Annotated in this window: 437 protein-coding genes, 3 tRNA genes, 1 other RNA gene, 5 pseudogenes and 2 riboswitches (2 of these 448 running past the window's edge); of the genes and pseudogenes, 271 read left to right on the top strand and 175 right to left on the bottom strand. The window is 67.1% G+C overall.

The genetic code is table 11. From position 1 onward, the window contains the following. The 20 genes from G3W89_RS19195 to G3W89_RS19100 form a co-directional block, all read left to right on the top strand. Positions 1-923 carry the 3' portion of a pseudouridine synthase gene (locus G3W89_RS19195; RefSeq protein ID WP_162575673.1) on the top strand. It extends 814 nt beyond the left edge of the window, so 923 of the gene's 1,737 nt are visible here — the last part of the coding sequence; its start codon lies beyond the left edge, outside the window; it ends in the stop codon at positions 921-923. A 150-nt stretch (positions 924-1,073) separates the two neighbouring features. Continuing rightward, complete coding sequence (gene ndk, locus G3W89_RS19190; protein WP_162575672.1) at positions 1,074-1,493, top strand: nucleoside-diphosphate kinase; 420 nt, start codon at positions 1,074-1,076, stop codon at positions 1,491-1,493. A 21-nt stretch (positions 1,494-1,514) separates the two neighbouring features. After that, positions 1,515-2,645 (top strand): 23S rRNA (adenine(2503)-C(2))-methyltransferase RlmN, encoded by a 1,131-nt coding sequence (gene rlmN / locus G3W89_RS19185; protein WP_162575671.1) that lies wholly within the window; start codon positions 1,515-1,517, stop codon positions 2,643-2,645. A 34-nt stretch (positions 2,646-2,679) separates the two neighbouring features. After that, positions 2,680-3,510 carry a type IV pilus biogenesis/stability protein PilW gene (pilW, locus tag G3W89_RS19180; protein ID WP_162575670.1) on the top strand — a complete coding sequence of 277 codons (831 nt, stop codon included), beginning with the start codon at positions 2,680-2,682 and terminating at the stop codon, positions 3,508-3,510. Beyond that, the gene (locus G3W89_RS19175; RefSeq protein WP_162575669.1) at positions 3,503-4,426 is read left to right on the top strand and encodes a helix-turn-helix domain-containing protein; all 924 of its coding nucleotides are present in this window, start codon (positions 3,503-3,505) and stop codon (positions 4,424-4,426) included. Before pilW ends, G3W89_RS19175 begins: the two co-directional genes overlap by 8 nt. After that, complete coding sequence (gene ispG, locus G3W89_RS19170) at positions 4,426-5,721, top strand: flavodoxin-dependent (E)-4-hydroxy-3-methylbut-2-enyl-diphosphate synthase (RefSeq protein ID WP_162577551.1); 1,296 nt, start codon at positions 4,426-4,428, stop codon at positions 5,719-5,721. The genes G3W89_RS19175 and ispG overlap by 1 nt, the downstream gene beginning before the upstream one ends. A 12-nt stretch (positions 5,722-5,733) precedes the next feature. Beyond that, positions 5,734-7,044: a histidine--tRNA ligase gene (gene hisS, locus G3W89_RS19165; RefSeq protein ID WP_162575668.1), complete on the top strand. Its 1,311-nt coding sequence runs from the start codon at positions 5,734-5,736 to the stop codon at positions 7,042-7,044. A gap of 6 nt (positions 7,045-7,050) precedes the next feature. Next, the gene (locus G3W89_RS19160; protein ID WP_162575667.1) at positions 7,051-7,740 is read left to right on the top strand and encodes a YfgM family protein; all 690 of its coding nucleotides are present in this window, start codon (positions 7,051-7,053) and stop codon (positions 7,738-7,740) included. Continuing rightward, the gene (gene bamB, locus G3W89_RS19155; protein WP_162575666.1) at positions 7,737-8,882 is read left to right on the top strand and encodes an outer membrane protein assembly factor BamB; all 1,146 of its coding nucleotides are present in this window, start codon (positions 7,737-7,739) and stop codon (positions 8,880-8,882) included. The genes G3W89_RS19160 and bamB overlap by 4 nt, the downstream gene beginning before the upstream one ends. A 25-nt stretch (positions 8,883-8,907) precedes the next feature. Then, complete coding sequence (der, locus tag G3W89_RS19150) at positions 8,908-10,251, top strand: ribosome biogenesis GTPase Der (RefSeq protein ID WP_162575665.1); 1,344 nt, start codon at positions 8,908-8,910, stop codon at positions 10,249-10,251. A gap of 192 nt (positions 10,252-10,443) precedes the next feature. After that, complete coding sequence (hfq, locus tag G3W89_RS19145; RefSeq protein ID WP_162575664.1) at positions 10,444-10,689, top strand: RNA chaperone Hfq; 246 nt, start codon at positions 10,444-10,446, stop codon at positions 10,687-10,689. Positions 10,690-10,741: 52 nt separating this feature from the next. Then, entirely contained in the window at positions 10,742-11,932 is a 1,191-nt protein-coding gene (hflX, locus tag G3W89_RS19140) for a GTPase HflX (protein ID WP_162575663.1), read from the top strand. A 52-nt stretch (positions 11,933-11,984) separates the two neighbouring features. Next, on the top strand, positions 11,985-13,316 hold the full coding sequence (gene hflK / locus G3W89_RS19135) for an FtsH protease activity modulator HflK (RefSeq protein WP_162575662.1): 1,332 nt from the start codon (positions 11,985-11,987) through the stop codon (positions 13,314-13,316). A gap of 13 nt (positions 13,317-13,329) precedes the next feature. Continuing rightward, positions 13,330-14,232, top strand: a complete 903-nt coding sequence (hflC, locus tag G3W89_RS19130) for a protease modulator HflC (protein ID WP_162575661.1) — start codon at positions 13,330-13,332, stop codon at positions 14,230-14,232. A gap of 15 nt (positions 14,233-14,247) precedes the next feature. After that, positions 14,248-14,436 carry a DUF2065 domain-containing protein gene (locus G3W89_RS19125; protein ID WP_068685938.1) on the top strand — a complete coding sequence of 63 codons (189 nt, stop codon included), beginning with the start codon at positions 14,248-14,250 and terminating at the stop codon, positions 14,434-14,436. A gap of 74 nt (positions 14,437-14,510) precedes the next feature. Next, positions 14,511-15,662, top strand: a complete 1,152-nt coding sequence (locus G3W89_RS19120) for an ATP phosphoribosyltransferase regulatory subunit (RefSeq protein WP_162575660.1) — start codon at positions 14,511-14,513, stop codon at positions 15,660-15,662. 19 nt (positions 15,663-15,681) lie between these two features. After that, a complete protein-coding gene (locus tag G3W89_RS19115; RefSeq protein WP_162575659.1) occupies positions 15,682-17,013 on the top strand; it encodes an adenylosuccinate synthase in 1,332 nt (443 codons plus the stop codon). 35 nt (positions 17,014-17,048) lie between these two features. Then, the gene (locus G3W89_RS19110) at positions 17,049-17,573 is read left to right on the top strand and encodes a phosphoribosyltransferase (RefSeq protein WP_162575658.1); all 525 of its coding nucleotides are present in this window, start codon (positions 17,049-17,051) and stop codon (positions 17,571-17,573) included. Positions 17,574-17,641: 68 nt separating this feature from the next. Beyond that, on the top strand, positions 17,642-18,835 hold the full coding sequence (locus tag G3W89_RS19105; RefSeq protein WP_162575657.1) for a cystathionine beta-lyase: 1,194 nt from the start codon (positions 17,642-17,644) through the stop codon (positions 18,833-18,835). 69 nt (positions 18,836-18,904) lie between these two features. Next, a complete protein-coding gene (locus G3W89_RS19100) occupies positions 18,905-19,108 on the top strand; it encodes a hypothetical protein (RefSeq protein WP_162575656.1) in 204 nt (67 codons plus the stop codon). Positions 19,109-19,201: 93 nt separating this feature from the next. Here the strand turns inward: G3W89_RS19100 and G3W89_RS19095 are convergent, their stop codons facing one another. Beyond that, on the bottom strand, positions 19,202-19,822 hold the full coding sequence (locus G3W89_RS19095) for an arylesterase (protein ID WP_162575655.1): 621 nt from the start codon (positions 19,820-19,822) through the stop codon (positions 19,202-19,204). Positions 19,823-19,874: 52 nt separating this feature from the next. Between G3W89_RS19095 and G3W89_RS19090 the strand changes: the two genes are divergently transcribed. Together G3W89_RS19090 and rlmB are read left to right on the top strand one after the other, a co-directional pair. Continuing rightward, positions 19,875-20,573: an ABC transporter ATP-binding protein gene (locus tag G3W89_RS19090; protein ID WP_162575654.1), complete on the top strand. Its 699-nt coding sequence runs from the start codon at positions 19,875-19,877 to the stop codon at positions 20,571-20,573. 34 nt (positions 20,574-20,607) lie between these two features. Then, positions 20,608-21,357 (top strand): 23S rRNA (guanosine(2251)-2'-O)-methyltransferase RlmB, encoded by a 750-nt coding sequence (gene rlmB / locus G3W89_RS19085; RefSeq protein WP_162575653.1) that lies wholly within the window; start codon positions 20,608-20,610, stop codon positions 21,355-21,357. On the opposite strand, the gene G3W89_RS19080 is transcribed toward rlmB, so the two are convergent. The 7 genes from G3W89_RS19080 to G3W89_RS19050 form a co-directional block, all read right to left on the bottom strand. Beyond that, entirely contained in the window at positions 21,358-21,621 is a 264-nt protein-coding gene (locus G3W89_RS19080) for a hypothetical protein (protein WP_162575652.1), read from the bottom strand. A 112-nt stretch (positions 21,622-21,733) separates the two neighbouring features. Next, positions 21,734-22,138: an Hsp20/alpha crystallin family protein gene (locus G3W89_RS19075; protein WP_162575651.1), complete on the bottom strand. Its 405-nt coding sequence runs from the start codon at positions 22,136-22,138 to the stop codon at positions 21,734-21,736. Positions 22,139-22,151: 13 nt separating this feature from the next. Continuing rightward, complete coding sequence (locus G3W89_RS19070; RefSeq protein ID WP_162577550.1) at positions 22,152-22,592, bottom strand: Hsp20/alpha crystallin family protein; 441 nt, start codon at positions 22,590-22,592, stop codon at positions 22,152-22,154. 234 nt (positions 22,593-22,826) lie between these two features. Then, the gene (locus G3W89_RS19065; RefSeq protein WP_162575650.1) at positions 22,827-22,997 is read right to left on the bottom strand and encodes a SoxR reducing system RseC family protein; all 171 of its coding nucleotides are present in this window, start codon (positions 22,995-22,997) and stop codon (positions 22,827-22,829) included. 93 nt (positions 22,998-23,090) lie between these two features. Continuing rightward, the gene (locus tag G3W89_RS19060) at positions 23,091-24,059 is read right to left on the bottom strand and encodes an aldo/keto reductase (RefSeq protein WP_162575649.1); all 969 of its coding nucleotides are present in this window, start codon (positions 24,057-24,059) and stop codon (positions 23,091-23,093) included. Positions 24,060-24,078: 19 nt separating this feature from the next. Next, positions 24,079-24,678 carry a chromate transporter gene (locus G3W89_RS19055; protein ID WP_162575648.1) on the bottom strand — a complete coding sequence of 200 codons (600 nt, stop codon included), beginning with the start codon at positions 24,676-24,678 and terminating at the stop codon, positions 24,079-24,081. 22 nt (positions 24,679-24,700) lie between these two features. Further along, the gene (locus G3W89_RS19050; RefSeq protein ID WP_162575647.1) at positions 24,701-25,288 is read right to left on the bottom strand and encodes a chromate transporter; all 588 of its coding nucleotides are present in this window, start codon (positions 25,286-25,288) and stop codon (positions 24,701-24,703) included. 89 nt (positions 25,289-25,377) lie between these two features. On the opposite strand from G3W89_RS19050, the gene G3W89_RS19045 reads away from it, so the two are divergent. Further along, complete coding sequence (locus tag G3W89_RS19045; RefSeq protein WP_162577549.1) at positions 25,378-26,289, top strand: YihY/virulence factor BrkB family protein; 912 nt, start codon at positions 25,378-25,380, stop codon at positions 26,287-26,289. Here G3W89_RS19045 and G3W89_RS19040 read toward each other — a convergent pair. Then, entirely contained in the window at positions 26,286-26,837 is a 552-nt protein-coding gene (locus tag G3W89_RS19040) for a DUF924 family protein (protein ID WP_162575646.1), read from the bottom strand. The genes G3W89_RS19045 and G3W89_RS19040 overlap by 4 nt on opposite strands. Positions 26,838-26,944: 107 nt before the next feature. Between G3W89_RS19040 and G3W89_RS19035 the strand changes: the two genes are divergently transcribed. The 3 genes from G3W89_RS19035 (at position 26,945) to G3W89_RS19025 (ending at position 29,559) form a co-directional block, all read left to right on the top strand. Beyond that, a complete protein-coding gene (locus G3W89_RS19035) occupies positions 26,945-27,394 on the top strand; it encodes a CHRD domain-containing protein (protein ID WP_162575645.1) in 450 nt (149 codons plus the stop codon). Between the two features lie 28 nt (positions 27,395-27,422). Then, on the top strand, positions 27,423-28,661 hold the full coding sequence (locus G3W89_RS19030; RefSeq protein WP_232076629.1) for a patatin-like phospholipase family protein: 1,239 nt from the start codon (positions 27,423-27,425) through the stop codon (positions 28,659-28,661). Between the two features lie 115 nt (positions 28,662-28,776). Continuing rightward, positions 28,777-29,559: a 3-hydroxybutyrate dehydrogenase gene (locus tag G3W89_RS19025; RefSeq protein WP_162575644.1), complete on the top strand. Its 783-nt coding sequence runs from the start codon at positions 28,777-28,779 to the stop codon at positions 29,557-29,559. On the opposite strand, the gene G3W89_RS19020 is transcribed toward G3W89_RS19025, so the two are convergent. Further along, positions 29,549-30,523, bottom strand: a complete 975-nt coding sequence (locus G3W89_RS19020; protein WP_443083179.1) for a bifunctional helix-turn-helix transcriptional regulator/GNAT family N-acetyltransferase — start codon at positions 30,521-30,523, stop codon at positions 29,549-29,551. The two genes, G3W89_RS19025 and G3W89_RS19020, sit on opposite strands and share 11 nt — an antisense overlap. 148 nt (positions 30,524-30,671) lie before the next feature. On the opposite strand from G3W89_RS19020, the gene G3W89_RS19015 reads away from it, so the two are divergent. Then, positions 30,672-33,080, top strand: a complete 2,409-nt coding sequence (locus G3W89_RS19015; RefSeq protein WP_162575642.1) for a YgiQ family radical SAM protein — start codon at positions 30,672-30,674, stop codon at positions 33,078-33,080. A 57-nt stretch (positions 33,081-33,137) separates the two neighbouring features. Next, positions 33,138-34,049, top strand: coding sequence for a hypothetical protein (locus G3W89_RS19010; protein WP_232076627.1), 912 nt, complete (start codon positions 33,138-33,140; stop codon positions 34,047-34,049). Positions 34,050-34,068: 19 nt separating this feature from the next. Here the strand turns inward: G3W89_RS19010 and G3W89_RS19005 are convergent, their stop codons facing one another. Further along, entirely contained in the window at positions 34,069-34,515 is a 447-nt protein-coding gene (locus tag G3W89_RS19005; RefSeq protein WP_162575640.1) for a universal stress protein, read from the bottom strand. Positions 34,516-34,816: 301 nt separating this feature from the next. On the opposite strand from G3W89_RS19005, the gene G3W89_RS19000 reads away from it, so the two are divergent. Beyond that, on the top strand, positions 34,817-35,530 hold the full coding sequence (locus G3W89_RS19000; RefSeq protein WP_162575639.1) for a hemerythrin domain-containing protein: 714 nt from the start codon (positions 34,817-34,819) through the stop codon (positions 35,528-35,530). Here the strand turns inward: G3W89_RS19000 and G3W89_RS18995 are convergent. Both G3W89_RS18995 and G3W89_RS18990 read right to left on the bottom strand, forming a co-directional pair. After that, positions 35,527-36,873: a GAF domain-containing protein gene (locus G3W89_RS18995; RefSeq protein ID WP_162575638.1), complete on the bottom strand. Its 1,347-nt coding sequence runs from the start codon at positions 36,871-36,873 to the stop codon at positions 35,527-35,529. The genes G3W89_RS19000 and G3W89_RS18995 overlap by 4 nt on opposite strands. Beyond that, positions 36,870-37,355 carry a hypothetical protein gene (locus G3W89_RS18990; RefSeq protein ID WP_232076626.1) on the bottom strand — a complete coding sequence of 162 codons (486 nt, stop codon included), beginning with the start codon at positions 37,353-37,355 and terminating at the stop codon, positions 36,870-36,872. The genes G3W89_RS18995 and G3W89_RS18990 overlap by 4 nt, the downstream gene beginning before the upstream one ends. A gap of 180 nt (positions 37,356-37,535) precedes the next feature. Between G3W89_RS18990 and G3W89_RS18985 the strand changes: the two genes are divergently transcribed. Next, entirely contained in the window at positions 37,536-38,438 is a 903-nt protein-coding gene (locus G3W89_RS18985) for an SDR family oxidoreductase (protein WP_162575637.1), read from the top strand. Positions 38,439-38,463: 25 nt separating this feature from the next. Here the strand turns inward: G3W89_RS18985 and G3W89_RS18980 are convergent, their stop codons facing one another. Beyond that, positions 38,464-38,853: a DUF488 domain-containing protein gene (locus G3W89_RS18980; RefSeq protein ID WP_162575636.1), complete on the bottom strand. Its 390-nt coding sequence runs from the start codon at positions 38,851-38,853 to the stop codon at positions 38,464-38,466. Between the two features lie 101 nt (positions 38,854-38,954). Between G3W89_RS18980 and G3W89_RS18975 the strand changes: the two genes are divergently transcribed. Beyond that, complete coding sequence (locus tag G3W89_RS18975) at positions 38,955-39,779, top strand: crotonase/enoyl-CoA hydratase family protein (protein ID WP_162575635.1); 825 nt, start codon at positions 38,955-38,957, stop codon at positions 39,777-39,779. A 111-nt stretch (positions 39,780-39,890) separates the two neighbouring features. After that, positions 39,891-40,169, top strand: coding sequence for a hypothetical protein (locus G3W89_RS18970; protein ID WP_162575634.1), 279 nt, complete (start codon positions 39,891-39,893; stop codon positions 40,167-40,169). Between the two features lie 25 nt (positions 40,170-40,194). On the opposite strand, the gene glgX is transcribed toward G3W89_RS18970, so the two are convergent. Next, complete coding sequence (gene glgX / locus G3W89_RS18965; RefSeq protein ID WP_162575633.1) at positions 40,195-42,363, bottom strand: glycogen debranching protein GlgX; 2,169 nt, start codon at positions 42,361-42,363, stop codon at positions 40,195-40,197. A gap of 218 nt (positions 42,364-42,581) precedes the next feature. On the opposite strand from glgX, the gene G3W89_RS18960 reads away from it, so the two are divergent. Genes G3W89_RS18960 through G3W89_RS18950 form a run of 3 tightly spaced genes read left to right on the top strand, consistent with a single transcriptional unit; the run spans position 42,582 to position 45,259 of the window. After that, on the top strand, positions 42,582-42,977 hold the full coding sequence (locus G3W89_RS18960) for a cupin domain-containing protein (protein WP_162575632.1): 396 nt from the start codon (positions 42,582-42,584) through the stop codon (positions 42,975-42,977). Next, complete coding sequence (locus tag G3W89_RS18955) at positions 42,974-43,177, top strand: hypothetical protein (RefSeq protein ID WP_162575631.1); 204 nt, start codon at positions 42,974-42,976, stop codon at positions 43,175-43,177. The genes G3W89_RS18960 and G3W89_RS18955 overlap by 4 nt, the downstream gene beginning before the upstream one ends. A 45-nt stretch (positions 43,178-43,222) precedes the next feature. Further along, positions 43,223-45,259, top strand: a complete 2,037-nt coding sequence (locus G3W89_RS18950; RefSeq protein WP_162575630.1) for an AsmA family protein — start codon at positions 43,223-43,225, stop codon at positions 45,257-45,259. A gap of 114 nt (positions 45,260-45,373) precedes the next feature. Here G3W89_RS18950 and G3W89_RS18945 read toward each other — a convergent pair whose 3' ends face one another. Continuing rightward, the gene (locus G3W89_RS18945) at positions 45,374-46,192 is read right to left on the bottom strand and encodes an IclR family transcriptional regulator (protein ID WP_162575629.1); all 819 of its coding nucleotides are present in this window, start codon (positions 46,190-46,192) and stop codon (positions 45,374-45,376) included. 135 nt (positions 46,193-46,327) lie between these two features. Here G3W89_RS18945 and G3W89_RS18940 point away from each other — a divergent pair, with 135 nt between their 5' ends. From G3W89_RS18940 to dctA, 19 genes are all read left to right on the top strand, one after another. Beyond that, positions 46,328-48,085, top strand: a complete 1,758-nt coding sequence (locus tag G3W89_RS18940; RefSeq protein ID WP_162575628.1) for an FAD-dependent oxidoreductase — start codon at positions 46,328-46,330, stop codon at positions 48,083-48,085. A gap of 29 nt (positions 48,086-48,114) precedes the next feature. Further along, positions 48,115-48,891, top strand: coding sequence for an SDR family NAD(P)-dependent oxidoreductase (locus G3W89_RS18935; protein ID WP_232076625.1), 777 nt, complete (start codon positions 48,115-48,117; stop codon positions 48,889-48,891). Between the two features lie 74 nt (positions 48,892-48,965). Further along, a complete protein-coding gene (locus G3W89_RS18930) occupies positions 48,966-50,162 on the top strand; it encodes an ABC transporter substrate-binding protein (protein WP_162575627.1) in 1,197 nt (398 codons plus the stop codon). A gap of 63 nt (positions 50,163-50,225) precedes the next feature. Beyond that, positions 50,226-51,149: a branched-chain amino acid ABC transporter permease gene (locus tag G3W89_RS18925; protein ID WP_162575626.1), complete on the top strand. Its 924-nt coding sequence runs from the start codon at positions 50,226-50,228 to the stop codon at positions 51,147-51,149. After that, a complete protein-coding gene (locus G3W89_RS18920; protein ID WP_162575625.1) occupies positions 51,146-52,921 on the top strand; it encodes a branched-chain amino acid ABC transporter ATP-binding protein/permease in 1,776 nt (591 codons plus the stop codon). Before G3W89_RS18925 ends, G3W89_RS18920 begins: the two co-directional genes overlap by 4 nt. Positions 52,922-52,935: 14 nt before the next feature. After that, positions 52,936-53,646 (top strand): ABC transporter ATP-binding protein, encoded by a 711-nt coding sequence (locus G3W89_RS18915; protein WP_162575624.1) that lies wholly within the window; start codon positions 52,936-52,938, stop codon positions 53,644-53,646. A 31-nt stretch (positions 53,647-53,677) separates the two neighbouring features. Next, on the top strand, positions 53,678-54,637 hold the full coding sequence (locus G3W89_RS18910; protein WP_162575623.1) for an MBL fold metallo-hydrolase: 960 nt from the start codon (positions 53,678-53,680) through the stop codon (positions 54,635-54,637). A 134-nt stretch (positions 54,638-54,771) separates the two neighbouring features. Then, complete coding sequence (locus G3W89_RS18905; RefSeq protein WP_162577545.1) at positions 54,772-55,956, top strand: MFS transporter; 1,185 nt, start codon at positions 54,772-54,774, stop codon at positions 55,954-55,956. Next, the gene (locus G3W89_RS18900) at positions 55,956-56,876 is read left to right on the top strand and encodes a DMT family transporter (protein WP_162575622.1); all 921 of its coding nucleotides are present in this window, start codon (positions 55,956-55,958) and stop codon (positions 56,874-56,876) included. Before G3W89_RS18905 ends, G3W89_RS18900 begins: the two co-directional genes overlap by 1 nt. A gap of 13 nt (positions 56,877-56,889) precedes the next feature. After that, the gene (locus G3W89_RS18895; RefSeq protein ID WP_162575621.1) at positions 56,890-58,068 is read left to right on the top strand and encodes an NADH:flavin oxidoreductase/NADH oxidase; all 1,179 of its coding nucleotides are present in this window, start codon (positions 56,890-56,892) and stop codon (positions 58,066-58,068) included. A 17-nt stretch (positions 58,069-58,085) separates the two neighbouring features. Next, a complete protein-coding gene (locus G3W89_RS18890) occupies positions 58,086-58,781 on the top strand; it encodes an EthD domain-containing protein (RefSeq protein WP_162575620.1) in 696 nt (231 codons plus the stop codon). Between the two features lie 29 nt (positions 58,782-58,810). Beyond that, on the top strand, positions 58,811-59,443 hold the full coding sequence (locus tag G3W89_RS18885; RefSeq protein WP_162575619.1) for an EthD domain-containing protein: 633 nt from the start codon (positions 58,811-58,813) through the stop codon (positions 59,441-59,443). Positions 59,444-59,624: 181 nt separating this feature from the next. After that, positions 59,625-60,791, top strand: a complete 1,167-nt coding sequence (locus G3W89_RS18880; protein ID WP_162575618.1) for an MFS transporter — start codon at positions 59,625-59,627, stop codon at positions 60,789-60,791. After that, the gene (gene xth / locus G3W89_RS18875; RefSeq protein ID WP_162575617.1) at positions 60,788-61,558 is read left to right on the top strand and encodes an exodeoxyribonuclease III; all 771 of its coding nucleotides are present in this window, start codon (positions 60,788-60,790) and stop codon (positions 61,556-61,558) included. The genes G3W89_RS18880 and xth overlap by 4 nt, the downstream gene beginning before the upstream one ends. Positions 61,559-61,718: 160 nt before the next feature. Beyond that, positions 61,719-62,579 carry an FAS1-like dehydratase domain-containing protein gene (locus tag G3W89_RS18870; RefSeq protein WP_174258270.1) on the top strand — a complete coding sequence of 287 codons (861 nt, stop codon included), beginning with the start codon at positions 61,719-61,721 and terminating at the stop codon, positions 62,577-62,579. Positions 62,580-62,611: 32 nt separating this feature from the next. Continuing rightward, positions 62,612-63,802 (top strand): CaiB/BaiF CoA transferase family protein, encoded by a 1,191-nt coding sequence (locus G3W89_RS18865; RefSeq protein ID WP_162575616.1) that lies wholly within the window; start codon positions 62,612-62,614, stop codon positions 63,800-63,802. A 10-nt stretch (positions 63,803-63,812) separates the two neighbouring features. Beyond that, positions 63,813-64,643, top strand: a complete 831-nt coding sequence (locus G3W89_RS18860) for an HpcH/HpaI aldolase/citrate lyase family protein (protein ID WP_162575615.1) — start codon at positions 63,813-63,815, stop codon at positions 64,641-64,643. Between the two features lie 39 nt (positions 64,644-64,682). Next, positions 64,683-66,029: a class-II fumarase/aspartase family protein gene (locus G3W89_RS18855; RefSeq protein ID WP_162575614.1), complete on the top strand. Its 1,347-nt coding sequence runs from the start codon at positions 64,683-64,685 to the stop codon at positions 66,027-66,029. Positions 66,030-66,109: 80 nt separating this feature from the next. Beyond that, on the top strand, positions 66,110-67,444 hold the full coding sequence (gene dctA, locus G3W89_RS18850) for a C4-dicarboxylate transporter DctA (RefSeq protein WP_162575613.1): 1,335 nt from the start codon (positions 66,110-66,112) through the stop codon (positions 67,442-67,444). A 99-nt stretch (positions 67,445-67,543) separates the two neighbouring features. On the opposite strand, the gene G3W89_RS18845 is transcribed toward dctA, so the two are convergent. Beyond that, on the bottom strand, positions 67,544-68,473 hold the full coding sequence (locus tag G3W89_RS18845) for a LysR family transcriptional regulator (RefSeq protein ID WP_162577543.1): 930 nt from the start codon (positions 68,471-68,473) through the stop codon (positions 67,544-67,546). A 148-nt stretch (positions 68,474-68,621) separates the two neighbouring features. Between G3W89_RS18845 and G3W89_RS18840 the strand changes: the two genes are divergently transcribed. Both G3W89_RS18840 and G3W89_RS18835 read left to right on the top strand, forming a co-directional pair. Then, positions 68,622-69,593, top strand: coding sequence for a tripartite tricarboxylate transporter substrate binding protein (locus G3W89_RS18840; protein ID WP_162575612.1), 972 nt, complete (start codon positions 68,622-68,624; stop codon positions 69,591-69,593). 1 nt (position 69,594) lies between these two features. Beyond that, a complete protein-coding gene (locus tag G3W89_RS18835) occupies positions 69,595-71,619 on the top strand; it encodes a 4-oxalomesaconate tautomerase (protein WP_162575611.1) in 2,025 nt (674 codons plus the stop codon). An 85-nt stretch (positions 71,620-71,704) separates the two neighbouring features. Here G3W89_RS18835 and G3W89_RS18830 read toward each other — a convergent pair whose 3' ends face one another. The 3 genes and pseudogenes from G3W89_RS18830 to G3W89_RS18820 all read right to left on the bottom strand — a co-directional run bounded on the left by G3W89_RS18830 (position 71,705) and on the right by G3W89_RS18820 (position 72,613). Beyond that, a complete protein-coding gene (locus G3W89_RS18830; RefSeq protein WP_162575610.1) occupies positions 71,705-72,157 on the bottom strand; it encodes a DUF305 domain-containing protein in 453 nt (150 codons plus the stop codon). Between the two features lie 58 nt (positions 72,158-72,215). Then, positions 72,216-72,329, bottom strand: a pseudogene (locus G3W89_RS18825) (transposase domain-containing protein); the annotation flags it as partial. Positions 72,330-72,433: 104 nt separating this feature from the next. Further along, the gene (locus G3W89_RS18820) at positions 72,434-72,613 is read right to left on the bottom strand and encodes a DUF3606 domain-containing protein (RefSeq protein WP_162575609.1); all 180 of its coding nucleotides are present in this window, start codon (positions 72,611-72,613) and stop codon (positions 72,434-72,436) included. Positions 72,614-73,008: 395 nt separating this feature from the next. Here G3W89_RS18820 and G3W89_RS18815 point away from each other — a divergent pair, with 395 nt between their 5' ends. Together G3W89_RS18815 and G3W89_RS18810 are read left to right on the top strand one after the other, a co-directional pair. Then, positions 73,009-73,560: an ABC transporter substrate-binding protein gene (locus tag G3W89_RS18815; protein ID WP_162575608.1), complete on the top strand. Its 552-nt coding sequence runs from the start codon at positions 73,009-73,011 to the stop codon at positions 73,558-73,560. Positions 73,561-73,615: 55 nt separating this feature from the next. Further along, positions 73,616-74,581, top strand: coding sequence for a Bug family tripartite tricarboxylate transporter substrate binding protein (locus tag G3W89_RS18810; RefSeq protein ID WP_162575607.1), 966 nt, complete (start codon positions 73,616-73,618; stop codon positions 74,579-74,581). Positions 74,582-74,614: 33 nt separating this feature from the next. Here the strand turns inward: G3W89_RS18810 and G3W89_RS18805 are convergent, their stop codons facing one another. The 4 genes from G3W89_RS18805 to G3W89_RS18790 all read right to left on the bottom strand — a co-directional run bounded on the left by G3W89_RS18805 (position 74,615) and on the right by G3W89_RS18790 (position 78,760). Beyond that, positions 74,615-75,610 carry a Bug family tripartite tricarboxylate transporter substrate binding protein gene (locus G3W89_RS18805; RefSeq protein ID WP_162575606.1) on the bottom strand — a complete coding sequence of 332 codons (996 nt, stop codon included), beginning with the start codon at positions 75,608-75,610 and terminating at the stop codon, positions 74,615-74,617. Positions 75,611-75,726: 116 nt separating this feature from the next. Next, positions 75,727-76,467 carry a FadR/GntR family transcriptional regulator gene (locus G3W89_RS33505; RefSeq protein ID WP_162575605.1) on the bottom strand — a complete coding sequence of 247 codons (741 nt, stop codon included), beginning with the start codon at positions 76,465-76,467 and terminating at the stop codon, positions 75,727-75,729. Between the two features lie 15 nt (positions 76,468-76,482). Further along, positions 76,483-77,439: a PDR/VanB family oxidoreductase gene (locus G3W89_RS18795; protein WP_162575604.1), complete on the bottom strand. Its 957-nt coding sequence runs from the start codon at positions 77,437-77,439 to the stop codon at positions 76,483-76,485. 1 nt (position 77,440) lies between these two features. Continuing rightward, complete coding sequence (locus G3W89_RS18790; RefSeq protein WP_162575603.1) at positions 77,441-78,760, bottom strand: Rieske 2Fe-2S domain-containing protein; 1,320 nt, start codon at positions 78,758-78,760, stop codon at positions 77,441-77,443. Between the two features lie 122 nt (positions 78,761-78,882). Here G3W89_RS18790 and G3W89_RS18785 point away from each other — a divergent pair, with 122 nt between their 5' ends. The 3 genes from G3W89_RS18785 to G3W89_RS18775 are packed head-to-tail and all read left to right on the top strand — an operon-like array spanning position 78,883 to position 81,568. Continuing rightward, complete coding sequence (locus tag G3W89_RS18785; RefSeq protein WP_162575602.1) at positions 78,883-79,941, top strand: SDR family oxidoreductase; 1,059 nt, start codon at positions 78,883-78,885, stop codon at positions 79,939-79,941. Further along, a complete protein-coding gene (locus G3W89_RS18780) occupies positions 79,938-80,789 on the top strand; it encodes a sugar phosphate isomerase/epimerase family protein (RefSeq protein ID WP_162575601.1) in 852 nt (283 codons plus the stop codon). The genes G3W89_RS18785 and G3W89_RS18780 overlap by 4 nt, the downstream gene beginning before the upstream one ends. Next, positions 80,786-81,568 (top strand): SDR family NAD(P)-dependent oxidoreductase, encoded by a 783-nt coding sequence (locus G3W89_RS18775; protein WP_162575600.1) that lies wholly within the window; start codon positions 80,786-80,788, stop codon positions 81,566-81,568. The genes G3W89_RS18780 and G3W89_RS18775 overlap by 4 nt, the downstream gene beginning before the upstream one ends. A gap of 19 nt (positions 81,569-81,587) precedes the next feature. On the opposite strand, the gene G3W89_RS18770 is transcribed toward G3W89_RS18775, so the two are convergent. The 4 genes from G3W89_RS18770 to G3W89_RS18755 all read right to left on the bottom strand — a co-directional run bounded on the left by G3W89_RS18770 (position 81,588) and on the right by G3W89_RS18755 (position 87,208). Then, positions 81,588-83,327: an N-acyl-D-amino-acid deacylase family protein gene (locus G3W89_RS18770; protein ID WP_232076624.1), complete on the bottom strand. Its 1,740-nt coding sequence runs from the start codon at positions 83,325-83,327 to the stop codon at positions 81,588-81,590. Positions 83,328-83,341: 14 nt separating this feature from the next. Next, positions 83,342-84,325: a Bug family tripartite tricarboxylate transporter substrate binding protein gene (locus G3W89_RS18765; protein WP_162575598.1), complete on the bottom strand. Its 984-nt coding sequence runs from the start codon at positions 84,323-84,325 to the stop codon at positions 83,342-83,344. 34 nt (positions 84,326-84,359) lie between these two features. Continuing rightward, complete coding sequence (locus tag G3W89_RS18760) at positions 84,360-86,081, bottom strand: N-acyl-D-amino-acid deacylase family protein (RefSeq protein ID WP_162575597.1); 1,722 nt, start codon at positions 86,079-86,081, stop codon at positions 84,360-84,362. Between the two features lie 143 nt (positions 86,082-86,224). Then, positions 86,225-87,208, bottom strand: coding sequence for an NADPH:quinone oxidoreductase family protein (locus tag G3W89_RS18755; protein ID WP_162575596.1), 984 nt, complete (start codon positions 87,206-87,208; stop codon positions 86,225-86,227). 66 nt (positions 87,209-87,274) lie between these two features. On the opposite strand from G3W89_RS18755, the gene G3W89_RS18750 reads away from it, so the two are divergent. The 4 genes from G3W89_RS18750 to G3W89_RS18735 all read left to right on the top strand — a co-directional run bounded on the left by G3W89_RS18750 (position 87,275) and on the right by G3W89_RS18735 (position 91,171). Next, positions 87,275-87,982, top strand: coding sequence for an EthD domain-containing protein (locus G3W89_RS18750; RefSeq protein ID WP_162575595.1), 708 nt, complete (start codon positions 87,275-87,277; stop codon positions 87,980-87,982). Continuing rightward, positions 87,979-88,887 carry an NAD(P)-dependent oxidoreductase gene (locus G3W89_RS18745; protein WP_162575594.1) on the top strand — a complete coding sequence of 303 codons (909 nt, stop codon included), beginning with the start codon at positions 87,979-87,981 and terminating at the stop codon, positions 88,885-88,887. The genes G3W89_RS18750 and G3W89_RS18745 overlap by 4 nt, the downstream gene beginning before the upstream one ends. Then, positions 88,884-90,644 (top strand): FAD-dependent oxidoreductase, encoded by a 1,761-nt coding sequence (locus G3W89_RS18740; RefSeq protein ID WP_162575593.1) that lies wholly within the window; start codon positions 88,884-88,886, stop codon positions 90,642-90,644. The genes G3W89_RS18745 and G3W89_RS18740 overlap by 4 nt, the downstream gene beginning before the upstream one ends. 104 nt (positions 90,645-90,748) lie before the next feature. Further along, a complete protein-coding gene (locus G3W89_RS18735; protein ID WP_162575592.1) occupies positions 90,749-91,171 on the top strand; it encodes an FHA domain-containing protein in 423 nt (140 codons plus the stop codon). Here the strand turns inward: G3W89_RS18735 and G3W89_RS18730 are convergent. Continuing rightward, positions 91,158-92,123 (bottom strand): Bug family tripartite tricarboxylate transporter substrate binding protein, encoded by a 966-nt coding sequence (locus tag G3W89_RS18730; protein WP_162575591.1) that lies wholly within the window; start codon positions 92,121-92,123, stop codon positions 91,158-91,160. The two genes, G3W89_RS18735 and G3W89_RS18730, sit on opposite strands and share 14 nt — an antisense overlap. Before the next feature lie 83 nt (positions 92,124-92,206). On the opposite strand from G3W89_RS18730, the gene G3W89_RS18725 reads away from it, so the two are divergent. Continuing rightward, positions 92,207-92,437, top strand: a complete 231-nt coding sequence (locus tag G3W89_RS18725; protein WP_162575590.1) for a hypothetical protein — start codon at positions 92,207-92,209, stop codon at positions 92,435-92,437. Positions 92,438-92,441: 4 nt separating this feature from the next. Then, entirely contained in the window at positions 92,442-93,587 is a 1,146-nt protein-coding gene (locus tag G3W89_RS18720; RefSeq protein WP_162575589.1) for a CaiB/BaiF CoA transferase family protein, read from the top strand. Between the two features lie 28 nt (positions 93,588-93,615). Here G3W89_RS18720 and G3W89_RS18715 read toward each other — a convergent pair whose 3' ends face one another. After that, positions 93,616-94,587, bottom strand: a complete 972-nt coding sequence (locus G3W89_RS18715; RefSeq protein ID WP_162575588.1) for a Bug family tripartite tricarboxylate transporter substrate binding protein — start codon at positions 94,585-94,587, stop codon at positions 93,616-93,618. A 59-nt stretch (positions 94,588-94,646) separates the two neighbouring features. Next, positions 94,647-95,189 carry a nuclear transport factor 2 family protein gene (locus G3W89_RS18710; protein WP_162575587.1) on the bottom strand — a complete coding sequence of 181 codons (543 nt, stop codon included), beginning with the start codon at positions 95,187-95,189 and terminating at the stop codon, positions 94,647-94,649. Between the two features lie 72 nt (positions 95,190-95,261). Here G3W89_RS18710 and G3W89_RS18705 point away from each other — a divergent pair, with 72 nt between their 5' ends. Together G3W89_RS18705 and G3W89_RS18700 are read left to right on the top strand one after the other, a co-directional pair. Continuing rightward, positions 95,262-96,578, top strand: a complete 1,317-nt coding sequence (locus tag G3W89_RS18705; RefSeq protein WP_162575586.1) for a CaiB/BaiF CoA transferase family protein — start codon at positions 95,262-95,264, stop codon at positions 96,576-96,578. Continuing rightward, on the top strand, positions 96,575-97,144 hold the full coding sequence (locus tag G3W89_RS18700; RefSeq protein ID WP_162575585.1) for a DUF2889 domain-containing protein: 570 nt from the start codon (positions 96,575-96,577) through the stop codon (positions 97,142-97,144). Before G3W89_RS18705 ends, G3W89_RS18700 begins: the two co-directional genes overlap by 4 nt. 8 nt (positions 97,145-97,152) lie before the next feature. Here the strand turns inward: G3W89_RS18700 and G3W89_RS18695 are convergent, their stop codons facing one another. Together G3W89_RS18695 and G3W89_RS18690 are read right to left on the bottom strand one after the other, a co-directional pair. After that, positions 97,153-98,145 carry a Bug family tripartite tricarboxylate transporter substrate binding protein gene (locus G3W89_RS18695; protein WP_162575584.1) on the bottom strand — a complete coding sequence of 331 codons (993 nt, stop codon included), beginning with the start codon at positions 98,143-98,145 and terminating at the stop codon, positions 97,153-97,155. Between the two features lie 38 nt (positions 98,146-98,183). Beyond that, the gene (locus G3W89_RS18690; protein ID WP_162575583.1) at positions 98,184-98,501 is read right to left on the bottom strand and encodes an NIPSNAP family protein; all 318 of its coding nucleotides are present in this window, start codon (positions 98,499-98,501) and stop codon (positions 98,184-98,186) included. Positions 98,502-98,613: 112 nt separating this feature from the next. Here G3W89_RS18690 and G3W89_RS18685 point away from each other — a divergent pair, with 112 nt between their 5' ends. The 5 genes from G3W89_RS18685 to G3W89_RS18665 are packed head-to-tail and all read left to right on the top strand — an operon-like array spanning position 98,614 to position 102,426. Further along, on the top strand, positions 98,614-99,294 hold the full coding sequence (locus tag G3W89_RS18685; protein WP_162575582.1) for a nitroreductase: 681 nt from the start codon (positions 98,614-98,616) through the stop codon (positions 99,292-99,294). Beyond that, entirely contained in the window at positions 99,294-100,478 is a 1,185-nt protein-coding gene (locus tag G3W89_RS18680; RefSeq protein WP_162575581.1) for a thiolase family protein, read from the top strand. The genes G3W89_RS18685 and G3W89_RS18680 overlap by 1 nt, the downstream gene beginning before the upstream one ends. Next, the gene (locus tag G3W89_RS18675; RefSeq protein ID WP_162575580.1) at positions 100,475-100,864 is read left to right on the top strand and encodes a Zn-ribbon domain-containing OB-fold protein; all 390 of its coding nucleotides are present in this window, start codon (positions 100,475-100,477) and stop codon (positions 100,862-100,864) included. Before G3W89_RS18680 ends, G3W89_RS18675 begins: the two co-directional genes overlap by 4 nt. Positions 100,865-100,880: 16 nt before the next feature. Beyond that, entirely contained in the window at positions 100,881-101,849 is a 969-nt protein-coding gene (locus G3W89_RS18670; RefSeq protein WP_162575579.1) for a Bug family tripartite tricarboxylate transporter substrate binding protein, read from the top strand. Between the two features lie 10 nt (positions 101,850-101,859). Beyond that, positions 101,860-102,426: a nuclear transport factor 2 family protein gene (locus tag G3W89_RS18665; RefSeq protein WP_162575578.1), complete on the top strand. Its 567-nt coding sequence runs from the start codon at positions 101,860-101,862 to the stop codon at positions 102,424-102,426. A gap of 7 nt (positions 102,427-102,433) precedes the next feature. Here the strand turns inward: G3W89_RS18665 and G3W89_RS18660 are convergent, their stop codons facing one another. Next, complete coding sequence (locus G3W89_RS18660; RefSeq protein WP_162575577.1) at positions 102,434-105,037, bottom strand: CaiB/BaiF CoA transferase family protein; 2,604 nt, start codon at positions 105,035-105,037, stop codon at positions 102,434-102,436. Positions 105,038-105,107: 70 nt separating this feature from the next. Here G3W89_RS18660 and G3W89_RS18655 point away from each other — a divergent pair, with 70 nt between their 5' ends. Both G3W89_RS18655 and G3W89_RS18650 read left to right on the top strand, forming a co-directional pair. Beyond that, the gene (locus tag G3W89_RS18655) at positions 105,108-106,109 is read left to right on the top strand and encodes a Bug family tripartite tricarboxylate transporter substrate binding protein (protein WP_162575576.1); all 1,002 of its coding nucleotides are present in this window, start codon (positions 105,108-105,110) and stop codon (positions 106,107-106,109) included. Between the two features lie 8 nt (positions 106,110-106,117). After that, positions 106,118-107,770, top strand: coding sequence for an AMP-binding protein (locus G3W89_RS18650; RefSeq protein WP_162575575.1), 1,653 nt, complete (start codon positions 106,118-106,120; stop codon positions 107,768-107,770). On the opposite strand, the gene G3W89_RS18645 is transcribed toward G3W89_RS18650, so the two are convergent. After that, positions 107,691-108,542, bottom strand: a complete 852-nt coding sequence (locus G3W89_RS18645; protein WP_162575574.1) for a FadR/GntR family transcriptional regulator — start codon at positions 108,540-108,542, stop codon at positions 107,691-107,693. The genes G3W89_RS18650 and G3W89_RS18645 overlap by 80 nt on opposite strands. Positions 108,543-108,626: 84 nt before the next feature. Between G3W89_RS18645 and G3W89_RS18640 the strand changes: the two genes are divergently transcribed. From G3W89_RS18640 to G3W89_RS18620, 5 genes are read left to right on the top strand one after another with little or no spacing between them, the layout of a single operon-like run. Beyond that, the gene (locus tag G3W89_RS18640) at positions 108,627-109,493 is read left to right on the top strand and encodes a branched-chain amino acid ABC transporter permease (protein WP_162575573.1); all 867 of its coding nucleotides are present in this window, start codon (positions 108,627-108,629) and stop codon (positions 109,491-109,493) included. Further along, positions 109,493-112,048, top strand: coding sequence for a branched-chain amino acid ABC transporter ATP-binding protein/permease (locus G3W89_RS18635; protein ID WP_162575572.1), 2,556 nt, complete (start codon positions 109,493-109,495; stop codon positions 112,046-112,048). The genes G3W89_RS18640 and G3W89_RS18635 overlap by 1 nt, the downstream gene beginning before the upstream one ends. A 26-nt stretch (positions 112,049-112,074) precedes the next feature. After that, positions 112,075-113,301, top strand: a complete 1,227-nt coding sequence (locus tag G3W89_RS18630) for an ABC transporter substrate-binding protein (protein ID WP_162575571.1) — start codon at positions 112,075-112,077, stop codon at positions 113,299-113,301. Positions 113,302-113,304: 3 nt separating this feature from the next. Continuing rightward, positions 113,305-114,111, top strand: a complete 807-nt coding sequence (locus G3W89_RS18625; protein ID WP_162575570.1) for an SDR family NAD(P)-dependent oxidoreductase — start codon at positions 113,305-113,307, stop codon at positions 114,109-114,111. A gap of 14 nt (positions 114,112-114,125) precedes the next feature. Then, entirely contained in the window at positions 114,126-115,361 is a 1,236-nt protein-coding gene (locus G3W89_RS18620) for a CaiB/BaiF CoA transferase family protein (protein WP_232076623.1), read from the top strand. A gap of 53 nt (positions 115,362-115,414) precedes the next feature. Here the strand turns inward: G3W89_RS18620 and G3W89_RS18615 are convergent, their stop codons facing one another. From G3W89_RS18615 to G3W89_RS18600, 4 genes are read right to left on the bottom strand one after another with little or no spacing between them, the layout of a single operon-like run. Continuing rightward, on the bottom strand, positions 115,415-116,164 hold the full coding sequence (locus tag G3W89_RS18615; RefSeq protein WP_162575568.1) for an SDR family oxidoreductase: 750 nt from the start codon (positions 116,162-116,164) through the stop codon (positions 115,415-115,417). After that, the gene (locus G3W89_RS18610; protein ID WP_162575567.1) at positions 116,161-117,231 is read right to left on the bottom strand and encodes an amidohydrolase family protein; all 1,071 of its coding nucleotides are present in this window, start codon (positions 117,229-117,231) and stop codon (positions 116,161-116,163) included. The genes G3W89_RS18615 and G3W89_RS18610 overlap by 4 nt, the downstream gene beginning before the upstream one ends. A 22-nt stretch (positions 117,232-117,253) precedes the next feature. Continuing rightward, entirely contained in the window at positions 117,254-118,015 is a 762-nt protein-coding gene (locus G3W89_RS18605) for an SDR family oxidoreductase (RefSeq protein WP_162575566.1), read from the bottom strand. 19 nt (positions 118,016-118,034) lie between these two features. After that, positions 118,035-119,054: a cyclase family protein gene (locus G3W89_RS18600; protein WP_162575565.1), complete on the bottom strand. Its 1,020-nt coding sequence runs from the start codon at positions 119,052-119,054 to the stop codon at positions 118,035-118,037. A 106-nt stretch (positions 119,055-119,160) separates the two neighbouring features. On the opposite strand from G3W89_RS18600, the gene G3W89_RS18595 reads away from it, so the two are divergent. From G3W89_RS18595 to G3W89_RS18585, 3 genes are read left to right on the top strand one after another with little or no spacing between them, the layout of a single operon-like run. Further along, on the top strand, positions 119,161-120,342 hold the full coding sequence (locus tag G3W89_RS18595; RefSeq protein WP_162575564.1) for a thiolase C-terminal domain-containing protein: 1,182 nt from the start codon (positions 119,161-119,163) through the stop codon (positions 120,340-120,342). Further along, entirely contained in the window at positions 120,339-120,797 is a 459-nt protein-coding gene (locus G3W89_RS18590) for a Zn-ribbon domain-containing OB-fold protein (protein WP_162575563.1), read from the top strand. The genes G3W89_RS18595 and G3W89_RS18590 overlap by 4 nt, the downstream gene beginning before the upstream one ends. Continuing rightward, complete coding sequence (locus G3W89_RS18585; RefSeq protein WP_162575562.1) at positions 120,779-121,924, top strand: MFS transporter; 1,146 nt, start codon at positions 120,779-120,781, stop codon at positions 121,922-121,924. Before G3W89_RS18590 ends, G3W89_RS18585 begins: the two co-directional genes overlap by 19 nt. Before the next feature lie 26 nt (positions 121,925-121,950). Here the strand turns inward: G3W89_RS18585 and G3W89_RS18580 are convergent, their stop codons facing one another. Both G3W89_RS18580 and G3W89_RS18575 read right to left on the bottom strand, forming a co-directional pair. Beyond that, positions 121,951-123,342 (bottom strand): hypothetical protein, encoded by a 1,392-nt coding sequence (locus G3W89_RS18580; protein WP_162575561.1) that lies wholly within the window; start codon positions 123,340-123,342, stop codon positions 121,951-121,953. 7 nt (positions 123,343-123,349) lie between these two features. Further along, positions 123,350-124,195, bottom strand: coding sequence for a hypothetical protein (locus G3W89_RS18575; RefSeq protein WP_162575560.1), 846 nt, complete (start codon positions 124,193-124,195; stop codon positions 123,350-123,352). A 187-nt stretch (positions 124,196-124,382) separates the two neighbouring features. Here G3W89_RS18575 and G3W89_RS18570 point away from each other — a divergent pair, with 187 nt between their 5' ends. The 8 genes from G3W89_RS18570 to G3W89_RS18535 all read left to right on the top strand — a co-directional run bounded on the left by G3W89_RS18570 (position 124,383) and on the right by G3W89_RS18535 (position 134,105). Next, positions 124,383-125,615 carry an amidohydrolase family protein gene (locus G3W89_RS18570; protein ID WP_162575559.1) on the top strand — a complete coding sequence of 411 codons (1,233 nt, stop codon included), beginning with the start codon at positions 124,383-124,385 and terminating at the stop codon, positions 125,613-125,615. Positions 125,616-125,633: 18 nt separating this feature from the next. Continuing rightward, a complete protein-coding gene (locus G3W89_RS18565; protein ID WP_162575558.1) occupies positions 125,634-126,035 on the top strand; it encodes a cupin domain-containing protein in 402 nt (133 codons plus the stop codon). After that, the gene (locus tag G3W89_RS18560) at positions 126,036-126,716 is read left to right on the top strand and encodes an EthD family reductase (protein WP_162575557.1); all 681 of its coding nucleotides are present in this window, start codon (positions 126,036-126,038) and stop codon (positions 126,714-126,716) included. A gap of 70 nt (positions 126,717-126,786) precedes the next feature. After that, positions 126,787-127,758: a Bug family tripartite tricarboxylate transporter substrate binding protein gene (locus G3W89_RS18555; protein ID WP_162575556.1), complete on the top strand. Its 972-nt coding sequence runs from the start codon at positions 126,787-126,789 to the stop codon at positions 127,756-127,758. Next, positions 127,755-129,302: an FAD-dependent oxidoreductase gene (locus G3W89_RS18550; RefSeq protein WP_162575555.1), complete on the top strand. Its 1,548-nt coding sequence runs from the start codon at positions 127,755-127,757 to the stop codon at positions 129,300-129,302. Before G3W89_RS18555 ends, G3W89_RS18550 begins: the two co-directional genes overlap by 4 nt. A gap of 206 nt (positions 129,303-129,508) precedes the next feature. After that, positions 129,509-130,510, top strand: a complete 1,002-nt coding sequence (locus G3W89_RS18545; RefSeq protein WP_162575554.1) for a flavin reductase — start codon at positions 129,509-129,511, stop codon at positions 130,508-130,510. Next, positions 130,507-132,279 (top strand): FAD-dependent oxidoreductase, encoded by a 1,773-nt coding sequence (locus G3W89_RS18540; RefSeq protein WP_162575553.1) that lies wholly within the window; start codon positions 130,507-130,509, stop codon positions 132,277-132,279. The genes G3W89_RS18545 and G3W89_RS18540 overlap by 4 nt, the downstream gene beginning before the upstream one ends. A gap of 206 nt (positions 132,280-132,485) precedes the next feature. Then, on the top strand, positions 132,486-134,105 hold the full coding sequence (locus tag G3W89_RS18535) for a flavin-containing monooxygenase (protein ID WP_162575552.1): 1,620 nt from the start codon (positions 132,486-132,488) through the stop codon (positions 134,103-134,105). A 12-nt stretch (positions 134,106-134,117) separates the two neighbouring features. Here G3W89_RS18535 and G3W89_RS18530 read toward each other — a convergent pair whose 3' ends face one another. From G3W89_RS18530 to G3W89_RS18520, 3 genes are read right to left on the bottom strand one after another with little or no spacing between them, the layout of a single operon-like run. After that, positions 134,118-134,921, bottom strand: a complete 804-nt coding sequence (locus G3W89_RS18530; protein WP_162575551.1) for a sugar phosphate isomerase/epimerase family protein — start codon at positions 134,919-134,921, stop codon at positions 134,118-134,120. Continuing rightward, positions 134,918-135,754: an IclR family transcriptional regulator gene (locus G3W89_RS18525; protein WP_162575550.1), complete on the bottom strand. Its 837-nt coding sequence runs from the start codon at positions 135,752-135,754 to the stop codon at positions 134,918-134,920. Before G3W89_RS18525 ends, G3W89_RS18530 begins: the two co-directional genes overlap by 4 nt. A 31-nt stretch (positions 135,755-135,785) precedes the next feature. Continuing rightward, positions 135,786-136,829, bottom strand: coding sequence for a Gfo/Idh/MocA family protein (locus tag G3W89_RS18520; protein WP_162575549.1), 1,044 nt, complete (start codon positions 136,827-136,829; stop codon positions 135,786-135,788). A gap of 75 nt (positions 136,830-136,904) precedes the next feature. Here G3W89_RS18520 and G3W89_RS18515 point away from each other — a divergent pair, with 75 nt between their 5' ends. From G3W89_RS18515 to G3W89_RS18505, 3 genes are read left to right on the top strand one after another with little or no spacing between them, the layout of a single operon-like run. Then, positions 136,905-137,702: a shikimate dehydrogenase family protein gene (locus G3W89_RS18515; RefSeq protein WP_162575548.1), complete on the top strand. Its 798-nt coding sequence runs from the start codon at positions 136,905-136,907 to the stop codon at positions 137,700-137,702. Next, positions 137,699-138,859, top strand: a complete 1,161-nt coding sequence (locus G3W89_RS18510) for an acyl-CoA dehydrogenase family protein (protein ID WP_162575547.1) — start codon at positions 137,699-137,701, stop codon at positions 138,857-138,859. The genes G3W89_RS18515 and G3W89_RS18510 overlap by 4 nt, the downstream gene beginning before the upstream one ends. 2 nt (positions 138,860-138,861) lie before the next feature. Then, positions 138,862-140,472, top strand: a complete 1,611-nt coding sequence (locus G3W89_RS18505) for an acyl CoA:acetate/3-ketoacid CoA transferase (protein ID WP_162575546.1) — start codon at positions 138,862-138,864, stop codon at positions 140,470-140,472. On the opposite strand, the gene G3W89_RS18500 is transcribed toward G3W89_RS18505, so the two are convergent. After that, positions 140,441-140,914 carry a MarR family winged helix-turn-helix transcriptional regulator gene (locus G3W89_RS18500; RefSeq protein WP_162575545.1) on the bottom strand — a complete coding sequence of 158 codons (474 nt, stop codon included), beginning with the start codon at positions 140,912-140,914 and terminating at the stop codon, positions 140,441-140,443. The two genes, G3W89_RS18505 and G3W89_RS18500, sit on opposite strands and share 32 nt — an antisense overlap. Before the next feature lie 125 nt (positions 140,915-141,039). Here G3W89_RS18500 and G3W89_RS18495 point away from each other — a divergent pair, with 125 nt between their 5' ends. The 7 genes from G3W89_RS18495 to G3W89_RS18465 all read left to right on the top strand — a co-directional run bounded on the left by G3W89_RS18495 (position 141,040) and on the right by G3W89_RS18465 (position 149,234). Further along, positions 141,040-142,764 carry an FAD-dependent oxidoreductase gene (locus G3W89_RS18495; protein WP_162575544.1) on the top strand — a complete coding sequence of 575 codons (1,725 nt, stop codon included), beginning with the start codon at positions 141,040-141,042 and terminating at the stop codon, positions 142,762-142,764. An 83-nt stretch (positions 142,765-142,847) separates the two neighbouring features. Next, a complete protein-coding gene (locus G3W89_RS18490; RefSeq protein ID WP_162575543.1) occupies positions 142,848-143,984 on the top strand; it encodes a nitronate monooxygenase in 1,137 nt (378 codons plus the stop codon). A gap of 3 nt (positions 143,985-143,987) precedes the next feature. Continuing rightward, positions 143,988-144,782: an enoyl-CoA hydratase-related protein gene (locus tag G3W89_RS18485; RefSeq protein WP_162575542.1), complete on the top strand. Its 795-nt coding sequence runs from the start codon at positions 143,988-143,990 to the stop codon at positions 144,780-144,782. Further along, on the top strand, positions 144,779-146,332 hold the full coding sequence (locus tag G3W89_RS18480) for an acetyl-CoA acetyltransferase (protein ID WP_232076622.1): 1,554 nt from the start codon (positions 144,779-144,781) through the stop codon (positions 146,330-146,332). Before G3W89_RS18485 ends, G3W89_RS18480 begins: the two co-directional genes overlap by 4 nt. Positions 146,333-146,438: 106 nt before the next feature. After that, complete coding sequence (locus G3W89_RS18475; protein ID WP_232076620.1) at positions 146,439-147,248, top strand: SDR family NAD(P)-dependent oxidoreductase; 810 nt, start codon at positions 146,439-146,441, stop codon at positions 147,246-147,248. 23 nt (positions 147,249-147,271) lie between these two features. After that, complete coding sequence (locus tag G3W89_RS18470; protein ID WP_162575540.1) at positions 147,272-148,504, top strand: ABC transporter substrate-binding protein; 1,233 nt, start codon at positions 147,272-147,274, stop codon at positions 148,502-148,504. Positions 148,505-148,511: 7 nt separating this feature from the next. Next, entirely contained in the window at positions 148,512-149,234 is a 723-nt protein-coding gene (locus tag G3W89_RS18465) for an SDR family NAD(P)-dependent oxidoreductase (protein WP_162575539.1), read from the top strand. Positions 149,235-149,248: 14 nt separating this feature from the next. Here G3W89_RS18465 and G3W89_RS18460 read toward each other — a convergent pair whose 3' ends face one another. Both G3W89_RS18460 and G3W89_RS18455 read right to left on the bottom strand, forming a co-directional pair. Beyond that, the gene (locus G3W89_RS18460; protein ID WP_162575538.1) at positions 149,249-149,701 is read right to left on the bottom strand and encodes a MarR family winged helix-turn-helix transcriptional regulator; all 453 of its coding nucleotides are present in this window, start codon (positions 149,699-149,701) and stop codon (positions 149,249-149,251) included. A gap of 19 nt (positions 149,702-149,720) precedes the next feature. Continuing rightward, positions 149,721-151,334: a flavin-containing monooxygenase gene (locus G3W89_RS18455; protein WP_162575537.1), complete on the bottom strand. Its 1,614-nt coding sequence runs from the start codon at positions 151,332-151,334 to the stop codon at positions 149,721-149,723. 198 nt (positions 151,335-151,532) lie between these two features. Between G3W89_RS18455 and G3W89_RS18450 the strand changes: the two genes are divergently transcribed. From G3W89_RS18450 to G3W89_RS18425, 6 genes are read left to right on the top strand one after another with little or no spacing between them, the layout of a single operon-like run. Then, positions 151,533-152,465, top strand: coding sequence for an alpha/beta hydrolase (locus G3W89_RS18450; RefSeq protein WP_162575536.1), 933 nt, complete (start codon positions 151,533-151,535; stop codon positions 152,463-152,465). After that, entirely contained in the window at positions 152,462-154,570 is a 2,109-nt protein-coding gene (locus G3W89_RS18445) for an acetate--CoA ligase family protein (protein WP_162575535.1), read from the top strand. Before G3W89_RS18450 ends, G3W89_RS18445 begins: the two co-directional genes overlap by 4 nt. Then, entirely contained in the window at positions 154,567-156,813 is a 2,247-nt protein-coding gene (locus G3W89_RS18440; RefSeq protein ID WP_162575534.1) for an acyl-CoA dehydrogenase, read from the top strand. Before G3W89_RS18445 ends, G3W89_RS18440 begins: the two co-directional genes overlap by 4 nt. A gap of 35 nt (positions 156,814-156,848) precedes the next feature. Continuing rightward, positions 156,849-157,814: a Bug family tripartite tricarboxylate transporter substrate binding protein gene (locus tag G3W89_RS18435; RefSeq protein WP_162575533.1), complete on the top strand. Its 966-nt coding sequence runs from the start codon at positions 156,849-156,851 to the stop codon at positions 157,812-157,814. A 2-nt stretch (positions 157,815-157,816) separates the two neighbouring features. Continuing rightward, on the top strand, positions 157,817-158,797 hold the full coding sequence (locus G3W89_RS18430; protein ID WP_162577541.1) for an aldo/keto reductase: 981 nt from the start codon (positions 157,817-157,819) through the stop codon (positions 158,795-158,797). Positions 158,798-158,805: 8 nt separating this feature from the next. Then, entirely contained in the window at positions 158,806-159,660 is an 855-nt protein-coding gene (locus G3W89_RS18425; protein WP_162575532.1) for an alpha/beta hydrolase, read from the top strand. A gap of 39 nt (positions 159,661-159,699) precedes the next feature. Here G3W89_RS18425 and G3W89_RS18420 read toward each other — a convergent pair whose 3' ends face one another. Continuing rightward, positions 159,700-160,497, bottom strand: coding sequence for a FadR/GntR family transcriptional regulator (locus G3W89_RS18420; RefSeq protein WP_232076618.1), 798 nt, complete (start codon positions 160,495-160,497; stop codon positions 159,700-159,702). Positions 160,498-160,604: 107 nt separating this feature from the next. Between G3W89_RS18420 and G3W89_RS18415 the strand changes: the two genes are divergently transcribed. After that, on the top strand, positions 160,605-161,507 hold the full coding sequence (locus G3W89_RS18415) for an enoyl-CoA hydratase-related protein (protein ID WP_162575530.1): 903 nt from the start codon (positions 160,605-160,607) through the stop codon (positions 161,505-161,507). After that, complete coding sequence (locus tag G3W89_RS18410; RefSeq protein WP_162575529.1) at positions 161,504-162,262, top strand: FadR/GntR family transcriptional regulator; 759 nt, start codon at positions 161,504-161,506, stop codon at positions 162,260-162,262. Before G3W89_RS18415 ends, G3W89_RS18410 begins: the two co-directional genes overlap by 4 nt. Here G3W89_RS18410 and G3W89_RS18405 read toward each other — a convergent pair. After that, complete coding sequence (locus tag G3W89_RS18405; protein ID WP_162575528.1) at positions 162,259-162,657, bottom strand: Zn-ribbon domain-containing OB-fold protein; 399 nt, start codon at positions 162,655-162,657, stop codon at positions 162,259-162,261. The two genes, G3W89_RS18410 and G3W89_RS18405, sit on opposite strands and share 4 nt — an antisense overlap. Positions 162,658-162,661: 4 nt before the next feature. Continuing rightward, on the bottom strand, positions 162,662-163,831 hold the full coding sequence (locus tag G3W89_RS18400) for a thiolase domain-containing protein (RefSeq protein WP_162575527.1): 1,170 nt from the start codon (positions 163,829-163,831) through the stop codon (positions 162,662-162,664). Positions 163,832-163,947: 116 nt separating this feature from the next. Between G3W89_RS18400 and G3W89_RS18395 the strand changes: the two genes are divergently transcribed. From G3W89_RS18395 to G3W89_RS18355, 9 genes are read left to right on the top strand one after another with little or no spacing between them, the layout of a single operon-like run. Then, complete coding sequence (locus G3W89_RS18395) at positions 163,948-164,721, top strand: SDR family NAD(P)-dependent oxidoreductase (protein ID WP_162575526.1); 774 nt, start codon at positions 163,948-163,950, stop codon at positions 164,719-164,721. 53 nt (positions 164,722-164,774) lie between these two features. Further along, positions 164,775-165,770, top strand: a complete 996-nt coding sequence (locus tag G3W89_RS18390; RefSeq protein WP_162575525.1) for a Bug family tripartite tricarboxylate transporter substrate binding protein — start codon at positions 164,775-164,777, stop codon at positions 165,768-165,770. A gap of 11 nt (positions 165,771-165,781) precedes the next feature. Then, positions 165,782-166,954 carry an acyl-CoA dehydrogenase family protein gene (locus G3W89_RS18385; protein WP_162575524.1) on the top strand — a complete coding sequence of 391 codons (1,173 nt, stop codon included), beginning with the start codon at positions 165,782-165,784 and terminating at the stop codon, positions 166,952-166,954. A 7-nt stretch (positions 166,955-166,961) separates the two neighbouring features. Next, positions 166,962-168,104 (top strand): acyl-CoA dehydrogenase family protein, encoded by a 1,143-nt coding sequence (locus G3W89_RS18380; protein ID WP_162575523.1) that lies wholly within the window; start codon positions 166,962-166,964, stop codon positions 168,102-168,104. Next, complete coding sequence (locus G3W89_RS18375; RefSeq protein WP_162575522.1) at positions 168,097-168,927, top strand: enoyl-CoA hydratase/isomerase family protein; 831 nt, start codon at positions 168,097-168,099, stop codon at positions 168,925-168,927. Before G3W89_RS18380 ends, G3W89_RS18375 begins: the two co-directional genes overlap by 8 nt. Beyond that, the gene (locus G3W89_RS18370) at positions 168,920-169,798 is read left to right on the top strand and encodes a MaoC/PaaZ C-terminal domain-containing protein (RefSeq protein WP_162575521.1); all 879 of its coding nucleotides are present in this window, start codon (positions 168,920-168,922) and stop codon (positions 169,796-169,798) included. The genes G3W89_RS18375 and G3W89_RS18370 overlap by 8 nt, the downstream gene beginning before the upstream one ends. Positions 169,799-169,807: 9 nt before the next feature. Next, positions 169,808-171,967 (top strand): acetate--CoA ligase family protein, encoded by a 2,160-nt coding sequence (locus tag G3W89_RS18365; protein WP_162575520.1) that lies wholly within the window; start codon positions 169,808-169,810, stop codon positions 171,965-171,967. Further along, positions 171,964-172,953, top strand: a complete 990-nt coding sequence (locus tag G3W89_RS18360; RefSeq protein ID WP_162575519.1) for a Bug family tripartite tricarboxylate transporter substrate binding protein — start codon at positions 171,964-171,966, stop codon at positions 172,951-172,953. Before G3W89_RS18365 ends, G3W89_RS18360 begins: the two co-directional genes overlap by 4 nt. 24 nt (positions 172,954-172,977) lie before the next feature. Further along, on the top strand, positions 172,978-173,955 hold the full coding sequence (locus G3W89_RS18355) for an NAD(P)H-dependent flavin oxidoreductase (protein WP_162575518.1): 978 nt from the start codon (positions 172,978-172,980) through the stop codon (positions 173,953-173,955). A 66-nt stretch (positions 173,956-174,021) separates the two neighbouring features. On the opposite strand, the gene G3W89_RS18350 is transcribed toward G3W89_RS18355, so the two are convergent. Further along, positions 174,022-174,098 (bottom strand) — tRNA-Arg (locus G3W89_RS18350). Between the two features lie 128 nt (positions 174,099-174,226). On the opposite strand from G3W89_RS18350, the gene G3W89_RS18345 reads away from it, so the two are divergent. The 6 genes from G3W89_RS18345 to G3W89_RS18320 all read left to right on the top strand — a co-directional run bounded on the left by G3W89_RS18345 (position 174,227) and on the right by G3W89_RS18320 (position 176,514). Continuing rightward, complete coding sequence (locus G3W89_RS18345; protein ID WP_162575517.1) at positions 174,227-174,424, top strand: hypothetical protein; 198 nt, start codon at positions 174,227-174,229, stop codon at positions 174,422-174,424. A gap of 55 nt (positions 174,425-174,479) precedes the next feature. Then, positions 174,480-174,677: a hypothetical protein gene (locus tag G3W89_RS18340; protein ID WP_162575516.1), complete on the top strand. Its 198-nt coding sequence runs from the start codon at positions 174,480-174,482 to the stop codon at positions 174,675-174,677. A gap of 202 nt (positions 174,678-174,879) precedes the next feature. Beyond that, positions 174,880-175,140: a holin gene (locus tag G3W89_RS18335; RefSeq protein ID WP_162575515.1), complete on the top strand. Its 261-nt coding sequence runs from the start codon at positions 174,880-174,882 to the stop codon at positions 175,138-175,140. A 30-nt stretch (positions 175,141-175,170) separates the two neighbouring features. Beyond that, complete coding sequence (locus tag G3W89_RS18330) at positions 175,171-175,539, top strand: hypothetical protein (RefSeq protein WP_162575514.1); 369 nt, start codon at positions 175,171-175,173, stop codon at positions 175,537-175,539. 124 nt (positions 175,540-175,663) lie between these two features. After that, a complete protein-coding gene (locus G3W89_RS18325; protein WP_162575513.1) occupies positions 175,664-176,188 on the top strand; it encodes a hypothetical protein in 525 nt (174 codons plus the stop codon). Next, complete coding sequence (locus G3W89_RS18320) at positions 176,185-176,514, top strand: hypothetical protein (protein WP_162575512.1); 330 nt, start codon at positions 176,185-176,187, stop codon at positions 176,512-176,514. Before G3W89_RS18325 ends, G3W89_RS18320 begins: the two co-directional genes overlap by 4 nt. A gap of 189 nt (positions 176,515-176,703) precedes the next feature. On the opposite strand, the gene G3W89_RS18315 is transcribed toward G3W89_RS18320, so the two are convergent. From G3W89_RS18315 to G3W89_RS18305, 3 genes are all read right to left on the bottom strand, one after another. Further along, a tRNA-Pro gene (locus G3W89_RS18315) sits at positions 176,704-176,780 on the bottom strand. A 42-nt stretch (positions 176,781-176,822) separates the two neighbouring features. Next, positions 176,823-177,527: a glutathione binding-like protein gene (locus G3W89_RS18310; RefSeq protein ID WP_162575511.1), complete on the bottom strand. Its 705-nt coding sequence runs from the start codon at positions 177,525-177,527 to the stop codon at positions 176,823-176,825. 99 nt (positions 177,528-177,626) lie between these two features. Continuing rightward, positions 177,627-179,312 (bottom strand): FAD-dependent oxidoreductase, encoded by a 1,686-nt coding sequence (locus tag G3W89_RS18305; protein WP_162575510.1) that lies wholly within the window; start codon positions 179,310-179,312, stop codon positions 177,627-177,629. 139 nt (positions 179,313-179,451) lie between these two features. Between G3W89_RS18305 and G3W89_RS18300 the strand changes: the two genes are divergently transcribed. From G3W89_RS18300 to G3W89_RS18290, 3 genes are all read left to right on the top strand, one after another. Next, entirely contained in the window at positions 179,452-180,321 is an 870-nt protein-coding gene (locus G3W89_RS18300; protein ID WP_162575509.1) for a GNAT family N-acetyltransferase, read from the top strand. 61 nt (positions 180,322-180,382) lie between these two features. Then, positions 180,383-182,572, top strand: a complete 2,190-nt coding sequence (ppk1, locus tag G3W89_RS18295; protein WP_162575508.1) for a polyphosphate kinase 1 — start codon at positions 180,383-180,385, stop codon at positions 182,570-182,572. A gap of 7 nt (positions 182,573-182,579) precedes the next feature. Next, positions 182,580-183,041 carry a SixA phosphatase family protein gene (locus G3W89_RS18290; RefSeq protein WP_162575507.1) on the top strand — a complete coding sequence of 154 codons (462 nt, stop codon included), beginning with the start codon at positions 182,580-182,582 and terminating at the stop codon, positions 183,039-183,041. Positions 183,042-183,073: 32 nt separating this feature from the next. Here the strand turns inward: G3W89_RS18290 and G3W89_RS18285 are convergent, their stop codons facing one another. Then, complete coding sequence (locus G3W89_RS18285) at positions 183,074-184,591, bottom strand: Ppx/GppA phosphatase family protein (protein ID WP_162575506.1); 1,518 nt, start codon at positions 184,589-184,591, stop codon at positions 183,074-183,076. Positions 184,592-184,842: 251 nt separating this feature from the next. Here G3W89_RS18285 and pstS point away from each other — a divergent pair, with 251 nt between their 5' ends. From pstS to phoR, 7 genes are all read left to right on the top strand, one after another. Further along, positions 184,843-185,886, top strand: coding sequence for a phosphate ABC transporter substrate-binding protein PstS (pstS, locus tag G3W89_RS18280; RefSeq protein ID WP_162575505.1), 1,044 nt, complete (start codon positions 184,843-184,845; stop codon positions 185,884-185,886). 16 nt (positions 185,887-185,902) lie between these two features. After that, the gene (pstC, locus tag G3W89_RS18275) at positions 185,903-186,973 is read left to right on the top strand and encodes a phosphate ABC transporter permease subunit PstC (protein ID WP_162575504.1); all 1,071 of its coding nucleotides are present in this window, start codon (positions 185,903-185,905) and stop codon (positions 186,971-186,973) included. Positions 186,974-187,087: 114 nt separating this feature from the next. Beyond that, positions 187,088-187,972 carry a phosphate ABC transporter permease PstA gene (pstA, locus tag G3W89_RS18270; RefSeq protein WP_162575503.1) on the top strand — a complete coding sequence of 295 codons (885 nt, stop codon included), beginning with the start codon at positions 187,088-187,090 and terminating at the stop codon, positions 187,970-187,972. A gap of 5 nt (positions 187,973-187,977) precedes the next feature. Further along, complete coding sequence (pstB, locus tag G3W89_RS18265; protein WP_162575502.1) at positions 187,978-188,760, top strand: phosphate ABC transporter ATP-binding protein PstB; 783 nt, start codon at positions 187,978-187,980, stop codon at positions 188,758-188,760. 10 nt (positions 188,761-188,770) lie between these two features. Beyond that, positions 188,771-189,472: a phosphate signaling complex protein PhoU gene (gene phoU, locus G3W89_RS18260; protein ID WP_162575501.1), complete on the top strand. Its 702-nt coding sequence runs from the start codon at positions 188,771-188,773 to the stop codon at positions 189,470-189,472. 25 nt (positions 189,473-189,497) lie between these two features. Then, on the top strand, positions 189,498-190,190 hold the full coding sequence (gene phoB, locus G3W89_RS18255; protein WP_162575500.1) for a phosphate regulon transcriptional regulator PhoB: 693 nt from the start codon (positions 189,498-189,500) through the stop codon (positions 190,188-190,190). A 40-nt stretch (positions 190,191-190,230) separates the two neighbouring features. Next, positions 190,231-191,571, top strand: a complete 1,341-nt coding sequence (phoR, locus tag G3W89_RS18250; RefSeq protein WP_162575499.1) for a phosphate regulon sensor histidine kinase PhoR — start codon at positions 190,231-190,233, stop codon at positions 191,569-191,571. Here the strand turns inward: phoR and G3W89_RS18245 are convergent. The 3 genes from G3W89_RS18245 to G3W89_RS18235 all read right to left on the bottom strand — a co-directional run bounded on the left by G3W89_RS18245 (position 191,555) and on the right by G3W89_RS18235 (position 194,978). Further along, complete coding sequence (locus G3W89_RS18245) at positions 191,555-192,895, bottom strand: MATE family efflux transporter (protein WP_232076616.1); 1,341 nt, start codon at positions 192,893-192,895, stop codon at positions 191,555-191,557. The genes phoR and G3W89_RS18245 overlap by 17 nt on opposite strands. Further along, positions 192,892-194,622, bottom strand: coding sequence for a hypothetical protein (locus G3W89_RS18240; protein WP_162575498.1), 1,731 nt, complete (start codon positions 194,620-194,622; stop codon positions 192,892-192,894). The genes G3W89_RS18245 and G3W89_RS18240 overlap by 4 nt, the downstream gene beginning before the upstream one ends. Positions 194,623-194,708: 86 nt before the next feature. Further along, positions 194,709-194,978 (bottom strand): type B 50S ribosomal protein L31, encoded by a 270-nt coding sequence (locus tag G3W89_RS18235; protein WP_162575497.1) that lies wholly within the window; start codon positions 194,976-194,978, stop codon positions 194,709-194,711. A gap of 170 nt (positions 194,979-195,148) precedes the next feature. Here G3W89_RS18235 and G3W89_RS18230 point away from each other — a divergent pair, with 170 nt between their 5' ends. Continuing rightward, positions 195,149-196,210 (top strand): oxidoreductase, encoded by a 1,062-nt coding sequence (locus G3W89_RS18230; protein WP_162575496.1) that lies wholly within the window; start codon positions 195,149-195,151, stop codon positions 196,208-196,210. A gap of 14 nt (positions 196,211-196,224) precedes the next feature. On the opposite strand, the gene rho is transcribed toward G3W89_RS18230, so the two are convergent. Together rho and trxA are read right to left on the bottom strand one after the other, a co-directional pair. After that, entirely contained in the window at positions 196,225-197,490 is a 1,266-nt protein-coding gene (gene rho / locus G3W89_RS18225; protein WP_162575495.1) for a transcription termination factor Rho, read from the bottom strand. Between the two features lie 190 nt (positions 197,491-197,680). Further along, complete coding sequence (trxA, locus tag G3W89_RS18220; protein ID WP_068686060.1) at positions 197,681-198,013, bottom strand: thioredoxin TrxA; 333 nt, start codon at positions 198,011-198,013, stop codon at positions 197,681-197,683. A gap of 91 nt (positions 198,014-198,104) precedes the next feature. Here trxA and G3W89_RS33580 point away from each other — a divergent pair. The 8 genes and pseudogenes from G3W89_RS33580 to G3W89_RS18180 form a co-directional block, all read left to right on the top strand. Then, positions 198,105-200,648: pseudogene (locus G3W89_RS33580) on the top strand (PD-(D/E)XK nuclease family protein); the annotation flags it as partial. A gap of 117 nt (positions 200,649-200,765) precedes the next feature. After that, positions 200,766-204,032: a UvrD-helicase domain-containing protein gene (locus G3W89_RS18210; RefSeq protein WP_162577539.1), complete on the top strand. Its 3,267-nt coding sequence runs from the start codon at positions 200,766-200,768 to the stop codon at positions 204,030-204,032. Next, the gene (locus tag G3W89_RS18205) at positions 204,029-205,288 is read left to right on the top strand and encodes a TIGR03862 family flavoprotein (RefSeq protein WP_162575494.1); all 1,260 of its coding nucleotides are present in this window, start codon (positions 204,029-204,031) and stop codon (positions 205,286-205,288) included. Before G3W89_RS18210 ends, G3W89_RS18205 begins: the two co-directional genes overlap by 4 nt. 82 nt (positions 205,289-205,370) lie before the next feature. Beyond that, complete coding sequence (locus G3W89_RS18200; RefSeq protein ID WP_162575493.1) at positions 205,371-205,652, top strand: hypothetical protein; 282 nt, start codon at positions 205,371-205,373, stop codon at positions 205,650-205,652. 237 nt (positions 205,653-205,889) lie between these two features. Beyond that, positions 205,890-206,375 carry a DUF2892 domain-containing protein gene (locus G3W89_RS18195; RefSeq protein ID WP_162575492.1) on the top strand — a complete coding sequence of 162 codons (486 nt, stop codon included), beginning with the start codon at positions 205,890-205,892 and terminating at the stop codon, positions 206,373-206,375. A gap of 9 nt (positions 206,376-206,384) precedes the next feature. Continuing rightward, on the top strand, positions 206,385-206,864 hold the full coding sequence (locus G3W89_RS18190) for a hypothetical protein (protein WP_162575491.1): 480 nt from the start codon (positions 206,385-206,387) through the stop codon (positions 206,862-206,864). 42 nt (positions 206,865-206,906) lie between these two features. Further along, complete coding sequence (locus G3W89_RS18185) at positions 206,907-207,539, top strand: DUF1264 domain-containing protein (protein ID WP_232076614.1); 633 nt, start codon at positions 206,907-206,909, stop codon at positions 207,537-207,539. Between the two features lie 15 nt (positions 207,540-207,554). After that, positions 207,555-208,952 carry an MBL fold metallo-hydrolase gene (locus tag G3W89_RS18180; protein WP_162575490.1) on the top strand — a complete coding sequence of 466 codons (1,398 nt, stop codon included), beginning with the start codon at positions 207,555-207,557 and terminating at the stop codon, positions 208,950-208,952. Here G3W89_RS18180 and G3W89_RS18175 read toward each other — a convergent pair whose 3' ends face one another. The 6 genes from G3W89_RS18175 to G3W89_RS18150 form a co-directional block, all read right to left on the bottom strand. Continuing rightward, positions 208,953-209,345, bottom strand: coding sequence for a DUF302 domain-containing protein (locus tag G3W89_RS18175; protein ID WP_162575489.1), 393 nt, complete (start codon positions 209,343-209,345; stop codon positions 208,953-208,955). It lies immediately after the preceding gene. Between the two features lie 54 nt (positions 209,346-209,399). Then, positions 209,400-209,711, bottom strand: coding sequence for a DsrE family protein (locus G3W89_RS18170; protein WP_162575488.1), 312 nt, complete (start codon positions 209,709-209,711; stop codon positions 209,400-209,402). Positions 209,712-209,922: 211 nt separating this feature from the next. Further along, positions 209,923-210,564, bottom strand: coding sequence for a DUF599 domain-containing protein (locus G3W89_RS18165; protein WP_232076612.1), 642 nt, complete (start codon positions 210,562-210,564; stop codon positions 209,923-209,925). Positions 210,565-210,582: 18 nt separating this feature from the next. After that, positions 210,583-211,020: a YeeE/YedE family protein gene (locus G3W89_RS18160; RefSeq protein ID WP_162575486.1), complete on the bottom strand. Its 438-nt coding sequence runs from the start codon at positions 211,018-211,020 to the stop codon at positions 210,583-210,585. Between the two features lie 10 nt (positions 211,021-211,030). Then, positions 211,031-211,465 carry a YeeE/YedE family protein gene (locus G3W89_RS18155; RefSeq protein ID WP_162577538.1) on the bottom strand — a complete coding sequence of 145 codons (435 nt, stop codon included), beginning with the start codon at positions 211,463-211,465 and terminating at the stop codon, positions 211,031-211,033. After that, on the bottom strand, positions 211,465-211,788 hold the full coding sequence (locus tag G3W89_RS18150) for an ArsR/SmtB family transcription factor (RefSeq protein WP_162575485.1): 324 nt from the start codon (positions 211,786-211,788) through the stop codon (positions 211,465-211,467). The genes G3W89_RS18155 and G3W89_RS18150 overlap by 1 nt, the downstream gene beginning before the upstream one ends. 95 nt (positions 211,789-211,883) lie before the next feature. On the opposite strand from G3W89_RS18150, the gene G3W89_RS18145 reads away from it, so the two are divergent. Then, entirely contained in the window at positions 211,884-212,786 is a 903-nt protein-coding gene (locus tag G3W89_RS18145) for an MBL fold metallo-hydrolase (protein ID WP_162575484.1), read from the top strand. Between the two features lie 97 nt (positions 212,787-212,883). On the opposite strand, the gene arsA is transcribed toward G3W89_RS18145, so the two are convergent. Then, on the bottom strand, positions 212,884-214,668 hold the full coding sequence (gene arsA, locus G3W89_RS18140; RefSeq protein ID WP_162575483.1) for an arsenical pump-driving ATPase: 1,785 nt from the start codon (positions 214,666-214,668) through the stop codon (positions 212,884-212,886). A gap of 93 nt (positions 214,669-214,761) precedes the next feature. On the opposite strand from arsA, the gene G3W89_RS18135 reads away from it, so the two are divergent. The 3 genes from G3W89_RS18135 (at position 214,762) to arsH (ending at position 217,121) form a co-directional block, all read left to right on the top strand. Continuing rightward, positions 214,762-215,085, top strand: a complete 324-nt coding sequence (locus G3W89_RS18135; RefSeq protein WP_162575482.1) for an ArsR/SmtB family transcription factor — start codon at positions 214,762-214,764, stop codon at positions 215,083-215,085. A gap of 210 nt (positions 215,086-215,295) precedes the next feature. Further along, a complete protein-coding gene (gene arsB / locus G3W89_RS18130) occupies positions 215,296-216,372 on the top strand; it encodes an ACR3 family arsenite efflux transporter (protein ID WP_162575481.1) in 1,077 nt (358 codons plus the stop codon). A gap of 11 nt (positions 216,373-216,383) precedes the next feature. After that, positions 216,384-217,121, top strand: a complete 738-nt coding sequence (gene arsH / locus G3W89_RS18125; protein WP_162575480.1) for an arsenical resistance protein ArsH — start codon at positions 216,384-216,386, stop codon at positions 217,119-217,121. 111 nt (positions 217,122-217,232) lie between these two features. On the opposite strand, the gene G3W89_RS18120 is transcribed toward arsH, so the two are convergent. From G3W89_RS18120 to G3W89_RS18105, 4 genes are all read right to left on the bottom strand, one after another. Beyond that, on the bottom strand, positions 217,233-217,568 hold the full coding sequence (locus tag G3W89_RS18120) for a restriction endonuclease PLD domain-containing protein (protein ID WP_162575479.1): 336 nt from the start codon (positions 217,566-217,568) through the stop codon (positions 217,233-217,235). A gap of 152 nt (positions 217,569-217,720) precedes the next feature. Next, positions 217,721-218,008: a DUF6538 domain-containing protein gene (locus G3W89_RS18115; RefSeq protein WP_162575478.1), complete on the bottom strand. Its 288-nt coding sequence runs from the start codon at positions 218,006-218,008 to the stop codon at positions 217,721-217,723. Positions 218,009-218,144: 136 nt separating this feature from the next. Continuing rightward, positions 218,145-218,241, bottom strand: an RNA gene (gene ffs / locus G3W89_RS18110) — signal recognition particle sRNA small type. 37 nt (positions 218,242-218,278) lie between these two features. Continuing rightward, the gene (locus G3W89_RS18105; protein WP_162575477.1) at positions 218,279-219,397 is read right to left on the bottom strand and encodes a M12 family metallopeptidase; all 1,119 of its coding nucleotides are present in this window, start codon (positions 219,395-219,397) and stop codon (positions 218,279-218,281) included. A gap of 123 nt (positions 219,398-219,520) precedes the next feature. On the opposite strand from G3W89_RS18105, the gene dnaX reads away from it, so the two are divergent. From dnaX to G3W89_RS18070, 7 genes are all read left to right on the top strand, one after another. Continuing rightward, positions 219,521-221,368 carry a DNA polymerase III subunit gamma/tau gene (gene dnaX, locus G3W89_RS18100; RefSeq protein ID WP_162575476.1) on the top strand — a complete coding sequence of 616 codons (1,848 nt, stop codon included), beginning with the start codon at positions 219,521-219,523 and terminating at the stop codon, positions 221,366-221,368. 38 nt (positions 221,369-221,406) lie between these two features. After that, positions 221,407-221,739 (top strand): YbaB/EbfC family nucleoid-associated protein, encoded by a 333-nt coding sequence (locus tag G3W89_RS18095; RefSeq protein WP_012747441.1) that lies wholly within the window; start codon positions 221,407-221,409, stop codon positions 221,737-221,739. Positions 221,740-221,747: 8 nt separating this feature from the next. Continuing rightward, on the top strand, positions 221,748-222,338 hold the full coding sequence (gene recR, locus G3W89_RS18090) for a recombination mediator RecR (RefSeq protein ID WP_162575475.1): 591 nt from the start codon (positions 221,748-221,750) through the stop codon (positions 222,336-222,338). 2 nt (positions 222,339-222,340) lie between these two features. Then, complete coding sequence (locus tag G3W89_RS18085; RefSeq protein ID WP_162575474.1) at positions 222,341-222,736, top strand: MAPEG family protein; 396 nt, start codon at positions 222,341-222,343, stop codon at positions 222,734-222,736. A 196-nt stretch (positions 222,737-222,932) separates the two neighbouring features. Beyond that, positions 222,933-223,970, top strand: coding sequence for an ABC transporter substrate-binding protein (locus G3W89_RS18080; protein WP_162575473.1), 1,038 nt, complete (start codon positions 222,933-222,935; stop codon positions 223,968-223,970). Positions 223,971-224,017: 47 nt separating this feature from the next. After that, on the top strand, positions 224,018-224,923 hold the full coding sequence (locus G3W89_RS18075; protein WP_162575472.1) for an ABC transporter ATP-binding protein: 906 nt from the start codon (positions 224,018-224,020) through the stop codon (positions 224,921-224,923). Further along, the gene (locus tag G3W89_RS18070; RefSeq protein WP_162575471.1) at positions 224,923-225,756 is read left to right on the top strand and encodes an ABC transporter permease; all 834 of its coding nucleotides are present in this window, start codon (positions 224,923-224,925) and stop codon (positions 225,754-225,756) included. The genes G3W89_RS18075 and G3W89_RS18070 overlap by 1 nt, the downstream gene beginning before the upstream one ends. 42 nt (positions 225,757-225,798) lie before the next feature. Here the strand turns inward: G3W89_RS18070 and G3W89_RS18065 are convergent, their stop codons facing one another. Both G3W89_RS18065 and gloB read right to left on the bottom strand, forming a co-directional pair. After that, complete coding sequence (locus G3W89_RS18065; RefSeq protein WP_162575470.1) at positions 225,799-227,403, bottom strand: transglycosylase SLT domain-containing protein; 1,605 nt, start codon at positions 227,401-227,403, stop codon at positions 225,799-225,801. Further along, positions 227,400-228,197, bottom strand: a complete 798-nt coding sequence (gloB, locus tag G3W89_RS18060) for a hydroxyacylglutathione hydrolase (protein WP_162575469.1) — start codon at positions 228,195-228,197, stop codon at positions 227,400-227,402. The genes G3W89_RS18065 and gloB overlap by 4 nt, the downstream gene beginning before the upstream one ends. 19 nt (positions 228,198-228,216) lie before the next feature. Here gloB and G3W89_RS18055 point away from each other — a divergent pair, with 19 nt between their 5' ends. Together G3W89_RS18055 and rnhA are read left to right on the top strand one after the other, a co-directional pair. Continuing rightward, positions 228,217-229,002, top strand: a complete 786-nt coding sequence (locus G3W89_RS18055; protein ID WP_162577537.1) for a class I SAM-dependent methyltransferase — start codon at positions 228,217-228,219, stop codon at positions 229,000-229,002. Then, positions 228,999-229,448 (top strand): ribonuclease HI, encoded by a 450-nt coding sequence (gene rnhA, locus G3W89_RS18050; RefSeq protein WP_162575468.1) that lies wholly within the window; start codon positions 228,999-229,001, stop codon positions 229,446-229,448. The genes G3W89_RS18055 and rnhA overlap by 4 nt, the downstream gene beginning before the upstream one ends. Here the strand turns inward: rnhA and G3W89_RS18045 are convergent. The 5 genes from G3W89_RS18045 to G3W89_RS18025 form a co-directional block, all read right to left on the bottom strand. Next, positions 229,445-229,948, bottom strand: coding sequence for a Crp/Fnr family transcriptional regulator (locus G3W89_RS18045; protein ID WP_162575467.1), 504 nt, complete (start codon positions 229,946-229,948; stop codon positions 229,445-229,447). The two genes, rnhA and G3W89_RS18045, sit on opposite strands and share 4 nt — an antisense overlap. 31 nt (positions 229,949-229,979) lie before the next feature. Beyond that, the gene (gene moeA / locus G3W89_RS18040) at positions 229,980-231,293 is read right to left on the bottom strand and encodes a molybdopterin molybdotransferase MoeA (protein ID WP_162575466.1); all 1,314 of its coding nucleotides are present in this window, start codon (positions 231,291-231,293) and stop codon (positions 229,980-229,982) included. Positions 231,294-231,306: 13 nt separating this feature from the next. Further along, positions 231,307-231,957: a molybdenum cofactor guanylyltransferase MobA gene (gene mobA, locus G3W89_RS18035; RefSeq protein WP_162575465.1), complete on the bottom strand. Its 651-nt coding sequence runs from the start codon at positions 231,955-231,957 to the stop codon at positions 231,307-231,309. Further along, the gene (gene moaA / locus G3W89_RS18030) at positions 231,954-233,078 is read right to left on the bottom strand and encodes a GTP 3',8-cyclase MoaA (RefSeq protein WP_162575464.1); all 1,125 of its coding nucleotides are present in this window, start codon (positions 233,076-233,078) and stop codon (positions 231,954-231,956) included. The genes mobA and moaA overlap by 4 nt, the downstream gene beginning before the upstream one ends. Positions 233,079-233,199: 121 nt before the next feature. Further along, positions 233,200-233,961: an SDR family oxidoreductase gene (locus tag G3W89_RS18025; RefSeq protein ID WP_162575463.1), complete on the bottom strand. Its 762-nt coding sequence runs from the start codon at positions 233,959-233,961 to the stop codon at positions 233,200-233,202. Positions 233,962-234,179: 218 nt separating this feature from the next. Between G3W89_RS18025 and G3W89_RS18020 the strand changes: the two genes are divergently transcribed. The 7 genes from G3W89_RS18020 to fae all read left to right on the top strand — a co-directional run bounded on the left by G3W89_RS18020 (position 234,180) and on the right by fae (position 240,876). Continuing rightward, a complete protein-coding gene (locus G3W89_RS18020) occupies positions 234,180-235,238 on the top strand; it encodes a beta-ribofuranosylaminobenzene 5'-phosphate synthase family protein (RefSeq protein WP_162575462.1) in 1,059 nt (352 codons plus the stop codon). 55 nt (positions 235,239-235,293) lie between these two features. After that, positions 235,294-236,208, top strand: a complete 915-nt coding sequence (locus tag G3W89_RS18015; RefSeq protein ID WP_162575461.1) for an NAD(P)-dependent methylenetetrahydromethanopterin dehydrogenase — start codon at positions 235,294-235,296, stop codon at positions 236,206-236,208. After that, positions 236,208-237,359, top strand: coding sequence for an ATP-grasp domain-containing protein (locus G3W89_RS18010; protein WP_162575460.1), 1,152 nt, complete (start codon positions 236,208-236,210; stop codon positions 237,357-237,359). The genes G3W89_RS18015 and G3W89_RS18010 overlap by 1 nt, the downstream gene beginning before the upstream one ends. Continuing rightward, positions 237,356-238,366 carry a methenyltetrahydromethanopterin cyclohydrolase gene (mch, locus tag G3W89_RS18005; RefSeq protein ID WP_162575459.1) on the top strand — a complete coding sequence of 337 codons (1,011 nt, stop codon included), beginning with the start codon at positions 237,356-237,358 and terminating at the stop codon, positions 238,364-238,366. The genes G3W89_RS18010 and mch overlap by 4 nt, the downstream gene beginning before the upstream one ends. A 30-nt stretch (positions 238,367-238,396) precedes the next feature. Beyond that, complete coding sequence (locus G3W89_RS18000) at positions 238,397-239,353, top strand: ATP-grasp domain-containing protein (RefSeq protein ID WP_162575458.1); 957 nt, start codon at positions 238,397-238,399, stop codon at positions 239,351-239,353. After that, positions 239,353-240,291, top strand: a complete 939-nt coding sequence (locus G3W89_RS17995) for a triphosphoribosyl-dephospho-CoA synthase (RefSeq protein WP_162575457.1) — start codon at positions 239,353-239,355, stop codon at positions 240,289-240,291. Before G3W89_RS18000 ends, G3W89_RS17995 begins: the two co-directional genes overlap by 1 nt. A 72-nt stretch (positions 240,292-240,363) precedes the next feature. Continuing rightward, positions 240,364-240,876, top strand: a complete 513-nt coding sequence (gene fae, locus G3W89_RS17990; protein ID WP_162575456.1) for a formaldehyde-activating enzyme — start codon at positions 240,364-240,366, stop codon at positions 240,874-240,876. 80 nt (positions 240,877-240,956) lie between these two features. Here the strand turns inward: fae and G3W89_RS17985 are convergent, their stop codons facing one another. Beyond that, the gene (locus G3W89_RS17985) at positions 240,957-241,469 is read right to left on the bottom strand and encodes a dihydroneopterin aldolase (RefSeq protein ID WP_162575455.1); all 513 of its coding nucleotides are present in this window, start codon (positions 241,467-241,469) and stop codon (positions 240,957-240,959) included. A gap of 208 nt (positions 241,470-241,677) precedes the next feature. On the opposite strand from G3W89_RS17985, the gene G3W89_RS17980 reads away from it, so the two are divergent. The 5 genes from G3W89_RS17980 to G3W89_RS17960 are packed head-to-tail and all read left to right on the top strand — an operon-like array spanning position 241,678 to position 247,123. Further along, entirely contained in the window at positions 241,678-243,726 is a 2,049-nt protein-coding gene (locus G3W89_RS17980; RefSeq protein ID WP_162575454.1) for a sigma-54-dependent Fis family transcriptional regulator, read from the top strand. Further along, entirely contained in the window at positions 243,659-244,399 is a 741-nt protein-coding gene (locus G3W89_RS17975; RefSeq protein ID WP_162575453.1) for a flavoprotein, read from the top strand. The genes G3W89_RS17980 and G3W89_RS17975 overlap by 68 nt, the downstream gene beginning before the upstream one ends. After that, positions 244,378-245,817, top strand: a complete 1,440-nt coding sequence (locus G3W89_RS17970; protein WP_162575452.1) for a DUF6513 domain-containing protein — start codon at positions 244,378-244,380, stop codon at positions 245,815-245,817. The genes G3W89_RS17975 and G3W89_RS17970 overlap by 22 nt, the downstream gene beginning before the upstream one ends. A gap of 8 nt (positions 245,818-245,825) precedes the next feature. Next, positions 245,826-246,404 (top strand): DUF447 domain-containing protein, encoded by a 579-nt coding sequence (locus G3W89_RS17965; RefSeq protein ID WP_162575451.1) that lies wholly within the window; start codon positions 245,826-245,828, stop codon positions 246,402-246,404. Next, positions 246,401-247,123, top strand: a complete 723-nt coding sequence (locus G3W89_RS17960) for a (5-formylfuran-3-yl)methyl phosphate synthase (RefSeq protein WP_232076609.1) — start codon at positions 246,401-246,403, stop codon at positions 247,121-247,123. Before G3W89_RS17965 ends, G3W89_RS17960 begins: the two co-directional genes overlap by 4 nt. Before the next feature lie 16 nt (positions 247,124-247,139). Here the strand turns inward: G3W89_RS17960 and G3W89_RS17955 are convergent, their stop codons facing one another. The 3 genes from G3W89_RS17955 to G3W89_RS17945 are packed head-to-tail and all read right to left on the bottom strand — an operon-like array spanning position 247,140 to position 249,797. Next, positions 247,140-247,739: an amino acid kinase family protein gene (locus G3W89_RS17955; protein WP_162575450.1), complete on the bottom strand. Its 600-nt coding sequence runs from the start codon at positions 247,737-247,739 to the stop codon at positions 247,140-247,142. Beyond that, positions 247,739-248,824 carry a hydantoinase/oxoprolinase family protein gene (locus tag G3W89_RS17950; protein ID WP_232076607.1) on the bottom strand — a complete coding sequence of 362 codons (1,086 nt, stop codon included), beginning with the start codon at positions 248,822-248,824 and terminating at the stop codon, positions 247,739-247,741. The genes G3W89_RS17955 and G3W89_RS17950 overlap by 1 nt, the downstream gene beginning before the upstream one ends. After that, complete coding sequence (locus G3W89_RS17945) at positions 248,811-249,797, bottom strand: ATP-grasp domain-containing protein (protein ID WP_162575448.1); 987 nt, start codon at positions 249,795-249,797, stop codon at positions 248,811-248,813. The genes G3W89_RS17950 and G3W89_RS17945 overlap by 14 nt, the downstream gene beginning before the upstream one ends. Before the next feature lie 27 nt (positions 249,798-249,824). Between G3W89_RS17945 and G3W89_RS17940 the strand changes: the two genes are divergently transcribed. From G3W89_RS17940 to G3W89_RS17900, 9 genes are all read left to right on the top strand, one after another. Beyond that, positions 249,825-250,547 carry a HisA/HisF-related TIM barrel protein gene (locus G3W89_RS17940; RefSeq protein WP_162575447.1) on the top strand — a complete coding sequence of 241 codons (723 nt, stop codon included), beginning with the start codon at positions 249,825-249,827 and terminating at the stop codon, positions 250,545-250,547. Positions 250,548-250,778: 231 nt separating this feature from the next. After that, positions 250,779-252,023: a formylmethanofuran dehydrogenase gene (locus G3W89_RS17935; protein WP_162575446.1), complete on the top strand. Its 1,245-nt coding sequence runs from the start codon at positions 250,779-250,781 to the stop codon at positions 252,021-252,023. Then, a complete protein-coding gene (locus G3W89_RS17930) occupies positions 252,020-253,699 on the top strand; it encodes a formylmethanofuran dehydrogenase subunit A (protein ID WP_162575445.1) in 1,680 nt (559 codons plus the stop codon). The genes G3W89_RS17935 and G3W89_RS17930 overlap by 4 nt, the downstream gene beginning before the upstream one ends. Then, positions 253,696-254,655, top strand: a complete 960-nt coding sequence (gene fhcD, locus G3W89_RS17925) for a formylmethanofuran--tetrahydromethanopterin N-formyltransferase (RefSeq protein WP_269474977.1) — start codon at positions 253,696-253,698, stop codon at positions 254,653-254,655. The genes G3W89_RS17930 and fhcD overlap by 4 nt, the downstream gene beginning before the upstream one ends. Positions 254,656-254,827: 172 nt before the next feature. Next, positions 254,828-255,658, top strand: coding sequence for a formylmethanofuran dehydrogenase subunit C (locus G3W89_RS17920; RefSeq protein WP_162575444.1), 831 nt, complete (start codon positions 254,828-254,830; stop codon positions 255,656-255,658). 126 nt (positions 255,659-255,784) lie between these two features. After that, positions 255,785-257,665: an aminodeoxychorismate synthase component I gene (pabB, locus tag G3W89_RS17915; protein ID WP_162575443.1), complete on the top strand. Its 1,881-nt coding sequence runs from the start codon at positions 255,785-255,787 to the stop codon at positions 257,663-257,665. 29 nt (positions 257,666-257,694) lie between these two features. After that, entirely contained in the window at positions 257,695-258,387 is a 693-nt protein-coding gene (locus G3W89_RS17910; protein WP_162575442.1) for an HAD family hydrolase, read from the top strand. A 138-nt stretch (positions 258,388-258,525) separates the two neighbouring features. Then, positions 258,526-260,157: a transglutaminase domain-containing protein gene (locus G3W89_RS17905; RefSeq protein ID WP_232076606.1), complete on the top strand. Its 1,632-nt coding sequence runs from the start codon at positions 258,526-258,528 to the stop codon at positions 260,155-260,157. A gap of 165 nt (positions 260,158-260,322) precedes the next feature. After that, positions 260,323-260,697: a hypothetical protein gene (locus tag G3W89_RS17900; protein WP_162575441.1), complete on the top strand. Its 375-nt coding sequence runs from the start codon at positions 260,323-260,325 to the stop codon at positions 260,695-260,697. Between the two features lie 549 nt (positions 260,698-261,246). On the opposite strand, the gene G3W89_RS17895 is transcribed toward G3W89_RS17900, so the two are convergent. The 3 genes from G3W89_RS17895 to G3W89_RS17885 are packed head-to-tail and all read right to left on the bottom strand — an operon-like array spanning position 261,247 to position 264,274. Further along, positions 261,247-261,903 carry a response regulator gene (locus G3W89_RS17895; RefSeq protein WP_162575440.1) on the bottom strand — a complete coding sequence of 219 codons (657 nt, stop codon included), beginning with the start codon at positions 261,901-261,903 and terminating at the stop codon, positions 261,247-261,249. Beyond that, complete coding sequence (locus tag G3W89_RS17890; RefSeq protein ID WP_162575439.1) at positions 261,900-263,276, bottom strand: ATP-binding protein; 1,377 nt, start codon at positions 263,274-263,276, stop codon at positions 261,900-261,902. Before G3W89_RS17890 ends, G3W89_RS17895 begins: the two co-directional genes overlap by 4 nt. Next, positions 263,273-264,274: an alpha/beta fold hydrolase gene (locus tag G3W89_RS17885; RefSeq protein WP_232076604.1), complete on the bottom strand. Its 1,002-nt coding sequence runs from the start codon at positions 264,272-264,274 to the stop codon at positions 263,273-263,275. The genes G3W89_RS17890 and G3W89_RS17885 overlap by 4 nt, the downstream gene beginning before the upstream one ends. A 164-nt stretch (positions 264,275-264,438) precedes the next feature. Here G3W89_RS17885 and pqqA point away from each other — a divergent pair, with 164 nt between their 5' ends. The 5 genes from pqqA to pqqE all read left to right on the top strand — a co-directional run bounded on the left by pqqA (position 264,439) and on the right by pqqE (position 267,729). Further along, positions 264,439-264,513, top strand: coding sequence for a pyrroloquinoline quinone precursor peptide PqqA (pqqA, locus tag G3W89_RS17880; RefSeq protein WP_010100094.1), 75 nt, complete (start codon positions 264,439-264,441; stop codon positions 264,511-264,513). 78 nt (positions 264,514-264,591) lie between these two features. Next, a complete protein-coding gene (gene pqqB / locus G3W89_RS17875; RefSeq protein ID WP_162575438.1) occupies positions 264,592-265,512 on the top strand; it encodes a pyrroloquinoline quinone biosynthesis protein PqqB in 921 nt (306 codons plus the stop codon). Between the two features lie 15 nt (positions 265,513-265,527). Next, the gene (gene pqqC / locus G3W89_RS17870) at positions 265,528-266,292 is read left to right on the top strand and encodes a pyrroloquinoline-quinone synthase PqqC (RefSeq protein WP_162575437.1); all 765 of its coding nucleotides are present in this window, start codon (positions 265,528-265,530) and stop codon (positions 266,290-266,292) included. Further along, positions 266,289-266,579 (top strand): pyrroloquinoline quinone biosynthesis peptide chaperone PqqD, encoded by a 291-nt coding sequence (gene pqqD, locus G3W89_RS17865; protein WP_162575436.1) that lies wholly within the window; start codon positions 266,289-266,291, stop codon positions 266,577-266,579. The genes pqqC and pqqD overlap by 4 nt, the downstream gene beginning before the upstream one ends. A gap of 4 nt (positions 266,580-266,583) precedes the next feature. Beyond that, positions 266,584-267,729 carry a pyrroloquinoline quinone biosynthesis protein PqqE gene (pqqE, locus tag G3W89_RS17860; RefSeq protein WP_162575435.1) on the top strand — a complete coding sequence of 382 codons (1,146 nt, stop codon included), beginning with the start codon at positions 266,584-266,586 and terminating at the stop codon, positions 267,727-267,729. On the opposite strand, the gene G3W89_RS17855 is transcribed toward pqqE, so the two are convergent. From G3W89_RS17855 to G3W89_RS17805, 11 genes are all read right to left on the bottom strand, one after another. Beyond that, entirely contained in the window at positions 267,713-268,657 is a 945-nt protein-coding gene (locus G3W89_RS17855) for an MxaL protein (RefSeq protein WP_162575434.1), read from the bottom strand. The two genes, pqqE and G3W89_RS17855, sit on opposite strands and share 17 nt — an antisense overlap. Positions 268,658-269,583: 926 nt before the next feature. Further along, positions 269,584-270,135, bottom strand: coding sequence for an MxaK protein (locus tag G3W89_RS17850; RefSeq protein ID WP_162575433.1), 552 nt, complete (start codon positions 270,133-270,135; stop codon positions 269,584-269,586). Then, a complete protein-coding gene (locus tag G3W89_RS17845) occupies positions 270,132-271,130 on the bottom strand; it encodes a vWA domain-containing protein (RefSeq protein ID WP_162575432.1) in 999 nt (332 codons plus the stop codon). Before G3W89_RS17845 ends, G3W89_RS17850 begins: the two co-directional genes overlap by 4 nt. 7 nt (positions 271,131-271,137) lie before the next feature. Continuing rightward, the gene (locus G3W89_RS17840) at positions 271,138-272,055 is read right to left on the bottom strand and encodes a calcium incorporation protein MxaA (RefSeq protein ID WP_162575431.1); all 918 of its coding nucleotides are present in this window, start codon (positions 272,053-272,055) and stop codon (positions 271,138-271,140) included. Further along, positions 272,052-272,924, bottom strand: a complete 873-nt coding sequence (locus tag G3W89_RS17835) for a DUF58 domain-containing protein (protein WP_162575430.1) — start codon at positions 272,922-272,924, stop codon at positions 272,052-272,054. Before G3W89_RS17835 ends, G3W89_RS17840 begins: the two co-directional genes overlap by 4 nt. Before the next feature lie 16 nt (positions 272,925-272,940). Next, positions 272,941-273,960 (bottom strand): AAA family ATPase, encoded by a 1,020-nt coding sequence (locus G3W89_RS17830; protein WP_162575429.1) that lies wholly within the window; start codon positions 273,958-273,960, stop codon positions 272,941-272,943. A 53-nt stretch (positions 273,961-274,013) separates the two neighbouring features. Then, entirely contained in the window at positions 274,014-274,373 is a 360-nt protein-coding gene (locus tag G3W89_RS17825; protein WP_232076602.1) for a hypothetical protein, read from the bottom strand. Between the two features lie 40 nt (positions 274,374-274,413). Next, positions 274,414-275,097: a hypothetical protein gene (locus G3W89_RS17820; protein ID WP_162575428.1), complete on the bottom strand. Its 684-nt coding sequence runs from the start codon at positions 275,095-275,097 to the stop codon at positions 274,414-274,416. 11 nt (positions 275,098-275,108) lie between these two features. Continuing rightward, positions 275,109-276,008 carry a substrate-binding domain-containing protein gene (locus G3W89_RS17815; RefSeq protein ID WP_162575427.1) on the bottom strand — a complete coding sequence of 300 codons (900 nt, stop codon included), beginning with the start codon at positions 276,006-276,008 and terminating at the stop codon, positions 275,109-275,111. Continuing rightward, positions 276,005-276,409 (bottom strand): c-type cytochrome, encoded by a 405-nt coding sequence (locus tag G3W89_RS17810; protein ID WP_162575426.1) that lies wholly within the window; start codon positions 276,407-276,409, stop codon positions 276,005-276,007. The genes G3W89_RS17815 and G3W89_RS17810 overlap by 4 nt, the downstream gene beginning before the upstream one ends. 93 nt (positions 276,410-276,502) lie before the next feature. Continuing rightward, the gene (locus G3W89_RS17805) at positions 276,503-278,296 is read right to left on the bottom strand and encodes a methanol/ethanol family PQQ-dependent dehydrogenase (RefSeq protein ID WP_443083211.1); all 1,794 of its coding nucleotides are present in this window, start codon (positions 278,294-278,296) and stop codon (positions 276,503-276,505) included. A gap of 521 nt (positions 278,297-278,817) precedes the next feature. On the opposite strand from G3W89_RS17805, the gene G3W89_RS17800 reads away from it, so the two are divergent. The 6 genes from G3W89_RS17800 (at position 278,818) to G3W89_RS17775 (ending at position 286,040) form a co-directional block, all read left to right on the top strand. Continuing rightward, a complete protein-coding gene (locus G3W89_RS17800) occupies positions 278,818-279,531 on the top strand; it encodes an ABC transporter ATP-binding protein (protein WP_162575424.1) in 714 nt (237 codons plus the stop codon). 51 nt (positions 279,532-279,582) lie between these two features. Continuing rightward, positions 279,583-280,578: a PQQ-dependent catabolism-associated beta-propeller protein gene (locus G3W89_RS17795; RefSeq protein WP_162575423.1), complete on the top strand. Its 996-nt coding sequence runs from the start codon at positions 279,583-279,585 to the stop codon at positions 280,576-280,578. After that, a complete protein-coding gene (locus G3W89_RS17790) occupies positions 280,575-281,753 on the top strand; it encodes a branched-chain amino acid ABC transporter substrate-binding protein (protein WP_162575422.1) in 1,179 nt (392 codons plus the stop codon). The genes G3W89_RS17795 and G3W89_RS17790 overlap by 4 nt, the downstream gene beginning before the upstream one ends. Beyond that, positions 281,735-282,616, top strand: coding sequence for an ABC transporter permease (locus G3W89_RS17785; RefSeq protein ID WP_162575421.1), 882 nt, complete (start codon positions 281,735-281,737; stop codon positions 282,614-282,616). The genes G3W89_RS17790 and G3W89_RS17785 overlap by 19 nt, the downstream gene beginning before the upstream one ends. A 100-nt stretch (positions 282,617-282,716) precedes the next feature. Further along, entirely contained in the window at positions 282,717-283,712 is a 996-nt protein-coding gene (locus tag G3W89_RS17780) for a Bug family tripartite tricarboxylate transporter substrate binding protein (protein WP_162575420.1), read from the top strand. A 15-nt stretch (positions 283,713-283,727) separates the two neighbouring features. Beyond that, positions 283,728-286,040: a TonB-dependent receptor gene (locus G3W89_RS17775; RefSeq protein ID WP_162575419.1), complete on the top strand. Its 2,313-nt coding sequence runs from the start codon at positions 283,728-283,730 to the stop codon at positions 286,038-286,040. A gap of 22 nt (positions 286,041-286,062) precedes the next feature. Here G3W89_RS17775 and G3W89_RS17770 read toward each other — a convergent pair whose 3' ends face one another. Next, complete coding sequence (locus tag G3W89_RS17770; protein ID WP_162575418.1) at positions 286,063-287,049, bottom strand: LysR family transcriptional regulator; 987 nt, start codon at positions 287,047-287,049, stop codon at positions 286,063-286,065. A 120-nt stretch (positions 287,050-287,169) separates the two neighbouring features. Here G3W89_RS17770 and G3W89_RS17765 point away from each other — a divergent pair, with 120 nt between their 5' ends. From G3W89_RS17765 to tkt, 9 genes are read left to right on the top strand one after another with little or no spacing between them, the layout of a single operon-like run. Continuing rightward, on the top strand, positions 287,170-288,636 hold the full coding sequence (locus G3W89_RS17765) for a form I ribulose bisphosphate carboxylase large subunit (protein WP_162575417.1): 1,467 nt from the start codon (positions 287,170-287,172) through the stop codon (positions 288,634-288,636). Positions 288,637-288,660: 24 nt separating this feature from the next. Continuing rightward, positions 288,661-289,080, top strand: a complete 420-nt coding sequence (locus tag G3W89_RS17760) for a ribulose bisphosphate carboxylase small subunit (RefSeq protein WP_162575416.1) — start codon at positions 288,661-288,663, stop codon at positions 289,078-289,080. A 27-nt stretch (positions 289,081-289,107) separates the two neighbouring features. After that, the gene (gene cbbX, locus G3W89_RS17755; protein WP_162575415.1) at positions 289,108-290,031 is read left to right on the top strand and encodes a CbbX protein; all 924 of its coding nucleotides are present in this window, start codon (positions 289,108-289,110) and stop codon (positions 290,029-290,031) included. Then, positions 290,028-290,828, top strand: coding sequence for an HAD-IA family hydrolase (locus G3W89_RS17750; protein ID WP_162575414.1), 801 nt, complete (start codon positions 290,028-290,030; stop codon positions 290,826-290,828). The genes cbbX and G3W89_RS17750 overlap by 4 nt, the downstream gene beginning before the upstream one ends. Position 290,829: 1 nt before the next feature. Beyond that, a complete protein-coding gene (gene rpe / locus G3W89_RS17745; protein ID WP_162575413.1) occupies positions 290,830-291,510 on the top strand; it encodes a ribulose-phosphate 3-epimerase in 681 nt (226 codons plus the stop codon). Next, entirely contained in the window at positions 291,507-292,223 is a 717-nt protein-coding gene (locus G3W89_RS17740; RefSeq protein ID WP_162575412.1) for an HAD family hydrolase, read from the top strand. The genes rpe and G3W89_RS17740 overlap by 4 nt, the downstream gene beginning before the upstream one ends. Before the next feature lie 15 nt (positions 292,224-292,238). Continuing rightward, on the top strand, positions 292,239-293,312 hold the full coding sequence (locus G3W89_RS17735) for a class 1 fructose-bisphosphatase (RefSeq protein WP_162575411.1): 1,074 nt from the start codon (positions 292,239-292,241) through the stop codon (positions 293,310-293,312). Between the two features lie 45 nt (positions 293,313-293,357). Further along, positions 293,358-294,236, top strand: coding sequence for a phosphoribulokinase (locus G3W89_RS17730; RefSeq protein ID WP_162575410.1), 879 nt, complete (start codon positions 293,358-293,360; stop codon positions 294,234-294,236). A 30-nt stretch (positions 294,237-294,266) separates the two neighbouring features. Then, the gene (tkt, locus tag G3W89_RS17725; protein ID WP_162575409.1) at positions 294,267-296,309 is read left to right on the top strand and encodes a transketolase; all 2,043 of its coding nucleotides are present in this window, start codon (positions 294,267-294,269) and stop codon (positions 296,307-296,309) included. Between the two features lie 16 nt (positions 296,310-296,325). Here the strand turns inward: tkt and G3W89_RS17720 are convergent, their stop codons facing one another. After that, positions 296,326-296,925 carry an NADPH-dependent FMN reductase gene (locus G3W89_RS17720; protein ID WP_162575408.1) on the bottom strand — a complete coding sequence of 200 codons (600 nt, stop codon included), beginning with the start codon at positions 296,923-296,925 and terminating at the stop codon, positions 296,326-296,328. A 31-nt stretch (positions 296,926-296,956) separates the two neighbouring features. Between G3W89_RS17720 and G3W89_RS17715 the strand changes: the two genes are divergently transcribed. From G3W89_RS17715 to G3W89_RS17685, 7 genes are all read left to right on the top strand, one after another. Then, complete coding sequence (locus tag G3W89_RS17715) at positions 296,957-297,667, top strand: GntR family transcriptional regulator (RefSeq protein WP_162577531.1); 711 nt, start codon at positions 296,957-296,959, stop codon at positions 297,665-297,667. Between the two features lie 9 nt (positions 297,668-297,676). Next, complete coding sequence (locus tag G3W89_RS17710) at positions 297,677-298,240, top strand: VOC family protein (RefSeq protein WP_162575407.1); 564 nt, start codon at positions 297,677-297,679, stop codon at positions 298,238-298,240. Between the two features lie 46 nt (positions 298,241-298,286). After that, complete coding sequence (locus tag G3W89_RS17705) at positions 298,287-299,150, top strand: fumarylacetoacetate hydrolase family protein (RefSeq protein ID WP_162575406.1); 864 nt, start codon at positions 298,287-298,289, stop codon at positions 299,148-299,150. Positions 299,151-299,222: 72 nt separating this feature from the next. Next, positions 299,223-300,191: a Bug family tripartite tricarboxylate transporter substrate binding protein gene (locus G3W89_RS17700; RefSeq protein ID WP_162575405.1), complete on the top strand. Its 969-nt coding sequence runs from the start codon at positions 299,223-299,225 to the stop codon at positions 300,189-300,191. 7 nt (positions 300,192-300,198) lie between these two features. After that, complete coding sequence (locus G3W89_RS17695) at positions 300,199-300,777, top strand: amino acid synthesis family protein (protein WP_162575404.1); 579 nt, start codon at positions 300,199-300,201, stop codon at positions 300,775-300,777. 24 nt (positions 300,778-300,801) lie between these two features. Then, a complete protein-coding gene (locus G3W89_RS17690) occupies positions 300,802-301,791 on the top strand; it encodes a zinc-dependent alcohol dehydrogenase family protein (RefSeq protein WP_162575403.1) in 990 nt (329 codons plus the stop codon). Positions 301,792-301,903: 112 nt separating this feature from the next. Next, positions 301,904-302,530 carry a DUF6544 family protein gene (locus tag G3W89_RS17685; RefSeq protein ID WP_162575402.1) on the top strand — a complete coding sequence of 209 codons (627 nt, stop codon included), beginning with the start codon at positions 301,904-301,906 and terminating at the stop codon, positions 302,528-302,530. 71 nt (positions 302,531-302,601) lie between these two features. On the opposite strand, the gene G3W89_RS17680 is transcribed toward G3W89_RS17685, so the two are convergent. The 4 genes from G3W89_RS17680 to G3W89_RS17665 all read right to left on the bottom strand — a co-directional run bounded on the left by G3W89_RS17680 (position 302,602) and on the right by G3W89_RS17665 (position 306,396). Continuing rightward, entirely contained in the window at positions 302,602-304,038 is a 1,437-nt protein-coding gene (locus G3W89_RS17680) for a trypsin-like peptidase domain-containing protein (RefSeq protein ID WP_232076600.1), read from the bottom strand. Positions 304,039-304,051: 13 nt separating this feature from the next. Next, a complete protein-coding gene (locus G3W89_RS17675; protein WP_162575400.1) occupies positions 304,052-304,507 on the bottom strand; it encodes a universal stress protein in 456 nt (151 codons plus the stop codon). A gap of 103 nt (positions 304,508-304,610) precedes the next feature. Beyond that, positions 304,611-306,053 (bottom strand): phenylacetate--CoA ligase family protein, encoded by a 1,443-nt coding sequence (locus tag G3W89_RS17670; RefSeq protein WP_197893567.1) that lies wholly within the window; start codon positions 306,051-306,053, stop codon positions 304,611-304,613. Between the two features lie 79 nt (positions 306,054-306,132). Beyond that, entirely contained in the window at positions 306,133-306,396 is a 264-nt protein-coding gene (locus tag G3W89_RS17665; protein WP_162575399.1) for a DUF883 family protein, read from the bottom strand. 225 nt (positions 306,397-306,621) lie between these two features. On the opposite strand from G3W89_RS17665, the gene G3W89_RS17660 reads away from it, so the two are divergent. Continuing rightward, positions 306,622-309,210: a cation-translocating P-type ATPase gene (locus G3W89_RS17660; RefSeq protein ID WP_162575398.1), complete on the top strand. Its 2,589-nt coding sequence runs from the start codon at positions 306,622-306,624 to the stop codon at positions 309,208-309,210. 414 nt (positions 309,211-309,624) lie between these two features. Here G3W89_RS17660 and G3W89_RS17655 read toward each other — a convergent pair whose 3' ends face one another. Then, entirely contained in the window at positions 309,625-310,278 is a 654-nt protein-coding gene (locus G3W89_RS17655) for a BON domain-containing protein (RefSeq protein WP_162575397.1), read from the bottom strand. Positions 310,279-310,468: 190 nt separating this feature from the next. Between G3W89_RS17655 and G3W89_RS17650 the strand changes: the two genes are divergently transcribed. Then, a complete protein-coding gene (locus G3W89_RS17650) occupies positions 310,469-311,308 on the top strand; it encodes a L,D-transpeptidase (RefSeq protein WP_232076598.1) in 840 nt (279 codons plus the stop codon). A gap of 63 nt (positions 311,309-311,371) precedes the next feature. On the opposite strand, the gene G3W89_RS17645 is transcribed toward G3W89_RS17650, so the two are convergent. From G3W89_RS17645 to G3W89_RS17635, 3 genes are all read right to left on the bottom strand, one after another. Then, on the bottom strand, positions 311,372-311,812 hold the full coding sequence (locus G3W89_RS17645; protein ID WP_162575395.1) for a hypothetical protein: 441 nt from the start codon (positions 311,810-311,812) through the stop codon (positions 311,372-311,374). Positions 311,813-311,860: 48 nt separating this feature from the next. Further along, positions 311,861-312,289: an Hsp20/alpha crystallin family protein gene (locus G3W89_RS17640; RefSeq protein ID WP_162575394.1), complete on the bottom strand. Its 429-nt coding sequence runs from the start codon at positions 312,287-312,289 to the stop codon at positions 311,861-311,863. 321 nt (positions 312,290-312,610) lie between these two features. After that, positions 312,611-313,117: a universal stress protein gene (locus G3W89_RS17635; protein WP_162575393.1), complete on the bottom strand. Its 507-nt coding sequence runs from the start codon at positions 313,115-313,117 to the stop codon at positions 312,611-312,613. 173 nt (positions 313,118-313,290) lie between these two features. On the opposite strand from G3W89_RS17635, the gene G3W89_RS17630 reads away from it, so the two are divergent. Beyond that, entirely contained in the window at positions 313,291-313,950 is a 660-nt protein-coding gene (locus tag G3W89_RS17630) for a DUF6064 family protein (RefSeq protein WP_162575392.1), read from the top strand. Positions 313,951-314,023: 73 nt separating this feature from the next. Further along, positions 314,024-314,845 (top strand): universal stress protein, encoded by an 822-nt coding sequence (locus G3W89_RS17625; RefSeq protein ID WP_162575391.1) that lies wholly within the window; start codon positions 314,024-314,026, stop codon positions 314,843-314,845. Positions 314,846-314,916: 71 nt separating this feature from the next. On the opposite strand, the gene mgtA is transcribed toward G3W89_RS17625, so the two are convergent. The 3 genes from mgtA to G3W89_RS17610 all read right to left on the bottom strand — a co-directional run bounded on the left by mgtA (position 314,917) and on the right by G3W89_RS17610 (position 319,333). Beyond that, positions 314,917-317,400: a magnesium-translocating P-type ATPase gene (mgtA, locus tag G3W89_RS17620; RefSeq protein WP_162575390.1), complete on the bottom strand. Its 2,484-nt coding sequence runs from the start codon at positions 317,398-317,400 to the stop codon at positions 314,917-314,919. Positions 317,401-317,664: 264 nt separating this feature from the next. After that, complete coding sequence (locus G3W89_RS17615; RefSeq protein WP_232076596.1) at positions 317,665-318,300, bottom strand: hypothetical protein; 636 nt, start codon at positions 318,298-318,300, stop codon at positions 317,665-317,667. 121 nt (positions 318,301-318,421) lie between these two features. After that, complete coding sequence (locus G3W89_RS17610; RefSeq protein WP_232076594.1) at positions 318,422-319,333, bottom strand: universal stress protein; 912 nt, start codon at positions 319,331-319,333, stop codon at positions 318,422-318,424. A gap of 84 nt (positions 319,334-319,417) precedes the next feature. On the opposite strand from G3W89_RS17610, the gene G3W89_RS17605 reads away from it, so the two are divergent. After that, on the top strand, positions 319,418-320,770 hold the full coding sequence (locus tag G3W89_RS17605; protein WP_162575389.1) for an MBL fold metallo-hydrolase RNA specificity domain-containing protein: 1,353 nt from the start codon (positions 319,418-319,420) through the stop codon (positions 320,768-320,770). 14 nt (positions 320,771-320,784) lie between these two features. Further along, entirely contained in the window at positions 320,785-322,290 is a 1,506-nt protein-coding gene (locus G3W89_RS17600) for a thymidine phosphorylase family protein (RefSeq protein ID WP_162575388.1), read from the top strand. Positions 322,291-322,339: 49 nt separating this feature from the next. Here the strand turns inward: G3W89_RS17600 and G3W89_RS17595 are convergent, their stop codons facing one another. Continuing rightward, on the bottom strand, positions 322,340-322,867 hold the full coding sequence (locus G3W89_RS17595) for a flavodoxin family protein (RefSeq protein WP_162575387.1): 528 nt from the start codon (positions 322,865-322,867) through the stop codon (positions 322,340-322,342). 159 nt (positions 322,868-323,026) lie between these two features. Further along, complete coding sequence (locus G3W89_RS33575; protein WP_332107446.1) at positions 323,027-323,377, bottom strand: YgaP family membrane protein; 351 nt, start codon at positions 323,375-323,377, stop codon at positions 323,027-323,029. A gap of 26 nt (positions 323,378-323,403) precedes the next feature. On the opposite strand from G3W89_RS33575, the gene G3W89_RS17585 reads away from it, so the two are divergent. After that, a complete protein-coding gene (locus G3W89_RS17585) occupies positions 323,404-323,808 on the top strand; it encodes a hypothetical protein (protein ID WP_162575386.1) in 405 nt (134 codons plus the stop codon). A 116-nt stretch (positions 323,809-323,924) separates the two neighbouring features. Beyond that, the gene (gene clpB / locus G3W89_RS17580; RefSeq protein WP_162575385.1) at positions 323,925-326,558 is read left to right on the top strand and encodes an ATP-dependent chaperone ClpB; all 2,634 of its coding nucleotides are present in this window, start codon (positions 323,925-323,927) and stop codon (positions 326,556-326,558) included. 217 nt (positions 326,559-326,775) lie between these two features. Here clpB and G3W89_RS17575 read toward each other — a convergent pair whose 3' ends face one another. Next, complete coding sequence (locus G3W89_RS17575) at positions 326,776-327,429, bottom strand: BON domain-containing protein (protein ID WP_162575384.1); 654 nt, start codon at positions 327,427-327,429, stop codon at positions 326,776-326,778. A 256-nt stretch (positions 327,430-327,685) separates the two neighbouring features. Between G3W89_RS17575 and G3W89_RS17570 the strand changes: the two genes are divergently transcribed. Next, positions 327,686-328,516 carry a universal stress protein gene (locus tag G3W89_RS17570; RefSeq protein WP_162575383.1) on the top strand — a complete coding sequence of 277 codons (831 nt, stop codon included), beginning with the start codon at positions 327,686-327,688 and terminating at the stop codon, positions 328,514-328,516. A gap of 52 nt (positions 328,517-328,568) precedes the next feature. Here the strand turns inward: G3W89_RS17570 and G3W89_RS17565 are convergent, their stop codons facing one another. The 5 genes from G3W89_RS17565 to G3W89_RS17545 all read right to left on the bottom strand — a co-directional run bounded on the left by G3W89_RS17565 (position 328,569) and on the right by G3W89_RS17545 (position 330,977). Next, positions 328,569-328,841: a hypothetical protein gene (locus G3W89_RS17565; RefSeq protein WP_197893566.1), complete on the bottom strand. Its 273-nt coding sequence runs from the start codon at positions 328,839-328,841 to the stop codon at positions 328,569-328,571. Between the two features lie 170 nt (positions 328,842-329,011). Continuing rightward, the gene (locus G3W89_RS17560; RefSeq protein WP_162575381.1) at positions 329,012-329,161 is read right to left on the bottom strand and encodes a hypothetical protein; all 150 of its coding nucleotides are present in this window, start codon (positions 329,159-329,161) and stop codon (positions 329,012-329,014) included. After that, a complete protein-coding gene (locus tag G3W89_RS17555) occupies positions 329,158-329,976 on the bottom strand; it encodes a hypothetical protein (RefSeq protein ID WP_162575380.1) in 819 nt (272 codons plus the stop codon). Before G3W89_RS17555 ends, G3W89_RS17560 begins: the two co-directional genes overlap by 4 nt. A 294-nt stretch (positions 329,977-330,270) precedes the next feature. Next, entirely contained in the window at positions 330,271-330,672 is a 402-nt protein-coding gene (locus G3W89_RS17550; RefSeq protein WP_162575379.1) for a VOC family protein, read from the bottom strand. Between the two features lie 11 nt (positions 330,673-330,683). Beyond that, a complete protein-coding gene (locus G3W89_RS17545; RefSeq protein WP_162575378.1) occupies positions 330,684-330,977 on the bottom strand; it encodes an SDR family NAD(P)-dependent oxidoreductase in 294 nt (97 codons plus the stop codon). Between the two features lie 135 nt (positions 330,978-331,112). Between G3W89_RS17545 and G3W89_RS17540 the strand changes: the two genes are divergently transcribed. After that, positions 331,113-331,994, top strand: coding sequence for an AraC family transcriptional regulator (locus tag G3W89_RS17540; protein WP_162575377.1), 882 nt, complete (start codon positions 331,113-331,115; stop codon positions 331,992-331,994). Positions 331,995-332,172: 178 nt separating this feature from the next. Here the strand turns inward: G3W89_RS17540 and G3W89_RS17535 are convergent, their stop codons facing one another. The 7 genes from G3W89_RS17535 to G3W89_RS17505 form a co-directional block, all read right to left on the bottom strand. Next, positions 332,173-332,385 carry a hypothetical protein gene (locus tag G3W89_RS17535; RefSeq protein WP_162575376.1) on the bottom strand — a complete coding sequence of 71 codons (213 nt, stop codon included), beginning with the start codon at positions 332,383-332,385 and terminating at the stop codon, positions 332,173-332,175. A gap of 135 nt (positions 332,386-332,520) precedes the next feature. Continuing rightward, positions 332,521-333,258 (bottom strand): winged helix-turn-helix domain-containing protein, encoded by a 738-nt coding sequence (locus tag G3W89_RS17530; protein WP_162575375.1) that lies wholly within the window; start codon positions 333,256-333,258, stop codon positions 332,521-332,523. 149 nt (positions 333,259-333,407) lie between these two features. Further along, on the bottom strand, positions 333,408-333,782 hold the full coding sequence (locus G3W89_RS17525) for a TraR/DksA C4-type zinc finger protein (protein ID WP_162575374.1): 375 nt from the start codon (positions 333,780-333,782) through the stop codon (positions 333,408-333,410). A 26-nt stretch (positions 333,783-333,808) separates the two neighbouring features. Next, entirely contained in the window at positions 333,809-334,831 is a 1,023-nt protein-coding gene (adhP, locus tag G3W89_RS17520; RefSeq protein WP_162575373.1) for an alcohol dehydrogenase AdhP, read from the bottom strand. 56 nt (positions 334,832-334,887) lie between these two features. After that, positions 334,888-335,607, bottom strand: a complete 720-nt coding sequence (phbB, locus tag G3W89_RS17515; protein ID WP_162575372.1) for an acetoacetyl-CoA reductase — start codon at positions 335,605-335,607, stop codon at positions 334,888-334,890. A 363-nt stretch (positions 335,608-335,970) separates the two neighbouring features. Further along, positions 335,971-336,723 (bottom strand): hypothetical protein, encoded by a 753-nt coding sequence (locus tag G3W89_RS17510; RefSeq protein ID WP_162575371.1) that lies wholly within the window; start codon positions 336,721-336,723, stop codon positions 335,971-335,973. A gap of 56 nt (positions 336,724-336,779) precedes the next feature. Beyond that, complete coding sequence (locus tag G3W89_RS17505; protein WP_162575370.1) at positions 336,780-338,504, bottom strand: PHA/PHB synthase family protein; 1,725 nt, start codon at positions 338,502-338,504, stop codon at positions 336,780-336,782. Positions 338,505-338,718: 214 nt separating this feature from the next. Here G3W89_RS17505 and G3W89_RS17500 point away from each other — a divergent pair, with 214 nt between their 5' ends. The 4 genes and pseudogenes from G3W89_RS17500 to G3W89_RS17490 all read left to right on the top strand — a co-directional run. Then, positions 338,719-339,219 (top strand): universal stress protein, encoded by a 501-nt coding sequence (locus G3W89_RS17500; protein ID WP_162575369.1) that lies wholly within the window; start codon positions 338,719-338,721, stop codon positions 339,217-339,219. After that, a pseudogene (locus tag G3W89_RS33325) lies at positions 339,216-340,529 on the top strand (cation-translocating P-type ATPase); the annotation flags it as partial. The gene G3W89_RS17500 and the pseudogene G3W89_RS33325, both read left to right, overlap by 4 nt. Then, on the top strand, positions 340,522-341,898 hold the full coding sequence (locus tag G3W89_RS33320; protein ID WP_232076593.1) for a cation-translocating P-type ATPase: 1,377 nt from the start codon (positions 340,522-340,524) through the stop codon (positions 341,896-341,898). The pseudogene G3W89_RS33325 and the gene G3W89_RS33320, both read left to right, overlap by 8 nt. 68 nt (positions 341,899-341,966) lie before the next feature. After that, a pseudogene (locus G3W89_RS17490) lies at positions 341,967-342,106 on the top strand (ZIP family metal transporter); the annotation flags it as partial. A 6-nt stretch (positions 342,107-342,112) separates the two neighbouring features. On the opposite strand, the gene G3W89_RS17485 reads toward G3W89_RS17490, so the two are convergent. Further along, the gene (locus tag G3W89_RS17485) at positions 342,113-343,546 is read right to left on the bottom strand and encodes an aldehyde dehydrogenase family protein (RefSeq protein WP_162575368.1); all 1,434 of its coding nucleotides are present in this window, start codon (positions 343,544-343,546) and stop codon (positions 342,113-342,115) included. 48 nt (positions 343,547-343,594) lie between these two features. Beyond that, positions 343,595-344,149 carry a peroxiredoxin gene (locus G3W89_RS17480; RefSeq protein ID WP_162575367.1) on the bottom strand — a complete coding sequence of 185 codons (555 nt, stop codon included), beginning with the start codon at positions 344,147-344,149 and terminating at the stop codon, positions 343,595-343,597. Between the two features lie 118 nt (positions 344,150-344,267). Between G3W89_RS17480 and G3W89_RS17475 the strand changes: the two genes are divergently transcribed. The 4 genes from G3W89_RS17475 (at position 344,268) to G3W89_RS17460 (ending at position 347,363) form a co-directional block, all read left to right on the top strand. Next, entirely contained in the window at positions 344,268-345,842 is a 1,575-nt protein-coding gene (locus G3W89_RS17475) for a phospholipase D family protein (RefSeq protein WP_162575366.1), read from the top strand. A 106-nt stretch (positions 345,843-345,948) separates the two neighbouring features. Further along, the gene (locus G3W89_RS17470; protein ID WP_174258269.1) at positions 345,949-346,302 is read left to right on the top strand and encodes a hypothetical protein; all 354 of its coding nucleotides are present in this window, start codon (positions 345,949-345,951) and stop codon (positions 346,300-346,302) included. Continuing rightward, on the top strand, positions 346,289-346,528 hold the full coding sequence (locus G3W89_RS17465; protein WP_162575364.1) for a hypothetical protein: 240 nt from the start codon (positions 346,289-346,291) through the stop codon (positions 346,526-346,528). The genes G3W89_RS17470 and G3W89_RS17465 overlap by 14 nt, the downstream gene beginning before the upstream one ends. A gap of 271 nt (positions 346,529-346,799) precedes the next feature. After that, entirely contained in the window at positions 346,800-347,363 is a 564-nt protein-coding gene (locus G3W89_RS17460) for a hypothetical protein (protein ID WP_162575363.1), read from the top strand. Between the two features lie 57 nt (positions 347,364-347,420). Here G3W89_RS17460 and G3W89_RS17455 read toward each other — a convergent pair whose 3' ends face one another. After that, a complete protein-coding gene (locus tag G3W89_RS17455; protein ID WP_162575362.1) occupies positions 347,421-349,583 on the bottom strand; it encodes a sodium-translocating pyrophosphatase in 2,163 nt (720 codons plus the stop codon). Positions 349,584-349,836: 253 nt separating this feature from the next. Here G3W89_RS17455 and ppa point away from each other — a divergent pair, with 253 nt between their 5' ends. Continuing rightward, on the top strand, positions 349,837-350,367 hold the full coding sequence (gene ppa / locus G3W89_RS17450; RefSeq protein WP_162575361.1) for an inorganic diphosphatase: 531 nt from the start codon (positions 349,837-349,839) through the stop codon (positions 350,365-350,367). A 143-nt stretch (positions 350,368-350,510) separates the two neighbouring features. Here ppa and G3W89_RS17445 read toward each other — a convergent pair. Both G3W89_RS17445 and G3W89_RS17440 read right to left on the bottom strand, forming a co-directional pair. Then, positions 350,511-351,822, bottom strand: a pseudogene (locus tag G3W89_RS17445) (GNAT family N-acetyltransferase). 10 nt (positions 351,823-351,832) lie between these two features. Further along, entirely contained in the window at positions 351,833-352,771 is a 939-nt protein-coding gene (locus G3W89_RS17440) for a DMT family transporter (RefSeq protein ID WP_162575360.1), read from the bottom strand. A 230-nt stretch (positions 352,772-353,001) separates the two neighbouring features. Here G3W89_RS17440 and G3W89_RS17435 point away from each other — a divergent pair, with 230 nt between their 5' ends. Next, complete coding sequence (locus tag G3W89_RS17435; protein WP_162575359.1) at positions 353,002-353,340, top strand: P-II family nitrogen regulator; 339 nt, start codon at positions 353,002-353,004, stop codon at positions 353,338-353,340. A 4-nt stretch (positions 353,341-353,344) separates the two neighbouring features. Here G3W89_RS17435 and G3W89_RS17430 read toward each other — a convergent pair whose 3' ends face one another. Genes G3W89_RS17430 through G3W89_RS17405 form a run of 6 tightly spaced genes read right to left on the bottom strand, consistent with a single transcriptional unit; the run spans position 353,345 to position 356,796 of the window. Continuing rightward, complete coding sequence (locus G3W89_RS17430) at positions 353,345-353,935, bottom strand: TIGR00730 family Rossman fold protein (RefSeq protein WP_162575358.1); 591 nt, start codon at positions 353,933-353,935, stop codon at positions 353,345-353,347. Positions 353,936-353,989: 54 nt separating this feature from the next. Then, positions 353,990-354,385, bottom strand: a complete 396-nt coding sequence (locus tag G3W89_RS17425; protein ID WP_162575357.1) for a diacylglycerol kinase — start codon at positions 354,383-354,385, stop codon at positions 353,990-353,992. Further along, entirely contained in the window at positions 354,382-354,951 is a 570-nt protein-coding gene (locus G3W89_RS17420; RefSeq protein WP_162575356.1) for an RDD family protein, read from the bottom strand. Before G3W89_RS17420 ends, G3W89_RS17425 begins: the two co-directional genes overlap by 4 nt. A 12-nt stretch (positions 354,952-354,963) precedes the next feature. Beyond that, on the bottom strand, positions 354,964-355,791 hold the full coding sequence (locus G3W89_RS17415) for a DUF3106 domain-containing protein (protein WP_162575355.1): 828 nt from the start codon (positions 355,789-355,791) through the stop codon (positions 354,964-354,966). A gap of 16 nt (positions 355,792-355,807) precedes the next feature. Continuing rightward, positions 355,808-356,233, bottom strand: a complete 426-nt coding sequence (locus G3W89_RS17410) for a DUF3619 family protein (protein WP_162575354.1) — start codon at positions 356,231-356,233, stop codon at positions 355,808-355,810. Beyond that, positions 356,230-356,796 carry an RNA polymerase sigma factor gene (locus G3W89_RS17405; RefSeq protein WP_162575353.1) on the bottom strand — a complete coding sequence of 189 codons (567 nt, stop codon included), beginning with the start codon at positions 356,794-356,796 and terminating at the stop codon, positions 356,230-356,232. The genes G3W89_RS17410 and G3W89_RS17405 overlap by 4 nt, the downstream gene beginning before the upstream one ends. A 281-nt stretch (positions 356,797-357,077) precedes the next feature. Between G3W89_RS17405 and G3W89_RS17400 the strand changes: the two genes are divergently transcribed. From G3W89_RS17400 to G3W89_RS17370, 7 genes are all read left to right on the top strand, one after another. Next, on the top strand, positions 357,078-358,853 hold the full coding sequence (locus G3W89_RS17400) for an acetolactate synthase 3 catalytic subunit (RefSeq protein ID WP_162575352.1): 1,776 nt from the start codon (positions 357,078-357,080) through the stop codon (positions 358,851-358,853). 134 nt (positions 358,854-358,987) lie between these two features. Continuing rightward, positions 358,988-359,479 carry an acetolactate synthase small subunit gene (gene ilvN, locus G3W89_RS17395; protein WP_068683703.1) on the top strand — a complete coding sequence of 164 codons (492 nt, stop codon included), beginning with the start codon at positions 358,988-358,990 and terminating at the stop codon, positions 359,477-359,479. Between the two features lie 46 nt (positions 359,480-359,525). Next, complete coding sequence (ilvC, locus tag G3W89_RS17390; RefSeq protein WP_162575351.1) at positions 359,526-360,542, top strand: ketol-acid reductoisomerase; 1,017 nt, start codon at positions 359,526-359,528, stop codon at positions 360,540-360,542. A gap of 88 nt (positions 360,543-360,630) precedes the next feature. Then, complete coding sequence (gene pssA, locus G3W89_RS17385) at positions 360,631-361,455, top strand: CDP-diacylglycerol--serine O-phosphatidyltransferase (protein ID WP_162575350.1); 825 nt, start codon at positions 360,631-360,633, stop codon at positions 361,453-361,455. Positions 361,456-361,637: 182 nt separating this feature from the next. Continuing rightward, a complete protein-coding gene (leuA, locus tag G3W89_RS17380; protein WP_162575349.1) occupies positions 361,638-363,341 on the top strand; it encodes a 2-isopropylmalate synthase in 1,704 nt (567 codons plus the stop codon). Positions 363,342-363,359: 18 nt separating this feature from the next. Next, complete coding sequence (locus tag G3W89_RS17375; protein ID WP_162575348.1) at positions 363,360-364,898, top strand: 2-isopropylmalate synthase; 1,539 nt, start codon at positions 363,360-363,362, stop codon at positions 364,896-364,898. Between the two features lie 115 nt (positions 364,899-365,013). Then, positions 365,014-366,204, top strand: coding sequence for a serine hydrolase (locus G3W89_RS17370; protein WP_162575347.1), 1,191 nt, complete (start codon positions 365,014-365,016; stop codon positions 366,202-366,204). A 45-nt stretch (positions 366,205-366,249) separates the two neighbouring features. Here the strand turns inward: G3W89_RS17370 and G3W89_RS17365 are convergent, their stop codons facing one another. Genes G3W89_RS17365 through aat form a run of 3 tightly spaced genes read right to left on the bottom strand, consistent with a single transcriptional unit; the run spans position 366,250 to position 368,576 of the window. Continuing rightward, positions 366,250-367,044, bottom strand: coding sequence for an IclR family transcriptional regulator (locus tag G3W89_RS17365; protein ID WP_162575346.1), 795 nt, complete (start codon positions 367,042-367,044; stop codon positions 366,250-366,252). 33 nt (positions 367,045-367,077) lie between these two features. Continuing rightward, positions 367,078-367,827, bottom strand: a complete 750-nt coding sequence (locus G3W89_RS17360) for an arginyltransferase (RefSeq protein WP_162575345.1) — start codon at positions 367,825-367,827, stop codon at positions 367,078-367,080. Beyond that, positions 367,824-368,576 carry a leucyl/phenylalanyl-tRNA--protein transferase gene (aat, locus tag G3W89_RS17355; protein ID WP_162575344.1) on the bottom strand — a complete coding sequence of 251 codons (753 nt, stop codon included), beginning with the start codon at positions 368,574-368,576 and terminating at the stop codon, positions 367,824-367,826. The genes G3W89_RS17360 and aat overlap by 4 nt, the downstream gene beginning before the upstream one ends. A gap of 117 nt (positions 368,577-368,693) precedes the next feature. On the opposite strand from aat, the gene G3W89_RS17350 reads away from it, so the two are divergent. Continuing rightward, positions 368,694-371,024 (top strand): xanthine dehydrogenase family protein molybdopterin-binding subunit, encoded by a 2,331-nt coding sequence (locus G3W89_RS17350; RefSeq protein WP_162575343.1) that lies wholly within the window; start codon positions 368,694-368,696, stop codon positions 371,022-371,024. A gap of 3 nt (positions 371,025-371,027) precedes the next feature. Here the strand turns inward: G3W89_RS17350 and pobA are convergent, their stop codons facing one another. Next, complete coding sequence (pobA, locus tag G3W89_RS17345) at positions 371,028-372,209, bottom strand: 4-hydroxybenzoate 3-monooxygenase (protein WP_162575342.1); 1,182 nt, start codon at positions 372,207-372,209, stop codon at positions 371,028-371,030. Between the two features lie 133 nt (positions 372,210-372,342). Here pobA and G3W89_RS17340 point away from each other — a divergent pair, with 133 nt between their 5' ends. The 5 genes from G3W89_RS17340 (at position 372,343) to G3W89_RS17320 (ending at position 377,147) form a co-directional block, all read left to right on the top strand. Beyond that, positions 372,343-373,113 (top strand): IclR family transcriptional regulator domain-containing protein, encoded by a 771-nt coding sequence (locus tag G3W89_RS17340; RefSeq protein ID WP_162575341.1) that lies wholly within the window; start codon positions 372,343-372,345, stop codon positions 373,111-373,113. A 49-nt stretch (positions 373,114-373,162) separates the two neighbouring features. Next, positions 373,163-373,822 (top strand): response regulator, encoded by a 660-nt coding sequence (locus tag G3W89_RS17335; protein ID WP_162575340.1) that lies wholly within the window; start codon positions 373,163-373,165, stop codon positions 373,820-373,822. Beyond that, entirely contained in the window at positions 373,819-375,132 is a 1,314-nt protein-coding gene (locus G3W89_RS17330; protein ID WP_162575339.1) for an ATP-binding protein, read from the top strand. Before G3W89_RS17335 ends, G3W89_RS17330 begins: the two co-directional genes overlap by 4 nt. Before the next feature lie 70 nt (positions 375,133-375,202). Next, on the top strand, positions 375,203-376,660 hold the full coding sequence (locus tag G3W89_RS17325) for a DegQ family serine endoprotease (protein ID WP_162575338.1): 1,458 nt from the start codon (positions 375,203-375,205) through the stop codon (positions 376,658-376,660). Between the two features lie 139 nt (positions 376,661-376,799). Further along, a complete protein-coding gene (locus tag G3W89_RS17320; RefSeq protein ID WP_162575337.1) occupies positions 376,800-377,147 on the top strand; it encodes a hypothetical protein in 348 nt (115 codons plus the stop codon). A gap of 28 nt (positions 377,148-377,175) precedes the next feature. Here G3W89_RS17320 and G3W89_RS17315 read toward each other — a convergent pair whose 3' ends face one another. The 12 genes from G3W89_RS17315 to G3W89_RS17260 all read right to left on the bottom strand — a co-directional run bounded on the left by G3W89_RS17315 (position 377,176) and on the right by G3W89_RS17260 (position 387,932). Next, positions 377,176-378,117, bottom strand: a complete 942-nt coding sequence (locus tag G3W89_RS17315) for a carbohydrate kinase family protein (protein ID WP_332107445.1) — start codon at positions 378,115-378,117, stop codon at positions 377,176-377,178. Beyond that, the gene (xylB, locus tag G3W89_RS17310) at positions 378,110-379,576 is read right to left on the bottom strand and encodes a xylulokinase (RefSeq protein ID WP_162575336.1); all 1,467 of its coding nucleotides are present in this window, start codon (positions 379,574-379,576) and stop codon (positions 378,110-378,112) included. Before xylB ends, G3W89_RS17315 begins: the two co-directional genes overlap by 8 nt. 13 nt (positions 379,577-379,589) lie before the next feature. Beyond that, a complete protein-coding gene (locus G3W89_RS17305; protein WP_162575335.1) occupies positions 379,590-380,525 on the bottom strand; it encodes an AraC family transcriptional regulator in 936 nt (311 codons plus the stop codon). A 33-nt stretch (positions 380,526-380,558) separates the two neighbouring features. Continuing rightward, positions 380,559-381,347, bottom strand: a complete 789-nt coding sequence (locus tag G3W89_RS17300; protein WP_162575334.1) for an L-iditol 2-dehydrogenase — start codon at positions 381,345-381,347, stop codon at positions 380,559-380,561. Then, a complete protein-coding gene (gene dalD / locus G3W89_RS17295; RefSeq protein WP_174258268.1) occupies positions 381,344-382,765 on the bottom strand; it encodes a D-arabinitol 4-dehydrogenase in 1,422 nt (473 codons plus the stop codon). The genes G3W89_RS17300 and dalD overlap by 4 nt, the downstream gene beginning before the upstream one ends. Positions 382,766-382,780: 15 nt before the next feature. Next, positions 382,781-383,812 (bottom strand): ABC transporter ATP-binding protein, encoded by a 1,032-nt coding sequence (locus G3W89_RS17290; RefSeq protein WP_162575333.1) that lies wholly within the window; start codon positions 383,810-383,812, stop codon positions 382,781-382,783. 11 nt (positions 383,813-383,823) lie between these two features. After that, complete coding sequence (locus G3W89_RS17285) at positions 383,824-384,648, bottom strand: carbohydrate ABC transporter permease (protein WP_162575332.1); 825 nt, start codon at positions 384,646-384,648, stop codon at positions 383,824-383,826. A gap of 12 nt (positions 384,649-384,660) precedes the next feature. Next, the gene (locus G3W89_RS17280; RefSeq protein ID WP_162577525.1) at positions 384,661-385,491 is read right to left on the bottom strand and encodes a carbohydrate ABC transporter permease; all 831 of its coding nucleotides are present in this window, start codon (positions 385,489-385,491) and stop codon (positions 384,661-384,663) included. 155 nt (positions 385,492-385,646) lie between these two features. Continuing rightward, positions 385,647-386,957: an ABC transporter substrate-binding protein gene (locus tag G3W89_RS17275; protein ID WP_162575331.1), complete on the bottom strand. Its 1,311-nt coding sequence runs from the start codon at positions 386,955-386,957 to the stop codon at positions 385,647-385,649. 167 nt (positions 386,958-387,124) lie between these two features. Next, positions 387,125-387,364, bottom strand: a complete 240-nt coding sequence (locus G3W89_RS17270; RefSeq protein WP_162575330.1) for a hypothetical protein — start codon at positions 387,362-387,364, stop codon at positions 387,125-387,127. A 126-nt stretch (positions 387,365-387,490) separates the two neighbouring features. Beyond that, entirely contained in the window at positions 387,491-387,727 is a 237-nt protein-coding gene (locus G3W89_RS17265; RefSeq protein ID WP_162575329.1) for a hypothetical protein, read from the bottom strand. 28 nt (positions 387,728-387,755) lie between these two features. Continuing rightward, positions 387,756-387,932 (bottom strand): DUF3606 domain-containing protein, encoded by a 177-nt coding sequence (locus tag G3W89_RS17260; RefSeq protein ID WP_106554007.1) that lies wholly within the window; start codon positions 387,930-387,932, stop codon positions 387,756-387,758. Positions 387,933-388,190: 258 nt separating this feature from the next. On the opposite strand from G3W89_RS17260, the gene G3W89_RS17255 reads away from it, so the two are divergent. From G3W89_RS17255 to G3W89_RS17240, 4 genes are all read left to right on the top strand, one after another. Further along, the gene (locus G3W89_RS17255) at positions 388,191-388,391 is read left to right on the top strand and encodes a hypothetical protein (RefSeq protein ID WP_162575328.1); all 201 of its coding nucleotides are present in this window, start codon (positions 388,191-388,193) and stop codon (positions 388,389-388,391) included. A 16-nt stretch (positions 388,392-388,407) separates the two neighbouring features. Beyond that, positions 388,408-388,605 carry an aminoglycoside phosphotransferase gene (locus G3W89_RS17250; protein ID WP_162575327.1) on the top strand — a complete coding sequence of 66 codons (198 nt, stop codon included), beginning with the start codon at positions 388,408-388,410 and terminating at the stop codon, positions 388,603-388,605. A 29-nt stretch (positions 388,606-388,634) separates the two neighbouring features. After that, positions 388,635-389,303, top strand: a complete 669-nt coding sequence (locus tag G3W89_RS17245) for an ATP-dependent DNA ligase (RefSeq protein ID WP_162575326.1) — start codon at positions 388,635-388,637, stop codon at positions 389,301-389,303. Between the two features lie 67 nt (positions 389,304-389,370). Continuing rightward, positions 389,371-391,356: a hypothetical protein gene (locus G3W89_RS17240; RefSeq protein WP_162575325.1), complete on the top strand. Its 1,986-nt coding sequence runs from the start codon at positions 389,371-389,373 to the stop codon at positions 391,354-391,356. A gap of 1,147 nt (positions 391,357-392,503) precedes the next feature. Here G3W89_RS17240 and G3W89_RS17235 read toward each other — a convergent pair. Then, a complete protein-coding gene (locus G3W89_RS17235; protein ID WP_162575324.1) occupies positions 392,504-393,778 on the bottom strand; it encodes a J domain-containing protein in 1,275 nt (424 codons plus the stop codon). Positions 393,779-393,963: 185 nt separating this feature from the next. On the opposite strand from G3W89_RS17235, the gene G3W89_RS17230 reads away from it, so the two are divergent. Beyond that, entirely contained in the window at positions 393,964-394,368 is a 405-nt protein-coding gene (locus G3W89_RS17230) for a hypothetical protein (RefSeq protein ID WP_162575323.1), read from the top strand. A gap of 374 nt (positions 394,369-394,742) precedes the next feature. Here G3W89_RS17230 and G3W89_RS17225 read toward each other — a convergent pair whose 3' ends face one another. From G3W89_RS17225 to G3W89_RS17190, 8 genes are all read right to left on the bottom strand, one after another. Further along, entirely contained in the window at positions 394,743-395,204 is a 462-nt protein-coding gene (locus G3W89_RS17225; RefSeq protein WP_162575322.1) for a hypothetical protein, read from the bottom strand. A 36-nt stretch (positions 395,205-395,240) separates the two neighbouring features. Further along, entirely contained in the window at positions 395,241-395,873 is a 633-nt protein-coding gene (locus tag G3W89_RS33570) for an addiction module antidote protein (protein ID WP_197893565.1), read from the bottom strand. A gap of 1 nt (position 395,874) precedes the next feature. Further along, a complete protein-coding gene (locus G3W89_RS17215; protein WP_162575321.1) occupies positions 395,875-396,171 on the bottom strand; it encodes a type II toxin-antitoxin system RelE/ParE family toxin in 297 nt (98 codons plus the stop codon). 798 nt (positions 396,172-396,969) lie between these two features. After that, positions 396,970-397,045 (bottom strand) — tRNA-Asn (locus G3W89_RS17210). A gap of 78 nt (positions 397,046-397,123) precedes the next feature. Then, on the bottom strand, positions 397,124-398,041 hold the full coding sequence (locus G3W89_RS17205; RefSeq protein ID WP_162575320.1) for a thiamine phosphate synthase: 918 nt from the start codon (positions 398,039-398,041) through the stop codon (positions 397,124-397,126). Between the two features lie 14 nt (positions 398,042-398,055). Next, the gene (locus G3W89_RS17200; protein WP_443083178.1) at positions 398,056-398,871 is read right to left on the bottom strand and encodes a thiazole synthase; all 816 of its coding nucleotides are present in this window, start codon (positions 398,869-398,871) and stop codon (positions 398,056-398,058) included. 18 nt (positions 398,872-398,889) lie between these two features. Continuing rightward, entirely contained in the window at positions 398,890-399,087 is a 198-nt protein-coding gene (gene thiS / locus G3W89_RS17195) for a sulfur carrier protein ThiS (RefSeq protein ID WP_162575319.1), read from the bottom strand. Further along, the gene (locus G3W89_RS17190) at positions 399,084-400,190 is read right to left on the bottom strand and encodes an FAD-dependent oxidoreductase (RefSeq protein ID WP_162575318.1); all 1,107 of its coding nucleotides are present in this window, start codon (positions 400,188-400,190) and stop codon (positions 399,084-399,086) included. The genes thiS and G3W89_RS17190 overlap by 4 nt, the downstream gene beginning before the upstream one ends. Before the next feature lie 26 nt (positions 400,191-400,216). Between G3W89_RS17190 and thiD the strand changes: the two genes are divergently transcribed. Beyond that, a complete protein-coding gene (gene thiD / locus G3W89_RS17185; RefSeq protein ID WP_443083177.1) occupies positions 400,217-401,086 on the top strand; it encodes a bifunctional hydroxymethylpyrimidine kinase/phosphomethylpyrimidine kinase in 870 nt (289 codons plus the stop codon). Here thiD and G3W89_RS17180 read toward each other — a convergent pair. Both G3W89_RS17180 and ilvD read right to left on the bottom strand, forming a co-directional pair. Next, on the bottom strand, positions 401,031-402,350 hold the full coding sequence (locus G3W89_RS17180; RefSeq protein ID WP_162575316.1) for a purine-cytosine permease family protein: 1,320 nt from the start codon (positions 402,348-402,350) through the stop codon (positions 401,031-401,033). The genes thiD and G3W89_RS17180 overlap by 56 nt on opposite strands. A gap of 83 nt (positions 402,351-402,433) precedes the next feature. Then, a riboswitch (TPP riboswitch) is annotated at positions 402,434-402,545 on the bottom strand. Positions 402,546-402,598: 53 nt separating this feature from the next. Then, the gene (gene ilvD / locus G3W89_RS17175) at positions 402,599-404,293 is read right to left on the bottom strand and encodes a dihydroxy-acid dehydratase (RefSeq protein WP_162575315.1); all 1,695 of its coding nucleotides are present in this window, start codon (positions 404,291-404,293) and stop codon (positions 402,599-402,601) included. A gap of 100 nt (positions 404,294-404,393) precedes the next feature. Between ilvD and G3W89_RS17170 the strand changes: the two genes are divergently transcribed. The 7 genes from G3W89_RS17170 (at position 404,394) to G3W89_RS17140 (ending at position 411,800) form a co-directional block, all read left to right on the top strand. Further along, on the top strand, positions 404,394-405,329 hold the full coding sequence (locus tag G3W89_RS17170; protein ID WP_162575314.1) for a LysR family transcriptional regulator: 936 nt from the start codon (positions 404,394-404,396) through the stop codon (positions 405,327-405,329). Positions 405,330-405,395: 66 nt separating this feature from the next. Further along, positions 405,396-406,229 (top strand): prolipoprotein diacylglyceryl transferase, encoded by an 834-nt coding sequence (lgt, locus tag G3W89_RS17165; protein WP_162575313.1) that lies wholly within the window; start codon positions 405,396-405,398, stop codon positions 406,227-406,229. A 56-nt stretch (positions 406,230-406,285) separates the two neighbouring features. Next, complete coding sequence (locus G3W89_RS17160; RefSeq protein ID WP_162575312.1) at positions 406,286-406,954, top strand: GntR family transcriptional regulator; 669 nt, start codon at positions 406,286-406,288, stop codon at positions 406,952-406,954. Continuing rightward, a complete protein-coding gene (locus tag G3W89_RS17155; protein WP_162575311.1) occupies positions 406,951-408,423 on the top strand; it encodes a malonyl-CoA decarboxylase in 1,473 nt (490 codons plus the stop codon). Before G3W89_RS17160 ends, G3W89_RS17155 begins: the two co-directional genes overlap by 4 nt. Before the next feature lie 72 nt (positions 408,424-408,495). Then, a complete protein-coding gene (locus G3W89_RS17150) occupies positions 408,496-409,485 on the top strand; it encodes a Bug family tripartite tricarboxylate transporter substrate binding protein (RefSeq protein WP_162575310.1) in 990 nt (329 codons plus the stop codon). Further along, positions 409,482-410,243: an enoyl-CoA hydratase/isomerase family protein gene (locus tag G3W89_RS17145; RefSeq protein WP_162575309.1), complete on the top strand. Its 762-nt coding sequence runs from the start codon at positions 409,482-409,484 to the stop codon at positions 410,241-410,243. Before G3W89_RS17150 ends, G3W89_RS17145 begins: the two co-directional genes overlap by 4 nt. A gap of 12 nt (positions 410,244-410,255) precedes the next feature. Next, positions 410,256-411,800, top strand: a complete 1,545-nt coding sequence (locus tag G3W89_RS17140; RefSeq protein WP_162575308.1) for a malonate--CoA ligase — start codon at positions 410,256-410,258, stop codon at positions 411,798-411,800. Positions 411,801-411,802: 2 nt separating this feature from the next. Here the strand turns inward: G3W89_RS17140 and G3W89_RS17135 are convergent, their stop codons facing one another. After that, entirely contained in the window at positions 411,803-412,852 is a 1,050-nt protein-coding gene (locus tag G3W89_RS17135) for a carbon-nitrogen hydrolase family protein (protein ID WP_162575307.1), read from the bottom strand. A 167-nt stretch (positions 412,853-413,019) separates the two neighbouring features. Between G3W89_RS17135 and G3W89_RS17130 the strand changes: the two genes are divergently transcribed. Continuing rightward, complete coding sequence (locus G3W89_RS17130) at positions 413,020-413,976, top strand: helix-turn-helix domain-containing protein (RefSeq protein WP_162575306.1); 957 nt, start codon at positions 413,020-413,022, stop codon at positions 413,974-413,976. Between the two features lie 52 nt (positions 413,977-414,028). Here G3W89_RS17130 and G3W89_RS17125 read toward each other — a convergent pair whose 3' ends face one another. From G3W89_RS17125 to G3W89_RS17110, 4 genes are all read right to left on the bottom strand, one after another. After that, positions 414,029-414,454, bottom strand: coding sequence for a universal stress protein (locus G3W89_RS17125; RefSeq protein WP_162575305.1), 426 nt, complete (start codon positions 414,452-414,454; stop codon positions 414,029-414,031). Positions 414,455-414,559: 105 nt separating this feature from the next. Next, the gene (locus G3W89_RS17120; RefSeq protein WP_162575304.1) at positions 414,560-415,375 is read right to left on the bottom strand and encodes a sulfite exporter TauE/SafE family protein; all 816 of its coding nucleotides are present in this window, start codon (positions 415,373-415,375) and stop codon (positions 414,560-414,562) included. A 287-nt stretch (positions 415,376-415,662) separates the two neighbouring features. Next, positions 415,663-416,013: a cell division protein ZapA gene (locus tag G3W89_RS17115; RefSeq protein WP_162575303.1), complete on the bottom strand. Its 351-nt coding sequence runs from the start codon at positions 416,011-416,013 to the stop codon at positions 415,663-415,665. After that, on the bottom strand, positions 416,013-416,240 hold the full coding sequence (locus tag G3W89_RS17110) for a cell division protein ZapB (RefSeq protein WP_162575302.1): 228 nt from the start codon (positions 416,238-416,240) through the stop codon (positions 416,013-416,015). Before G3W89_RS17110 ends, G3W89_RS17115 begins: the two co-directional genes overlap by 1 nt. Positions 416,241-416,279: 39 nt before the next feature. Beyond that, positions 416,280-416,517, top strand: a riboswitch (cobalamin riboswitch). A 78-nt stretch (positions 416,518-416,595) separates the two neighbouring features. Between G3W89_RS17110 and G3W89_RS17105 the strand changes: the two genes are divergently transcribed. The 8 genes from G3W89_RS17105 to G3W89_RS17070 are packed head-to-tail and all read left to right on the top strand — an operon-like array spanning position 416,596 to position 424,313. Next, complete coding sequence (locus tag G3W89_RS17105; RefSeq protein ID WP_232076592.1) at positions 416,596-418,485, top strand: TonB-dependent receptor domain-containing protein; 1,890 nt, start codon at positions 416,596-416,598, stop codon at positions 418,483-418,485. Next, the gene (locus tag G3W89_RS17100) at positions 418,467-419,048 is read left to right on the top strand and encodes a bifunctional adenosylcobinamide kinase/adenosylcobinamide-phosphate guanylyltransferase (RefSeq protein WP_232076591.1); all 582 of its coding nucleotides are present in this window, start codon (positions 418,467-418,469) and stop codon (positions 419,046-419,048) included. The genes G3W89_RS17105 and G3W89_RS17100 overlap by 19 nt, the downstream gene beginning before the upstream one ends. Further along, positions 419,045-419,920, top strand: a complete 876-nt coding sequence (locus G3W89_RS17095) for an ABC transporter substrate-binding protein (RefSeq protein ID WP_162575301.1) — start codon at positions 419,045-419,047, stop codon at positions 419,918-419,920. Before G3W89_RS17100 ends, G3W89_RS17095 begins: the two co-directional genes overlap by 4 nt. Positions 419,921-419,952: 32 nt before the next feature. Beyond that, the gene (locus G3W89_RS17090; protein ID WP_162577520.1) at positions 419,953-420,924 is read left to right on the top strand and encodes a FecCD family ABC transporter permease; all 972 of its coding nucleotides are present in this window, start codon (positions 419,953-419,955) and stop codon (positions 420,922-420,924) included. Next, entirely contained in the window at positions 420,921-421,691 is a 771-nt protein-coding gene (locus G3W89_RS17085) for an ABC transporter ATP-binding protein (RefSeq protein WP_162575300.1), read from the top strand. The genes G3W89_RS17090 and G3W89_RS17085 overlap by 4 nt, the downstream gene beginning before the upstream one ends. Positions 421,692-421,709: 18 nt before the next feature. Next, positions 421,710-422,279 (top strand): cob(I)yrinic acid a,c-diamide adenosyltransferase, encoded by a 570-nt coding sequence (cobO, locus tag G3W89_RS17080; RefSeq protein WP_162575299.1) that lies wholly within the window; start codon positions 421,710-421,712, stop codon positions 422,277-422,279. 43 nt (positions 422,280-422,322) lie between these two features. Further along, a complete protein-coding gene (gene cbiB, locus G3W89_RS17075) occupies positions 422,323-423,312 on the top strand; it encodes an adenosylcobinamide-phosphate synthase CbiB (RefSeq protein ID WP_174258267.1) in 990 nt (329 codons plus the stop codon). Beyond that, on the top strand, positions 423,309-424,313 hold the full coding sequence (locus G3W89_RS17070; protein WP_162575297.1) for an aminotransferase class I/II-fold pyridoxal phosphate-dependent enzyme: 1,005 nt from the start codon (positions 423,309-423,311) through the stop codon (positions 424,311-424,313). Before cbiB ends, G3W89_RS17070 begins: the two co-directional genes overlap by 4 nt. A gap of 25 nt (positions 424,314-424,338) precedes the next feature. Here G3W89_RS17070 and G3W89_RS17065 read toward each other — a convergent pair whose 3' ends face one another. Next, a complete protein-coding gene (locus G3W89_RS17065) occupies positions 424,339-425,253 on the bottom strand; it encodes a LysR family transcriptional regulator (RefSeq protein WP_162575296.1) in 915 nt (304 codons plus the stop codon). Between the two features lie 168 nt (positions 425,254-425,421). Between G3W89_RS17065 and G3W89_RS17060 the strand changes: the two genes are divergently transcribed. The 9 genes from G3W89_RS17060 (at position 425,422) to G3W89_RS17020 (ending at position 437,307) form a co-directional block, all read left to right on the top strand. Continuing rightward, on the top strand, positions 425,422-426,294 hold the full coding sequence (locus tag G3W89_RS17060; RefSeq protein ID WP_162575295.1) for an alpha/beta hydrolase: 873 nt from the start codon (positions 425,422-425,424) through the stop codon (positions 426,292-426,294). A 150-nt stretch (positions 426,295-426,444) separates the two neighbouring features. Further along, entirely contained in the window at positions 426,445-427,686 is a 1,242-nt protein-coding gene (locus G3W89_RS17055) for an efflux RND transporter periplasmic adaptor subunit (RefSeq protein WP_162575294.1), read from the top strand. Between the two features lie 39 nt (positions 427,687-427,725). Beyond that, on the top strand, positions 427,726-431,022 hold the full coding sequence (locus G3W89_RS17050) for an efflux RND transporter permease subunit (RefSeq protein WP_162575293.1): 3,297 nt from the start codon (positions 427,726-427,728) through the stop codon (positions 431,020-431,022). 31 nt (positions 431,023-431,053) lie between these two features. After that, positions 431,054-432,544 carry an efflux transporter outer membrane subunit gene (locus tag G3W89_RS17045; RefSeq protein ID WP_162575292.1) on the top strand — a complete coding sequence of 497 codons (1,491 nt, stop codon included), beginning with the start codon at positions 431,054-431,056 and terminating at the stop codon, positions 432,542-432,544. A gap of 48 nt (positions 432,545-432,592) precedes the next feature. Next, positions 432,593-434,062, top strand: coding sequence for a cobyric acid synthase (locus tag G3W89_RS17040; protein WP_232076590.1), 1,470 nt, complete (start codon positions 432,593-432,595; stop codon positions 434,060-434,062). After that, the gene (gene cobT / locus G3W89_RS17035) at positions 434,059-435,108 is read left to right on the top strand and encodes a nicotinate-nucleotide--dimethylbenzimidazole phosphoribosyltransferase (RefSeq protein ID WP_162575291.1); all 1,050 of its coding nucleotides are present in this window, start codon (positions 434,059-434,061) and stop codon (positions 435,106-435,108) included. The genes G3W89_RS17040 and cobT overlap by 4 nt, the downstream gene beginning before the upstream one ends. Positions 435,109-435,217: 109 nt before the next feature. Continuing rightward, positions 435,218-436,015 carry an adenosylcobinamide-GDP ribazoletransferase gene (locus G3W89_RS17030; RefSeq protein ID WP_162577518.1) on the top strand — a complete coding sequence of 266 codons (798 nt, stop codon included), beginning with the start codon at positions 435,218-435,220 and terminating at the stop codon, positions 436,013-436,015. Beyond that, positions 436,012-436,560 carry a histidine phosphatase family protein gene (locus G3W89_RS17025; RefSeq protein ID WP_162575290.1) on the top strand — a complete coding sequence of 183 codons (549 nt, stop codon included), beginning with the start codon at positions 436,012-436,014 and terminating at the stop codon, positions 436,558-436,560. The genes G3W89_RS17030 and G3W89_RS17025 overlap by 4 nt, the downstream gene beginning before the upstream one ends. 156 nt (positions 436,561-436,716) lie before the next feature. Beyond that, positions 436,717-437,307, top strand: a complete 591-nt coding sequence (locus G3W89_RS17020) for a cytochrome b (RefSeq protein WP_232076588.1) — start codon at positions 436,717-436,719, stop codon at positions 437,305-437,307. Positions 437,308-437,350: 43 nt separating this feature from the next. Here the strand turns inward: G3W89_RS17020 and nth are convergent, their stop codons facing one another. Further along, positions 437,351-437,989 carry an endonuclease III gene (nth, locus tag G3W89_RS17015; protein ID WP_162575289.1) on the bottom strand — a complete coding sequence of 213 codons (639 nt, stop codon included), beginning with the start codon at positions 437,987-437,989 and terminating at the stop codon, positions 437,351-437,353. Positions 437,990-438,074: 85 nt separating this feature from the next. Between nth and G3W89_RS17010 the strand changes: the two genes are divergently transcribed. Continuing rightward, positions 438,075-439,262, top strand: coding sequence for an aminotransferase-like domain-containing protein (locus tag G3W89_RS17010; protein WP_162575288.1), 1,188 nt, complete (start codon positions 438,075-438,077; stop codon positions 439,260-439,262). A gap of 10 nt (positions 439,263-439,272) precedes the next feature. On the opposite strand, the gene G3W89_RS17005 is transcribed toward G3W89_RS17010, so the two are convergent. From G3W89_RS17005 to mfd, 6 genes are all read right to left on the bottom strand, one after another. Beyond that, positions 439,273-440,337 carry an Ldh family oxidoreductase gene (locus tag G3W89_RS17005; RefSeq protein ID WP_162575287.1) on the bottom strand — a complete coding sequence of 355 codons (1,065 nt, stop codon included), beginning with the start codon at positions 440,335-440,337 and terminating at the stop codon, positions 439,273-439,275. A gap of 5 nt (positions 440,338-440,342) precedes the next feature. Next, a complete protein-coding gene (locus tag G3W89_RS17000) occupies positions 440,343-441,845 on the bottom strand; it encodes a tripartite tricarboxylate transporter permease (protein WP_162575286.1) in 1,503 nt (500 codons plus the stop codon). A 10-nt stretch (positions 441,846-441,855) separates the two neighbouring features. After that, a complete protein-coding gene (locus tag G3W89_RS16995) occupies positions 441,856-442,323 on the bottom strand; it encodes a tripartite tricarboxylate transporter TctB family protein (protein ID WP_162575285.1) in 468 nt (155 codons plus the stop codon). A gap of 3 nt (positions 442,324-442,326) precedes the next feature. After that, a complete protein-coding gene (locus G3W89_RS16990) occupies positions 442,327-443,298 on the bottom strand; it encodes a tripartite tricarboxylate transporter substrate binding protein (protein WP_162575284.1) in 972 nt (323 codons plus the stop codon). 123 nt (positions 443,299-443,421) lie between these two features. Beyond that, positions 443,422-444,138, bottom strand: coding sequence for a phosphoserine phosphatase SerB (gene serB / locus G3W89_RS16985; RefSeq protein ID WP_162575283.1), 717 nt, complete (start codon positions 444,136-444,138; stop codon positions 443,422-443,424). Next, the gene (gene mfd, locus G3W89_RS16980; protein WP_162575282.1) at positions 444,135-447,614 is read right to left on the bottom strand and encodes a transcription-repair coupling factor; all 3,480 of its coding nucleotides are present in this window, start codon (positions 447,612-447,614) and stop codon (positions 444,135-444,137) included. The genes serB and mfd overlap by 4 nt, the downstream gene beginning before the upstream one ends. A 101-nt stretch (positions 447,615-447,715) precedes the next feature. On the opposite strand from mfd, the gene ispD reads away from it, so the two are divergent. Further along, positions 447,716-448,335 carry the 5' portion of a 2-C-methyl-D-erythritol 4-phosphate cytidylyltransferase gene (gene ispD, locus G3W89_RS16975; protein WP_162575281.1) on the top strand. 85 nt of this gene lie beyond the right edge of the window, so the window shows 620 of its 705 coding nt (coding positions 1-620); it begins with the start codon at positions 447,716-447,718; its stop codon lies off the right edge, out of view.

Here is a 448,335-nt window from a genome sequence, read left to right as displayed (position 1 = left end):
ATCCGCAAAACCGCCCCACCGTCTTCCGAAAGTTGCCGCGCCTGCAGCAAGGCAAGTGGCAGTCGGTCGGGCGCCTCGACCTCAACACCGAGGGCTTGCTGCTCTTCACCAGCTCCGGCGAACTGGCCAATCAGTTGATGCATCCGCGCTTCGGCCTGGAGCGCGAGTACGCGGTCCGGGTGCTGGGCGCGCTGAGCAACGACGAAAAGCAGCGCCTGCTGGACGGCGTGCGCCTCGACGACGGCATGGCGCATTTCGGCACGATCGAGGACGGCGGTGGCGAAGGCTCGAACTGCTGGTACCGCGTCACCATCTCCGAGGGCCGCAACCGCGAGGTGCGCCGTCTCTTCGAATCGGTGGGCCACGCGGTCAGCCGCCTGATCCGCATCCGCTACGGCGCCATGGTGCTGCCGCGTGGGCTGAAGCGCGGCGCCTGGATGGAGCTGGACGAGCGAGACATCCGCGCACTGTTCCAGGCAGCAGGAGCGGAGCGCCCCGCACGAGGCGCCCCCGGCCCGAAGGGCAGCGGCCAGGACGGCGGTGGCCGCAACAACCGCAATCGCAAGCGCCGCGGTAACCGCAATGGCGGTGGTGCGCAGGCCGAGGGCCGCGAGCCGCCGATCCCGAATCCGCTGACCAGCGGGCCCAACGCCCGCGGCCGCGGCGGCAATGGCGGCGCGCCGCAGGGGCAGGGACAGGCAAGCCGCAACCGCCAGGGCGGCAAGCGTGACGACCGCGCCCCGGGTGGTGGTGGCGGCAACAGTCAGCCGGATCCGATGAAGACCTCGCTTGGCTACATCGGCGCCGACAGCTTCTCGCGTCAACGCAAGGAGCAGCGCGCGGGGCCCCGCCGCAGCGGCGGAGGAGGGCCTTCGGGCGGCAACTTCGGCGGGCAGGGCGGCGGGCGTCGCCGCGGCCGCTGAATCGCGCAATCAGCAGGGGTTCATTCACGCGCCCGTCACGGGCGGTGATGGCCGCGCCGGTTAAAATCGGAGGCTTTGTCAAGGGAGCGCAGCCTGTCGCTGCGGCTTGACGGAACTCATCGAAATCCAAGCACTCAAGAAAGCACTTCAATGGCCATCGAACGCACCCTCTCCATCATCAAGCCCGACGCCGTGGCGAAGAACGTCATCGGCAAGATCGTCTCCCGCTTCGAGGCCGCCGGCCTCAAGATCGTGGCCGCCAAGTTCGTGCAGCTCTCGCAGGCGGACGCCGAGCAGTTCTACGCCGTGCACAAGGAGCGCCCCTTCTTCAAGGATCTGGTCAGCTTCATGATCTCCGGTCCCGTGTTCGTGCAGGCCCTCGAGGGGGAGGACGCCATCAGCAAGAACCGTGACCTGATGGGCGCCACCGATCCCAAGAAGGCAGCCCCCGGCACCATCCGCGCCGACTTTGCGGACAGCATCGATGCCAACGCCGTCCATGGCTCGGACGCCGCCGAAACCGCGAAGGTCGAGATCGCCTTCTTCTTCCCCGAGCTCAAGGCCCGCTGACGCGGAGCCTCCTTCCGCACAATGACCACAGCCAACCTGCTCGACTTCGATCTCGACGGGCTGGCCGCGTTTTGCGAAAGGCTCGGCGAGAAGCGTTTCCGCGCCACTCAGCTGTTCCGCTGGATCCACCAGCGCGGCGCGAGCGACTTCGCGCAGATGACCGATCTCGCCAAGTCCCTGCGCGAGAAGCTCGCGGGCAGTGCGCACATCGAGGCGCTGCCTGTCATCACCCAGCAGGAATCGGCCGACGGCACCATCAAGTGGCTGTTCGATGTCGGCGATGGCAACGCGGTCGAGGCAGTGTTCATCCCCGAAGACGATCGCGGCACGCTGTGCGTGTCGTCCCAGGCCGGTTGCGCGGTGGGCTGCCGCTTCTGCTCCACCGGCCACCAGGGCTTCAGCCGCAACCTGAGTACCGGCGAGATCGTGGCCCAGCTGTGGTTTGCCGAGCATTTCCTGCGCAAGCATCTCAAACGCAGCCGCGACCAGGATGGGCGCGTCATCTCCAACGTCGTGATGATGGGCATGGGCGAGCCACTGCAGAACTACGCGGCCCTGGTGCCGGCCTTGCGCACCATGCTCGACGACAACGCCTACGGGCTGTCGCGCCGCCGGGTCACGGTGTCGACCTCCGGCGTGGTGCCCATGATCGACCGGCTGGGGACCGATTGCCCCGTGGCACTGGCGGTGTCGCTGCATGCGCCCAACGATGCGCTGCGGGACGACCTGGTGCCCCTCAACCGCAAATACCCGTTGGTCGAACTGCTGGAGGCGTGCCAGCGCTACCTGGCGCATGCGCCGCGCGACTTCATCACCTTCGAGTACTGCATGCTCGACGGTGTGAACGACCAGCCCGAGCATGCACGGCAACTGGTCGAGCTGGTGCGCTCGCAGGGCATCTCCTGCAAGTTCAACCTGATCCCTTTCAACCCCTTCCCGGCCTCCGGCCTGCTGCGCTCGCCGCAGCCGCGCGTGCTCGCCTTCGCCCGGCTCCTGAGCGAAGCCGGCATCGTGACCACGGTGCGCAAGACCCGCGGCGACGACATCGATGCGGCCTGCGGTCAACTGGCCGGCGACGTGAAGGACCGGACCAACGCAGCCGAGCGAATGGCGCAGCGGCGCACCGTGGTGTTGCACCCGGCGCGGGGGTGATTCATATGCCAACAATCCTCGGAGCGATGAAGCAATGATCAAGGCCCCTTCCACCGCGCGGCAGCGGATGATGCGAGCACTCATCGGCCTCGTGGCGGCGTTCCTGTTTGTCGGCTGCGCGACCAAGGATGTCAGCGTGCCGAGTACGGCGGGCAACGCGGGCGGCATCATGACCGACTCGGACGAAGGCAATGCCCGCAAGCGCGCCCGGCTGCGCCTCGAACTGGCCATCGGCTACTTCGAGCAGGGGCAGCCGACGGTGGCGCTGGACGAGATCAAGCAGGCGCTGGCCGCCGATCCCAACTTTCCCGACGCCTACAACCTCCGCGGCCTGATCTACATGCGCCTGGACGATGCAGGCCTGGCCGAGGACAGCTTTCGCCGTGCGATCGCGCTCAACCCGCGCGAGCCCAACACGCTGCACAACTACGGCTGGCTCCTGTGCCAGCAGAACCGCTTTGCCGATGCACAACAGCAGTTCGCGTCGGCCTTGGCCATCTCCACCTACGGCGACCGCGCCAAGACGCTCATGACGCAGGGCGTGTGCCAGCTGCGCGCGGGCCAGCGCCCGGAGGCCGAGCGCAGCCTGATGCAGGCCTACGAGCTCGATGCAGGTAACCCGGTGATCGGCTACAACCTCGCTTCGCTGCTGGCGCAGCGCGAAGACTGGTCGCGCGCGCAGTTCTACATACGCCGCATCAACAACGGCCCCGCCGCCAGCGCCGAGACGCTGTGGCTGGGCATCAAGATCGAGCGCCGTCTTAACAACCGCGACGCGGCCACCCAGCTTGCCGCTCAGCTGCAGCGGCGCTTTCCCCAATCGCGCGAGGCCGTGGCCTATGAGCGCGGAAATTTCAATGATTGAGAAGGCGAGCGAATTCGGGGCCTCGGCTGCAGTACCCCTGGTGACCGGCGACAGCACGCACATGTCGGCAGGCGACATGCTGCGCCAGGCGCGCGAGGCGCACGGCCTGCATCTCGACATGGTGGCCGCTGCGCTCAAGGTGACGCCGCAGAAGCTGGCCGCGCTGGAGTCGGACGATATCGAGGCCTTGCCCGATCCCGTGTTCGCCCGTGCGCTCGCCGCCAGCGTCTGCCGCGCCTTGCGCATCGACCCCGGGCCGGTACTGGCGAAGCTGCCCGGCGCGCAGCCCGCGGGTCTGGCGCATGCCGATCGCACCATGAGCAAGGCCCTGCCGTCCCAAGTGCGCGCCAGCAGGAGCTCGAACGGCCTGCCGTCGCGCCCGCTGCTGATGGCGGTCGGGCTGCTGCTGGTCGGCGCGGGGGTGCTGTTCTGGCTGCCGCAATCGATTTTCGACCGCATCGGCGAGGCGATCTCGCAGTTCAGTGGCCGGGCGAGCAGCAGCAGCGAGACATCGGCGTCTTCGGCACAAGCGCCTGCAGGGCCGCAGGCGGAGGGCACTGTTGCCGAGTCGGTCCAGTCCGCGACTCCGGCTGCTGCAATGGGTCCCGGCGGGGCGCCGGCCACTGTGGCCGTCCCGGCGGTCCAGACCCCGGCGCCTTCTTCTGCCATTGCAACGGATCTGATCGTCTTCGTCGCTCGCGAGGACTCGTGGGTCACGGTGAACGACGGCGGCGGCAAGTCCCTGCTGCGCCGCACGGTGCAGGCCGGCGAAACCGTCGGCCTGAACGGCACCTTGCCCCTTTCGGTGGTCGTTGGCCGTGCTGCTGTCGTGGACGTGCAGGTGCGGGGCAAGGCCGTCGACCTGAAGCCGCTGACGCGCGGCGGCGGGGTGGCGCGTTTCGAGGTGAAGCCATGATGAACGATGACACGGTGACTCCCCAAGACTGCCTGCCCATCGAGTCGGCCGCGCCGCGCCCGCGCCGCTCGCGCCAGGCCAAGGTGGTCTGGGGCCCCCGCACGGTCACGGTGGGCGGCGATGCGCCCGTGAGGGTGCAGTCGATGACCAACACCGACACGGTGGACGCGATCGGCACGGCGATTCAGGTCAAGGATCTGGCGCAGGCCGGCTCGGAGATGGTGCGCATCACGGTCAACACGCCCGAGGCCGCGGCGCAGGTGCCCTACATCCGCGATCAACTCGATCGCATGGGTGTCGACGTGCCGTTGATCGGCGACTTCCACTACAACGGCCACCGCCTGCTGACCGACTTCCCGGCGTGTGCGGAGGCACTCAGCAAGTACCGCATCAATCCCGGCAACGTGGGCAAGGGCGACAAGCGAGACCGCCAGTTCGGCCAGATGATCGATGCCGCCATGCGCTGGAACAAGCCGGTGCGCATCGGCGTCAATTGGGGCAGCCTCGACCAGGAGCTCCTGGCCAGCCTGATGGACGTCAACAGCCGCCGCGCCGAACCCTGGGACGCCAAGCAGGTGATGTACGAGGCGCTGGTGAGCTCGGCCATCGGTTCGGCGCAGCTTGCCGAATCGATGGGCATGGACGGGCGCCAGATCATCCTCAGCTGCAAGGTAAGCGGCGTGCAGGACCTGATCTCGGTCTATCGGGAGCTCGCCAAACGCTGCGACTACGCGCTGCACCTGGGCCTGACCGAGGCGGGCATGGGCACCAAGGGCACGGTGGCCTCGGCAACCGCCCTGTCGATCCTGCTGCAGGAAGGCATCGGCGACACGATTCGCGTGTCGCTGACGCCCCAGCCCGGCGAATCGCGCACACAGGAGGTGGTGATCGCCAACGAGATCCTGCAGGCCTTGGGCCTGCGCGTGTTCGTGCCGAGTGTCACCGCTTGCCCCGGCTGCGGGCGGACCACCAGCACTACCTTCCAGGTGCTGGCCAAGGAGATCGACGATTACCTGCGCATGCAGATGCCGGTCTGGCGCACCAAGTATCCGGGCGTCGAGACGATGAAGGTGGCCGTGATGGGCTGCATCGTCAACGGCCCCGGCGAGAGCAAGCATGCCGACATCGGCATCAGCCTTCCCGGCACCGGCGAGGCGCCGGCCGCGCCGGTCTTCATCGATGGCGAGAAGGCGCTCACGCTGCGCGGCGAGAACATCGCCGCCGAGTTCCATCAACTGGTCGAAAACTACGTCGAGAAACGCTTCGGCGGCGCGCCTGCCGCGCAACCCGCCTGAGCGTCCAAACCCATGGCTGACAAATTGAATGCCGTCAAAGGCATGAACGACACCTTGCCGCCGGAATCGGCGCGCTGGGAATGGCTCGAGGGCGTCGTGCGCGAGCTGATGTCGCGCTTCGCCTACCGGAACATCCGCACGCCAGTTTTGGAGCACACGGCGCTGTTCGTGCGCGGAATCGGCGAGGTGACGGATATCGTCGAGAAGGAGATGTATTCCTTCCACGACCGCTCGGACAAGTATGGCGACAACGACCACCTGACCCTGCGTCCGGAGAACACCGCCGGCATCGTGCGCGCCGCGATCGAGCACAACATGCTCTACGACGGCGGCAAGCGCCTGTGGGCCATCGGCCCGATGTTCCGGCGCGAGAAGCCACAGCGCGGGCGCTTCCGCCAGTTTCACCAGATCGATGTCGAGGCGCTGGGCTTCGCCGGGCCCGATGTCGATGCCGAGCTGGTCCTGCTGGCCAACGCACTGTGGAAGGCCCTCGGGCTGACCGACGTACGGCTGGAGATCAACAGCCTCGGTCAGCCGGCCGAGCGCGCGCTGCACCGCGCACAACTGGTCGCGCACTTCGAGGCGCATGCCGATCAGCTCGACGAAGACGGCAGGCGCCGCCTGCACAGCAATCCGCTGCGCATCCTCGACACGAAGAATCCGGCGATGAAGGCGCTGGTGGAAGCTGCGCCGAAGCTGATCGACTTCCTGGGAGCCGAGTCGCTGGCGCACTTCGACGGCCTGAAGGCCATCCTCGACGCCAACGGCATCGCCTATACGGTCAACCCGCGCCTGGTGCGCGGCCTCGACTACTACAACCTGAGCGTCTTCGAGTTCGTGACCGACCGCCTCGGCTCGCAGGGCACGGTATGCGCCGGCGGGCGCTACGACGGTCTGTTCGAGCAGCTCGGCGGCAAGCCCGCGCCCGCGGTCGGCTGGGCCATCGGCGTGGAGCGCGTGCTCGAGCTGCTGAAGGAGCAGGGCACTGTCGTCCCCACCCCTGCGCCGGACGCCTACGCCGTGGTGCCGGACAGGGCCGCAATGCCGATTGCGCTGCGCACGCTGCAGCAGCTGCGCGAATCCGGCGTGCGGGTGCAGATGCACGCAGCCACCGCGGACGGTCTGGGTAGCTTCAAGTCTCAGTTCAAGAAGGCCGACAGCAGCGGTGCGGCCTACGCACTGGTCTTCGGCGCCGACGAACTGGCGCGCGGCGAGCTCACGGTGAAGGCGTTGCGCGACGGCACGGGAGCCCAGACGGCGCGTCCGCTGGCCGATCCGGCTGGTTGGGCCGCCACCCTACAATCGCCGGCTTCCAAGAACTGACAGCACATGGCCACCCATCTCGACCTCGAAGAACAGGAACAGCTCGATCAGCTCAAGCATTTCTGGAACACCTACGGCACGCTGATCACCTGGGTCGTTGTGCTGGCGGCCGGCGCCTTTCTGGCCTGGACCGGCTGGCAGTACTGGCAGCGTGAACAGGCGGCGCGCGCGTCGGCGCTCTACGACGAGCTCGAGCGCGGCGCACAGGCCGGCGATACGGCCCGCGTCGAGCGCGCGCTCGCCGACATGAAGAGCAAGTTTGCAGGCACGGCCTATGCCCAGCAGGGCGGCCTGCTGGCCGCTCGCGTGTTGTACGAGAAGGGCAACGCCGAGGCCTCGCGCACTGCGCTGGCCTGGGTGGCAGAGCATGGCACCGACGCCGGCTACCAGGCGGTGGCCAGGCTGCGCCTGGCGGGCGAGCTGCTCGAGACCAAATCCTACGACGAGGCGCTCAAGCAGCTCTCGGCCGGCATGCCCAAGGAATTCGAGGCCCTCGCGGCCGACCGCAGGGGCGACATCTACATGCGCCAGGGCAAGCGCGAGGAGGCCAAGGCGGAATACCGCAAGGCCTGGGCCGCCTTCGACCCGGGTAACGAGTACCGCCGACTGGTCGAGATCAAGCTCAACGCGGTCGGTGTCGACCCCAAGAGCCTGGCTTCGGCCGGCACCGCATCTTCCGCCAAGAACACACCATGAATTTCAGCCAGCGTTCGATGCTTCCCGCCTCCTTCCTGCGCGCCACGGCCGCTGCGCTCGTCGTCGCCACGCTCGCGGCCTGCTCGGGCACCGCCAAGCCCAAGCCGGCCGAACTGCCGCCCAACCCGGCGGTGCTCGGAGTGCGGCAGGCCTGGAGCATCCGCATCCCGAAGGTGGCGTTCCCGCTCACGACGGACGTGAGCGGCGACAGGGTGACGGTGGCTTCGAGCGACGGCACGGTGACCATGATCGATGCCCGCTCGGGCCAGGAGTCCTGGCGTGCCAGCGTGGGCGTTCCGCTGTCTGCCGGCGTGGGGAGCGACGGTTCGCTGGTGGCGGTGATCACCACCGACAACGAACTCGTCGCCCTTCAGGGCGGCAAGGTGCTGTGGCGGCAGCGGCTTCCGGCCCAGTCGTACACGGCGCCGCTGGTGGCCGGCCGCCGCGTCTTTGTGCAGAGCGCGGACCGCACGACTACCGCGTGGGATGGCCAGAGCGGGCGCCGCCTGTGGTCGCAGCAGCGCACCGCCGAGAACCTCGTGCTGAAGCGGCCCGGCGTGCTGATCGCCGTCGGCGACACGCTGGTGACCGGTGTCGGCGGCCGACTGGTCGGCATCAACCCGTCCAACGGCACCTCGCGCTGGGAAGCGCCGATTGCCGCACCGCGCGGCACCAACGACGTCGAGCGCCTGGTTGACCTGACCGGAAGCGTGAGCCGCGTCGGCGACTCGGTCTGCGCGCGCGCCTACTACGCCAGCGTCGGCTGCGTCGACACCTCGCGCGGCACCTTGCTGTGGAGCAAGCCGGCCAGTGGGGCCGACGGTATTTCCGGCGACGACCGCTTCATCTACGGCACCGAAGACAACGGCAACGTGGTGGCCTGGCGCCGTGATAACGGCGAGCGCGCCTGGCAGATCGAGCGTTTCAAGTACCGCACGCTGACCGCGCCGCTCGCGGTGGGGCGCTCGCTGATCATCGGCGACGCCGCAGGCCTCGTGCATGTGGTCTCGCGAGAGGACGGCGCGCTGCTCAATCGGCTCACGCCCGACGGCTCCCCGATCGCAGCGGCACCTGTGCTCTCGGGCAATACGGTCGTGGTCGTGACCCGCAACGGCGGCGTCTTCGGCTACCGGCCTGAGTAGAACGTAGAACGGCAGGCGCTCGACCATGAAACCCGTCATTGCATTGGTCGGGCGCCCCAACGTCGGCAAATCGACGCTGTTCAATCGCCTGACCCAGACGCGCGACGCCATCGTTGCCGACTTTGCCGGCCTCACGCGAGACCGCCACTACGGCAACGGCCGCCAGGGCAGGTACGAGTTCATCGTCATCGACACGGGCGGCTTCGAGCCCGACGCGGGCAGCGGCATCTACAAGGAAATGGCCAAGCAGACGCGACAGGCGGTGGCCGAGGCCGACGTGGTGATTTTCGTGGTCGATGCGCGCGAGGGGGTGTCGGCGCAGGACCACGACATCGCCAACGAGCTGCGCCGCCTCGGCAAGCCTTGCGTGCTGGCGGCCAACAAGGCCGAAGGCATGAAGGACAATGCGCGCCTCGCCGAGTTCTACGAACTGGGCTTCGGCGAGGTGCATGGCGTCTCGGCCGCGCATGGTCAGGGCATCCGCGGGCTGGTCGAGCTCGCGCTCGACCCGTTGGCGCTGCCCGAGGCGGACGACGAGGACGAGGAAGAAGACGTCAACAAGCCGATCAAGCTGGCCGTCGCGGGCCGGCCCAACGCTGGCAAGTCCACCCTGATCAACACCTGGCTCGGCGAGGAGCGGCTGGTCGCCTTCGATCTGCCCGGCACCACGCGCGACGCGATCTCCGTGCCGTTCGAGCGCAACGGACAGCGCTTCGAACTCATCGACACCGCAGGCCTCAGGCGAAAGGGCAGAGTGTTCGAGGCGATCGAGAAGTTCTCGGTGGTCAAGACCCTGCAGGCCATCGAGTCCGCCAATGTCGTGCTGCTCCTGATCGACGCCACCGAGGGCGTTACCGACCAGGACGCCCACATCGCCGGCTATATCCTGGAGAGCGGCCGCGCGGTGGTGATCGCGATCAACAAGTGGGATGCGGTCGACAGCTACCAGCGCGAGCAGATCCAGCGCCAGATCGAAACCCGGCTGGCCTTCCTGAAGTTCGCCTCCCTGCACTTCATCTCGGCCACCCGGCGCCAGGGGCTGGGCCCGCTGTGGCAGGCCATCGCACAGGCGCACAAGTCGGCCACTCGCAAGATGTCGACGCCGGTGCTCACGCGGTTGCTGCTCGAGGCCGTGCAGTTCCAGACACCGAAGAAGGCCGGCATGTTCCGGCCCAAGCTGCGCTATGCCCACCAGGGGGGCATGAATCCGCCGGTGATCGTCATTCATGGCAACTCGCTGGAGCATGTCACCGAGGCCTACCGGCGCTTTCTCGAGGGACGCTTCCGCAAGGAGTTCGATCTGGTCGGCACGCCGTTGCGCATCGAGTTCAAGACCTCCCACAATCCGTATGCCGACAAGGAAGGCTGAGTGCCCGCGGGTGGCGTCGCGCGTGCTGCATTTCGGGGCGTGCCGGGCGGCACGAGCCGTGCGGCCGGCCGAAGTTCCGTCTTTCCTCCAGTGCCGTTATTTTTCGCGGGCCATTCAGGTTTCGTGCTGCAGTGCGGAAGTGCTGTGTTAAGGTGACCGCTCCAACAACTACTCTTGAACACGGAGAATATCGTGAGCAATAAAGGGCAACTTCTACAAGACCCCTTTCTGAATACCTTGCGTCGAGAGCACGTGCCGGTTTCCATCTATTTGGTCAACGGCATCAAGCTGCAAGGGCAGATCGAGTCTTTCGATCAATACGTCGTGTTGCTTCGCAATACGGTGACCCAGATGGTCTACAAGCATGCCATCTCTACCATCGTGCCAGGTCGGGCAGTCAACTTCTCGGCGACCGAGAACGACGAAGCTGCTGCCTGAGTGCACGGAGCGCGGCGGCTCGCCCGCCGCGCTTTTTCCCAGTTGATTCCGCTTGTCTGAACTGAATTCCCGGAAAGACGGCGCCGTCATCCTCGTCGGCGTCGATTTCGGGTTGCCCCATTTCGACGGTGAACTCGAGGAACTCGGACTGCTCGCGCAAACAGCGGGCCTTGCGCCGGTCGCGCGCCTGGTCGCCAAGCGCCGGGCCCCCGATGCGGCCCTGTTCGTCGGCAGCGGCAAGGCCACCGAGATCCGCGAGTTGGCCGAACTGCACGGCGCCAGCGAGGTGATCTTCGATCAGGCACTGAGCCCGGCGCAGCAACGCAACCTCGAGCGTCAGCTCGGCGTGGCGGTGTACGACCGCACCTTCCTGATTCTCGAGATCTTCGCCCAGCGCGCGCGCTCCCACGAGGGCAAGCTGCAGGTCGAGCTGGCGCGGTTGCAATACCTCAGCACGCACCTGGTGCGCCGCTGGTCTCACCTGGAGCGCCAGCGTGGCGGCATCGGTGCGCGCGGTGGTCCGGGCGAGACCCAGATCGAGCTCGACCGCCGCATGATCGGCGATGCCATCCGGCGCACCCGCGAACGGCTCGCCAAAGTGCAGCGCCAGCGCGGCACCCAGCGCCGCCAGCGTGAGCGGCGCGACACCTTCAACATCTCGCTGGTCGGCTACACCAACGCCGGCAAGTCCTCGCTGTTCAATGCGTTGGTGAAGGCGCGCGCCTATGCAGCCGACCAGCTGTTCGCCACGCTCGACACCACGACACGGCACCTGTATCTCGGCGATGCACGGCGAAAGGTGTCGATCTCCGACACGGTGGGCTTCATCCGCGAGCTGCCGCACGGGCTGATCGACGCCTTCAAGGCCACCTTGCAGGAAGCCGTCGATGCCGATCTGCTGCTGCACGTGGTGGATGCTTCCAACCCGCACCATCCGGAGCAGATGGGCGAGGTGCAGTCGGTGCTGCGGGAGATCGGCGCCGACACGGTGCCGCAGCTCCTGGTCTTCAACAAGCTCGATGCCCTCGACGACACGCAACGGCCCCTGTCGCTCGTTGACGAGATCGAAGTCGATGGCGTGCAGGTGCCGCGCATGTTCCTGAGCGCCCACACGGGCGAGGGCGTGGCAGCGCTGCGGGCCGAGCTCGGGCGGCGCGCGCCTTCGGTGAGCGGGGCCATGACCCCAGAGTCGGACGCCGAATTGCACGGTCCTCCCGACGGCTTGGCACAATCGCCTCACTGACCAGAGAAGAGACCGAATGAATGCAAAGCCAGTGTGGAGACGATTTCAGGACATGTTCAACCTGAATGATGGACGTTGGGGCCGCGGCGACGAGCCGTCCTCGAACGGGGATCGTCCCAATGCCAATCGTCCCGACGACGACTCCGGATCTTCCGGCAATAGCAACCGACCGCGCGGCCAGGGGCCCAATCAGGGCCCGCCTGACCTCGACGAGCTCTGGCGCGACTTCAACCGCAAGCTCGGTGGCCTGTTCGGCGGCGGGCGCGGCGGCAACGGCGGCCGTCCGAACGGGGGCAATGGCGGCAACGGCCTCAAGCCCGACATGAAGAATGCCGGGGTCGGCCTGGGCCTGGTAGCGGCGGTCGCCGTGCTGATCTGGCTGGGCACCGGCTTCTTCATCGTCAATGAAGGCCAGCAGGCCGTGATCACGCAGTTCGGCCGCTACAAGACCACCGTGGGCGCGGGCTTCAACTGGCGGCTGCCATACCCGATCCAGCGCCACGAGATCGTGGTCGTGACGCAAATCCGCTCGATCGACGTCGGCCGTGACTCGATCGTGCGCTCGACCGGTCTGCGCGAGTCGGCCATGCTGACCGAAGACGAGAACATCGTCGAGATCAAGTTCGCCGTGCAGTACCGCCTGAGCGACGCCCGTGCATACCTTTACGAGAGCAAGACGCCGACCGACACCGTGGTGCAGGTGGCCGAGACCGCGGTTCGCGAGGTGGTCGGCAAGATGAAGATGGATGCGGCGCTCGCCGAGGAACGCGACCAGATCGCCCCACGCGTGCGCACACTGATGCAGACCATCCTGGACCGCTACAAGGTGGGCATCGAGGTGGTGGGCATCAACCTGCAGCAGGGCGGGCTGCGTCCACCGGAACAGGTGCAAGCCGCCTTCGACGACGTGCTCAAGGCTGGCCAGGAACGCGAGCGCGCCAAGAACGAGGCGCAGGCCTATGCCAACGATGTGGTGCCGCGCGCCACCGGTACCGCCTCGCGGCTGAAGGAGGAGTCGGAAGCGTACAAGGCGCGGATCATCGCGCAGGCGCAGGGCGACGCGCAGCGCTTCAGCTCGGTGCTCGCCGAGTACCAGCGGGCGCCCCAGGTCACGCGCGACCGCATGTACACCGATGCCATGCAGCAGATCTACAGCAATACGACCAAGGTGCTGGTCGATTCCAAGCAGGGATCGAACCTCCTCTACCTGCCGATCGACAAGCTGATGCAGATGTCCGGCCAGAGCGGGGCCGGCGCGCCCGCCGATGGCGCCAACCCGAACGTGGCCGGCACGGCGCCGCCCCAGTCCTCGGTGATCCCCGTCGTCCCCCCGGGCGATGCGCGTGCACGCGATGGCCGCTCGCGCGACCGCGACGTGCGCTGAGGAGCAACACAGCATGAACAGACTAGGCTTCATCGTATCGTCGATCCTTGTGGCGCTGGCGCTCCTGAGCTCCACGCTCTTCGTGGTCGACCAACGCCAGTTCGGCGTCGTCTATGCCCTCGGCCAGATCAAGGAAGTGATCACCGAGCCCGGCTTGAATTTCAAGCTGCCGCCGCCTTTCCAGAACGTGTCGTACATCGACAAGCGCCTGCTCACCCTGTCCAGCCTCGATCCCGAGCCCATGCTCACGCTCGAGAAGCAGCGCGTGGTGGTCGACTGGTACGTGCGCTGGCGCATCACCAACCCTTCGGAATACATCCGCAACGTCGGCCTCGACGAGAACGCGGGCGCCGTGCAACTCAACCGCGTGGTGCGCAACGCCTTCCAGGAGAACGTCAACAAGCGCACGGTGCGCGACCTGATCTCCACCCGGCGTGAGGCCCTCATGAACGACGTGCAGCGCGAGATGCTCGCGGTGGTGAAGGGCGCGAAGCCCTGGGGCATCGACATCATCGATGTGCGCGTCACGCGTGTCGACTATGTCGAGGCGATCACCGAATCGGTCTACCGCCGCATGGAGGCCGAGCGCAAGCGCGTGGCGAACGAACTGCGCTCGACCGGCTTCGCCGAAGGCGAGAAGATCCGCGCTGACGCCGACCGGCAGCGCGAGGTGATCGTTGCCAATGCCTACCGCGACGCCCAGAAGATCAAGGGCGAGGGCGATGCCCGCGCCGCGTCGGCCTATGCCGAGGCCTTCGGCCGCGACCCGCAGTTCGCGCAGTTCTACCGCAGCCTCGATGCCTACAAGCAGAGCTTCAACAAGAAGAGCGACGTGATGGTCCTGGACCCCTCGTCGGACTTCTTCCGGGCGATGCAGAGCTCGGGTGGCACAGCAGCGGCGGCGGGGCGGCGCTAGGCGCAGCGTTCGGGCGTGAGCGCAGAGACGTTCTGGAGCGCACTGGCACTCGTGCTGGTGATCGAGGGGCTCCTGCCCTTCGTGTCGCCCGGCGGCTGGCGGCGCGGCTTTGGCCAGCTCATGCAGCTGCGGGACGGGCAGCTGCGCTTCTTCGGCTTGTGCAGCATCTTGCTGGGGCTCTTCCTGCTCTGGGTCCTGGCCTGAGTCCCCGGTCCTCCGCGGGCGAACGGGCTCCGGTGGCCCGGTAGAATCCGGTTTTAACCACGCCCCCGCTCCCCATGTCCGCCTGGGTCCTCCCGGATCACATTGCCGATGTGCTGCCCTCCGAGGCGCGTCACATCGAAGAACTTCGACGCCAGTTGCTCGACACGGCCCGTGGCTACGGCTACGAACTCGTGATGCCGCCGCTCCTCGAGCACCTGGAATCCCTGCTGTCCGGCACCGGAGAGGCGCTGGACCTGCAGACCTTCAAGCTGGTCGATCAGCTCTCCGGGCGCAGCATGGGTCTGCGTGCCGACACAACGCCGCAGGTCGCGCGTATCGACGCCCACCTGCTCAATCGCCACGGCGTGGCCCGCCTCTGCTATTGCGGGCCGGTGGTGCACACCCGGCCCGACCGTCCGCACGCGACCCGCGAGCCGCTCCAGTTCGGCGCTGAGATCTACGGCCATGGCGGGCTCGAAGCCGACACCGAGGTGCTGCGCCTCGCGCTCGACTGCCTTCGTGCGGCCGACGTCAGGAATTCCGTCATCGTCGACCTGGCCGATGCGCGCATCGTGCGTGCGCTGCTCGCCGGCGTGCCGGTCGACTCGGACGCCATTGCGCGCGTCCATGCCGCCCTGGCCGCCAAGGACGCGAGCAGCCTGCGCGAGCTCACCGCGGGCTTTCCTGCCGTCTCGCGGGAGGGCCTGCTCGCGCTGGTGCATCTTTATGGCGATGCCGCGGTGCTCGACGAAGCGGCCAAGACCCTGCCCGACACGGCCGGCATGCGCCAGGCACTCGCCGACCTCAAGCAACTGGCACGGCGGCTGGATGGCGCCCGCGTGAGCTTCGACCTGGCCGACCTGCGCGGTTATGCCTACTACAGCGGCATGCGTTTCGGCATTTACACCGAGGGCGCGAGCGACGCGCTGGTACGTGGCGGGCGCTACGACGAGGTGGGCGCGGTGTTCGGGCGCAATCGCCCGGCCGTCGGCTTCAGCCTCGACGTGCGTGGGCTGGTGGGCGTGCTGCCCGTCCGGCCCCTTCGCGCCGCGATCCGCGCGCCATGGAGCGACGCCCCGGGCCTCGGCGAGACCATCGCGGCCCTGCGCAGCCGGGGCGAGACCGTGGTCTGCGTTCTGCCCGGTCACGAGAGCGAGATCGACGAATTCCACTGCGACCGCGAGCTGATCGAGCGCGCCGGGCAGTGGAAAGTCCAAGCCATCTGAATCTGAAAAGCGAAGCATCATGAGCGTTACCACCGGACGAAACGTCGTCGTCGTCGGCACCCAATGGGGCGATGAAGGCAAGGGCAAACTGGTCGACTGGCTGACCGAGAGCGCGCAGGGGGTCGTGCGTTTCCAGGGCGGTCACAACGCGGGCCACACGCTGGTCATCAACGGCGTGAAGACGGCGCTGCACCTGATCCCCAGCGGCATCATGAGGCCCGGTGTCAAGTGCTACATCGGCAATGGCGTGGTGCTGTCGCCGGCCAAGCTCTTCGAGGAGATCGCGGGGCTGGAGAAAGCGGGTGTCGAGGTCCGTTCGCGCCTGCGCATCAGCGAGGCCTGCCCGCTGATCCTGCCCGTGCATGCGGCGCTGGACATTGCGCGCGAAGCCTACCGCGAGAAGGGCGGCATCGAGAAGATCGGCACCACCGGCCGCGGCATCGGCCCGGCGTACGAGGACAAGATCGCTCGGCGTGCCCTGCGCGTGCAGGACCTCAAGCACCCGGAGCGCTTCGCTGCCAAGCTGCGCGTGCTGCTCGAGCTGCACAACCACGTACTCACCCAGGTGCTGGGTGCGCCCGCGATCGAGTTCGATCCCGTCTATGACGAGGCGATGCGCCACGCAGAGCTGCTCAAACCCATGATGGCCGACGTCTCGCGCGAGCTCAACGACGCTCATCGCGCGGGCGCCAACCTTCTGTTCGAAGGCGCGCAGGGCACATTGCTGGATGTGGACCATGGCACCTACCCCTACGTGACCTCCAGCAATTGCGTTGCCGGCAACGCAGCGGCCGGCGCGGGTGTCGGTCCCGGCATGCTGCACTACATCCTCGGCATCACCAAGGCGTACTGCACGCGCGTCGGCGGCGGGCCCTTCCCGACCGAGCTCGAATGGGACAAGCCCGGCACCGTCGGCTACCACCTGAGCACCGTCGGCGCCGAGAAGGGCGTGACCACCGGCCGCAGCCGCCGCTGCGGCTGGTTCGACGCCGCGCTGCTCAAGCGCTCAGCGCAGGTCAACGGGCTCTCCGGCCTGTGCATCACCAAGCTGGACGTGCTGGACGGCCTGAAGGAGCTGCAGCTGTGCACCGGCTACGAGCTGGACGGCGAGTACACCGACATCCTGCCGCTGGGCGCCGACGAGATCGAGCGCTGCACCCCCATCTACGAAAAGCTCGAAGGCTGGACCGAGAGCACCGTCGGCGTCACGCAGTACGACAAGCTGCCGGTCAACGCCCGGCTCTACCTGCAGCGCATCGAGCAGGTCACCGGCGTGCCGATCCACATGGTGTCGACGAGCCCGGACCGCGATCACACGATCATGATGCGGCACCCGTACCTTGCAGATTGAACAACGAACGACCGACCCAGAGGAGATCGCTTCCCATGCTGACTGAAGACGGCAAACACCTTTACGTGAGCTATGACGAGTACCACAACCTGATCGAAAAGCTCGCGATCAAGGTGCACCAGTCGGGCTGGCAGTTCGATACCATCCTGTGCCTGGCGCGCGGCGGCATGCGGCCTGGCGACGTGCTGTCGCGCATCTTCGACAAGCCGCTGGCCATCATGTCGACCAGTTCCTACCGGGCGGATGCCGGCACGATCCAGGGCCACCTCGACATCGCGCGCTACATCACGACGCCCAAGGGCGAGATCGCCGGCCGCGTACTGCTGGTGGACGACCTGGCGGACTCCGGCCATACGCTGCACGCGGTGGTGGAGATGCTCAAGAGCAACTACTCGCCGATCACCGAGCTGCGCAGCGCCGTCATCTGGACCAAGGCGCTGTCGACCTTCACGCCCGACTACTCGGTCGAGTACCTGCCCACCAATCCCTGGATCCACCAGCCCTTCGAGGGCTATGACTCGCTCGGTGCAGAGAAGCTGATCGAGAAGTGGTCGGTCTGAAGACGCCAAGGTCTCGCCGCTTGATCGTGGGGCGCGTGCGGCGGGCAGGCGTCGACTAGCATGGCGGCATGCCCAAGTCCATCACCGACCTGATCCACCACCCCTACAAGCCCCCTGCGAATTTCGCCGCGCCGCAGCCAGGCGTCTACAAGGCGTCGACTGTGTTCTTCGCCGATGTCGCGGCCATGCGCGCCCGCGACTGGAAGACCAAGGCCGGCTACACCTACGGCCTGCACGGCACGCCGACCACCTTCACGCTCGAGGAGCGGCTGGCCACGCTGGAAGGCGGCACCGAATGCCTGTTGGCACCCAGCGGCCTGGCGGCGATTGCGCTCGTGGCATTCGCCTTCCTGAAGACCGGCGACGAGGTGCTCCTGCCCGACAACGCCTATGGCCCGAGCAAGGCGCTATGCACCGGCGAGCTCGCCAACTTCGGCATCACGCACCGACTCTACGACCCGATGAATCCGGGCGATCTCGCGGCCAAGCTTTCCGAGCGAACCCGGCTCGTGTGGTTGGAGGCGGCAGGCTCGGTCACGATGGAGTTCCCGGACCTTCCGGCGCTGGTGGCGGCCTGCCGCGCCCGCGGCGTGCTCACGGCCCTGGACAACACCTGGGGCGCGGGCCTTGCCTTCGCCCCTTTCGACTTCCACGGCAGCGGGCAGGGCGTCGATATCTCGATCCAGGCGCTCACCAAGTATCCGAGCGGCGGCGGCGACCTGCTGATGGGCAGTGTCGTCACCCGCGACGATCGGCTGCACCGCGCCCTCAAGCTCAGCCACATGCGCATGGGCTTCGGCGTCGGTGTCGGCGACGTGGAGACGCTGCTTCGCTCGCTGCCCACCATCGCGCTGCGGTACGAGGCGCACGACCGCAGTGCACGCGAGCTGGCCCGCTGGCTCGCTGACCGCGCCGAGATCGCGCAGGTGCTGCATCCCGCGCTCGAAAGCTCGCCGGGCCATGCGCACTGGCTGCGGCTGTGCGGCGCCACCGACCTGGCGGCCGGCCTGTTCTCGGTGGTGTTCGACGATCGCTACAGCGCAGCGCAGGTCGACCGTTTCTGCGACAGCCTGAAGCTCTTTCGCCTCGGCTATTCCTGGGGCGGACCGATCAGCCTGGTCGTGCCCTACGACATCGGCCTGATGCGCGACTCCGGCGTCTCGCACTGGCCGCACAAGGGCACGCTGGTGCGCTGCTCGGTCGGACTCGAGGAGGCCGAGGACCTGCGCGCCGACCTGGAGCAGGCACTCGCGGCGCTCTGAAACCGCCCGGTTATCGCGTACAGTGGGGAACGCGCAGTCACCGGGACTGCCTTTCAGGAAGGAGTAAACGTGGCAACACCGAACTACGGCTACGAGAAGCGTCAGAAGGAGTTGGCCAAGAGGAAGAAGAAAGAAGAAAAGGCGCGCGAAAAGGCAGCTCGCAAGCTGAACCCCAGCAGCGAAGGCCTCGCGCCGGGCGACCCCGAGACCGATGTCGCCTCGCTGGAACGCGATCCGCCTACCGTGCCGGATCTGCCAACCAAGGACGGCTGAGCCGCTCCGACACCGCTCGGCACCCCGATCAGTGGAAAAAAGCCGCCGCAAGCGATGCCTGCAGCGGCTTTTTTCATGGCCGTCGCTTGACTCTCACTTCAGCGAAAGCAGCTTGCGCAGCGCCGGCCACACGTTGTCCAGCATGCGTGGCTGAGCAGCGGCGGTGGGATGGATGCGATCGGGCTGGAACAGCGTCGCCGCATCGGCACCATCGGCCACGCCTTTCAGCAGAAAGGGTGCCAACGCCGCCTTGGTGTTGCTGGCCACCTTGGCGAAGATGGCTTCGAAGCGCCGCGTGTAGTCGCTGCCATAGTTCGGAGGCACCTGGATGCCGACGATCAGCACCTGGGCACCGGCGGCGTGTGCCGCCTTGGTCATCTGGGTGAGGTTGTCCTCGGTACCCGCGAGCGGCAGCCCGCGCAGAGCATCGTTGCCACCCAGCTCGAGCACCACGTGGGTCGGCTTGTGCTGCGACAGCAGCCCCGCCAATCGCGCCCGGCCGCCGGCCGTGGTGTCGCCGCTGATGCTGGCATTGACGACCGTGGCGTCGATCTTCTGTTCGGCCAGCCGCTTCTCGAGCAAGGGGACCCAGCCCTCGCCGCGCTTGAGGCCGTACTCGGCGGAAAGCGAGTCCCCGACGACCAGGATCACCGCCTTGCGGCCGGCATGGGACTGGGCCTGGGCGATCGGCCAATGCCCCGCGAAACCGGCCATGGTGCCGGTCAAGATAAAGTGACGTCGATTCACCACGCGCAAACCCTTTTCAATGTCCTCGATCCCACCCGCAGCCATTGTCGCCGTCGAACATGTTTTCAAGTCGGTCACCGACTCCGCCGGCACGCTGGATATTCTGCAGGACATCGACTTCACATTGGGCGAGCGCGAGACCGCGGCCATCGTCGGCGCCTCCGGCTCGGGCAAGAGCACGCTGCTGTCGATCGTCGCCGGACTGGACACGCCGACGCGAGGCACCGTCAAGCTGGCCGGCGAGGACCTGTTCGCCATCGACGAAGACGAGCGTGCCGCACTCAGGGCCCGCAAGGTCGGCTTCGTGTTCCAGAGCTTCCAGCTGCTGGGCAATCTCAGCGCCCTCGAGAACGTGATGCTGCCGCTCGAGCTGGCCGACCGTCGCGACGCGCGCAAGGCCGCGACCGAAATGCTGGGGCGCGTCGGCCTCGCCCAGCGCCTCAACCACTACCCCAAGGTCCTGTCCGGCGGCGAGCAACAGCGCGTTGCGCTGGCCCGCGCCTTCGTGGTCCAGCCAGCGCTGCTGCTGGCGGACGAGCCCACCGGAAGCCTGGACTTTGCCACCGGCGAGCAGGTGATGCGCTTGATGTTCGACCTCAACCGCGAACTCGGCACCACGCTCGTGCTGGTCACGCACGACCGCGGGATCGCCGACCGGTGCGAGCGGCGCATCACCATCGAGGCAGGGCGCGTGGGCTTCGACGACCAGGGCGTCTAGGACCGCCCGCGGGGCGGGCTCGATAATCCCCGCCATGTCTTCTCCCAAAGTGATCTTCGGCTTCCACGCCGTGGGCGTGCGCATCAAGACCGCGCCGCAATCGGTGATCGAAGTGTTGTTCGACGCCAGCCGGCGCGATGCGCGCATGCGCCAGTTCGTCACTCGCGCGCAGGAGGCCGGCGTGCGCCTGATCGAGGCCGACGGCTTGCGCCTCGCCAAGCTCAGCGGCAGCCATGGCCACCAGGGCGTCGCGGCGCGGGTACAGCCGATCGCCCAGACGCGTTCTCTCGATGAACTGCTCGAAGACCTAGAGGCTGGCGGCACGATGCCGCTGCTGCTGGTGCTCGACGGCGTCACCGATCCGCACAACCTCGGTGCCTGCCTGCGCGTCGCCGACGGCGCCGGCGTGCATGCGGTGGTCGCCCCCAAGGACCATGCCGCGGGCATCAACGCCACCGTGGCCAAGGTTGCGAGCGGCGCCGCCGAGACCGTGCCCTACTTCATGGTGACCAACCTGGCGCGCACACTGAACGAGCTGAAGGAGCGCAACATCTGGTGCGTGGGCACCAGCGACGATGCGCCCAGGACGCTCTACCAGAGCGATTTCCGGCGGCCCCTGGCGCTGGTGCTGGGCGCCGAGGGCGAGGGCATGCGCCAGCTCACCCGCAAGACCTGCGATGAACTGGTGCGCATCCCGATGGCGGGGGCAGTCGAAAGCCTCAACGTCTCGGTGGCGAGCGGTGTGTGCCTCTACGAGGCAATGCGGCAGCGCAGCGCGGGCTGATCACAGGCTGGCGAAGCCGGTCTCGCCCGAGTGATCGCGTGCCTTCCAGTCGTCGACCCAGGCCTTCGCCTTGCGCTCCAGCGCGTCGGAGGCACTCGCGGCGTCGTCAAAGCGGCCGGTCAAGGCAACGCGGCACTTGTGCTCTCCATCGCGCCACAGATCCGCGTGGCCGGAGGACTGCCCTTCGACTTTTACTTCGTTCAGCCACACGCGGACCTCCCACGCCTCGTAAACGAAGCGCTTGACCTCGCCGTCATCGTTCATTGCCTGCATTCCTCGCTCCGCTTTTTTCTGACCACGGATCCGGACGACAGCTTAACCCTCGGGGGCTCCCTCCGGGTGGTCCTTGCGCCCGGAGGGAGCGAAGCCCCGCCCGTCAGTTCACTTCGACCTCGATGCGCCTCGGCTGTGCCTGGGCCACCTTGGGGATGCGCAGGCTCAGCACACCGCGTGCCAGCTCGGCCGAAACCTTCCCGGTGTCGAGCTCCTTGCTCAAGGTGAAGACTCGGTGAAAGCGCGCGAGGCCGACCTCCGTGTGGCTCGACTGCAGCTTCTCCGGCACGCTCAGATTCGATTCTGCATCGATGGTGAGCGTGTCGGACTCCACCTGCAGATGGAGCTTCTCCTTCGAAACGCCGGGAAGGTCTGCATACAGCGTGATGCCGGTGGCGTCCTCCACCACGTCGACGGGCGGCGTCAGCGCCGCTTGGCCGTAGCCCGGCCTGTCTTTCCGGGCGTCGGTGGAGGGGGTGTTCGAGCGAACAGTGTCAACGTCGTTCATGTCGCTGCTCCTTTCATTGGATCGTGATGCGGCGCGGCTGCGCGGACGCACGCCGCTGGACGGTGACGTGCAGGACGCCATCGCGATAGTCGGCCTTGATCGCCTCCGGGTCGGCATCGTCCGGCAGGGTCAGCATGCGCCGGAAACTGCCTGCGAAGCGCTCGTTGATGTGCACGGTGGACTTCGAGTCCTCCGACGACGGCAGGGTGGACGGGCGCTCGCCGGACACCGTCAAGAGACCGCGGTCGAGCTGGATGTCGATCTTGGCCGGATCGAGGCCAGGGGCGAAGGCGTAGATCTCGATCGTCTGCGGCGTGCCGCCGACATTCAGTGCGGGGAACCCGCCGCGTCCCAGACCCCGGATGCTGGGTGACAGATCGAAGGCCTGCTGCATTTCGCGTTGCAGGCGATCCATCTCGGCGAACAGGTCGCGTGGAAACAAGGATCGATACATGGCGAAAACCTCCATTCGGTTGAACCAGATGGAGCGCCGGAGACGCTTCCGGCGCTTCCGGGGGAGGAATTAGGAGCGCCTGCGAGGGATTTCAAGGGGCCGCGTCCGCGTTCGTGGTGCGGAAGGCGAGGGGCCAAGGCGATGGGGGTGGGCGATGGACGATGGGGCAGGGCACGGCGAGCCATGAGCCAGGCCCGTGGCGTTCTCTCTCGCCGCGCCGGCGATGCGAGGAGGCTAGGAAGGATCCTTGCTGCGCGTGCGCCCGACCGCGCTGAAGATGCCGATGCCCAGCAGGATCAGGGCGCCGATTCCGATATAGAGCGTCGGGACGCCGGCGACCGAAGCGCCCCATGCCACGCCAGCCAGGAAGAGTAGAAAACCGATCATGTAGAGCGCGAAGGACATGTTTTGTTTCTCCGTGTTGAAGATCGAAACAGTCTCCGCATCCGTCGGCAGGCAATGCAGGGGGCGGCGTCGCCAACGCGTGTCGGCGCGCGCCTACCCGTGCCGTGCGGTTTCGGCGCTCGCTTCTCCGAGCAACGCGATCGCCTCGGGGTCGAGCGTCAACTGCGCCGCGCCGACCAGTTCTTCGAGCTGCTGCAACGACGTGGCGCTCGCGATCGGTGCCGTGATGGACGGCCGGGCGATCTGCCACGCGAGCGCCACCTGGCCCGGCGTCGCGCGGTGCATCGCGGCCACCTCGTCGAGCGCGGCCAGGATGCGCAGCCCGCGCGGGTTCAGGTACTTCTTCGTCGTGCTGGCGCCGCGCGCGCTCTTGGCGGCATCGGCCTCGCTGCGGTACTTGCCGGTGAGGAAACCGGCCGCGAGCGCGTAGAAGTTGATCACGCCGACGCCGCGCTCGAGGCACAACGGCTCCAGCGCCTCCTCGAAGACCGCGCGGTCGTACAGGTTGTAGAGCGGCTGCAGGCTTTCGTAGCGCGGCAGGCCCTCGCGCTCGGCCACGTCCAATGCCTCGGCCAGCCGCGGCGCGCTGTAGTTCGAGGCGCCAATGGCGCGCACCTTGCCGGCCTTGATCAGCTCGGCGAAGGCACCCAGTGTGTCGGCCAGCGGCGTGTCGGCGTCGTCCTCGTGCGACTGGTAGAGGTCGATGTGGTCGGTCTGCAGGCGCTTGAGCGAGGCGTCCACGGCCTGGCGGATGTAGGCGGGCGACAGACCTTTTCTGCCCTCGCCCATGCGCATGCCGACCTTGGTCGCCAGCACCACCCGGTTGCGCTTGCCGCCCTGGCGGAGCCACTTGCCGATGATCGTTTCCGACTCGCCACCGCTGTGGCCCGGCACCCAGTGCGAGTAGACGTCGGCGGTGTCGACGAAGTTGAATCCGGCATCGAGCCAGGCATCGAGCAGGCGGAACGAGACCTTCTCGTCCGCCGTCCAGCCGAAGACATTGCCGCCGAAAGCCAGGGGCGAGACATCGAGGCCGGAGCGGCCGAGTGGGCGAAGTTGCATGGGAGTTCTTCCAGGGAAATCAGACGATGCCAAAGGCGCCGAGCAGGGCCCCGGCCGCCAGCAGCCACAGCAGGTGGATGCGGGTGCGCCAAACGATAAACGCCACCGCGCCGCTCAGCAGCCAGAGGTGCCACGCGGGCGCGTTGCCGCCATGGTTACCTGCCGCCAGCACCCAGCCGGTGGCGACCAGCAGGCCGACGACCACCGGTGCCATGCCCTGCTTGAAGGCACGGACCCCGCGCCGCTCGCGGTTGCGGTGGCCCCAGCGGGTTGCGACATAGGTCAGGGTGGTGCTCGGCACCATGATGCCGAGCATGGTGATGGCGAGGCCGAGCAGGCCCAGCGCCCAGGCCCGAGGGCCGGCGCCGATGCCGCCGCCGGCGTTGATGCCGACGTTCCATCCCATCAGCGCGACGAAGAGCACGTTGGGGCCCGGTGCCGCCTGGGCGATCGCGACCGAGGAGCTGAACTGCGCGTCCGTCAGCCAGCCGTGCCGGTCGACGAGGTAGCGGTGCATGTCGGGCACGGTCGTGATGGCGCCGCTGATCGACATCATCGACAGCATCAGGTACTGCCCGAACAAGCCTAGCCAGTCGTGCCAGTGCATCACGATGGTCATGAGGGTCCCGGCCCGGCGATGCTCATGGTGCAATCCTCTTCCAGGTCCAGACGCACGCGGCGCCGCCGACCACCAGCAGCACCCAGCCCAGGGGGATGCGCATGAGCGCGATTGCGCCGAAGACCAGCGCCACGATGCCGAGGCACACGCCGATGCCCAGCGGATGCCGCTTCAGCGCCGGCATGAGCTTGATGCCGGTGGCCGCGATCAGCCCCCCCGCCACCGCCCCCATGCCGCGCAGTGCCCCGGCAACCTGCGGGTTCCCGGCATAGTTCGCGTAGAGCAGCGCCAGCATCAGGATGACGCCGAGCGGCACGGCCAGCATGCCGGCGACGGCGGCAATCGCGCCGCGCAGTCCGAAATGCCGGTCACCGATCATCAGGGCAAGGTTGATCACGTTCGGCCCAGGCAGCACCTGGGCCACGGCCCAGTCCTCGAGGAACTCGTCAGGCGTGAGCCAGCGCTTCTTCTCGACCATCTCGCGCTGCACGACGGCAAGCACGCCGCCGAAGCCCTGCAGCGCCAGCCAGGTGAAGGAAAAGAACAAGTCGCCAACGGAACGGGGCTGCGGTCGATCAAATTGCGCCGCGAGAGGAGGAGCCGGATGCATCGCGCCCGATTATGGTCGCAGCCCGGTCCGGCGGAAGCGCTGGAACGGCGCTGACGCGCTCGCGCGCGCATGCTGCGACACTGGCGGGCATGCAGGTGCGCGCACTCCTCGATCTCTTCAAGCAGGCGGTTCTTTCATGGAAGGCCGACTACGCCCCGAGCATGGGCGCAGCGCTCGCCTACTACACGGTGTTCTCGGTGGCACCCCTCCTGCTGATCGTGATCTCCGTCGCGGGCCTGGTGTTCGGCCAGGAGGCCGCCCGCGGCGAGATCATGAACCAGCTGTCGGGCCTCATGGGCGAGCAGGGCGCGCGGGCGGTGCAAGGCATGCTGGAGGCCGTCAACAAGCCGAAGGAAGGCATCTTCGCGACGGTCGTCGGCCTCGCGCTGCTGCTGCTCGGCGCGAGCACCGTGTTCGGCGAACTGCAGGATGCGCTCGACCGCATCTGGCGCGCGCCGGCGCACGACACCGGCAAGGGCTTGTTCAATCTGCTGCGCGTGCGGCTCCTGTCCTTCAGCATGATCATGGGCATCGGCTTCCTGCTGATGGTCTCGCTGGTGGCGAGCGCGGCACTGGCGGCGCTGGGCAAGTGGTGGGCGCCGGTCTTCGGCGGCTGGGCCGCCCTGGCGCAGGCGGTCAACTTCCTCTTCAGCTTCGTCATGGTGACGGTGGCCTTCGCGCTGATCTACAAGATCATGCCGCGCGTGCGGGTGCAATGGCGCGACGTGTGGGTGGGCGCTGCAGTGACGGCGCTTCTCTTCACGGTCGGCAAGCATCTCATCGGCTTGTACATCGGCAAGACGGGCGTGGCCTCGGGCTATGGCGCCGCGGGCTCGCTGGTGGTGGTGCTGGTGTGGGTCTACTACTCTGCGCAGATCTTCCTGCTGGGGGCGGAGTTCACCTGGGTGTATGCGCACAAGTACGGGTCGCTGCGCCACGTGCAGCGGCCAGGCGCCCCGCCTTCGCCCACGCGCGAGCCGGCTGTGCGCAATGGCCGCTAGCCGGCGAAGCCGCCCTGGTCCAGGAAGGCCTGCTCCTGCGGCGTGGTCTCGCGCCCGAGCATCGGATTGCGATGCGGAAAGCGCCCGAAGCGCGCGATGATGTCGCGATGCAGCAGCGCAAAGCGTTGCGTGTTGGCGTCGAGCGCGGCGTTCAGCGCGACCGAGCGCTCCTGGTCTTCAATGGACTCGGAATGCATGAACGGCAGGTAGAAGAAGGGCCGCAGCACATCGTCGACCTGCCGGTCGTGCCCGGCTTCGATGGCTGCGCGCGCAATCGCGCGGGCCTTGCCGTCGGTAGCGAACATGTGGGCGCTGCCGCGCCAGGCGTTGCGCGGGAACTGGTCCAGCAACACCAGCAGCGCCAGTGCGCCTTCGGGCTCTCGGGCCCAGGCGTCGAGGGCACCGGCGCCGGCGGCGTGGTGCGCTGCTTCGAAGCGCGCCTTGAACTCGGCATCGAAGGACTCGTCCTTCGTGAACCAGCGGGAGGGGCCGGCCTCGCGCCAAAAAGCGGCGACCTCCTGCGGGGAGGGGAGGGGAGCAGTCGTCATGCGCCGGATGATGCCATCGCCGGCCCACCAAAACGCGCTCGTGGCCGACACGTGCGGCAGCCTGCGTTGCCTATGCTGTCCGCTCCTACAACTATGGAGATCCGCTCATGAACCGAACTGCCACCCTCTTGCGCGCCGCCCTCGTGACCGGCGTGGCCACTGCCGCTCTCGCGGGCTGCGGCATGATGTCGAGGTCCGACACGGCGAGCTTCAGCGGCACCATGAACGCGGCCAGCGAGGTGCCTCCCAACATGACGCGCGGCAGCGGCCTGGCCGAAGCGTGGCTCAACAAGGACACCAATGTCCTCAAGTACAAGATCAGCTACACCGGACTGAGCGGCCCGGCCACGGCGGCGCATTTCCATGGTCCCGCCTCTGCCGGCGCGAACGCGGGCGTGGTGCTTCCCTTCGCGAATCCTGCAAGCCCGATCGAAGGCCAGGCCACCCTGACTCCGGCCCAGGCCGCCGACCTGATGGCCGGCCGGTGGTACGCCAACATCCATACCGCCGCCAATCCGAATGGCGAGATCCGGGGACAACTGCTGCCCAAGATGTAAAGGCGCCGCGGTTCGGGAGGGGCGGTGCATGGTGTCCAATCGGCCCATGCGCACCATCACGCCCAGCAAGAAGACCAACGGTTCCCCCTCGCATCGTTCCATTCCCCGCGTCGACATCACCGCGGCCAGGAAGGCGCTGGTGCTGCAGGGCGGAGGCGCGCTCGGTGCCTACCAGGCCGGCGTCTATGCGGGGCTGTGCGAGAAGCACAAGGCATTGGACTGGGTCGCCGGCGTCTCCATCGGCGCGATCAATGCCGCCCTGATCGCCGGCAATCCGCCAGAGCTGCGCGTGGCGCGCCTGCGCGAGTTCTGGGACCTCTTGTCCTCGGGTCCTGCGCAACGGCTACCTCCGGGCTGGGGCGACCGCGCGCTCTTCAACCAGTGGAGCGCCAACTCGACGGCGATGTTCGGGGTACCGGGCTTCTTCAAGCCGCGGAACAACCCCGTGCTGCTGCTCGGCGGCGCGGCGCCGGTGCTGAGCTACTACGACACCTCGCCGCTGAAGTCCACGCTCGAACGGCTGGTGGACTTCGATCGCATCAACGATTGCGACATCCGCTTGAGCGTCGGCGCGGTCAACGTGCGCAGCGGCAACTCGGTCTATTTCGACAACACCCGGCAGCGCATCGGCCCCGAGCACATCATGGCCAGCGGCGCGCTGCCGCCCGGCTTCGCACCCGTGCACATCGACGGCGAGGACTACTGGGATGGCGGCATCGTTTCCAACACGCCGCTGCAGTACGTGCTCGACACCCATCCGCGCACCGAGCCGCTGCTGGTGCTGCAGGTGGATCTCTTCAGTGCTCGCGGCATCATGCCTCGCACCTTGGCCGAGACCCTGGAACGGCAGAAGGACATCACCTATTCCAGCCGCACCCGCATGAACACCGACGCGCTGGCCTCGAACATGAACCTGCAGCAGGCCGTTGCCGACCTGATCGCCAAGCTGCCGGCTTCCCTGCGCAAAGACGCCAGCGTGGCTGCGGTGTGCGCGCAACTGACGCACCAGCCGATCGAGATCGTGCACCTGATCTATCGCGACAAGCCCTACGAGCTCGACTCCAAGGACTACGAGTTCTCCCGCGTCTCGGTCGACGAGCATTGGGAGGCCGGCCTGCGCGACATCCGCAACACGCTGGAGCACCCCGAACTGCTGCGCGCCGCGGCGCACGTCAATGGCGTCACCACCTTCGACCTCACCGAGGCCGACAAGCCGCGCGTGCGGCACCCGATGCGAGTGCCCGCGCTCCAGTCGGCGCCACAGTGAGTGGCCTGCGAGACCGGCGTGGTCAGCCTGGCCCAAGTTTCGTGAGCCACGCTCCGTCACCGGCAGGCCGCTTGCGCGTGCCATCCACCCCTACCCATCATCCAAAGGACATCCCATGCAACTCAAGGACAAGGTCGCCTTCATCACCGGTTCGGCCAGCGGCATCGGCAAGGAGATCGCTCTCGTGTTCGCGCAGGAAGGCGCCAAGGTCGTGATCGCCGATCTCAACAAGCAGGCGGCCGACGCGACCGCTGCCGAGCTCAACGAGCGCGGCGCGCAGGCCATCGGCGTCGGCGTCGACGTCACGAGCGAAGAGCAGGTCGATGCGGCTGTCGAGGAGGCAGCCCGAGCCTTCGGCGGCATCGACATCCTGATCAGCAATGCAGGCATCCAGATCGTGCACCCGGTGGAAGAGTTCAGCTTCGCCGACTGGAAAAAGATGCTCGCCATCCATCTCGATGGCGCCTTCCTCACCACCAAGGCGTGCCTCAAGCACATGTACGCGCAGGGCCGCGGCGGCAGCGTGATCTACATGGGCTCGGTGCACTCCAAGGAGGCCTCGCTGTTGAAGGCGCCCTATGTCACGGCCAAGCACGGCCTGATCGGGCTGGCCAAGACGGTGGCGAAGGAGGGCGCCAGGCACGGCGTGCGCGCCAACGTGATCTGCCCTGGCTTCGTGCGTACGCCACTGGTCGAGAAGCAGATCCCGGAGCAGGCCAAGACCCTGGGCATCACCGAGGAGCAGGTGATCAAGAACGTGATGCTCAAGGAGACGGTGGACGGCGAGTTCACCACCACCGAGGACGTGGCGCGCGTCGCGCTGCTGTTTGCCGCCTTCCCGACCAATGCGCTCACCGGACAGTCCCTGGTGGTGAGCCACGGTTGGTTCATGCAATAGGCCTTGGCTGGAGCTTAAGCTCCCAGGTCTCGCCCACCAACTGCTGGCCGAAGCCCTCGTAGGGTTCGGATTTCACCAGCTCGAAGCCACGCGTCGCGTAGATGTGACGTGCGGCCAGCAGGCAGCTGTTGGTCCACAGCACCATCTTCCTGTAGCCCTTGCGGCGCGCGAACCCAATGCATTCATCGGTCAGCCGCGCGCCCAGGCCGAGGCCGCGCGCCCGCGGCGCCAGGAGCAGGAGGCGCAGCTGTGCCACCGTCGCCGACTTGCGCACCAGGAACACGGCGCCCACGCGCTCGCCGTCGAGCTCGGCGATCCAGCAATGCTCCCATTCGGGCTCGAACTTGCGCAGGAACTCGCCCGCGATCTCGGCCACGAGCGCCTCGAACTCGCTGTTCCAGCCGTACTCGCGCGCATAGAGCTCGCCGTGCTGCTGCACCACCCAGCCGATATCGCCTGGACGCGGCTCGCGCAGCACCGCGGTGCGCGGCTTGGCCGGCGGATGGGCTTCGGGCTCGATCAGCGCCTGCACCGTGTGCATCGCATCGATCAACTGGCGCTTCTGAGGTGCCGTGAGCGAAGCGACCAGGGCATGGGCCTCATCGCGCGACTTCTGCTGCAGCGGGGCGAAAACGACGTGGCCCGCCTCGGTCAGGCGCAGCAGGCTCTGGCGCGCATCGCGTGGGTGCGTCTCGCGCGCGAGCCAGCCGGCGCTTTCGAAGCGCCGCAGGATCCGGCTGAGATAGCCGCCGTCCAGGCCCAGGTCTTTCGCGATCTCGCTGGCGACGGCGTGCTCGCGGTGCGCCAGCTCGTACAGCACCCGCACGTCGGTAAGGGACATGTCGCTGCCCAGGTAGGGGTCGAGCGCCCCGATGCGGCGGGTGTAGAAGCGGTTGAACTGGCGCACGGCCTTGACGGCGGCGACGTCTGGCGAGGCAGGGGAATCGACAGGCATAGGTGCCATTGTCAATCGATTGGTTGACTGAAGCAAGTAACCGCGTCCGCCTTTTGCTACGCAACATGGCCTCTTGTCGGGCATGGTGAGCCTCGAGCCCGTAAAATCGCCGGTTGCCCGACACCGGGCCACCGCGGCCTGCCGCCGCTCCTCCCACATGAATGCCCCCGTCGACGTCTCCTTCTTCGCGCGCGCCGCCAAGCCGCTGACCAGCTACCGCAAGTACTGGGCAGCCCGCTTCGGTACGGCCAGGTTCCTGCCCACTTCGCGCGCCGAGATGGAGGCGCTGGGCTGGGACAGCTGCGACATCGTGATCGTCACCGGCGACGCCTACGTCGACCACCCCAGCTTCGGCATGGCGGTTATCGGCCGCATGCTGGAGGCGCAGGGCTTTCGCGTGGGCATCATCGCGCAGCCCGAGTGGCACAGCGCCGATCCTTTCAAGGCCCTGGGCAAGCCGAACCTGTTCTTCGGCGTGACGGCCGGCAACATGGATTCGATGATCAACCGCTACACGGCAGACCGGAAGATCCGCAGTGACGACGCCTACACGCCCGGCGATGTCGGTGGCCAGCGGCCCGACCGGGCGGCCATCGTGTATTCGCAGCGCTGCAAGGAAGCGTGGAGCGACGTGCCGATCGTGCTCGGCGGGATCGAAGGCTCCCTGCGCCGCATCGCCCATTACGACTACTGGCAGGACAAGGTGCGCCGCTCGATCGTGGTGGACGCCAAGTGCGACCTGCTGCTGTATGGCAATGCCGAGCGCGCCATCGTCGAGATCGCGCACCGGCTGGCGGCGCGCGAGCCGGTGCAGCAGATCACCGACGTGCGCGGCACGGCCTTCGTGCGGCGAGAGACGCCCGAAGGCTGGTTCGAAATCGACTCGACCCGGGTGGACCTGCCGGGGCGGGTCGAGGCGCATGTGAACCCGTACCTGATGGTGTCGGATCAGGCGAAGGCGAACGGAACGACTTGCGCGAAGGAAGAAGAAGCGCAAGCCGTCGCTGCCGCCGCCGAGACTCTGTCTTCGCTCCCTCTCCCTGCGGGAGAGGGCAGGGGTGAGGGCGCGGCGAAGCCGCTCCACTTCATCCCCAACCCGAGCCTCAGGAAAGTGGCGGACCCTCGCCCCAGCCCTCTCCCGCAAGCCGGAGAGGGAGCAAGTCCCCGTGTGAAGCCGCCGCCGCGCGACCGCTCCGTGATCCGCCTGCCTTCCTTCGAGCAGGTGCGCGCCGATCCCGTGCTCTATGCCCACGCCAACCGCGTGCTTCACCTGGAGACCAACCCTGGCAATGCCCGCGCCCTGGTGCAAGCGCATGGCGAGGGCGCAACCGCCCGCGACGTCTGGATCAACCCGCCCCCGATCCCGCTCACAACGGCGGAGATGGACCACGTGTTCGACCTGCCCTACGCGCGCAGCCCGCATCCGCGCTACGCCGACGAGCACGGCAGCCACGATGGCTCGACGAAGATCCCGGCCTGGGAGATGATTCGCTTCAGCGTGAACATCATGCGAGGCTGCTTCGGCGGCTGCACCTTCTGTTCGATCACCGAGCACGAGGGCCGCATCATCCAGAGCCGCTCGGAGGATTCGATCATCAAGGAGGTCGAGGCCATCCGCGACGGCGTCAAGGGCTTCACCGGCACCATTTCCGACCTGGGCGGTCCCACCGCCAACATGTACCGCATCGGCTGCAAGAGCCCGGAGATCGAGGCCGCATGCCGCAAGCCCAGCTGTGTGTACCCCGGCATCTGCCCGAACCTCAACACCAGCCACGATCCGCTGATCAAGATCTACCGGCGCGCGCGTGCGCTCAAGGGCATCAAGAAGATCCTGATCGGCTCCGGCCTGCGCTACGACCTGGCGGTGCAGTCGCCCGAGTACGTCAAGGAACTGGTGCAGCACCATGTCGGCGGCTATCTCAAGATCGCGCCCGAGCACACCGAGCAGGGTCCGCTCACCAGGATGATGAAGCCCGGCATCGGCAGCTACGACCGCTTCAAGCAGATGTTCGAGAAGTTCAGCGCGGAAGCGGGCAAGAAGCAGTACCTGATCCCGTACTTCATCGCCGCGCATCCGGGCACCAGCGACGAGGACATGATGAACCTCGCGCTCTGGCTCAAGCGCAACGGCTTCCGCGCCGACCAGGTCCAGACCTTCTACCCTTCGCCCATGGCCACCGCCACGGCGATGTACCACACCAGCAAGAACCCGCTGCGCAAGATCACACGCGAGAGCGAGACGGTCGACATCGTGCGCGGCGACAAGCGCCGCCGCCTGCACAAGGCCTTCCTGCGCTACCACGACGCCAACAACTGGCCGCTGCTGCGCGAGGCCCTGAAGAAGATGGGCCGCGCCGACCTGATCGGCAACGGCAAGCACCACCTGATCCCGACCTACCAGCCGCTGACCGACGGCAGCTACCAGAGCGCGCGGCGCAAGAACTCCACGCCGCAGGCCTCGCAGCCGGTGCAGCCTGCCAAGGGCCGCATCCTCACGCAGCACACCGGCTTGCCCCCGCGCGGGACCGGTGCCGGCCGGGCCAGGCCGGCGCGCAAGAGCCGCTGAGCACAGTCCGCGGGATCGTTCAGGTGGCGGTCGGGCACTGCCTGTATGGTGTGGTGCATGAACTGGCACCCAGCCTACGTCCTGCGCCTCGCGTCTCGCATGGGGCTGGTCTTGTTGGTTGCGGGCTGCGCGCTCGGGGCCGAGGCGGCCCCGCCGGACGGCGGCTCGGCCGCTGCCCTGCGCGAGCAGTACCACAAGCTGGCAGGCCAGCTCGCCACGAGTCCGCTGCGCCGGCCGGTTCACCTGGAATCGGCCGAGACCGATGACGGCCTCCAGGGCGATGTCTATGCGGTGGTCGACCACCCGCTGGAACAGGTGCGCGCCGCGCTGGGCGATGGCGCGCAGTGGTGCGAGATGCTGCTGCTGCACATCAACAACCGCCGCTGCCGCGTGAGCCGGCAGCCGGGGGGCGAGACCCTCACGCTCAGCGTGGTGCCCCGCTACGACAAGCCGGTGGAGGACGCTTTCGAGCTGACCTTCGTGCATCGCGTAGCCAGCACCTCGCGCGACTACCTGGAGGTCAGGCTGTCGGCCGAGAGCGGTCCGCTGGGCACCAGCAACTACCGTGTGACGCTCGAGGCCGTGCCGCTCGGCGAGCGCCAGACCTTCCTGCATTTCGGCTACGCCTACGACCACAACATGGTTGCGCGGCTGGCCACCATGGCCTACCTCGCGACCTTCGGCAGCCACAAGATGGGCTTCACCGTGATCGGCAAGGCGCCGAACGGCGACCCCGACTACATCCGCGGCCTGCGGGGACTGATGGAGCGCAACGCGATGCGCTACTTCCTCACGCTGGATGCCTACCTGGCCGGCCTCGGCACGCCGTCGTCGGAGCGCAGCGAGAAGCGGCTGCATCGCTGGTTCGAACAGATCGAGCAATACCCCGCGCAGCTGCACGAGGTCGATCTCGCGACCTACCTCGAGCTCAAGCGCAGCGACCGGCGGCGCGACGCCGTCAGGCCCTAGCGCTTTCGAGCGTGCGCGCTTAGCGCAGCACCAGCACCGGCGTGTGCGAATGCGTCAGCACGTGCAGTGTCTCGCTGCCCATCAAGAGGCGCCGGATGCCGCGGCGTCCATGCGAGGCCATGACGATCAGATCGCTCTTGTGAACGCGGGCGGCTTCGATGATGGCCTCGGAGATCAGCTCCGATTTCATGATCACGGCGCGTGTGCTCTTGACGCCCCGGGCGTCGGCCTTGGCCTTGACCGCATCCACGACGCGCTGGGCCTCGGCATCCGCCTGCTGCTGCATGCGCTGCACCTCCATCTGGCTCAGTAGCAGCGAGCCTTCGAAGTAGCCGGCGGGGTAGTGGTGGACCACCTTGACCGCGACCAGCTCCGCGCTCATCAGCAAGGCGAGGTCGATCGAGGCGGTCACGGCAAGTTCCGAGAGCTCGGAACCGTCGGTGGCGACGAGTATGCGTTCATACATGGCGCTCTCCCGGGCGGGAGCATCCCGCCCCCGGGCTCCAGGGTAGCGAGCCCGGAGACGCCGGACAAGATGCTCGCGGCTCTTCTAGGCAGGCTTGCCTAACGGTTCGGCACACCCGTGAGCCGACCGTTGCGTCCTGCCAGCGCCCGACCGGCAAAGTTTCCCAATGTCAAATTTAAGGTTCGGTGAGGGATTGCGTAAGCAATTCTTAGCGGCGCGACGGGGCCGAGATTCCTAGACTTTCTCTCCAGGAGGCCGGCGCGCGGTGCGCCGGCCGTTTCACTCGAACAGAAGGTCCTCCATGAACATCGATTCACATGAACTCCGCCAGGTCGCGCAAGCAGCCGCCCCTCGCGTCGATCTCTATGCCGGCATCCACAAGGCGTTGCGCGCGCTGATGGCCGACACCCTGCTCGCCCTCGGCCGCGCCGATGACGAGGACACGCTCGAGCTGGCGCAGGCCACGCAGCGCGTGCTCCAGCTGCTGGATTTCTGCCGCTCGCACCTGCGGCACGAGAACGAGTTCGTGCATCGGGCGATGGAAGCGCGTGCCCCCGGCTCCAGCAGCCAGATCGCGCATGAGCATGCGGAGCACGAGCAGGAGATCGCCGCGCTCGCCGAGCATGCCACTGCGCTGCTGAACTGCGATGCGACGGCGCGTGCGGCCGGCACGCTGGCGCTCTACCGTGCACTGGCGCTCTTCATCGCGCACAACTTCGAGCACATGCACGTGGAGGAAACCGCGCACAACGCGGTGCTGTGGGCGCGCTACACCGACGCCGAGCTGGTCGAGATCCACAACGCCCTCGTCGCATCGATCCCGCCCGAGGAAATGATGTTCACGCTGCGGTGGCTGGTGCCGTACATGAACCCGGCCGAGCGTGCCGCCATGATGGCCGACATGCGCGCACATGCACCTGCGCCGGCCTTCGCAGCCGCAATCGACGTCGTGCGTCCGCACCTCGGCGAGCGCGAATGGACCCGGCTCGCGGCGAGCCTGGGCCTGGACGCCTAGCCCGGGATTTCCTCGAGTGCGACCGGCCGTTCCAGGCACAGCCGGAAGCGCCCGCGCCCCGTTTTCTCGATCCGAATGTGGGCGCAGTTCTCCGCCAGCCGGCGCTGAAGCAGCACCAGGCGGGCCTCCAGGTTGTCCGAGAGGTCGGGCAGCCGCAGCGCCGGGTCCAGCCGCAGCTCGCGGTTGGTGAATTCGCTTCGGGCTTGCTGCGCGTGCTCGCGCAGCAACTTGCCGAGGATGGCGCCTGCCACGCCCTTGATCAGGTAGCGCTCCCCGACGAAGACGCTGTTGTTGGCCAGGTAGTGGCGCACCGCCAGCGGCGTGCCGCTCGCCGACGGGGCGCTTGCTTCTGCCGGCTCTTCCGGCAGCGCCGGCTCGGCCGCCATATGCAGCAGGTCGAGCGCCGCGCCCATGTGGCCGGCGATGGCTACCAGCGCATCCTCGTCCTCGAAGCCGAAGCGCATGTCGTGCGGGCTCTCGACGAACAGCGCGCCCAGGAGGCGGCCTGTGGACACGATGGGGACCGCGAGCTGACTGTGCGGCTCGGCCAGTCCGGGAAAGGGGATTTCGGTGTCCAGCGCGAGCCCGGGCAGGCTCTCGCGCAGGCTGCTGCGCACTGCATGGCTGTAGGCAGCTGCGCTCGTCATGTGGCTGATGCGCACCGGCGTGCGCTCGCGGGCGGCCATGCCGATGACGCCATGGCCCATCTCGATCTCCGAGCCGACGCCGGAGGTCGCGTAGCCGCAACTCGCCACGGTGTAGAGCCGCTGCGCGGCCGCATCGAGCATCAGCACCATCGCATGCCGGACGTCAAGGTGGTCGTTGAGCGCGGCAAGCGCGGTCTGGAGCAGCTCGCCAGTCGCGCTGCAGGCGGCCAGGCGCTCGGCGGCACGACGCACGCCCGCCAGCAGGCTCGGCTTCGACGGGGCCGGCAGGCAATCGCCCTCCAGGTGCTCGATGGCCTCGACCTCGTAGACATCCGAGCCGATCAGCCGGAACACGCCAGCCATGCCGGAATAGGAGGCGATGCCCGCCAGCTGCGCCTTCATCCCCTCGAACAGCGGGCCCTCGGTCTCGGTGCGCAGATAGCGCATCTGCAGCCGGTAGAAGGCAGCGGTAACCGGGTCCATCACCAGCACGGTGCCATACGGATTGGCCAGAATGTTCTGGCGCGTCTTGTTGAAGAACTGGAAGGACAGTGCAACATGGCGCTCGTCCACGTAGTAGACCTGCGAGATGTACGCCACGTTGGGCGTGCCGTCGGCGGCGCAGGTCGCCATCATGCCGGGGATGGCGCCCTCGAAGCAGGCCCGGATCGCCGACAGCGAAACGCCCTCGTTCATGGCGCGTGCAGGGGGCTGCCGGCGCGCGGACCGGGTGTCTGGTCGAAGCCCTGGGCGGGACGGAAATGGATTGCCACCATGTCCTCGAGCGGGCAGGCGAGCATGGCGCGCACGAAGCGCGCATCGAAGCCGACACAGCGCACCTCGTATTCCATCGAGGCCAGGTAGCGGCGCAGGAGCGGCAGGTCGCTCTCGTCCGCCGCGCGCATCCGCGCCGCCCGGGCCTTGACCTGCACGGTACGGTGGCTCAGCGGTTCACTGAACACCACTGCGATCTGCCCGGTCGCTGCAACGTCCTGCAAGAGCTGGCGCGACTGGCTGCGCGACAGGTAGACGGTGACCTCGGCGCCGTCGGCCGAGATGCCGGCGCCCACGGCACGCATCAGGCTGGGGCGGTTGGCCGCATTGCGCGAAGCGACGATGGCCGAAACGCCCTTGTCGATCATCGCGATGTGCTCGGAGCTGAAGAGTGGGGTTTGCACGGCAGTGGCCTCGGATGAAAAAGGCGCGTCGGGAAGACGCAATTCTGATTCAAAGTCGGCCCTGCGGCAGCTCCTGCCGGATCCGCCGGTCCTGGGCGCTGCTGTCACCTTCGGAGCTTACCGGCTCGCCCGACTCGCTCTACGATGTGCCTGCACAGCTCTTTCAACGAGGAGACCCACATGTACCAAAGCGATCTCATGGCCGGCCGCCGGATTCTCGTGACCGGTGGCGGCACCGGGCTCGGCAAAGCGATGGCCGAGCGATTCCTGGCGCTGGGCGCCGATGTCGCGATCTGCGGCCGGCGCCAGTCGGTGGTCGAGGAGACCGCGGCGCAATGGCGCACGCAGTTTCCTGGTCGCAGGGTCGACGCCTTCGGGGTCGACATCCGCAACGCGCAGAACGTGGAGGACATGGTCGAGGCCCTCTGGCAGAGCGGCGGGTTGACCGGGCTGGTCAACAATGCGGCGGGCAACTTCGTCGCGCCGACCGAAAGCCTGTCTTCGCGCGCCTTCGATGCCGTCGCCAACATCGTCTTCCACGGGAGCTTCTACGTCACCCAGGCCGTGGGCAAGCGCTGGATCGCCGAGGCCAAGGGCGGGCAATGGCAGCCGAGCGACCCGTACCGCAGCGTCATGAGCATCATCGTGACCTGGGTCGACAACGGCGGCCCCTACGTCGTTCCCTCTGCCATGAGCAAGGCCGGCGTCGAGGTGATGACCAAGTCGCTGGCCACCGAATGGGCACGCTACGGCATCCGGCTCAATGCGGTCGGGCCGGGCGAGATCCCGACCGAGGGCATGAGCAAGCGCCTCAATCCCGGCGAGGAGCCCGGGGCGCGCAGCAAGCTGCGCAACCCCATGGCGCGTACCGGCCGGATGAGCGAGCTGCAGAACCTGGCCGCCTTCCTGATGGCGCCCGGCCAGTGCGACTGGCTCACCGGCCAGAGCATCATGATGGACGGCGGCCACGCCCTGGCCACCGGCGGCAACTTCTACGAGCTGCGCGAGTGGAGCGACGCCCAGTGGCAGGAAGCGCGCGAGCGCATCGAGGCCCAGAACCAGAAGGACAAGGCGCAGAGATAGGGAATTCGGGTTGCCGGTCCCACGGCTAGCCCGCGATCTCCGCCCCGCGCGCCTTCAGCAGTTCGCGCAGGAAGGAGCGGTGGCAATGCGATTCGTCCTCGCAATAGCAGCCGATCGAAAAATCGCTCTGGTGCGAGAGCGCTGCCAGCAGGTCGAGGCTGCGGCTGGCGTCGGGCTCGGCCATCTCGGCCTTGAACTTGCGCCCGAAGGCAGTCCACTGTGCCGGGCTTTGGGCGGCCTGGGCCGCCTTCATGGTCTCGACCGAGGGCGCGAGGTTGGGGTACCAGACGTCGTACCAGTTCTGCGAGGCGAATTCGGTCTTCGGCACGCCACGCGGCGGGCGGCGCACGGTGCCGATGCGCAAGCCTTCGCCGGGCACGCGCGCACTGCCGAGACGAACGATTCGGATGGCCATGGCTGTCTTCTCCTGAAGCTGCTGTGGTGCTGGCTGGGCGACACGCGCGATCATCGCCGAGCATCGATACTTGCATCGCAAAAAATACCTGGAGACATGGCATGAACGAACGCATCGAGACGATCCGCCACCCCGACGGCGTGGTCGAGCTGCAGCTGGCGCGCGCCGACAAGATGAACGCGCTGGACCCGTCGATGTTCGACGCGCTGATCGACGCCGGCGAGCAACTGCGCCAGGACGCGCGCGTGCGCGCCGTGGTGCTTGCCGGCCGCGGCAAGGCCTTTTGCGCGGGGCTGGACATGCAGTCCTTCGAGCGCATGGAGCAAGGCGCCGGCAGCGGCGTCATCGGCCGGCATGCCGTGCCCGACCTGCTGGTGCGCACCCACGGCATCGCCAACGCGGCGCAGCAGGTCGCCATGGTCTGGCGCGAGGTGCCGGTGCCGGTGATCGCCGCCGTGCACGGCGTGGCCTTCGGCGGCGGGCTGCAGGTGGCGCTGGGCGCCGACATCCGGCTGGTCGCGCCGGACACCCGGCTGTCGGTGATGGAGATCAAGTGGGGCCTGGTGCCCGACATGGGCGGCATGGTGCTGATGCGCGAGCTGGCGCGGACCGACGTGGTGCGCGAGCTCACCTTCACCGGCCGCGTCTTCACCGGCGAGGAGGCGGTGGCGCTGGGTTTCGCGACGCGCGTGTCGAACGAGCCGCTGGCCGATGCCCTGCGGATGGCGCACGAGATAGCGCAGAAGAGCCCCGACGCCATCCGCGCCGCCAAGCGGCTGCTGAATGCAGCGACGGCGCACAGCGCGGCCGACCTGCTGCTGGCCGAGTCCGTCGAGCAGAAGGCGCTGATCGGAAGTGCCAACCAGGCCGAGGCCGTGCGTGCCAACCTCGAGCGGCGTGCGCCGCACTTCACGCCGCAGCCCTAGTGGGATTCGTGCGCGAAGGAGGCGAAGGTTGCGCAAGAGCGCCAGAGAAGAGCAGACGTGCCTTGTTTTTTTCGTGCGGTTCGTGTCATCTTTGCATCTTGCCGCGGTTGCATGCGCGGCGTCGCAATGGCGAGCCGGCATACTCGCGTGGTGCCCATCTCCTTGCTCCATCGTTTGGCAGAACACGATCTGCCCATCGCCGTCAACAACGGTGCCGACGTCGACGCCTTGCGCGTACTGAGCCTGGCCGGCCACGTCAGAGCGACGATTCCCCGACCTGTGCGGACCATGGACGGCTATGAACAGCCGCCGGCCACCGTCATCGCCATCACCCCGCTGGGGCGCAGCATGATGAAACGCTTTCCGAGGGCTTCAGGACTCATGGCCTGAGAGAAGCGGCTAGCGAACCGGTTCGTCAAGTGGTGCCGCAAGCGGCAAACAAGACAACCGAGCGACCGGTCACGACGTAGCGGTCGATCACACCCTTGCTGTCGCCGTCACCGCTGTTGCCGAGTGCCGGGTCCGTCGTGTCGATCCTGAGCTGCCAGTTTCCCCCGCCTGGGGCAGGCGGAAGCACGAAGGGAACCGGCTCCTGCCATCCGTTCAGCAGGACCAGCACGCTGACGTCGTGCGCGGCGACCGGCAGGGCCGACACCGGTGCGCGGCCGTCCAGCAACAGCGCAAACGAGCGGGTGTGGCTGTCCTCCCAGTGCGCGGGCTGCATTTCGTCGCCCGCGGGTGTGAGCCACGTCGAATCCTTCGCCGCGAGTTCCTCGAAAAAGTGGCCCGTCAGGAAGCGGTTGCGCCGCAGCACGGGCAGTTCTCGACGTAGCGCGAGAAGGCGTGCGGTAAAAGCTCGCAGAGAGCGGCCGGCCGGAGTCTCGGCCGCCTGCCAGTCCAACCAGGAGATCTCGTTGTCCTGGCAGTAGGCGTTGTTGTTGCCTTTCTGCGTGCGGCCGAACTCGTCGCCTGCCAGCAGCATGGGGGTGCCTTGCGAGAGCAGCAGCGTGGCGAGCATGTTGCGCTGCTGGCGGGCCCGCAGCTCCAGCACGGCGGGGTCGTCGGTCGGTCCCTCGACACCGCAGTTCCACGACTTGTTGTCCGAATGGCCGTCGCGGTTGTCCTCGCCGTTCGCCTCGTTGTGCTTGTCGTTGTAGCTCGTGGTGTCGGCGAGCGTGAAGCCATCATGGGCACTGATGAAGTTGACGCTCGCCCAGGGGCGGCGCCCGCGCTTGTTGAATCGGTCCGCGCTTCCGGTCAGCCGCTGGGCCAACTGGGCGGCAGTACCTTCGTCGCCCTTCCAGTACGCGCGAACGGTGTCGCGAAACTGGTCGTTCCACTCGGCCCACCCGGGCGGGAAGCCGCCGACCTGATAGCCGCCAGGGCCGATGTCCCAGGGCTCGGCGACGAGTTTGACGCTGGAGAGCACCGGATCCTGGCGGCAGCTCTTGAGAAAGCCGCCGCCTTCGTCGAAGCCATCGGGCTCGCGTGCAAGGATGGTCGCGAGGTCGAAGCGGAAACCATCGACCTTCATCTCCGTGACCCAGTAGCGCAGGCTGTCCATGACCATTTGAAGCACGCGCGGATGGCTCAGGTTCACCGTGTTGCCGGTGCCGGTGTCGTTCACGTAGTAGCGCGGGCCCGGGCCGTCGCCAGCGGGCATGAGCCGGTAGTAGCTCCTGTTGTCGATGCCCTTGAAGGACAGCGTCGGCCCCAGCTCGTTGCCCTCCGGCGTATGGTTGTAGACGACGTCGAGGATCACTTCCAGGCCATGTGCATGGAAGCGGTCGACCATGTGCTTGAACTCGTCGATATGGGGGCCATCCATATAGCGCTGTTCCAAGGCGAAGAAGCCGAGCGTGTCGTAGCCCCAGTAGTTGCCGAGGCCCTTTTCCTCCAGGTAGGACTGGGTCACGAACATCTGCACCGGCAGCAGCTCGACACTGGTGATCCCCAGTTCGCGGATCGGGCGCAGGACCTCGTCGCATGCCATGCCCGCGAACGTTCCGCGGAAATGCTCGGGAATGCCCGGATGCTTGATGGTGAATCCGCGCAGATGGGTTTCGTAGAAGACCGTCTCCTGCCAAGGCACCCGCAGGCGATCCGTTTGCGTCCACTCGAAGCGCGAGTCGACCACCACGCACTTGGGCACGAACGGCGCGCTGTCGCGTTCGTCGAAGCTGAGGTCGCCGTCCGGATGACCCACCGTGTAGCCGAACACTTCGGGTGCCCACTTGAGCACCCCCATGTGCGCCTTGGCGTAGGGGTCGAGAAGCAGTTTGTGGTGATTGAAGCGATGCCCGTTCCCGGGCTCGTAGGGCCCGTGGACGCGCAGGCCGTAGCGGGTGCCGGGCAGCAGGCCCGGCACGAAGCCGTGCCAGATCTCGTCGGTGTACTCGGGCAGGGTGACGCATCCGGTCTCGGTCGACCCGGCCTCGTCGAAGATGCAGACGTCCACGCGCGTGGCGTGCGCGGAAAAGACGGCGAAGTTGACCCCATCTCCGGTGAAAGTGGACCCCAGCGGATGAGGCGAACCTTCCTGAACGGACAGGGTTTGCGAGGCTTGCGAGGCTTGCGAGGACATGGTGGAGTCAAGGAAATGAGCAAAATACCGAGCGTCGCTTCCTCGGGCCTGTTTCGACGGCAGCAGGACGGCCGCCGTCGCGTAGGTTGGAATCGCAACTGCCGGCTGCCTTGTCGGACCCGCCTTCCAGAAGCTTCCGCCATTTGCCGTCGAACCCGTCTCGGCGGCCCGGCCAGATTGCAGTGATTGTCCCGCCGTCCGCGTATTCGAGGAACACCATGGCCCTCCCTCATGCTCAAGCCCTCGATGTCATCGGCATCGGCCCGCTCGGAGCGGACGTGCACGACGCGGTCAGCACCAGCCTGCTGAAGACAGAGCGCCTGCAATTGCTGCACCTCGTCCTGCCAGCGCGCCGAGACCAGCCAGAGCATCACGTCGACGACGAGTGCACGATCCAGTGCCTCGAAGGCGATGTGGAGGTGAGGATGCCTGGGGGTGTCCGCCGGCTCGGGCCTGGACAAATGGTCGTCCTCCCGGCGCGGCAGCGCCATTCCCTCAGCGCTCGAGTCGACTCCGCCGTCTTGGTGACGCTGCTGCTGCACAAGGGCGACGCAGGGGATGGCGGCGGCGCCGGCAACCGGATGTCCCCCACTTCACGAGCAGGAGAAACATGATGCCCACACCAGACAAGTTCCGCGAGTGCTACGACGCCTGGAAGCGGGCTTCCGACCAACACCGGGACATGATGGACGCCGTCATGGCGGGCGCGCCGCTGAATGTCGAGGCGATGGAGCGGAAGCTCGGCGAAATCGATGTCCTCCACAAGGAGTGGATGGAACAGGCGGCCCGTTTCGGAAAGAGCGCGACGGGATAGCCGAACCCAGCCCGGCGCGGCACGACCGGCGCAAGGGAAGGCACCATGACAACGACGTCAGGTCTGCAGGGGTTCCCGCGCAGACATCCAGTCTGGATGGTGACCGTGCTCGCGCTGCTCGCCTTGGCCGTACTGTTCGTGCTGTTCGACTGGAACTGGTTGCGCGCGCCGCTCGAGCGCTACATCTCCGCCAGAACGGAGCGCGTCTTTCGCATCTCCGACCTGGACGTCTCGCCGGGCCTCACGCCCACCATTCGCATGCGCGATGTCTTCTTCGGCAATCCCGGCTGGTCCGATGAGGAAGCCATGGCCCGCATCGAGAAGCTGGAGTTCTCCGTCTCGCTGCGCGACCTGCCGGACAAGATCCTGGTGCCGCGTGTCGCGCTCACTCGCCCGGACCTGGTCTTCGAGCGCCTGAAGGACGATCGCAAGAACTGGAAGCTCGGCGACCCGACGGACACCTCGCCGAGCAAGCTGCGAATCAGCACGCTGTCGGTCGACCGGGGGCGCCTGCGCTACATCGACCACGGCGAGCCCTTCCAGATCGAGATCCAGGGCAGCACGTTCGACCCGGCGAGCCAGCCCAAGGTCAAGGATGCCGACGCGCCGCCGAGCAACTCCCGCTACAGCACGGAGTACGCATTCAAGGGCAACTACCACGGCGCGGCCTTTTCCGGAACCGCGCTGACCGGCGAGGTGCTGAGCTTCCAGGAGTCCGGCGTTCCGTTCCCGGTCAAGGGCACGCTCGTTGCGGGAACGACCAGACTCGAGGTGGAAGGCACGGTTGCCGACGCGGCCGACATCTCTGCGATCGACACCCGGCTTCGCATCGAAGGGCAGACGCTCGCCAACCTGTACCCCTTCCTGTTGCTGCCGCTGCCGGCCTCACCGCCGTACCAGTTGCAAGGCCACCTGATCCTCAAGGGCAACCGCTACACCATGGACGACCTCCGCGGAAAGATCGGCTCGACCGACGTCACGGGCGAGGGCGCCTACGTCGAGAAGGAGCCGCGCCCGCTGCTGACGGCCAGGCTGCACAGCAAGCTGCTGAACATGGCGGACCTCGGGCCGTTGATCGGCATCCAGACCCAGGCCTCGGGCGGCAAGCCGCGGCTGTCGCAGTCCGAGACCAGCTCGCGTCCGGCGGCCGCGGCCAAGGACCGGGCGGTCGATCCGAACCATATTCTTCCGGCGGGCTCCTTCGACGGAAGCCGGTTGCAGAAGATCGATGCCGAAGTGACGCTGGACGCGACCAAGCTCATCGTTCCCGAGGCCTTGCCGCTGGAGAGCCTGCGGGCCTCGCTGCGCCTGTACGACGCGATCCTCGAGCTCAAGCCCGTGGAGTTCGGCTTTGCCGGCGGCGCGATCGTCTCGCAGGTCCGGCTCGACGCAAGGGAGCCCACGATCCGGTCCGACGTGCACGTCAACCTGCAGAGGGTGCGCCTGGACGAACTGATGCCGAAGCAGAAGCGCATTGCGCAGGCGGCTGGCTTCCTGGGGGGGACCCTGCAGCTCAAGGGCACCGGCAACTCCATCGCGGACGCGGCGGCCAAGGCCGACGGCCGCATCGTGTTCACCATCGCCAACGGCCGCGTCTCCAATCTGATCGATGCGGCCAGCAGCCTGCAAGGCGGCAAGGTGCTTCGGCTGCTGGTCGGCGGCGACCGCGAGATCGACGTGAATTGCGGCGGGGTGGTCTTCGATGTGAAGCAGGGCCGCGGTGCCTCCAGCTTGCTGGTCGTCGACACCGAGCAGACCCAGATCCTGGGCGGTGGCGGCTTCGACCTGGCGCGAGAGACCTTCGACATCACCGTGGCCCCCAAGCCCAAACAACCCGGCATCCTGTCGCTGCGCACGCCCGTGCGTGTCTTTGGGACTTTCAAGCAGCCGGACTTCGCGCTCGAGAAGGGCCCGCTCGTTGCACGCGCGGGCGGCGCCATCGCGCTTGCCGCCGCGGCGCCGCTCGCCGCGCTGGTGCCGCTGCTGGAAACCGGGCCGGGACTGCAGACGAATTGCGCCTCGGTGCAGCGGCAGGTGGCGCCTGCCGCCAGGCAGGCGAAGACGCCGCGCAAGCGTAGGTAGCGCCCGTCTGTCCTGGAGCCAGGGCGCCACTTTGCGGCAGGCCGCGCAGCCGCCTTGGCGCGTGAGCATCGGTTCCAGGAAGCGATGCCCTCGCAGGAGGACGTGTCGGAGGTGTTAGCTGAGGCGCACGGTTTGGCCGAGACGCCTGGAGATCTCAACGCCACATGCCTTCACCGCCTTGGCTTGCGGACCCGCCCAGTCCGTGTCAAACGATCGAGAGCGACCCATGAGCGTCACACCGAGCACGATGTTTCCGGAATAGTCGAAGACGGGTGCGGCGAACGAACAGACGCCGGGCGTCGGGTTGTTCACCGTGCGAGACAGGCCATGTTTGCGGACTTCGTTCACCATGCCTTGCAGTTCGTCCTGGTCGATAGGCTTGGCGATGTCCGGACCCAGCCGCCGTTCATCCTCGAGCAGCGATTCCTCGATCAGCTTGGCGGGAAGATACGCCGCGAACAAGCGGCCCGTGGCGGTGCCGGCCAGCGACATGACCGTCCCCGTCCTGATGTTGGTGTGAAGCGGATAGATCGCATCGAAAAGGAACACGATCGTTGGTCCGTGATTGCCCCAGACCGAAAGGGCCACGCTATGTCCGGTCTCCCTGGCCAGGGCTTCCGCGAAAGGCGTGGCTTCCCGAACTGGATTGAGCATCCTGAGGGTCACCAAACCAAGCTGCATGGCCGTCGGACCGAGCCAGTAGTGCCCGGTCGAAGCCTCCTGCGTGACAAGGCCCAGCTTGGCGAAGCTCACCAGGTAAGGGTGTGCCTTCCCGGGTGCCATGTCAGCGGCCTTGGCGAGTTCCCGCAGAGGCATGGGACGTCCCTGAGCGCCAAGCGCGAGCAGCAGCTGGCCACCCGCCTCGATGGACTGGATGCCCCGACGCTCCTTCTCAGAGTTCGAATCGCTACTTCCATTGCTGGCCTCTGCCATGGGATTCTCCTAAGAATTTGATTTTAACAATGTCATTCACGAGGGGTAAACCATTAGTCTTGAAAATATGCGTTAGCCTTACACTAACGATATCAGGTCGCCACGAGCGGCCCCTACTTCAAGGAGTGATGGTCAATGAGCAAGCACGAAGCGGAGTACGACGTCTTGGTAGTCGGCACCGGCGCGTCTGGCATGTCGGCGGCAGTGACTGCGGCCTACCAGGGTCTCGAGGTTCTGGTCGTGGACAAGGCGCCGGTCTACGGCGGCACGACGGCCAGGTCGGGCGGATGGCTGTGGATTCCGGGCACCAAGCTCGCCAAGGAGCAGGGCCTCGACGAACCGCCAGGTGCCGCTCGGGCGTACCTCCAGCACGAGGCCACCACGCATTTCGATGCCGCACGGGTGGACGCCTTCATCGAGAATGGCCCGAAAGCCATTGATTTCTTCACCGAGAACACCTGCGTGCAGTTCGACATGCCGCCGGTGTTCCCCGACTATCACGCCGAAGCGCCTGGGGGTCAGCCTGGCGGCCGCTCCATGGTCACCCGTCCGTTCGACGCTCGAGAACTCGGCAAGCGCATCGCCCAATTGGCGCCGCCCGTTCCCGAGCTGACCGTCTTCGGGATGATGCTCGGTTCCGGCAAGGAACTGTGGCATTTCCTGCGTGCCTTCAAGTCGCTCGAATCCTTCTGGTACGTCGCGAAGCGGTTCGGCGGACATCTTCTGGATGTCGTGAAGCACGGCCGGGGCATGACGCTGACCAATGGCAACGCGCTGGCCGGTCGGCTCGCCAAGGCTGCAATGGACCTGAACGTCCCCGTCTGGCTGAACTCGCCAGTCAAGCAACTCGTCGTCGAAGGCGATGCGGTGGTCGGAGCGACGGTCGTGCGTGATGGCGCGCCGGTCGAGATCCGCGTGCGACGCGGCGTGGTGCTGGCCTGCGGGGGATTTCCCTACGACATCGAGCGTCGCAAGCAGTTGTTCCCTCATGCGCCGACCGGCCGTGAACACTTCACGCCTTCACCTGCGCTCAATACCGGCGATGGGCTGCGCCTGGGTGAATCCGTCGGAGGATGGGTCGATCCGACGATTCCGAACGCCGCCGCCTGGTGCCCGACATCGGTGACCAAGCGCAAGGATGGCTCCGAGGGCGTCATGCCTCATTTCATCGACCGTGCCAAACCGGGCGTGATCGCGGTCACTCCCAAGGGGCGCCGCTTCACGAACGAGGCAATGTCCTATCACGATTTCATTCAAGAACTGGTCGAGGCTTGCAAGGGCTCGCCTGAAGTCACTTGCTGGCTGATTTGCGATCACAAGCACCTGCGTGAATATGGGTTGGGCGCCGTCGCTCCTTTCCCTTTGCCCATCGGCAAGCATCTGAAGAACGGCTACCTCAAGAAGGGCAAGAGCCTTCAGGAACTGGCCCAGGTCATCGGCGTTCCTTACGCCAGTCTTCAAGAAGAAGTGCAAACCTTCAATCGCGATTGCTCATCCGGCGTCGACACCAGGTTCGCCAAGGGCAGCACCGCCTACAACCGCTTCCAGGGCGACTCCCTGGTCCAGCCCAACCCGTGCATGGCGCCCATTCGTCAGGGCCCCTTCTATGCGATCAGGATCGTCGTCGGAGAGATCGGCACGTTCGCCGGCCTCGCAACCGATGAGTCGTGCCAGGTCCTGACCAAAGACCGTCGTCCGATTCCCGGCCTGTTTGCCATCGGCAACGACGCCGCCAGCATCATGGGTGGGAACTACCCTGGTGCGGGCATTACTCTGGGCCCGGCACTGACCTTCGGCTACGTCGTGGGTCAGGCGCTTGCGCAGCAGGGGAATCGACCCGACGCAGAGGTCGTTCAGTTCGCCAGTCCGCGCCAGCGCGCGCACGCGGCCTGATCTGCAGACCCACAACGCAGGACAGACACATGGAAATCTCTCAACTCATGGCGCCCAAGGTGCTCGGCGGTCGAATCGCACTCGTGACCGGAGCGGGGCAGGGCAACGGCAAGGCCATCGCCAGGGGCCTTGCAAAGGCGGGAGCCGTCGTAGTCGTCACGGACTTGATCCATGAAAACGCGAAGGCAGTTGCAGCCGAAATCAACGCTGACGGCGGAAAGGCTGCTGCGTACAAGCTGGACGTGACCTCACGGGATGCTTGCCAGGCACTGGCGCTCACTGTTGCAAGCGAAGTCGGAAACATCGACATCCTGGTGAACAACGCCGGCATCATCATCCGCGAAGGCCTGGACAGCCCGGAGGCCGCCTCGAACCTCGAGCGCACCCTGAACGTGAACGTGATGGGCACCTTCCTTCCAACTCATGCGTGGTTGGGCGCGCTCAAAGAGACCAGGGGCGTGATCATCAACGTGGGGTCGATCGCCTCGAGTACGGGCATTCCCAACGTCGTGGGCTACTCTCCCTCCAAGGGCGCGGTCAAGCTGATGACGCAAGCGTTGGCAGTCGAGTTGGCGAAAGACGGCGTCCGCGTGAACGCGATTGCACCCGGGGTCATCGATACGCCCATGACTTCCTACACGCGCGAAGCGCCGGAGCGTCTCGACAAATTCATGTTGCGCACGCCGATGGGTCGCGTCGGACAACCTGAGGAGTTGGTGGGCCCGGTGGTCTTTCTTGCATCGAGCATGGCCACCTATGTGACGGGCGTGACGCTCCCCATCGACGGAGGCTTCCTTGCCTCCTGATTTCCAACGATCGTTTCTTTCCTAGTTTGCAACCCCAGAACTCGCAGAGTTCAAAAACCAAAGAGGAGACAGCCATGAGCATCCCAACGTTCTTCAAGCGGGCCGTTCTGACCGCCAGCCTTGTTGCGGCAACTGCTGCAAGTGCCCAGGACATCAAGCTGGGCTACAACGGCGATCTGTCCGCGTCGCCTTCCGCGCAGAGCGGCCAAGCCGCCGTGCTGGGCATGGAAGCCGCGATCGCGGACATCAACGCTGCCGGCGGCGTGCTCGGCAAGAAGCTTTCGCTCGTGACCCGGGACGACACGTCAGCGCCCCCGAAGTCGATTCAGAACATGAGCGAGTTGGTCGACAGCGAAAAGGTCTCGGCGGTGTTCGGCCCGACGAATTCAGGCAACGCCATGGCGTGGAAGCACATTGCGAACCAGAAGAAGATTCCCGTCATCGGCAATGTGGGCTCGGGCACTGACATCACCAAGCCCATGAGCCCCGGCGCCGACAACTACATGTTCCGGGTGTCAATGGTCGACCGCGAACAGGTGGCAGCTCTGATGGCCTACGTGAAGAAGAACACCGCCCAGTCGAAGGTGGTCGGCCTGATGGCGGAAACCACGGGCTATGGCCAGGGTGGCCTGAAGGACATGGAAGAGCTCGCCAAGGTGCAGGACATCAAGATCGCCGCGACCGAACGCTTCGGCGTCGGCGACACCGACATGACCTCCCAGCTCAGCAAGATGAAGTCTGCCGGCGTCGACACCGTGGTTGTGTGGGCACAAGGCACGCCGATCGCGCAGCTGGTGCGCAGCATGGAGAAGATCAACTACTTCCCGCTGGTGCTGACCTCCTGGGCCGCCGACAACATCACTTTCTACGACGCAGCGGGCAAGACGCTGGCCGAGAAGCCGATCTTCATGCGCACCGTCGGCGAGACGCGCACCCCTGCACAGCAAAAGCTGTTTGACCGCGTGGGTCCCAAGCTCAAGGCACCGGGCTCGTTCTCGTTCGCGCTCCATGGCTATGACTCGGTGCTGCTCTACGCTGCCGCGGTCAAGCAGGCCAACAGTATTGACGGCTCGGCCGTTCGCGTTGCCCTGGAAGACCTGAAGACCCCTGTCCAGGGTGTGCTCAAGACCTACGACAAGCCGTTCAGCAAGACCAATCACGAAGCCCTGACGGCCAAGGATCTTGTGTGGATTCGCTGGAAGGATGGCAAGCTGATGCCGTACACGGACCCGATCATCGGCTCACTGAAGGGCGCGGACTTCAAGCAATAACAAGAACGGATCTCGCATATCCGGGCCGCATCCTGCGGCCCGCCAGTCATCTCGGAGGCAACTATGACAGAGGCGCTCTTGCAGGCGATTCTCAGTGGCTTGGCCGTGGGCGGCGCCTACGCGCTGGTCGCTCTGGGTTTCAGCATCACGTTCACCACCACCAAGACCCTGAACTTCTCGCACGGCGAGTTCGTGTCTGCGGGTGCATTCATCGGCATGAGCGCGCTCTTTCTGGTTCTGGGCCTTCCCGTGACCTCGACCACCTTCGGTCAGGCACTCCCCGGCGCCGGCGCCCAGTTGCTTGCACTTCTGGCGGCACTCGGCGTGATGGGACTGCTTGGCTGGCTGCTCTATGCGGTTGGCGTAAGGCCATTCGCCGGACGGCCGGGCATGGCATGGGTCATGAGCACGCTCGGTTTCGGGGTCATCCTGCAAAGCATCGGATTGGCCATCTGGGGACCCAAGCCGGTGGTCGTGCCCGGACCGCTCGGTGATTCGGTGATCCGGCTGATGGGCGTGGGCGTTCGTCCCCAGGAACTCCTGACGCTGGTTGTTGCGGTGGTCATCATGATCGGGTTCGACTTCGTGATGAACAAGACAATGGTGGGCAAGGCCATGCGCGCCGTCGCGGCCAACGGCAACGTCGCGAGCCTCATGGGCATCAACACCAACGCCGTGATGATCGGCGCCTTCGTCATCAGCTCGGCGCTTGCAGGCCTCTCAGGCTTCCTTCTCGCGCCGATTGCGCAGGCCTCCCTCTTCATGGGCCTGACCGTGGGCCTGAAGGGCTTCTCGGGCGCCATGATCGGCGGCCTGAGCAACCCACGGGGCTGCGTGATCGGCGGCTTTGTTCTGGGCGTCCTCGAGTCGCTCGTGAACCTGTGGCAGGCACAGTGGCGCGAGGTTGCCGTCTTCGCGCTTGTGATCCTGGTACTCGCCTTCCGTCCGACCGGACTGTTCGGCAAGAAGCTGGTGGAGAAGGTATGAAGCGCGGTCAACATCTCCTGGGCGTCGTCCTGGTCGCCGCCGCACTGGTCGGCATCACCTCTCTCTTCGGGAACGACTACTACCTGCGCATCGTCTTCATGATGTGCGTCTACTACCTCTGTGCGGCCGGCATGAATGTGCTGGTGGGCTATGCCGGACAGAAGTCTCTTGGCCAGGCAGGTCTTTTCGCAGCCGGTGCCTATGCGGTCGCACTGCTGACGACGCGCACCGAAATGAACCCGTGGCTCGCGCTCGTGATGGCCGCCGCAATCTCCGCCGTCTGCGGGGTGCTGATCGCCTTGCCGTCGCTGCGAGTCAAGGGACCGTACCTTGCCATGGTGACGCTGGCCTTCGGCATCGTCGTGGAAAAGCTCGTGGGCGAATGGACCGATGTTTTCGGTGGTGCCCAAGGGATCTACGGCATCAAGGCCTTGACGTGGAAGGGGCAGCCGCTGACGTCTGAACAATGGGTCTGGCTGGGGATCGTCCTCTGCGCCTTGACGCACCTGCTGCTGCGCAACCTGCTGAATGGGCGCTTCGGTCGAGCGCTCCTTTCGCTGCAGGCTGACGAGATCGCGTCGTCCTCGGTCGGTGTCCGCGTCTATCGCGCCAAGGTCATCGCGTTCGTCGTCGCGGCTGTCACCTGTGGCATTGCCGGTGCATTGGTGGCGCAGCAGAACCAGTACATCAACTCCGACTTCATCACCTTCCACCTGTCGATTTTCATCCTGCTGCTGGTGCTGTTTGGTGGCGCCGGATCGCAGTACGGGCCGTTGGTCGGCACCGTCGTTCTCACGGTGATCGACGCGGCCCTGGCTCGGTGGCCTTCAGCGCAGCACTTCCTCTATGGCTTCCTCCTGCTCTTCGCGCTCTATGTCATGCCGGGCGGTGTGACCGGTCTGCTTTCGAAGTGGTTCCGCCGATCGGCCGAAGCACCCGAGAAGCCGGATGCGGCAGCGGCGCCCACCCGCATCGGTCCCGAGGGCACGGGCGAGCTGCTGGTCGTGAAGGGCGTTACCAAGAACTTCGGTGGCGTGAAGCCGGCCCAGGACGTCTCGTTCCGGCTGCAGCGCGGGCACATTCATGCGCTGATCGGGCCGAACGGCGCCGGCAAGAGCACGATGATCAACATGCTGACCGGCCTGATCGATCCGACCGAAGGTTCGATCCAGTTTCTCGGCCAGGAAGTCTCCGGACGGCCGGTGCACTCGATCTGCTGCATGGGGATGGGGCGGACTTTCCAGAACCTGCGACTGTTTGCCGACCTTTCAGTGCTCGACAACGTCATGCTGGGTCGCCATAGCCGCATGACGAACGGCTTCTTCGCATCGTTGCTCGCGCTACCCGGCGCGAGGAAGCAGGAGGCCGCAACGCGGGCCCGCGCGCTGCAGCTGCTGGACCTGGTGGGCCTGCTGCACCTTGCCCATCACGCGGCAGGAAGCCTGCCCTACGGCCTGCAGAGGCGTGTCGAGCTTGCACGCGCACTGGCGACCGAGCCGCAACTCCTGCTGCTGGATGAACCTGCCGCTGGTCTGAATCCGCAGGAGACGGCCGAGCTGGGCCAGCTGTTGGTTCGGATAGGCAAATGCGGGGTGAGCATCCTGATGGTCGAGCACCACATGGACCTCGTGATGTCCATCTCGGATCACGTCATCGTGTTGGACTACGGCATCAAGATCGCGGAAGGGAAGCCCGCCGACGTGCAGGCGAATCCCCGGGTCGTCGAGGCCTATCTTGGCGTCGACGAGCCCGAAGAAGCGCTCGCAGCCTGAACCGGAGCACTCGCATGTTGAAACTCGAATCAGTCAAGGTTGCCTACGGTGCCATCCAGGCCGTCAAGGGCGTGAGCCTGGAAGTCCGCAAGGGCGAGGTGGTCACGATCATCGGCGCCAATGGCGCAGGCAAGAGCACCTTGCTCAAGAGCATTTGCGGGCTGGAGCCGGTGGCCGAAGGCAGCATCCAGCTCGACGGCAAGGACATCACGAACGTCAAGGCGCATGAGCGGGTTGGACTTGGCGTGGCCATGTCCCCGGAAGGGCGGGGTGTCTTTGCGGACCAGACCGTTCGCGAGAACCTGATGCTCGGCGCGTACTCGCGCAGGAAGGACGTCGCTGCGACGGCGGCGGCAGTCGAGCGCGAGTTCAAGCGTTTCCCGCGCCTGCGCGAGCGGCAGGACCAGTCGTCTGGAACCCTGTCGGGCGGCGAACAGCAGATGCTCGCGATCTCGCGCGCCTTGATGAGCGAACCCCGCTTGCTGCTGCTCGACGAGCCGTCGCTCGGATTGGCGCCCTTGATCATCAAGGACATCTTCAATGCGATTCGGCAGTTGCGCGAGGCCGGCCTGACGATCTTGCTCGTCGAGCAGATGGCCAAACAGGCACTGGGCGTGGCGGATCGAGCCTACGTGCTGGAAACAGGCCACATCACCGCGGAGGGCACAGGCCGTGCGCTCCTGAACGATCCCAAGGTCAAGGCGGCCTACCTCGGCACGCATTGACACTTCCAACCGACCCTACCAGGAGTACCCCATGACCCAAACCAAGAAGTTCGCGAGCCAGGCCGACCTCGAAGAAAAGAAGATCACCTTCAGCCAGATCTCCGAACACGCCTGGGCCTACACCGCCGAGGGCGACCCCAACACCGGCATCATCATTGGCGACGACGCCGTGCTCGTGGCCGACACCCAGGCCACGCCCGCGATGGCGGCCGACGTGATCCGTCGCATCCGCGAGGTGACCGACAAGCCGATCAAGTATGTCGTGCTGACGCACTACCACGCGGTGCGTGTGCTCGGTGCCAGCGCATACGGGGCACAACACATCCTCGCGAGCCAGGACACGTACGACCTCATCGTCGAGCGTGGCGAGCAGGACAAGGCCAGCGAGATCGGCCGCTTCCCGCGCCTGTTTGCGGGCGTCGAGACGGTACCTCCTGGCATGACGTGGCCGACGATGACCTTCACCGGCAAGATGACCCTTTGGCTCGGCAAGCTCGAGGTGCAATTGCTGCAGCTCGGCCGCGGCCACACCAAGGGCGACACCGTGGTCTGGCTGCCCGGGGAAAAGGCACTTCTGTCCGGCGACCTCGTGGAATTCGGTGCAACGCCCTATGCCGGCGACGCCTACTTCAAGGATTGGCCCCAGACGCTGAACAACCTCGCCGCGCTCAAGCCCAAGGCCCTGGTGCCGGGCCGCGGCGCCGCTCTGACCACGCCCGAGGATGTGGCCAAGGGCCTGGCGGAGACGCGCGACTTCATCTCCGACGTGTATGCCAACGTCGAGAAGGGCGTCTCGACGGGCAAAGACCTCAACGCGATCTACAAGGACACCTTTGCCGCGCTCAAGCCAAAGTACGGCCACTGGGTGATCTTCGACCACTGCATGCCCTTCGACGTTACGCGCTGCTACGACGAGGCAACCAAGTACGCCGATCCGCGGATCTGGACGGCCGAGCGTGACATCGAGATGTGGAAGACGCTCGAAGGCTGACAGCCGTTGCGTGCCGGAGCTGACCGACGGCAGCCTCGTCACAGCGGCGGAATGAGCGTCGACTCAGGAATTGCGAGCCCCTCTTGACTGCCTTGAACGACATCCGCGACTCGGCAATCGAGGCTGATGTCGCCATGACCCATCCTCCCATTGACTCGAGGACGCTTGCGCTGCTGAGCCTCTGCGCATTCGCGAGCATGACCTCCCTGCGCGTATGCGATGCCATGCTTCCTTCGCTGGCGGAGGCGTTCTCGACGACGACGGGGCAGGCTGCTCGGACCATCTCGGGTTTTGCGTTTGCCTACGGTGCGCTTCAGCTTTTCTACGGTCCCTTGGGAGACCGTCATGGAAAGGCTCGCGTGGCTGGCTTTGCGACCTTGGCCTGCATGGTTGGATGCGTAGCGGCGGCGTTGTCGCCGAGCCTGGGTTGGTTGATTGGTGGCCGGGTCCTGACGGGCATGGCGGCGGCCGGGATCATTCCGTTGACCATGGCGTGGATCGGTGACAGCGTTGCCTACGAGGCTCGCCAGGAAGTGCTGGCCAAGTTCCTGGGCGCAACAGTGCTTGGAATGATCTGCGGTCAGTGGTTTGGCGGACTCCTCTGCGAACTGTTCGGCTGGCGATCGGCGTTCGCCGTCCTCGCACTGTTGTTCCTGGTTGGCGGAACCATGCTGACGAGAAGGGCCGGGGCGCTTTCGCACTTCAGGACTGCAGATGCCGGGAGCACCGGGCGCCGTGTGCTCGATGTCCTTTCCAGACCGTGGGCAAGGGTCGTGTTGGTCATCACCTGCATCGAGGGAGCGTTGGCGCTCAGCGCACTAGCCTTCATCCCTTCCCATCTGCAGGCGACCTTCCATTTGACGACGCCTGCGACTGGCGCCATCGTCGCGCTCTATGGCGTAGGCGGTCTGCTGTATAGCCGTTGCGCCCGCCTATTGTTGCGTCGCTTCGGGGAAGCAGGACTTGCGACCCTCGGAGGAACGTGTATGGGCATCGCGTTCGCAACGGTCGCGTTTGCACCCGCTTGGCTCTGGGCACTGCCGGCTTGCCTCATGGCCGGATTCGGCTTCTATGCGCTGCACAACACGCTGCAAACCAACGCAACCCAGATGGCACCTGCTGCGCGCGGCACCGCAGTTTCGCTGTTCGCATGCATCCTGTTCCTGGGTCAGTCGCTTGGCATCCTGCTCGCCGCGTGGTTGGTCGACAGGTTCTCCTCATCGATGGCTTTCGCGGCTCCTGCCTTGGGACTTCTCCTGCTTGGAGGCGGATTCGCGTTTCTGCTCGGACAGCGCCACAGGTCTGGGAAGGAGGCCTGATGTCCAACGCTGAAAAGAGTCCGACGGCCGTCCAGTCGACGTTGATAGCCGCAATGGCGATCTGGGGATTGAATGTGCCAGTGGTCAAGGTGCTGACAGGTGTCTTCGAGCCAACCATGCTGGCCGCACTGCGGATGCTGGTGGCGTGTGCCGCGTTGTCCGCGATCGTGCTGTGGAAGCGTTGCGGCCTGCCGTTGCTAACGCTGCGCCAGGGCGCGGCCATCGTCGTCTGCGCGGTGCTGATGGTGTACCTCAACCAGATCTTGTTCGCCGAGGGCTTGCTCCGGTCAACAGCCACCAACGGCGCGCTCATCATGGCATTGAGTCCGCTGGTGTCCGCCCTGTTGGCCGCCGTGGTCTTTGGTGAACGGCTGACGCTGTCGCGCTTCGTCGGGGTCGTCCTTGGCTTCGCAGGTGTTGCAGCGGTCGTTCTTAGCCACCCAGGTGCCGGTCTCTCGGCCGCGGGCACCGGGGATCTGATGCTGGTCGCCGCTGTGGTGAGTTTTGCTGCGGGCGGCGCCATCATCCAGCGTCTGGCCCGCCGGATGCATGCATTGACCATCAGCTGGGCGATTTATCTGGTCGGATCGCTGCTGCTGGCCCTGCACGCAGCGGTCGAGGCGCCAGCACTCGACGCGAATGCCCTGTTTCCCGGCTGGCGTCCTTGGGCGTTCATCTTGTTCTCCGGGGTCCTCGCCACGGCGGTCTCGAACCTCGTCTGGAATCGTGCGATCGCACGCATCGGCGTGGCGCGGACGGCCGTTTTTCTCTACTGGGTTCCCGTGTTCGGCGTTGCGTTCGCGGCCATGCTTCTCGGCGAGCCCTTGACCTTCTGGCACCTCTTCGGATTCCTCGCAGTCATGGGCGGCACCTATGTGGGTACGCGCAAATCGTCGACTGCGGCAACCCTCTCTCCTTGATTGGAATGCCTTCATGAAGTCTCATGAATCTCCCCTGCTTTTTCAACCGATCCAGCTTCGGGAGCTCGAGTTGAGGAACCGGGTCGTGATCTCGCCCATGTGCCAGCACGCGGCCGAGGCAGGCCATGCGACTCCATGGCATCTGGTGCACCTCGGGAAGTTCGCGCTGGGTGGCGCGGGCCTGATCCTGACCGAGAGCACGGCCGTCGATCCCCGGGGGCGCATCGGAACCGCCGACCTGGGCCTTTGGAAGGACAGCCACATCAAGCCGCTGAAGGATGTAGTCGATTTCGTGCATGCCAACGGCACAGCCATCGGCGTGCAACTGGCCCATGCAGGCCGCAAGTCTGGCAGCCAGCCCTTGTGGGAGGGCGGCGCAGCACTGTCCGAATCGCGTCTCGCGGCCGACGCAGAGCCCTGGGCGCGACTCGGGCCCAGCGCCCTGGCGGCAGGTCCGGGGTGGTCCGCGCCACTCGCCCTTGACGCGCATGGGATCGCCGAAGTCGTGCAAAGCTTCGTCGATGCAACCGTACGTGCCGACAAGGCCGGTTTCGACGTGGTTGAACTGCATTTCGGCCACGGCTACCTGGTCGCGAGTTTTCTGTCTCCCAATTCAAACCATCGACTGGACGAGTGGGGTGGTGACCTGGCAGGACGCATGCGGTTGGCGCTCGAGATCGCGCGCAAGGTGCGTGCGGCATGGCCGGAAGGCAAGCCGCTCTTTTGTCGCCTTTCGGCGGTCGACGGCACCGTGGACGGCTGGAGTCTCGAGGATTCGATCGAGCTTTCGCGCGAGCTTGCAAGGTGCGGCGTCGACGTCATCGACTGCTCCTCCGGCGGCTTGACCGAAGAGACTCGTGCATTGCCGGTACCGCGCGGCCTGGGATTCCAGGTTCCCTTCTCGGAAAGAATCCGCAATGAAGCCAAAGTCAGGACTCAAGCGGTGGGAATGATCGTCGATGCAAGCCAGGCGGAAGCAGTGCTTGCCGAAGGAAAGGCCGACCTGATCGCGCTGGGCCGCGAGGCCTTGTTTGACCCCTATTGGGCCCATCACGCGGCGCTGGCCTTGGGCGTGGACCCAGGCTATCAGCACTGGCCCGTCCGGCATGGCGTCTGGCTCGCGAAGCGTGCGCCTGGCTTGGCACGCGCACGTGCGCAGGCGGCGGACGCTCTCATCTCAAGTCTCAAATAGGTACCAAGGAGCTGTTCATGAATGTACGAATGGGCCTGATTCGCAAGAAAGCGGATTGGACGTTTGAGGATTTCAATGCTTACTGGAAAGGCAAGCATGGTGCCTTGGCCGCGCACGCGCCCCATCTTCGCGAGTATTGGCAGAACCTGGTGGTCGATCGCGTGCAACGAGGGATCGATTTTGCCCGGGGTCCCTGGGACTTCGATGGCTTCTCTCAACTGTGGTTCGACGACCTGGGCCGATCCAAAAGTGCTTTCAGCAACGGCGATCTGGCCACCGCGCTGGTCGAGGACGAAAACCACTTCCTTGGCGGCCTTCACATTGTCACTGCAGAGCAGTCGGTCGTGATTCCCCTTCCTGACGAGAACGAACGTGCCCGGCTGCTGAAACGCATGTCCATCATCAAACGGCAGCCGACATTGAGCGAGGAAGACTTTCGCCGCGAATGGCGTGTGCACGGCGATCTGGTGCGAAAGATGCCGGGCGTCAGTGCCTACCGGCAGAACGTGGTGGTGGCGCGGGAACGGGAAAAGGGAAGGGCATGCGACTACGACAGCTTGCCCATCGATGGCATTGTCGAACTGTGGTTCAGGGATGCGCAGACTCTGCAGGATGCATTCGCCTCTTCGGCCGGGCAGACCACGATGGCACATGCCAAGACCTTCCTGGGCGATATCACTGCCTTTCTCGTGGCCGAACGCCGGATCGTCTGACGCGCAACAAGGCAACAATGAAGAAACGCATGACGCTGCTGGCGAAGAAGGACGGCCTGTCGACAGCCGACTTCAGGAGCTACTGGGCGGGGCCGCACGCGGCTTTGGCATTGGGCATGGGCGGCATTTCGAAGTACAGCCAGAACCGGGTGGAAAAGGTCCTGTGGACCACCGGCGATGCACCGCGCTTCAATGTTGACGGCATCGTTGAACTTTACTTCAAGGACGACGAAGCGATGCGCGTCGCGCAGGCTTCGAGCATCGGCCAGCGCCACATCCCCGCGGACGAACCAGAATTCCTCAGGGGATGGACGCTCTGCATTGTCGACACCGAAGGCGAGGAGGGCACTTCGGTCGCTGCGCCCGTGAAGGTGATCGTGCCATTCCTGCTGGGGTCCTGTTCGAAGGACATGGTGGCCACTGCCATCCAGCGATATGCCAGTGAGACAGGTTCGAAGTTCGCGCTGAACTGGACCGCATCCACCGCGCGCCGAGAACGGCTGTGGACCGAGCCTTCCCCGCCAGACGGCTTTCTCGTGCTGTGGTTCGCCTGCGTGGCTTCGGCGCATGGCGCGTTCGACCAGGGAGTGCTCTGCTCCACCTTGTCGGCACAGTTCAGGCACGCCACCGCCTATCTGATAGACGAACTGGCGATTCGCTGAGCCTCGGTTCGGTGCTGGGTCCAACCTGCGCAAGACTCGTCGTCGCATTGCTGCAGTGCCTCGGGTATGGTTGCGGTGTCCATCGGCCGACCGCGTGGGTCCAGTTCCCTCCGTCCACATCGACTCCCCTGCGATCTGCGCGCTCTATGACGATCCGCACCTGAGGCGTATACATGCGACCATGCGAATGCCTCAGCCAGACGCGTTGCGATCTTTCATCCTTCTCTATGTGTTGCTGTACGCGTCATTCGGCGTGGCGTCTCCCTTCTGGCCTCGGTTTTTCGAGACGCGGGGGATGTCACCCGAGCAGATCGGGCTTCTGCTGGGACTGGGGACGGTCGTACGGCTGATCGCCGGACCCGTTGCAGCACGCCTCGCAGATCGTTTGCAGCGATTGCGTCATGTACTGGCCGCCGCTGCCGCCCTTGCTGCCTGCCTTGCATTTGGCCTTCCCTGGATCGGCGGGTTCTGGATCTTCCTGATCGTCCGCCTGTGCCAGGAGGCCGCCCTTACACCGACCACGTCGCTTGCCGACGCCTTGGCGCTGGATGCTTCCAGGTCGGCCCCCTCGTCTGGAATGAGCTTCGAATATGGCTGGGTACGAGGTTCGGCATCGGCTGCCTTCGTGATTGGAACGCTGGCCGCTGGCCAAGTGATCGGCTGGACGGCGCTCACATCGATCGCGTGGATGCATGGCGCCCTGCTTCTGGCCGCAGCAGCAAGCACCATGCTGCTGCCTGCGGCGGGTGCCAGGACCTGCGCCGCCCCCGAACGATCATCCGTCAGGGCCATCGGGGAACTCATGCAGCTTGTCGTCTTCCGGCGCATGCTCCTCGTCGCGGCCCTGGTTTACGGCAGCCATGCGATGCATGACGCATTCGCAGTCATCCGATGGAACGCGGCCGGCGTGAGCCAGACCACGATCAGCATCTTGTGGTCGGAGGCCGTTGTTGCGGAGGTGTTGGTGTTCGTCCTTGTCGGACCTCGATGGGTCGATTCACTCGGCCCGGCCGGTGCAGCCGCGATGGCATCCCTGGCGGCTGTCGTGCGATGGCTCGTGGTGGCGTGCTCGAGCGATCCCGTAGCGCTCGCACTCGTACAGCCCCTGCATGGACTGACATTCGCGCTTCTGCATCTCGCCTGTATGCGCCTCATGGGCGCCACCGTGCCTCGGCACCTTGCCGCTACCGGCCAAGCCCTCTATGCACTCGGACCAGGACTGGTGACAGCGCTTCTGACACTGTCATCCGGAATGCTGTACGCACGCCTCGGAGCCAGCGGCTTCCTGCTGATGGCGCTGTTGTCCGGCTTCGCTTTGCCGCTGTGCCTGGGGCTGAAACAGCCATGAAGGTCGCGACATTCAACGTCAACGGCATCAAGGGGCGGATGCCACGTCTTCTCGAGTGGCTCCACGAAGCCGAGCCGGACATCGCCTGTCTGCAGGAGATCAAGACGGGCGACGTGACCTTTCCGCACGAATCACTGGTGGCAGCGGGCTACCACGTCATCTGGCACGGCCAGCCGCGGCACCACGGCGTGGCCATCCTGTCTCGCACCGTCGAGCCGGCAGAAGTTCGACGGGGGCTTCCCGACGATGACGCGGATGGCCAGGCGAGATATCTCGAGGCCGATGTCGGCCCTGTGCGAGTGGCGTCCGTCTATTTGCCAAACGGGAATCCGGTTCCGAGCAACAACTTCGACTACAAGCTGAGGTGGTTCGAACGCTTCAACGCGCACGCGAACACGCTGGTGGGAAGCGACGTCGTCCTGTGCGGAGACTTCAATGTGGTTCCTGCCAACGAGGACATCTACAACGCTGGATCCTGGCGGTTCGACGCCGTGCTGCAGCCCCAGACGAGAGACGCGTACCAGCGGCTGCTCGCCCAAGGCTGGATCGACAGTGCGCGCTTCCTGAACCCGAAGGGGCGTGGAGAGTTGTACACGTTCTGGGTCAACGACCACGCATTCCGCCGGAACGCCGGATTCCGGATGGACTTCCTTCTGCTCAGCCCCAGTCTCGGCCGCCGTCTTCAAGCGTCGGGCGTCGATGGGGAACAGCGCGGCCGCGAGAAGCCGAGCGACCACGCTCCGGTCTGGGTGGAGCTCCGCGACTAGGAAGCGCAAGGCGAACCCAGGGTTCCAATCGGGAACACGCCCGTTATTGCTCTGCGTGCATCAATAGGACCAAACGTTGCAATTCTCCTAACGAAGCCGGCGTTGCACACTTGCTCCCCAGAACTGCTTCCGCGTGGTGCAGTCAGCAAAGGAGACGACATTGGACGCACAGCAAGATCAGCTGCAATCGTGGATCGGACGCAGCGAGAGAATCGACGACGTCATCAACCCCACCCCCGTGGTCGCCCTGACGGCGACTCTGGACCATCCGGCGACGCCGGTGGTTGCGGGCACCACGCTTCCCCCGCTCTGGCATTGGCTCTACTTCCTGCCGATGCACCGGCAGAGCGAAATCGGCGCGGACGGCCATGCCAAGCGCGGCGGCTTCCTTCCGCCTGTCCCGCTACCTCGGCGCATGTGGGCCGGCAGCCAGTTCGAGTTCCGCACCCCGATCCGCGTAGGTGACCGCGTCGCGCGAACGTCGACCATCGATGAGGTCACCACCAAGGAAGGCCGCACCGGCAAGCTCGTGTTCGTGAAGGTGCGCCACGAGGTGCGATGCAACGAGGCCACCGAGCCGGCCCTGGTCGAGTTCCACGACATCGTGTATCGCGAAGCCCAGGGACCGAACGATGTCGTGCCGCCGCCCCAGGCCGCACCCGGCGAGGCCGCCTGGCACCGCCGGATCCTGCCTGACGACGTGCTGCTGTTCCGTTACTCGGCGCTGACCTTCAATGGCCACCGCATCCACTACGACCGACGGTATGTGACGCAGGTCGAAGGGTATCCAGGCCTGATCGTGCACGGTCCGCTGATCGCGACGTTGCTGATGGACCTCCTGCGCCGCCAGTTGCCCGAAGCCGACGTGGCGAGCTTTCGCTTCAAGGCGGTCCGTCCGACTTTCGACCTGAACGCTTTCCATGTCAGCGGCCAGCCGCAGGCCGACGGCAAGACGATCCGCCTCTGGGCTTCGGACCACGAGGGCTGGCTGACGATGGACGCCATCGCAGTGCTGCGCTGACCCCCCAAACACGACATCAAGAGAGACAGACCATGCAGCCACTCAAGGGCATCACCGTCGTCACGCTGGAGCACGCCATTGCCGCGCCTTTCGCCACTCGCCAACTGGCGGACCTCGGCGCCCGCGTCATCAAGATCGAGCGTCCCGGTTCGGGCGACTTCGCCCGCGGCTACGACGAACGCGTACGCGGCCTTGCATCGCACTTCGTCTGGACCAACCGCTCCAAGGAAAGCCTCACGCTCGATGTGAAGCACCCGGAGGCAGCGCGGGTGCTCGAGCGGCTGGTCTTGGAAAAGGCCGACGTCGTCGTGCAGAACCTGGCACCGGGCGCTGCAACGCGCCTCGGCCTGGGCTACGACAAGCTCTCCGGCGCCAAGCCGGGCTTGATCGTCTGCGACATCTCGGGCTACGGCGACGACCCGCACCATCCCGGCCCGTACCGCGACAAGAAGGCCTACGACCTGTTGATCCAGAGCGAGGCCGGCTTCGTCTCCGTCACGGGCACGCCCGAAGAGCCCTGCAAGGCCGGCCCCTCGATCGCGGACATCGCCGCCGGCATGTACGCCTACAGCAGCATCCTCGCGGCGCTGCTGCAGCGCGGCCAGACCGGCAAGGGCCAACGCATCGACATCTCGATGCTCGAATCGCTGGCCGAGTGGACCAGCTACCCCCTTTACTACGCCTTCGAAGGTGCCGCGCCGCCCCCGCGCACCGGCGCCAGCCACGCGACGATCTATCCGTACGGCCCGTTCCCGGCCGGTGACGGGGCCACCGTGATGCTGGGCCTGCAGAACGAGCGCGAATGGCTCAGCTTCTGCGACAAGGTGCTGGAGCAACCCGATCTCGCGAAGGATCCGCGGTTCACCGCCAACTTCAAGCGCGTGGCGGAAAGGGCTGCATTGCGCCAGATCATCGTGGACGCCTTCGAGCCGTTGACCGGCAGGCAGGTGGTCGAGCGCCTCGAGCTGGCACAGATCGCCAATGCCCAGGTCAACACCATGAAGGAAGTCTGGGCCCATCCGCAGCTCGAAGCACGCGGGCGCTGGACCGAGGTGGGGACGGCCGTGGGACCGGTGCCCGCCATGCTGCCGCCCGGCACCTGGGATACCGGCCCCCGCATGGACCCGGTGCCCGCGCTCGGCGAGCACACGGACGCCATCCTGGCCGAGCTCGGCTACAGCGCGGCCGAGATCGCCGGGCTGCACACATCCAGAGCCGTCTGAGGTCGCCGTCATGCCCACCGAACCGCTGCTTCCTGCGCGCACCTACCTCTTCGTGCCCGGCACGCGACCGGAACGTTTCGAGAAGGCACTGGCCAGCGGCGCCGACAAGGTCGTGCTCGACCTCGAGGACGCCGTCGCCCCCAGCGACAAGGCCGATGCACGCAGCGCTGTCGCGACCTGGCTGGCGGGCGCAACGCCCGAGGACCGGTCGCGCATCGTGGTGCGCATCAACGATGCCAATTCGTCCTGGTTTGCCGCCGACCTTGCGGCCTTCGGCGACGCGCACGGGATCAGCGTGCTCTTGCCCAAGGCCGAGTGGGCCGCGCAGATCGCCGACGTCCGGGCGGCATTGCCCGATGCGGGCATCCTCGCGCTCATCGAAAGTGCACGCGGTGTGTCGGAAGCGAACCGCATCGCGGCCGCCGGCGCGCAGCGGCTGGTGTTCGGCACGCTCGATTTCGCACTCGACCTGGACATCGACATCTCGACGGACGCCTCCGGCCTCTCCTATGCAGCCAGCCGCATCGCGATCGCCTCGCGCCTGGCGAGCCTGCCGGCACCGGTCGCAGGCGTCACACCGCAACTCGACGACGAGGCACGTTTGCTGTCCGATCTTGCCGATGCGCTCAGGCTGGGCTTCGGTGCCAAGCTGTGCATCCACCCACGCCAGGTGCAGCCGATCCACGCGGCGCTGCGTCCAAGCGCGCAGGCGCTGGATTGGGCCCGGCGCGTCCTGATTGCCGATGCCGCATCACCCGGCGCCGCCCGGCTCGACGGACGCATGGTCGACCGGCCCGTGGTCCTGCAGGCGCAACGCACGCTGGCCCTGGCCCGCGATTGAACCTAACCACTTCTTCCATCGCAGAAAGAGACAAGCAACATGGCCTCTACCATCATCGACTCGCGCGTCTTCGGCGACATGTTCAGCGACGCGCGCATGCGCGACGTCTGGTCCGACGAGAACCGCACCGCCAAATACCTGGACATCGAGCGCGCCCTCGCGAAGGTGCAGGGTGAACTCGGCATCATCCCGAAGGAAGCGGCGGATGAGATCGTCCGCAACTGCAACCTGTCGCAGATCGACTGGGCCAAGCTGAAGGCCAAGACCGAGCAGATCGGATATCCGATCATCGCCGTGGTCAACCAGATCAATGCGAATTGCCGAGACAAGCTCGGCGAGTATTGCCACTGGGGCGCGACCACGCAGGACATCACCGACACGGCCGCCGTTCTGCAGATGCGCGAAGGCCTCGCGCTGGTCGAGCAGGATCTCGACGAGATCGGGGATGCGTTGGCCGCCCTCGCGAAGAAGTACCGCGACACGCCCGTCATCGGCCGCTCCAATCTCCAGCAAGCCACGCCGATCACCTTCGGCTACAAGATGGCGAGCATCCTGGCCGGCATCGATCGACACCGCGAGCGCCTGCAACAGCTCAAGCCGCGCGTCCTGATGGGCGAATTCGGCGGTGCGTCGGGCACCTTGTCCTCGCTGGAGAAGGGCGCCATGGAAACCCAGGCCGGACTGATGAAGGAACTGGGATTGGCCCAGCCGCTGATCTCGTGGCACACGGTGCGCGACACCATCGCGGAGGTCGGAGCCTTCCTCGGACTCGTCGGAGGCTCGCTCGGCAAAATCGCGATGGACGTCAAGCTGATGATGCAGACCGAAGTGGCGGAGGTCTTCGAGCCCTTCACGCCGGGCCGCGGCTCGTCGTCGACCATGCCGCAAAAGCGCAACCCGATCTCCTGCCTGTACATCCACGCCAACATCTCGGTGGCGCGCCAGCATGCGGCTGCGTTGATGGATGCGATGGTGGCGGACCACGAGCGCTCGACCGGGCCGTGGGAGATCGAGTGGGTGTCCCTCCCCGAGATCTTCTGTCTCATGTCCGGCGCGTTGAAGCAGACCAAGTTCATCCTCAAGGGGCTGGAAGTGGACGCCAGCCGCATGCGCGCCAACATCGACATCACCCATGGACTCGTGATGTCCGAGGCCGTGATGATGGGATTGGGCCCTTGCATCGGCCGCGAATACGCCCACGACCTGGTCTACGACCTGTGCCGCCAGGCAATCGCCGACAACCGGCCCTTGATCGAGATCCTGGCCGCCCACCCCGAGATCAGCAAGCACGTCTCGCGAGCCCAGCTCGATGCGATGTGTGACCCCGCCAACAACCTTGGCCAGGCCGGCGTGATGGTCGATCGCGTACTCGAAGCGCGACGCTAGTCCGAGCCCGGCCGTTCACCATCGACTCAACCGGCGAAGACCGGTTCGCATCTGTGCGCCCTCAATCTGGAGACAACGTCATGAACATCCGTAAACTTCTGAAGCTGCTCTATGTGCAGGTCCTGATAGGCCTCGTCCTGGGCATCACCGTGGGCCACTACTGGCCCGAATTCGGCGCCGCCCTCAAGCCGCTCGGCGACGGCTTCGTCAAGCTCGTCAAGATGATGATCGCGCCGGTGGTGTTCTGCACCATTGTGAGCGGCATCACATCGCTCGGCGATTCGAAGGAGATCGGCAAGACCCTGCTCAAGGCGATGGGGCTCTTCTACGCGCTGACGATTCTGGCGCTCATCACGGGCCTGGTCACCGTCTTGGTGATCCAGCCGGGCGCCGGCATGCACATCGATCCGAAGAACCTCGACGCCTCCGTGGCGACGCGCTTCGCGAACCAGGTGCACATTCATGGCTTCACCGACTTCGTCATGCACATCATCCCGAACGCGTTCGTCGGCGCCTTTGCCGATGGCGAGGTGTTGCCGGTGCTGCTGCTTGCGGTCCTTTGCGGATTCGGCCTGACGAAGATCGGGACGGCCGCCAAGCCGGTGCTCGAGGGCATCGAAGGCTTCTCGCACATGCTCTTCGCGGCCTTCGGCATCATCATGCGACTGGCGCCGATCGGCGCCTTCGGGGCGATGGCGTTCACCGTCGGGCGCTACGGCATCAAGTCGATCGGATCACTCGGGCTGCTGATCGGGACCTTCTATGTGGCCTGCATCTTCTTTGTCGTGGTGGTGCTGGGCGTGCTGTCGCGCCTGCACGGGTTCAAGCTGTGGCAGCTGATGCGCTACATCAAGGAAGAACTGCTCGTGGTGCTCGGTACGTCGTCCAGCGAACCGGTGCTCCCCCGTCTGCTGCTCAAGCTCGAAAGGCTCGGTTGCAAGAAGGGCGTCGTCGGGCTGGTGCTTCCGACCGGCTATTCATTCAATCTCGACGGGACGGCCATCTACCTGACGCTGGCGTCGATGTTCATCGCCCAGGCCTGCGACATCCATCTGTCGTGGGTACAGATCGGCTCGATGCTGGGCATCATGCTGCTGACCTCGAAGGGCGCGGCTGGGGTGACGGGCAGTGGCTTCGTCGCATTGGTGGCCACGCTCACGGTCATGCCTGATCTGCCGGTGGCCGGCGTTGCACTGATCGTCGGGATCGATCGCTTCATGTCCGAAGCACGGGCGCTCACCAGCACCATCAGCAACGCAGTGGCCTGCATCGTGGTCTCGATCTGGGAAAACGCTTGCGACCGAGACGTGCTGCGGCGCGAACTGGTGGCGAACTACGCCAGCACCGAGCACGAACTCGAAGGGCCGACGGGTGACTTGGCGTTGCCGCTCGGCCACCCCGGCACGGCACACTGAAGATTGGGCGGCTTGACAGGGCTGTACAACCCTGCCCAGGACCGACCCGGAATGGCAGGCGCGATGTCGAGCGGCTGCCGGCAGCGGGTTGCCGACTCTTCACGCCGAGCTGCGTTTTTTGCCGGCCTGGCCGCGGCGGCCCTTCATCTCGGAAAAGAACTCGAAGAACTGCAGCGCCGCCGGTGAGAGGGTGCGGCCCTTGCGCCGGATCAGGCCCACCTTGCGACTGACGATCGGTTCGACCAGCGGCACGCTGACCAATAGCGGGTGGTCGGCCCCCGGCATCGCGATCGACGGAACCGCCGCGACGCCGAGCCCGGCTTCGACCAACCCCAGCATCGTCGTGACGTGCTGCGCCTCGTAGATCGCCTGCGGGCGCCCTGGCAAACCTGAAAGCGCCTGGTCCAGCAGCAGGCGATTCCCGGAGGCCTTGCTCACCGAGATGTAGTCGTACTGCGCCAGTTCCGCCCATCTCACCTTCCGTTTGCCTGCGAGAGCATGGTCGCGGCGGCAGGCGGCGACGAAGCGCTCTTCCATGAGCGGCTGGAACTCGATGTCGGGCTCCTGGCCTCCGATGAAGTTCAGTCCGAAATCCGCTTCTCCGCGCGAGACCGCGGCCAGCACCTCGTTCGCACTCGCATCGAACACCTTGACCCGAACCTTCGGGTAGCGCTCGTGGTAGCGCGAGATCACCTGCGAGACGAAATAGTAGACCGTCGACGGCACACAGGCGATGGTGACCTCGCCCATGCGCGTCGCCGCCACGCCGCGGATGCCCAGCAGCGTGAGGTCCAGATCGTCGAGCAACTGCTGCACCTTCCGGTCGAAATCGCGCCCGACCGCCGTCAGGCTCACCCGCCGCGTGGTCCGCTCCAGCAGCCGTACTCCGAGCGCTTCTTCCAGCTTCTCGATGCGCCTGCTGAAAGCCGGCTGCGAGACGTGCAGCGCATCGGCTGCCTTGCGGAAACTGCTCAGCTCCGCGACGGCGCGGAACGCCTGCAGGTCGTTGAGGTTGAAGTTGATCGCCATCGTGCCGTCCTGCAGTTCGGTTGACTGATCGACAGTGTGCATCAATCGATCCTAAACATGCAATTCACAGCAATCGTCGAAGGGAGGACCATGCGTCCAGGGCCAAGGAAGCGACCTTGAACCAATCCTTCAACAAATCGGAGACATCATGGAATTTCGCAACGCACCCTTCCTGTGTGGCGTGGCCTTGGCCGCCGCGCTCGCCTGCAGCAGCGCCTTCGCCGCCTATCCCGAGAAGCCGATCACCATCGTCGTCCCGACTGCCGCCGGAGGCGCCAACGACGCGATGGCGCGCGTCATCGGCCAGGCGATGTCGGCTGCGCTCAAGCAACCGGTGATCATCGACAACAAGGCCGGCGCCAATGGAGCGATTGCCAGCGAGTTCGTGATGCGCGCGGCGCCGGACGGCTACACGCTGATGCTGGGCTACGTCGCCACGCATGCGATGAATCCCGCGCTGCAGAAGTTGCGCTACGACCCGGTGAAGGATTTCGAGCCCGTGGCCATGGTCGGCACGTCCGCGACGCTGATGGTCGCGACTCCTTCCGTCCGGGCGACCAACGCGAAGGAACTCGTCGCCGCGCTCAAGGCCGCACCCGACAAGACGAGCTATGCATCCGCCGGCAACGGCACCGCACCGCACTTCGCCGCCGAGATGTTCAAGCTCTCGACCGGCACCAGCATGCTTCATGTGCCCTACAAGGGATCGGCCCCTGCGATCACCGACACCATCGGTGGCCAGACACAGATCATGTTCCCGAGTCTCTTCACTGCCATGCCGTATGTGAAGGCCGGCAAGCTGAAGGCGATCGGCGTGGCCGGCGCCAAGCGTTCGCCGCAGATGCCGGACGTGCCGACGCTCAGGGAGCAGGGCATCGACAACGTGGATGTCTCGCAGTGGTACGGCATCTTCGCGCCGGCCAAGACCCCGAAGCCCGTGATCGAGCAACTCAACAAGGTGCTCAATGCGGCTCTGGCTGACAAGGGCGTCATCAAGAAACTGGAGGACCACGGCGCCGAGGTGGAAATCATGACCACCGAGCAAATGCGCACCTATGTGCAGCAGGAGCAGGTCAAGTGGAAGAAGGTGGTCCAGGCTGCAAAGCTTTCGGCCGACTGAGATGAGCAGGACCATTCCCTGCGTGCTGATGCGTGCGGGTACTTCGCGCGGCCCCTTCTTCCTGCGGGAGTGGCTGCCTGAAAGCGACGAGGAGCGCGACCAGGCGCTGATCGGCGCCATCGGGGCCTCCGATCCGCTGCAGCTCGACGGCGTCGGCGGCGGCAGCAGCCTCAACAGCAAGGTCGCCATCGTTTCCAGGTCAAGGGAACCGGGCTGCGATCTGGACTACCTGTTCGCGCAGGTGGGGGTCGGACACCGTTCGGTCGACACCCGGCCGAACTGCGGCAACATGCTGTCGGGCGTCGCGCCCTTCGCGATCGAGCAGGGGCTGGTCGAGGTGCAGGACGGCGTCACGCGGGTACGCATCTTCAACGTCAACACGCGATCGCGCATCGATGTCACCGTCAGGACGCCCGGCAGGCGCGTCACGTACGAGGGAGACGCACGCATCGATGGCGTGGCCGGCACGGCAGCACCGATCCTCCTGAACTTCCTGGATGCCTGGGGCGCGGTGACAGGCAAGGTCTTTCCGACCGGCCGGCGCATCGACACGATCGACGGCGTCGAGGTGACGTGCATCGATGCAGCGATGCCGCTCATGATCGTGCGCGCGCATGACCTCGGCGTCAGCGGCGGCGAAAAGCCGGCAGCCCTTGATTCGAATGCGGGATTGCTGGAGCGGCTTGAAAACCTGCGCCTGCAGGCTGGCCACTTGATGGGACTCGGGGATGTATCAGGTAGCGTCATTCCCAAGCCGGTGCTGGTCAGTGCGGGAGACTCGCCGGACAGCATTACCTCGCGCTACTTCACTCCGCTGCGCTGCCATGCTTCGCATGCGGTCACGGGTGCCATCGGTGTTCTCAGCGCCTTTGCGCTTCCGGGCACCGTCGCAAGCGCAGCTGCTCGCGAGCCAGGTCGTCACAACCTGGTTCTTCTGCACCCCGCAGGGCAGATCGACGTGGAGGTCGAGCTTGAAGGCCGAGCGGACAAAGCAACGGTGAAATCGGCGGCGCTGGTGCGTACCGCCAGAAAGATCATGCAGGGCGAGATGCAGTTGCCCGACTATGTCTTCACGCGGCCTGAACCCGTTGCACGTCGATCGGCCACGTTCCCGTGCAAACCCGTCACGATCATCGTGCCGACGCGTGCCGGCGGCGGCAACGACGCGATGGCCAGGATCATCGCGGCCGAACTGAAGCCCCTGCTCGGCCAGGAAGTTCTCGTGGACAACCGGGCCGGCGCAAATGGTGCCATCGCGAGCGAGTTTGTGGCTGGGGCGGAACCGGACGGCCACACCCTCATGTTCGGCTACGTGGGCACCCACGCCATGAACCCCGCACTCCAGAAGCTGGGCTATCACCCTGTCAAGGACTTCGAACCGGTCGGCTTGATCGGCTCGTCTCCGACCTTGATGGTGGCCAACCGGCACGCCGGCTTCGACGACGTGCGCAGCCTTCTGCAGCGCCTGCGCAGCGAGCCGGGCACGATCACCTATGCGTCGGCCGGTGACGGTACGCCGCCACACTTCGCGGCGGAGTTGTTCCAGCTCAACACGGGCACGAAGATGGAAGGCAGAAGCTACGAGGGTGCAGCGCCTGCCATCGTGGACACGCTGCACGGTCGCGCGCAGGTCATGTTCCCGAGCCTGTTCACGGCCCATCCCTTCATCCTCGACGGCCGGCTGCGCGCCCTTGCCGTCGCAGCCCCGGCGCGTCTCCAAGCACTGCCTTCCGTGCCAACGCTCTCGGAAGCAGGCATCGAAGGGGTCGATGTCTCGCAGTGGTACGGCCTGTTTGCCCCGGCACGCACCTCGCCCGCAGTCATCGCACAGATCAACCGGGCCCTGAACGAGGTTCTTGCCAATCCGCAAGTCGTCGCTCGATTCGAACGCCAAGGCGCGAGCGTCGAGGCCGGTCCTCCCTCTGCGCTGCAAGAACGCGTTCGGCGCGAGTTCGATCGTTGGCAGGACGTGGTGGCCGAGGGCGGCCTGGCGCCGCGAGACATCCGCCTGCTTGCGGCGGATTGACCCGCCGAATCATCGAGACCGGCGCTCGTTGCCGAATCCTCTTGCGCAAGTTGCCGCATTCACCGCCGGCTTCGCGAGGCGCCGGTCAGCGCCGATCCTTGATGTCCTTGATGAGCTGCTTCATTTCCGCGATCTCACGCACTTGCGCGTCGATGATTCCGTCTGCGAGCTTGCGCACACGCGGATCCGTGATGTGTGCCCGCCTGCTAGTCATGATGGCTATCGAATGGTGTGGAATCATCGCCTTCATATAGGAAACCTCGTCCACCGTTGCTTGGCTCCGAACCAACCACAACGATGCGACAAAGACCACCACGCCACCGACAGCGATGAGCAAATTGGCGGTGCGGTTCTGAAGCATGTGCGTCATGAACGCCAACATGATGATGGCCATGACGGCGCCCATCAACAGCGCCATGTAAGCACGCGTCTCGCTGAAGAACACGTGATCCAATTCATAGGTATTCAAGTACATCAAGCCGAACATGACCACTGTCGACACAGCGACCATCGCAGCAAAACGTCGATAAGCATTCATCTTGCTCCCCATGAGTGGCGAAGCGAATCCTCTTGGCATCCGTCGGCTGCCGATGTGGCTAAACGGAGCATTGAGCTGTAGGCAGCCAGCGATGAGGTAGCAGCTTCTCGATCCGGCGGTTTGCTTGCATCGGAAGCCGGGTGAGGACGTCGTTGAGGTAGGCCCAAGGATCGTGCCCGCCCGAGCGGCGCCAGTGGTCGGGCCGCGTCTTCCTCGAACCGCTTCTGCCGGTCGGCAGACACTCCCAGCCCAACTTTCCCGGCAGGCATGCTGTCCTCACTTCGCCTTCAGATACTCGCGCACCTTGTCCGCCTGGTTGCTCACCGCGGCGACTGCCTTGCGCAGCTCTTCCTCCGTGACACCGAGCGACCTGGTCCAGTCCCTGACCTCGTAGTCTTCATTGACGTTGATGCGGGTGCGGTCCTGGCCGCCCACCTTGGTCTTGTCGTCTGCCATGTTGTCTTGCTCCTTCAGCCAGTCGACTGGGTCGGGTTGCCAGCGCCGCTCGAGCGCCGACAAATCCTGAATGACTCTGACCCTGTCGTCTCGGCTCTTCATGCAGGTAATTGGCGCATTTGCCTGACAGGGGCTTTGTAGGAAGACGCCAGGCCTGGATGCCCATGATCCAACTACGAGGGCTTTCCCAATGCTCCTGGACGAGCGACCTGGAGGAGCGGGGTTGGATCTATGAGCTCAAGTCGCTTATAATGGTCGAACCATTTAAATAGAAATTCCAGTGCCGCGAGACCACTGTGCTCGACTCAAAGCACGGCACATGAGTTTTCTCGTGACCCGTTCCGACCGCCCACCGACCTTGCGGGGCCGCCACGTCCATGCCCTCTGGAGCCGCCATGCTGATCCATCTCTTCAATGGCGTCGTCTACGGCGCGCTGCTGATCATCATGTGCTCGGGCCTGGCACTCATTTACGGCCTGCGCCGCGTGATCAACTTCGCGCATTGCGCATCGTTACGCCGCGTTCCGCTGGGAGCGCCTCTGCCTTGCCGCGTGCTGCAGATGCCTGTTCGCAAGGAGGTCGAACTGGCTTCGCACAAGATGGGCGTCGACGTGCCGCTGAACAAGACCTTTGCGACCGCATGGAAGGCGAAGTTCAACCGCCTGCCCACGGACAACGAAGGGCAGTCGTATAACGCGATGCTGGTCATGTTCGAGTGCGTGAAGAAGTCCGGCAGCGTGAAGCCCGCGGACGTCGCGAAGGCCGTGCGCGGCATGACGCTCGAGACGCTCTATGGCCCGGCCACCAAGCGCGCCCAGGACAACCAGCTTGTGCTGCCGACCTATTCGGCGCGTGCCAAGGTCGCGGACGGCGTGCTGCGGCCGGAGATCGAGCAGCGCTTCGACCCTTCGCTTACGCCTGCACCGTCGCCGCTGTGCAAGCTGTGACATCGTGCCCGCTTCGACCGTCCGGACACGACCATCTGCATCAGGAGACACGCTCATGCTGAACCGTCGACACCTTCTTTCGCTCGGCGCGTCCGCGGCGCTTCCGCTGCGGGCCTTCGCACAGGACCCGTGGCCGGCGAGGTCGATCCGCGCCGTCAACCCCGGCGCCGCGGGAGGAACCAATGACGTCCTGACGCGGCACCTCCTGGAGCCGCTTGGCAAGCTGCTCGGCCAACCGGTCATCCTCGAATCCAAGGCTGGCGCGGGTGGGGTGATCGGCACGCAGTTCGTCGCCCAGCAACCTGCAGACGGCTACACGATCCTGACGCACCACAACGGTTTCATCACGGCGCCGCTGGTCAGTGCCAATGCCAATTACGACGCACTCAAGGACTTCGTGCCGCTTTCCCTGCAAGGCACCAGCCCGCTGATCCTGATCGCGCATCCCTCCATGCCGCCTACATTGGCAGAGTTCGTCGCGCATGCGCGCGCGAATCCCGGCAAGCTCGAGTGGGGAACGGCTGCGCTGGGCGGCGTGGGTCATCTGGCAACGGAGGTTTTCCACGACGCAACGGGCATCAAGGGGATGGTCAAGGTGGCCTTCTCGGGCTCGGCCCCTGCAACCCAGGCCCTGGTTGCAGGGCAGATCAAGTACCTGTTGTCCACGCCGACGGCCGCCACGGCCGGCCTGGTGCAGGAGGGGCGCCTGCGCTTCCTGGGCGTATCGTCTGCGGCGCGCAGTCCGCTGCTTCCGAACCTTCCAAGCATCTCGGAAGTGGCCCCGGGCTTCGCAGTCGAGGTCTGGTTCGGCCTCCTCGCACGGGCGGGCACGCCTCCCGCCGTCGTTGCCAGGCTGGCCGATGCAATCGCCAGCGTGATCTCGCAACCCGACATCATCGACAAGTACCGGGCCGTCAACGTCGTGGCCAGACCCGGTAGAAACGAGCTCGCCGAGCTGCTTCGCGGTGATCACCAGCTGTGGTCGAAGGTCGTTCGAGAGAAGAACATCCGGCTCGACTGATGCTGCAGCCTCGCCCGAACGTGACGCAGTGCCTCAGCTCGGCGTGATGCCCAGCCGCTTGATCAGGTCCCCCCAGCGCCTGCTGTCCGCCAGCACCAGCTTGCGGAAGTCGTCGCCATAGATTTGCGATGGGATCCCGCCGCCCTTGCGCACGGCATCCTGAAACGCGGAATCCGCCTGCATGTCCTGAATCGCCTTGCCGAGCTTGGCCAAAACGGCGGGCGACATGTTGGCCGGGCCGACCATGCCAAAGAGCTGATCCGGTAGCGCTGCAGGAGATCCGGCCTCCTTGAGCGAAGGGACGGTGGGCAGCGACGGGTCTCGGCTGTCGCCGGTCACGACCAGCGGTCTGAGCTTTCCGCCGTTGATCAGCCCCAGCGACGTGGGTACGGATGCGAAGGTGTATTGCACTTCACCGCCCATGATCGCCGCGTCGGTCTCGGGACCGGTCTTGAACGGAATGTGAACTGCTTTGATGCCCACCGCCGAATTGAATTCCTCGGCCGCCAGGTGAATGCTGTTGCCGATGCCCGAGGAACCGAAGTTGAGCGCACCGGGCCTGGACTTCGCAAGGGCGACGAACTCGGCCAGCGTGCTGACTCCGAGCTGCGGCGAGACCACGAGGACCTGACGCGAAGTCTGGATCAGGCCCAGGTAGGTGAACGAACGCTCGACCTCGTAGCCGGGGCTCTTGATCAGGTGCGGCGCCGAGGTCAGCGCCGTGCTCGTGCCCATGCCGATGGTGTAGCCGTCCGGCGCAGCCCTGGCGACGTGAGCCAAGCCGATGGTGCCCGAACCGCCGAGCTTCAGATCCACGATGACGTTGCCGTTCAGCCGGTTGTTGAGTTGCACGACGATAAGACGCGCCAGGAAGTCGACTGCACCACCGAAAGGCGAGACGAGGGTGATCGGCTTCTCCGGATAGCTTCCCTGCGCCAGGCCGGTCAGCGGCATGGCTGCAAGCGAGGCGGCGGCCAGGCCGCCCGAGATGATGGCGGTTCTGCGGCTGACGAATAGGCGGTCGGTCATGGCTTTCCTTCTGCAGGGCGGTTTGACCGAATTAGTTTAATGGGTGGACCAATCAATAGTTGTTATTACTTACCCGAACGACGGGGCCGCGACTGCCGACAGAAGCGCGAAGATCGTCACGAGGATGACCCAGTACGGCCAAGCACCGTCGACCAGTAGCTGCGCGCGCGGTCCATGTGGCGCAGGATCAGCAGCTGCCCTTTGGCGGAATCTCGCGCCGCAACGTGTTCCAACAGGCGGCGGTGTTCGCTCAGCGAAGCCTCTGCCTGGAAAAGATCCTCGAACATGAGTTCCCTGCGCTGCCCGGTGAAGCGGTAGAACGCATTGAGAACGCGCACCAGTACCGAGTTGTGGGTCGCACCGACCAGTGCGACATGGAAATCGGTGTCGTCCGAAGCCATATTGCCGCCATGCGCGAGCACCTCCTGTGTACGGCTCAGCACGTCGGCCATTCGCTCGAGGTCTTCATCGGTGCGCCGCTTGCAGGCCAGGCCGACCGCCAGCGTCTCGAGATGCGCCCGGACTTCCATCGTCTCGGCAACCTCGGTCGCTGTCGGCGAGCCGCCGAGTTCGGTCAGCAGGATCAGGGCCTCGAAGCTGCCTTCGCGCGCCACATGACGCAGGTAGATGCCCGAGTTCGGACGCGATTCGACGATGCGCAGCGCCGCCAGCGTCGCCAGCGCCTCGCGCACCGCGTTGCGGCCGACACCGAGCCGGTCGGCCAGATCCCGCTCCGAGGGCAGGCGGTCGCCTGGCTGCAACCGCCGATCCTGCAGGTACGAGAGGATGCCGGCGATCACGGTGCTGCCGCTGTTCTCGCGCGATTCGCCGGCGGGTGGTTCGATCCGGTTGGCCATCGCGCCTGTTCCTCGTCAGAGATCGAGCACCAGCGTCTTCGAACGCGCGCCGGAGCAGCAGATCATCATCGACTGGTTGGAACGCCTTTCCTCGTCGCTGAGGAAGTCGTCGCGGTGATCGGGTTCGCCCTCCAGTACCGCCGTGCGGCACGTCCCGCAGACGCCTGCGGTGCACGCATAGGGTACGTCGATCGAATGGTCGAGCAGGGTGTCGAGAATCGTTTTGCCCGGCGCCACCGTGAGGCGCTCGCCGCTGCGCTTCAGGATCACGTCGTAGCCGCCCTCGGTCGCGGCTTCGCTGCTGGCGGCGAAGCGCTCGAAATGCACGGTGTGCGCGGGCCGGCATGCACAGGCGTCGAGGAAGGCGTCGATCATGCGGGCCGGGCCGCAGCAGTACAGGTGACAGTCGGAAGGTGCATCCCGGACGATTGCCGCGATGTCGACGCGGTCGATGCGCGAGGAACCGAAGCAGAAGTCGACTTCGCCGGTACCGCTGCCCATCACCCTGAGTTCATCGACGAAAGCGGTTTCGGCCGGCGATCGGCTCGCATAGTGAAGGCGCCAGCGGCGGCCGAGCGCATCGAGCCGGCGCAGCATCGACATCACCGGCGTGATGCCGATGCCGCCGGCGATGAAGATGGATTGCGGCGCATCCTCCGCCAGGGGAAAGTCGTTTCCGGGCGGGCTGGTGCGCAACACGTCACCCACCCGCGGCGTCGAATGCATCCAGGTCGAGCCGCCGCGGCTTTCGGCTTCGCGCTGCACTGCGATCAGGTAGCGATCCGTGTCCGATGGGGCATTGGCGAGGGAGTAGCTGCGCACCATGTCGTGCGCGAGATGCAGGTCGATGTGCGAACCGGCGGTGAACTGCGGCAGGGGCGCATCCGTGGCGGACACCAACTCGTAGGACGCGATGCCCTGCGCTTCCAGCCGTATCTGCCGCAGGCGGACGTCGATCAGGGGCGCGTTCATGTCAGGGGGTGTAGCCGAAGTCGGCGCCCAGCTTCGCGACCATCAGTTCGCGTCCGGACTCGCTCCACGACTCGCCTGCCGGCACCGTCAGCGATACGGCGCGCACCATCGCAAGGGCGGGGTCGTCGATGCGCGGCGGGCGCTGCTGGCGCGCCGTGAGGTTGCGCGCCGTCTCCAGCAGCAGGCGGCGCGTCATCGCGATGCCGGTATCGCTCATGCCGAGGTGCTCTTTGGAGCGGTCGTAGATCGGTGCAACGCCCGACTGGCAGGCGGCATCCTGCACCCACAGTCCCGGCAGGCCCGAAAACCAGGTCTTGATCTGCGCGTCGTAGTCGAACAGGAAAGCGCTCTGCAGGTTGAACCGGGTCCAGTACTTCGCGTAGGGCTCGGTGGCGGGGCGCGGCGCATAGGCGTTGGCGCTCGGATGCCCGGTCTCCCGGCCCGCGTGCCCGCTGTCAAACAGCTTGCGGGTCTTCTCGTAGAACTTCTGCGTCGGATGGTAGGAGAACATGATGCACAGCGTGTGGTGGTCGTCGATGGGGACCCACGCGTGGCCGCTCAGTTCCGGGTACTGCGATTGCGGGGGCACCAGCGTATAGAAGGGCAGCAGGAACTGGTTGACCCGCCAGTAATGCGTATTCACGTCGAGCACGCGGCGGGAGGCGATGCTCATGCCGAAATCCTGGCGCTTGCATTCGAAGGTGGGACGCAGGTCCTTCTTCGCCACCCAATCGCTGATGGCGCCCTGCGAGTCGATGCGGCCGTGCAGGATGGCTGCGTGCGCCGAATCGATCTCGCCTTCGACCGCCTGCAGCCAGTTGCACTCCTGGACGCGAAAGCTCACATAGACGTTTTCCTCCGGAACGAGGTTCCATTCCATGTCGGGCAGAGGCGGCAGATGGTCGCGGTCCGGACCCATGTAGGTCCAGACGATGCCGTTGCGCTCGCGGCAGGGGTAGTTCTTGATGCGCACCGTCTCCTTCAGCCGACTCTGCGGCGGTTCGGCAGGCGTGTCGACGACGTGGCCCTCGACGTCGAACTTCCAACCGTGATAGATGCAGCGCACGCCGCAATCCTCGTTGCGGCCGAACACCAGGGGGGCACCGCGGTGCGGGCAGGCGTGATCGATCAGCCCGACCCTGTTCTCGCTGTCGCGAAAGGCGAGCAGTTCCTCGCCGAGCAGGCGCACGCGCTGCGGCTGCCCGTTGGGCGAAAGGTCCTTCGAGGGCAGGAACGGAATCCAGTAGAGGCGCATCAACTGCCCCATCGCGGTGCCTGCCGAGACGCGCACCAGTGTTTCGTTGTCTTCGTGAGTGAGCATGGTTCTCTTGCGTTCTGGTTGACCGGTTTGGTCCTACCAATTGTCCACGGCTGAAGTCCTGTCGTCAATTGATTTTAGAAATGGTATAACCATTCATATTTGCTGTCCGATCGGAGATCTTCTTGCAATCCAAACAACCCGTCGCGCTGGTCGCAGGTGCCAGCGGGATCGTGGGGACGGGCATCGCGCAGCGGCTCGTAGCCGACGGCTGGCGCGTTCTCTGCGCCTCACGCTCGGGAGGCGGCGACATACCCGGGACCGAGGGCATCGCGGTCGACCTGATGGATCCACAGGCCTGCCGGAAGGCGCTTTCGCCGCACGCGGCCATCAGTCATGTCTTCTACGCCGCCTACCAGCAGGCAGAGAGCCGGTCGGCCGAAGTCGCACCCAATCTCGGCATGCTTCGCAACCTTGTCGAGGCCGCGAGCGCCGCGGCATCGGACCTGCAAAAGGTGGTGCTCGTCACCGGCGCCAAGTTCTACGGCATCCAGTGGGGCGCTGTGCAAACGCCGTGCCGCGAGACGGATGCGCGGCAACTGCCGCCCAATTTCTACTACGACCAGGAGGACTTCCTGCGCCAGGCGCAGCGTGGGCAGGAATGGTCCTGGGTCAATCTGATACCTCCGTTCGTCTCCGGCTTCGCGGTCGGCAATCCGATGAATCTGGTGCTGGGCGTCGGCATCTACGCTGCCGTCTGCAAGGAGCTGGCGCTGCCGTTGCGATTTCCCGGCAGCGCAGGTGCCTACGATGCCTTGCACCAGATCGCCGATGCCCACCAGATCGGCGCGGCCGCAAGCTGGGCCGCGAAGGCCGACGCGGCGGCCAACCAGGCCTACAACGTCGCGAACGGCGATGCCGCGCGCTGGCGCAATACCTGGCCGGTGATCGCTGCGGGTCTGGGCATGGAAGCGGCCGAGCCCAAGACCATGCCCCTGGCGGACGTCATGCCCGACCAGCAGGCCGTGTGGGATCGCATTGCGCAACGGCACGGCCTGCGCAGCATCGACATCGCGAAGATCGTCAATTGGGCATGGGTGGACTACATGCTGCGGATGTCGCACGACGTGCTGCTCGAAACCGGCAAGATCCGGCGCGCCGGGTTCCATGAATGCCTCGAGACCGATCGCGTCTTTGTGCAACGTCTGCGCGAGTTGCAGGAACACAAGGTGATTCCGCGATGAACGCGCGACACCGCAAGACCGCGAACCTGACGCTGGGCTTCCTGACCCTGGGCGCGCAGGCCGCGCCGCTGGACATCATCGACGCCGCCGCGCAGGCCGGCTACGGCGCCGCGGGACCGCGCGTCAGCGGGCGCTATCCGGGCGATGCCTGGCCGTCGGTCGATGCCGATCCTTCGGCATTCGCGAAGATCCGCGAGGCCGCTGCCGAAAAATCCATTCGCGTCTCGAGCATCAGCGGCTACTACCTCTCGCCGCAGGTGCGGCCCTCGCACCTGAGGGCGAATGTCGAGGCGGCCAGAGCAGTGGGCGCGCCGATGATCCTGCAGGGCTGCTTCGAGGCGGATCATGCCCGCGTCGCCGAGTTGCTGCGCGACTATGCAGCCGCCGCTGCCGATGCGGGCATCCGGATCGCGCTCGAGTTCATGCCGATGAGCGGGCTGAAGACCATCGAGCAGACGCGCACGGTCATCGCGGCCAGCGGCGCGGCCAACGTCGGCATCCTGGTCGATACGTTGCACCTCGCGCGCTCCGGGGCCACGGCCGCCGATATCGCCGCGCTGGACCCCGCCAGCATCTACCTGACGCAGCTCAGCGATGCGCCCGCACAGCTGGACGCCGGCAGCACGCTGTTCGACGAGGCGATGTCGGGGCGGCTGTATCTCGGCGACGGCGGGCTCGACCTCGCGGCCGTGGTGAATGCGCTCCCGGCCGATGCAGAGCTCGAACTGGAGACGCCGGTCGTCGCGCACGAGAGACTGCCGCCAGCGCAGCGGGCGCGGCACGCCGCGGAAGCGGCGCAACGCTTTTTCGACCGCCACTTTCCGACCTTCATGGAGAACGAACGATGAGCCAGCAGCAGACTACTTTCGGTGTCGACGCCCTGAAGGAGCGCGTCGCGGTGATCACGGGCGCGAGCGGCGGATTGGGCGGCGCGATGGTTGCGCGGCTCGCGGCGATGGGTGCCCGCGTGGTCGCCGTCGATCTGCAGGCTCCGGAGAACCCACTGGCCGCGCTCTCGCTCGCCTGCGACATCACAGACGAAGCGGCGATCGAAGCCATGGCCGACGCAGTCAAGACCAGGTTCGGCCGTTGCGACATCCTGGTGAACAACGCCGGCATCATGGCGCCCGTCATCCCGCTCGAAGAACTGCCGGCCGAGGTGTGGGACCGGGTCATGAACGTGAACCTGCGGGGCTCCTTCCTGTGCGGCAAGCATCTCGCGCGCATGATGCTCGCGCAAGGCGCGGGTGCCATCGTCAATCTCGCGTCCATCGGGGCGCGCGTTCCGAACGACATCGGCCCCTACGGCCCTAGCAAGGCCGGCGTGCTTGGCCTCACTCACCAGATGGCGGTGGAATGGGGCTCGCGCGGCATCCGCGCCAACTCGGTCAGTCCGGGCATGATCCGCACGCCGATGTCCGAGCATTTCTATCAGAACGAGAAGCTGCACCAGGGCCGCATCAAGGCGGTACCTACGGGCCGCATCGGGCGGGCCGACGACATTGCGGACGCGGTCGCGTTTCTCGTGAGCGACGCGGCCTCTTACATGAACGGCCAGGACATCATCGTCGACGGCGGCTTCATGCGCACCGCGCTGATGAACGTGCAGCCGGCGGTATTTGCCTGAGCCGCCGGCCGACTTGCTTTCAGGCTGCTTTCTGCGGCCCGCGCACCAGGCGGCCCGGCGAGGCGCCGGTCGACTCGCCATCGACATAGGTGAGCACGCCCGACAGGATGGTCGCGCTATAGCCGCTGGCCTTCTGCAGCAACCGCTTGCCGCCGGCAGGCAGGTCGTCCACCACGTAGGGCTTGCCGAGCGCGAGCCGATCGAAGTCGATCACGTTCAGATCGGCCTTCATGCCGGCGCGCACCAGGCCGCGGTCGTTCAATCCGACGGTGCCGGCCGGGTCGCTGGTATAGCGGCGCACGAGCTCCTCGACCGCCTGGCGTCCGCTCGCACGGTCGCGTCCCCAGTGAGTGAGCAGGTAGGTGGGAAAGCAGGCGTCGGTGATGAAGCCGACGTGCGCGCCGCCATCGCCGAGGCCGATCATGGCGTTGGGGTGGTTGAGCATCTCACGAGTGGGTTCGCAGACGAACTCGTTGAAGCCGGTGAAAGTCGCGTAGAGGAAACCGCTGCCTTCATCGTCGAGCAGCATGTCGTACGCCACCTCAGCGCCGTTGCGGCCTTCGCGCCTGGCGATGGAGGCAATCGACGATTCCCTCGGCGGCTCGTAGCTGGGAGGGTCGCCCAGCAGGAACATGTGCTCGTACATCTCCTCGAAGCCCATGCGCTCGAATAGGGGGAAGGTGCTTTCCTTGTACGGGTCTTCGCTCAGGATGCGGCGTCGCACCTCGGGGTCGCGCATCCGTGCCACGCGCTCGGCCAACGGCAGGTGCGCGATGGCGCGGTAGCTCGGCGTGCCGGCGAAGGGATTCTGCGTGCCGGTGAGGCCGAACAGCGAGCCGATCGGACGCGGCGCGGTGACCGGTCGCATGCGCAGGCCTTCGGCGGCCGCCTGATCCGACAGGTCGAGCAGCTCGCGCCACACTTCGTTGCGTTCGCCGTGGCGCTGGTTGAGCGAGAACACGCAACTGCGGCCGGAGCGTTCGACCAGCCGGCGCAGCATGCCGAACTCGGCGGCGGGTGTCGGTTGATCCCAGTCCGAGACGAACTCGATCTGCCCGTGGCCCGCGTCGGCGAGCCCCATCGCGATGCCGGTGAGCTCCTCTTCCTGCGCGCGGAGCATCGGCGTCGGGTCGCCATTCACCGTCTTGTGGCTCACGGTGCGCGAGGTGGTGAAGCCGAAGGCACCGGCTCGCATCGCGTCGGCGGTGAGCTCGCGCATCTGTGCGATGTCGGCTTCGGTCGCGTCCTCCAGGCGCAGGGCGCGCTCGCCCATCACATACACGCGCAACGGTCCGTGCGGCAGCTGCGCGCAGACGTCGATGTCGCGCGGCTGCGCCTCCAGTGCATCCAGGTAGTCGGAAAAGCTCTCCCAGTTCCAGCGCAGTCCTTCGGACAGGCAAGGGCCGGGAATGTCCTCGACGCCTTCCATGAGCTCGATCAGCGCATCGCGGTCGGCCGGACGCACGGGCGCGAAGCCGACGCCGCAGTTGCCCATCACCACCGTGGTCACGCCATGCCACGAGCTGGGTGCGAGCTGGGTGTCCCAGATGGCCTGGCCGTCGTAGTGGGTGTGGATGTCGATGAAGCCGGGCGTTACCAGCTTGCCGCGCGCATCGATCTCCTGCGAACCGCAACCTTCGACCTTGCCGACGACCGCGATCCTCCCGTCCTTCACCGCGACGTCGGCGCCGAATGCGGGCGCGCCGCTGCCGTCGACCACCTGGCCGTTGCGGATCACCAGGTCGAACTCGGATCTCATGCCCTTGTGCTCCTTCATTCCGCGACGATTCCGCCGGCTTCGATGACAGGGCGCCAGCGCGCCGTCTCCTTCGTGATCTGGTCGACGAAGTACTTCGAACTCGTGTCCGGCGCCGCCTGGGTGGACAGCGTCTTCAACTGCGCCTGAACGATCGGTTCGGCCAGAGTCGCGGCGGTTTCCTTGTTCAGCCTGGCCAGGATCTCCCGTGGCGTGCCCTTCGGAGCGAACAGTCCATAGAACGATTCCATGACGAGGTCGGGCATGCCGAGTTCGGCCGTGGTGGGGATGTCCGGCGCGGCCGCCACGCGCTTTCTGCTCAGCACGCCGAGCGCGCGCATCTTGCCGGCCTGCACGTGTGGCAAGGCGGACAGGTCGCCGAACACCACCGAGGTCTCGCCGCCCAGCAGGCCCATGTAGGCAGGGCTGCCCCCCTTGTAGGGCACATGGACCATCTTCGAGCCGTTGAGCTGGTCGAACAGCGCCGGCATGAGGTGATACGTCGAGCCGTTGCCCGCCGAGCCGTAGGTCAGCTTGCCCGGGTTCGCCCTGGCCTGTGCACGCAAGTCGGCGAAGTCCTTGATCGGGCTGTCGGCCTTGACCACGATGACGTTGCCGCTGGTGTAGACCATGGCCACGTGTTCGAAGTCCTTGATGGGATCGAAGGGCAGTCCCTTCATCATCGATGGCAGCAGCGTCGACGTGCTGTTGGTGCCGAGCATGATGGTGTAGCCGTCCGGCACCGCGGCTTTCAGCGCCTGGAAGCCGACGACCCCGCCGCCGCCCGGCCTGGCGTCAACGTAGACCGTCTGCCCCAGCCGCTGCGAAAGGCCCTCGGCCAGCACGCGCGCGAGGTTGGCCCCCAGCCCGCCGGTGGCGAAGGGCCACAGCATGCGGATCTGCTTGTCGGGGTAGTCGGCCGCGAAGGCGGGCGCCTGCGCCGCCACGGCCGCGGCTGCGAGGGTCTTGAGAGCCGTACGTCGCTGCATTCCGAAACTCATGTGTGTCTCCTTCGATCTGTGCAAGGCCCGGCGTTCAGCCGGGTGCGCGCTGCGGTCCGCGCACCAGCCGGCCGGGCAGGGCGCCGCTGGGTTCGCCGGCCCGATAGATCGGCGTGCCCGAGACCACGGTCGCCACGTAGCCGTTGGCGCGCTGCAGCAGGCGCCGACCGCCGGCAGGCAGGTCGAACTGCATGTGCGGCGCAGCCATGCCCAGTGCGTCGGGATCGATCACGTTGATGTCGGCCTTCATGCCCGGCGCGATCACGCCGCGGTCGTACAGGCCCACGGCGCGGGCGGTGTCCGAGGTCTGGCGCTTGATCAGCCATGACAGGTCGAAGCGTCCGGTCGCGTTGCCCCAGTGGCTCAGCATGAAGGTCTGAAAGCTCGAATCGCTGATCAGGCCGACGTGCGCGCCGCCGTCGCCGAGGCCGATCACGGTGTTCGGGTCGGCGATCATGTCCCCGCAGGCTTCGAGGCTGCGATCGGCATAATTGGCGAAGGGCGAGTACAGCATTCCATGGCCGCCGTCGGCCATCATCAGCTCGTAGGCGACCTCGCCCGGCGCACGACCTTCGCGCGCAGCGATCGCGGCGACCGACGACTCCGGGCCCGGGTCGTAGTTCGGCGGATTGCCGAACGCGAAGATGTTCTCGAACTCGACCAGCCGCTCCCCGAGCGGCGTGGTGGCGTTGTCCTGGATCTCGCGCAGCAGCGCTGCACGCCGGCCGGGCTCGCGCATCAGCGCGACGCGCCGCTCGAGCGGCAGCTCGGCGAGCACCTGGTAGCTCGGGCATTCGGAGAACACGTTGCGGCTGCCTTGCAGTCCCAGCAGCACGCCGACGCCGCGCGGCGCCACCTGCGCCACCATCCGCAGACCCTCGCTGTTGGCCTGCTGCGTGAGCTCGAGGATGCGCGTCCAGCCGCGCGGATTCTTGTGCTTCTGCATCAGCGAGAAGGACAGCGGCCGTCCCGAGGCTTCCACCAGTCGCCGCATCAGCTGGAATTCGCCGTCCACGTCCTCCCCGTCGAAGTCGGTGATCATCTGCAGCACGCCGCTGCCGGCGTCCTTCACGCCCATGGCGATGGCCATCAGCTCTTCTTCGGCCGCCTTCAGAGTAGGCGTAGGCGTGCCCTTCACCGACTTGTGGTTGATCGAGCGCGAAGTAGAGAAACCGATCGCCCCCGCGCGCATCGCATCGGCCGCGAGTCTGCGCATCTCGGCGCGGTCGGCGGCGGTGGCCATCTCCAGCCGCGAGGCGCGCTCGCCCATCACGTAGACGCGCAGCGCGGCATGCGGCAGCTGGGCACCGTAGTCGATGTCGTGCGGCTTGCGCTCCAGCGCATCGAGGTAGTCCGCGAAGCTTTCCCAGGCCCAGTCGAGTCCTTCATGCAGTGCCACGCCCGGAATGTCCTCGACGCCTTCCATCAGCTCGATCAGCCGCTCGCGGTCCTGCGGGCGCACGGGCGCGAAGCCGACGCCGCAGTTGCCCATCACCGCCGTGGTCACGCCGTGCCAGCTCGACGGCGCGAAGCACTGGTCCCAGACTGCCTGGCCGTCGTAGTGGGTGTGGATGTCGACGAAGCCGGGCGCGACGATGCAATCGCGCGCATCGATCTCCTCGCGGCCGGTCCCTTCGACCTTGCCGATCTGAACGATGCGGCCGTCCGTGATCGCCACGTCGGCCTCGACGAGGGCGGCGCCCAAGCCATCAGCGATGGCACCGCCGCGAATCACCAAGTCCAGAGATTTCGTCATGGCTGTCTTCCCGTCCGAGTTCGGTCGCTGCGCGGGCCGACGCGCAGCGTGGCGTCAATCGACCCGGTCTATGAATGGTAGGACCATAGTTTAGTTGATAACACAACTCATGGCAATCCGTGGCGAGAGCAGCCGGATGCGGATCAGGCCATCTCCAGGACCACCTTGCCGGTGACCTGCCGACTGGTGATGCTGCGCATGGCCTGTACCGCGCTGGCGAGCGGGTAGCTCGCGGAAACGAGCGGCCTGACGCGGCCTTCGTCGCACCAGGCGAGCACCTGTTCGAGGTTGGCGCGCGCTTCGCTCCACCAGCCGTCGCGCCATACGTCGTAGCGCACACCGATCACGTCGTAGCCCTTCACCAGCGGCATGTTGACCTTGAGCGTCGGGATACGGCCGGCGGTAAAGCCGATGACGAGGTAGCGGCCCATCCAGCCGATGGCGCGCACGGCCTCGTCGAACGCATCGCCGCCCACCGGGTCGTAGACCACGTCCACGCCCTTGCCCCCGGTCAGTGCCTTGACCTCTTCGCGCCAGTCCGGCTGCGTGTAGTCGATGGCGTGTTCCGCGCCGTGCCGAAGCGTGAGTTCACGCTTGGCGGGCGTGCTCGCCGCCGCGATCACGCGCGCGCCCATCGCCTTGCCCAGTTGCACGGTCGCGAGGCCGACGCCGCCGGCCGCGCCCAGCACCAGCAGTGTCTCGCCGGCCTGCATCCTGGCGCGCTGCCTGAGTGCGTAGAGCGAGGTACCGTAGACCACCGGAATGGCGGCCGCTTCCTGGAAGCTGACGGATGCGGGAAGGGCAAAGATGCGTTCTTCCGGCAGCACGATCTCCTCTGCGAATCCTCCGCCGTCCGCGCGCGAGACACCCATCACCCGGTCGCCGATCCGGAAGCGTGCGGCGCCCGGCGCAGTCTCCGTCACCACGCCCGCGGTCTCGCTGCCGGGAACCCAGGGCAGCGGCGGCTTGATCTGGTGCTGTCCTTCGGCCTTCAACGAATCGGGAAAGTTCACGCCCGCCGCCCGGATTGCCACGCGCACCTCGCCAGCGGCCAGCGGCCTCGAGGGCAGGTCTTCGTGGCGCAACTGATCGACCGGCGCGAATGCCCGGCAGACGATGGCTTTCATGTTTGCTCCTTATTGACTCAATGGTAAGACCATATAATATAGTCAATCCAGGACCGAGGGACCTCCATGCTCATCAAGACGCTATGCCTGGCTGCCTCGCAGCCGACTTCCGCCGCCGCCGACGCACTCGAGCGGCTGGCCGCACAAGCCCTGCGCGAGATGCCGGGCCTGCAGCAGGTGCAGGTGAACCGCGTCGTGCGCCATGTGCCCACGGACTACATCGAGAACGACAGGCCCTTTGGCGGCGTGGTGGCCGAGGCAGACGCCATCGGCGCGTCGATGGACCTGCATTTCGGCGGCCCCGCGGTTGCGCAGCAGGCGACGTCGTCCCCGGCGGGGGCGGCGCTGACCGAAGGCATTCAGGGTGTCGGCCGGCTGCTCTTCGTCCTGGACAGCGAGCCCAACGTGCCGGTTGCGTTGCGCAGCGGCGCCGTCGACGGCGGGTTCCGACGCTGGCTGCTGCTGACGCGCAAGGCCACGACCCGGGAGGCCTTCCGCGATGCCTGGTTCGGCCGCCACGCCAGCCTGGTGAGGCATCTGCCGCTGCTCGACGGCTATGTGCAGAACCTCGTGTCGGCACGCTACGACGCGAGCGGCCGGCCACTCGGCTACGAAGAGCTGCCGATCGACGGCATCGCCGAGGTGTGCTTTGCCGACGAGGAGGCCATGAACACGAGCTATGGTTCCGAGGCCCGATTGCCGCTCAGGGACGACGGGCGCGAGCTCAATGAGCGGGTGAGCACGATCCTGGTCCAGGGCAAGGTGATCAGGTGAGCACACAGCGGATCGGCTTCGTGGGCCTGGGCGACATCGGTGCGCCGATGGCAATGCGCATCCTCGATGCGGGCCATGCGCTCGCGGTCTACAACCGAACCGCATCCAAGGCACAGCCCTTCCGCGCGCGCGGCGCATCGGTCGCCGGCACTGCCGCCGAGCTGGCGAGCGATTGCGACATCGTCTTCCTCTGCGTCAGCGATACGGGGGCGGTTGAGCGGGTGGTCTTCGGCGAGGAGGGCATCGCACAGGGCGGGCGCGCGGGCCAACTGATCGTGGACCTGTCGACCATCCATCCGGTGAGGACGCAGGAGATGGCGCAGCGGCTCGCGGCCGAGAAAGCGATGGGCTGGGTCGACGCGCCGGTGTCGGGTGGTTCCGTCGGCGCGCGCGCCGGCACGCTGGCCGTGATGGCGGGCGGCAGCGCCGAGGATGTGGAGCGCGTGCGTCCGATACTCATGAGCTTCGCCGGCCGCGTCACGCACATGGGCCCGGTCGGATGCGGCATGGCGACCAAGGCGTGCAACCAGATGCTGAACTATGGCACCGGTGCGGTGGTCGCCGAGACGCTGAACTTCGCAGCCCGCTTCGGCATCGATCCGCTACTGATCCCGGAGGCGGTGGCCGGCGGATTTGCCGACTCCAACGTGCTGCGCCACTACGGCAGGTTGATGGCGGAAGGCAGCTACAAGGGCAACACGCTGACAGCGATGAAGGACATCGACATCATCCTGGACATGAGCCGCCTCACCGGAAGCGCCATGCCGGTGACGGGACTGGTCGCATCGTTCTTCCGCATGCAGATCGCTCAGGGCTACACGCTGGGTGGGCTGGCAACCCCGATGCGCATGTACGCGCAGGGGCCGCTGGTGCCGCAAGGTCTGCAACCGAAGGACGCGAGATGAGCACGAGGAACGAGGCTTTCGATCAGATGGTCGACGTGGTGGTGGTTGGCACGGGTGCCGGCGGGATGGCGGCTGCGGTGGCCGCACGCAAGAAGGGCCTGGAGGTGCTGCTGCTCGAGAAAGAGCCGCTGTACGGCGGCACGACCGCGCGCTCCGGCGGCGTGCTGTGGATTCCGAACAATCCGATCTCCACCTTCAAGCCCGAGCCCGATTCGATGGACGACGCGCGAAGCTACCTGAAGTACGAGTGCGGCGATTTCTACGACAGCGAGCGCGTCGAGGCCTTCCTCGCCAACGGCCCGCGCATGGTCGATTTCTTCGTGCGCCAGACGGCGGTGAAGCTGATCGCGCTGCCCGAATACCCGGACTACCACGCCGAGAGTCCGGGCGGCCGGATGGCGGGACGTTCGATCATGGCCGCTCCGCTCGACGGCCGCGAGCTCGGCGAGCACATCCGCTCGCTGCGGCCTCCGCTCAAGGAGATCACCTTTGTCGGCATGATGTTCAATTCGAGCGCGGAGGTCGGACACTTCTTCAACGTCACGCGTTCGTTCAAGTCGGCGGCGTATGTCGCGAAGCGCCTCGCGACGCATGCGATCGAGATGATGTTCCACGGCCGCGCGATGCGGCTGACCAACGGCAACGCGCTCGCGGCGCGGCTGGCGAAGTCGGCCTTCGATCTCGGCATCCCGATGTGGCTCGAATCGCCCGCTACGTCGCTCGTGCGTGACGGCGACCGGGTCAGCGGCGTCGTCGTCGGCAGGGGCGACGGCAGCAGCGTGCGCGTGGGCGCTCGGCGCGGGGTGGTGCTGGCGGCGGGCGGGTTCCCGCAGGACGTCGAGCGCAGGAAGAGGCTTTTTCCGCATGCACCCACTGGCCGCGAACACCTTTCGCCCGCGCCGCCCGGGAATACCGGCGACGGCCTGCGCCTGGCCGAGTCGGTCGGCGGCCGGGTCAGCGCCAACCTGCCGAACGCGGCGGCGTGGATTCCGGTGTCGAAGGTGCAGCGCGCCAATGGCGAGACGGGCGTCTTCCCGCACCTGATCGACCGCTACAAGCCCGGCATCATCGCCGTCAACCGCGCGGGCAGGCGCTTCACCAACGAATCCGACTCGTACCACGACATGGGCATGGCGATGCAGAAGCACTGCGCCGACGGGCCCGAAGTCGCCGCCTGGCTGATCGCGGACCATCGCACCATCCGCCGCTATGGGCTCGGCTTTGCCAAGCCGTTTCCGCTGCCGCTGGGGGGCCACCTTCGATCAGGCTATCTGCTGCGCGGGAAGACGCTGGCCGAGCTCGCCGCCAGGGCCGGCATCGATGGCGCGGCGCTGCAGCAGACGGTGGACGACTACAACCTCGGCGCGGAAGAAGGCAAGGACCTCCAGTTCCGCCGCGGCTGGCGCGTCTACAACCGCTTTCTCGGCGACAAGACCCATCAGCCCAATCCCTGCGTTGCGCCGGTGAAGGAGGGGCCGTTCTACGCGGTGAAGATCATCATGGGCGACCTGGGCACCTTCGCCGGCATCCAGACCGACCGATTCGCCCGTGTGCTCGACGGCGAGGGCCGCGCGGTGCCCGGCCTGTTCGCGGCCGGCAACGACGGCGCCAGCGTCATGGGTGGCGGCTACCCCGGGGGCGGCATCACGCTCGGTCCGGCGATGACCTTCGGCTTCGTGGCGGCCGAGTTCATGGCGGAGCACGGCGCGCCGGAACTTTCCGCCGCTCGGTCGCAGCCATCGATGACCATGGCCTGATGCTCCTGCATCGGTGCTTGCACGCGCGTCTCATTCCTACACGGCCGGATCTGCCGGGAGGGTAGTCTGACCTCGCTGCCTGCCGCTCAGCAGGAAGGCCAACCATGCCGACTCTGATCCTGACCATGCTGGAAGGGCGGACCCAAAGCGTTGCATTCACGCTCAAGCCGGGAAGGAACACGCTCGGCCGCAGCGGCCGCAACGATGTCGTCCTCGACTCGCTCTTCACCAGCCGCGAGCACGCGGCGATCGTCGTCGAGGCAGCCTTCACGACACTCTCCGATCTCGGCAGCCAGAACGGCAGCTTCGTCAACGGCGAGCGCGTCGAGACGCAGGTGCTTGTGGAAGGCGATGTCATCCGCCTAGGCGGCTGCGAACTGCGCTTCGTCTCGGACAACCAGCAGTTCAGCGAAGTCGAGGCGCGCGGCCCGTCGTCGGTGCCCAACTGGCTGTCCGATGAAGGCAGGGAGCATGCGCCGACGGCGCCGGATGTGCCGGCCGGCCCGCGGAAAGTCAGTCCATCGTGATGTTGTTGGCCTTGACCACCTTGCCCCATAGCGCGTGGTCCTTGCGGATGATGTCGGCCAGCGCCTGGGTGCCCGTCGTCGGCACCACGTTGACGCCGCGGATCTTCTCCTGGATCTCGGGCATGGCGACGACCTGCGCGATGGCCTCGCTCAGCCTGGCGATCACCTGCAGCGGCGTGCCGGTGCGCGCGACCAGGCCGAACCAGGTTTCGGTGTCGTAGCCGGGAACGACCTCGCTGATGCTCGGCACGTCCGGCAAGAGCGGGCTGCGCTTCGCCGTCGATACGCCCAGCACGCGCATCTTTCCTTCCTTGACGAAGCCGCTGGTCACGGAGGATGGCGTCGACAGCATGTACTTCGTCTGGCCCGACAACAGCGCCTGCGCCGCCGGGCCGGCGCCGGGGTAGGGGACCATGACCATGTCCTTGATGCCGGCCGCATCGTGGAAGGCAACCATGGCCAGCTGCCCGACGCCTCCGAGTGCCGATGCACCCCATTCCAGCTTGCCCGGGTTCGCGCGCGCGTACTGCACGAAGTCCTTCAGCGTGTCCGGCGTCGATGGATTCGTCATCAGCACCATGGGCGAGGTGCCGATCAGGCTCACCGGCACGAAGTCCTTCAGCGCATCGTAGGCCGGCTTGCGCTGGACCAGCGGCACCGTCACCAGGCCGCTGCCGTGCAGCAGGAAGGTATAGCCGTCCGCCGGTTGGCTGGCGACGTACTGCGAGGCGATGGCACCGCCGGCGCCGGCCTTGTACTCGATGACGATGGGCTGGCCCAGCAGTCTGGCCAGCGGCTCCTGCAGATGGCGGCCCAGCACGTCGTTGGTACCGCCTGCCGCAGCGGGCACGATGAAGCGCACCGGCCGGTCGGGCCAGCTTCCCTGCGCATGGATCGAGGCGGCGAAGAATGCGAGGGCCGTGAATGCGAGCAGGTTGCGGCGGTGCAGCATGGAATGTCTCCGGTTTTGGTTCCAATAGAGTATAATGGTAATACCATTTATGTTGAAGGCGGAAAGCATTCAAGGAAACCCGTATGACCAAGACCATTCCTGAACGCGTCTTCCAGGTGAAGGACGCTGGCGGCCGCGCTTACCGTGTCACCCGCTATGCCTGGCTCGACAACGTCGCTGCAGAAGGCCGGCCTGAAGAATGGAAGGAGACCTGGCATCTGCTGATGACCGAGAACGGAGGCTTCCTGGACCCGGTGGGTGAAGGGCGCTACGTGGTCGACGGCACCGGCACTGTCGTCGAGTCGGTGGACTAGCGTGATGACTCGCGCAGGCGGACCGCTGAGCGGCCTCAGGGTGGTGGAGATGGCCGGCCTCGCGCCGGGTCCCTTCGCTGCCATGATGCTCGCCGACATGGGCGCGCAGGTGCTTCGCATCGACCGACCCGATCCGGCGCCGCGCGCGATGCCGCAGCGCTTCTATTTCACAGACCGCAACCGCCGCTCGATCGCGGTCGACCTCAAGTCGCCGGATGGCGTTGCGTTGGTCAGGCGGCTCGTGGCCGGGGCGGATGCGCTCATCGAAGGCTTTCGGCCCGGCGTGATGGAGCGGTTGGGACTGGGGCCGGAAGCTTGCCTCGCGATCAATCCGAAGCTGGTCTACGGCCGCATGACGGGGTGGGGCCAGGAGGGTCCGATGGCCATGGCGCCGGGGCACGACATCAACTACATCGCGCTCGCCGGCGCACTGGAGGCGATCGGCGAGGCGGATGGCCCGCCGGTCGTGCCGCTCAACCTGGTCGGCGACTTCGGCGGCGGCGGCATGTACCTCGCCTTCGGCATCGCGTGCGCGCTGATCGAAGTCGGGCGCTCCGGCAAGGGCCAGGTCGTCGACGCGGCGATGGTCGACGGCGCGGCCTCGCTCATGACCTATTTCTTCGGCCATCGCGCGGGCGGTGCCTGGCCGGGGAGGGGACGCAGCGTGACCGGCGGCGGCTCGCCCTTCTACGCGGTGTATGAGACGCGAGACGGCAAGTACGTCAGCATCGGCTCGGCCGAGCCGAAGTTCTACGCCGAGCTGCTGCGCCAGACCGGGCTCGATAACGCAGGCCTGCCCGATCGGAGCGACCGCGCCAACTGGCCCGTCATCCGCGCACAGTTGGCCGAGGTGTTCCGCGCCCATACGCGTGACGAGTGGTGCGCACGGCTCGAGGCGAGCGAAACCTGCTTCGCGCCCGTCCTCAGCATGGAAGAAGCCGCCGCCCACCCGCACAACCGCGCGCGTGGCACCTTCGTCGAGGTCGACGGCATGGTGCAGCCGGCGCCGGCGCCGCGCTTCTCCCGGACTCCGGCTGCCGAGCCGGTCCCGGGCGTCGAACCCGGCGTCGACCTGCAGGCGGCGCTGGCGGGATGGGGCCTGGAGCCCGAAGAGATCGACAGGCTCGCCGCGGCCAGCGTCGTGAGTTGAATGCGATCCTTCAGACGACCGGCAGCCCTCAGTCCAGCTTGATGCGGGTGCCCGCAATGAACTTCTTCCAGCGCGCGGTGTCGCTCACCACGATCCGGTTCATGTACTTCGAACTGGTGTCCTCCGGCGGATCGACGCCGATGTCCTTCATCCGTGCACGGATCGAAGGCGTTTTGACCATCGCGTCCACAGCTGCGTTCAGCCGCTCGATGGCTTCGGGCGCCGTGCCGGCAGGTGCGGCCAGGCTGTACCAGGTGTCCACGAAGAAGCCCTTGACGCCTTCCTCCTCCATGGTCGGGATGTCCGGTGCCGCGCCCAGGCGCACCTTGCCGGTGACGGCGAGGGCGCGCAGGCGCCCGGCGCGCACCTGCGGCAGGACGGCCGTGTCGACGAACATGAAATCGAGCTGCCCGCCGAGGAGGTCGACGACGGCCGGGCCGCTGCCACGATAGGGCACATGCACCACGGGCACGCCCGTCAGCTGCCTGAACATCTCGCCCGAAAGATGGGGCGTGGAACCGTTGCCGGCCGAGCCGTAGAACACCTTGCCCGGCTTGGACTTCGCCAACTCGATCAGGTCCTTGACCGACTTCACCGGGCTGTTGGCGTTGACCACCAGCACGTTGGAGGAGGTGAACACCATCGACACCGGCGAGAAGTCCTTCAGCGGATCGAAGGGCAACTTGTCGTACAGGCTGGGGTTGATGGTCATGGTGCTGTTCACCGCCATCAGCAACGTGTAGCCGTCGGGAGCCGCCTTCGCAACCACGCCCGCGCCCAGCGCACCGTTGGCGCCGGGCCTGAAGTCCACGACGATGCGCTGGCCGAGTGCCGGACCCAGCGCGTCGCTCACCATGTTGCCGAAGGTCGAGCCCATGCCGCCGGGCGGATACGGCACCACCAGGGTAATGGGCTTTTCGGGATAGGCGGCCCATGCGGGGGCGGCGAGCACGAGGCAGGCAATGGAAGCTTGAATGAAAGTCCGAACGAAAAGGCGCATGCGGTTGTCTCCGGCTGGAAGTTCTTTGGTTATCGGAAGTCGGTATCAGATGGGAGGTGTCAGTTCGTGCTCCAGTTCAGGTATTCGGTGTCCGGGTGGTCCAACCAGTCGGGCGTGGCTTGCAGCCGACCCATCAGTGCGCGAGGACTTTCATTCGGCACGGCATCGATGCGAAGTCGCGTCAGGCGCAGGAAGCTGATCTTCCATTCGCCATCCTCGCCGCGGTACTCTTCCTCGTAGTGGCCGTAGCCGCGAAAGCCGCGATGACCGGGCGTCTCCTTGGCAAGGCTTCCGTCCTGCCACTCCACGTAATCCTCCATGGCCCATACGCCGCGCGCCGAGGCGGGGCCGGTCAGCACGATCTCCGGCATGTGGCAGTGGTGCACGGAGATCGTGTTCTGCAGGCGCGCGGACACGCCGCTCACGAAAGTCGCGACGTCCGCGCCCGCGGGGGCGGAACCCAGGCCCTCGAAGCGGCAGTCCTCGGTGAAGAGGGAGGGCAGCCGCGTCCATTGCTTGGTGTCGATGTAGCGGCAGTAGCGCGCCTTGACGCTCCGGATCCGCTCCATGCTCAACAGGTAGTAGTGGTCGTCGATGATCATGGGGAACCTTTGCGTTGACGAGGGAGTGGATTTCAGTATAATGGTCTTACCAATGAATGACAAGGCCAGGCAATGACCACTCTTCAGTTCGACCGTTTCGAAGCCGAGCTTCCTCCGCATGTGCCGCGACCCGCCGGTGCGCCCACCGCGCTCGAGGGCATTCGCGTGGTGGACTTCACTCATTTCATTGCGGGGCCGTTCGCCACGACCATCATGGCGGAGATGGGGGCCGACGTGATCAAGGTCGAGACGCCCGGGCGCGGAGACGAGTTCCGTCATTACCCGCCGGTGCATCCCGAGATGCCCGCCCAGGGCGCGCCGCACATGTGGACCAACCGGAACAAGCGCAGCGTCGCACTGAACCTGAAAACGCCGGAAGGACTGGCAGTCGTGCGCGAGCTGATCGCCGGGGCCGACGTGGTGGTGGAGAACTTCTCGACCGGCGTGATGGCCCGCTTTGGCCTGGACTATGAAAGCTGCCGCAAGATCAATCCGAAGCTCGTCTACTGCTCGGTATCCGCCTACGGCCGAGAGGGCGAGTTCGCGGACCGCCTCGGCTTCGATCCGATCGCCCAGGCCGAGAGCGGCTTCATCTCCATGAACGGCTACGGCGACCGCCAGGGCGTGCGCACGCTCTCGCCGGTGGTCGACATCAGCACCGCGATGATGGCGTGCAATGCGATCCTCGGCGCGCTCATCGCGCGCGGCCGCACCGGCGAAGGACAAGCCATCGAGGTCGCGCTGTTCGACAACGCCGTGCTGATGACCGGCTACGCCTCGATGCAACACCTGTTCTCGGGCGTCGACCCGCAGCGGCATGGCAACACGAGTCCCGACACCTGTCCGTCCGGCGTGTTCCAGTCCAAGGACAAGCCCTTCTATATCAACTGCGGCAACGACAAGATCTTCCATCGGCTCGTCGAACAGGTGCTGGAGCGTCCCGACCTGGCCGACGATCCGGTGCTGTCGGACCGCAATGGCCGCATCTCCCGCCGCGACGAGCTGTTCAAGCTGTTGGAGGAGGCTTTCGCCCAGCAGCCCTGGTCGCATTGGCAGCCGCGCATGCGCGCGGCCTCCATTCCCTGCGGCGAGGTGCGCACCGTGGGCGAAGCACTGCGTTCGAAGGAGGCCAGGGCACGCGGCCTGCTCACGCGCATTCCCCATCCGGTGGTGGGCTGGATGCCCAACATTGCGATGCCGTTCCGTTTCTCGGGCACGCCGGTCGTTGATCCGGTCGCAGCCCCGTCCGTGGGCCAGCATACGGACGAGGTGCTGGGGGAGGTGCTCGGCTATGACGCGACCCGCCTGGCAGCGTTGCGCGCCACCGGCGCCTTGAGTGCGACGCCGCCGCGCAAGGCCCACATGCCGGCGGAGCCAGCCGCTGCATGAAACGCCTCAGTGCTCCGGCCCCGCGCGCGCTGCTGCACACGCGCGAGGTCCAGTGCCTGGGCTACGAGCGCGACGACGGCTTCTGGGAGATCGAAGGCCGCCTGTCCGACGTGCGCACGCACGACCTGGACGACTCGCGCGGCAACGCGGCGCGCAATGCGGGCGAGCCGATTCACCTGATGTCCCTGCGCATCACGCTCGACGACAGCTTCACCATCCTTGGCGCCGAGGCCGTTTCGCACCAGACGCCGTATGAGGATTGCGTGCAGATCAATGCTGCCTACAAGCAGCTCGTGGGACTGCGCATCGAGGCCGGTTTCACTCAGGCGGTGAAGGCGCGTTTTCGGGGCACCAACGGGTGCACCCACCTGACCGAACTGCTTGGCCCGATGGCCACGACTGCGTTCCAGGCGATCCGGCCCGCTCTGGAGCGGCGCCGGCTCGCCCATGGCCTGCAGGCCCTCGACGACGGGCCGCGGCCGGCTCTGCTCGACAGCTGCCACGCTCTACGGCGCGGCGGACATGCTGCCCTGGTGCGCTGGGGCAGCGTAGGGCAGAAGGACTGAGTCGCGGCTCACTCCGGCTGGATGCCCTTGGCCTTGATGAGGGCCTGGAAGCGTGCGCCTTCCTTGTCCACCAGCGCCCTGAACTCGGCAGGCGTGGTGCTCCTCGGCTCGTTGCCGGACTTGGAAAGGCTCTCGCGCAGCGCTGGATCTGTGAGTGCCACCTTCATGCCCTCGGCCAGCCTGGTCACCACCGCGTCGGGAGTGGCCGGCGGCGCGACCAGGCCGAAGAAGATCTCGGTGGTCATCGACGGCAGGCCCATCTCGGCCATCGTCGGCACGTTGGGCAAGGCCTTCTCGCGACGCGGGCCGGTGACCGCCAGCGCCTTCAGTTTGCCCGAGCTGATGAGCGCCAGGTTTGAGGACAGGGCATCGAACAGGAACTGGACGTTGCCTCCCATGATCGCGTTGGCCGATTCGGCGCCGCCCTTGAAGGGCACGTGCAGGGCGTCGAATCCGGCCTCGGTCTTCAACAGTTCGGCCAGCAGGTGAAGGCTGCCGTTCACGCCGTTGGAGCCGAAGCTCAGCTTGCCGGGGTTGGCCTTGGCGTACGCGATCATGCCCTTGAGGTCGCTGAAGCCCAGGTCCGGCGCCGCCACCAGCACGAAGGACGAAGTGGTCCCGAGGCTTACCGGGATCATCGTCTGCACGTCGTAGCCGGGGTTCTTGTAGAGGTAGGGCGCGATGGCCATCACGCTGTTGCCGACCCACACCAGCGTGTAGCCGTCCGCGGGCGCCCGCGCGGTCTGCTGCATCGACAACGTGCCGGCAGCGCCCGCACGGTTCTCGATGACGACCGGCTGCCCCAGCACCTTGCCGAGCTGTGCGCCGATGAGGCGTGCGGTGAGGTCGGTCGTGCCGCCCGCGCCGGCGCCCACGAGGATCTTGATCGGCTTGCTCGGATAGGCATCCTGCGCGCGCAGCGGGAGCGCAAGGCCCAGCGCCGCGGCGCCGAGGCCGGCGGCCAGGAGGTGGCGGCGATGGAAATCGATGGAAAGGGGCATGGAATGTCTCGTGGCGTGGTTGTGAAAAAGGGTGTGCCTCAGCGGATCGGCGAGAACGAGGCCGGTATCAGCAGGCGGTTCGACATCGACTCGATCAACGGCCGGATCCGGGCGAGGTAGCGCTGCCAGGCCGGGTCGGCACCGAGCGCGGCACGGCGCGTCATGCGGTCCTCGAAGCTGTCGTAGCCCCAGAGATGCACCATGGTGTTGAGCGGACCGACTTCGGTATGGAAATAGCCCAGCATGCGCCCGAGGATCGCGCGCTGCACCTCGAGGCCCTCGGCTTCGTAGAGCGCCAGGTAGTCCTGCGGTCCATAGGGCATGCGCAGCGTGTAGCTGCGTTCCTCGACGATCATCTTTGGTGGTCTCCGCCGGGTAGGCTCGGTTGACAGTTTTTGGACCAGTTATTATATTGGTCAAACCATTAAGCATCAACGACATCGTGCCACGGCGCGAGACAGGAGCGCCATGAAAGAGCCCGCGGGCGAAGTGCTGGACCAACTGCTTCGGGAGCGGCACAGCTGCCGCGCCTTCCTTCCGAAGCCGGTACCGCGCGAGATCCAGGAGACCATCCTTGCCACTGCGCAGCGCAGCGCCTCGTGGTGCAATTCGCAGGCTTGGCAGGTCGTTGTCGCCTCGGGCGCTGCGGTCGAGCGCTTTCGCGCCGCGATGGTGGAGGCCGCGAGCTCCGGGCGAAGAGACAGCGACTTTCCCTTTCCTGCCGAATACACCGGCCGCTACCTGGAGCGCCGCCGCGAATGCGGCTTCCAGCTTTACAACGCCGTGGGCGTCGAGCGTGGCGACAAGGCTGGCTACGAGCAGCAGACGCTCGAGAACTTTCGCCTCTTCGGCGCGCCGCATGTCGCCGTCCTCAGCAGCGACCCGGGCCTGGGCGTCTATGGCGCGGTCGACGTGGGGGCCTACGTGCAGGCAGTGTTGCTGGCCATGCAGGCCCACGGCATCGCCGCCATTCCGCAGGCCGCGCTGGCGAGCCAGAGCACGCTGGCAAAGTCGCTGCTCGGCATCGCGCCTGAACGCCTGATGGTCTGCGGCATCTCCTTCGGCTACGAGGACACGGCGCATCCGGCCAACAGCTACCGCACGCGCCGCGCGAAGCTGGCGGATGCCGTTTCCTGGGTGGACCACTGATGAAGCTGCTCGACAGCCGCGGCCTTGCCATCGTCGGCTACGCCGAAACCAAGCTCGTGCGTCGCAGCGGCCGCAGCGCCTTGTCGCTGGCCGGCGAAGCGGTGAACCACTTGCTCGCCCGCACCGGCGTCGAGCGCAGGCGCATCGACGGCTTCGCCACGACCCTGGCCATGTCGGAGGGCGGCAATCCCTTCTACAGCAACCTGATGGCGGAGGGCCTGGGCCTGTCGGTGTCGTGGTGCCAGGCGACCGACATCGGCGGTGCTTCGTCCGGAGCCAACATCATCCGCGCGGGCATGGCGATCGAGGCGGGCATGTGCGAGATCGCTCTGTGCGTGGCCGCCGACGCGGTGACCACGCAGGACCGCTCGGTGCAATCCGGCCATCGCACCGAGTACTGCGACCCGGCCGGCTACGCGGGACCGCTGAGCGCCTTCGCGCTGCTCAGCTCCGTCTACGATCACCGCTACGGCCTGCCGCACGATGCGCTGGCGAAACTGGCGGTGACGCAGCGCAATGGCGCGCTTCTGAACGACAACGCCTGCGATGTGCTGCGCAAGCCGCTGACCGAACAGGACTACCTGGATTCGCGCATCGTGTCGGACCCGTTGCGCATCCTCGACTGCGTCATGCGTTGCGACGGGGCGAGCGCGGTCCTCGTCATGTCGACGCGCCTCGCCAAGGAAATGGGCTTCGAGACGATGGTGCATCCGGTGTCGTACGCCGAGCGCATCAACTTCGACCCGCGCGAGGAGCAGGGCGGCGACATCCTGCAGAGCGGCTTCACGGACGTCGGTCCCCGTGCTTTCAAGGCCGCGGGCATGAAGCCGGCAGACGTGCAGATGCTGCACTGGTACGACGATTTCCTGATTGCCTTGATCCTGCAGCTCGAGCAGACCGGCTTTTGCGGCCCCGGCGAGGGAGGCGCCTTCGTGAAGGCGCATGACATGGGCTTTGCAGGCGAGCTGCCGCTCAACACCGGTGGGGGCCAGATCTCGGCCGGCCAGCCGGGCCTTGCAGGCGGCGGCGTGAACCTGATCGAGTGCCTCCGCCAGATGTTCGGCGAGGCCGGAGCGCGCCAGGTTCGGCGGCATGCCAATGCGATGCTCACCGGCATCGGCGTTCTATCTTATGCGCGCAACTGGGGAACGAGCAGCGTCATGCTGCTGGAGCGCGGCCGATGAAACAGACACCTTCCCACCACAGCGACCTGGGCGCCCCTTTCTGGCAGGGCCTGAGGGAACGCAAGCTGATGCTGCAGTTCGACGCGGTCAGCAGTCGGGCGCAGTTCTATCCGCGGCCGCAAAGCCTCTACAGCGAAGCCGGCGTGGAATGGCGCGAAGCCAGCGGACGCGGAACCATCCTGGCCCTGACCTTGAGCCGCGTGTCGCCACCGCATCTCGCGGGCGAAGTGCCCTATCCGCTCGCGCTGGTCGCGCTCGAAGAGGGACCGCGCATGTTGGCGCGCATCGTCGCGCCCTACGAGAACCTGGCCATCGGCCGGGCCGTCGAAATTGCCTGGGACGCCGGCGGCAGCGAACCGTCATTCCCTGTCTTCAGGCCTTCTTGAACTCCAGGAGACAACCATGATTTCACGCCGCCAGCTCATGGGCGCCGCAGCCCTGGCGAGCCTGCCGTACGGCATGGCCCGCGCGCAGGGCTTCCCCAGCAAGCCGATCCGCATCGTCGTGCCCTTTGCAGCAGGCGGCACGGGCGACGTGCTGTGCCGCAACCTCCAGGAGCCGCTGCAGCGCCTGCTCGGCCAGCCGATCGTTATCGACAACCGCCTGGGGGCCAGCGGAACGATGGGCACGCAGTACGTCAAGAACGCGGCGCCCGATGGCTACACCCTGCTGCAGGCGGGCAACAGCACCATCACCACCTCCCTGATGCAGAAGACGGCCGGCTACGACGCCATCAAGGACCTCGCGCCGGTGGCCAATGTCGCCACGACGCCGATGGTGTTCCTGCTCAATCCGGTGATTCCGGCCAACAGCATCGCCGAGCTGATCGCGTATGCGAAGGCACGCCCTGGCGAGCTCGAGTACGCCTCCGCCGGTCGCGGCTCGCTGGGCCACCTGACGAACGAGCTCTTCAACCAGATGGCCGGCCTGAAGATGGTCTACGTGCCCTACCAGGGTTCGTCGCAGGCCACGAACGCGGTGCTCGCGGGCGACGTCAAGGTCGTGATCACCACGCCGTCCGACGCGATCAATGCCTTCGTCAGCACCGGCAGGCTGCGCATGCTCGGCGTGTCCTCGCCCCAGCGCAGCCCGCTGCTGCCGAATGTGCCCGCCATTGCCGAGTCGCTGCCCGGGTTCAGCGTGCTCGCGTGGTTCGGCCTGGCCGCACCGGCGGGCACGCCGCCGGATGTGATCGCTCGGCTCAACGATGCGGTGAACAAGGCAGTGGCCGAGACCGCCATGCAGGAAAAGCTCAGGGGCCTGGGCATGACACCGAAGCCTGGCAATGCGGCCGCGTTCGGCGAGCTGATCCGCAACGACCAGCAGATCTGGATGCGCGTGATGCAGCAGGCCAATCTTTCGCCCGAATGAGGAGACGACGATGAACGACTACAGCCCGGAGCGCATCGCTGACCGCATGGCGATCCAGGACACCATGTACCGCTGGTGCCGCTCGGTGGACCGGCTCGACTTCGACGCGATGCGCACCGTGTTCCATCCCGATGCGGTCGACCACCACGGCGCGTTCGACGGCGGCGTGGACGGCCTCATCGACTGGATCCGCAACCGCCATCGAGACATTCCCTTCTCGATGCATGCGGTGAGCAACATGCTGATCGAGTTCGCCGGCCTCGATCTCGCGCTGGTCGAGACCTACGTGCGCACCACCCAGCGCTATCCGGCCGAAGCCGCGCAGGCGCTCGCGCAGCTCGCCGGCGGCAAGGCGCCGGAAGGTGCCATGGACCTCATGACCTGCTCGCGCTATGTCGATCGCTTCGAGCGCCGCAACGGGGAGTGGAAGATCCTCGAGCGCACGCTGGTCGCGGATTGGAAGCAGGTGGCGCCCGTAGCGCCCGACGCGCCCAGGCCCGTGCCCGGATGGGCCTCCGGCCGCCGGGATCAGGAGGATTTCGTGTTCAAGGAGCGCCGCGCGCTGGGCCTCGGCTGATCCTCGATCAGATCACGTCGTCCTCGGCGAACGAGCGGATCGCTGCCGTCGAATAGCCGAGCAGTTCGCCCAGGATGTATTCGTTGTCCTCGCCGTAGAGCGGCGCGCCGCGCACCGGCAGGCCGCCCATGTGCGAGGGCGTATGCGACAGCTTGAACGGCATTTCCGTGACCGGCCAGGTGCCGATGCGCGGCGCCGTGACCTCCGTCATCCATTGCTCGTGCGCGAGCTGCGGGTCCCGGTCGCATCGGTCTTCGGCGGTCTGGCACACGCCCGCTGCAACGCCGGCAGCCTGCAGCCTGGCCATGCAGTCATAGGCCTCCTGCGTCGCGGTCCATTGTTCGACCAGGGCATCGAGTGCATCCTGGTGCGCCAGGCGCGACGCGAGCGACGCGAAGCGCGGATCGAGCGCGAACTCCGGCAGCCCGCTGGCGCGCACGAAGGCGTCCCAATCGTCCTGCGTGAAGCACGCGATCGCGATCCATCGGTCCTCGCCCCGGCAGCGGTAGGCGCCGTGCGGTGCCGCCGGCACATAGGGCGAGCGGTTGCCGGTGCGCTTCCATTCGCGGCGCTTCAACACCCATTCGAGCACGTTGACGCCGCAGACCATGAGGCCGCTCTCGCACTGCGAGGCGTCGATCCACTGGCCTTCGCCGGTGCGGTTGCGATGCAGCAACCCGGCGAGGATGGCCTGTGCGAAGGAGTAGGCGCCGATCCAGTCGAGGTACGAATAGCCCCAGCCCGCAGGCGGCGCGGGCTCGGGCAGGCCCGACATCTCCGAGAGGCCGGTGAAGGCGGCAGCGATCGGGCCTACGGTACGCATGCGCCCATAGCTGCCGTTCGCGCCCATCCCCGACTGCTGCACGTAGATGATGTCGGGCCTGATCGATTTCATCGCCTCGTAGCCGAGGCCCCAGCGCTCCATCACGCCAGGCGAGAAGCCCTCCGCGACCACGTCGCTGATCGCGACGAGCCTGCGTGCGATGTCGAGCCCGCGCGGATCGCGGATGTTCAGAGAGAGGCCGCGCTTGCCCGCGTTCTTGTGGTTGAAATGGCCGCCCATCTCGGGCATGTTCACGCCAGGCAGCACACCGGTCGCGGCGCGCCGGGCCTCGCGTCCGCCCACGGGCGCGTTCGCGCCCATCCGGGCGTCGGCATTGGCCTTCCACTCGACCTTCAGGCATTCGGCGCCGAGCGCGGTGACCATCCGCGTGCCGCCCGCCGAGGCGAGGAACCACGAGAAGTCGAGGATGCGTATGCCCTGCAACGCAAAGGGCTTGCCGCGCGCAGACAGCCCTGGCTTGCCCGGAATCGGACGGCGTGGCTGCGCCACGACCCGCGGGCGTGCTTCGCTCAACACCTGTTCGCTGTGTTCGCCCAGAAAGGGCGCGCGCCGCCGCGCCTGCCATCGCGTGGCAGTGCTCATCCACTTGCCGCCGGGGTAGGGCAGGGAGCGCCCGAGCTCCGGGTGCTCGATGAAGGCGTAGCTCCGGCGCGCCTGCCAGTGCGGGTCGTCGAGGTTCTCGTGCGGCTTGCGCAGCGGCGCCCACATGAGGCCATGTTCCTGCGCCGCATGCCAGGGCAGATCGCGATGGAGAAAGCAGCGCACGAATCGCTGCACCACCTCGAAGACATGCGCCCTGTGCTCGTCGAAGGGAGTTGCGCCAGGCACGTCGCGCGCCTTCGGATCGCGCCGGCCGTCAGGCGGTTGGAGGTCGTACGCCATGCCGTATTCATCGAGAAAACGAACGAGATTGCCTTCGTCGCCTGCCGTCACCATCCAGCCCAGGTTCCAGCGCCCGTCCTTCGTCTGGGCGAGCGGGCTCGCGCGGTTGGGCAGCTCCGCCGAATGCCGGCAGGTCTGGCGGTGCTGTGCGGCGGCGCGCATCACCCAGTTCATCAGGTCCATCTCGGTCGATGTCGCGACGGCCGTGTGCACCGCGCAGGACACATCCTGCCCGCGTCCGGTCGCATCGCGCGAAACCAGTGCCGCCAGGATGCCGACCAGCGCCTGTTCGCAGGCGATGTGGCTGGCGTGAAAGGCCTGGGGTGCGATCGGCGGAAGGTCGTAGCGGCCCGCGGGATCGGGGTCATAGCCGCAGTTCATCATCACGCCGCCGAGTGCCAGGTGCACGATGTCGCCGGCCTTGAAATCCTTCCATGGCCCGTTGTCGCCGAAAGGGGTGATGCGCGCGGTGATCAATGAAGGAAATCGCTCGCCGAGCGCCGCGATGTCCATGCCGGTGAGACGGGCGAGCTCGTCGAGACGGCCGCAAAGAAGCACGTCGGTGCCTTCGAGCAGGCGCATCAGCGCGGCCTGGCCGTCCGTGCGCTCGAGATCGAGCACCACGGAGCGCTTGTCGCGGTTGTAGTTCCAGAAGAAGAGCGATCGCTCGGGATCGGCTGCATCGTCCGCGAACGGACCGATGCGCCGGGACGGGCTGCCCTCCGGCGGCTCGATCTTCACCACGTCCGCACCGAGGCCTGCCAGCAGAAGCCCGCAATAGTCGCCGACCTCGCCAGAGATCTCCAGCACCTTCAATCCCTGCAACGCGCCGGGTGCATCGGCAGGTTGGAACCGGTGCGCCGCGCTCTCGTCCTTCTGGCTCATGGCAAATGCTAAATGATTGAATGGATGGACCAATTAGCGTAACATGCCTGCGAGCTCCATGGAGACATGCATGACCTTCCGCTTCGATCGCACCCGCCGTCTCATCGCCGCCGTCCTCGCCACGGAGGCGCTCGTGTTCCTCGGCGCCGGCCAGGCCCTCGCGCAGGATGCCGAATACCCCCGCAAGCCCGTCACGATCGTTGTTCCGTTCACCGCCGGCGGCGCCACCGACCTGTCGGCTCGCCTGGTCGCGCAACTCCTCTCGGCGCAGCTGGGCCAGCCGTTCGTGGTGGAGAACCGGGCCGGCGCGAGCGGCATGATCGGCATGGGCGCGGTCGCGCGCGCTGCGCCCGACGGCTACACGCTTGGATGGGGCGGCAACAGCCCGATGTCGGTGTCGCCGCACCTCAGCAGGAATCCGCCCTACGACCCGGGCAAGGCCTTCGCGCCGATCAGCCTGGCGGCGATCTCGTCCTGGATCATGGTCACCCGGCCGGAGCTGCCGGTCACGAGCGTCGCCGAGTTGGTCGGCCTGGCGAAGAAGGAGCCGGGCAAGCTCAGCTTCGCGTCCTCGGGCAACGGCAGTGCACCGCACCTGCTGGGAGAACTGTTCAAGACCTCGGCCGGCATCGACATGCTGCACGTGCCTTTCAAGGGCGAGATCGACGGCTTCAACGCCATGATGGCGGGGCAGGTCGACATGATGCTGGGCTCGACTTCCTCGGCCTCCGCCCTCGTCAAGTCGGGCCGACTGAAGGGCCTGGCAGTGACCACGCCGAAGCGCGATGCTGCGGTGCCCAACCTGCCGACCGTTGCCGAGGCCGGTGCGCCCGAGCTGACATTCGAGATCTTCTTCGGCCTCGTCGGGCCGGCCGGGCTGCCGCCGCCCATCGTGGCGAAGCTGGCCGCCGCGATGAAACAAGCCGTGGCCGACCCGAACTACCGCCAGACGATGGAGAAGGCCGGCATCCACGCCACCAGCAGCACGCCGGCGGACTTTCAGGCGCTGCTTGCACAGCACAACCAGCGCTGGCTCGCGATCATCAAGCGCAACAACATCACCTCCGACTAAGGACTCTCGTGACTTCCAATCTCGCTGCGGTGGGCGCGGACACTTACGCGCTGCGCGACCTCACCTTCCCCAAGGTCCTTCAGCGACAGGCGAACGATTCGCCCGACAAGGTCTTCCTCACCGAAACGGCCACCGGCCGGCGCTTCAGCTTTCGTGAGATGGACCTCTGGTCCAACCGCGTGGCCAATGCGCTGGCCGACCTGGGCGTGGCCAGGGGCCGCCACACCGGCGTGCTGATGGGCAACTCGGCCGAGCACCTGGCGATCTTCTTCGGCATCGGCAAGCTGGGCGCTGTCTCGGTGCCGGTGAACACGGCTGCGCGAGGCGAGCTGCTGCGCTACTACCTGACCCAGTCGGATTGCGATTCGGTGGTGGTCGATGACGCGCTGGTGGATCGCCTGGCCGAGGTGCTGCCGCAACTGCCGCTGGTCAGGCGGGTGCTGGTGGTGCGCACCGCCGAGGCCGCTGCGCATGCACTGGCTGCGTCGCCGGCGTGCGAGGTGGCCGACTTCGAGACCTGCATCGCGTCGGCCGGCGATGCGCCTCGGGGAGCGGAGGTGAAGTGCTCCGACCTGCTGATGCTGGCCTACACCTCCGGGACCACCGGGCCGTCGAAGGGCAGCATGCTCTCGCACGCTGCCGCGCTGACCTACGGGACCAGCGCCGCTGAAGCCCAGGGCTACCGGACGTCGGATGTGTTCTACGTTTGCCTGCCTCTGTTCCACAACAACGCGCTGCTCGCGGCCACGGCGGCGGCGCTGGTTTGCGGAGCGTCGGTGGTGCTGTCGCGGCGCTTCTCGGTGTCGAAGTTCTGGGGCGAGATCCGCGAGTCGCACGCCACCATCACCAACTTCCTCGGTGCAATGTCCAGCTTCCTGTGGAGCAGTCCGCCCTCGCCGGACGACGCGGACAACGACCTGCGCCTCGTGAGCATGGCGCCCACCCCGAAGTACGCGGCCGAGTTCGAGAAGCGTTTCGGGCTCAAGGCCATGAACAACTATGGCCTGTCCGATTTCGGGATGGTGACCTCGTTCACCGCGAACGAGCCGCGCGAGAAGCTCGGCTCTATCGGGAAGCCGCGCCGCGGATTTCGGGTGAAGATCGTCGACGAAGACGACTTCGAGCTGCCGGCCGGTGAGGTCGGCGAGATGGTGCTGCAAAGCGACGACCCATGGCGCGCGACCAACGGCTACTACAAGATGCCGGAGGCGACGCTGGCTGCCAACCGGAACCAGTGGTTCCACACCGGTGATCGCGGCATGATCGATGCCGACGGCTACTTCTGGTTCGTCGACCGCAAGAAGGACTGCATCCGCCGCCGCGGCGAGAACATCTCAGCCTTCGAGGTCGAGCAGATCATCGCCACCCATCCCGAGGTCGCCAATGCCGCGGTGTTTCCGGTGGCCACGCAGACCAACGACGAGGAGGTCGGCGCGGTCGTCGTCCTCAAGTCTGGCGCTGCCGTGAGCGAGAAGGAACTGGTGGAGCACTGCCAGCGCAACATGGCCTACTTCATGGTGCCGCGCTATATCCAGTTTCGCGACCAGCTGCCGACGACCGTGAACCAGAAGGTCGAGAAGTTCAGGCTCCGGAGCGAACTCGAGCGCGACCTTTCGAAGGCTTGGGACCGCGAGGCGGCCGGGTTGGTGCTGGCGCGCTAGCCGTCACCGGCGCCGTTGCCGGAACGCCGGGCGGCAATCCGCGCGCCTTGACCATGTAGCCCTGATGCAGCTTGGTGAGCGCCGACGTCATCTCCTTGACCGCCTTTTCCGCATCGCGCTTGCGCAAGTGCGCGAGCAGGCGCCTGCGCGAGGGCAAGGTGTAGGTCTGGTCCTCGGTGGGACCGATCGCCTTCACGAACTGGCGCGTGATCTCCATGATGCCCTCGGTCGTGGCCAGCAGGATGGGATTGTGGGTCGCCTTCGCCAGCAGGACATGGAAAGCCTGGTGGTGCCTGGTCCGTTCCTCGAAGTTGCCGGCCTTGTCCATCTCTGCCGCGAGCGCGACGGTCTTCTCGAGCGCCTGCAGGTCTTCCTCGGTCATGCGCTCGCAGGCCATGCGAATCACCGCTGAGCTGACCGAGATGCGCGCCTCGGTCAGGTGCTCCGGCGTGATGGCGCCGAGGAAGTAGAGATCGCGCATGCCGTTGACCACGGCGTTCGAACTGCCGGGCAGCACGAAGGCGCCGCCGGCCGAGCCAAGCTTGAGCTCGAGCAGCCCGCTCAGCTCCAGCGCGCGCAGCGCCTCGCGCATGGTGTTGCGGCTGACGCCGAACATCTGCGCCAGGTTGCGTTCGGGCGGCAGCTTGTCGCCCGGTTTGAGCTTGCCCTCCGAGATGCTGCGCCGGAGCTGGCTCGCAACCTCCTGGTAGATGCGCTGGGGACTGATGGGCTCGATGCCGAAACTGGAAGGGGTCTTGCCGAATGAGTTCATGGCGCGATGGTAGTGAGGGTTCATCCGCATGCTTGGGAGTACCCAGGCGTTGAACAATGGTTGGGCCAATGATAGATTAGGACAATGCTCGACGCCATTCTTTCCCAGACCGTGAACGGCCTCGTGCTGGGCTTCCTCTTCGTCCTGATCTCAATCGGCCTGTCGATCGTGTTCGGCCTGCTGGGAATCGTGAACATTGCCCACGGCGCGTTCTTCGCGCTCGGTGCCTATTTCGCCCTGACACTGCAGCAGCGCTTCGGCTGGCCGGCCGTGGTGTTCGCGCCCATCGGCGTCGGCATCGTCGGCATCGTGGTCGAGCGCGTGCTGGTGCGAAGGCTCTATGGCAAGGATCCGCTGATGACGCTGGTGCTGACCTTCGCGTTGTCGCTGTTCATCGAGGCGCTCATCCGCACGATCTGGGGTTCGAGCGCCCAGCCGCTCACGCCGCCGGCGGTGTTGTCGGGCTTCATCGAATACGGGCCGGTGCTCACCACGACCTATCGGGTGGCCGTGCTCGGCATCACCGTGGCGATCCTGGTCGCGCTCTGGGCCTTTCTCTCGTTCACTCCCTACGGCCGCATCCTGCGCGCCGGAAGCCGTGATCCGCAGATGGTGGGCATGCTGGGCATCAACCTGCCGCTGGTGCTCACCGGCGCCTTCGGCGTCGGCTGCATGCTGGCAGGCGCAGGCGGCGTTCTGGCCGCGCCGCTGTGGTCGGTCACGCCAGGCATGTCGGCTCAGGCCATCATGCCGGCCTTCGTGATCGTCACCATCGGCGGGCTCGGCTCCTATGGCGGCGCCGTGGTCGCCGGCTTGCTGGTGGGGCTGGTGACGGCCATGACCACGCAGTTCTATCCGCAGGCCGCCGGCGTGGCGATGTACCTGCTCATGGCTGCCATTCTGCTGGTGCGCCCGCGCGGCCTCTTCGGCGAACACTGGGAACACTTCTGATGAAAGCCTTGTGGAAGCATCCGGTCGCGCAGGTCGCGGCCGTGCTGGTCCTGATGAGTCTTCTGACGCTCGTCACGCATCTGCCGCTGGGGCGGGTGACCCAGATCGCGATCTACGTGCTCTATGCCGCGGGCATCGGCCTGCTCGTGGGCTACCTGGGCCTGGTTCCCTTCGGCGGCTCGGTGTTCTTCGGCCTCGCGAGCTACGCGGCGGCGCTTTCGCTGCTGCACTGGTTCGGCAACGTCAACGAGTTCGCGGGGCTCGCATTCTCGGTGCTCTTCACCGTGCTGGTGGCGCTGCCGGTCGGGGCGCTCATTCTTCGGCGCAAGGGCCTGTACTTCTCGCTGCTGAGCCTCGCCTGCACGCAGATCTGCTTCGAGATCGCCTACAAGTGGACCGACCTGACCGGCGGGGAGAACGGCCTGCAGCGCGTACCGCGTCCGGTGCTCGATTCGGCCTTCGGCTTCCATGTGTTCGTGGTCCTGGTGGTGCTGGCTTCGCTGTGGCTCATGTGGCGGCTCGTGCATTCGCCGCTGGGACGCCTGTTCCAGGCGATCCGCGACAACGAGCAGCGTGCCGCCAGCCTGGGCTACGACGTCTATCGGGTGAAGCTGGTGGGCTTCACCGTATCGGCCGCGATCACCGGCCTCGCCGGCGGGATGCTCGCGCTATTCATGCGCGGCGTCTATGCCAATCCGCTGAGTTGGGAGCACGCCGCTGATGCGCTCCTCATGACCGTGCTGGGCGGCATGCACCACTTCATCGGCGCGCTGTGGGGCGCGATCCTCTTCATCGTGCTCGAAGACCAACTCGGTGCGCTGCTGAACAACTGGTGGCTGGTGTTCGCGCCCATCCTCATCCTGGTGACGCTGGCCGCGCCGGAGGGCATCCACGGCCTGATACGCCGCATCTGGGGTGGCAAGGGCTGGACACTGGTGCGCAACGGCATCCCGCCGCGGCCGCAGCGGATCGCGCCCTATGCGCCCGAAGCCGTCCGAGAGGCTGGAGGGAGTGACGCGCGGGCGCTGTTGACGGTACGCGGGCTCAGCAAGAAGTTCGGTTCGCTCACGGTGGCTTCGGGCTACGACTTTGACGTCCACGCAGGCACGCTGCACAGCTTCATCGGGCCGAACGGCGCCGGCAAGACCACCTTCTTCAACATGCTGAGCGGCGTGATCGCGCCGGATTCCGGCGAGGTGCGTTTCCTCGAGCAAGACATTACCCGACTGCCGATGCACAAGCGCATCCGCCTGGGCCTGGCGCGGTCGTTCCAGATCGTGAGCGTGTTCACCAACTTGACGGCCTTCGAAAACGTCCGCATCGCGGTGCAGGCGACGCGCCCCGACCGCCATGCGTTCTGGCGCGACGCGCATGGATCGGCGGCAACCAACGGCCGCACCTGGTCGATCCTTGCCGCGGTCGGGCTGGTGGACAAGGCCGGCGAGCTGTGCACCGACCTGTCGCACGGCGAGCGCCGGCTGCTCGAGATCGGCATCACGCTGGCGACGCAGGCGCGCCTGTTGCTGCTCGACGAACCGCTGGCGGGCCTGGGGGAGGCCGACCGCGTCCGCGTCGCGGCACTGATCCAGGCGCTCGCGCGCTCCCACGCGGTGGTGCTGATCGAACACGACATCGACCGCGTGCTGGCCCTGTCCGACCGCATCACGGTGCTCCACCAGGGCCGCCTGATCGCCGACGGCAAGCCGGCCGAAGTGGCGGCCAATCCGGAAGTCGTCCGCGCCTACCTCGGCGCAGCGCCGGCTAGCGTGCATGCAGGCGTCGCGACCCGGAGCGACGCGCGCGCCCCGGCACGTACGCTGCTCGATGCCCGCGGCCTCGCAGCCGGCTATGGCGGCGGGCGCATCCTCGACGGGGTCGACCTGCGTGTCGGCGAGGGCGAGGCGGTCGCGCTGCTCGGCCGCAATGGCGTGGGCAAGACCACGCTGCTGCGCGCGCTCTACGGCATGATGCCGGTGAACGAGGGCAGCATCGAGTGGGACGGCAAGTCCATCGAGCGCCTGCGGCCCTTCGAGATCAACCGCCTCGGCATCTCGATGGTGCCCGAAGGCCGGCGGCTCTTTCCCAATCTCACGGTGCAGGACAACCTGCTGATCGCAGTGCGCAAGGGCGGCATGCCGCTGGAAGAAATCTTCGAGCTGTTCCCGCGGCTCGCGACGATCCGGAAGTCGCGCGCCGAAAGCATCTCCGGCGGCGAGCGTCAGATGGTGGCGATCGCGCGCGCACTGGTCGCACCCAGCCGCCTCATCCTGCTCGACGAGCCGTTCGAGGGACTGGCACCGGCCGTCGTCAACGAGGTGATGGCCGCCATCCTCAAGTTGCGCGGGCGGGTCGCGATGGTGCTCGTGGAGCACCACGCCGAACAGGTGCTCGCCATCGTCGATCGCGCAGTCGTGCTGGTCAACGGCCGTGTGGCCTACGAGGGGAGCGCGGCCGAACTTGCGGCCGACGCGCCCCTGCAGGCGCGTCTGCTCGGGCTGGTCGATCCCAAGCGCGAAGAAGAGGAAGCGGCGGAGGTCGCTTCGTGCCTTTCTTGAATCCACAACCCATCCAGGAGACTCCAATGGCCAGCCAGCAATTCCCTTCCCTCGATCGACGCCGGGTCCTGCGCACCGTCGGCGCCGGCGTCGTCGCGCTCGGCACGCCGGGCCTGGTGTTCTCGCAGCAGGGGACGCCGGTGAAGATCGGCAGCCTCCTGCCCCGCCAGGGCCCTTTCGCGCTGCAGGGCGAAGCCACCTCCCTCGGCATCAAGGTCGCGCTGGAGCAGGCCGGCAACAAGGTGATGGGGCGTCCGATCCAGCTGGTTGCCTACGACGAGCCGAACCCGCTCGGCGCGCAGCAGAACATGCAGAAGTTGATTCAGGAGGACAAGGTCGCGGCGGTGATCGGCGGCAGCAACAGCGCGGCCGGCCTGGCGATCGCTTCGGTCGCCGCGCAGGCGAAGACGCCGACCATCATCAGCGCGGCGCTGGCCCGCGAGATCACCGGCAAGAACTGCAACCGCTACGTGTTCCGCAACAACGCGCCGCCGCCCGTCTATGCGAAGCTGCTCGCCAAGCAGATGCTGCCGGTGGGAAAGAAGTGGTACTTCCTCGTGGGCGCCTACGCCTACGGCCAGGAGGCCTACCAGATGCTGAAGGCTGAACTCGTCGCCGCCGGCGGGCAGGACCTCGGAATGGACGCCGCCGCGGTCGGGACCACCGACTTCAGCTCCATCATCCTCAAGATCCGCCAGGCCAGACCCGACCTGGTGATGCTCGGCATCTCGGGCACCGACCTCGCGGCCTTCCTGAAGCAATACAACGAGTTCGGCCTGCGCGGCAAGATCCCGCTCGGGAGCCTCACCGTGGCCGACGAGGAGCTCTGGTCGCAGACCGGCATCTCGGGGGTCATGGGCAAGTACTGGCACTTCAACAATCCGGCGAACGGCCCGGCAGAGAAGATGTTCAACGATGCAGTGATGAAGGAAACCGGCCATCCCGCGTCGGCGAGCTGCGCGCAGGGCTGGGTCTGCACGCGCATGCTGCTGGCCGCCATCGAGAAGGAGAAATCGACCGAGCCGGCCGCCATCGTGCGCGGCCTGGAGACCGTCCGCCCCGAGGGAGTGCCGGGCTACTACCGCGAGTGGGACCACCAGTTCATCACGCGCCTGGTCATGGCGCAGGTACGCGACACCATCAGCGACAAGTACGACCCGGTGCAGGTGCTGAATGCATCGATGCGGATGGCGGATTTCGAGGCGCTGTACGGCACGCGCGAAGAAATCGGCTGCGCAATGGGAGCGGCCTGAAGCATGAAACTGCATGGACAGGTCGCGATCGTCACCGGCGCGGCGCGCGGATTGGGGCGTGCCTACGCGCTGCGTCTCGCGTCGCTGGGCGCCGACGTGGTGATCGGCGACATCGACCTCGACTCCGCGCGCGAGTTCGATGAAGGACTTTCGGCGGCCACGGTGCCCGATGAGATCCGGGCGCTCGGCCGCCGCAGCCTCGGCATTCAAGGCGACCTGACGCAGCGCGCCGCCGCGCGCGAGCTGGCCGCGCGCACGCTGGCCGAGTTCGGACGCATCGACATCCTGGTCAACAACGCGGGTGGCGCCTTCACGCCGGTGGAGCGCAGCACCGCCTCGCAGGTGCCCGACGAAGACACCGCGTTGATGTTTGGCGTGAACTACATGTCGGCGCTCCACTGCTGCCAGGAAGTCGTGCCCGCCATGCGCGAACGCGGCGCGGGCGTGATCGTCAACATCGCGACCATGGCCGCGCTCGATGCGTCGAAGAGTGCGACGCGGCTGGTGCCTTACTCGGTCGCCAAGGCCGCGGTGCTGCAGTACACGCGCTACCTCGCGGCCGAGCTCGGCCCGGATGGCATCCGCGTCAACTGCCTGTCGCCGGGGGGCATGCTCACGGCCCGCATCCGCAAGCAGGCGGAAGGGCGCGGCATGCACACCGAGAAGGAGATGCGGCGCATTCCGCTGCGCCGCTTCGGCGTGGAGGAGGACTGCGCCAACGTGCTGGAATTCCTGGTTACGCCCTTGTCGGGCTATGTGACCGGTCAGTGCATCTCGGTCTGCGGCGGCGCGGTGCTGACGCCCTCCTGATGAAAAAGACGCCCATGACCTCCACTCATCCGTCGATCGGTCCGCTGGCCGGCCTGCGAGTCATCGACTTCACTCATTTCCTCGCCGGGCCGGTCGCCTCGATGATTCTTGCCGACGGCGGTGCCGAGGTCGTCAAGATCGAGGACGCCGTGCGCGGCGACGCGTTCCGCCATTTTCTTCCTCCGGACGAACGGCTCGGCGGCGAGGGCGTCCCTTTCCTCTGGTGCAACCGCAACAAGAAGAGCGTGGCGATCGATCTGAAAAGCGATTCCGGCCGCGACATCGCGCTGCGCCTTGCCGGGGATGCGGATGTGGTCGTCGAGAACTTCTCGGGCCGGGTGATGGAACGGCTGGGCCTGGGATGGGAAACTCTGTCCGCGGCCAACCCTCGCCTCATCTATTGCGCCATCTCGGCTTACGGCCGCGACGGCGAGTTCGCCGACCGGCTCGGCTTCGATCCGGTGACGCAGGCCGAGAGCGGGTTCATGTCGCTTAACGGATTCGAGGACCGCGACGGCGTTCGCACCGGTTCCTCGGTCATGGACATCTCGACCGGCATGATGGCGAGCAACGCCATTCTCTCGGCCGTCATTGCGCGCGAGCGCACCGGTCGGGGGCAGCGAGTGGAGGTTGCGCTCTACGACACCGCCATCACCATGACCGGCTACGTCACCCTGCAGAACCTCTTCAACGGCTGGCAACCCCGGCGCGTGGGCAACGGCAGCGCGGACACGGTGCCTACCGGCGTGTTCCATGCGTCGGACGGCCCCTTCTTCATGGTGTGCGCCAGCACAGTCATCTTCCAGCGCGTGTACAGGGACGTGGCCGGCATGCCCGGGATCGCCGACGATCCGGAGCTGGTGCGCCCTGCAGGCCGCATGGCGCAGCGCGATCGTCTGATCGGCATCCTGGCCGAGCTGTTCGCGTCGGATACCCGCGAACACTGGCTGGCTCGCCTGAGGCAGGCCGGCGTGCCCGCCGGCGCGGTGCGAAGCGTCGAGGAGGCACTGCATTCGCGCGAGACGCTGGCCCGCGGCCTGGTGACGCAGCTGCCCCATCCGACGGCGGGAAGTGTTCCGAACGTCGCCTTTCCGATGCGCTTCTCAGACACACCGGTGGTCGCTCCGGTCGCGGCGCCGCTGCTCGGCGAGCACACCCGGGAAGTGCTGCGCGAGCTGCTCGGCTTCGATGAAGAACAGTGGCGCGAGGCGGCGCGTGACGGCGCATTCGGCCCGGCCCACCCGGGCTGAATCAGCCTGCCTCGTCCGTTCGCACCGAACCCAGGTCGTAGTCGCTTGCGCGCTCAGGGCATGAAAGTGCCACCGTTCACATCGAATACGGCGCCGGTGACGAAGGACGAGGCGTCCGATGCGAGGAAGGCGACCACCGAGGCGATTTCCTCCGGTTCACCGTAGCGGCCGAGCGGCACGCTGCGGGTGAAGGCGGCCCGCACCTCGGGCGAAGACCCCGCGGTCATCGCGCTCACGATGGGCCCGGGCGCGACGCAGTTGGCGGTGATGCGGTCCGGCGCACCCTCGAGGGCGGCGATGCGCGTGAAGCCGATCATCCCGGCCTTGGTGGCCGCGTAGTGCGCGCTGGCCACGGGCGAGGCTGTGCGCCCGCCGCGCGACGAGATGTTGATGATGCGGCCCCATTTCTTCCTGCGCATGAGCGGCAGCGCGAGCTGGCAGAACAGGAAGGGCGCGGTGAGGTTGACGGCCAGCACCTCCTGCCATTGCGCGGAGGGAATCTGCTCGATCGCGAACTTGCCGCCGTCCTTCTTCGGATGGATGCCCGCGTTGTTGACCAGGATGTCGCAGCGGCCGTGCGCCTGCTCGACGGCCTGCATGGCGCGGCGGATCTGCGCCTCGTCCGCCACGTCGGCGACGATGGCCATCGTCCGGCCGTCGAGTCCGACTGCGATCCGCTCGACATCGGCCGAGCGGTCGAGCATCACGGTGGTGATGCCGCCCTTCGCGAACTGCGTGGCGATGGCAAGTCCGATCCCGCTGGCGGCGCCGGTGACGAGCGCAATGCGTTCCTGCGTGCTCATGGCGCGGCCTTCGTCAGGGCTTGCGGCAGGCGATATGCACGCACGGCGCTGCCGGCGAACAGGTCGGTCTTCTCGTCTTCGGAGAAGCCTTCGGCCAGGCGTTTGAAGGCGTTCCACAGCACCCGATACGTGCAGCAGGACTTGTCGACCGGAAAGTTGCTCTCGAACATCGCGCGCGATGGGCCGAAGGCTTCGATGCAGGTCTGCACGTACGGGCTCCAGGCCTCGGCCAGTTCTTCGGATGTGGGCGGCAGCGGGCGCTCATGGAAGTCGAAGCCGCCCAGGCGCATGCCGATCCCGCCGAGCTTCACGCTCACGTTCGGCCGCTCGGCCAGGGCCTGGATCGAAGCTTTCCATTCCCTGAACACGTCGTCGTGCCGTCCGGCATAGGGGCCGAGGCCGGCTCGACCGCCCAGGTGGTTCAGCACCACCGGCGTGGCCGGCACCGCATCGACGAGTTCGATCAGCTGCGGCAGTTGCGGGTGGTACACCCAGGCGTCGAAGCTGAGGCCCATGCGGCCGAGCACGGCGTAGCCTTCGCGGAATTTCGCGTCCTGCAGCAGGTCCTTCGGCGGCGGGCGCAAGAGCGTGCTGACCTCCGGGCTCGTGTCCCACGCGGCCATTTGCCGGATGCCGCGAAAGCGATCCGGCGCGCGCGCGGCGCAGGCCTGGAGCACTTCCTCCGCGAACCCTCCGAGCGTCAGGTCGACCTTGCCCACGATGCCGGCGCAGGCGCGCACCGGACCGTAGACGCCGCTTGCGCTCATCGCTGCGATGCCGTTGACGAACTCCACCTCGCCGACGCAGGCGAATCGCGCGTCGCCGTCGGCGCGGTACATCGAGCTGCACTCCACGAACACCGTGCCGCGGACGTGGTGGCCGGTGTCCAGGTCGGCCAGGAGCTCAGGCAGCAGGTAGCGGTGGTGCGGCCGGTCCCACAGGTGGTGGTGCGGATCGACGATGGGGCGTTCGGGCTCCAGCACCGGCTCGTCGCGCAGCGCGAGCCAGTCGTCGTCGATGAAGTGATGCGGCGGCGCGCCGCGCTTCTTCGCGTTGTCGTTGCTCATGAAGGTTTCCTCGCGTCCGGTCTCAGCACATGAAGGTGCCGCCATTCACATCGATCACTGTGCCGGTCAGGTAGCCCGAGTCCTCGGAGACGAGGAACTCCACCACGTGGCCGATCTCGTCGGGCGTGCCGATGCGGCCGACCGGAATTCGGCCTACCAGCATGGCGCGTTGCGCGTCGCTGCCCTGGTTCGTCATCGGCGATTCGATGCGGCCCGGCGCGATGCAGTTGGCGGTGATGCCGTCGGCCGCGACCTCGGACGCGATGATGCGCGTCATGCCGATCATCCCGGCCTTGGCGGCCGCATAGTGGATACCTGCCGTGTCGACCAGCGTGCGGCCGGCGCGCGAGGACATGTTGACGATGCGGCCCCATTTCTGCCGGCGCATCAGCGGCGCGACCTCGCGGCAGAGCACGAAGGCCGCCGTGAGATTGACGTTGATGACTTCGTTCCACTGCGCCGTGGTCATCTTCAGGAAGCTGTTGCGCTCGCCGTCGATCTTCGGGTGGATGCCGGCGTTGTTCACCAGGACGTCGAAGCGGCCGTGCTCCGCATCGACCTGCGCCACCATCTTCCTCACGGCCGCCTCGTCTGCGATATCGAGCACCATGGCCTGCGCCTCCAGGCCCAGGCCGCGCAGCGCGGCGGCCGCGTCCTCCACATGGCTCGCGCGATCGATCGCGATCACCCGGTAGCCGGCGCGCGCCAGGCGCTGCGCGATGCCCAGTCCCAGGCCGCCGGCTGCGCCGGTGACGGCGGCCACGCGTTGTTGCTTGCTGTCCATATCGAATGCTCCTCGGGGTTCAGACGGTGCCGACCGGCATCGGAGGCGAGCCGACCAGGCCCGGCAGCCGCAACGGCGGCGCGGTCAGGAGAAAACGGCTGCGGCCGCGCGCGCGCAGCCACGGCCCGAGCTCGCCGAAGTACCAGATCTCGCCGAGGAAGATGCCGAGCTTGAAGATGCAGTGCGCGTGCAGCGGCATCATCGAATGCTTGGGCCCGCCACCGGCCGATGCCGCGCTGCCCACCGCCTCGACGCCCAGGTTGTCGGCGCAGATCGCGACCAGGCCGCTGTCCGTGATCCAGTTGAGCAGGGCAGGGTCCTTGCCGTCCAGCACCGCGCAGGATTTCTTGAGGCGGTCGAAATCGGGCTTCTTGTTCATCCCGAGCACGAGGTCGGCCCAGCCGGTGTAGAGGCACATGAAATCGCCGGGCTCGACGGTGGCCTGCTGCCTTTCAAGGGCGCGCATCAGGCCGTCATAGCCGACTTGCGCCGGCTCCTCGCCGTAGATCACGGCCAGGTCGACCATCACGCCGCGGCCCTGTACGGCGGTCTCCGCCAGCGACTCCATGCCGAGTTTCTTCGCGAACGGGCCGCCTTCCTGGTCGGCGCCGAGCACGTGCTCGCCGCCGCGCCAGCCGTTGTAGTAGACGACTTCAGGCTTGCCGTCATCGTCGGCGTCGAACTCCTGGCCCCAGTGGGCGAGCGCATCCCATTGCGTCGAGTACTGGGTCCAGATCGTCACCGCGTCGTCCGACACGACGTCGAAGAGCGAGCGGTTCTGGCATGAGAAGCAGAAGTTGTAGCTCAGCTCGCCGGTGGCGCGTCGCGTCGCCTCGATGCGCGGCGCGCGCCTGCTCGGCACCAGGTCGCCGCCGCCGGGATAGTCCAGCGGCAGGCTCAGTGGGAAGGCCAGGCCTTCGGTCACCTCGCGCACCGCGGCGAGGCGCCGCGCGGGGGTGATGAGGTTCATCCGACCGACCTGGTCGTCGGCGCCGAAGTCGCCCCAGTTGGAGCCCTCCGGCCTGTTCTTCCATCGCATGGCGTGTCTCCTTTGCATCGAAGTATAGGCATCGTGCTAGTATTGGTCCATCCATTTAAAGAACTGATATTTAGATGCTAGCGAAGGCATACCAAGAGGACACGGCATGACGGATCGTTCATTGCGCGGGCGCGTTGCCATCGTCGGCATCGGCGAGACCACCTACTACAAGCACAGCCAGTCGCCCGACGCCGAGTTCAAGCTCGCGCTCAAGGCCGTGCTGGCCGCCTCGAAGGACGCCGGCATCGACCCGCGCGACATCGACGGCTTCGCCTCCTATTCCAACGACCGTACCGACCCGTCGCGCCTGTCTGCGGCGCTGGGCACGAAGCAGCTGCGCTCGACCACCATGCAGTGGGGCGGCGGCGGCGGCGGGAACTGCGGTGCGGTCGCCAACGGGGCCGCGGCGATTGCCTCGGGCCTGGCCGATTGCGTCGTCGCCTTTCGCGCGCTGGCGCAGGGCGAATTCGGCCGCTTCGGCAAGGCGCCCACCGCGTCGACCATCGCGGGCGACATGGCCTACCAGGCGCCCTATGGCGTGCTCTCGCCGGGGCAGAAGTTCGCGATGAAGGCGCGGCGCTTCATGCACGAGCACGGGGTGAAGCAGGAGGCGCTGCGTGCCATCGCCATGGCCTCCTATCACCATGCGCAGTCGAACCCGCGCGCCGTGATGTACGGCAAGCCGCTGACCGAAGCAAAGTACGACGACTCGCGCTGGATCGTCGAGCCCTTCCATCTGTTCGACTGCTGCATGGAGAACGACGGCGCCGCCGCCGTGATCATGGTGCCGGCCGAGCGCGCGAAGGATTTTCCGAACAAGCCGGTCTACATCCTCGGCGCGGCCACCGGCTCGGACCATCGCGTGGGCGCAAATGCGCACAACCAGCCGAACTATGCGAGCTCGAGCTTCTCGACCGTGGCGCCGAACATGTACCGCATGGCTGGCATGGGGCCGAAAGACGTGGGCGTGGTGCAAAGCTACGAGAACTTCACCGGCGGCGTACTGATGGCCCTGGCCGAGCACGGCTTCTTCGAGCCCGATGAGGCCAACGACTTCCTCAGGCTCGAGAACCTGCTGGCGCCGGGCGGCAAGCTGCCGCTCAACACCAGCGGGGGCAACCTCGCCGAGTGCTACATGCACGGCTTCGAGCTGGTGCTCGAAGCCGTGCGCCAGGTGCGCGGCACGTCCACCGCGCAAGCGCCGCGCAACGATGTGGCGCTGGTGATCGGCGGGCCGATGGTCACGCCGGTGAGCAATCTACTCTTGGGATCGGAGGCCACGCTATGAGTGCTGCTGCGACGAACGAGTCATACCTTCCGGCCGGCCTGCCGATTCCGGTACCCGAGGCGGACGGCCTGTCGGCGCCGTTCTGGAACGGCCTGCGCGACCACCGGGTGATGGTGCAGCACTGCAAGGCCTGCGGCACTTTCCAGCATGGTCCCGAATGGATCTGCCACCACTGCCGCGCCTTCGACCCCCCGTTCGAGGACGTGGCGCCGCGCGCGCGCATCTTCAGCTGGGAGCGCGCCTGGCATCCGGTGCACGCCTGCCTCGATGGGCACGGCCCGTACGTGGTCGTCGTGGTCGAGCTGACCGGCGCGCCCGGCGTGCGCATGCTGGGCAACTTGCTGGGCGATCCGATGGCGGAGGTCGTCATCGGTGCCGAAGTCGAAGGCGTGTTCGAGCACCATCCGCAGGCGAGTCCGCCCTTCACGCTCCTGCAGTGGCGCTGCGTGAAGTAGGGATTCCCCACCGGCTGATCGCGCTGCTGGTGCTGGGCCATGTGGCCTTCACCGGCAGCCGCTTCACGCTGACCCTGCATGCGGTCGCGCTGCATGCGTCGCCCTTCGCCATCGGGCTGCTGATGGGTCTCATCATGGTGCTGCCGATGCTGCTGGCGGTGCGCGTCGGCCGTTGGTGCGATCGCACCGGCTACGCGCGCCCGACGGCGATCGGCTTCACCATGCTCGCGGCCTCGGGCCTCGTCGCAGGACTGGTGCCGACGATGCCGGGCCTCTATGTCGCAAGCGTTCTGACCGGCTCTGGCTACATGCTGGCCCATGTCGCGATGAACAACGCGATTGGCCAGGCTTCGCCGGCGTCGCTGCTGACGCAGTCCTTCTCCTGGCTGACGATGGGCTTCTCGCTGTCCGGCATCGTCGGACCCTTGGTCGCCGGCTTCCTGATCGACCATCTGGGACACCCCGCTGCGTTCCTGTTCCTGCCGGGTTTCACCGTCGCCGGGCTGTTGCTGCTGGCGATGGCGCACAGCCATCACTCGATCGCGCCGCGCGGGGCGCCTGCCGCGTCTGAGAGCGTGCGCGACCTGGTACTGAATGATCCGCTGCGTACGGTGTTCATCGTCACCGGCGTGCTGTCGATGGGCTGGGACCTCTTCATGTTCCTCGCCCCGCTGCACGCCGTGCGCTCGGGCCTGAGCGCCACCGGGGCGAGCCTGGTCATGGGCGCCTATGGCGTCGGCACCTTCGCGATCCGTCTCGCGCTGCCCCGGCTCACGCGCGACGCCAGCCTGTGGCGCACCCTCAGCGCGGCGATGTTCATGACCGCGATCTGCTACGTGCTGTTCCCGCTGGCGGCCACGCTGCCACTGCTGCTGCTCGCCGCCTTCGCGATGGGCCTCGCGCTCGGCTGCGGCCAGCCGATGGCGATGAGCCTGCTCTATGTCACCGTGCCCGCGTCGCGTGCCGGCGAAGCGGTGGGCGTGCGATCGACCATCACCAGCGCAAGCCAGACGGTGCTGCCGCTGGTGTTCGGCGGGCTCGGCTCGGCGCTGGGCGTGGCGGCGGTGTTCTGGATCGGCGCCCTGGTGATGGCATGGGGCGGCACCTTCGCCAACCGGAGGCGGTAGCGGTGAATGCCTCGGGCCTGTTAACACTATTCCAGGGTCAGCGCGGAGCCGATGCCGAGCGTCAATGCCGCAAGAGCCAGGCACATGAGCGCGAACACGTGGTTGACCCGAACGGTGACGGCATAGATGGAGAAGCCGGAGTAGCGGCTGGTCATGAGCGCCATCATGGAGAAGGGCGTCGAACAGGCGGCAATGGCCCAGCCGGCCAGGATCGCGGCGAGGTGCGGCACGGGCGCGAGGTGCAGCACGCCGGGCGGAAGGGACGAGGCCACGAGCACGGCGGAAAGAACGGGATGCACGGCCAGTAAAGCCAGGCAAATGATCGTCAGCATCAGGGCGAGGCATCCGAGCACGGGCGAATGCGACAGCGCGCCGCCGATCGTCCCCGTCCATGCCGCCGGAATGGCACTTGCGATGATCGTGCCGCCGCAGCCGGCAACCATGAAGAGCGCAACTTCGCCGGCCAGCGCGGGCAGGGCGATCACGTCCGTACGGAGCAGGAAGAAGGCCTGCGCGAGACGCTGGCGGCCCGTGGCCTGCACGCGGTGCAGGGCCAGCACGACCGGTGGGATCAGGATCACGATCGCGCCGACCACGGCGATGTGCAGCGCCTGTGCCAGCAGCATCACGCCGCCGAGAAAGCCGGCCATCGCCGCGATCATCGGCAGCAGCGCGCGGTGGAGCGCCGTGCCCGGTCGCATCGCGGGCGCCGGCGCGCTGCGGCCGCGCAGCCGCCACAGGTCGAGCCCGGTGCCGACGAGGACGGCGCCGGCCGCCAGGCCCAGCGTCAATGGGACGATGGTGAACCAGCTGAGGCCCGGGTAGAGCGCGATCAGGATCGTCAGGTTGCTGACCATCGGGCTCCACAGCGTCGCGGCGGCGAAGCTGCGGTTGATCGCGGCGAACATCGCCAGTCGGTCTTCTTCCACGGCGAACTCGCCGCGTGCGGCCATCTGCAGCAGCAGGGTGACGCCGGCCATTCCCAGGAGGCCGCCGAACAGCTGGCTCGCCACCGAGAACCACGCGTAGCGGCTGCGCATGCCGCTTGCCAGCAGGTGCTGGGCGACGACGCGCGTGTGCGGGCTGCCGAGCGCAGCGCGCGCCAGCAGCGACACCGAGGACACCAGCGACACCATCAGGCCGCCGATGGCGACGCCTTTCGCCAGGCTTGCGAGCGGCGCCGTCGAGAAAGGCAGCATCAGCAGGCTCACCGTGCCCACCGCGAGCGACACGCGGCGGATGCTGGGCGGGATGCGCCGGTGCTCCAGCAACAGAAACAAGGCCGCCGCGGCGCCCGTGACCCACACCGCGCCGGACTGCGGCCAGAAGAGATGGGCGAGCGTTCCGAGCGCCATCACGAGGAGGCAGGCGGGACCCGGCCAGGCCCGGGGTCCTGCCGCCGCGATCGATTCGCTCATGGAGCGGTCAATCCAACAGGCGCAAGGCTGCTTCCTTCGCGCTCTGGCCGACCTGCACGCCCTTGTCGCGGGCGAGCTTGTTGGCCGCGCTGATGACGCCATCGAAGTAGGTGCTTTGGCCGTCGCCCATCCGGGCGGTGAGGGCGCTGACCGACGCGCCGGGAATGCCGTCGGCTTCGACGGCTTCCAGCGCGCTCAGGCCCGAGTTGTTCTTGCCGACGCCGCCGTCCGAGCAGATGAAGGCCCAGGGCCGGTAGTCGCGGAAGTAGCCGATCACGCTGCGCCCCGTATGACCGGCGGTGCACAGCACGTTGCGCTCCCTGTCCTCGGGCAGGGCGTACGCGATGGAGTCGGTACACACGATGCTGCGTCCATTCGCGGCGGTATGGATCAGGCGCCGGCGGGTCGGCTCGAATACGGCCGGCTTCTTCTCCCCGGTCAGGAGGTATTGCGCGGCGTCGCGCGTGCGCATGCCCGGCTCGATGCCCAATGCCTGGGCCGCATCGTTGACGCGGCTCACGATGCCGTTGTCGTAGAGGTCCGAGCCGTTGCCCATCTCGGCGGTCATCACGTCGACCGCGGCGGATGGAACGGCCAGCGCCTCGTAGTACCAGAGGCCGGCGATGCCGGCACCGTCCTTGCCGATGGCACAGTCCAGGCCGATCACGGCGCGCGGCCTGGCCGACATCACCATGCGCGCGCACAGCACGCCGGAGTAGGAAGCATTGACCACCAGGTCGCCGGTGGTCTGCGGCGCCTCGGCCACGTAGCCCTCGACATAGGTGGCCGAGTCGAAGACGAGGATGCGGCCGTGCGGGCTCTGGACGATTCGGGGGGCGTGGCTCGATGCCATGGGTGACCTTTGCATGAAGAAAGAAATGGAACGCCCGCTTGGATGGACCACAAAACATAATGGTAAAGCCATTTGCCCAAAGAGGCGCGAGGAGCACCCGGCCAGGGTGTTGACAACGCGTTTTTGTCAGCTAGAATGGTAATACCATTTACACCCGCGGGTTCCCCATCCGCATCGAGAGGACCACATGACCGAAATCGTCGTCAACGAGCAGAACGAATGGCGCCTGAATACGCCGGGGGCCGAGGGCTGGGAGAAATCCCCGCGCCCCGGCGCGCGGAACAAGTACCTGATGATCTCGGCCGACACCCACGCCAATGAGCCGGGCAATCTATGGGCCGAGCGCATCGACGCCAAGTACAAGGACCGGCTGCCGAAGATGTGGATCGACGACAAGGGGATTCAGTGGCGCAAGATGGAAGCCTCCGAGCAGCCCGACCGCCTCGTGCTGGCGCGTCTCGAAGGTGAAGACCTGGCGCGCTCCAAGGCCGGGGCCACCGCGACCGAGAAGGGCCCCTCGGTGGAGCAGCGCCTGAAGGACTTGGAGATGGACGGCATCGATGGCGAAATCATCTTCCCGGGCAAGGGCCTGGGCATGTGGTACACGTTCGACCCCGCGTTCGCCCATGCCCAGTGCGAGGTCTACAACACCTGGGCCTGGGAGACCTTCGGTGCCCACGTCGACCGGCTGTCGCCCGCGGCCGCCCTGGCGACGGGCGACCTGCCCGCAACGCTCAAGGAGGTCGAGCGCTGCCTGAAGCTGGGCTTCCGCCACTTCACGCTGCCTTGCAAGCCCCTGTTCGGCCCGCCCAAGACCAACGAGCTCAACTACAACAAGGTCGACTTCGATCCGATGTGGGCGATGTTCTGCGAAGCCGACGTGCCGGTCAGCTTCCACGTCTCCACCGGCAAGGACCCGCGCACGACGCGCGGCCTGGGCGGTGCGGTGGTCAACTACGTGGTGCATTCGCTGTCGCCCACGCTGGAGCCGCTGGTCAACATCTGCGCTTCCGGCGTCGGCGAGCGGTTCCCCGAGCTGAAGTTCGGCAGCGTTGAGGCCGGCATCGGCTGGCTGCCCTGGATGCTCGACGCGATGGACGAGGCGTATCTGAAGCACCACTTCTGGGTCAAGCCCAAGCTGAAGGCGCTGCCCAGCGACTACTTCCGCGCCAAGGGCTTCGCCACCTTCGGCGAAGACCGGCCGGGCCTCGCGCTGATCGAGGAGTACGGCCTGCAGGACAACTTCATGTGGGCCAACGACTATCCGCACCACGAGGGCACCTGGCCGCACTCGGCCGAAGCCATCGAACGCCAGATGGGCAAGCTCGGGGAGGCGACACGCGCCAAGGTGCTGGGCGAGAACGCGGCGAAGGTCTTCGGCTTCAAGGAAGCGGTCGAGCGCCACAAAGCCAAGGCCTGAGCCCGGCGGAAGCCCAGCATGACCGCGTTCACGCCCTTTCATCCGCAGCACGACGGACTGGCCGATGACGATTCGCGCTACGTCGACGTCGCGAGCATTCCGTGGAAGCCCACGCCCACGCCCGGCATCGACATGAAGATCCTGATGCAGGACGAGGCAAGCGGGCTGCTCACCGCGCTGTTCCGCTGGGAGCCCGGCACCCAGCTGCCGCTGCACGAGCACGTCGAGATCGAGCAGACCTACGTGCTCAAGGGCAGCATCGTCGACGAAGAAGGCGAAGTGCGCGCCGGCGGCTACGTCTGGCGCCCGAAGGGCAACCGCCACCTCGCGCGTTCGCCCAACGGGGCGCTGGTGCTGTCCTTCTTCCTGAAGCCGAACAAGTTCCTCGAGGGCGATCACGCCGGCAAGGAGCTCAAGTAAATGATCTATCGCTGCGGCCTCTTCAATCGCCGTCCCGGACTGGACGATGCAGGTTTCCATGCGCATTGGCGCAACGTTCACGGGCCGCTGGCGGCGAAGCTGCCCGGTATGGGGACCTACCGCCAGAACCACATCCTGGAGCGCATCTACGAAATGCCCGATTCGCCGGTGCAGGCGATCGACGGCATCTCGCAGCTCTCGTTCGACAGCGTGGCGCACATGGAGCGCTCCGACGCATCGGCCGAGTACCAGGCGTGCAAGGAAGACATCCCCAAGTTCCAGGGCGGCATCACGATCCTGGTCATCGAGCCCGATGAAGTCGTCGCCCGGGATGGCAGCAGGGGCGGGGTCAAGGTGATCTGGGTATCGACCCGCCGTCCTGGCGAGCGCAGCGAGGGCCTGCGTCTGCGCTGGCTTGCCGCGAATCGCGACGCAGGCCGCGACCTGCCGGGCGTGCGCGGATACATGCAGAACTTCGTCACCGATCGCGGCCACCCGGTCGCTGCCGGCGTCCCGTCGGGCGACGCCGCCGGCGCGGAGGCAGTGTCTGAACTCTGGTTCGACGATGCTGCGAGCGCGCGGGCCGCGGTGCAAAGCGATGCAGGCAAGCGCCTGCTGCATGGCGACCCGATGCTTGCACCCGTGGGCATCTACCTGGTCGAAGAGATCCACGTCGTCTGAGCTGCCGCAGCGCGGCGCCGTGCGCGTGCCATTCGTTGTTCATCCATAGATAGAAAGAGACGAGTTTTCCATGAATTGCTTCAGACGTGCCCTCCTGGCGTTCGCTGCCGCCGCCCTTGCTGTCGGTCCGGCTCTTGCCCAGGGCGACTTTCCCAGCAAGCCCATCAAGATCATCGTGCCGTACCCGGCCGGCGGGCTGTCGGACTTCCAGGTCCGCGCGATCTCGGAGCCGCTCGGCAAGCTGCTCGGCCAGCCGATCATCGTGGACAACCGGCCCGGCGCTTCCGCCGGCATCGGCACCCAGGCCGCAGCTGCTTCCGCCCCGGACGGCTACACGCTGGTCTTCGTCAACAACGGCTTCGTCATCACGCCGCTGGTCAACAGGCAGGCCAACTACGATCCGGTCAAGAATTTCGCGCCGATCTCGGTGGTTTCGACTTCGCCGATGGTGCTGGTGGTCAACGAAGCCGTGCCGGCGAAAGACGTGCGCAGCTTCATCGACTACGCCAAGGTCCAGCCGGGCGGACTCGACTACGGCTCGGCGGGAACGGCGTCGTTCGGCCACATGGCGACCGCCATGTTCTCGCAACAGACCGGGCTGAAGATGAACCACGTGCCCTACAAGGGCGAAGCCCCGATGAGCCTGGCGCTGCGTACCGGCGAGGTGAAGGCGCTGATCACGACGCCGTCGCCCTCGATCATGGGCGCGGTCAAGGAGGGCAAGCTCAAGCTGCTGGCGGTCGCATCGGGCAAGCCTGCACCGCTGATGCCGGGCGTCAAGCAGATCTCGGAGACCGTGCCCGGCTTCACGGCCGAAGTCTGGTTCGGGCTCTTCGCGCCGAAGGGTACGCCGCCGGCCATCGTCAACAAGCTCAATGCGGCGCTCGTCCAGGTGCTGGCGATGCCCGAAATCAAGGAAAAGTACGCGGGCGTCGGCGCCACCGCGGAAAGCAATTCGCCCGCGGCCTACGCCAAGATGGTTCGCGACGAGTCCGCGCGCTGGGCCGACCTGATCCAGAAGACCGGGATCAAGGCCGAGTGAAGCTGGCCTTCGACGTCGTCGTCGTCGGTGGAGGCGCCTCGGGGTTGAGCGCCGGCATCGAGGCGGCGGCTGCGGGGGCGCGCACGGTGGTGCTCGAGAAGAACGCGCAGCCGGGCGGCAGCAGCCGGCTGTCGGTCGGCTCGATCAACGCCGCCGGATCGAGCCTGCAGAAGCGCGCGGGCATCGTCGATACGCCCGACGAGCATTTCGCGGACATGGACCACTACATGGGTGCGTTCGCCTCGCGCGAGAACCTGGCGCTGCGCAGGCTCCTGGTCGACAACGCGGCAGGCACCCTCGACTGGTTGATGTCGCTCGGCCTCAGTTTCCACGGGCCGACGGCGGACCCGCCGCACCGCCACCCGCGGATGCACAACGTGCTGCCGAACTCGCGCGCCTATCCCTACTACCTCGGCCGAGAGGCGAGACGCCGCGGCGTCGATCTGCGGCTCGGCGCGCGCGTGCTCCGGCTGCTGCGAGACGAGGACGGCGGCGTGCGTGGCGTGCAAGCCATGCTGGATGGCCGGGCGGTCGAGATCGAGGCGCGCAGGGGCGTGATCCTCGCTGCCGGCGACTACAGCAACAGCCGCGAGTTGAAGCAACGTTTTCGCCCAGAGCTGGCCGCCATTCCGGGCGTGAATCCGACGGCCACCGGCGACGGGCACCAGATGGCCGAAGCCTTCGGCGCGCGGTTGCTCAACGGTGAGGTCATCTACGGGCCGGGGCTTCGTTTCGCGGAGCCCGCGCGGCCGAACTTCGTGCGCCGCTTGCCGCCGTCATGGCTCTTGGGCAAGTTGATGCAGCTCGCGCTGGACCATTTGCCGGTGGCGCTTTTCCGGCCCTTCGTGATGTCCTTCATGACGGCATCGCTCGGGCCGGAAGCAGCGCTCCTGCGCGCCGGGGCCGTACTGGTCAATGCGGATGGCAAGCGCTTCGCCGACGAGCTGGCGCAACCCGGCCTGGCCATCTCGCAGCAGCCCGGCGGCCGAGCGTGGCTCGTGTTCGACGACCGCGTGGCGCGAATGTTCTCAGGGCCGCCGCACCATGTCTCGACGGCGCCCGGCGTGGCCTTCGCCTACCTGCCGGACTACAGACGGCATCGCAAGGATCTCTACCACTGCGCCGGCGAACTCGGCGCGTTGGCTCGCAGCGTGGGAATGGCGCCCGATACGCTCCGGGCGAGCATCGGCCAGCACAATGCGGCGCTCGCCGACGGTGCGGCTGCGAACCGCGGGCCCGTGGTGCAGGCGCCGTTCCATGCGCTGGGCCCGCTGGAAAGTCGCATCGTGATCACCGACGGCGGCCTGGCGGTCAATGCCTCCCACCAGGTGCTCGATGAAGAGGGCGCCGTGATCCCGAGGCTCTACGCTGCCGGCGCCGTGGGGCAGGGCGGAGCGCTCCTGGCCGGCAACGGCCATCACCTCTGTTGGGCCGTGACTTCGGGCCGGCGCGCCGGCCGCTTCGCGGCAGACGAATCGCCGCCGCAGCAGCAGGACGGAAGCTTCAGGCCTTCTGGCGCTCGTTCCACAAGTCCAGGTACTTGACTTCGAGACGTTGAAGAAACTCGTCATGTCGAGCACGGCGGCGTCCGCGTCGCGCGCGCGCAGGTGCTTCGTTGCTCATCTTCGCCACCACGGGGCCGTCCGTTTCACTGTCCGCGAGCGCTTTCAGTTGTTAGGTCGGTTTGACCAGAAGTCGTATTTCAACTACATTGGTAAGACCATTGACGATACGGAATCCAGGAGCCGTCATGCCCACACCCATTCCCCAGGCCGCAGCCGCCGAGGCGCCGGCAGCCGATGCCTTCGATGTCCGGGCGTTTCGCAATGCCCTGGGCAGTTCCCCGACCGGAGTGGCCATCATCACGACCACCGGCGCCGACGGCACTCCGGTCGGGCTGACCTGCAATTCCTTCAGCTCGGTGTCGCTCGACCCGCCGCTGGTGTCCTGGGGCCTGCGCGTCAACAGCAAGAGTCTGGAGGCCTTCCGCCAATCCAAGGCCTTCGCGATCAACATCCTGGCCGAAGACCAGAAGGATCTGTCGGGGCGCTTCGCGAGCAGCAGCATCGTCGACAAGTTCGAGGGCGTTGCATGGCGGCGCGGCCTGCAGCAGCTGCCGGTGATCGAAGAATGCGTGGCGACCTTCGAGTGCACCAAGTTTGCCGAGCACCTGGCGGGCGACCATGTGTTGTTCCTGGGCCAGGTGGCGAAGTTCGACCATGGCCGCCACGAGGACTCGCTGGTGTTCTACAAGGGCGCCTACATGATGCTGACCCAGTCGCTGCGCGAACTGGCGGCGCGCGGGCGGATGGACCCGAAGAACCTCGATCAGGCCCGGCGCCTGGTCAACTGCATGCTGCTGCGACTGGCCTGCGAGAACGGACAGCAGCAGGACTTCGACGCCATCGAGCGCAACATCCTCGAGATCGAGGGCTATACCGACCCGGTCGATCGGGAGAAGCGGGCCGAGGCCAGCCTCGAGTTCTTCCGCCTGATTACCAAGGCCGCCCACAACGAGGTACTGGTCGTCGTGTCCGACACGCTGACGAATATCCTGCGGCAGGTGCTGAAGGCCGAGTCGTTGCTCAAATACCGTCCGGAGCTGGTGCCGGTGCGCAAGAAGATCCTGGGCCATCTGCGCGAGCGCAACGCCGACGAGGCGGAGCTGGAAATGACCTGCTACTTCGACGAGATGCGCCGCGGCGCGGCGGCCATTGCAGCCGCCGCATCCGCAGCTCGAGGAACCCCATGACCGCAGCTTCCACTACATCCATCACTCCGGCGTCCGAATGTGACGTGCTGGTCATCGGCGCGGGCGCCGGCGGCCTGTCGACAGCCATCACCGCGCGCAAGAACGGACTCGACGTCATCGTGGTCGAGAAGGCGCCCGTTTTCGGCGGCACCACGGCCTTCTCGGGCGGCGTGCTGTGGATACCGCGCAGCCCGCACGCGAAGAAGAGCGGCATCCAGGACAGCCGCGAAGCCGTCATGCGCTACATGCGCGTCGAGACGGGCGCCTTCTTCGATGCACCCGCAGTCGATGCATTCGTGGACCGCGGTCCCGAGATGGTCGAGTTCTTCGAACGCGAGACCGAGGTCAAGTTCATTCCGACCTTGTATCCGGACTACCACCCCGACGCCGACGGCGGCGTGGACATCGGCCGCTCGATCCTCGCCGCGCCGTACGACATCCGCGGACTCGGCGACGACATGGCGCGCCTGCGGCCGCCGCTCAAGACCATCACGTTCATCGGCATGATGTTCAACTCGTCGAACGCCGATCTCAAGCATTTCTTCAAGGCGACCAAGTCGCTGAAGTCGGCCGCGTACGTGGCGAAGCGGCTGGTCAACCACCTCAAGGAACTGCTGCTGTACCGGCGCGGCGTGCAGGTCACCAGCGGCAACGCATTGGCGGCACGGCTCGCGAAGTCTGCGCTCGACCTGAACATCCCGATCCATACCCGCACCTGCGCGAAGGAACTGCTGGTGGAGAACGGCCGGGTGGTCGGGGTGGTCGTCGAAGGCGAGGGCGGTCCGCAGCGTATCCGCGCGCGCAAGGCCGTCGTGCTGGCGGCCGGCGGCTTTGCGCACGACGTCGCACGCATCGCGAAGGCATATCCACATCTGCAGCGAGGCGGGGAACACTTTTCGCCGGTGCCGGTCGAGAACACCGGCGACGGCGCGCGGCTGGCGGAGCAGGTGGGGGGCTCGGTGCCGATCCGCTATGCGGCCGCGGCGGCCTGGATGCCCACGTCCAAGGTGCCGCTGGGCAACGGCCGCTTCGGCGCCTTCCCGCATCTGCTGGACCGCTACAAGCCCGGCATCATCGGCGTCACGAGGCGCGGCAGGCGTTTCACCAACGAGTCCAACTCCTATCACGACGTCGGCGCCGCGATGATCGAGGCCTGCAAGGACGAGCGCGAGACCGCGATGTGGCTCGTCTGCGACCAGGCCACGATCAGCAAGTACGGCCTGGGCTACGCCAAGCCGGCACCGATGCCGCTCGCGCCCTTCGTGCGCAACGGCTACCTGAACAAGGGCGACACGCTGGCCGAGCTCGCGCGCGCAGCGGGCATCGACGCGGCTGCGCTCGAGGACACCGTGCGCAAGTACAACGAATCGGCAGCGCGCGGCGAAGACCCGGAATTCGGCCGCGGCAGCACCTCTTTCAACCGCTATCTCGCCGACCCCGAGCACAAGCCCAACCCTTGCGTGGCACCGATCGCCAAGGGGCCGTTCTACGCGCTCAAGGTCGTGATGGGCGACCTCGGCAGCTTCGACGGCATCCGCACCGACGTGGTGGGCCGCGTGCTTGCCGGTGACGGCCATCCGATCCCCGGCCTTTACGCCGCCGGCAACGATCGTGCCAGCGTCATGGGCGGCAACTATCCGGGCGCCGGCATCACGCTGGGGCCCATCATGACCTTCGGCTACCTGACCGCGCGACACATCGCCGGCCTCGAGCCGGAACCTCTGCAGCAAGAAAGCGTGAAGGAAAAGGCCCATGCGGTTCCCGCCTAGGAACCTCGTCGATCACCGCATCTACACCATCAAGCCGCGGAAGATGCCGGAGTTCCTCGAGGTCTTCGCGATGACGAATTCGACAGCCTTCCGGTCCGAGACGATCCGCCTGGAGATGCGCGGCGCTGCTGCGTGGGTCCACAATACAAGGGTCTTACCATTAATACTCTGACGTCAGTGTGCCCCGGATTGGAGAAGGACGAGACATGAGCAGCAGCATTTCACCCTCCGCCGAGCTCGATGCGGTCGTCGTCGGAGCCGGGTTCGCCGGGATCTACCAGCTCTACAGCCTGCGCCGCATCGGCATGAGCGTGCGCGTGCTCGAAGCCGGCGCCGGCATCGGCGGCACCTGGTTCTGGAACCGCTATCCCGGCGCGCGTTGCGACGTCGAGAGCCTGGACTATTCTTACTCGTTCAGCGACGAGCTGCAGCAGGAGTGGGACTGGACCGAGCGCTACGCGACGCAGCCGGAGATCCTGCGCTACATCAACCACGTGGCCGACCGCTTCGACCTTTGGCGCGACATCCAGGTCGACACGCGCGTCGCCTCGGCGCATTTCGACGAGGCGGCCGGCCGCTGGAACGTCGTCACCGAGAAGGGCGAGCGCTTCTCGGCACGCTACTGCATCATGGCTACCGGCTGCCTGTCGATCCCGCAGGCGCCGAAGTTTCCCGGTCTCGACAGCTTCAAGGGCCGCTGGCACCACAGCGCCGACTGGCCGACGGAGGGGGTGAATTTCAAGGGACTGCGCGTGGGCCTCATCGGCACCGGCTCCAGCGGCGTGCAGATGGCGCCGATCATTGCCGAGACGGCGCGGCAGCTGACCGTTTTCCAGCGTACCGCCAACTTCAGCGTGCCCTCGCAGAACGAGCCCCTTTCGCCAGAGGTGCTGGCCGAGGTCAAGCGCCACTACGGGGAGCGTCGCGCCCGCGCGCTCGAGACCGCGACCGGCCACTTCCTGATCGCCAACGACAAGTCGGCCATGGAGGTCTCGGAAGAGGAGCGCCGCACGGAGTTCGAATTCCGCTGGAGAGGGGCGGGCGGCGGCTTCCGAATGCTGCGCGCTTTCAACGATCTGCTGCTGAACAAGCAGTCCAACGAAGCTGCGGCCGACTTCGTGCGCGGCAAGATCCGCTCGATCGTCCACGACCCGGCAACGGCCGCGCTGCTGTGCCCGAAGAGCGACCTGCCTTTCGGCACCAAGCGGCTGTGCGTGGATACCGACTACTACGAGACCTTCAATCGCCCCAACGTGTCGCTGGTGGACGTGAAGGCCGACCCGATCGTCGAGGCGACGCCGGGCGGCCTGCGCACCGGCTCACGCGAATATCCGCTCGACATGATCGTTCTCGCCACCGGCTTCGACGCCATGACCGGTGCGCTGAGCTCGATCGACGTGCGCGGGCGGGGCGGCGCCAGCTTGCGCGACAAGTGGGAGCATGGCCCGCGCACCTACCTCGGCCTCGCGGTGGCGGGCTTTCCCAACATGTTCATCCTGGCCGGGCCGGGCAGCCCTTCGGTGCTGAGCAACATGGTTCACTCGATCGAGTTGCACGTCGACTGGCTGACAGCCTGCCTGCAGCAACTGCGCGCGAGCGGCAAATCGGTCATCGAGGCCGACAAGGCGGCCGAGGACCAGTGGGTCGTGCACGTCAACGAGATCGCGGACAAGACGCTCTATCCGACGGCGAATTCCTGGTACATGGGTGCAAACATCCCGGGCAAGCCACGCGTCTTCATGCCCTACGTGGCCGGCGTCCCGGCCTACCGCAAGATCGTCAACGAGGTCGCGGCCAAGGGCTACGAAGGCTTCGCCACGGCCTGAGCGGCCAAAGGCTCATTCGAGGGTGGCTTGCGCTCCCTCGATCGCCTTGCGCGCCCAGGCTGCGTAGCCCATTGCCGGCGCGCGCGTCTCGCTCGGCACCTCGATGCTGATCGGCAGGCCGGCCGGCAGCCGCGCAAAGAGGCCGGCCAGGCCGATCGCTCCTTCACCGGGGAGCATGCGCTCGCAGCGGGCCGCATGGATCAGGCCCTCGACGCTGTCGGGACCGGGCATCGGGCCGTCGCAGATCTGGCCGTAGTGCAGCCACTGCGGCGACAGCGCCGACACGTCGTCGAGGCTGCTGCCGCAGCGCGCGAAGTGCAGCGCGTCGACCAGCACGCCGCCGTTCGGCCGTGCCGCGCCGCCGACGATGCGCGCGGCGGCCTGCACATCGGGGACCTGCGTCCAGGGCATGAATTCGAGATCGGCCGTCAGGCCGTAGGGCTGCGCCGCGTCGCACAGTGCCGCGAAGGACGCGGTCAGCCGCAAAGGATCGGGATCGTCGCCTGCCACGAGGATGTGGCGGGCCTTCAACTTCGCGCCGACCTCGAGGAAGCGCCGGTAGGCGTGCACGTCGAAGTCGGCGTTGATGCGCAGCACCTCGAGGTCGAGGATCTCGACGCCGGTCGCCTCCATGCGCGCGAGGGTTTCGCGCAGCATCGCCGGGTTGTCCATCAGCGGGTAATGCAGTCCACCGGGCGTGGTCGGCAGCAGGCGGATGCCCGCGGCCGCGCAGCCGGTGTCGGCGGCGAGCTGCACCATCTCGGGCGGCGAGAAGGGCAGCGCTATGAGTTGCGCGAGCGAGTAGCGATGCTTCATGCCGAATCCAGCGCGGCCGGCTCGTGCGAAGACGACGCGTAGGCGCGGTCGAAGAGCGGTGATGCCTGGCTCGCGGCTGCGATATCGGCGGCCGCAGCGAGCAGGGCGGGCACCAGGCCGCGCATCTTCTTGTCCGTCAGCCGTGCGGAGGGTCCGGAGATCGCGATCACGCCCACGGCGCCTACGCCTCCTGCGCTCGTGCCCGTTCGGACGATGGGCGCCGAGACCGCAGACAGCCCGCGCGCATACGACTCGGACGCGATTGCAAAGCCCTGCCTGCCGGCTTGGCGCACCGCCTTCACGACCGCGCTCATCGAGGTCGGAGCGTTGGGGCCGAAGCGATCCGGCTTGCCGATGCCCTGCCTCGCGACCAGCGCGATCGCGTCGTCCTCGTCCAGCGTGGACAGCCAGGCGAACCCGCTGGCGGTGCAGGACAGCTGCGCGTCGATGCCCATGTCGGGGTCGTAGCGAAGCCCGCTGCGTGCGCCCTGCGACAGCGCGACCCAGGTGAGGTGGTCGACGTCGACCACGCCGAGGCGCACTAGTTCGCCGCTCGATTCGGCGAGCCGGTCGAGCACTGGCTGGCACAGGTCGACCACGCCGGAGTGCTTGAGGTAGTTGAGGCCCAGCGACACCAGCTTGGTGGTGAGCACGTAGTCGCCGCGCCTGCGGGACTGGCGCACGTACCCGTTGTCGGCCAGCTCGGCGAGCAGCCGATGCGCGGCGCTGCGCGGCATGCCGAGCTCGTCGGCCAGCACCGCGACCGGGACGCCGCCGACGTCGGCCGCAAGCCGTTCGAGGATCGCCAGGGTTCGCTCCATCACGCCCGACATGCAGGGCCTCCTTGGAAAAAAGCGTGGATCTTCACACGGCGACCGGCCGCTGCGAGCGCGCCGCTTCCTGCACGGCGAGCGCGGCCTGCAGCGTGCGCAGCCCGTCGCTGCCGGAGCACACGGGCGTCTCCCTGCCTTCCGCGACGGCGCGCAGGTGGCGCAGCTGCTCGACGTAAGGGTCGGCGCGATGCACAGGCGTGCGTGAACAGCCCAGGGGCTCGTGCCAGCCGCGCGCGCCCGCGTAGCGCCAGACGTCCAGGCGCGGCAGCGTCAGCGATCCTTCGGTGCCGCTGATGTAGTGCGAGTTGACGTCCAGCTGCGCGTAGTGGGCCGCCTCGCCCGCGGCCAGGTCCCAGTTCCAGGGCGCGACGGTCGCGTCCGACACCGAAAGCGTCGCGAGCGCGCCGCAGGCGAAGCGCATCATCACCGCGGCCGTGTCCTCGACCTCGTAGCCGCGCACCGCGTTCGAAGTCATTGCCTGCACCGACTCGACCTCGCCAATCAGGAAGCGCAACAGGTCGATGTCGTGGATCAGGTTGATGAGCACCGGGCCTGCGCCCACCTGCCGGCGCCAGGCGAGCTCGAAATACGAATCGGGCTTGAGCCAGGTCGCCATCGCCGTCACGCTGACCGGCTTGCCGACAACGCCGTCCGCGATCAGCTTGCGTGCGCTCTGCAGGATGGGGTTGTGCCGGCGCTGGTGGCCGACCATGAGCGGAACGCCGGCCGCGGCCGCCACATCGCACAGGCGCAGGCCCTGCGCCAGCGTGTCGGCCACTGGCTTTTCCATCAACACCGGCAATCTGCGCTCGATGCAGGCAATGCCGACATCGGCGTGCGTGCCATTGGGCGTGGCCACGATGGCGGCGCCCGCCTGCGTGCGCTCGAGCAGCTCGCGATGGTCGGCGAACCAAGGTACGCCAAGGGCTGCAGCGTAGTCGCGCGCGGCGGGCGTGGGGTCTGCGATGGCGGCAGGCGCCACGTCGGGGTGGCTCAGCAGGCGCTCGACGTGCATGCGGCCGATGGCTCCGGCGCCGATGACGGCCACCGGCATGCGGGTGGGTGCTTGGGTCATGGCGCCGATTATGAAACGATTTTCCAGAATAGAACAGAATTCCAATCCATGTGAAATGCTGTTATGGTCCAGCCAATGCTCGACACCTACAGCGGCGCCACGCGCGTCATCTTCATCGTCGGCGACCCGATCGCGCAGGTCAAGGCGCCCGCGTTCGCGACCAGAACGCTGCGCGAGCGCGGAGCCGATGCGATCGTCGTGCCGGCGCACGTGCGGCCGCAGGATCTGGCGGCATTCATGGAAGTCGCATCGCGCATGCCGAACGTGGAAGGCGTCATCGCCACCGTGCCGCACAAGTTCGCAATGGCGGGCCTGTGCCAGGCGGTGGCGCCGCGCGCGGCCTCGATCGGTGCGGTCAACGTTGTGCGACGTGGTGCAGAGGGCCGCTGGTTCGGCGACATGTGCGACGGCGAGGGCTACGTGGCCGGCCTGCGCAAGGCCGGCTGCGAACCCGAGGGGCGCCGCGTGCTGCTGGTCGGGGCCGGTGGGGCGGGCTCGGCGATCGCGCATGCGCTGGCCGATGCGGGCGTGCAGTCGCTGGCGCTGCATGACGTCGACGCGTCGCGGCGCGATGCGCTGCTCGCGAAGCTGCGGGCGTATGGCGCGCCGAACCCGTGCATCGGTTCGGCCGATCCTTCGGGTTTCGACCTTGTGGTCAACGCAACCCCGATGGGCATGGCGGCATCGGACCCGCTGCCCGTCGACGTCGATGCTCTCGATCCGGGCACCTTCGTGGGCGATGTCGTGACCATGCCCGCCGTCCCGTTGCTGATCGAGATCGCGCGCTCACGCGGCCTGGCCACGATGACCGGCATGGGCATGTTCGAGGCGGTGCGCGACTGCCTGGTCGATTTCTACCTGGAAGCCCGATGAACTTCGACCTGAGCAACGAGCAGCGCATGCTGATCGACACCGTGCGTCGCTTTATCGGCGAGCAACTCCGCCCGCTGGAAGAGGACATCGAGGAGACGGGCCGGCTGGACGACGATACCGCCCGCTCGGTCCATGCGGCCGCGAAGGCGCTGGGCCTGTATGCCCTCAACATGCCGACCGAGCTGGGCGGCGCGGGGCTCTGCGCGGTGGATGCGATGCTGTGCGAGGAGCAGTTCGGCCACACCACCGACATCCTGATCCGCCGCGCCTTCGGCAACGTCTACGAGGCGCTGCTCGCATGCCAGGGAGAGCAGGTCGCGCGCTGGCTCGAGCCGTCGGTGCGCGGCGATCGCACCTGCGCCATCGCCATCACCGAGCCGGGCGCGGGCTCGGACGCTCAAGGCATCAAGACCCATGCCCGGCACACCGGCAAGGGGTGGGTGCTCAATGGCAGCAAGCATTTCATCAGCGACGGGCTCTGGTCGGACTTCTTCCTGGTGTCGGCGCGCACCGGCGAGAAGGAGATCTCGCTTTTCATGGTCGACAAGGGGCTGCCGGGTTTCAAGATCGGCAAGGACCAGCCGATGATGGGCGTGCGCGGCACGCCGCACGTCGAGCTCTTCTTCGACGACGTGCCGCTGGAACCGCTGGCGCTGCTCGGCGATCGCGGCCAGGGGTTCAAGATGGCCATGGCCTCGCTCGGGCGCGTGCGGCTGGCCCAGGTCGGCGCGCGGGCGGTGGGCAAGGCGAGCCATGTGCTCGAGCTGATGACGGCTCATGCCAACGACCGCAGGCAGTTCGGCCAGCCGATCGGGAGCTTCCAGCTGGTGCAGCAGATGCTGGCCGACAGCGTGATCGAGATCAACGCGGCTCGGCTCATGGTGCTGCATGCGGCGTGGCTGATCGATGCGGGTCAGGATGCGCGCGACTGGATCGCGATGGTCAAGGTGCATGCGGCGGAGACGCTGGGCCGCGTGGTCGACCGCGGCGTGCAGCTCTTCGGTGGCATGGGCTACTGCAAGGAGCTGCCGATCGAGCGCTACTACCGCGACGCGCGCATCTACCGAATCTTCGACGGCACCTCGGAGATCCATCGGACCGTGATCGCGAAGAGCGTGCTGAAGCGCGGCGCTGCTTTGTTCGAACTCCATCGCTAGCCGTGAAGTCCAAATTCATCGATGCCGGCGCCGCGGCGGCACTCATCGGCGACGGCGCCACCGTGGCACTCATGGGCGGCGGCGGCGGGCTGATGGAAGCGACTTGCCTGTTCCAGGCGATCGAGCGCCGCTTTCTCGCCGTGCGCCATCCACGGGCGCTGACAGTGGTCCACGCGCTTGGCATCGGCGACAAGAAGTCGCTCGGCATGAACTGCTTCGCCTATGAAGGGCTGGTGCGCAAGGTGATCGGCGGGCACTGGGTCTGGTCGCCTCGCATGCAGCAACTCGTCGTGTCGGAGAAGATCGAGGCGTATATCCTGCCCGGCGGCGTCTCCTCACAGCTCTTTCGAGAGATCGGCGCGGGGCGGCCCGGCCTGTTCACCCACGTCGGCCTGGGCACGGTCTGCGACCCGCGCCTCGGCGGCGGCCGGATGAACGCCAGCGCCACGGAGGATCTGGCGGAGGTGGTGGAGATCGATGGCCGCGAGTACCTCCGCTACAAGCCCTACCGAGTCGACGTGGCGCTGGTGCGCGCGTCCGCCGCGGATGAAGACGGCAATATCAGCTTCGAGCATGAAGCCGCCAATCTCGATGCGCAGGCGCTCGCGCTCGCCGCGCGCGCCTGTGGCGGCAAGGTGATCGTGCAGGTCAAGGAGCGCCTGCCGCGCGGCGCGCTCAAGGCGCGCGAGGTGCGCATTCCGGCGGCATGGGTCGATGCCGTCGTCGTCGATGCAGCGCAGCGCAGCAGCTATGCGATTCCCTTCGATGCGCGGCTGTCGGGCGAGCTCACCGGGGCTGCGCGCTTCGCGGCGGACGAGGCCGGCGAGGAGCCCTTCGGCGAACGGCACGCGGTCGCGCGCCGCGCAGCCTGCGAGCTGTTCGAGGGAGCGGTCGTCAACTACGGTGTCGGCGTGCCCGATGCGGTGGCCAAACTGGTCGTCGCGCGCGGCGAGCTCGGCCGCATCTACCAGACCATCGAGCACGGCACCTACGGCGGATCGCTGCTGGACGGAGAGCTCTTCGGCTATGCGCGCAACGCCTCCGCCATCCTGGATGCGCCGACGCAGTTCGACTTCTATTCGGGCGGCGGCCTGGACATCGCCTATCTGGGCTTCGGCGAGTTCGACGCCGAAGGCAACGTCAACGTCTCGCGCCTGGGCGGGCTCGCGGTCGGGCCGGGCGGTTTCATCGACATCGCGCAGAACGCGCGCAAGGTGGTCTTCTGCGGCACCTTCGCCGCCAAGGGCGTGCGGCTGGAGTCCGGCGACGGCGCGTTGCGCGTCTTGCAGCAGGGCCAGGTGCGCAAGCTCGTGCGCAAGGTCGAGCAGGTCACCTTCAGCGGGCCGCAGGCGCTGCGGCGCGGCCAGGAGATCCTCTACCTGACCGAGCGCGCCAGCTTCAGGCTCGGGGAGGGCGGCGTCGAGCTTTTCGAGATCGCGCCCGGCATCGACCTGGAGCGCGACGTGCTTGCGCAGATGGATTTCGTGCCGCGCGTCGGCAGTGAGCCGTTGGCGCTGATGTCGCGCGCGCATTTCATGCGAACGGACGACCGGACGGGCGCGATGGAGGGCAGGGATGCGGTCAGCCGGCCACGCGCTCCATCACAATCCTGACCGACGCGGGCAGGTTGTGCGTCTGCAGCCGGATGAGCTTGGCCAGGAGGCGCGTGAGCTGTGCGCGCTCGCCGGCGCCGAGCGGCCCGAGGATGCGCTCTTGCGCGCGCAGCGACGCGGCCACGGAGTCGTTCGCGAGCTTTCCGCCCTGGCGCGTCGTGTAGAGCAGGCGAACGCGCTTGTCGCTGTCCGCAGCCTTGCGTTCGATCAGCTTCTTCTCCTCCAGCCGGTCGAGCACCCCGCCGAGCGTCGAGCGGTCGTAGGCGACCAGGCCGGACAGGGCCGTGATGTCTATGCCGGGGTTGTCGTGCACCGAAACGAGGGTCGTGTACTGCACCGTCGTCAGTCCCAGGTCGGCCAGTTCCTCGGCCGAGATGGTGGCGGCGATCTGGTGAGCGCGCCGCAGCAGGTGGCCCGGCGTGAGGTACATCTCGTTCGACATTCTGTTCAAGCTCCGTTTTGCACGACCGATTGTGGCGTCAAGCCCATGGCGATCGGCCTGCACGGCACCCTCATGCATCAAGACGAACTTCAAGCCGGATACCGTGCCGGCACCGGAGAAGCCCCATGACTGAACGCCCGCCGGATCCCGCGGCCCTGAAACCCGAGGTCGACCTGATCGTGGTGGGTGCCGGTGCAGGCGGCATGACCGCCGCTCTGGTGGCGGCGCTCGAAGGCCTCGACGTGCTGCTGTGCGAAGCCACCGAGCAGGTCGGCGGCACCACGGCCACATCGGCCGGCACCATCTGGGTACCGGCCACACGCGCGAGCCGCGAGGCCGGCTTCGAGGACAGCATCGAGGATGCGATGCGCTACCTCGACGGGCTCGTTCCCTCGGGTGAAGGGCGCGCGCTGCGCGAGGCCTACCTGCGCAGCGGCCCCGCGATCGTCGACGAGCTCGCGCGGCGCACGCAGTTGCAGTTCGTGCCGGCGGGCCGGCACCCGGACTACGTCGATATCCCGGGCTCACGCGTCTTCGGGCGCGCCCTCGCGCCGCTGCCCTTCGACGGCCGCAAGCTCGGCGCGGAGTTCGGCCGCATCCGTGCACCGATGCGCGAGTTCATGGTGCTGGGCGGCATGATGGTCGGTAAGGCGGACATCGGCCACCTGGTGGGCCGATTCAAGTCATGGGCGAGCTTCAGGCACTCCGCGGCCCTGGTGCTGCGCTATCTCGGCGACCGCGTGCGCCATGCGCGCGGCACGCGGCTCGTGATGGGCAACGCGCTGGTGGCGCGCTTCTATGCAAGCCTGCGCGATGCCGGCGTGGAGGTGTCGTTCGGCACCCGGCTCGACGCGTTGCTCGAGGATGAACGCCACGTTGCGGGCGCGCGGTTGCTGCGCGGCGGGCAGAGCTTCGACGTGCGCGCGCGCCGCGGCGTCGTGCTCGCGACCGGCGGCTTCGGGCGCGACGCGCGCCTGCGCGAGCAGCTTATGCCCCCCGGCCATGCGCGCTGGCCCTCGCTGGTCTTCGAAGGCAACCAGGGCGACGGCGTCCGCGCCGGCATGAAGGCCGGTGCCGCGCTCGACGGCGCGACGGGCGGCGCGGGCGTGTTCTGGCAGCCGGTGTCGGTGACGCGGCCCCGGCGCGGGCCGACGGGGCTGTTCGCCCACCTGTTCCTCGATCGCGCCAAGCCGGGACTGATCGCCGTCGATACGGCCGGCATGCGCTTCACCAACGAGGGCGGTTCCTACCACTACTTCTGCCAGGACATGGTGGCGCGGCACGCGACCACCCCGGCCATTCCCGCCTGGGTGGTGTGCGACGCCGCGTTCGTGCACAAGTACGGCCTGGGCCTCGTCCATCCGGGCACGACCGACCTGCAGCCGCACGTGAAGAGCGGCTACCTGACGTGTGCCGAAACGATCGAGGGCCTCGCGCAGGCCATCGGCGTCGATGCGCAGGGTCTCCGGGACAGCGTCGCGCGGAACAATGAGTTTGCAAGGACCGGCGTCGATGCTGATTTCGGCAAGGGCAGCACCGAGGTCAGCCGCTTCAACGGCGACCTCGCGCACGGCCCCAATCCCTGTCTCGGCCCGATCGCGCAGGCGCCTTTCTGCGCAATGGCGCTGTGGCCGGCCGATGCGGCCGCCGATGCGGGCCTGCGCACCGACGAGGACGCGCGCGTGCTCGACGCGGGTGGGCGCGCCATCGAAGGCCTCTACGCGGTCGGCAACGACATGGCCTCGGCGATGCGCGGTGCCTATCCGGGACCGGGCACCACCATCGGCCCTGCAATGGTGTTCGGCTACAGGGCCGCGATGCATGCCAGGATCTCGGCCGGCAAACCCTGAGGCTCGCGTGACTGCAGGTTGACCTATCAACCTCATTCCGTTCAAATGCTATGCATACTGAATAGCAGAGACCAGGAGACATCATGAAGACCCCCATCTGCGAACGCCTCGGCTGCGACGTGCCGATCTTTGCCTTCTCGCACTGCCGTGACGTGGTCGTCGAGATCACCCGGGCAGGCGGCTTCGGCGTGCTCGGCGCCGGCACGCACTCGCCGCAACAGCTCCAGCAGGAGCTCAAGTGGATCGACGAGCATGTGGACGGCAAGCCCTACGGCATCGACGTGCTGATCCCCTCGAAGTACGACAAGGAGGCCGACGCCCGCACCGAACAGCTCGAAGACATCGTGCCGGCGGAGCAGAAGGAATTCCTGCAGAAGTTCCTGCGCGACGAGAAGGTGCCCGAGCTGCCTCCCGACGAGGCGCGCGCAGTGCGCGAGGAGCGTGCGGCGAAGGAGCGCAACCATGGCCCGGCCGGATCGCGCCGCCTGATCGACGTCGCGCTGCGCCATCCCCAGGTCAAGCTGGTCGTCAATGCGCTCGGCGCCCCGCCGAAGGAGATCGTCGACGAGTTGCATGGCCGCGGGCTGCTGGTCGGCGCGCTGTGCGGAAAGCCTGCGCACGCGGCCGCGCAGCGGGACGCTGGCGTCGACATCCTGATCGCGCAGGGCACCGAGGCCGGCGGGCACACGGGCGAGATTTCGACCCTGGTGCTGGTGCCACAGATCGTGGATGCGGCCGGGCCCGGCATTGCCGTGCTGGCGGCTGGCGGGATCAGCCGTGGGCGGCAGATCCTCGCGGCGTTCGCGCTCGGCGCGCAGGGCGTGTGGTGCGGCACCATCTGGCTCGGCACCCGTGAGAGCGAGCTCACGCCGCTCGAGAAGCAGGTGCTCTTCAATGCCCGCACCGAGGATGCGGTGCGCCGCAAATGGATGACCGGCAAGTCCGTGCGCATGATCAGGAGCAAGACGTCGGAGGTTTGGGAACAGCCGGGTGCGCCGAAGCACCTGCTGCCGCCGCTGCAGAACGCGCTCTATCACGCGGCGCGGGTGCGCATCGAGAAAGCCGGGCGCGCCGACCTCGTCTCGATGCCGGCAGGCCAGGTGGTTGGCCTCATGAACGAGGAGACCTCTGTCCGGCAGATCGTCATGAACATGATGACCGAGTACGTCGAGACGGCCGAGCGGCTGTCCCCGCTGGTCAACCTGTCGCAGGAGGGCTGAGCAATGGGCGACATCGTCATCAAGGAGTTCTGCACCGTCGAGCGCGACGGCCATCTCACCATCGTCACCATGAACCGGCCGGAGGTGATGAACTCGCTGCACTACGAGGCCGACCTGGAACTCGACGGCGTGTGGACCGAATTCGCCGGGGACGATGAGCAATGGGTCGCCATCGTCACCGGCGCCGGCGAGCGCGCCTTCTCCACCGGCAACGACCTGAAAGCGCATGCGCAGCGCGGCGTGCGGCACTTTCCGCCGGGCGGCTTCGCGGGCCTCAGCACGCGCTTCGACCTCGACAAGCCGGTGATCGCCGCAGTGAACGGGATCGCCATGGGCGGCGGTTTCGAGCTCTCGCTCGCATGCGACATCGTGATCGCCGCGGAGAACGCCTTCTTCGCGTTGTCGGAGCCGCGCGTCGGGCTGGCGGCGCTGGCGGGCGGTGTGCAGTACCTGCCGCGCGCGATCGGTCTGCCTCGCGCGATGGGAATCCTGCTGACTGGGCGGCGCGTCCCGGCAAAGGAAGGATTCGATCTCGGATTCGTCACCGCCCTGGCGCCGGCGGGGCAGGCTTTGGCTGAGGCGCGCCGCTGGGCCGCGCAGTTGCTCGAATGCTCGCCGCTCTCGCTGCGCGCGACCAAGCAGGTGGCACGCAAGACGATGCTGGGCGAGGACTTCGAACAGAAGGTGCTGGCGGCACGCGAGTTCCCGGCCGCGAAGCGGCTGCGCAGCAGCGAGGACTATGTCGAAGGTCCGCGCGCCTTCGCCGAAAAGCGCAAGCCGGAGTGGAAGAACAAGTGAGCCGCCGTCCAGACCCGAACCGCGTTCCGGTCATCGTCGGCTCCGGCCAGGTGACCGACACGATCTCGACGCCGCAGCAGGGTCGCTCGCCCTTGCAGCTGATGCACGACGCCGCGCGCCTGGCTGCGGCCGATAGCGGCGCCGGCGATGCGCTCGTGCGAGCGATCGACTCGCTTGTCGTCATTCGCCTGTTCGCCGACACGTTGCCGCGCTTCGCGTCGCCCTTCGGCAAGCTCGTGAACGCACCCTGGTCACTGGCCCGGCTGCTCGGCGCGAGCCCGCGCGACCTGGTCTATCCGCCCCATGGCGGCGACTCGCCGCAGGTGATGCTGGCGCGCGCATGCGAGCGTATCGCCAACGGCGAATCGCAGGCCGCGCTGATCGTCGGCGGTGAGGCGTTGCGCACCGAGCTGGCGGCCAAGCGCGCAGGCCTCTCGCTCGAGTGGGGCGAGGATGCGCCGACCGCGCCCGACGTGCTCGACGGCCCCAAGGGCATGTACACCGCTGCCGAGGAAGCGCACGGCATGCGCTCGGCGATCGCGATGTACGCGATGATCGGCCAGGCCTTGCGCCAGGCCGCGGGACAGACGGTCGATGCCTACCGCGAGGCGAGCGCGCGGCTCTTCGCGCGGTTCGCGCAGGTGGCCCGGGACAACCCGCTCGCCACGCGCCGCACCGGCTACGGTGCAGAAGCCATTGCCGAGGTGACGCCCGAGAACCCCTACGTCGGCTTTCCATTCACCAAGCTGATGACGGCCAGCGCCTTCATCGACCAGTCGGCCGCGTTCTTCGTCGTCTCCGAGGCGCTGGCCGATGCCCTCGGCATTGCGCGCGACAAGCGGGTGTACCTGCACGGCACCGCGGCGGCGCACGACCAGTGGTTCGTGAGCGAGCGCGCCCGGCTGGACCGCTCGCCGGCGATGCGCCTGTCCGCGCAGCATGCGCTGGCGCAGGCAGGCAAATCGCTGGCCGACGTGTCCTTCCTCGACATCTACAGCTGCTTCCCGTCGGCGGTGCAGATCGCCTGCAGCGAGCTCGGTCTTTCTCTCGACGATCCACGCGGATTCACCGTGACCGGCGGTCTCCCTTACTTCGGCGGGCCGGGCAACAACTACGTGACGCATGCCATCGCCGAGATGGTGCAACGCGTGCGCGCCAGTCCCGGCTCCTTCGGGCTGGTGATGGCCAACGGCGGCCTGGTCACGAAGGAGGCCGTGGGGCTGTTCTCCACGGCCCTCCCGACGCAGCCCTTCGTGCGCGAACCCGCGTCGGTGATCCAGGACGAGATCGACAAGGCGCCCAAGGTCGCGATCGTCGATGCGCCGAAGGGCAGGGCGGCGATCGAGACCTATGCTGTGCTGCACGGCAAGTCCGGGCCGGAGTCGGGCGTGCTGTTCGGCCGGCTTGCCTCCACCGGCGAGCGCTTCGTCGCCGTGACGCCCGGCGATGCGCAGACGCTGCAGAGGATCGAAGCCGTCGATGCGCTCGGCCTGCCGGGCACCGTGTCCCAGGTCGGCGGCAAGAACGTCTTCGTGCCGGATCCCTGCTGAGCACGGCGGCTTGGTAATGGTCCAATAGGCAATAGGACAGACCAATAGACGAAAGGTCGGCATAATGGCCTTCGCCATTCCGGCGGCCCGTGGCCAGGAGACAGACTTGAAAGACAACCCCGATCCCACCAGCAGGGTGGCCATTGTCACCGGGGCCGGTGACGGCATCGGCTGGGCCACTGCCCAGCGCCTGGCACAGGAGTTCGGCCATGTGGTGATTGCCGACGTGCGCGCCGACGCGGCGTCGCAGCGTGCCGCCGAGCTTGGCGCCGAGCATGCCGGTTTCGAATGCGACGTGACCTCCGAGGCCAGCGTCGTCTCGCTGATGCGACAGGTGCTCGAACGCTTCGGCCGCGTCGATGCGCTGGTCAACAACGCGGGCGTCGGGGAGCAGGCCGTCATGACGCTGGAGCAGACGGTGGAGGCCTTCGATCGCATCCTCGCGGTCCACCTGCGCGGCACCTTTCTCGCGAGCCGCGAGGCGGCGCGCGTGTTCGTCGAGCAGCGGTCGGGCGCCATCGTCAACATCAGCTCCATCGCCGGCCTCCATGGCCATCCCGGGCGCAACGCCTACGGAGCGGCCAAGGCCGGCATTTCGTCGATGACCGAGGCCATGGCCAGCGAATGGGCGCGCGACGGCATCAGGGTCAACGCCGTGGCGCCGGGCTATGTGCTGACCGACCTGGTCAAGGGCCTTGTTGCCAAGGGCGCGCTCAACCTCGAGAACATCGAGGAGCGCACGCCGATGGGCCGCACCGCGCAGCCGGCCGAGATCGCCGAGGCCATCGCCTTTCTCGCCTCGGGGCGCGCGAGTTTCATCACGGGCGTGACGCTGCCGGTGGACGGCGGCTGGCTCGCCTTCGGCGCGCCGCCCGCCAAGCTCGGCACCGTGGCGGAAAAGCGCGTGCCTCGCTGATCGTTCTTTCCAAGGAGACCTCCATGACTCTCGATGCGAGCTTTCGCCGCCGCCGCTTTCTCCAGGGGACGGCCGCCGCCGTCGCGCTGCCAGGCTTCTACATCGGCACCGCTGCCGCGCAGCAGACGCTGAAGATCGGCATGGTCATCGCCAAGCAGGGCCCGTTCGCGCAGCAGGGCGGCGACCTGGCCAAGGGCGTGCAGATGGCTTTCGACGAGGCCGGTGCCAAGATCCTCGGCCGCCCCGCCGAGCTCATGTGGCTCGACGAGGCCAATCCGCAGGGCGCGGTGCAGAACATCACGAAGCTGATCGAGGAAGAGAAGGCGGTCGCGGTGCTGGGCGGCACCTCCAGCGCGACGTCGCTGGCGATGGGCTCGGTCGCCTTGCGCGCCAAGGTGCCGTTCATCTCGGTCAACGGGGCGGCACGCGAGATCACCGGCAAGGACTGCAATCCCTTCATGTTCCGCTCGCCGGCGTCAGTGCCGGTGTATGCGCAGGCGATGGCCGAGCAGATGCTGGCAGTCGGCAAGAAGTGGTACTTCATCGCCGGCGCCTTCGCCTTCGGCGAGGACGTGATCTCCACCTTCAGCGAGATCCTCAAGGCCGCCGGCGGCCAGGTGGTCGGCGCTGATCGCACGCCGGTTGCCACCACCGACTACAGCTCCTTCGTGCTCAAGGCCCGCGCCGCCAAGCCGGACGTGGTCGTCAGCGGCGCCGCCAACGTCGAGCCGCTGCTCAAGCAGTTCAAGGAACTCGGCCTGACGGGCAACATCATGATCGCCGGACCGGCCGTGAGCGACACCGACCTGTGGAGCGCCAGCCCCGATGCGCTCGCCGGCATCTTCGGCAAGACCTGGTACTACAACGACCCGAACAATTCGGCCGCGGAGAAGGCCTTCGTGCAGGCCTATCGCGCGAAGGAAGGCAAGCCGCCGTCGGACCGCGTGTTCTTCGGCTGGCACAGCATGAAGCTCCTGCTCGCGGCCGTACAGCAGGCGAACAGCACCGAGCCCCCGCGCATCGCACGCGGGCTCGAGGAGGTGAGCCTCCAGGACGGCGCGGTTGCCATCCAGTACCGCAAGGGCGACCACCAACTGCTGCGCCGGCTCGTGGTGGCCACGGCGCGCAAGCCGAACCCCACGGACAAGTGGGACATTCTCGACATCAAGTCGTCCACCGTGGCCAACCAGGCGGCGCTCGAGAAGCTCTACGGCGATCCGGTGCAGCAGGGCTGCAAGATGGCGCCCATCGCCTGAGGGCGGCATGGCCGGCAGCATCCTTATCACCGGCGGCGCGGGCGGCATCGGCCTGGCCTGTGCGCGTGCATTCCTCGCCGATGGCGCTGCCGTGCACCTGGTGGACATCGATGGCGAACGCCTGGCGCAGGCGCGCACCGCGCTCGATCCGCTCGGCGTGGTGAGCACGCACCGCTCATCGCTGGCGACGCCGCTCGAATGCCGCGCCGCCTTCGCGTCCTTCGGCCGGCCGGCCGATGTCCTGGTTCACATGGCCGGCGTGTTCGAGCACGATCCGCTGGACGCCGACGACCGGCAGGTGTGGGAGCGAGCGATCGGCAGCAATCTCACCAACGCCTACGAGATGGCGATCGCCTTCCGGGCGCAGCACGACGCGGCGACGGTCGGACGCATCGTGCTGTGCAGCTCGCGGGCCTTCCAGCGCGGCGCGCCGGGGCGCGCCGCCTACACAGCGGCCAAGGGCGGCATCGTGGGCCTCATGCGCACCTTCTCGCGCGAGTTCGCGCCGCAGATCCTGGTCAACGCGATCGCGCCGGGCCTGATCGACACGCCGATGACGGCGGCGCTGATCGAGAGCGCCGGCGCGCAGCGCCTGTCGGAGATCCCTCTTCGCCGCTTCGGCAAGCCCGAGGACATCGCGGGCGTGGTGAGGTTTCTGTGCGGTCCGGATTCGTCCTATGTCACCGGGCAGCTGATCACCGTCGACGGCGGCACGCTCAACTCGTCCTGAATCGGCCAGGGTGCTCAGTCCTCGTCGCGGCCGACGGCCCGCACGGCGTCGAGGTTGCCCAGCAGGCGGTGCAGGTAGCGGACCAGGTTCTCGCGCTCCTGCTTGGTGAAACCGGTGAGCAACGCCTCCTCGCGTGCGATCGCCAGCTTGATCATGCGGTCGTGCAGCTTCTTGCCGGTTGCGGTGGTGGCGTACTCGACCTTGCGCAGGCCACTGGGCCGCGACTTGAGCCAGCCGTTGTCCTTCAGCATGGCCACGCTGCGGCTGACCGCCGCCTTGTCGAGGCCCATGAGCTCGCAGGCCTGGGACGCGGTCGACCACTCGTAGATCTCGAAATAGGACAACACGCGCCAGTCCGTCACGCCGAGCTCGAAGCGCGCGCGATAAAGCACCGAGGCGCTGCCGGCCATCTTGTTGGAGAGCCAGAGCAGCAGCCCGGGAACGTAGCGATCGAGGTCCAGTTTCATGGCCCCGATGGTACGCAACTCAGCTCAGCGAAAAGCCCTCGTACCCTTTCGCGGCCACGTCCTCGATGATGCGGCGGTACGCCGGTACCCCGGCCACGTAGGGCATGAAGACGCGCGGCTTGCCGGGCATATTGGCGCCGACGTACCAGGAGTTGCCGACGGGGTAGAGCGTCTTGTCGGCCGCTTCGTTGACATGGTCGACCCACCGGTCCTCGGCCGGCAACTGGGCATCGATGTGGGTGATGCCGTCCGCGCGGGTGCACCGGATGAAGTGTGTGATCCAGTCCACGTGGGTCTCGATCGAATGCACCATGTTGCTGAGCACCGACGGGCTGCCGGGCCCGGCAATGACGAACAGGTTCGGGAAGCCGGAGATCGAGACGCCCAGGTAGGTGCGCGGTCCGTGCGCCCACTTGTCGCGCAGCGAGCGGCCGCCGATTCCCCGGATGTCGATGGCCAGCAGCGCGCCGGTCATCGCGTCGAATCCGGTCGCGAACACGAGAGCGTCGAGTTCGTAGTCCTGCTGCGTGGTGCGCAGGCCGTCGGGCCTGATCGCGGTGATGGGTGCCGCCTTGACGTCGACGAGCGTGACGTTGTCGCGATTGAAGGTCTCGTAATAGTCGGTGTCCACGCACAGCCGCTTGGTGCCGAAGGGGAGGTCTTCCTTCGGCGACAGCAGTTCCGCCACCGCCGGATCGCTCACCACTTGGCGGATCTTCGAACGCACGAACTCGGCTGCGTACCTGTTCGCCTGCGGATGACGCAGCAAGTCGGAGAAGGCGCGCAGCATGCGGAAGCCGCCACCTGCGCCTTGCCAGCGGTACTCGAACTCGGCTTGCCGCTCCTCGTCGGTCACTTCGAGTGCCGACTTGTCGTTGGCGTTGAGGAACTGGCCGGTCATCGCTTCGCGGCCCAGGGCTCGACGCTCTGCATAGTTGGCCTTGACCTGCTTCAGCGTGGCCTCATCCAGCGGCTCGTTCTGCGCCGGCACGCTGAAGTTGGCGGTGCGCTGGAACACCGTCAGGTGCTCGGCCTGGGCCGCGATGAGCGGCGTCATCTGCACGCCGCTGGACCCGGTGCCGACCAGGCCGACCCTCATGCCGGAAAAGTCGACGCCTTCGGTCGGCCAGTTCGCGCTGTGGTACCAGGGGCCCTCGAAGCTCTCGAGCCCGTCGATCTTCGGCGCCTGGGGAATCGAAAGGCAACCGGTTGCGAGGATCAGGTACTGCGCATCGAAGCGCTCGCCGCACTCCGTTGTCACGGTCCAGCGCCGCGATCCGTCGTCGAAGCGCGCGGCGCTGACGCGTGTGCGCAACTGGATGTCGCGTCTCAGCTCGAAGCGGTCGGCCACGTGATTGATGTAGCGAAGGATCTCGCCCTGGCTCGCATAGCGCTCGGTCCAGTCCCATTCCTGCTGCAGCGCTTCGCTGAACGAGTACGAATAGTCCAGGCTTTCGACATCGCAGCGCGCACCAGGATAGCGGTTCCAGAACCAGGTGCCGCCGATGCCGTCTCCCGCTTCCAGCAGCCGCGCGGAGAGCCCGAGCCCGCGGGCCCGGTACAGCTGATAGAGGCCTGCGAAGCCGGCGCCCACGATGAGCATGTCCACCTGGGTGGGAGTTGAAGTCGTCATGCTTGTCTTCCTTGGGAATGTTCCTTCCATCTTACCGCTCGCAAGTTGACTAGACAACCTAAACAGGTTGACAATGAAACATGATGTTTGCCCTGGGTCGCAGCCGAAACAAGCCCGATCAGGAGCCGAATGAATGGTAAGCCCATTGACAAATATTAAGCTTGCAACATACTTTTGGACTCACGGAGGAACCGGCTCATGGACAAGGAAATCGAGACATTGCTGCAGAAGGTCAAGGAGGCCAACCGCACGCCTTTCTGGCAGAGCACCCCCGAAGCCGCGCGCTCGGGGCCGATGCTCATGACGCTGCTGTTCGGCGATGCGCCGCCGGTGCAGCGGGTGGAGGACTTCACGATCCCGTCCTCCGGCGGCTTCGCGCTGCCGGTGCGGCTCTATGTGCCGACGAACGAACCCAGCGGCCTGATCGTGTACTTCCACGGCGGCGGTTGGGTCATTGGCACGGTTGCCGGCTATCACCCCATGACGGCGACGCTCGCCAATCGCACCGGTTGCGCGGTGCTGTCGGTGGACTATCGGCTCGCGCCGGAGAACCCGTACCCGGTGCCGGTCGAGGATGCGCTCGCCGCGATCCGCTGGGCGGCGGAGCAGGGCGCCTCTGCCATCGGTGCCGAACCGCATGCGTTGGTTGCGATGGGCGACAGCGCCGGCGGCAACCTCGCGACGGTCGCCTCGCGCCTGCACAACGAGCGCGATCCGGCGCGCAGGGTCGATCTGCAGGTGCTCGCCTATCCGGTCACGGGACACGATTTCGACACGGCGAGCTACCTCGAATTCGCCGAAGGCAACCTGCTGACGCGCAGCGACATGAAGTGGTTCTGGGACCATTACTGCCCCGACGGTGCGCAGCGCTCGAACCCGGATGTCTCGCCTCTGCATGCGAAGGACTTGTCGGCCTCCCCGGCCGCGCTGGTGCTCACGGCTGGCCGCGATCCGCTGCGGGACGAAGGCGAAGCCTATGGCGAGCGGCTGAAGCAAGCCGGGGTGCCGGCGGAGATCGTGCGCTGCGAAGGCCTGCTGCACGGCTTCCTCGCGATGATCAATTACGCGCCGAGCGCCGGCAGGGCCTTCGACAGAATCGTGGATGCCATCGTCCGGAGCGCCTCGAAATGACGGATCTGTCGAAGATGTTCAACCCGGCCTCGGTCGTCCTGGTCGGGGCGACCGACCGCTCGACCTGGTCGAAGATGGCGTTCGACAACCTCAAGCTCCTCGGCTTCGAGGGCAAGGTGCACCTCGTGAGCCGCAGCGGCGGCATGGCCCACGGCCAGCAGACCTTCAAGTCGGCCACCGAGATCGGCGAGCCGGTGGATGTGGCCCTTCTCATGGTGCCGATCGCCGCAATGAACGATGCGCTGCGCGACCTCGGCGCAGCCGGCATCACGGGCGCGGTCGTTCTCGCGGGCGGCTTCGCGGAAACCGGCGAAGACGGCCGCGCGCTGCAGGACGAGCTCGTCGGCACGGCGCGCGCCCTCGGCATCCGGCTGCTCGGGCCGAACTGCCTCGGCTTCATCAACTTCACGACCGGCGGCGCCTGCTGGACCGGTTCCATGCGCACGCCCCCACTGAAGGGCGGCATCAGCATCGTGTCGCAGAGCGGCGCGGTCGCAACGATGATGAAGCACTTCGCGCACCAGCAGGGCATCGGGCTGAACATCGTGGTCGCGACCGGCAACGAAAGCATGCTCGGCCTCGCCGATGTGCTCGACTACCTGATCGACGATCCGCAGACCCGCGTGATCACCGTCTTCGCAGAGGCTGTTCGCGACACCGGGCTGTTCCGCAAGGCTGCCGAACGCGCGTTGCATGCGGCCAAGCCGATCTTGGTGGTCAAGGTCGGCAGCTCCGAGCTGTCGGTGCAGGCGGCGCAGTCGCACACAGGATCGATGGTCGGCGATGACCGCGTGTTCGATGGCGTGTGCCGCCAGCTCGGCGTGATCCGGGTCCACTCCATCGAGGAGCTGATGTTCACCGCGGCGATGATCGAGAAGACCGGCGTGCTGGAGGGCGAGGGCGTGGCCGTGCTGTCCTCTTCGGGCGGCATGGGCGAACTGGCCGCCGACTATGCGCAGCGCGAAGGCGTGAAGCTCGCCAGGCTGGCGCCGACAACGCTCGCCGCGCTCGGCGGCATCCTTCCGCCGATGGCGACCCCCTCCAATCCGCTCGACCTGACGGGCGCGGTCGTCAACAACCCGGACCTGTTCCGCCAATGCATGCTGGGACTGGAGCAGGACGCGGCGGTGTCGCTGCTGGTGTGCATCTTCGATGTGCCGACGGCGAACAACGGCGATTGGGCGCCTTTCGCCGTCGGCTCGCTCGAAGCGATCGGCCGCTTCAAGCCGCAGGGACGGGTGCGTTTCCTGGCGATGAGCAACACGGTCAAGAGCGTCTCCGATCGCAGCCGGGCCGAAATCGATGCGGCGCGGATGCCATACGTGTCTTCGGGTTTGGACATCGGCATGCGCGCGATCCGCCACGCGCTCAACTGGTCGTCGCGCCAGCGCCGCGGCACGCCCGTCGTGCAGGAGCCATCCGGCAAGGGCGCGCCGGACGCGCTGCCGCAGTCGGAGCGTGAGGCCATCGACTTCCTCAAGCATTGCGGCGTGCCGGTGGTGCCGCAGGTTCTGGCTGCCGACGCGGCGCGCGCGGTCGCCGTCGCCGGCGACATGGAAGGCCCGGTGGTGCTGAAGGTCGCGTCGCCCGACATCGCGCACAAGACGGAGGTCGGTGGCGTGCTGTTGAACCTGCAAGGTGGCGAGGCGGTCGCGGCGGGCTTCCGCAAGATCATGGCGTCGGCCCGGGCGGCCTTGCCCGCTGCCCGTCTGGAAGGCGTGATCGTCTCGCCGATGCGGGGGCAGGGAGTGGAACTCTTCGTGGGTGTGCGCCGCGATGCGCAGTGGGGCCACGTGATCGCGGTCGGACTCGGGGGCGTGTGGATCGAGGCGCTCGAGGACGTCAGCTTGCGGCTGCTGCCGGTGACGCCGGAAGTGGTGGCGGAAATGCTGGCCGAGCTACGGGGCGCGAAGCTGCTCGCCGGCTACCGCGGCGCCGCGCCGGTCGACATCGGCAGGCTCACGCGGGCCGTGGCCGGCATCGGCAATGCGGCGCTCGCCCTCGGCCCGACGCTCGACACGCTGGAAGTCAATCCGCTGCTGGCCGCGGGCGAACGCATCGAAGCCCTCGACGCATTGGTCACCTATCTCCCAGGCGCAGCATGACCGACGCCGGGCTCCCGCTGGCCGACAGCGAGGACATCGTGCTGGTGCGCGATTCCGCGCGCGGATGGCTCGAAACGCATTGGCCGGCGAGTCGCGCGCCGGCGCTCGTTGGCGACCCCCAGGCGCTGTCTGCGCTGTGGCCTGCCGCGGCCGATCAGGGCTGGACCTCGCTGGGCATCGACGGTGACGAGCTGGGGCTTCCAGCCGCGCTGGCGCTGATGCAGGCAATGGGCCGCGCCTGCTGCCCGCTGCCCTTGCTCGATGCGGTGCTCGCCAATGCGGTGCTGCAGGCATCGGCCGATCCGCCGGCGCGCGCGTTGCTGCGAGAGCTTCGGCAGGGCAGGGCGATCGTGAGCTGGGTCTTCGGTCCGGAGAGCGGCGATGCCGGCGCGTTCGAGCTCGAATCGACGCAGCAGCTGAGCGGCCGCGCCGCATTCGTCGAGAACACTGCCGTCGCGACGCACCTGCTCGTGGTGACCGGCCGTTTCGGGGAAGTGGCGATCGTCGGGCGCGATGCGGCCGGGCTGCGGGTCACGCCGACGCCGGGACTCCACGTGCCGGCCTTGGCGGAGCTGCACTTCGAATCGGTCAAGCAGTTCGAGCCGGTCGCGACACGCTTCGACCTCGCCTCGCTGGCGCCGCTCGCGCGCCTGCTGCTCGCGGCGCGGGCCGCCGGTTCGGCTGAGTACGGGCTCGAACTGCTGGCCGCCTACGCCAAGGTGCGCTCGCAGTTCGGCCGCAAGATCGGCGAGTACCAGGCCATCCAGCACAAGCTCGCGAACTGCTTTTCCAGCATCGAGATCTGCCGCCTGGCGCTGCTGCGCGCGGGGGCGGCCCCGCCGCAGGAGAGGACGTACGCCGCAGCGGTCGCGTCGGCCAACGCGGGGCAGCTTCTGCGCCAGACGGTGCTGGAGCTGCACCACGGCTTCGGTGGCGTCTCGTTCTGGGACGAGCACGAGCTGCCGCGCCACTTCCGGCGCATCCACGGCGACCTCACGCGTCTGGGTGGCGTCCATCGCGCGCGCCGTGACGTCGCCGACGCATTGCTGGCGCGCGGCGCCATGCCGCATTTCAGCTACGGCGCGCAGGCCGATGCGTTCCGCGAGGAAGTGCGCGGCTGGCTGGCCGCGAACTGGGACGGCAGCTATCCGCCCGAGACCGCCTCGATGCCGGTCAATCACCGCAAGGCGCGGCAGGACTTCAGCCGCAAGCTCGGTGCCAGGGGCTGGCTCGGCATCACCTGGCCGCGGGCCTACGGCGGCCAGGAGCGCACCGCGCTCGAACACCTCGCCTTCGAGGAGGAGATGGCGCGCGCCGAGGCGCCCGTCACCTTCCACAACACCGCGGCCAACATGATCGGCCCGACGCTTGTGCACCACGGCTCCGACGCGCAGAAGGCCTTCTTTCTGCCGGGCATCGCGCGCGGCGAACTGTCCTTCGCGCTGGGCTACAGCGAGCCCGATCACGGCTCCGACCTGGCCGGCATTCGCACCTCGGCCACGCGCACGAAGGACGGCGGCTGGCGTATCCGTGGCCAGAAGATCTACACCTCGACAGCGGGTTTCTCCACCCACGTCTGGCTCGCGGCACGCACCGATCCGGCCCAGCCGCGTCATGGCGGCATCAGTGTCTTCGCGGTGCCGCTCGACGCGCCCGGCATCACCATCCAGCCGATGGCGGGACTCAACGGGCACCGCGCCAATATCGTGTTCTACGACGACGTCGAGGTGCCGGGCGATGCGCTCGTCGGCGAGGAGAACGGCGGCTGGAAGATCATCACCGAGGCCCTCGCGCACGAGCGCGTCACGCTGGGCGCGATCGGCGCCCGTGCCTTGGGCTACTTCGACCGGATGCTCGCGCATGTGCGTACCGCCACGCAGGACGGCCGGGCGATGGGCGAGGATTCGCTGGTGCGCGACCGCCTCGGCGCGCTGGCGGCGGAAGTCGAGGCGGCGCGCCTGCTGGCCGTGCAGACCGCCCAGGTCGTCCAGCGCGGAGAAGTGCCCTCGTGGCAGGCGGCAATGCTGAAGGTCTACGCCAGCGAGCTGATGGAGCGCCTCTCCGAAGCAGCGTTCGACCTGCTGGGCACGGGCGCCACCTTGTGCGAGGGCGCCGACTCGGCACTGGTCGATGGCGCCTTCGAATACGGCGTGCGCGACGCACTGCTCTACACGATCGGCGGCGGCACCAACGAGATCCAGCGCACGCTGATCGCCTTGCGCGGGCTCGACCTGCCGCGCTGAAGTTTCGATTTCCCTCACACACTCAAGGAGACACCATGAACTTCCAGCGTCGCAAGCTCGCGATCGCAGCATCGCTGCTCGCACTGTCACCGCTCGCAATGGCACAGGCCTTTCCCGACAAGCCGATCAAGATCATCTATACCTACGCGCCGGGCGGCACGGGCGACATCATCGCGCGCACGCTCGCCGATTCGATGGGCAAGCTGCTGGGCCAGTCGGTGGTGGTGGACAACCGCACCGGTGGTTCGGGCGCGGTCGGCACGCTGGCCGTTGCGCGAGCGCCGGCAGACGGCTACACGCTGCTCCTGACCACGATCACGACCGTGGTGCAGGTGCCGCTCGTCACCAAGGACCCGGGCTTCGATCCGGTCAAGAGCCTGACGCCGGTGGCCAACATCGCGATGGCGCCGCTGGTGCTGCTCGCCCACAAGGACGTGCCGGCCGACGACTACCAGGGCTTCGTCGCCTGGGCCAAGCAGCAGCCCAAGGGCGTGGACGTCGCGGTGGCGGGCCCGACGCTCGAGGTAGCGACCGCGCTCTTGAACAAGGAGGCGAAGCTCAACCTCGTCAACGTCACCTACCGCGGCAGCGGCCCGGCGTTGCAGGCGGTGCTGGCGGGCGACGTCAAGGTCATGTTCCAGCCGCCCTCGGTGCAAATGAACGAGTTCATCAAGCAGGGCAAGCTCAAGGTGCTGGGCGTGACCTCGGCGCAGCCCTCGGCGGCCGTGCCGGGCGGCGTGCCGATCAGCAAGTTCGTGCCCAACTACGTGCAGGACATCAATTTCGCGCTGTGGGCGCCGGCGGGAACGCCGGCCAACGTGGTGGGGAAACTCGGCGACGCGGTCAGGAAGGCATTGTCCGAAACCGGCATGCAAGACAAGTTCGTCGGCTTCGGCGTACCCTTGGCGGTGGCCGGCGCCGCTGAGGTCACGCGCATCACCCAGCGCGAAGCCAGCAACATCAAGACCATCATGGAAACCACCAACGTGAAGTTCGAATGACCATGGAATACACCCGCCTCGGCCGCACCGGCCTCAAGGTCTCGAAGCTGTGCCTGGGCTGCATGACATACGGCGAGCCGCAGCGCGGGACGCACGAATGGACACTGCCGGAGGACGCGAGCCGGCCGCTGATCCGGCAGGCGATCGAGGCGGGCATCAACTTCTTCGACACCGCCAACATCTATTCCGATGGCACCAGCGAGGAGATCCTGGGCCGCGCGATCCGTGATTTCGCGCGGCGCGAGGAGGTGGTGATCGCGACCAAGCTCAACGGCGCGATGCGCAAGGATCCCAATGCGCAGGGCCTGTCGCGCAAGGCGGTGATGAACGAGATCGATCACAGCCTCAGGCGCCTCGGCACCGACTACGTCGACCTTTACCAGATCCACCGCTTCGACTACACGACGCCGATCGAGGAGACGCTGGAGGCGCTGCACGACGTGGTGAAGGCGGGCAAGGCGCGCTACATCGGCGCATCCTCGATGTACGCCTACCAGTTCGCGAAGGCGCTGCACCTGGCTGACCGGCACGGCTGGACGCGCTTCGTCTCGATGCAGAACCACTACAACCTGATGTATCGCGAAGAAGAGCGCGAGATGTTGCGGCTGTGTGCCGAGGAGGGCATCGGCGTCATTCCATGGAGCCCGCTGGCCCGCGGTCGTCTCACCCGCGACTTCGACGAGAAGACCTTCCGCACCGAGACCGACAAGTACGGCCAGCACCTGCACAAGAGCCTGGGCGATGCCGACCGGCGTGTGGTCGATGCGGTGGCCGCCGTGGCCTCGGCGCGCGGCGTGCCGCGCGCGCAGGTGGCCCTGGCGTGGGTCGCGCGCAAGGCGCCGGTGACGGCGCCGATCATCGGCGCCTCCAAGGCCTCGCACCTCGACGACGCCGTGGCCGCGCTGTCGCTCCAGCTGACGGCCGAGGAGACCGCTGCGCTCGAAGCGCCGTACCTGCCTCACGCCGTCGCGGGCTTTTCTTGAACGCATTGATGTCGACCCGGGATTTCCACTTCCATTCCGGCCCCGGGCTCAAGCTGTCGGGGCGCCTGTACCTGCCCGATCCGGCGCGCGACCGGCATGCGGGCGCCGTGTTCTGCCACGGCTTCGGCGGCGTGAAGGAAGGCGTTCCGGTAGGCCTGTGCACGCGTCTCGCCGAAGCCGGCTACACGATGCTGAGCTTCGACTATCGCGGCTTCGGCGCGAGCGAGGGCCAGCGCGCGCTGCTGCTGCCGCAGGACCAGGTCGAGGACACCGTGACCGCGCTCGAGTACCTGGCGACCCAGGTGCCCGGCGTGGACCCCGCACGCATCGGCCTGTATGGCACCAGCTTCGGCGGCGGCATCGCGGCACTGGCCGCCACGCGCAGCCCACGGCCAAAGGCGCTGGTCATGACGGTGCCGGTGGTTTCGGGCAGCCACTGGCTGCGCAGTATCTGTCGCTGGTACGAGTTCGAGGCCATCCAGAAGCGCGCGCTGGCCGCCATTGCCCGCAAGGCCGCCACCGGCGAGATCGAGATCGGCGAACGGCTGGAGATCATGCTGCCCGATCCGAAGGCGATGGAACGCTACGCCGAGCGGACGCCGATGGCGATCGAGACCGCGTGGCACGTGCTGCACCACGAGCCGATCGATCACGCGCACAAGCTGGCGAGTCCGGTCCTGATGCTCGGCGCCAAGGACGATTCGCTGGTGCCTTATGAGCAGACGGCGATGTTCTTCGAGCGCGTGGCCGCCGAGAAACGGCTCGAGGCCTTCCCGGTCGGCAACCATTGGCTCTTCTACGACGAAGGCCTGCCGCGGGCCGCGGAACTGGCGACGGAATGGTTCTCGCGACACCTGGCATGAACGACCCCGCGGCATTCTTCGCCTGAGCGCCTTCGGGCTTCAGCCCGGGCGCCTGCCTTTCGCCCGGTTTTCCGATTCGAGATAGTCGGTCAGGTGCTTCAGATGCAGGGTCATGGATGCGCAGGCGCGGTCGGCATCGCGTTTGCGCAGGTGGCGCAGGACCTTGCGCCGCACGGCGATCATGTCGGGATGGGGCCTGGGATCGATGCGCGACAACAGCACGCGCATGACCTCGGACACCGAGTCGACCAGCATCACGATCAGCTCGTTGTGCGTGGCGCAGGCGATCAGCCGGTAGAACTCGCCCAGCGAGCGCGCATTGCGCGAGCCGCCGCCGAGGCGGAACAGCTGCGCGTGGAAGTCGATGTCCGCTTCGATGGCGTCGAGTTCGGCCTCAGTGGCGCGTTCGCAGGCGAGACGGATCGCCATGCAGGTGAGCTCGATGCGGGTCTCGGTCACGATGCCGATCGGCATCTGGCCCAGCGACACCATGTCGCTCATGGCCTGCGTGATGCCCAGCGGCGTGCTGCCACGCACGTATACGCCACCGTTGACGCCGGTGCGCGATTCGACGACGCCGATGGTCTCCAGGCTGCGGACCGCTTCGCGCACGACGGCCCGGCTCACGCTGAAGTGCTCGGCCAGGTCGCGCTCGCTGGGCAACCGGTCGCCGGGCTTCAGCTCGCCGCGAAGCAACTGCTGGCGGATCTGGTCGCAGACCGCTTCGAAGCCCCGGCGCACGCGCACCTCGCGCAGGCCGAGCCCGTGCAACAGCTCGTCGTCGGATTGGGCGGGTCCGGAACCCGCGGCGGCGGTCGGTGCCTTCTGAGTGGACATGTTCTTCATCGTAATGCACACTCATCTTAGTTCATTGGTCTAACCTTTAAACCTGTTGCGCTACACTGCAGAAAGGTGCTGCGGCCGCGCGGCGTGCTGGAGTCCGAATGAATCCCGAACTGCCGACCTTCGAGACCCTGCTGTGGGAACGCAGCGGACCTGTGCTGACGCTGACTTTGAACCGTCCCCAGGCGCTGAACGCCATGACGGCGCAGATGCGGCGGGAGTTGTGCCTCGCGCTCGACTTGGCGGATGCCGACGACGCTGTGCGCGCCATCGTCTTCACGGGCAGTGGCCGCGCCTTTTGCGCTGGCTTCGACCTGTCGGCCGGCGCCGGCGCCTTCGATGCGGCCCAACGCCCCGCGGAGAACGAGCCCGGGCGCGATGGCGGCGGCATGCTGGCGCTGAGGCTGTTTGCCAGCACCAAGCCGTTGATCGCGGCGGTCAACGGCGCGGCGGTGGGCATCGGTGCCTCGATGCTGCTTCCGATGGACATCCGCATCGCGAGCGAGGACGCGCGCATCGGCTTCGTGTTTGCGCGCCGCGGCATCGTGCCGGACGCATGCGCGAGTTGGTTTCTGCCGCGCGTGGTCGGCATCTCGCGCGCGCTCGAATGGAGCCTGGGCGGACGCCTGCTTCCGGCCCGGGAGGCCCTGGACGGCGGCCTGATGCGGGAGCTGTGCCAGCCTGGGCAACTGCTCGCACGCGCACGCGAACTGGCGCACGAGATGGCCGATCACACTGCACCGGTGTCGGTGGCGCTGACGCGACAGATGATGTGGCGCATGCTCGGCGCCGGGCATCCGATGGCAGCGCATCGCCTCGAAAGCGCCTTTATCGCCGAGCGCGGATCGTCACCGGATTCGCGCGAGGGCGTGGCTTCGTTCCTGGAGAAGCGTCCGCCCGAGTTCACCGGGCGGGTCAGCCGGGACATGCCGCCTGGCTATCCCTGGTGGCAGGAGCCGGCCTATCGAGATCCCCCCGCCGACGATCGCGAGGTCCGCCCATGAAGGAGATCGTTCCCTCGTTCCTGGGCTTCGCCCCTATCGCGCCCCAGCGAGCCTTCGAGGACATCGCGTCGCAGGTCCGCGAACTCGTGGCGCGCGGCAAGCTCAAGCCCGGCGATCGCCTGCCGGCGGAGCGCGAGCTCGCCGCCAAGCTCAACGTCAGCCGCAACACGCTGCGCGAGGCGCTCCGAGCGCTCGAGCTGTCGGGCATGATCGAACTGCGCAAGGGCGCAACCGGCGGCGCATTCGTGGTGCCCGGCAACTCCGACGTGGTCGTCAACGGCCTGCGCGACCTCTACCACCTGGGCGCGATCACGCCCAAGGACCTGACCGAGGCGCGCATCTGGCTGGAAGGCATGGTCGTGCGCATCGCCTGCGAGCGCCTCCACGCCGACGAGCTGGATGCGCTGGACGCGAACGTCCACGCAGCGGCTGCCGCATACAAGGCAGGCGACTTTGCCGAGAGCGCACGTCTGCATCAACGCTTCCATACCCTTCTGGGCGACGCGACCCGCAACCCGGTCGTCGCCATCCTGATGGAAGGCGTGATGGAGGTGATGGGCGGGTTTGTCGAATCGATCGGAGTCGCTGACAACACCTTCACAGTGCCTTCGCGCCGCCGGCTGCTCAAGCTGCTGCGCGAGCGCAATGCGGACGCGGCCGCGGCGGAGATGGTCCGGTTCCTGGAGCGGCTGCACGCCGTCTACATGGAACGCTGGAACAACCGCCGCCCGGCGAATGACTCCCAGGGCGTCTAGGCGGGCCTGAACATCGGCACCACGTTGCCGGCGTCGGCCGGCTTGAAGCAGACCTCGACCCGATCGCCGATGCGCAGCGTGTCGAGGTCGCAATCCACGATGTTGGTCAGCATCGTCACGCCTTCGTCGAGCCGCACATACGCGATGGCGTAGGGGATCGGTCCCGCGCGCCGCGTCACGCTGACGCTGTAGATCGTGCCGGTGCCGCGTGCATCGATCCATTCGGTGTCGCCCAGGCAGTAGGGGCAGAGGGCGCGCGGATAGAAGTGCGGCTTGGCGCAGGCGGTGCAACGCTTGATCTTCAGCACGCCTTGCCCGGCGGCGCTCCAGTAGGGTTGCGTGGCCGCGTCCGTGATCAGCGGCGAGAGGGGGCGTTCCTGGTACATCGTCGTCATCGCGTTACTCCCGTTCGAGGATCAAGGTGGCGCTGCCATGGCGCGAGCCGAGCAGGCCGCCGGTGCCCTGCGCCAGCGCCAGGCGGCAATCGGGGACTTGCACCTTCGCATGAGCCTCGCCGCGAAGCTGCCGCACGGCTTCGATCACCTTGGTGATGCCGCCGCGGTTGGCAGGGTGGTTGTTGCAAAGGCCGCCGCCGTCCGTATTGAAGGGCAGGCGCCCCACGCCGGAGATCAGGTTGCCGTCCATGACGAAGCGGCCGCCTTCGCCTTTCTTGCAGAAGCCCAGGTCCTCCAGCTGCATCAGCACCGTGATGGTGAAGCTGTCGTAGATCGAGGCGTACTGGATGTCTGCGGGCGCGACGCCCGCCTCCGCGAAGGCGATCGGGCCCGAGACCGCGGCGCCGGAATACGTCAGGTCGACCTGGCCCGCGAGCTGGCCCTTGATGGTTTCGCCGGCACCCAGGATGTTGACGACCGGGCGGTTGAGGGTGCGCGCAATCTCCGGACGCACCACGAGCAGTGCGCCGCCGCCGTCGCTGACGACGCAGCAGTCGAGCTTGCGCAGCGGGTCGGAGATGAGCGGCGATGCCAGCACTTCCTCGACCGTCACCACCTCGCGCAGCATGGCGTGGGGATTGTGCTGCGCGTGCGTCGAGGCGGCGACCTTGATCCATGCGAGCTGTTCGCTCGTCGTGCCGTACTCGTGCATGTGGCGCGCGGCGGCCAGCGCGTACATGTTCACCGTGACCGGGCCGTAGGGCATCTCGAACGCGACGTCGGGGGTGGCGGGCGTCACGTTGCGTGGCGCCACGCCCACGCCGCTGGCTTCGCTGCGCGGCCGGCCGGCGAGGGTGATCAAAGCCACGTTGCACTTGCCTGCCGCGATGGCCTGTGCGGCGTGGGCCACATGGATCAGCGGCGCCGAGCCGCCGGTGTCTGTGGTGTCGGTGTGCCTGATCCTGAGACCCAGGTAGTCGGCCATGCTGAGGGCGCCCAGGCCCGGTGCATCGCCGGCGCAGAAATAGCCGTCCACGTCCGAGAGCGACAGGCCGGCGTCGGCCAGCACGCCGCGCGCACATTCCGCGTGAAGCTGCGGCACCGTCTTGTCGGGTGCCTTCCGCAGCGGGTGTTCCCAGGCGCCCGCGATGCAGGCCTTTCTCTTGATGGTCATGTATGCATTGCCTTTCCGGAAGTGAATGAACGACAGGGTTCTTTGGGACTTGCCAAACTCACGATCGTTGATACTATCATTGGTCAGGCCATTAAACTAATCAAAGGAACAGACGGATGACAGAACTCGTATCGCTGCAGGGGCGCACCATCGTCGTGACGGGCGCGGGCCAGGGCATCGGCAAGGCGGTTGTCGAACTGGTGCTGGAACTCGGCGGCAACGCCGTCGCAGTGGATCTCAATGCCGAGACGCTGAAGGCTGCGACCGCGTCGATGCCGCAGGACCGGGTGCTGGCGGTGGTGGGCAGCGTCGCCGACCATGAACTTGCCGCGCGAGCGGTCGAGGATTCGGTGAGGCGCTTCGGCGCGGTCCACGGCCTGGTCAACAACGCGGGGATCATCCGGCCGGCCATGATCGAGAAGATGACGCCCAAGGAGTGGCAGGACGTCATCGACGTGCACCTGACGGGCACCTTCTTCTGGACGCAAGCAGTCGGGCGCCACATGGTGGCGCGCGCCAAGGGGGGCGACGCGAGCGGCGGGTCGATCGTGAACATCTCGTCCGATGCCGGGCGCAAGGGTTCCGTCGGCCAGGTGAACTACGCGGCCGCCAAGGCCGGCATGCTCGGCGTGACGATGACCGCCGCGCGCGAATGGGGGCGCTACAACATCCGCTCCAACTCGATCTGCTTCGGCGTGGTCGAGACGCCGATGACCGAGGTGATTCGCGGCGACAAGTTCCGCGACCGGATCCTGAGCCAGATCCCGCTGGAGCGCTGGGCCCAGCCGGAGGAGGTCGTCAAGGTCGTGTGCTTCCTCCTTTCGGACGCGGCGTCGTACGTCACCGGCCAGCACCTCGGCGTGAACGGCGGGTTCCACATCAGCCTCTGAGCGGCCCGCGCGGCTGCACGGCATCGACCGCAATTCCACAACAGGAGACAAGCATGAACGACAGCAACGCCATGGGCGCTTTGCGCAAACTGTGCATCGGCCTCGCAGCCGCGGCGGCACTCGGCGCCGCCGGAAAGGCCGCGAGCCAGGAGGTCGCCTTCCCGAGCCGGCCGATCAAGCTGATGGTTGCCACCACCGCCGGCGGCAACAGCGATCTGACGGCACGCATGATCGCCGAAAAGCTCGCAGTTGCCTGGGGCCAGCCCGTGCTGGTGGAGCAGCGCGTGGGCGCCAACGGGATGATCGCCGCGCAGGCTTTGGCCAAGGCGCCGCCCGACGGCTACACGGCCTACCTCTCGCTGAGCTCGATGGTGCAGAACGTCCTGCTCCAGCCCAACCCTGGCTACAAGATCGAGGACTTCGTACCGGTCACGATGGTCATCTCGATCCCCATCGCTCTCGCTGTGGGCGGCACGGTGCCGGCCAGCACGGTCGGCGATCTGATGAAGATGGCCAAGGACAAGCCGGGCAGCGTCAGCTACGGTTCGTACGGCACCGGGTCTGGCGCACACATCATCGGGTCCGCACTGGCGCGCGCTGCGGGTGTGAACCTGGTCCACGTGCCATACAAGGGTGAAACCTCCTCTTTCACCGATCTGGCCAGCGGCCAGCTGACCTCCGCCTTCGGCTCGACGGGCTTCTATGCGGCGCAGCTGTCCACGGGCAAGGTCAAGTTGCTGGCAATCACGGGGTCGCAGCGCATGGCACGCTTCCCGAACGTGCCGACGATGGCCGAGGCAGGCTATCCGGGCGCCAACCTGCCGGGATGGTCCGGCCTGTTCCTGCCGGCCGGCACGCCGGAGCCTGTCGTCTCCCGCTTCTCCCAGGAGGTGCGCAAGATCCTTGCGATGCCCGAAGTGCGCGCCAAGCTCGACGACATGGGTTTTGTTCCGGTCGGCAACTCGAGCCAGGAGTTCGGCCAGTACATCAAGTCGGAAGTCAGCGCCTGGTCCGCGATCATCAAAGAAAACAACATCAAGCTGGACTAGGGCACGTTCACATGGACTTTGCACTCACGCCGGCGCAGGCCGCATTCCGCAATGACGTTCGGGCCTTTATCCAGGAAAGGCTTCCGCAGGACATCCGCAAGCGAATGCGCGCCGGCCATCCTGCGCGCAAACAGGACGTGGTCCTGTTCCAGCGCATCCTCAACGAGCGCGGCTGGGCCGCGCCGCACTGGCCGCGAAAATACGGCGGCGCGGAGCTCGGACAGGTGGAGCGCCTGATCCTCGTGGACGAGCTTTTCCGCGCGCCGGCGCCGATGCCCTCCATCTTCAACGTCGTGATGCTGGGTCCGCTCCTGATGAAGTTCGGCACGCCTGAACAGTGCGACCACTTCCTCCCGAAGCTCGCCAACCTCGACCTTTGGTTCTGCCAGGGTTTCTCCGAGCCCGGCGCGGGCTCAGACCTCGCGGCGCTACGCACCTCGGCGCGGCGCGAGGGCGATCATTACGTGGTCAACGGTCAGAAGATCTGGACCAGCACCGCGCACTACGCGGACTGGGCCTTCTGCCTGGTGCGCACCGGGCAGGCGGCGCGCAAGCAGGACGGCATCTCCTTCCTGCTGGTCGACCTGCGACTTCCCGGCATCAGGATCAGGCCGATCGTCTCGATCGACGGCGCGCACAGTCTCAACGAGGTCTTCTTCGACGAGGTGAAGGTACCGGTGGAGCACCTGGTGGGCGAGGAAGGCCGCGGATGGGACTGCGCCAAGTTCCTGCTCGGCAACGAGCGCACCGGCATCGCCAACGTCGGACTGTGCCGCGAGCGCCTCGACTTCGCGCGCGAGCTCGCGCGCACGCTCACGCAGAACGGCAGGCCGCTCATCGACGACGCTGGCCTGCGTGCCGAGCTTGCCGTGCTCGACGCCGAGATCCGTGCGCTCGAGATCACCAACTGGCGCCTGCTGCTTGCGCCAGAGACGTCGTTGGGGGGCGCCGCGTTCGCGTCGGTGCTCAAGCTGAAGGGCACCGAAATCCAGCAGGAGGTGGTAGCGCTGGTCGCTCGCCTGGCCGGCCCCGCCGCGTTGGAGCGGCGGGCCTCCGACAGCGCGGGGAGCGAGCACTGGGCGGCTCCGTTGGCGCCGCGCTATCTGCAGTCACGCGCCGCCAGCATCTACGGCGGCGCCAGCGAAATCCAGAAAGACATCCTGGCCAAGGCCGCCTTGGGTTGAGAAAAGAATGAACTTCGAGATCAGTGAAGAACAAGGCCAGCTGCGCGACAGCGTGGCGCGCCTGCTGGCAGCGAGCTACGGCTTCGAGCAGCGGCGCCGCATCGCCGCGAGCGAATCCGGCTGGAGCCCGGAGGTCTGGCGGCAGCTCTGCGCGCTGGGTGTCACCGGATTGCGGATTCCCGAGGATTGCGGCGGCTTCGGGGGCAGCGCAGCCGACTTGCGGCCGGTGCTGCAGGAGTTCGGCAAGGCGCTGCTGGTCGAGCCGTTCCTGGCGTCGGCGGTGCTGGGCGCAACGGCGCTCGGGCGCGCTGGAGATGCAGAGATCCGCAAACGGCTGCTGCCGCGGGTTGCGAGCGGCGAATGCGTGCTGGCCTGGGCGCACGACGAACCCGCCGCGCGCCACGCGCCGCTGTGGGTCGAAAGCACGGCGCGGCAGGACGCGGGCCAATGGCGAATCGATGGCCACAAGTTCAACGTGCTGCATGCGGCGGCTGCGCAGCAGCTGGTGGTCACGGCACGGACCTCGGGCGCGCCCGCGGAGCGCGAGGGGCTTGCGCTCTTCCTGGTCGATGCGAGAGCCAGCGGGCTGGAGATGCGCGCGCACCGCCTGGTCGACGACACGCCGGCCGCCGAGCTGCGATTCGATGGCGTCGCCGCCGAGCCGTTGGGCGACCCGTTCGACCCGTCGCGCGGCTGGCCGGCCATCGATGCCACGCTGAAAGCCGGCATGGCGGCGGTCTGCGCCGACGCGGTCGGCGCCATGGAAGGCGCCTATGCATTGACGATCGACTATCTCAACACCCGCAGGCAGTTCGGCCGATTGCTGGGAGAGAACCAGGCGCTGCGCCACCGTGTCGCCGAGATGATGGTGAGCCTCGAGAGCTGCAGGAGCATGGCAATGCTGGCGGCGGCAACCATCGACGATCCCGACGCCGTGGAGACTGCGGACCTGATGCGCGCCAAGCTCGTGATCGGCCGGCACGGGCGCAGCCTGTGCCAGACGGCGATCCAGCTGCACGGCGGCATCGGCATGACCGAGGAATACGCGGTGGGCCACTGCCTGCGCCGCATCATGGTCATCGACCAGCTGTTCGGCGACAGCGCGAGCCAGGCTTCACGGATTGCCGAGATGGAGTTCGTTCATGGCTGACTACGAAACGCTGCGCTACCGGGTCGAGGAGGGTGTTGCGACACTCACGCTCCATCGCCCCGAATCGAAGAACGCCATCGATCCTGCGATGGCAGACGAACTCGGCGATTTGCTGCAGGCGATCCGGCGCGACGCCGAGGTGCGCGCGCTCGTGATCCACGGCGCCGGCGGTGCGTTCTCCGCCGGAGGCGACGTGCGCGGAATGAGCCAGGCCGGGCCGCGAACGGCCGCCCAGATCCGCGCCGGGATGGAGCGCTATCGGCGCGTGACCTTGGAGCTGCACCAGCTCGACAGGCCTGTGATCGCCGCGGTCGACGGTGTGGCCTACGGCGCGGGCTTCAGCCTGGCGCTGCTGGCCGACATCGTGCTCGTGAGCGATCGCGCGCGCCTGTCGATGGTGTTCCAGCGCATCGGGCTGATCCCGGACTTCGGCGCGCTCTACACGCTGCCGCGCATCGTGGGCATGCAGCGCGCCAAGGAGCTCGTGTTCTCGGCGCGCGAGATCGGTCCCGCCGAAGCGCTGGCCATGGGCATCGCCATGGAAGTGTGCGCGGCCGATGCGCTGCTGGCGCGGGCCCACGCCATGGCGCGCGGTTTCTGCGGCGCGTCGGCCGCGGCACTCGCGATCGGCAAGCAGGCGCTCAATGCATCGCTGCAGAGCGAGCTTGCGACCATGCTCGAGCTCGAGGCCTCCGGCCAGGCGGTCGCCGCCGGCAGCGACTACCTCAAGGAGGCGGCACGCCGCTTCATCGCCAAAGAGCCGGCTCAGTTCCGCTGGCCGGCATCCACCCCATCGAACCAAGGAACGAGCCACAATGCTTGACTACGAGAAGACGCGCAATTTCCAGTTTGCGGATGTGCGGCACGCCTACACGAGCCGGGACTCGATCCTCTATGCGCTGGGCATCGGGCTGGGCGCCGACCCGCTGGATCGCAACGAGCTGCCCTTTGTCTACGAGAAGAACCAGCTCGCGGTCCCGAGCATGGCCTCGGTGCTGGCATCACCCGGCTTCTGGATGCGCGAGAACAAGGCGCTTGGCATCGATGCGTTGAAGCTGGTGCATGGCGAGCAGAGCGTCACGTTGCACCGCACGCTGCCCGCAGCGGGCACGGTGATCGGCCGCACGCGCGTCATGCGCATCGTCGACAAGGGCGAAGGGAAGGGCGCCGTGATCCACACCGAGAAGAAGCTCTTCGACGAGGCGACGGAGCAGTTGCTCGCCACGGTCGAGCAGGTCGTGTTCTGCCGTGGAGACGGTGGCTTCTCGAAGATTTCCGGCGGCGGCGACGAACCCGCGCCGCCCTTCGAGGCGACGCCCGAGCGCGCGCCCGACCTGGTGATCGACATGACGACGCGTCCCGATGCGGCATTGCTGTACCGGCTGTCGGGTGACCTCAATCCGCTGCATGCGGATCCTGCGGTCGCCGAGAAGGCGGGCTTTCCCAAGCCCATCCTGCATGGGCTGGCGACCTACGGCATCGCGTGCCGCGCGTTGCTGGCGCACTTCTGCGGCTACGACGCGCGCCGCCTGCGATCGATGAGGGCGCGCATGTCGTCCCCCGTCTATCCGGGCGAGACGATCCGTCTTGAATGCTGGCGCGCGGATGGCGCGGTGGCGTTCCGCGCCCGCGTGCCCGAGCGCGATCTTCTCGTCCTGACGCACGGCCGTGCAGACGTCGCCGCCGCAGCCTGAGTCCACGCCATGCATAGCACCACTCACCGAGCGCTCTACCGCTATCACCAGACCCGGCGCCTCTTCGATCCCGCGAGCGTGGCGATCGTCGGCGCCTCGCCCAATCCCGCGTCCTTCGGCGCGCGGACGCTGTCGAACCTGCACGCCTACACCGGCCGCATCCATCTCGTGAACGGCAAGTACGCCGAGATCGGCGCGCGGCGCTGCGTCGCACGGCTCGCAGACATCGGCGAGACGCCCGACTGCGTCTTCGTCGCCGTTCCTCGCGATGCGGTGCGCGCCGTGGTCGAGGAGTGCGTGCGGCTCGACATCGGCGGCGTCGTGATCTTCGCCTCCGGCTTCGGCGAGAGCGAGAACCCCGAGCACCAGCAGCTGCAGCGCGAGCTGGTTGCCATGACTGCCGGCACCGGCACGCGCCTGCTCGGCCCCAACTGCCTGGGCACGATGAACGCCGTGAGCGGCATGCTGGCCACGTTCTCGACCATTCCACAGCGCATGCGCATCGAGGGCAGTCGCTCGGTCGGCCTCATCAGCCAGTCGGGTGCGCTTGGCGTTGGTTTGTCGCAAGCGGTGGAGCGCGGCGTGTCCTTCAGCCACGTGCTGACGCTTGGCAACGCTTGCGACGTCGACGTAGCCGACCAGATCGCCTTCCTCGCTGACGACAGCCACTGCGACGTGATCGCGTGCGTATTCGAAGGCACGACGCATCCCGGCCGCCTGATCGAAGCCGGCGAACTCGCGCGGCGCAACGGCAAGGCCGTGGTGGTCTTCAAGCTCGCGAGCGGGGCGAGCGGCGCTGAGGCGGCGCTCTCGCACACCGGCGCACTCGCCGGATCGGCTGCAGGCTACGAGGCCTTGTTCGATCGGGCCGGCTTCATCGCCGTCGACGAGTTCGAAGCCTTGCTTGAAACCGCGTGCTTCTTCGCCAAGGCGCCGCGCGCGACGGCGGACGGCGTCGCGGTGCTGACGCCCTCTGGCGGCGCCGGCATCATGGCGGCCGACCAGGCCGAGATTCACGGCGTGCCGCTGCCTCAACCCGGCCCCGGGTTGAAGGCGGTGCTCGAGTCGCACATCCCCGAGTTCGGCGCGGCGCGCAATCCCTGCGATGTGACCGCGCAGATTCTCAACAATCCGCTGTCGTTCCCGGCCTGTGCCGAAGCCTTCCTGACTGAACCGGGCTTCAGCGCGATCGTCACGCCGTACAACCTCGCAATGGAGTCAAGCGCGCAACGCACGATCGAGCTAGGCCAGCTCGCGCGCAGGTACGGCAAGATCGCCTGCAGCTTCGTGCTGACGGGCTGGCTGGAAGGGCCGGGCACGCAGCAGATGGAACTGAGCCCGGACCTTGCGCTCTTCAGGTCGACGGCGCGCTGCTTCCGCACGCTGGCAGCGTGGACAAAATGGTCCCGCGGCCTGGAGCGCATCGAGGCGAAAGCGACACCTGCGCTCGGCGAGGCCGAGCGCTCGGCGGTGCGGCGCGTTCTGGATGCGACGGGCCCTGGTGAAACGCTGAGCGAGGGTTCCTCGAAGCGCGTGCTGGAAGCCTGCGGCGTGCCGATGGTGACCAACAGGCTCGTGGCCACCGTCGACGAGGCGGTGGATGCGGCAGCGACACTGGGCTTTCCTGTGGCGCTGAAGGTCGATACGCCGGACCTGCCGCACAAGACCGATGCAGGCGTGCTGCGGCTCGGCTTGAAGGATGCCGCTGCCGTACGCGACGCCTACGGCGCGATCATGGCCAACGCCTTGAAGGCGACCACGGCCGAGCGCCTCAACGGCGTGCTGGTGCAGCCGATGATTGCGCCCGGCGTGGAGATCATGGTGGGCGCGCGCGTCGACCCGCTGTTCGGGCCGATGGTGGTTGTCGGCATGGGCGGCGTCATGGTCGAGTTGCTGAAGGACACCGTCGTGTCGCTTGCGCCCGTCGGCCGCGAGGCCGCGCGCGACATGCTGCGCCGGTTGCGCGGCCACGCGTTGCTGCAGGGCTTTCGGGGCAGCGCGCCCGTGGACATCGATGCGCTGGCAGACGTGGTCTCGCGCATCTCGCTGTTGATCCACGAGGAGCGCGAGTGCATCGCCGAGATCGACGTGAACCCTGTGATCTGCAGCGCATCGCGCGTCGTCGCGGTCGATGCGCTGGTCGTGCGACAAACCGGAGACCGCCCATGACACCGAATGCATTCATCGCCCGCGCATGCGCTTGCATCGTCGCCGCGGCTTCCGTCGTGTGCTCGGCGCCCGCTTCCGCGCAGGCGCAGCAGGCTTTTCCGAACCGGGCGGTCAAGCTGATCGTGTCGACCTCGCCCGGCGGCAGCGGCGACATGCTGGCTCGTGGCATCGCCGACAAGCTCTCGGCGATGTGGGGACAGCCGGTCGTCGTCGAGCAGCGAACCGGTGCCAATGGACTGATCGCCACCAACGCGCTCGTCAAGGCGCCCCCCGACGGCCACACCGCCTTCCTGTCCTTGAGTTCGCTGGTGCAGAACCTGCTGCTGCAGTCGAACCCTGGCTACAAGATGAGCGACCTGGCGCCGGTCACGATGGTGAGCATCAACCCGATGGCGATCGCGGTGGGCAGCGGCACGCAAGCCACCACGGTCGATGAGTTGCTGAAGGTGGCGCGGCAGGATCCGGGCAAGGTCAGCTACGGGACCTTCGGCACGGGGTCGAGTGCGCACGTCATCGGCGCGGGACTGGCACGCGCGGCCCAGGTGCAGATGGTGCACGTGCCCTACAAGGGCGAGTCGGCCTCGTTTCCGGACCTCGCGAGCGGGCAGCTCTCGATGAGCTTCGGCACCGTGGGTTTCTATTCGGCACAAGCGGCAGCAGGGAAGATCCGCATCCTCGCCGTCACCAGCCCGCATCGCCTGAAGAAGTATCCCAACGTGCCGACGCTGAGCGAGGCCGGTTATCCGGATGTCAACCTGGCGGGGTGGTTCGGCGTCTTCCTGCCGGCGGCAACGCCCAAGGCCATCGTCGACAAGTTCTCGGCCGATGTGCGCCGCGCGATTGCCATGCCGGATCTGCAGGCCAGGATCTACGAGATGGGCCTGGAGCCGGTGGGCGACACGCCTGCTGATTTCGAGCTCAAGCTCAAGTCGGAACTGAGCCATTGGACCAAGGCCATCAGCGATACGGGCATCAAGCTCGATTGAGGGCTCAACGAGAAGAGAACCCCTGTGGCCCTCGACCCCGCGATTCGCGCGTCGCTCACGCTGCCGGCGATCTGTGCGCCGATGTTCCTGGTCAGCGGGCCGGACCTGGTGCGCGAGGCGTGCAAGGCCGGCCTCATCGGCGGACTGCCGCGCCAGAACGCGCACAGCTTCGAGGAGTTCGAAGGGTGGCTTCGGGACATTCGCGCCGCGCTCGTGCTGCACACCGAGCGCACCGGGCAGAAGACCGGCCCGATCGCCGTCAATCTCGCCACCCGGGTCCCCGAGGATGAGCTCGGCCGGCATTTCGACCTGTGCGCGCGCTACGGCGTGAAGATCGTCATCACGGTCGGCGGCGATCCGACAGCGCTGATCAGCCGCGCGCACGATGCGGGCCTCGACGTCTTCCACGACGTCACCAACCTGCGCTTCGCAGAGAAGGCGATCGCGGCCGGCGCCGACGGCCTGAACTGCATTGGCGCGGGCGGCGGGGGCCACTCTGGGACGATCAGTCAACTGGCCCTGATTCGGACCGTGCGATCAATCTATGGAGGCACCATCGTCATGGGCGGCGCGATCTCGGATGGCGCGGCCATTCGCGCGGCCGAGGTATTGGGTGCAGATCTTTCCTATCTCGGAACGCGCTTCATCGCGACCGTGGAGTCGCAGGCCCCGGCGGCGTACAAGGAAATGCTGGTCGGCCAGAGCTCGAAGGACCTGCTCTACACCGATCGAATTGCCGGAGTTCCGGCCAACTGGCTGCTGCAGTCGATCAGCGCTGCCGGACTGGACCCGGACGCGCTGCCGCAACCCCTGGGCCGGGGAATGCGGCACGACCATCTGCCGCCGGGCGCGGTGCCGTGGAAGACGATCTGGAGCGCGGGGCAGGGCATCGACCTGATCCACGACATCCCGACGGTCGGCGACCTGGTGCGACGTCTGCGTCGCGAATACGCGGCGGCGTGCCAGGTTCCCGACATGTCCGCGGTCGCGGGGGGGCGGTGATGCGCCTGCGACGGTGAGGATCACTATCGGTGCAGGCGTTGCCGTCCAGCCGGTGGAATGAAAGACTGGCCTGCCCGGAGGGGATCGAACCCCCGACATTCGGCTTAGAAGGCCGATGCTCTATCCAACTGAGCTACGGGCAGTGAGAAGGTGCGCGATTTTACGGTGTGCCGGCCATGCGTCGGCGCCGGCCGACAGGGTCTGAGGAGTTTGCCCGAGGCATCCACGCTGCCACTGGCGCCAAGGTGCGATTCCAGATGGAGTTCCACACATGAGTACCAACCCTAGCCGAGCGACGCCGAACGAAGAGCCGGAAATCGGCTTCGAGGAATCGATCCCCCTTGACGGCCCGGATCCCGTGGGCGAGAAGATGATCGAGGATCTGGGAGGCGGCAAGCGGGCAGAGAAAGAGCCGCCATCTCAATCGCCGCCGTCCGAACCGTTGCCGGAGCAGTTCCCCGCCAGCTGAGGCCGCTCCCAACGAAGCACCGGCGGCGATGCGTCAATTGGAGTACCTTGCGCCCATGAGCACGAAAGCTGCGCGTCGCGAGTATCTCCAGGCCGTTGCGGAGTTCCAGCAGGGCTGCCGGGCCTTTGGTCGCGGCATGGAGCAGGTGCTCGAGCCGCCCGCACCTGCGGCAGCCGGCCTCTTCGGGCCCAGGAAGCCCGTGAGGCGCGCCCCACGCGTCTCGCGAACGATTGAGCGTGCAAGAAAGGCCTGATTTCGGAGCAGTTCGAGCTCCGCCATAAGCAAAACGCCGCGGTGACCATGCCCTGCCTGAGTACGGCGGGATCGCCGAGTCGGCGCAGCGCATGAGAGGCCGTGGCCGACGTGATGAGGTCGACCACCGGGGATGCGAAGCTCGACGCCGCGACGGCCGCATCCGTCAAATCTCAAGCCCTCGGACCGCAGGGCCTTTGCGCATGAGCCGCGAAGCTGTTGAGGCTGCCGCGGCGACCGTCGGCAGCAAAGTCATTTACACCGGCGCCGGTGCCACTGTCGCGAGCTGGCTCCTTTCTTCCGAGTTCGGCGTGCTCGCCGGCCTGCTGCTCGGCGTCGTCGGCCTGCTGGTCAACATCTACTTCAAACGCCAGGAAAACCAGGAAGAGCACCTGGCACGCATGCGCAAGCTCGCGCGGGACTCCGACCGCGCGCCGCTCGATTTCCGGAAGGCTGACGAATGATCGCGCCGGGCCGTCGTCAGGTCGCCGCGCTTGCTGGCCGGCGCCCTTGCCTTCGGGCTGGTGAAGGCAGTCCAGGTGCACGACGCGCGCGCCGCGGGCGCGGACACCCGCGCGGAGCTCGCCAACCACAAGACCACCATCGCGGAGAGTGAGCGCCTAGCTGCCCGCGCGCGCACGCTCGAGCTTGAGCGCATCAATTCCGAACAGAGAAAGGCAGTCAACGATGCTGCAAAACAAACGCGCATTGCGCTCGGCCACCTTCCTGATGCTCGCAGTGCTGGTGATCGGCTGCGCAAGCAAATTGCTTTCGGCTCGCGACCCGCAGCCCGCCCAGCGGGTTCGCCCGGGGCGGGTTCTGTTCGAAGTGGAACCTTTGGGGCGCCAATGCATGGGGATTGAACATTCCGGGATTGACGGCTATCGTCCGGTGACACTGAGTCTTGCACCCAGAGTGATGGAAGGCGCAGCTCTTTATAGGCGGTGCGGAAGTTTGCCTACACCCACAATTGGATGAGGAGTTCCCATGCAATGGCCGATGCTTTCCGTTTTAGTCTCGATTGGCTCCCTGTTGGTCGCTTGCCTGGCCGCATACATTGCGTGGAGCAACGCGCAAAAACAGATTGCCACCTCACTGTTATTGACAGAGAAGCAGGCAGGGCTCGCGGAGAGGCTCAATAACAGAGATGCCGATTCCGACCGCAAGCGCTTTGTCGTCGACCTTTGGGACAAGATGACTGAAGTGACTCAGATCTTGCCCGATGAAAAGGGCGAATATAACGAGCACGACATCTGGAACGCCCTGAACAACCTAGAGCTGGTCGCGACATGCTGGCAAAACGAAATCGTCGACAAGAGGATGGTAGGTCTTGCGTTCGGCGAAAACTACCAGCTTCGCGTAAGCGAGATCAATAGCATCGATCAGCATTTGCCTAAACTCCATCGGACCGGCCCCCAGCTTCTGGCCGATCGCCGCATCATTCTCGTCGTGTGCGACGCCCTGAAAGAGCGGGCAAATGCACCGTATCAGCCAGCAGGAGGAATGACATGACTAACGAAGACCTTTTGAACTCGATGCAGTTCGCAATCAGTCAGCTCGCGACAACCTCACTGTCGCTGGTCCACCAACCCGCAGAGGCCGTCGAGGGCGACGTCACGTTTCAAATCAATGCTCCGGGGGGCGGCCCATCCCGCAGGATTTCCATCTTCGCTGATGGCACTGTGATCATTGCACCCGAGAGTTCAGACGACAAATTCGCCCTTGGGTCAACGCATTGGTACAACTCGGTTTCCCCCGAGGGGCTTCGGATACAGGGGAAACCCCACAATCTGGGCCAGCGTACCTGCCACCATTGCCGAGGCACCGGCAAGTTATAGAACTGCCCCGCCGGGCTGCGTACGTCTCTTGTTGGCCGAGTGCCGGCACTTCGATCTATCCGAGCTTGTCGACCTGACTTCTTCACGCGCGGGCCCGAAACGTAGACACTCGTCAAAAGCGTAGACAAACGGCTATCAAAGCAAAATGCCGGTAACGACGCTAAGTCATTACCGGCATTCACTTTTTGATGGTCGGGGCGAAAGGATTCGAACCTTCGACCCTCTGCTCCCAAAGCAGATGCGCTACCAGGCTGCGCTACACCCCGACGAGCCTGCGATTCTAGCCTGCGCCGGGCGGGCCGGGGCCCTCAGCGCCGCTCATACTGCTTGTTTCCGAACAGGACCTCGCGTTCCTTGTCGCCCGTGATGGGCCGCCGCAGGTCCGCCAGGACCTTGACGCCGCGCTGCACGGCGGGCCGGGCGGCGATGCCCTCGAACCACTTCTTCAGGTGCGGGAAATCGGTCAGCACGATGCCCTGGCCCTCCCAGTTGCGCAACCACGGGAAGATGGCGATGTCAGCGATCGTGTAGTTGTCGCCGGCGATGAAGGCGTGGCTCGCGAGCTGCTTGTCGATGACGCCGTAGAGCCGGCGCGTCTCGTTGGTGTAGCGGTCGATCGCGTAGGGGATCTTCTCCGGCGCGTAGAGGCGGAAGTGGTGGGTCTGGCCGAGCATCGGGCCGACGCCGCCCATCTGGAACATCAGCCACTGGAGCACCTCGTAGCGCCCCCGGTCGCTCTGGGGCATGAAGCGGCCGGTCTTGCCGGCCAGGTAGACCAGGATGGCACCGGACTCGAACAGCGAGATCGGCTGGCCGTCCGGGCCTTCGGGGTCGGTAATGGCCGGGATCTTGTTGTTGGGACTGATCTTGAGGAAGCCCGGCTCGAACTGGTCGCCCTTGCCGATGTTGACCGGGTGCGCCCGGTAGGGGAGGCCGCACTCCTCCAGCATGATGTGGATCTTGTGGCCGTTGGGCGTGGGCCAGGAATAGACGTCGATGGGGGCTTGGGACATGCGAGGGGTTCCACGGATGAAAGGCGGCCGGCCAGCATAGCGGCCGGTGGTCTTTCATGCTGGGCGCCTGCCGGAAGCCGCCGCCGCGGGTGCCGCCATTCAGGCGGTGGTGACCGCGCTCGGCGCCAGGTGCTTGTGGATCAGCGCCACGACCGCGGCGCCTTCGCCGATGGCGCCACCCACGCGCTTGACCGAGCCGGAGCGCACGTCGCCGACCGCGAACACGCCCGGCACGCTGGTTTCCAGGGCGGCGGCGGGGCGGGCCGGAAAGCCGCCGCGCGCCGCCTCGCCGGTGAGCACGAACCCATGCTTGTCGAGCGCGACCCCGCAGCCCTCGAGCCAGTCGGTCTCCGGCACGGCGCCGATGAACAGGAAGATGTTGCGGGCCGGGCACTGGTACTCGGCACCGCTCTGGCGGTCGCGCCAGCTGGCACCGTCGAGGCCCGAACCAGGCTCGCCGTGCAGCTGGACCAGCTCGGTGTAGGGATGGAGCTCGATGTTCGGCGCAGCGGCGATGCGGTCGATGAGGTAGCGCGACATGGTCGCCTCGAGCGACGGGCCGCGCACCAGCAGGTTGAGCTTGCTCACATGCTGCGAGAGGAAGACAGCGGCCTGCCCCGCCGAGTTGCCGCCGCCGACCAGGGCGACCTCCTGTTGAGCGCACAGCTTGGCTTCGAGCGCCGAGGCCCAGTACCAGATGCCGCGGCCTTCGAAATCGGCCAGCCGCGGCACCTCCGGGCGGCGGTAGCGGGCGCCGCTGGCGATGACGACCGTCCTCGCGCGCAGCCGCCGGCCATCTGCGAGCCGGACCGAGATCTCGCCGCGGCTTTCTGCGGCGCTGCAGTCCATGGAGGCCGCCTGTGCCGGGATCAGCATCTCCACGCCGAACTTCTGCGCCTGCACGAAGGCGCGACCGGCCAGCGCGCCGCCAGAGATGCCGGTCGGGAAGCCCAGGTAGTTCTCGATGCGCGCGCTGGCGCCGGCCTGGCCGCCGAAGGAGCGGCAATCGATGGTCATCACGCGCAGGCCTTCGGAGGCCGCGTACACGGCGGTGGCGAGGCCTGCCGGACCAGCGCCCACCACGAGCAGGTCGAAGAGGTCGTCGTGCTCGGCGGAGTCGACCATGCCCAGGCACAGCGCCAGGGCGTTCTGGCTCGGATTCGAGACCACCGAGCCGTCGGGGCAGACCACCAGGAGCTCGGCCTCGCCGTACTGCTCTAGGAGGGCCCGCGCATCGGCGTCCTGCGTGGCATCGACCACATGGTAGGGATGGCCGTTGCGCTGCAAAAAGTTCTGCAACCGGAGCAAGGGGGCCGACTGCGGCGGCCCGATCAGCACAGGGCCGCTGCCACCCGATTCGATGAGCGCGACCCGGCGAAGGATCATCGCACGCACCAGGCGCTCGCCGAGGTCGGCCTCCGCGATGATGAGCGCGCGCAGCTGCTCGGGCGGGACCAGCAGGGCTTCGACGTCCTCGTCGGCATGGCCGTCGACGAGGGCAGGGCGGCCCGAGAGCTGTGCGATCTCGGCTAGGAACTGGCCGGGCCCCTGGCGCTCGATGGGGACCACGCGGCCCAGCCCGTCGCGTTGCGTGATCGCCACGAGGCCCTTCAGCACCAGGAACATGCCCGGCCCGGGCTCGCCGGCGCGGAAGAGGCAGTCGCCGCGCGCGTAGTGCCGCGGGATGCCGAAGCGCCGCACGCGCTCGATGTCGGCGGCACCCAGCGTCGGGAACATCTGGTGGTGCCGGGTTTCAAGATTGCGGGAGGGGGATTCGGCCGTCATTTTCAAAATTTCCTGGGACGCATCGCCAGACATTAGACGCCCAAAGGTCCGGGTCGGGCCACCGTCATGCAACTGCCATCGGCGTGACACGCGTGCTTCATTGCGGGCTCACAGACTTCGCCGGCAGAAAGGGTTCCGCATGAAAGAACTGCCCACGCCGACGTTTCCATTCTCGCAACTCGGGTTGCGCGCCGCCCTGTGGCCGGCAACGGGCCGCGCGCCGGCAACGGTTCCGGTTCCTGCCGCGCCGCTCGCCCTGCCCAAGCCGATCGACGTCGACCGTGGCGGTATCAGCGTGAGCTGGGCGCGCCACCAGGACGACGTTCGTGCCGCACAGCGCCTGCGCCATGACGTGTTCGCCGGTGAGATGGGCGCGCGCCTGAACACCTCGCTGGAAGGCCACGACGTCGACCTGTTCGACGACTTCTGCGAGCACCTGCTGGTGCGCGACGAGGCCACGCGCCAGGTGATCGGCACCTATCGCGTGCTGACGCCAGCCCAGGCCCGCCGCGTGGGCAGCACCTACAGCGACACCGAGTTCGACCTGACGCGCCTGCGCGACCTGCGCGAGCGCATGGTCGAGCTGGGCCGCAGCTGCGTGCATGCCGACCACCGCCAGGGCGGCGTGATCCTCGCATTGTGGGGCGCGCTTGCCGCCTTCATGAACCGCAACAAGCTCGACACCATGATCGGCTGCGCCAGCATTCCGATGTGGCTGAACGGCGTGACCAGCGGCGACGCCGCCGCGAGCATCTGGCGCCAGCTGTCGGCCACGCACATGGCGCCGATCCAGTACCAGGTGCAGCCGCGCCTGCCGCTGCCGGTGCACCGCCTCGACGGCGACCTGGACATCGAGCCGCCGGCCCTGATCAAGGGCTACCTGCGGCTGGGTGCCAGGGTGCTCGGCGCGCCGGCATGGGATCCGGACTTCAACACCGCCGATCTGCCGATGCTGATGCGCATCGACGACCTGCCGGCGCGCTACCGCAAACATTTCCTGGCCAATTGACAGCCCGGAAAGAGCGTCACACAGTTGTCATGGAAGTGTCACGAAGTCGTCGGACACTGTGATGTTCTTGCTTGCGACCATTCCTGTGCCCGTTGTTCCAGACAATTTTGCTTCTTCACCTGCCCTCGCCGACAGCCCGCCTGTCGCCGCGGGCTCGTCGCTGACCCTGCTGGATCGCGACCACAGCATCCTGGCTTTCAACGAGCGCGTGCTCGATTGGGCCTATCGGCCCGAGGTGCCCCTGATCGAGCGGCTGCGCTACCTTTGCATCGTGTCGTCCAATCTCGACGAGTTCTTCGAAGTCCGGATGGCGCCGCACCTGGCCGCCCATACGGCGGGCGAGCGGAAGGGCAACTACACCGTCGACTCCTTCGCTCGCCTGTCCGAGGCGGCCCATACCCTCGTGGGCCGGCAGTACGCCCTCTACAACGGCGAGCTGATGCCGACCTTCGCGAAGGAAGGCATCCATGTCATCTCGCATGGCGAACGCAATACGGCGCAGCGCAAATGGGTGAACGACTATTACGAGCGCGAGGTCCGGCCGCTGCTGATTCCCGTCGGGCTCGATCCGGCCCATCCCTTTCCACAAGTCGCCAACAAGTCGCTCAACTTCATCGTGCGCCTGGGCGGCAAGGATGCCTTCGGCCGCGAGAACCCGATCGCCATCGTCAAGGTGCCCCGGGTGCTGCCGCGCATGATCGCGATGCCTGCCAAGGTGTCCGGCGGCAAGAAGCTGTTCGTTGCGCTTTCGAGCATCGTGCGCGCGCACCTGCAGGGCATGTTCCCGGGGCGCGAGGTGGGCGACTTCTCGCAGTTCCGCGTCACGCGACATTCCGATCTCGCCGTCGACGAGGAAGACGTCAAGAACCTGCGCACAGCGCTGCGCCAGGGGCTGCAGCATCGGCACTTCGGGCAGGCCGTGCGGCTGGAAGTTTCGGCCAGCTGCGCCGAGTCGCTGGCGACCTTCCTGCTGGCGCAGTTCGATCTACCGCCGGAGGCACTCTACCGCGTGCACGGCCCCGTCAACCTGGCGCGGCTGACGCAGTTGATCGACCTGCTGGACGAGCCGCAGCTTCGCTTCGCGCCTTACCAGGCTTCCTATCCCGTTTCGCTGTCGCCGGGGCAGTCCTTCTTCGAGCGGCTGCAGGCGGGCGATGCGCTGATCCACCAGCCCTTCGAGAGCTTCGAAGGCGTGCTCGCCTTCCTGCGGGAGGCCGTGCAGGACCCGCAGGTGCTCGCGATCAAGCAGACCATCTACCGTACCGGCGTCGATTCGGAGCTCATGGAGCTGTTGCGCGAGGCGGTTCGCCGCGGCAAGGAAGTCACGGTGATCGTGGAGCTCAAGGCGCGCTTCGACGAAGAAGCCAACATCAACTGGGCCGAGATGCTCGAGTCGATCGGTGCCCAGGTGGTCTATGGGGTCGTGGGCCTGAAGACGCACGCCAAGATGCTGCTCGTGACGCGGCGCGAGGGCAAGGTGTTGCGGCGCTACGGCCACCTCTCCACCGGCAACTACAACCCCCTCACCGCCAGGCTCTACACCGACATCAGCCACCTGACTGCCGACCGGCTGCTCACGGCCGATATGGAAGCCGTGTTCGTGCACATGGCCAGCCAGAGCCGGCTGCCGAAGCTCAACCGCATGTGGATGGCGCCTTTCGACCTGCATCGCAACCTGATTGCACGCATCGACGCCTTGGGGGCCGCAGCGGTACGGGGCGTGCCCACGCGCATCGTTGCGAAGATGAATGCGTTGACCGACGAGGCCCTGATCGCTTCGCTGGTCAGCGCCGGCCGCAAGGGCGTGAAGATCGACCTGATCGTGCGCGGCGCCTGCACCCTGCCTGCCCAGGTACCGGGCCTGACCGACAACGTCCGCGTCCGTTCGGTCATCGGCCGGTTTCTCGAGCATTCGCGGGTGTTCTATTTCCGTGAGGACGAGGACGAGGCGCTCTACCTGTCGAGCGCCGACTGGATGAACCGCAACATGCTGCGGCGCATCGAGCTGGCCTGGCCGGTGACCGATCCGGTGCTGCGCCAGCGCCTGATCGACGAGTGCCTGGTGGCCTACCTGCACGACGGGCGCGATGCGTGGGACCTCGGCGCCGATGGAAGCTATCGCCGTGTCAACCACGACACGCATCAGGGAGAGGAGGGCGCGCCGCGTGCGGTCCAGGCCCATGGTGCGCAAACCGCCCTCATGGTCCGCTACTCGTCGCGGGGCCGCGTCCGGGCCGCGTCGCGCGTGTGAGGCCTGCATGGACCTGATCTTCTGGCGTCATGCCGAGGCCGAGGACTGGACCGAAGGTTGCGACGACCTGCAGCGCTCGCTGACACCGCGCGGCGAGAAGCAGGCCAAGCGCATGGCCGCCTGGCTGGACCGGCAGTTGCCCGAGGGCACGCGCGTCGTCTGCAGCCCGGCGCGGCGTTGCGAGCAGACGGTGCTTGCGCTGGGCCGCAAGTACAAGCTGCGCAGCGAGCTCTCGCCCGACACCACGGCGGACGCCCTGCTGGGCGGCGCCGGCTGGCCCAATGGCAAGTCGGTGGTGTTGCTGGTCGGCCATCAGCCGTCGCTGGGCCAGGCCATCTCGCTGCTGCTAGGGCTCAAGCAGGACAGCTGCCCGGTGCGCAAGGGCGCCGTCTGGTGGATCCGCACGCGCGAGCGCGACGGCGACACCCAGACGGTGGTGGTGACGGTGCAGTCGCCCGAACTGCTGTAGTCAGCTGGCGCAAGCACGCCGCGGCCTGCGATTCAGACGCCTTCGAGCTGGACCCGCCAGGGCGTCTTCTGCCAGGCCAGTACTTCCTCGCGCAGCAGGTGGGCCGATTGCGGATAGGTCTCCGACCAGCCGTTGCGGCATGTCAGGATGAAAACGCGGCTGTCGGCACGCACCAGCCGCAGCGCCTGCAGATCGGGATCACGCCGTGCATGGCACAGGAGCACTGACAGCCGCAGCGCCAGCAGCTGGGGCACGAAGACCTCGTCGTCCAGCGCACCCTCGAGCTTGCGCAGCTTGCCCCGGTGGCCCAGCACCAGCTGGCTGAGCGAATGCATCTCGTTGACCGCGAAGCCCGGTGCGTCGGTGTTGTCCAGGATGTAGGCGCCGTGCTTGTGGTAGTCGCTGTGCGAGATGTGAGTGCCGATCTCGTGCAGCTGTGCAGCCCAGCCGAGCTTGCGCAGCGCGCGGCCGGCGCGGCTGGTGGTGCCGGCGCCGCGCGAGGCCGGCTCCAGTTGCAGGAACAGCGCCGCGGCCGTCTCTCCGACCCGCCTCACCTGGGCGGAGTCGACCGCGAAGCGGCTGGCCAGGCGCGCGACCGTGGCGGCACGCAGGTCGGCTACGCTCTCGTCGCGCTCGAGCAGCTCATGGAGCACGCCGTGGCGCAGGGCGCCCTGCGCCACCTTCATCTCGTCGATCTCGAGCAAGTCGAAGACGGCCCGCAGCACGCTCACGCCGCCGCCGATCACCGCCTTGCGGTCTTCCCGCATCCCCTCGATGCGCAAGCGGTCGGCGCTGCCGGCCTTCAGCAGGCGCTCGACCAGCCAGTCGAGCCCGTCGCGCGTGATGACGCCAGGCTCGCCGCCGGCCGCTCCCAGCACGTCGCCGACCGCGCCTATCGTGCCGGAAGCGCCGTACGCCACGTCCCAGCGGTCGGGCACGTAAGTGCCGAGCGCTTCGTCCAGCACTGCCTTGGCGGCGACCTCCGCGGCACGGAACGCGCCAGGGGTGAATTGGGCCTCGGGAAAGTGCTTCATCGACCAGGCGACGCTTCCGACCCGGTACGACTCCATCACGGTCGCTTCCAGGCCGGTGCCGATGATCATCTCGGTCGAGCGGCCGCCGATGTCCACCACCAGCCGGCGCTCCTGGTCCGAGGCGTCGGTATGGGGCAGCAGGTGCGCCACGCCCTGGTAGATGAGGCGAGCCTCCTCGCGGCCGGTGATGACGTCGATGCCGAAGCCAAGGATGGTGCGCGCGCGCAGCAGGAACTCGTCGCGGTTGCGGGCTTCTCGCAGGGTCTGGGTGGCCACCGCGCGGACCTGCGAGCGCTTGAAGCCCGCCAGCCGCTCACCAAAGCGGGCGAGGGTCTCCCAGCCGCGCTGCATGGCCTCTGGCGTGAGATTGCGGGCCGCGTCCAGGCCGTTTCCCTGCCGGACAGTCTCCTTCAGATATTCGGTGCGGTGGATCTGGCCGTGGTCGACCCGGCCGATTTCGAGCCTGAAGCTGTTCGAGCCGAGATCGACCGCGGCGAGGCGGGTTCCGTTTTGCATGTCGAGATGGAGAAGCGCAGGGCCCTGATCGTAGCCTCACGGCCGCCCGGTGCTGCGTAGGCAGGCACCGCGGCACGGGCCTGCCCAGGCCAGGCAGGGAGCATGACGTTTGTGTGACATCGTCATGGAATTCGCCCACAGTGACGGCCGCTCTCCCTCTGAGGAGGGTGTCATATTCATGTCACACAAGCTTTCTAGAGTCGCTGTCAAGTCCCCGGCAAAGGGGTTTTGCACATCCAGAAGGAAGCCTCATGAAAACGACGTTCAAGTTTGCAGCCGCCGGCCTGTTTGCCGCGGCAATGGCCCATGTCCCAGCCCTTGCCCAGGACGCCACGGGCGCAGGCGCAAGTTTCCCGGCGCCGCTGTACTCCAAGTGGGCCTCCGATTTCAACAAGGCGACCGGCGCGAAGATCAACTACCAGTCGGTGGGTTCCGGCGCCGGCATCAAGCAGATCGATGCCAAGACGGTGGATTTCGGCGCTTCCGACATGCCGCTGACCGACGAAGATCTCAAGGCCAAGGGCCTGCTGCAGTTCCCCACCGTCATCGGCGGCGTGGTTCCGGTGGTCAACGTTCAGGGAATCAAGGCGGGCGAGCTCAAGCTCAGTGGCCAGGTGCTCGGCGACATCTACCTTGGCAAGATCACCAAGTGGAACGACCCGGCGATCAAGGCGCTGAACGGTTCGCTCGCGCTGCCCGACGCCGCGATCGCCCCGGTGCGCCGCGCCGATGGTTCCGGCACCACCTTCCTGTTCACCAACTACCTGAGCAAGGCCAACCCGGACTGGAAGGCCAAGGTCGGTGACGGCACTGCCGTGAACTGGCCCACTGGCGCGGGCGGCAAGGGCAACGAAGGCGTTGCGCAGTTCGTCAGCAAGCTGCCCAATTCGATCGGCTACGTCGAGTACGCCTACGTCAAGCAGAACAAGATGACCTATGCGCAGATGCAGAACGCTGCCGGCAAGTTCGTCACCCCGGACGATGACGCGTTCAAGGCGGCGGCCGCCGGTGCCGACTGGTCCAGGACTTTCTACCAGGTGCTGACCAACCAGCCCGGCGAGCAGTCGTGGCCCATCACGGGCGCGACCTTCATCCTGATGCACAAGACGCAGGACAAGCCGGCGCAGGCGACCACCACGCTCAAGTTCTTCGACTGGGCCTACAAGAATGGCGACAAGACCGCCGGCGACCTCGACTACGTGCCGATGCCTGACAAGGTGAAGGGCATCATCGCGACGGCCTGGGGTGACATCAAGGACGCGTCGGGCAAGCCCCTCGCGGTCAGCGCCAAGTAATCCAAGCCGGCGCGTCATGAGCACACCGCTCGAGCACGCGCCGATTCCGGAGCGACCTGTGTCATCCAGTTTTCCCGCTGCCGCAAACCCTCTTGAGCTGCCGCCCGAGGGCATACGCACAAACAACAGCCCGCCTTCCGCCAGGAAGCCGCGCACCGGCGCCACCGTCGATCGCCTGTTCGGGATGGCCGCCAAGGGAGCTGCGCTGCTGACGCTGGCGATGCTGATCGGCATTCTCTTGTCGCTCTTCGTAGGTGCCTGGCCCGCGATCTCCAAGTTCGGCCTCGGCTTTCTCACCAGCAGCGTGTGGGACCCGGTCCAGAACGAGTACGGCGGTCTGGTGATGATCTACGGCACGCTCGCCACTTCGCTGATTGCGCTGGTCATCGCAGTGCCGGTGAGCTTCGGTATCGCACTGTTCCTCACCGAGATGTCGCCGGCCTGGCTCAAGCGGCCGCTCGGCACTGCGATCGAACTGCTGGCCGCGGTGCCCTCGATCGTCTACGGCATGTGGGGCCTGCTGGTGTTCGGCCCGATCCTCTCGACCTACGTGCAGCAGCCGCTGCAGAGATTGTTCGATGGGGTGCCTTACCTGGGCGCACTGGTGTCCGGCCCACCGGTCGGCATCGGCATTCTGTCGGCCGGCATCATCCTGGCGATCATGATCATCCCCTTCATTGCCTCGGTGATGCGCGACGTGTTCGAAGTCACGCCGCCGCTGCTCAAGGAGTCGGCGTACGGCCTCGGCTCGACGACCTGGGAAGTGGTCTCCAGGGTGGTGCTGCCCTATACCAAGGCCGGCGTGATCGGCGGCATCATGCTGGGCCTCGGCCGTGCGCTGGGCGAGACCATGGCGGTCACTTTCGTGATCGGCAATACCAACCAGCTGAACTCGCTCTCGGTGTTCGAGGCGGCCAACAGCATCACCTCGGTGCTGGCCAACGAGTTCGCGGAAGCAGGTGCGGGCCTGCACCAGGCTTCGCTGATGTATCTCGGCCTGGTGCTGTTCTTCATCACCTTCGTGGTGCTGTCGCTGTCGAAGCTGCTGCTGCAGCAGATGCAGAAGAGCGAGGGCAAGAAGTCATGAGCCGCACGGCCGCTCCGAAGGCGAATACCGCAGCGCGCAGCGCGGAGGTTTTTCTATGAGCCGCACGGCCGCTCCGAAGGCGAATACCGCAGCGCGCAGCGCGGAGGTTCTTTTATGAGTACAGCGGAACGACTGCTCAGCGCGAAGGCGCTCGACGAGACGCGCGCGGCCAGGTTCGCGAGCCGCAAGCGCATCAACATCATCGCGCTGTCGCTGTCGATGGCCGCGATGGCCTTCGGCGTGTTCTGGCTGGTCTGGATCTTGTGGGAAACGCTGCGCCTCGGCGTCGGCGGCCTGGCGATCGCCACCTTCACCGAGATGACGCCACCTCCGAACGAGGCCGGCGGTATCGCCAATGCGATCTTCGGCTCGCTGGCCATGGTGCTGCTGGCCACCTTCGTCGGCACGCCGATCGGCATCATGGCCGGCATCTACCTGGCGGAATACAACCCCAAGGGCTGGCTGGCGGGTGTCACGCGCTTTGTCAACGACATCCTGCTGTCGGCACCCTCGATCGTGATCGGCCTGTTCGTCTACGCGATTGCAGTGGCGTACTTCAGGTCCTTCTCGGGGCTGGCCGGGGCGATGGCACTGGCGCTGATCGTGATCCCGGTCGTGATCCGCACCACCGAGAACATGCTGCAGCTGGTCCCGGCCGGACTGCGCGAAGCCGCCTACGCGCTCGGCACGCCGAAGTGGCGGGTGATCATGAGCATCACGCTGCGTGCGGCGCGCGCCGGGGTGGTCACGGGCATCCTGCTGGCGGTGGCGCGTATTGCGGGGGAGACCGCGCCGCTGCTCTTCACCGCGCTCAACAACCAGTTCTGGACCGCCGACATGACGCAGCCGATGGCCAGCCTGCCGGTGACCATCTTCAAGTTCGCGATGAGCCCCTACGAGAACTGGCAGCAGCTGGCCTGGGCCGGTGTGTTCCTGATCACCGTCGCGGTGCTGGCGCTCAATATCCTCGCTCGCGTCCTGACGCGCAACAAACACTGAACACCATGCCATCCACCATCGCCGTACAGCCGTCTCCCGCGAAGATCTCGGTCAAGAACCTGAACTTCTACTACGGCAAGTTCCACGCGCTCAAGGGCATCAACCTCGAGATCCCCGAGAACAAGGTCACCGCCTTCATCGGCCCCTCGGGCTGTGGCAAGTCGACGCTGCTTCGCACGTTCAACCGCATGTTCGAGCTCTATCCGGAGCAGCGCGCCGAAGGCGTGATCGCGCTGGACGGCGAGAACCTGCTGACCTCCAGGCAGGACGTGGCGCTGATCCGCGCCAAGATCGGCATGGTGTTCCAGAAGCCGACGCCTTTCCCGATGTCGATCTACGACAACATCGCCTTCGGCGTGAAGCTGTTCGAGAACCTGAGCGCCTCCGAGATGGACGACCGTGTCGAGTGGGCGCTCAAGAAGGCCGCGCTCTGGACCGAGGTGCGCGACAAGCTGCAGCAGAGCGGCTCGGGCCTGTCCGGCGGCCAGCAGCAGCGGCTTTGCATTGCCCGCGGAATCGCGATCAAGCCCGAGGTGCTGCTGCTCGACGAGCCGTGCTCGGCGCTGGACCCGATCTCCACGGCCAAGATTGAGGAACTGATTGCCGAGCTGAAGAACGAATACACGGTGGTCATCGTGACCCACAACATGCAACAGGCGGCACGCTGCAGCGACTACACGGCGTACATGTACCTGGGCGACCTGATCGAGTTCGGCGCTACCGAAGAGCTTTTCTTCAAGCCCAGGCGCAAAGAGACCGAGGACTACATCACCGGCCGTTTCGGCTGAAAGGAGCGTCATGACCGAGAAACATCTCTCCAGCCAGTTCGACAGCGAGCTGAACGCGGTCTCGTCGCGCGTCATGGAACTCGGCGGCATGGTCGAGTCCCAGATCAACCAGGCCGTGTATGCGTTGGCACAGTTCGACACGGACTCGGCCAATCGGGTGATCGAGACCGAGATCCGCGTCAACGCGATGGAGATCGAGATCGACCGCGAGTTGTCCTCGATCATCGCGCGGCGCCAGCCGACGGCGCGCGACCTGCGCCTCCTGATCGCCATCTCGAAGACCACCGCCAACCTCGAGCGCGTGGGGGACGAGGCCAACAAGATTGCGCGGATGGTGAAGAAGATCATCGAGAGCGGCTCGGCGCGGGCGCTGCCCTCCACCGAGCTGCGCGTTGCGGCCGACCTGGCCTCGGGCTTGCTGCGCAAGGCGCTCGACGCCTTTGCGCGTCTGGACACCGCCGCCGCGCTGTCGATCCTCAAGGACGACGACCTGATCGACCAGGAGTTCGACGGCTTCGTGCGCAAGCTGGTCACCTACATGATGGAAGACCCGCGCACCATCTCAGCCAGCCTCGACCTGCTGTTCCTGGCGAAGGCCATCGAGCGCATCGGCGATCATGCGAAGAACATCGCCGAGTTCATCATCTACATCGTCAAGGGCGCCGACGTGCGGCACACTTCGATGCAAGAGATCGAGTCGGCACTTCAATAGGCTTAATAGGCTTGCATTTTCATCAATGAAGAAACCCCGCGTCCTGATCGTCGAAGACGAATCCTCGATTGCCGAGCTCATTGCCGTCAACCTGCGCCACAACGGCTTCGAGCCGATCTGGGCGGAGGACGGCGCGGCGGCGCAGCGCGAGATCGACGCCTGTCTGCCCGACCTGGTTCTGCTCGACTGGATGCTGCCGGGCCAGAGCGGCCTTCAATTGGCGCGACAGTGGCGCAAGGACCCGCGCACCAAGAGCATGCCGATCCTCATGCTGACGGCGCGCGGCGACGAACCTGACAAGGTCGCCGGATTGGACGCCGGGGCAGACGACTACATCACCAAGCCCTTCTCCACGCAGGAAATGCTGGCGCGTATCCGGGCCGTGCTGCGGCGCCGGGCGCCCGAGGTGGTGGCCGAGCGCGTCGAAATCGGCGAGCTGGCCCTCGATACGGCAACGCACCGCGTGACCTGGCAAGGCTTGCCGCTGAAGGTCGGGCCGACCGAGTTCAAGCTGCTGGGCTACCTGATGCAGCACGCCGAGCGTGTGCACAGCCGTTCCCAACTGCTGGACAAGGTGTGGGGCGATCACGTCTACATCGAGGAGCGCACGGTCGACGTGCACGTCAAACGCCTGCGCGAGTCGCTGGGCGCCGCAGCGCCGATGGTCGAGACCGTGCGCGGCGCCGGCTACAGACTCACGGCACAGATCACCGTGTGAAGGGCTCGCCGGCGAGCACGCGGCGGCACAATGGGCAGGCATGCCGTTTCGTATCGCAACTTTCCTGATCGCTTCCGTGCTCGGGGCCGCCATCGTCGCGGCAATGGCAGGGCTTCACTTTTTGTGGCTGGGCGCATGGCTGGGTGCGGTGCTGTGGCTCGGGCTCGACGCCTGGCGCGCCCAGCGGCTGCTGGACGTGCTGCGCCACGACGGCAGCGGCCTGCCGTCGCGTGGGTCGGGCGTGTGGGGCGAGATCGCCGAACGCATTCGCAAGCTGCTGCGCGCGCGCGAGCAGCAGACCCGGCAGGCCGAGGACCGCCTGCAGGAGTTCCTGGCCGCCATCCAGGCCTCGCCGAACGGTGTGGTGCTGCTCGATGAGCAGGGCCGCATCGAGTGGTGCAACCAGACCGCGGCCGGCCAGTTCGGCATCGATGCCGAGCGCGACCTCTTGCAGCATCTCTCGAATTTGGTGCGCGATCCTGCTTTCGTGGCCTACCTCGCTTCGTGGAACTACAGCCGCGACGTGGTCATCGACGCGCCGTCGCAAATCCACGGCCATCGCGGCCATCCGGTGCGGCTGTCGGTGCAGGTGCACCCGTACGCCGGCAATCGCCGCATGCTGCTGACGCGCGACATCACCTCGCTGGAGCAGGCCGAGGCCATGCGGCGCGACTTCGTTGCCAATGTCTCGCACGAGATCCGCACACCGCTCACGGTGCTCGCCGGCTTCGTCGAGACCTTGCAGAACCTGCCGCTGGACGCCGAGGAGCGATCTCGCTATCTGGCGCTCATGGCCCAGCAGTCGCACCGCATGGAGACGCTGGTCAACGACCTGCTCACGCTGTCGCGCCTGGAAGGCAGTGCGGCGCCGCCTTCCAACCGCTGGACCCGCGTGCGTGCGCTGATGGCGCAGTGCGAGGACGAGGGCCGCGGCCTGTCGAACCGGCTGAGCCCGAAGGGACACAAGCTGAGCTTCATGCTGGAAGCCGATTCCGAGATCGCCGGTGCGGCCACCGAGCTGCAGAGCGCCATGTCCAACCTGCTGAGCAATGCGATCCGCTACACGCCCGGCGGCGGCGAAGTGGCGGTGACCTGGCGGGTCCTGCCCGATGGCCGCGGCGAGTACGCGGTGCGCGACAGCGGCCCGGGCATCGCGGCGGAGCACATCCCGCGCCTCACCGAGCGCTTCTACCGCATCGATCGCAGCCGCTCGCGGGAGACCGGCGGCACCGGCCTGGGCCTGGCGATCGTGAAGCACGTGGCGCAGCGCCACGGCGCCGAGCTGCGCATCGAGAGCGTGGTGGGCAAGGGCTCGCGCTTTGCGTTGCTGTTCCCGGTCACGCGCTTGCGACAGGCTACTGCCGTCAGCGCCGTCGCCTGAGCGTCGACCACAGCAGCGCGAGCATCAGCGCCGCGGCCATCGCCAAGGCTAGCGCACTCATGAGCCAGAAGGCCAGTGGCGATTGCATCGCCGGCCAGGGACCGATGCCGCGATAAGCCAGCAGGTAGCTGCCGCCCAGCCCGACGCCCCAGAGCAGCGTGCAGTACAGCACCAGCGGCGTCACCGTGACGCGGTAGCAGCGCAGCACGAAGACGCACAGCGTCTGGACAGCATCGGCCAGGTGGTAGGCGGCGGTCGCCAGCAGCAGTGTGGCGCCCAGCGCCACCACTGCGGGATTGGCGGAGTAGATGGCGGCCAGGCGCCAGCGCAGCAGCGCCATGGCCGCGGCGAACAGCAGGGCGCCCAGAAGGGCCAGCTGAAAGCCGCGAACACAGGCGCGCCGTGCCAGTGCGGCATCGCCAGCGCCGAGCCAGAAGCTCACGCGCGCGCTGGTCGCGATGGCGATCGACAGCGGCACCATGTACGCGACGGCCGTGAGGTTGGATGCAATCTGGTGGGCCGCCGAGGCGGCGGTGCCGAGACGGGCGATGAACAGCGCCATCAGAGTAAAGGAGGTGACCTCCACCAGCACGGCGAGGCCCGCCGGAATGCCGAGCCGGGCGAACTGCCTGAGGTGGCGCCAGTCAGGCGGCTCGATGCGGCGCCAGATGCGGTAGTCGCGGAAGATGGACTGGCTGCGCAGCAGCCATGCCGCGCACGCGAGCATGGTCCAGTTGACTGCCAGCGTGGCCCAAGCGCAGCCCACCAGGCCCATGGCCGGCAGGCCGGCGCCGCCGAAGGTGAACCAGATCGACAGGGCCAGCTTTGGCGCCAGCGAGGCCAGCTGGAGCCAGGTCACGAGCTGGGGTTGGCCAAGGCTCTGGTTGAGCGTGCTGAACACCCGAAACAGAAGCGCCGGGGCCAGCGCGAAGGCCAGGACCTGGAGATAGGCTTCCACGTCGGCGCGCATGGCGTGCGGCACCTCGGCCCAGCGCAGCAGCGGTGCGGGAAAGAGCAGGATCGCCATGCCCAGGACGATTGCGAAGGCGCACAGGTAGAGCGACTGGCGCACGGAGCGGCCGACTTCCGCGGTGCGCTGCGCGCCGTGCAGTTCGGCCCAGACCGGCAGCAGCGCCTGCAGCATCCCGAGCAGCGAGACGTAGACGCTGACGAAGATGGCCGAGCCCACCGACAGCGCCGCCAGTGCGCCCTCGGCATAGCGGCCGGCGACGATGGTGTCGGTGACGCCGAAGGCCATCACGGCCATCTGGCCGGCCAGAACCGTCCCGGCGTGGCGTGCAATGACGCGCCGTTCGCTGCTCAAGGCGCGGTTCTTTGGTAGAGCAGCAGGTCGTCGCTGGGACTGGTGGGCCGGCGCAGGGTGCCGATGAGGCGCCAGCTCTCGAGATTGACCAGCGTGTGCAGGCGCCCGATGGCTTCCGGGCTGACGATCAGCCAGGGGCAGCTCGGGCCGCCCAGCAGCGGCTGCAGGTTGATCTGCCCGTGATGGCGCAGTGCCGCGATATGGGGCCGACCCAGCGCCAGCTCGGACATGCAGCTCGGCTGTCCGACCCGCTCGGAGATGGCGCGCACCTGCGGTGCGTAGCTGCGGGCGTAGTCCAGCAACGGCAGCCACAGTGTCATCACCAGCATCCAGCAGAGGGCCGCGCCGCCAGCCGGCAGGACCAGGGTCTTCCACAGCGCGGCGCGCTGCCGGCCGGTGCGCCAGCGCACCAGCCAGGCCCAGGCAAGCGTGGCGGCGATGGCGAAAACAAAAGCGGTGGCGGAGAAGTGCGGGACGAAGCCGGGCGCCAGCTTTGCCACGTTGGCGGCCGTCTTTGCCGGAAAGCCGGTCTGCATCGCGACCCAGATCACCCAGAAGATGATCGCCCAGACGCTGAAGAAGAGCAGCGTGAACCAGTCGATCAGCGCGGCGACGCTGCGCCTGAAGGTCGGCAGGGCGAACGCCGCCAGCGTCGCGAAGGCCGGCAGGGCGAGCAGCAGCGAGCGCTCGGAAAAACTGGTGGTCCAGGTGGCGGCCAGCGGCACCAGGGCGAACCACAGCGGTAGTGCGACGTGGCGCGCCGTCAACTGCCGGCGCCAGCGCCACAGGGTCCATACCGCGAGCGGCCACGCCGGCCAGGTAAACCACAGCAGCAGCTTGGCCTGGCTGCGTACCTCGCTCCAGATGCGGGTGCCAGGCTGGCTGCCAGGCAGCTCGATCTTCCACTGCAACAGGCCGAGCCAGGCGGCCAGGAGCCCGGCCAGCAGTGTGGCACCGAAGATCGTGGCAATGGCGCCCGCGGAATAGGTGGGCTCGTCGCCGGATGTCTGCTCCATGCCGCCGCGCCGGCGGTCCAGGGCGAGGAAGATCACGCAGCCGATGCCCAGCGCCAGCCCCACCGTCGGGCCTCCGCTCAGCGTCATGCCGGCCGCGCCGATCACGAGGGCGACGATCGGACCGATGCGGTGGTATGGAAGGGCGACGACGCCGTAAAACAGCTGCGAAGCGAAGAAGAGCTGGGCCAGCGCCGGGGTGGTCTCATGCCCAAGCTGGGCCAGGCCCAGGCAGGCGATCAGTGCCAGCAGCGCGCCGTCGGCAATGGCGCGGGCGTAGTCGGTGGGACGTGCCTCGCCGCCGAAGGCGAAGGCGACCGGCTGTGCCTGCGTGGTGCGCGCGAGGTAATAGACCGCGTACCAGGTCGCCATGAACGCGCCCCAGAGCAGCAGCGCGAAAGCGATGCGGACGGCGAGGTCGGGATGCACCCAGGCCGGCGCAATCTTGATCGCCCACGCGCCGATCCAGTATGGGATCAGGGCGGGCGTCTCGGGCCGGAGGCCCAGCAGCATCGGATCGAGCCAGCGGGCCAGGCCTTCGGTGCTGCGCGCCAACTCGGCCATGTAGCCGAAGGAGACGATGTCCGCGCTCTTCCAGGGTCCGCGCCCCACCAGGCCGGGCATCAGGTAGGCCGCGCACAGCAGGATCAGGGCGATGCGCGGCAGGCGGCGCACGGCGCTCTGGGCAACGATCGCTGGCGTCGGGTGGTTCAACGGGAAAGGCGTCTGGGTGGAGGGGAGACCAAAAGAAAAAGGGCAGCGCGGTAAACCGGGCTGCCCTCGACTCGGAAGCGCCTGCCTTACTTGGAGGCAGCAGCGCCGGTCTTGCCGAAACGGTTGCGGAACCTCTCGACGCGACCGCCCATGTTGTCCACCGACTTCTGGGTGCCCGTGTAGAAGGGGTGCGACTCGCTCGAGGTGTCGAGCTTGAAGAGCGGCAGCTCGCGGCCGTCGTCGGTCTTGCCCATTTCCTTGGTGTTCACGCAGGAACGGGTGACGAACTTGAAGCCGTTCGACAGATCGACGAACAGGACCTCGCGGTAGTTCGGGTGAATGCCTTCTTTAGCCATGATTTCTTCCTTTGGTCGATGCGAGAGCCACAAGATCGAACGCCTTCGTCCTTCATGAGACTTCTGAAGATGCGTCCCTCCGGCACGGCGCCGGGCTGCACTTTTCGCGGAGCCTGCGATTATCGCATACTGGTCCTTTTGGGCGCCAATCCCATTCACACCCTACAGCCATGAACTCAAGCCCTTTGCGCGCCGGCCTGGTCGGTTTCGGTTTTGCCGGCCAGACTTTTCACGCGCCCGTGCTCTCGGCCGTGCCGGGCCTGCAATTGGCGGCAGTGGCCAGTTCCCGGCCGCACAAGGTGCACGAGGAATGGCCCGACGTCGACGTGGTGCCCGACGTGGCGGCGCTGTTGGGGCGTTCGGACATCGATCTGGTCGTGGTCGCGACGCCCAATGCGCAGCACCATCCGGTGGCCAAGGCCGCGCTGGGTGCGGGCAAGCACGTGGTGGTCGACAAGCCTTTCACCCTCGATGCGGCCCAGGCACGGGAGCTCGCGTCCTTGGCGCAACGGCAGGGCCTGCTGCTGTCGGTCTATCAGAACCGCCGCTTCGACTCGGACTTCCTGACGCTGAAGGCGCTGCTCGCCAGCGGCGAACTGGGCCGGCCGGTCTATCTCGAATCGCATTTCGACCGCTTCCGTCCCCAGGTGCGCGAGCGCTGGCGCGAGCAGCCGGCGCCGGGGGCCGGGCTCTGGGTGGACTTGGGTTCGCACCTGTTGGACCAGGCAGTGCGGCTCTTCGGGCGGCCTGACACGTTGCAGCTCGACACCGCCTGCCTGCGCGACGGGGCGCTCGTCGAGGACTACTTTCACGCCGTGCTGCGTTACGAGAGCGGCTCGCATGCGCCGCTGCGCGTGGTGCTGCACGCAACCACGCTGGCGGCCCATGCCGCTCCCCGCTACATCGTCCACGGCACGCGCGGCAGCTACGTCAAGCGCGGGGTCGATCCGCAGGAGGATGCCCTGCGTGCCGGTAGAAAGCCCGGCGGGGAAGGTTGGGGCGCCGACGGCCTCGATGGCGAGCTGACCTTGCCATCCGACGCCGGCCAATCCAGGCGGAGAAATGTGCCGACCATGGCCGGCAACTACATGACTTACTACGCTGAGGTGCGCGACGCGATCCTCGGCAAGGGCGAGAACCCCGTTGCGCCCGAGCAGGCGGTTGAACTCATGGAGCTTCTGGACCTCGGCCGCCAAAGCGCCGCCGAAGGCCGCGCCTTCCCGGCGCGCTGAGGTCCGGGCGAGCCTTACCCGCCTCGGCGCATCATGTCGAAGAACTCGACATTGGTCTTGGTGGCCCTCATGTTCTTCAGCATGAGCTCCATCGCCTCGATCTCGTCCATGTTGTACATGAGCTGGCGCAGGATGCGTGTCTTCTGCAGGATTTCGGGCGGCAGCAGCAATTCCTCGCGGCGGGTGCCGCTGCGGTTGAGCTGGAGCGAGGGAAACACGCGCTTCTCGTAGAGGCGGCGGTCCAGGTGGATTTCGGAGTTGCCCGTGCCCTTGAACTCCTCGAAGATGACTTCGTCCATGCGGCTGCCTGTATCGATCAGCGCAGTGCCGATGATGGTCAGCGACCCGCCTTCTTCCACGTTGCGCGCCGCGCCCAGGAAGCGCTTGGGGCGCTGCAGCGCGTTGGAGTCGACACCGCCAGTCAGCACCTTGCCCGAGGAGGGCACGACATTGTTGTAGGCACGAGCCAGCCGGGTGATCGAGTCCAGCAGGATCACCACGTCCTTCTTGAGTTCGACGAGGCGTTTGGCGCGCTCGATCACCATCTCGGCCACATGCACATGGCGTGCGGCAGGCTCGTCGAAGGTGGAGGCGATGACCTCGCCCTTCACCGTGCGCTGCATCTCGGTCACTTCCTCGGGCCGCTCGTCGACGAGCAGCACCATCATGTGGACCTCGGGGTAGTTGGCGCTGATCGCGTGCGCCATGTGCTGCATCATCACCGTCTTGCCGCTCTTGGGCGGCGCCACCAGCAACGCACGCTGGCCTTTGCCGATGGGGGCGATGATGTCGATGATGCGGCCGGTGATGTTCTCCTCGCCCTTGAAGTTGTCGCGCTCCAGGCGCATCAGCTCCTTGGGAAACAGCGGCGTGAGGTTCTCGAACATCACCTTGTGCTTGTTCGCCTCGGGCGCGCCGCCGTTGACCTTGTCCAGCTTGGTCAAGGCAAAGTAGCGCTCGCCGTCCTTGGGAATGCGCACCTCGCCCTCGATCAGGTCGCCGGTGTGCAGGTTGAAGCGCCGCACCTGGCTGGGACTGATGTAGATGTCGTCGGTACTGGCGGTGAAGCTGGTGTCCGGGCTGCGCAGGAAGCCGAAGCCGTCCGGCAGGATTTCGAGCACGCCGTCGGCGAAGACCTGCTCGCCGGCCTTTGCCCGCTTCTTGATGATCGCGAACATCAGCTCCTGCTTGCGCATGCGGCCGGTGTTCTCGATCTCCAAAGCTTCAGCCTGCTTGAAGACTTCAGACACGTGAAGTGCCTTGAGTTCGTTTAAGTGCATGGAACGACCCCTTGCGGGGAAACTGTCGGAAAGAACCTGGGGGGAGGTTTGAGGAGAGGCGAGGAGGCCTCACAAACCGGGGAACTCGAACCGGCTGCCAGAAAGAAGGGCCGGTGAACTGCGAAGATTATGACAGGAAAAAGGACAAGGGCCGCCAGTGCCTTGCGCGCCGGCAGCCCCGCGGGAACACTCAGGCGAGTTGCTGATCAATGAAGGCTGTGAGCTGGGCCTTGCTCATTGCACCGACCTTGGTCGCCGCCAGCTGGCCGTCCTTGAACAGCATCAAGGTCGGGATGCCGCGGATGCCGAACTTCGCGGGGATGTCGCGGTTCTCGTCGACGTTCATCTTGGCGACCTGCAGCTTGCCTTCGTAGGTGCTGGAGACTTCGTCGAGGATAGGGGCGATCATCTTGCAGGGACCGCACCATTCGGCCCAGTAGTCCACGAGCACAGGCTTGCCGGACTTGAGGACGTCAGCCTCGAAAGAAGAATCGGAGATGTGTTTGATGAGTTCGCTGGCCATGGGATGGGTCCTTCTGGGCTGGATGATGGTGCAGCTAAAGTGCGGGCCATTGTGACAGAAACCAAGTGATGCCGTGGTCGGCGCGCACGCTATGGCCTCGATAGCCAAAGCCCTACAAGAACCCCCGATGAACTCTTCCGATCGCCACCCCGCGCATGCTCTTTGGTGCGACCCGGCCGACGGCCTGGTCGCCCGCATCTCACGCCTGCTCGCCGAGCGCGGGCTGCACGCCGCGCGCACCGTGGTGCTGGTGCCCTACGCGCAGCTGATGCAGGTGGCGCGCGCCAACTGGGCCAGCTGCGGTGCTCCGGGTTTTGCGCCGCGTTTCGAGACCACGCGCAACTGGGCGCGCAGCGTGGGCGGCTTCGTTCCGGGCGGCGACGACATCGCCTTCGACATGGCCCGTGACCTGCTGACGGCGCAGTCGCTGCTTGCCCGCGCCGGCTTCGGTGGCGCGGGCAACGCGCTGGCGGGCCGGCTGGTCGAGATCGCCCTGCAGCTCGCGCCTTTGGCTGCGGCCGAGCTTCCGAACGATCGCGCGGGCTGGGCTCAACGCGTGCGCGAGGCTCTGATGGCCGGCCGCGGCTCGGAGTGGTTCGACACCGAGAGCGCGCTCAACGGCATCGCGCTGGCGTGGGCTGCGAGTTCCGGCTATGCGACTGACGTGCTGCTCTCTGATGACGTGCTGGCCCGAGTCGACCAGATGATCGTGCTCGAAGGCCTGCAGAGCGATCCGCTGGCCAACAAGCTCGCGGCCCTGTTCGGCGCCCGCGCGCTCAGCCTGCCGCTGGCGACGCAGTCCACGCCTGCCTGCATTGCGCACCTGCACCCCTGCGACGACCCCGAGGACGAGGCCCAGCGCGCCGCCGCCTGCGTGCTGCGCCACCTCGCCGAGAGCCGCGCGCCAGTGGCCCTGGTGGCTACCGACCGCGCGTTGACGCGCCGCATCAGCGCCCAGTTGATCGCCCACGGCGTGCAGCCGCAGGATGAGACCGGTTGGAAGCTTTCGACGACACGCGCCGCCGCAACGCTGATGAGCGTATTGCGTGCCTGCGCCCATGATGCATCGAGTGACGAAGTGCTGGACTGGCTCAAGAGCGCCGCCGCCCTCGATGGCCGCACCATCCGCGCGCTGGAGGCGCGCTTGCGCGACCGCGGCATGCGCAACTGGCGCGGCTGGTGTTCCTTCGTTGCGATCAGCGAGCACCCGCGCGACCAGAACCTGCTCGCCTTCACCAATGACGTCGAATCGTTGCGCATGACCCTGTTGCGCGCCAGGCCGCTGAGCGAGTGGCTCGAGGCCACGCGCGCGCTGCTCGAGGCCGGCGGGCAGTGGCCCCTGCTGCACCAGGACGTGGTCGGTGCCGAGATGATCGCCGCGCTCTACCTCGACGCCGACAGCGAGCTGCGCGGCACGCGCTGCACGCTCCTGGAGTTCAGCGCCTGGGTGCGCGACGTGCTCGAAGCCGCGAGCGTGCGCCTGCCTGCCGACGAGGAACAGCCGCGGGTCGTGGTGCTGCCGCTGCACCAGATGCTGGGCAGGCCCTTCGGCGCCGTCGTGCTCCCGGGCTGCGACGACCAGCGCCTGCCTGCATCGCCCGAGCCGCCCGGCGACTGGACGCCGGCGCAGCGCCTCGCCCTCGCGCTGCCTGCGCGTGAGGCGCTGGAGGCTGCCCAACGCGCTGCGTGGGGCATCGCGCTGCGCGCGCCCCATTGCGACTTGCTGTGGCGCGGCTTCGATGCCAGCGGCGAGCCCGTGCGCCCCAGCGCCTTGCTCCAGATGCTCCGGCTGGAGCACGCCGCCGCTGCCGCTGCGGACCCGCGGACTGCGGTGCAGCTGGCGGCGCAACCCACGCCACGTCCGCAGCCGCATGGCAACGCGCTGCTCCCCGCAACGCTGTCCTCGACGGCCTACGAGGACCTGCGCCGCTGCCCCTATCGCTTCTTCGCAATGCGCCAGCTCGGACTGCGCAGCAGCGATGAGCTCGACGCCGAGGTCGACAAGCGCGATTTCGGCAACTGGCTGCACGCGGTGCTCGGCTACTTTCACGAGGCGCTCCAGCAGACGCCCGATGCAGGGCTGGACGCGCGGCTCGCGCTGATGGCTGCGGCCGAGCAGGAGGCGACGCGCGAGTTCGGCCTGTCGCAGGCCGAGTTCCTGCCCTTCGCGGCGGCGTGGCCGGCGGTGCGCGACGGCTATCTCGCCTGGCTCGCCACGCACGAGCAGGACGAAGGCGCCGTCTTCGTCGAATCGGAGCCGTGGAAGGAGCTGTCGCTGGGCAGCGTGAAGCTGGTCGGGAGGCTGGACCGCGTCGACGCCACCCCTGACGGGCGCGCCTTCGTGATCGACTACAAGACCGAGTCGGCAGACAAGACCCGCGATCGCGTCAAGGACCCTACGGAGGACACCCAGCTGGCCTTCTACGCTGCGCTCTTTCCGGACGACGGTTTGCGCGCGGCGTACGTCAATGTCGGCGAAAAGGCCTCGGGTACCCGCACCGTCGAGCAGACCGACGTGATCGCCGCGCGCGATGCCCTGGTGGCCGGCGTGATGGACGATCTCGCGCGCATCGGCAGCGGTGCGGCGCTGCCTGCGCTGGGCGAAGGGCAGGTCTGCGAGCATTGCGGCGCACGCGGGCTGTGCCGCAAGGACTTCTGGAGCAACGAGCCCTCTCCGCCCGTCGCGCCCGTTGCGCCCGTCGCGCCCGTCGCGGCCACTGTGCCACTCGTCCAGGCACCGGTCCCGGTCGCGGTGCCGGCGACATCGAAAGCCGCGGCCTACGAACACAACGGTGCCGCGGTCTCACGCGAGCGGTTCTACGCCATCGCCTGCGACCCGCGCCGCTCGGTGGCGGTAGAGGCCTGCGCGGGCGCGGGCAAGACCTGGATGCTGGTCTCGCGCATCCTGCGTGCCCTGCTGGAAGAAGGCGAGGGCGCCTGCGCGCCGCACGAGATCCTCGCCATCACCTTCACCAAGAAGGCCGCTGGCGAGATGCGTGAGCGGCTCGACCAGTGGCTGGAGGCCTTCGCGTCGCAGCCCGTGGAGGCGCTGGTGCCCGAGCTCGTGATGCGCGGCATGGACCGCGCATCCGCCGAGGCGCGTGCGCCGCGCCTGCAGGGCCTCTACCGACAGCTGCTCGCCGGCGGGCGGCCGGTCCAGTTCCGCACCTTCCACGCCTGGTTCGCCGGCCTGCTGCGCAGCGCCCCAGTGGCGGTGCTCGAGCGGCTGGAGCTGCCGGCCAACTACCAGTTGCTGGAGGACGATGCCGAGGCGCGCGCGCGTGTCTGGCGCCCCTTCTTCGCGGCTGTGGCCGACGATCCCGAGGCCGCCGCCGACTACCGCGCGCTCGTCACGGACCACGGCCGATCACAGGCCGCCAAGGCGCTGGACGAGGCCCTGACGCGGCGCGTCGAGTTCGTGCTCGCCGATGCCCGCGGTGCCGTCGACGAGGGCGTGGTTCCCATGGGCGAGCTGTACCCGGCCTTCGCCGGAGCCGACACGCCCGAGGACCGGCTGCTGCACGATCCGGCCTGCCGCGCCGCCTTGCTCGCCGCGGCACGCGCGCTGGGCCGCGCCAGCGCGCCGACCTTCTCGCAGAAGGGCGTGAAGCTGGAGCATGCCGTAGCAATAGGGCGTGTCGCCGGCGTTCTCGACGCGCTGCTCACGCAAAAGGGCGAGCCGCGCAAGTTCAGCGACAAGCTCGCCGGCTTGGAAGACGTGCGTGCCGCGCAACACTACGTACAGCAGTATTGCGAGGCGCAGGCGCAGCATGCCGCCTGGCTCTATCAGCGGCGCATGGCGCGGCTCACCCGACTGTTGATCCGATGCTTCGCCCAGGTCAAGGCGGCGCACGGCTGGGTCGACATGAACGACGTCGAGCAGGCCGCGCACCTGCTGCTCGGCAATTCGGAGCTCTGGGGCTGGGTGCAGGAGCGGCTCGATGCGCGCGTGCGGCATCTGCTCATCGACGAGTTCCAGGACACCAATCCGCTGCAATGGCAGGCGCTGCACGGCTGGCTCGGCAGCTATGCGGGCGCGGGCGGGCGGCGGCCGGGCGTGTTCATCGTGGGCGACCCCAAGCAGAGCATCTATCGCTTCCGGCGCGCCGAGCCGCAGGTTTTCATCGCGGCCAAGCAGTTCGTCAAGGAAGGCCTTGACGGAGACCTGCTCAATTGCGACCACACCCATCGCAACGCGCAGGCCGTGGTGGGCCTGGTCAACGCGGCCATGGGCGATGCGCAGCGCGGCGGCGAGTTCAGCGGATTCCGGGACCACACCACCGAATCGCGCGCAGCAGGCCGGGTCCGCAAGCTGCCGCCGATCCCGCGCGATGCGATCACGCCCAAGGAGCAGGGCCGCGCGACCGACGACGAGGGCATGCTCCTCTGGCGCGACAGCCTTGCGACGCCGCGCGTGCTGCCGGAAGAAAAGCTGCTGCAGAAAGAATGCGAGCAGGCCGCGCGCTGGATCGCCGGCCGCATTGCCGACGGCCTCGCGCCTGCCCGAATCATGGTGCTGGCGCGCCGCCGCAGCCGGCTGGCCGTTCTGCAGGACGAACTGCGCAAGCTGCACATCGCCGTCCAGCAGCCCGAGAAGAACGAGCTGCACGACGCGCCCGAGGTGCAGGACATGGTGGCGCTGCTCGACTCGCTGGTCTCGCCGGATCACGACCTTTCGCTGGCGCGCGCGCTGCGCTCACCGCTCTTTCATCTCGATGACGATGCCCTGGTCAGCCTTGCCTTGCGCAAGCGCGAGCAGGGCGCGAGCTGGTTCGAGCTGCTGCAGGCCCCAGATCTCCCTTCGCCGCTCGCGGGCATCGGCCCGCGGCTTCGCCAGTGGCAACGCTGGCTGGCCGATTGGCCGCCGCACGATGCCTTGAGCGCCATCTATCACGATGCCGACGTGCTTGGCCGCTTCGCTGCCGCCGCACCCGCGGCGCTGCGGGCCGGGGTGCTCGGCAACCTGCGCGGGCTGATGGCCGCCTCGCTCGAGCTCGACGGCGCGCGCTTCGCCACGCCCTACGCCTTCGTCCGCGCCCTGCGCCGCGGAGGAGTCCGTGCGCCATCGGTCGCTGCGGCAGATGCCGTGCAGTTGCTGACCGTGCACGGCGCCAAGGGCCTGGAGGCCGACCTGGTGCTGATGCTGGACACCGACGCGTCCGCGCAGCGCGCACAGACCATGGGCGTGCTCGTGAAGTGGCCGGGCCAGGCCGCGGCGCCGGAGCGCTTCGTATTCGTGGCGAGCGAGAAGAACCCGCCCGCCTGCACCACCAGCGACCTGGCCGAGGAGCAGGCCGCGCGGCACCGCGAGGAAATCAATGGGCTCTACGTCGCGATCACGCGTGCACGCGGCGAGCTGGTGCTGTCAGCGGTCCCTGCGGCGCGGCCGGATGGCCGCAGCTGGTGGGCCCGCCTGGAAGCGCTCTGCGAACCGGTCGACACCGCCGTGGCCGCTGCCGGTGCGCCGAACGCCAGCGGGTCGCCAGAGCCCGAATTCTTCTGCATGCTCCAGTTGCCGGTGCCGCCCGGCCTTGTGCGCACGGCCGCGCGAGTTGTGCCGAGGAGCGCCGACTCGCGCGCCTCGGCCTTGGGCCAGGCAATGCACCGCCTGCTCGAATGGGCGCAGCCCGGTACGCCTCCGGAACCGGCCCAAGTGCGCGCCGCCGGCCGCGAGTTCGGGCTGGACTCGGCCACTGCCGGCGTTGCTGCCGCGATGGCGCAGCGCATCCGTGAAGGCGCGGGCGCGTGGGCCTGGAATGCCGAAGCACTGGCCTGGCAAGGCAACGAAGTCACGCTGGTGCATGCCGGCGAAGTGCTGCGCATCGATCGCCTGGTGCGGCATCGCGCGAATGGCGTGTGGTGGGTGCTCGACTACAAGTCGGCCGCCCGTCCCGAACACGATGCAGCGCTGATGGCGCAGATGCGGCGCTATCGCGAAGCCGTGCAGGAGGCCTGCCCCGGCGACACCGTGTGCGCGGCATTCCTCACGGGACAGGGCAAACTGGTGGAGGTCGAATGAGTGGCGATGACGTGAAGATCGCCGTCGTCGGCGGTGGCCCTGCCGGGCTGATGGCGGCCGAGGTGCTGAGCACGCACGGCCTGGCGGTGCATGTCTACGACGCCATGCCGTCGGTCGGGCGCAAGTTCCTGCTGGCGGGCCGCGGCGGCCTGAACCTCACGCATTCGGAACCGTTCGAGCGCTTTGCGGGCCGCTTCGGCGAGCGCCGCTCGCAGATCGAGCCGCTGCTGCAAGCCTTCGGGCCCGAGGCGCTGCGCGAGTGGGTCCACGGCCTCGGCGTCCAGACCTTTGTCGGCAGCTCGGGCCGCGTGTTTCCCGCCGACATGAAGGCGGCACCGCTGCTGCGCGCCTGGATGCATCGGCTGCGCGAGCGCGGCGTGAGTTTCCACATGCGCCATCGCTGGCTCGGTTGGTCGGATGCAGACGCGGCGCCGCACGCGCTGCGTTTCGCCACGCCGGCCGGCGAGCTCGAGGTGAGGGCCGAAGCCACCGTGCTGGCGCTGGGCGGCGCCAGCTGGTCGCGGCTGGGCTCCGATGGGTCCTGGGTGCCCTGGCTGGCCGCGCACGGCGTGGACGTCGCCCCGCTTGTGCCGGCCAATTGCGGCTTCGATGTCGGCTGGACGCCGTACTTCGCCGAGCGCTTCGCCGGCAGGCCCTTCAAATCGGTGGCGGTCTCCTTCACCGATGCGGGGGGCCGCCGCTTTGCGCGCAAAGGCGAGTTCGTCGCGACCGCGACCGGTGTCGAAGGCAGCCTGGTCTATGCGGTGTCCTCGCTGCTGCGCGACCAGATTGCCGCCGAGGGCAACGCCACGCTCTGGCTCGACCTGCTGCCCGACCGCGGCGCCGAGCAGGTACGTGCGGCCGTGCTGCATCCGCGTGGAGCCCGCTCGGTCGCCAGTCACCTGAAGAGCCGGCTCGGCCTCGACGGCATCAAGACCGCGGTGCTGCACGAGGTGCTCACGCGCGAAGAGATGCATGACCCCGAGAAGCTGGCCCAGACCATCAAGGCGCTGCCATTGCGGCTCGCCGCACCTCGGCCGATCGACGAGGCGATCAGCAGCGCCGGCGGTGTGCGCTTCGAGGCGCTCGACCGCCACCTGATGAGCACGGCAATGCCCGGCCTGTTCTGCGCCGGCGAGATGCTCGACTGGGAGGCGCCCACCGGCGGTTATCTCCTGACCGCCTCGATGGCCACCGGCGTGGCCGCTGCGAAGGGCGTCCTGCAGCGCCTGCGTCGCCGCGATCCTGAATCATGAAATTGCATACTTCCGGCTGAAGTGCATTTGTTTCCAAGGCGGCACACAATCGCAGGCTGCCCTGGGGCGGCCCACCATCTCTATGCATCCGCACGTCGATATCAAGAAGATCCGAGACAGGTATTTCAACTACAGCGTGAGCACCGGCAACGCCGACGAGCGTTACGTGCGACAGGGACTGCGGTCGATCGCGGAATGCCTGCACGATGCTGCGACGGCGCTCGGCCAGCACTTCCCGTTCGCGGCCATCAGCTACGAGGGGCGAGCGCTGGGCTGCTATCACGTGGCGAACATGGAGCACAAGACAGTGGCGCTGGCACATACGCTGCTCGCCAAGCTGGAGCGCTCCGAAACTTCGACCTGAACCGCGTGGAAGCCAGCAAAAGGCCGCCATCGATTGCAAGCCCAGATGTCGATGGGAACTGCGCCTACAGAGCCGCGAGCAAGACACGAAGGACGGGGGTGCTTGAGGGAGGCTAGCTTCTGCTTGTTGGCCGCTCCAAGGTTGGAAGGAGCCTTCGAACATTGCTTCTGCAGGCGTTAGAAAGACCTTCGTGGCAAGGCGCTATGCCTGGGCTAAATCGTGGAGCCTTAGACAGAGATGAATGACATCGCAGACCGGGTCAGGCGCCACACGGCCGTCGAAGTGCTGCGCCGCATTGACGACGTGACGATTTCAAGCTTGACGAGTTGTGCCGACTCGCCGGCCAGAACCGATCGACGACTGACTGAACTCGATCGCGAGTGGGATACCGACCGCGCGTTGGAAACGGAAGCGGCGACGATGGGACTGCTCGGGCTCGCGTTGGGCGCGTTCGCTCACAAGAGGTTTCTTGCGTTGCCCGCAATCGTCGCCAGCGCCGTGCTGCTGCAGGCAGCGACGGGCCGCTACCCGCTCATGCCCCTTTTCCGACGCCTGGGACTGCGGACCGCGAAGGAAATCGCACGGGAACGATACGCCTTGAAGGCATTGCGGGGCGACTTCACCAACATGGGGGCGCCCCAAGCCGCCGCGACAGCGGGTTCCGGTGAACCGGCTCAAGAGCCGAAGAAGCCTGACGACAAGTCCCGTCCCGGTCTGCACTAGGAGCCTGCCATGAGCGTATCTGACCGTCTCCCTGCGACCGCCAATCGCGTGGAGCTGCATACGCGGCCCGAACTCAACGAAGCCATTCGACAGCGAACAGACGCGGAAGTCGTTCGCCTCGAACGCGCACCCGCCTCCGAAATTGAGCAGCGCTTGGAGACCTTGGACCGCGAGTGGGATGTCGAACGTTTGCTACAGACCAACGCGTCCATCATCGTGTTGCTGGGGATGGCGCTCGCCACGACTGTCGACAGGAAGTTCTTGCTCCTTCCTGCCGGCGTCTTTGGCTTCTTCGCCCAGCACGCACTCCAAGGTTGGTGTCCTCCCATTCCTGTATTCCGTCGGCTGGGTGTCCGAACCCAAAGGGAAATCGAGCGCGAACGCTATGCCCTGAAAGCCCTGCGTGGTGACTTCGACCAGGTCCCATCCAGCGAGGCAGCACCCGTCAGCGAACGGGTTCGGGCTAGCCTCGCAGCGGTAGACAAATAGGAGCATGCAAATGTCGTACGTAGTACAGCGACCGAGGCGGCTTTGGGTAGTTCTTCTCCTGCCTCTTGCCGTCTGCATCGGAGCAAGCGCACTTGCGCAGACGCAACAGCCACCTGGCGCGGACAAGACCGCGAAAACGCGAACTCTCGAGTTGGGTGCGAAGGCCCTGCAGCGCAACTCCCCGGTTGGGTCCAGACCGGTATCGAGTACATCATTTCCGAAAAGCTCTTCGAAACTCTACCGGAAGGCGAGCGAAAGTATTGGCACCCGCACAACGCTGAAATTCTCAGCGGACAGCTCGTCGCTCCGGGCATCCCAGCGGTCGCCGAGAAGGCGCTCATGAAGGAGAAGATGAACAGCTACGGCAAGACCTGGCACGTCTGGGACACCGGAACCATGGGCCAAGCAGGTGACAAGCTGCCACTCGGAGCGCCGATGCTGGCCTGGTCTTTCAATCACGACGGCGAAGCGAAGCCGGGGCTCGTGGAGCAGCGTGATAAGAAAATGGACATCAGCAGCTCGGAAAAGCGCCAGCAACGTGCCGACCTGCAATCATTGGCCAAGCCGCAATCTGGCGTGGACGACTTGAAGGGTGCATTTCACGACACCAAGCCCATCCCCGGCGTGGTCGATAAGAAGGCGGTTAGTGCGCCTGTCCCTGCCGCCAGTCGCTGACAGGAAGAAGTCGCTATGGCACTCATCTTCAAGCAGTTTGTCACCGAGGCCATTGGCGACGCCAGCTACCTCGTGGGAGACGACTCGGCCAGAGTTGTGGCTGTCATCGACCCACAGGTCGACATCCAGCAGTATGTGGAAGCGGCGCGCGAATATGGCGTTGCCATTACGCACGTCGTGCAGACCCACATCCATGAGGACTTTGTGAGCGGCGCCACGGCCCTCGCCAAGGCCTCCGGCGGCGCCGAGGTTTGCGTTGGCGGGCACGATGCGCCATCGTATGGGTTTGAGCATCGGCTCGTGATGAACGGTCAGGTCCTTGAGTTGGGAAACGTGTTGCTCACGGTCAAGCACACCCCTGGGCACACGCCCGAGCACATCTCCCTGCTCGTTGCGAAGAAGGACAAAAAGGATGCCCCCTTCGCGGTGCTGTCCGGCGGGTCTCTCCTTGTGGGCGCCGCGGGCAGGACCGACCTGCTCGGCCAGGAGCGCGTCGACGAGCTGACGCAGGCTCAGTTCAATAGCTTGCGCGAGTGCTTCCTATCTCTGGATGACGGAGTACAGGTCTACCCTACGCATGTCCACGGCTCGCCTTGTGGCGCAGCTATCGGCGACAAGACAAGTACGACCATCGGCTACGAGCGGCGCAACAATGAATTGTTGCAACAGGCTGACGGTTCTTCTTTCCGGGCGGCGGCTCTTGAGAATCTGCCGCCCAAGCCCCGCTACTACCCGCGAATTAAGGAGCGCAATACCGCAAGCCAACCGCGCGAAGCGCCCTCGACCGCGATTCAGCCACTTCCTCCCGCGAACTTTCAGAAGGCGATGAGCGCGGGCAATACTGTTGTTGTCGACACGCGCCACCTGCTGGCCTTCGGCGGCGCTCATGTGCAGGGAGCGTTGAACATTGGCGCAACTGGCCATCTGAGCATCTGGTCGGGTTGGATGCTCGAGCCGGACCAGCCACTCCTACTCGTGCTGGACAGCGACGCAAAGCTAAATGTGGTCGCCGCCCATTTAGCCAGAACAGGCTTCGAACTGTTCGCGGGCTACTTGGTCGGCGGCATGTCCAGTTGGGAGAACGCCGGGCTGCCGTTGCAAACATTGCGGCAACTTCATGTTGCCGAGGCAGCGAAGGAGAGCGAGCAAGGCTTGCTCACGCTGCTTGATGTCCGCTCACCACAGGAGTGGATGAAGGGACATGCACCGGGCGCGCGACACATCTTCTTGCCTGAGCTGCCCTCGAGACTCGGGGAGTTGTCGAAGGGGCAGCGCTTCGCGGTGTACTGCGACAGCGGCTACCGCGCGTCCATAGGCGCCAGCCTGTTGCAGGCCAGGGGATTCGACGTCGGCAACATTCCCGGTAGCTGGCAGGCATGGATGGCTTGCGAACTGCCGGTGGAAAAGGACTAGTCAGCTCTGCAAAGCTTCGCGCACGCGGTTCAGGCGCGCTGACGCGTCTTCGGCCACTTCCTTCAATTTCGGGCTCCCGGTCAATTGGACCATGAGGTCGGGATTCAAGAATCCGACGACGATATCGCCGCCGTCCTCCTGTCGCACCGTGACGTTGCACGGCAAGAGCAGGCCGATATTGGCCTCTGCCTGAAGCGCCTTGTAAGCCAATGGCGGGTTGCACGCGCCCAGGATACGGTGCGGCAGCATCTCCTTGCCCAGTTTCTCTTTCATCGCCTTCTGCAGGTCGATGTCGGATAGGACGCCGAAACCCTCCGCCTTGAGCGCGTCCAACACCCGCTGTACAGCTGTTTCGAAAGGGCCTTTGATGGTGGCGTGGAATCCGTAGTCCATGTTCATTCCTTTCAGCGACGGTAGGTCGCTCCCTGTCGTTGACGATGCACTGCCTCAAGCGCGAATGTACTGCCATCCTTCGGATTGCTGCCTTGCCAGCGCCAGCACCCCCGATTCCGGCAGCACCCTCAGCGGTGGGGCGGCTGGTCGCCCGATTCGCTTGAGCGAGTTTGGACATACCAGCGGGAGTCGGTCGAACGTCTCGTCTGGGTTGTCCAGCGCTGCCGCAACAGCCTCGCCGTTGACGACAATGCGCACGGTGGCCCCAGGCGCTTCTGCAGTGAGATTGGCCACGTTGCGGCGCGCTCGCGACAGCGCATTCGCCGTTGGTGCGTGCAACACGATTTGCAATTCAGTCTTTGCCATGGCCGTCACTTCAGTGAAGAGACTCTGCGAGAGCCGATTCCGGACACATGACGAAGCTGAATCTTTGCAGCCAGGCGCGTCCCACCACAGCACGTGCGATAGGCGCAATTGGTGTGGCAAAACCGCGGACTTCAGCTGCCTCCAACACCGTCTTGCGCAAAGGCTTTCTTACGCGCGGCGGGACTGCCGTCGCGCAAGAAGGCCGCAAGCGTCACAGCAGTTCGCCCTTGCTTCCAAAGCGGTCGAAGCTAACCAACACGGCGACCACGCCAACGGCTGCAGCAGGACCCGCAGCCGGGTGAACAATGCAGGCCAGGATGGGAGCAACCAGAACAAGATGCCTGAGCCCCCAGCTGTAGAGGATGCCGGCCCGCCGCACGTAGGCTTTGCCGGCAGCGCTCCAGCGAATACGTGCCTCGGAGCCCACCGGCATCGCGCTGATGAATCCAGCGTGGTTGTAGTAGCGCACAGCCATCACCGACGACAGGAGCGAGGCGAACAACAATGACATCAGAACGAACTCCAGCGCGAGTCGCACCGTGAAGAACGGCAGACCAGGTGTATCGCCGAAAGCCGAGTGAAGCGACGGAGCGGTCAAGGTCGCGGTGCCCATTAACGCCAGCGCAGCTGTCGACGCAGTCATCGTGGCCGACATCAGCGAGTTGCGAAGCGTCTGCACCGCCAGGATTTCCGAGCCTTTCTGGGCCGACACGGCGGCGAACCATTCTTCGCGCAGCTGCGCATGCGCGGTGCGCGCGAGGTGCTCGGGCCTTCGGCGATGTCCGCGTGCAAGGGCGAGTTCATAGGACAGGAGGATGGCCACCGTGGCCAGCGCCGCAAGCCAGGTCGCCATGTTCGTCATCGGCGGACCTCAGGCGGCGTTCGGCGCCGTCGCGCGCTTGCGGCGCTCGAATAGCTCGAAGACGCCCATGCCCACAAGCATCGCGGCCACGAAGACGAGCGCCTTCACTTCCCCCATTCCGAGGGAAACGAGGGCCGGTCCCGGGCAGAAGCCGGCGACACCCCATCCAATGCCGAAGAGCACGCTGCCGAGCACCAAGCGGCGATCGATGTGACGCGCCGAAGGCAGGCGCATCTCGGCGCCCAGGAAGGACATCGCACGACGACGGGCCATGGTGAACGCGACCGCGCCGACGGCAATGGCGCCGGCCATGACGAAGGCCAGGGACGGGTCCCAGTGACCGGCGAGATCCAGGAAGCCAAGCACCTTGGCCGGATTGGCCATGCCGGAGACGATCAGGCCAAGGCCGAAGACCAGGCCGGCAAGCAGCGAAGCGAGAGCAATCATGAAGGACTCCTCAGATACCGAGCAGATGACGCGTCGCGAACACCGTGACAAAGCCGGCGCCCATGAAGGCAGCAGTGGCGACGAGTGAGCGGGGCGACAGTCGAGAGAGTCCGCAGACACCGTGGCCGCTGGTGCAACCGGAGCCGTAGCGCGTACCCACCCCTACAAGCAGGCCCGCCACGACCAGCGCGCCATACCCGGCATCAATCTGTGGCTTGGGCAGCGCCGCGAACAACAGGTAAACCAGCGGCGCACCGACAAGTCCAAGGACAAAGGCCACGCGCCAGACGCTATCGCCCCTGACCGGCCTGAGCAATCCCCCGAGCACGCCGCTGATTCCGGCGATGCGGCCGTTGAGCAGCACGAACATCGCCGCGGCGATGCCGATGAGCACGCCGCCGGCGAGGGCGGCGAGCGGCGTGAAGTGGTTCCAGTCGACGGACATCATTCTTCCTTTGGACAGTAGAAACGATAGAGAAGCTCAAGGATTTCGAGCATCGACGGGTCGGCCACGCTGTAGAAGATGCTCTTGCCCTCGCGGCGGGTGTGGACCACCTGTTCGTTGCGAAGCACAGCGAGTTGCTGCGACAGGGTCGGCTGGTGAATGCCCAGCGTCTGCTCGAGGTCACTCACGCACATCTCGCCTTGCGAGAGCTGGCACAGCAGGAGCAAACGGTCTTCGTTGGCGAGCACCTTGAGGGCGCCGACCGCCTTGCCAGCGGCGCTGCGCAGGAGCTCGGGGTCGATGACGGGGGAAGAGCGCTTCATGTATGCGGGTAGACGGTTTCGGTTGCGATTGACATAGTATGTATATTTATATAATATTTGTCAATCGATTGAACATCGCACCGACGGAGCTACCCATGACCCCCCGCACGACCATCCAAGGCTTCTTCGACCCGAACACGTGGACGGTCTCCTACGTCGTCTGGGACCACGCAACGGGGCGGGCCGCAGTCATCGACCCGGTGCTGGACTACGATTTCAGGTCGGGGCACACGGGCACGGCGTCGGCCGACCGGGTGCTGGCCTATGTTCGGGACAAGGGTCTGCAGGTCGACTGGATTCTGGAGACGCACGCGCATGCCGACCACCTGTCCGGCGCACGCTACGTCCAGGCGCAGGTCGGCGGCCTCACCGCCATCGGCGAGAACATCCGCACCGTTCAGGCGACTTTCAGGAAGCTCTACAATCTGGAGCGCAGCTTCCTGCCGGACGGCAGCCAGTTCGACCATCTTTTCAAGGACGGCGAGGTCTTCAGAATTGGCGAGGTCGAGGCTACCGCGATGCTGGTGCCGGGGCACACCCCGGCCGACATGGCCTATCTGGTGGACGGCTCCGTCTTCGTCGGCGACACGCTTTTCATGCCGGACGTCGGCAGCGCCCGCGCGGATTTTCCTGGCGGGAACGCACGCCAGCTCTACACCTCGATGCGCAGACTGCTGGACTTGCCGCCGGCAACCACGATGTACGTCTGTCACGACTACCCGCCTTCGTCACGGGAGCCTCGATGGCAGACCACTGTCGCAGAACAACGAGCCCACAATATCCATGTCCGCGACGGCATCAGCGAGGATGCCTTCGTCGCCATGCGCACGGCACGCGATGCAACCCTCGAGGTCCCGACGCTCATACTTCCATCGATTCAGGTCAACGTACGGGGCGGGCAGTTGCCGCCCGCTGACGACAACGGGATCGCCTACCTTCGTATTCCCCTGAATGCGCTCCCTGTGCACCAGCACCTCGAGGGCAAGCGGGGAGCTTGAACCTGGCCAGTGACCTCGCAGTCCGACAGCACATCGTGGACACGAAGTACCTCCTCGCCGGCGCAGGCATTCCTGCAAAGTCCCGCTCGACAAGTCCCTATGCGTCCATAACGCCACTCGTGGACATTTCGCGCAGAGCCGAAATGCCCGTCAAGGGTTTGGCAGACCAAGGTACGACGTACGTCCTGCGAGCAAGCTCTCGCACCCTGTCCAACTGCTTCGCCTCGCCTGCCATCCGCGAGGCCAACAGTGGGTCCCGACTGCCGCTTGCCATCAAGCTGCGATTGACGACCCAGGCGAACGGTTCGATCTGGGCGCGCCGAAGGTCGTCCTGCAGCGCCGCCGCCTCTGAGACGGGCGTGACTTCGGGCAACGCGACAATGATGATGCGTGTGTAGTCGGGGTCTTGGAGACGCATCAACGGGGTCACGATGCGGCCTGTTCCTTTGCCTTCGAACTCGCGGGCCATCTGCCGGTGGTATGCACCTGTGGCGTCCATGAGCAGCAGCGTGTGCCCGGTGGGGGCGGTATCGAGCACGACGAAGCAATTGCGAGCTTCGCCCACCGTCCGCGAAAAGGCGTGGAAGACGGCCACCTCTTCAGTGCAGGGAGAACGCAAGTCCTCGAGCAAGAGTGCGCGGCCCTCCTCGTCCAGGTCCTTGCCTCGGGCAGCCAGAATTTTCTCGACGTATCGCTGAGTCTCGGCCAGCGGGTCGATGCGGCTCACCTCGAGTCCGGGCATCTGGCCTTCGACGGTCGAGGCGAGATGCGCGGCGGGATCCGTGGTCGAAAGATGCACTGACTTGCCGCGTTGGACCAGCGCGACCGCCAATGCCGCAGCAATGGTTGTCTTGCCCACGCCCCCCTTGCCCATCACCATCACCAGTCCATGGTCCCGCTGTGCGAGTTCATCGGCCAATGCGTGCAGCCTTCGAACTTCTGCGGGAACCACCGGCACCCTCGAGTCTGCTGGCGCAACGGTCGTCTGCAGTGCGAGCAAGGCCCGCAAGGCGGGCAATCCCACCATGTCGAACGAGCGCAGGGGCACCTGGTCTTGCGGTAGGGCTCGCAAGGCATCGGGCATCTTGGCAAGGGCCTCCTCACCAATTCTCTGCAAGGCGTTGGCCACCGCATCGCCGGGCATGGTTGCCCTGAACACCGCATTCACGAGAAGACGCTGATTGGCCAAGCCCAACTGCAGCAGTTCCTGATGCGTGCGCGCCGCCTCGCGAAGTGCGCCACTGTCGGCGCGCGTCACCAGCACGATGGCTGTCTGGTCCGAATCAGAGAGCGCCTTGAGGCCGGTCCGGAAACGCTCCTCCTGCATCTTGAGGCCGGAGTGGGGCCCAAGACACGACGCGCCGCGGTCGTTCCCTTCAAGAAAGCCGGTCCAGGCCTTGGGAAGGCTCAGCAGCCGCAAGGTGTGCCCCGTGGGGGCGGTGTCGAAGACGACGTGGTCGTAACCCTTCACATCCCCCGCCAACAGGCCGATGAATTCGTCAAAGGCGGCAATCTCCGTCGTGCAAGCTCCCGAGAGTTGCTCACGGACCGTTTCGCGCTCTGCTGTCGAACTGCTCGCAGCCATCTTGTCCAGGACGCGGACACGGTAACCTTCTGCAGCAGCGTCCGGGTCGATATTCATCGCCCAAAGGCCGGAAGCGCCCGGCACCTCGCGCGGCCAGTCAGATAGCGCTACGCCGAGCATCTCGTCGAGATTGGAAGCCGGGTCGGTGCTGACGAGCAGCACGCGCTTCCCCCCTTCGGAGAGGGCCAACGCGCAGGCGCAGGCGATGGAAGTCTTGCCGACGCCTCCTTTGCCGGTGAAGAACAGGAAGTGCGCAGCGTCACGCAAGAGTGAGAGCGGGGGGTCAGCCTGGGCCATATTTTTCCTCGAGAGAGGGCTTGTCGACGCCATGAGCACCGGCCATCTTGGATGGGTTCCTTGATAGTACGACTTTTCCCGTATGATGGGCGGATGGAAGAGCATGACGTTGTTCAATCCCTTGCGGCGCTAGCGCACCCCCTGCGCCTTCAGGTTTTCCGGGCCTTGGTTGTGACGGGACGACGGGGCCTCACGCCCTCCGTGATGCAGGAGGCTTTGGATGTGCCTGCGACAACTCTGTCGTTCCATCTGAAGGAGCTCGCCTCCGCCGGCCTCGTGACCCAGGAACGAGCCAGCCGCAACATCATCTATCGGGCCGCCTACGAGCGGATGAATGGCGTGCTGGGGTATCTCACAGAAAACTGCTGCCAAGGCGAAGAATGCCTCGTCGACGCGGCGGCGTCTTGCCAATGCTGAACCTGCGGAGGAGCAACAGATGGAACAACAGACGAGGCGGATGAGCTTGCCGAACTGAAGGCACGGGCCAGGGACGCCGTCGGGAAGTCAAGGACATCGCGACTCGCTGAGCCAGGACCTCCAACGTACTCATCCTTCGCACCCACTACTGACTCGGCGCACCGTGCTCGCCGAGGGGATGCGCCCTAGCTTCAAAGAACGAGTTTCCCGATGACCAGCTTCACTGTCCCTGCGGCGGCGCCTGCCAGGCCCGCCATCGGCTTCTTCGAGCGTTACCTGACCGTGTGGGTGGCCCTGTGCATCGTCGTCGGTATCGCCCTGGGCCAGATACTGCCGGGCTTTTCGAAGGCGGTCGCCAGCCTCCAAGTGGCCAAGGTCAATGTCCCGGTGGGCTTCCTCATCTGGGTGATGATTGTTCCGATGCTGCTGAAGATTGACTTCGGTGCCCTCGGCCAGGTCACTTCGCACTGGCGCGGCATCGGGGTCACGCTGTTCATCAACTGGGCGGTCAAGCCGTTCTCGATGGCGCTGCTGGGTTGGATCTTCATCCGCCACGTGTTCGCACACTACCTTCCTGCCGAACAGCTCGACAGCTACGTCGCCGGGCTCATCCTGCTCGCCGCCGCGCCGTGCACGGCGATGGTTTTTGTGTGGAGCCAGCTGTGCAAGGGGGACCCGTATTTCACGCTGTCGCAGGTAGCCCTGAACGACGCCATCATGGTGGTCGCCTTCGCGCCCATCGTTGCGCTGCTGCTTGGCCTTTCGTCCATCACCGTTCCGTGGGACACCCTGCTGGTCTCGGTGGGCCTCTACATCGTCGTGCCGGTCGTCGTCTCGCAGTGGTGGCGCACAGCGCTTCTGCGCCGTGGCGCTGGACACTTCCAGGCTGTGGCCGACAGACTGGGACCCCTCTCCATCTCGGCCCTGCTGCTGACACTGGTTTTGCTGTTCGCATTCCAGGGCGAGGCCATCCTCGACCAGCCCCTGGTCATCGCGCTGCTGGCCGTGCCGATTCTCATCCAGGTGGTCTTCAACTCGGGACTTGCCTACCTGCTCAACCGCAAGCTCGGGGTGAAGCACTGCGTGGCCGGCCCCTCGGCGCTGATTGGCGCGAGCAATTTCTTCGAACTGGCAGTCGCGACCGCCATCAGCCTCTTCGGCTTCCAGTCCGGCGCTGCGCTGGCCACCGTGGTCGGGGTCCTCATCGAAGTGCCGGTCATGCTTGCGGTCGTCGCGGTCGTCAACCGTACCCAGGACTGGTACGAAGCCGGCCAAACTGCATCCTGAAAAATCCCGATATGTCCGAAGTTACCCCGCTCAAAACGCCCGCGTCCTTCCCGGCGCTCGATACCGGAGTGTTCGACTCGCCGACGCACGCCCGCCTGAGCGTACGCAAGCCCTCGCAGCACAAGCCGCGCTTCCTGATGCTCTACGGCTCCCTGCGGGAGCGCTCGTACAGTCGTCTGGTGACCTTCGAGGCAACTCGCCTTCTCGAAGCAATGGGAGGGGAGGCCAGGATTTTCGACCCCGCCGGCCTGCCCCTGCCGGACAGCGCGCCGGACAGTCACCCCAAGGTCCAGGAGCTGCGTGAGCTCGCCCAGTGGGCCGAGGGGATGGTCTGGACTTCACCAGAGCGCCATGGGGCCATGACCGGCATCATGAAGGCGCAGATTGATTGGATTCCACTCGCCTTGGGGGCGGTACGACCCACCCAGGGCAAGACACTGGCTGTGATGCAAGTCTCGGGCGGTTCGCAATCATTCAACGCCGTGAACCAGATGCGTGTGCTCGGTCGTTGGATGCGCATGATCACCATCCCGAACCAGTCGTCGGTGGCCAAGGCCTTCCTGGAGTTCGACGAGGCTGGCCGGATGAAGCCCTCAAGCTACTACGACCGCATCGTGGACGTGGTGGAAGAGCTCTTCAAGTTCACGCTGCTCACCCGCGATGTCAGCAGCTACCTGGTGGACCGTTACAGCGAGCGCAAGGAGAGCGCAGCCGAGCTCTCGAAGCGGGTCAACCAGAAATCCATTTGACGGAAGCGCCATGCCCGAGGTAGCTATTCGACCTCATCCGTTTGGTAGAGTGCCAACGGCCCGCATGAGGGCCCGCAACGGGCAACCTTAGGGCAAAGTACTGGATCGCCGCTACTCCTTCAGGACGACCTCCAAGTTCTTGAGGTACGCAGCGATTTGCGCGTGATGCGGGTCGCCTATGGCGCCCGTCAAGCGGACCGAAAGCTCTTCACTTGAGACCAAGCCGCCGAGTGTGATGTTGCCGGAACCGATGAGGGCCGTGTACCGATCATCCTTTTCGAAGAAGTAGATTTTTGAGTGGAGGTATCGGTGGTAATGGTTTGCGATGAAATGCCTTACCTCGGGCCTCGTCCTCAGCGCTGCGACGGCCCCCGCCTCGGTGTGCTTCTTATTTGAGTAGACCGTGACTTTGGCCTTGTTCCGTATCGCCAAGTCAATCGAATCCAAGAGACGTTCCAGTCCTGCTAAATTGATCCAGCCGGAACAAAGCACGGAGGTTTCCGAGTCCTCTATCAATTTTTGGAGTTGCGAGCGGTGATTGCGTTTGCCGTTGTTCCGGACCAGATGCATTGGTTTCTCTATTGATTGGCAGAATGGCCTCAGGCGGCCCTCAGAACGCCCCAAGAGGCGACGCGGGGCTTGTCCGGCTCCCGCGCGGGAGTAATTGCGTCGATGGCGGACGGCGCCAGTGCGCTCCGCTTAGCCTCGAAATCAGCGAGCCACTCGGCACGCTTCAGGGTCGCCAGAAGTGTTGCCTCGCGCCTGTCGCTGGTGCCCAAGGCGAAATTCACGCGAGTTTTGCCGTAGACCCACGGAAGATCGTTCGGGACGACGATCGGAACGACGAACCGCGAGCCCCGAAGGTTCAATCCCTCCACCTGTGCCATGTCTGCTCCCGTGATCGTGGCGGGTTTTCCGCCGCGCTTGTTCCGAGGAAGTGACACTGGCAAGTGCTACAGAGAGGGGCTTGTAAGTCCTTGATAGCGCGTAAGTTCTTGAGAACTCACGGCTTTTTGGCATGAGGTTGACGAGCCTTACCCCCGGCACTGGCTACGCAGTTAGGGCTGCTTGGTTCCCCACCTGACCCGGTTGGCCACTTCACCATGCGGGGAGGCCCGTCAGCCGCAATTGTAGGCGACGGCCCGAGGCCCTTCGCCTCACCAGGCCATGAGCGAGGTCTCGAGGGCGGCGTCGGCGTAGTAGAGGCGCACGCCGGCCAGGTAATGGCGGCCCTTCTGCAAGCGCATGCTCACGCGCGCGTTGAGGTCGGTGCCGCTGTCGTCGCTGCCGGCGATCTGCACGTTGCCGGCGGGCGTGACCTCGAACAGCACCAGCACTGTGTCCGATGTGCCGAACGTGCCGATGTTGTAGGTCCGCGTGCGCGGCGGCACGAACTCGAAATTGCGGGTCTCTCCGGCCTTGATCTTGAGCAGCTGCGACAGCCCCACCTTGAGCGTGCCAAGCGCAGGCGCCCGCACGCCGGGGTACGACTCCACCACCCAGGCCTTATCGGCGTAGGAGAGCCCGCCCTTGGGCACCAGCCCTTCCCGGTACTGCGCCGGCCCATCGATGAGCCCGGGCTCGAAGTGGTACTCCATCACCGAGTCCGGGTCCCAGGTCGTGCCCTTGACCTCCGAGGCCGGGATCTTGCGCAGGATGTTCCACTCGATCTGAGGCTCCTGCCAATGGTTGGGCGGACCCGAGAAGTAGTCGATCACCGCCTGCCGGTTCCAGGTGATGCCGGCATGGGGGTTCTGGTGCTCGTGCTCGAGGCCCAGTGTGTGGCCGATCTCGTGGAGCGCGGTGTCGCGGCCGTAGTCGGTGTTGAGCGGCCAGCCGAAATTCATCGTCCGCTGCAGCGGGTCGCGCACGCCGAGCACATCGCGGCCCACGTAGGACCAGGAGCCGTCCTGCGGATCGAAGCCGATGCGAACGATCGCGTCCTCGGGCGCCTCGACGCGGCGGAAGCCGATGCCGATGCCCAGCTTGGCCCATGCCTCGAAAGCCTCCTCGACCACCGCCGCATCGGCGCTGTTGCCCTGCCAGGCAGCCGGCACGCTGTCGCCCCGCTTGTAGCAGTAGTAGTTGAGCTGCGTGCCATTCACCCACTTCTTGCTCGCGGCCAGAATGGCAGAGGCGCGGCCCGCGGAGACGCTGCTGTCGAATAGCCGCGGCGCCTGAACAGGCTGCATGCAGTAGCGACGCGCGCCTGCCGGCTGGGTCTTGGTTTTGCCGGCAGCGGGCGGGCGGGCGCTTCGGGGGTGCGCAGTGGGCATGTCGGTCTCCTCGGACGCCATGCCATGCTAGGAGGGAAATGATGAAAATCTATAAGTAAAAAGGCCTATATCTCGTCGGAGGGCATCGAGGGGCCCTCGTGGGCGTCGACCTAAAATGCGCCGATGGCCTATCTCGTTCTCGCACGCAAGCACCGCCCCAGGACCTTCAGCGAGATGGTGGGCCAGGAGCATGTGGTGCAGGCGCTCGAAAACGCGCTGACCTCCCAGCGGCTGCACCATGCCTATCTCTTCACCGGGACGCGTGGCGTCGGCAAGACCACCGTTTCGCGCATCCTGGCCAAGTCGCTCAATTGCCAGGGGCCTGACGGGCAGGGCGGCATCACCGCCGCGCCCTGCGGCGTTTGCCAGGCGTGCAAGGACATCGATTCGGGTCGCTTCGTCGACTACACCGAACTGGACGCAGCCTCGAACCGCGGCGTGGACGAGGTCCAGGCCCTGCTGGAGCAGGCGGTCTACAAGCCGGTACAGGGGCGCTTCAAGGTCTTCATGATCGACGAGGTGCACATGCTCACCGGCCATGCCTTCAACGCGATGCTGAAGACGCTGGAGGAGCCGCCGGAATACCTCAAGTTCGTGCTGGCCACCACCGATCCGCAGAAGGTGCCGGTCACTGTCTTGTCGCGCTGCCTGCAGTTCAACCTGCGCCCGATGGCGCCCGAGACGGTGCTCGAGCACCTCACCCGTGTGCTGCAGACCGAGGCCGTGCCGGCCGAGCCGCATGCGCTGCGGCTGATCGCGCGCGCGGCACGCGGCTCGATGCGCGATGCGCTGTCGCTGACCGACCAGGCCATCGCCTTCGGCAACGGCGAGTTGACCGAAGGCGGCGTGCGCCGGATGCTGGGCAGCGTAGACCGCGGCCACGTGTTCCGCCTGATCGAGGCGCTGGCGCAGGGCGACGGCAAGACGGTGGTCGAGACCGCCGAGGGGCTGCGCCGCGACGGCCTGTCGGCCGCCTCCACGCTCGAGGAAATGACAGCCGTGCTCCAGGCCATGGCGGTGCTGCAGGCCGTGCCCTCGCGCGCCGAGCCGAGTGATGCGAGCGATCCCGATGCAGCCGAGACCGCACGCCTCGCCGTCGCGATGCCGGCCGACGAGACGCAACTCCTCTACAGCCTGTGCCTGCACGGCCGCGGCGAACTGGGCCTGGCGCCGGACGAGTACGCCGCGCTGACCATGGTGCTTTTGCGCCTGCTGGCGTTCAAGCCTGCGGCTGCGGCCGACGCGGAAAAAAAAACTCTGAATGAAGCCCCAGCGGCCGTGCCGGAGCGTGTGCAGATGCCTCGGCCCGCGGTTTCGGCAGTCCAACCCGTTGCGGCAGCTCGCGCAAGCTCCGACACATCTGCCCCATCTGACCCATCTGCGGACTCTGCCTCCTCCGGCGCAGCGCGCGCCGCGCCACCGGGCCATCGCCTGCAGGTGCGCGAAGAAGGCCGCCCCGCAGCCCCGCAGCCCTCGCCCGAAGCGACCCCGTCGGCTGCCCAGGTGGTGGCCATGCAGGTGCGCGTGCAGCCGCCGCCCGGCGCACGCGACCTCGCCCGCGAGAGCGCTCCGTCACCCATCGAGCCGAGCGAGGAAGGCGACTTCTGGTATGCGACCGTCACGCAGCTGGTGGCGGCCGAGGCCATTACCGCGCTGGCGCGCGAGCTCGCGCTGCAATCGCAACTGGTGGCGCGCGACGTCGACCAGTGGCTGCTGCGCGTCGAGCGCGAGTCGCTCAACCAGGCGGGCAGCCGTGACAAACTGCAGCTGGCGCTGGCAACGCTGGGCCATGGCGTGAAACTCGCCATCGAGATCGGCGTCGTGACCGACAGTCCGGCACGCCGCAACAAGCAGGCGGCCGACGCGCGCCAACGCGAGGCCGAGGAAGCGATCCGCAACGACCCCGAAGTGCAGTCCATGATGCGCGACTGGGACGCCAGGATCGTGCCGGGTACGCTGCGGCCTGCCTGATCCATTTTTTTATGCATCCAACAACGACAGGACCAACGATGTTCAACAAAGGACAACTTGCCGGCCTCATGAAGCAGGCCCAGGCAATGCAGGACAACCTCAAGAAGGCGCAGGAAGAGCTGGCGACCATCGAGGTCGAGGGCGAGTCGGGCGCCGGCCTGGTGAAGGTCGTGATGACCTGCAAGCACGACGTCAAGCGCATCACCATCGACCCCAGCCTGCTGGCGGATGACAAGGACATGCTGGAAGACCTGGTGGCTGCCGCTTTCAACGCCGCGGTGCGCAAGGCCGAGGAGACCAGCGAGCAGAAGATGGGCAAGTTGACCGCGGGCATGCCCGGCCTGCCGCCCGGCATGAAGTTGCCCTTCTAAGCGCCCGAATGGCGGATTCCAGTGCGCTCGATGCCTTGATCGAGGCCTTGCGCCGCTTGCCCGGCGTCGGCGTCAAGTCGGCCTCGCGCATGGCCTTCCACCTGCTGCAGCACGACCGCGAGGCCATGCAGCGGATGGCGCGCTCCCTGCAAGAGGCCGCCGCACAGGTGCGGCATTGCGAGCGCTGCAACACCTTCACCGAGGCGCCGGTATGCAGCGTCTGCCTCGACGCACGCCGCGACGCCACCAAGCTGTGCGTGGTCGAGACGCCGGCGGACCAGGCCGCGCTGGAGCGCACCGGCGCTTTCCGCGGCTACTACTTCGTCTTGATGGGCAAGCTGAGTCCGCTCGACGGCATTGGCCCCAAGGACATCGGCCTTTCAAAACTGTTCGATCGCGCGCTCGACGGCACGGTGAGCGAGGTGATCCTCGCCACCAATTTCACCGCTGAAGGCGAGGCCACCGCGCACGTGATCGGCGAGGCGCTGCGTCAGCGCGGCCTCACCGTGACGCGGCTCGCGCGCGGCGTGCCGGCCGGCAGTGAACTCGAGTACGTGGACCTCGGCACCATCGCGCACGCGCTGGTCGACCGACGCTGAGCATGCGCCTGCCCGCATTGACGCTGGCCTACTGGTGCGTGCTGGTCGCGGCGCTCTTGCCATACCTCGCCGCCTACATCGCAAAGATCGGCAGCTTCAGGCTGCGCGACAACCAGGCGCCACGCGAATGGACGACGCGCCAGGCCGGCTGGCGCGCGCGAGCGCTCGCCGCACAGAACAACAGCTTCGAGGGCCTTGCCTTCTTCATCGGCGCGGTGGTGATCGCGCATCAGCTCGGCGCGGCGCAGGCGCGGCTCGACGTGCTGGCCGCGGCCTACGTGCTCCTGCGCATCGTCTACATCGCGTTCTACATCGGCGGCTTCGGCACAGCACGCAGCGCGGCCTGGGCGCTCGCGTTCGCGCTCAACATCGCGATCCTCTTCATCGCCGGCTTCTAGGATTCGTTCGCCGGATCGGCTCGCCGGCCTCGTCCGGAGGCCGCTTGCATAAAGCCAGGGAGTCGACGGCGAAGTAGTCTTCGTGTTTACGTGGAAACCCGCACGGGATGTTCCCGATGCAGGCAGATGGTGCGCGCCCCTAAGCTCGATTCGAAAAAGTGAACAACGAACCCCGAGAGCCAGAGGGCTAATACGCATGCTCCACCGCCGAAGCTTCACCGTCGCCGCGACCCTGGGTGCGGCATCCCTTGCCGTGCCGCTCTGGGTGCGCGCGCAGGCCAAGCTCGAGAAGCCGAAGATCTCCATCGCGGTCGGCGGCAAGGCGGCTTTTTACTACCTCCCGCTCACCATCTCCGAGCAGTTGGGTTACTTCAAGGCCGAGGGTCTCGATGTCGAGATCTCCGACTTCGCCGGTGGCGCGCGCGCGCTGCAGGCCGTCGTGGGTGGCTCGGCCGACGTCTGCTCGGGCGCCTACGAGCACACCATCAACCTGCAGGCCAAGAACCAGGTTTTCCAATCCTTCGTCCTGCAGGGCCGCGCGCCGCAGATCGCGATCGGCGTGTCGACCAAGAACATGGTGGGCTACACGGGCATCGCCGATCTCAAGGGCAGGAAGATCGGCGTGTCGGCACCGGGCTCATCGACCAACATGGTGGCCAACCTGGTGCTCTCGCGCGCCGGGCTGAAGGCCAGCGACGTGAGCTTCATCGGCGTGGGCGTGGCGGCCGGCGCGCTCACGGCATTGCGCTCGGGCCAGATCGACGCCATCAGCAACACCGACCCGGTGATGACCATGCTCGAGCAGAAGGGCGACGTGAAGATCATCAGCGACACGCGCACGCTGAAGGGCACGCATGAGGTATTCGGCGGCCCGATGCCGGCGGCCTGCCTCTACGCGCCAGCCGAGTTCATCCAGAAGAATCCGAACACCTGCCAGGCGCTGGCCAACGCGATCGTGCACGGCCTCAAGTGGCTGCAGACCGCGGGGCCGGGCGACATCATCAAGACGGTGCCTGAGACTTACCTGCTTGGCGACCGTGCGCTGTACCTCGCTTCCTTCGACAAGGTGCGAGAGGCGATCGCGACCGACGGCATCGTGCCGACCGAGGGCCCGAAGACCGCGCTGGCTGCCATCGCCAGCTTCGACCCGACGGTGAAGGCCGACAAGATCGAACTGGCCAAGACCTACACCAACGACTTCGCGAGGCGTGCGAAGGAGCGCTTCAAAGCCTGAGTTGCCGTTTTCGCGACCCGGCTGCGGCCGGGTCTTTTTTTCCGCCCATGTCCGCTGACTCCGACCACGCGCTCGAACTGCTCGACATCAGCTGCACCTTCCGCTCGAAGGACGAGCGCAGCCAGCGCTACACCGCGGTCGCCGGAACCTCGCTGCGCGTGCGCGCGGGCGAGTTCGTCTCGGTGGTGGGGCCCACGGGCTGCGGCAAGTCGACGCTGCTCAACGTCGGCGCCGGCCTGCTCGAGCCGTCCTCGGGCACGGTAAAGGTCTTCGGCCGGAACCTTTCAGGCCTCAACGCCCGCGCGGGCTACATGTTCCAGACCGAGGCATTGATGCCCTGGCGAAGCGCGCTGGGCAACGTGATGCTGGGCCTGCAGTACCGCGGCATGCCCGATGCGCCGGCGAGGGCGCTGGCCGAACAGTGGCTGGCGCGCGTGGGGCTGGCGGGCTTCGGCGACCGCTATCCGCACGAGCTCTCGGGCGGCATGCGCAAGCGCGCCGCGCTGGCCCAGGTGCTGGCACTGGATCCGGACATCATCCTCATGGACGAACCCTTCAGCGCACTCGACGTGCAGACGCGGCAGCTGATGGAGAACGAGGTGCTCGAGCTGTGGGCGGCCCCGAGCACCGGGCGCCGGGCCGCTCCAAGCCCGGTGCTCACCCCCTCGGGGGGCGGGCGCGAAGCGCCCGGGGGCCCACAAGGACGAAAGGCGGTGCTCTTCATCACGCACGACCTCGACGAGGCGATCGCCATGAGCGACCGCGTGGTGGTGCTCTCGGCCGGCCCGGCCACGCACCCGATCGGCGAGTTCGTCATCGACCTCGCGCGCCCGCGCGACGTGGCCGAGGTGCGCACGCATCCTCGTTTTGTCGAGCTGCACACGCAAATCTGGAACGTGCTGCGCGACGAGGTGCTCAAAGGCTATGCGCAGCAACTGAAGAAGGCCGCCTGATGAGGCTGCGGCCGAACGAAGGCAATGCGCGCGCTTGGCAGCTTGCGCTGCTGGTCGTGCTGCTGGTGCTGTGGCACCTGGTGTCGCGCGACACGAAGGTCGCCTTCTTCCTCGGTGAGCCGGTCAAGGTGGCAGGCCGGATCTGGAGCTGGTTCCTGCCCATCGACATCGCGCCGAACGGACTCTTTCCCGATGGCCTGTCCGGCCGCGCCGACATCTACCAGCATCTCGGCGTGACGCTGCTCGAGACCGTGCTGGCTTTCGGCATCGGCACCCTGCTTGGCCTGGCCTGCGGACTGTGGCTTGCGCTGGCGCCCATTGCGAGCCTGATCCTCGACCCCTATATCAAGGCCGCGAACTCGATGCCGCGCGTGATCCTGGCCCCCATCTTCGCCCTGTGGTTCGGCCTGGGCATCTGGAGCAAGGTGGCGCTGGCGGTCACGCTGGTGTTCTTCATCGTGTTCTTCAATGTCTACCAGGGCGTGCGCGAGGTCAGCCCGGTGGTGCTGGCCAACGCGCGCATGCTGGGTGCCAGCCGGAGGCAGTTGTTGCGCACCGTCTATCTGCCGAGCGCAACGAGCTGGGTCTTCTCCAGCCTGCATACCTCCGTGGGGCTGGCCTTCGTCGGCGCCGTGGTGGGCGAATACCTGGGCTCGGCGCGCGGCGTGGGCTACCTGATCCTGCAGGCCGAAGGCACCTTCGATGTCGACACGGTGTTCGCCGGGATCGTGGTGCTCACCGCCTTCGCGCTGGTGCTCGATGGGCTGGTGGGCCTCATCGAGCGCAGGCTCATGAAATGGCAGCCGAAGAGCGGGGAGACCGAGAAGCTCTGAGGGCCTCGCAAGGTTGCGGCGCTGCCTGCCCGCCGCACCCGGCTAGCGCTTCTTCTTGGACGGCGTGCCGCCGCGCTTCTCGCGCACGATCTTGCTCGATGCGCTTGAGCGGGCGGCCGGCGTGGTCTTGGCCGTGCTGGTCTTGACGACGCCTCCGCCCCGCTTGCTGGTCATCACCACCGTGCTGTCATGCCGGTCACGCGCGGCGACACCTCGGCCGACACGCTCGGCGCGTGCAGCCCGCACCGGCAGGTAGACCACCACCGTCCCGCCGCGCTGGAAGACATGGCTCGTGTTGACGTCGTTCCATTCGGCAACACTGGCCGCGCTGACCCTGTATCGACGGGCGATGCTCGCCACGCTGTCCCGGCGCCCGGCCTTGACCGTGGTTCGGCGAGTCACGATCTCGGGCTGGAAGCTCAGGTGGCCGGTGTCGGCGACCGTGGCCTGCACGTCCTCCTGCACGCGTGCGCCGCGCGGCACGATGAGTGTCGAGCCGCCCTTGATCAGCATGCGCGGCGGCACGCTGTTGATCGCGCGCAGGTCGGCCTCGCTCATGCCCGAGCGCTGGGCGGCGTCGGAGACAGTCATCGTGGAGGGCACCGTCCAGGCGGTCCAGCTCGCGTACTGGCCTTGCGTATAGGCCTCGAAATTGCGCTGGAACACGGCCGCGTTGTCCCACGGCAGCAGGATCTCGGGCGTGCCCGCGGCCAGCAGCACCGGCTTGTGGGCGGAGGGGTTGAGGGCGCGGAAATCCTCGATCTTGACGTCCGCCAGCTTGGCGGCAAGGGCGACGTCGAGGTCGCGCTTGAGCGTGACGGTCTGGAAGTAGGGGTGGTTGGCGATGATCGGCAGGTCGGCGTTGAAGCGCTCGGGGTTGGCGACGATGTTCTTCACCGCCTGCAGCTTGGGCACGTAGTACCGGGTCTCGGCCGGCATGTTGAGGTCGGCATAGCCCGTCGGCAGGCCGGCGCGCTGGTTCTTGGCGATGGCGCGGCTCACGCTGCCCTCGCCCCAGTTGTAGGCGGCCAGTGCCAGGTGCCAGTCACCGAACATGCCGTAGAGCTTTTGCAGGTAGTCGAGCGCCGCGCGGGTCGAGGCGATGACATCGCGCCGGTCATCGCGGAAGATGTTCTGCTTGAGATCGAAGTCGGTGCCGGTCGCGGGCATGAACTGCCACATGCCGGCGGCCTTCGCGCTCGAGACGGCCTGCGGGTTGAACGCGCTCTCGATGTAGGGCAGCAGTGCCAGCTCGGTGGGCATGTCGCGGCGCTCGAGCTCCTCGACGATGTGGAAGATGTAGCGGCTCGAGCGCTCTGTCATGCGCTGCATGTAGTCGGGCCGGCTCGCATACCACTGCTCGCGGTCGCGCACCAGCTCGTTGTCGAGGTCGGGCATCTTGAAGCCGCGGCGGATGCGATCCCACATGTCGGCGGGCGGGGCCAGCGTGACGACGGAGCGCGAGCGGGTGGTGCCCGAGGTGATCGGGGTCAGTGCTCCGCCGGGATAGACCGGGGCCGCGGCAGTGCTCGAGGCGGTGGAGGCTGCGGTATCGGTGGTCGAGGAAGAGGAGCCCGTGCCGGTGGGGCTCGCGCAGCCCGCGAGCAGCAGCGAGCCGGCGAGGCAGGCAGCAAGGATGAATTTCATCGAAAGTCGTTTTTCCATTGGCGCAGTGCGGCGAAGACCTCGGCCTCGCCGGTGTGCGGGGAGAGGCGGGCATGCGCGCGCACTGCTTGCAGGACAGCGGCTTCGCGGCTGCGAAGAAAGGGGTTGATCTGGCGTTCGGTGGCGAGCTGCGAGGGCAACGTCGGTTCGCCGCGCGCACGCAGTGCCTCGCACTGCGCCGTGTACTGAGTCAACGCGGCGTTGCGTGGTTCCACGGCGTGTGCGAAGCGAAGGTTAGCAAGTGTGTATTCGTGGGCGCAGCACACGCGGGTCTCGCCAGGCAGCGCGGCCAGCGCGTCGAGCGAGGCGAGCATTTGCGCGGGCGTGCCCTCGAAGAGCCGGCCGCAGCCGCCGGAGAACAGCGTGTCGCCGCAGAAGACCAGCGGGGCGGGTGCGCCGGCAGCGGTGTTCGCCGCATCGGCCGGCAGGAAGTACGCGATGTGGCCCGCGGTGTGGCCCGGCACCTCGATCACCTCGAAGCGAAGGCCCATGACCTCTGCCTGGTCGCCCTGGGCCAGGCGTGTGAGGGGCTCGGGAATCGTTTCGCGCGCAGGGCCGAAGACCGGCGCGCCAGTGGCGTCTCGCAAGGCCGCGACACCGCCGGTGTGATCGGCATGATGGTGCGTGACTAGAATCGCGGCCAGCTGCAGATTGCCGCGAGCGAGCGCGTCGAACACCGGCGCGGCATCTCCCGGGTCGACCACGATCGCGTCGTGCCCATCCTGCAGCATCCAGATGTAGTTGTCAGCGAAGGCGGGTAGTGGAACGAGCTTCATGAGCGATCAAATTATAGGTTTGCACGACTGGTTCCAGACCCCTCCCGGTCGTTACCTGCTGGCTTGGGAACAGTCGCGCTTCGACCTGGCCGTGGCAGACGTCTTCGGCTACCACGCGCTGCAGCTCGGCGTGGCCGAGGTGGACGGACTGCGCACCAACCGCATGCCACATCGCTGGCTGGCGCTGGACGACCCTGCGGCCGCCGCAAGGAGCGTGGCGCTGTTCACCGACTTCACGGCGCTGCCGTTCTCTGCCAACAGCCTCGACCTGGTGGTGCTGCCGCATGCACTGGAGCTCAGCCACGACCCGCATGGCACGCTGCGCGAGGTCGAGCGCGTGCTGGTGCCGGAGGGCCGCGTAGTGATCTGCGGGCTCAATCCGGCGAGCCTCTGGGGCATGCGCCAGTGGCGTGCGCACCTGTATCGCCGGCTGGGGTTCGGCGAGCTGTTCCTGCCCGACTCCGGCGACTTCATCGGCTACCGGCGCATGCGCGACTGGCTGCGCCTCCTGAGCTTCGAGGTGGAGTCGGGCGACTTCGGCATCTATCGGCCGGCGGTGCGTAGCGAGGCATGGCTCGAGCGCTGCCGCTGGTTCGACACTTTGGGCGAGCGCTGGTGGCCCATCTTCGGCGCGGTGTACTTCCTGGTCGCGGTCAAGCGGGTGCGCGGCATGCGGCTGCTGTCCGCGGACTGGCGCCGCGCGGCACAGCGCGCGAGCGCACCGGTGCCCATCGCCGGCAAGGTGCACCGGGGCCACCACCATCCACATCACCGATCACGACAACGACAAGGAAGCGGTTCTTGACCGAAGTACAGATCTACACCGACGGGGCCTGCAAGGGCAACCCGGGCCCGGGAGGCTGGGGCGCCTGGCTCAAGTCGGCAACGACCGAGAAGGAGCTCTTCGGCGGCGAGCTCAACACCACCAACAACCGCATGGAGCTCAAGGCCGTGATCGAGGGCTTGCGCGCGCTCAAGCGGCCTTGCAAGGTGATCCTCTACCTCGACAGCCAGTACGTGCGCATGGGCATCACCGAGTGGATCCGCGGCTGGAAGGCCAAGGGCTGGCTGACCTCGACCAAACAGCCGGTGAAGAACGCGGAGCTGTGGCGGGAGCTGGACAAGCTGGTGGCCGAAGGCGGCCACCAGATCGAATGGCGCTGGGTGCGAGGGCACTCGGGCGACGTGGGCAACGAGCGCGCCGATATGCTGGCCAACAAGGGCGTGGAGCGGGCGCTGGGGCGGATCTAGAGCTCGGCCGGCCGCGTGACGAGGCGCTCCGGCGCCTCCAGCACCTCGCCCATGCGCGCACGGAACAGCAGCTCGTCGGTGTGGCGCAGGCGGCGGCTGATCTCGCGGCCGATGTTCATCTGGATCAGAGCGAACTGCACGGCATCGTGCTCGAACAGGCGCAGCAGGTTGTCGGAGGTGATCCGGATGGCGCTGCAGTCCTCGTCGGCGCGTATCGACGCACTGCGCGGGAACAGGTCCAACAGCGCCATCTCGCCGAAGCAGTCGCCCGGCCCGAGCCGGCGCAGCAGCAGGCGCTGGTCTTCCCAGCTCTTCGATACGGTCACGCGGCCGCGCTCCAGCACGTACATGCCGTCGGCCATGTCGCCCTCGTGGCAGAAGTAGCTGCCCCCCGCGACCTCGACCACCGGTGCGGGCTCGAGCAGGAACTCGATGGCCTCGGCGTCGATGGCGCCGAAGATCGGCATCTGCTGCATCAACTCGATTCTGGCTGCGAGCATGCGCGTCTCCTGCGCGGGTGAGGCCGCGATCCTAGATCACGCCCTCGAACATCATCACGTCGACCAGGTCGCCCGCCGCCACGGTGCCCTGCGCGTGGTGCAACACGACGAGGCCATTGGCCTCGACCATCGAGCTGAGCACGCCGGACCCCTGGTTGCCGGCGATGCGTACCTCCGGCACCGAGCCCGGCACCGGCTCGACGCGGCCGCGCTGGTATTCGGTGCGGCCCGGTTTCTTGCGGATCGCATCGACGCTCCTGGCGCGCAGCAGGGGCGGCGGCGCGCAGCCTTGTTCGTGGCAGCCCATCATGCGCAGCAGGGCCGGCCGCACGAAGGCGAGGAAGGTGACCATCACCGCGACCGGATTGCCAGGGAGGCCGAACAGCACGGACGTGCGACCGGCCTGGCGCGGCCTCGGAATGAGGCCTACCGCCATTGGCCGGCCCGGGCGCATCGCCACCCGCCAGAAAGCCATGTCGCCCTGCTGCTGCATGACGGCGCGCGTGTGGTCGGCCTCTCCGACGCTGACGCCGCCGCTGGTGATGATCGCGTCTGCCTCGGTCGCGGCGCGGCGCAGCGTGTCGGCCAGCGCGGCGGGGTCGTCACGCACCAGGCCCAGGTCGATCACCTCGCAGCCGAGGCGCGTGAGCAGTCCGAACACGGTGTAGCGGTTGCTGTCGTAGACCGCGCCTTCACGCGGCAGCTCGCCCAGGCTCAGGATCTCGTCGCCGGTGGAGAAGTAGGCCACGCGCAGGCGGCGCAGCACCGGCACCATCGGCAACCCGAGGCTCGCCACCATGCCCAGCGCGGCGGGCGACAGGCGCTCGCCGCGCAACAGGGCCGGCCGGCCTTGCTGCAGGTCCTCGCCGGCCAGGCGGCGGTTGTCGCCGCGCCGCAGGGCCTTGGCGGGAAAGCGCACCTGTTCGCCCTCGACGAAGCAGAACTCCTGCGGCACCACGGTGTCGAGCCCGGCCGGCATCACGGCGCCCGTCATGATCTTCACGGCATCACCCGGCGCCAGCGTGCCGCGCCAGGCCGCGCCGGCGAGCGCGGTGCCGACCACGCGCAGGCTCACCGAGGCGTCGCTGGCGGCGTCGGCCGGCAGCACGGCGCCGTCGAAGGCGAAGCCGTCCATGGCCGAGTTGTCGTGCGGCGGCACGCTCACGGGCGAGATGATGTCCTCGGCGAGCACGCGCCCGAGCGCGTCGCGCAGCGCGATGGGCTCGGTCTGCGTGACGACCGCCGATTCCGCGAGCCGGGCCAGAAAGCCCTGTACCGCGTCGACGCCGAGGGCCCTGGGGTCGTAGCCGGCCAGCTCGGCGGCGATCTCGGCAATGCGGCTCATGAGAGGTAGAGGCTCAGCGTCGCTGGCCTTCGAGCGCGTGCAGCTCGGCCAGCGTGTTGGCGTTGAAGAAGGCACCGGGTGCATCGCCCGGCCGGTCGAAGGGGACCAGCGCCGTGCGATGCTGCGCGGTCCAGCGGTCGATCTTGCGGCCGCCCCCCTGCGTGAAGCGCACCAGGCTTTCGAGCAGGGTGGCGCGCAGCAGGCAGAACACCGGCTGGGGCCGCAGGGCCGAGGCGCCGTCCGCTTCGGCCGCGGCCTCGGGGGCGTTGACCATCGCGATCTCGGCGTCGTGCGCCAGCAGCGCCTCGCCGAGGCGGGCGGCAAGGTCGAGGGGGAACAGCGGGGTGTCGCAGGGCACGGTGAGCAGGTAGGGCGTCTCGCAGCGCTCCAGCCCGGTCAGGAAGCCCGCCAGCGGCCCCGCATAGTCCGCGAGGCCATCGGGCCAGACCGGCACGCCGAAGGATTCGTAGGCCGCGATGTTGCGGTTGGCATTGATCATCAGCTCGCCGACCTGCGACTGCAGCCGCATCAGCGCGTGCAGCGCAAGCGGCGTGCCGTCGAAGTTCTGCAGGCCCTTGTCGATGCCGCCCATGCGCGAGCCGCGGCCGCCGGCGAGGACCAGGCCGGTGATCTCGCCGGTGGCGATGGTGGTCGCGTCGTTCATCCGCCGATGTAGCTCATCTCGACACGGCGGGCGCCGCTGGCCGCCTCCGCATCGGGGCCGCGCAGCGCGCGCAGTTCGGAGTAGCGGTCGGCACGGCCCTGCCAGATGTGGCCGATGGCAGAGGTGATCCGCGCATCGTCGGCATCGCCGCGCAGCAGTGGCCGCAGGTCGTGGCCGCTGGTCGCGAACAGGCAGAGGTAGAGCTTGCCCTCGGTCGACAGGCGCGCGCGGGTGCAGTCGTGGCAGAAGGCCTGCGTCACGCTGCTGATCACGCCGATTTCGCCGCCGCCGTCGCGGTAGGCCCAGCGCTCGGCGGTCTCGCCGGGGGCCGTGGCCTCGAGCGGCACCAAGGGGAACGCTTCGGCGACGCGCTGCAGCACCTCGGCCGAGGGCAGCACCTCGTCCATGCGCCAGCCGTTGGTGGCGCCGACATCCATGTACTCGATGAAGCGCAGCACCACGCCGGTGCCGCGGAAGCGCCGCGCCATCGGGAGGATCTCCTGCTCGTTGGTGCCGCGCTTGACCACCATGTTGACCTTGATCGGCCCGAGGCCGGCCGCGTGCGCCGCATCGATGCCCGCGAGCACCTGGGCCACCGGAAAGTCGACGTCGTTCATGCGGCGAAACACGGTGTCGTCGAGGCCGTCGAGACTGACGGTGACGCGCTGCAGGCCGGCCGCCTTGAGCGCAGCGGCCTTGCGGGCCAGGAGGGAGCCGTTGGTCGTCAACGTGAGGTCCAGCGGCTTGCCTTCGGGCGTGCGGATTGCCGCCAACTGCTCGACAAGCAGTTCGAGGTTCTTGCGCAGCAGCGGCTCGCCGCCCGTGAGCCGGATCTTGCGCACGCCGTGCGTGGCAAAGATGCGCGCCAGCCGTGTGATTTCTTCGAAGCTCAGCAGCGCGCCGTGCGGCAGGTACTGGTAGTCCTTGTCGAACACTTCCTTGGGCATGCAGTAGCTGCAGCGGAAATTGCAGCGGTCGGTGACGCTGATGCGCAGGTCGGTGAGCGGACGCGCGAGCCGGTCGAGCAGCACGCCGCTCGCGGCCACCGCGTGCTCGGGCAGCGCGGCGTCGCGGCGGGCGCGGCCGATCTGGGAGACGGGGACGATGTGCTTGCTGCTCATGGCGAAAGGCAATTTACCCCATTGCCGGGTCTGGCGCCCCTCCAGGCGAAATAGGGGCTTGCCGAAAGCGGACATCCGGAAAGGGACATCGAGAAGGGGACATCCGTTCCCGTCACCGGGCCTACACGCAGCGCGCGCCGTCCACCTCGATGCACACGCCGCTGATGAAGGCGGCCTCGTCGCTGGCCAGGTACAGCGCCGCGTTCGCGACGTCGAGCGCGGTCGAGAAGCGGCCGAGCGGAATGGTGGCGAGGAACTTGGCCTTGCGCTCCTCGGTGATCGGCCCGCCGGCGAACTCGGCCGCGAGGCCGGTGTCGGGGTTGAAGACGGGGTTGATGCAGTTGACGCGGATGTTGTCCGGCCCGAACTCCGCGGCCAGCGACTTGCTGGTGGTGATCACCGCGCCCTTCGAGCCGTTGTACCAGGTCAGGCCCGGACGCGGACGCACGCCGGCTGTCGACGCGATGTTGATGAAGGCGCCGCCGCCATTGGCGCGGAAGGCCGGCACCGCATGGATGGTGGAAAGATAGATGCTCTTCACATTGACCGCATAGCAGCGGTCGAACTCGTCCTCGCCGACTTCGAGGGCCGGGCGGTTGCGGTGGGTCCAACCGGCGTTGTTGACCATCACGTCGAGCTTGCCGTGGCGCTGCACGGCGGCGGCGACCAGGGCCTGGACCTCGGCCGCCTTCGTGACGTCGGCGGCGAAGAAGGAAGCCTTGCCGCCCGCGCGCTGGATGGCCTCGACGACCTGTTCGCCGAGCGCGGCGTTGATGTCGTTCACGATGACCTGCGCCCCTTCTGCCGCGAGGCGCTTGGCGATGCCTTCGCCGATGCCGCCGCCGGCGCCGGTCACGATGATGGATTTGTCCTTGACGCGCATTTCTTGTGTCTCCAGGGATGTGGGGGAAGAACGGGCAAGTGTAGGCACCTCCCGCCGATCCGTGCGGCGCCCGGCCGCGCTGTGACACATTGTTCCGGTCCTGGCACATCGAAGGCGCAGGCGCGGCGCCGACGCACGGTTCGGCCCTTGTGGAACGCCGGAGGAACGACCCTTGCTATGACGAGGCTGTCCCGGCTTGCCTGTCGCCATCGCCCTTCATGAATCCACCCGCAACCGCAGCACTCGCTTCCCGGCGCAACCTGGCTGTACGCACCGTGCGCGTCGGCGCGCCGGGGCGCCTGCACCTGGGCTTCCTTGATCCGTCGGGTTCGCTGGGCCGGCCATTCGGCAGCCTGGGCTTGGTCATCGACGGTTTCACGACCGAGGTCGAGTTGACGGCGGCGGAATCGGACTGCATGAGCGGCGACACGCCGACCGAACGCGCAGAACTCGAGCGCGCCGGCGCCTTCCTGCGGCTGCTGCGCCAGCGCAGCGGCCGTCACGCGCCGCTGTGCCTGCGGCTGCTGCAGGTGCTCCCGTCGCACGCGGGGTTCGGCTCCGGCACGCAACTCGCGTGCGCCATCGGCCGGGCTTTCGACCAATGGCACGGTCTGGGGCTGAGCACCGCCACCCTGGCGCATTGGCTCGGCCGCGGCCTTCGCTCGGGGGTCGGTATCGCCGGATTCGACGCCGGCGGCCTGCTCGTCGACGGAGGGCCGGGCAGGGACGGCCTGCCCGCGCCGCTGCTGTCGCGCGTCGAGTTCCCGCGGGCCTGGCGCATCGTCCTGGTCCAGGACCCCTCGCACCGCGGGCTTTCGGGCGGCGACGAGAAGAAGGCGATCGCCGTCTTGCCGCCCTTGCCGCGGGCCGGCGCCGCCGACATCTGCCACCAGGTCCTGATGCGCATCCTGCCTGCCGCGGCGAGTGCCGAGTTCGCGCCCTTCGCCGAAGGCATCAACCGGATGCAGGAGCTGCTCGGCCAGCATTTCGGACCGGCCCAGGGCGGCGCCTTCACCAGCCCCGCGGTCGGCCGGCTGATGCAGTGGATCGCCGATGCGGACCGCGGCGGCCAGCCCGGACCGCAGGCCGCCATCGGTCAAAGCTCATGGGGTCCCACGGGCTTCGCCATCCTCCCCTCCCAGGCCCAGGCCGACGCGTTGGTGAAGGCCGCGCATGCGGCCGCGCAGGTCGACGCCGGCCTGCAACTGCGGATCGTCTCCGGCCGCAACCATGCAGCGGTGGTGCGGGATGTCCCTTCGCAGCCGCACGCCGATTGACGGGCCGCCAGCGCATCGTCCAGCTTCAGCACACCCTCCACACCCGAAGGCTCCCATGGAACGTCCTCGCATCCTCCACATGTTCACGCCCGGCCGGCAGATGAGCCCCTTCGACATCAACATGGCAGCGGATGCCGGCTACCAGATCATCGTGCCGTACTGCGAGGTCGGCCTCGACCGCATCGCCGCGCTGACGCAGGACACCATCTTCTCGCGCGGGCCGAAGGGCGCCGCGCGAACCGGCATCTTCATCGGCGGACGCGACGCGCTGCTGGCGGCCGACATGCTCGAGCGCGCGAAGACCTCGATGGTCAAGCCCTTCGTCGTCTCGTTGATGGCCGATCCGAGCGGCGCCTACACCACGGCCGCTGCGATGGTGGCCTGCGTCGAGGCGGCCCTGAAGCGCCAGGGGCAGGCGCTGGAAGGCCAGCGCGTGCTGATCCTGGGCGGCACCGGTCCGGTGGGCCGCGTGGCGGGCGTGATTGCAGCGCTCGGCGGCGCCGAAGTCTTCCTGTCCAGCCGCAACGGCATCGATGCCGCCGAAGAGGCGGCGCAGGAAACCGGCCGGCGCTTCGGGGTCGGCTTGCACGGCCGGTCTGGCGGCGACCCCGCCGCGGTGCGCACGTCCCTCGGCGAGGCGGATGTCCTGCTGGCCTGCGCGGCGGCGGGTGTCCAGGTCGTGTCGGCGGAGGCGCTCGGCGCCGCCACCCGTCTCAAGGTGGCCGCCGACGTGAATGCCGTGCCGCCGGAAGGCATCGCCGGCCTCGGCGTGATGGACGACGCCAAGCCGCTGGCCGGCACGAAGGCTGTCGGCATCGGCGCGCTCGCGATCGGCAACGTCAAGTACCAGACGCAGCATCGCCTGCTGGTCCAGATGTGCGAGGCCGACAAGCCGCAGGTGCTCGGCTTTGCCGAGGCCTTCGCCGTCGCTCGCGCCTTCCTGGCCGAGCAGGCCGCCAAGACCGCGTAATGCCGACGCTCGCCGTGGCCGCCATCTCCGCGCGTGCGATGGCCGAGGCCGCGGCGCTCGATGGCTTCGACGTGGTCGCGCTCGATCTCTTCGGCGACGTCGATACGCGCCGCGCCGCGTCCAGCTGGCTGCCGATCGGCGAACCGGGCAGCCTGCGCATCGATGCGGCGGCAGTGCTCGGGGCATTGGGCGCGCTGGCGCGCCAGCGCGCAAGCGGGGACCCGCTGGTGGGCTGGGTGGCCGGCAGCGGCTTCGAGGGCGAGCCCGACCTGCTCGAACGCGGCGCCGCAGTGCTGCCGCTGATCGGTACCGCTGCGGCGGCGGTGCGCCGCCTGCGAGATCCGGCGGTGTTCTTCGGCTTTCTGGCCGCGCGCGGCATGCCGCATCCGCGAGTGAGCCTCGACCCGCCGGAGGACGCGGCGGGTTGGCTCATGAAAGACGCGCATGGCTGCGGCGGCTGGCATGTCCGCCGGCCGCCCTGGCGAAAGGACGAGCAGCCGTACGCGCACCGGTACTTCCAGCGCGAGATGCAAGGCGTGCCGATGTCCGCCACCTTCATTGCCAATGGACGGGATGCCCATGTGCTCGGATTCAACGAACTGAGCGTGCGCACCTTCGGCGCGCGGCCTTGCGTCTTCTGTGGCGCTGTCGGTCCGGTGCCGCTGGCGAGCGGCATTGCGCATCGCGTGACTGCGATCGCGCGTGCGCTCGTCGCGGAGTTCGCGCTGCAGGGCTTGTGCAGCCTCGACTTCATGCGCGACGGCGACGCGATCGGTGTGCTGGAAGTCAACCCGCGGCCGCCCGCGAGCATGAGCTTGTATCCCAGGCAGGCCGGCTGGCCGGGCCTGATGCAGATGCACCTGCGTGCCTGCGTTCATGGCGAGCTGCCGCAATCAACGCCACGGCAGGTGAGGGAGATCGAAGGGATCGAGATCGTGTTCGCGCCCCGGCCGATGCGGCTCGATGAAGCGGCAGCACGGCAGCTTGACGCCTGGCCCGGCATCCACGACCTGCCCGCCGCCGGGCAGCACTTCGATGCCGACGACCCCCTGTGCACCCTGAGCGCGAGCGGAAGCAGCGCCCTGGAGGTGCGCACGCGCCTGAACCAAGGCCGCGACCGGCTGTTGCAATCACTGGAGACCTTGGCATGAGCAACATTTCCCCGCCGTGCACCGACGCGGCCCTGAGCGTCAACCTGCTGGCCCGGCCTTTGGTCGAGCGCCTGCTGGCCGATGCCGAAGTGCTCGGGTTGCGCGTGCAACGCGACGACGACACCGGCGTGCGCATCGTCGATGCCGGCATCGAGGCCCGCGGCAGCATCGCGGCCGGACTTCGCATCGGCGAGATCTGCATGGGCGGCCTCGGCCACGTGGTGCTGCGGGGCGGGGGCAGCGCCGAAGCCTGGCCGAGCTGGCTCGATGTCCGGAGCTCGCGGCCGGTGCTGGCCTGCCTGGGGAGCCAGTACGCAGGCTGGAGCCTGTCGGCCACCAAGGAGGAGACCGGCGGCAAGAAGTTCTTCTCGCTCGGCTCCGGTCCGGCGCGCGCGCTGGCGGTCAAGGAGAAGCTCTTCGGCGAGCTCGGCTATCGCGATCACGCGCAAGCCGGCGTGCTCGTGCTGGAGGTCGACCGCATGCCGCCGAAGATCGTCATCGACAAGGTGCTGCGCGACTGCGAACTGCCCGCCGAGGGCCTGACGCTGATCCTCACGCCCACCACCAGCCTCGCGGGCACCACGCAGGTGGTCGCGCGCGTGCTCGAGGTCGCACTGCACAAGGCGCACGAGCTCGGCTATTCGCTGGCAGACATTGTCGATGGCGCCGGCAGCGCGCCGCTGCCTTCGCCGAGCAGCGACGGCGTGGAAGCCATGGGGCGCACCAACGACGCGATCCTCTACGGCGGGCGCGTGCATCTGGCGGTGCGCGGCGGTGACGACGCAGCGCGTGCGCTGGCGCACGCGCTGCCCTCGCGCAACTCGCCGGACCACGGTCGCTCGTTCGCGGAGATCTTCAGGGAGGCGGCGTACGACTTCTACAAGATCGACCACGCGCTGTTCGCCCCGGCCGAGGTGTGGGTCAGCAACCTCGACAGCGGACGCACCTGGCATGGCGGCGCCTGCGACATGGCGCTGCTGCAGCGGCTGTGGCTGCAGGAGGCCTGAAGTGACGCGTTCGATCCGCGGAGTCCACGCATGACCCTTCGCGTGGCCATCATGAGCGACGAGATCGGCTGGCACACGCGCCAGCTGCAAGCCGCGCTGCGCGCACGCGGCGCCGTCGGACGCTGCGTGGATCTCGCCGCCTGCCAGATCGACACCACGGCCGCATGGCATGGCCTGGTCATTCCCGGCTACGGCCGCGAGCTGCCCGATGCGGTGCTGGTCCGCGGCATCGCCGGCGGCAGCTTCGAGCAGGTCACCAAGCGCCTCGGCGTGCTGCATGCGTTGCGTGAGCTCGGCGTGCCGGTCTACAACGACGCCCGCGCGATCGAGCGTACGGTCGACAAGTCGATGACCAGCCTGCTGCTGCATGCCGCGCGCATTCCCGCTCCGCCCACCTGGGCGACCGAATCCGCGGCCCAGGCCCGGCGCATTGCGATGCGCGAGACGGCGGCGGGCCATGCGCTGGTGATCAAACCGCTGTTCGGTTCGCAAGGCAAGGACCTGCAGCTGGTGGGCGAGATCGACGGGGAACACCATGCGATGCCCGACATCGACGCGCGCTACGCGGGGCTCGCTTACCTGCAGCGCTTCGTGCCGCCAGTGACCGCGCCGGGGTTCGACTGGCGCGTGCTGGTGGTGGGCGGGCGCGCCGTGACCGCGATGCGGCGCGTCAGCGCGCATTGGATCCACAACGTGGCCCAGGGCGCCCGCTGCGAGCCGGCCGAACTCGAAGCGCCGCTCGCGCGACTGGCCGAACGCGCCGCACTCGCGCTGGACATGGACTATGCGGGAGTCGACCTCATCGCTGCGGCGAGCGGACCGCGCATCCAGGTGCTGGAAGTCAATGGCGTTGCCGCATGGCAGGGGCTGCAGCGCGTGACCGCGTTCAACATCGCCCGCGCCATCGTCGACGATCTGCTCGACCGCAAGATGGTGCAGATGCGGCCTCGTCTGCAGGACGGCATGGCTCCGGAGCGGCGCGCCTGATGAGCGAACCGCAAGCCGCGATCGAACGGGCGCGCGCCTCTTTCCTGCGGGCCTGCTGGCTCGATGTCGCGGTACGCAAGCCGGGCAATGTCAGCCTCGTTTCTCCGGGCCACGGCATGGAGGCTTCGATGTTCATCGCCAGCGCGCAAGCCGCCGCCGGCGCGCTGTTCGAGCCGGGCCTGGGCGTGGGCGCGCGCATCGAGCGAGCCGTCGCCGCGAGCTGGGCCGTCGCGGGATGCAACACCAACCTCGGCATCCTGCTGCTGTGCGCGCCCATTGCAGTCGCCGTGGAACGCCACCCTGGCGCCACGACGCGAGCCGCCCTCGAAGAGGCCGTCGACTCGGTGCTGGCGGCGCTCGACGTCGAGGATGCGCGCGCGGCGTACCGCGCGATCGCGCGCGCGCGTCCCGGCGGCCTGGGAAGTGCGCCGGCCGAGGATGTGCGCGACGTGCCGAGCATCGACCTGCGCGCCGCCATGGCCCTGGCCGCGCAGCGCGACCTGATCGCGCGCCAGTACCGCGACGGATACGCGGACTTGTTCGCGCTGGCCTTCGAAGTGCCGCCCGGCACGGTCGCCTGCGGGCAAGGGGCTGCCGATCCCGCTGCGTTGCCCGACGCGAGCACTGTGGCGCGCGTCCAACGCCTTTACCTGGCCTGGCTGAGCGACTTCGCCGATTCACACATTGTTCGAAATCACGGCGAGGGCGTGGCACAGACTGTCATGGCGGCGGCGCAAGGCTGGCGCGAGCGCGAGCGTGCAGGCGCCGTGCTCGATGCCGACCCCGGCTTCGCGAGCTGGGACGCGAGCCTGAAAGCCGCACGCATCAACCCGGGGACCAGTGCCGATCTGACGGTGGCGGCCCTGATGCTTGCCGGCTTCGTCGAATCGAGCGCGGCGCCGGCGCGCGATGCAGCGATCGGGTGGCACGGATCGTGATACCCACGGCTCTGCGCTGGTCATCCCGGCCGTGCCGCAACGACCCTATCACCTTAGAGGAGACCCGAGACCATGGCAAAAATCGATCGACTGATGGTGGGCGAATCGCTCGTCGGCGAGGGCAATGAAGTCGCCCACATCGACCTGCTCATCGGCCCGCGCGGCGGTGCCGCCGAAACGGCCTTCGCCAACGCGCTGACCAACAACAAGGACGGGTTCACTTCTCTGCTTGCAGTGGTGGCGCCCAACCTGCTGACGAAACCCCCGACCGTCATGTTCAACAAGGTGACCATCAAGGGCGCGACGCAGGCAGTGCAGATGTTCGGGCCGGCCCAGCGCGCCGTGGCACTGGCCGTGGCCGACAGCGTCGAGGACGGCACCATCCCCATGGCCGAGGCCGACAACCTGTTCCTGTGCGTGGGCGTGTTCATCCATTGGCAAGCCACCGACGACAAGAAGATCCAGGACTACAACTACCAGGCGACGCGCGAGGCGATCCAGCGCGCCGTATCGGGCTCGCCGACGGCGGCCGAGGTGGTGGACAAGAAGGGGACGACCGCGCATCCGTTCGCGGCGCATCTCTGAATCGCAAGCTCGACGAGAAGAAGCCGGCGCGTGAACCGTGCCGGCTTCTTTTCATGGGCCTCGAAAGAGGCGCGGCGGGCTCAGCGCTTGGCGGGCACCATGCCGCTGGCGAGAAACTTCAGCACCGTCGCGCCGTGGGCCGATCTCGCCGTGCGGTGCGCGGGCGCCTGGCGCTCGATCTGCACGCCGACCGATTGCACGTCGTCGAACTTGTGCGGCTTCACGACCTTGACGCGAACCCAGCTGGCGTGGAACTCGTCGATCAGGATCTCCGCGACGGCTTCGGCGAAGGCCTCGAGCAATTGCAGCCGGTGCTCGGCCATCAGCCTGTGCAGCCGCTCGCGCACGGCGCTGTAGTCGATCGTGTCGCCGATCCAGTCGGTGTCGCAGGCCCTTGCCCGCGGCACGCCTGCGTGCACGTCGATCAGCAGCGGCTGCGGGCGGTGCAGTTCGGACTCGTGGATGCCGATCACCGTCTCGCCCCTGAAGCCCTCGATGAAGATCAGGTCCGGCGGCGGGAGTGTTTCGGCGGCGCCGGAGAGGCGAGCGGCATCGGAAGGTTGTCCGGCAGAAGGGCGCGCGCTGCTGTTCAAGTCATGTCTCCGGTTGGAAGCAAATATGTTTGAAAGTGTGTCCGCCGGAGAGCCGAAGTCCCCACGCACGGCGCATCAACGCAAAATGCAGGCCAATCAGCGGAGCCGCCCGGGCGCCGTCCCGGCTCGGTGTTTCACCGGGTGCGCGGCGTGCCGTCAAGCTCAACAATGACGAAGGAGACACGATGGAACGCGCCGGAGAACTCCAATGACATTGATGCCGCGGCAAGGTGACCGGCACGCCGACCGCGTGCTCGACGTCGTGAGGCGAGGCTTTCACGAAGAGGGCAACGACCTCGTCACGCGCTCGTGGAGCCGCTGCCTGAATCAGTACCACCTCGACCCCGGACGCGCGCGGGAGCCGGTGGTGATCGAGTCGGGGGCCTTGCAGAGCCGGCGCAACCAGCATGCCGACGTGATCGAATGCGCGCGCTACGAGATGACCACGCTCTATCAGCAGCTCGCCGATCCCCAGTGTGCAGTGGTGCTGACCGACACCGATGGCGTGATCGTGCACATGGTGTCTTCGCCGGAGTTCGCTGCCGAGGTCGAGCCGATGGGCCTGCACGCCGGCGGCATGTGGGGTGAAGCCGAGGCCGGCACCAACGGCATGGGCACCTGCCTCGCGGCCGCGCATCCGATCTCGGTGCGGCGCGACGAGCATTTCTTCAGCCAGTTCACGCAGCTCACCTGTTCGGCGGTGCCGGTGCTCGACCCGGCGGGCGAGATCATCGGCGTGCTCGACGTCACCAGCCGATCGAGCCTGATGCAGCAGCACGTGCTGGTGCTGCTCGGCATGACCGTGCGCATGATCGAGAACCGGCTCATCGACAAGCGCTTTTCGAATGCGCACCCGCTGCACTTCCACAGCCGCCCCGAATTCGTCTACACGCTGCACGAAGGCAAGCTGGCCGTCGGCGAGGACGGACGCATCCTGGCGGCCAACCGAAGCGCCCTGTTCCAGCTCGGCCTGCATTCCATGGACGAGATCCGCGCCCAGCGCATCGACGACCTGTTCCAGACCTCGCTCGAGGACATCCTGCAGCGCAGCCTGTCTTCTTCGTTCCACCCGGTGGTGGCGTACCGCGCCAAGGCGGCGCTGCGCTTCTTTGCAGTCGCACGCCGGCCTGCATCCGACGCCGACACGCCCGCGCGTGCGCGTGTAGCGGGCACGGCCATGCTGGCACTGGCCGAGCCGCAGGCCGAAGGCTTTCGCGCGCCTTCCCGCGTGCCCGCGGTGGGCACTGCGCCCAGCATCCGCACCTTCAAGGACGCCCGGCTCGTCGCGCACCTCGACACCGCCCGGCGTGTGGTGGCGCGCCGCACCCCGGTGCTGCTGTGCGGCGAGACCGGCTCCGGCAAGGAGGTTTTCGCGCGCGCCATTCACGAGACCAGCCCGCATGCCGACGGCGCCTTCGTGGCGGTCAACTGCGCGAGCCTGCCCGAGACGCTGATCGAGTCCGAGCTCTTCGGCTACAAGGCCGGCGCCTTCACCGGCGCGCAGCGCAGCGGACGCCGCGGCAAGATCCTGCAGGCCGACGGCGGCACGCTGTTCCTCGACGAAATCGCCGACATGCCGCTCGAATTGCAGGCCCGCCTGCTGCGCGTGCTCGACGAAAGGCAGGTCACGCCGCTCGGCACCGAAGAAACCCATCCGGTGGACTTCCAGCTCGTGAGCGCGAGCCATAACCATTTGCCGACCCTGGTGCGCGAAGGCCGGTTCCGCGAAGACCTGTACTACCGCCTGGCCGGCATCGAGCTCGACCTGCCGCCCTTGCGCGACCGCAGCGACAAGCGCGAGCTGATCCAGACGGTTCTGGCGGACGAAGGCGGCAGCGCCTCCAGGCTCGGCGACGAGGCCGAGCGCCTGCTGATGGCGCATCCGTGGCCCGGCAACCTGCGGCAGCTGCGGCACGTGCTGCGCACCGCCGCCGCGTTGGCCGACGGCAAGACCATCACGCGGGAGCACCTGCCTTCACTCGCGGCCAGGCAGGTGTCGTCGCCGGTGCACGCCCCTGCTGCGCTGCCGGTCTTTGCCGAGGACAGGATGGGTGCCGAGGCGAGCACGGCGACTGTCGACCCGGTGCCCGCGGTCAAACTCAACCCGATTCAAGCCAACGAGCGGCAGGTTCTCTTGCAGATGCTGGAGCAGCATCGTTGGAACGTGAGCAACGTCGCCAAGGCGCTCGATGTCAGCCGCAACACCTTGTACCGAAAACTCCACAAGCTCCACATCGAGATCTCGGCGCCCGACTGAGCCCGCGCATCCGCCGGCCGCGGCCGGGGAGGGGCATCCCGATGCCGGCGCTTTCGATCCGCGCGGCGCGGTTCTCGCCCTCGAAGGCAGCGAGTCGCAACTGCCCGCGTCCCCGCCGCGCTCGCGCCTGGCCTGGTGCATCACAGGCTCGGGCCATTTCCTCGAGGAGTCGCTGGCCTTGGCGGCCCGCCTGCCGTGCGTGGACCTGTTCCTGTCGGCGGCTGCCGAGGAAGTGCTGCCCATCTACAAGCTGAACATCGAGGCGCTCAAGCCGCGCTTTCGCGTGTTTCGCGACAAGACGGCCAGCGGAGTGCCGGTCGGCATGCTCTACGACGACATCTATCACACGGTGGTGGTCGCACCCGCCACCAGCAACACGGTGGCCAAGTGTGCCTATGGCATCAGCGACACGCTGCCCACCAACATGTTCGCGCAGGCCGGCAAGCTCGGCATCCCTGGCATCGTGTTTGCATGCGACACCGAACCGGTGGTGGTGACCAAATCGCCGCACGACTGGGTCACGCTGCGCCCCCGGCGCATCGAACTGGACAACGTGGAGCGGCTGCGCGGCATCGATTTCTGCCGCGTGGTCTCTTCGCCCGCCGAACTCGAGGCAGTGCTCGATGCACGACTGAAGGAACTCTCTCTCGCATGGAACACATCGTCTTCCTGACCGGGCGCCTTGCCCAGGCCAGCCTCACGCGGGTGCTGGCCGGCATCGAGGCGGCCCCGTTCACATGGGAGGTGCGGGAGATCGGGTTGCAGGTCGCTGCGCTCATGACGACGGACCTGATTCGCCGACGCGTCGCGGCCCCTGTGTCCAGCGAAGGCAAAGGCGAAGGCGAAGGGCGCCGTGCCGACCGCATCATCGTGCCGGGCCGCTGCCGGGGCGATGTGGAGGCCTTGAGCGTTCACTACGGCATCCCCGTGGAGCGCGGCCCGCAGGAGCTGAAGGACTTGCCGCGCCACTTCGACCGCGCCGCACAGCCTGTCGAGCTGGATGCGTACGAGGTCTCGATCTTCGCCGAGATCGTCGATGCGCCTCGGCTGTCGGTCGCGCAGATCATCGATCGCGCCGAGCGCCTGGCGGCCGACGGTGCCAACGTCATCGATCTCGGCTGCCTGCCCGAGACGCGCTTCGATCATCTCGCCGAGAGCGTGCAGGCGCTCAAGGCGGCGGGCTTCCAGGTCAGCGTCGATTCGAGCGATTCGAACGAGCTGCTGCGGGGCGGCAAGGCCGGCGCGGACTACCTGCTGAGCCTCACGCTCGACACCCTGTGGATCGCCGACGAGGTGGCCGCGACGCCGGTGCTGATCCCGCGCGTGCCGGCCGACGAGGCGTCGCTGCACGAAGCGGTGGCGCAGCTGCAGCGCCGCGGGCGCGCCTTTCTGGCGGATTCGATCCTCGACCCGATCCCGTTCGGGCTGACCGCCTCGATCGTGCGCTACCACCGGTTGCGCGAGCGCTTTGCGGACGCGCCCATCATGCTCGGCATCGGCAACCTCACCGAGCTCACCGAGGCCGACACGAGCGGCATCAACGCCGTGCTCTTCGGCATTGCCGCCGAATTGAATGTCGCCGCCGTGCTCACGACGCAGGTCAGCCAGCATGCGCGCCGCGCCGTGTGCGAGGCCGACTGGGCGCGCCGCATCATGCACGCCGCGTCCCGGAACGGCACGTTGCCAAAGGGCATGAGCGACGCGCTGATGACGGTGCACGCCAAGCATCCGTTTCCCGACACGCCGGAAGAAATCGAAGAGATCGCCGCGCAAGTGAAGGACCCGAACTTCCGCGTGCAGGTCTCGCCCCGCGGCCTGCACGTGTACAACCGGGACGGGCTGCGCCTGGGGCAGGGCGCCTTCGAGCTTTGGCCGCAACTGAAGCTGCACGACGACGCCGACCACGCCTTCTACATGGGTGTCGAGCTCGCGCGGGCCGAGATCGCGTGGCAGCTGGGCAAGCGCTACGTGCAGGACCAGCCGCTGGACTGGGGCTGCGCGGCGCCGCGCGCCACCGAAGACCTGGCGCGCTGGTGCGCACCGGGGACCACCATGAAGGCGGCGCGAAGCAATGCGGCCGAGCCCCGGTGAGCGCGCCCATGAACGACCAGATCTTCGAAGCGGTGGTGACCACCGTCGCACCCGGCGGGCAGGCGCACGTCGCGCCGATGGGCATCCGCTACCAGGAAGGCGGCGTGGTGCTGATGCCGTTCAAGCCGTCCACCACGCACGACAACATCGTGGCGACCGGCCTCGCGGTGCTCAACATCGTGTGCGACACCCGCGTTTTCGCCGGGTGCGTGACCGGGCGCAAGGTCTGGCCCACGCACGCGGCCGAACGCATCGAAGGCGTGCGGCTCGCCTGTGCACTGCGCCATGTCGAACTGGCGCTGGACGAGCGTCGCGACGACGTGCAGCGGCCGGTGCTGCGCATGCGTGCCGTGCACGAGGCCACGCACGCACCCTTCGCCGGCTTCAATCGCGCGCAGGCTGCGGTGATCGAAGGGGCGGTGCTGGTCAGCCGCCTGCACATGCTGGCATCCGAGAAAGTGGAAACCGAAATGAGCTACCTGCAGATCGCGATCGACAAGACGGCGGGCCCCGAGGAGCGCGAAGCCTGGGAGTGGCTGCGTGCCGCGGTTGCGCAGCACAAGGCCCACCCGCAGGAGCGCACATGACTTCGACGACCATGACGGCGACGCGCATGCTGGTGAGTGTCCGCAGCGTGCCGGAGGCACTGCTTGCGGCTGGCAGCGGAGCCGACTTCATCGACTTGAAGGAGCCTGGGGAGGGCGCGCTGGGTGGCTTGCCGGTGGCGACGATCGCTGCCGTGGTGGGCGCCTTGCGCGCGCAGGCGGTCGCACGGCCCGTGAGCGCCACCATCGGCGATCTGCCGATGCATGCGCTGCCGCGCATCCTGGCCCAGGTCGAGGCCGTCGATGCCTGCGGCGTCGACTACGTCAAGGTCGGCATCGAGCGCGGGCCCGAGGCCTTTGCAGTGCTCGAAGCATTGGCGCAGGGCGGCTGGCCGGTGGTGCCGGTCTTCGTGGCCGACCGCGGCCTGGATCCGGCGCTGGTTGCGCACGCCTGCGGCCTCGCCTTTCCGGCGCTGATGGTCGACACGGCCGACAAGCAGGCCGGCAGCCTTTTCGATGTGTTGCCGATCCCGGAGCTGCGCGATTTCCTGGCGCGGGTGCGGGCGTCGGGCCGGCTCGTTGGGTTGGCAGGCGCGCTGCGCACGACGCATGTCCCGCTGGTGCTGGCGCTGGCGCCCGATTTCGCGGGCTTTCGCAGCGCCGTTTGCATCGGTGACCGCGCGACGGCGCTCTGCCCCCGACGGCTCGCGGCATTGGCCGGGCTGCTGCACGGGCAGGCGGTCGAGCCTGCACCTGCCTGAGCTGCTGCGCCGGCGCTCAGCGCACCGCGTAGTTGGCTTCGCCCAGCAGCAGTGCGCGCATGGCGGCCACCTGGTTCTTGTGAAGCAGGGTAATGGGGAAGGCCGCGTCGCCCGACAACTGCGCGAATCCGGGGTCGAGCACGCCGCTGGCGCCGAGCTCGGCCAGTGTCAGCGCCGGGTCGATGGCGCAGGACTTGACCATCACCAACTGCTCGGCGTTGAGATGCTTCGCCAGGTCCAGCGCAATCGTGTCGGAGGTGGTGTCCCAGCCGGTCCGTGCGTCCGGCTGGTCGCGCCTGAGCTCGAAGGGCAGCCACAGCGCGGTCTTGCCAAGATGCAGCAGGGCGGGAATGTCGGCGCGGCGCGCGGCCAGCTGAAGTGCGGGGTTCAGCGCGTGCAACTGGTAGGCGGTCTGCGCCATGGCCAGCACGGCCATGTTGTGGGCGGCGAGGTCATCGAACTCCCAATGCGCCTGGACGCGCCGCACTTCATCGGCAAAGCTGCCGCCGCCGCAGACGATCGTCACGCGGCCGCCGCCGAGCTGGGTCAGCAGATCGAGCCACTGCAGCAGCACCGGGTCGCCGCAGAGACTGCCGCCGATCTTGACCACCCACATCAGTCGTGCTCCCGCTCGAACAGCGCCGCCACCGCGACGCTGGGGGCGCACACTTGCGCCCAGCCGGCCGTTCCTGCGGCCGCATGGCGCCCCACGCTTGCGACATCGCCGCCATACGCGGCCAGCCGGCGCGGTGCGGCTTCGGCGGCTGCGGCTGCGAGCTCCGGTACCAGGAACGCGCCGCAGCCGGCGCCGACGATCACGGCCCGATCCGAAAGCGCATGGGCGGCCAGCACGCGACGCAATGGCGCGGCCAGCGCTTCGAGCTGGGCGCTGCGCCAGGCCCGCGCCAGGTCGAGCCATTCGTCGGGCGTGGCGTCGCGCTCGTCGAGCCCGACCATGCGCGCGAGCCGCTGGCGGGTTGCGGCCGGGCTCTTGGCCGCGTTGTCGGCACTCGGATGCAGGTCGTGCGCCGGATCGAGCTCGCCGCAGAGCCGGTAGACATCGGCCGTCGTGGCGAAGAATTCGTTCATCACGTGGCGTGCATGGCCGCGCCACGTGATGCGCTGGGTCAGCGCGCACAAGGGAGTGCGCACCACGCCGTGGTAGGCCAGCTCGCCGCTCACCAGCCGTTCGGCGTCGCTGCGGCTCGCGCTCAGCACGCGAGCGTTGCCGAATGCGATCAGGTCGGTGGTCGTGCTGCCGATGTCGACCAGCACGCCTTCGGGAAACATGAGCGCTGCGTGCCGTGCCGTGGCGAGCCAGTTGGCGGAGGCGATGCACGCCCACTGCGCCGCCACCTCGGCGGCGCCGCACCAGCCCGCGTCTCCGGCAAAGAAGTGCAGCGCATCCGGCGCCGCGGGAAGCGATGCGGCCAGCGCCGCGGCAATGCCTCGAACACCGGCTTCACGGTCGGGGAAGAGATCGACCATCTCGCCCGTCATGGTCACGGCATGCTGCGCGGCGTCGAGCGCGGGCCAGCGTGCCCGCGCGGCCTGCAGTGCGCTTGTCAGGTGGTCGAGTCCCTGCCAGAGCGGGCATCCCCACTGCGCCACGTCCACCACCTCGCCGCGTTGCAGCACGCAGGCCTTGACATGTGCGCCGCCGATGTCCCACCCGAGGGTGGTGCGTTCAGGCGTCGGCACGCGCAAGATCCCGATCGTGGGTGCTGCCGTGCAGCCGACTCGCGACCAGTTCGGCTGCCAGGTTTCGACCCAGCGCCGCCGAGAGCCCGACATAGGCGCAAGTGACGCGTGGGTTGACCTCGATCACCACCGGGCCGCGCTGCGGATGCCAGACCAGGTCGATGCCGGCGAAGCCCTGCAAGCCCGGAATGGCGCGTGCCACCTGCCCGGCCAGGTCCGCCAGCGGCTCCGCTCGCGGATCGTTGCGGCCGAGCGCATCGACCGTGACGCCTTCGAAGCAAAGCCGCCCATGCGCATCGACCGCGATCCGCTGGCGGTTGATGCTCAGCATCTCGGTCCTGTGCGGCGTGCACAGCAGCGACAGGCTCAAGGCCTCGCCTTCGACCCAGGGCTCGAGCGTGACCGGCGCGCCGGCACTCGCCCGTTGCGCCTGGTCCTCGAGCGCGGCCGCGCGCCGGTCGTGCACGCGGGTCGCCACGCCGCCGGCGCCATCGTCGGGCTTGACCACCCAGCGCTCGATCCCGGGTGCATGCTCGAAGGCCAGCGGCGTCGTCATGCCGTGCGCCGCCAGGTGCGCGAGCGTGGCCCGCTTGCCGGCGGCGAGTTCGATGGCCTCGGCGCTGCAGCCCAGCCAGCGCGCGTCGCCCACGATCCGCTGGAAGCGCGCCAGCAGGCCATCCGTCTCGGGTGCGACCAGCCACACCAGGTCGTGCAGCACGCTCTGCCGCGCGACGAAGGCGAAGGCCGATTCACCCGCAAGCGGACGCAGCGGCGTGGCGCGGCTGGGCAGGGTGTTCACGGGGACACACGTGGCCGCCGACACCGAACAATCGCGAACGCGCATCAGGTCTGAGACCATGGCATCGCGCATCGACAACCCCAGCGGCAGCAGTTCGTCGGCCGCCGCGTCGTCGCCGTGCTCGCTCCAGCCGCCACCGCTGAGATACTCGTAAACGAAGACGCGTGTCGTCATTTCCATCCTTCTTCCGGGTGCCTGCCCATGATTTCCGAATTGAACCTGATCCCCGTCATCGACCTGCTGCAAGGCCAGGTCGTGCGTGCCGTGCGCGGCGACCGGCAGGCGTACCGGCCGATCGTGTCGGCGCTGTGCGGCAGCAGCGATCCGGTGACGGTGGCGCGCATCCTGTGCGATCACTGTGCGGCGCGGCAGTTGTACGTGGCCGACCTCGACGCCCTGCAGGGCGGGGCCACGCAGGTCACGGTGCTGGCCGGGCTGCTGGAGGCACTTCCGGGCATCGAGTTGTGGCTGGACGCAGGCCTGGCGGACGCATCGGCCGGGCAGGCATTGCGCAGCCGGCTGGCGCCGTTCGCCTCTCGCATCGTGCTCGTGTATGGCAGCGAATCCCTGCGCTCGCGCGAGGCGCTCGAGCGCTGCTTCGGCGCCGGGGACGACGATTCGCAGGCCGCGCTGTCGCTGGACCGGCGCGACGGCCAGCGCCTCGACGCCGCCGGCTGCTGGGATGCGGTGGCGCTGTGGCCGAAGCGGCTGATCGTGATGACGCTCGAACGCGTCGGCTCCGGCGCCGGGCCGGACCTGGACACCTTGCGAGACGTTCGCCGCCTGGCCCCCGGCGCCATGTTGATCGGCGCGGGTGGCATCCGCAGCGAGGGCGACCTGGCGCGCGCCGCCGCAGCGGGAGCCGATGCCTGGCTGGTGGCCAGCGCCCTGCACGACCTGCAACTGCCGCGGATACAGCGCTGAGCCGCAAGCGCAGGGACGAGGAGGGTTCGGGGGCGCGCCATGAGCGGGCAGCACACACGAACCGTGCCATCCCGAAAAGCGGCTCGGGCGCCGTGCGCCCGGTGAGTGCCGGCGCCTCTTGAACGCACGAAAGCGCAACACTCTGTCTCATAACGCGCGTGTCGGCGGCCCTGCCGCGTTGCGCCGCCGCCTGCCGGGTGAATGGCACGTGCTTTGCGTGGTTGCCCGCCCATGACGCCCGTCGACGCAACCGAACAGCCCGGCCAGGCTCCGTGGACCTGTCCTTTCTGCCCCTTGTTGTGCGACAGCTTCGGCGTGGCGCTCGGGCCGCCCGGCATGCCGCCCACGCTGACCGGCAGCGAGTGCCCGAGGGCGCACGCGGCGCTGGCGATGTTCGGCGGCGCCCCCGCAGCCGAGCGGCCAAGCGTCGACGGCCGGGACTGCGATGTCGAGAGCGCGCTTGCCGCCGCTGCATCCATGCTCGCCGCCAGCCGGCAGCCCTTGTTCGGCGGGCTGGGCACCGATGTCGCGGGCGCGCGGGCGCTTCATGCGCTGGCCTGCGAAACAGGCGCCATTTGCGACCCGGCCGGAGGACCGGCGTTGATGCACGGCCTGCGTGCGCTGCAGGACCGCGGCGGCTTTTCGACCACCCTGGCCGAGGTCAGGAGCCGGGCCGACCTGATCGTCTGCATGACCGGGGAGCCCACGCCACGCTATCCCGAGTTCTTTCGCCGGTGCGGCGTGGGCGAGCCGGAGGGCGCACGCACCGAGGTCCTGCCGCTCCATGGCGACTTGTTCGACACCGTGGCGCTGCTCGCGGCGCTGGTGGCCGGCCGCCTCGCGGCGGACGATGGGCGCGTGCCGGCCGGCCTCGCGGCGCTGGCGCAGCGCCTGCGTGTGGCTCGCTACGCGGTCCTGGTCTACGAGACGGGCCGCCTGCCCGCGCAGGGCGCGCTGATCGTCGAGGGCATCCAGCGCATCGTCGCCACCCTCAACCTCGGCACGCGCGCGGCCTCGCTGGCGCTGGGCGGTGACGACGGCGCCTCGACGGTGAACCAGGTCTTCGCCTGGCTTTCCGGCCTGCCGCTGCGTTCGCGCGCCGGGCCGAGGGGCCTGGAGCACGAGTCGCTGTGCTTCGATGCGCAACGCCTGCTGTCCGACGGCGCCGTGGACCTGCTGCTGTGGGTGTCGAGTTTCGGCCCGCAGCCCGGGCCGCCCGCGCCCGACCTGCCGTGCATCGTGCTGGGCCATCCGAGGATGCAACTGCCGCAGGAAGCGCAGGCGCCTTCGCGCGGACGCGTGTTCATTCCAGTGTCTACCCCGGGCATCGGCTCCGGTGGCCATCTTTTCCGCACCGACGGCTCGGTCCTGCTGCCGTTGCGGCGGCTGTACGACGACGGGCTGCCCAGCGTGGCCGAGGTCGTGGGCCGCCTGACGCAGGCCGTTCGTGTGTCGAAAAAGGAACGGGTGCAATGACAAGCCTTTGCCTGCGCGGCGGCCGCATCATCGATCCGGCGAACGGACGCGACGAGGTGCGCGACCTGCATGTGCGCGATGGCCGCATCGTCGAGGCGCCGTCGCAGGACGCCGCGGCCGAGGAGATCGACGCGAGTGGCTGCATCGTGATGGCCGGTGGCATCGACATGCACACCCACATCGGCGGCGGCAAGGTCAACCTGGCACGCATGCTGATGCCGGAGAACCATCGATCCGACGCGAACCCGCTTGCGCTGCCCGACGACGCGCTGGAGCTGGCCTCTTGCGGCACCTGCACGCCTGGCACGCTGGCCACGGGGTACCGCTACATCGAGATGGGCTACACGGCCGCCTTCGAGCCGGCCATGATGGCCTGCAACGCGCGCCACACGCACATGGAGATGGGGGACACGCCGATCCTCGACCATGGTGCCTACGTGATGCTCGGCAACGACGAGCTGTTCCTGCGCATGCTGGCCGAGCGCTGGGATTTCGAGCGCATCCGCGACTACGCGGGCTGGACCCTCAACGCCAGCAAGGCGATGGGGGTGAAGGTGGTGAACCCCGGCGGCATTTCTGCCTTCAAGTTCAACCAGCGCAAGCTCGATGTCGACGAGAAACACGTGCACTGGCAGGTCACGCCCAGGCAGGTGGTGCACACGCTGGCGCGCGCGTTGCGCGAACTGGGGGTGCCGCATCCGCTGCACATCCATGGCAGCAACCTCGGCGTTGCCGGCAACATCCAGTCGACGCTGGACACCATCGCTGCGCTGGAAGGCTTGCCCGGACACCTGACGCACATCCAGTTCCATGCCTATGGCGTCGAGGGGCCGAAGAAGTTCTCCTCGGCCGCCCTGCAGATCGCGGAGGCGGTGAATGCGCACAAGAACGTCAGCATCGACGTGGGCCAGATCATGTTCGGCCAGACCGTCACCGCATCGGGCGACACGATGCGCCAGCATGCGCAATCGGGCCTGGCCCATCCGCGCAAATGGATCGGCGCCGACATCGAATGCGAGGCCGGCTGCGGCGTGGTGCCGTTCCGCTACCGCGAGCAGAGCTACGTGAACGCGCTCCAGTGGGTCATCGGCCTGGAGATCTTCCTGCTGGTGGACGATCCGTGGCGCGTGGTGCTGACCACCGACCATCCCAACGGCGGGCCGTTCACCAGCTATCCGCACCTGATCCGCCTGCTGATGGACCGCAGCTTTCGCGAGGAGCAACTCGCCAGGCTGCATCCCGATGTGGCCGCCCATGCCGCGTTGCGCTCGATCACGCGCGAGCTGTCGCTCTACGAGATCGCGATCATGACCCGCGCCGGTCCTGCGCGTCTGCTGGGTCTTCGCGACCGAGGCCACCTCGGCGCGGGCGCGGCAGCCGACATCGCGATCTACCGCGAGGACGGCAATCGGGAGGCCATGTTCGCGACCCCGGCGTACGTGTTCAAGGACGGCGTCCTGGTCTCGCGCGCCGGTCGCGTGACCGCTGCGCCGGTGGGCGGCACCCACTTTGTCGCGCCGGCATACGACCGCGGCATTGAGCAGCAGCTGCGCCGGCACCTCGCCGCGCAGGGCTCGGTCAACTTCGATCACCTGGCCATTGGCCACGACGAGCTGTGCCAGTGCTGCCACGGCGGGCGGCTGCTGCCGGCGGCCTGCTTCCAGGAGGCGGCGTGAGCGGGGGCGCGGGGGAACGCAACGGCGTCCTCATCGACGACACCTTCGCAGAGGCCTTTCCGATGAAGGCCACGCGCATCGTCATCACCGCGCACACCATCGCGTGGGCGCGCCACGCGGCGGTGTCGGCCACCGGCTTCGCGACCTCGGTGATCGCGTGCGGCTGCGAGGCAGGCATCGAGCGCGAGATCGCCTCCTCGGAAACGCCGGACGGCCGCCCTGGGGTGAGCGTGCTGATCTTCTCGATGTCGGGCAAGGAGCTCGCCAAGCAGATCGAACGCCGTGTCGGGCAGTGCGTGCTGACCTGTCCGACCACCGCCGTCTTCGCCGGCCTGCCGCCGGGCGCAGGCGGCAGCAGCGATGTGGCTGCGCTCGGCAAGAACCTGCGCTTCTTCGGCGACGGCTGGCAGATCTCCAAGGTGATCGACGGCGTTCGCTACTGGCGCGTGCCGGTGATGGACGGCGAGTTCGTGGCGCAGGAGGACACGCCGGTGGTGAAGGCGGTGGGCGGGGGCAACCTGCTGTTCCTCGCGCGCGACACCGATGCTGCGCTGGCCGTGTCCGAGGCCGCGGTTGCAGCGATGAGGCGGCTGCCCAATGTCGTCATGCCTTTCCCGGGCGGCGTGGTGCGGTCGGGGTCGAAGGTCGGCAGCCGCTATGCGAACCTGAGTGCGTCGACGAATGATGCTTTTTGTCCGAGCCTTGTCGGGCTGGTGGCGCACAGTGAATTGGCGGGGGGCGGGAACGATGGGGAGGTTGGCTGCGTGATGGAGATCGTGATCGATGGGCTGACGGAAGGGGACGTGGGGGCGGCGATGCGCGTGGGGATGGAGGCGGGCGTGGCGATCGGCCGGGCGGGTGGGCTGCTGCGTATTTCGGCTGGCAACTATGGAGGGAAGCTGGGGCCCTTTCACTTTCATTTGCATCGGCTGCTTGCGGGGGGAGATGAGGCGTGAGGCATTCGAGGTTTACTTCTCTTCTTACGTTGCGCCTGGTTGGAGGCTGGAGCCGGGGGTTGCCGGGACGACGCCCCGGCTCCAGCCCCCAACCAACAGCAACGTACGAAATCAAGCGGACCGCGCAAGCGCCTTGCACCCCTGCAGCGCGAAACACAGGGGAGCTGCCCCAATGACTGGCTGGCATCTCCGCCTGCGACAGGCACCCGCCTTGCGAATCGACCTGCGCGGCATCACCCCTGCTGCACTCACCGGCCTCCCGATCGCTCAGATCGAGCGGCTGCCAGTCGGCCATGGCAACACCACGGTTCAACTGGCAGAGCTCTTCGACATCACCTCGCACGAGCAAGAAACGCTTCACTTCGAAGGCAACCTCGAGCGCTTCGACCACATCGCCTGGCGAATGGACGGCGGCCGCATCCGCATCGAAGGCCATGCCGGCCACTATGCCGGTGGCTGCATGCGCGCAGGCGAGCTGCACATCGAGGGCAATGCCGGCCTGCTCGCGGCCTGCGAGATGGCCGGCGGCACGCTCACTGTCGAAGGCGATGTCGGCGACTTCGCCGCCAGCACCTTGCCGGGCAGCATGGACGGCATGCGAGGCGGCACCTTCGTCGTGCGCGGCCATGCGGGCGAGCGCTTCGGCGACCGCATGCGCCGCGGCACCGCCGTGCTTCATGGCAACGCCGGGGATTTCCTCGGCTCCCGCATGGTCGCGGGCACCATCGCCGCAGGCGGGCGCGTCGGCGCGCATGCGGGTTACGGCATGCGCCGCGGCAGCGTGGTGTTCGCCACACCCGGGGCAACACGGGCAGCGGGTGCCGAGTCGACGCCGACCTTCGTGGCGAGCCGCGCCGCGACGCCCGTGTTCTGGGCCTTGCTTGCGCGCGACCTGGCGCGCCATGGCGGCGTCTTCGGCGAACTGCCGGCGAGCCGCATCGAACGCCACCTGGGCGATCTCTCGGCCGACGGCAAAGGTGAGCTGATCTTCGTGAACCCATGACCCGCGGCTTGTTCAACAATCGGAGTCCCGGTGACGCATTCCTTTCCCTTCCAAGCCGGCGAAGCCACGGCGTTGGCGAAGGAGTGCCACCGGATCAAGCACGACATGGAAGAAGACTGGAACTGAATGCCCGCATTCGCATTGCTCGACGACTGCGCTTCGACGCCGCAGCAGCCCACCAGTCGGCTGTACAGCGGCTTCGTCCGCGAGCATCGGTGTGCCGACGCGGCGCGTCTCGACATGGTGTGGGCCCAGGTCGATGCCGATCTGCGGCAGGGCCTGCGGGCGGTGCTCCTGGCCGACTACGAGTGGGGTGCCAAGCTGCTGCACGGCGAGCAGGCGCGGCTCGCACCGGACGACGCTTCGGCGCTGCGGGTGCTGATGTTCCGGCAGTGCACCAGTCTTTCGGCCGATGAGGTCGACACCTGGCTCGCCGAGCGCGAGCAGGGCAGGCGGTCCGAGCCACAGCCGGCCGGTGTGATGGACCTCGTGCCCAGCGTCGACGAGGCAGCCTTCACCGATGCGATCGCACGCATCCACGAGGCCATCGGCAAGGGCGAGACCTACCAGGTCAACTTCACTTACCGGCTGCACGGCCGAAGCTACGGCTCGCCGGTGAGCCTCTATCGGCGGCTGCGCGCGCGCCAGCCGGTGGCCTACGGCGCTTTGATCGCCTTGCCGCGAAGCAGCGCGCGGGCAGAAACGGATGTCACGCATGTGCTCTCGTGCTCGCCCGAGCTCTTCCTGCGCCATGACGCCGGCGTGCTGACGGCGCGTCCGATGAAAGGCACGGCTGCACGCGCCGGCACGCCCGAGGGCGACAGCGAGCGGGCGCGCCTGCTGTCGGAGGACTCCAAGAACCGGGCCGAGAACGTGATGATCGTCGACCTGCTGCGCAACGACATCGGTCGCGTGGCGCGCATCGGCTCGGTGAAGGTGCCGACCCTGTTCGCCGTCGAGTCCTACGCCACGGTGTTCCAGATGACCTCGACGGTGCAGGCGGCACTGCGTGCCGAAGTCGGCATGCCCGAGCTGCTGCGTGCCGTGTTTCCCTGCGGTTCCATCACCGGAGCGCCCAAGCACCGCACGATGGAATGGATTGCCGCGCTGGAGAGCACGCCGCGCGGGCTCTACTGCGGCGCGATCGGCTGGGTCGATGCGCCGTCGCAAGGTGCACGCGTCGGCGACTTCTGCCTGTCGGTGGCGATCCGCACGCTCACGCTCGGGGCCGAGGCCGAGGGGCTGCGGCCACTGCGGATCGGCATCGGGGCGGGCATCGTGCAGGACAGCCGTGCCGCCGACGAGTTCGAGGAGTGCCGCCTCAAGGCCCGCTTTCTCACCGGCCTCGATCCGGGCTTCGAGCTGTTCGAAACCCTGCTCGCCGACCGAAACGGCGTCCGGCACCTCGAGCGGCACCTGGCGCGTCTGGCGCGCAGTGCCCGGGCCCTGGGCTTCGCCTTCGACCGTGACGCGGCGCTTGCGGCCGTGCGCGCGACGCTGCCGGTACTCGTGCCGGGCGGGCCCTCGCGGCTTCGCCTCGCGCTGGCGCACGGCGGGCGGATGTCCCTCACGCACGCGCCGCTACGGCCCCTGGTTGCCGGCCCGGTGAAGCTGCTGGTCGCCGCCGAATGCCTGCCCGAAGCAAACCCCTTGTCCGCGCACAAGACCACATTGCGCAGCCGCTACGACGCCGGCGTGCGCGCCGCGGAGAGCGCCGGCGCCTTCGACACCCTGTTCTTCACGGCCGACGGCCGCCTCGCGGAGGGCGGCCGCAGCACGCTGTTCGCACGCATCGACGGGCGCTGGTGGACGCCCCCGGTCGCCGACGGCGCACTGCCCGGCGTGATGCGCGAGGTCCTGCTCGAGGACCCCGCGTGGCAGGCGGCCGAGCGCACGCTGCGCCGGGAGGACCTGGAATCGGCGCAGGCGCTCGTGGTGTGCAATGCGCTGCGCGGCGCACTGCCGGCGCAGCTCGAGCGCCATGCGCACGAGGCTTCGGCCGCGTGAGGCGCGCGCGTTCCGTTCACGGTCCCGCCATGAAGCTGGCGCTCTTCGACCTCGACCACACGCTGATCCCGTTCGACAGCGGCATGGCGTGGACGCGCTTCCTGGTCGCACGCGGCATCCTGGCGGCGGATGCGGAGTCGGTCTACCTCGGCTATTGCAAGCAGTACGTGGCCGGCACGCTGGACATTCGCGAGCTGCACCAGGTCAGCGTCGCGCCGTTGGCCCGCTTCGGCGTCGCCGTGCTGCGGCAATGGGCGACCGAGTTCGAAGCCGAGATGGCACCGCACGTGCCGCAGGCCATGCGTGCGCTGGTGCGCGCGCACCAGGACGCGGGCCACCTCTGCGCGATCGTGACCGCCACCACCTGGCTCATTGCCGAGCCTTTCGGCCGGCTGTTCGGCGTCGCCGACGTGGTGGCGACCCGGTCGCTGGTGGTGAACGATTCGCTCGACGGCACGATCGAAGGCGACCCGTGCTTCGGGGAACACAAGCTGATGCACGTGAAGGGCTTCCTGGCCGCGCGCGGGCTCTCGCTCGAAGCGCTCGAGCGATCGTGGTTCTATTCCGATTCGATCAGCGATCTGCCCCTGTTGAGCGCGGTCTCCGATCCGGTGGCGGTCTGCCCGGACGCGCGGCTGCGCGCGCTGGCGCTACGGGCGGGCTGGTCGATTGTTGAACGCGGACCATCCCGGGAACTGGTGGACCCAAGCGCGAGTTCCTGAGCTTGCCTGCGTTTGCGGCTCGACAAAGGCGCGACAAAAAGTGAGATTGTTTTTTGCGATGCTGGACTAAAGTCCGCCCCCTCGCCGCATGCCCGGTGCGTGCAGCCAGTCTCCAACAACAAACCCCAGGGAGTCCCCATGTCCAAGCTCGCGCGTGCGTGCGCCGTTGCCGTGGCCGTTGCCACATCGCTTGCAGGCGGCATTGCTGCCGCACAGATCCAGGGAGGCATTGCACGCAAGGCCGCGCCGCCCGCGATCGCCCTCGGTGTTCCCGTTGCCAAGGCCACTTCCACGATTGGCCAGCGATCGTCCTCCAGCAGTGCATCAGGCTCGGGCAGTTCGCTGAGCTTCGCCAGCGGCCAGCCCGCGCTGCGCTACCAAGCTGTGGACCTTCCCACCGCCAAGGACCCGGTGCGACGCGAGGCCGTCAAGGACGGCGCCAAGGAGGCCAACGTCTCGGCGCGAGGTGCAGCCGCTACCGGCAGCACCACGAGCACCCCCGGCACCCCCGGCGAATTCGCTCCCGCCCCCGGCGTCCTTCGCGCCAACATGCCCCCGGTCACCTTCTCCGATGCTCAAAGCGTCCTGAAGTCGAGAGTCCTTCCGGCCAACGTCAATCAAGGCGTCACTGCGGCATCCACGGCGACCAAGACCAGCAAGACTTCGACATCCACCTCCGCCGCAAAGATCTCCGGCGACTCTGCCGCCTCCGGCCCCGCCTCCATCGCCGAGCTCGCCCGGTCCCTGCGCAACCATCCCGACCTCATCTACCAATACGTCCGCAACAACGTCGAGTACTACCCCACCTTCGGCATCCAGAAGGGTGCTCTTGGTGCCGTCCTCGACAACCAGGCCACCGCGCACGACCAGGCGGCCTTGATGGTCGAGCTCCTGCGCGCCTCCGGCCTGGAGGCCAACTACGTGCGCGGCATCGCCAAGCTCAGCGCCGCCCAACTCGCCGAGTGGTGGGGTGTGAGCACCGCCAATGCTTGCGGTGTCCTGTCGCTCCTGGGCCAGGCCCAGATCCCCGTCTACGAGATCAACGCCACCACCGCCGGCAGCTGCCCCGGCACCACGGCCGCCTTGACCGATGTCTCCATCGAGCACGTCTGGGTCAAGACAAAGATCAACGGCAGCTGGTATGTCTTCGACCCCAGCTACAAGCCTCACACCTTCAAGAGCGGCATTGACCTCGCCAGCGCGAGCACCACAGGTTACGACGCGGCCACCTACCAGTCGTCCGCGCAGAGCGGCGCCACCGTCACTGCCGACTACGTCCAGAACCTCAACCGGACGAACATCCGCAACAACCTGAACACCTACGCCACAAAGCTGGCGAGCTACCTGCGCACGAACAAGCCCGCTAGCACCCTGGACGATGTCCTCGGCGGCAAGACCATCGTTGCCTTCTACGGTGCCCTGCGCCAGACCTCGCTGCCCTACCAGAACACCGCCTGGGGCAGCGAGGAACTCGCCGAGCTCCCGGGCTACATGAAGCCCACCCTGCGCGTGCAGTACCAGGGCATCGACCAGACCTACACGTCCGATGCGATCTACGGCCGGCGCCTGACCCTCACCTACAACGGTGCCAATCAGCCCGTCCTCAAGCTCGATGGCGTCGCTGTGGGGGGCGCCCGGCACGGCAGTCGCCCCCGGCACCTCGACCCCGTCACCTTCACCGTCACCCACAACGCCTACGTCTCGACCTGGGCGAACCACAGCTTCACCCAGAGGATCAAGGGCGGCGGCAGAAGCGGGTATGTTGAATAACTCAGCTATTCCCGCCGGTTTTGGAAAATATACAACGGGGACATTCCGGAGCCCTGCTGGCGACTTTCAAATGCATTTTTACAAGAACCCGACAACCAGCGAAGCATTTTATGGGCTGGATTACAAAGCCATCTTCAACAGCATGTCTGGAGTATCAAGAAATCCATGAAAGTGAAATGTATTAAATTATTGGATGCTGACGGGCGAGAAACAGAGTTCTCGTCCTGGCTAACACTTGGTCGCACCTATCACGTAATGTCCATCTTTTCCGATAAAAGTGGAAGGCGTAGCTATGGGATAATTAATCATCATCCAGAAGGAGAATGGCCGCAATTAGGGAGTCATCAAGCGGAATGCTTTGAGATTGTTAGCGAGGTGACGCCATCCAATTGGCGCGAATGGACTAGTGAGAGCGCTCGTGGTATTTCTCCTGCGGCTTGGCAAGAATCTGGTTTCTATGAAGCGTTTTACGATCATGATCCAGCAACCTATCCGATCTTTGAGAGAGAGCGAGACATTATTTTGAGTGAAGACCCCTAAGTGAAGGCAACGAGGTTGGTGGACGAGGTCGGAGGTTGTTTTTCTTGTTGCGACAGAGATGAAAAATCTCGGTTTGAAAAGAAGGTACCGGCGAATGCAAGGGACGGCGTAGGCGTAAGGCGACTTCCCAACGACGGGGTCGCTGTTCAAGCAACCTGCCCTGGCCGAGTACCTGGATCATCAGCCGTCTACGAAAAGCAAATAGACGCTACGGGAAGCACTGTCCAGCGCCGGTGCTGTCGAATGCGGAGCGACATGAGATTCAGAGATTCATTGACGTTGGTGAATATGGGCTGGCCCTGGAGGCTGCAGTTGATATATACGCAGAGGAGCAAAAGCTTGCATCGACTGCAGTAGTAGCGCTCATCGAGCGCTTGGCGGGGACGATGGATTTGGAGGCGACCCCTCTACCGCAACGATTGCCGGGAAGGTCATCAGGCCACGGGAACTGATTCACCTGAAGTTGCCTCCTTTTCACGGACACCTTACCGCTATGGAACAAAGGAGTCCGCAATGTCCAGGGCGGCAGTGCCTCATAGCCGACGGGCGCTACACCTGGATCAGTCCCCAGCGCAGCGCCACCCAGGTCAGTTCCGCCTGGTTGCTCGCCCCCAGCTTCTGCTTGACCCGGTAGAGGTGCGAGCCGACCGTGCTGACCGACAGGTTCAGCGTGGCGGCGATCTGCGCCACGGTCATGCCGCGCGCGAGCTGGATGAAGACCGAGAACTCGCGCTCGCTCAGCAGCTCGGCCGGATTCGCGTCGCCCTCGATCTGCGCCGTGGCGAGCGCCTGCGCGGTGTGCGCATCGATGTAGCGCTCGCCGCGCGCCACCGCCTTCACGGCGGCGATCAGCGCCTCGGGCGCGCTGCGCTTGGCCAGGTAGCCGAGTGCGCCCGCGCGCAGCACGCGGCGCGGATGGGCGCTGTCTTCGTGGGCCGACAGCGCGAGCACGCGCGCCTTCGGATCGTGGGCGAGCAGGCGGCGCACGGCTTCGAGTCCGCCCATGCCGGGCATCGACAGGTCCATCACGACCACGTCGGGTCGTACCTGCGGGTACTCCTGGCAGGCTTGCTCGCCGGTGTCCGCTTCGGTCACCACCTCGATCCGGGCGTCCGCCAGCAACATGCGAAATCCCATGCGCACGAGCGCATGGTCGTCGACCAGCATCACTCGGATCGCCGCAGTCTCTTGGGTCTCTGGGGTCATGGCTTCTCCGTGCCAGCCAACGACAAGGGCAGGCGTACCGTCAGTTGGGCACCGTTCGGCGCCGCAGGTTCCAGGCGCAGTTCGCCCCCGAGATTCTCGATGCGCTCGGCGAGCCAGCGCAGGCCGTAGTGGCCGGCGCCGGTTGCCTGGGCGGCTTCGGTGGCTGGCAGGCCGCGCCCGTCGTCCTTCAGCGTGAGCGTCACCGCGTCCTCGTCGCCGCGAAGCCCAAGCACGATGCGCCGTGCCTGTCCGTGCCGCAGTGCGTTGGTAATGCCCTCCTGGGCGGCGCGGTACAGCACGAGCGCGGCGTCGGTGTCCAGCGGCACGCGATCGAGCGCGAGGCCGAGCTGCCATTCGACCTGGATGCCGTGGCTCGTTCGCGTGCGCTCGACCAGGTCCTCGAGCGCGGGCACCAGGCCGAACTTGTCGAGCACCAGCGGGGTCAGGCGCGGGATCATGCCGTGCATGGCGGTGTAGAGGCGCGCCGATTCCTCGGCAATCACCCGCGCCGCCTGCTCGGCTTGCGGATCGAGCGCTTCCATGCGCCGCGCGATCGACAGGGCCATGCTGCGCATCGCAGTGACCGATTGGCCCAGTTCGTCGTGCAGCTCGCGCGCGATCAGCCGCCGTTCCTGCTCGATCTTCTGGTCGACCCAGCGGCCCAGTTCGCGGCTCTCGGACAGGCGGCTCTCCGCGCGCACCGCACGCCGCTCGGTCTCGATGTGCTGCTGCAGCATGCCCACCATGCGATTGAACGCGGCGCCGATGGCCGCCGCCTCGGTGCCGGGCAGGGCGCGCAGTGCGACGTCGAAGCGCCCGCTTTCGAGCTGGTTCAGCGCGTCCACGATGTCGGCGAAGGGCCGCGTGGCGCGTCCCACCAGCCAGAACACGAGCGCATTGACGGCCAGCAGCAGGCCGAGTGCGCTGAGCATCAGCAGCACGGCATCGTCCCAGGCATCGAGCACCGCGCGCGACGCGTTGGCGCGCACGATCAGCTTGCCGCCAGGAAAGGCGATGGACATCTCGTTGGGAGGAGGCGAAACGATGCCGGCAAACCAGTCCGGCGCATCGCGCCCGGCCTTGTAGACCGAGGTGGGCGAGCTGTACAGCACCTGCTCCTGTTCATCGATGAGCGTGATGTCGTTGGAGCGCACCCGGCCGACGCCCTGCAGAAAGGCGAGCATCGCCGGCGTGCCCTGGGCCGTGTAGAGCCAGGCGGTGCGGTTCAGCAGCTGCGCAGCGACGCGATTGGCCGCCACCACCTCCTCCTGCACCGATTCGCGCATGGCACGCAGCTGCAGGGCGAGCATGACGGCGACGAACAGCAGGGTCAGCAGGCTCACGATCAGGTTGATCTTCAGGCGCAGCGTCATCGCGCCGGCCCGTCTTCGAAATGACCGTGCAGCGCATGGCTGTCGAGCGCGGCGACCATCGCGGACGCCATGGCCGGATGCGCCGGATCGTGGCCCGCGCCGTCCACCCAGCGCAACCTGGCATGTGCAAGGCGATCGTGCACGGCCTGCGCTGCCTGCGGGCGGCACACGCGGTCGTCGCGCGAGTGCAGCAGCAGCGTGGGCACCTGCGGCAGCGCGCCGAGGCGCTCCAGCAGCGGGGGCTCGTCGAGCCAGCAGCGGTGGACCAGGTAGTGGCTTTGCACGCGGTATCGGTCCACCAGCGCGTCCTGTGCATCGGTGCTCGGGTCGGGGTCGGTGGATGGCACGGCGGCGCCGCTCGCCATCGTTCGTTCCCAGCGCCACCACGCGAGGGCGAGCCGGCGTTGCAGGTTGGCATTGGCTGGGATGGGGGCCTGCCGCAGGCCATCGGCCAGGAAGCGCAGCATGCCTGGGCGTCGATCGGGCGGCGCCACCGCCGCGAAGCGCGCCCAGGCCGCCGGCTCGCAGCCCCCCGCGTCCTGGAAGAAGGCCTCGATCTCCGCGGCCGTGGGGAGGAACACCGAGCGCAGCAGCAGTGCGGAGACCGCCGACGGCTCGAAGCCGGCATAGGCGAGCGCCAGCGTGGCGCCCCAGGAGCCGCCGGCCACGAGCCAGCGCTGCACGTCCAGCCGCTCGCGCACGATGCGCAGGTCCTGCAGCAGCTCGCCCGTGCTGTTGTGCGCGGTCGCGCCGCGCGGGCGGCTGCGCCCTGCGCCGCGCTGGTCGACGCTGATCACCCGGTAACGCGCAGGGTCGAAGAAGCGGCGCAGCAGCGGCGAACTGCCCGAGCCCGGCCCGCCGTGCAGCACGAGCGCGCAGATGCCGGCCGGATCGCCGCTTTCCTCCACATGCAGCACGTGGCCGTGCGATACCGCCATGGCATGGGTACGCAGGGGCGGGGCTTCAGGGTACAGGCCGGAGGGGAGCACGAAGGCCATGGTAAGCGCCGGTCCGTGCATCGCCATTCATGAAAATCATGAAGTGCGATTCATGATTTCGTGGCTGGAACGCAGCGGCCGCGCAGGCCAAGATGCGGAAGGGACATCGAGTGATCCCCGCGGTCGCCGACCGGCGCCGCGCAACGTTTTTGCAGGAGAGACACATGAAATGGGAAACCCCGACGGCCACTGATCTGCGCTTCGGCTTCGAGATCACGATGTACGTCAGCGCCCGCTGAATTGCGCGCCTCGCGACAACCCGCCCCGGTGTTCCTGGGCGGGTTGTTTCGACCTCTTCTTCTTTTTTTCTTTTTCCGATGCGCATCACGATCCTCGGCTCGGCAGCCGGCGGTGGCTTTCCCCAATGGAACTGCAACTGCCGCAACTGCGCGGGTGTGCGCGCGGGCACCGTGCGCGCCAAGCCACGCACGCAGTCCTCGATCTTCGTGCGGCCCGACGAGGGCGTCGATGGCGTGCTGTTCAACGCCTCGCCCGATATCCTGGAGCAGATCCGCAGCAGCCCGGTGCTGCAGCCGGCACGCCAGCTGCGCGACAGCGCCATCGCCGGCGTGGTGCTCATCGACGGGCAGGTCGACCATGCGACCGGCCTTTTCATGCTGCGCGAGCGCGGCACGCCGCTGCCGCTGTGGTGTACCGACCCGGTCGCGGAAGACCTGGGCCAGGGCAATCCGGTGCTGCGCGTGCTGTCGCACTACTGCGGCGTGGCGCGGCATCCGGTCGCCATCGACGGCAGCGCCTTCGAGGTGCCCGGCGTGCCGGATCTGGACTTTCGCGCCCATGCGCTGACCGGCAAGGCGGCGCCTTATTCGCCGCACCGCGAGCATCCGGTGGCCGGCGACAACATCGGCATCACCATCCGCGATCGCAGGAGCGGCAGGAGCGTGTTCTACGCGCCCGGCCTGGGGGCGATCACGCCGCCCGTGTTCGATGCCATGGCAAACGCCGACGCCGTCATGGTGGACGGCACGTTCTGGACCGACGACGAGATGGTCCGCCTGGGCGTCGGCACCAAGCGCGCGCGCGAGATCGGCCACCTTCCGCAGTCCGGCGAAGGCGGAATGATCGAATGGCTCGGGCGGCTGCCTGCGGGCACGCGGCGCATGCTGATCCACATCAACAACACCAACCCCATCCTCGATGAGGACTCCGACGAGCACGCTGCGCTTCGACGCGCGGGCATCGAGCCCTGCGAGGACGGGATGACGATCCACCTCTGAACCGCAGGCCCACACATGCACGCCGACAGGATCCAGGACCCGGCTCACCCGGCGTCCCACAGCGCAGAAGGCCAGCCGGCATGGAGCCGCGAGGAATTCGAGCGGCAACTGCGCGAGCGGGGCCGCAGCTACCACATCCACCATCCCTTCAACGTCATGCTCAACAGCGGCCGGGCCACGCCCGAGCAGGTGCGCGGCTGGGTGGCGAACCGCTTCTATTACCAGATCGCGATTCCGATCAAGGATGCGGCGGTGCTCTCGAACTGCCCCGACCAGGACGTGCGCCGCGGCTGGGTGCAGCGCATCCTCGACCACGATGGCTTCGAGCTCGGCGGCGTGAAGGACCCGGGCGGCATCGAGGCGTGGCTGCGCCTGGCCGAGGCGGTCGGTTTGACGCGCGAGGAAGTGCGGGACCTGCGCCACGTGGTGCCGGCGATGCGCTTTGCGGTCGACGCCTACGTCAATTTCGCGCGCCGCGCGCCGTGGCAGGAGGCGGTGTGCTCGTCGCTCACCGAACTCTTCGCGCCCGAGATCCACAAGCAGCGCCTGGCCACCTGGCCTGGGCACTACGCGTGGATCGAGCCGGGCGGCCTGGACTACTTCCGCAACCGCGTGAGCCAGGCGCGGCGCGACGTCGAGCAGGGCCTGGCGATCACGCTCGAGCACTTCGACACCCGGGCGCTGCAGGCGCGGGCGCTGGAGGTGCTGCAGTTCAAGCTCGACATCCTGTGGGCCATGAACGACGCAATGGCGAGGCGCTACGGCGTGAACGGCACATGAGCGAGATCAGCAAAGTACTGAGCGCCGGCAGCAAGCCGCGCATCGGCCCGGGTTTCCGACTGCAATGGGAGCCCGTGCAGGAGCGCCACGTCCTGCTGTACCCCGAAGGCATGGTCCAGCTCAACGGCAGCGCGGGCGAGATCATGAAGCGCTGCAACGGCGAAAGCAGCATCGCCGAGATCGTGGCGGACCTGGAGCAGGCCTTCGGAGCCACCGGGCTCGAAGCCGACGTGCGCGGCTTCGTCGAAGTGGCGGCGCAGCAGAACTGGCTGCGCTGGGACGCGTGACGACATGACGACCGCGCCGCGCCCCGGCCCTCCGCTCTGGCTGCTGGCCGAGCTGACCTACCGCTGCCCGCTGCATTGCGTGTTCTGCTTCAACCCGGTCGACTTTGCGCAGCAGGACACCGAGCTCGACACCGAGGACTGGTTGCGCGTGCTGCGCGAAGGCCGCGAGCTCGGTGCGGTGCAGTGCGGCCTGTCGGGCGGCGAGCCGCTCCTGCGCGACGACCTGGAGATCATCGTCGCCGAGGCCAGCCGGCTGGGCTACTACACCAACCTGCTGACCTCCGGCGTCGGCTTGAATGCGGATCGCGCCGCCGCGCTGAAGGCGGCCGGACTCGACCACGTGCAGCTGTCGTTCCAGGATTCCACGCGCGAGATGAACGACTTCCTTTCGCACACCAAGACCTTCGAACTGAAGAACCGGGTGGCGAAGATCATCAAGGACCAGGGCTGGCCGATGGTCATGAACGTGGTCATCCACCGCATGAACATCGACCACATCGACCGCATCATCGAGATGGCGCACGAGATGGGCGCGGAGTACCTCGAGCTCGCGAACACGCAGTACTACTCCTGGGCGTTCGTGAACCGCGACCAGTTGCTGCCCACGCACGAGCAGCTGCGCCGCGCCGAGCAGGTGACCGACGGCTGGCGCGTCCGGCTGGGCGAGCGCATGCGCATCTTCTACGTCGCGCCCGACTACCACGAGGGTCGCGCCAAGAAATGCGTCAATGGCTGGGGCAGCATGTTCCTCACCGTGGCGCCGGACGGCACGGCGCTGCCATGCCACACCGCGAAGATGCTGCCGGGGCTGGCGTTTCCGAACGTGAAGGCGCACGGCCTGCGCGAGATCTGGTTCGAGTCCGAAGGCTTCAATCGCTACCGAGGCACCGGCTGGATGAAGGAGCCGTGCGCGAGCTGCGACATGCGCGAGCAGGACCTGGGCGGCTGCCGCTGCCAGGCCTACCTGCTGGCCAACGACCCGGCCGCCGCCGACCCGGTGTGCGTGAAGAGTCCCGATCATCAACGCGTGGTGGAGGCGGTGCAGCGCGCTGCCGCGCGCGATGCCGGTGGCCCGGTCGAGCATCCCCTGGTGTTTCGCGATCCCGCCAATTCGCGCCGCCTTGCGGCACCCGTCACACCGGCTGGGTGAGGCCGCGCGGCACGCGCTCGGCCGCTTTCCTTCCACGCCGCCATCCGAGCTCGGGTGCGAATCGCCAGGCGAGGAGCAGCAGGGCGAGCAGTGCCGGGATCCAGCGCAGATCCGTGTCTGCGAGCTGGCTCTGGGCGAAGCGGCGGTCCAGCATGGCTGTCTTCAGTGAATCCGGCGTGTTCAGGCGCAGGTAGTTCACCCCGACGAGCTTGGCGAGCGATCGGAGATGGTCTTCGCGCAACTCCGACAGGTGTTCGCGGTTCGCGGTGCCGCCGATGGCGGAGCCTTGCACCACGTCCTCCGGGGTCCAGTAGCCGGCCGGCTGGCCGGCGCTGTTCGTCTTGGGAATCGGCATCGGCACATCGCCGCCGACGCCGATCAGCCAGCCTTTTACCTCGCCCGGCGTGATGTCGCCCATCGGCGGTGTGTCGTTGGCGCGCAGCAGCGGCGCCTCCTGCCCGTCGCTGATGAAGACGAAGCTGGTGTGAGGCCCGATGCTCCTGGCGCCGCGCACGGCCCAGGTCACGCCCTTGCCGATGTTGCTGGCATTGGCCCAGCGCATGCGGGCATCGATGCGCTCGAGCGAGGCGAGCAGCTCCTCGTAGTGGCTGCAGACCTCGATCGGCGCGAGGATCACGAGCGAGCGGTAGTCCGCGAACACGCTCCAGCCGACCTTGGATCCGCAGGGCAATGCGGCCAGCACGTCGCGCATGGCGGCGCGGGCCAGGGTCAGGCGGCTGACCGGGGACTGGTCGAGTTCGACGTCTTCCACGTTCATGCTTTGCGTGATGTCGAAGCTGACCTGCCACTCGAAGACGGGGCGCTGGAGCTGGATGCGGGGGGGCCAGGCGGCGAGGGCGAGCAGGAGGAGGGCGGCCAGGAGGAGCCAGTTTCCGCTGCTCTGCATGCGATGCCATGGGGTGTTCATCAGGCTGCTTCAGGTTTTGCTCCCTCTCCCTCCGGGAGAGGGTTTGGGGTGAGGGCACCGGTCTGTCGATTGGTACCGTGTGCTTGTGTTGAGGCTGGAGCCGGGATGTCGTCCCGGCGGCCGAGTCACTTTCTTTTGCTTCGCCAAAAGAAAGTAACCAAAGAAAAGGCGACCCCACTGCGCGTGACCCTCCGCTTCGCTACGGGCAACCTGCGGTGCTCGCTTTACGCGGGGTCCGCGCAAACTCGCCTGCGGCTCAAACACGCGCGGCCCTTTTTCCGCGAAAAGCTGCGCTCCTCGGCACGCGCAGAGGGGATTGGAGACCGGTCGGGCCATCGCTTCGCTCGGCCACCAACGGCCTCGCTGCGCAAGGCCTGGAATAGGTGCGTGCGTCTGCGTGCGAACGGGAGCACGCGCATGTGCGTCGCCACAAGCACGCGCTTGTGCTCGTGCTCGTGCTCGTGCTCGTGCTCGTGCGAGTTCGTATTCGTGGGTGTGCGTATGCGTATGCGTGTGCATGTGCGCGACAGCCAATGTGAGCGAGGACCAGGAGCTCACGCGCACCTGCATTCCACACAAGGACGCGCCATGGCGCGTTGAATTCCAAGTCCCCTCTGGCCGCGCCGAGGAGCGGAGCTTTTCGCGGATCAGGGCCGCGCGTGTTTGAGCGCAGCGAGTTTGCGCGGACCCCGCGAAAAGCGAGCACCGCAGGTTGCCCGTAGCGAAGCGGAGGGTCGCGGCCAGTGGGGTCGCCTTTTCTTTGGTTACTTTCTTTTGGCGAAGCAAAAGAAAGTGACTCGGCTGCCGGGACGACGACCCGGCTCCAGCCTCAAACCAAGCACAAGGTAAGGATCGACACCCTGGCGCCCCCACCCCAACCCACCCCCGGAGGAAAAGCAAGCAACACCCAGAGAGCAAGGCCCGGCTCACGGCAAATCCCCCGCAACAAACCCCGGAACCCGCACCCGCCGCTGCTCCACCGACTGCTGCTGCTCCGCCGAAAAAGCCTCCTGCTCCTCCGGCGCCAACCTCAGCGCCCGCTCCAGGTTGTACCGCGCATCCCAGTCCTGCGGCGTCACGCGCAGCAGGTCGCGCAGCCGCTGCTTGCCCAATTCGAACAGCGGCTCCGCGCCGGCCTTCTGCGCAAGCCCTTGCCGCAGGTACATGTTGGCCAGATTGAACAGCGCCTGCTGCGCAACGGCATCGCGCTCGCCGCCCTGGATCAGCCCCGCATAGCCCTTGAGTGCCGCATCGTGATTGCCCGCCTTAGACAAGGCCAGCGCCTGCGCCAGCTGCAGCTCGCGCGGAGCCCGCAGGGGCAGGGCCGTGGCGTCCTTGCCCACCGGCTCGGCCGCGATGTGCGCGATCTCGGCGTTCAGCGCCGTCGTCCGATGCAAGTGCAGGCCGCGCTCCAGCACGGCGCCTGCACAGCACAGGCTCAGGAAGCCGAAGACGAAGTGCACGGTGCGCCGCTTCATGCCTTCCTCCAGCTCTGGAGCTGCAACGCGCGGCAGGCGAGCAGGCCGGCGCAGCACAGCATCGCCGCCACGTAGAAGGCGCCGCCGTAGTCCCGCCGCGGCACGCGCTCGTGGATGATCAGCGGAAAATTCTGCTGCCGGTCGATCTCGGCCATGGCAGCCGCCATCGCGTTGGAATCGTCCACCTGGTACAGCCGGTAGGGCGTGCTCAGGGTCTTGAAGAACTGGTGCAGTGCCAATTCCTCGCCCAGGCCGTAGGCGCTTGCGCTGTCGGTGTTGAGGTTTGGCGAGTTCGGGCCGCTGCGCACGTAGATCCAGTAGAGGCCGATCTTCTCGCGCGCAAGACCCGCGAGGACGCGCTGGCGCGTGGGCTCGTCGAGCTGGGCGCCGCCGTCCGAGACGATCAGGATCACGCGGCTGCCCGAGTAGCTGCGGTTCTCGAATTCCTCGATGGCCGCGAGGAGCGCGAGGCCCATGCGGGTTTCGGGCAGGCCGCGGCCGATCGCGCTGGCGGCAAGCGCGGCCTGCACGGTGTCCGTCTTCTGTGTGAAAGGCACCACGGCGATCGGCACCGTGCTGAAGGTCATGAAGGCAAAACGGTTGTCCGGGCGCTTCGCGACGAAATCGCTCAGCAGGTCGCGCACGACCTTGGCCTTGGGCTCCTGTGACATGCGGCCCGCGGTCTGCAGGCCGTTGGTGTGGACCGTCGCATCCATGCTGCTGCTGCGGTCCATCAGGATCAGCACCTCGGCGCCGCGGCCGGTGCGCTGCACCTGCGCGCCCGACTGCCCGGGGCCGGACAGCCCGAGCACGGCCAGCGCCATCGCGCCGACGGCAAAGGCTCGCCAGAGAAAGCCGAGCGCACGGCCGATGCGGTCGGCCGGCAGCCAGGCCAGGTACGAAAAGGCCAGCGTGTCGCTGCGCCTGCGCAGCAGCGGCAGCAGCGCGAGGGGCAGCAGGACCAGCATCCAGGGTTGAGAGAAGTCGAAGCGCATGCGTTGCTCAGTGCCGGTGCCGCTGCTCCGCATCGCGCAACGCCCGGCACAGCGGCTTGAGCGGATAGGACGGATCGGCCGCGGCCCCGTCGGCATCGGCCGCGAAGAAGCGCCGGGTGGATTCGCGATAGAAGTCTTCGAGCCGCGCCTGCAGCGGGCGGAGGTACGGTGCCTCTGCCAGCAGGCGCGGCACGCTGGCGCCGTGGATCACGTGCCCGGCGCTCGCGTTCAGTGCGCGGTGCACGACACGCCAGGCCTGCGGGCTTGCCGGGTCGTCGATGCGCTTGAGTTCACGCCACGCCTGCGCGAACGGAAGGCGCCGCGCTTCGCTCGCATTGCGCAGGGCCCACCAGGCCAGCCATGCCAGCAGCACGGCCACCCCTGCGGCGAGCGAGAGCCGGAGTTGCCGCTCGATGGAACCGGTCGGAAGTGCGGCAACCGCACGGTCCGGGCGCAGCGGCTGCAGATCGCCCTGGCCGAACGCCTCCGGCGGCGTCAGCGGCGCAACGCTGACCGGCCAGGCGGACAGTGCAAGTGTCGGGCCGGATGCGGTCGCGAGGCTGAGCGCCGGCAGCGTGACGGCACTGAGCGCGCGCGGCGCGTTGATGAGTTGGTAGTCGATCGCGAGCCAGCGCCGTCCCTGGGCATCTGTCTCGATCCGCGGCGGCCTGCGCTCCAGCCAAAGGTCGACGCGCGTGGCGGCAGGAAGGGCGCCTGGCTGGAGCGGGCGGCCCGCGTGCTCGAGCAGCACGCGCTGGGTCAATACATCGCCCAGCACATGACCGAAGGCCCGCGGCTGCTCGACCGTCGCGGCGACGGCGACGGCGACGGCGGCGCCCGCGGGCGCTGCCGGTTCGTCGCTCGCTGCGAGCCCCCCGGCGCCGCCGAGCGCCGCCGCGAGCATCGCCGCCCGCAGCGCCTTCATGCCGCGTTCTCCATGAAGTAGCGTGTGAGGGCTTCGGCGTCGAAACGGCCGTGCAGGTGAAAGGGCGGCATGCCGTGCGAGCCGAACAGGGCGTCGAGCTCGGCGCGCCGCATCGCGACGGCATCGCGCCACCGCGTGCGCAGCGACTCGCGCATCCACAAGCTGCGCCGCACCCCCGTTTCGGCATCGCTGAGCGCGACCAGCGCGCGCGCGGGCGGCGGCTCTGTCTCGGCCGGGTCCCAGGCCACCACCGGTACGACGCAGGCCGGCGCGAGCTGGTCGAGCAACTCGCCCAGGCCGTCAAGCGGCCAGTGGAAATCGGAGGCGAGGAACACCAGGCCGCCGCGGCCCACCAGGGGTTCGGTCGTGCGCCGCAGCCCCGCGAGTGCGCCACCTTGCGGCACCGCGCCGAGCGGCGCACGGCAGTCGCGCAGCGTGCGCGCCATCAGGCCGCCGTTGCCTCGGCTGTGGCGCGCGGGCACGAAGAGGTCGTCGCGCTCGCGCAGGTCGAAGGCCAGCAGGCCCACCGAGTCGCCGCTGCGGAATGCGCTGTAGCCCAGCGCCTCCGCAAGGTCGGCCACCACGTCGAGCTTGCGCCTGTCGGCGCCGAAATGCATGGAGGCCGAGACATCCGCCACCAGGTGAACCGGGATCGCGACCCGCAGCCGATGAATGCGCACCAGCCAGTCGCCTCGGCCTTCGCGAACGCTGGCGCGCAGGTCGATACGCCGCGGATCGGGATGGTCGAAGAGGCGCCGGTGCGCGGCGAACTCCTGGCCGCTGCCCTGGCTCAGTCCGCGCTGCGAACCCGGGCGCCAGCCGCCGAAGCGGCGCGGCAGCTGGTAGTGGAATTCGTCGATGCGCTCCATCGCTGGCTCGGACGGTTCAGGGCGCGGCGACCTTGTCCGTGATCCCGGCCACCAGCGCCTCCGACAGTTCGGCCCGGCGCAGCTCGTAGACCGGCGTGAAGAAGATGCGGTGCCCCAGCACCGACGGCAGCACCGCCGCGAGGTCGGCGGGCTCCAGGTGCGTGCGCCCCTCGAGCCATGCCACGGTGCGCGCGGCCCGCAGCAGCGCGCTCATGCCGCGCGGGCTGGCGCCCGCGAGGATCAGGCGGTCCATGTCGACGCCATCGAGCCGGATGCCGAACTTCTGCGGTGTCTCGCTGGCTTCCCAGAGGTCGAGCACATAGCGCTCGATGGTCTCGCTGGCGCGCACCGTGCGCTGCACCTTCGCGCCGATGGCGTTGAGCCGGTCCCACGGGAGGATGGCGCAGGCCACCCTGTCGAGCAGGCCCTCCGTGTCGTGGAAGGCGGTGTCGAACACCAGCGCCTTCCGAACGGCGCGGTCCGAGGGCTTGGGCATGTTCAGCTCGAACATGAAGCGGTCGCGCGCCGCCGAGGCCAGCTCGAAGGTTTCTTCGCGCTCGACCTTGTTGCGGTCGGCGAACACCGTCATGTGCGGAAAGCTGTACTCGCGGTCGAAGGCGGAGACCGTGCGCTCGGCCATGGCGCGCAGCAGCAGCGACTGCACCTGCGGCCGTGCCCGGTTGATCTCGTTGAAGAAGAAGGTGACCAGGCGTTCGCCATGGCGCAGGAGGGGGCCGGGGTCGATGCGCGGTCGGCCCTGCGCGTCGACATAGGTGTGGTAGACCAGGTCGCCCGGCATCAGGTCGACCGTGCCCTCCACGCGTTCGAAGTCGCCGCCGATGGCGCGCGAGAAGGCGCGCAGCACGGTGGTCTTGCCGACGCCGACATCGCCTTCGAGCAGCACGTGGCCGCGCGCGAACAGCGCGACGTTGATGAGCCGGATCGTCTGCGTCTGCCCGATCACCGCTTTCGCGACCTCGGCTTCCACACGCAATGCCAGCTGGCGCCAGTCTTCGAGTTGTTCCTGGGAGTCCATACGCTTGTTTCCGGGCTCCTGAGTTCGAGTTCCTGATCGCGGCGCCCGGCGCCTCAAGGCCCGTTGGCCGGGCCGATGAAGCAGCCCTTGTTCACCTTGGCCTGCAGCGCGCGGTAGCGCTTGACGTCGGCCTGAAGCATTTCCGAGTCCCGGATGACGCCGCCCCGCTCGCCCCCGATGGTGGTGGCCTTGCTCGCCGTGCTCAGCTGCACGTACTGCGCATGCTTGACTTCCCTGGCGAGCGCATCGAGCGCGCACGAGCACTTGCTGGTCATCTCGAAGCTGCTGGTTCCGGGATGGGCGGCAATGCATTCCTGCACGTACAGCACGCGGTCCAGCGTGGGAAAGTCGTTCGCGGGCACGGCGGCATGCACGGCCATCGGCAGGCCGGACAGGCAGAGGATTCGGAGCATGTTCTTCATTGGCATTCGCTGGATCTCGAGAAAAGGCACCTTAGCGTGCCGGCGCCTGGGCACCATCGATGAGAAGTTCCTCGACCAGCAGCGGCTCGGCGATCGGGCCTTCGCCCTGGATCCGGGTCCGGATGCCGTAGACGCCGCCAGGCACCGCGGCCGAGAGCAGGAAGTGGTAGCTCTTGTTCGAGAACTTCTCGTACCTCGGCCGGTTCGGGTCGTCCAGGAAGGGGCTGAACACGATCTCCTTGCCGCTCACCGCGCGCCCGCGGTAGCGCATCGTCGCATCGCGCACTTCGGCGGACTGGTAGATCGCCATGCGCAGGCGCTTGCGGAAGTGATTCTCGGAGCCGCCCGTGAGCCGCTTCATCTCGCGTACGTCGTGCTCGAGGAAGTAGAGGATGACGGGGTTGGCCTCGGCTGCCGGCACGTCGGGCACCTGCAGCTTGCGCGCTCCGCTCAGGAACGCGCCCTTGGCATCGCAGCAGCCGCCTTCGGGCCTGGCGCTCAAGGCGACGGCGACGCGATCGGTGAAGGCCTCTTCGAGGCTGCCGGTCTTGCTGAAGGTGTAGCGCAGCTGCGTGGGCGCCTGCAGCGTCCGCAGCTGGGGCGTCATGAACAGCAGGCGCTCCGCGGGGGAGAAGTCGGGCCTGTCCCGCTCGGCCCCGGAGGCCGGCGACGAAGCGAGCAGGAGGCACAGCGAAGCGGCAGTGGCGAAGCGCATCGAACACCTGTTCAGTTGGTAGGCGCCCCGAAAGACGCATCGACCAGCGGAACCCCGTACTCCTTCAGGATCGCCTGGATCTCGGGCCTCTTGGCGTCGATCAGGCTCTCGATCTGCTGCTTCCATTCGCGTTCGCCGTAGCGCACGCCCATGGCCATCTGGTAGTCGAGCCGGATGCCCTTTTCGGACTTCAGCGGGATCACGACCAGCGCCGGGTTCTTGGCGCGCTGCGCAAAGTAGCCGGCGATCGGGCCCCAGACGACGACGGCGTCGAGCTTGCCGCCGGCCAGGTCCTTCTCGACGATCTCGCCCGGATACTGGTCCGGGTCGGCGCTCATGAGCTTGTACGGGATGCCCTGTTCGAGCAGGCCGTGCCGGCTGAGCCATTGCGAGGCCGGCGAGCGGTCGTAGATGCCGATGCGCAGCGACTTCAGCTTGGCCGGGTCGAGCTTGAGGAAATCCTCCGCCGAGGCGACCTGGTCCATTCCCTTGCCCTTGGGGAAAACCAGCGCATACGTCGAGCGGTAGTAGGGCTTGGTGACGGAGACCTCGTCGAGGCCCACCGGCACGCCCATCACGACATCGCAGGGGTAGTCCTGTCCCGGCAGCTTGAAGCGCAGCGTGTTGCGAAAGAAGGCCAGCCGCTGCGGGAACGAGTAGTAGACGACGGGAAGCCCGAGCGCCTTGCCGAACAGCTCTGCGATGCGGTTCTCGATGCCCTCCGCCTTCGTGTTGGAGAAGGGCATGTTGTTCGGGTCCTGGCACACGCGGAACTCCTTGCGCGCCGGCGTGTCCTGGGCGAGGGCGGGAATCAGCGCGCAACAGCATGCGGCGCCCACCAGGCCCACCACGCCCGCGCGCATCCGGGCACCGAGGTGCCGGCGGCGGCCAGCGGGCTGCGGAACAGTCATTTGTCTTCTTCCACTCTGGCGCGTGTGATGGCGCCGTCGGAGCGGCCCTTGAGGTAGGCGTAGAGCTGGTTGATGTTGTCCATCACCATGGCGTTGTTGCCGAAGCTCTGCATGCCCTTGTCGAGCCGGCCGTCGCGCACGGTCTTGATGAAGTCTTCCTTCTTCATGGTCTTCAGGCTGTTGATCAGCGACGGGCCGACCAGGCCTTCCTGGTTGGCCCCGTGGCAGCGATCACACGCGGCGGAGCGCCACGTGCGGAAGCCCTTCATGGTTTCCGGGTCCACCTTGTAGCCCTCTTTCACCTTGTAGGGTGCCGGGTCTATCGCGGCGGCAGCCAGGGTGCAACCCACGCCGGCAATCAGGACAAGCGAAGGCAGCAACTTTGACGTACGAAATTTCATGGCTCCTGGGTCTCCGATATCTGGGAAAGTAGAGGGAGGGCACTCTCATGAGCACCCTCCCGGGCCCGCATGGCGCGGGCCGCTGATGGCGAGTCAGTTGCCGGCCGCCGTGCCCGTTCCGGGCAGTGCGAACACGGTCAGGGAGCCGCCGAGCTCGGTGTACTGGCTCAGCTCCTTGTAGCCGCCGACAGCGCCGAGTCCTTCGGTGCTCTTCTCCGGATCGATGCCGGCTGCCATCCCGATCCCGGCCCAGCCGCCGATGCCGGAGAAGACGCCGACGTACTGCTTGCCCTTGTGCTCATAGGTGAACACGTTGCCGATGATGCCGGACGGCGTCTTGAACTTGAAAAGCTCCTTGTTGATGTCCTTGGCATCGACGCACTTGAGGTAGCCCTCGAGCGTGCCGTAGCAGGAAATCCCGCCGGCGGTGTTCAGCGCACCGCTCCACACCGAGAACTTCTCGGCCTTGCTTTGCACGATCTTGCCGGTGCCGGCGTCCCACGCGATGTAGTTGCCCATGCCGCCGTGGCTTCCCGGCGTCGGGTACATCGAGAGGGTGGCGCCGACATACGGCTGGCCGGCCGTGTACTCGACCTTGAACGGCTCGTAGTCCATGCAGACATGGTTCGTCGGCACGTAGAAGAGCTTGGTGTTGGGGTCGAAGGAAGCCGGTTGCTGGTCCTTGCTGCCCAGCGCTGCCGGGCAGACGCCCTTGGTGTTGACGTCGGGGCCGTTCTTGGCGGTGGAGTACTTGGCCACCACTTCCGGCCGGCCGGTCTTCATGTCGACGTGCGTGGCCCAGTTCACCTTCGGGTCGTACTTCTCGGCCACCAGGAGCGCGCCGGTGACGCGGTCCAGCGTGTAGCCGAAGCCGTTGCGGTCAAAGTGCACCAGTGCCTTCGTCGGCTTGCCCTTGACGTTGATGTCCGCCAGGATCATCTCGTTGACCCCGTCGAAGTCCCATTCGTCGTAAGGCGTCATCTGGTAGACCCAGTTGACCTTGCCGGTGTCCACGTCGCGCGACCAGATGCTCATCGACCACTTGTTGTCGCCGGGTCGCTGCGCGGGGTTCCAGGTCGACGGATTGCCGCTGCCGTAGTACACGGCGTTGGTGGCCTTGTCGTAGCTGTACCAGCCCCAGGTGGTGCCGCCGCCGATCTTCCACTGGTCGCCCTGCCAGGTCTTCAGCGAGGAGTCCTTGCCGACCGGCGCGAGCTTGCCGTCGGTCCAGGTCATGGTCTTCGCGGGGTCGATCAGCATTTCTTCGTCCGGCCCGGTGCTGTAGCCCTTCCAGGCCAGCTTGCCGTCCGAGACGTTGTAGGCAGCCAGGAAGCCACGCACGCCGAACTCGCCGCCGCTGATGCCGGTGATGACCTTGTCCTTGAAGACGTGCGGCGCATTGGTGTTGGTGGCGCCGACCTTCGGATCGCCGTTCTTCACCGTCCACACCACCTTGCCGGTCTTGCTGTCGAGCGCCACCAGCGTGGTGTCGGCCTGCTGCAGGAAGACCTTGCCCTCGGCATAGGCCAGGCCGCGGTTCACCGTGTCGCAGCACATGACCGCGATCACCGACTGGTCCTGCTTCGGCTCGTACTTCCACAGGATCTTCTGCGTGTCGACGTCGAGTGCGAACACCTTGTTCGGGAATGGCGAGTGCAGGTACATCGTGCCGTCGACCACCAGGGGCGAGCCCTCGTGGCCACGCAGCACGCCGGTCGAGAAAGTCCATGCGACCTGCATCTTTCCGACGTTGCTCTTGGTGATCTGGTTCAGCTTGCTGTAGCGCTGGTTGAACATGTCACCCGCTTGCATCGCCCAGTTTTTCGAATTCGCGATGTTTTTCTCGACGTCGGCATTGGCAAACGCCAGGGCCGGGAGAGCCAGCATCGCGACGCCGACGTGCCGTGCGAGACGGCCGACGATCTGCCTGGAAAACTTCATAAATGTCTCCTCACATTTCACAGTGGGTATCGAACACGGATTGGCGAAGGCTGCGGACCGCAACATCCATGCCCACCCTTGCCGCCGCACTCGCGCCGGGTTCGCGGGTGCGGCGGGACTGCAAGTGCGCGCTGTCTCGTCTGTCGCAGCCGGTCTTGGAAGTTGCAGGGGGACCCTTGCGATCCAAGGGAAAACCCGAGCATTCGGCGCTTCTCGGCCGCGTCGGCCGTCACGCATTGCAGCGGCGTTGCGCCGGGTGGGCGTCCAAATTTGGCGCAAAGTGTCTCGCGTCAAACACGGATGACCCTGGGCACAGCATGCCCAGGCGGCTGGATGCGCAGACGCGTAGGACGAATTCCTGTGTGAGCGCTGCATCGCTTCGAGGCACAGAATTTGCGGATTGAATGTGAAGCCCCATGCACTCGACCCCTGACACTCCGACAGCCCCACATGCACCTTCGGCCTCCATGCTGCGAACCATCGACCTGACCAAGCGCTATGGCACGCGCACGGCCCTGCAGTCCTTGTCCTTGCGCGTGCCCGCAGGCCAGTTCGTGGCGCTGCTGGGGCCCAACGGCGCCGGCAAGTCGACCTTGTTCCAGGTGCTGACCGGCATGTTCGCAGCCGACGAAGGCGAGGTCGAGGTGGCGGGCCATTCGCTGCGGCATGCCGCGACCGCTGCGCTCAGGCACATCGGCGTCGTGTTCCAGCAGATGTCGCTCGACCTCGACCTGAGCATCCGGCGCAACCTGCTGTTCCAGGCCGACCTGCATGGCCTGCCGCGGCGCCTGGCGCAGGAGCGCATCGCCTTTGCCTGCGAGCGCTTGAACATCGACGCCGACCTGGACCGAAAGGTGCGCGAGCTGTCGGGTGGGAACCGGCGCAAGGTCGAACTGGCGCGCGCGGGCCTGCATCGCCCGGCCGTTCTGCTGATGGACGAAGCCACCGTCGGGCTGGACCCGCAATCGCGCCAGGATCTGCTGGCCGCCCTGCGCGCGGACGTGCGCGAGCGCGCGGTGTGCGTGCTGTGGGCGACGCACCGGGTGGACGAGGCCGAGCAGGCGGACCGCGTGCTCGTGCTGCACAAGGGCTCGCTGCTGGCGGACGGCACGCCGGCGGAGGTGACGCGCGAGCTCGGCGGCGACACACTGGAGGAGGGCTTCATCGCGCGTACCCGTTGAATCCGAGAACCGAAGAACAAGAGAGAGAGAGAGAGAGAGACATAAATGGACATGCAAAGACTTCTGCTTTCGACTCCGGCTGCGCTGCTTCGCGCGGCGGCCGGCGCACTGGCCCTGGCCGCGGCGAGCCAGGCCGCGCTGGCGCAAGGCGTTGCCTACGTCTCCAGCGAGAAGGACAGCGCGCTGACCGTGATCGACCTCGGCACGCTGGCCGTCAAGGGCACGATCCCGACCTGCAAGCGCGCGCGCCATATCCAGCTCACGCCCGAGCGCCAGCTGATGGTCGCCTGCACCGACTCGAACGAGGCCGATGTGATCGACCCTGCCAGCGGCAAGTCGGTGCGGCGCATTCCGCTGGGCGACGAGCCCGAGGCCTTCGACATGTCGCCGGACGGCAAGGTCATCTATGTCTCGAACGAGGATGCGGGCGAGGCCAGCTTCATCGACGCGGCCAGCGGGAAGAAGCTGCGCTCGGTCAAGGTGGGCGCGGAGCCGGAAGGCGTCAAGGTGAGCGCCGACGGGAAAACCCTGTACGTCACCTCCGAGGTGGCGAGCCTGGTGCACGTGATCGACACCGCGAGCGGCAAGGTCATCAAGAACATCCGGGTCGGCAAGCGGCCACGGCGGATGGCGATCACGCCCGACGGCAAGGAGCTGTGGGTCACCAACGAGCTGGGGGCCAGCGTCAGCATCGTCTCGACCGCGACCCATGAGGTGGTCGGCACCGTGAAGTTCGAGCTCAAGGGTGCTCGCGCCGAGGACATCACGCCCGTCGGCATCCAGATGACCCGGGACGGCCGCCGTGCCTTCGTCGGATTGGGGCGTGCGAACCACGTCGCCTTCGTCGACGTGGGGAGCCGAAAGGTGGGCTCGCTGGTGCTGGTCGGCAAGCGCGCCTGGAACGTCACGCTGGACAAGGCGGAGGCGCGGTTGTACGTGGTCAACGGGCTGAGCGATGATGTGACGGTGGTCGACGTCGCCGGCGCCAAGGCCCTCAAGAGCATTCCGGTCGGACGCGTGCCCTATGGACTCGTGATCGTTGAATGAGGAAGCGCACACCGGTTGTCCTGCTTTCGCTTGCTGCCTTGGCGGCGCTGCTCGCCGTGGGTGCACCTGTGGACGCGGCGGTGCTCAAGGCCACGCTGATCACGCCGTCGGACGACCCGCGCATGGAGCGCACGCGCCTCGAGCGCGCCTACCTCGGGCATCCGGGCGGCCCGGCCACGGAGGGCCTGCAGCTGGCGGTGGACGAGGCCAGCTTCGAACTCGAAGCTGCCGGCGCCGGCGTGGCGCTGGCCAGCGTGACGGCCGCGTCGGTCGATGCGGCGCGCGCGGCAGCGGTGGCGGCCGAGAAGAACGGCGCTGCCGTGCTCGTGACCGATCTGCCAGCCGAATGGACGCTGGCGGTCGCGGATGCGGTGAAGCTGCCGGTGCTGAACCTGGGCGATGCCTCGGACCGCTTGCGCCAGCAGGACTGCCGCGCGCGGCTGTTCCATCTGATTCCGAGCGAGCGCATGCGCAGCGATGCCCTGGCCCAGACGCTGGTGTCCCGCAAATGGAGCAAGGTGCTCCTGCTGGTGGGCGCTGGCCCGCAGGATGGTCCGCGCGCCGCCACCGCGCAGGCGTCGATCAAGCGCTACGGGCTGCAGCTCGTGGGCAGCAAGCCGTTCAAGCTCTCGGCCGACCCGCGCGAGCGTGACCTGGCCAACCCGCTGCTGCTGACGGCGGGCAGCAACTACGACGCGGTGTGGGTGGTCGACAGCGACGGCGAGTTCGCCCGCACGCTGCCCTACCGCACCGTGCTGCCGCGCCCGGTCGTGGGCGACGGCGGCCTGGTGGCGCTGGCCTGGCACGCGCAGTTCGAGCGCTATGGTGCGCCGCAGGTGTCGCGGCGTTTCTCGAAGGCTGCGAAGCGCCCGATGACCGCGCACGACTGGGCGGCGTGGATGGCCGGCAAGACGCTGACCGCCGCGGCCATCGCTGCGCCTGCCGGCCCCAACGTGGCCTGGGCGCAAGCGCTGGCGAAAGGCGCCATCGACGGTTCCAAGGGCACGGCCCTGAGCTTTCGCGCGTGGGATGGCCAGCTGCGCCAGCCGATGCTGCTCACCGACGGGCAGGGCGTGATCTCGCAAGCGCCGGGCGAAGGCGTGCTGCACCCGCGCGACGTGCTCGACACGCTGGGCGCGGATTCACCGGAGAAGCTATGTCCGAACGCGCGCTGAAGAATCTTCCCGAGGACGCGGGTGCCGAGCCGATCGCACGCCGCGGCCTCGGCCATGCCCTGCAGGCGATGCGCGCGATCATGCTGCGCGAGCTGTACAAGTTCTCGCAGCAGACCGGGCGCCTGGTGTCGGCCCTGGTGCGTCCGCTGCTGTGGCTCGCCGTCTTCGCCGCGGGCTTCCGCAACGTCTTCGGCGTGGCGATCGTCGAGCCCTACGACACCTACATTCCGTACGACGTCTACATCGTGCCCGGGCTGGTCGGCATGGTGCTGCTGTTCAACGGCATGCAGTCCTCGCTCGCGATGGTCTACGACCGCGAGATGGGCCTGATGCGCCTGCTGCTCACCGCGCCGCTGCCGCGGCCGTGGCTGCTGTTCTCCAAGCTGTGCGCCACCGCGCTGTTGTCGGTGCTGCAGGCGCTCGCGTTCGTGGTGGTGGCCGCGCTGATCGGCACCGAGCTGCCGCTGCTGTCGCTCGCCGGGCTGCACGCGCTGGCGGCGCTCGCGGCCGGCGCGCTGATGCTGGGTGCGCTGGGGCTGCTGCTGTCGGTGCACATCAAGCAGCTGGAGAACTTCGCCGGCACGATGAACTTCGTGATCTTTCCGATGTACTTCCTGTCGACGGCGCTTTATCCGCTGTGGAAGCTGCAGGAGTCGGGGGCGGACTGGGTGTACCAGCTGGCGCGCTTCAATCCGTTTACCTATGCGGTGGAGTGGATCCGGTTTGCGGTGTACGGGAAGAATCCGGGGGTGGCGCCTTATGTGGTGCTGGGGTGCCTGGTGGTGTTCTTCGGGCTGGCTTGTTGGGGGTACGACCCGCAGAGGGGGTTTGGGGGGTTGACTAAAAGGGGAGGGGGGGCGTGAGACCTTGTTTCGCTATTTTTTTAAGGTGCGCTTTGGTTGAGGCTGGAGCCGGCCTCGACAAAGCAGCAAGGCCAAAACAGAGCGCGGAGGAGCTCGCCCAGTGACCCTCCACGACCGCCCCAATCGACGCCGCTGGCTACAGCAAGCAGGCGCACTGGCCCTCGGTACGCTGCCGTTGCCCGGAGCAATGGCTTCCACCGAAACCTTCCCGTCCCGCGCCATCACCCTCTGGGTCCCCTGGCCCGCCGGCGGCGCAACCGACATCTCGCTTCGCCTGCTCGCCGAACTCGCCTCGGCCTCGCTGGGCCAGCCCGTGCTGACCGAGAACCGCGGCGGCGCAGGCGGCACGCTCGCCATGCCCGTCCTGCAGCAGGCGCGGCCCGACGGCTACACCATCGCCCAGATGCCGCAGACGGTGTTCCGTGTGCCCCACACGCAGAAGGTGCTGTGGGACCCGATCCGGGATGTGACGCCGCTCCTCCAGGTATCCAGCGTCACCTTCGGCGTGCTGGTCGCGGCCGGAAGTCCCGTCCGCTCCCTCGACGACCTGTTCGCATTCGCACGCGCGCACCCCGGCGAGCTCACCATCGCCACCAACGGCGTCGGCACCACGCCGCACATGGTGCTGGAGGAACTGTTCACCGCCCGCAGGCTGCGCTACATCCATGTGCCGTACAAGGGCACGGCCGAACAGTTGAATGCGATCGCAGGCGGGCAGGTGATGGCCGGCGTCAACTCGACCGGCTTCGGGCCGGCGGTGGATGCGGGCACGCTTCGGCTGCTGGTGACCTTCGGCGCCGAGCGCTCCAGGCGCTGGCCCGGGGTGCCGGTGCTGCGCGAGCTGGGCTTCGACATCGTGGCCACCTCGCCCTTCGGCCTGGCGGGGCCGCGCGGCCTGCGGCTGGGCGTGGTCAAGGTGCTGCACGATGCCTTCAAGAAAGCCATGTTCGACCAGCGGTTCAAGGACGAGCTGGCGAAGTACGACCAGGAGGTCGACTACCTCGGGCCGGAGGCGTACGCGCAGTCCTGCCGCGAGATCTTCGCGCAGGAGCGCGCCATGGTGGACCGGCTGGGCCTGGCCCGCACCGGGACCTGAAAGGAAATCCCCCCGATGAGCCGACCGAACCCGAAGACTCCACGCCGGCTGATCGCTCTGGCCATCGCTGCCACAGCAGGCCCCATGCAAGCACAGGCGCAAGGGCAGGCGCAAGGGCAGGCGCAAGCCGAATCGCGGGCCGTCCTGCCGACGGTGGAAGTGGTGGGGACCATGCCGGTACCGGGCACGGAGGTACCGAAGGACCACTTCCCCTCGAACGTGCAGACCGCGACCGACGCGCAGCTGCGCCGCGCACAGAGCCTGAACCTGCCCGATTTCATGTCGAGCCAGTTGCCGAGCGTCAGCGTCAACGAGATCCAGGGCAACCCCTACCAGCTCGACGTGAACTACCGCGGCTTCACCGCCAGTCCCCTGCTCGGGACGCCGCAGGGCCTGTCGGTGTACCAGGACGGCGTGCGCATCAACGAACCCTTCGGCGACGTGGTGAACTGGGACCTGATCCCGAAGGCGGCGATCTCCAGCATCACGCTGCTGCCGGGCTCCAATCCGCTGTTCGGCCTCAACACGCTCGGCGGCGCGCTGTCGCTGCAGACGAAGCGCGGCGACACGCATCCGGGCACCGAGCTCGAACTGCAGGCCGGCTCTTTCGGCCGGGTGAGCACCGAGCTCACGCACGGCCGCAAGCTGGCCGAGGGCGGACATCTCTTCCTGGCGCTCGGCGGGCTCAACGAAGACGGCTGGCGCGACCACTCGCCCTCGCGCGTGCGCCAGCTCTTCGCCAAGGTGGGGCAGGACCGGGGAAAGCTGTCCTGGGACCTGAGCTTCACGCACGGCGACAACACGCTGGTGGGCAACGGCCTGCTGCCCGAATCGATGCTCCTGCAGAACCGCAGGCAGGTCTACACGCGGCCGGACCGGACCGAGAACCGGATGTCGATGCTGACGTTCAATGCCAGCTACCAGCTGAGCGACCGGCAGACGATCTCGATGACGGCCTACACGCGGCGCTCGCGCTATTCGACGCTCAACGGCGACCTGAACGACGACTTCAGTCCGCCCGACGTGGAGGAGTCGGGCGTGGAGAACCGCAGCAGCACACGGCAGCACGGCGACGGCCTGGCGCTGCAGTCGAGCGTCACCGCAGGCATTCATCGCTTCACCTTCGGCGCTTCGGTGGACCGCGCGCGCACGCGCTTCGCGCAGACGCAGGCGGAAGGTTTCCTCGATCCGACGCGTGCGGTGGTGCCGCTCGAAGAAGCGGAAATCGACGCACTGCTGGCGGGCAGGAGCCGCACGGCCAGCCTCTACTTCCAGGACCTGGTGGCGCTCAGGCCCGACCTGCAGCTCAGCCTGTCGGGCCGCTTCAACGATACCCGTGTGACGACCCGTGACGAAGGGCGGTCCCAGCTCGGCCTTTCGACACAGCTCGATGGCGAGGGCCGCTATCGCAAGTTCAATCCGGCCGCCGGCATCACCTGGCAGGCCACGCCGCGGTTGACGGCCTACGGCGGCTGGAGCCAGGGCAACCGGGCACCGAGCCCGATCGAGCTGGGATGCTCCGACCCTGCGAACGCCTGCGTGCTGCCGAATGCGCTGCAGTCGGACCCGCCGCTGAAGCAGGTGGTGTCGCAGACTTTCGAAACCGGCCTCAGAGGCACCCTCGAATCCGGGATGCGTTGGAACGCCTCGGTGTTCCGCACCGTCAACAAGGACGATCTGCTGTTCGTCAGCAGCGGGCTCTCGCGCGGCTACTTCAGCAACTTCGGACGCACCCTGCGCCAGGGAGTGGAACTCGGGCTTGGCGAGCAGACGGGCGCCCTCGACTGGTCCTTGTCGTACAGCTACCTGCGGGCGAGATACGACTCGCCGGCATGCCTGGTGTCGGAGTCGAACAGCAGCGCGGAGAGCAGCCCGGCCTGCACCGGCGAAGGCGAGATCGCGGTGCGGCCCGGCGACCGGCTGCCCGGCCTGCCGGCGCACCAACTGAAGTTCAACGTCGACTGGCGGGTGACGCCGGCGTGGACGATCGGTGCCCAGTACCGCGCCTACTCGCACCAGACCGTGCGCGGCAACGAGAACGGCCTGCACACGCCCGATGGGGCCGCGTTCTCCGGCAGCGGCCGGCTCGGCGGCTATGCGCTGCTCGACCTCACGGCGAGCTGGAAGCCGCGCCCTGGCGTCGAGCTCTTCGCGAAGGTGGCGAACCTGTTCGATCGTCGCTATGCCAGCGCCGGGCAGCTCGGGCGCAACGGCTTCGATGCCGCCGGCGCGGTGTTGCCGCCCGAGGCCTGGCGCAACGAGCAGTTCGTGGCGCCGGGTGCGCCGCGCGCGGTGTGGCTCGGCGTGCGGCTGCAGCTTGGCGCCTGACGCCTGACGCGCCTTCGCGGGCTCAGGTGCGTGCGGCGCTGCGCTTGCGCGCAAGTTTTCGCGCAGGTTGGCGCGCCGGCGGCAGCTGGCCGAGCTGATGCTGGATCTGTGCCTGGCCCTGCGCGCGAAGATAGTCCTCGAAGGCCAGCGCGACCTGCGGCAGCTGGCGCGACGCGAGGTGCATGACGTACCAGTCGCGCACGATCGGATTGCCGGGCACCGGCAGGAGCGCCAGCAGGCCCGCGTTCATCTCGAGCACGCAGGTGTGCATCGACAGGAAGGCGATGCCGAAGCCGGCGGCGCACATCTGCTTGATGGCCTCGTTGCTCGACAGCTCGGAGCCGATGCGCAGCGGCAGTCCGTTGTCCTTGAAGAAGCGCTCGACCGTGGTGCGCGTGCCCGAGCCGCGCTCGCGCACCAGCATGCGCGTCTCGGAGAGCAGCGCGAGGCTGGGCTTGGCCGCAGACATCAGCGGATGTCCGGGCGCCGCGAGAAAGGCCATCGGGTGCTTGGCGAAGGCACTTGAATCGGTCTTCAGCTCGGCGGGCGGGCGGCCCATGATCGCGACGTCGATTTCCTGGCCCGCAAGCATGCGCACGATCTCGTCGCGGTTGCCGACCTGGAGCTTGACCTTGACCTTCGGATGCTCCTTGGCGAAGTTCACCAGCATCGGCGGCAGCAGGTACTCGGCCGTCGTGATGGCGCCGACGCGCAGCGTTCCGGAGAAGACGCCCTGCAGCGTGGCCATTTCTTCGCCGGCCTCGCGCCACAGGTCGAGGATGCGCCCCGCATAGGCAGCGAGCAGCTCGCCGGCTTCGGTCAGCCGGATGCCCCGTCCGGTGCGCTGCAGCAGCGGCGTGCCGGCCGATTCCTCGAGCGTGCCGATCTGGATCGACACCGCAGGCTGCGTGAGATGCATCTCGTCGGCCGCCAGCGACACGCTGCCGAGCCGGGCCACCGCATGGAAGGTGGCGAGCTGGCGAAAGCTCGCGTGCTTGGTAAGAGGCATCGAACGATATTAGGTTTGCAACATGTCAATGTCAAAAGTTTTAATTTTTCCTAATCGTTCCAGCGGCCTACATTCTTCTCACCGACAGCACGAACCCATTCATCTCGAGAGGCGAACCCCATGGGCAACATGAACGAAGCGATCCAGATCACCGACGCCAAGAAGCGCTACTCGGCCGGCGTGCTGAAGTATGCGCAGATGGGCTACTGGGACGGCGACTACCAGCCCAGGGACACCGACATCCTCGCGCTGTTCCGCATCACGCCGCAGGAAGGTGTGGATGCCGTCGAGGCCGCGGCGGCAGTGGCAGGCGAATCGTCGACCGCGACCTGGACGGTGGTGTGGACCGACCGGCTCACCGCCTGCGACATGTACCGCGCCAAGGCCTACAAGGTCGAGCCGGTGCCGAACAACCCGGGCCAGTACTTCTGCTACGTGGCCTACGACCTGTCGCTGTTCGAGGAGGGCTCGATCACCAACGTGACGGCCTCCATCATCGGCAACGTCTTCAGCTTCAAGCCGCTGAAGGCCGCCCGGCTGGAAGACATGAAGTTTCCGGTGGCCTACATCAAGACCTTCTCCGGCCCCCCCACCGGCATCGTGGTGGAGCGCGAGCGGCTCGACAAGTTCGGCCGGCCGCTGCTGGGCGCGACGACCAAGCCGAAGCTGGGCCTGTCCGGGCGCAACTACGGGCGGGTGGTGTACGAGGGACTGCGCGGCGGGCTGGACTTCATGAAGGACGACGAGAACATCAACTCGCAGCCTTTCATGCACTGGCGCGATCGCTTCCTGTTCGTGATGGATGCGGTGAACAAGGCGAGCGCGGCCACCGGCGAGGTCAAGGGCAGCTACCTGAACGTCACGGCCGGCACGATGGAAGAGATGTACCGCCGTGCGCAGTTCGCCAAGGAGCTCGGCTCCGTGATCGTGATGGTGGACCTGGTGATCGGCTACACCGCCATCCAGTCGATGAGCCACTGGTGCCGCCAGAACGACATGATCCTGCACCTGCACCGTGCCGGCCACGGCACCTACACGCGGCAGAAGAACCATGGCGTGAGCTTCCGCGTCATTGCCAAGTGGATGCGCATGGCGGGGGTGGACCACATCCATGCGGGCACGGCCGTCGGCAAGCTCGAGGGCGACCCGATGACGGTGCAGGGCTACTACAACGTCTGCCGCGACACGCACACCCAGGTGGACCTGCCGCGGGGCATCTACTTCGACCAGGACTGGGGCGCGCTGCGCAAGGTGATGCCGGTGGCCTCGGGCGGCATCCACGCGGGCCAGATGCACCAGCTGCTGGACCTCTTCGGCGACGACGTGGTGCTGCAGTTCGGCGGCGGCACCATCGGGCATCCGCAAGGCATCCAGGCCGGGGCGACCGCGAACCGCGTGGCGCTCGAAGCCATGGTGCTGGCCCGCAACGAGGGCCGCGACATCGCCAACGAGGGGCCGCAGATCCTGCGCGACGCGGCCCGGTGGTGCACCCCATTGGCAGCCGCGCTCGACACCTGGGGCGAGATCACCTTCAACTACGCGTCGACAGACACGTCCGACTACGTGCCGACGCCGTCGGTGGCCTGAACCGATTCACCCGGAGAGACAGACATGCGAATCACGCAAGGCACCTTTTCGTTCCTGCCCGACCTGAGCGACGAGCAGATCAAGCGCCAGGTCGAGTACTGCCTCGACAAGGGCTGGGCGATCGGCATCGAGTACACCGACGACCCGCACCCGCGCAACACCTTCTGGGAGATGTTCGGCAATCCGATGTTCGACATCCAGGACGCGGCCGGCGTCATGCTCGAGCTCGCGGCCTGCCGCAAGACCTTCGGGCTGCAGTACATCCGGGTGACGGCCTTCGACTCGACCCACGGGACCGAGTCGGTGGTGATGTCCTTCATCGTCAACCGGCCGGGCAACGAGCCGGGCTTCCGCCTGATCCGCACCGAGGAGCCGGGCCGCACCATCCGCTACAGCATCGAGAGCTACGCCGTCCAGGCGCGGCCCGAAGGCGCGCGGTACTGAGGCCGGCCTGAGACGCAAGGCACCCGCATGGACGCCGCCCAGACCCCAGACACCGCCACCGCGCCGAGGCAGCTCTTCGAGGCCTCGGGCGTCAAGACGCTGCTCGACCAGCTCGATGCCGAGCTGGTCGGCCTGGCGCCGGTGAAAGGCCGCATTCGCGACATCGCCGCGCTGCTCCTGATCGACAAGCTGCGCCAGGCGCAGGGGCTGCAATCGCAGCCGCCTTCGCTGCACATGTCCTTCACCGGCAATCCGGGCACTGGCAAGACGACGGTGGCGATGCGCATGGCCGAGGTGCTCAGGCAGCTGGGCTACGTTCGCAAGGGGCACCTGGTGGCGGTGACGCGCGACGACCTGGTCGGCCAGTTCATCGGCCACACGGCGCCCAAGACCCGCGAAGTGATCAAGAAGGCCATGGGCGGCGTGCTGTTCATCGACGAGGCCTACTACCTCTACCGGCCGGAGAACGAGCGTGACTACGGACAGGAGTCGATCGAGATCCTGCTGCAGGTGATGGAGAACCAGCGCGACGACCTGGTCGTGATCCTCGCGGGCTACAAGGACCGCATGGAGACCTTCTTCGGCAGCAATCCGGGAATGGCCTCGCGCATTGCGCACCACATCGACTTCCCGGACTACAGCGAGGCCGAGCTGATGCAGATCGCGCAGCTGATGCTGCAGCGGCTGAACTACAGCTTCGACGATGGCGCGGTGTCGAGCTTCGCGCGCTATGTGAGCCTGCGCCGGGGGCAGCCGCATTTCGCCAACGCGCGATCGGTGCGCAATGCGCTGGACCGCATCCGGCTGCGCCACGCCACGCGGCTGTTCGGCAGCGAAGAGGCCCTGACGCGCGAGCAGCTCTGCACGCTGCAGGCGCAGGACATCCTGGCGAGCCGCGTGTTCGATGCGCGTCCCGGCGCGACGACAGCAGAAGTCGAGGTACTCCGATGAGCATCGAGGCGATCGTGTTCGACGTCGACGGCACCCTGGCCGACACCGAGGAGGTGCATCGCCGCGCCTTCAACCTGGCCTTCGGGGAGCTCGGGCTGGACTGGCGGTGGGAACGCGCCGAATACAGGAGCCTCCTCGCGGTCACGGGCGGCAAGGAGCGGCTGAGGGCCTACATCGATGGCCTGGCCCTGTGCGCCTCCGAGAAGAAGCGCCTGCGCGAGCAGGTGCCCGAGCTCCATGCCGCCAAGACGCGCCACTACACCGGCATCGCGCTGCAGGGTGGCCTCGCGCTGCGTCCCGGCGTGGCACGCCTGCTCGAAGAGGCGATCGGCGCCGGGCTGCGCCTGGCGATCGCCAGCACCACGACCGCGGTGAACATCGACGCCTTGCTGCTGGCCACGCTGGGTCCGTGCGGCCTGTCGATGTTCGACGTGATCGCCTGCGGCGACCAGGTCCGCGCGAAGAAGCCCGCACCCGACATCTACCGGCTGGCGCTCGACACGATGGGCGTGGCGCCGGAGCGGGCGATCGCCGTCGAGGACTCGGCCAACGGACTGCGCTCGGCGCTCGCTGCCGGGCTGTGGACGCTGGTCACGCCGACGTTCTGGACCGAGGGCGGGGACTTCAGCGGTGCGGGCCTGGTCCTGCCGAGCCTGGGCGACAGGGAGCAGCCGCTCGATGGCGAACCCGGCGAGCGACTCCAGTCGGCCGCCTGGCTCGGCGTCGACGAACTCACGCATCTCGCGACCGCGGTGCCGCCCGTGAATGCCGTGCAGGCACTCTACCGAGGGGAATGAGATGCAGGAGAAGACCATCCGGATCGCACCGAGCCTGCTCTCTGCCGACTTCGCGCGCCTGGGCGAGGAGGTGAGCGCGGTCATCGAGGCCGGTGCCGACCTGATCCATTTCGACGTGATGGACAACCACTATGTCCCGAATCTGACAATCGGTCCGCTGGTCTGCCAGGCCATCAGGCCCTACGCCACGGTGCCGATCGACGTGCACCTGATGGTGAAGCCGGTCGACGCGCTGGTCCCGATGTTCGCCGAGGCCGGCGCCTCGATCATCTCGTTCCATCCCGAGGCGAGCGAACACGTGGACCGGACCCTCCGTCTGATCCGGGCCAGCGGCTGCAAGGCCGGGCTCGTTCTGAACCCGGCCACGCCGCTGCAGGTGCTCGACCATGTGCTGGAGCAGCTCGACCTGGTGCTGCTGATGTCGGTCAACCCCGGTTTCGGCGGGCAGAGCTTCATCGAGAGCGTGCTGCCGAAGATCGAGGCAGCACGCCGGCGCATCGACGCCAGCGGGCGCGACATCTGGCTCGAGGTCGACGGCGGCGTGAAGGCCGACAACGCCGAGCGCATCGGCGCGGCCGGGGCCGATACGCTGGTGGCGGGCTCGGCGGTGTTCGCCGGCGGGCGCTATCGCGAGGCGATCCAGGCCATCCGGACGCGGGCGCTGGCTGGGAGCGCGGCATGAAGGATTTGCGGGCCATCGAAGCCATTGCCTTCGACCTCGACGGCACGCTGGTCGACAGCGCCCCTGACATCCGGCATGCCTTGAATGCCGCGCTCGAAGCGGCGGGCCTTGCGCATTTCGACCTGGACACCGTGCGCGCATGGATCGGCGACGGCCCTGACGCGCTGATCGCGCAAGCGCTGTGCCGGCATGAAATCGACCCCGACGAAGCGATGCACGCGCAGCTGCGCAAGACCTTCGATGCGTACACGCTGGCTGCGCCTCTGCAATCCGGCGGCGTCTTCCACGGCATCGCCGAACTCGTCGCCGGACTGGCCCGGAGGCTGCCGATGGTGGTGGTCACCAACAAGCCGACAGCCCTGGCACGCGCCGTGCTGCGTGCGGCCGGGTTGCTGCCCTGCCTGAGCGGAGTTCATGGCGCCGATGCAGCCGACCAGCGCAAGCCCGCACCCTTTCTGCTGCTGGCCGCCGCGCAGCGGCTGGGCGTGGCGCCTGAGCGCTTGCTGATGGTCGGCGACGCGCCGCCCGACCTGCTCGCCGCGCAGGCCGCCGGATGCCCGGCCGCACTGGTCGCATGGGGCTATGGCGGGCATGCCATCGCGAAGGCACTGCCGCCGCGAGCATGGCGCGTCGAGACGCCGCAACAACTGCTGCTCGCGGCGCTGGGATCGCGCGGCGTGCGCGGCGTGCGCAGCGAGGCAACGAATCATTAGAACCAGGAGATCGACATGCCAATCGCAGGCAAGGCCACGCTGACCCAGTACATCATCGAGGAACGCCGCCGCCATCCGGCTGCCACGGGCGCACTCAACGCCGTCATTACCGATGTGTCGCTTGCGTGCAAGGCGATCTCGCGAAAGGTGGCATTGGGTGCGCTCGGGGACATCCTCGGCAGCGCCAGCAGCCGGAACGTGCAGGGCGAGGAGCAGAAGACGCTCGACATCCTGAGCAACGACATGTTCCTGCGCGCGAACGAGTGGGGCGGCCACGTGGCGGGCATGGTGTCGGAGGAAATGGAGGCGCCCTACCTGCCGCCGCAGCAGCAGCCGCGGGGCAAGTACCTGCTGCTGTTCGATCCGCTGGATGGCTCGTCCAACACGGACGTCAACGTGGCGGTGGGCAGCATCTTCTCGATCCTGCGCGCGCCCACGCCGCAGCGGGACGCCAGGCCGGAGGACTTCCTGCAGCCTGGCACGGAGCAGGTCGGTGCCGGCTACGCGATCTACGGGCCCTCGACCATGCTGGTGCTGACCCTCGGCAACGGCACGCACGCGTTCACGCTCGATCCGCAACTGGGCGAATGGGTGCTGAGCCATCCGAACCTGCGCATTCCCGCGCGGACCCGCGAGTTCGCCATCAACGCGTCGAACAGCCGCTTCTGGGAACCGGCGGTGAAGCGCTATGTCGATGAATGCCTGGCCGGCGGCGAAGGCCCGCGGGGCATCGACTTCAACATGCGCTGGATCGCCTCGCTCGTGGCAGAGACGCACCGCATCCTGATGCGTGGCGGCGTGTTCATGTATCCGCGAGACAGCAAGGAGTCGGGCCGTGCGGGGCGCCTGCGCCTGCTCTACGAGGCCAATCCGATCTCCTTCCTGATCGAGCAGGCCGGTGGCATGGCGAGCACCGGCCGCCGCCGCCTGATGACGGTCGAGCCCGAATCGATCCACCAGCGCATCGGGCTGGTGTTCGGATCGTCGGAAGAGGTCGCGCGCGTGGAGGCCTACCACGCCGAGGCGCCGCAGGACACCTACCGCGCGCCATTGTTCGGCAAGCGCGGCCTGTTCGCGACCGCGGGCTGAGAGAAGCGCCGCCGACCGCAAGAATTCTTCATTCTCGAGGCCACCATGTCAGCCAAACATCCCATCGTTGCGATCACCGGCTCCTCCGGCGCCGGCACCACCTCCGTCACGCGAACCTTCGAGAACATCTTCCGCCGTGAAAGCATCCAGGCAGCCATCGTCGAGGGCGACAGCTTCCACCGCTACGACCGGAACACGATGAAGGTGGCGATGGCGGAGGCAGAGGCGGCCGGCAACCGGAACTTCAGCCATTTCGGGGAAGACGCGAACCTGTTCGCCGAACTCGAAGCACTGTTTCGCGACTACGGCGAGGCGGGCGTCGGCCGCAGCCGGAAGTACCTGCACGACGCTCAGGAGGCGGCGCCCTGCGAGCAGGAGCCCGGGACCTTCACGCCGTGGGAAACGCTGCCGTCGAGCGAACTGCTGTTCTACGAAGGCCTCCACGGCGGCGTGACCACCGGGAAGGTCGACATCGCGCGCCATGTCGACCTGCTGATCGGCGTGGTGCCGGTGATCAACCTCGAATGGATCCAGAAGCTGCAGCGCGACAAGAGCACTCGTGGGTACTCGACCGAGGCCGTGACCGACGTGATCCTGCGGCGCATGCATGAGTACGTGCACTACATCTGCCCTCAGTTCACGCGCACCCACATGAATTTCCAGCGGGTGCCGGTGGTCGACACCTCCGATCCGTTCATCGCGCGGACCATCCCGAGCCCTGACGAGAGCCTGGTGGTGATCCGCTTCGCCAACCCGGCGGGCTTCGACTTTCCCTATCTCCTGAGCATGCTGCACGACTCCTTCATGTCGCGCGCCAACACGCTGGTGGTGCCGGGCGGAAAGATGGAGCTCGCGATGCAGCTGATCTTCACGCCGATGATCCTGCGCCTGGTGGAGCGGCGGAAGAAGGCGTATGCCATTTAGTGGGGCTGGACTTTCATCAGGAGCTTCGTCATGACGGCTGACAACCTCGTCTTGCGCAGGCAGTGCGCCAATGCCATTCGCGCACTGGCCATGGATGCCGTGCAGGCCGCCAACTCGGGCCATCCGGGCATGCCGATGGGCATGGCCGACATTGCCGAGGCCTTGTGGCGGCATCGCCTGCGCCACGATCCGGCGCACCCGCGGTGGATCGACCGCGACCGCTTCGTCGTCTCCAACGGACACGGCTCGATGCTGCTGTATGCGCTGCTCCACCTGAGCGGCCATGCGCTTCCCATGGAGGAACTGCGGCGCTTTCGCCAACTGCATTCGCGCACGCCGGGGCATCCCGAGGTGGGCGTCACGCCGGGCGTCGAGACCACCACCGGGCCGCTGGGGCAGGGCATCGGCAATGCCGTGGGCATGGCGCTGGCGGAGAAGCTGCTGGCTGCGGAGTTCAACAGGCCCGGCCATGGCGTGATCGACCACCGCACCTATGTGTTCCTCGGCGATGGCTGCCTGATGGAAGGCATCAGCCACGAGGCCTGTTCGCTGGCAGGCACATGGCGGCTGAACAAGCTGGTGGCCTTCTACGACGACAACGGCATCTCCATCGATGGCGAGGTCAGCGGCTGGTTCAACGACGACACGCCTGGCCGCTTCGAAGCCTACGGCTGGACCGTGCTGCGCGACGTCGATGGACATGACGCGCAGGCACTGGATGCAGCGATCGACCGGGCGGTTGCCGCCGACCGCCCTGTGCTCGTGTGCTGCAAGACGCGCATCGGCCAGGGCTCGCCGAACCGCGCCGGCACGGCCAAGGCACACGGGGAGGCACTGGGCGAAGCCGAGATCGCTCTCACGCGACAGGCGCTGGGTTGGAACGCTGCACCCTTCGAGGTGCCCGCCGAGATCGCACAAGCCTGGTCGGCGCGTGAGTCCGGCGCATTGCTGCACTCGCAATGGCAGGCACGCTTCGACGCCTATTCACAGGAATATCCGGCGCTCGCGCGCGAGCTGCTGCGGCGGCATCGCATCGACGCGCCGCTCACCGCGGAGGTCGAGGCGGAGCTGGCCTCTGCGGCATTGCGGGCGGAACAGCAGCGCGCTGCGGTTGCGACGCGCAAGGCTTCGCAGCAGGTGCTCGACCAGGTCGCACCCGCCATGCCGGAACTGATCGGCGGCTCGGCCGACCTCACCGGATCGAACCTGACGGACTGGAAAGGGCATCGCCCGCTCAAGGGCGCGGGCACGGGCAACCACGTGCATTACGGCGTGCGCGAGTTCGGCATGGCGGCCATCATGAACGGGCTGGCGCTGCACGGCGGGCTGCGCCCCTTCGGCGGCACCTTCCTGACCTTCTCCGACTACGCGCGCAACGGCGTGCGCATGTCGGCCTTGATGAAGCTGCCGGTCATCTACGTCTTCACGCACGACTCGATCGGCCTGGGCGAGGACGGGCCGACGCATCAGCCCGTGGAGCATGCCTCCAGCCTTCGCCTGATCCCGCATGTGGATGTCTGGCGCCCGGCCGACGCCACCGAGACGGCGGTGGCCTGGCGGCAGGCGCTGCGCCGCGTCGATGGGCCCAGCTGTCTGCTGCTGACGCGCCAGGCTCTGCCGCATTCCGGTGGAGGCACCGAGCGCATCGAATCCATCGCACGGGGCGCCTACGTGCTCCAGCGCCCGGAAGCAGAGTGCGTCGCGTTGCTGGCGAGCGGCTCGGAGGTCGGCGTCGCGCTGGCGGCCGCGGCCCTGCTGGAAGATGAGGGAATCGCGGCCCGCGTGGTGTCGGTGCCGTGCATGGATGTGTTCGAGCGCCAGCATGCGGATTGGCGCAACGCCGTGATTCCACGCCACCTGCCGCGGCTCGCGGTGGAAGCCGGCAGCACCGGCCTGTGGTGGAAATACGTGGGCGAGCACGGCGACGTGGTGGGACTCGACTGCTTCGGAGAGTCCGCACCGGCGGGTGAACTCTTCAAGCTGTTCGGCCTTACCGCGGAGGCGGTGGCGGAGCGTGCCCGACGCCTCTTGGCGAGCGCATCGCGGGCGCTCTCCCTGCAGTATCCGATGTAACCCGATCACCGCGCAGTCATTCGGCGCGTCCGGATCGGCGGGCCGCACCGCTCAGGAGCGCGATTTCATCGAGGAGGTCATGGAGAGCGGCCTTCACGAAATCGAGCGTGGGCTCATGGACGAGCCGGCCATCGCGGATCTGTGCAGCGACGTTCGCGATCGCGACATGCTGCCGCACCACCGGCCGCGCCAGCGTGGCGGCCAGAGCATCCCGGATTTGCGCCTGCGCGCGCACGCCTCCGGATGTACCGGGCGAGGCGGTGATGACGAGCGCCGGCTTGCCCTTCAGCGGTGAAGCGAATCCCGGGCGGGAGGCCCAGTCGATCGCGTTCTTCAGCACACCAGGCATCCCGTAGTTGTATTCGGGCGAGCACAGCACGAGTCCGTCGGCTTGCGAGATGGCCTGCTTGAGCTTGACCACGGCAGGAGGCGGCGTGGCCCCATCAAGGTCGGCGTTGTAGAGCGGGATCTCGTCCAGCGCAAAGAGTTCGACGGATGCCGAATCAGGCAGCAGTGCCTGGAGGCTGCGAAGAACAGCGGTGCAGTTCGATTCGCGCCGGATGCTGCCTGAAATGGCGAGCAGTCGGGGCAGGGTCGCGGAGGCACGATCGTGCATGCAAATTCTTTCTTCCAAAAAAACTGAGTTTATGCATAAAATCAGCTCCATGCACAAACAAGAGCAACTCAACTACGAACCGCCGCTCGCCGAGCAGGCCTTCGTGCGCTTGCGGCGGGACGTGCTGGGCTGCACCTATGATGCCGGCGCCAAGCTCAAGCTCGATGAGCTCCAGGCCTCTTACGGCTATTCCAGCAGCCCCTTGCGCGAGGCACTCAACCGCCTGGCGCAGGAGGGTCTGGTCCGCGCCGACGAACGCCGTGGCTTCCGGGTGGCGGCAATCTCCGCAGAAGATCTGGCCGACATCACGCGCATGCGGCTGCTGATCGACATCCCGGCACTGCGCGATTCGATTGCGCATGGCGACGACGGTTGGGAGGCCGCCATCCTGGCCGCATTCCACCGCCTGGAGAAGGTCGAGTCCCGCCTCAACGACGGCCCCGTGGTGCTCGACGACAACTGGTCGGACCTGCATCGCGCCTTTCACCTGGCTCTGGTGGCGGCTTGCCCCTCCGAGCGCCAGCGCGCGTGGGGCGGCAGTCTCTTCGATCAGGCCGAGCGGTACAGGCGGTTCTCGGCACGCTTTCGCCGGTCGGCGCGGCGCAAGTCGAACGAGCATCGAAAGATCATGGACGCGACCCTGCGCCGCGATGCGGACACGGCGTGCGCCCTCTTGGAAGAACACATCCTCAGCACGCAGCGAAACGTCCTGGCCGCGCTCAAGGCGTCGGCGCAGTCCTAGGGAGACAGCATGCTCAACGTCACGCGACCCACGCCTTCGCACTTCGGCATCTACGTCACCGACCTGGAGCGGATGGTGGCCTTCTACACCGAGACCTTCGATCTCACGATCACCGATCGGGGCGTGGGCCGTACCTTCAGGAACGAGCTGGTCTTCACCAGCGCCAGCCCCGATCAGCACCACCAGTTGGTCCTGGCATCGGGCCGGCCGGCCGACGCGAAGTTCAGCACCGTGATGCAGATCTCCTTCGTCGTGCCCAGCATCCAGCATCTGCGCGATGTCTCGGCACGCGCGGCCGTGCGAGGTGCCACCGAGATCCGGGGCTTGAACCATGGCAATGCCCTGTCCGTCTACATGCGCGACCCGGAAGGCAACACGGTGGAGATCTATGTCGACACGCCTTTCTACGTGGCACAGCCTCACGGCGATCCGCTCGATCTCTCCAAGGACGACGAGACGCTGATGCGCGAGACCGAAGAGGCGTGCCGGCGTGATCCCACCTTCATGCCGCTTGCGCAATGGCAGTCGCAGTTCGAATCGCAGTCGACTGCGCACGCCTCGTATCCCGCCTGACGTTCGCGTCAGTCTTTCTCGATCCACGACTTCAACTGGAGTTCCCATGAAGCTTTTGTCATTTGTCCACCAAGGCCGCGAGACCTGGGGCGCCGTCGTCGGCGACGGCGTCGTCGACCTTGGAAAGGCGTATCCCCACCATGCGAGTCTTGCCGACTACATCGCCTCGGGCGAGTACCGCAATGCTGCCCAGCATGTCGAAGGCCGGTCAGTCGACGCCAAGCTCGCAGACATCGCGTTCCTGCCGGTGATTCCGCGCCCTGAGAAGGTCGTCTGTGCCGTGCGCAACTACATGGACCACCATCAGGAGGTCCTGGCCGCGGGCATGCAGCGCGAGCTTTCGGAGCAACCGCCGATCTTCCTGCGCGTCTGGCGCTCGCAATGCGCGCACAACGCGCCCATCGTTCGGCCGCATGTGTCGGAATCGCTGGACTGGGAAGGCGAGCTCGCGGTCATCATCGGCAAGAGCGGTCGCAACATCGCCGAGGCCGATGCCTTCGATCATGTGGCGGGGTACTCCTGCTACAACGATGGCAGCGTGCGCGAATGGCAGTTCCACGCGAAGCAGATCGCGTCCGGCAAGAACTTCGAATCCACCGGTGGCTTCGGTCCCTGGATGGTGACGGCCGACGAGATCGAGCCTGGCCGCGCGCTCAAGCTGGAGACTCGCCTGAACGGCGAAGTGGTGCAGAGCAGCCACACGGGCCACATGATCTTCAGCGTCCCGAAGCTGATCGCCTACGCCTCCACCATCTTCACCCTCGTGCCCGGCGACGTGATCGCCACCGGCACGCCTGCGGGCGTGGGCTGGAGCCGCAAGCCCCAGCGCTTCATGAAGCCCGGCGACGTCTGCGAGGTCGAGATCGAAGGCATTGGCGTGCTGCGCAACCCGATCGTGCAGCAGGACTGAGTTCTTCCGCCGGAGCGCCACACCCTTGCGGCGGTCCTTTTCCAGACAAGACAACATTCGGAGACAAGCATCATGCGGCGCAGACATTTCGTCACCGCGGGCCTGACCCTGGCCTGCGCGGCACCCTTCATGGCTTCCGCCCAGGATTTCCCGGACAAGCCGATCAAGATCTACCAGGGCTTCGCGGCCGGCGGCAATGCGGACACGATCGCCCGGGTGGTCGGCGCCGAGATGACCAAGGGTCTCGGCCAGCCCATCGTCGTCGAGGCCCAGACAGGGGCGGGCGGCACCATCGCTTCGGGGACGGTGGCGCGCGCCCGGCCCGACGGCTACACGCTGCTGCTGGCGACTGGCGGCCATGCCGTGGCGGGAGCTCTCTACAACAAGCTCAATTACCAGACCGTGTCGGACTTCCAGATGGTCTCCACCGTCACCTTCTTCCCCTTCCTGCTGGTGGTTCGGGCCGATTCGCCCTACAAGAGTCTTTCGGAACTGCTCTCCGCCGCCCGCAGCGATTCGCGTGGCGTCTCCTATGGCACCGCCGGCATTGGCTCGACCCATCATCTTGCCGTCGAGCTGCTGGTGCGCAGCGCCAAGGTGGAGATGCTGCACGTCCCCTATCGCGGGGATGCGGGCTCCGTCACGGCGCTGCTCGGTGGCGAGGTGCCCATGATCATCGCGCCGCCCACGGCCGTGATGGCCAACATCAAGGGCGGGAAGCTGAGGGCGCTGGCGACCACGGGCGCCGAGCGCTGGAGTGCGATGCCGGAGCTCCCGACGGTCGCGGAGCAGGGCGTACCAGGCTACGACGTGCGCTCCTGGGCCGGCCTCATGGCGCCGGCCGGCACACCACGGCCGGTGGTCGAGCGCCTGCGCGCCGAGACGCTCAAGGCCCTGCAGGTGCCCGCCGTCCGCGCGCGGCTGGAAGACATGGGTGGTGAAGCGCGCGGCAGCACGCCCGAGGAGATGACCACGATGGTCGCTGCCGAGTTCAAGCGCTGGACCGCCCTCGTGAACGATGCACACATTCCAAGGCAATGAGGTTTTCATGTCCATGATCGAAATCCGCAAGCGCAGTCTTGCCATCGAGACCACCTTCCACGAGGGCGGGCCGCCTCCGGAGACACCGCTCAAGCTGGCGGCGGCGTGCGCCGTCGTCCGCAACCCCTATGCAGGCCGGTACGAGCCGGATCTGATGCCCTTCATGGCCGAGCTGCGATCGCTGGGCATGCTGCTGGCCACCGAGCTGGTCGAGGTGCTCGGGCGCGACAAGATCGAGGTCTACAGCAAGGCGGCGATCGTCGGCGTCAACGGCGAGTTGGAGCACGGGGCCGTTTGGCACGAGGCCGGTGGCTGGGCCATGCGCGAGGTGCTGGGCGAGCCGAAGGCCATCGTCCCGTCGTCCAAGGCAGTGGCGGCCGCGGGCTACAGGCTCATGGTGCCGCTGCACTACATCCATGCCGCCTACGTGCGCAGCCACTACAACTCGATGGAGATCGGCATGCAGGATGCGCCGCGCCCCAACGAGATCCTGTTCGCGCTGGTCATGGGCACCGGTGGGCGGGTGCACGCGCGGCTGGGCGGGCTCACCAAGGACCAGGTGTCCGTCCATGACGGACAGCGCTGACACCATCCGCCATCGAGGTTCACCATGAAGGCCATCCAATTGCAGGCACCCGGCGGGCCCGACGTGCTGCAGCTCGTCGAGCTGCCCCTGCCGCAGCCCCAGGCGGGCGAGGTGCGGATCAAGGCCATGGCGATCGGAGCGGGCGGCCCCGACGTTCTGATCCGCAACGGCACCTACAAATGGATGCCGCCGATGCCGGCGATCCCGGGCAACGAAATGGCAGGCATCGTCGACGCGATCGGGCCCGGCGTGAGCGCTCTCCAGGTCGGACAGCGGGTGCTCGTGAGTGCGCGTGAACTGGCGCAGCGCGGCGGGTGCTATGCCGAAGCGATCTGCGTGCCCGCGGCCGCACCCTTCGTGTTGCCCGACGCGATCGGCTTCGAGCAGGCCGTCTGCCTTGGCAACTTCCAACTGGCGCTGGCGATGTTGTCGAGCAACGGCAACCTGCCGGCGAAATCCATTCTGGTTCCCGGTGCCGCCGGCGGCGTGGCCACTGCGCTCGTGCAGGTGGCGCGCGACCGTGGGCTGCATGTCATCGGGACCGCCTCGACACAGGAGAAGAGAAGCTTCGCGCTGGCCAACGGCGCGCACGAGGTGATCGAGAGCCATCCGCAGGGCCTGACCGAGAAGGTCATGCAGCTGACGGACGGCCGTGGCGTCGACCTTGCCTTCGATCATCTCGGCGGCGACCTCTTCATTGCGTGTCTGCGCGCGTTGGCGCCCTGCGGCATGGTGGTTTCCTACAACATCGTCAACGGGCCGCCGACGGGCGATGTGTTCGAGGAACTTCGCAAGCTGCTGGGCAGGAGCCTGGCCGTGCGCACCTTCTCCATCCATGCCATCGATGCCGATGCGAGCCAGCGACGCGGCTTGATGGAATCCGCCATCGCGCTCATGGCCGAGGGCCGGGTGCGTGCGCCGACGATCACCTCCTTCGCGTTGACGGACGCGCGCCGCGTGCACGAACTGCTCGACCGTGGAGGAACGCCGGGGAAGATCGTGCTGGTACCTTGACGAGGGCGGGACGCGGTTTGCCGCACCGAACTTTTCATTTCAGTCGCCAGGGCGTCATCATCCATCCGCCGCCGACGGTCAGCGAAGGCCGTCGTGTGGAGGTGCGCAAGCCTTGAGTGCCTTCGGCGCCTTCCTGCCTGTCGGCCGGCGCAAGCGGGGTCACATGATCAAGCGAATACTCCTGCTCACCGGAATCGCCGCCATAACGCTCGCGGGTCGGCAGTTGGCCCGCCGATGCACCGACGAGAAACAGGTGCGCGCAGCCTGGGCGCAGCTCGCCTCCACGGTGGGTCCGGTCGCCGGCCGCTTCGATCCGGCCATGGTGGCTGGCCTGCCGGAGCCCGCGCGCCGCTTCTTCCTGTTCGCCATCGAGCCCGGGGCTCGGCTCGGTTCGGTCGTGGAGATCACGATGGAAGGCGAGCTGTCGCTCGGCACGAAGGAAGAGCCGCACTACCAGCCCATGCAGGCGGAGCAGTTGCTGGCCGCGCCGCAGGGACTGGTGTGGCGCGTCCGCACGGGCAGCGGCGTCATGCGCGCCGAAGGTTCGGATGGCATGGTCGCGGACCGGTCCTGGACGCACTTCCGGATCCTTGGGTTGGTGCCGATCGTGCGCGCCGGCGGCGACGCCGATCACCTGAGATCGTCCTTTGGCCGGGTGGTCGGCGTAGGACTTGACCCTCACCGGCTCCCATTCGCGATTGAAGCGCTTGACCCACGGGGGTCCGCACCGCGGCGCTGATGTTCGTCCCCGGGAGGTCGACAGCCCTTGCTTCAGGCCAAGCGCAAGGGGCCGCGGGCGCGCCTGGCCGATCAGCGCGGCACGGCCCGTGTGGAAATCTTGACCGGCACGTAGGCCAGGCGGCGATCGCGCATGACGAGCAATGCGACGGTCCGGCCCGTTTTCACGTGCGACAGGGCCTGCCGGAAGTCGTCCACGCGTTCGAGGCGCTGGTCATTGATGGCGATGATCAGGTCGCCCGCCCGGATGCCCTCGCTGCGGGCGAGCCCGCTTGATTCGCGCACCAGCAGCCCGGCGTCGATGCGAAGCTGCTGGCGCGTTCCGGCGGAGAGCTCCCCGAGACTCAGGCCCAGGCCATCGTTCCATGGGGGCTCGGTGTTGACGGGTGAGGGGAGCCGTGCGCCCGGCTGCTCGGAAAGGGTGACCCAGATCGTGTGCGTCTCGCCGCGGCGCCAGAGCTCGAGTCGACTCCGCGTGCCGGGTGTTCGCCCGGCAATCTGCTGCAGCAACTCGGAGAAATGCGCCAAGCGCGCGCCGTCGATCGCAGTCACGATGTCGCCGGCCGCCAGCCCCGCGCGCCGGGCGGGACTGTCCGGGTCCACGTTGACGACCAGTGCGCCGCTCGATCGCGCAAGGCCGAACGACTCGGCCAGCAGGGGCGTCATTTCCTGGAGCTCGGCGCCAAGGTGTGCCCGGCGCACGGAGCCGGTGGTGCGCAACTGAGCCGCAATGGCCATGGCGAGATTGATCGGCACTGCGAACGAAAGGCCCATGTAGCCGCCGCTGCCGCTGTAGATCATGGAGTTGATCGCCACCACTTCGCCCCGGCTGTTGAATAGCGGACTGCCGGAGCTGCCTGGATTGATCGCGACATCGGTCTGGATGAACGGGATCTCGCCGGCGCCTGCGATGAGTCGATCCTTGGCACTCACCACGCCGGTGGTAACGGTTCCATGAAACCCGAACGGTGCGCCGATGGCTGCGACCCAATCGCCCGTCAACAGCTGCGACGAATCGCCGATGACCGCAACCGGAAGCCCCTCTGCGTCGATCTTCAGCAACGCGACATCGGTCTGCCGATCGCTGCCGACCAGACGGGCCGTGAATCGGCGCCCGTCGTCCAGGCGGATCTGCGCCTCGTCGACCTGGCTGACGACATGCGCGCTGGTGAGGATGAGCCCGTCGCTGGAGACGATGATGCCCGAGGCCAGATCGCGGATCTGGCTGATCCTCGCGCTCGCCGGAAGGGGCCAGGCAAGCCGGTCCGCGAAATCGTTCTCCGGCGCGAACTCCAGGCCCATGTCGCCTTCGCTCTCATCGCGCCCGATGCGCAGGGTGCTGATGTCCACCACCGTCGCGCTGCGGCTCGCGACCAGCGTCGAGAACGCCGTCGCCTGCCGGGCGGAGGATTCGCTGCTTGCCGGCGGGACCTGTGCCGGACTGATGGCGCAGCCATAGAGCAGGCAGGCGCAGGCGAGGGCGCAGAGGAATTGGCGTGGCTGTCGCACGGTTCGGTGCGCGTCAGGACTGTTCCGGATCTTCACGTAGCAGCAGGACGGGTACCCGGCTCTGCCGCACCACCAGATCGGCGTCGCTGCCGAGCGCCAGCCTGCTGAAGCCGCGCCGCCCATGCGTGCCCATGACGATCAGGTCGCAGCTCGAGCTGCGCGCCTCGTCGATCACGACATCCGCGATGCGGCCTTGCGTCACCTCCCGCAGAACCGTCTCCGCCTGAACATCGGCCGCAGCGGCTGCGGCCTGTGCCTTGGACAGCACCTCCTGGCCGTACTCGCGAACCTTGCGCATCGACGCGTCGAAGCTGGAGACCGCCGACATCTCCATGAGCATCGGAAAGTCATCGATGACGTGCAACAGGCGCAGCTTGCTCTTCTGCTCGGCGGCGAGCCGTATGGCTTCGCGCAGGCCGCGCTCGGCGGTGGCACTGCCGTCCAGCGGAACCAGAATATGTTGGTACATGGCTTTCCCTCGTTCGTCGGCCGTCTTGAACTTGCCCGCCGTCGGCCAGGTCGACGAGCCGGTTCATTGTTCGCTGCAGGCGCATCGCGGCGCTTGCGCTGTATCAACATTCACGCACGTGGGGTGGCCGGCTCCGTTCGCCCAGGAGGATTGCGCGCCACTGTGGTGCCGCGATGACCCGCTGGACCTTGCCGCTGCGGCCGTACAGTGCGGGCTCCGCGCTTCGGCAACGGATACGAATTCCTTGCGCGCCCTGGGCGCGCAGGAAGACCTCGAGCGCACCGCGGCCGTGTTCCAGCGCGGCCGCGGCGTCTGCGCCGTGCAGGCTGGTGCGCAGCAGGAGCTCGGACGGCCCCTCCTGCACCAGTTGAAAGTCGAACAAGCCGGCTTCGCTCTCCAGGACCGTGCTCAGGGCCAGCGGAAGAAGGGAGACGAGGTGGCCGGGGCCGCGGCCGAGCTGGAGGGTCTCGTCGCAGCGGCCCTCCACGTCAATGACAGGAAGATGCGATCCGCAGGGACACGGATCGGTGTGCAGCGTCACGCGGTCACCAAGGTCGTAGCGGATGAGCGGCTGCAGGTGATTGGCGAGATTGGTGAGAAGCACCGTTGCACCCGCTGTGTCGCACGGGACGGCACGCCCTTCGTCGTCCACCGATTCGAGGATCGCCCAGTCGCCGTTCAGGTGCAAGTGGCCCAAGGGGCACTCGAAGGCGAGCGACAGGAATTCGGACGCGCCGTAGCTGTTCGCGACTGGACAGTGGAAGGCTGCCTCGACGAGTCGTCGCATGGCGTCGGAAAGACCCTCGCCGCCGGTCCATACCTCCTGCGCCGCGATGTGCAAGCGACCGGCAAGCTGCTCTTGCGCCAGCAACACCGCTGCGCTCGGGTACGTGGCAATCACGGTGGGAGCGATGCGGTTCAAGTCTTCAACCAGCTGCGACATGGGCTGAAGAAAGGACACATTGTGGAGGCGCGGCGCGAGAACTTGGTTCAGCCGCTGCAGGCGCGCCACCGAGACCGTGCTCGCGAAATGCCCGGTTGTCGCCCCAACGAAGGCGATGCGTTCGCCAAGGCACCACGGATCCATCCAGCGGCGCAAGGGCCGCAGCGGTGGCCTGCGCAGCGCTTCCAGCGCATCGTAGACGGCCATGGCCTTGCGGTCCTGTACGAAGATGCACGGTTCGCCGCTGCTGCCGGAACTTTCCCACACGGTGTATGCGTCGTCCCCGAAGGGCATTCCGATCGATGCCGGGTCCGAGACGAAGTGGCGCAGGTCTTCCAGCCGCACCTCCGGATCGGTGACCCATTCGTCGAAATGTGCCATCAGCTCACTCTTGTGCAGGATGGGCAGATCGGTCAGACGAACGGGGCCGGTACGGTGGCCCGCGAGTAGACGCCCATAGAAGGGAGAACGGTTTGCGGCGGACTCGACGAGTTCGCCAAGGCGCCGCGCCCGAAGTGCCGTCAGGGCATCGCCATCGGCATGGCCGGCAGCGGCGACTTGCGCTGCCACCGTGCCGGCGAGCCAGGGATCGAAGGACAGCATGGCAGTGGAGCCAGCCGGTCCAGCTTGCCTTTCGAGGGTCGGGCCGCCATGGCCACTTCCCGAAAGGAAGCCGGACAGCTCAGCGCCGGGCGGCCAGGAAGCCGACGAGCAGGCCTGTGACCGCCACGGCCGCAAGTACCCCGTAGGGGTGCTGGTGGACGGACGCGTCGGCGGAGCGCATGGCCTCGCGCGCCTTCCGCAAGCTCGTGTCCTGCAACTCGCCGAACTGTGCACGCACGTCATGCAAGGTATCGTCGAGCCTGGTGCGCAGGTCGGCGCCGCGGCAAGCGGCATTCGAACCGGTGATGCAAGTGGTGGGCTCCTGCTGCAGGGTCTCGCTCATTGCATGTCTCCTTCGTTGAGGATGGATGGGTGGTGCAGGCCATGGCAGCGCGCCTCGATGGCCCTCGTCGCAGTGTCGACACCCGCGATATCTTGCGCCTTGATCTGGCGCAAGGAAGATCGACACGCTCGCGACGATCATCGGACGACTCGAGTTCAACCAGAGTCAAGCCATGAAGATTCTTTTCGCGATGCGAGTCGAGGCACCGGAGCCGCCGCGGTATCGATGAACGAGCGCTCGCGAGGACCGGTGTCCGCGCCCGTGCCGGGCGGGCTGAACGAGGCGGAGGCGGCGTATCGGCTGAAGCGAGACGGCCCGAACGAACTGCCGGTTTCGCGCCCACGCGGGATGCTGAGGGTGGCGCGCGAGGTGGCATCCGAGCCGATGTTCCTGCTGCTGGTGGCGTGCGGGGGCATCTACATGGTGCTCGGCGATGCCCACGAAGCACTGATGCTCCTCGGCTTCGTCACCGTGGTCATGGCCATCAGCTTCTTTCAACAGCGGCGCAGCGAACGCGCGCTCGATGCATTGCGCGAGCTGGCCAGCCCGCAGGCCATGGTCCTTCGCGGCGCGACAGCGCACCGCGTTCCTGCGCGCGAGCTGGTGGTCGGCGACGTCGTGCTGCTGAACGAAGGTGACCGCGTCCCCGCTGACATGGATCTCGTCCATGCGACCGATCTCGCCATCGACGAGTCGCTGCTGACCGGCGAGTCCATGCCAGTGGGGAAGGAGCCTTCGCCATCGAGGACGACCGAGGACACTTCGAAGGCGTTCTCCGGCACTCTGGTGACGCGAGGAGCCGGGCTCGGTTGCGTGATTGCCACCGGCGCCCGCAGCGCGCTGGGGCGCATCGGTCAGTCGCTCGCGAACGTCGCGGCCGTATCCACGCCGATCCAGCTGGAGACGCGCCGCATCGTCAAGCAGATGGTCGCCATCGGCCTCGCGCTGGCCGGTGTCCTCGTCGTCGCGCACGGCATCAGCCGGGGCGAGTGGCTGCAGGGGGTACTGGCGGGGCTCACGCTTGCCATGGCGATCCTGCCGGAAGAGCTTCCGCTGGTCCTCACGCTCTTCCTTGGCTTGGGCGCCTGGAGGCTGGCGCGCGAGAAGGTTCTCGTGAAGAGCATTCCCGCCATCGAACGGCTCGGCGGCACCACCGTGCTGTGCGTGGACAAGACCGGCACGCTCACCGTCAACCGGATGTCCATCAGACGCCTGTGGTCCGAGGCGGCGGTCTATGACCGGCTGCAAATGGCCGGTGGCGCACTGCAGGAGGAGCTGCATGGTGTCCTGGAGTACGCCGTGCTCGCCAGCCATCGACGGACCTTTGATCCGATGGAGGCGGCCATCGTCGCTGCCGGGAGGGACCTGCTCGCCGGCACGGAGCACTTGCACGCCGAATGGACGCTTGTGGACGACTATCCCTTGTCTCCAGGGATGCTGGCCATGTCGCGCGTGTGGCAGTCGCCGGATCAGCGCGACCGGCTCATCGCGGCCAAAGGCGCGCCGGAAGCCATCGTCGACCTGTGCCACATGGACCCGGGGCGGAGTGCCAGCGTGGCCGCGCAGGTGCGAGCAATGGCGCAGGACGGCCTGCGCGTACTGGGTGTGGCGCAAGCCACCTTCGGCGCAGCCTCGCTGCCCGAGATCCAGCATGATTTCGAGTTCCAGTTCCTGGGGCTCCTCGGGCTTGAAGACCCGCTGCGACCCCATGTGGCGCAGTCCATCGCCGAGTGCCGCGTTGCCGGCATCCGCGTGGTGATGATGACAGGCGACCATTCGGCGACGGCGCTTTCGGTGGCTCGCCAGGCCGGCATGCAAGCCGACACGCCGGTCATCAGCGGGGTCGAGCTTGCATCGCTTACGGATGAGGCGCTCGCCGCGCGCCTGGCTGACACCTGCATCTTCTCGCGCGTCCAACCCGAACAGAAGCTGCGCATCGTGCGGGCGTTTGCCGCAAGGGGCGATGTAGTCGCAATGACCGGCGATGGCGTCAATGACGCACCCGCGCTGAAGGCAGCCGCCATCGGCGTGGCGATGGGCGCGCGGGGCACGGAGGTGGCGCGCGAGGCGGCTGCGCTGGTCCTGCTGACCGACGACTTTGCCTCGCTGGTCACGGCGGTTCGCTACGGGCGCCGTGTGTTCGCCAACCTGCGCAAAGCGATGGTCTTCGTGATAGCCGCGCACGTGCCGATCGTCGGCCTGTCGGTGCTGCCGGTATTGCTGGGCTGGCCGATGCTGCTGATGCCGGTTCACATCGTGTTCCTGCAGCTGATCATCGACCCGGCCTGCTCCATGGTGTTCGAGGCCCAGCCGCCGGAGCCGGGCGCCATGAAGGTCGCTCCCCGCCCTGCACATCAAGGCCTGTTCGAGCGATCCGTTGTCGTGCGGGGGCTATGGCAAGGCGCAGGCTTGCTGGCGCTGCTGTTGACCGTCTACGCCGCCAGCCGGCACCTTGTTCCGTCTGATCGCGACGAAGTGGCTCGGACCTTGACCTTTTCGGCCCTTGTACTGTCCAACCTGGCGCTGATCCAGAGCAATCGCTCATGGGGCCGAAGCGCCTGGCGCGGCCACGGCGAGCCCACCCGGCAGTTCGGCTGGATCGTGTTGGGCGCCATCCTGCTCCTGGGCGTCGTGCTCGCCGTGCCTGCCGTCACTCGCCTGTTCGCGTTCGCTCGGCCGTCGCCGTCGCTCGTGCTGGCGGCGCTGAGCATATCGGCCTTGAGTTGGCGCTGGTTCGAGTTCGTCAAGCGATGGCGCGTCAGCGTCGGTGGTGCGCCGAGTGACATGGCCATCCATGCAGGGCGAAGCGAGTAGGGCCAGCTGCCGCGTCGGAGGGGCACTGCTGGCGCGGCTTGTGGGTACGTCAAGCTTGCGCCGCGCGAATCGGCGAAGCGCTGGCCCGGCATGCCGAGCAGGAGGCGCTTCGCGGCTTCGGGGCTATTCGAAAGGCGAGGACTTCCTCTCTTCCGAGAGAGATTCAGGCGCTTCGATGCCTCCTGCTTCGGCGTCGCGCGCCGCCTTCTCGATGGAATGGCCATGCCCCTCGTTGGGCCGCTCGATATCGATCCGATCCGGCTCCCACGCCCCACGCCGCGTGCTGCTGATCGCTTCGCCCGCAGCGTCGCCGGGAGGCAACGGCGATCGTCCCCGGCGCCTTTGTGCGCGTGCGGTGGAGGGACTGGGAGTCGAGCGCTTCTTCATGGCTTGGAGCCGTCATCCGGAGTGGCTTCAGTCCAGGACCACCAGCTCGTTCTCGACCGAGGTCACGCCCGGCACCGACCAGGCGGCATTGCGGACCGCATAGAGCTCTGCGAAGGAATGAACGCTGCCGCGCAGCGCGATCCTGGACCCGTCGACCGAGATCCGGATGCGATCGCTCTCGCGCTGCGCCTGCCGGGCCAACGCTTCCCGCAGCTTCTTTTCGATGTCCGCGGCATGCAGCTTCGGAGAGATCTTGACCAGGTTCGAGATGCCCGTGACGCCCATCAGGTGACGGACCGCGTGCTCCGCTGCACGGCGCTGGTACTCCCAGTCGACCTCGCCGTTCAGCGTTACCCAGCCGCTCTCGACGATCGGCTTGATCTTTCCCTTCGGCACGAGGATGCTCCATTCGAGCGCGTGCTCCACGGCCCGGGCAACGTCTGAATCCGTGCGCTCATCGCCCGCGGGCAGCTTGACCGTCATCTCGACCGCCAGCGCTTTGACGCCCCCGACACGTTGCGCGGCGCGTTCGGCGGCGATCTTTTCGGCATGGCTGCCAAGATGGCCTGTCAACGTGACCACGCCCTCCTTGACGGTGACGCCGACGGTGCCGGCCTTGATCGCCGGATCCCAGTCGAGCTCGGCCAGGACATCGGTGCGGAGTTGCGTATCGGACTTCATGACTTTCCTTTCAATGTGAAATCGAGGTTGGGCCTTTTTGCGAGGCGTCGATGCCACTGTAGAAAGACATCGCCGCCACCGCGTTGCGCTGGATCAAGGGAAGCACGCGTCTGCCCTGTCGGATTCGGGGGTCGACTCTTGCTTGATCTTCGTCAAGCGCGGCGCGCGAGGCCGTTCAACAATGCGCTGCATGAACAGACCCATCGCGCCTTGTCAGGTCCGGGCCGGTGCCGTCGCGCTGCTGCTCTTCTTCTCCGCCGCGGTCGTAGCGGCGCCCGCGGTCCCTTCCGAACTGGCGGCGTTGTATCGCAGCCGGGTGGACAAGGTGCTCGATGTGCCTGCCGACGAAGTACCGCGCTACCAGCGCCTGGCGGACGGAGCGCTCATGGGCGCGCATGCGGAGGTGTCGCACGCACAGTACTTGCTCGTCGTTGATCGCGATCCCCGGGTCCAGGCGGCGCTTCTGTTCTGGCGCTCCGCCGTTGGCGAATACCGTTTCATCGGCGCCTCGCCGGTGTCCACGGGACGCCCCGGGGAATTCGACCATTTCGAGACGCCGGCGGGTGTGTTCGATCATTCGCCGTCCAATCCCGACTTTCGTGCCGAAGGGACTTTCAACAGCAACGGGATCCGGGGCTATGGCGAAAGGGACATGCGCGTCTACGACTTCGGCTGGCAGCTTGCACCGAAGGGCTGGGGTGATGGCGCCGTGATGGAGATGCGGCTGCAGATGCACGCGACGGACGCGGAACTGCTGGAGCGTCGCCTCGGCAGCGCGCAGTCCAAGGGCTGCGTTCGCATCCCTGCCACGCTGAACACGCTGCTGGACCGCTATGGCGTGCTGGATGCCGAGTACGAGCGGCTTGCGGGCGGAGGGCAGAAGTTCTGGGTGCTGAGAGAGGACCGCGAGACGGTCTCAGACCCGGGCCGCTACTTGGTCATCGTCGACAGCGCCCGCAGCGACCGCCCTGAATGGAGTTCCGCGCCTTACATCCCGCATGTGCCCCGGCCGTCTTCAACGAAGCGCTAGAAGGTTGCGGAGTGCGGGGCTTCGGAACGGACCAGTTCGAAAAGAGAACCATAGGTTCGAGCTTCATGGATTGAGGATCTCGCCGTCCAGCAGGCGTGTCCATTCCACATGGTCCTGGAGGAACTCGTCGATTTCCTGCAGGACGTGGAGCACGACGCCATCAGCATGCAACTTGCTCAGCTGCCGTGCATGGCGATTCGGCGACGAACGAGTGCGCACATCCAGGCACGTGAAGTCCGAGGCCGCGCTGATCCGGATTTCGTGGCGGTCAAGCTCAAAAGGGGCGAGGAGCCCGCGCAAGGCTTCCAGGCATTGGGCTGCGCGCGCCCTGCGCGCAGCCTCGAGCGCCGCCTCCATGTCATCCTCGATGGCCCTGAGCACAGCAAGGCAATTGCCGCGGCTGAGCGGAGCGATGAGCTCAAAGGGGCGGGCGCTGCCTGCTTCTCGGAGTTGAGCATTCAAGGTCATGAATTCCTCTTGATGAAGAATCAAGGTTGTTCCCACGACTGGCCCCGGTCGCCGGCTGCCGGGACTTTCGGGGCCGCATGGCTCTCACTGGATGACGATCTTCGGCGAGTCGGCCGGCGCCTTCTTCGGCAGCTCCAGCGTGAGCACACCGTCGACGTACTTTGCCTGCACCTTCGTGTCGTCGACATCCTGGCCAAGGCTGAACGTGCGAGATACCGAGCCGTAGTGGCGCTCGCTGCGCAGGATCTTGTCGCCGGTGCCCTTGATTTCCTTCTCGCTCTTCGACTCGGCGTCGATGCTGACGACGTTGCCGTCGATCTTGACATTGATGTCTTCCTTCTTCACACCCGGGATGTCGGCCTGCACCGTGAAGGCCTTGTCGTTCTCCTTCACGTCGATGCGCATCTTCAGGGGAGCGGGCTCGCCCTCGAAGACCGTAGGGGAGAAGAAGCGGCGCAGCGCAGCTTCGAAGTCGTTGCCGAACACAGGGTCCAGAAGTCTCAGGTTGCTCATGATGGTTCCTTGGGGTAGACGTGATTGCGAAAGCGTGGGGCATCTGCACCGCGCCTTGTCAATGTAGGCAGCCGCGTGGACAGGCGGCTTGATCTTCCTCAACTCTCGTGCATGTGCATCGGGCGCCTTGCGTCGATGTGCGTCGCAGGGAGCATCATCGCTTTGCGCAAGAAGCTTCAGGCTCTCTCGTCGCCGCCGGCCAGCGCGTCGCTCAAGCGCGGCAGCGCACCGGAGAGCTCCAGCGTGCGTCGATAGGCCTCGGCCGTGATCGCGAAGCCGTTGGGCACATGCACGCCCTGCGGCGTCAGGGCGCTGTTGCCATCATTCGAAGGCCAGGGCCCCGGTTGGCTGCCTCACGTGCAACGGTTCCCTGGTCTCGCTCTCCGGCGCCCGCACGAGCAGAACCGGCACAGGCGCATGCCTCAGGATGTGCTCCGCGCTGCTGCCCATGAGGACGCGTCCTACCCCGCGGCGGCCATGCGTTCCCAGCACGATCAGGTCCGCAGGCCATCTGGCGGCTTCGGCGGTGACCAGCTCGTCAACCTGTCCGGAACGCCTGTCGTAGAGGACCGTGTCGGCTTCGACGCCGGCCGCCTCCGCGACTGCCTTGGCTTGCGCGAGAAGCCGCTCGCCATCCACGCGCAGCAAACTCAGCCAGTCCCCGGCGTGGCCGGCGTAGGCGTCCATGGCAAGCGCGAACGAGAGTTCGTCTATCACGTGGATGAGCCGCAGCCGACCCTGCGTCAATTTCCCCAGGCGGGTGGCTTCCTCCAGCCCGCGCTGCGCCGTGGCACTGCCGTCGACCGGAACAAGAATTCTCTGGTACATACAGCATCCCTTCAAATCTCGAATGGAGAGGCTGCCAGTATCGGAACGGCGGCGCACCGTGACTTGATGTGGCGCAAGGCAAGTCAACGTGCGAGGCGGAACATTGCGGCGCATGCTTCGAAGCGAAGTTCGCCTCTCGATCGGAAAGGGCGTGCACGCTCCATGTCGACCTCATGTTGCCATTTGCCCCCCATCAGTTCATCGCTCTGTTCGGCGCCTACAACGATGCCGTTTGGCCGGTACAGATCATCGGCTACCTGCTCGGCATCGTCATGGCCGGCATGGTCGTTCGACCTTCGCGCGCAGGCAGCCGCATCATCGGAACGGGCTTGGCGTCGATGTGGGCCTGGACCGGAATCGCATACCACTGGCTGTTCTTCTCGGCTCTCAACGAGGCGGCGTTTCTCTTCGGTGCCCTGTTCGTCTTGCAGGGCGCAGGCCTGTTCCATAACGCCGTTCTGCGCGGGCGCATGGATTTCGGCACCAGTGGAAGGCCCACTGCCTGGTTGGGGTGGGCGCTGGTCATCTATGCGGCGGTCCTCTACCCGCTGCTGGGAATGTGGACTGGCCATCGCTATCCCGAGATTCCGATGTTCGGCATCACGCCCTGCCCGGTCACGATCTTCACTTTCGGCTTGCTGCTGCTCACGACGACGCCTGTGCCGCGCTGGATGCTCGTCATTCCACTCTTCTGGTCGCTGGTGGGCGGCAGCGCCGCCATCCTCCTTGGCGTTGCGCAAGACTGGCTACTGCTCGTGAGCGGGATTGCAGTGCCGGTCATCGTCCTGCGCGATCGGCGCCGTACCTCCGCCCCAAGCGTGGCTCGCGTTTGATGCGGCGCAAAGGCGCCGAGCGTCTCCGGGGTTAGTTTGGGCGTTTTCCTTCAGGGCATTCAAGGAGCCACTCATGCACACACCCAAGACCATCCTGCTTCACCTCGACAGCTCCGCGCGAGCAGCGGAACGAGTCAGGATTGCGCGCCAGGTTGCCGATGCTTTCGACAGCGCAGTCATCGCGCAGCCCTGCACCATGTCGGCCCTGATGCGATACCCCTATGCCCTGGAAGGCGCGGCTGAAGCCGTGGCGATCATGCAAACGCTCGACAAGGACTGTCGCGACAAGGCGTATGCGACCTTCAAGGCGGCCGGCGGCGAATCGCCGCGCCTTCACTGGGAGGAACCGATGAGCGACGCTCCCTGGGGCTTCGCCCGCCGCGCCCTCTATGCCGACCTGCTCATCCTGGGGCAGCGCGACTCCGACGACCCTGCGGCTGGAGAGTTGCCCGCGGATTTCGTGCCCAGCGTGCTTGTCGAGTCGGGCCGGCCCGCCCTGGTGGTGCCCTATGCGGGACCGGTCGACACCATCGGCCGGAGGGTCCTGATCGCCTGGAAGCAAACACGCGAGGCCGCGCGTGCGTTGTCGGCAGCGCTGCCGTGGCTGGTACGCGCGGAGTCCGTCCGTGCGGTCTCGTATGGCGAAGACGCCGAGGCCTCCTTGCGCAGCCTGCAGCGCTATCTGAATGCGCACGGAGTGAATGCCGCGATGCAACACGGCGACCCGGATGAGGGCGAGGTCGGGGAGAGGATCCTTTCGATGGCCGCCGACGTGAGCGCCGACCTGCTGGTGATGGGCTGCTACGGCCACAGCCGCGCCCGCGAATGGGTCCTCGGTGGCGCTACGCGGTCGATGCTTCAATCCATGACCTTGCCGGTGTTGATGTCGCATTGAGACCATCCTGGCGCACCCCGCACGCGGCCGATTTCCAGGGGCCTTCACTCCCGAACCGACTGTTTGGCCCACTAGCGTCGCCGATAGAAGAACCGCTTGGCCACCTCGACCGCCGCGACATAGGCCAAGGTCAGTACGATCATCGCCAGCACCAGCGATGCGGGCAATGGCACGAAGCCGAGGACGGACACGAACGGCAGGTACGGCAGCGCGAGCGCCAGAACCGTGACCGCTGCAGTGCTCGCGAGCAGCAGGTGTCCCGGCCGGCTGCGCCAGAAGGGGCCGCGCGTGCGCACCACCAGGGCGACCACCAGTTCCGTCAGCAGCGATTCGATGAACCAGCCAGTGCGGAATTCCTCGGGGCGGGCCTCGAACAGCCACAGGAGGGCGCCGAACGTGAGGAAGTCGAACGCCGAGCTCACGAGGCCGAACAGCACCATGTAGTCGCGGATGAACGCCATGTCCCAGCGCCGCGGCTTTGCCACCCATTCGTCATCCACCGTGTCGCTGGCGATGGTGGCGGCGGGAATGTCCGACAGGAAGTTGTTCAGCAGGATCTGCGAAGCCAGCAAGGGCAGGAACGGCAGCAGGACGGAGGCGACCGCCATGCTGAACATGTTGCCGAAGTTGGCGCTGATCGTGGTCAGGACGTACTTGAGCGTATTGGCGAAGATCATGCGTCCTTCGTCGATGCCGGCCCGCAGGATGGCCAGGTCCTTGCGCAGCAGCACGAAGTCCGCGGCCTCCTTGGCCACGTCGACCGCGGTGTCGACCGAGATGCCCACGTCCGCGCTGTGCAGCGCAGGCGCATCGTTGATGCCGTCCCCCATGTACCCGACCACGTGGCCGGTCTTGCGCAGCGCAAGGATGATGCGCTCCTTCTGGTTCGGATCGACCTCGGCGAAAACGGTGGTCTGCTGTGCCGCATGCAGCAGGGCCTCGTCGCTCATCGCATCCAGGCCGGCTCCGGTCAGGGTCGCCTCGACCGGCAGGCCGATCGCCTGCGCAATGTGCCGAGCCACCTTGTGGTTGTCGCCGGTGATCATCTTCAGCTGTACGCCGCGCTGCGCCAGGTCCACGAGGGTCTGGCGCGCATCGTCCTTTGGCGGATCAAGGAACAGCAGGAAGCCCTCGAAGCACATCCCGGTTTCATCGATGCGCGAATACGACGCGTTGCGCGGGTCCACCGCGCGGGAGGCCACGCCAAGCACGCGAAATCCCTGGGTGCTCCAGTCGTCGTAGCGCGCCTCGATCTGCGCTCGAGCCGCCGCATCCAGCAGGTTGACCGCCGTGCCGTCGCAGACCCGGTCGCACATCGCCACGACATTCGACAGCGCACCCTTGGTCACGAGGGTCCGCGCGCCGGTGGCGTCGGCTGCGACCACGGACAGTGATCTGCGAACGAAGTCATAGGGGATCTCATCCACCTTGCTCACCGCGGCCAGGTCCACGCCCGCCTTGTCGCCCGCGGAGCTCACGGCCTCGTCCAGCGGGTTTGCCATGCCGGTCTGGAATCGCGCGTTGATGCAGGCGAGGCGCAGTACCGCCGCGCTGGGGCGGCCGGCCAGGTCGGCCGCGGCATCGAGCTGCACGACCCCTGCCGTGAGCGTGCCGGTCTTGTCGGTGCACAGCACGTCCATGCTGCCCAGGTTCTCGATCGAAGCCAGGCGCCGCACGATCACGCCCAGGCGAGCCATCCGCTTGGCGCCGTGCGACAGGGCGACGCTGATGATGGCGGGGAGCAGTTCGGGCGCCAGTCCCACCGCGAGGGCGAGCGCGAACAGCAGCGACTCGACCGGGGGCTTGGCCAGGAAGATGTTGATCGCGAGGACGATCATCACCATCACCAGCATGATGCGCGTGAGCAGGTAGCCGAAGTGGTGGATTCCCCGCTCGAACTCGGTCAGCGCCGGGCGCAACGCCAGCTTCCCCGCGACCTGGCCGAAGACGGATCGCCTGCCCGTCGCTGCAACCAGCACTCGCGCCGTGCCGCTGCGAACACTGGTGCCCATGAAGACACAGTTGCTGCGCTCGGCCAGTCCCGCTGCCGGCGCCACAGCGCCGGGCATCTTCTCCACCGGGAAGGTCTCGCCGGTGAGGACCGCCTGGCTGACGAAGAAGTCATTGGCATCCAGCACCACGGCGTCGGCCGGCACCAGGCTGCCGGCCCTCAGTCGCACCACGTCCCCGGGAACCACCTCGGCAGATGGCAGCGTGAGCTCGATTCCGTCTCGCGTCACGAGGGCGCTGAGGGTGACCTGCGAGCGAAGCCGTTCGACGGCGTTGCTGGCAACGTACTCCTGCACGAATCCGAGTAACGTGCTGCCCAGGACGATCGCGAGCACGACGCCGGCATCGACCCATTCCGTGGCGAACAGGGAGACGACCGAGGCGACGATGAGGATCAGCACCAGCGGGCTCTTGAACTGCCTCGCGTAGAGGCCCATGGCGCCCGCAGGCCTTGTCGCGTCGATGGCGTTGGGTCCGTACTGCGCCAGGCGCACGGCCGCCTCTGTCGCGGTGAGGCCGCGGTCCGTCGCGCGCAACTGCGCCATCAGCTGCCGGGGCGGAAGGCTCCAGTAGTTCCCTGCGTGCAGATCAAGCCGATCGTCATGCGGTTCTCCTCGGAAGGTGCGTGGGGTGGATCGATGTCTCACAGTTCGCTGGCTGCTGGCCAGTAGAGGGTGGCCAATGCGGCTGCGACAAGCAACGCGGATTTCCGATTGTTCATGGTCGATGTCGAGCGGTGCTGCGTGGTGTCCGCCGCAGGTTCGCTCTCACATGGAGGCAAGGATGCTGAACGGGCATGGAGCTTCGTCTCACTTCCGCTCGGGTGGAGGCGACGCAGGACGGTCCGCCTCCCGGGAGCGCCGCGCAGCCTCCCTGGCAGCGCCGGCTGCGGAGCGTGTCGTTTCCTCTGCCTTCCTGAGCGCTTCACGGGTCGCCGCGGCTGCCTTTTCGGCAGCTTCCTTGTTCGATGACAGAGTCCGCTGGAAAGCGTCCTCCGCCTTGTCGAGCCCCTCACGAGCGGCGACCGCGGACTTCTTGCTCGCCTGCGCAGCGGCGTGAGCGGCATCGCGGCTCGCATCGACCGCCTTGCTTGCCGATGCAGAAGCCTTCTCCTCGAAGCGTCTCGCAGATTCCGCAGCCTTGCGCGCCGCTCGCCGGATGGCTTCGGCGAGAGCCTTCGAGACCTTGCCTGCGGTGGCTTCGCTTCTCTGCAATGCTGCCTTGGCATCGTCGGCTGCCTTGCGTGCGGCGGCATCCGCTTCGCGCGCAGCCTTGTTCGCGGCGTCCCTGGACTTCTGGACAGGACCGGGCGGAGCGCTCAGCTGTCCGGGTTGGGTGTAGTCCGCTGCAAAGCTCGCTGAGCTGAACGCCATTGAGAGCAGGACCAGCAGGGTGGTGGGCTTCATATGCGTACCTTCGATGACGTGGGTAGGGGTGCTCAGCATGCGATGAATCGAAGTGGCAGGGTTTGCGCCAACGCAAATGTGAACGACCCGGGCGCTGACATGGACAGATGAGCGCCATTGAAGCCTGGCACTCGGCCTGCGACATGGCCCAGGGTTTTGGCTAGTGCGCCATGAGCACCGGTACGCGCATCGAATCGAGAACGATCCGGGACGCGCCCCCAAGGACGAGCTCGCGTGCCCGGGTATGTCCGTAGCACCCCATCACGATCAAATCGGCGGCGGTCTCGGATGCCAGGGCGAGGATTTCCCGTCCGGCGCCACTGTCGTCGAGCCGCCGGTGCTCGTGAACGTGGTCGATCCCATGCAAGTGGAGGTAGGGGATCAGCTTCACGGGCGCCGGGAATCCTTCGTCGACGTTGTCGCTCGCGCAGACCAGATGGACCTTGCTCGCAGCGCGCAGAAGGGGCAGGGAAGCAGCCAAGGCACGGGCACATTCCGGCGTCGACTTCCACGCCACGAGGACCGTCTTTGGCTGTGGCGTTGCGGAACCTGCAAACGGGACGACAACCGCCGGGCGGCCACCATCGATGATCACTGCCTCTGCGAAGTCGCCCGGCACGTCGAAGGCGGCGGCATCCGCAGGATCGCGCTGGCCGAGCACCAGGAGATCGGCCGACATTGCACGACGTGCAAAGCTCGGGATGACCGGTTCTCCGCTCAGCTCCAGCCACTCGACCGAGACCTTTCCCCATGAGCGCGCTCGCTCGACGAGCTCGTGCGCGTGGGCGCGATGACCCGGGTCGATTCGTCCGGCCATGCGGCTGGCCAGGGAGTCCCCTTCGAGCGGGAGCAGCGGCAGGTACTGGGGTGTCACCGCGAACAGGGCGGTGAGGACCGCATCATGCAGTTGTGCCAGTTGATGCCCTAAATGCAGCCTCGCCTCGGCATGCGTGCTGCCGTCGAGGTGCACCAGGATCGAACGGATGGACATCGAAGGATCAGGCATGGTGGAAGGGAGTTGAACATCTTTTACTTTAGAACCGGTCACTGCCGTCGCATTGCGCTGGATCAATCGGCGCGTGCATGTCCGGCTTGACATGCATCAAGGCGGACCGCGCCGCCAGTGCCAAGCTCACCCCCAACGAAGGAGAAACCCATGCGCATCGAATTTCTGGGCGGTACGGACACGGTCACCGGATCGAAATACCTGCTGGAGCACGACGGGCGCCGGCTGATGGTCGACTGCGGCCTGTTCCAAGGCCTGAAGCAGCTGCGGCTGCGAAACTGGGACGCCTTTCCCATCGACGCCTCCAAGATCGATGCGGTGCTGCTCACCCATGCGCACATGGATCACAGCGGATTCGTGCCACGCCTGGTCAAGCTCGGTTTCAAGGGGCCGGTCTTCTGCACCCAGGCCACGCTGGAGCTGTGCGAACTCCTGTTGCCGGATTCGGGCCGGCTGCAGGAGGAGGGGGCCGATTTCGCGAACCGGCACGGGCATTCGAAGCACAAGCCCGCGCTGCCGCTCTACACGGAGCAGGATGCCCGCGCGGCGTTGAAGCGCTTCGAGCCCATTTCATTTGACCAGGAGCATTCGCCATGGCCGGGCTGGTCTTGGCGATTGAAGCGCGCGGGCCACATCCTGGGCGCGGCCAGCGTGCGCGTCGCCTGGACGGGCGGCAGCATTCTCTTCTCGGGCGATCTCGGACGCAGCGACGACCTGATGATGCGCCCTCCGGAAGCTCCCGAACCGGCGGACTATGTGGTTGTGGAGTCCACTTACGGCGACCGTCGGCACCGAGAGGCCGACACCCTCGTGGCACTGGCCGAGGTGATCAACAGGACTGCGGCGCGGGGCGGCGTCGTCGTCATCCCATCCTTCGCCGTGGGGCGTGCGCAAACCCTGTTGCACTGCATTCAGCAGCTCAAGAAGGCGCACCGCATTCCGGACATGCCGGTCTATCTGAACAGCCCGATGGCGGCCGACGTCACGCAGATCTTTCGGCATCACCTGGATGAGCACCGGCTCAGCGCCGAGCAATGCGCGCTCATGAGCAAGGAGGTCACCATCGTCAACAGCGTCGAGGATTCGAAGCGGCTCAACAACTTGAGCTATCCCTCGATCATCGTGTCCGCCAGCGGCATGGCGACCGGCGGCCGCGTGCTGCATCACCTGAAGACCTATGCGCCGATAGCAAGGAACACGATCCTGTTCGCCGGCTTCCAGGCAGCCGGTACGCGCGGCGCGGCGCTGCTCGGCGGCGCGGAGGCCATCAAGATCCACGGCGCCTACGTGCCGGTCCGCGCCGAGGTGGCCAACCTCGACACTCTGTCGGCCCATGCCGACCGTGATCAGCTGCTCGCCTGGATTGGCGCGCTGCCGCAGCCCCGGCAGGTGTTTGTCACCCATGGCGAGCCGGTGGCAGCCGATGCTCTGCGGCTGGCCATCGAGGAGCGCCATGGCTGGCCGACGAGCGTGCCGATCTATCGGGAAGGCCGGGCGCTTTGAAGGACGGATCTCGCGTGGTCGCCAATCGCCTGCGGGCCCGACGCGCCGGCATCGACACCTACCAGCAGCCGGTGGTCTACATGCGCAGCGATTGCGATGTCTGCCGGGCCGAAGGATTCCAGTCGCAAGCGCAGGTCGAGGTGCTCGCCGGCGCCCGCCACCTGCTTGCGATCCTCCATCATGTCACCGACGAGTGGCTGCGGCATGACGAGATCGCCCTGTCGGAGGCCGCCTGGACGCTGCTAGGGGCTGCCAGCGGGGACGAGGTGGAGGTCCGCCATCCACCGCTGCAGGATTCGCTGGCGCACCTGCGCGCCAAGGTCCATGGCGTGAAGTTCGACTACGGGGCGCTGCGCCCGCTGATGGAAGACGTGAGCCTTGGCCGGCTCGCCGACATTCATCTTGCCTCCTTCGTGACCATCTGCGCTGGCGGGGGGCTCGACTTCGACGAGACGGTGGCATTGACGCGGGCGATGGTCGACATCGGCGAGCGCCTCGACTGGGGGGTATCGCCCGTCATGGACAAGCATTGCATCGGCGGACTGCCGGGGAACCGGACCACATTGCTGGTGGTACCCATCGTCGCCGCATGTGGCGTAACGATGCCGAAGACTTCCTCGCGTGCGATCACTTCGGCGGCTGGCACGGCCGACGCAATGGAGACACTCGCACCAGTCGAACTGGACGTGGCTTCGATGCGCCGCGTCGTGGAACGCGAGGGAGGCTGTATCGCGTGGGGCGGCACTGCGCGCATCAGTCCCGCCGACGACATGCTCATACGCGTGGAGCGCCCGCTGAACCTCGACAGCGAAGGCTTGTTGGTGGCGTCGATTCTGTCGAAGAAGATCGCGGCGGGTTCGCAGCGTGTGCTGATCGACCTCCCGGTCGGACCCCTGACCAAGTTGCGCAGCGTGGAGGCAGCCGGACTGCTTTCGCGCAGCATGGTGTCCGTAGGTGCGGCGCTCGGTCTCCAGGTGCGGATCCAGCTCACCGACGGCACCCAACCGGTGGGACGCGGTATCGGTCCGGCCTTGGAAGCCATGGACGTCATGGCCGTGCTCGAGCGCCGCGCCGATGCGCCGTCGGACCTGCGCGAACGTGCACTGCTGCTCGCCGGAGGCATCCTGGAAATGGCGGGCCGGAGCGAAGCGGGCTCAGGTGTGCGCATGGCTCGGGCGGTGCTGGACGACGGGCGAGCACTCGCCAAGTTCATCGCGATCTGCGAGGCACAGGGCGGCATGCGCGTGCCTCCCGGGTCGGCGCATTCTCACGAGGTGTGTGCGCCGGTGGGCGGCCTGGTGTCGGCCATCGACACCCGGCTCCTGACGCGCGCGGCAAAACTGGCCGGCGCGCCGCGCGATCCGGCGGCGGGGGCGACGATGCATGTTCGCTTGCAGGACCGGGTGGATCTCGGACAACCCTTGTTCGCCTTGCACGCCGAGAGCCTGGGCGCGCTGCAATACGCCTTGAGCTTCGTTCGATCGCAGTTGCCGATCGTGCACATCGATGCACGGCAATGACCCATGCGCTGCGTCAGAGGGGCTGCCGAGCGTGATCGAGAACAATGCCTCAAGCCATCATGGGGGAGTGCATGCGTCGTCGCTCGGCTGCATGAGCCGCTTCGGCGCCATTGAGCGCGGCGCCGAAGAACTGGATTCGGCCGGTACATGTCCCGTCCTCGATCTCTCGCGCGGTGAATGTCGTACTGATGATGGGCGCTTCGCCGACGAGATCGGCCATCTCGGCGGCCGCCGAAAAATCTCCGGTACGTCCGGCGACCGAGATCGTCGCGACATCGGGTAGATGGTCCCTCCGTCTCGCAATGAAGCTGCGCATCGGCCCGGCCAATCGACCGAGCCAGATCGGCGACACCAGGACGACTGCGTCGAAGTTTCTTGGGAACGGTCCGTCATAGTGGATGGCGGGACGCCGTCGCAAGAGCGAATCCAGCACGCATCGCCAGATGCCAAGGATGCCCCGGCGCGGGCGTTCTTCGACGATCTCGGCAAGCTGCCACCCCAATTGGCTGCAGAGCTGCTCCGAAAGCCGACGAGAGGTGCCGGTGTGCGAATAGACGACCACGAGGACTTTGCTCATCGGAACCTCCTACAGTGCGACTCGCTTGTTGAAACGCTTTGGCTCGCCCGTCAGTCTCGGGTCAACCAGAGGATCAACACCTTGAATCCGAGCCAGAGCACCGCGGCGCCGAGCAGCGCAAGCGATGCGACGATGATCCGCAGTCTCTGCATCGCGCCCTCACGTATTCGACGGACAAGTGCTGACGCCGAAGAGCTTGTAGGCGGGGCAATTGCCGAGGGCCCCGGTCAGCAAGGGAATCACGCCGAGATAGCCCCATGCGCCAATCACACTCGCGAGTGCCAGCACGACGAGCGCGGCGCCCGCGGCGACCCGAATGACCCTGTCGACGGTTCCAATGTTTCGAATCATGATGAGGTCCTTGCAGCAGTGAATGCCCGATGGTGCTTTCTGGCGGGTGTGGTGCCATTGCGCCAGATCAAGCTTTGGTGCCGTCTTGCAATGATTCGATTCGGCGTGCAGGAAAGCTTGATACAGCTCAACCGTCCCTGCAGGTGCGGTCCCTAGCATGTCTTCACGCTTCAGGAGAAACCCACATGGCTCGCGAACTGATCCTTGCAGGCGCCACGGCAACCCTATTGCTCGGTGCATGCCTGTCGCTCCCGGTCCTGGCTCAGTCTCGTGGCGAACTGCTGTATTCCACCCACTGCATCGCATGCCATACCGAGCAGGTTCATTGGCGAGAGCGAAAGCTCGTCACCGACTGGACCAGCCTCAGGGCTCAAGTCTGGCGCTGGCAGGCAGACGCAGCGCTCGGTTGGAACGATGATGACGTGGCCGAAGTGGCCAGGTATCTCAACGAGGAGTTCTACCGGCTGCCGAGTGCAACCGTGCCGGCAAGCCTGGGCGGATTCGCCTCTCGCTGGGAAGGCCCGGGCCGACGCGAGATGCCGCTTGGCGAAAGCCACCGGCCGTCTCCTTCAAGGAAAGCAGGCCCGTAGAGGATCGCCTGATCGAACGATGGTTTGATCTCCGTCAGATGGTGCAGGCGCTCGTCGGCGCAGACTCGTGACGTCGCCGGGATATCTCCTGCATGCCCGGGAAACCGGAGTCATTTATGCGCCAAGACAAACTCACCACCAAATTCCAGGAAGCCCTCGCCGATGCGCAGTCGCTCGCGCTGGGCAACGACAACGCCTACATCGAGCCGGTCCACCTGCTGGTGGCCATGCTGCGCCAGGGCGAGGGGCCGCGCGCCCTGCTGGAGCGTGCGGGCGCCAACGTGCCGGGCCTGCTCAATGCGGCCGAGGCGGCGATCAAGCGGCTGCCGCAGGTGCAGGGCCACGACCAGGTCCAGGTCGGACCCGAGCTGGGCAAGCTGCTGCAGGCCACCGAGAAGGAGGCCATCAAGCGCAACGACCAGTTCATCGCCGGCGAGCTCTTCCTGCTTGCCCTGGCCGACAGCAAGGCCGACATCGGCAACCTCGCGCGCAGCCATGGCGTGACGCGCAAGTCCGTCGAAGCCGCCATCGACGCGGTGCGCGGCGGCCAGGGCGTCAACAGCCCCGAGGCCGAAGGCCAGCGCGAATCCCTCAGGAAATACACCCTCGACCTCACCGAGCGTGCCCGCCTGGGCAAGCTCGACCCCGTGATCGGGCGCGACGAGGAGATCCGCCGCGCCATCCAGGTGCTGCAGCGCCGCACCAAGAACAACCCCGTGCTCATCGGCGAACCCGGTGTCGGCAAGACCGCCATCGTCGAAGGCCTCGCCCAGCGCATCGTCGCCGGCGAGGTCCCCGAGTCCCTCAAGGGCAAGCGCGTGCTCTCCCTCGACATGGCCGCCCTGCTCGCCGGTGCCAAGTACCGCGGCGAATTCGAGGAGCGCCTCAAGAGCGTGCTCAACGAACTCGCCAAGGACGAGGGCCAGACCATCGTCTTCATCGACGAGCTGCACACCATGGTCGGCGCCGGCAAGGCCGAGGGCGCCATGGACGCCGGCAACATGCTCAAGCCCGCGCTCGCGCGCGGCGAGCTGCACTGCGTGGGCGCCACCACCCTCGACGAGTACCGCAAGTACATCGAGAAGGACGCCGCCCTGGAGCGCCGCTTCCAGAAGATCCTGGTCGGCGAGCCCAGCGTCGAGGCCACCATCGCCATCCTGCGCGGCCTGCAGGAGAAGTACGAAGTGCATCACGGCGTCGACATCACCGACCCGGCCATCGTCGCTGCGGCCGAGCTCTCCGACCGCTACATCACCGACCGCTTCCTGCCTGACAAGGCGATCGACCTGATCGACGAGGCTGCCGCCAGGATCAAGATCGAGATGGACTCCAAGCCCGAGGTCATGGACCGCCTCGACCGCCGCCTGATCCAGCTGCAGATCGAGCGCGAGGCCGTGCGCCGCGAGAAGGACGAGGCCTCGCAGAAGCGCTTCGGCCTGATCGAGGAAGAGATCGCCCGGTTGCAGAAGGAGATCGCCGACTACGACGAGATCTGGCAGGCCGAGAAAGCGCAGGCCCAGGGCAGCGCGCATGTGCGCGAGGAGATCGACAAGATCAAGTTCCAGATTGCCGAGTTCACCAGCAAGGGCGACTTCAACAAGGTGGCCGAGCTGCAGTACGGCAAGCTGCCGGGCCTGGAGAAGCGCCTGAAGGAAGCGCAGGACACCGAGGCCACCAAGGGCAAGTCCAGCGCGCCCACGCTGCTGCGCACGCAGGTTGGCGCCGAAGAGATCGCCGAGGTGGTGGCGCGCGCCACCGGCATCCCGGTCTCCAAGCTCATGCAGGGCGAACGCGACAAGCTGCTGCAGATGGAAGACAAGCTGCACGAGCGCGTGGTCGGCCAGGACGAGGCCATCGGCGCGGTCGCCAACGCGATCCGCCGCTCGCGCTCGGGCCTGTCGGACCCGAACCGCCCCACGGGCTCGTTCCTCTTCCTCGGCCCCACCGGCGTGGGCAAGACCGAGCTGTGCAAGGCGCTCGCGGGCTTCTTGTTCGACAGCGAGGACCACCTGATCCGCGTCGACATGAGCGAGTTCATGGAGAAGCATTCGGTCGCGCGCCTGATCGGTGCGCCGCCGGGCTACGTCGGCTACGAGGAGGGCGGCCACCTGACCGAAGCGGTGCGCCGCAAGCCCTACAGCGTGCTGCTGCTCGACGAGGTCGAGAAGGCGCATCCGGACGTGTTCAACGTGCTGCTGCAGGTGCTCGACGATGGCCGCCTGACCGATGGCCAGGGCCGCACCGTGAACTTCAAGAACACGGTGATCGTGATGACCAGCAACATCGGCTCGCCCATCATCCAGTCGATGGTGGGGCGCCCGGCCGAGGAGATCAAGGATGCGGTGTGGGGCGAGCTGAAGAACTACTTCCGCCCCGAGTTCCTGAACCGCATCGACGAGACCGTGGTCTTCCATGCGCTGGACGCCAAGAACATCGAGGCGATCGCTGCCATCCAGCTCAAGGTGCTGCAGGAGCGCGTCGCGAAGATGGACCTTGCGCTCGAGGTCTCGCCGGCGGCGCTGGCGGAGATCGCCAAGGTGGGCTTCGACCCGGTGTTCGGCGCTCGGCCGCTCAAGCGGGCGATCCAGCATCGCATCGAGAACCCGCTGTCGAAGCTGCTGCTCGACGGCACCTTCGGGCCGAAGGACACGATCGTGGTTACGACCGACCCGATCCGGGCTCCCGGCAAGTTCATTTTCTCCACTGCTGAGGAGCTGGAAGTTCACGCTGCCTCAGTCCAGACTGCATGACCCGCACGGCCGTTCCGGAGGCGAATAGCACCGCAGCCGACGGAGCGCTTGCGGGTGAAGTTCGGCTGAACAGCACAAGGCTGGCTTTGACCTGGGCGGGCAGGTCGACGGCGTCGCCCGGCGGCACTCGGAGTTCTCGCAGCGCAGCCACCGAATGTTGCGCCGCTATGCCGCGGAGACTTGCCTGCGCTGAGCCGCTCGTGCCGCGATGCGCTTGTCAGTCTCCCACCAGCAGATTGTTCACCACGTTGGCCACTCCAGGTGCCGACCAGGCTGCATCCTGGGCGGCCTTGCGTTCGGCCCAGGAATGCACCTTTCCGCGCAGGGACACATCGCTGCCCATGACCGAGATGTGGATATGACGGCTCTCGTCATCGGCCTGGCGCTCCAGCGCCGTCCGAATCCGCTCTTCGATGTCTGCGGGCGTGAACTTCGGCTTGACCACAACGCGGTTCGTGAGACCCGCGACGCCGAGCAGGTCGCGCACGGCAACCTCCGCAGCGCTGCGCTGGTACTCCCATTCGACCTCGCCCCTGAGCGTCACCCAGCCTTTCTCCACGATCGGATGGATCTTGTCTTCGGGGACCAGCACGTGCCACTCGAGGGCGTGCTCGGCTGCCGCGGCGATGTCGACGTCGGTACGCTCATGAGCAGAGGGAAGCTTTACCCGCATTTCTATCGCCACTGCCTTCACTCCCTTGACCCGCTGCACGGCGCGCTCGATGGCGTGCTTCTCGGCATGGCTCGACGGGTAGCCAGTCAGGGTGACCACGCCGTCCTTCACGATCACGCCGACATCGGTGGCAGTGATGACTGGATCGAAATTCAGTTCGGCAACGATATCGCTTCTCAGCATGGCATCGGGTTTCATGAGCTGTCCTCGGCGGTGGTTTGGAGTGAACTGCCATCGCGCGCTCCGACGCGCGGTGGCGATAGGCTCACTGTAGAAAGTACGGGAAAGCCGCGCCTTGCGCTGGATCAAGAGGGCTGGCAATCGAAGAGGCTGCCGGACTCCAGAAGTCGCCCTCGGCATTGATGAACATCAAGGCTGTCTGGTGCCTTCACCGCGAAGATCGCTGCACCGCGCCATCTTGCCGGGTGCACATGTCGAGAAGGGACATCGAGTCATGAACATCAAGACCATCCTCGTTCACCTGGACCATACCGACAGGTGCAGTGCCCGCGTCGATGTCGCGCACGGCATCGCCAGGACGCAGGGCGCCCATCTGATCGGGCTGCTGCCCAGCGGCTTGCTGGAGGGCACGGTTCCAGCAGATGCGCTTCCCACGGGCATGACCGACTACATCGCGGAGTCCGCCAGATACCTGCGGCAACGTGCGCAAGCGATCAGTGACGCCTTCTCGGCCCATGTGGGATCGACATCGTACGAAGTTCGTGAAACAGACGGCACGACCATCGACTCGCTCATTGCGCACGGGCGATCGAGCGACCTCGTCGTCGTGGGCCAGGAGGACCGCGCGGGCGAGTCTGATCTGCCGGTGCGCGGACTCGTGTCCCGGGTGATGCTCGACGCAGGCCGGCCGGTGCTCGTGGTGCCTTACGCCGGCAAGTTCGCGGAGGTGGGGCAGAACGTCCTCATGGCATGGGACGGCTCCCGCGCCGCCGCCGTGGCAATGCGCGAAGCCCTGCCGCTGCTGACGCATGCGCGCCGGGTCACCCTCGTTTCGTTCCGGCGCACGGCTTCGGGCCAGGGAGATGACCTGCTGATTCCGGAGATGACCCGCTGGCTGCAGCGCCATGGCGTGCATGCGACAGTCGAGCAGCATGTCACGGAGATCGACACTTCGGACGCGTTGCTCTCGCGAGTCTCGGACGTGGGTGCCGATCTCGTCGTCATGGGTGGATACGGGCACTCGCGTCTGCGCGAGAGGGTGCTGGGCGGCGTTACGCGAGAGGTCCTCGCGCACATGACGGTGCCGGTGCTGGTCGCCCATTGACGCCCGTGCAGGCGTCTGCGGAGGGACGCTCCTTCCCGGCAGGGCCACCGCCTCACCGGGCGGGCCGTGTCGGCGCCTCGCGATCCCGCATCATCTCGGTTGTCATGTCCTTCATGTCCATGCAGCGCCTTGCCATGTCGGCAGAGCTGCCTGCCTGCATGCCCATGCCCATGCCCGTGCCCGTGCCCGTGGCGTCGCCGCCCATCTCGCACATCATCGACATGCCGCCTTGCATGGCCTGCATGTGCTCGGCCATCAGGGCCTGCCGTTCTTCGGGCGTCTTCGCGGCCATCATCTTCTGATGCATCTCGTGCATCTTCATCATCTGTTGGTCGTAACGAGCGGCTGGGCCGTGCGTCGCCATTGGGTGATGCATCGTGGACTGAGATGCACAGCCCCCGAGCACAATCGTTGCAGCGACAAGAAGGGTGGTTTTCATCATCGAACTCCTTCGCGGCAGTATCGAACACTCAGGCGACAGGGGTTTGATGAAGATCAAATCCCGAACGGCTGCGGCAAGGAGGCCACCGGTGAATGTGCATCTGCAAAGGCCGTGAGAGCGACGCTTGCCATGCGGCGGCTCGAGGCGCCGAACACGGCGACCGAGCCCGCTGTGAGCAAGCGATCGAGTTGGCGAATGGTCAAGGCCCGGTTCCTTCGAATGATGCTGCGGCTCCGCTCAAGTCCTTGACGATCCCATGCAGCAGCATGGCTTGCATCACCCAGCGATGGTTCTCCGCACGCAGGGCCTCGTCGACGGGGCCGGTGGATGCCTGCAGTGACCAGTGGGGGTCTTGCCTTGCATCTACCAGGAATGTCGTGTCCTTCGAGATGGGATCTTCCTGGCCATCGAACAGCACCTCGAATCCTGTCGCGCGAGCGGCCGAGATGAAGTGGCTGGCACGGGCTGTCTCCGGATCGCCGACAAACAGGATCGACGCTCCGGGCGGCGAACGGAGGTCGTGCAGCGTCATCAGGTCCGCCACGACGCGTGCCGGATGCCCGTCCTGGCAAAGGCCCTGATAGACCGGGATGCCGGCCTCCTTCTCGATTCGATGCGCGGCCGACGATTCCAGGGCCTCGCAGTCGACGGCGTCGTACAGGCGTCCCAGCACGCGCGCCAGCGCGCCGATGTCGTCGCGTCCAGCAACCGGATACTGGGACCTGGTGAACCGAAGCTCGGCCACCCGTGCTCCGAGTGCCTGAGCGGCGTTGCGCAGGGCCGCGACGTCTGCACTAGGCGATGACCCGAGCAGCAGGGCCAGATTCTTGCCGCGCAGTGGCGGGCCTGCGGGCGCCGCATGCGCATTCTTCCGCAGCTGGCGAGCTGCGGCGAAGGTCGCGAAGATTCGGTTCGCAGCCAGCGGATCGCCGCGCGATGCCCGAAGAGGAAAAGAGGTGATGGCAGGCTTCACAACTGCGAAGGTATGCCTTGCCGCGACCCGGCCCTTGACCGGCATCAACAATCCTCCATTTTGCCGGCTCCGATAGCCGACTCGATGCCAAGGCGTTGTCTGTCGCGACCCTTGCCTCAAGAGCCCTGCGGCTCTGTTCACGACCGGCAATGATGAGGTCCAGTCCGGCAGAGGCTGCATGCTCCGCCACCATGGCACCGGTGTAGCCCGCGGCGCCATAAATCATCAGTCTCTTCATCGTTTGCACTTTCAGCACCCAGCGGCCAATGGCCCGGGTCATGATTGTTAGGGGCGCCGCGACGTGTCGTGCGCAGCGAAATCCTTTTTTTTCGGCATCGCTCAGCGTCCGTGTTGCCAGCTCTTGTAGACAAACTCGAGGCTGTAGCCGTCGAGGTCCCGGACCTGCGCCGCGTAGTAGCGCGGGTCGTAATGAAGCTGCGCCCCGGGCGGATGAATCTCGGCCCCGCCGGCCGCCAGAGCAGCAGCATGGGCCTGCTCGACCATCTCTTCGGAATCGGCAACCAAGCCGATGTGTACAGCGTCGGGCGCCGCCGTTCCCTGCCGAAGCCAAAAGAACATCCGGCCCTGCGCGCCGAATCCTTTCAGGTCTGGGTGCCCCGGCGGGCCGTCCCTGCCGTCGTAGTCGTGCCGATTGGTGATTCCGAGAACAGGCAGCACCCGCTCGTAGAACGCCATGGAACGGTCAACATCGGTGACCGTGAGAAAGAGGTGGTCGAGCATGTGGGGTCCTTTCAAATCGTGTAGCCGGCGTTGTTCACCAGGCCGTCGAGGCGGGCTTCGCTCCACTTCGAGGTGAGCACCTCTTTCACGGTCTGCCGGAAGGCAGCAAAGGTCCCGATTGCGGCCACGTCGAGAGGAAGCGCTACGGCGCGGCCGCCGGCCTCGGCGATTCCACGAACGACGCCCTCTGCCGCGTTCGGGTTCTGCTTGTAGGTCAGGATGACGCCCAGTCCACGACGAGCGCATTCGATAGCGGCGCTCGCGCCGATGCCTCGGCTGCCTCCGGTGATGACGACGGTTTCCATTGCATGGCTCCAGTGGATTTCAGTGCCTCCACGATAGGTTTTTGCGCGCGCCGTCGCCCACCTGTTCCTGCCTCGTTCCTGCCTATTCCTGCTCCATCGCTTGTGCCGGGGGGCCGGCCGCAGTCCAATCGCGCCATGGAAGAACAGTTGAAAGAGCTTCGAAGCTTGGCGGCTCATGCGCAGAACAAGCGGACTGAAACGGGCATTCCTCGTGTGGCGATGGTGCAGGGGGCCATCCCGGAGCATGAGCTTGCCGCCGTCTATGACCCCATGGTCAACGTCATCTTGCAGGGCAGCAAGTCGATGACCGTGGGTAGGCAGACGCTGCACTACGACCCGGCCACCTACTTCGTGATGTCCATCGAGCTCCCGGCGGCGGGTGTGGTGCGCAGCGCCAGCTCGGGTGCCCCGTACCTTGCCGTGAGTCTGACCCTGGCGCCCGCTGTACTGGCCAGCTTGTTGTCCGATTTGCCTGAAACTGCCGACTTCGCCGGCCAGGAATCAGCCTTCTCGGTCGCAGCAGTGACTCCGGAGTTGCTGGATGCCTGGGTCCGGATGCTGCGGTTGATGGGCCATCCCGCGGACATCCCGGCGCTGGCCCCGGCCTATGAGCGCGAAATCCTCTACAGAGTGCTGCAGGGGCCCATGGGCTGGATGCTGCGTGACATCGCGACGCCGGAAACCTCCTTGGCGCGAATCAACCGCGTGGTCCAACGTATCCGCGAAGAGTTTGCGCGTCCGTTGCGCATGGAGGAACTCGCCGAAGATGCGGCCATGAGCGTCTCGGCGTTCCACCGTCACTTCAAGGCGGCAACGACCCTCAGTCCCTTGCAGTACCAGAAGCAGACCCGCCTGCTGCAGGCCAGAACGTTGCTGATTTCCGCCGGCGCCAACGTCACCTCCGTTGCGCATGAGGTGGGGTACGAAAGCTCAACCCAGTTCAGCCGGGAATACGCGCGTGCCTTCGGGTTGCCTCCTTCGAAGGACGCTGCGCGAATTGCCGCAAGCATGCGATGACCACCGCCCAGGCCTGGCTCACGCGATTCCTCGAGCACCGGATCGGCGACACGCCGTATGCGGTAGTGCCGCACGTATGGATCTGTGCGGGGGGCGGGGAGTCATCCACGTCCCTGCCGCTTACGAAGCAGCGTCTTCTTCGCCCCGAGCAGCAACATCACGAGGGCGGCGCTTGCTGTCAGTGCCGGGCGCTCGCACGCACGTCCGGCCATGACACTTCCATTCCCATCACCGCGCGCGCATACAGGTAGTTGTTGAGAGCGCGTTCGCTCAGCGAATCCATGTCGACGCGGCCGGTCGCATCGCAAGGAAACGAAAAGGAACGGCGATCCGCGAAGAGGGAGTTGAAACGCAATTCGTAGGCGTGGGAAGCATGCGAGGTGTTCATCATGGTCTCCTGGATAGGCGGGTGATGCCATGACGCCAATCTAGGCGCGCTGCGCGTCTGTATCGCGAACGAAGTGCATACGGCGGGAAACACTGTGTCAACGGGAGGTATCCCGATGAGAACGCTGAGCGCCATGTCTCAGGCCCGCCCGGATTCGATCCTGGGAACCAGGATGTAGCCTGCACCCCGGACCGACTTGATGATCTGCGGATTGTTGGAGTCGTCCTCCAGCTTGCGGCGCAAGCGCCCGATCTGGACATCGATGGTGCGGTCGAAGGGCCCGCCGTCGCGGCCTCGAGTGGCGTCGAGAAGGAAGTCGCGCGACAGCACCCGGCCCGGGTGAGTGGCCAGCGTGCTGAGCAGGTCGAACTCGCCCGTGGTGAGCGCCACCTCCCTGCGGTTCGGGTCCAGAAGGCGGCGCGCGGACGTGTCAAGTTCCCAGCGGGCAAAGTGCAGCAGGTTCGCCTCTTCGGCGCCCGGCCTGGTGGCCTGCCCAGGCTCCGAAGGGACCATCCGGCGCAGCACGGCCTTGATGCGCGCCACCAGTTCGCGCAAATCGAAGGGCTTTGTCACGTAGTCGTCGGCACCGACCTCAAGGCCGACCACCTTGTCGACCGCATCCCCGCGGCCGGTGACAATCACCAGGCCGCAGCGCCAGTGCTCGCGCAGCTGGCGGGCGATGGCGAAGCCGTCTTCGCCGGGCAGGCCCAGGTCCAGCAGCACCAGCGCCGGGGGGTCGCTCGCCATGAGTTCCAGGAGCGCCGGGCCGGCGTGCAGCTGACTGACACGGAATCCTTGCCCGTGCAGATAGCCCGAGAGCAAGGTGGTGATCTCGACTTCATCATCAAGGACGGCGAGGTGGGTGGGGGCGGTCACCTGGACATGTTAGTCCCTCGAAGAAGAGGCGAGTCGTTAATTGTTGAGCTGGCGTGGCAGAGGTCGATGGCCGATATCGGCCAGGATCTTTTGGATCGCTGGGTCTGCCGCTTCGGCGGCAGCGCGCCGCTCCACGGCTTATTGATCTTTTACCGGCGATGCGGAGCCTCGAGAGCGGCTTGGCAAGCGGCGCAGCGGATGGCCGCGGGCTGCGCCAGCAGCCTTTCGCGCGGGATGTTCTCGGCGCAATCGGAGCAGACGCCGTAGCGGCCTTCGGCCATGCGCCGCTGGGCCTGGCGAATATCCTCGAGCCGGGCGCGGTCGATCTCCACCTCGACGCCGCGCAGGTCTTCGAGCCGGAGAGCTTCGGCTTCGTCAGCGTGGCTTCGCACCTCGTGATCCCAAGACTCGCGCGCACTCTCGTCCATGACAATGGCGCGGTACAGTTCCTCCAGCACGCTGCGCTTCATGAGTTCGAGCCTTTCGGCGAATGCATCGCAATCGGTAACGCTCAGATGGTTCATTTATGTTCCTTGTGTGCTGCCGGCCGCTACGCCTCGTCGGTCAGGCGCATGACGACCCTGCCTTCGATCTGGCCGTGGCGCATCCTGTCCAAGACCTGGTTGATGTTGTCGAGGCGGTCTTCGCTGCATACGGTTCGCACCTTGCCTTCGGCCGCGAACTCCAGCGCTTCCTGAAGGTCCTTGCGGGTTCCGACGATCGACCCTCGAACGGTCTTGGCATTGAGCACCATGTCGAAGATCGGCAGCGCGAAGTCACCCGGCGGCAGTCCGACCATCGACATGGTGCCCCGCTTGTGGAGCATGCCCACCGCCTGGGCAAAGGCCGTGCGGGACACCGCCGTCACCAGCACGCCGTGCGCACCGCGCAGGGCCTTCTGCACCGCTTGTGCCGGGTCCTGCTTCGAGGCATCGACAAGCATGTCGGCGCCGACCTCCTTGGCAAGCTGCAGTTTTTCTTCGTCGATGTCGACCGCGACGACGTGGAAGCCCATGGCCTTTGCGTACTGCACCGCCAGGTGGCCCAGTCCGCCGACGCCCGAGATCGCCACCCAGTCACCCGGCTTGCAGTCGAGCACCTTCAGGCCCTTGTAGACGGTGACTCCGGCGCACAGGATCGGCGCGATCTCCGTGAAGCCGACATTCGCCGGAAGATGGCCCACGTATCCGGGATCGGCAAGGACGTACTCCGCGTAGCCGCCGTTGACGGTGTAGCCGGTCATCTGCTGGTGGTCGCACAGCGTTTCCCAGCCGGTGATGCAGTGCTCGCAGTGGCCGCAGGCGGTGTGCAGCCACGGCACGCCCACGCGGTCACCCTCCTTCAGATCCTTCACGCCGGACCCGACGGCCGCCACGTGGCCGACGCCCTCATGGCCAGGGATGAAGGGCAGGGTCGGCTTGACCGGCCAGTCGCCGTCAGCGGCATGCAGATCGGTGTGGCAGACGCCTGATGCCGCAACCTTGACCAGCACCTGGCCCGGCGGCACCTCGGGGATGACCACTTCTTCAATCTCGAGGGGTTGTCCAAAAGCGCGGACAACGGCTGCTTTCATTGTTTGCACGGGAACTCCGAAGACAAAAGTAAGAGGGCAGGCAGGTTGGCGGCATCTCAGGACATGTACTTGCCGCCGTTGATCGACAAGGTGATGCCGGTGATGAAGGCAGCCTCGTCGGACGCCAGGAAGACGACCGCGCGGGCCACCTCGTCGGGTGTGGCCAGTCGGCCCAGGGGCACGGCCTTGAGGATCTGCGCCAGGACCTCGGGCGCAACGGCAGCGACCATGCCGGTGTCGGTATAACCGGGCGCCACCACGTTGGCAGTGATGCTGCGCGTGGCACCTTCGAGCGCAAGCGACTTGGTGAATCCGATGAGCCCGGCCTTGCTCGCCGCGTAGTTGCACTGGCCGGCCTGGCCCGAAAGCCCGTTCACCGAGCCCACATTGACGATGCGCCCGAAGCGCCGCTCGCGCATTCCCTCGATCACGGCGCGGCACATGTTGAAGCACCCACCCAGGTTCACGTCGAGCACCTCGCGCCATTGCTCCAGGGTCATCTTGTGCAGCATGGAGTCGCGCGTGATCCCCGCATTGTTGACAAGGACCTCGACCGGTCCGAGCTCCGCCTGCACGCGGGAGACACCATCCCGGCATGCATCGAAATCGGCGACGTTCCAAGCGAAAACAGGAATGCCCGTGCGTTTGGAGAATGCGTGCGCAGCCTCCGTGTTGGTGCCGTAGTTGGCGGCAACGCGGTAGCCTGCGCCCTGCAGGGCTTCGGCAACGGCCGCTCCGATTCCAGCAGTGCCGCCGGTGACCAGTGCGATGCGCATGCTCAAGGCTCGACGACGAGGTTGTCGATCACGTGCGCAACGCCGCGTGTGATGGCCGGGCCCCAGGTCAGTTCGGCGACGATGTCGCTTCTGAGTTGAGCATCGGATTTCATGTGGGTCCTTTCGCAAGTCGGTGGGAGTCAGCCTCGGCGCTGATGATCCAGTGCTGCGGCGGCTGTCAACATGACTTTAGGTACGCAACCATCCCGGGGCCTTGCGCTGGATCAAGGGAACGAAGGCGGGTCAGCGCAGGCGAGCGCCTCCAAGGCACGAGCGCGCCTATGGCTCGGCGCTGCCCAACCAGATGGACTTGTCGGCGCGCGATGCCTGCCGCCCTTGGGGCCGACCGGAGCCGCGCCCTCGTCAGCGATCTTCGTGATCGCGACTTGCGTGCTTATGGAGAGGAACGACTTTGGCCGCAATCCGCACGGCCACGAAACCTGTATCGGCAAAACTCCCACTGAAAGTGACAATGCCGATAGTCGTCATGCCGGCCTGATAAGCGCCCCCATTCGCGTTGGACAGCAGAAAGCCGGCATCCGACTCCTGCTGGGGGGCGAAGAGCGCAAAGTAGGTTCCCGGCTCCAGCGGGACTTCGTCCAACGCGGCGCTTTCCATGGACACAGTCAGTGGGTCGTTGTCATGCGTCAGAGGGACGGCGGCGATCAGCAGGCGAGGATCAGGCGCGCCATTGATTGAGCGACGAATCTGCACCACGAACGGCAGCGTGTTCGGACATTGGGGAACGCCCGCGATCATGACGGCGCAGTTGTTCACCAAGGCCTCGATCTTGGTCAGTACCGATCGTTGCGTCAGCGTGAACTGCGGTCCGACCAGCTGGGCGCTGCCTATCAACTGCCCCGTGGAACCAGAGACGCTGAATGCCGTGCGGGATGTCGCGGTACCCGCCGTATCGAGCACGGTGTAGACCTGAGCGCGGACTTCTGCGGATGGCGCTAGCGCAAGCGTCAAGAACACGAATGCGACTCCTGCGCCCACCATCTTGAATCGGCGTGACGCCTGCGCGACGAAGTTCAAATGAGCCTTGGCCATCTCGATCTCCTTGCGGGAATTCCACCAGAGTGACAAAGCGCCGAGGATGTCGATTCTCGTCAACGCGTGCCTGGCTGTCCATCGTTCTTCGTCCGGACCATCGCGATGGTGTCCGGGTGTCATCGGGCGAGGACGTATGTGCCCGGTGCATCGCAGATCGGCGGGTAGCCGCGCTGTGGATGACCCATGCGCGGCGCCTTGCGACGGGGCCCGGAATGATCTGCCAGCCAGTGCTGTAGTGCGGGCCACCACGAGCCGTCGACCCGCTCGGCGCGCGCCACGTAGGTGTCGGGCGGCACGTAGGCGGCATCGCCGGTGCGCTGCAGGATTCGATAGTGGCGATGCGCGTGGCCGGGCTCGCTGAGGATGCCGCCGTTGTGGCCGCCGTCCGTCAGGACGAAGCAGATCTCCGTGTCGCAAAGCAGGTTGAGCTTGTAAACCGACCGCCAGGGCGCGACATTGTCCGTCCAGGTTCCCACGGCGAAGATCGGCACTTCGATGTCGCGCAGCGAGACCGGGTGCCCATTCACGCGATAACGCCCGCGCGCGAGTTCGTTGTCATGGAACAGGCTGCGTAGATAGTTCGCATGCATGCGGTAGGGCATGCGTGTGCCGTCGGCGTTCCACGCCATGAGGTCGGTGAACGGCGCACGCTCGCCGAGCAGGTAGTTCTGCACCATGGGCGACCAGATGCGATCGACAGCACGAAGTATGTTGAAAGCGCCCGCCATCTGTTCCGCCTTCAGGAAGCCTTGTCGGGCCATCATGTCTTCGATGAAGCAGAGCTGGCTCTCGTCCATGAAGAGGCTGAGCTCGCCCGGCTCGGTGAAATCGGTCTGCGCAGCCAAGAGGGTGACCGTTGCCAGACGATCGTCATGGTCGCGCGCCATGGCTGCCGCCCCGATGGCCAGCAGGGTCCCGCCCAGGCAATAACCGAGTGCGTGCACGCGCTGATCGCCGGTAATGGCTGAGACGGCGTCGATGCTGGCCATCAGCCCCTGCGCGAGGTAGTCGTCCATTCCAAGGTCTCGGTCTTGCGCGTCCGGGTTCTTCCACGAGATGACGAATACCGTGTGGCCTTGGTCGACGAGATAGCGAATGAGCGAATTGCGCCGCGACAGGTCGAGGATGTAGTACTTCATGATCCAGGCGCTCACCATGAGCACCGGCTCAGGGTGAACGGTGGCGGTCGCAGGCGCGTACTGGATCAGCTCGATCAGCCGATTGCGCAAGACCACCTTGCCGGGCGTGAGCGCCACCTCGCGTCCGGGCACGAAGGCCTCTGCGCCCTTGGGCGGCAGGTGGTCACGGCTGCGCTGAAGGTCTTCCATCCAGTTGCGCCCGCCTTGCAGCAGGTTCATGCCGCCGGAGGCGAGTGTCTTCTGCAACACCAGCGGGTTCGTGACGGGCGAGTTCGCGGGCGAGCACATGGCGTGCAGCTGTCGCGCGGAAAAGGACACGACCTGCTCGTGATGGCGCTCGACGCCCGGCACACCTTCGGTCAGCTCGCGCAGCCACTGGCTGCCGGCACGGAACGCCTGCCTGTAGACGCTGTAGGGCCATGCATCCCAGAGTGGATTGGCGAGGCGAGGATCGTCCTCGTTCGGATCGGGCGTCTCAGGACGATGGGAAGGCAATGAGCCAAAGCCCTGTAGCGCGGCTTCCGTTGCTTGCATCAGCGGGCGGACCATCAGCAGCTGCGCGCTGCGCGCGGGCTGCGCCGCCACGTGAATGGCCCAGTCCGACCAGGCCTGCATCAGCGCCGCGGGGGAAATGCCCTTGGTCAGCTCGGCAAGCTGGGCATGCAGCGTGCGGTCCACCCTGGCGTCTACGTTGTCATCCATCTTGGAATTTCGAATGTTGGTGAGCCGATGCTCCGCCAGGGCAGAGAAAGAACGGTTGCGCTGGATCAATGAACCAAGGACATCGTTCAGATTGCGCGGCAGCAGTCAGCAGGCAGCAGGCAGCGGCACGCGCCTTCGGATTGATGTGCATCAAGCCCGGCGCGAGCCCGCACGGCGAAACTGGCGGCCAATTCTTCTGCAGCCGGAGCCCGCCATGTACCAGCGCATCCTTGTCCCGATCGACGGCAGCACGACCTCGTTGCGAGGCCTGGACGAGGCGCTGCATCTAGCCAAGCTGACACGCGCGACGCTGCGGCTTGTTCACGTGGTGGACGAGCTGAAGTATGTGACCGGCTTCGAGACTTTCGCCACGTACAGCGGTGACGTGGTTCCACTGATGGCGATAGCGGGCAGGCAAGTCCTCGAACAGGGGAGGGAGCGCGCGCGCCTAGCCGGGATCGAGGCGGAGAGCGCCCTCTTCACCTCGCTCGCCGGCCGTGTCTCGGAGGTGGTCGTCGAGCAGGCGAAGGCATGGAAGGCCGAGCTCATCGTGATCGGCACGCACGGGCGTCATGGCGTTGCGCGAGCGCTGCTGGGCAGCGATGCCGAGCAGGTGCTGCGCATGTCTCCGGTTCCCGTGCTGCTGGTGAGAGGCCAGCCGGAAGATGAGGAAGGCGGCTTCGCGGCGGCATCGCCTGCCGTTGCCGAAGCGTGAGCCATGATCCCGTCGCGATCGTCACGGGGTCCGATCGTGGCCTGTTGACCGATGACGCGCACCTGCATTCTGCGGAGGCACTTGCCGCCAGTCTGGAGGTCGATCCGCAGTTCGGCCTGACCTCGGAACAGGTGATGCAGCGACAAGGCCGCTACGGGGAGAACCGGTTGCCCGAGGCTGTCCCGCGCAGCTGGGCCAGGCGGCTGCTAGAACAGCTGCGCGACTTCATGGTCTTGGTGCTGATTGCGGCAGCGCTGCTGTCCGGCTTCATCGGAGATTTCGCGGACACCATCGCCATCGCGGTCATCGTTCTGCTCAACGCAGCGGTCGGCCTCACGCAGGAGTGGCGCGCGGAACGGGCGCTGGACGCATTGAAGCGGCTGGCCGCGGCTCATGCGACCGTGCGGCGCAATGGTTGTGCCCAGGCGATCGACACGGCCGACCTGGTGCCGGGTGACGTGGTGCTTCTGGAGGCGGGCAATCTGGTACCTGCCGACCTGCGGCTTCATCGGACGGCGCAATTGCGCGTGGACGAGTCCATGCTGACCGGGGAATCCGTCAGCGTGGAGAAGCACAACGCCCGCCTTCCGGAGGGCCAGCATCCAACTGGCGACCGGCTCAACATGGCCTTCAAGGGAACGCTGGTCAGCCATGGGCGCGGGGAAGGCCTGGTGGTCGCCACCGGACCGAGGACCGAACTGGGACGCATCGCCGGCTTGTTGCGCGACACCGGCGCGCGAAGAACCCCCCTGCAACTGCGCCTGGCTGATTTCGGCATGCGACTGTCCCTCATTGTCCTGTGCATTTGCGGGCTGCTTTTCGGCATCGGCGTGCTCAATGGCGAGCCGTTGCTCCTGATGGCGCTCACGGCGATCAGCCTTGCGGTGGCGGCGATTCCGGAGGCGCTGCCGGCCATCGTGACCGTGCTGCTTGCCCTGGGTGCCCGCCGGATGGTGAAGGTGAACGCCCTGGTGCGGCGTCTGCCCTCCGTGGAGACGCTGGGATCGGTCAGCGTCATCTGCTCGGACAAGACCGGTACGCTGACGCAGAACCGCATGCAGGTGCAGGTTGTCGAGTTTCCCGGCGGCGGGACGCCGCAGGCGCTGTGGAACGCGGCCGTGCTGTGCAATGACGCCGCTCCGGACGCCGGCGGCGCGTGGGTCGGCGACCCGACCGAGACTGCACTGGTCGAAGCGGCCCAGGCCGGCGGGACCGACGCCCAAGCGGTGCGCCGTGCCCAGCCTCGTCTGCACGAATGGCCGTTCGACGCCGGACGCAAGCGGATGAGCACCTTGCATCGGGATGGCCAGGGCTGGCTCGTCGTCGTCAAGGGAGCGCCTGAGACGTTGGTGCCGCGTTGCACACGCGTTGCTGCGGGGCAGCAGGAAGACCCGCTCGACGTTGCTCAGGCACTCGCCGCGGCGGGGGCGATGGCTGAGCAGGGCCTGCGCGTTCTCGCACTGGCTCGTCGCGTGTGCACGCAGGATCCAAGCGGGCAGTCCTCGGAGCTGGTCGAGACCGATCTGGTCCTGCTGGGCCTCGTGGGCCTGGCAGTACCCGCCGCGACCCGAGGCGAAGGCCGCCGTCGCCGATTGCCGCTCGGCGGGCATCACGCCCGTGATGATCACCGGCGACCATCCGGCGACCGCGCTTGCCATCGCGCGGGAAGTCGGCATCGCCGAGACCGGCTCGATGGTCCTGACGGGGTCGCAACTCGCTGCGCTGGACGACTTGGCGCTGCAACGGTTGGCTGACGACGTGCGCGTGTACGCGCGAGTCGACCCGGCCCAGAAGATCCGCATCGTGCGCGCGCTGCAGTCCCGGGGCCGGTTCGTCGCGATGACGGGGGACGGCGTCAACGACGCGCCGGCGCTCAAGCAGGCCGACATCGGAGTCGCCATGGGCCGCGGCGGGACCGATGTTGCACGCGAAGCGGCGAGCCTGGTTCTGCTGGACGACAACTTTGCCAGCATCGTGGCTGCCGTGCGCGAGGGCCGGCGCATCTTCGACAACATCCGCAAGTTCGTCCGCTACGCCATCACCGGCAATTCGGCGGAGACCTGGACCCTGGTGCTTGCGCCGCTCGTGGGGATGCCGATCCCGCTGCTGCCTCTGCATATCCTGTGGGTGAACCTGGTCACCGACGGCCTGCCCGGACTGGCACTCGCTGCCGAACCGGCTGAACGCGGCGTCATGCAGCGGCCGCCGCGCCCGCCCGGAGAGAGCCTGTTCGCCGGTGGCCTCTGGCAGCACGCGCTGTGGGTCGGACTCCTGATCGGCGCGTTGTGCCTGGGCGTCCAGGCCTGGGCCCTGGCGACGGGGATGCATTGGCAGACCATGGTGTTCACGGTTCTGACGCTCTCGCAGATGACCTATGTGCTGGCCATCCGTTCGGAAAGTGACTCGATCTTCACGCAAGGGCTGGGCAGCAACTGGCCGCTGGCCGGCGCCGTGCTCTCAACCTTCCTGCTTCAACTGGCGGTGGTCTACCTGCCGCCGCTGCAGAAAGTCTTTCGCACCGAAGCGCTGGCCATCGGCGAACTGGCGATATGCCTTGCATGCGCGGCCCTGGTCTTCGCGACGGTCGAGATCGAGAAATGGTGGCGCAGGTCGGGGCCTGCCGAGGTGGCGAAGTCGCGGCCGGGGAATGCGGCTGGGCGCTCGACGCGCGTCCCTTGATGCGCGCGTCAGGTGTGATGCGCCTTGCCGACGTGCGCCCTTGGCGGTTTCGACCGATTCCCGCTGTGCTTTTCGCGGCGGGGGCGGTGCGCTTCGTGATCAGCCACGAGATCATCCTGGAGTTCCACCGCAAAGGCCACGAGGCCTTCGCGACGGCAGGTTGATGGTCGGCTTCGTGCCGATGATGCTGCTGGATAGCGCGCTGGGCCGATGCTCAGCCGTGCCGCACGGCCACCGTCTTGAGGGTGGTGAAGCCGTAGAGTGCCTCGAAGCCCTTCTCGCGGCCGTAGCCGGAGGACTTGACGCCGCCAAAGGGGAGCTCCACGCCACCACCGGCTCCGTAGTTGTTGACGAAGACCTGGCCGCTCTTCACGCGTCTGGCCATGCGGAACTGGCGCGCGCCGTCTTTCGTCCAGATGCCGGCAACGAGGCCGAACTGGGTGGCGTTGGCCTGCGCTACGGCTTCGTCTTCGTCGCGGAAGGACATCGCCGCGAGCACCGGGCCGAAGACTTCTTCCTGCGCCAGCCGGTGCGTCACCGGGACGTCGCGCAGCAAGGTGGGCGCCTGGTAGAAGCCGGTCTGGGGCGCCTCGTCGACCACGACGCCCTGAGCCACCATGGGGATTCCGGCGTGCTGCGCGTCGGACAGGAAGTCCCAGACGCGCTGCTGCTGGGTCTGGCGGATCAGCGGGCCGACGTCCAGGTCCATGGCGGCAGGGCCGACGCGCAGTGCCTCGAAGGCCTGGCCCAGGCGCTCCAGCAACAGCTCGTAGATCTCGCGCTCGACCAGCACCCGCGAGCCGGCCGAGCAGGTCTGGCCGGCGTTCTGCACGATGGCGTTGATCAGCACCGGGATGGCCGCGCCCAGGTCGGCATCGGCAAAGATGATCTGCGGGCTCTTGCCGCCCAGCTCCAGCGTGACGGGGCAGTGGCGTTCGGCCGCGACCTGCTGGATCAGTGTGCCGACCTTGGGACTGCCCGTGAAGCTGATGTGGTCGATGCCCGGGTGCCGGGCCAGCGCGTCGCCTACCTCGTGGCCGTAGCCGGTCACGATGTTGATGGCGCCGGGCGGGAAGCCGACCTCCGCCGCCAGCTGCGCGACGCGGATCAGCGACAGGCAGGCGTCTTCCGAAGGCTTCACCACGCAGACGTTGCCTGCGGCGAGCGCGCCGCCGACGCTGCGGCCGAAGATCTGCATCGGGTAGTTCCACGGAATGACGTGGCCGGTAACGCCGTGCGGCTCGCGCCAGGTGAATACGCTGTAGCCCTCCTGGTAGGGGATGGTCTCGCCGTGCAGCTTGTCGCAGGCGCCGGCGTAGAACTCGAAATAGCGCACCAGCGCCAGCGCATCGGCGCGCGCCTGCTTGACAGGCTTGCCGCAGTCGCGCTGCTCGAGCAACGCCAGCTCGTCGGTGTGCTCGGCGATCTTCTGCGACAGCCTGTAGAGCAGCCGGCCGCGTTCGGCCGCGCTGAGCTTCTGCCAGTTGCCCTCGAAGCAGTCGCGCGCGGCGCGCACGGCCGCATCGATGTCGGCTGCGTTGCCCCGCTGCAGCTCGTCGAAGGGCTGGCCGTCGGACGGGTCGAGGACGGGGAGGGTGCGGCCGGAGGAGGAGGGGACGTTCTCGTTGGCGATGTAGTGGAGCTGCATGGCTGAAATTGTGCGCGAAGGCGGCCCGCCCCGCCGGAGGACTGCCAGCTAGCGTTTGGCGGTCTGCTTCGGCAGCGCCTTGAGGGCATTGAGCATGCGTTCCACGTGCTTGTCCGGGTTGAGGTTCTGGTAGTAATAGGCGACCGTGCCGTTGGGCGCAACCACGTAGGACAGCCTGTTGGCGAAGTCGGGGCGCGTCTGCATCAGAGCGTCGAAACCTTCGATCACTGTCTTCGATCGGTCGGCAGCTACCGGAAACTTGCTCTGGCACTGCTTGACCGAGAAATCCTTCAGTGTGTCGATGTCGTCGGCCGAAACGCCGATGACAGTGGCGCCCGCCGCTTCGAACTGTTCCATGGCCTCGGCGAAGGCATGCGCCTCGATGTTGCAGTCGGTGGTACCGGCGGCCGGGAAGAAATACACCACCACGGGGCCCTTGGCCAGCGCGTCGGACAGCGAATAGTTGAAGGTCTTGCCACCCAGCGCGGCGGTTGCGGTGAACTTGGGCACCGGATCGCCGATGTCCAGGGCCGCGAAGGCGGGAGAAAGACCGATGCCTGCAAGGCCAAGGGCAGCGAGACGCGCGAGAATCCGTCGGGTCATGGTGTAACTCCGGGAAGAGGCATCGCGAAATTCTAGAGCCCGGACGGCAGTTGTGCGGCAGAGTGAACCAGTTTGCCCGCGGCACCGTATCCGGAACAACTCCAAAAGGGGAAAGATCATGAACGCATGGGTCCGTCTGCTGCGCCTGACGCTGCTCTGCGCGCTCGCCGCGGGGCTCGGGGCCTGCGGCTCGCTCCCGCCGGCCCGGGAGCGGCCCGCGGCATTCGCCACGCCGGCCGATCCGTCGACCACGCTGGCCAAGGTGGTGGCTGCGTCCACGCCGCCAGGCGAGCATTCCGGCTTTCGCCTGATGCCGCTGGGCGTGTATTCGCTGGACGCGCGCATCCAGCTCGCGAAGCGGGCCGAGCGCTCCCTCGTGGTGCAGTACTACCAGCTCGAGAACGACGGCGTCGGTCGGCTGCTGATGCGTTCGCTGCGCGAAGCCGCGGCCCGTGGCGTCAAGGTGCGGGTCCTGGTGGACGATCTCTACACCGCCAAGAGCCAGTACCTGCTGCTGGCGCTGTCGCAGACCCCCAATGTCGAGGTGCGGCTGTTCAATCCCTTCTGCTGCGGGCGCGACGGCTTCCTCTCGCGCTTTGCCGCTTCGCCGAGCGAAATCGTGCGGCTCAACCACCGGATGCACAACAAGTTGTTCATCGCCGACGGCGTGATGGCGGTGGTGGGGGGGCGCAACATCGCCGACGAGTATTTCGTGCTGAGCGAGGCGCAGAACTTCATCGACATGGACGCGGTGGTGGTGGGCAAGGCGCTGCCGCAACTCGAGGCCATCTTCGACGCCTACTGGAACAGCGAGCAGGTCTGGCCCATCGCCGACATCGTGCGCGGCCAGGGCGGCACGACGCCTGGCACCGCCGAATTCGATGCATGGGTCGGCATGGCCGCGCCGGCGCCGAAGATCGTGCTGCCGCCCAACGACATCCTGGGGTACGGCCCGATCTCCGAGGAGCTCGATGAGGGACGCATGGGCCTGCTGTGGGGCGTGGCCCATGCCGTGGCCGATCCGCCGACCAAGCCCGCGACGATGACCGCCGACGAGGCGCTGGCCACCAGCGTCACGATGCGGATATGGAGCGTCCTGTTCGAGGCCAAGCAGGAGGTGCAGATGACCTCACCCTACCTGGTGCCCGGCGAAAAGGACATGGCCGCCTTCGAGGAACTGGGCAGGCGCAAGGTCAAGCTCGTGCTCCTGACCAACTCGCTGGCAGCCAACGACGAGCCGCTGGTCCACACGGGCTACATGCGATATCGCGAGCGCCTGCTGAAATCCGGCGCCGACCTCTACGAACTGAGCCCCGAGCGCACGACCGCGAGCGTGCGCTTCGGCTCCTTCGGCAGCTCGCTGGGGCGGCTGCACGCCAAGACGGCGGCCATCGACCGGTCGCGCGTCATGATCGGCTCGGCCAACCTCGACCCGCGCTCGGCCACGCAGAACACCGAAATGGGCATGCTGATCGACAGCCCGCAGCTGGCACGCGAGATGCTGCGGGTCATCAACGTGAGCCGGGTCCAGAACTCCTACCGCCTGCGGCTGGCCAAGGGCACTGGCCGGCTCGAATGGCTGACGACCGATGGCGAGAAAGAGATTGTTCTGACCGCCGAGCCGGAGGCGACCTTCTTCCAGCGCTTCTACAACAGGTTGATCGCGCCGATCGTGCCTGAGATGCTGTTGTAAGCCTTGTGGCACCATGTCCGCTCCAGCCCGCGCGCGGCATCCGCTACGGTGGCTGCACCGTGCGCGGCCCACTTGTAATACGGCATCCCCGCCCCAAATGCCCTGCATGAACGCTACCCAATCCCCGGCGCCCAAGACCGACCTGGCGGTGACGCATGTGCTGGCCCAGCTCCTCGAGCGGCTCGAGCACAGCCCCGTGCCAGTGGGCGCAGAGCAGTACCGCTCGGTCGTGATGCACCTCGTCGACGAGTTCCGCGACGTCGCCCCCGGCGACGGGCTGGGCAAGTTGCTGGACGCGTATCCTGCTGCCGCCGAGGTGTACGAGAACCTCAATTACCAGCACGCTGGCCTGTGCCGCTCCGGCCTGGACGCCTCGCTCGCTGCGGAGCTGGCGGCCAAGGATGCAATCCAGCGCGTCATGCGCCGTGCCGAGCCGGATGCCACCCATGGCCAAGGCTGAGGTCAAGACTGCCATCGTCGCCGATGGCCTGCGCTACAAGGCCAAGGCTTCCGGATCCCCCTTCCGGGCGTCGGCCTCGTTCAGCGGCGCAACCATGTCCTGCTTTCTCTGTGGCAAGCACCGCGTGCGGTCGCAAATGCGCACGCGCCAGTTCCTGGGCAAGTCCCAAACGGTCTGCGCGCCTTCCTGCAAGGCGCTGGACGAGGCAGAGTCGGCAGCGGCATAGATCGCTTTTGATATCCAGGAGTGCCGTGCCAGGTGCTTCGTGCGCTCAGGGCAGCTTCGGTCCGGTACGGTTTGAGATGTAGTTGAGCAATCCACTCGACTCTGCAAACCGGCTACCAAAAGCGCGAGATTCGATCTACAGTTGGAAACAATTGATGCAAATATTTGCTTCAATACAAAAGTTCCCAATTCACGGTCGAAGAAATGAATCCGCTTAAAACCATTCGCTGCTATTGGTTGGGGCGCGTCCTTGACAGAAAGGCCGGACTGCCATGAGCCGGCCTGCCCGTCATGTCGTCATGCAGGTCGTCAAGCGCTCGGGTGGCGCCACGCATCACGTGGAGTTCACCGTTGACGACAACTTTGCCGAGCGCTTGCGGCAATTGCGTTCGCTGGTCCCGCCGCTCACGGCGCTCAACCGCCAGCGCGACCTCGTCATCGACAAGGTGCGGGTGAGGTTGCCCACCGCGGTATGGCGGCTCGGCGGCGAAGCGGAGGCGGAAGTCGACGGCTCCTGCATCGTCATCGCCGCCGAGGGCTTCTTCAATTGCGGCGGCAAGGATCGCAAGACCAAGGAGAAGTTGGTCACCTACACCTTTCCGATCGCGCGCCTGCTCGAGTTGCACACCGAGCGGCCCGCTGGCGAGACTTTCTATATCCGCGACGGCATCTTCACCAACGATGAGCCTGCGGACTCTGCGGCCGGCCGCTGGGTCGCCTCGCTGCACGAGATGGAAGAGACGCGTCCACCGGAGTCGCCGTCCGACTTCGACACGCTCCAGGGCGTGCCGCTGCGCACAGACCAGGGCGCACTGCCGGCCCACGGCCTGAACTGAGCGCCGCGTGCGCCGGCGGACAGTTGCCTCCGACGCGCCGGCCCATTTGCAGAAGGCTCACTTCGCTTCGCCAGCAGGTGCCGGTGCCAGTGGCGGCGCCGGAGCAACCACCGCAGCAGGCGAGGTGGCGGGCGGCGTCATCGCGCTCACGTCACCGGCGTGGAACTTGACCACCAGCGGCACGATGAGCAGCGCCACGATGTTGATGATCTTGATCAGCGGGTTCACCGCCGGGCCGGCCGTGTCCTTGTAGGGGTCGCCCACGGTGTCGCCGGTCACGGCCGCCTTGTGCGCCTCGGAGCCCTTGCCGCCATGGTGGCCATCCTCGATGTACTTCTTGGCGTTGTCCCAGGCGCCGCCGCCGGTGCACATCGAGATTGCGACGAACAGGCCAGTGACGATGGTGCCCATCAGGAGCCCGCCCAGCGCCTTCGGTCCCAGCAGCAGGCCGACCAGGATCGGCACCACCACCGGCAGCAGGCTGGGAATCATCATCTCCTTGATCGCGGCGCCGGTCAGCATGCTCACGGCGCGGCCGTATTCGGGCTTGCCGGTGCCTTCCATGATGCCGGGGATCTCTCGGAATTGGCGGCGAACTTCCTCCACCACCGAGCCGGCCGCGCGGCCCACGGCCTCCATCGCCATGGCGCCGAACAGGTAGGGAATCAGGCCGCCGATGAAAAGGCCCACGATCACCATCGGCTCGCTCAGGTTGAAGCTGATGGCTTGGCCGTAGGTCTCGAGCTTGTGCGTGTAGTCGGCGAAAAGCACGAGCGAGGCCAGGCCGGCCGACCCGATGGCGTAGCCCTTGGTCACGGCCTTGGTCGTGTTGCCTACCGCGTCCAGCGGGTCGGTGATGTTGCGCACGCTGGCCGGCAGCTCTGCCATCTCGGCAATGCCACCGGCGTTGTCGGTGATCGGCCCGTACGCATCGAGCGCCACCACGATGCCCGCCATGCTCAGCATGGCCGTCGCCGCCACCGCGATGCCGTAAAGGCCCGCCAGCATGTAGGAGGCCAGGATCGCGATACAGACGCAGATCACCGGCCAGGCGGTGGAGCGCATCGACACCCCCAGGCCCGCGATGATGTTGGTGCCGTGGCCCGTGGTCGAAGCCTGCGCGATATGTCGCACCGGCGAATACTGGGTGCCGGTGTAGAACTCGGTGATCCACACCAGCGCGGCGGTCAGCGCCAAACCGACGAAGCAGGCGCCGAAGAGCTTGAGCTGGCTGCCCGAGGCCGCGATGGCGTTGTCCGGGATGAGCCACTGCGTGACGAACCAGAAGGCGATGAGCGACAGGATGCCTGCCACCGCCAAACCCTTGTAGAGCGCCGGCATCACGTTGACCATGCCGGGCGAGGCGCGCACGAAGAAGCAGCCGATGATCGAGGCGATGATCGACACGGCCCCCAGCGCCAGCGGATAGAGCACCGCGTTGACCGGCGCCGCCGCCACCATGAGCGCTCCCAGCACCATGGTCGCGATCAGCGTCACCGCATAGGTCTCGAACAGGTCGGCCGCCATGCCGGCGCAGTCGCCGACGTTGTCGCCCACGTTGTCGGCGATCACGGCCGGGTTGCGGGGGTCGTCCTCGGGAATGCCGGCCTCGACCTTGCCCACGAGGTCGGCTCCGACGTCAGCGCCCTTGGTGAAGATGCCGCCCCCCAGCCGCGCGAAGATCGAGATCAGCGAGGAGCCGAAGGCGAAACCGATCAATGGATTGAGAAGTGTGGCCAGCTTGGTGTCGGGCGTCAGCTGCCCGTTTCCTGCGAGGAACCAGAAGAAGGCCGTGACCCCCAGCAGGCCCAGCCCCACCACCAGCATGCCGGTGATGGCGCCACCGCGGAATGCGACGTCCAGCGCCGGGCCGATGCCCTGCGTGGCGGCCTGCGCGGTGCGCACGTTCGCGCGCACGGAGACGTTCATGCCGATGAAGCCGCAGGCGCCCGACAACACGGCACCGATGATGAAGCCGATCGCGGTGGTGACATCGAGGAAGACACCGATGAGGATCGCGAGCACGAGGCCCACGATGGCGATGGTGCGGTACTGCTTGGCCAGGTAGGCCGCCGCGCCGGTCTGGATCGCGGCCGCGATCTCCTGCATTCGGGCATTGCCCGGGTCCTTCGAGAGTATCCAGCTGCGCGCCCAGAAGCCATAGCCCACGGCCACGAGGCCGCAGACGATCGCGAGGACGAGAGGGGTGTTGCCGATCATGCCTTTGCTTCTCCATTCGTTCGTTGTGACTTGTGGAGACGAAAGCACCTTCCCTGTGCGCAACGCGTACGGGTCAGTGCTTCCGCCGCGTTGCTTCCTCGAAGCCCCGATGCCTGAAAAAGGCGGGGCCGATTGGCCAACGGGACCAATTTACAGGCAAAAGTCTCGTTTGGTGCGACCGGTGCGTGACACGGAAAGTAAACTTCGGGTTTGTCCGAATCCCTCTAACACTTATCCACTACAAGACAGCCCTATGTCACTCGGCAAAGTTTCCCCCGGCAAAGACGCCCCCGAGGCCTTCAACGTCATCATCGAGATCCCGATGAACGCCGATCCGATCAAGTACGAGGTCGACAAGGAGTCGGGCGCGATCTTCGTCGACCGCTTCATGACGACGGCCATGCACTATCCGACCAACTACGGCTACGTGCCGCAGACGCTTTCGGGCGACGGCGATCCGGTGGACGTGCTGGTCATCACCCCATGGGCGCTGGTGCCGGGCGTGGTGGTGCCCTGCCGGCCCATCGGCATCCTGATGATGGAAGACGAGGCCGGCGTCGACGGGAAGGTGCTCGCGGTGCCCACCGACAAGGTGCTGCCGATCTACAGCCACTGGAAGAAGGTCGAGGACGTGAATCCGATGCGCCTGAAAGCCATCACGCACTTCTTCGAGCACTACAAGGACCTGGAGCAGGGCAAGTGGGTGAAGGTGCTGGGCTGGGAAGGCATCGACGCTGCGAAGAAGGAGATCGTGGACGGGATCGCGAACTTCAAGAAGGGCTGACGTTTCACTCTTCGAACTCAGTCGAAGTTGAGCAGGACCTTCATCGCCTGCGAACGGCCCGGAAGGCGTACGCCCGACGAGCCAGGACGTGAGCTCGGGGTTTGTTCACGAGCGCATCGGTCCCGGGCGTTTGAGCGGGCGGCCTACTCGGCGTGCCGGAAAGGGCTGCGCTCGCCCAGGTGGTCGAGGTAGTTCGCAATGCCCTCGTCCTCGCGATCGAGAAAGCGCTCCACCGCGTCGGCGAAGGCGGGGTGCGCGAGCCAGTGTGCGCTCGTGGTCTTCACCGGCATCAGGGCGCGCGCCATCTTGTGCTCGCCCTGTGCGCCGCCCTCGAAACGCTGCACGCCGTGCTCGATGCACCAGGCGAGCGGCTGGTAATAACAGGCCTCGAAGTGCAGGCAATCCACGCGCTCGAGCGCGCCCCAGTAGCGGCCGTAGGCAACCGAGGCGTCGGCAGACAGCGCAATCAGGCTGCTGGCAATGGGCTTGCCGCCGCGCTCCGCGATGAACAGCAGCCAGGCCTCGGGCATGTCCTCGGCCATGCGGCCGAAGAACTCGGGTTTCAAATAGGGCGGGTTGCCGTGCTCCCGGTAGGTTCGGGCGTAGCAGCGGTAGAAGAAGTCCCAATCGGCTTCGCCGATGTCGGCGCCGCGCGACCAGCGGAAGCGCACGCCAGCGTCGTGTACCTTGCGGCGCTCCTGCCGGATCTTCTTGCGCTTGTCGTGGGAGAGGCTGGCGAGGAAGGCGTCGAAATCCTTCCAGGCCGTTCCGCCGCCGGGCCGCCCCAAGGCGGAACGCGCCCCCTCGGGGGCAGCGAGGACACGTCAGTGCCGAGCGTGGGGCTATGTTTCCGCCGCCGGGCCGTCCCAAGGCGGAACGCGCCCCCTCGGGGGACCGCGAGGACACGTCGGTGCCGAGCGCGTGGGCTATGTTCGTCCAGTGAAACTGGACGGTGTGCCGCAGCATCAGCCCGGCATCTGCGCAGGCCTCGATGTCCTCGTCGGCGCCGAAGAGCAGGTGCAGCGAAGAGAGTTCTTCCTCCTTGCACCAGGCGAGCAGCGCCTGCACCAGCAAGGCGCGGCTGGCGGCGTCGCGGGCCAGCAGGCGCGTTCCGGGAACCGGAGTGAAGGGCACCGCCACCACGGCTTTCGGGTAGTAGGCCAGCCCATGCTGCTGGTAAGCGTTGGCCCAGGCCCAGTCGAATACATATTCGCCGTAGGAGTGGCCCTTGAGGTACATCGGGCAGGCTGCGGCCAGCTTGCGGCCGCGCCACACCGTCAGAAAGCGCGGCGCCCAACCGCTCTGGGGCGAGGCGCTGTCGCTTTGCTCCAGGGCTTGCAGGTAGGCATGACGCATGAAGGGAGAGGGCGCGTCCTGCGCGGCCAGCAGGCTGTCCCAGGCGGTGGCGTCGATCTCGGAGATGGCGCCATGGATGCGGACGACGGGGTCGGTCAAGGGCTTCCCGTCAGCGGCCGCGCGGGCCGGTCGTCTCGGCGATGTAGATGCCCCCGAGCACCAGGGCCAACGCTACCGCGTGGTAGAGCGACAGCGCCTCGCCGAGCACGAGCACCGCGAGCAGCGGCCCGAAGATCGGCACCAGATTGAGGAAAACCCCCGCGCGCGCGGGACCGATCAGCCCCACGGCGTGGATGAAGGTGATCTGCGAGACGAAAGAAGGCAGCAGCCCGACGAACAGCACCAGTGCCCAGCCCGTGGGCGTGGGCACGAAGAAATCGCCCATGGCGATCTCCGCCACGAGGAGCGGTACCGACACCAGGCAAGCCACTGCCGCGCTGGCCGCGAAGAAGACCACAGCCGGCACGTCGGGGCGCCGGCGAAGGCCCAGGGCATAGGCGGCGTAGAGCATGCTGGCCACGATCATCCAGACGTCGCCGATGTTGAAACCTAGCTCGGACAGCAGCGCGGGATGGCCGCGCGAGGCCACCACGACGATGCCCGCGAGCGTGAGCGCCACGCCTACCAGCTGTAGTCCGCCGACGCGGGTGCGGAAGAAGAGCAGGCTGCCCAGCAGCACGAGCACTGGAATGGTGCCCTGGATGATCGCGATGTTGATGGCCGTCGTGTGGTGCGCCGCGGCGTAGAACAGGGCGTTGAAGCCGGTGAAGCCCAGCGTACCCATTACCGTGATGAAGCGCCAGGAGGGAAGCAGGCTGCGCCAGTGCAGTGCGATCTGCCGGCGCGCGCACAGGCCGAGCGCCAGGCAGCAGACGATCCACCGCGAGAAGGTCAGCATCATCGGCGAGACCTCGCCGACTGCCAACCGGGCGGCCACCGCGTTGGCGCCCCAGATCAGCGTGGTGAACACCAGCAGCACGTAGGCTTGGTTGTGGAGCCAGGGGAGCAACGAGGAGAAGAGACCAGTGGGAGAGGAACCAGAGCGCATGGCCTGCCGAGCGTATCAGCCCCCGCGATGGTGCGCGCGGTGCCCTTCCCAAGCCTTCAGTGGAGAAAGGCGAATGACATAATCTTTTTCGACTCGCGCGCCCCTGGCACGCTACATGCAGGACGACGAAGGCACCGAGGGCATCCGGGCAGGCCGTCACCGCTTCGGCGCCCATTGGCGCTACCCTATTGCAAGCAAGTTCAACGAAATCGCGGAAAGAAAGAGACCCTATGAAGCAAATCACCGCCATCGTCAAACCGTTCAAGCTCGACGACGTGCGCGAGGCGCTGGCCGAAGTCGGCGTCACCGGGCTCACCGTCACGGAGGTCAAGGGTTTCGGCCGACAGAAGGGCCACACCGAGCTCTACCGCGGCGCCGAATACGTGGTCGACTTCCTGCCGAAGATGAAGGTCGAAGTGGTGGTCAACGAGGCCGACCTGGACCGTTGTGTCGATGCCATCGTCGCCGCCGCGCGCACCGGCAAGATCGGGGACGGCAAGATCTTCGTGACCAACGTCGAGCGCGTGGTGCGCATACGCACCGGCGAGGAAGACGAGCAGGCCGTCTAGGCTGTCACAGCACCTCGGCGAGCTTGTCGCCCCGCGGATGGCGGCGGGCCTCCTCGACCAGCGCTTCGAGCAGTGCCGGCGCTTTGTCTCCCGACCGGATCAACCCCATCTGCCATTCGCCCATGAAGCCCTCGCGCACGCTGTGGGCCAGGAAGCCGAGCAGCCCGCTGTAGTAGCCCGCCACGTCGAGGATGCCGACGGGCTTGTCGTGGTAACCGAGTTGGCGCCAAGTCCAGATCTCGAACAGTTCCTCGAAGGTGCCGATGCCGCCCGGCAGGGCGATGAAGGCATCGGCACGCTCCCCCATCATGGCTTTGCGCTCATGCATGGTGTCGACCACGTGCAGCTCGTCGCACAGGGGGTTGGCGAGCTCCTTGTCGACCAGCGCCTTCGGGATGATGCCCACCACGCGTGCGCCGCTGGCGCGCGCCGCTTCCGCTACCGTGCCCATCAGTCCGGTGCGGCCGCCGCCGTAGACCAGCTGGCCGCCGTGTTCGCCGATCCAGCGGCCGACTGACTGGGCCGCCGCCGAAAATTCCTGCCGCTCGCCCGGACGCGAACCGCAATACACGCAAATCGAAAAAGAAGGGGTCATTTCCCGATCATGCCGCCGTCGAATGACGCGCGGCTTGCATCGGAGCAGTTCGCGCTAGCCGGAGAAGCGATGCCACAACGCAGCGAACCAGATGCCGCAGCACAGGAGGATGGACAGCAGCACCGCGGCGCTGCCCAGGTCCTTTGCGCTCTTCGAGAAGGAGTGCCATTCCGGGCCCACCCGGTCGATAGCCGCCTCGATGCCGCTGTTGAGCAGCTCGATGATCATCACCAGTATCACCACCGCCGCGAGGAGCGCAGTTTCGAACCAGGTCTGGCCGAGCCAGAAGGCGGCCGGCACCAAGACGGCGGCGCACAGCACTTCCTGGCGGAAAGCAGCCTCGTTCCAACCGGCGCGGAAGCCGTCGACGGAGATGAGGGTGGCGTGCCAGATGCGGCTCAGGCCGCGCCGCGCCTTCTGTGGATTGACAGGGTTGTTGACGCTGCTCATCTGCGGCTCAAGGGTTTGGAGGGGACCAGGCGGGTGCCGGCCCAGGCGTCGTGCCAGAACTGGCGTTCGGGATGAAAGCGCGAAAGTAGCGCCCACACGATCACCCAGCCGAAGATCAGCACCGCGGATTCGCCACCGCCCAGCCTGAAGGGGGCGATGGTGGCCAGCGGCGGCAGGAACCAGATCCAGGAGAGCAGATAGCGCATCAGCGCGCGCCCTTGCGTGAGCGGGCGCCCGAGCCGATCGACCACGCGAATCCCCCAGGTCTTCATGGCCAGCGTCTGCCCCTTGGACCAGAACCAGACGAAGTAGACGCCGAACACGACGAACAGGAACGCCTGCAGCAGGTGCCGGCGTGAATCCATTGCGTCGCGCATCTGACCCAGCGTGCTGAACAGCCAGCCCGCAACGAACACCACGGCGAACAGCAGCATGCCCTCGTAGAGCCAGCAAGCCATGCGCCGCCACAGGCCGGGTGCGCTCAGTTCGGAAGAAATGGCGGAAGCGGAGGGATCAGGAAAGCCCGTGCTGCGGGCGCCGGCGCTGTCGGAGGAACTGGAAGGCATCGGCAGCTTGTATCACGGCGCGGCAGGCGGCTGTTGGCTGGTGCGGACCGGAGACGTGGCCGAGATCGAGGCATCCGCCGGGGCAGCTGGGGCGGAAGGCGCCGGCACCTGCGCCTCCGCGGCGACGGGCGGGCCGGCTGTCGGGGCCGCCACACGTGTCACCGCCGGACCCACTGCTGATGGCCGTGCAGGAGAGGACGGCAACGTGGACATCTGCGGCGCCAGCTGGATACGCGGCGTGTGTTGCGCGTCAGGCGTCCCGGTGGGCAGCACGACCAACTTCTGTTCCGGAACCGGCCGAATCGACACCGCGGCGCCAGGGCGAGGCTTGGCACGCGCGGCCAGTTCGCGTTTTTCTTCCTCGCTGAGCGCCTGGTAGGCCTCCCACTTGGCCTTGCGTTCGTCGACCGGAATCTGCTTCACGTCGGCGAAATTGAGGCGAGCCTGCGAGCGTTGCTGGTTGCTGAGCGTGGCCCACTCGGTCATCCGGCTGTGCAGGGTCTCTTGCTCGGCCGGAGACAGCTTGGCGTAGTTGCGCGAAAGGGCCAGCCACTTGCGCTTGTGGGGCTCGGTCAGGCTGTTCCAGTGCAACGCGAGCGGCTCCAGGGCCCGCTGCTGGCGAGCGCTCAGATCCCGCCACAAGGGCTTGGATGACGTTGCCGGCTTCGACGCCGCCGAGGAGGTTGAAGAGCTTGCACCTTGAGCCGGGACCTGGGCGCCCGCGGGCGCCACAGCGGTGCCTGCGAGGGCGAACACCAGAAGCACGCACGCACCCCCTATCGCACTCGGCAGCAGCCGGCGCAGCGGACTGGGCGCGTGGAAGCGAGGGCGTGGTGGCATGTGCAGGGACGCGGATTCAGTGCTGGGCGGCGGTGCCCTCGGACTTCAGGAACTGGGCGAACCCGGGGTCGGTATAGGCAGCAGGCGGCAAGTCGTCGGTCAGCAGCGCTGCATCGACTTCGGCGAGCTCGTTGGTCCGGCTGTCCTCCTGGAGCGTGGTGATGACAATGAGGCCCGCCACGAGCGCGATCAGCGGGACGATCGAGCCGATCCGCGTCCACCAGCCACCGCCCAACGCCGCGGTACTGCCATTCGACACCACGGCAGGGGCCGTTTGCAGCACGCGCACCACCTTGCGGCGAGCCACCGCCTGCGTGCGTGCGGCGCGCAGGCGCTCGCTGAACTCGTGCGGGAGATCCTGGGCGCCGGCCGAAAGCCGCGCGGCCACCAGGCGGCCGAACTGCTCTTCGGTCGCGGCAGAGGTCGAAAGCGTTGTATTCATAGCGAAATTCCCTTGGCCTTGAGTGCCTTGCTCAGGGCGTGGACGGCGCGCGAACAGTGGGTTTTGACGCTGCCTTCGGAGCATCCCATTGCAGCGGCCGTCTCGGCGACGTCCATCTCTTCCCAGTAACGCATCAAAAAGGCCTCGCGTTGACGACCCGGCAAAGCGGCAATTTGTTCCTCGATCTGGTGAAAAATCTGGGCGCGGCGGGTGGTGTCCTCGGCGCTTTCGCTTTCCCGGGTGTCCGAATTGACGGTGAAATGTTCGAGCAAGTCGAATTCGCCGTCCTCTGCGATGGTCTCGAAGTCGCTCATGTTCGAGAAGAGAGCCCGCCGGGTCTTCTGGCGCCGGAACCAATCCAGGGTGCAGTTCGAGAGGATGCGCTGGAACAGCAGCGGGATTTCGTTGGGCGGCTTGTCCCCGTAGTGCTCGGCCAGCTTCATCATGCTGTCCTGCACGATATCGAGAGCGGCTTCCTCGTCCCGCACGTGGTAGACCGTGCGCTTGAAGGCGCGCCGTTCGACGCCTTTCAGGAAATCGGAGAGTTCTTGTTCAGTGGCCAAGCGAGTCCGGCGCAGTGAGCACCGTGTGGGGAGTGGTCTCGGAGACAGGGCGTTTTTGTCGCCGCGGATTATGCCTGCGCGCCTGTTGCAGCCGTGCGTGCGGCGTCCGGCAGTTTTCCGATGTCATAATCCACGCTGCAAGTCAAAAGGCAAACGGGTCACGGTCCGGCGGTACGACAAGTCCGCTCATGGCTTTGGCCTCAAGTTTCGACGCGGCTTCACAAGAGCTTGCGAAGAAGCACCCAAGGTTTTTCGTGCCCGAAAAAACGCAAAGGTTGATCATGGAAATGTCAAAGGCGGAACTCGCTTCCGCGGCAGCCGTTACCGGCAGCCAAACACAAGAACTCATGGGCGCCGAGGTGCTGGTCAAGGCACTGCAGGCCGAAGGCGTCCAGTACGTCTGGGGCTATCCGGGCGGCGCGGTTCTCTACATCTACGACGCGTTCTACAAGCAGGACACCATCCAGCACGTGCTCGTGCGCCACGAACAGGCAGCAGTGCATGCGGCCGACGGCTTTGCGCGCGCCACCGGCGAAGTCGGCGTGGCACTCGTGACCTCGGGGCCGGGCCTGACCAATGCAGTCACCGGTATTGCGACTGCTTACATGGACAGCATCCCCATGGTGATCATCTCGGGCCAGGTCCCGACGGCAGCCATCGGCCTGGATGCTTTCCAGGAATGCGACACCGTGGGCATCACGCGCCCGATCGTCAAACACAACTTCCTCGTCAAGGATCCCAAGGATCTCGCCATGACGATGAAGAAGGCCTTCCACATTGCGCGCAGCGGGCGTCCGGGCCCGGTGGTGGTGGACGTGCCGAAGGACGTGTCTTTCAAGAAGGTGAGCTACAGCGGCTATCCCGACAAGGTCGACATGCGCTCGTACAACCCGGTGCGCAAGGGCCATGGCGGCCAGATCCGCAAGGCGTTGCAACTGCTGCTCTCGGCCAAGCGTCCCTATATCTATACCGGCGGTGGCGTGCTGCTCGGCAATGCGACGAACGAGCTCCGGGCACTGGTCGACATGCTGGGCTACCCGGTCACGAACACGCTGATGGGCCTGGGCGCCTATCCGGCATCCGACCGCAAGTTCCTCGGCATGCTGGGCATGCACGGCACCATCGAGGCCAACAACGCGATGCAGAACTGCGACGTGCTGCTGGCCGTCGGCGCGCGTTTCGACGACCGCGTGATCGGCAACCCGAAGCACTTCGCTCAGAACGAGCGCAAGATCATCCACATCGACATCGACCCCTCGAGCATCTCGAAGCGGGTGAGGGTCGACATCCCGATCGTGGGCGACGTGAAGGAAGTGCTGACCGAACTGATCTCGATGATCAAGGAAAGCAGCACCCGGCCCGATTCGGCCGCCCTCGCCAGTTGGTGGGACACCATCGAGGGCTGGCGCAACAAGGACTGCCTCAAGTACGACCGCGGCAACAAGGACGTGATCAAGCCGCAGCATGTGGTCGAGACGCTCTGGAACATGACCAAGGGCACCGACACCTACATCACCTCGGATGTGGGTCAGCACCAGATGTGGGCGGCGCAGTACTACCGCTTCGACGAACCTCGCCGCTGGATCAACTCCGGCGGGCTCGGCACCATGGGCGTGGGCATTCCCTATGCAATGGGCATCAAGTTGGCGAAGCCCGAGGCAGAGGTGTTCTGCGTCACGGGCGAGGGCTCGGTGCAGATGTGCATCCAGGAGCTGTCCACCTGCCTGCAGTACAACACGCCGATCAAGATTGTTTCCTTGAACAACCGCTACCTGGGCATGGTGCGCCAGTGGCAGGAGATCGAATATTCCGGCCGCTACAGCCACAGCTACATGGATGCGCTGCCCAACTTCGTGAAGCTCGCCGAGGCGTACGGCCACGTGGGCATGCTCATCGAACGGCCTCAGGACGTGGAGCCCGCACTGCGCGAGGCGCGCAAGCTGAAGGATCGGACGGTGTTCATGGACTTCCGCACCGACCCCACCGAGAACGTGTTCCCGATGGTGAAAGCAGGCATGGGTATCACCGAAATGCTGCTGGGCTCCGAGGATTTGTGACGGACGACAAGCCGGTCTTCGAAGCGGGCCGGCTCCTTCTTTAATATTTTTACTGCGGATGAATCTATTGTCCGTCGAGCCCGCGCATTACCGTGCGCGGGGGAGGGCGGCGAAAAGAGGAGTCCCGTATTGACATGAAACACATCATTGCCGTGCTGCTCGAGAACGAGCCCGGTGCACTCTCCCGCGTCGTTGGCCTCTTTTCTGCCCGCGGCTACAACATCGAATCGCTCACCGTCGCACCCACCGAAGACGCGAGCCTGTCGCGCATGACCATCGTGACGGCCGGTTCCGACGACGTGATCGAGCAGATCACCAAGCATCTCAACCGCCTGATCGAGGTTGTCAAGGTCGTCGACCTGACCGAGGGCGCCTACACCGAGCGCGAGCTCATGATGGTGAAGGTGCGCGCGGTCGGCAAGGAGCGCGAGGAGATGATGCGCATGGCCGAGATCTTCCGTGGCCGCATCATCGACGTGACCGACAAGAGCTACACCATCGAGCTGACCGGCGATCACGGCAAGAACGATGCCTTCCTCGAGGCCATCGACCGCGGCGCCATCCTCGAGACCGTCCGCACCGGCGCCAGCGGCATCGGCCGCGGCGAGCGCATCCTGCGCGTTTGACAAGCCCCACCCACACATTCACCGAATCTACGAAGGAGCAAGCACCATGAAGGTCTATTACGACAAGGACGCCGATCTGAGCCTGATCAAGGGCAAGACCGTGGCGATCATCGGCTACGGCAGCCAGGGCCATGCGCACGCGCAGAACCTCAACGACAGCGGCGTGAAGGTCGTCGTCGGCCTGCGCAAGGGCGGCGCTTCCTGGCCCAAGGTCGAGAAGGCGGGTCTCAAGGTCGCCGAAGTGGCGGATGCCGTGAAGTCGGCCGACGTGGTGATGATCCTGCTGCCGGACGAGCAGATCGCCACCGTCTACAAGAACGATGTCGCCCCCAACATAAAGGAGGGTGCCTCGCTGGTGTTCGCGCACGGCTTCAACGTGCACTACGGCTTCGTGCAGCCGCGCGCCGATCTCGACGTGTGGATGGTGGCGCCCAAGGCCCCAGGCCACACCGTGCGCAGCACGTACACCCAGGGCGGCGGCGTGCCGCACCTGATCGCCGTGCATGCCGACAAGAGCGGCAAGGCGCGCGACCTGGCCCTGTCCTATGCGACCGCCAACGGCGGCGGCAAGGCCGGCATCATCGAGACCAACTTCCGCGAAGAGACCGAGACCGATCTGTTCGGCGAGCAGGCCGTGCTGTGCGGCGGCACCGTGGAGCTCATCAAGGCCGGCTTCGAGACGCTGGTGGAAGCCGGCTACGCGCCAGAGATGGCCTACTTCGAGTGCCTGCACGAACTCAAGCTGATCGTCGACCTGATCTATGAAGGCGGCATCGCCAACATGAACTACTCGATCTCGAACAATGCCGAGTACGGCGAGTACGTGACGGGTCCGCGCATCGTGACCGAGGAAACCAAGAAGGTGATGAAGCAGGTCCTGAAGGACATCCAGACGGGCGAGTACGCCAAGAGCTTCGTGCTCGAGAACGCTGGTGGCGCCCCCACGCTGATGAGCCGCCGCCGCCTGAACGCCGAGCACCAGATCGAGGTGGTCGGCGAGAAGCTGCGCGCAATGATGCCCTGGATCAAGAAGAACAAGCTGGTCGACCAGACCCGCAACTGATCGGTTCTTCCGACTCGACAAGGGCCATCCGCGAGGTGGCCCTTTTCTTTGAGGCACCGAGAACAGCTGAACTACACTGCGCCGATCCATGCATGACGACACGCTCCCCGAAGACCTCGCGCCGCGCAAGCGCCGCAAGGGAATCTATATCCTGCCGAACCTGTTCACACTGGCGGCGCTGTTCGGGGGTTTCTACTCGGTCGTGATGGCGATGAATGGGCGCTTCGACCTCGCGGCACTCGGCGTATTCGCGGCCATGATCCTCGACAGCCTGGACGGCCGCGTGGCGCGCATGACCAACACGCAGAGTGCGTTCGGGGAGCAGATGGATTCGCTGTCGGACATGGTGTCCTTCGGCGCCGCGCCGGCGTTGATCGCCTACGAATGGTCGCTCAAGGGCCTGGGGCGCTGGGGCTGGATTGCGGCCTTCGTCTACTGCGCCTGCGCCGCGCTGCGGCTGGCGCGCTTCAACGTCAACACCGGCGTGGTCGACAAGCGCTGGTTCCAGGGCCTGCCTTCCCCCGCGGCGGCGGCGCTGGTGGCAGGCTTCATCTGGCTGATGACCGAGTGGGGCAAGCGCGGCGGCGAGGTGCTGTATCTGTCCTGGCACCAGATCACCTGGATCACCTTCGCCTTCACGCTCTATGCGGGCCTCACGATGGTGACGAACGCACCTTTCTACAGCTTCAAGGACATCCAGGTGAAGAAGAGCGTGCCCTTCGCCGTGATCGTGCTGATCGCGCTGGCCATCGCAGTGATCAACATCCATCCGCCGACGGTGCTGTTCGGCTTGTTCGTGGCCTACGGGTTGAGCGGCTACGTGGTCTACGGCTGGCGCAAGGCCAAGGGACAGCCCGTGAGCGTGATCAGCATCTCGACCGACGAACCCGACGAGCGCGGGCTGCACAAGTGATTTGGCCTGTGCTACATTCGCGACTTCCATGAACAAGATTTCGCTGGCCCTACTACTGATCCCCTACGGGCGGAGACGGTAGAGCGCGCAAGCGAATCCATCACACGGCCCGTTCGCACCAGCAACGGGCCGTTTGTTTTGGGGTTGCTGGTTGTCCATCCAACCACAGCGAGAAGTTCCAGATGTTGAAGCAACCCGACCGCAAGTACCGCGCCTTCGCACCCATTGGCCTCAAGGACCGCACCTGGCCCGATGCCGTGCTGACCCAGGCCCCGATCTGGCTGTCGACCGATCTGCGCGACGGCAACCAGGCGCTCGTGGAGCCGATGGACATCGCTCGAAAGATGCGCATGTTCGAGACGCTGGTGGCCATCGGCTTCAAGGAAATCGAAGTCGGCTTTCCCTCGGCCTCGCAGATCGAATTCGACTTCGTGCGCAAGCTGATCGAGGAAGACCGCATTCCCGACGACGTGACGATCCAGGTGCTGACGCAGGCGCGCGATCACTTGATCGAGCGCACCTTCGAGTCGCTCCAGGGCGCGCCGCGCGCGATCGTGCACCTGTACAACGCGGTGGCGCCCGTCATGCGCCGGGTGGTGCTCGGCATGGACGAGGACCAGATCGTGGAACTGGCCACCTCGCACGCGCGCATGTTCAACGAATTGGCCGCGAAGCAGCCGGCCACGCAATGGACGTTCCAGTACTCGCCCGAGATGTTCTCCGGCACCGACCTGGCCTTCTCCAAGCGCGTCGTGGATGCGGTCACCGAAGTCTGGGCGCCGACGCCCCGGCGCAAGTGCATCGTCAACCTGCCATCGACCGTGGAGCACTCCACGCCGAACATCTTCGCCGACATGATCGAGTGGATGCACCGCAACCTGGCGAGGCGCGATTCGATCGTGCTGTGCGTCCATCCGCACAACGACCGCGGTACGGGTACTGCCGCCGGCGAGTTCGCCTTGATGGCAGGCGCCGAGCGCATCGAAGGCTGCCTGTTCGGCAACGGCGAGCGCACCGGCAACCTCGACCTCGTGAACGTTGCCCTCAATTTGTACACGCAGGGCGTGTCGCCCGGGCTGGACTTCTCGAACATCGACGAGATCCGCGCGACCGTGGAGCATTGCAACCAGCTGCCGGTGCATCCGCGCCACCCCTATGCGGGCGACCTGGTCTACACCTCCTTCTCGGGCTCGCACCAGGACGCGATCAAGAAGGCCTTCGCGGCCCGCAAGGACGGCGACCTCTGGGAGATGCCGTACCTCCCGATCGATCCCAAGGACGTGGGCCGCAGCTACGAGGCGGTGATCCGCGTCAACAGCCAGTCGGGCAAGGGCGGGATCGCCTATCTGCTCGAAAGCGAGTATGGGCTCGAGCTGCCGCGCCGCTTGCAGATGGAATTCAGCCAGGTGGTCCAGCGCGTGATGGATGTTGCCGGCAAGGAGCTCACGGCGGCGGACCTCTGGCAGCTGTTCGAGCGCGAGTACCGCATCGTCGAGGGCGCCGGTCCCCAGCATCGCGTGCTCGAGGAGCGGGGCGAGGGCGCCGACGCTTCGGTCGTGCTGCGCGCCGACCTGCCGTGGGCCGGCGAGATCCGCCGCATCGAGGGCCAGGGCAACGGGCCGATCGACGCCTTCATCCACGCGCTGGCCGAAGCCACCGGGCATTCGATCCGCGTGATCGACTACCACCAGCATGCGATCGGCGCCGGCGCCGATGCGCAAGCCTTCGCCTACCTCGAGCTCCGGGTCGACGAGACCCGCACGCTGTTCGGCGTCGGCAAGGACGCCGACATCGTCTCGGCCTCGCTCAAGGCTATCGTTTCGGGCCTCGAGCGGGCGCGAGCGCAGGGCGCCCACAGCGCACAATCGGCGGTTGAAGCCGCCTGAAAACCAAGGAGATCCGCGATGGCCGACAAGCTCATTATTTTCGATACGACCTTGCGCGACGGCGAACAGTCGCCCGGTGCCTCGATGACCAAGGACGAGAAGCTGCGCATCGCGCGCCAGCTCGAGCGCCTGCGGGTCGACGTCATCGAGGCGGGTTTCCCGGCCAGTTCGAACGGTGATTTCGAGGCCGTCGCGGCAATCGCCGGTGCGATCAGGGAATCGACCATCTGCGGGCTCTCGCGAGCCAACGACCGCGACATCTCGCGCGCCGCCGAGGCCTTGAAGGGAGCGGCCAACGGCCGCATCCACACCTTCATCGCGACGTCGCCGCTGCACATGGAGAAGAAGCTGCGCATGACGCCCGACGAGGTGTTCGAGCAGGCGAAGCTTTCAGTCCGCTTTGCCCGCAACCTGATCGGCGACGTCGAGTTCAGCCCGGAGGACGGCTACCGCAGCGACCCCGACTTCCTGTGCCGGGTGCTCGAGGCCGTGATCAGCGAGGGCGCGACCACCATCAACGTGCCGGATACCGTGGGCTATGCCATTCCCGAGCTCTACGGCAATTTCATCAAAACGCTGCGCGAGCGCATCCCGAACAGCGACAAGGCGGTCTGGTCCGTGCATTGCCACAACGACCTCGGGATGGCGGTGGCCAACTCGCTGGCCGGCGTGAAGATCGGCGGGGCGCGGCAGGTGGAATGCACCATCAACGGCCTGGGCGAGCGCGCCGGCAACTGCTCGCTCGAGGAAATCGTCATGGCGGTGAAGACACGAAAGGATTATTTCGGTCTGGAGCTCGGCATCGACACACGGCATATCGTGGCGGCGAGCCGCATGGTGAGCCAGACCACCGGCTTCGTGGTGCAACCCAACAAGGCGGTGGTGGGTGCCAATGCCTTCGCCCATGCTTCCGGCATCCACCAGGACGGCGTGCTGAAGGCGCGCGATACCTACGAAATCATGCGCGCGGAAGACGTGGGCTGGACCGCCAACAAGATCGTGCTGGGCAAGCTCAGCGGCCGCAATGCCTTCAAGCAGCGCCTGCAGGAACTGGGCGTCGCGATGGAGAGCGAGGTCGATATCAACGCCGCCTTCGCCCGCTTCAAGGAACTCGCCGACAGAAAAAGCGAAATATTTGACGAAGACATCCTCGCACTTGTAAGCGCCGAGGAGCATTCGCACGTTGCGGAGCAGTTTGGTTTTGTATCCTTGTCGCAGCACAGCGAAACCGGCGAGCGCCCCCAGGCGCGCATCGTGTTCACGGTGCTTGGCAAGGAAGTCACGAGCGAGTCGGATGGCAATGGTCCGGTCGATGCGTCGCTGAAGGCGATCGAGGTCCACGTGAAGAGCGGGGCCGAGATGGTGCTCTATTCGGTGAATGCGATCAGCGGGTCGACCGAGAGCCAGGGCGAGGTCACGGTTCGTCTGCAGAACGCGGGCCGCGTTGTCAATGGCGTCGGTGCGGATCCCGATATCGTGGTGGCTTCGGCCAAGGCTTATTTGAGTGCTCTCAACAAGTTGCAGAGCCAAGCTGAGAGAGTGGCTGCGCAAGGTTAGTTGTTGGAGGTATCCTTTGTTCTGAATGAAGAAGGGAATGCAAGTAACTGATATTGCGTGTCTTTTTTGATTTCGATACACTGCGATACCTGTTAATCGCCGCTGGAGTTTTTTGATGCCCGAAGCCCGTTCCTACCGAGTTTCCAGCCAGCGGTTTCTTCCCGCTCTTGCCACCCTTCGCCTCATCGCCGTCGCGCTCTGCGCCACGGCGTTTTTGTTGCCTGCGGCCGAGGCCGGCAAGAAGGCGCCGGCCAGCAAGAAGGCGCAGGTCGCCGACGACGGCAAGGCCAGCGTGGCGTCCAAGCGCAGTGCGGTCTCCAGCAAGCGCAGCAGCAAGGGCGAGCAGTCGGATCGGGTGGTGAGCGGCGGACGCAATGTTGTGGCTTCGATTCGCAAGCGCGGCGGCAAGACGGTCGTGGCCGTGCAGCGGCGCTCGATCGTGCGTGTGCCCGAGGTCGCGGCGCGGCAGTCCTTCGGCCAGCTCGCCGGTCTGCACAGCACAGAGGATGCGCTCGACCTGAGGTCCAGCGTGGCGCTGGTGATCGATCAGGACACGCGCGAAGTCCTCTTCAGCAAGAATGACAACGTCGTGCTGCCGATCGCATCACTCACCAAGCTCATGACCGGGCTGCTCATCAGCGAAGCCCATCTGCCTTCCGACGAACTGATCACCATCACGCAGGACGACGTCGACACCGAAAAGTGGAGCCGCTCGCGGCTGACCGTCGGCACTACGCTTCCCCGCGGCGAAATGTTGCACCTGGCGCTGATGTCCAGCGAGAACCGCGCCGCGCACGCCCTCGGCCGCACCTATCCGGGCGGCATGGCGACCTTTGTGAGCGTGATGAATGCCAAGGCGAAGATGCTCGGCATGAAGGACACGCGCTACGTCGAGCCTACCGGTCTTTCGAGCAGCAACCAGTCGAGCGCACAGGACCTGGCGCTGCTCGTCAATGCCGCCTACGCCGACGCGACGGTGCGCCAGCTCTCGACCTCGCCCGAGTACCAGGTCGAGGTCGGCAACCGCGTGCTCCAGTACAACACCACCAACCGCCTGGTCAAGAGTCCGGACTGGGACATCGGGCTCCAGAAGACCGGCTACATCTCCGAGGCTGGCCAGTGCCTGGTGATGCAGGCCCGGATAGCCGGCCGCAAGCTGATCATGGTGTTCCTGGATTCTGCCGGCAAGCTCGGTCGCATCGCCGATGCAGAGCGCGTGCGGCGCTGGGTCGAAGCCAACCATCACATGATCAATCCGGCATCGGCCACGCCCCAGCCGTCCCTCACGGCCCACATCGCAGGCTGACCCTTCGTCTCCTGCCGGCAGAAGCTTCAGCGTTAGCGGCTGTTTTCAGCCAGCAGGCGGTGTAGCGGCGTTGTAGCCGAGCGCGCTGGAGATCTCGTTGGCGGTTGCCTGCAGCTTCGGAAGCCAGCCGTCGTCGAGCCGGTCCGCGGGCGCCGAGATCGACAAGCCGGCCACCAGTTTTCCTTGATCGTCGTAGATGCCGGCGGCCATGCAGCGCACGCCGAGCTCCAGCTCCTCGTTGTCCCGGGCGATGCCGTACTGGCGCGCCTTCGATAGCTCCCGTTCCAGGGCAGGCAGCTGCGTGATGCTGTTGCGCGTATGGCCGGCAAGGCCCGTGCGGGTGGCGTAGCTGCGCACGCGCTGCGGTTCGTCCACGGCCAGGAAGAGCTTTCCTGTGGAGGTCAGGTGCAGCGGCGCCCGACCACCGATGGCCCGGACCACCTGCATGCCCGAGCGCTCGCTGTAGGCACGCTCGATGTAGACGATCTCGTCGCCCTGGCGCATGCTGAGGTTGACGGGCTGCTGCGTCAGCTTGTGCAGTTCACGCATCGGCACCATCGCGGCGTCACGCACGTTCAGCCGCCCCTTCACCAGATTGCCCAGCTCCAGCAGACGCATGCCGAGCCGGTAGCTTCCGGCTTCCGGCCGGTCGACGAAACGCCCGACAGCCAGGTCGTTCAGGATGCGGTGGGCGGTGGATGGATGCAGGCCCGTCTTTTCGCTGATTTCCTTCAGCGAAATGGCTTCTTCACGGGAGGCGAGCACGTCGATCAGCGAGAACATGCGCTCGATCACCTGGATGACCGGCGTGGCCGGAATGTCTGATTGGGGTTTTCTCATGGGCAACGCGGTTGGGGGGAACCGGTTGCGATTTTACTTGGTGAAATCGACCGGCGCTTGCCAGCGGCCGCCGATCAGAATCTCGTGCGGCGCGAAGCGCGCTTTGTAATTCATCTTGGTGCTGCCCTGGATCCAATAGCCGAGATAGACGTGGGCCAGGCCCAGCTGGCGGGCCTGCTCGATCTGCCACAGCACGCTGTAGTTTCCATAGCCCGCACCCGGCTCGGGCTCGTAGAAGGTGTAGACCGCCGACAGCCCGTCGTTCAGCACGTCGAGGATGGACACCATCTTCAGCGCGCCCGGGCTGCCGTCCGGGCAGGTCTCGCGGAACTCCACCAGCCTGGAGTTGACCCGGCTCTGCAGCAGGAACTGGGTGTACTGGTCGATGCTGTCATGATCCATGCCCCCGCCGGCATGGCGGCCGTTCTGGTAGCGCAGGTAGAGCTGGTAGTGCTCGGGCACGAAGCAGAGCTTCAGCACGCGCGCCTGCAGGTTGGCATGGCGCGCCTGCGCGCGGCGCTGGCTGCGGTTGGGCTTGAAGGCGCCGGCCAGCACGCGCAGCGGTACGCAGGCACTGCAACCATCGCAATGGGGCCGGTAGGTAAACATTCCGCTGCGGCGGAAGCCGCTGAGCACCAGGTCCGAGTACGCGTCGTTATGGATCAGGTGGCTGGGCGTGGCGACCTGCGAGCGGGCCTGCCGGTCCGGCAGGTAGCTGCACGGATAGGGCGCCGTCGCGTAGAACTGCAGCGTGTGGAGCGGAAGATCCTTGAGGTGCGTCACGTCGGAAGGGAAGTTCGCGCAGGCAGGAGTTCGGACCAGTATACGGGCTCGAAACGCCACTGTGGCTCCGCCAGATGACGAGCCCTCGCCACGTGTGAGAGAAAGAGCGCGCGCGGCATCTCCCGGGCGCCCAGGCTGGCCAGGTGGCTGGTGTTCTGCTGGCAATCGATCATTGCGATGCCGTGCCGACGGCAGAACGAGACCAGCGCGGCGAGCGCGATCTTGGAGGCGTCGGGCCGCCACGCGAACATCGATTCGCCGAACACGGCGCGCCCGATCCCGATGCAGTACAGCCCGCCGGCGAGCTCGCCATTGATCCAGGTCTCGACGCTGTGCGCATGCCCGGCCAGGTGCAGCGCCGTGTAGGCGCGCACCATCTCGGGCAGGATCCAGGTGCCGGTCTGGCCGGCGCGCGGGGCCTGCGCGCAGGCCTTGATCACCGTCTCGAAGCCATGGTCGATCCGGATCTCGCAGGCAGTGGCACCGCGGAAGCGCTCCAGCGTCTTGCGCAGCGAGCGGTGCAGCCTGAAGCGCTCGACGTCCAGCACCATGCGCGGGTCCGGGCTCCACCAGAGAATGGGCTGGCCTTCGCTGAACCACGGAAAAATGCCGTGCGCATAGGCCTGCAGCAGGCTGGCGACGTCGAGCCCGCCGCCGGCTGCCAGCAAGCCGGGAACGGGATCGGATTCGCCCCACGCCAACGCGGCGTCAGGCAGCGGGTCACCGGGGGCGAGCCAGGGCAATTGCATGGTCGGAGGTATACACGGCTTCGGCAGTGCGCGATGTCGTCGGAAGCGCGAAAGCACAGGTGCTCATATAGTCGTCCCCTTGATTCGCCGCCCGCGTACAACGGAAAGAGGACCCAGGTGACAACAGAAACGAATCCCATGCGCTTCGGCAGCGGCCAGGCCGTACGGCGGCTCGAGGACGAGAGCCTCCTGGCCGGCGCCGGACGCTACACCGACGACGTCACGTTACCGCATCAGACCCATCTGTTCTTCGTGCGTTCCCCGTACCCGCATGCCCGGTTGGCGACCATCGATGTCGCTGCCGCGGTAGCGATGCCCGGCGTCCTGCGCGTGCTGACGGGCGCCGATCTGCAGCAGGCCGGCGTCAAGCCGATCCCGGGCGCCGTCGCCTTCAAGCGGGCCGACGGTGCCGCTTGCGCATCGCCGCCGCGGCATGTGCTCGCGATCGACACGGTTCGCTTCGTCGGCGAGCCGGTGGCCGCCGTGATCGCCGAAACGGCGGCACAGGCGCGCGACGCCGGCGAAGCCGTGATGGTCGACTACGAGGAGCTCCCGATGGTGGTGGACACGCAGGCCGCCGCGGCGGAGGGCGCGCCGCTGGTCTGGGGCGAAGCAACTGGCAATATCGCCGCCGAGATGCGCCACGGCAGCGCCGAGGCGGCCAGCGCCGCCTTCGCACGCGCCGACCACGTCGTCGCGCTGGACGTGGTCAACCAGCGGGTGGTCGCGCTCACGATCGAGCCTCGCTCGGTGCTGGCCCATGCCGAGCCGGACTCCGGGCGCCTCACCCTCCGGATGAGCACCCAGATGCCCTCGGGCGTGCGCAACTCGGTGTGCGACGCCATCGGCCTGGCCGCCGAGCAGGTCCGCGTGGTGGTGGGCGACGTGGGCGGCGGTTTCGGGATGAAGACGGGCGCCTATCCAGAGGACATCGTCGTGGCCTTCGCGGCGCACCAGCTGCGCCGCCCTGTGAAGTGGGTGGCGGACCGCAGCGAGGAATTCGTCTCGAGCTCGCACGGGCGCGACATCGAGGCCCGCGCCGAGCTCGCGCTCGATGCCACCGGCAAGATCCTCGCCCTGCGCATCCGTACCTTGGCCAACGTGGGTGCGTACGCCACCGGCACCGGCGTTGCCATCCAACTGCTGATCGGCCCGTGGGTGCAGACGAGTGTCTATGACATCCAGACCATCGACTTCCACTTCCTGGCGGTGCTCACCAACACGGCGCCGACGGGTGCCTACCGAGGCGCCGGCCGTCCCGAGGCGATCTACACCATCGAGCGGCTGATGGACGAGGCCGCGCGCCAGATCGGCATCGACCGCATCGAGCTGCGCCGGCGCAACTTCATCCAGCCGGCGCAGATGCCCTATACCAACCCGATGCAGCAAACCTACGACACCGGCCGCTTCGAGTCGGTCATGGACCAGGCGCTGGCCTTGGCCGACTGGCAGGGTTTCGACGCGCGCGCAGCCGATTCGGAACGCCGGGGCCTTTTGCGCGGTCTGGGCATCGCGACCTTCCTGGAGTGGACCGGTGGGAATGTGTTCGAGGAGCGGGTGACAGTCTCGGTGCAGGCCGATGGGGTCGTCGAGGTGTTCTCGGCCGTCAACGCGATGGGGCAGGGCATCGCGACCACCCTGGCCCAACTGGTCGTCGATGCCTTCGGCCTCCCCATCGAGAAGGTGCGCATCGTGCTGGGCGACACCGACCGCGGTGACGGCTTCGGCAGCGCCGGTTCGCGCTCCATCTTCACCGGCGGCTCGGCCGTGCGCGTGGGATCGGAGCGCGCCATCGACAGGGCCCGCGCCCTCGCGGCCCAGGAGCTCGAGGTGGCGCCGGAAGATGTCCAGTACGAGGCGGGGCTCTTCAAGGTGGCCGGCACCGACCTGGCACTGGACTTGTTCGCGCTTGCCGGCCGGCAGCCGGAGCGGCAGATCTTCGTCGACTCCACCAGTGCCGTCGCCGGCCCGACATGGCCGAACGGCTGCCACGTCTGCGAAGTGGAGATCGATCCGGCAACGGGCGAGATCGGCGTCATGGCGTATGCGTCCGTCAACGACGTGGGCCGGGTGATCAACCCGCTGATCGTGCGCGGCCAGCTCGAGGGCGGCGCCGTGCAAGGCCTCGGACAGGCGCTGTGCGAGCGCGTGGTCTACGACGCCGAGACCGGTCAGCCGCTCACCGGAAGCCTGATGGACTACGCGGCGCCACGCGCCGACATCGCGGCCGCGATGTTCAAGACCGAGATGGACCAGAGCACGCCCTGTCTGAACAACCCGCTGGGTGTGAAGGGGGTAGGCGAGCTCGGCACCATCGGCGCCACGCCCGCGGTGGTCAATGCGGTGGCCGACGCTTTCGCGCGCAACGGCATGGCCGGGCTCGCGCCGCGCCTCGACATGCCGCTTACACCGGCGCGCATCTGGCAGCTGATGCAGCCTGGACCCTGACGCTCAGAAGTCCTCCAGCGGGAGGCCTACGTAGTTCTCCGCCACCGAGGTCGAAGCCGCGTGCGAGTGCACCAGGTAGTCGAGTTCGGCCTCCTGGATCTTTTGCCCGAACTCGCCGGTATCCGGGAATCGGTGCATGAGCGAGGTGAACCACCACGAGAAGCGCTCGGCCTTCCAGATCCGGCGCAGGCAGAGCTCGGAGTAGCGGTCGAGCGCCGAATCGCTGTGCTCGCGGTAGAAGACCTCGAGGGCGCGCGACAGGAAACCGACATCGGCGGTCGCCAGGTTCAGACCTTTCGCGCCGGTCGGCGGCACGATGTGCGCCGCGTCGCCCGCCAGGAACAGCCGTCCGAAACGCATCGGCTCGGCAACGAAGCTGCGCAGCGGGGCGATGCTCTTTTCAAGCGCAGGACCGGTCACCAGCCGCTCGCGCGCCTCCGGGTCCAACCGCAGCCGCAGCTCGTTCCAGAAGGCGTCGTCGCTCCAGTTCTCGATGCGCTCCTCGACCGGCACCTGGACGTAGTAGCGGCTGCGGGTTGGACTGCGCATGCTGCACAGCGCGAATCCGCGCTGCGTGTTGGCGTAGATCAGCTCGTGCGACACCGGCGGCACGTCGGCCAGCACGCCCAGCCATCCGAACGGGTAGACCTTCTCGTAGGTGTGTATCGCGCCTGCCGGCACACTGGCTCGGCTCACGCCGTGGTAGCCGTCGCAGCCGGCGATGAAGTCGCATTCGATCTGGTGGGTGGCGCCGTCCTTCTCGTAGCGCACCATCGGCCGCTCGCCGTCGAAGCCATGCAGGCTGACTTGCGATGCGCCGTAGACCGTCGTCAGGCCCTCGGCCTCGCGCGCATTCATCAGGTCGTGCGTGACCTCGGTCTGCCCATACACCGTGACCTGCTTGCCGCCGGTCAGGCCGTGCAGGTCGATGCGGTGGCGCGCGCCCTTGAACAGCAGTTCGATGCCCTCGTGCGGCAGCCCCTCGGCCTTGGCGCGGGCGTCGACGCCGGCTCGCGCCAGCAAGTCCATCGTGACCTGCTCCAGCACGCCGGCGCGGATGCGGCCCAGCACGTAGGCGCCGGTCTGGCGCTCGACGATGACGTTGTCGATGCCGGCCTTGAAGAGCAGTTGTCCGAGCAGCAGGCCGGCCGGGCCGGCGCCGATGATGGCGACTTGGGTACGCATGAGAGTCTCCTGGATGTCAGCCTGAAGCGTAGGACCGGACGGTCCTCCCCGCACCGCCCCGGCACCATCCTCTGTGCGATGATGCGGCCGCTTGCGCGATGATCGCGCAAGAGTTCAGTATTGCCGACCCGCCGTGACCATTGCCAAGCCGGACTTCATCGAGGGCATCGCCAAGGGCATGGCCGTGCTCGAGAGCTTCGACACCGAGCGTCAGCGCCTCAATGCCACCCTGGCAGCCGAGCGCGCCGGCCTCACGCGCGCGGCCGCCCGGCGCCACCTGCTCACGCTCGCGCACCTGGGCTACCTCGAGACCGATGGCAGCTACTTCTGGATGGCGCCGAAGGTGCTGCGCTTCTCGGGCAGCTACCTGGCCTCCTCGCGTTTGCCGCGCACGCTCCAGCCCACGCTGAACCGGCTGGCGGCGCAGACCGGCGAGTCTTTCTCGGCCGTGGTGCTCGACGGTGAGGAAGTGGTCATCGTCGCGCGCAGCGGCGCCTACGGCACGCCGACGCGCGTGCTCGCCTACGGGCTGCACCTGGGCGCGCGCCTGCCTGCGCACGCGACCTCGACCGGCTGCGTGCTGCTGGCCGGGATGAGCCCGGCGCAACTTTCGCAATGGCTCAAGGGCCGCCTGCTGCCGCGCCTTACGCCGCACACCATCACCACTGCGCGCCTCTTGCGCCAGCGCATCGTGCAGGTTCGCAAGGACGACCATTGCTTCGCCAGCGAGGAACACGAGCTGGGCGTGCAGGCGCTCGCCGTGCCCTTGCGCAACATGCAAGGCCGCACCGTGGCAGCGCTCAACGTCGTGCTGTCCGGCGGCCGACGCCCGGAAGAGATGCTGCGCCGCGACCTGCTGCCGCTGTTGTTCGACGCGGCGCGCGAGCTGCGTTCGCTGCTCTGAACTTCGCTGCCGCTACGATCTCGAACAAGCCTTTGCCGGACTTCTCAACATGCGACTGCTGCTGCTCGAAGACGACGTGATGATCGGCGAGGCCGTGCTGGACCTGCTGCGGGCCGAGCACTACGCGGTCGACTGGGTCAAGGACGGCGAAGCCGCCGACACTGCGCTGCGCACCCAGCAGTACGACCTGGTACTGCTCGACCTCGGCGTGCCGCGCCGCGACGGACTCGAGGTGCTGCGCGCGCTGCGTGCCCGCAAGCAGCGCATGCCGGTGTTGATCGCCACCGCGCGCGACTCGGTGCAGCAGCGCATCGAAGGCCTGGATGCCGGCGCCGACGACTACGTGCTCAAGCCCTACGACCTCGACGAGCTGCTGGCGCGCATTCGCGCCTTGCTGCGGCGCGCCTCCGGGCGGGCCGAGCCGGTCTACGAGCACATGGGCGTGAGCATCCACCCGAGCACGCGCGAGGTCTCGGTCAACGGCCAGCCGGTGGTCCTGTCGGCGCGCGAATGGGCGGTGCTCGAACCCCTGATCGCCCGGCCCGGCATGGTGCTGTCGCGCGCCCAGCTCGAGGAAAAGCTCTACGGCTGGAAGGACGAGATCAGCAGCAACGCGGTCGAGGTCTATGTACACGGGCTGCGCAAGAAGCTGGGTGCGGACCTGATCCGCAACGTGCGGGGGGTGGGGTACATGGTGCCCAGGGAATGAAGTCTTTACGCGCGCGCCTGCTTCTCTTTCTGCTCGCGGCCATCTTGCTGGCCGCCGGCACGCAGGCCTTCGTCGCCTATCGCACGGTGCTGAAGGAAGCCGACGAGATCTTCGACTACCACATGCAGCAGATGGCCCTGTCGCTGCGCGCCGGCCTGCCACCGAGCGCGGCGGTCGGAGGACTGAGCGACGGCGAGGAGAACTTCGAGTTCGTCGTGCAGGTATGGACGGCCGATGGCGTGCTCGTCTTCGAATCGGCTGCGCAGGCCGCGCTGCCGCAGCGGGCGGTGCTGGGTTTCTCGAACGTCAGGGCGCGCGGCACCACCTACCGGGTCTATTCGCTGCAGGCCCGCTCGCTGGTGATCCAGGTCGCTCAGGACATGGCGGCACGCCGCCACATGGCCGGCACGCTGGCGCTGCGCACGGTCGGGCCGATCGCGCTGGCGGCGCCGCTGCTCATGCTGGTCGTGTGGTGGGTGGTGAGCCACTCGCTGGCGCCGGTGGCGCGGGTGCGCGGGCAGGTGGCGGCGCGGCAGGCCGACGACCTCTCGCCCGTGAGCGAGAGCGGCCTGCCGGAGGAGGTCCGCCCGCTGGTGCACGAGCTCAACCTGCTGTTCGATCGCGTGCGGCGGGCCTTCGAGGCGCAGAAGCATTTCGTGGCCGATGCCGCGCACGAGCTGCGCTCGCCACTTGCCGCGCTGAAGCTGCAGGTGCAGGGCTTGCAGCGGGCACCCGACGACGCAGCGCGCGAGCTGGCCACCAGCCGCCTGGCTGCGGGCATCGACAGGGCGACGCGGCTGGTCGAGCAGATGCTCGCGCTGGCGCGGCAGGAGGCCAGCGCCGCGGCCGGCACGCCGCCGGAAGCGGTGGAGCTGCAGGAGGTCGCGCGGCTCGCGCTCTCCGATGCCATCGCGGCTGCCCAGGCGAGGCGCATCGACATCGGCATCGCCAGCGCGCACGCGGCTCCAGTACAGGGCCGGCCCGAGGCCCTGCGCACGCTGCTGCGCAACCTGCTGGACAACGCGGTCAAGTACACGCCCGAGGGCGGGCGGGTCGACATTCGCATCGCGCAGCAGGCGGGTGGCACCGAACTGGTGGTGGAGGACAGCGGCCCGGGCCTGCCGGTCGAGGAGCGCGAGCGCGCGCTCGACCGCTTCTACCGCGTGGGCGACTCGCAGGCGTCGGGCAGCGGCCTGGGGCTGGCGATCGTGAAGTCGATCGCCGACCAGCATGGTGCGACGCTGGACATCGGGCGCTCGGACAGCCTCGGCGGGCTTAGGGTGAGGCTGCTTTTTCCCTCTGCCGTTTAAGGGGAGCCTAAGCGAACGGAGCGACATTTCCTTTCATCGTGTTTCCACTGACACCTCGAAAGGAGTCCTCATGAATGTCCGTATGAACTCTCCCCGTGCCCTTGCTGCGGCGCTGGCGGCCGCCGGGGTGATCGGCGCCGTCGGCGCAGGCGCCTACACCAGTGCCGGCGCCGTAGGCGCGCCCGCAGTGGCGCCTGCTGCCGCGGCTCCGCTCGTCACCATGCCCGACTTCTCGACCATCACCTCGCGGGACGGTCCGGCCGTGGTCAACATCAGCGTGACCGGCACCACCAAGACCTCGTTGGAGGGCGTGGCCGGGATGGACCCGGACGACCCGATGTTCGAGTTCTTCCGTCGTTTCGGCGGCCAGTTCGGCCAACGCGGCCAGCAGCGCGAGGTCCCCGTGCGCGGCCAGGGCTCGGGCTTCATCGTCAACGCAGACGGCATCATCCTGACCAACGCACACGTGGTGAAGGATGCCAGCGAGGTGACGGTCAAGCTCACGGACCGCCGCGAGTTCCGCGCCAAGGTGCTCGGGTCGGACCCCAAGACCGACATCGCCGTGCTCAAGATCGACGCCAGGAACCTGCCGACCCTCCAGCTGGGCAGTACCAAGGACCTCAAGGTGGGCGAATGGGTGCTCGCCATCGGCTCGCCCTTCGGCTTCGAGAACACCGTGACGGCCGGCGTGGTGAGCGCCAAGGGCCGCTCGCTGCCCGACGACAGCTACGTGCCCTTCCTGCAGACCGACGTGGCCATCAACCCCGGCAACTCGGGCGGGCCGCTGCTCAACACGCGCGGCGAGGTGGTGGGGATCAACTCGCAGATCTACAGCCGCAGCGGCGGCTACCAGGGTGTGTCGTTCGCGATCCCGATCGATGTCGCGATCCAGGTCAAGGACCAGATCGTCGCCACCGGCAAGGTCAGCCATGCCAAGCTCGGCGTGGCGGTGCAGGAGGTCAACCAGGCCTTCGCCGACTCCTTCAAGCTCGACAAGCCGGAAGGCGCGCTGGTGTCCAACGTCGAGAAGGGCGGCCCGGCGGACGAGGCCGGCCTGCGCTCGGGCGACGTGATCCGCAAGGTCGATGGCGAGCCCATCGTCGCCTCGGGCGACCTGCCGGCGCTGATCGGCCAGAAAAAGCCGGGCAGTCGCATCACGCTGGACGTGTGGCGCCAGGGGGAGCACCACGAAATCAGCGCCAAGCTCGGCAATGCGAGCGACAAGACGAGCGCGGTGGCGAAGAACGATGCCGCCGCAGGGCACGGCAAGCTGGGCCTCGCGCTGCGTCCCCTGCAGCCGCAGGAGAAGCGGGAGGCGCGCGTTGATGCCGGCCTGCTGATCGAGGACGCGGGTGGTCCTGCAGCGATGGCGGGCGTGCAGCCCGGCGACGTGCTGCTGGCCATCAACGGCACGCCGGCCAAGACGGTGGAGCAGGTGCGCGAGGTCGCGGCGAAGGCCGACAAATCCGTCGCGCTCCTGATCCAGCGCGATGGCGACCGGATCTTCGTGCCGGTCCGGCTGGGCTGATGGGAGGCGCCGCAAATGCGGCGCCTTTCACGTATGTCGCGCCGGTCTCCCTCATGTGGAGGAGACACCGTGCAAAAGTACCTTTGCCGATAATGAACCGGCTGTAACAATTCGCGACATTCAAACAAGAGGTTTCCCCATGGCGCTCCGTGACCTTGCCCTGACCGTTCTCGAACTCGAACCCAATGAATTTCATTGGATCTTGATGGAGGCTGTGCAGGCGGACTCCGAGGAGTGCCTGGTCTACCGGCCGGTGGATTCCTCGACGCGGGGCCTGCCCGACTATTCCGAGGCGCTGATCCAGGGGGCTTCGGCGCTGCGGGTGGTCCAGGGCCTGGCGCCTTTCGGCAAGCCGCCTGCGCCGGTGGGCATCGGGGAGGGCGAGGCGGAGCCGCCTGTGGCGCGCTCCACTGCCGGGCGTGACAAGGGCAAGCCGGCGTCAGACGTGGATTCGTGCCTGTTCACCACCGATCACTCGACCCTGTAGCGGTTTTCGGCGCGCGCAACCGAAGCAATCAATTGCCCGGGAGTTCCTTGCGACGCGGCATGTCGGCACCGCGGCGCGAGCAGGTGATCGCGGCGGCGCGCCCAGCAAAGCGCAGCAGTTCCGCGAGCCGCTGCGTATCGAGCGCTTCGAGTTCCGCAATGCTCAGAAGCTGCTCTTCATCCAGCCAGGTCAACAGGGCCGCCTGAAAGGTGTCGCCAGCGCCGACCGTGTCCACCACATCGACCGGCGCCGCGGCTTCGGCAACGTGCTGGCATGGCGTCCAGGCTTCGCTGCCCCGGGCGCCGCGCGTGAGCACGACAAGTCGTACACCGAGAGACAGCCAGCGCCGCGCCACCTCGGCTGGCGCCGAATCCGGATAGAGCAAGCCCAGGTCCTCGTCGCTCACCTTCACGATGTGCGAGAGCGCCGCCATGGCCTCGACGGTGGTGCGCCAGCGCCCCAGGTCGGGCTCGACGTTGAGCCGCACATTGGGGTCGTAGGCCACCAAACAGCGGTCGTGCTCGCGTGCAGCCAGGCTGCGCAACGCGCTGCCGACCGGCTCCACCACCAGCGCATAAGACCCGAATTGCAGCACCCGGACTTCCGGCGGCAGGGCGGGCAGGCTGTCATCGTCGATGGCCCGGTCTGCGGTGCCTTGGCCGTAGAAGGCGTAGTGGGGCACGCCGGCCGCGTCGACGCTCACCACGCTCAGGGTGGTGGGCGCATCGCTGCGCACCACCAGGTGCGTGTCGACGTGTTCCGCAGACAGCGTGTGCATCAGCCGTTCCCCGGCCGCATCGCGCGACAGGCCGGTGAGCAGCGCCGCCCGGCGACCCAGCCGCGACAAACCCACGGCCACGTTGAACGGCGACCCGCCGACGCGCGCATCCAGCTGCAGCCCTGTGGGCGTCGTCCCCAGCACATAGACATCCATCAACGCTTCGCCGCAGACCACGAACATGTCATTCATCCTTCGCGCCGAAGAGTGGGCGCAGGCCGACGTAGAGTGCCTTGAAGCGGGCATGCCGGTCCCGAAGGCGGTCCGCCGCCGATCGAGCCGGCTCGAAGCGCTGCCGCAGCACGGGGCGGCGGCATACCTCGTGGAGCGTGCCGCCGTCCGAGAGCCAGGCCAGCCGCGCGGCGCCCAGCGCCCCGCCGGCTTCGCTGCCTTCGCAAATCGCGAGCGGCGTGTCCAGCACATCGGCCAGCCGTTGCGCCCACCAGGTGCTGCGCGCGCCGCCGCCGACCAGCACCAGATCGCCAGCCGGCCGGGCAAGCGTGTCGAGGCCGTCGCGCAGCCCGAAGCTCACGCCTTCGACCACTGCATAGGCGACATCGGCCGGGCCGTGCCCATGCGTGAGGCCGAACAGCACACCTTGCGCATCGGCATCGTTGTGCGGAGAGCGTTCCCCCGACAAGTAGGGCAGGAACAGCGGAGCGCGTTGCCGCGCCTCTTCGCCCACTGACGCGGCCGCGGCGAGCAGCGCCGCCTCGTTGCCGAGGCCGAAGCTGCGCGCGCCCCAGCTCACGGCGCTGGAGGCCGAGAGCATCACCGACATCTGGTGCCAGCGCCCAGGCAACGCATGACAGAAGGCATGCACCGCGGCTTCGGGCCGCGGCTCGAAGCGCTCCCCGCAGACGAAGATCACGCCGGAGGTGCCCAGCGAGACGAAGCCCTGTCCCGCTTCCACCAGCCCCATGCCCACCGCGCTGGCCGCGTTGTCGCCGGCACCACCGGCGATGGTCACGCTGGCGGCCATGCCCCAGCGTTGTGCGAGCTCGGGCTTGAGCCGCCCCGCGGGCGCGCTGCCTTCCACCAGTCGCGGCATCTGCAGGCGCGACAGTCCACAGGCGCCCAGCAGTTCGTCGGACCAGTCGCGGGCGCCCACGTCCAGCCACAGCGTGCCCGAGGCATCCGACATGTCGCTCGCGAACTCGCCGCTCAGCATGAAGCGCAGCCAGTCCTTGGGCAGCAGCACATGGGCGATGCGCGCGAACAGTTCGGGCTCGTGCTCGCGCATCCACAGCAGCTTGGGTGCGGTGAAGCCCGGCATTGCGAGATTGCCGGCGATGGCGCCCAGCCGCGGCACGCGCGCGGCGAGCGTGCGGCATTGGGCGGCACTGCGGCCGTCGTTCCAGAGGATGGCGGGGCGCAGCACGCGGTCTTGCGCATCCATCGCCACGGCACCGTGCATCTGGCCCGACAGGCCGATGGCGCGCACGACCGACAAGGCCGCAGCCTGCGTGCGCCGCAACTCGGCCATGACGGTTTGCAGTGCCTCCCACCATTGAGAGGGCGCCTGTTCCGAACACACCGGCGCCGGCCGGTCGACCGTGAGCGGCGCTCGCGCCAGCGCGACGATGCGGTGGTCCGGCGCCAGCAGCAGCGCCTTCAGCTCCGAGGTGCCGAGATCGAGTCCGAGGTACAAGCGCAGGCCCTCTTCAGCCGCCGCCGAAGCGGTGGTCGCTCTGGCGCCGGAACTCGGTCGGCGTCATGCCCTTGATCTCCAGGAAGCGGCGGTTGAAGTTGGCGACGTTGTTGAAGCCGACCTGGTAGCAGATGTCGGTCACGTAGTGGTCGGTCTGCATCAGCAGGTGGCAGGCGCTGTTGATGCGCACGCGGTTCACGAAATCGGTAAAGCTGTTGCCGGTCGAGCGCTTGAAGAACCGGCTGAAGCGGCTCTCGCTCATGCCCAGCTCGGTGGCGATGTCGGCCATCACGATCGGCTCGGCCAGGTTGGAGGTGATGCGATCGACGATGACGTTGATCTGGTCCACGCCGGCATCGCCCTCCACGCCCTGCATCTGCACGTTGGAAAGCAGCCGGTAGTCGGTGCATTGCGCCAGGTCGGCGAGGTAGGCGCAGAAAAGACCGAAGCGGCGCAACCCGCGTGCGCCCTTGACTGCGTCCCAATGCGCCAGCGCGCGCTCGGCCATGCCGAAGAACTCGATGCCATGGCGCGAGCGCTCGAGCAGCAGCATGACCTCGCGCAGTTCGGGAATCTCGGCGGCAGAGCGTTCGATGGGCTCGTGCCGGAACTGGATCACGCGGTCGCGCCCGGCCGCGCCGCCCACAGGTGCGTCGAGCGAGATCCAGTTGTGCGGCAGCCGCGGCCCGCACAGCACCAGGTGACCAGGCAAGAAGGGTCCGATCCAGTCGCCGATGAAGGCCTTGCCCGAAGTCTCCGTGATGAGGTGCAGCTCGTACTCTTCATGGAAATGCCAGCGCACCAGCGGACTCGGAAAGCCGTGTGCGAGGCAGCGCACCAGGCCCGATTCTTCCTGCGCCTCGTAGCCCAGCGACGGCGAGCGCGTGATGTCGCGCTCGAGTTCGGGTTGCCGTTGGCGGGGCAGGTTGCGGTGGCGCACCGATGTCATGGCCGGTTTCTCTCTGAACGGGAAGTCACGCCTTCAGCTCATGACGTTACCACCGTCGACGTTGAGCGTCTGGGCCGTGATGTAGCGCGCCTCGTCGCTGGCCAGGAACACGGCGGCGCCGGCGATGTCGCCCGGCGTGCCCATGCGGCCGAGCGGCACCTCCAGGCCGACCTGGCGCTTCTTCTCGCCCGGCGCGCGGCTTTCGTACTTCGCGAACAGCGCATCCACGTGGCTCCACATCGGCGTGTCGACCACGCCCGGCGCGATGGCGTTCACGCGGATGCCGTGCGGTGCCATCGCCAGCGCCGCGCTCTGCGTGTAGCTGATGACGGCAGCCTTCGTCGCGCAGTAGTGCGACACCAGCGCCTCGCCCCGCCGGCCGGCCTGCGAGGCCATGTTGATGATCGAGGCGCCCGGCGTGCCGGCATCGACCATGTGCCGCAGCACGTGCTGCATCACGAAGAACATGCCCTTCACGTTGACTGCGAACAAGCGATCGAAAGAGGCTTCGTCGCTCTCCAGCAGCGGCGCCATGTCGAAGACGGCGGCGTTGTTGACCAGCGTGTGCACCGGCCCGTTGGCCGCCTGTGCCGCATCGAGGAGGCGGGCGAGCGATGCGGTGTCGGCGACATCGGCCTGCAGGTAGGCCACCCGGTTCGGGAGGTTGCGCTGCAGGCTTTGCACGGCTTCGGGAGGCGCGGGCGCGCGGTCCACGAGCGTGCACCGCGCACCTTCGGCAAGGCTGGCTTCGGCGATCGCAAGCCCGATGCCGCCGCCGGCACCGGTCACAAGCACGTGGCGTTGTTCGAGGCGCCCTGTCATGCCCTCGCTCCTTCGATGAGTGTTCGAACGCGTGCGCCGGCTTCGCGCACCGCCTGTTCGAGCCGCGTGTCTCCGGCGGCGTCGCCCCACAGGCCGGTGTCGGCGCACAGTGCCGCGACCGGATCGGCTGCATCGCAGATGGCGTGCGCAGTTGCTTTGTCCATGCCCTGGTCCTGGTAGGTGTAGGGGAGGGTGCCTTGATGCCAGCGCCGCAGGAAGGCGAGGAAGAGCGCCGGCAGCATCGCAACGCTGTGGATGCTCTCGCCGTGCGCCAGGCGCTCGCGCACCGTCGGGGCGATGAAGCCCGGGATCTTCGAGAAGCCGTCCATCGCCACGCGCTGGTTGGTGTCGCGAATGGCCGGATTGCCGAAGCGCTCGAGCACGACGTCGCGGTACGCGGGCAGGTCGACCGGGCTCGGATGCCCGCCGCGGTTCAGGCAGGGGATCACATCGTGCGTCACGTAGTCGAAGGCCATTTGCCGGATCGCCGGCGTATGCGTGCCCTCGTGGATGTACTGCAGCCCGACCAGCGTGCCGGCCCAGGCGATGCAGCTGTGGCTGGCGTTGAGGATGCGGATCTTCGCTTCTTCGTAGGGTGCCACCGAATCGACCAGTTCCACGCCCACGCGCGCCCAGTCGGGCCGGCCTTGGATGAAGTCGTCCTCGATCACCCACTGCGTGAAGCGCTCGGCGGTGACCGGCGCGGCGTCGTCCCAGCCGGTCGCCTCGCGCACGCGCTGGCGCAGCTCGGGCGGCGGGCGCGGCGTGATGCGGTCGACCATTGCGTTGGGGCAGGTGGTGTTCTCGCGCACCCAGGCTGCCAGCGCCGGCAGCCCCGCCTGCTCGATGAATTCCAGCAGCCCCCGGCGGAAGCGTTCGCCGTTGTGGCGCAGGTTGTCGCAGTTGAGCAGTGTCAGGGGGCCGGCACCAGCGTTCGCGCTGCGGGCGCGCAGGATCGCGCAGACCGCGCCGTAGATGGTCTGGCCGGCCTCGCCGCGCCGCGCCCGCGCGAGGTCATCGGCCAGCTCGGCGTCGCGTGTATCGAGGCAGTCCTGCGGGTCGAGGTAGTAGCCTGCCTCGGTGACGGTGAAGGACACGATGCGCGTGCGCGGATCGGCTCCGCGCGCAATCACCTCCCGAAGCGACGGTTCCCAGGCCAGGACCTCCCGGATGGCGCCGATGCGCTGGTACCGATAGTCGCCGGCGGGTGAGACGGTCTCGAGCATGTAGCAGCCGTCCTGCGCGCGAAGCGCCGACAGCAGCTCGGCCATGTCGGGCCGAAGGTTGGCGCCCGAGAGCGACCAGCGGGCGTCGCCGGCCTCGATCAGCTGCTGCAGGTAAACCGCCTGGTGGGCGCGATGGAAGGAGCCGAGTCCGAGATGCAGGATCACGAACTCCGAAAGAGGGCGAACAGACATGGCGCGAATGCAGGCTCAAGCAGCGACGGTGCGGCCTTCGCGGTTGAAGAAATGCAGCACGGAAGGATCGAGCTCGACGCCGACCGTGTCACCCGGATGCAGCGGCGTGCGCTCGTTCTGCCGCGCCACCAGCGGCACGCCGCCGACGTCGACGTGGATCAGCGTGTCGGCGCCGAGCGCCTCGACCAGCTCGACCCGCGCCGGCGCGCCGTGCTGCCTGTCCGGGTGCACGCGCAGGCCTTCCGGCCGCACGCCGAGGAAGCCATCCGCCGGCAGCCGGCCGTTGACCTGCGCGGCGAAGCTCGGGATCGCACGCGCCTGCACCATGTTCATCGAGGGCATGCCGATGAACTGCGCGACGAACTGGTTGGCGGGCCGGTCGTACAGCTCCATCGGCGTGCCGACCTGCTCGATCATCCCGTCGCGCAGCACCACCACGCGGTCGGCCAGCGTCATGGCCTCGACCTGGTCGTGTGTCACGTAGATGCTGGTGGCGCCGAGCGCCCGGTGCAGCTTGCTGATCTCGACGCGCGTGTTGCCGCGCAACGCTGCGTCGAGGTTGGACAGCGGCTCATCGAACAGGAAGACCTTGGGCGCACGCACGATGGCCCGGCCGATGGCGACTCGCTGGCGCTGTCCGCCGGAGAGCTCCTTGGGCGTGCGGTGCAGGTACTGTGTGAGGTTGAGGGTCTTGGCGGCGTGGTCGACCTTGGTCTTGATCACATCCTTGGACACTTTTGCCAGCTTGAGCGCGAAGGACATGTTGTCGAACACGCTCATGTGCGGGTAGAGCGCATAGCTCTGGAACACCATCGCAAGGTCGCGCTTGCCCGACGGCGTGTGCGTGATGTCCCGGCCGTCGAGCGACAGGGTGCCGCTGCTGATGGGCTCGAGTCCGGCGATGAGGCGCAGCAGCGTCGATTTGCCGCAGCCCGAGGGGCCGACGAAGACGATGAACTCGCCTTTGTCGATCTGCAGGTCCACGCCCTTGATGACGTGGGTGTCGCCGAAGCTCTTCTTGATGTTGTCGAGTTGGAGGTAGGCCATGGAGAAGTCCTTTACTTGACGGCACCGAAAGTCAGGCCCTGCACGAGCTGCTTCTGGCTGAACCAGCCGAACACCACGATGGGCGCGATGGCCAGCAGCGAAGCGGCCGAGAGCTTGGCCCAGAACAGGCCTTCCGGGCTGGAGTAGGAGGCGATCAGCACGGCCAGCGTGCCGGCCTTGGCCGAGCTGAGATTGAGCGCCCAGAAGGCCTCGTTCCAGCTCAGCACCAGGCACAGCAGCCCGGTGGAGGCGAGCCCGCCGACCGACAGCGGCATCACGACGTTGCGGAACTCCGTCCAGAGGTTGGCGCCGTCCATGCGCGCGGCCTCCAGGATCTCCGGCGGGATGTCCTTGAACGCGGTGTAGAGCATCCACACCATGATCGGCAGGTTCGACAGCGTGAAGACGATGACGAGCGCGGTGCGCGAGTCGAGCAGGCCCGCGGTCTGCGCGATCACGTAGATCGGCACCAGCGCGCCCACGGCCGGCATCATCTTGGTGGAGAGCATCCACATCAGGATGTCGCGCGTGCGCCGGGTGCGAAAGAAGGCGAACGAATAGGCCGCCGGCGCGGCGATCAGCAGGCCGAGGAGGGTGGAGCCGATGCTGGTGATCAGCGAGTTCTTCGCGAACAGCAGGTAGTCGCTGCGGCGCTGCACTTCGGCGAAGTTGTCCAGCGTGGGCTCGAACACGAAGAGCGGCGGCACGTGGATGGCCTGCAGCTCGGTCTTGAAGGAGGTCAGCACCAGCCAGCCCAGCGGGAAGAAGAGCAGCAGCGAGACGGCCCAGGCACCGGCGGTGCGCAGGACGAGGGGGAGGACGCTGTCGGTTTGCATGTCGATTCCCCTTCAGTCGAGGCTCTTGCCGATGATGCGGATGAGGAAGGCCGCCACGATGTTGGCGAGGACCACCGCGAACAGCGCGCCGGCCGAGGCGACGCCGACGTCGAAGTTCATCAGCGACTGCTTGAAGATCATGTAGGTGAGATTGGTGCTCTCGTTGCCCGGCCCGCCGTTGGTCGTGACCGCGATCTCGGCGAAGACCGAGAGCAGGAAGATCATCTCGATCATGATCACCACCGCCATGGGCCTGGCGAGGTGCGGGATGGTGAGGTAGCCGAAGCGCTGCACGGCGCTCGCTCCGTCCATGCGGGCGGCTTCCATCTGCTCGCGGTCCAGCGACTGCAGCGAGGTGATGAAGATCAGGCAGGCGAAGGGCAGCCATTGCCACGCCACCATGATGATCACGGAGAGCAGCGGCACGTCGGTCAGCCAGTCCACCGGCTCGGCACCGAAGAAGCGCCAGAGGTCGGCGAGCACGCCGTAGATCGGGTTCATCATCATGTGCTTCCACAGCAGCGCATTGACCGTGGGCATGACGAAGAAGGGCGAGATCAGCAGCACGCGCACGATGCCGCGGCCGGGAAAGGGCTCGTTGACCAGCAGCGCCAGCAGCACGCCGAGCACCACGGTCGAGCCGATCACGCTGCCGATCAGGAGCAAGGTGTTCCCGACCGCCGGCCAGAAGTCCGGGTCGGTGATGAAGTACTCGAAGTTCTCGAAGCGGGCGAAGGGATGGTCGCCCGGCTGCATCAGGTTGTAGTTGACGAACGAGAAGTAGATCGTCATTGCCAGCGGCACGATCATCCAGAGGAAGAGCGTGAGCACGGCCGGCGCCATCAGCAGGCGCGGCAGAAGGCGCGGGGTCGCAGCGGTCTTTTCCTTTTTCTTCTTCTTTCCGCTCTGCTGGGAGAAGCCGGGCAGGGGCGGAACGCCGTCCGCGCGTTCCACGCCTGTGGCCCGGCCCTCCCCGACGGGGGAAGGGATGAGGGTGCTCACTTGTAGTACCCGGCTTTCTTCATCTCGCGCTCTGCCGCCGTCTGCGAGGTCTTGAGCGCCTGGTCGACGGTCGTCTTGCCCGAGAGCGCCGCGCTCATCTGCTGGCCCACCGCGACCCCGATGGCCTGGAACTCGGGAATGGCGGCGTATTGCACGCCGACATAGGGCGACTTGGGCAAGGTGCTGTCGTTCGGATTGGCGGTGTCGATGGCCTTCTTCTCGGCCTCGGCGAAGCGCGCCGCCTTCATGAACTCGGGCGTCGCATAGGTCGACTTGCGTGTGCCGGTCGGGACGGCGCTCCAGCCTTGTTCCTTGGCCACGAGCTTGATGTAGTCCTTGGAGGTCGCCCACTTGATGAAGGTCTGCGCTGCGTCGACCTTCTGCGAGCCGGCCGGGACCGCCAGCGCCCAGGCCCACAGCCAGTTGGCGCCCTTGGGCGTCACGGCGGTCGGTGCCTGCGCGAAGGCCACCTTGTCGGCGACCTTCGACTGCTTGGGATCGCTCACGAAAGACGCAGCAATGGTCGCGTCCACCCACATGCCGCACTTGCCTTCGTTGAAGAGCGCCAGGTTCTCGTTGAAGCTGTTGGCCGACGCGCCGGGCGGGCCGTAGGCCTTCATGAGGTCGACGTAGAAGGTGATCGCGTCCTTCCAGGGCTTGGTGTCGATCTGCGGCTTCCAGCTCATGTCGAACCACTGGCCGCCGTTGGTGTTGACCATGGTGGTGATGAGGGCCATGTTGTCGCCCCAGCCCGGCTTGCCGCGCAGGCACATCCCGTAGACGCCGCCCTTCGGGTCGTGCACCTTGCCGGCAAGTTCCTTCACCTGCGCCCAGGTGGGTTGGTCGGGCATCTTGAAGCCCACCTTGTCGGCCAGGTCCTTGCGGTACATCAGCATCGAGCTCTCGCCGTAGAAGGGCGCGGCGTAGAGCTTGCCGTCGGCCGACAGGCCGCTGCGCATGGCCGGCAGCAGGTCGTCGACGTCGTAGGCGGCGTCGGTGGCGATCGGATTGAGCCAGCCCTTCTTGGCCCAGATCGGCGTCTCGTACATGCCGATCGTCATCACGTCGAACTGGCCGCCCTTGGTCGCGATGTCGGTGGTGACGCGCTGGCGCAAGGTGCCTTCCTCGAGCGTGACCCACTTGAGCTTGATGTCGGGGTGGGCCTTCTCGAACAGCGGCGTGAGCTTCTGCATCTCGATCATGTGCCCGTTGTTCACCGTGGCAATGACCAGTTCGGTCTCGGCATGGGCAGCCAGGCCCGCGCCGGTGAGCGCGAGCACCAATCCCGCCTTCAGAAAACGCTTCATCTCGATGTCTCCTTGTGGTTTGGCGACGAGGCAGTCGCTTCAACCATTCTGGAGACCTTGGCTTGCAGAATCGGTACTCGATTTTTCGGTTTCTATACTTGAATGCACTGATTGCTCAGTGACTTCCCTAATCCGGGCAACCAGGGATGCACCGCCGGCCCATGGCCTCAGAGGTCGGTGGCGTCCTCCAGCTGCCCTTCCAGGGCCTTGTGACCCTTGCGCGTGATGGCCAGCACCTGGGCCGGCTTGTGGCTCTCGGACCCGCCGGGCAGCGACTCCGGTGGCGGGATGAAGGCATTGACGAGCTCGGCGGCGCGCAGCACGCGCAGCTTGTCGAGCTCGGCCGGTGCGTAGACCGTGTAGGGCAGCGGTTGCTGCGCGATGTGCCGGAGCAATTCCATCGGCATGAGCGTCTCCTTTCTTGCGGCGGCGAATATTCTGTGTGACCGCGCCTTGCCGGTGCAAGTCAATTGCAAATGCGTGCGGCCAACCTGCGTGTGCTGCAGTGCAGCGGGAAGCCTCGCAGGGCTGCTTCAGGATTCGTGCACCTCGGCCCGGCTGTCGGCCCACTGCATGGCCTGCTGCTCGGCATGCCGCAAGGCCTCTGCCTCGGTGCGGCAGAGATCGGCATCGTTGACAAGTGGCACCAGCTTCTCGCTGGGCCATCCGAGCTGGCGGGTGACGACCGGGCGGAACTGCCCGGGCCGCTCCTTCTCGGCGCTGCAGATGAAGTGATAGCCCCGATACACGAACACCACATTCCTGGACATGGCTGCTCCACGTCCGCCAATCTTTCTGCTACTTCCCGAGGTATTGGCGGACTGCCTCGACCGAAGTGCCTGCGGCGGCAACTGCCGCCCTCAACTGCGCCTCGCTGACGCCCAGCTCCTTCGTCCAGTAGCGAAGCTCGTGCGTCTCGCTGACGTTGATGCGCGACCGATCCTGCGGGCCGCGGTTGCTCAAGTCGTCGGGCATGCTCTGTCTCCTTTTTTCCGTAGTTGGAGTGTTGCGCAACAAGAAAGTGCTGACGACGGACGCAGGCGCGAGGCGGTGCGGGAACAGGACTGACGTGCGCGCCGGCGCGGGGAGACGACGCGCAGGTGCAGGCGCAGGACAGCGTCCTGGCTTCGCTGCCCTCTGCTGGCTTTTCGGTACAGGGCTCTGCGTCCCTGTCTGACGGAGCGGCGGCAAGTGCAATGCGTAGTGTTGGCGTCTGGATGCAAGGAATCGACCATGGCTATTCGACAAACGCAGGCCAAGAGCGACGATCGGGACGACAAGCGCGTATTGCGCTGGGGCGTGATCATGGTGGCCGTCCTGGTGGTCCTGGCCGTGCTGGCGACCTACCTGCTCTCCGAATCGCGGGAGCGCTCCCCGGTCATGCAGGAGCCCACTCAGCAGGCGCCGCAGAAGCCGCCCGCGCCGCCCCAGTAGCCGACAAGGAGTTGCGATGCCTGAAGACCTCGACATTCCCGTTCCGTCTGCCCCCGAGTCTCCCCGAGCGGTCTTGCAGGCCCTCGCCGAGCGCGTCGGCGTCCTGGCGCCGGGCGCGCCGCTTTCCGACGAACTGCTCGCGTTTGCCATGGCCGTCGCGGACCTGCAGTCCGAGGGCAAGCTGGGGGAGGGACGAAAGAGCGGGCGCGACTGAGGCCTTTCGCGGCGTTCGCGCCCGTAGCCATGGTCCGTCTCGACGATTTCAAGCCCATGCTCCTGTCGGAGCGCTCTTTGGGGCTGCACGAGCGCGGCTGGATCTATGAGCTCAAATACCACGGCTTGCGGGTGACCTCCGCGTTCGGCGATGGCCTCGCCCAGCTCCGGACGCGCAACGGCGCCAACGCGACCAGGTGGTTTCCCGAACTCTGCGACAGCCTGTCGGCCGTGGCGAGCGGCCCCTACGTCACGGACGGCGAAGTGTGTGTGCTCGACGACGAGGGTCGAAGCGACTTCCAGGCGTTGCAGGAACGCGCCCGCCACCGCTGTTGGTACCTGAGCGCGAAGCCGGTTGTCTATTGCGTTTTCGATCTTCTCGTCGATCGAGGGGTGGACATCACGACGCAGCCGCTGATGTTGCGCAAGGCCGCCCTTGGGCGACTGTTCCGCGAGCTTCCCTGGGGCATTTTCGTGGTGAGGTACTCCGACAAGGGCGGGGCGCATCTGCTCGAGCAGCCGGCGCAGCTTCCTGGCCCCGAGGCGTTCATCGCCAAGCGACGCTCCAGCATCTATCTGCCGGGCGTACGCACCAGCGAATGGGTGAAGATCAAGCGCAAGCCTTGCAAGGAAAACGGCCGCGCTCCCGGTTCGCTGGCGCGGCGTTCATGCCCCGTTCGTCCTGCGCCGGCTTCCTGAGCTGGAATCGCGACTTCAAAGGCCCGGCCGGCTCTCGAGTCGGTCTTTTGTTTTAAGGTGCTCGTCCATGAAGCTTTTCGTCGCCTCGCTCGCTGTTGCACTCGCTGGACTTTCCCATGCCGGGACGCCCGGGTCGGAGTCTCCCGAGGGCCAGGCCCCGGCGGTTGTCGGCGACATCGTGGACGCCTCGGGCAAGATCAAGGCGAGCGCCTACCGCGACCTGGCGTACAAGTTCGGGCAGGACGCCGGCATGGCCTATCGGTTCGGACCGCCGGCATCGAAATCGGGCGTGCCCACGCTGCCCCTGCGCGAGGACCTTGGCGCCATTTCGCATTGCGGCGGGAGCCCCGGCTGCAAGACCCACTACCAGCTCGGAAAGGAAAGCAGCAAGGCCGACAACCCCTATGTAAGCACGCATGGCGTGGCGATCGGGACGCCGGACGCGCCTAACTCCGTCGCCGGCTCGGTCGCATGGTTCCAGGCGCAGGCCACGGACCGCGAGACCTGGATGCAGCGCCCGCAGCTGCTGTGGCAGGACAGGTCCCTGTCTCCGCCGGCGCTGCGCGACTACTTCTCGCACGGCGCGCTGTCACCGAACAGCGCCGCCAGTCTGCCGATCGCGGAGACCCGGGGGGAGGGCGGCGCCGACGGACCCTCGACCCGCATGTCGCTGGTCGCGACGCAAGGGAGCCCCACCGAAGGCGCCACCATCTACACCGTCGGCACGTACACCGCGCAGCAGCGCGCCTTCGTGCGGCTTCCCGCCGGCAAGGTGCCCACCGCCCTCGCCGTCACGCCGATGTCCGAATTCGCACTGGCGACGATCTGGGACACGGTGGCCCTCAAGGGCCAGGTCGCCGTGATTGCCCTGGGTGGCGTGCCGATGAACCGCACCTGGCAAAGGAAGGACGACTGGTACGACTGGTGGCATGACTGGATGGATGGTTCCAAGCCGGGCTTCCCGAATCAGGGCGGCATCGGGTTCATGAAGGTCGTGGGCTATGTCGACTTGCCGGCGAACGTGACGGCGCCCACGGCCATCAAGGTCACGACCGGGATCGATCCGGTGGCCATGATCGTGCACCCGGTGGGCAAGGAGATCTCCTCGATCGGCGCCCTCGGCTCACCGCTGGCCGGCAATCGGGCGAAGTTCCTGCCGGGGGGCGAGTTCTACGAGCGCTACGCCAAGGGGGGCGTGGCCGTCGTCACCTCGCAATCGGAAAGGACGGCGGCCTTTGTCGATCTCGGCCCCTTGTTTCGCCACTTCAATTCGATGTACCTCGACACGGCCGAGAAGAACGCGCAGACCCAGAAGCTCGGCATGAGTGCCGGTGAGTGGCCTTACCCGCTCGCGCCCGGCGCGGTCCCGGTCGTTGCGAAGGTCATCAAAGTGCCGGGCACGCCCGTTGCCGTCGAGACCACCGCCACCCTCGGGTACTGGTCCAAGGATGAGCGTGAGCGCGTCCCCGGCACGCCGTACTGGCGGGCGACGCCGCGCTCCGCGAGAGCCTGGATCGCGACGCGCGAGGGCGAGTTGCACATCTACTCGCTCGGGGGTTACGCCGCCGGGCCGAAGCCGACCACGCCGAAGCCGGCCGAGATCGCACCCGTCGGCAGGGTCACGGGGCTGGGCAGAAACATCACCTGGCTCGCCAAGTCGAAGGGCTTCCCCGGCCGCCGCGACACAGCAAACGATTCAGTTCTCTTCACCGCGCGCGGCGACCGTGCATGGGGCTGGGTGGGATTCGGCGATGACCAGAACGGCGGGTCGGTGATACGCCGCATGGCGGACTCGCGCGTCGACCCGATCATGGTGACCGAGGCCGACCAGTATTCGACCTCGGGTGGCGTGGTGACGGTCGCCGACTACACGGGCAAGGCGATCAGGAACTACCGTTTCAGCAGCGTGGTCTACCCGCGCAATTCAAGCCAGACCTCGTTCTGCCCGCAGGACAAGGGCGGCTGCCCGACGCTGACGCCAGAGGGGGAGTACGCGGGATCGCTGGATCTGCCTTTTCGGCCGTTCTCGGTGCATTCGTCGAATGCGCCGTGATCCGGCGCTGAAGCTCGAGCACGAACGGGCTGAGCCGAAGATCCACGAACGGAAGAGCCTTCACGTTCGAGTGCACACAACGAAGGGCCCTCCGCCAACTTTCGTTCGCGCGGAGGGCCCTCGCAGTCTCGGATTGCCGCAGAGGGTGTTGCCGAAACCGTGCTTTCATTGTCTGTTGGACAGCAGGGTCGCGCTATTCGCCAAGCGCCATAGTCCGAGTGGGAAACGGCCTGCAGCGTGATTTTTTCAGGCTTCAAAGAAGAAAGCCCCGCTGCCTTTCGATAGCGGGGCTTTCAGTGCCTGTGAGGCTTGTAGTGGCTCCTCGACCTGGGCTCGAACCAGGGACCTACGGATTAACAGGCCCGCGTCGGATCGGCTGGAAAGCCGCATGGATGCTGAGGTGCGGCTCCGTGGCTGTCCAATATTTTCGAGTCCGCAGCTGCGCATCCGTCCCAAGGGACGTCGGACAAAGGGCTGGATATTGGACAGGTTCACCAGCCGATTCTCAGTTGGTTCGGAGCTGCGGTTTCGCGCCAACGAGCCTTGATGTACTACATGTCGGTGGCACCCTTGCCGGTGAGGTCCCGGGACCGAAGGAAGGCATTTCCTTGACTTGGGCACGGCAGCGCGCATGGTCGCAGCGAGTGCTGCAGCGGCGCCCAGCTGATCGGATCGCATCGGCTGCATCGTAGAGCTCGACGGCGCGGCATGGTGCGCGCACCGCTCCGATTTCATCAACCTCCAGGTCTCTCCGGTCGGCTTCGGCGATACCGCGCTGGCAGCGACGGCCGAGCTGTGCAAGGGCCTGGGCTACAAGCCCAGCAAGATGTGGGGCTCCAGCTTCCAAGACCTGCTGAGCCAGGATCTCGCCACGGGAAGCGCTGCATGAGCGCCATCAGTAAACGCGAAGCGATGAAGCTGGTTGCCGACATCCGGAACGCCAACGTCAGCGGGCACGCGCTCGCTGCTCGCATGAGTGGCGGCTACCAGGCCGGGACTACGCCGACTTCCTGCAGCAGAAGTTCCCGCTCGCACAGTTCAAGGGCTTCGACGTGTCGATCGAGGAGGTCAACCCTCACCCTTCGCGAGGCCCGCCTTATTGGCATGGCCAGCGCGGGCGTCGCGCTTCAGTTTGGACGGTAAGGGTCTAGCTCTGGGGCTTGAGATTGCTCGTGCCGAACGCCTTCATGGAATAGATCTCATTGAATTCACCTTCTTTGAACTTCTCATCCACCGTCAAGAGACCTACTTGTATTGCTTTTCCAACAATAAATTGCGCGAGATAAAAACTGCCAGCAGTCAACATAAGCGGCTTGTATTTGCAGTCTTGGCGCTCCGCCCATGTTTTAACCGACCTTGCAAAATCTTCGATTGTCCATTCGCTTGGAAAGCTTTTATCGAAGATCGATCGAATCATCTTGTTGGCAAGAGTTTTTGTCGACATTTGTTGTTCAATCTCCAAAAACAGTAACTCAGATCTTTGAATTAGAAGAGTGCAGGCGCCCGCGATAAATCCGCTAACGCAAGCGGCAATGAATAGGGTTCGCTGAATTAGGCGAACGTGCAATGCGCGTTTTTCCTTGAGCTCGACCATGCGCCTCTCTGCACGCCATCGTGTAAGCTCAAGATACTCTTTTGATAGAGCTAGATCTTGTTGAACCGTGGCTATGGCTTGAGCAGTGTCGGCGTTGGCGTTGGCGTCGGCGTCGGCTCGTTTTTTGGGCGGCTCGTTGGAGGGCTTAACCTTTGGGGTTCCGATAAGATCGTCGTATTCCATTTGGCCCCGGCTAAAGATCCGCAAAAGTCTTGATGTCTCTTCTTTGTAAAACTTAATGCTTTCTTTTAGATCTCTCATTCGTTTGTTGGTGAGTTCGGTCGAATCTGTTTTGGAGGTCTTTAGAATTTCTTCCTCAAATTGCAACAAACTTCTGGATTGCCATTTAATTTGTTCAGAGGCGTCTTCAAAGCTGCGTAGAAGTTTGGGTGTTTCCTCTGCGAGAACTTCGAGTTCGTCGTTAATAAATGGAAGTCGATCATTGATATCTTTTGCAAGAAACACTACGGCTCCGAACACTGTTGCAGCAATGGCCAAAACCATTCTTAGTGCGCGCATGCGGTTTGTGCTCCGCATTTGGATCTCTCGCTTTGCTTCGCCGACGCGAGCATCAACGGTCAAGGCAACTCTGGCTTGTTCGAGGGCGAGACGCGCAAGTTCTCGGGCGGTTTCTAGTGGAACAAGCGCTGTTGAAGCAGATCTCGCAAGGAGCACTTCGCGAGCTTGGAGCAAGTTCGCCATTGCGTCGTGATCGCCGCCTCGGTCAGGGTGGGCACTTGACGCAAGCCGACGGAATGCGTCGTCTATGTCGGTTGACGTGGCATTTGGCGGCACACCAAGTAGCTCTCTCGCAGCGGCTGTGTCCACGGCGCTCTCCTGCTCGTTGTTGCGCATCGTCGCCGGGCGGAGCCAACAAGGCAACACAAGAGGAAGAGCTTCGTCGACACATAGAGTTCTGAGTCACCCAGCCGCTGCCTCAAGGCCGAGTCGATGATGGAGGCGCGCATACTGTAGCCAGCCCCGGCCAATAGGTCGGCTGTTGGCATCCAGTGATGTTGGAGAATCTCGCCCGGATGAGCATGGATGACGGCGACAAGGTAAGGCGAAACTTGGTGGTGGCGAGCTCCATTACGATGCTCTTGGCCTGGCTCCAAGTACCGTTGGTCTCGGTTGTGGACCGCCTCTTCGGGACGAAAGCAGAGGGCTATTCGCCCACCGCATGGCGGGTCTGGGTCGCAGTACTGGCGGTCCTGATGTATCTCGCTCTTAGGTTCCGCTTTTCACACGAGGTCGAAGAGGGTATGAAGGCCTTCCGCGATGCTCGGCGCCAACGCTACAGGGCCCTCTACCAGCGACACCTCAAGGATCTGGAAGAGCTCGCCACGCAAGGAACACTGGCACCCGGTCCATTTCGCGAGGAGGTCGAGACCCCGGCTCTTTGGCGACATCGTGAATGAGCTCGAGGCCGTGGCCCCAGAGCTCACCAAGAGAATCCTGGAAGCACAAGAGGCTGCCGCTGCGCAGCGGTGTTCACGGAATGGACGCCAGACGGTCGCATCCGGCACCCGTCCTTAAGTCCTTAAAAGGCTGCGGACGGACAAGCCGTCGCGAGCCATCGTCCGGGAAGCGCCCGCTGTACAGCCTTAGCTGGGCTCCTGTTGAGGGCCTGGGTGAAGGTGAAGCGGAAGAACGCGATCCCGGCGCGGCATCAAGCTCTTGGCGAAGAGCAAGGACATCTCGCTCTTGGGCGAGAGCTACCGTATAGTAGTACGGTGTGCTGAAACTCGGTTTTTGGCCGTGCGCAGAGCCTTGGTGCGTTGCGCCTTCGCATCTACTTTCGGGGACGCCTCTGCTTTCCGAGACGCACTTCAAAATTCAATTCGTGCGGCTCGTCGTCGATCTTCACGACGATGGTCTTGAGTCCTGGCCCACCAGTGACAAAGGGTTGAAAGCGCAAAATTAGGTTGGCCGTTTGACCTTCTTTGAAATCAACCTTCTTGTCCCCCTGGATTTCCGGGGGCCTTGCGGGCAAACTGTCCTTGAACTCGACCGCAAGCGAATGATTACCGCCTAAGCCCGCAATGGTTACGAGAGCCGCCAGACCATGAAGAACCAACGGAGCTTCTAAGGTCGGTGGCGCGGCGCCAGGCAGTAGGTTTGCAACTACAACCAAGTCTGTATAAAGCCCTATGCCGCTCACCTTTCCGTCGGCTTCTCTTCTAAAGTCGTCAGCGATATAGAGACGAAATGAAGGCTTCCTACTTGCCTTTACTCTTGATCGGGCTGTTGCCATATGTTTAATAAAACAGCAAAAAACTTGTTGGAAATATCAATGAGCAATTCGGGCAAGATCTTCGATGAAGAAGGAGGAAGGAGACTTTCCATAACCTTCAACGTTGTCTACCCGCTCCACTTTGGACGTCCATAGTTCAATTCCTTCGACGGTGCTTCGTGCAGTGGCTTGGGCCATGAATGCGGTTGCGGAATATGCGGGATCAAAGTTGGCACTCCATTCTTCCCAGTCGTAACCTCCTGACGCTCCGGGCGAAAGTCGTGGCAATGCTGACTTTTGAGCGGAGTAAACCAGGTGCCGTGTCGTGGTGGCGGGAATGGCGGTTTGGACCTGCGGAGCTGGAGCTTCTGCTGCCTGACCTTCAGCGGAGAATAAGAGGCGCAGGCCCAATGCCGAACTCACCTTGAGTATTGTCGAAAAAGACGGGTCGCGTTCACCGGAAAGGGCTTTATACAGACTCTCACGACTCAGGCCGGTCTTTTGTGCAATATCCGCCATGGCAACGCGCGACTTTGCGATTTTTCCAAGTGCTTTAGCTATATATGCCGCATCATCCCCGGCTTCCTCGATGCATGCCATCAGATAAAGGCGCGCCTCTTCATCGTTGCGAAGGTGGTCGGACGTATCATACTTACTGATGCCAAATTTCGCGGCTGCGTCTTTGTTCACTTTAGCCTCTCAATTCATTTGCCATGCTGATGGCCTTCTTGATATCTCTCTTTTGCGAACCTTTGTCGCCCCCGAGAAGCATGAATATCACCGACTCGCCCTCTCGATAGTAATAAAGCCGATACCCCGGTCCATGGTTGATCCGCATTTCGTACACACCCTCACCAACGTGTCCGACATCGCCAAAATGGCCGTCTTCGACCCTGTCCAGGCGCATCAGGACGCGGGCCCGGGCGAGCGTGTCACCCAGTGAGTCGAGCCAAGTCGCGAAGGGTTCGCTCTTCTGAACGTCGAACATGTGAAATGTACTGTAGCCAGGCGGCTACAGCGTAGCCCGACGCACGGATCCGATTGGTCTTTCGACAGATTCGTGTCTTTTACCACCGACCAGAAGCGGGCAAGCCCAAGCGGTAACTGTGGCCAAGACAGGAATTTTGCAAGGTGCTCAGCGCCTGGGGCGGGCCGGACCCTGCGTAGGTCGTGGCGTAGCTTCTGGCCTATGCGGCAGTTCACCCTCTGACAGACTGCGAGCAATCATGGCCGTGTGGGGTGCAGAGCGAGAAGAGTCGTCAAGAGCGGCGGATGGGTGGTGCTGGGCCGACAGAGCGATTCAAGCTTGGCCTGCGTGAGCGATTCGAATCCCGCAGCACCAGGCTATTCCTGACACTGCGCAGGGTACGGGTGACGCAATCCATTGTCACCGCTTGTTCTCTGGCTCCCTCCGTTTCCGCCAGGACCCAAGCCCCGCCAGACGGGGCTTTTTTGCGCCCGTACCCATCACGAGGCGACACCATGGCAGACCACCGCGCGTAAGCGATTCAGACCTTCACCGCGGCTGTATCCAACTCCGTCAGCGCGATGAGCACGTCCGCGTACCTTTTGCGTACGTGGCCGCGACACCGGTGATGACTGACACGACGACAGCACTGAACCACCACTCTGGCGTCAGCAATAGGGTCTTAATCGCCTCCATCCGCGGGCTCCTGCTCCTCGAAGGTTCCCCCATCGTTTGGCTGCTGGATTGGACACGTCCAAAAAACCGTCCAATATCCCTACCAAAAAGTTAGGGGCCGCTCATAGGCGGCCCCTAGGGTAGTGGCTCCTCGACCTGGGCTCGAACCAGGGACCTACGGATTAACAGTCCGGCGCTCTACCGACTGAGCTATCGAGGAACAAGCCTCAAATTATAGCGTCGTTTCTGGCCTCCTCGGCCGGCCTGCCGCGTGCCGGTCGGACCCGCGCAAAATTGCTCAGCCGGCAGCCATCGCCTTCATCAGCCGTGTTGCCGCGCCTTCCGGATCAGCCTCAGCCACCACGGCCCGCACGACCGCCACCGAGCCCACGCCCGTGGCCAGCACCTCGGCCAGGCGCTGTGCATCGACACCGCCAATGCCCACCTGCGGGTAGCCGCGCGTCAGGCGCGCGTAGGCGGCCAAGCGTGCCACGCCCTGGGGTGCGGTGGCCATCTGCTTCAGCGTGGTCGGGTACACCGCGCCCATGGCAATGTAGCTCGGGCTCACGGCGTCGGCGCGCACCATCTCGGCATAGCCATGGGTGCTGACGCCCAGGCGCATGCCTGAGGCGCGGATCGCCTGCAGTTCCTGTGGCTCCAACGCGTCCAGGTCCTCCTGGCCGAGGTGCAGGCCGTAGGCGCGGGCCTCGATGGCAGCCTGCCAGTGGTCGTTGATGAACAGCAGGGCACCGGTGCCGCTCACCGCCTCCACAGCCGCGTGCACTTCACGTTTCACCGCGTCCGCGTCGCCGGACTTGAAGCGCAGTTGGACGGTCGGTACGCCGGCTCGGGCCATGCGGCCGACCCACGCGGCATCGGGCAGCACGGTGTACAGGCCAAGCCGCTCGGGGCAGGGCGGAAAGGCATCGTCGCGCTCGGCTGGCGGAAAGGGCCGCATGCCGAAATCGGCCGGATGCTCCGGCCATGCGCTGGCATCGAAAGCGCCGGTGCGCCGGCTCTGCGCCTGCCAGGCCTGCGCCAGGCATTCGGCATCGACCTCGATGAAGCCCAATGCCGCGCAGGCAGTCTTGGCGCCGCGGTACACCGCGTCCTCGGAAGAGAAGGAGCCGGGTCGATCGCCCGTCTCGCCGAAGCGTGCGGCATGTGCCGCGACGATGGCGCGGGCGATGCGGTTGTGGTCGTTCTGGTCGTTCATGGCATTTACCGCAGTCATTGCGCGTTGGCGTGATGCCAGAAGGGCGTGCCGAGCACGGGCGTGCTGGGCTGTGCCGAATCCTGCGCGGCCATCGCGCCGGCGCGGTGTGCGCTGCGGCCCGCCTGCACCGCGTCGGCAAAGGCGCCGGCCATCGCGACCGGGTCCTGCGCCAGCGCGACAGCGGTGTTGAGGAGCACGCCGTCGTAGCCCCATTCCATCACCTGGCAGGCGTGCGAGGGCAGCCCCAGGCCTGCATCGACCAGCAGTGGAACCGAGAGGCGCTCGCGCAGCACCTGCAACGCGTAGGGATTGACCGGGCCTCGGCCGGTGCCGATGGGCGCGGCCCAGGGCATCACTGCCTGGCAGCCCACGTCGACCAGCCGCTGGCACAGCACCAGGTCCTCGGTGCAGTACGGCAGCACATGGAACCCGTCCCGCACCAGCTGCGAGGCGGCGTCGACCAGGTTCAGGGTGTCGGGCTGCAGGGTGTAGTCGTCGCCGATGAGCTCGAGCTTGATCCAGGGCGTGTCGAACAACTCGCGCGCCATCTGCGCGGTCGCGATGGCCTCCTCCACGCTGTGGCAGCCGGCGGTATTGGGCAGCACCGGCACGTCCAGGCGCCGGAGAAGCTCCCAGAAGCCGTTGCCATCGCTGCCGTTGCCCGGTGTTGCGGTCTGGCGGCGCAGCGAGGCGGTCAGCATGGCGGGCCGGGCTCGGCGTACCGCGGCCTCGAGCACGTCGGGGGAGGAGTAGCGCGCGGTGCCGAGCAGCAGGCGGCTCTGGAAAGCCTGGCCGTAGAGCACCAGGGGGTCGTCGGCGTTCGTTTTCATGATGGGTGGGTCTCCGGTTCAGCCGCCCGTCACGGGGCGGATCACTTCGATGCGGTCGTCGGGGTGCAGGGCGTGCGATGCGTAGTTCGAGCGCGGCACGAACTGGCGATTCACCGCGGCGGCGAAAGGCGGTTTCGCCTCGATCAGGGCGATGGCGTCGGCGAGCGTCGCTCCGTCGGGCAGTGTCTTCGGGTTGTCGTTGATCAGGATGTTCATGGTGCGATGGGCTCCCGGCCGGGTGCCAGCGCGAAGCGTTCGGCCAAGTCCGAGCCGTCTTCCCGCAGCAGCTCCAGCGCAACGTCGAGCATGGCCGGCGCGATCATGAAACCGTGGCGGTAAAGGCCGTTGATCTGCATCACGCCTGCGCGCGGCTGACGAATGGCGGGCAGGTTGTCGGGCAGCGTCGGGCGGCACTGGGTCGCGATCTCGAGAATGCGCGCCTCGGCAAAGCCGCTGTGCACCGCATAGGCCGCGCTCAGCAGCTCCAGCGTCGAACGCACGCTGGCAGGCGACATGTCCTCGGATTCGATTTCGGTGGCGCCGATCACGAACACCCGGTTCGGCTTGGGTGCGATGTAGAGCGGGTAGCGAGGATGCACCAGGCGCGTGGGCCGTGTCAGCGCGACCTCGGGCGCATGCACGCGGATCACCTCGCCGCGCACCCCGCGCAATGCGTTCCATTGCGGCTGGGCGCCGAGACCGCGGCAGTCGATGACGCGTTCGCCCTCGCCGGGGCGGAAATCATCCAGGCTGCGCGGCGCGTGCCAGTGCAGCTGGACGTTCGGCAGGGCCTCCAGCGTGGCGAGCAGCGCCGCGAGCAGCTCGCGGTTGTCGAGCTGGCCTTCTTCGGGCAGCAGCAGGCCCTGCACGAAGCGGCTGCCCAGCGCGGGTTCGAGTGCGGTGATGCCGGCTCCATCCAGCGTGCGCATTGCGGGCAATTCGGGCACCTGCTCGACGGTGCGCGCCAGCACGCGCGCGAGCCGCGCGGCCTCGGCCGCGTCCTGCCGGTGCCACAGCACCAGCGTGCCTTCGCGCTGGAAGAACACCGGCTGCGCCAGCTCGCCCAGCAGTTCCGGCCAGCGCGTCAGCGCGTAGTGGCCCATGCGCACAACTGAAGGTGGCGCCACAGCGGATTCGGCCAGTGGCGCCAGCATGGCGGCGGCAACGCGCGCGGCCGCGCCATCGGCCTGCGGCCCGCCGGCATCGAAGAGCTCGACGCGGCATCCCGCGCGCGCCAACGCCAGTGCCAGCAGCCGGCCCATGAGGCCGGCGCCCAGGATCGCGGCCGAGGCGAAGGGAAGGGCACTGCGCGAGGTCATCGACACGTCCTCAGCCAGGGCCCGCGATGGGGTGGACCATAATTTTCAACATGACCCCAGCAATTTCCCGTTATGCCCGCGTGCTGTCGATTGCCGGTTCCGACAGCGGCGGCGGCGCCGGCATTCAGGCCGACCTCAAGACCTTTTCGGCCCTGGGCTGCTACGGAATGACGGCGATCACCGCGCTGACCGCGCAGAACACACTGGGCGTCTCCGGCATCCATGGCGTACCGCCGGAATTCCTCAAGGCGCAGATCCGGGCAGTGGTGGAGGACATCGGCGTCGATGCGGTCAAGCTGGGCATGCTGCATGCGCCCGAGGTGGTGGAGGTGGTGGCATGGGCCATTGACCATTACCGCCTCGACAAGGTGGTGCTCGACCCGGTGATGGTCGCCACCAGCGGCGACCGGCTGATCGCGGCCGAGACCGTGCAGGTGCTGGTGCGCGAGCTGTTCCCGCGCGCGACCGTGGTCACGCCCAACCTGGACGAGGCGGCGCTGCTCATCGGCCATGCCATCGATGGTGTCGACGCGCTCGACGATGCGGCGAGCGAGCTGCTTGCGCTGGGCGCGCGCGCTGTATTGCTCAAGGGCGGCCATCTGCCGGGCGACGACGTGGTCGACCTGCTGGCCGAGGCCACCGGCGAGCGGTTGCGTCTTTCGTCCGAGCGCATCGCGAGCCGCAACCTGCACGGCACGGGCTGCACCCTGTCCTCGGCCATCGCGGCGCACCTCGCGCTCGGCTACCCCCTGCCGGAGGCGGTCGAACGCGCGCGCGGCTACGTGGTGGCCGCGATGGCCGCCGGTGCGGACGTGAAGATCGGTGCAGGCCATGGACCTCTCAACCACGGTTTTGCGCCAGTGCCGACGGTCCGCCTGCCGCTGCCTGGCGCGTGAACCAGGCCAGCGCGAAGGTGAAGGCCAGCGTGGGCAGCGCCGAGCCGAGTTGAGGCGCCCACCTGGCGCAGCCGTGGTAGACCGCGATGCCCGCGATCCAGATCAGCGCGGCACCCAGGTCGACGCGGCGCGTGCCCGAGGTGGCGGGCGCCTCCCCGGTGCCCAGCCGGCCGAGGATCACGCCGTAGAGCGGCACGAAGACCGAGCTCAGCAGCAGCAGGAAGGGCTCCAGCGTGTGCATCGGCAGCACCAGCGCAAAGCCGATGCACAACACCGCCAGGGCCAGTCCCCAGCGCTTCACGCTCCAGCGCGGCTTCAGGCTGTGGGCCGACACCGAGCCTGAATAGACGTCGCCATAGGCATTGTCGAGCTCGTCGATGAGGATCAGGCCCAGCGCCACGAGCCCGCCCTGCGCCAGCAGCAGCGCCGTCACCAGGTTGCTGCCCGGCTCGGCCGCACTCGCCACCATCACGCCCAGGCCATAGCACCAGATGTTCGCGAGCGCATAGCCCAGCCAGGTGCCGGAGAAGGCGGCACCGAGTCCGCCGGTGCTGCGCTTGCCGTGGCGTGCGTAGTCGGCCACCAGCGGCAGCCAGGAAACGGGCATCGCGATCACCAGGTCGAGTGCGCTGAACAGGCCCATGCTGCCGTCGCCCGGGCGCGTCCAGAAGGCCTCCAGCCCCTTGGCCTGCAACTGCGCAGCGAACTGCCAGCTGAGCCACAGCAACGACAGCAGCACCAGCGGCAGTCCGAAGCGGCTGACGAAGCGCCGCACCAGCTTGACCATGGAGCCGGCCAGCAGCGCCAGCAGAACGGCCCCCCACAGCAGCGTGGTCAGCATGCCGCCGAGACCGCCCTCGAGCGACCAGCCGAAGGCCTGCTTGCCGATGGCCTGCGTGCCCTCGCGCATGATCACGAGCTCGAAGGTGGTCCAACCGATCAGCTGCACGATGTTGAGCACCACCGGCAGCCGCGCGAAGGCGCTGCCATAGGTCGCGTGCATGAGTCCGGCGCTGGCCAGGCCGCTTTCGCAGCCCAGGCGTGCGGTCCAGGCCAGCAGGCCGGCCCCGATGCACGAGCCCAGCACGATGGCGAGCACGGCGTCGCGCGTGCCGACTGCCGGCACCAGGTAGGCACCGATCTGCATCACCAGCAGGCCGACGCCGAGGCTGAACCACAGCGAGAGGTGGTCGTGCCAGTGGAACACGCGGCTGCTCGCAGCGAGCGGCGTCAGCGCTTCATTGTTCTGGGTTGCGGTTGCCATCCATTTGCTCCATTGCAAAGTGTTTGGCAGGTGGGCGAGGCCGCGGCGGCAAGACCTCCGCGCGAGAGAAGACCGTAGCGCGGCGGCCGCCGGACCAGCTTCCCTGCGCGAGGATTACCTCAGTCAGGTTCAAAGGGACTCTCTCAGCCGGCCTGCGATCCCGTGGGCCGCGGGCCGGCACCCCTAGCGTTGCTTCAGTCGGTCTGGCGAAGCGAGGGCCATTGTAGGCCGCCCGCCAAAGGCCCTGATCAGTACTTGTCGAGCACCGCCCCCGAGCTCGCGCTCGAGGCGTTGAAGGCGAACTTCGCCTGCACCCCGCGCGTGTAGCGCGGCGCCGGCGCCTTCCAGCCCGCGCGGCGCTTGGCGATCTCGGCCTCGGGCACGTTGAGCTCCAGCTTGAGCTGGTGCGCATCGATCGTGATCGAGTCGCCCTCGTTCACGAAGGCGATGGTGCCGCCGGCCGCCGCCTCGGGCGCCACGTGGCCGACCACCATGCCCCAGGTGCCCCCGGAGAAGCGGCCGTCGGTGATCAGGCCCACGCTCTCGCCCAGACCGGCGCCAATCAGCGCGCCGGTGGGCGCCAGCATCTCCGGCATGCCGGGGCCGCCCTTCGGCCCGAGGTAGCGCAGCACCATCACGTCGCCAGCCACGATCTTGCCGTCCAGAATGGCCTGCAGGGCCGACTGCTCGTCGTCGAAGACGCGCGCCGGGCCGGTGATGACCGGGTTCTTCAGGCCGGTGATCTTGGCCACTGCGCCCTCGGGCGACAGGTTGCCCTTGAGGATGGCGAGGTGGCCTTCGGCGTACATCGGTTTCGTGATCGGGCGGATCACGTCCTGATCTGCGCGCGGCTGGTCCGGCACGTCCTTCAGTACCTCGGCGATGGTCTGGCCGGTGATGGTGATGCAGTCGCCGTGCAGCAGGCCTGCGTTCAGCAGGATCTTCATGACCTGCGGGATTCCGCCGGCCTGGTGCAGGTCGACGGCGAGGTACTTGCCGCTGGGCTTCAGGTCGCAGAGCACCGGCACCTTCTTGCGCATGCGCTCGAAGTCGTCGATGGACCACTCCACCTCGGCTGCGTGCGCGATGGCGAGGAAGTGCAGCACCGCGTTGGTCGAGCCGCCGGTCGCCATGATCACCGCCACCGCATTCTCGATTGCCTCCTTGGTCACGATGTCGCGCGGCTTGATGTCCTTCTTGATTGCCTCGATCAGCACCTTGGCCGATTCCTTGGCCGAGTTGGCCTTCTCGTCGTGCGGATTGGCCATGGTCGAGGAGTAGGGCAGCGAGATGCCCAGCGCCTCGAAGGCCGAGCTCATGGTGTTGGCGGTGTACATGCCGCCGCAGGAGCCGGTGCCGGGAATGGCGCGCTTCTCGATTTCCTTCAGGTCCTCGTCGCTCATGTTGCCAGCGGCGTTCTGGCCCACTGCCTCGAACACGCTCACGATGTTCAGGTCCTGGCCCTTGTAGCGGCCCGGCAGGATGGTGCCGCCGTAGACATAGATGGCCGGCACGTTGGCGCGCAGCATGCCCATGAGGCCGCCGGGCATGTTCTTGTCGCAGCCGCCGACCACCAGCACGCCGTCCATCCACTGGCCGCCGACGCAAGTCTCGATGCAGTCGGAGATCACCTCGCGGCTCACCAGCGAGTACTTCATGCCCTCGGTGCCCATGGCCATTCCGTCGGAGATGGTGGGCGTGCCGAAGACCTGTGCGTTGCCGCCCGCTTCCTCGATGCCGGCAATGGCGGCGTCGGCCAGCTTCTGCAGGCCCGAGTTGCACGGCGTGATGGTGCTGTGGCCATTGGCCACGCCGACCATCGGCTTCTTGAAGTCGCCTTCCTCGTAGCCCATCGCGTAGAACATGGAGCGGTTCGGTGCGCGGGACTTGCCTTCGACGATGTTGGCGCTGCGGCGGTTGATCTGAATAGTCTTGGTGTCCATCGTGTCTCTGCTCGTGGGGAAATCGGGGGGAATGCAAGTATCGGACGATTGACTGATTGCTTCCAATCCGATTTTCAAGGCCGATTGATATGCTTGGCGAATGAGAGAAGCCTCCATCGGATTGCGCGCCTGGCGCCAGTTCCTCGCTGTCGCCGAGGAGCTGCACTTCGGGCGCGCGGCGCAGCGCCTGCACATGACGCAGCCGCCGGTGACGCAGGCGATCGCCCAGTTGGAGAAAACGCTGGGCGTCGTGCTCTTCGATCGCACGCGCCGGCGCGTTGCCCTTACGCCGGCCGGCGAGGCGCTGCTGCCGGAGGTGCGGGAGCTGCTGGCCCGCGCTCAGACGCTGCCCGGGCGCGCCCGCGCAGCGGCGGCCGGTGAGCTCGGGCGGGTGCGGCTGGCCTTCGTCTCGACCATCGGCTTCGAGCGCCTGCCTGCCTGGGTGCGCGAGTTCCGCCTGCAGTGCCCGGAGGTCGCGCTCGAACTCGTCGAGGCGACCGGTGATGTGCAGCTCGAGGCCTTCGCGCGCGGCGAGATCGATGCCGGACTGATGCTGCATTCGCCCGGCTTCTCGCCGGCGGGGCTAGAGCGCTTGCCGGTGTCGGAAGAGCCGCTGGTGCTGGCGCTGCCGGCGCGGCATCCGCTCGCGCGCCGCCCGCTGCTGCCGCTGGCCGAGGCGCTGGCCGAGCCGCTGGTGATCTTCCCGCGCCGCATCGTGCCATCGCTGCACGACGCGATCTTCGGGCTCTATCACGCGGCTGGGCGCACGCCGCAGGTGGCGCAGGAGGCGATCCAGATGCAGACCATCGTCAACCTGGTCTGGGGCGGCCTGGGGCTGGCATGGGTGCCCGAGAGCGTGACGCAGTTCCGGCGTGCCGGCGTGGTCTACCGCGCGGCGGCGGAGTTCGCACAGGCCGCGCGGCGCCGGGCGCCCGTGCTGCCGGCCTGCGAGACCAGCCTGGTCTGGCCCGCTGCCGGTGGCAACCCGGCGCTTGCGCGCTTCGTGCAGTTCATTGCTGCGAATGGCTCGCCCTGACAATGACCCCACGGAGGTGGCCGCCGGTGCCGCAGTCGCGCAAAAACCGCGCGGCACAATAGCCCGATGCTGATGTACCCCCAGATCAACCCCGTGGCCTTGCAGCTCGGGCCGATCGCCATTCACTGGTATGGCCTGACCTACCTGGCCGCCTTCGCGCTCTTCTATTTCCTTGGCACGCGCCGTTTGCGGCATGAGCCCTTCCGCTCCATCACCGAGCCCGGGGCCTGGACGCGCAAGGACCTGGAAGACATCCTCTTTCTCGGCGTGATGGGCGTGATCGTCGGCGGGCGGCTGGGCTACTGCCTCTTCTACAAGCCCGGCTACTACCTCACGCATCCGCTGGAGATCTTCTTCGTCTGGCAGGGCGGCATGAGCTTTCATGGCGGGCTGATCGGTGTGATTGCGGCAATGGGCTGGTTCGCACGCTCACGGTCGCGACCTTTCTGGCAAGTGATGGATTTCGTAGCGCCTTGCGTGCCCACAGGGCTGGCTGCCGGCCGGGTCGGCAACTTCATCAACGGCGAGCTGTGGGGGCGCTTCAGCAGTCCCGAGCTGCCTTGGGGCATGGTGTTCCCGCAGAGCGGCTCGATGCTGCCGCGCCATCCCTCTCAGGTCTACCAGTTCCTGCTCGAAGGGTTGCTGCTTTTCGTCTTCCTCTGGCTGTACGCGCGCAAGGAGCGCCGCGAGCGCCGCGTCTCCGCGGTGTTCCTCATCGGCTATGGGGTGATGCGCTTCACGGCGGAGTTCTTCCGCGAGCCCGACGACTTCCTGGGCCTGCTGGCGCTCAACATGAGCATGGGGCAGTGGCTGTGCGTGCCGATGATCCTGTTCGGCGTGTGGCTCTATGCGAGCGCGCCGTCGGCGCAGCCGGCCTACGGAGCGCGCCGGCCGGGTTGATAATTACGCGTAATTACCAATAATGACGAGCGCGCCGGCCTGCTACAACAGCCTCCATGCGCATCGTCCACAGCTCCCTGCACGACGAAGTCGCCGCCAGCCTGCGCGAGGAGATCTTCGCCGGCGCGCTGGCGCCGGGCAGCTTCATCGACGAGGCGACACTGTGCGAACGCCTGTCGATCTCGCGCACGCCCCTGCGCGAGGCTCTCAAGGTGCTGACGGCCGAGGGCTTGCTGCGCCACGAGCCGCGGCGCGGCTGCTTCGTGGCGGAGGTCACGCAAAAGGACCTGGACGACATCTTTCCGGTGATCGCGCTGCTCGAAGGTCGCTGCGCCTGGGAGGCGGCGCGCAACGCCAGCGATGCCGAGCTGGCCGCATTGGAGGCCCTGCACGACAAGCTGGCGCGGCATGCGCGGGCGAAGCGCATCAACGAGTACTACGCGACCAACTTCGCGATCCACGAGGCCATCATCATGCTGGCGGACAACCGCTGGCTCGCCCAGGTCATCGGCGACCTGCGCAAGATCCTCAAGCTCGCGCGCCTGCAGCAATTGCACGCACCGGGTAGGCTGGAGCAAAGCCTCTCGGAACACCTGGCCGTGTTCGCCGCGCTCAAGGCACGAGACAGCGACGGCGCCGAGGCGGCCATGCGCACCCACCTGAACCGCCAGCGCGAGGCCTTGCGAGCCGTCGCCGCGCAACAGAAAGCGAAGCTGATTTCATGATCACCAATGCCTCCGACTGGATCACCCGTAACGTCTCGCGGTTGCGCACGGGCCCCGATGCGCAGGGCAAGGACGCCGCGGGCGCCAAGGGTTCCGCGGCGCCCAAGCGTGCAAGCACCGGCCCGCGGCCACTGGCCGAGCGGCTGGAGGCCACGCTGCGCCGCAACGGCGAGGCGCTGGCGCCACGTGCGCTGCGCCGCGCCCTGGGCGAGCTGCAGGCGGTGATCGATCCACGCATCAGCGAAGTCGAGGCCGGGCGCCGCGCCCATGGCGTGGTCCAGTGGTACGCCGGGCGCGAGCTGGACGAGCGGCGCGACGTCTGGTTGCTGATGAGCGAGCGCTTCGCCCCCGACTTGAACAGGGTCAGCACGGCGCGCGACCACCACCAGGCCGCCATGGGCACGGCCGACGAGCCCCAGGCCGAGGTGCACCTGCGGCGCGCGCTGGTCTCGCCACGCCTGCGCCTGCTGCAGCGCTTCGCCATTGAACCGGAGGGCATGCGCTTCCTGGTGGACCTGCGCGCGCAATTGCTGCCGCACCTCAAGGGCGATCGTCGCCTTTTGCCGCTGGATGCCGAGCTCGAGCACCTGTTCTCGACCTGGTTCGACGTCGCCTTCCTGGACTTGCGGCGCATCAGCTGGGACTCGCCGGCCTCGCTGATCGAGAAGCTGATCCAGTACGAGGCGGTGCACGACATCAAGAGCTGGGCCGACGTCAAGAACCGGCTCGACAGCGACCGCCGCTGCTACGGCTTCTTCCATCCGCGCCTGCCGAACACGCCGTTGATCTTCGTCGAGGTGGCGCTGGTCGACCATATCAGCGAGGGCATCGTGCCGCTGCTCGACGAGGCGGCCGCGCCGGTCAAGGCCGACCGCGCCACCACGGCCATCTTCTATTCGATCAGCAACACGCAGGATGGCTTGCGCGGCGTGAGCTTCGGCGATTCGCTGATCAAGCGGGTGGTCGAGACGTTGCAGGCCGAGCTGCCGCGGCTCAAGACCTTCGCCACGCTGTCGCCCATTCCCGGCTTTCGCAGTTGGTTCGCGAAGAACGCCGGAGTGCTGCTCACGCGGCTGGACGAGAAACGCCAGACGGAGCTGGGCCGCGTGGTCGGCTCGCTGCCGCCCACCGCCGAGCGCGTGCTCGCTGCGGCGGAGGAGGCGAGCACGCTCGATGCCAGGTCGCCGGTGCGCCAGCTGCTGATGAATGCCGCCGCCGAATACCTCGGGCGCGCAACGGCCGAGGGCAAGCCGGTCGATCCCGTGGCGCGCTTCCACCTGGGCAACGGTGCACGCGTGGAGCAACTCAACTGGGCCGGCGATCCCTCGCCCAAGGGCCTGAAGCAAGCCTACGGGCTCATGGTCAACTACCTCTACGATCTCAAGCGGCTCGACAAGCACCGCGCCCTGCTCGCGCAAGGCAAGGTGGCGGTGTCGGGCGATGTGGACGGTCTCTTTCTCAAGGGTTGATCCCTTGAGGGGCCGCAGTGGCGCGCCGTGGGCCCCGGCGCTTTTGTCATCACAACGATAGGAGACACAGCAATGAGCTCAACCTTTCAGCGGCGCGATGTCCTGCGCCTGGCCGCGGCAGGGGCCGCCGTCACGCTCGGCAGCGCGGCATACGGGCAATCGGCCTGGCCGGCCAAGCCGGTGACGCTGGTGGTGCCGTTTCCCGCGGGCGGGGGCACCGATGCCTTCGCGCGACCGCTTGCAGCCCAGTTCTCGAGGGCGGCCGGTCAGTCACTCGTGATCGACAACCGAGGCGGTGCCGGCGGCACCCTGGGGGCGAGCATCGCGGCCAAGGCGCAGCCAGACGGCTATACGCTCTTCATGGGCGCGGTGCACCACGCGATCGCACCGTCGGTGTATCCCAGGCTCGACTACGACATCGAGAAGGACTTCGTGCCGCTGATGCTCCTGGCCAGCGTGCCGCAGGTGGTGGTGATCAATCCCAGGCGCGTGTCGGCCACGACGCTGAAGGACTTCGTCGCCGAGGCCAGGCGAAATCCGGGCAAGCTCAATTACGCCTCCGCCGGTGCAGGCACCTCGCATCACCTGGCCGGCGAGCTCTTCAAGCTGCAGACCAACACCTTCATCACCCACATCCCCTATCGCGGCGCAGGCCCGGCGCTGCAGGACCTGATCGCCGGCAACGTCGACTGCATGTTCGATGGCCTGGGCTCCTCGGCGCAGCACATCAAGGCTGGCCGCATCAAGGCGCTGATGATGGCGGGCAGCAAGCGCAACCCGGCCTTCCCCGACGTGCCGAGCGCGTCCGAGGTGGGCTTGCCGGACTACACCGTCACGACCTGGTACGGCCTGTGGGCACCCAAGGGCACGCCGGCAGAGGTGCAAACCCGGATCGTCGAGGACATGCGCAAGGCGCTGGCCACCGATGAGCTCAAGGCGATCTGGGCCAGCAACGGCGCCGAAATCCCGAATCTCGTCACCACGGCGTACGGCGGATTCGTGAACGCCGAGATCAAGCGCTGGGCCGGCGTGGTCAAGGCGTCGGGCGCGAAGATCGAATGAGGCAGGGGGCCGTCACGCTGGAGCGAGAGGGGCCGATCGCCCGCGTCACGCTCGCGAATCCTGGGCGGCTCAATGCCATGTCCCGTGCGATGTGGCGCGAGTTGCGCGCCGTGTTCGACCAGGCGCTGGCCCATGACGGCTCGCTGCGTTGCGTGGTGGTGCGCGGCGAAGCTGGCCAGTTCTGCGCCGGCGGCGACATCTCTGAGTACCCCTCCTTCCGCTTCGACGAAGCCTCGCTGCGCGAATTCCACGAGAACGAAGTCTGGGGCGCACTCGCGGCCATGCTCGCCTGCGAGCTGCCGCTGGTCGCGCAGATCGAGGGCGCCTGCATGGGCGCGGGCCTCGAGATCGCGAGCTGCTGCGACATCCGCCTCGCTGGCCAGGGCGCGAAATTCGGCGCCCCGATCGCGAAGCTCGGCTTCCCGATGGCGCCGCGGGAGGCGGCCCTGGTGCGCGGCGCGGTCGGCGACACGCTCGCGCGCGACATGCTGCTGGCCGCGAGCGTGCACGGAGCGCAGCGCCTCTGCGATGCCGGCTTCTTGCTGGCCGTGCTGCCCGATGCGGAGGTGGACTCGACGGCGCTGGCGCATGCCCGGCGCGTGGCGGCGCTGGCGCCCGCGGCGGCCCGCGCCAACAAGCGCACACTGGCGGCGATTTCCGCCGAAAGTCTGCTCGCCTCCGCCTACGACTACGCCGATTCGCCCGAGCATCGCGAGGGCGTCGCCGCCTTTTTGGCCAAGCGTCCGCCCGTCTTTTGAACGCACGATGACATGACCGACCCGACCAACGCCAACCTCTTCGCCGCGCTGCGTGCCGCCTTCCCCTCGGACCTCGATGCCATCGCGGTGGAGACCGACGACGGCCTCTACTACGCCTGGCGCGACCTGGAACGCGCCAGCGCCATGATCGCCAACCTGCTCGATGCGATCGGCCTGAAGGCCGGCGACCGCGTCGCGGTGCAGGTCGAGAAGTCGGTCGAGGCCATGATGCTCTACCTCGCGACCCTGCGCGCGGGCTACGTGTTCCTGCCGCTCAACACCGCGTACCGCGAGGCCGAGATCGCCTACTTTCTCGGCGATGCCGAGCCCGCGGTGGTGGTGTGCAGCAGCGCCAACGCCGGCTGGGTGGCGCCTCTCGCAAGCGCGGCCGGCACGCGGCACGTGTTCACGCTCGACGACGACCGCAAGGGCACGCTGCTCGAAGTTGCGGCGCAGTGCAGTGACCAGCACCGGGTGGCGCAGAAGAAGCCCGACGACCTGGCGGCGATCCTCTACACCAGCGGCACCACCGGCCGCAGCAAGGGCGCGATGCTCACGCACCGCAACCTGCAGTCGAACGCCGAGGTGCTGAAGGACTACTGGGGCTGGCGCCCGGGCGCCGACGTGCTGATCCACGCGCTGCCCATCTTCCACGTGCACGGCCTCTTCGTCGCCCTCCATGGTGCACTGATCAGCGGCAGCCAGATGATCTGGCTCAACCGCTTCGACCCGAAGCGCGTGGTGGCCCGGCTGCCCGACGCGACGGTGTTCATGGGCGTGCCCACGCTGTACACGCGCATGCTGGCCGAGCCCACGCTCACGCGCGAGGCGTGCAACAGCATGCGGCTCTTCATCTCCGGTTCGGCGCCGCTGCTGCTCGAGACCTTCGAGGCCTGGCGCGAGCGCACCGGCCACACCATTCTCGAGCGCTACGGGATGAGCGAGACCGTGATGCTCACGTCCAACCCGTACAGTGCCGTACAGGGCGAGCGGCGCGGCGGCACGGTGGGCTTTCCGCTTCCCGGCATACAGCTACGCGTGCGAGACGACGCGGGCCAGCCTTGCGCCACCGGCGAGATCGGTCATATCGAGGTGGCGGGTCCGAATGTGTTCGCGGGCTACTGGCGCATGCCCGAGAAGACCGCGGAGGAGTTCACCCAGGATGGCTTCTTCAAGACGGGCGATGTAGGCCGGATCGACAACATGGGCTACGTGACGATCGTGGGCCGCAGCAAGGACCTGATCATCAGTGGCGGCTACAACGTCTACCCCGTCGAGATCGAGGGCTACATCAACGACATGCCGGGCGTTGCGGAAAGCGCCGTGATCGGCGTGCCGCATCCGGACTTCGGCGAGGTGGGCGTAGCGGTCGTCACACCCAAGCCCGGCGCGGCGCTCGACGGCGAGGCGATCGTCGCCGAGCTCAAGGCCAAGCTGGCGAACTTCAAGATTCCCAAGCGCTGCTTCATCGTGCCGGAGCTGCCGCGCAACACCATGGGCAAGGTGCAGAAGGCGCTGCTGCGGGAGCAGCACAAGGGGCTTTTCGAGGCTGCGTAGCGTCAGGCGGCCAGCGGCAGCGGCGTGCTGCCGGCCGCAAGCTCTGGCTTGGCCACCACGGCCTCGAAAGCACCGGCTTCCGTCTCTGCCGGCCGCTGGAACACCACGGGCTCGCGGCGCGCCTTGTTGAGCAGCAGTTGCGTCACGTCGGGTCGTGCATAGTGGCCGCTCGGGTCGCCGGCCGCCTTGGCGAGCGAGATCATGCCGAGGTCGATGTCGGCTGTCACCAGCCCTTCCTGGTCCTCGGCGAGCGGCGTGCCCAACGGCGCCCCATCGGGTCCATAGATGCGCGCGAAGCCGCCGCCCACCCGCAGCATCTGCTGCTTTCCCGGGTCGGTGCACAGCATGTCGCTCATGGCCTGGGAGACGGTCGCGCAGGGCGCGACCACGAAGCACTGCCCCTCGGCCGCATAGACCTGGCTGGCGGCATTGTTGACCTCGGCCCCGAGCGCGTAGGCCGCCCCGCGGTATAGCGAGAAGCTGGGCCAGGCGGCGCAATGGATCTGCTCGTTCTGTGCATACATCGCGTACTTGCTGAGCGGCTGCAGGTGCTCCCAGCACGAAAGCGACCCGACGTTGCCGATCGCCGTCTCGCACACGGTGAGGTCGGAGCCATCGCCCTCGCCGAAGACGGTGCGCTCCACGTGCGTGGGCTTGAGCTTGCGGCGGGTCTGCACTGTGCGGCCCTGATCATCGATCAATGCCTGGGCGATGTAGAGGCTGCCGCCAGCCCTTTCGCTGTAGCCGAGCGAGACCCAGACCCCATGCTTGCGCGCGGCCTCGCGCACGCGGTCGAACTCGGGCGAGCCGACGACCAGCGAGTTGTCGTGGTAGCGCTGCACGAACTGCATGCCCCACGCAGGCGAGTCGAGCCAGATCCACCAGGGATAGCCCGGTACCCAGGTCTCCGGAAAAGCGATCAGCTGCACGCCCTGCGCCGCGGCCTGGGCGATCAGGTCGACGGTCTTGTCGAGGGTGCCGTCGAGATCGAGGAACACGGGCGCTGCCTGGACGGCGGCGACGCGAAGTCGGGGATGGGTCTTGCTGGCCATGGCGGGCTCCGGAGGGTGAAGGAAGAGGGCCGCACACGCCGCGCGCATCGGGTTTGCGCGCTGGCATGTGGGTTGCTTGAAGCGTAAGTTCGACCCCGCCATTCATCTTGTCCGGATCTCGCGGCGTTCTTGTCCCTGCGTTGCGCGCTGCCTCCGGGAGGCCCCCCATGTCCCAGTTGTTCAGCACCGACGCCGTACCCCGCGACCAGCGCCTTGCGTACTGGACCGACATGATCTGCAACGTCTATGTGCAGCTCGGATGCGACCCGGCGCGAGAGCGCCCGGCCGGCGACTTCAACGGCAGCATCCGCCGCCATGCCTTGCCCAGCCTCGATGTGTCGGTAGTGAACTCCGGCGCGCAAAGCGTGATGCGAACGCCTGGCCACATCGCCCGTTCGACAGATGACTATTTTCTGGTCGGCATCCAGACGGCCGGCCGCGGCGTCGTGCGGCAGGACGGGCGCGACGCCGTGCTCGCCGTCGGCGACTTCGCGCTCTATGACAGCACGCGGCCTTACCAACTGCTGTTCGACGACGCCTTCGAGCAGATCGTGCTCAAGCTGCCCGGCGAACGCCTGCGCAGCGAGCTGCGCCAGACCGAGGCGCTGACGGCAACCACCGTGTCCGGGCGCGAAGGTGCCGGCCACTTGCTGATCAGCATGATCCGCACCTTGCGGGAGGACATCGATGCGCTGCAGCCCGCGTCGGCACTGGCGGTCGCGAACGGCGTGCTCAGCATCCTGGTGGCCGGGCTGCAGACGCTGCCCGCTGCGCGCTCGCCGGGGCTGAGCCACCTCGCGGCCTATCACCTCGCGCGCATCAAGCGCTGCGTCGACGAGCAACTCGCCGACCCGGCGCTGTCGGTGGGCAGCCTGGCGGCGGAGCTCGGCCTGTCGGTAAGCCAGATCCATCGCGTGTTCAGGAGTGAGCCGCTCACGCCGGCGCAGTACATCTGGGAGCGCAGGCTGGAGGCCTGCAGCCGCGACTTGCGGGAGCCGCGCCTCGCGGGCAGCACGGTCAGCGAGATCGCCTACGGCCGCGGCTTCAACGACGCGGCGCATTTCAGCCGAGCGTTTCGCGATCGATTCGGTTGTTCGCCGCGCGAGTGGCGGTCGCGGCACTAGTCGCCTGTCTTGTCGCCTCGCCGGCCGCCCTGCGTGGGGGGAGGGCAGGGTGCTACTGCACCAGCAACACCGAGATGTCCGTCTCCGCGATGACCTTGGTTGCCACCGAGCCCATGAGTGCGCGGCCGAAGATGCCATGGCCATGCGTGCCCATCACGACCAGCTCGGCGCCGTATTCGGTGGCGGCCTTCAGGATCTCCTCGGCGGCATGGCCATGGCGTCCCTGGTTGCGGAAGTTGGTGACGCCCTGTTTCTCGAGGAAAGCCTTGACCGGCTCGAGCACCTTCGCGTTCTCTTCGGCGTAGTAGTCCCCGACCACCTCGCGACTCAGGTGCCGTGCAACGTGCCCGGGTACGCCTGTGCACACGTGCACCAGGAAGAGTTCGTTGCCTTCGACGAACATGGCGCGGTGGGCGACCAGGTAATCGAGCGCCTTCTGGGTATGGGGACTGCCGTCGACGGCGACCAGGATCTTCATGCAAGCCTCTCGTTGTCTGAACTGCGGCCAGGCGCCGCATGCCAGGGTTATACGGCGGGGCGCCGCGCGCGTACAGAGAAGCCGATCGTCATCAGGGATTTGCGCTCAGCCGTGCAGGCCCTTCCACAGCATGTAGGCGGCCAGCACGTACAGGATGCTCGCGAACACGCGCTTGAGCTTCGATACCGGCAGGCTGTGTGCGGCCTTGGCGCCGAGCGGGGCGGTGAGAAAGCTGGAGATCGCGATCACGGCCAGCGCGGGCAGCCAGATGTAGCCGATCGAGCCCTCGGGCAGCCCCTGCACCGATTGGCCGCTTACGATGTAGCCCGCCACGTTCGCCACCGCGATGGGAAAGCCCAGGGCCGCGCTGGTTGCCACCGCGTTGTGGATCGCGATGTTGCACCAGGTCATGAAGGGCACGCTGATGAAGCCGCCGCCCGCGCCTACCAGGCCGGAGATGAAGCCGATCGCGCCGCCGGCCGCGAGCTGGCCGCCGGTGCCCGGCAATTGCCGCGTGGGCTTGGGCTTCTTGTCGAGGAACATCTGCGTCGCCGAGAAGCCGACGAAGAGCGCGAAGAAGACTGCCAGCGCCTGGCCCTTGAGCAGCGCGAACACGCCGAGGCTGCCGACCAGGCTGCCGAGCACGATCCCCGGCGCGAGCCGCCGGGCAATGTCCCAGCGCACGGCGCCGCGCTTGTGATGCGCGCGCACGCTCGAGATCGAGGTGAAGATGATGGTGGCCATCGAGGTCGCGATCGCCATCTTGACCGCCAGGTCGGCCGGGACGCCCCGGTGGCCGAGGATGATGGTGATGAAGGGCACCATCAGCATGCCGCCGCCGATGCCCAGCAGACCGGCGAGGAAGCCGGTGCCGACGCCCAGCACGGCGAGTTCGGCGATCAGCAGGGGGGCGAGCGTCATGGAGAAATTCTTGGTCTTCGAGGGCTTAAAAAAACCACGGCCCCGGGAGCGGGGCCGTGGCCGTCGAGAAAAGGTGTCTGCGAGTGGGGCCGGACTCGCATCCTGAACCGGGGTTCAGGTGGGCGAGGGCAGCAAGGCTTCGGGTTCATCTGACGCGAGATGATCACACCCGCCAAGCGATATACCAAGCCCGGCTCCGTAGAGCATTGGAACAAGGACATATAGAGCCCGACGCACACCGCAGACGAATTGGATTTTACGCCTGCCGCAGCGTCGGCGCGTGCGCCTCAGAGCAAATGACCGTCGCCGGCGAGGGCTTGGTCGAGGCGCTGGATCAATTGCGCGGCACGGCCCTCGTCGGCATCGTCGTTGCCCGGGGCCTCGGCCGGCGCCGGCGTGGAGGCCGGCGACGGGGGCGCGACGGCGGCCAGCGAGGCCTCGCGCTGGGCCAGGTCGAAGGCCAGGTTGAGGGATGCCAGCACGGCAATGCGGTCGCGGGCCTTGACCTTGCCCGCATCGCGGATCTTGCACATCGCGGCATCGACCCGCTCGACCGCCTCGCGCAGCTGCTTTTCGCCGCCTTCGGGGCAGCCGAGGAGATAGCTCTGGCCCATGATCTGGACTTCGACTTGTTTCATCAATTGGAGGAGGAGGCGTCTTGGGAGGGATCGGCCGGCAGCTGGTCGAGCAGCGCATCGAGCCGGCTGCGCGCCGCGGCCAGGCGCGACTTGAGCGCGTCGCGCTCGCGCGTCAGTGCATTCACCTGCTCTTGCAGCAGTGCGTTGGTTCGCTGCACTTCTTCGTGGCGCACAAGCAAACGTTCGACGCGCTCGGCGATCTGGTCAATACGGCTCGGTGCAGGCATGGGGGGCGATTGTAGTTTCCGGCCACGCCGGCGTTTACACATAAAATCCGCCGCGTTGGTGCTCGCGCCGTGGTTCACGCGGCGCAGTTCAACGGGAAGCAGGAGTCGAAGCCCCTCAGGGCCCAGCCAACCTGCGCTGCCCCCGCAACGGTCAAACAGCCGGCACCCCTCGGTGCCACCCTCGTCAACAAGCCACTGGGCGCCCTGAAACAGGTGCCTGGGAAGGCGGCAAGGGCGTGCTGTCAGCCCGGATACCGGCCAACGAGGCGGCTGCCGCATGCACGAGCAGGCGGCAGCCATGACGTCCAAGCACCGGCGGGGAAGCCGGTGACGGGCATTGATCTCTTGTGTCTTCATGATGACTTCCAGCATTTCTTCCGCGCATGCCGATGGTTGCGGCTCGCCGCGTCTTTTCCCGGGGCCGCGCGCCCTGGCCCTTCCGATCGTGGCGGCCCTGGGCGGCCTGGCGTGCGCTCCGGCGCTCGCGCAAGGCACTCACGCGCTCGCCGAGACGGTGGTGACCGCCAACCGCACGCCGACGCGTGCCGACGAAGTGCTGTCCGACACGGTGGTCATCGACCGCGCGGAGATCGAGCAGCAGGCCAGCCGCACGCTGCCGGAGATCCTGGCGCGCGTGGCCGGCGTGCAGATTGTTGCCAACGGCGGCCCCGGCAAGGCCAGCAGCGTGTTCATCCGCGGCGCCGAAGCGCGGCACACGTTGCTCCTGATCGACGGCGTGCGCTATGGCTCGGCCACGCTCGGAACGCCGGCGTGGGAGAACATCCCCGTCGACATGATCGACCGCATCGAGGTGGTCAAGGGCCCGGCGTCGGCGCTGTACGGCAGCGACGGGGTCGGCGGCGTGGTGCAGATCTTCACGCGCAAGGGCAGGGCGGGCGATCCGCTGTTCAGCCCGCGCGCCTCGACCACCCTCGGCAGCGAAGGCTACAAGCAGATCACCGGCGGCTTCAGCGGCGCCTCCGGGGCCTTCACCTATTCGCTCGATGCGCAGCGCACGATCGACAAGGGCTTCTCCTCGACCAACCGCAGGGTGCCCTTCGGCAACTTCAATCCCGATCGAGATCCGTTCTTGCAGAGTGCGCTCAACGCCTCGCTGGGCTTCCAGATCAATCCCGACTGGAAGATCGACAGCGGCCTGCTCTATTCCGAGGGCATCAACCACTATGACGACGGCCCGGAGTGGGACACGCGCAGCCGGACGCGCACCCAGACGGCGTATCTCGGCGTGAGCGGCACCGTGACCTCCGGCTGGAAGACGCAGCTGCGCTATGCGCAGAGCCGCGACTACACGCGCAACATCGTCGCGCAGCCCTTCAACATGCCGGGCCTGTTCGAGACCACGCAGAAGGAGTACCTGTGGCAGAACGACATCGTGACGCCGATCGGTACGGTGCTGGCCGGACTGGAGCGCCGCACGCAAGAGGTCAACAGCGACACGCGATACAGCGTCACCGATCGCGACATCGACTCGGCGTTCGTCGGCGTCAACGGCAGTTCCGGCGCCCACAGCTGGCAGCTCAATGCGCGGCACGACCGGAACTCGCAGTTCGGCGACAGCGCCACCTGGTTCGCAGGCTATGGGTACCGCATCTCGCCGGACTGGCGCGTCCATGCGTCGCATGGCACCAGCTTTGTCGCGCCATCGTTCAACCAGCTCTACTACCCGGACTTCGGCAACCCTGCGCTGCAGCCGGAGGAGGGCAGGAACACGGACATCGGCATCACCTGGAGCCAGGGCGGCCACAGCGTGAAGCTGGTGCGCTACGACAACAAGATCACCGGCTTCATCACCAGCACGACGCGGCCGGAGAACGTGCCGCGTGCGCGCATCGAGGGCTGGACCTTGGGGTACGACGGCCAGTTCGGACCCTGGACGGTCCACGGGAGTGTCGATTCGCTCGACCCGCGCAACGAGCTCACGGGCGCGCAGCTGCCGCGACGCGCGAAGAACCAGGCCTCGCTCGGTGTCGACTACGCCGTCGGTCCCTGGAAGTTCGGCGCCTCGGCCCTGCACGTGGGCCGGCGCTTCGACGACACGCGCAATACCATGCGGCTTGGCAACTTCACCACCGTGGATCTGCATGGCGAGTACAAGGTGTCGAAGGACTGGGCCGTGCAAGGCCGCATCACCAACCTCAACGACGTGAACTACGAGACGGTCCATGGCTACAACCAGCGCGGACGCGCGGTCTACCTGACGCTGCGGTGGCAACCGAAGTCGTGAACCCCAACTCGCGAGAGCTGGTCCTCGGCGGCCAGCGCAGCGGCAAGTCGCGCCGCGCCGAGCTGCGCGCGGCCGAATGGCTGACGCGCGATCCGGCGCACCGCGCCGTGCTGATCGCGACCGCGACTGCGCACGACGAGGAGATGCGCGAACGCATCGCGCGCCACCGTGCCGACCGCGCGCAGCGCGTGCCCGGGCTCGTGACGGTGGAGGAGCCGGTGCAGCTCGGAGCCGCCGTGGCGCGGCACAGCGAGCCGGGCACGCTCGTGCTGGTCGACTGCCTGACCTTGTGGCTGACCAACCTGCGGATGCCTTCGGATTCCTCCGACGCACCGCCTTGCGCCCGCACCGCCGAGATGGCGCTGCTGCACGCGCTGCACGATGCAAGGGGCCCCGTGCTGCTGGTGAGCAACGAGATCGGCCTCGGCGTCATTCCCATGGGTCGCGAGACGCGGGCTTTCGTCGACGCGCTGGGCCGGCTCAACCAGGAAGTCGCCGCTGTCTGCGAGCGGGTGACGCTGATGGCGGCCGGCCTGCCGCTCCACCTGAAAGAAGCTCGATGAGCTCCTTCAACCGCCTGCTCGCCGGCCTCCTCGCCCTGTGTGCGTTCACCGCCCACGCGGTGGTCGTCACCGATGAACGCGGCGTGCGCGTGGACCTGCCGCGACCGCCGCAGCGCATCGTGACGCTGCTGCCCTCGCTGACCGAATCGGTCTGCACGCTGGGTGCCTGCGATCGCCTGGTCGGTGTCGACCGCTATTCCAATTGGCCCGAGGCCGTGCGCGCGCTGCCGCAGGTCGGCGGCGGCATCGACCCGAACGTCGAGGCCATCGTGGCGCTGAAGCCTGACGTGGTGCTGATCGCGGCGTCCTCGCGCGTCACCCAGCGGCTGGAGACGCTCGGCCTCAAGGTGCTGGTGCTCGAGCCCCGCAGCCATGCGGATGTGCGGCGCGTGCTGAATGTGCTGGACCAGGTGCTGGGCAGCACCGATGCGCAGCGCGTGTGGCAGGCCATCGATGCCAGCGTCTCGGCCGCGACGCAGTCGCTGCCACCCGGCATCTCGCGCGCCCGCGTGTACTTCGAGGTCAACAACGCGCCGTATGCGGCGAGCGAGAGCTCCTTCATCGGCGAGACGCTCGCGCGGCTGGGCGTGAAGAACATCGTGCCGGCATCGCTGGGGCCGTTTCCCAAGCTCAATCCCGAGTACGTGGTGCGCGCCGATCCCGACCTGATCATGGTGGGCGCGCGCAGTGCGCAGGGGCTCGAGCGGCGTCCCGGCTGGGGCGGTATCCGCGCGGTGCGCGAGGGGCGCATCTGCCGCTTCACCGCGGACGAGTCCGATGTGCTGGTGCGTCCGAGCCCGCGCATGGGCGAGGCCGCGGCCCTGATGGCGCGCTGCCTGCGGGAAAAAGCGACGGGAGGCGCCGGCGGGTGAGAAGCGAACATCGCCGCGCACTCGCGCTGGGCATGGCATTGGTCGCCTTGGGCATGGGCCTGCTCGTGCTGGGCGCTGGCATCGGCAGCACCGGCTTCGAGAGCGTGCTGGCGGCGCGGCACGACCCGGTGGCGCAGCAGATCGTGTGGGGAATCCGCGTGCCGCGCACGCTCGGCGCGTGGCTGGCCGGCGCGCTGCTGGGGCTCGCGGGGGCGGTCGCGCAGGGGCTGTTCCGCAATCCGCTGGCCGACCCCTATCTGCTGGGCAGCGCCTCGGGCGCCTCGCTGGGCGTGGCGGTCGCCCTGGCGATGTTCGGCTTCTCGGCCACCAGCACCGAATGGGTGGTGCGCCTGGGCCTGACCGGCGCGGCCTTCCTGGGTGCAACGCTGGCGGTGTTGCTGACGCTGCTGCTGGCGCGCGGCGTGCAGCAGACGCTGCGCCTCTTGCTGGCGGGCGTGATCGTCGGCGTGGTGCTGGGCGCCATCAAGGACCTGATTGCCATCGCCTCGGCCGACATCCTCCAGGCGCTGCAGGGCTTCATCCTCGGCAGCACCGGCCTGGTCGGCTGGAGCGCCTGCGCCGTGATGGGCGCTATCTGCGGGGCCTGCCTGCTGCTGGGATGGATGCTGGCGCCGCTGCTCGACGGCCTCGCGCTCGGCGAAGCCACCGCGGCCAGCCTGGGCCTGCCGGTGGGGGCCATGCGGGCGGCGCTGGTGCTGGTGCTGGCGCTGGCCACCGGAGCGGCGGTGGCGCAGACGGGGCTGATCGCCTTCGTCGGCCTGGCGTCGCCGCACCTGGTGCGCTCGGCCGTCAAGACCACGCACGCGCGGCTGCTCGTGCTGTCCACTGCGATGGGCGGCCTGCTGCTGATGGCGGCGGACCTGCTGGCGCGCTGGCTGATCGCGCCGCAGGAACTGCCCGTCGGCGTGCTGACGGCGGTGCTCGGCGGCAGCTACCTGCTGTGGCTCATGCACCGGCGCAGCGCACACGGGGGCTTCCGATGACAGCCGCCCTGGAGGCCCGGCAAGTGAGCGCCGCGCTGGGCGCGGTCGAGGTGCTGCATTCGATCGACCTCGCACTCGCGGCCGGTTGCTGGACGAGCATCGTCGGCCCCAATGGCGCCGGCAAGTCCACGCTGCTGAAGGCACTGGCCGGCCTGCTGGCGCATCGCGGCGAGGTGCGCATCTCGGGCCGGCCCATGGCCGCCCTGTCGGGCCGCGCCCGTGCCCGGCGGCTGTCGTGGCTGGGGCAGGGCGGCGCGGGCGAGGGCAGTGCCGACGACCTGATGGTCTTCGACGTCGCCATGCTGGGCCGCCTGCCGCACCAGCGCTGGCTGGCGGCGCCGACCGAGGCCGATCGGGCGGCGGTCGAGCGCGCCCTGCGCAGCACCCAGGCGTGGGACTGGCGCGATCGTCCGCTGGGCCAGCTGTCGGGTGGCGAGCGGCAGCGTGTGCTGCTGGCACGTGCGCTCGCGGTCGAGGCCGAGCTGCTGCTGATGGATGAACCGCTGGCCAACCTCGACCCGCCACACCAGGCCGACTGGATGGCGCTCGCACGTGCCCTGGTGGCCGAGGGCCGCACTGTCATCAGCGTGCTGCACGAGCTCAACGTTGCGCTCGCGGCCGATGCGATGGTCGTGATGGCCGACGGTCGCGTCCTGCACCAGGGCGCCTGCGAGGACCCGGCCACCCACCTGGCGCTGGAGGCCGTGTTCGGCAGGCGTGTCGTCGTGCACCGCGTTGCAGGGCAATGGATCGCCATGCCGCACTGAACATGACAAGGAGAACCCATGCAGATCGAAACCCCACCCAGCGAGAAGCCCTACGACAAGCCCGAGGGCGAACGCCGCGGACTGGTGATCGTCAACACCGGCGACGGCAAGGGCAAGAGCACGGCGGCCTTCGGCCTGGCGCTGCGCGCGCACGGACGGGGCAAGGCCGTGAAGATCTTCCAGTTCATGAAGGTGCCGAGCGCGCGCTTCGGCGAGCACCGCATGTTCGAGCAGCTCGGCATTCCCATCGAGGGGCTGGGCGACGGCTTCAGCTGGAAGAGCCAGGACCTCGAGCATTCGGCGCAGCTCGCGCGCGAAGGCTGGGAGAAGGCGAAGGCGGCGATCCTCGCGGGCGAGCACTTCCTGGTCGTGCTCGACGAGATCACCTATCCGCTGATCTACGGCTGGCTTCCGCTCGACACGGTTCTGGAGACCCTGCGCACGCGCCCGCGCGAAGTGCACGTGGTGCTGACAGGGCGCCGCTGCCCGCCCGAGATCGTCGAGCTGGCCGACACCGTGACGGAGATGCAGATGATCAAGCACGCGTTCAAGGCGGGTATCCCGGCCCAGCGCGGCATCGAAGACTGAGATGCCCTGGCTCTGGCTCCTTTCCCCTCTGCAGGAGGGTTGGATGGGGGGCAGTGCCGCGTGGGTTCACGCCGCCGCCCTGATCTTCGCCCTGGCCATCGACGGCGTGCTGGGCGAACCTCCAGCGCGCTGGCACCCGGTCGTCTGGATGGGCCGCTATCTCGGCTGGACCGGAAGCCGTATCGCGCCCCCGATCGATGCCGCATCGCCTCGCCGGTTCGGACCTTTCGCCGCCGGGGCGTTGGCCTGGTGCGCCGGCGGCGCCGCCGTTCTGCTTGCCGCCGCCGCCCTGAGCGCCGCTGCCGTTCGCATGCCTGATTGGGCTGCGGCACTGCTGCTCGGGCTGGCGCTCAAGCCTCTGCTCGCATGGCGCATGCTGCGCGACGAAGTGCTCGCGGTCGAGGCGGCGCTGGCCTGCTCGCTCGCCCAGGGGCGCAACAGGCTCGCTCAGCTCGTGAGCCGCGATGTTCGGGCGCTGGACGCAGGCGCCGTGCGCGAAAGCGCCATCGAGTCGCTGGCCGAGAACCTCAACGACTCGGTGGTTGCGCCGCTGTTCTGGTTCCTGCTGCTGGGCCTGCCCGGCGCGGCGCTCTACCGCTTTGCCAACACTGCCGATGCGATGTGGGGCTACCGTGGCCAGCGCCACGGCCGCGCCTGGGAATGGGCCGGCAAGTGGGCCGCGCGCGCGGACGACGCGCTCTCGTGGCTGCCCGCCCGGCTGACGGCGTTGCTGCTCACACAGTCCTGCTCCCTCTCCCGCGTGCGCGAGAGGGTCGGGCTGAGGGCGCTCCGAGTCATTCCCCGCGAAGCCCGCCGCACCCCATCCCCCAACAGCGGCTGGCCCATGGCCGCGATGGCCCTGCTGCTCGAAGTACGCCTCGCAAAGCCCGGCGTCTACGTGTTGAATGCAGCTGGCCGCGAGCCCACCGCCGCCGATACCCGGGAAGCGGCGAGGCTGGGCGCGCGCGTCGTCCGGATGACGGCGGCCCTGGCGGCGATCGCGCTCCTCATCCCCGGATGGCGAAATCCATGAACCTCGACGAAGAAGCCCTGCACGGCGGTCCCGATGCCCGCGGGCCCGTGCCGCACGACTTCTCGACCAATGCCAATGCCTGCGGCTCCTGTCCAATGGCCGCGCAGGCGCTCGCACAAGCCGATGCCAGCCGCTACCCCGACCCGCGCTACACCGCCTTGCGCGCGTCGCTGGGCGGCTTCCACGGCGTCGATGCCGAGCGCATCGTGATCGCCGCGAGCGCCAGTGAATTCATCGCGCGCATCACGGCGGCGGTGGCACGGCAGGGCGGCCGCAGCGTCTGGCTGCCGCGCCACGCTTATGGCGATTACCAGCGTGCCGCCGCAGCCTGGGGGCTCGATGTGCGGCGCGAACCTGAAGCGCCGACAGGCAATGCGCTCGTGTGGTGCTGCGATCCTTCCAGCCCGCTGGGCGAGTCCCAGCAGGGCTTGGCCGCCCTGATGGACGCGTTGGAGCCCTCCAGCCACTGCGTGCTCGACCTGGCCTACGAACCCCTGCGACTCGAAGGCCGGCTTGAACTCGGCACCGCTCAGCGGGACCGTGCCTGGCAGCTGTGGACGCCGAACAAGGCCCTGGGCCTGACCGGCGTCCGCGCGGCCTATGCAATCGCGCCGCGCGATGCTGCGGGAATGGTCCGGTGTCTGGACCAGCTCGCCCCTTCCTGGCCCCTCGGTGCACACGGCGTGGCGCTGCTCGAGGCCTGGACGCTGGCCCAGACACAGGGCTGGCTCGCCGCCAGCCTCGACCAACTGCGCGCCTGGAAGCGCGAGCAGCAGGCGCTGTGCACGGCGCTGGGCTGGTCTGTCATGCCGAGCGTCGCGAACTACTTTTGCGCTCGCCCCGATGTGCCTGATGCGCCGCGCTCCGCAGCCTTGCGCAAGGCTGGCGTCCAGGTGCGCGATGCCCATTCCTTCGGGCTGTCGGGCCACGTGCGGCTCGCCGTGCTGCCGCCGGCCAGCCAGGCGGCCCTGGCGCGCGCCTGGCAAGCCGCGCGCATCTGAGAAGGCGCGAGCGGCACCTGCGAGCTCAGCGCCGCTGCAGCTTCGGATTCTTCGCGAACAGGTCCGCCGCCCAGTCGACGAACACCCGCACCTTGGCGCTCAGGTGCCGGTTGGGCGGGTACACCACGTGCACCGGCAGGGGCGCGCGGGTCCATTCCGGCAGCAGTTCCACCAGTTCGCCGCTCTCGATGTGCGGGTCGGCCATGAAGGTGATGCATTGCGAGAGCCCGAAGCCGCCCAGTACGGCGGCCAGGTGGGCATTGCTCTCGTTGACCGAGACCCGGTAGGGCCCCGAGATCTCGATGTGCTCGTCGTCCTTGTGGAATTCGTGCGGATAGATGCGGCGCGAGCCGGCCGCGAAGTAGCTCACGACGTGGTGGCGCTTCTCGATGTCGGACGGATGTTCGGGCTTGCCGTAGCGCTTGACATACCCCGCCGATGCCACCGTGACGAATTCGAGCGTGCCGATGCGCCGCGCCACCAGCGACTGGTCGGTCAGGTCGCCGGCCCGGATCACGCAGTCCACGTTATCGGTGATCAGGTCGACCGGACGGTCGCTCACCCCCAGGTCGAGCTGGATGTCGGGATAGCGGTCGCTGAAGGTGGCGAGCGCCGGCAGGATGACCAGCCGCGCCGTGGATGAGCCCACGTCGATGCGCAGCCGCCCGGTCGGGTTGGCCTGCGCGTTGGTCATGCTGGCTTCGATGTCATCGAGGTCGTTCAGCAGGCGCGCCGTGCGGTCGTAATAGGCGGCGCCATCCGGCGTGACCGTCACCCGCCGAGTGGTACGGTTCAGCAGCTTGACATGCAGGCGGGACTCCAGTGCCTGGATCTGCTTGGTGACTGTGCCCTTGGGCAGCCCGAGCGAATCGGCGGCACGGGTGAAGGTGCCGGCTTCCACGACGCGGACAAAGATCCGCATGGCCTGGACCTGATCCATTGATGCTCCTAGGGAAAAACCCGCAACTGCGGGTGGGGGCGGATTCTCACATGCGCTGTCTTAGCCAATTGTTAGCCGATTGGAAACAGAGTGAGGGTGACGAACCTGTTGTGGCAAGCCATGAGGCCCTTAATATTCAACCCATCGTTCACCCACTGAGGTCGTGCCATGTCATCCCGCCCCATCCCGCGTCCTGCTGAAGCCTCCCCGGCCCCGGCGGTCGCTGTTGTGCCGGGCACGGAGGTCGACATCAGCGTGCCGCTGCCGCAGCGCGAGCCGGTCCAGGCCCGCCTGTATGGCCAACGGCCCAAAGGGGGGGCGGTCCCCCTGGTGCTGCATTTCCATGGCGGTACCTTCGTCTGCGGCGACCTGGACCGGGGGCGCAACGTTTCGCGGCTGCTGGCTGCAGCTGGGTCGGTGGTGCTGTCGCTGGCCTATCCGCTGAAGCCATTTCCCGAACCCATCGAAGTGGGCTTCGCCGCGTTGGAGTGGCTCTACAAGCAGCGCGTCAAGCTGGCCGGCAAGGGTGCCCGCGTGTACCTGGCCGGTGAGGAAGCGGGTGGCAACCTGGCAGCTGCCGTGGCACTGATGGCCCGCGACCGCGCCCACCCGCCGCTGGCCGGCCAGATCCTGCTGTCGCCGATGCTGGACCCGTGTGCGGGCACGCTGTCGCTGCGCCAGGCTTCCGCCGACGATGCGCGCTGCCGCTGGGCATCGGGTTGGCAGGAATACCTGAGCTGCCCGATGAACGCGACGCACCCCTATGCGGTGCCCGGTGCGTCGCTCAGGCTGACCGAACTGGCCCCTGCCCTGGTGCTGGTGGGCGAAGACGACGCGATGCGCGACGAGGCCCTGAGCTTCGCGCAGCGGCTGCAGGCAGCGGGCATTCCGGTGACGAAGGCGGTGCTGCCTTCGGCCGCGAAGTGTCCCGACGAGTTGTATGACCCCGCTTTCGGGAATTGCGCGTGCACGGAGACAGTGGGTGGGCATTTGCGCGCATTTTTCGCTTCAACGGTGCCGCCGGTGCCCCCCCCGGCGTAGGCGCCAGCCGGTTTCGCCGGTCAACCTTTTTTTCTGAATCTCACTCGGTCCGCCGGCTTGTCCGGTGGTGCCGGATCTCGCCTTCCTGCTGTTCACGGACAGCGGGCTGGCCGGTTGTTTTCCAAAGTCATCTCAACGAGGAGCTCCATCATGCAAACCAACAACAAGCCGTCGACTGCCCGCCGCCTTTGGCCCGCCGTGACCGGCGTCACCGCACTGGTTGCGATCGTCTCGGCGGTCCTGCTCGGCGTGCCCAGCTTCAAGGCCGAGGCCAACGATGCGCCTGCGATCGCTGCGCCGCGCGCCACGCCGGTGTCGGTGGCCGTCGTGGCGCCGACCGAAATCAACACGTGGGACGAGTTCTCCGGCCGGCTCGAAGCGGTCGAGCGCGTCGACGTGCGCTCGCGTGTCGCCGGCGCGGTGCTGGCGGCGCACTTCCGCGAAGGCTCGCTGGTGAAGCAGGGCGATCTGCTGGTCACCATCGATCCCGCGCCTTTTGCGGCCGAGGTCGAGCGTGCCGAAGCGCAGGTCGCCTCGGCCCAGGCCCGCGCGGCCTTCTCGCGAAGCGAGCAGGAACGTGCGCGCCGCCTGTGGGACGACAAGGCCATTGCCCAGCGCGAGCTGGACGAGCGCATCAATGCCGGCCGCGAGGCCGATGCCAACCTGCGCGCCGCGCAGGCGCAGCTGCAGAGCGCACGCCTGAACCTGGGCTACACGCAGGTGAGGGCGCCGGTGTCCGGCCGCATCGGCAGGTTGGAGGTGACCGTAGGCAACCTGGTTGCCGCTGGTCCCGGCGCGCCCGTGCTCACGACGCTGGTGTCGGTCAGCCCGATCTACGCGAGCTTCGATGCCGACGAGCAGGTGGTGGTCAAGGCGTTGAAGGACCTGCCGCCCGGCGCCGGCGCGCGCGGCAAGCTCGACGGCATCCCGGTGCAGATGGGCACCGCCGGCCTCGAGGGCACGCCTTACGAGGGCCGCCTGCAGCTGATCGACAACCAGGTCGATGCCAGGAGCGGAACGGTGCGCGTGCGCGCCGCCTTCGACAACAAGGACGGCACGCTGATCCCCGGCCAGTTCGCCCGCATCCGCATGGGCCAGGCCCGCAACGACGCGGCGCTGCTGGTGAGCGAGCGCGCCGTCGGCACCGACCAGAACAAGAAGTTCGTGATGGTCGTGGGCGAGGACAACAAGGCCGAATGGCGCGAAGTGACTTTGGGCGCGTCGGTCAACGGCCTTCGCGTGGTGACCAAGGGCCTGAAGGCCGGCGAGCGCGTGGTCGTCAACGGCCTGCAACACATCCGTCCGGGCGCCCTGGTAGCGCCGCAGACGGTGACCATGGAGGCCAAGACCGATGCGCAGAACGAGCGCGTGGCCAGCGCCGCCAAGTCCTGAGTGCCTGAATAAAGCGGCATCCCCGAGGGAAACAACATCATGAATCTATCGAAGTTCTTCATCGATCGGCCGATCTTCGCCGGCGTGCTCTCGCTGCTGATGCTGATCGCCGGCCTGATCGCCCTGCGCAGCCTGCCGATCTCCGAATACCCCGAGGTCGCGCCGCCCTCCGTGGTGGTGCGTGCCCAGTATCCGGGTGCCAATCCGAAGGTGATCGCCGAGACGGTGGCCACGCCGATCGAGGAGCAGATCAACGGGGTCGAAGGCATGCTCTACATGGGCAGCCAGGCGACCACGGACGGCGTGATGACGCTGACCGTCACTTTCAAGCTGGGCACCGACCCCGACAAGGCGCAGCAGCTGGTGCAGAACCGCGTCTCGCAGGCCGAGCCGCGCCTGCCCGAGGAAGTGCGGCGCCTGGGCGTGACCACGGTCAAGAGCGCGCCCGACCTCACGATGGTGGTGCACCTGGTCTCGCCCAACGACCGCTATGACATGACCTACCTGCGCAACTACGCGGTGCTCAACGTCAAGGACCGGCTGGCGCGCATCGAGGGCGTGGGGCAGGTGCAGATCTTCGGCGGCGGCGACTATTCGATGCGCATCTGGCTCGACCCGCAGAAGGTTGCGCAGCGGGGCCTCTCGCCCAGCGACGTGGTGACGGCGATCCGCGGCCAGAACGTGCAGGCGGCGGCCGGCGTGGTCGGCGCCTCGCCGGGCCTGCCGGGCGTGGACATGCAGCTGTCCGTCAACGCTCAGGGGCGGCTGCAGAGCGAAGAGGAGTTCGGCGACATCATCGTCAAGACCGGCGCCGACGGGGCCGTGACCCGGCTGCGCGACATCGGCCGCATCGAGCTCGGCTCGGCCGACTATTCGTTGCGCTCGCTGCTCAACAACGACAACGCGGTCGGCATCGGCGTGTTCCAGGCGCCGAACTCCAACGCGCTCGACATTTCGGCCAATGTCCGCAAGACGATGGACGAGATCAACAAGAACATGCCCGAAGGCGTGGAGTACCGCATCGCCTACGACCCGACGCAGTTCGTGCGCGCCTCCATCGAGTCGGTGGTGCACACGCTGCTGGAGGCCATCCTGCTGGTGGTGCTGGTCGTGATCCTGTTCCTGCAGACCTGGCGTGCCTCCATCATCCCGCTGCTGGCGGTGCCGATATCGGTGATCGGCACCTTCGCGGTACTCCATGTGCTGGGCTTCTCGATCAACGCGTTGTCGCTCTTCGGCCTGGTGCTGGCGATCGGCATCGTGGTGGACGATGCCATCGTGGTGGTCGAGAACGTGGAGCGCAACATCGAGGCGGGGCTCACGCCGCGCGAGGCCACCTACCGCGCGATGCGCGAGGTCTCGGGGCCGATCATCGCGATCGCGCTGGTACTGGTGGCGGTGTTCGTGCCGCTCGCTTTCATCAGCGGCCTGACGGGCCAGTTCTACCGGCAGTTCGCCGTGACGATCGCGATCTCGACGGTGATTTCGGCGATCAACTCGCTGACGCTTTCGCCCGCGCTGGCGGCGCTGCTCCTCAAGGGCCATGACGAGCCGAAGGACGCACTCACGCGCGGCATGGATCGCGCGCTCGGCTGGCTGTTCCGCGGTTTCAACAGGTTCTTCCACCGCGGCGCCGAGGCCTACAGCGGCGGCGTCAAGGGCGTGATCTCGCGCAAGACAGTGATGCTGGTGATCTACCTGGCACTGGTCGGCGTGACTTTCGGCCTCTTCAAGGCGGTGCCCAGCGGCTTCGTGCCGGCGCAGGACAAGCAATACCTGATCGGCTTCGCGCAACTGCCCGACGGCGCCACGCTGAACCGCACGGAAGAGGTGATCCAGCGAATGGGCGAGATCACCAGGAAGAACCCGAATGTCGAGGACGCGATCGCCTTCCCGGGCCTGTCGATCAACGGATTCACCAACAGCTCGAACTCCGGCATCGTGTTCGCGACGCTCAAGCCCTTTGCCGAGCGCCAGCGCGCCGACCAGAGCGGCGGCGCCGTCGCGGGCCAGCTCAACCAGCAGTTCGCCGGCATCCAGGACGCCTTCATCGTGATGTTCCCGCCGCCTCCGGTGGCGGGCCTGGGCACCACGGGCGGCTTCAAGCTGCAGCTGGAGGACCGCGGCTCGGTGGGCTACGAGCAGATGGATGCCGCGGTGCAGGCCTTCATGGGCAAGGCGCGTCAGGCGCCCGAGCTGACCGGCATGTTCACCAGCTGGCAGGTCAACGTGCCGCAGCTCTATGCCGACATCGACCGGACCAAGGCGCGCCAGCTCGGCGTGCCGGTGCAGGACATCTTCGACACCATGCAGATCTACCTCGGCAGCCTGTATGCGAACGACTTCAACAAGTTCGGCCGCACCTACACCGTGCGCGTGCAGGCGGATGCGCCGTACCGCGCACGTGCCGAGGACGTCGGCTTGCTCAAGGTGCGCTCGAACACGGGAGAGATGGTGCCGCTGTCGGCGCTGATGAAGGTCAATTCGAGCTTCGGCCCCGAGCGCGCGATGCGCTACAACGGCTACCTCTCGGCTGACGTCAACGGCGCGCCCGCGCCCGGCTTCTCCTCGGGCCAGGCGCAGGACGCGATCGAGCGCATCGCGGCCGAGACCCTGCCCAAGGGCGTGAGCTACGAGTGGACGGAACTGACCTACCAGGAGATCCTCGCCGGCAACTCCGCGGTGCTGGTGTTCCCGCTGGCGATCCTGCTGGTGTTCCTGGTACTGGCCGCGCAGTACGAGAGCCTGACCCTGCCGCTGTCGATCATCCTGATCGTGCCGATGGGGTTGCTGGCGGCCATGACCGGCGTGTGGCTGTCCGGCGGCGACAACAACGTCTTCACGCAGATCGGGCTGATCGTGCTGGTGGGGCTGAGTGCGAAGAACGCGATCCTGATCGTCGAGTTCGCACGCGAGCTCGAGTTCGCCGGGCGAACGCCGATCCAGGCCGCGATCGAAGCCAGCCGGCTGCGCCTGCGCCCCATCCTGATGACCTCGCTGGCCTTCGTCATGGGTGTGCTGCCGCTGGTGCTGGCGACCGGTGCCGGCGCCGAGATGCGCTCGGCCATGGGCGTGGCAGTGTTCGCGGGAATGATCGGCGTGACGGCCTTCGGCCTGTTCCTGACGCCGGTGTTCTATGTGACGCTGCGCAGGCTCACGGGCAACCGGCCGCTCAAGCTGCATGGCGAGGTGCCGCACCTGGCCGGCGACGACGGCTTCGTGTCGGCCGACCATCCTGCGGCGCCCCATGTTGCTTCCCACGACAGCGGTCCCGGTGCGGGCGGAGGCGCAGGCCTGCGCCCGATGCCCGCCGCGCCCCTGAACACGCACGACTGATGGCGCAAGCCTCATTGCAAGAAAGCGGATCATGAAATTCGATCGAAGCACTTTCACCCGGCCCTGGCGCGCAGCGCTGGTGCCGCTCATGGCGGCCCTGGTGCTGGCCGGCTGCGCCACCGCGACCCCGGAAGCCCCGAGCTTCCAGGCGCCCGCCCAGTTCAAGGAGCAGGCCGCGGCGCCGGCCGAAGGCCAATGGACCCGTGCCACGCCCGCCGAGGCGCAGCCGCGCGGCGAGTGGTGGCGCGCTTTCAACGACCCGGTGCTCGATGCGCTGGTCGCCCGCGCCGATGCCGCGAACAACAGCATCCAGGTTGCCGCGGCACGCTTGGCCGAGGCCCGCGCGCTGGCGCGCAGCACCGATGCCGACCGCTCGCCCCAGATCGGCCTCGGCGCGGGTGCGAGCCGGCAGCGGGGCCTCGATCGCAACCAGAGCACCACGCCCGCCACGCTGATCAACGCGGGCCTCGACTTCTCCTACGAGCTCGACCTCTTCGGCCGGCTCTCGAAGGCCAGCGATGCGGCCCGGCTCGATGCCGAATCGCGTGCCGGCCTGCTGCAGAGCACGCGCCTGCTGGTGCAGGCGGAAACTGCGCAGACCTACCTGGCGCTGCGCGCGCTCGACGACGAGCGCCAGCTGGTGCGCGAGACCGTCGAGGCCTATCGCGACACGCTGCGATTGACGCAGCAGCGCCACCGTGCCGGCGACATCGCCGAGCTCGACGTCGCACGCGTCGAGACCGAGATGGCCTCCACGGAGTCCGAGGCGCTGACGCTGGACCGGCGCCGCGCCGAGCTCGAACATGCGCTTGCGGTGCTGACCGGCGAGACCGCCTCCAGCTTCGAGATGAAGCCCGACAGCTGGGCCACCGCCTTGCCCGCCATTCCCGCGGGCGTGCCGGCCACCGTGCTCACGCGCCGGCCCGATGTCTCGGCCGCGCAGAAGGGCGTGCTGGCCGCGCAGGCGCGTGTCGGCGTTGCCCAGACGGCATGGTTCCCCAACATCGCGCTGACCGGCGGTGGCGGCTACGCCTCTTCGGAGATCGGCGACCTGTTCAAGTGGTCCGCGCGGTCATGGGGCATCGGCGCGTTGCTGTCGCTGCCGCTCTTCGATGGCGGCCGGCGAGAGGCCGGTGTGCAGAGCGCCAGTGCCCAACTGGACGGCGCGCTCGCGAGCTACCGCGAACAGGTGCTCACGGCCTTCAGGGACGTCGAAGACCAGCTTTCTTCGCTGCGCATCCTCGGGGCGCAGTCGGAGGTGCAGGCCAAGGCGGTCGCCTCGGCAAGCCGCGCCACGCAGCTGTCCGACGCGCGCTATCGCAACGGCTACATCAGCCAGCTCGATCTTCTCGATGCGCGCCGCAGCGAGCTGCGCAACCGGCGCCAGGCACTGCAGGTGCGGTCCGCGCAATACCAGTCGACCGTCGGCCTGATTCGCGCGCTCGGCGGCGACTGGGGTGGTCAGGCCACGGCCGATGCCGCGCCTTCGGCGGGTGCCGGCGCGCAGGTGGCGGCGCGCTGAGCCTGCGCGGCGCTTCGGTTCGAAGGGCGGCACGGCGACAATCCGTGCATGAATCAAGAGCCAGGGCGGGAAAAGGCCCGATGCGTCATGGTGCTGGGCACCACCAGCGGAGCCGGCAAGAGCTGGCTGGCCACTGCCCTGTGCCGCTGGTACGCGCGCAATGGCTTGAAGGTGGCGCCCTTCAAGGCCCAGAACATGAGCAACAACGCGCGCGTCGTGGCGGGCGGCGAGATCGGCAGCGCGCAGTATTTCCAGGCGCTTGCAGCCGGCGCCGCGCCCGATGTGCGCATGAACCCCTTGCTGCTCAAGCCCGAGCGGGACACGCACAGCCAGGTGATCCTGATGGGGCAGGTGAGCGCCGAGCTCTCGGCCCTGCCGTGGCGCGGCCGCAGCGAGCACGTGTGGCCGCAACTGGCCCGCGCGCTCGACGAACTGCGGGCCGAGCACGACCTCGTGGTGATCGAAGGTGCGGGTTCCCCGGCCGAGATCAACCTGATGGACAGCGACATCGTCAACCTGCGGGTCGCGCGGCATGCGCAGGCGCGCTGCCTGCTGGTGACCGACATCGACCGCGGCGGCGCCTTTGCGCACCTCTACGGCACCTGGGCCCTGATGCCGGAGGCGGACCGCGCGCGGCTGGCCGGCTTCGTGCTCAACAAGTTTCGCGGCGATGCTTCGCTGCTCGCACCCGCGCCCGAGCGCCTGCAGGCGCTGACCGGCGTGCCGACGCTTGCGACCTTGCCGATGTGGTGGCAGCACGGGCTGCCCGAGGAGGACGGCGTCTTCGACGAGCGCAGCACGGCCGCCGGCGAGGTCCGGCTGACCGTGGCCGTGATCGCCTGTCCGCGCATCAGCAACCTCGATGAATTCCAGCCGCTCAAGAACGTGGCGGGCGTGCGGCTGCGCTGGGTGCGCAGCCCGGCCGAGCTGGCCGGGGCCGACTGGATCGTGCTTCCCGGCTCCAAGAACACCAGCGGCGACCTGGCCTGGCTGCGCGCGCAAGGGCTGGATCGCGCCGTCGCGGACCATGCGGCACGCGGCGGCGCGGTGCTCGGCATCTGCGGTGGGCTGCAGATGCTGGGCGAGGCCTTGATCGATCCGCATGGGGTGGACGGCAACGGCCCCGGGCTGGGCCTGCTGCCCTTGGTCACCGTGTTCGAGGAAGACAAGACCGTGCGCCTGCGGAAGGCGCGCTTCGGCGCGCTGGATGGGCCCTGGGCCGCGTTGTCGAACGTGACGATGCGCGGCTACGAGATCCATCACGGCCGCACCGCGCCGCACCCCGCCATGGCCGCGGCCGGCGATCGCGCCAAGCCCGTGATGGCCGATGACCTGGCTTGGCAGAACGCGCGGGGCAATGTGCTGGGCCTGTACCTGCATGGCCTTTTCGAAGACCCTGCCGTGCTTCAGGCACTCTTCGGCGCGCAGGCGCGCACCCTCGAGGCCGTGTTCGACGGCCTCGCCGACCACATCGATTCCCACTTTGAAGCGGGCGCCCTGCGCTCCTTGATCGAATGACGCTTGAACTTCCCTCCGTCGAATCCATCGACGACGCCGCGCACTCAGGGCGGGTGCAGTACCTGCTGGACCACAAGACCAAACCGCTGGGCGCGCTGGGCAGGCTCGAAGCCCTCGCATTGCGGCTGGCGCTGATCCTGGGCAGCGAGGCGCCTGCCTTCACGGCGCCGCAGATGCTGGTGTGCGCCGGCGACCATGGTCTTGCTGCGCGCGGCGTCTCGGCGTATCCGAGCGACGTGACCTGGCAGATGGTCGAGAACTTTCTCGCCGGCGGCGCGGCCGTCAGCGTGCTGGCGCGGCAGCATGGGCTGGCGCTCACGGTGGTCGACTGCGGCGTGCGGCATGACTTCGCGGCGCGCCCGGGTTTGCGGGTGCGCAAGATCGCTCCGGGAACCGCGGATGCCTCGGTGGGGCTGGCCATGAGCCCCGCCCAATGCCAGGAGGCCATCTCAAACGGCATGGCACTGGTGCGCGAGTTGCCGGGTAACGCGCTGCTGCTGGGCGAGATGGGCATCGGCAATAGCTCGGCGGCCTCGCTGCTGCTGGCGCGGCTGGCAGGGCTGGATATCGATCTCTGCACCGGCAGCGGCACCGGCATTGACGCGGCCGGGCTCGCGCGCAAGCGCGGACTGCTGCGCGAGGTGCTGGCCTTGCATGCCGATGCAGGTGGGCCGCTTGCCGCGCTCGCGGCCTTTGGCGGCTTCGAGATCGCCACCTTGGTCGGTGCGGTGCTGCAGGCGGCCGAGGAGCGGCGAGTGATCGTGGTCGACGGCTTCATCGCCAGCGCGGCGGTGCTGGTGGCGAAGTGCTTGCGACCGCACGTGGTGCAGCGTTGTGTCGCGGCGCACGAATCGGCCGAGCCGGGTCACCGGCTGCTGCTCGAAGCGCTGGGACTCGAGCCCGTGCTGAAGCTGGACCTGCGCCTGGGCGAGGGCTCGGGTGCGGCGCTGGCGTGGCCGTTGCTCGAATCGGCCTGCCGCATCGTGCGCGAAATGGCGAGCTTCGAATCGGCTGGCGTGTCGCAGGCGCAGGCGCGGCCGGTATGAGCGAGAACGGAGTTGCTCAAGCAACTGCACGCCGTGCGCCAGGATGTCGAGGATGAAGACCACGGCGACGATAGGATGAAGCCATGAAGGCCATCCAGCTCTTTGCATGATGCACGGCGTGCGTCATTTCCTGCTGGCGCTTCAGTTCTTCACGCGTGTGCCGGTGACAGGGCGGCTGGCGGCCTGGGTGGGCTTCAGTCCCGCGATGCTCCGAGCGAGTGCAGCGCATTTTCCGGGAGTGGGTTGGCTCGTCGGCGCGGTGGGGGCGGGCGTGTTCGTGCTCGCGCAAGCTGGTTTGCCCGGCGTTGCCGGCGCAATGGCGGCTGCGTTGCTGTCGACGATCGCAACCGTGCTGCTGACCGGCGCCTTCCACGAGGACGGACTTGCCGACGTGGCCGATGGCCTGGGCGGTTCGGCGGAGCGCACGCGTGCGCTGGAGATCATGAAGGACTCGCGCATCGGGGCCTTCGGCGCACTCGCGCTGGTGCTGGCGCTGGGCCTGAAGATCGCGCTGGTGGCCGTGCTGGCGGGGCAGGGCGCGATGGCCGCCGCCACGGCGTTGATGGGCGCGCATGTCCTGTCGCGGCTGGCACCGCTGTTCCTCATCCGGTGGCTGCCCTATGTCGGCGACGAGGGTGCCGCGAGCAAGTCCAAGCCGCTGGCCGATGCGATCGGCGGCGGCGCCTTGCTGGTGGGCGTGCTGTATGCGCTGCCGGCCGTCCTGCTGCTGCTGTTCACGCAGCCGCTCTTCCAGGCCGTGGCTGCCCTGGTCGCGTGCGTGCTTGCTGCTTCGTACATGGCCTGGCTGCTCGCGCGCCGACTGCAGGGCTTCACCGGCGACGGGCTGGGTGCCACCCAGCAGCTGTGCGAGCTGGCGATCTACCTGGCCCTCGCCTGGCAGTCATGAAGCTGGGTCTCGTGCGCCACGCCGAAACCACGGCCGCGGCCGGCTCCTGCTACGGCCGAACCGACGTGGGCGTGCGTGCGGAGGCTACACGCGCCATTGCCGAACGCATCGCGCCGTCGCTGCCTGCAGGGATCGAGCTCGTCAGCTCGCCCTTGCAGCGCTGCGCGCTGCTGGCACAGGCCATCGCCGCGCTGCGGCCGGAGCTGCCGCTGCGCTTCGACCCGCGCATCGCCGAGATGGATTTCGGCGCCTGGGAAGGCTGCGACTGGCGCAGCATCGAGCGCGCCGAGTTCGATGCCTGGACTGGCGCTTTCGCCGACACGCGCCCCGGCGGCCACGGCGAAAGCACGCGCGAGTTCATGGCGCGCGTGGGCGAAGCCTTCGAGGAGTGGCGCACTGCCGGGCGCGATGCGCTGTGGATCAGCCATGCCGGTGTGATCCGCGCCGTGTGGCTGCTGCAGGGTGGCGTGCGTTGTGCGGAGCGTGCCGACCAATGGCCTTCGCAGCCGATCGCGTTCGGTGAGTGGGTGGTGGTCGAGGGTTGAAAATGCGCGATGGCTGGCACCCGAGTCCCGGTGCATCGTGCCGATGCCAGCGTTGCTGGTTGTTGCTGCCAAGGGCCTGACCATCGATGCACTTGACGCACATCAAATTCCACCGAGCATCGAAGGGTCATGCTTTCAATTGAAACGGAGATGGCCATGAAGGCGCAAACGAATCCCATGAATCAGCAGCCCGCTCCCCGCTATGACAGCCTCAGCCAGGTTTTCCATTGGGGCACGGCAGTCATCGTTACCGTCGCGTTCATCCTCGGCCCGGGTGGCTTCGGCCGCCTGATGCGCCAAGGTGTCGACCCGGCGACTCGAAGCGACATCGTATGGCACGAGTCCCTCGGGGTGCTCGTGCTGGTGCTGACCGTGCTGCGTCTGGTCTGGATTGCCCTGCGGCCGGCCAAGCCGCAGTTCCCGATGGCTGCGTGGATGCACCGGTCCGCCAGGCTGATGCACGTCGTGCTGTGGGTGCTGCTCCTTGCGTTGCCCGTCACAGCGTTCCTCGCCCTGGGAAGCGAAGGCCATCCCCTGACGCTGCTGGGCGGCGTACGTCTCGACCGCGTGCCCCTCATCGCCGAATCGCGTGTCGCCGGACTCGCCGACTGGGGCGAAGTGCATCAATTCCTGGGCGATTCCATCATGTGGCTGTCTGGCCTCCATGCCGTTGCAGCCATTTTTCATCAAGTGGTGCTCAAGGACGGCGTGCTGTCGGCGATGTTGCCCAAAGGGAAGCTTCGCTGAAAGACTCACGCTCTTCGGCGTATCGCCTGGGGAGGCCGGCAGCTCAGGGCGGCGGCGTCTTCGGCTTGTAGTCGCACCAGGGCGCCACCGCGCACTTCCAGCACATCGGCTTGCGCGCCACGCAGACGTAGCGGCCGTGCAGGATCAGCCAGTGGTGCGCGTGCAGCCGGTAGGCCGCCGGCACGCGCTTCTCGAGCTTGAGTTCGACCTCCAGCGGCGTCTTGCCGGGTGCCAGGCCGGTACGGTTGCTGACGCGGAAGATGTGCGTGTCCACCGCCATGGTGGCCTCGCCGAAGGCCACGTTGAGCACCACGTTGGCGGTCTTGCGCCCCACGCCAGGCAAGGCCTCGAGCTCGGCGCGGGTGCGCGGCACCGCGCCGCCGTGGCGCTCGATCAGCATGCGGCAGGCCTCCATCAGGTGCTTCGCCTTGCTGCGGTACAGGCCGATGGTCTTGATGTAGCTCTCGAGGCCTTCGATCCCCAGGTCCAGGATGGCCTGCGGCGTGTTCGCGACCGGGAACAGCTTGCGCGTTGCCTTGTTCACGCCGACGTCAGTGGCTTGCGCGGAGAGCAGCACGGCGGCCAGAAGCTCGAAGGGGGTGCTGTATTCCAGCTCGGTCTCGGGCTCGGGGTTGGCGGCTTGAAGAGTGGCGAAGAAGGGCTCGATGGCTTCTTTTTTCATCGTGGGCGGCAGTGTATGCATGTTGTGGCGGCCCGCACCGAACTTGCGACAATGGCAGCCCTTCCGTCATTCGCAGCAGGTTCCCATGCAATTCGCCACCCGCCTCGACAACGTCGAAACCTCCGCCATCCGCGAACTCTTCAAGCTGCTGGGCAAGCCCGGCATCATCAGCTTCGCGGGCGGCTTCCCCGACAGCGCGATGTTCGACGTCGAGGGCCTGAAGGAGGCGAGCGCAAAGGCGCTGGCGGAGGAGCCCGGCGGGGCCCTGCAGTACGGCGCCACTGAGGGCTACGACCCGCTGCGCGCGCAGCTCTCGGCCTTCATGAAGGGCAAGGGCGTGGAGGTCGCGCCCGACGGGCTCATCGTGACCACTGGCAGCCAGCAGGCACTGGACCTGCTGGGCAAGACCCTCATCTCGCCCGGCGACAAGGTGATCGTCGAGGGCCCGACCTTCCTCGCGACCATCCAGTGCTTCCGGCTCTACGGCGCGCAGCTGATCAGCGCGCCCATCGACGCCGAGGGCGTGCAGGTCGACCGGCTGGAGCAACTGGTCGCCGAACACAAGCCCAAGTTCGTCTACCTGATTCCCACCTTCGGCAATCCGAGCGGCGCGATGCTGAGCCTGGAGCGCCGCCGGAAGGTGCTGGAGCTGGCGGTCAAGCACGGCACGGTGATCGTGGAGGACGATCCCTATGGCGACCTCTATTTCGGAAAGGCGCCGCCGCCCTCGCTCATGTCGCTCACGAAGGAGGTCCCGGGCAGCCGCGAACTGGTCGTGCATTGCGGCAGCCTGAGCAAGGTGCTGAGCCCGGGCCTGCGTATCGGCTGGATGATCGCCCCGCCCGAGCTGCTGGCCAAGGCGACGATGTGCAAGCAGTTCAGCGACGCCCACACCAGCACCTTCGCGCAGGCCACGGCCGCGCAGTACCTCAAGAGCGGGCGCATGCCCGACACGCTGGCGAATGTGCGCAAGGTCTACGCGGAGCGCGCGGCTGCGATGGGCGCGGCGCTGAAGCGCGAGCTCGGCGACGCGATCTCCTTCACGCAGCCGGGCGGCGGTTTGTTCTTCTGGGCACGGCTCACAGGCGCGGGCGGCAAGCTGGCGGATGCCAATGTGCTCGCCCAGCGCGCGATCGAGAAGGGCGTGGCCTTTGTGCCCGGCGCTCCTTTCTTCGCGGAGAAGCCCGATCTGGCAACGCTGCGGCTGAGCTTCGCCACGGCCAACGTCGAGAAGATCGAGGAAGGCATCGCGCGCCTGGGCGCCGCGCTTTGAGCCTGCGCTTTCAGCGCAGCGCGTCGGCCAGCTTCAGGCCGTAGCGCTGCTCGGCGGCTTGCAGCGACGGCGCGATCGAGGGCGCCAGCCGCACGCCTTCGGCAAGCTGCTCGGCGCGCCCCTGCAGTCCGCGCTCGCCCGGCAGCCGGACCGGCCTGGCGGCGTCCGCGGGCGGGTTCGTGCGGCATTGCGTCGCCACGTGGTCCATCTGGCGCAGGAAGGCGGCCTTGCCGCCGAAGGCGTGCAGGTCGTGCAGCGTGAGGTACACCGTCGCGCCCCAGCCCTCGGGCGGATCGGCGCGGCCGTGGCCGGCCAGTCCGCCGGTGAGGGATTCGACCAGCAGCGCCAGGCCGTAGCCCTTGTGCCCGTGGGTCTGCCCGCCCACCGGCAGCAGGGTGCCGGGGGGCTGTTCGAAGAGCACCGCCGGGTCTTTCGAGGGCCGGCCTCTGGCATCGATCAGCACCTCGTGCTCGAAGGTCTCGCCGGCCTGCCGCTTGCGGTTGCTCATGCCGTTGGTGGTGATGGAGGCCGAGATGTCCACCATCACGCCGCCGTCGGCGATCGGGAAGCCCAGGGCGAGCGGGTTGGGCGTGAACACCGCCTGCGTGCCGCCGAAGGGCGCGACGCTCGCGGTGTTGGGGTCGGAGCAGGCCAGCACCAGCAGCATGTCTTCTTCAAGCGCGCGCAGCAGGTAGGCGGCGAGGCAGGCGATGTGATGGCTTCGGCGGATGACCAGGGACGCGGTGCCCAGTTCGCGTGCGCGCGGCAGCAGCAAGTCCAGGCCTTGATGAACCAGCCAGGGGCCGGGCAGGCGCTGACCGTCCCACAGCACGGCAGCCGGCCGGTCGGAGATCACGATCGGCATGCCGTCGCGTTTCATCGCGCCCGCCTCCAGCTCCTTCACATAGCCGGCCAGGAGTGCAAGGCCATGCGTGTCGTGGCCCAGCAGGTCTCCCTGGACCAGCGTGTCGGCCACGGTGCGCGCCATCGCTTCGGCCAGTCCTGCACGTTGCAGGAGTTGCGCCGCATAGTGGACGAGGGCGGATGCGTCGTAGCGGGAGGACGTGCTGTTCATGTGCTTCAGTGTGCCCCGACGGGCTGCAGCCGTCGATGCCGCCGACGCCAACCCAGGGCGGCCGAGCCGAACCAGATGCCGAGCGTGGTCAGTGCGAGACCGGCGGCGATGGGCCGCTCGACAAAAGCGAGCCAACTGCCGTCCGACTTGATCATCGAGGTGATGAAGTTCTCCTCCAGCATCTTGCCCAGCAGCATGCCGAGAATGGCGGGAGCGACCGGGAATCCGTTTTCCTCCAGCAGCCAGGCCGCCACGCCGAAGCCCAGCAGGATCCAGAGATCGAAGAGTGCGTTGTTGATGGCGAAGGCGCCCACCAGGCAGAACACCAGGATGATCGGCATCAGCACGTTGCGCGGCATGCGCAGGATGCTTGCAGAGGCCTTGATGCAGGCCCAGCCCAGCGGCAGCATCAGCAGGTTGGCGAGGATGAAGACGATGAACACCGCGTAGACGTTCTGCGGATTGTTCATGAAGATCATGGGGCCCGGATTCATGTTCTTCATGTAGAGCACGCCGATCACGATGGCGGTGATCGAGTCGCCCGGGATGCCGAACACCAGCGCCGGCACCCACGCGCCGGCCAGCGCGCTGTTGTTGGCGGCGCCGGCCTCGACCAGCCCTTCCGGGTGGCCGGTGCCGAACTTCTGTGGCTCCTTGGATAGCTTCTTGCTCGTCGCATAGGACATCCAGGCGGCGATGTCGGCGCCCGCGCCGGGCAGGATGCCGACCGCCGTGCCCAGCACACTGCCGCGCAGGGTCTGCACCGGGTACTTGCGCATGAGGCCGCCCATGCCTGAAAAGACCGAGCCGATCTGCTTCTTGAAGCGCGCGAGTTCCTCGGCCGTGACGGTGAAGCGCAGGATCTCGGAGATGGCGAACATGCCGATCATCGCGGGGATCAGCGTCAGCCCGCCCAGGAGATCCGTGTTGCCGAAGGTGAAGCGCGGATGGCCGGCCGGGTTCTCGAGCCCCACGCAGCCCATCAGCAAGCCCAGGAACAACGTGATGAGGCCCTTGAGCGGCGTGTCGCTGGTGATGAAGACCGCGCAGGTCAGGCCCAGCAGCACCAGCCAGAAATATTCGAAGGAGCTGAATTTGATCGCTACCTCGGCAAGCGCCGGGGCCGCCACGATCAGCACCGCGGTGCCGAACAGGCCGCCGATGCAGGAGAACACGAGGCCGATGCCCAACGCCATCTCGCCTTGGCCATTGCGCGTCATCGCGTAGGACTCGTCGGTGTAGGCCGCGGAAGCCGGCGTGCCCGGAATGCGCAGCAGAGCACCGGGGATGTCGCCCGCGAAGATCGCCATCGCGGTGGCCGTCACGATGGCGGCAACCGCGGGCACCGGCGGCAGGAAGAAGGTGATGGGTACGAGCAGGGCTGTCGCCATGGTGGCCGTGAGTCCGGGCACTGCGCCGACGAACATGCCGAAGATGCCCGAGAGGAGCATCACGATCAGCACGGTCGGCGTGGCGACCGTCTGCAGGGCGAGGAGGATCGAATCCATCAGTGCCCCCTCACCACGCGAAGCGCTGCAGCACGCCCCAGGGCAGCGGCACCTTGAGCAGCTTGTAGAAGCACGTGTGAATCACCAGCGTGGCGAGCACCGCGACGGCGAGTGCAAGCGGCAGGCGCACGCCGCAGGCCCATTGCAGCAGCGTCAGCACCAGCAGGCTGCACAGCAGGAAACCGAGTCGGTCGGCCAGCAGGATGTAGAACACCATGCTCGCGATGACCGTTGCGAAGGCCGCGAGGCGCCGCGGCGAGCGCATGCCATCGCCGAGTACGAGCAACGGCTGGCCACTGCGCAGCCCCTGCCACGTCAGCGCGAGCGAGCACAGCGCGAGGCCCGCCGCGGCGAGCCCCGGGAACAGCGCCGGCCCGAAGTCCTGGCCCGCCGCGGGCGGAAAACTCTGGACATGCCAGAGCACCGCCAGCGAAAGCAGCAACAGCACGCCGCCGATCAGGCTGTCATGGATGCGCATCGCTTACTTGGCGATACCGACGGCCTTCATCGCCACTGCGAAGCCCGCGTCCTTCTCCGCCATGAACTTGCCGAAGTCGGCCCGGTCGGCATAGAGCGCGCCGAAACCACGCGACGCCAGGAAATCCTGGTAGGCCTTGCCATCGAAGATCTTCTTGAGCGTGGTGGCGAGCTGATCGGTCTGCTCCTTCGGCAGCCCCTTGGGCGCCGCGATGCCGCGCCAGGCGCCGGCGTTCCACATCTTGCCCGTGGCGTCGGTGTACAGCGGTACCTTGGGGAAGATGCCATCGGGCTTGGAGGCCAGCAGCAGCAACGGCCGCACCTTGCCGGCATCGATCAGCGAACGCGCCTCCGGCAGCGAGCAGGACACCACGTCCACGCCGCCGGCCATCAGGTCCTGCAGGCCCGGCGCGGCGCCCTGGCTCGGCACCCAGCCGATCGCGTTGCCGGGCAGCTTGTTGTCGACCAGCCATTGCGCAAGGCCGAGATGCCAGATGCCGCCCTGGCCGGTGCCGCTGGCCTTGAGCTTGCCGGGGTTGGCCTTGGCCGCGTCCAGCAGCTCCTTGGCGTTCTTGATCGGCGAATCCTCGCGCACGAAGATCGCGTTGGCGTCGAAGTTCATCAGCGCGAGCGGCGTGTAGTCGGTGCCCGAGAGCTGCGTGAGGCCTGCGTGGCGCATCATGCCGATCTCGACCGTGAGGATGCCCAGGGTGTAGCCATCCGGCGCAGCGGAGGCGATGGCCTGGTGCCCGACGACGCCGCTTCCGCCCGTGCGGTTGACCACGTTGATGGGCTGCTTGAGCTCCTTTTCGAGCTCGGCCGCGATGATGCGGGCCACTGCATCGGTACCGCCCCCGGCGCCCCACGGCACGATCAGGGTGACCGGGCGCTCGGGGTACGCCGCGTGGGCGAGCCCGGGAAGGACCAGGGCGGTGGCGGCGGCACCGAGTGCGGCCAGGGTTTGGCGGCGCTTCATATCGTCTCCTTCGTTGTTGCCCAGGCATTCAAGCATCCAGGGCACCGCACGCGAAACTGAAGATAACCCTAGGACAGCGCCGGCCCCTTTTGCCGTAGGAAGAAACCGGTTTCGCCCGGCGCGTCAGCGCACGAGCTCGAGCAGCCGGTCGAGGCCGCCGTGGTCAATGGCGACCATGGCCTCCTGGCGCACCTTGGGCTTGGCGTGGTAGGCCACCGACAGCCCTGCCTCGCCCATCATCGGCAAGTCGTTGGCGCCGTCGCCGACCGCGATGCATTCGGCCGGCGAGATGCCGAGCAGCGAGGCGACTTCCAGCAGGGTGCGGCGCTTTTCCGCGCCGTCGCAGATGTCGCCCCAGGACTGCACCACCACGCGGCCGGTCAGCTTGCCGTCCGCCTCGTCGAGCAGGTTGGAGCGCGCGAAGTCGATGCCCAGCCGCTCCTTGACGCGATTGGCGAAGAAGGTGAAGCCGCCCGAGACCAGCAGCACTTTCAGGCCGGCCGCCTTGCAGGCGGCCACCAGCATCTCGGCGCCCGGGTTGAGGCGCAGGCGCTGGTCGTAGACCTCCTGCAGGGCCGAGACCGGCACGCCCTGCAGCAGCGCCACGCGGCGCCGCAAGCTTTCCTTGAAGTCCTTGATCTCGCCGCGCATCGTGGCTTCGGTGATGGCGGCGACCTCGGCCTTCTTGCCGACTGCGTCGGCGATCTCGTCGATGCATTCGATGTTGATCAGCGTCGAGTCCATGTCGAAGGCGATCAGCTTGAAATCGGCAAGCGCGAGCGGCGGCGAGAAGCGCCGGACGGCGAGGCCGGGAGAGATATCTCGAAGAGCGTTGGTCATGCCGGCGTGGCTTCCGCTGTCTTGGGTTGTCCGAGGCTGCGCAGCACGTCCCGCACCATTTGCGCCCGCTCCTTCGGCTCCTTGAGCTCGCGCTCGATGCGCAGCTTCTCGTTGCCGGCCAGCTTGATGTGCTTGTTCTTCTGGATGAGATGGATGATGGCCATCGAATCGACCGGCGGGTCCTTCTTGAAGGTGATGTGGATCGCACCCGGCGCGGCGTCGACCTTGACCACGCCGTAGGGCCGTGCCAGCACGCGCAGCCGGTGCATGTCGATCAGCGTCTGGGCCTGCGGCGGGAGCTTGCCGAAGCGGTCGACGATCTCCTCGAGCAGGGTGTCGATCTGGTCGGAGGTCTTCGCGGTTGCGAGCTTCTTGTAGAAGGACAGGCGCAGGTGCACGTCGCCGCAGTAGTCCTCGGGCAGCAGGGCGGGCGCGTGCAGGTTGATCTCGGTGGTGACGGACAGCGGCGACAGCAGGTCGGGCTCGTGGCCGGCCTTGAGCGAGCGCACGGCCTCGGCGAGCATCTCGTTGTAGAGCTGGAAGCCGATCTCCATCATGTTGCCGCTCTGGTTCTCGCCCAGCACCTCGCCGGCACCACGGATCTCGAGGTCGTGCATCGCGAGGTAGAAGCCGGAGCCGAGCTCCTCCATCTGCTGGATGGCGTCGAGGCGCTGCGCCGCCTGCTTGGTGAGGCCGTCGATGTCCGGGACCATCAGGTAGGCATAGGCCTGGTGGTGGCTGCGCCCGACGCGGCCGCGCAGCTGGTGCAGTTGCGCCAGGCCGAACTTGTCGGCGCGGCTCATGACGATGGTGTTGGCGCTCGGCACGTCGATGCCGGTCTCGATGATGGTCGAGCACAGCAGCAGGTTGTAGCGCTGGGCGACGAAGTCGCGCATCACGCGCTCCAGCTCGCGCTCGGGCATCTGGCCGTGGGCGACCGCGATGCGCGCCTCGGGCAGGATCTGCTCCAGCTTCTGGCGCCGGTTCTCGATGGTCTCGACCTCGTTGTGCAGGAAGTAGACCTGGCCTCCGCGCTTGAGCTCGCGCAGAACGGCTTCGCGGATGACGCCGGTGCCCTCGTTGCGCACGAAGGTCTTGATCGCCAGGCGGCGCTGCGGGGCGGTGGCGATCACGCTCAGGTCGCGCAGGCCTTCGAGCGCCATTCCCAGCGTTCGCGGAATCGGGGTGGCGGTGAGCGTGAGCACGTCCACCTCGGCGCGCAGGGCCTTCATGGCCTCCTTGTGCCGCACGCCGAAGCGGTGCTCCTCGTCGATGATGAGAAGGCCGAGATTCTTGAACTTCACGCTGCCGGAAAGCAGCTTGTGCGTGCCGACCACGATGTCCACGCTGCCGTCGGCCAGACCCTTGGCGGCGGCATTGATCTCCCTGGTCGAGCGGAAGCGGCTCATCTCGGCGACCTTGACGGGCCACTTGGCGAAGCGGTCCATCAGCGTCTGGTAGTGCTGCTCGGCAAGGAGGGTGGTGGGGGCAAGGAAGGCGACCTGTTTGCCCCCGGTGACGGCCACGAAGGCGGCCCGCAGGGCGACCTCGGTCTTGCCGAAGCCGACGTCGCCGCAGACGAGGCGATCCATCGGTTGCGGCGAGATCATGTCCTGGATCACGGCATGGATTGCGGCCTTCTGGTCGGCCGTCTCGTCGAAGCCGAAGTCGTTGGCGAAGACCTCGTAGTCCGCGGCCGAGAAGCGGAAGGCGTGCCCCTCGCGTGCGGCGCGCCGGGCGTAGATGTTGAGCAGCTCGGCGGCCGAGTCGCGCACCTGCTCGGCAGCCTTGCGCTTGGCCTTCTCCCACTGGCCCGAGCCGAGTTTGTGAAGGGGTGCCTCGTCGGCGCTGACGCCGGTGTAGCGGCTGATCAGGTGCAGCTGCGCGACCGGCACGTAGAGCGTGGCCTTGTCGGCGTACTCCAGGTGCAGCATTTCCTGCAGCATCGGCTTGCCTTCGGCATCGGTGCCCTGGCCCAGGTCCATGTGGATGAGGCCGCGGTAGCGCCCGATGCCATGCGCCGAATGCACGACCGGGTCGCCAACGGCCAGCTCGCTCAGATCTTTGATCAGCGCTTCGACGTCACTGACCTGTTCCTGCTTTCGGTTGCGCCGGCGCGTCGACGGCGCGGTGGCAAAGAGCTCGGTCTCGGTGATGAAGTCGATGCCCTGCGCGGTCCAGGCGAAGCCGGCCACCAGCGCGGCGGTGGCGATGCCGATCTTCTCGTCGGCCGAGGCTTCGAACTCGGCCAGCGAATCGAAGGCGGGCGGGCTGACGCCGCTGGCGCGCAGGAAGTCGAGCAGGCTCTCGCGGCGGCCGTCGCTTTCGGCGAGGAAGAGCACGCGGTGCGGGGTGGCGGCGATATGCGCCTTGAGCTTGACCAGCGGGTCGTCGGCGCCGCGAACGACGGCGAACGGAGGCAGCGGGTTGAACTCCACATACGGGGAGCCTTCGTCGCCGCCTCGAATCGCGAGCTGCGCATGCGGCTTCGCGCGCTGGTAGAACTGTTCCGCATTGAGGAACAGCGCTTCCGGTGGCAGCGCCGGCCGCTCCGGGTCGCCTTGCACCAACCGGTAGCGCTCGCCCGTGTCCTGCCAGAAGTGCTTGAACGCGGATTCGAGATCGCCATGCAGCACGACGGTCGTCTCTGCGCCGAGATAGTCGAACACCGTGGCCGTCTCCTCGAAGAAGAGCGGCAGGTAGTACTCGATGCCCGCAGTCGCGACGCCGTTGCCCATGTCCTTGTAGAGCCGGCTGCGCGTCGGATCGCCCTCCAGCAGCTCGCGCCAGCGGCTTCGGAAGCGTGCGCGGGCCTCGTCGTCCATCGGGAACTCGCGGCCGGGTAGCAGGCGCACCTCGGGCACGGGGTAGAGGCTGCGCTGGGTGTCGGGGTCGAAGGTGCGGATCGAATCGATCTCGTCGTCGAACAGGTCGACGCGGAAAGGCACCTGCGAGCCCATCGGAAACAGGTCGATCAGGCCGCCGCGCACTGCGTACTCGCCGGGGCTCACGACCTGCGTCACGTGGCTGTAGCCGGCCAGCGTGAGCTGCGCCTTGAGCCTGGACTCCTCGAGCTTCTGCCTGGCCTTGAAGTGGAAGGTGTAGCCCGCCAGGAAGGCGGGCGGCGCCAGCCGATAGAGGGCGGTGGTAGCCGGCACCAGCACTACGTCGGCTTCCTTCTGGCTGATGCGCCACAGCGTGGCGAGGCGCTCGCTGATCAGGTCCTGGTGCGGCGAGAAGCTGTCGTAGGGCAGCGTCTCCCAGTCGGGGAACAGGGCGCAGCGCAGCTCGGGCGCGAAGAAGGCGAGTTCGTCGATCAGCCGCTGTGCATCGTTGGCGTCGGCGGTGAAGATGGCGCTGGCGCGGCCGGCCGATTTCTCGCGTTCGGCCAGTTGCGCCAATAGCAGCGCATCGGCGGAGAGAGGTGGACGCGGCAGCGTGAAGCGTTTGCCTGCAGTGAGAGCGGGGAGGTCCATGAAATGCGAGGGAAATGCAGAACACCCCGCGCCGGCTGGCGAGGGGTGTGAGGGTCGAGGCGATTCTAGAATGGCTGCCCTTTCGCCGTTGGCCGGACCTCATGACCCCTTCCCGTCTTTTCGTCCTGATTCCCTGCGCGGGCTCCGGCAGCCGCGCCGGCGGCACGGGCCCCAAGCAGTACCAGCGCATCGCCGGCTGGCCGATGGTGCGCCACACGCTGGAAGCTTTCCGCGCCCTCACGGGCCGCTTCGCAGGGATCGCGCTGGTCGTGTCGCCCCAGGACCGCGAAGTGGGGGCCGCGCTGCCGCGCTTTCCTGCGGAGGGCGAATACCTGCTGCAGGTCGGTGGCGCGACGCGGGCGGCCACTGTGCGCAACGGCCTGCTGGCGCTCAGGCAGACCGCCGGCGCCGGTCCCCACGATTGGGTGCTGGTGCACGACGCGGCCCGCTGCCTGGTGACGCCGACGCAGATCGAGGCCCTGATTGCAGCCTGCGAGCACGATGCGGTGGGCGGTCTGCTGGCGCATCGCCTGCCGGATACCTTGAAGGTCGGCTCTCCCGAGGGCCGCGTCGCGAGCACGCTGACACGCGCCGACAAATGGCTCGCGCAGACGCCGCAGATGTTTCGCATCGGCATGCTGATCGATGCGCTGGAGCGCGCCGGCGATGCCGTGACGGACGAGGCCAGCGCGATCGAAGGCATCGGGCTCGCGCCCCTGCT

Origin of the sequence: Variovorax sp. PBL-H6 (assembly GCF_901827155.1) — a bacterium.
Lineage (GTDB): Bacteria > Pseudomonadota > Gammaproteobacteria > Burkholderiales > Burkholderiaceae_C > Variovorax.
Note: the sequence above shows the minus strand (reverse complement) of the source record. Positions and strands in the feature narration are given on the sequence as shown.

Bases quoted from the DNA above. Each gene is read 5' to 3' on its own strand.
- ndk (WP_162575672.1), top strand. From the start codon at position 1,074: ATGGCCATCGAACGCACCCTCTCCATCATCAAGCCCGACGCCGTGGCG.
- rlmN (WP_162575671.1), top strand. From the start codon at position 1,515: ATGACCACAGCCAACCTGCTCGACTTCGATCTCGACGGGCTGGCCGCG.
- pilW (WP_162575670.1), top strand. From the start codon at position 2,680: ATGATCAAGGCCCCTTCCACCGCGCGGCAGCGGATGATGCGAGCACTC.
- G3W89_RS19175 (WP_162575669.1), top strand. From the start codon at position 3,503: ATGATTGAGAAGGCGAGCGAATTCGGGGCCTCGGCTGCAGTACCCCTG.
- ispG (WP_162577551.1), top strand. From the start codon at position 4,426: ATGAACGATGACACGGTGACTCCCCAAGACTGCCTGCCCATCGAGTCG.
- hisS (WP_162575668.1), top strand. From the start codon at position 5,734: ATGGCTGACAAATTGAATGCCGTCAAAGGCATGAACGACACCTTGCCG.
- G3W89_RS19160 (WP_162575667.1), top strand. From the start codon at position 7,051: ATGGCCACCCATCTCGACCTCGAAGAACAGGAACAGCTCGATCAGCTC.
- bamB (WP_162575666.1), top strand. From the start codon at position 7,737: ATGAATTTCAGCCAGCGTTCGATGCTTCCCGCCTCCTTCCTGCGCGCC.
- der (WP_162575665.1), top strand. From the start codon at position 8,908: ATGAAACCCGTCATTGCATTGGTCGGGCGCCCCAACGTCGGCAAATCG.
- hflK (WP_162575662.1), top strand. From the start codon at position 11,985: ATGTTCAACCTGAATGATGGACGTTGGGGCCGCGGCGACGAGCCGTCC.
- hflC (WP_162575661.1), top strand. From the start codon at position 13,330: ATGAACAGACTAGGCTTCATCGTATCGTCGATCCTTGTGGCGCTGGCG.
- G3W89_RS19120 (WP_162575660.1), top strand. From the start codon at position 14,511: ATGTCCGCCTGGGTCCTCCCGGATCACATTGCCGATGTGCTGCCCTCC.
- G3W89_RS19115 (WP_162575659.1), top strand. From the start codon at position 15,682: ATGAGCGTTACCACCGGACGAAACGTCGTCGTCGTCGGCACCCAATGG.
- G3W89_RS19110 (WP_162575658.1), top strand. From the start codon at position 17,049: ATGCTGACTGAAGACGGCAAACACCTTTACGTGAGCTATGACGAGTAC.
- G3W89_RS19105 (WP_162575657.1), top strand. From the start codon at position 17,642: ATGCCCAAGTCCATCACCGACCTGATCCACCACCCCTACAAGCCCCCT.
- G3W89_RS19095 (WP_162575655.1), bottom strand. From the start codon at position 19,822: ATGGCCGGTTTCGCGGGGCATTGGCCGATCGCCCAGGCCCAGTCCCAT.
- G3W89_RS19090 (WP_162575654.1), top strand. From the start codon at position 19,875: ATGTCCTCGATCCCACCCGCAGCCATTGTCGCCGTCGAACATGTTTTC.
- rlmB (WP_162575653.1), top strand. From the start codon at position 20,608: ATGTCTTCTCCCAAAGTGATCTTCGGCTTCCACGCCGTGGGCGTGCGC.
- G3W89_RS19080 (WP_162575652.1), bottom strand. From the start codon at position 21,621: ATGAACGATGACGGCGAGGTCAAGCGCTTCGTTTACGAGGCGTGGGAG.
- G3W89_RS19075 (WP_162575651.1), bottom strand. From the start codon at position 22,138: ATGAACGACGTTGACACTGTTCGCTCGAACACCCCCTCCACCGACGCC.
- G3W89_RS19070 (WP_162577550.1), bottom strand. From the start codon at position 22,592: ATGTATCGATCCTTGTTTCCACGCGACCTGTTCGCCGAGATGGATCGC.
- G3W89_RS19065 (WP_162575650.1), bottom strand. From the start codon at position 22,997: ATGTCCTTCGCGCTCTACATGATCGGTTTTCTACTCTTCCTGGCTGGC.
- G3W89_RS19060 (WP_162575649.1), bottom strand. From the start codon at position 24,059: ATGCAACTTCGCCCACTCGGCCGCTCCGGCCTCGATGTCTCGCCCCTG.
- G3W89_RS19055 (WP_162575648.1), bottom strand. From the start codon at position 24,678: ATGACCATCGTGATGCACTGGCACGACTGGCTAGGCTTGTTCGGGCAG.
- G3W89_RS19050 (WP_162575647.1), bottom strand. From the start codon at position 25,288: ATGCATCCGGCTCCTCCTCTCGCGGCGCAATTTGATCGACCGCAGCCC.
- G3W89_RS19045 (WP_162577549.1), top strand. From the start codon at position 25,378: ATGCAGGTGCGCGCACTCCTCGATCTCTTCAAGCAGGCGGTTCTTTCA.
- G3W89_RS19040 (WP_162575646.1), bottom strand. From the start codon at position 26,837: ATGACGACTGCTCCCCTCCCCTCCCCGCAGGAGGTCGCCGCTTTTTGG.
- G3W89_RS19035 (WP_162575645.1), top strand. From the start codon at position 26,945: ATGAACCGAACTGCCACCCTCTTGCGCGCCGCCCTCGTGACCGGCGTG.
- G3W89_RS19030 (WP_232076629.1), top strand. From the start codon at position 27,423: ATGGTGTCCAATCGGCCCATGCGCACCATCACGCCCAGCAAGAAGACC.
- G3W89_RS19025 (WP_162575644.1), top strand. From the start codon at position 28,777: ATGCAACTCAAGGACAAGGTCGCCTTCATCACCGGTTCGGCCAGCGGC.
- G3W89_RS19020 (WP_443083179.1), bottom strand. From the start codon at position 30,523: ATGGCACCTATGCCTGTCGATTCCCCTGCCTCGCCAGACGTCGCCGCC.
- G3W89_RS19015 (WP_162575642.1), top strand. From the start codon at position 30,672: ATGAATGCCCCCGTCGACGTCTCCTTCTTCGCGCGCGCCGCCAAGCCG.
- G3W89_RS19010 (WP_232076627.1), top strand. From the start codon at position 33,138: ATGAACTGGCACCCAGCCTACGTCCTGCGCCTCGCGTCTCGCATGGGG.
- G3W89_RS19005 (WP_162575640.1), bottom strand. From the start codon at position 34,515: ATGTATGAACGCATACTCGTCGCCACCGACGGTTCCGAGCTCTCGGAA.
- G3W89_RS19000 (WP_162575639.1), top strand. From the start codon at position 34,817: ATGAACATCGATTCACATGAACTCCGCCAGGTCGCGCAAGCAGCCGCC.
- G3W89_RS18995 (WP_162575638.1), bottom strand. From the start codon at position 36,873: ATGAACGAGGGCGTTTCGCTGTCGGCGATCCGGGCCTGCTTCGAGGGC.
- G3W89_RS18985 (WP_162575637.1), top strand. From the start codon at position 37,536: ATGTACCAAAGCGATCTCATGGCCGGCCGCCGGATTCTCGTGACCGGT.
- G3W89_RS18980 (WP_162575636.1), bottom strand. From the start codon at position 38,853: ATGGCCATCCGAATCGTTCGTCTCGGCAGTGCGCGCGTGCCCGGCGAA.
- G3W89_RS18975 (WP_162575635.1), top strand. From the start codon at position 38,955: ATGAACGAACGCATCGAGACGATCCGCCACCCCGACGGCGTGGTCGAG.
- G3W89_RS18970 (WP_162575634.1), top strand. From the start codon at position 39,891: ATGCGCGGCGTCGCAATGGCGAGCCGGCATACTCGCGTGGTGCCCATC.
- glgX (WP_162575633.1), bottom strand. From the start codon at position 42,363: ATGTCCTCGCAAGCCTCGCAAGCCTCGCAAACCCTGTCCGTTCAGGAA.
- G3W89_RS18960 (WP_162575632.1), top strand. From the start codon at position 42,582: ATGGCCCTCCCTCATGCTCAAGCCCTCGATGTCATCGGCATCGGCCCG.
- G3W89_RS18955 (WP_162575631.1), top strand. From the start codon at position 42,974: ATGATGCCCACACCAGACAAGTTCCGCGAGTGCTACGACGCCTGGAAG.
- G3W89_RS18950 (WP_162575630.1), top strand. From the start codon at position 43,223: ATGACAACGACGTCAGGTCTGCAGGGGTTCCCGCGCAGACATCCAGTC.
- G3W89_RS18945 (WP_162575629.1), bottom strand. From the start codon at position 46,192: ATGGCAGAGGCCAGCAATGGAAGTAGCGATTCGAACTCTGAGAAGGAG.
- G3W89_RS18940 (WP_162575628.1), top strand. From the start codon at position 46,328: ATGAGCAAGCACGAAGCGGAGTACGACGTCTTGGTAGTCGGCACCGGC.
- G3W89_RS18935 (WP_232076625.1), top strand. From the start codon at position 48,115: ATGGAAATCTCTCAACTCATGGCGCCCAAGGTGCTCGGCGGTCGAATC.
- G3W89_RS18930 (WP_162575627.1), top strand. From the start codon at position 48,966: ATGAGCATCCCAACGTTCTTCAAGCGGGCCGTTCTGACCGCCAGCCTT.
- G3W89_RS18925 (WP_162575626.1), top strand. From the start codon at position 50,226: ATGACAGAGGCGCTCTTGCAGGCGATTCTCAGTGGCTTGGCCGTGGGC.
- G3W89_RS18920 (WP_162575625.1), top strand. From the start codon at position 51,146: ATGAAGCGCGGTCAACATCTCCTGGGCGTCGTCCTGGTCGCCGCCGCA.
- G3W89_RS18915 (WP_162575624.1), top strand. From the start codon at position 52,936: ATGTTGAAACTCGAATCAGTCAAGGTTGCCTACGGTGCCATCCAGGCC.
- G3W89_RS18910 (WP_162575623.1), top strand. From the start codon at position 53,678: ATGACCCAAACCAAGAAGTTCGCGAGCCAGGCCGACCTCGAAGAAAAG.
- G3W89_RS18905 (WP_162577545.1), top strand. From the start codon at position 54,772: ATGACCCATCCTCCCATTGACTCGAGGACGCTTGCGCTGCTGAGCCTC.
- G3W89_RS18900 (WP_162575622.1), top strand. From the start codon at position 55,956: ATGTCCAACGCTGAAAAGAGTCCGACGGCCGTCCAGTCGACGTTGATA.
- G3W89_RS18895 (WP_162575621.1), top strand. From the start codon at position 56,890: ATGAAGTCTCATGAATCTCCCCTGCTTTTTCAACCGATCCAGCTTCGG.
- G3W89_RS18890 (WP_162575620.1), top strand. From the start codon at position 58,086: ATGAATGTACGAATGGGCCTGATTCGCAAGAAAGCGGATTGGACGTTT.
- G3W89_RS18885 (WP_162575619.1), top strand. From the start codon at position 58,811: ATGACGCTGCTGGCGAAGAAGGACGGCCTGTCGACAGCCGACTTCAGG.
- G3W89_RS18880 (WP_162575618.1), top strand. From the start codon at position 59,625: ATGCGAATGCCTCAGCCAGACGCGTTGCGATCTTTCATCCTTCTCTAT.
- xth (WP_162575617.1), top strand. From the start codon at position 60,788: ATGAAGGTCGCGACATTCAACGTCAACGGCATCAAGGGGCGGATGCCA.
- G3W89_RS18865 (WP_162575616.1), top strand. From the start codon at position 62,612: ATGCAGCCACTCAAGGGCATCACCGTCGTCACGCTGGAGCACGCCATT.
- G3W89_RS18860 (WP_162575615.1), top strand. From the start codon at position 63,813: ATGCCCACCGAACCGCTGCTTCCTGCGCGCACCTACCTCTTCGTGCCC.
- G3W89_RS18855 (WP_162575614.1), top strand. From the start codon at position 64,683: ATGGCCTCTACCATCATCGACTCGCGCGTCTTCGGCGACATGTTCAGC.
- dctA (WP_162575613.1), top strand. From the start codon at position 66,110: ATGAACATCCGTAAACTTCTGAAGCTGCTCTATGTGCAGGTCCTGATA.
- G3W89_RS18845 (WP_162577543.1), bottom strand. From the start codon at position 68,473: ATGGCGATCAACTTCAACCTCAACGACCTGCAGGCGTTCCGCGCCGTC.
- G3W89_RS18840 (WP_162575612.1), top strand. From the start codon at position 68,622: ATGGAATTTCGCAACGCACCCTTCCTGTGTGGCGTGGCCTTGGCCGCC.
- G3W89_RS18835 (WP_162575611.1), top strand. From the start codon at position 69,595: ATGAGCAGGACCATTCCCTGCGTGCTGATGCGTGCGGGTACTTCGCGC.
- G3W89_RS18830 (WP_162575610.1), bottom strand. From the start codon at position 72,157: ATGAATGCTTATCGACGTTTTGCTGCGATGGTCGCTGTGTCGACAGTG.
- G3W89_RS18820 (WP_162575609.1), bottom strand. From the start codon at position 72,613: ATGGCAGACGACAAGACCAAGGTGGGCGGCCAGGACCGCACCCGCATC.
- G3W89_RS18815 (WP_162575608.1), top strand. From the start codon at position 73,009: ATGCTGATCCATCTCTTCAATGGCGTCGTCTACGGCGCGCTGCTGATC.
- G3W89_RS18810 (WP_162575607.1), top strand. From the start codon at position 73,616: ATGCTGAACCGTCGACACCTTCTTTCGCTCGGCGCGTCCGCGGCGCTT.
- G3W89_RS18805 (WP_162575606.1), bottom strand. From the start codon at position 75,610: ATGACCGACCGCCTATTCGTCAGCCGCAGAACCGCCATCATCTCGGGC.
- G3W89_RS33505 (WP_162575605.1), bottom strand. From the start codon at position 76,467: ATGGCCAACCGGATCGAACCACCCGCCGGCGAATCGCGCGAGAACAGC.
- G3W89_RS18795 (WP_162575604.1), bottom strand. From the start codon at position 77,439: ATGAACGCGCCCCTGATCGACGTCCGCCTGCGGCAGATACGGCTGGAA.
- G3W89_RS18790 (WP_162575603.1), bottom strand. From the start codon at position 78,760: ATGCTCACTCACGAAGACAACGAAACACTGGTGCGCGTCTCGGCAGGC.
- G3W89_RS18780 (WP_162575601.1), top strand. From the start codon at position 79,938: ATGAACGCGCGACACCGCAAGACCGCGAACCTGACGCTGGGCTTCCTG.
- G3W89_RS18775 (WP_162575600.1), top strand. From the start codon at position 80,786: ATGAGCCAGCAGCAGACTACTTTCGGTGTCGACGCCCTGAAGGAGCGC.
- G3W89_RS18770 (WP_232076624.1), bottom strand. From the start codon at position 83,327: ATGAGATCCGAGTTCGACCTGGTGATCCGCAACGGCCAGGTGGTCGAC.
- G3W89_RS18765 (WP_162575598.1), bottom strand. From the start codon at position 84,325: ATGAGTTTCGGAATGCAGCGACGTACGGCTCTCAAGACCCTCGCAGCC.
- G3W89_RS18760 (WP_162575597.1), bottom strand. From the start codon at position 86,081: ATGACGAAATCTCTGGACTTGGTGATTCGCGGCGGTGCCATCGCTGAT.
- G3W89_RS18755 (WP_162575596.1), bottom strand. From the start codon at position 87,208: ATGAAAGCCATCGTCTGCCGGGCATTCGCGCCGGTCGATCAGTTGCGC.
- G3W89_RS18750 (WP_162575595.1), top strand. From the start codon at position 87,275: ATGCTCATCAAGACGCTATGCCTGGCTGCCTCGCAGCCGACTTCCGCC.
- G3W89_RS18740 (WP_162575593.1), top strand. From the start codon at position 88,884: ATGAGCACGAGGAACGAGGCTTTCGATCAGATGGTCGACGTGGTGGTG.
- G3W89_RS18735 (WP_162575592.1), top strand. From the start codon at position 90,749: ATGCCGACTCTGATCCTGACCATGCTGGAAGGGCGGACCCAAAGCGTT.
- G3W89_RS18730 (WP_162575591.1), bottom strand. From the start codon at position 92,123: ATGCTGCACCGCCGCAACCTGCTCGCATTCACGGCCCTCGCATTCTTC.
- G3W89_RS18725 (WP_162575590.1), top strand. From the start codon at position 92,207: ATGACCAAGACCATTCCTGAACGCGTCTTCCAGGTGAAGGACGCTGGC.
- G3W89_RS18720 (WP_162575589.1), top strand. From the start codon at position 92,442: ATGACTCGCGCAGGCGGACCGCTGAGCGGCCTCAGGGTGGTGGAGATG.
- G3W89_RS18715 (WP_162575588.1), bottom strand. From the start codon at position 94,587: ATGCGCCTTTTCGTTCGGACTTTCATTCAAGCTTCCATTGCCTGCCTC.
- G3W89_RS18710 (WP_162575587.1), bottom strand. From the start codon at position 95,189: ATGATCATCGACGACCACTACTACCTGTTGAGCATGGAGCGGATCCGG.
- G3W89_RS18705 (WP_162575586.1), top strand. From the start codon at position 95,262: ATGACCACTCTTCAGTTCGACCGTTTCGAAGCCGAGCTTCCTCCGCAT.
- G3W89_RS18700 (WP_162575585.1), top strand. From the start codon at position 96,575: ATGAAACGCCTCAGTGCTCCGGCCCCGCGCGCGCTGCTGCACACGCGC.
- G3W89_RS18695 (WP_162575584.1), bottom strand. From the start codon at position 98,145: ATGCCCCTTTCCATCGATTTCCATCGCCGCCACCTCCTGGCCGCCGGC.
- G3W89_RS18690 (WP_162575583.1), bottom strand. From the start codon at position 98,501: ATGATCGTCGAGGAACGCAGCTACACGCTGCGCATGCCCTATGGACCG.
- G3W89_RS18685 (WP_162575582.1), top strand. From the start codon at position 98,614: ATGAAAGAGCCCGCGGGCGAAGTGCTGGACCAACTGCTTCGGGAGCGG.
- G3W89_RS18680 (WP_162575581.1), top strand. From the start codon at position 99,294: ATGAAGCTGCTCGACAGCCGCGGCCTTGCCATCGTCGGCTACGCCGAA.
- G3W89_RS18675 (WP_162575580.1), top strand. From the start codon at position 100,475: ATGAAACAGACACCTTCCCACCACAGCGACCTGGGCGCCCCTTTCTGG.
- G3W89_RS18670 (WP_162575579.1), top strand. From the start codon at position 100,881: ATGATTTCACGCCGCCAGCTCATGGGCGCCGCAGCCCTGGCGAGCCTG.
- G3W89_RS18665 (WP_162575578.1), top strand. From the start codon at position 101,860: ATGAACGACTACAGCCCGGAGCGCATCGCTGACCGCATGGCGATCCAG.
- G3W89_RS18660 (WP_162575577.1), bottom strand. From the start codon at position 105,037: ATGAGCCAGAAGGACGAGAGCGCGGCGCACCGGTTCCAACCTGCCGAT.
- G3W89_RS18655 (WP_162575576.1), top strand. From the start codon at position 105,108: ATGACCTTCCGCTTCGATCGCACCCGCCGTCTCATCGCCGCCGTCCTC.
- G3W89_RS18645 (WP_162575574.1), bottom strand. From the start codon at position 108,542: ATGAACTCATTCGGCAAGACCCCTTCCAGTTTCGGCATCGAGCCCATC.
- G3W89_RS18640 (WP_162575573.1), top strand. From the start codon at position 108,627: ATGCTCGACGCCATTCTTTCCCAGACCGTGAACGGCCTCGTGCTGGGC.
- G3W89_RS18635 (WP_162575572.1), top strand. From the start codon at position 109,493: ATGAAAGCCTTGTGGAAGCATCCGGTCGCGCAGGTCGCGGCCGTGCTG.
- G3W89_RS18630 (WP_162575571.1), top strand. From the start codon at position 112,075: ATGGCCAGCCAGCAATTCCCTTCCCTCGATCGACGCCGGGTCCTGCGC.
- G3W89_RS18625 (WP_162575570.1), top strand. From the start codon at position 113,305: ATGAAACTGCATGGACAGGTCGCGATCGTCACCGGCGCGGCGCGCGGA.
- G3W89_RS18620 (WP_232076623.1), top strand. From the start codon at position 114,126: ATGACCTCCACTCATCCGTCGATCGGTCCGCTGGCCGGCCTGCGAGTC.
- G3W89_RS18615 (WP_162575568.1), bottom strand. From the start codon at position 116,164: ATGAGCACGCAGGAACGCATTGCGCTCGTCACCGGCGCCGCCAGCGGG.
- G3W89_RS18610 (WP_162575567.1), bottom strand. From the start codon at position 117,231: ATGAGCAACGACAACGCGAAGAAGCGCGGCGCGCCGCCGCATCACTTC.
- G3W89_RS18605 (WP_162575566.1), bottom strand. From the start codon at position 118,015: ATGGACAGCAAGCAACAACGCGTGGCCGCCGTCACCGGCGCAGCCGGC.
- G3W89_RS18600 (WP_162575565.1), bottom strand. From the start codon at position 119,054: ATGCGATGGAAGAACAGGCCGGAGGGCTCCAACTGGGGCGACTTCGGC.
- G3W89_RS18595 (WP_162575564.1), top strand. From the start codon at position 119,161: ATGACGGATCGTTCATTGCGCGGGCGCGTTGCCATCGTCGGCATCGGC.
- G3W89_RS18590 (WP_162575563.1), top strand. From the start codon at position 120,339: ATGAGTGCTGCTGCGACGAACGAGTCATACCTTCCGGCCGGCCTGCCG.
- G3W89_RS18580 (WP_162575561.1), bottom strand. From the start codon at position 123,342: ATGAGCGAATCGATCGCGGCGGCAGGACCCCGGGCCTGGCCGGGTCCC.
- G3W89_RS18575 (WP_162575560.1), bottom strand. From the start codon at position 124,195: ATGGCATCGAGCCACGCCCCCCGAATCGTCCAGAGCCCGCACGGCCGC.
- G3W89_RS18570 (WP_162575559.1), top strand. From the start codon at position 124,383: ATGACCGAAATCGTCGTCAACGAGCAGAACGAATGGCGCCTGAATACG.
- G3W89_RS18565 (WP_162575558.1), top strand. From the start codon at position 125,634: ATGACCGCGTTCACGCCCTTTCATCCGCAGCACGACGGACTGGCCGAT.
- G3W89_RS18560 (WP_162575557.1), top strand. From the start codon at position 126,036: ATGATCTATCGCTGCGGCCTCTTCAATCGCCGTCCCGGACTGGACGAT.
- G3W89_RS18555 (WP_162575556.1), top strand. From the start codon at position 126,787: ATGAATTGCTTCAGACGTGCCCTCCTGGCGTTCGCTGCCGCCGCCCTT.
- G3W89_RS18545 (WP_162575554.1), top strand. From the start codon at position 129,509: ATGCCCACACCCATTCCCCAGGCCGCAGCCGCCGAGGCGCCGGCAGCC.
- G3W89_RS18540 (WP_162575553.1), top strand. From the start codon at position 130,507: ATGACCGCAGCTTCCACTACATCCATCACTCCGGCGTCCGAATGTGAC.
- G3W89_RS18535 (WP_162575552.1), top strand. From the start codon at position 132,486: ATGAGCAGCAGCATTTCACCCTCCGCCGAGCTCGATGCGGTCGTCGTC.
- G3W89_RS18530 (WP_162575551.1), bottom strand. From the start codon at position 134,921: ATGAAGCATCGCTACTCGCTCGCGCAACTCATAGCGCTGCCCTTCTCG.
- G3W89_RS18525 (WP_162575550.1), bottom strand. From the start codon at position 135,754: ATGTCGGGCGTGATGGAGCGAACCCTGGCGATCCTCGAACGGCTTGCG.
- G3W89_RS18520 (WP_162575549.1), bottom strand. From the start codon at position 136,829: ATGACCCAAGCACCCACCCGCATGCCGGTGGCCGTCATCGGCGCCGGA.
- G3W89_RS18515 (WP_162575548.1), top strand. From the start codon at position 136,905: ATGCTCGACACCTACAGCGGCGCCACGCGCGTCATCTTCATCGTCGGC.
- G3W89_RS18510 (WP_162575547.1), top strand. From the start codon at position 137,699: ATGAACTTCGACCTGAGCAACGAGCAGCGCATGCTGATCGACACCGTG.
- G3W89_RS18500 (WP_162575545.1), bottom strand. From the start codon at position 140,914: ATGTCGAACGAGATGTACCTCACGCCGGGCCACCTGCTGCGGCGCGCT.
- G3W89_RS18495 (WP_162575544.1), top strand. From the start codon at position 141,040: ATGACTGAACGCCCGCCGGATCCCGCGGCCCTGAAACCCGAGGTCGAC.
- G3W89_RS18490 (WP_162575543.1), top strand. From the start codon at position 142,848: ATGAAGACCCCCATCTGCGAACGCCTCGGCTGCGACGTGCCGATCTTT.
- G3W89_RS18485 (WP_162575542.1), top strand. From the start codon at position 143,988: ATGGGCGACATCGTCATCAAGGAGTTCTGCACCGTCGAGCGCGACGGC.
- G3W89_RS18470 (WP_162575540.1), top strand. From the start codon at position 147,272: ATGACTCTCGATGCGAGCTTTCGCCGCCGCCGCTTTCTCCAGGGGACG.
- G3W89_RS18465 (WP_162575539.1), top strand. From the start codon at position 148,512: ATGGCCGGCAGCATCCTTATCACCGGCGGCGCGGGCGGCATCGGCCTG.
- G3W89_RS18460 (WP_162575538.1), bottom strand. From the start codon at position 149,701: ATGAAACTGGACCTCGATCGCTACGTTCCCGGGCTGCTGCTCTGGCTC.
- G3W89_RS18455 (WP_162575537.1), bottom strand. From the start codon at position 151,334: ATGACGACTTCAACTCCCACCCAGGTGGACATGCTCATCGTGGGCGCC.
- G3W89_RS18450 (WP_162575536.1), top strand. From the start codon at position 151,533: ATGGACAAGGAAATCGAGACATTGCTGCAGAAGGTCAAGGAGGCCAAC.
- G3W89_RS18445 (WP_162575535.1), top strand. From the start codon at position 152,462: ATGACGGATCTGTCGAAGATGTTCAACCCGGCCTCGGTCGTCCTGGTC.
- G3W89_RS18440 (WP_162575534.1), top strand. From the start codon at position 154,567: ATGACCGACGCCGGGCTCCCGCTGGCCGACAGCGAGGACATCGTGCTG.
- G3W89_RS18435 (WP_162575533.1), top strand. From the start codon at position 156,849: ATGAACTTCCAGCGTCGCAAGCTCGCGATCGCAGCATCGCTGCTCGCA.
- G3W89_RS18430 (WP_162577541.1), top strand. From the start codon at position 157,817: ATGGAATACACCCGCCTCGGCCGCACCGGCCTCAAGGTCTCGAAGCTG.
- G3W89_RS18425 (WP_162575532.1), top strand. From the start codon at position 158,806: ATGTCGACCCGGGATTTCCACTTCCATTCCGGCCCCGGGCTCAAGCTG.
- G3W89_RS18420 (WP_232076618.1), bottom strand. From the start codon at position 160,497: ATGTCCACTCAGAAGGCACCGACCGCCGCCGCGGGTTCCGGACCCGCC.
- G3W89_RS18415 (WP_162575530.1), top strand. From the start codon at position 160,605: ATGAATCCCGAACTGCCGACCTTCGAGACCCTGCTGTGGGAACGCAGC.
- G3W89_RS18410 (WP_162575529.1), top strand. From the start codon at position 161,504: ATGAAGGAGATCGTTCCCTCGTTCCTGGGCTTCGCCCCTATCGCGCCC.
- G3W89_RS18405 (WP_162575528.1), bottom strand. From the start codon at position 162,657: ATGACGACGATGTACCAGGAACGCCCCCTCTCGCCGCTGATCACGGAC.
- G3W89_RS18400 (WP_162575527.1), bottom strand. From the start codon at position 163,831: ATGACCATCAAGAGAAAGGCCTGCATCGCGGGCGCCTGGGAACACCCG.
- G3W89_RS18395 (WP_162575526.1), top strand. From the start codon at position 163,948: ATGACAGAACTCGTATCGCTGCAGGGGCGCACCATCGTCGTGACGGGC.
- G3W89_RS18390 (WP_162575525.1), top strand. From the start codon at position 164,775: ATGAACGACAGCAACGCCATGGGCGCTTTGCGCAAACTGTGCATCGGC.
- G3W89_RS18385 (WP_162575524.1), top strand. From the start codon at position 165,782: ATGGACTTTGCACTCACGCCGGCGCAGGCCGCATTCCGCAATGACGTT.
- G3W89_RS18380 (WP_162575523.1), top strand. From the start codon at position 166,962: ATGAACTTCGAGATCAGTGAAGAACAAGGCCAGCTGCGCGACAGCGTG.
- G3W89_RS18375 (WP_162575522.1), top strand. From the start codon at position 168,097: ATGGCTGACTACGAAACGCTGCGCTACCGGGTCGAGGAGGGTGTTGCG.
- G3W89_RS18370 (WP_162575521.1), top strand. From the start codon at position 168,920: ATGCTTGACTACGAGAAGACGCGCAATTTCCAGTTTGCGGATGTGCGG.
- G3W89_RS18365 (WP_162575520.1), top strand. From the start codon at position 169,808: ATGCATAGCACCACTCACCGAGCGCTCTACCGCTATCACCAGACCCGG.
- G3W89_RS18360 (WP_162575519.1), top strand. From the start codon at position 171,964: ATGACACCGAATGCATTCATCGCCCGCGCATGCGCTTGCATCGTCGCC.
- G3W89_RS18345 (WP_162575517.1), top strand. From the start codon at position 174,227: ATGAGTACCAACCCTAGCCGAGCGACGCCGAACGAAGAGCCGGAAATC.
- G3W89_RS18340 (WP_162575516.1), top strand. From the start codon at position 174,480: ATGAGCACGAAAGCTGCGCGTCGCGAGTATCTCCAGGCCGTTGCGGAG.
- G3W89_RS18335 (WP_162575515.1), top strand. From the start codon at position 174,880: ATGAGCCGCGAAGCTGTTGAGGCTGCCGCGGCGACCGTCGGCAGCAAA.
- G3W89_RS18325 (WP_162575513.1), top strand. From the start codon at position 175,664: ATGCAATGGCCGATGCTTTCCGTTTTAGTCTCGATTGGCTCCCTGTTG.
- G3W89_RS18320 (WP_162575512.1), top strand. From the start codon at position 176,185: ATGACTAACGAAGACCTTTTGAACTCGATGCAGTTCGCAATCAGTCAG.
- G3W89_RS18310 (WP_162575511.1), bottom strand. From the start codon at position 177,527: ATGTCCCAAGCCCCCATCGACGTCTATTCCTGGCCCACGCCCAACGGC.
- G3W89_RS18305 (WP_162575510.1), bottom strand. From the start codon at position 179,312: ATGACGGCCGAATCCCCCTCCCGCAATCTTGAAACCCGGCACCACCAG.
- G3W89_RS18300 (WP_162575509.1), top strand. From the start codon at position 179,452: ATGAAAGAACTGCCCACGCCGACGTTTCCATTCTCGCAACTCGGGTTG.
- ppk1 (WP_162575508.1), top strand. From the start codon at position 180,383: ATGTTCTTGCTTGCGACCATTCCTGTGCCCGTTGTTCCAGACAATTTT.
- G3W89_RS18290 (WP_162575507.1), top strand. From the start codon at position 182,580: ATGGACCTGATCTTCTGGCGTCATGCCGAGGCCGAGGACTGGACCGAA.
- G3W89_RS18285 (WP_162575506.1), bottom strand. From the start codon at position 184,591: ATGCAAAACGGAACCCGCCTCGCCGCGGTCGATCTCGGCTCGAACAGC.
- pstS (WP_162575505.1), top strand. From the start codon at position 184,843: ATGAAAACGACGTTCAAGTTTGCAGCCGCCGGCCTGTTTGCCGCGGCA.
- pstC (WP_162575504.1), top strand. From the start codon at position 185,903: ATGAGCACACCGCTCGAGCACGCGCCGATTCCGGAGCGACCTGTGTCA.
- pstA (WP_162575503.1), top strand. From the start codon at position 187,088: ATGAGTACAGCGGAACGACTGCTCAGCGCGAAGGCGCTCGACGAGACG.
- pstB (WP_162575502.1), top strand. From the start codon at position 187,978: ATGCCATCCACCATCGCCGTACAGCCGTCTCCCGCGAAGATCTCGGTC.
- phoU (WP_162575501.1), top strand. From the start codon at position 188,771: ATGACCGAGAAACATCTCTCCAGCCAGTTCGACAGCGAGCTGAACGCG.
- phoB (WP_162575500.1), top strand. From the start codon at position 189,498: ATGAAGAAACCCCGCGTCCTGATCGTCGAAGACGAATCCTCGATTGCC.
- phoR (WP_162575499.1), top strand. From the start codon at position 190,231: ATGCCGTTTCGTATCGCAACTTTCCTGATCGCTTCCGTGCTCGGGGCC.
- G3W89_RS18235 (WP_162575497.1), bottom strand. From the start codon at position 194,978: ATGGCTAAAGAAGGCATTCACCCGAACTACCGCGAGGTCCTGTTCGTC.
- G3W89_RS18230 (WP_162575496.1), top strand. From the start codon at position 195,149: ATGAACTCAAGCCCTTTGCGCGCCGGCCTGGTCGGTTTCGGTTTTGCC.
- rho (WP_162575495.1), bottom strand. From the start codon at position 197,490: ATGCACTTAAACGAACTCAAGGCACTTCACGTGTCTGAAGTCTTCAAG.
- trxA (WP_068686060.1), bottom strand. From the start codon at position 198,013: ATGGCCAGCGAACTCATCAAACACATCTCCGATTCTTCTTTCGAGGCT.
- G3W89_RS18205 (WP_162575494.1), top strand. From the start codon at position 204,029: ATGAGTGGCGATGACGTGAAGATCGCCGTCGTCGGCGGTGGCCCTGCC.
- G3W89_RS18200 (WP_162575493.1), top strand. From the start codon at position 205,371: ATGCATCCGCACGTCGATATCAAGAAGATCCGAGACAGGTATTTCAAC.
- G3W89_RS18195 (WP_162575492.1), top strand. From the start codon at position 205,890: ATGAATGACATCGCAGACCGGGTCAGGCGCCACACGGCCGTCGAAGTG.
- G3W89_RS18190 (WP_162575491.1), top strand. From the start codon at position 206,385: ATGAGCGTATCTGACCGTCTCCCTGCGACCGCCAATCGCGTGGAGCTG.
- G3W89_RS18180 (WP_162575490.1), top strand. From the start codon at position 207,555: ATGGCACTCATCTTCAAGCAGTTTGTCACCGAGGCCATTGGCGACGCC.
- G3W89_RS18175 (WP_162575489.1), bottom strand. From the start codon at position 209,345: ATGGACTACGGATTCCACGCCACCATCAAAGGCCCTTTCGAAACAGCT.
- G3W89_RS18170 (WP_162575488.1), bottom strand. From the start codon at position 209,711: ATGGCAAAGACTGAATTGCAAATCGTGTTGCACGCACCAACGGCGAAT.
- G3W89_RS18165 (WP_232076612.1), bottom strand. From the start codon at position 210,564: ATGGCGACCTGGCTTGCGGCGCTGGCCACGGTGGCCATCCTCCTGTCC.
- G3W89_RS18160 (WP_162575486.1), bottom strand. From the start codon at position 211,020: ATGATTGCTCTCGCTTCGCTGCTTGCCGGCCTGGTCTTCGGCCTTGGC.
- G3W89_RS18155 (WP_162577538.1), bottom strand. From the start codon at position 211,465: ATGTCCGTCGACTGGAACCACTTCACGCCGCTCGCCGCCCTCGCCGGC.
- G3W89_RS18150 (WP_162575485.1), bottom strand. From the start codon at position 211,788: ATGAAGCGCTCTTCCCCCGTCATCGACCCCGAGCTCCTGCGCAGCGCC.
- G3W89_RS18145 (WP_162575484.1), top strand. From the start codon at position 211,884: ATGACCCCCCGCACGACCATCCAAGGCTTCTTCGACCCGAACACGTGG.
- arsA (WP_162575483.1), bottom strand. From the start codon at position 214,668: ATGGCCCAGGCTGACCCCCCGCTCTCACTCTTGCGTGACGCTGCGCAC.
- G3W89_RS18135 (WP_162575482.1), top strand. From the start codon at position 214,762: ATGGAAGAGCATGACGTTGTTCAATCCCTTGCGGCGCTAGCGCACCCC.
- arsB (WP_162575481.1), top strand. From the start codon at position 215,296: ATGACCAGCTTCACTGTCCCTGCGGCGGCGCCTGCCAGGCCCGCCATC.
- arsH (WP_162575480.1), top strand. From the start codon at position 216,384: ATGTCCGAAGTTACCCCGCTCAAAACGCCCGCGTCCTTCCCGGCGCTC.
- G3W89_RS18115 (WP_162575478.1), bottom strand. From the start codon at position 218,008: ATGGCACAGGTGGAGGGATTGAACCTTCGGGGCTCGCGGTTCGTCGTT.
- G3W89_RS18105 (WP_162575477.1), bottom strand. From the start codon at position 219,397: ATGCCCACTGCGCACCCCCGAAGCGCCCGCCCGCCCGCTGCCGGCAAA.
- dnaX (WP_162575476.1), top strand. From the start codon at position 219,521: ATGGCCTATCTCGTTCTCGCACGCAAGCACCGCCCCAGGACCTTCAGC.
- G3W89_RS18095 (WP_012747441.1), top strand. From the start codon at position 221,407: ATGTTCAACAAAGGACAACTTGCCGGCCTCATGAAGCAGGCCCAGGCA.
- recR (WP_162575475.1), top strand. From the start codon at position 221,748: ATGGCGGATTCCAGTGCGCTCGATGCCTTGATCGAGGCCTTGCGCCGC.
- G3W89_RS18085 (WP_162575474.1), top strand. From the start codon at position 222,341: ATGCGCCTGCCCGCATTGACGCTGGCCTACTGGTGCGTGCTGGTCGCG.
- G3W89_RS18080 (WP_162575473.1), top strand. From the start codon at position 222,933: ATGCTCCACCGCCGAAGCTTCACCGTCGCCGCGACCCTGGGTGCGGCA.
- G3W89_RS18075 (WP_162575472.1), top strand. From the start codon at position 224,018: ATGTCCGCTGACTCCGACCACGCGCTCGAACTGCTCGACATCAGCTGC.
- G3W89_RS18070 (WP_162575471.1), top strand. From the start codon at position 224,923: ATGAGGCTGCGGCCGAACGAAGGCAATGCGCGCGCTTGGCAGCTTGCG.
- G3W89_RS18065 (WP_162575470.1), bottom strand. From the start codon at position 227,403: ATGAAATTCATCCTTGCTGCCTGCCTCGCCGGCTCGCTGCTGCTCGCG.
- gloB (WP_162575469.1), bottom strand. From the start codon at position 228,197: ATGAAGCTCGTTCCACTACCCGCCTTCGCTGACAACTACATCTGGATG.
- G3W89_RS18045 (WP_162575467.1), bottom strand. From the start codon at position 229,948: ATGCTCGCAGCCAGAATCGAGTTGATGCAGCAGATGCCGATCTTCGGC.
- moeA (WP_162575466.1), bottom strand. From the start codon at position 231,293: ATGAGCCGCATTGCCGAGATCGCCGCCGAGCTGGCCGGCTACGACCCC.
- mobA (WP_162575465.1), bottom strand. From the start codon at position 231,957: ATGAACGACGCGACCACCATCGCCACCGGCGAGATCACCGGCCTGGTC.
- moaA (WP_162575464.1), bottom strand. From the start codon at position 233,078: ATGAGCAGCAAGCACATCGTCCCCGTCTCCCAGATCGGCCGCGCCCGC.
- G3W89_RS18025 (WP_162575463.1), bottom strand. From the start codon at position 233,961: ATGCGCGTCAAGGACAAATCCATCATCGTGACCGGCGCCGGCGGCGGC.
- G3W89_RS18020 (WP_162575462.1), top strand. From the start codon at position 234,180: ATGAATCCACCCGCAACCGCAGCACTCGCTTCCCGGCGCAACCTGGCT.
- G3W89_RS18015 (WP_162575461.1), top strand. From the start codon at position 235,294: ATGGAACGTCCTCGCATCCTCCACATGTTCACGCCCGGCCGGCAGATG.
- G3W89_RS18010 (WP_162575460.1), top strand. From the start codon at position 236,208: ATGCCGACGCTCGCCGTGGCCGCCATCTCCGCGCGTGCGATGGCCGAG.
- mch (WP_162575459.1), top strand. From the start codon at position 237,356: ATGAGCAACATTTCCCCGCCGTGCACCGACGCGGCCCTGAGCGTCAAC.
- G3W89_RS18000 (WP_162575458.1), top strand. From the start codon at position 238,397: ATGACCCTTCGCGTGGCCATCATGAGCGACGAGATCGGCTGGCACACG.
- G3W89_RS17995 (WP_162575457.1), top strand. From the start codon at position 239,353: ATGAGCGAACCGCAAGCCGCGATCGAACGGGCGCGCGCCTCTTTCCTG.
- fae (WP_162575456.1), top strand. From the start codon at position 240,364: ATGGCAAAAATCGATCGACTGATGGTGGGCGAATCGCTCGTCGGCGAG.
- G3W89_RS17980 (WP_162575454.1), top strand. From the start codon at position 241,678: ATGACATTGATGCCGCGGCAAGGTGACCGGCACGCCGACCGCGTGCTC.
- G3W89_RS17975 (WP_162575453.1), top strand. From the start codon at position 243,659: ATGTCAGCCGCAACACCTTGTACCGAAAACTCCACAAGCTCCACATCG.
- G3W89_RS17970 (WP_162575452.1), top strand. From the start codon at position 244,378: ATGGAACACATCGTCTTCCTGACCGGGCGCCTTGCCCAGGCCAGCCTC.
- G3W89_RS17965 (WP_162575451.1), top strand. From the start codon at position 245,826: ATGAACGACCAGATCTTCGAAGCGGTGGTGACCACCGTCGCACCCGGC.
- G3W89_RS17960 (WP_232076609.1), top strand. From the start codon at position 246,401: ATGACTTCGACGACCATGACGGCGACGCGCATGCTGGTGAGTGTCCGC.
- G3W89_RS17955 (WP_162575450.1), bottom strand. From the start codon at position 247,739: ATGTGGGTGGTCAAGATCGGCGGCAGTCTCTGCGGCGACCCGGTGCTG.
- G3W89_RS17945 (WP_162575448.1), bottom strand. From the start codon at position 249,797: ATGACGACACGCGTCTTCGTTTACGAGTATCTCAGCGGTGGCGGCTGG.
- G3W89_RS17940 (WP_162575447.1), top strand. From the start codon at position 249,825: ATGATTTCCGAATTGAACCTGATCCCCGTCATCGACCTGCTGCAAGGC.
- G3W89_RS17935 (WP_162575446.1), top strand. From the start codon at position 250,779: ATGACGCCCGTCGACGCAACCGAACAGCCCGGCCAGGCTCCGTGGACC.
- G3W89_RS17930 (WP_162575445.1), top strand. From the start codon at position 252,020: ATGACAAGCCTTTGCCTGCGCGGCGGCCGCATCATCGATCCGGCGAAC.
- G3W89_RS17920 (WP_162575444.1), top strand. From the start codon at position 254,828: ATGACTGGCTGGCATCTCCGCCTGCGACAGGCACCCGCCTTGCGAATC.
- pabB (WP_162575443.1), top strand. From the start codon at position 255,785: ATGCCCGCATTCGCATTGCTCGACGACTGCGCTTCGACGCCGCAGCAG.
- G3W89_RS17910 (WP_162575442.1), top strand. From the start codon at position 257,695: ATGAAGCTGGCGCTCTTCGACCTCGACCACACGCTGATCCCGTTCGAC.
- G3W89_RS17905 (WP_232076606.1), top strand. From the start codon at position 258,526: ATGTCCAAGCTCGCGCGTGCGTGCGCCGTTGCCGTGGCCGTTGCCACA.
- G3W89_RS17900 (WP_162575441.1), top strand. From the start codon at position 260,323: ATGAAAGTGAAATGTATTAAATTATTGGATGCTGACGGGCGAGAAACA.
- G3W89_RS17895 (WP_162575440.1), bottom strand. From the start codon at position 261,903: ATGACCCCAGAGACCCAAGAGACTGCGGCGATCCGAGTGATGCTGGTC.
- G3W89_RS17890 (WP_162575439.1), bottom strand. From the start codon at position 263,276: ATGACGCTGCGCCTGAAGATCAACCTGATCGTGAGCCTGCTGACCCTG.
- G3W89_RS17885 (WP_232076604.1), bottom strand. From the start codon at position 264,274: ATGGCCTTCGTGCTCCCCTCCGGCCTGTACCCTGAAGCCCCGCCCCTG.
- pqqB (WP_162575438.1), top strand. From the start codon at position 264,592: ATGCGCATCACGATCCTCGGCTCGGCAGCCGGCGGTGGCTTTCCCCAA.
- pqqC (WP_162575437.1), top strand. From the start codon at position 265,528: ATGCACGCCGACAGGATCCAGGACCCGGCTCACCCGGCGTCCCACAGC.
- pqqD (WP_162575436.1), top strand. From the start codon at position 266,289: ATGAGCGAGATCAGCAAAGTACTGAGCGCCGGCAGCAAGCCGCGCATC.
- pqqE (WP_162575435.1), top strand. From the start codon at position 266,584: ATGACGACCGCGCCGCGCCCCGGCCCTCCGCTCTGGCTGCTGGCCGAG.
- G3W89_RS17855 (WP_162575434.1), bottom strand. From the start codon at position 268,657: ATGAACACCCCATGGCATCGCATGCAGAGCAGCGGAAACTGGCTCCTC.
- G3W89_RS17850 (WP_162575433.1), bottom strand. From the start codon at position 270,135: ATGAAGCGGCGCACCGTGCACTTCGTCTTCGGCTTCCTGAGCCTGTGC.
- G3W89_RS17845 (WP_162575432.1), bottom strand. From the start codon at position 271,130: ATGCGCTTCGACTTCTCTCAACCCTGGATGCTGGTCCTGCTGCCCCTC.
- G3W89_RS17840 (WP_162575431.1), bottom strand. From the start codon at position 272,055: ATGAAGGCGCTGCGGGCGGCGATGCTCGCGGCGGCGCTCGGCGGCGCC.
- G3W89_RS17835 (WP_162575430.1), bottom strand. From the start codon at position 272,924: ATGGAGCGCATCGACGAATTCCACTACCAGCTGCCGCGCCGCTTCGGC.
- G3W89_RS17830 (WP_162575429.1), bottom strand. From the start codon at position 273,960: ATGGACTCCCAGGAACAACTCGAAGACTGGCGCCAGCTGGCATTGCGT.
- G3W89_RS17825 (WP_232076602.1), bottom strand. From the start codon at position 274,373: ATGCTCCGAATCCTCTGCCTGTCCGGCCTGCCGATGGCCGTGCATGCC.
- G3W89_RS17820 (WP_162575428.1), bottom strand. From the start codon at position 275,097: ATGCGCTTCGCCACTGCCGCTTCGCTGTGCCTCCTGCTCGCTTCGTCG.
- G3W89_RS17815 (WP_162575427.1), bottom strand. From the start codon at position 276,008: ATGACTGTTCCGCAGCCCGCTGGCCGCCGCCGGCACCTCGGTGCCCGG.
- G3W89_RS17810 (WP_162575426.1), bottom strand. From the start codon at position 276,409: ATGAAATTTCGTACGTCAAAGTTGCTGCCTTCGCTTGTCCTGATTGCC.
- G3W89_RS17805 (WP_443083211.1), bottom strand. From the start codon at position 278,296: ATGCTGGCTCTCCCGGCCCTGGCGTTTGCCAATGCCGACGTCGAGAAA.
- G3W89_RS17800 (WP_162575424.1), top strand. From the start codon at position 278,818: ATGCTGCGAACCATCGACCTGACCAAGCGCTATGGCACGCGCACGGCC.
- G3W89_RS17795 (WP_162575423.1), top strand. From the start codon at position 279,583: ATGCAAAGACTTCTGCTTTCGACTCCGGCTGCGCTGCTTCGCGCGGCG.
- G3W89_RS17790 (WP_162575422.1), top strand. From the start codon at position 280,575: ATGAGGAAGCGCACACCGGTTGTCCTGCTTTCGCTTGCTGCCTTGGCG.
- G3W89_RS17785 (WP_162575421.1), top strand. From the start codon at position 281,735: ATGTCCGAACGCGCGCTGAAGAATCTTCCCGAGGACGCGGGTGCCGAG.
- G3W89_RS17775 (WP_162575419.1), top strand. From the start codon at position 283,728: ATGAGCCGACCGAACCCGAAGACTCCACGCCGGCTGATCGCTCTGGCC.
- G3W89_RS17770 (WP_162575418.1), bottom strand. From the start codon at position 287,049: ATGCCTCTTACCAAGCACGCGAGCTTTCGCCAGCTCGCCACCTTCCAT.
- G3W89_RS17765 (WP_162575417.1), top strand. From the start codon at position 287,170: ATGGGCAACATGAACGAAGCGATCCAGATCACCGACGCCAAGAAGCGC.
- G3W89_RS17760 (WP_162575416.1), top strand. From the start codon at position 288,661: ATGCGAATCACGCAAGGCACCTTTTCGTTCCTGCCCGACCTGAGCGAC.
- cbbX (WP_162575415.1), top strand. From the start codon at position 289,108: ATGGACGCCGCCCAGACCCCAGACACCGCCACCGCGCCGAGGCAGCTC.
- G3W89_RS17750 (WP_162575414.1), top strand. From the start codon at position 290,028: ATGAGCATCGAGGCGATCGTGTTCGACGTCGACGGCACCCTGGCCGAC.
- rpe (WP_162575413.1), top strand. From the start codon at position 290,830: ATGCAGGAGAAGACCATCCGGATCGCACCGAGCCTGCTCTCTGCCGAC.
- G3W89_RS17740 (WP_162575412.1), top strand. From the start codon at position 291,507: ATGAAGGATTTGCGGGCCATCGAAGCCATTGCCTTCGACCTCGACGGC.
- G3W89_RS17735 (WP_162575411.1), top strand. From the start codon at position 292,239: ATGCCAATCGCAGGCAAGGCCACGCTGACCCAGTACATCATCGAGGAA.
- G3W89_RS17730 (WP_162575410.1), top strand. From the start codon at position 293,358: ATGTCAGCCAAACATCCCATCGTTGCGATCACCGGCTCCTCCGGCGCC.
- tkt (WP_162575409.1), top strand. From the start codon at position 294,267: ATGACGGCTGACAACCTCGTCTTGCGCAGGCAGTGCGCCAATGCCATT.
- G3W89_RS17720 (WP_162575408.1), bottom strand. From the start codon at position 296,925: ATGCACGATCGTGCCTCCGCGACCCTGCCCCGACTGCTCGCCATTTCA.
- G3W89_RS17715 (WP_162577531.1), top strand. From the start codon at position 296,957: ATGCATAAAATCAGCTCCATGCACAAACAAGAGCAACTCAACTACGAA.
- G3W89_RS17710 (WP_162575407.1), top strand. From the start codon at position 297,677: ATGCTCAACGTCACGCGACCCACGCCTTCGCACTTCGGCATCTACGTC.
- G3W89_RS17705 (WP_162575406.1), top strand. From the start codon at position 298,287: ATGAAGCTTTTGTCATTTGTCCACCAAGGCCGCGAGACCTGGGGCGCC.
- G3W89_RS17700 (WP_162575405.1), top strand. From the start codon at position 299,223: ATGCGGCGCAGACATTTCGTCACCGCGGGCCTGACCCTGGCCTGCGCG.
- G3W89_RS17695 (WP_162575404.1), top strand. From the start codon at position 300,199: ATGTCCATGATCGAAATCCGCAAGCGCAGTCTTGCCATCGAGACCACC.
- G3W89_RS17690 (WP_162575403.1), top strand. From the start codon at position 300,802: ATGAAGGCCATCCAATTGCAGGCACCCGGCGGGCCCGACGTGCTGCAG.
- G3W89_RS17675 (WP_162575400.1), bottom strand. From the start codon at position 304,507: ATGTACCAACATATTCTGGTTCCGCTGGACGGCAGTGCCACCGCCGAG.
- G3W89_RS17670 (WP_197893567.1), bottom strand. From the start codon at position 306,053: ATGCTGTCCTTCGATCCCTGGCTCGCCGGCACGGTGGCAGCGCAAGTC.
- G3W89_RS17665 (WP_162575399.1), bottom strand. From the start codon at position 306,396: ATGAGCGAGACCCTGCAGCAGGAGCCCACCACTTGCATCACCGGTTCG.
- G3W89_RS17660 (WP_162575398.1), top strand. From the start codon at position 306,622: ATGAACGAGCGCTCGCGAGGACCGGTGTCCGCGCCCGTGCCGGGCGGG.
- G3W89_RS17655 (WP_162575397.1), bottom strand. From the start codon at position 310,278: ATGAAGTCCGATACGCAACTCCGCACCGATGTCCTGGCCGAGCTCGAC.
- G3W89_RS17650 (WP_232076598.1), top strand. From the start codon at position 310,469: ATGAACAGACCCATCGCGCCTTGTCAGGTCCGGGCCGGTGCCGTCGCG.
- G3W89_RS17640 (WP_162575394.1), bottom strand. From the start codon at position 312,289: ATGAGCAACCTGAGACTTCTGGACCCTGTGTTCGGCAACGACTTCGAA.
- G3W89_RS17635 (WP_162575393.1), bottom strand. From the start codon at position 313,117: ATGTACCAGAGAATTCTTGTTCCGGTCGACGGCAGTGCCACGGCGCAG.
- G3W89_RS17630 (WP_162575392.1), top strand. From the start codon at position 313,291: ATGTTGCCATTTGCCCCCCATCAGTTCATCGCTCTGTTCGGCGCCTAC.
- G3W89_RS17625 (WP_162575391.1), top strand. From the start codon at position 314,024: ATGCACACACCCAAGACCATCCTGCTTCACCTCGACAGCTCCGCGCGA.
- mgtA (WP_162575390.1), bottom strand. From the start codon at position 317,400: ATGGCGCAGTTGCGCGCGACGGACCGCGGCCTCACCGCGACAGAGGCG.
- G3W89_RS17615 (WP_232076596.1), bottom strand. From the start codon at position 318,300: ATGCTGAGCACCCCTACCCACGTCATCGAAGGTACGCATATGAAGCCC.
- G3W89_RS17605 (WP_162575389.1), top strand. From the start codon at position 319,418: ATGCGCATCGAATTTCTGGGCGGTACGGACACGGTCACCGGATCGAAA.
- G3W89_RS17595 (WP_162575387.1), bottom strand. From the start codon at position 322,867: ATGAGCAAAGTCCTCGTGGTCGTCTATTCGCACACCGGCACCTCTCGT.
- G3W89_RS33575 (WP_332107446.1), bottom strand. From the start codon at position 323,377: ATGCTAGGGACCGCACCTGCAGGGACGGTTGAGCTGTATCAAGCTTTC.
- G3W89_RS17585 (WP_162575386.1), top strand. From the start codon at position 323,404: ATGGCTCGCGAACTGATCCTTGCAGGCGCCACGGCAACCCTATTGCTC.
- clpB (WP_162575385.1), top strand. From the start codon at position 323,925: ATGCGCCAAGACAAACTCACCACCAAATTCCAGGAAGCCCTCGCCGAT.
- G3W89_RS17575 (WP_162575384.1), bottom strand. From the start codon at position 327,429: ATGAAACCCGATGCCATGCTGAGAAGCGATATCGTTGCCGAACTGAAT.
- G3W89_RS17570 (WP_162575383.1), top strand. From the start codon at position 327,686: ATGAACATCAAGACCATCCTCGTTCACCTGGACCATACCGACAGGTGC.
- G3W89_RS17565 (WP_197893566.1), bottom strand. From the start codon at position 328,841: ATGATGAAGATGCACGAGATGCATCAGAAGATGATGGCCGCGAAGACG.
- G3W89_RS17555 (WP_162575380.1), bottom strand. From the start codon at position 329,976: ATGCCGGTCAAGGGCCGGGTCGCGGCAAGGCATACCTTCGCAGTTGTG.
- G3W89_RS17550 (WP_162575379.1), bottom strand. From the start codon at position 330,672: ATGCTCGACCACCTCTTTCTCACGGTCACCGATGTTGACCGTTCCATG.
- G3W89_RS17545 (WP_162575378.1), bottom strand. From the start codon at position 330,977: ATGGAAACCGTCGTCATCACCGGAGGCAGCCGAGGCATCGGCGCGAGC.
- G3W89_RS17540 (WP_162575377.1), top strand. From the start codon at position 331,113: ATGGAAGAACAGTTGAAAGAGCTTCGAAGCTTGGCGGCTCATGCGCAG.
- G3W89_RS17535 (WP_162575376.1), bottom strand. From the start codon at position 332,385: ATGATGAACACCTCGCATGCTTCCCACGCCTACGAATTGCGTTTCAAC.
- G3W89_RS17525 (WP_162575374.1), bottom strand. From the start codon at position 333,782: ATGAACCATCTGAGCGTTACCGATTGCGATGCATTCGCCGAAAGGCTC.
- adhP (WP_162575373.1), bottom strand. From the start codon at position 334,831: ATGAAAGCAGCCGTTGTCCGCGCTTTTGGACAACCCCTCGAGATTGAA.
- phbB (WP_162575372.1), bottom strand. From the start codon at position 335,607: ATGCGCATCGCACTGGTCACCGGCGGCACTGCTGGAATCGGAGCGGCC.
- G3W89_RS17505 (WP_162575370.1), bottom strand. From the start codon at position 338,504: ATGGATGACAACGTAGACGCCAGGGTGGACCGCACGCTGCATGCCCAG.
- G3W89_RS17500 (WP_162575369.1), top strand. From the start codon at position 338,719: ATGTACCAGCGCATCCTTGTCCCGATCGACGGCAGCACGACCTCGTTG.
- G3W89_RS33320 (WP_232076593.1), top strand. From the start codon at position 340,522: ATGGCCAGGGCTGGCTCGTCGTCGTCAAGGGAGCGCCTGAGACGTTGG.
- G3W89_RS17485 (WP_162575368.1), bottom strand. From the start codon at position 343,546: ATGCAGCTCCACTACATCGCCAACGAGAACGTCCCCTCCTCCTCCGGC.
- G3W89_RS17480 (WP_162575367.1), bottom strand. From the start codon at position 344,149: ATGACCCGACGGATTCTCGCGCGTCTCGCTGCCCTTGGCCTTGCAGGC.
- G3W89_RS17475 (WP_162575366.1), top strand. From the start codon at position 344,268: ATGAACGCATGGGTCCGTCTGCTGCGCCTGACGCTGCTCTGCGCGCTC.
- G3W89_RS17470 (WP_174258269.1), top strand. From the start codon at position 345,949: ATGAACGCTACCCAATCCCCGGCGCCCAAGACCGACCTGGCGGTGACG.
- G3W89_RS17465 (WP_162575364.1), top strand. From the start codon at position 346,289: ATGGCCAAGGCTGAGGTCAAGACTGCCATCGTCGCCGATGGCCTGCGC.
- G3W89_RS17460 (WP_162575363.1), top strand. From the start codon at position 346,800: ATGAGCCGGCCTGCCCGTCATGTCGTCATGCAGGTCGTCAAGCGCTCG.
- G3W89_RS17455 (WP_162575362.1), bottom strand. From the start codon at position 349,583: ATGATCGGCAACACCCCTCTCGTCCTCGCGATCGTCTGCGGCCTCGTG.
- ppa (WP_162575361.1), top strand. From the start codon at position 349,837: ATGTCACTCGGCAAAGTTTCCCCCGGCAAAGACGCCCCCGAGGCCTTC.
- G3W89_RS17440 (WP_162575360.1), bottom strand. From the start codon at position 352,771: ATGCGCTCTGGTTCCTCTCCCACTGGTCTCTTCTCCTCGTTGCTCCCC.
- G3W89_RS17435 (WP_162575359.1), top strand. From the start codon at position 353,002: ATGAAGCAAATCACCGCCATCGTCAAACCGTTCAAGCTCGACGACGTG.
- G3W89_RS17430 (WP_162575358.1), bottom strand. From the start codon at position 353,935: ATGACCCCTTCTTTTTCGATTTGCGTGTATTGCGGTTCGCGTCCGGGC.
- G3W89_RS17425 (WP_162575357.1), bottom strand. From the start codon at position 354,385: ATGAGCAGCGTCAACAACCCTGTCAATCCACAGAAGGCGCGGCGCGGC.
- G3W89_RS17420 (WP_162575356.1), bottom strand. From the start codon at position 354,951: ATGCCTTCCAGTTCCTCCGACAGCGCCGGCGCCCGCAGCACGGGCTTT.
- G3W89_RS17415 (WP_162575355.1), bottom strand. From the start codon at position 355,791: ATGCCACCACGCCCTCGCTTCCACGCGCCCAGTCCGCTGCGCCGGCTG.
- G3W89_RS17410 (WP_162575354.1), bottom strand. From the start codon at position 356,233: ATGAATACAACGCTTTCGACCTCTGCCGCGACCGAAGAGCAGTTCGGC.
- G3W89_RS17400 (WP_162575352.1), top strand. From the start codon at position 357,078: ATGGAAATGTCAAAGGCGGAACTCGCTTCCGCGGCAGCCGTTACCGGC.
- ilvN (WP_068683703.1), top strand. From the start codon at position 358,988: ATGAAACACATCATTGCCGTGCTGCTCGAGAACGAGCCCGGTGCACTC.
- ilvC (WP_162575351.1), top strand. From the start codon at position 359,526: ATGAAGGTCTATTACGACAAGGACGCCGATCTGAGCCTGATCAAGGGC.
- pssA (WP_162575350.1), top strand. From the start codon at position 360,631: ATGCATGACGACACGCTCCCCGAAGACCTCGCGCCGCGCAAGCGCCGC.
- leuA (WP_162575349.1), top strand. From the start codon at position 361,638: ATGTTGAAGCAACCCGACCGCAAGTACCGCGCCTTCGCACCCATTGGC.
- G3W89_RS17375 (WP_162575348.1), top strand. From the start codon at position 363,360: ATGGCCGACAAGCTCATTATTTTCGATACGACCTTGCGCGACGGCGAA.
- G3W89_RS17370 (WP_162575347.1), top strand. From the start codon at position 365,014: ATGCCCGAAGCCCGTTCCTACCGAGTTTCCAGCCAGCGGTTTCTTCCC.
- G3W89_RS17365 (WP_162575346.1), bottom strand. From the start codon at position 367,044: ATGAGAAAACCCCAATCAGACATTCCGGCCACGCCGGTCATCCAGGTG.
- aat (WP_162575344.1), bottom strand. From the start codon at position 368,576: ATGCAATTGCCCTGGCTCGCCCCCGGTGACCCGCTGCCTGACGCCGCG.
- pobA (WP_162575342.1), bottom strand. From the start codon at position 372,209: ATGCGTACCCAAGTCGCCATCATCGGCGCCGGCCCGGCCGGCCTGCTG.
- G3W89_RS17335 (WP_162575340.1), top strand. From the start codon at position 373,163: ATGCGACTGCTGCTGCTCGAAGACGACGTGATGATCGGCGAGGCCGTG.
- G3W89_RS17330 (WP_162575339.1), top strand. From the start codon at position 373,819: ATGAAGTCTTTACGCGCGCGCCTGCTTCTCTTTCTGCTCGCGGCCATC.
- G3W89_RS17325 (WP_162575338.1), top strand. From the start codon at position 375,203: ATGAATGTCCGTATGAACTCTCCCCGTGCCCTTGCTGCGGCGCTGGCG.
- G3W89_RS17320 (WP_162575337.1), top strand. From the start codon at position 376,800: ATGGCGCTCCGTGACCTTGCCCTGACCGTTCTCGAACTCGAACCCAAT.
- G3W89_RS17315 (WP_332107445.1), bottom strand. From the start codon at position 378,117: ATGAATGACATGTTCGTGGTCTGCGGCGAAGCGTTGATGGATGTCTAT.
- G3W89_RS17305 (WP_162575335.1), bottom strand. From the start codon at position 380,525: ATGACATCGGTGCGCCACCGCAACCTGCCCCGCCAACGGCAACCCGAA.
- G3W89_RS17300 (WP_162575334.1), bottom strand. From the start codon at position 381,347: ATGACAGGGCGCCTCGAACAACGCCACGTGCTTGTGACCGGTGCCGGC.
- dalD (WP_174258268.1), bottom strand. From the start codon at position 382,765: ATGTCTGTTCGCCCTCTTTCGGAGTTCGTGATCCTGCATCTCGGACTC.
- G3W89_RS17290 (WP_162575333.1), bottom strand. From the start codon at position 383,812: ATGGCCTACCTCCAACTCGACAACATCAAGAAGAGCTTCGGCGACACC.
- G3W89_RS17285 (WP_162575332.1), bottom strand. From the start codon at position 384,648: ATGCAAACCGACAGCGTCCTCCCCCTCGTCCTGCGCACCGCCGGTGCC.
- G3W89_RS17280 (WP_162577525.1), bottom strand. From the start codon at position 385,491: ATGGCGCCGGCCGTGCTCACGCTCTTCCTCTGGATGATCGTGCCGCTG.
- G3W89_RS17275 (WP_162575331.1), bottom strand. From the start codon at position 386,957: ATGAAGCGTTTTCTGAAGGCGGGATTGGTGCTCGCGCTCACCGGCGCG.
- G3W89_RS17270 (WP_162575330.1), bottom strand. From the start codon at position 387,364: ATGCCGATGGAATTGCTCCGGCACATCGCGCAGCAACCGCTGCCCTAC.
- G3W89_RS17265 (WP_162575329.1), bottom strand. From the start codon at position 387,727: ATGTCCAGGAATGTGGTGTTCGTGTATCGGGGCTATCACTTCATCTGC.
- G3W89_RS17260 (WP_106554007.1), bottom strand. From the start codon at position 387,932: ATGCCCGACGACTTGAGCAACCGCGGCCCGCAGGATCGGTCGCGCATC.
- G3W89_RS17255 (WP_162575328.1), top strand. From the start codon at position 388,191: ATGGCTATTCGACAAACGCAGGCCAAGAGCGACGATCGGGACGACAAG.
- G3W89_RS17250 (WP_162575327.1), top strand. From the start codon at position 388,408: ATGCCTGAAGACCTCGACATTCCCGTTCCGTCTGCCCCCGAGTCTCCC.
- G3W89_RS17245 (WP_162575326.1), top strand. From the start codon at position 388,635: ATGGTCCGTCTCGACGATTTCAAGCCCATGCTCCTGTCGGAGCGCTCT.
- G3W89_RS17240 (WP_162575325.1), top strand. From the start codon at position 389,371: ATGAAGCTTTTCGTCGCCTCGCTCGCTGTTGCACTCGCTGGACTTTCC.
- G3W89_RS17230 (WP_162575323.1), top strand. From the start codon at position 393,964: ATGTTGGAGAATCTCGCCCGGATGAGCATGGATGACGGCGACAAGGTA.
- G3W89_RS17225 (WP_162575322.1), bottom strand. From the start codon at position 395,204: ATGGCAACAGCCCGATCAAGAGTAAAGGCAAGTAGGAAGCCTTCATTT.
- G3W89_RS17215 (WP_162575321.1), bottom strand. From the start codon at position 396,171: ATGTTCGACGTTCAGAAGAGCGAACCCTTCGCGACTTGGCTCGACTCA.
- G3W89_RS17205 (WP_162575320.1), bottom strand. From the start codon at position 398,041: ATGAACGACCAGAACGACCACAACCGCATCGCCCGCGCCATCGTCGCG.
- G3W89_RS17200 (WP_443083178.1), bottom strand. From the start codon at position 398,871: ATGAAAACGAACGCCGACGACCCCCTGGTGCTCTACGGCCAGGCTTTC.
- thiS (WP_162575319.1), bottom strand. From the start codon at position 399,087: ATGAACATCCTGATCAACGACAACCCGAAGACACTGCCCGACGGAGCG.
- G3W89_RS17190 (WP_162575318.1), bottom strand. From the start codon at position 400,190: ATGACCTCGCGCAGTGCCCTTCCCTTCGCCTCGGCCGCGATCCTGGGC.
- thiD (WP_443083177.1), top strand. From the start codon at position 400,217: ATGGGGTGGACCATAATTTTCAACATGACCCCAGCAATTTCCCGTTAT.
- G3W89_RS17180 (WP_162575316.1), bottom strand. From the start codon at position 402,350: ATGGCAACCGCAACCCAGAACAATGAAGCGCTGACGCCGCTCGCTGCG.
- ilvD (WP_162575315.1), bottom strand. From the start codon at position 404,293: ATGGACACCAAGACTATTCAGATCAACCGCCGCAGCGCCAACATCGTC.
- G3W89_RS17170 (WP_162575314.1), top strand. From the start codon at position 404,394: ATGAGAGAAGCCTCCATCGGATTGCGCGCCTGGCGCCAGTTCCTCGCT.
- lgt (WP_162575313.1), top strand. From the start codon at position 405,396: ATGCTGATGTACCCCCAGATCAACCCCGTGGCCTTGCAGCTCGGGCCG.
- G3W89_RS17160 (WP_162575312.1), top strand. From the start codon at position 406,286: ATGCGCATCGTCCACAGCTCCCTGCACGACGAAGTCGCCGCCAGCCTG.
- G3W89_RS17155 (WP_162575311.1), top strand. From the start codon at position 406,951: ATGATCACCAATGCCTCCGACTGGATCACCCGTAACGTCTCGCGGTTG.
- G3W89_RS17150 (WP_162575310.1), top strand. From the start codon at position 408,496: ATGAGCTCAACCTTTCAGCGGCGCGATGTCCTGCGCCTGGCCGCGGCA.
- G3W89_RS17145 (WP_162575309.1), top strand. From the start codon at position 409,482: ATGAGGCAGGGGGCCGTCACGCTGGAGCGAGAGGGGCCGATCGCCCGC.
- G3W89_RS17140 (WP_162575308.1), top strand. From the start codon at position 410,256: ATGACCGACCCGACCAACGCCAACCTCTTCGCCGCGCTGCGTGCCGCC.
- G3W89_RS17135 (WP_162575307.1), bottom strand. From the start codon at position 412,852: ATGGCCAGCAAGACCCATCCCCGACTTCGCGTCGCCGCCGTCCAGGCA.
- G3W89_RS17130 (WP_162575306.1), top strand. From the start codon at position 413,020: ATGTCCCAGTTGTTCAGCACCGACGCCGTACCCCGCGACCAGCGCCTT.
- G3W89_RS17125 (WP_162575305.1), bottom strand. From the start codon at position 414,454: ATGAAGATCCTGGTCGCCGTCGACGGCAGTCCCCATACCCAGAAGGCG.
- G3W89_RS17120 (WP_162575304.1), bottom strand. From the start codon at position 415,375: ATGACGCTCGCCCCCCTGCTGATCGCCGAACTCGCCGTGCTGGGCGTC.
- G3W89_RS17115 (WP_162575303.1), bottom strand. From the start codon at position 416,013: ATGAAACAAGTCGAAGTCCAGATCATGGGCCAGAGCTATCTCCTCGGC.
- G3W89_RS17110 (WP_162575302.1), bottom strand. From the start codon at position 416,240: ATGCCTGCACCGAGCCGTATTGACCAGATCGCCGAGCGCGTCGAACGT.
- G3W89_RS17105 (WP_232076592.1), top strand. From the start codon at position 416,596: ATGATGACTTCCAGCATTTCTTCCGCGCATGCCGATGGTTGCGGCTCG.
- G3W89_RS17095 (WP_162575301.1), top strand. From the start codon at position 419,045: ATGAGCTCCTTCAACCGCCTGCTCGCCGGCCTCCTCGCCCTGTGTGCG.
- G3W89_RS17090 (WP_162577520.1), top strand. From the start codon at position 419,953: ATGGCATTGGTCGCCTTGGGCATGGGCCTGCTCGTGCTGGGCGCTGGC.
- G3W89_RS17085 (WP_162575300.1), top strand. From the start codon at position 420,921: ATGACAGCCGCCCTGGAGGCCCGGCAAGTGAGCGCCGCGCTGGGCGCG.
- cobO (WP_162575299.1), top strand. From the start codon at position 421,710: ATGCAGATCGAAACCCCACCCAGCGAGAAGCCCTACGACAAGCCCGAG.
- cbiB (WP_174258267.1), top strand. From the start codon at position 422,323: ATGGGGGGCAGTGCCGCGTGGGTTCACGCCGCCGCCCTGATCTTCGCC.
- G3W89_RS17070 (WP_162575297.1), top strand. From the start codon at position 423,309: ATGAACCTCGACGAAGAAGCCCTGCACGGCGGTCCCGATGCCCGCGGG.
- G3W89_RS17065 (WP_162575296.1), bottom strand. From the start codon at position 425,253: ATGGATCAGGTCCAGGCCATGCGGATCTTTGTCCGCGTCGTGGAAGCC.
- G3W89_RS17060 (WP_162575295.1), top strand. From the start codon at position 425,422: ATGTCATCCCGCCCCATCCCGCGTCCTGCTGAAGCCTCCCCGGCCCCG.
- G3W89_RS17055 (WP_162575294.1), top strand. From the start codon at position 426,445: ATGCAAACCAACAACAAGCCGTCGACTGCCCGCCGCCTTTGGCCCGCC.
- G3W89_RS17050 (WP_162575293.1), top strand. From the start codon at position 427,726: ATGAATCTATCGAAGTTCTTCATCGATCGGCCGATCTTCGCCGGCGTG.
- G3W89_RS17045 (WP_162575292.1), top strand. From the start codon at position 431,054: ATGAAATTCGATCGAAGCACTTTCACCCGGCCCTGGCGCGCAGCGCTG.
- G3W89_RS17040 (WP_232076590.1), top strand. From the start codon at position 432,593: ATGAATCAAGAGCCAGGGCGGGAAAAGGCCCGATGCGTCATGGTGCTG.
- cobT (WP_162575291.1), top strand. From the start codon at position 434,059: ATGACGCTTGAACTTCCCTCCGTCGAATCCATCGACGACGCCGCGCAC.
- G3W89_RS17030 (WP_162577518.1), top strand. From the start codon at position 435,218: ATGCACGGCGTGCGTCATTTCCTGCTGGCGCTTCAGTTCTTCACGCGT.
- G3W89_RS17025 (WP_162575290.1), top strand. From the start codon at position 436,012: ATGAAGCTGGGTCTCGTGCGCCACGCCGAAACCACGGCCGCGGCCGGC.
- G3W89_RS17020 (WP_232076588.1), top strand. From the start codon at position 436,717: ATGAAGGCGCAAACGAATCCCATGAATCAGCAGCCCGCTCCCCGCTAT.
- nth (WP_162575289.1), bottom strand. From the start codon at position 437,989: ATGAAAAAAGAAGCCATCGAGCCCTTCTTCGCCACTCTTCAAGCCGCC.
- G3W89_RS17010 (WP_162575288.1), top strand. From the start codon at position 438,075: ATGCAATTCGCCACCCGCCTCGACAACGTCGAAACCTCCGCCATCCGC.
- G3W89_RS17005 (WP_162575287.1), bottom strand. From the start codon at position 440,337: ATGAACAGCACGTCCTCCCGCTACGACGCATCCGCCCTCGTCCACTAT.
- G3W89_RS17000 (WP_162575286.1), bottom strand. From the start codon at position 441,845: ATGGATTCGATCCTCCTCGCCCTGCAGACGGTCGCCACGCCGACCGTG.
- G3W89_RS16995 (WP_162575285.1), bottom strand. From the start codon at position 442,323: ATGCGCATCCATGACAGCCTGATCGGCGGCGTGCTGTTGCTGCTTTCG.
- G3W89_RS16990 (WP_162575284.1), bottom strand. From the start codon at position 443,298: ATGAAGCGCCGCCAAACCCTGGCCGCACTCGGTGCCGCCGCCACCGCC.
- serB (WP_162575283.1), bottom strand. From the start codon at position 444,138: ATGACCAACGCTCTTCGAGATATCTCTCCCGGCCTCGCCGTCCGGCGC.
- mfd (WP_162575282.1), bottom strand. From the start codon at position 447,614: ATGGACCTCCCCGCTCTCACTGCAGGCAAACGCTTCACGCTGCCGCGT.